General features: G+C 34.7%; 394 protein-coding genes and 4 pseudogenes (2 of these 398 running past the window's edge). 169 read left to right on the forward strand and 229 right to left on the reverse strand.

Translation table 11 applies throughout. The annotated features are described in order from the left end of the window. The 7 genes from AC3IS6_RS12490 to AC3IS6_RS12520 all read right to left on the reverse strand — a co-directional run. Positions 1-1,312, reverse strand: partial view of a serine hydrolase domain-containing protein gene (locus tag AC3IS6_RS12490; protein WP_489159762.1) — the 5' portion only. 116 nt of this gene lie to the left of the window's left edge; 1,312 of the gene's 1,428 nt are visible here — the first part of the coding sequence; it begins with the start codon at positions 1,310-1,312; its stop codon lies off the left edge, out of view. Positions 1,313-1,520: 208 nt separating this feature from the next. Then, positions 1,521-2,120 carry an NUDIX hydrolase gene (locus tag AC3IS6_RS12495; RefSeq protein ID WP_489159763.1) on the reverse strand — a complete coding sequence of 200 codons (600 nt, stop codon included), beginning with the start codon at positions 2,118-2,120 and terminating at the stop codon, positions 1,521-1,523. Between the two features lie 368 nt (positions 2,121-2,488). Continuing rightward, the gene (locus tag AC3IS6_RS12500; RefSeq protein WP_489159764.1) at positions 2,489-4,888 is read right to left on the reverse strand and encodes a serine hydrolase; all 2,400 of its coding nucleotides are present in this window, start codon (positions 4,886-4,888) and stop codon (positions 2,489-2,491) included. A 295-nt stretch (positions 4,889-5,183) separates the two neighbouring features. Continuing rightward, positions 5,184-6,056: a hypothetical protein gene (locus AC3IS6_RS12505; RefSeq protein WP_489159766.1), complete on the reverse strand. Its 873-nt coding sequence runs from the start codon at positions 6,054-6,056 to the stop codon at positions 5,184-5,186. Positions 6,057-6,062: 6 nt separating this feature from the next. Next, positions 6,063-7,958 (reverse strand): phospholipase D-like domain-containing protein, encoded by a 1,896-nt coding sequence (locus tag AC3IS6_RS12510; RefSeq protein ID WP_489159768.1) that lies wholly within the window; start codon positions 7,956-7,958, stop codon positions 6,063-6,065. Between the two features lie 588 nt (positions 7,959-8,546). Then, positions 8,547-9,155 carry a hypothetical protein gene (locus AC3IS6_RS12515; RefSeq protein ID WP_489159770.1) on the reverse strand — a complete coding sequence of 203 codons (609 nt, stop codon included), beginning with the start codon at positions 9,153-9,155 and terminating at the stop codon, positions 8,547-8,549. A gap of 86 nt (positions 9,156-9,241) precedes the next feature. Continuing rightward, positions 9,242-10,111, reverse strand: a complete 870-nt coding sequence (locus AC3IS6_RS12520; RefSeq protein WP_489159772.1) for a hypothetical protein — start codon at positions 10,109-10,111, stop codon at positions 9,242-9,244. 350 nt (positions 10,112-10,461) lie between these two features. Here AC3IS6_RS12520 and AC3IS6_RS12525 point away from each other — a divergent pair, with 350 nt between their 5' ends. Next, a complete protein-coding gene (locus AC3IS6_RS12525; protein ID WP_489159774.1) occupies positions 10,462-10,875 on the forward strand; it encodes a helix-turn-helix domain-containing protein in 414 nt (137 codons plus the stop codon). Between the two features lie 124 nt (positions 10,876-10,999). Here the strand turns inward: AC3IS6_RS12525 and AC3IS6_RS12530 are convergent, their stop codons facing one another. From AC3IS6_RS12530 to AC3IS6_RS12570, 9 genes are all read right to left on the reverse strand, one after another. Continuing rightward, a complete protein-coding gene (locus AC3IS6_RS12530; RefSeq protein ID WP_489159776.1) occupies positions 11,000-11,275 on the reverse strand; it encodes a hypothetical protein in 276 nt (91 codons plus the stop codon). 147 nt (positions 11,276-11,422) lie between these two features. Further along, on the reverse strand, positions 11,423-12,193 hold the full coding sequence (locus AC3IS6_RS12535) for a hypothetical protein (RefSeq protein WP_489159778.1): 771 nt from the start codon (positions 12,191-12,193) through the stop codon (positions 11,423-11,425). Positions 12,194-12,460: 267 nt separating this feature from the next. Continuing rightward, on the reverse strand, positions 12,461-12,700 hold the full coding sequence (locus tag AC3IS6_RS12540) for a hypothetical protein (RefSeq protein WP_489159780.1): 240 nt from the start codon (positions 12,698-12,700) through the stop codon (positions 12,461-12,463). A gap of 176 nt (positions 12,701-12,876) precedes the next feature. Further along, positions 12,877-13,386 (reverse strand): hypothetical protein, encoded by a 510-nt coding sequence (locus tag AC3IS6_RS12545; protein WP_285225305.1) that lies wholly within the window; start codon positions 13,384-13,386, stop codon positions 12,877-12,879. Positions 13,387-13,476: 90 nt separating this feature from the next. Next, positions 13,477-13,839 carry a hypothetical protein gene (locus AC3IS6_RS12550; protein WP_070906933.1) on the reverse strand — a complete coding sequence of 121 codons (363 nt, stop codon included), beginning with the start codon at positions 13,837-13,839 and terminating at the stop codon, positions 13,477-13,479. Between the two features lie 154 nt (positions 13,840-13,993). Further along, positions 13,994-14,701: a DUF2441 domain-containing protein gene (locus AC3IS6_RS12555; RefSeq protein ID WP_489159783.1), complete on the reverse strand. Its 708-nt coding sequence runs from the start codon at positions 14,699-14,701 to the stop codon at positions 13,994-13,996. Between the two features lie 133 nt (positions 14,702-14,834). Continuing rightward, positions 14,835-15,269 (reverse strand): RidA family protein, encoded by a 435-nt coding sequence (locus tag AC3IS6_RS12560; protein ID WP_489159784.1) that lies wholly within the window; start codon positions 15,267-15,269, stop codon positions 14,835-14,837. Between the two features lie 137 nt (positions 15,270-15,406). After that, entirely contained in the window at positions 15,407-15,742 is a 336-nt protein-coding gene (locus AC3IS6_RS12565; RefSeq protein WP_489159786.1) for a hypothetical protein, read from the reverse strand. Between the two features lie 163 nt (positions 15,743-15,905). Further along, the gene (locus tag AC3IS6_RS12570; RefSeq protein ID WP_489159788.1) at positions 15,906-18,023 is read right to left on the reverse strand and encodes a winged helix-turn-helix domain-containing protein; all 2,118 of its coding nucleotides are present in this window, start codon (positions 18,021-18,023) and stop codon (positions 15,906-15,908) included. 418 nt (positions 18,024-18,441) lie between these two features. On the opposite strand from AC3IS6_RS12570, the gene prfA reads away from it, so the two are divergent. Then, on the forward strand, positions 18,442-19,518 hold the full coding sequence (prfA, locus tag AC3IS6_RS12575) for a peptide chain release factor 1 (protein WP_263360290.1): 1,077 nt from the start codon (positions 18,442-18,444) through the stop codon (positions 19,516-19,518). 358 nt (positions 19,519-19,876) lie between these two features. Further along, on the forward strand, positions 19,877-21,208 hold the full coding sequence (locus AC3IS6_RS12580) for a DUF5723 family protein (protein WP_489159790.1): 1,332 nt from the start codon (positions 19,877-19,879) through the stop codon (positions 21,206-21,208). A 326-nt stretch (positions 21,209-21,534) separates the two neighbouring features. Here the strand turns inward: AC3IS6_RS12580 and AC3IS6_RS12585 are convergent, their stop codons facing one another. The 11 genes from AC3IS6_RS12585 to AC3IS6_RS12635 form a co-directional block, all read right to left on the reverse strand. Next, positions 21,535-21,885, reverse strand: coding sequence for a hypothetical protein (locus AC3IS6_RS12585; protein WP_489159792.1), 351 nt, complete (start codon positions 21,883-21,885; stop codon positions 21,535-21,537). Positions 21,886-21,896: 11 nt separating this feature from the next. Next, a complete protein-coding gene (locus AC3IS6_RS12590) occupies positions 21,897-22,289 on the reverse strand; it encodes a hypothetical protein (RefSeq protein WP_489159793.1) in 393 nt (130 codons plus the stop codon). Positions 22,290-22,327: 38 nt separating this feature from the next. Then, complete coding sequence (locus AC3IS6_RS12595; RefSeq protein ID WP_173967926.1) at positions 22,328-22,612, reverse strand: YtxH domain-containing protein; 285 nt, start codon at positions 22,610-22,612, stop codon at positions 22,328-22,330. 48 nt (positions 22,613-22,660) lie between these two features. Beyond that, positions 22,661-22,813 carry a lmo0937 family membrane protein gene (locus tag AC3IS6_RS12600; RefSeq protein WP_115098685.1) on the reverse strand — a complete coding sequence of 51 codons (153 nt, stop codon included), beginning with the start codon at positions 22,811-22,813 and terminating at the stop codon, positions 22,661-22,663. A 33-nt stretch (positions 22,814-22,846) separates the two neighbouring features. Next, positions 22,847-23,488, reverse strand: coding sequence for a porin family protein (locus AC3IS6_RS12605; RefSeq protein ID WP_489159795.1), 642 nt, complete (start codon positions 23,486-23,488; stop codon positions 22,847-22,849). A 37-nt stretch (positions 23,489-23,525) separates the two neighbouring features. Next, complete coding sequence (locus tag AC3IS6_RS12610; protein ID WP_489159797.1) at positions 23,526-24,092, reverse strand: DUF4142 domain-containing protein; 567 nt, start codon at positions 24,090-24,092, stop codon at positions 23,526-23,528. A gap of 143 nt (positions 24,093-24,235) precedes the next feature. Beyond that, positions 24,236-26,020, reverse strand: coding sequence for a sensor histidine kinase (locus AC3IS6_RS12615; RefSeq protein ID WP_489159799.1), 1,785 nt, complete (start codon positions 26,018-26,020; stop codon positions 24,236-24,238). A 10-nt stretch (positions 26,021-26,030) separates the two neighbouring features. Then, complete coding sequence (locus tag AC3IS6_RS12620) at positions 26,031-26,480, reverse strand: response regulator (RefSeq protein ID WP_173967930.1); 450 nt, start codon at positions 26,478-26,480, stop codon at positions 26,031-26,033. 20 nt (positions 26,481-26,500) lie between these two features. After that, a complete protein-coding gene (locus AC3IS6_RS12625) occupies positions 26,501-27,052 on the reverse strand; it encodes a helix-turn-helix domain-containing protein (RefSeq protein ID WP_489159801.1) in 552 nt (183 codons plus the stop codon). A gap of 156 nt (positions 27,053-27,208) precedes the next feature. Next, positions 27,209-27,394 carry a CsbD family protein gene (locus AC3IS6_RS12630; protein WP_173967932.1) on the reverse strand — a complete coding sequence of 62 codons (186 nt, stop codon included), beginning with the start codon at positions 27,392-27,394 and terminating at the stop codon, positions 27,209-27,211. Between the two features lie 106 nt (positions 27,395-27,500). Beyond that, positions 27,501-27,974, reverse strand: a complete 474-nt coding sequence (locus AC3IS6_RS12635; protein ID WP_489159804.1) for a Dps family protein — start codon at positions 27,972-27,974, stop codon at positions 27,501-27,503. A gap of 164 nt (positions 27,975-28,138) precedes the next feature. On the opposite strand from AC3IS6_RS12635, the gene AC3IS6_RS12640 reads away from it, so the two are divergent. From AC3IS6_RS12640 to katG, 4 genes are all read left to right on the forward strand, one after another. Next, positions 28,139-30,322 (forward strand): DUF5723 family protein, encoded by a 2,184-nt coding sequence (locus tag AC3IS6_RS12640; protein WP_489159805.1) that lies wholly within the window; start codon positions 28,139-28,141, stop codon positions 30,320-30,322. Positions 30,323-30,437: 115 nt separating this feature from the next. Further along, positions 30,438-31,256 carry an orotidine-5'-phosphate decarboxylase gene (gene pyrF / locus AC3IS6_RS12645; RefSeq protein WP_489159807.1) on the forward strand — a complete coding sequence of 273 codons (819 nt, stop codon included), beginning with the start codon at positions 30,438-30,440 and terminating at the stop codon, positions 31,254-31,256. 113 nt (positions 31,257-31,369) lie between these two features. Continuing rightward, positions 31,370-32,170, forward strand: a complete 801-nt coding sequence (locus AC3IS6_RS12650; RefSeq protein WP_489159808.1) for an ABC transporter substrate-binding protein — start codon at positions 31,370-31,372, stop codon at positions 32,168-32,170. Positions 32,171-32,737: 567 nt separating this feature from the next. After that, positions 32,738-34,942: a catalase/peroxidase HPI gene (katG, locus tag AC3IS6_RS12655; protein WP_489159810.1), complete on the forward strand. Its 2,205-nt coding sequence runs from the start codon at positions 32,738-32,740 to the stop codon at positions 34,940-34,942. Between the two features lie 146 nt (positions 34,943-35,088). Here the strand turns inward: katG and purU are convergent, their stop codons facing one another. The 6 genes from purU to AC3IS6_RS12685 form a co-directional block, all read right to left on the reverse strand. After that, positions 35,089-35,943 carry a formyltetrahydrofolate deformylase gene (purU, locus tag AC3IS6_RS12660; RefSeq protein WP_489159812.1) on the reverse strand — a complete coding sequence of 285 codons (855 nt, stop codon included), beginning with the start codon at positions 35,941-35,943 and terminating at the stop codon, positions 35,089-35,091. Between the two features lie 40 nt (positions 35,944-35,983). After that, the gene (locus AC3IS6_RS12665) at positions 35,984-36,709 is read right to left on the reverse strand and encodes a DUF4197 domain-containing protein (protein ID WP_489159813.1); all 726 of its coding nucleotides are present in this window, start codon (positions 36,707-36,709) and stop codon (positions 35,984-35,986) included. A gap of 289 nt (positions 36,710-36,998) precedes the next feature. Next, a complete protein-coding gene (locus tag AC3IS6_RS12670) occupies positions 36,999-38,258 on the reverse strand; it encodes a hypothetical protein (protein ID WP_489159815.1) in 1,260 nt (419 codons plus the stop codon). 328 nt (positions 38,259-38,586) lie between these two features. Beyond that, complete coding sequence (locus tag AC3IS6_RS12675) at positions 38,587-39,207, reverse strand: hypothetical protein (protein ID WP_489159816.1); 621 nt, start codon at positions 39,205-39,207, stop codon at positions 38,587-38,589. A gap of 242 nt (positions 39,208-39,449) precedes the next feature. Further along, a complete protein-coding gene (locus AC3IS6_RS12680) occupies positions 39,450-39,869 on the reverse strand; it encodes a cytochrome c oxidase assembly factor Coa1 family protein (protein ID WP_173967941.1) in 420 nt (139 codons plus the stop codon). A 148-nt stretch (positions 39,870-40,017) separates the two neighbouring features. Next, a complete protein-coding gene (locus AC3IS6_RS12685; protein ID WP_489159818.1) occupies positions 40,018-41,595 on the reverse strand; it encodes a L,D-transpeptidase family protein in 1,578 nt (525 codons plus the stop codon). A 302-nt stretch (positions 41,596-41,897) separates the two neighbouring features. On the opposite strand from AC3IS6_RS12685, the gene AC3IS6_RS12690 reads away from it, so the two are divergent. The 4 genes from AC3IS6_RS12690 to AC3IS6_RS12705 all read left to right on the forward strand — a co-directional run bounded on the left by AC3IS6_RS12690 (position 41,898) and on the right by AC3IS6_RS12705 (position 49,635). Further along, the gene (locus tag AC3IS6_RS12690) at positions 41,898-45,338 is read left to right on the forward strand and encodes a methylmalonyl-CoA mutase family protein (protein ID WP_489159820.1); all 3,441 of its coding nucleotides are present in this window, start codon (positions 41,898-41,900) and stop codon (positions 45,336-45,338) included. Positions 45,339-45,479: 141 nt separating this feature from the next. Beyond that, positions 45,480-47,090, forward strand: a complete 1,611-nt coding sequence (locus tag AC3IS6_RS12695) for a T9SS type A sorting domain-containing protein (protein ID WP_489159823.1) — start codon at positions 45,480-45,482, stop codon at positions 47,088-47,090. A 133-nt stretch (positions 47,091-47,223) separates the two neighbouring features. After that, positions 47,224-47,880 (forward strand): fibrobacter succinogenes major paralogous domain-containing protein, encoded by a 657-nt coding sequence (locus AC3IS6_RS12700; RefSeq protein ID WP_489159825.1) that lies wholly within the window; start codon positions 47,224-47,226, stop codon positions 47,878-47,880. A 171-nt stretch (positions 47,881-48,051) separates the two neighbouring features. Next, positions 48,052-49,635, forward strand: a complete 1,584-nt coding sequence (locus AC3IS6_RS12705; RefSeq protein WP_489159827.1) for a T9SS type A sorting domain-containing protein — start codon at positions 48,052-48,054, stop codon at positions 49,633-49,635. A gap of 247 nt (positions 49,636-49,882) precedes the next feature. Here AC3IS6_RS12705 and AC3IS6_RS12710 read toward each other — a convergent pair whose 3' ends face one another. Beyond that, positions 49,883-50,263, reverse strand: a complete 381-nt coding sequence (locus AC3IS6_RS12710; RefSeq protein WP_489159828.1) for a flagellar motor protein MotB — start codon at positions 50,261-50,263, stop codon at positions 49,883-49,885. Between the two features lie 295 nt (positions 50,264-50,558). Between AC3IS6_RS12710 and AC3IS6_RS12715 the strand changes: the two genes are divergently transcribed. The 7 genes from AC3IS6_RS12715 to AC3IS6_RS12745 all read left to right on the forward strand — a co-directional run bounded on the left by AC3IS6_RS12715 (position 50,559) and on the right by AC3IS6_RS12745 (position 55,694). Next, on the forward strand, positions 50,559-51,023 hold the full coding sequence (locus AC3IS6_RS12715) for a type ISP restriction/modification enzyme (RefSeq protein WP_489159830.1): 465 nt from the start codon (positions 50,559-50,561) through the stop codon (positions 51,021-51,023). 68 nt (positions 51,024-51,091) lie between these two features. Further along, positions 51,092-51,703: a hypothetical protein gene (locus AC3IS6_RS12720; RefSeq protein ID WP_489159832.1), complete on the forward strand. Its 612-nt coding sequence runs from the start codon at positions 51,092-51,094 to the stop codon at positions 51,701-51,703. Between the two features lie 227 nt (positions 51,704-51,930). Beyond that, positions 51,931-52,521 carry a hypothetical protein gene (locus AC3IS6_RS12725; protein WP_489159834.1) on the forward strand — a complete coding sequence of 197 codons (591 nt, stop codon included), beginning with the start codon at positions 51,931-51,933 and terminating at the stop codon, positions 52,519-52,521. A 4-nt stretch (positions 52,522-52,525) separates the two neighbouring features. Next, positions 52,526-53,353, forward strand: coding sequence for a hypothetical protein (locus AC3IS6_RS12730; protein ID WP_263360314.1), 828 nt, complete (start codon positions 52,526-52,528; stop codon positions 53,351-53,353). 6 nt (positions 53,354-53,359) lie between these two features. After that, on the forward strand, positions 53,360-53,830 hold the full coding sequence (locus AC3IS6_RS12735) for a hypothetical protein (protein ID WP_489159836.1): 471 nt from the start codon (positions 53,360-53,362) through the stop codon (positions 53,828-53,830). Positions 53,831-53,840: 10 nt separating this feature from the next. Next, positions 53,841-54,746, forward strand: coding sequence for a DUF6175 family protein (locus AC3IS6_RS12740; protein ID WP_263360316.1), 906 nt, complete (start codon positions 53,841-53,843; stop codon positions 54,744-54,746). A gap of 6 nt (positions 54,747-54,752) precedes the next feature. Then, positions 54,753-55,694: a hypothetical protein gene (locus AC3IS6_RS12745; protein ID WP_489159838.1), complete on the forward strand. Its 942-nt coding sequence runs from the start codon at positions 54,753-54,755 to the stop codon at positions 55,692-55,694. Positions 55,695-55,840: 146 nt separating this feature from the next. Here the strand turns inward: AC3IS6_RS12745 and AC3IS6_RS12750 are convergent, their stop codons facing one another. The 3 genes from AC3IS6_RS12750 to AC3IS6_RS12760 all read right to left on the reverse strand — a co-directional run bounded on the left by AC3IS6_RS12750 (position 55,841) and on the right by AC3IS6_RS12760 (position 57,924). Further along, positions 55,841-56,227 carry a secretion protein gene (locus tag AC3IS6_RS12750; protein ID WP_489159840.1) on the reverse strand — a complete coding sequence of 129 codons (387 nt, stop codon included), beginning with the start codon at positions 56,225-56,227 and terminating at the stop codon, positions 55,841-55,843. A 364-nt stretch (positions 56,228-56,591) separates the two neighbouring features. Beyond that, a complete protein-coding gene (locus AC3IS6_RS12755; protein WP_489159842.1) occupies positions 56,592-56,999 on the reverse strand; it encodes a T9SS type A sorting domain-containing protein in 408 nt (135 codons plus the stop codon). A 505-nt stretch (positions 57,000-57,504) separates the two neighbouring features. After that, positions 57,505-57,924, reverse strand: coding sequence for a T9SS type A sorting domain-containing protein (locus tag AC3IS6_RS12760; protein ID WP_489159844.1), 420 nt, complete (start codon positions 57,922-57,924; stop codon positions 57,505-57,507). A gap of 448 nt (positions 57,925-58,372) precedes the next feature. On the opposite strand from AC3IS6_RS12760, the gene AC3IS6_RS12765 reads away from it, so the two are divergent. The 4 genes from AC3IS6_RS12765 (at position 58,373) to AC3IS6_RS12780 (ending at position 63,363) form a co-directional block, all read left to right on the forward strand. After that, complete coding sequence (locus AC3IS6_RS12765) at positions 58,373-59,245, forward strand: AraC family transcriptional regulator (RefSeq protein ID WP_489159845.1); 873 nt, start codon at positions 58,373-58,375, stop codon at positions 59,243-59,245. Positions 59,246-59,481: 236 nt separating this feature from the next. Then, the gene (locus AC3IS6_RS12770; protein ID WP_489159846.1) at positions 59,482-61,518 is read left to right on the forward strand and encodes a M13 family metallopeptidase; all 2,037 of its coding nucleotides are present in this window, start codon (positions 59,482-59,484) and stop codon (positions 61,516-61,518) included. Positions 61,519-61,864: 346 nt separating this feature from the next. Continuing rightward, complete coding sequence (locus AC3IS6_RS12775) at positions 61,865-62,734, forward strand: alpha/beta hydrolase (protein WP_489159848.1); 870 nt, start codon at positions 61,865-61,867, stop codon at positions 62,732-62,734. A 98-nt stretch (positions 62,735-62,832) separates the two neighbouring features. Further along, positions 62,833-63,363 carry a hypothetical protein gene (locus AC3IS6_RS12780; RefSeq protein ID WP_489159849.1) on the forward strand — a complete coding sequence of 177 codons (531 nt, stop codon included), beginning with the start codon at positions 62,833-62,835 and terminating at the stop codon, positions 63,361-63,363. Positions 63,364-63,432: 69 nt separating this feature from the next. Here AC3IS6_RS12780 and AC3IS6_RS12785 read toward each other — a convergent pair whose 3' ends face one another. Both AC3IS6_RS12785 and AC3IS6_RS12790 read right to left on the reverse strand, forming a co-directional pair. After that, complete coding sequence (locus tag AC3IS6_RS12785) at positions 63,433-64,395, reverse strand: TerC family protein (protein ID WP_489159851.1); 963 nt, start codon at positions 64,393-64,395, stop codon at positions 63,433-63,435. A 190-nt stretch (positions 64,396-64,585) separates the two neighbouring features. Continuing rightward, a complete protein-coding gene (locus tag AC3IS6_RS12790) occupies positions 64,586-65,602 on the reverse strand; it encodes a glutamine synthetase beta-grasp domain-containing protein (RefSeq protein ID WP_489159853.1) in 1,017 nt (338 codons plus the stop codon). 428 nt (positions 65,603-66,030) lie between these two features. Here AC3IS6_RS12790 and AC3IS6_RS12795 point away from each other — a divergent pair, with 428 nt between their 5' ends. The 10 genes from AC3IS6_RS12795 to AC3IS6_RS12840 all read left to right on the forward strand — a co-directional run bounded on the left by AC3IS6_RS12795 (position 66,031) and on the right by AC3IS6_RS12840 (position 76,652). Beyond that, entirely contained in the window at positions 66,031-68,220 is a 2,190-nt protein-coding gene (locus AC3IS6_RS12795) for a glutamine synthetase III family protein (protein WP_489159855.1), read from the forward strand. Positions 68,221-68,616: 396 nt separating this feature from the next. Beyond that, positions 68,617-69,243: a hypothetical protein gene (locus AC3IS6_RS12800; RefSeq protein WP_489159856.1), complete on the forward strand. Its 627-nt coding sequence runs from the start codon at positions 68,617-68,619 to the stop codon at positions 69,241-69,243. A 66-nt stretch (positions 69,244-69,309) separates the two neighbouring features. Beyond that, the gene (locus AC3IS6_RS12805) at positions 69,310-69,789 is read left to right on the forward strand and encodes a hypothetical protein (protein WP_489159858.1); all 480 of its coding nucleotides are present in this window, start codon (positions 69,310-69,312) and stop codon (positions 69,787-69,789) included. A gap of 4 nt (positions 69,790-69,793) precedes the next feature. Further along, entirely contained in the window at positions 69,794-70,528 is a 735-nt protein-coding gene (locus AC3IS6_RS12810) for a CsgE family curli-type amyloid fiber assembly protein (RefSeq protein WP_489159860.1), read from the forward strand. An 87-nt stretch (positions 70,529-70,615) separates the two neighbouring features. Beyond that, complete coding sequence (locus AC3IS6_RS12815) at positions 70,616-71,059, forward strand: curli assembly protein CsgF (protein ID WP_489159862.1); 444 nt, start codon at positions 70,616-70,618, stop codon at positions 71,057-71,059. 60 nt (positions 71,060-71,119) lie between these two features. Next, positions 71,120-72,493, forward strand: coding sequence for a CsgG/HfaB family protein (locus AC3IS6_RS12820; protein WP_489159864.1), 1,374 nt, complete (start codon positions 71,120-71,122; stop codon positions 72,491-72,493). Positions 72,494-72,580: 87 nt separating this feature from the next. Continuing rightward, positions 72,581-74,068, forward strand: a complete 1,488-nt coding sequence (locus tag AC3IS6_RS12825; protein WP_489159866.1) for a carboxypeptidase regulatory-like domain-containing protein — start codon at positions 72,581-72,583, stop codon at positions 74,066-74,068. Positions 74,069-74,224: 156 nt separating this feature from the next. After that, positions 74,225-75,403 (forward strand): AIR synthase related protein, encoded by a 1,179-nt coding sequence (locus tag AC3IS6_RS12830; protein WP_489159868.1) that lies wholly within the window; start codon positions 74,225-74,227, stop codon positions 75,401-75,403. Positions 75,404-75,594: 191 nt separating this feature from the next. Continuing rightward, positions 75,595-75,951, forward strand: a complete 357-nt coding sequence (locus tag AC3IS6_RS12835) for a hypothetical protein (RefSeq protein WP_489159870.1) — start codon at positions 75,595-75,597, stop codon at positions 75,949-75,951. A gap of 95 nt (positions 75,952-76,046) precedes the next feature. Further along, positions 76,047-76,652, forward strand: a complete 606-nt coding sequence (locus tag AC3IS6_RS12840; protein ID WP_489159872.1) for a GNAT family N-acetyltransferase — start codon at positions 76,047-76,049, stop codon at positions 76,650-76,652. Between the two features lie 570 nt (positions 76,653-77,222). Here the strand turns inward: AC3IS6_RS12840 and AC3IS6_RS12845 are convergent. Then, on the reverse strand, positions 77,223-77,846 hold the full coding sequence (locus AC3IS6_RS12845; RefSeq protein ID WP_489159874.1) for a M949_RS01915 family surface polysaccharide biosynthesis protein: 624 nt from the start codon (positions 77,844-77,846) through the stop codon (positions 77,223-77,225). A gap of 175 nt (positions 77,847-78,021) precedes the next feature. On the opposite strand from AC3IS6_RS12845, the gene AC3IS6_RS12850 reads away from it, so the two are divergent. Beyond that, complete coding sequence (locus AC3IS6_RS12850) at positions 78,022-80,349, forward strand: GH92 family glycosyl hydrolase (protein WP_489159876.1); 2,328 nt, start codon at positions 78,022-78,024, stop codon at positions 80,347-80,349. A gap of 77 nt (positions 80,350-80,426) precedes the next feature. Beyond that, positions 80,427-80,870 carry a hypothetical protein gene (locus tag AC3IS6_RS12855; protein ID WP_489159878.1) on the forward strand — a complete coding sequence of 148 codons (444 nt, stop codon included), beginning with the start codon at positions 80,427-80,429 and terminating at the stop codon, positions 80,868-80,870. Positions 80,871-80,954: 84 nt separating this feature from the next. Here the strand turns inward: AC3IS6_RS12855 and AC3IS6_RS12860 are convergent, their stop codons facing one another. The 15 genes from AC3IS6_RS12860 to AC3IS6_RS12930 form a co-directional block, all read right to left on the reverse strand. After that, positions 80,955-82,814 carry a M61 family metallopeptidase gene (locus tag AC3IS6_RS12860; protein ID WP_489159880.1) on the reverse strand — a complete coding sequence of 620 codons (1,860 nt, stop codon included), beginning with the start codon at positions 82,812-82,814 and terminating at the stop codon, positions 80,955-80,957. 99 nt (positions 82,815-82,913) lie between these two features. Next, positions 82,914-83,192, reverse strand: a complete 279-nt coding sequence (locus AC3IS6_RS12865; RefSeq protein ID WP_173965611.1) for a DUF2805 domain-containing protein — start codon at positions 83,190-83,192, stop codon at positions 82,914-82,916. Positions 83,193-83,312: 120 nt separating this feature from the next. Then, complete coding sequence (locus AC3IS6_RS12870; protein ID WP_489159882.1) at positions 83,313-84,140, reverse strand: sterol desaturase family protein; 828 nt, start codon at positions 84,138-84,140, stop codon at positions 83,313-83,315. 146 nt (positions 84,141-84,286) lie between these two features. After that, entirely contained in the window at positions 84,287-84,529 is a 243-nt protein-coding gene (locus AC3IS6_RS12875) for a GlsB/YeaQ/YmgE family stress response membrane protein (RefSeq protein ID WP_173965607.1), read from the reverse strand. 32 nt (positions 84,530-84,561) lie between these two features. Next, positions 84,562-85,269: an aquaporin Z gene (gene aqpZ / locus AC3IS6_RS12880; protein WP_489159883.1), complete on the reverse strand. Its 708-nt coding sequence runs from the start codon at positions 85,267-85,269 to the stop codon at positions 84,562-84,564. A 29-nt stretch (positions 85,270-85,298) separates the two neighbouring features. After that, the gene (locus tag AC3IS6_RS12885; RefSeq protein ID WP_281922328.1) at positions 85,299-85,655 is read right to left on the reverse strand and encodes a DoxX family protein; all 357 of its coding nucleotides are present in this window, start codon (positions 85,653-85,655) and stop codon (positions 85,299-85,301) included. A gap of 88 nt (positions 85,656-85,743) precedes the next feature. After that, on the reverse strand, positions 85,744-86,640 hold the full coding sequence (locus AC3IS6_RS12890; RefSeq protein ID WP_281922329.1) for an EamA family transporter: 897 nt from the start codon (positions 86,638-86,640) through the stop codon (positions 85,744-85,746). A 210-nt stretch (positions 86,641-86,850) separates the two neighbouring features. Continuing rightward, positions 86,851-87,993, reverse strand: a complete 1,143-nt coding sequence (locus AC3IS6_RS12895) for a peptidylprolyl isomerase (protein ID WP_489159885.1) — start codon at positions 87,991-87,993, stop codon at positions 86,851-86,853. A gap of 42 nt (positions 87,994-88,035) precedes the next feature. Then, positions 88,036-89,112, reverse strand: coding sequence for a peptidylprolyl isomerase (locus AC3IS6_RS12900; RefSeq protein WP_489159887.1), 1,077 nt, complete (start codon positions 89,110-89,112; stop codon positions 88,036-88,038). A 17-nt stretch (positions 89,113-89,129) separates the two neighbouring features. Further along, the gene (gene gldI, locus AC3IS6_RS12905) at positions 89,130-89,771 is read right to left on the reverse strand and encodes a gliding motility-associated peptidyl-prolyl isomerase GldI (protein ID WP_489159889.1); all 642 of its coding nucleotides are present in this window, start codon (positions 89,769-89,771) and stop codon (positions 89,130-89,132) included. 7 nt (positions 89,772-89,778) lie between these two features. After that, positions 89,779-90,783, reverse strand: coding sequence for a DHH family phosphoesterase (locus tag AC3IS6_RS12910; RefSeq protein ID WP_489159891.1), 1,005 nt, complete (start codon positions 90,781-90,783; stop codon positions 89,779-89,781). A gap of 241 nt (positions 90,784-91,024) precedes the next feature. Further along, positions 91,025-92,257: a voltage-gated chloride channel family protein gene (locus AC3IS6_RS12915; RefSeq protein ID WP_489159893.1), complete on the reverse strand. Its 1,233-nt coding sequence runs from the start codon at positions 92,255-92,257 to the stop codon at positions 91,025-91,027. A 120-nt stretch (positions 92,258-92,377) separates the two neighbouring features. Then, positions 92,378-92,761, reverse strand: coding sequence for a RidA family protein (locus AC3IS6_RS12920; RefSeq protein WP_489159895.1), 384 nt, complete (start codon positions 92,759-92,761; stop codon positions 92,378-92,380). A 165-nt stretch (positions 92,762-92,926) separates the two neighbouring features. Further along, positions 92,927-93,232: a chaperone modulator CbpM gene (locus AC3IS6_RS12925; protein ID WP_489159897.1), complete on the reverse strand. Its 306-nt coding sequence runs from the start codon at positions 93,230-93,232 to the stop codon at positions 92,927-92,929. Continuing rightward, positions 93,225-94,145 carry a DnaJ C-terminal domain-containing protein gene (locus AC3IS6_RS12930; protein WP_489159899.1) on the reverse strand — a complete coding sequence of 307 codons (921 nt, stop codon included), beginning with the start codon at positions 94,143-94,145 and terminating at the stop codon, positions 93,225-93,227. Before AC3IS6_RS12930 ends, AC3IS6_RS12925 begins: the two co-directional genes overlap by 8 nt. Before the next feature lie 548 nt (positions 94,146-94,693). On the opposite strand from AC3IS6_RS12930, the gene AC3IS6_RS12935 reads away from it, so the two are divergent. Beyond that, complete coding sequence (locus AC3IS6_RS12935) at positions 94,694-95,407, forward strand: hypothetical protein (protein ID WP_173965588.1); 714 nt, start codon at positions 94,694-94,696, stop codon at positions 95,405-95,407. Between the two features lie 255 nt (positions 95,408-95,662). On the opposite strand, the gene AC3IS6_RS12940 is transcribed toward AC3IS6_RS12935, so the two are convergent. After that, complete coding sequence (locus tag AC3IS6_RS12940) at positions 95,663-96,190, reverse strand: hypothetical protein (protein WP_281922337.1); 528 nt, start codon at positions 96,188-96,190, stop codon at positions 95,663-95,665. A gap of 271 nt (positions 96,191-96,461) precedes the next feature. On the opposite strand from AC3IS6_RS12940, the gene guaA reads away from it, so the two are divergent. The 4 genes from guaA to AC3IS6_RS12960 all read left to right on the forward strand — a co-directional run bounded on the left by guaA (position 96,462) and on the right by AC3IS6_RS12960 (position 102,570). Continuing rightward, entirely contained in the window at positions 96,462-97,991 is a 1,530-nt protein-coding gene (gene guaA, locus AC3IS6_RS12945; protein ID WP_489159902.1) for a glutamine-hydrolyzing GMP synthase, read from the forward strand. Positions 97,992-98,052: 61 nt separating this feature from the next. Continuing rightward, positions 98,053-99,972, forward strand: a complete 1,920-nt coding sequence (locus AC3IS6_RS12950) for a LysM peptidoglycan-binding domain-containing protein (RefSeq protein WP_489159904.1) — start codon at positions 98,053-98,055, stop codon at positions 99,970-99,972. 94 nt (positions 99,973-100,066) lie between these two features. Continuing rightward, entirely contained in the window at positions 100,067-102,169 is a 2,103-nt protein-coding gene (locus AC3IS6_RS12955; protein ID WP_489159905.1) for a PBP1 and LysM peptidoglycan-binding domain-containing protein, read from the forward strand. Then, a complete protein-coding gene (locus tag AC3IS6_RS12960; protein ID WP_263360347.1) occupies positions 102,169-102,570 on the forward strand; it encodes an OsmC family protein in 402 nt (133 codons plus the stop codon). Before AC3IS6_RS12955 ends, AC3IS6_RS12960 begins: the two co-directional genes overlap by 1 nt. Before the next feature lie 76 nt (positions 102,571-102,646). Here the strand turns inward: AC3IS6_RS12960 and AC3IS6_RS12965 are convergent, their stop codons facing one another. From AC3IS6_RS12965 to AC3IS6_RS13020, 12 genes are all read right to left on the reverse strand, one after another. Next, on the reverse strand, positions 102,647-104,503 hold the full coding sequence (locus tag AC3IS6_RS12965; protein WP_489159907.1) for a glycoside hydrolase family 35 protein: 1,857 nt from the start codon (positions 104,501-104,503) through the stop codon (positions 102,647-102,649). An 87-nt stretch (positions 104,504-104,590) separates the two neighbouring features. Beyond that, positions 104,591-105,946 (reverse strand): Gfo/Idh/MocA family protein, encoded by a 1,356-nt coding sequence (locus AC3IS6_RS12970; RefSeq protein WP_246253196.1) that lies wholly within the window; start codon positions 105,944-105,946, stop codon positions 104,591-104,593. A gap of 99 nt (positions 105,947-106,045) precedes the next feature. Continuing rightward, entirely contained in the window at positions 106,046-107,371 is a 1,326-nt protein-coding gene (locus AC3IS6_RS12975; protein ID WP_489159909.1) for a DUF3472 domain-containing protein, read from the reverse strand. Positions 107,372-107,470: 99 nt separating this feature from the next. Further along, positions 107,471-109,168 (reverse strand): RagB/SusD family nutrient uptake outer membrane protein, encoded by a 1,698-nt coding sequence (locus tag AC3IS6_RS12980; protein ID WP_489159910.1) that lies wholly within the window; start codon positions 109,166-109,168, stop codon positions 107,471-107,473. Between the two features lie 10 nt (positions 109,169-109,178). Continuing rightward, positions 109,179-112,259 carry a SusC/RagA family TonB-linked outer membrane protein gene (locus tag AC3IS6_RS12985; RefSeq protein ID WP_489159911.1) on the reverse strand — a complete coding sequence of 1,027 codons (3,081 nt, stop codon included), beginning with the start codon at positions 112,257-112,259 and terminating at the stop codon, positions 109,179-109,181. 1,057 nt (positions 112,260-113,316) lie between these two features. Next, entirely contained in the window at positions 113,317-115,497 is a 2,181-nt protein-coding gene (locus tag AC3IS6_RS12990) for a M1 family aminopeptidase (protein ID WP_489159913.1), read from the reverse strand. Positions 115,498-115,841: 344 nt separating this feature from the next. Continuing rightward, on the reverse strand, positions 115,842-118,937 hold the full coding sequence (locus AC3IS6_RS12995) for a DUF5107 domain-containing protein (RefSeq protein ID WP_489159914.1): 3,096 nt from the start codon (positions 118,935-118,937) through the stop codon (positions 115,842-115,844). A 193-nt stretch (positions 118,938-119,130) separates the two neighbouring features. Beyond that, entirely contained in the window at positions 119,131-122,136 is a 3,006-nt protein-coding gene (locus AC3IS6_RS13000) for a glycoside hydrolase domain-containing protein (RefSeq protein ID WP_489159916.1), read from the reverse strand. A gap of 212 nt (positions 122,137-122,348) precedes the next feature. Then, positions 122,349-123,338 carry a c-type cytochrome gene (locus tag AC3IS6_RS13005; protein WP_489159918.1) on the reverse strand — a complete coding sequence of 330 codons (990 nt, stop codon included), beginning with the start codon at positions 123,336-123,338 and terminating at the stop codon, positions 122,349-122,351. Positions 123,339-123,633: 295 nt separating this feature from the next. Then, a complete protein-coding gene (locus AC3IS6_RS13010) occupies positions 123,634-125,046 on the reverse strand; it encodes an aryl-sulfate sulfotransferase (RefSeq protein WP_489159920.1) in 1,413 nt (470 codons plus the stop codon). Positions 125,047-125,195: 149 nt separating this feature from the next. Beyond that, the gene (locus AC3IS6_RS13015) at positions 125,196-126,707 is read right to left on the reverse strand and encodes a RagB/SusD family nutrient uptake outer membrane protein (protein ID WP_489159922.1); all 1,512 of its coding nucleotides are present in this window, start codon (positions 126,705-126,707) and stop codon (positions 125,196-125,198) included. A gap of 36 nt (positions 126,708-126,743) precedes the next feature. Continuing rightward, the gene (locus AC3IS6_RS13020) at positions 126,744-129,842 is read right to left on the reverse strand and encodes a SusC/RagA family TonB-linked outer membrane protein (protein WP_489159924.1); all 3,099 of its coding nucleotides are present in this window, start codon (positions 129,840-129,842) and stop codon (positions 126,744-126,746) included. A gap of 681 nt (positions 129,843-130,523) precedes the next feature. Between AC3IS6_RS13020 and AC3IS6_RS13025 the strand changes: the two genes are divergently transcribed. Then, positions 130,524-131,162, forward strand: a complete 639-nt coding sequence (locus tag AC3IS6_RS13025; RefSeq protein ID WP_489159926.1) for a sugar-binding protein — start codon at positions 130,524-130,526, stop codon at positions 131,160-131,162. A gap of 654 nt (positions 131,163-131,816) precedes the next feature. Here AC3IS6_RS13025 and AC3IS6_RS13030 read toward each other — a convergent pair. Further along, positions 131,817-132,857, reverse strand: a complete 1,041-nt coding sequence (locus tag AC3IS6_RS13030; RefSeq protein WP_489159928.1) for a LacI family DNA-binding transcriptional regulator — start codon at positions 132,855-132,857, stop codon at positions 131,817-131,819. Between the two features lie 230 nt (positions 132,858-133,087). Between AC3IS6_RS13030 and AC3IS6_RS13035 the strand changes: the two genes are divergently transcribed. From AC3IS6_RS13035 to AC3IS6_RS13065, 7 genes are all read left to right on the forward strand, one after another. Continuing rightward, on the forward strand, positions 133,088-134,179 hold the full coding sequence (locus AC3IS6_RS13035; RefSeq protein WP_489159930.1) for a mevalonate kinase family protein: 1,092 nt from the start codon (positions 133,088-133,090) through the stop codon (positions 134,177-134,179). Between the two features lie 138 nt (positions 134,180-134,317). Further along, positions 134,318-135,193: a sugar phosphate nucleotidyltransferase gene (locus tag AC3IS6_RS13040; RefSeq protein WP_489159932.1), complete on the forward strand. Its 876-nt coding sequence runs from the start codon at positions 134,318-134,320 to the stop codon at positions 135,191-135,193. A gap of 184 nt (positions 135,194-135,377) precedes the next feature. Next, positions 135,378-136,751: a sugar MFS transporter gene (locus AC3IS6_RS13045; protein WP_173966917.1), complete on the forward strand. Its 1,374-nt coding sequence runs from the start codon at positions 135,378-135,380 to the stop codon at positions 136,749-136,751. 32 nt (positions 136,752-136,783) lie between these two features. Continuing rightward, positions 136,784-138,712, forward strand: coding sequence for a glucosamine-6-phosphate deaminase (nagB, locus tag AC3IS6_RS13050; RefSeq protein WP_489159935.1), 1,929 nt, complete (start codon positions 136,784-136,786; stop codon positions 138,710-138,712). Positions 138,713-139,074: 362 nt separating this feature from the next. Then, positions 139,075-139,311, forward strand: coding sequence for a DUF3820 family protein (locus AC3IS6_RS13055; RefSeq protein WP_489159937.1), 237 nt, complete (start codon positions 139,075-139,077; stop codon positions 139,309-139,311). Between the two features lie 149 nt (positions 139,312-139,460). Then, the gene (locus AC3IS6_RS13060) at positions 139,461-140,297 is read left to right on the forward strand and encodes a DUF6625 family protein (protein ID WP_489159938.1); all 837 of its coding nucleotides are present in this window, start codon (positions 139,461-139,463) and stop codon (positions 140,295-140,297) included. 72 nt (positions 140,298-140,369) lie between these two features. Next, entirely contained in the window at positions 140,370-141,209 is an 840-nt protein-coding gene (locus AC3IS6_RS13065; protein WP_489159940.1) for a hypothetical protein, read from the forward strand. 139 nt (positions 141,210-141,348) lie between these two features. Here AC3IS6_RS13065 and istB read toward each other — a convergent pair whose 3' ends face one another. Beyond that, positions 141,349-142,086: an IS21-like element helper ATPase IstB gene (gene istB / locus AC3IS6_RS13070; RefSeq protein ID WP_489159528.1), complete on the reverse strand. Its 738-nt coding sequence runs from the start codon at positions 142,084-142,086 to the stop codon at positions 141,349-141,351. 16 nt (positions 142,087-142,102) lie between these two features. Then, a complete protein-coding gene (gene istA / locus AC3IS6_RS13075) occupies positions 142,103-143,650 on the reverse strand; it encodes an IS21 family transposase (RefSeq protein WP_489159942.1) in 1,548 nt (515 codons plus the stop codon). 136 nt (positions 143,651-143,786) lie between these two features. On the opposite strand from istA, the gene AC3IS6_RS13080 reads away from it, so the two are divergent. The 11 genes from AC3IS6_RS13080 to AC3IS6_RS13130 all read left to right on the forward strand — a co-directional run bounded on the left by AC3IS6_RS13080 (position 143,787) and on the right by AC3IS6_RS13130 (position 156,237). Further along, on the forward strand, positions 143,787-144,281 hold the full coding sequence (locus AC3IS6_RS13080) for an ATP-binding cassette domain-containing protein (RefSeq protein ID WP_489159944.1): 495 nt from the start codon (positions 143,787-143,789) through the stop codon (positions 144,279-144,281). Beyond that, positions 144,274-145,599: an HlyD family secretion protein gene (locus tag AC3IS6_RS13085; protein WP_489159945.1), complete on the forward strand. Its 1,326-nt coding sequence runs from the start codon at positions 144,274-144,276 to the stop codon at positions 145,597-145,599. Before AC3IS6_RS13080 ends, AC3IS6_RS13085 begins: the two co-directional genes overlap by 8 nt. 233 nt (positions 145,600-145,832) lie before the next feature. Next, positions 145,833-147,446 (forward strand): CTP synthase, encoded by a 1,614-nt coding sequence (gene pyrG, locus AC3IS6_RS13090; protein WP_489159947.1) that lies wholly within the window; start codon positions 145,833-145,835, stop codon positions 147,444-147,446. Between the two features lie 81 nt (positions 147,447-147,527). Continuing rightward, the gene (gene yidC / locus AC3IS6_RS13095) at positions 147,528-149,438 is read left to right on the forward strand and encodes a membrane protein insertase YidC (protein WP_489159949.1); all 1,911 of its coding nucleotides are present in this window, start codon (positions 147,528-147,530) and stop codon (positions 149,436-149,438) included. 96 nt (positions 149,439-149,534) lie between these two features. Further along, on the forward strand, positions 149,535-150,251 hold the full coding sequence (locus AC3IS6_RS13100; protein ID WP_489159951.1) for a toxin-antitoxin system YwqK family antitoxin: 717 nt from the start codon (positions 149,535-149,537) through the stop codon (positions 150,249-150,251). A gap of 208 nt (positions 150,252-150,459) precedes the next feature. Then, the gene (gene mnmA, locus AC3IS6_RS13105; RefSeq protein WP_489159953.1) at positions 150,460-151,647 is read left to right on the forward strand and encodes a tRNA 2-thiouridine(34) synthase MnmA; all 1,188 of its coding nucleotides are present in this window, start codon (positions 150,460-150,462) and stop codon (positions 151,645-151,647) included. A gap of 43 nt (positions 151,648-151,690) precedes the next feature. Continuing rightward, the gene (locus tag AC3IS6_RS13110) at positions 151,691-153,292 is read left to right on the forward strand and encodes a S8 family serine peptidase (RefSeq protein ID WP_489159955.1); all 1,602 of its coding nucleotides are present in this window, start codon (positions 151,691-151,693) and stop codon (positions 153,290-153,292) included. Positions 153,293-153,304: 12 nt separating this feature from the next. Further along, a complete protein-coding gene (locus AC3IS6_RS13115) occupies positions 153,305-154,249 on the forward strand; it encodes an NAD(P)H-dependent flavin oxidoreductase (protein WP_489159956.1) in 945 nt (314 codons plus the stop codon). A 21-nt stretch (positions 154,250-154,270) separates the two neighbouring features. Further along, positions 154,271-154,681 (forward strand): hypothetical protein, encoded by a 411-nt coding sequence (locus AC3IS6_RS13120; protein ID WP_489159958.1) that lies wholly within the window; start codon positions 154,271-154,273, stop codon positions 154,679-154,681. Between the two features lie 314 nt (positions 154,682-154,995). Continuing rightward, the gene (locus AC3IS6_RS13125; protein WP_489159959.1) at positions 154,996-155,988 is read left to right on the forward strand and encodes a hypothetical protein; all 993 of its coding nucleotides are present in this window, start codon (positions 154,996-154,998) and stop codon (positions 155,986-155,988) included. A 69-nt stretch (positions 155,989-156,057) separates the two neighbouring features. After that, complete coding sequence (locus AC3IS6_RS13130; protein ID WP_489159960.1) at positions 156,058-156,237, forward strand: hypothetical protein; 180 nt, start codon at positions 156,058-156,060, stop codon at positions 156,235-156,237. 89 nt (positions 156,238-156,326) lie between these two features. Here the strand turns inward: AC3IS6_RS13130 and AC3IS6_RS13135 are convergent, their stop codons facing one another. Next, positions 156,327-156,761, reverse strand: coding sequence for a DUF4268 domain-containing protein (locus tag AC3IS6_RS13135; protein ID WP_489159962.1), 435 nt, complete (start codon positions 156,759-156,761; stop codon positions 156,327-156,329). A 90-nt stretch (positions 156,762-156,851) separates the two neighbouring features. On the opposite strand from AC3IS6_RS13135, the gene AC3IS6_RS13140 reads away from it, so the two are divergent. Together AC3IS6_RS13140 and AC3IS6_RS13145 are read left to right on the forward strand one after the other, a co-directional pair. Next, positions 156,852-157,502, forward strand: coding sequence for an NUDIX hydrolase (locus AC3IS6_RS13140; protein WP_489159964.1), 651 nt, complete (start codon positions 156,852-156,854; stop codon positions 157,500-157,502). 123 nt (positions 157,503-157,625) lie between these two features. Further along, on the forward strand, positions 157,626-158,435 hold the full coding sequence (locus AC3IS6_RS13145) for a lysophospholipid acyltransferase family protein (RefSeq protein ID WP_173966898.1): 810 nt from the start codon (positions 157,626-157,628) through the stop codon (positions 158,433-158,435). Positions 158,436-158,534: 99 nt separating this feature from the next. On the opposite strand, the gene AC3IS6_RS13150 is transcribed toward AC3IS6_RS13145, so the two are convergent. The 3 genes from AC3IS6_RS13150 to AC3IS6_RS13160 form a co-directional block, all read right to left on the reverse strand. Beyond that, positions 158,535-159,167 (reverse strand): DUF8845 family protein, encoded by a 633-nt coding sequence (locus AC3IS6_RS13150; protein ID WP_489159966.1) that lies wholly within the window; start codon positions 159,165-159,167, stop codon positions 158,535-158,537. Positions 159,168-159,175: 8 nt separating this feature from the next. After that, positions 159,176-159,670 (reverse strand): RNA polymerase sigma factor, encoded by a 495-nt coding sequence (locus AC3IS6_RS13155; RefSeq protein ID WP_089481356.1) that lies wholly within the window; start codon positions 159,668-159,670, stop codon positions 159,176-159,178. 151 nt (positions 159,671-159,821) lie between these two features. Then, positions 159,822-160,883: a DUF3810 domain-containing protein gene (locus AC3IS6_RS13160; RefSeq protein ID WP_489159968.1), complete on the reverse strand. Its 1,062-nt coding sequence runs from the start codon at positions 160,881-160,883 to the stop codon at positions 159,822-159,824. Positions 160,884-161,059: 176 nt separating this feature from the next. Here AC3IS6_RS13160 and AC3IS6_RS13165 point away from each other — a divergent pair, with 176 nt between their 5' ends. Next, positions 161,060-162,520, forward strand: a complete 1,461-nt coding sequence (locus tag AC3IS6_RS13165; protein WP_489159969.1) for an aminoacyl-histidine dipeptidase — start codon at positions 161,060-161,062, stop codon at positions 162,518-162,520. 250 nt (positions 162,521-162,770) lie between these two features. Here AC3IS6_RS13165 and AC3IS6_RS13170 read toward each other — a convergent pair whose 3' ends face one another. The 5 genes from AC3IS6_RS13170 to AC3IS6_RS13190 form a co-directional block, all read right to left on the reverse strand. Further along, positions 162,771-164,081 (reverse strand): DUF389 domain-containing protein, encoded by a 1,311-nt coding sequence (locus tag AC3IS6_RS13170; RefSeq protein ID WP_489159970.1) that lies wholly within the window; start codon positions 164,079-164,081, stop codon positions 162,771-162,773. A gap of 190 nt (positions 164,082-164,271) precedes the next feature. Next, entirely contained in the window at positions 164,272-165,045 is a 774-nt protein-coding gene (locus tag AC3IS6_RS13175; RefSeq protein ID WP_395338940.1) for a carboxypeptidase-like regulatory domain-containing protein, read from the reverse strand. Positions 165,046-165,295: 250 nt separating this feature from the next. After that, entirely contained in the window at positions 165,296-167,212 is a 1,917-nt protein-coding gene (locus tag AC3IS6_RS13180) for a DEAD/DEAH box helicase (RefSeq protein WP_489159972.1), read from the reverse strand. Positions 167,213-167,416: 204 nt separating this feature from the next. Next, the gene (locus AC3IS6_RS13185; RefSeq protein WP_489159974.1) at positions 167,417-167,995 is read right to left on the reverse strand and encodes a non-canonical purine NTP diphosphatase; all 579 of its coding nucleotides are present in this window, start codon (positions 167,993-167,995) and stop codon (positions 167,417-167,419) included. 12 nt (positions 167,996-168,007) lie between these two features. Next, positions 168,008-168,250: a ribosomal maturation YjgA family protein gene (locus tag AC3IS6_RS13190; RefSeq protein WP_489164922.1), complete on the reverse strand. Its 243-nt coding sequence runs from the start codon at positions 168,248-168,250 to the stop codon at positions 168,008-168,010. A 239-nt stretch (positions 168,251-168,489) separates the two neighbouring features. Between AC3IS6_RS13190 and AC3IS6_RS13195 the strand changes: the two genes are divergently transcribed. From AC3IS6_RS13195 to AC3IS6_RS13205, 3 genes and pseudogenes are all read left to right on the forward strand, one after another. Then, entirely contained in the window at positions 168,490-168,852 is a 363-nt protein-coding gene (locus tag AC3IS6_RS13195; RefSeq protein ID WP_489159976.1) for a hypothetical protein, read from the forward strand. Between the two features lie 36 nt (positions 168,853-168,888). After that, positions 168,889-169,674: pseudogene (locus AC3IS6_RS13200) on the forward strand (glycoside hydrolase family 88 protein); the annotation flags it as partial. A gap of 12 nt (positions 169,675-169,686) precedes the next feature. Next, positions 169,687-170,094, forward strand: a complete 408-nt coding sequence (locus AC3IS6_RS13205) for a hypothetical protein (RefSeq protein ID WP_489159977.1) — start codon at positions 169,687-169,689, stop codon at positions 170,092-170,094. An 86-nt stretch (positions 170,095-170,180) separates the two neighbouring features. Here the strand turns inward: AC3IS6_RS13205 and AC3IS6_RS13210 are convergent, their stop codons facing one another. Together AC3IS6_RS13210 and AC3IS6_RS13215 are read right to left on the reverse strand one after the other, a co-directional pair. Next, positions 170,181-171,692 (reverse strand): FMN-binding glutamate synthase family protein, encoded by a 1,512-nt coding sequence (locus tag AC3IS6_RS13210; RefSeq protein WP_489159979.1) that lies wholly within the window; start codon positions 171,690-171,692, stop codon positions 170,181-170,183. A gap of 33 nt (positions 171,693-171,725) precedes the next feature. Then, complete coding sequence (locus AC3IS6_RS13215; RefSeq protein WP_489159981.1) at positions 171,726-172,508, reverse strand: NYN domain-containing protein; 783 nt, start codon at positions 172,506-172,508, stop codon at positions 171,726-171,728. A gap of 289 nt (positions 172,509-172,797) precedes the next feature. On the opposite strand from AC3IS6_RS13215, the gene capB reads away from it, so the two are divergent. Together capB and AC3IS6_RS13225 are read left to right on the forward strand one after the other, a co-directional pair. Further along, a complete protein-coding gene (gene capB, locus AC3IS6_RS13220) occupies positions 172,798-174,057 on the forward strand; it encodes a cysteate-C-fatty acyltransferase (protein WP_017497377.1) in 1,260 nt (419 codons plus the stop codon). Positions 174,058-174,175: 118 nt separating this feature from the next. After that, positions 174,176-174,658, forward strand: a complete 483-nt coding sequence (locus AC3IS6_RS13225; RefSeq protein ID WP_489159983.1) for a hypothetical protein — start codon at positions 174,176-174,178, stop codon at positions 174,656-174,658. Positions 174,659-174,755: 97 nt separating this feature from the next. On the opposite strand, the gene AC3IS6_RS13230 is transcribed toward AC3IS6_RS13225, so the two are convergent. Together AC3IS6_RS13230 and AC3IS6_RS13235 are read right to left on the reverse strand one after the other, a co-directional pair. Then, entirely contained in the window at positions 174,756-175,874 is a 1,119-nt protein-coding gene (locus tag AC3IS6_RS13230) for a GTP cyclohydrolase (RefSeq protein ID WP_489159984.1), read from the reverse strand. 53 nt (positions 175,875-175,927) lie between these two features. Then, positions 175,928-176,905, reverse strand: coding sequence for a transporter (locus tag AC3IS6_RS13235; protein WP_489159986.1), 978 nt, complete (start codon positions 176,903-176,905; stop codon positions 175,928-175,930). An 89-nt stretch (positions 176,906-176,994) separates the two neighbouring features. Here AC3IS6_RS13235 and AC3IS6_RS13240 point away from each other — a divergent pair, with 89 nt between their 5' ends. From AC3IS6_RS13240 to AC3IS6_RS13265, 6 genes are all read left to right on the forward strand, one after another. Then, a complete protein-coding gene (locus tag AC3IS6_RS13240) occupies positions 176,995-177,315 on the forward strand; it encodes a DUF4834 family protein (RefSeq protein WP_263360388.1) in 321 nt (106 codons plus the stop codon). 51 nt (positions 177,316-177,366) lie between these two features. Then, positions 177,367-179,826, forward strand: a complete 2,460-nt coding sequence (locus AC3IS6_RS13245; RefSeq protein WP_489159988.1) for a YfhO family protein — start codon at positions 177,367-177,369, stop codon at positions 179,824-179,826. Positions 179,827-179,879: 53 nt separating this feature from the next. Further along, a complete protein-coding gene (locus AC3IS6_RS13250; RefSeq protein ID WP_489159989.1) occupies positions 179,880-181,169 on the forward strand; it encodes a glycosyltransferase family 4 protein in 1,290 nt (429 codons plus the stop codon). 88 nt (positions 181,170-181,257) lie between these two features. Beyond that, complete coding sequence (locus AC3IS6_RS13255; protein ID WP_489159991.1) at positions 181,258-182,727, forward strand: lipopolysaccharide biosynthesis protein; 1,470 nt, start codon at positions 181,258-181,260, stop codon at positions 182,725-182,727. 96 nt (positions 182,728-182,823) lie between these two features. Beyond that, positions 182,824-184,476 carry a mechanosensitive ion channel family protein gene (locus AC3IS6_RS13260; protein ID WP_489159993.1) on the forward strand — a complete coding sequence of 551 codons (1,653 nt, stop codon included), beginning with the start codon at positions 182,824-182,826 and terminating at the stop codon, positions 184,474-184,476. A gap of 300 nt (positions 184,477-184,776) precedes the next feature. Next, complete coding sequence (locus AC3IS6_RS13265; RefSeq protein ID WP_173966801.1) at positions 184,777-185,076, forward strand: DUF8108 domain-containing protein; 300 nt, start codon at positions 184,777-184,779, stop codon at positions 185,074-185,076. A gap of 89 nt (positions 185,077-185,165) precedes the next feature. On the opposite strand, the gene uvrA is transcribed toward AC3IS6_RS13265, so the two are convergent. After that, a complete protein-coding gene (uvrA, locus tag AC3IS6_RS13270) occupies positions 185,166-187,961 on the reverse strand; it encodes an excinuclease ABC subunit UvrA (protein WP_489159995.1) in 2,796 nt (931 codons plus the stop codon). A 507-nt stretch (positions 187,962-188,468) separates the two neighbouring features. On the opposite strand from uvrA, the gene AC3IS6_RS13275 reads away from it, so the two are divergent. From AC3IS6_RS13275 to AC3IS6_RS13285, 3 genes are all read left to right on the forward strand, one after another. After that, positions 188,469-189,053, forward strand: coding sequence for an RNA polymerase sigma factor (locus tag AC3IS6_RS13275; RefSeq protein ID WP_017498745.1), 585 nt, complete (start codon positions 188,469-188,471; stop codon positions 189,051-189,053). Between the two features lie 51 nt (positions 189,054-189,104). Continuing rightward, positions 189,105-189,248 carry a hypothetical protein gene (locus AC3IS6_RS13280; RefSeq protein WP_173966798.1) on the forward strand — a complete coding sequence of 48 codons (144 nt, stop codon included), beginning with the start codon at positions 189,105-189,107 and terminating at the stop codon, positions 189,246-189,248. A gap of 755 nt (positions 189,249-190,003) precedes the next feature. Next, positions 190,004-191,068 carry a tetratricopeptide repeat protein gene (locus AC3IS6_RS13285; protein ID WP_489159997.1) on the forward strand — a complete coding sequence of 355 codons (1,065 nt, stop codon included), beginning with the start codon at positions 190,004-190,006 and terminating at the stop codon, positions 191,066-191,068. An 18-nt stretch (positions 191,069-191,086) separates the two neighbouring features. Here AC3IS6_RS13285 and AC3IS6_RS13290 read toward each other — a convergent pair whose 3' ends face one another. Continuing rightward, on the reverse strand, positions 191,087-191,743 hold the full coding sequence (locus AC3IS6_RS13290; RefSeq protein ID WP_489159999.1) for an endonuclease III domain-containing protein: 657 nt from the start codon (positions 191,741-191,743) through the stop codon (positions 191,087-191,089). Between the two features lie 196 nt (positions 191,744-191,939). On the opposite strand from AC3IS6_RS13290, the gene bcp reads away from it, so the two are divergent. Further along, positions 191,940-192,392: a thioredoxin-dependent thiol peroxidase gene (gene bcp / locus AC3IS6_RS13295; RefSeq protein ID WP_489160001.1), complete on the forward strand. Its 453-nt coding sequence runs from the start codon at positions 191,940-191,942 to the stop codon at positions 192,390-192,392. Positions 192,393-192,541: 149 nt separating this feature from the next. Here bcp and AC3IS6_RS13300 read toward each other — a convergent pair whose 3' ends face one another. After that, a complete protein-coding gene (locus tag AC3IS6_RS13300; protein ID WP_173966794.1) occupies positions 192,542-194,002 on the reverse strand; it encodes a TonB-dependent receptor in 1,461 nt (486 codons plus the stop codon). A 90-nt stretch (positions 194,003-194,092) separates the two neighbouring features. Here AC3IS6_RS13300 and AC3IS6_RS13305 point away from each other — a divergent pair, with 90 nt between their 5' ends. From AC3IS6_RS13305 to AC3IS6_RS13315, 3 genes are read left to right on the forward strand one after another with little or no spacing between them, the layout of a single operon-like run. Then, positions 194,093-194,857: an MBL fold metallo-hydrolase gene (locus AC3IS6_RS13305; protein WP_489160003.1), complete on the forward strand. Its 765-nt coding sequence runs from the start codon at positions 194,093-194,095 to the stop codon at positions 194,855-194,857. Positions 194,858-194,870: 13 nt separating this feature from the next. Next, entirely contained in the window at positions 194,871-195,374 is a 504-nt protein-coding gene (locus AC3IS6_RS13310; protein ID WP_263360397.1) for a hypothetical protein, read from the forward strand. Between the two features lie 46 nt (positions 195,375-195,420). Beyond that, a complete protein-coding gene (locus AC3IS6_RS13315) occupies positions 195,421-195,852 on the forward strand; it encodes a hypothetical protein (protein WP_489160005.1) in 432 nt (143 codons plus the stop codon). A gap of 108 nt (positions 195,853-195,960) precedes the next feature. On the opposite strand, the gene AC3IS6_RS13320 is transcribed toward AC3IS6_RS13315, so the two are convergent. From AC3IS6_RS13320 to AC3IS6_RS13335, 4 genes are all read right to left on the reverse strand, one after another. After that, a complete protein-coding gene (locus AC3IS6_RS13320; RefSeq protein ID WP_489160007.1) occupies positions 195,961-196,605 on the reverse strand; it encodes an alpha/beta hydrolase in 645 nt (214 codons plus the stop codon). Positions 196,606-196,809: 204 nt separating this feature from the next. Continuing rightward, entirely contained in the window at positions 196,810-197,136 is a 327-nt protein-coding gene (locus tag AC3IS6_RS13325; protein ID WP_017498824.1) for a membrane protein, read from the reverse strand. Between the two features lie 5 nt (positions 197,137-197,141). Continuing rightward, positions 197,142-198,398, reverse strand: coding sequence for a dihydroorotase (locus tag AC3IS6_RS13330; protein ID WP_489160009.1), 1,257 nt, complete (start codon positions 198,396-198,398; stop codon positions 197,142-197,144). Between the two features lie 80 nt (positions 198,399-198,478). Next, positions 198,479-200,407, reverse strand: coding sequence for a BatA domain-containing protein (locus AC3IS6_RS13335; RefSeq protein WP_489160011.1), 1,929 nt, complete (start codon positions 200,405-200,407; stop codon positions 198,479-198,481). Positions 200,408-200,680: 273 nt separating this feature from the next. On the opposite strand from AC3IS6_RS13335, the gene AC3IS6_RS13340 reads away from it, so the two are divergent. Further along, a complete protein-coding gene (locus AC3IS6_RS13340) occupies positions 200,681-201,793 on the forward strand; it encodes a lactonase family protein (RefSeq protein WP_489160013.1) in 1,113 nt (370 codons plus the stop codon). 173 nt (positions 201,794-201,966) lie between these two features. Here AC3IS6_RS13340 and AC3IS6_RS13345 read toward each other — a convergent pair whose 3' ends face one another. The 9 genes and pseudogenes from AC3IS6_RS13345 to AC3IS6_RS13385 all read right to left on the reverse strand — a co-directional run. Next, entirely contained in the window at positions 201,967-203,319 is a 1,353-nt protein-coding gene (locus tag AC3IS6_RS13345; RefSeq protein ID WP_489160014.1) for a DEAD/DEAH box helicase, read from the reverse strand. Between the two features lie 109 nt (positions 203,320-203,428). Next, a complete protein-coding gene (locus tag AC3IS6_RS13350; protein ID WP_291287640.1) occupies positions 203,429-203,797 on the reverse strand; it encodes a response regulator transcription factor in 369 nt (122 codons plus the stop codon). An 8-nt stretch (positions 203,798-203,805) separates the two neighbouring features. Then, the gene (locus tag AC3IS6_RS13355) at positions 203,806-206,019 is read right to left on the reverse strand and encodes a glycoside hydrolase family 20 protein (protein WP_489160015.1); all 2,214 of its coding nucleotides are present in this window, start codon (positions 206,017-206,019) and stop codon (positions 203,806-203,808) included. Positions 206,020-206,024: 5 nt separating this feature from the next. Beyond that, positions 206,025-207,287, reverse strand: coding sequence for a YaiO family outer membrane beta-barrel protein (locus AC3IS6_RS13360; protein WP_489160016.1), 1,263 nt, complete (start codon positions 207,285-207,287; stop codon positions 206,025-206,027). Positions 207,288-207,294: 7 nt separating this feature from the next. After that, positions 207,295-208,605, reverse strand: a complete 1,311-nt coding sequence (locus AC3IS6_RS13365) for a glycosyltransferase family 2 protein (protein WP_489160018.1) — start codon at positions 208,603-208,605, stop codon at positions 207,295-207,297. Positions 208,606-208,727: 122 nt separating this feature from the next. Beyond that, on the reverse strand, positions 208,728-209,789 hold the full coding sequence (locus AC3IS6_RS13370; protein WP_489160020.1) for a HEAT repeat domain-containing protein: 1,062 nt from the start codon (positions 209,787-209,789) through the stop codon (positions 208,728-208,730). Positions 209,790-209,860: 71 nt separating this feature from the next. Then, the gene (locus AC3IS6_RS13375) at positions 209,861-210,625 is read right to left on the reverse strand and encodes a TIGR02757 family protein (RefSeq protein ID WP_489160021.1); all 765 of its coding nucleotides are present in this window, start codon (positions 210,623-210,625) and stop codon (positions 209,861-209,863) included. Between the two features lie 39 nt (positions 210,626-210,664). Further along, a pseudogene (locus tag AC3IS6_RS13380) lies at positions 210,665-211,114 on the reverse strand (ABC transporter ATP-binding protein); the annotation flags it as partial. 207 nt (positions 211,115-211,321) lie between these two features. Then, positions 211,322-211,543: pseudogene (locus tag AC3IS6_RS13385) on the reverse strand (ATP-binding cassette domain-containing protein); the annotation flags it as partial. Between the two features lie 330 nt (positions 211,544-211,873). Between AC3IS6_RS13385 and AC3IS6_RS13390 the strand changes: the two are divergent. After that, the gene (locus tag AC3IS6_RS13390; protein WP_489160023.1) at positions 211,874-212,167 is read left to right on the forward strand and encodes a hypothetical protein; all 294 of its coding nucleotides are present in this window, start codon (positions 211,874-211,876) and stop codon (positions 212,165-212,167) included. A 137-nt stretch (positions 212,168-212,304) separates the two neighbouring features. Here the strand turns inward: AC3IS6_RS13390 and AC3IS6_RS13395 are convergent, their stop codons facing one another. From AC3IS6_RS13395 to AC3IS6_RS13420, 6 genes are all read right to left on the reverse strand, one after another. Then, on the reverse strand, positions 212,305-212,622 hold the full coding sequence (locus AC3IS6_RS13395; protein WP_489160025.1) for a DUF6787 family protein: 318 nt from the start codon (positions 212,620-212,622) through the stop codon (positions 212,305-212,307). Between the two features lie 33 nt (positions 212,623-212,655). Then, the gene (locus AC3IS6_RS13400) at positions 212,656-213,096 is read right to left on the reverse strand and encodes a DUF6146 family protein (RefSeq protein ID WP_489160027.1); all 441 of its coding nucleotides are present in this window, start codon (positions 213,094-213,096) and stop codon (positions 212,656-212,658) included. A 332-nt stretch (positions 213,097-213,428) separates the two neighbouring features. Next, positions 213,429-213,986, reverse strand: a complete 558-nt coding sequence (locus tag AC3IS6_RS13405; RefSeq protein WP_489160029.1) for a hypothetical protein — start codon at positions 213,984-213,986, stop codon at positions 213,429-213,431. 108 nt (positions 213,987-214,094) lie between these two features. Next, complete coding sequence (locus AC3IS6_RS13410) at positions 214,095-215,045, reverse strand: D-2-hydroxyacid dehydrogenase (RefSeq protein WP_173966773.1); 951 nt, start codon at positions 215,043-215,045, stop codon at positions 214,095-214,097. A 227-nt stretch (positions 215,046-215,272) separates the two neighbouring features. Beyond that, positions 215,273-216,343, reverse strand: coding sequence for a 3-phosphoserine/phosphohydroxythreonine transaminase (gene serC / locus AC3IS6_RS13415; RefSeq protein WP_489160030.1), 1,071 nt, complete (start codon positions 216,341-216,343; stop codon positions 215,273-215,275). Positions 216,344-216,436: 93 nt separating this feature from the next. After that, positions 216,437-217,501, reverse strand: a complete 1,065-nt coding sequence (locus AC3IS6_RS13420) for an acyl-CoA reductase (protein ID WP_489160032.1) — start codon at positions 217,499-217,501, stop codon at positions 216,437-216,439. Positions 217,502-217,639: 138 nt separating this feature from the next. Between AC3IS6_RS13420 and AC3IS6_RS13425 the strand changes: the two genes are divergently transcribed. Next, complete coding sequence (locus tag AC3IS6_RS13425; protein ID WP_263360410.1) at positions 217,640-217,990, forward strand: 4Fe-4S dicluster domain-containing protein; 351 nt, start codon at positions 217,640-217,642, stop codon at positions 217,988-217,990. A gap of 138 nt (positions 217,991-218,128) precedes the next feature. Here the strand turns inward: AC3IS6_RS13425 and AC3IS6_RS13430 are convergent, their stop codons facing one another. Next, positions 218,129-220,795: a TonB-dependent receptor gene (locus AC3IS6_RS13430; RefSeq protein WP_489160034.1), complete on the reverse strand. Its 2,667-nt coding sequence runs from the start codon at positions 220,793-220,795 to the stop codon at positions 218,129-218,131. A gap of 304 nt (positions 220,796-221,099) precedes the next feature. Here AC3IS6_RS13430 and ychF point away from each other — a divergent pair, with 304 nt between their 5' ends. The 9 genes and pseudogenes from ychF to AC3IS6_RS13475 all read left to right on the forward strand — a co-directional run bounded on the left by ychF (position 221,100) and on the right by AC3IS6_RS13475 (position 233,275). Then, on the forward strand, positions 221,100-222,194 hold the full coding sequence (gene ychF, locus AC3IS6_RS13435) for a redox-regulated ATPase YchF (protein WP_173966768.1): 1,095 nt from the start codon (positions 221,100-221,102) through the stop codon (positions 222,192-222,194). Positions 222,195-222,350: 156 nt separating this feature from the next. Beyond that, positions 222,351-223,028 (forward strand): TIGR02117 family protein, encoded by a 678-nt coding sequence (locus tag AC3IS6_RS13440; protein ID WP_489160036.1) that lies wholly within the window; start codon positions 222,351-222,353, stop codon positions 223,026-223,028. Between the two features lie 485 nt (positions 223,029-223,513). Continuing rightward, positions 223,514-224,428: pseudogene (locus AC3IS6_RS13445) on the forward strand (YihY/virulence factor BrkB family protein). A gap of 7 nt (positions 224,429-224,435) precedes the next feature. Then, on the forward strand, positions 224,436-224,960 hold the full coding sequence (locus AC3IS6_RS13450; protein WP_489160038.1) for an NADPH-dependent FMN reductase: 525 nt from the start codon (positions 224,436-224,438) through the stop codon (positions 224,958-224,960). Between the two features lie 3 nt (positions 224,961-224,963). Then, the gene (locus AC3IS6_RS13455) at positions 224,964-225,941 is read left to right on the forward strand and encodes a transglutaminase domain-containing protein (RefSeq protein ID WP_489160039.1); all 978 of its coding nucleotides are present in this window, start codon (positions 224,964-224,966) and stop codon (positions 225,939-225,941) included. Positions 225,942-226,038: 97 nt separating this feature from the next. Further along, positions 226,039-227,214 carry a nicotinate phosphoribosyltransferase gene (gene pncB / locus AC3IS6_RS13460; protein ID WP_489160040.1) on the forward strand — a complete coding sequence of 392 codons (1,176 nt, stop codon included), beginning with the start codon at positions 226,039-226,041 and terminating at the stop codon, positions 227,212-227,214. A 164-nt stretch (positions 227,215-227,378) separates the two neighbouring features. Continuing rightward, complete coding sequence (locus tag AC3IS6_RS13465; protein WP_489160042.1) at positions 227,379-229,250, forward strand: DNA topoisomerase IV subunit B; 1,872 nt, start codon at positions 227,379-227,381, stop codon at positions 229,248-229,250. 35 nt (positions 229,251-229,285) lie between these two features. Beyond that, on the forward strand, positions 229,286-230,473 hold the full coding sequence (locus tag AC3IS6_RS13470) for a hypothetical protein (RefSeq protein WP_489160044.1): 1,188 nt from the start codon (positions 229,286-229,288) through the stop codon (positions 230,471-230,473). 81 nt (positions 230,474-230,554) lie between these two features. Beyond that, entirely contained in the window at positions 230,555-233,275 is a 2,721-nt protein-coding gene (locus AC3IS6_RS13475) for a DNA gyrase/topoisomerase IV subunit A (protein ID WP_489160046.1), read from the forward strand. Between the two features lie 110 nt (positions 233,276-233,385). On the opposite strand, the gene AC3IS6_RS13480 is transcribed toward AC3IS6_RS13475, so the two are convergent. The 6 genes from AC3IS6_RS13480 to murQ form a co-directional block, all read right to left on the reverse strand. Beyond that, a complete protein-coding gene (locus AC3IS6_RS13480; RefSeq protein ID WP_489160048.1) occupies positions 233,386-234,165 on the reverse strand; it encodes a TerC family protein in 780 nt (259 codons plus the stop codon). Positions 234,166-234,198: 33 nt separating this feature from the next. Next, a complete protein-coding gene (locus tag AC3IS6_RS13485) occupies positions 234,199-234,570 on the reverse strand; it encodes a DNA topoisomerase IV (protein WP_489160050.1) in 372 nt (123 codons plus the stop codon). A gap of 57 nt (positions 234,571-234,627) precedes the next feature. Beyond that, positions 234,628-235,212, reverse strand: coding sequence for a DUF1572 domain-containing protein (locus AC3IS6_RS13490; RefSeq protein ID WP_489160052.1), 585 nt, complete (start codon positions 235,210-235,212; stop codon positions 234,628-234,630). Between the two features lie 107 nt (positions 235,213-235,319). Further along, entirely contained in the window at positions 235,320-235,892 is a 573-nt protein-coding gene (locus AC3IS6_RS13495) for a pentapeptide repeat-containing protein (RefSeq protein ID WP_489160053.1), read from the reverse strand. A gap of 83 nt (positions 235,893-235,975) precedes the next feature. Further along, on the reverse strand, positions 235,976-236,197 hold the full coding sequence (locus AC3IS6_RS13500) for a DUF6095 family protein (RefSeq protein WP_489160055.1): 222 nt from the start codon (positions 236,195-236,197) through the stop codon (positions 235,976-235,978). Positions 236,198-236,329: 132 nt separating this feature from the next. Then, the gene (gene murQ, locus AC3IS6_RS13505; RefSeq protein WP_489160057.1) at positions 236,330-237,142 is read right to left on the reverse strand and encodes an N-acetylmuramic acid 6-phosphate etherase; all 813 of its coding nucleotides are present in this window, start codon (positions 237,140-237,142) and stop codon (positions 236,330-236,332) included. Positions 237,143-237,324: 182 nt separating this feature from the next. Here murQ and AC3IS6_RS13510 point away from each other — a divergent pair, with 182 nt between their 5' ends. Both AC3IS6_RS13510 and AC3IS6_RS13515 read left to right on the forward strand, forming a co-directional pair. Next, positions 237,325-238,473 carry a helix-turn-helix domain-containing protein gene (locus AC3IS6_RS13510; RefSeq protein ID WP_489160059.1) on the forward strand — a complete coding sequence of 383 codons (1,149 nt, stop codon included), beginning with the start codon at positions 237,325-237,327 and terminating at the stop codon, positions 238,471-238,473. Positions 238,474-238,627: 154 nt separating this feature from the next. Then, on the forward strand, positions 238,628-241,015 hold the full coding sequence (locus tag AC3IS6_RS13515; protein ID WP_489160060.1) for a TonB-dependent receptor domain-containing protein: 2,388 nt from the start codon (positions 238,628-238,630) through the stop codon (positions 241,013-241,015). Positions 241,016-241,096: 81 nt separating this feature from the next. On the opposite strand, the gene AC3IS6_RS13520 is transcribed toward AC3IS6_RS13515, so the two are convergent. Then, positions 241,097-241,765 (reverse strand): ZIP family metal transporter, encoded by a 669-nt coding sequence (locus tag AC3IS6_RS13520; RefSeq protein ID WP_489160062.1) that lies wholly within the window; start codon positions 241,763-241,765, stop codon positions 241,097-241,099. 83 nt (positions 241,766-241,848) lie between these two features. Beyond that, entirely contained in the window at positions 241,849-242,613 is a 765-nt protein-coding gene (locus AC3IS6_RS13525) for a class I SAM-dependent methyltransferase (RefSeq protein WP_489160064.1), read from the reverse strand. Between the two features lie 167 nt (positions 242,614-242,780). Here AC3IS6_RS13525 and AC3IS6_RS13530 point away from each other — a divergent pair, with 167 nt between their 5' ends. The 3 genes from AC3IS6_RS13530 to AC3IS6_RS13540 all read left to right on the forward strand — a co-directional run bounded on the left by AC3IS6_RS13530 (position 242,781) and on the right by AC3IS6_RS13540 (position 245,107). Beyond that, the gene (locus AC3IS6_RS13530) at positions 242,781-243,938 is read left to right on the forward strand and encodes a THUMP domain-containing class I SAM-dependent RNA methyltransferase (RefSeq protein WP_489160065.1); all 1,158 of its coding nucleotides are present in this window, start codon (positions 242,781-242,783) and stop codon (positions 243,936-243,938) included. 224 nt (positions 243,939-244,162) lie between these two features. After that, the gene (locus tag AC3IS6_RS13535) at positions 244,163-244,399 is read left to right on the forward strand and encodes a hypothetical protein (protein ID WP_489160067.1); all 237 of its coding nucleotides are present in this window, start codon (positions 244,163-244,165) and stop codon (positions 244,397-244,399) included. Between the two features lie 15 nt (positions 244,400-244,414). After that, a complete protein-coding gene (locus AC3IS6_RS13540) occupies positions 244,415-245,107 on the forward strand; it encodes an aspartate/glutamate racemase family protein (RefSeq protein ID WP_489160069.1) in 693 nt (230 codons plus the stop codon). A gap of 63 nt (positions 245,108-245,170) precedes the next feature. Here AC3IS6_RS13540 and AC3IS6_RS13545 read toward each other — a convergent pair whose 3' ends face one another. Genes AC3IS6_RS13545 through rlmD form a run of 3 tightly spaced genes read right to left on the reverse strand, consistent with a single transcriptional unit; the run spans position 245,171 to position 247,932 of the window. Beyond that, the gene (locus tag AC3IS6_RS13545; protein WP_489160071.1) at positions 245,171-245,986 is read right to left on the reverse strand and encodes a DUF6048 family protein; all 816 of its coding nucleotides are present in this window, start codon (positions 245,984-245,986) and stop codon (positions 245,171-245,173) included. Beyond that, on the reverse strand, positions 245,958-246,509 hold the full coding sequence (locus AC3IS6_RS13550; protein ID WP_489160072.1) for a DUF6452 family protein: 552 nt from the start codon (positions 246,507-246,509) through the stop codon (positions 245,958-245,960). Before AC3IS6_RS13550 ends, AC3IS6_RS13545 begins: the two co-directional genes overlap by 29 nt. A gap of 10 nt (positions 246,510-246,519) precedes the next feature. Next, the gene (gene rlmD, locus AC3IS6_RS13555; protein WP_489160074.1) at positions 246,520-247,932 is read right to left on the reverse strand and encodes a 23S rRNA (uracil(1939)-C(5))-methyltransferase RlmD; all 1,413 of its coding nucleotides are present in this window, start codon (positions 247,930-247,932) and stop codon (positions 246,520-246,522) included. 195 nt (positions 247,933-248,127) lie between these two features. On the opposite strand from rlmD, the gene AC3IS6_RS13560 reads away from it, so the two are divergent. Further along, entirely contained in the window at positions 248,128-249,141 is a 1,014-nt protein-coding gene (locus tag AC3IS6_RS13560; RefSeq protein ID WP_489160075.1) for a sensor histidine kinase, read from the forward strand. A 79-nt stretch (positions 249,142-249,220) separates the two neighbouring features. Here the strand turns inward: AC3IS6_RS13560 and cysM are convergent, their stop codons facing one another. Beyond that, positions 249,221-250,108 (reverse strand): cysteine synthase CysM, encoded by an 888-nt coding sequence (gene cysM / locus AC3IS6_RS13565; RefSeq protein ID WP_489160077.1) that lies wholly within the window; start codon positions 250,106-250,108, stop codon positions 249,221-249,223. 2 nt (positions 250,109-250,110) lie between these two features. Continuing rightward, positions 250,111-250,902 (reverse strand): serine O-acetyltransferase, encoded by a 792-nt coding sequence (locus tag AC3IS6_RS13570; protein WP_489160079.1) that lies wholly within the window; start codon positions 250,900-250,902, stop codon positions 250,111-250,113. Between the two features lie 190 nt (positions 250,903-251,092). On the opposite strand from AC3IS6_RS13570, the gene AC3IS6_RS13575 reads away from it, so the two are divergent. From AC3IS6_RS13575 to AC3IS6_RS13585, 3 genes are all read left to right on the forward strand, one after another. Beyond that, positions 251,093-251,794, forward strand: a complete 702-nt coding sequence (locus tag AC3IS6_RS13575; RefSeq protein WP_173966742.1) for a DUF1003 domain-containing protein — start codon at positions 251,093-251,095, stop codon at positions 251,792-251,794. A 397-nt stretch (positions 251,795-252,191) separates the two neighbouring features. Continuing rightward, entirely contained in the window at positions 252,192-252,377 is a 186-nt protein-coding gene (locus tag AC3IS6_RS13580; protein WP_173966741.1) for a hypothetical protein, read from the forward strand. Further along, positions 252,367-252,918, forward strand: a complete 552-nt coding sequence (locus AC3IS6_RS13585) for a DUF8465 domain-containing protein (protein WP_230000475.1) — start codon at positions 252,367-252,369, stop codon at positions 252,916-252,918. Before AC3IS6_RS13580 ends, AC3IS6_RS13585 begins: the two co-directional genes overlap by 11 nt. Positions 252,919-253,064: 146 nt before the next feature. Here AC3IS6_RS13585 and AC3IS6_RS13590 read toward each other — a convergent pair whose 3' ends face one another. Further along, positions 253,065-254,045 carry a hypothetical protein gene (locus tag AC3IS6_RS13590; protein WP_489160080.1) on the reverse strand — a complete coding sequence of 327 codons (981 nt, stop codon included), beginning with the start codon at positions 254,043-254,045 and terminating at the stop codon, positions 253,065-253,067. A gap of 87 nt (positions 254,046-254,132) precedes the next feature. Between AC3IS6_RS13590 and AC3IS6_RS13595 the strand changes: the two genes are divergently transcribed. Beyond that, positions 254,133-255,257: a cysteine desulfurase family protein gene (locus AC3IS6_RS13595; RefSeq protein ID WP_489160082.1), complete on the forward strand. Its 1,125-nt coding sequence runs from the start codon at positions 254,133-254,135 to the stop codon at positions 255,255-255,257. 57 nt (positions 255,258-255,314) lie between these two features. Here the strand turns inward: AC3IS6_RS13595 and AC3IS6_RS13600 are convergent, their stop codons facing one another. From AC3IS6_RS13600 to glf, 3 genes are read right to left on the reverse strand one after another with little or no spacing between them, the layout of a single operon-like run. Further along, positions 255,315-255,875: an L-threonylcarbamoyladenylate synthase gene (locus AC3IS6_RS13600; RefSeq protein WP_173966737.1), complete on the reverse strand. Its 561-nt coding sequence runs from the start codon at positions 255,873-255,875 to the stop codon at positions 255,315-255,317. A gap of 1 nt (position 255,876) precedes the next feature. Beyond that, positions 255,877-256,641, reverse strand: coding sequence for a DUF4422 domain-containing protein (locus AC3IS6_RS13605; protein ID WP_489160084.1), 765 nt, complete (start codon positions 256,639-256,641; stop codon positions 255,877-255,879). After that, complete coding sequence (gene glf, locus AC3IS6_RS13610) at positions 256,634-257,746, reverse strand: UDP-galactopyranose mutase (protein WP_489160086.1); 1,113 nt, start codon at positions 257,744-257,746, stop codon at positions 256,634-256,636. Before glf ends, AC3IS6_RS13605 begins: the two co-directional genes overlap by 8 nt. 52 nt (positions 257,747-257,798) lie before the next feature. Between glf and AC3IS6_RS13615 the strand changes: the two genes are divergently transcribed. Next, on the forward strand, positions 257,799-258,677 hold the full coding sequence (locus AC3IS6_RS13615; RefSeq protein ID WP_489160087.1) for a hypothetical protein: 879 nt from the start codon (positions 257,799-257,801) through the stop codon (positions 258,675-258,677). 272 nt (positions 258,678-258,949) lie between these two features. Beyond that, positions 258,950-259,717, forward strand: coding sequence for a Kdo domain containing protein (locus AC3IS6_RS13620; RefSeq protein ID WP_489160089.1), 768 nt, complete (start codon positions 258,950-258,952; stop codon positions 259,715-259,717). Here the strand turns inward: AC3IS6_RS13620 and AC3IS6_RS13625 are convergent. After that, positions 259,698-260,471: a glycosyltransferase family 2 protein gene (locus AC3IS6_RS13625; RefSeq protein WP_489160091.1), complete on the reverse strand. Its 774-nt coding sequence runs from the start codon at positions 260,469-260,471 to the stop codon at positions 259,698-259,700. The genes AC3IS6_RS13620 and AC3IS6_RS13625 overlap by 20 nt on opposite strands. Positions 260,472-260,476: 5 nt before the next feature. Beyond that, positions 260,477-261,541, reverse strand: coding sequence for a glycosyltransferase family 9 protein (locus tag AC3IS6_RS13630; protein ID WP_489160093.1), 1,065 nt, complete (start codon positions 261,539-261,541; stop codon positions 260,477-260,479). A gap of 127 nt (positions 261,542-261,668) precedes the next feature. Between AC3IS6_RS13630 and AC3IS6_RS13635 the strand changes: the two genes are divergently transcribed. The 3 genes from AC3IS6_RS13635 (at position 261,669) to AC3IS6_RS13645 (ending at position 264,221) form a co-directional block, all read left to right on the forward strand. Continuing rightward, positions 261,669-262,418 (forward strand): glycosyltransferase family 2 protein, encoded by a 750-nt coding sequence (locus AC3IS6_RS13635; protein ID WP_489160095.1) that lies wholly within the window; start codon positions 261,669-261,671, stop codon positions 262,416-262,418. A 315-nt stretch (positions 262,419-262,733) separates the two neighbouring features. Continuing rightward, entirely contained in the window at positions 262,734-263,447 is a 714-nt protein-coding gene (locus AC3IS6_RS13640; RefSeq protein ID WP_489160097.1) for a polysaccharide deacetylase family protein, read from the forward strand. Between the two features lie 6 nt (positions 263,448-263,453). Continuing rightward, a complete protein-coding gene (locus AC3IS6_RS13645) occupies positions 263,454-264,221 on the forward strand; it encodes a glycosyltransferase family 2 protein (RefSeq protein ID WP_489160098.1) in 768 nt (255 codons plus the stop codon). A 61-nt stretch (positions 264,222-264,282) separates the two neighbouring features. Here AC3IS6_RS13645 and AC3IS6_RS13650 read toward each other — a convergent pair whose 3' ends face one another. Continuing rightward, positions 264,283-265,098, reverse strand: a complete 816-nt coding sequence (locus AC3IS6_RS13650) for a 2,3,4,5-tetrahydropyridine-2,6-dicarboxylate N-succinyltransferase (protein ID WP_489160100.1) — start codon at positions 265,096-265,098, stop codon at positions 264,283-264,285. A 287-nt stretch (positions 265,099-265,385) separates the two neighbouring features. On the opposite strand from AC3IS6_RS13650, the gene AC3IS6_RS13655 reads away from it, so the two are divergent. The 3 genes from AC3IS6_RS13655 (at position 265,386) to AC3IS6_RS13665 (ending at position 268,284) form a co-directional block, all read left to right on the forward strand. Then, positions 265,386-266,015, forward strand: coding sequence for a PAS domain-containing protein (locus AC3IS6_RS13655; RefSeq protein ID WP_263360434.1), 630 nt, complete (start codon positions 265,386-265,388; stop codon positions 266,013-266,015). A gap of 231 nt (positions 266,016-266,246) precedes the next feature. Then, complete coding sequence (ruvX, locus tag AC3IS6_RS13660) at positions 266,247-266,663, forward strand: Holliday junction resolvase RuvX (RefSeq protein WP_489160102.1); 417 nt, start codon at positions 266,247-266,249, stop codon at positions 266,661-266,663. Positions 266,664-266,784: 121 nt separating this feature from the next. After that, entirely contained in the window at positions 266,785-268,284 is a 1,500-nt protein-coding gene (locus AC3IS6_RS13665; RefSeq protein ID WP_489160104.1) for a malate:quinone oxidoreductase, read from the forward strand. 38 nt (positions 268,285-268,322) lie between these two features. On the opposite strand, the gene AC3IS6_RS13670 is transcribed toward AC3IS6_RS13665, so the two are convergent. Next, a complete protein-coding gene (locus AC3IS6_RS13670; protein ID WP_489160106.1) occupies positions 268,323-270,545 on the reverse strand; it encodes an FUSC family protein in 2,223 nt (740 codons plus the stop codon). A 201-nt stretch (positions 270,546-270,746) separates the two neighbouring features. Here AC3IS6_RS13670 and def point away from each other — a divergent pair, with 201 nt between their 5' ends. The 3 genes from def to mazG all read left to right on the forward strand — a co-directional run bounded on the left by def (position 270,747) and on the right by mazG (position 272,862). Next, positions 270,747-271,337, forward strand: coding sequence for a peptide deformylase (gene def / locus AC3IS6_RS13675; protein ID WP_173966721.1), 591 nt, complete (start codon positions 270,747-270,749; stop codon positions 271,335-271,337). A 70-nt stretch (positions 271,338-271,407) separates the two neighbouring features. Beyond that, positions 271,408-271,893: a DUF5606 family protein gene (locus AC3IS6_RS13680; RefSeq protein WP_070906719.1), complete on the forward strand. Its 486-nt coding sequence runs from the start codon at positions 271,408-271,410 to the stop codon at positions 271,891-271,893. A gap of 198 nt (positions 271,894-272,091) precedes the next feature. Then, positions 272,092-272,862, forward strand: a complete 771-nt coding sequence (gene mazG / locus AC3IS6_RS13685; protein ID WP_489160109.1) for a nucleoside triphosphate pyrophosphohydrolase — start codon at positions 272,092-272,094, stop codon at positions 272,860-272,862. On the opposite strand, the gene AC3IS6_RS13690 is transcribed toward mazG, so the two are convergent. Then, entirely contained in the window at positions 272,863-273,543 is a 681-nt protein-coding gene (locus AC3IS6_RS13690) for a Crp/Fnr family transcriptional regulator (RefSeq protein ID WP_489160111.1), read from the reverse strand. It abuts the gene before it with no gap. 203 nt (positions 273,544-273,746) lie between these two features. Here AC3IS6_RS13690 and AC3IS6_RS13695 point away from each other — a divergent pair, with 203 nt between their 5' ends. The 8 genes from AC3IS6_RS13695 (at position 273,747) to AC3IS6_RS13730 (ending at position 282,472) form a co-directional block, all read left to right on the forward strand. Beyond that, a complete protein-coding gene (locus AC3IS6_RS13695; protein WP_489160113.1) occupies positions 273,747-276,140 on the forward strand; it encodes a heavy metal translocating P-type ATPase in 2,394 nt (797 codons plus the stop codon). 109 nt (positions 276,141-276,249) lie between these two features. Then, on the forward strand, positions 276,250-276,441 hold the full coding sequence (gene ccoS, locus AC3IS6_RS13700) for a cbb3-type cytochrome oxidase assembly protein CcoS (RefSeq protein ID WP_263360439.1): 192 nt from the start codon (positions 276,250-276,252) through the stop codon (positions 276,439-276,441). Positions 276,442-276,443: 2 nt separating this feature from the next. Further along, positions 276,444-278,630 carry a cytochrome-c oxidase, cbb3-type subunit I gene (gene ccoN, locus AC3IS6_RS13705; RefSeq protein ID WP_489160115.1) on the forward strand — a complete coding sequence of 729 codons (2,187 nt, stop codon included), beginning with the start codon at positions 276,444-276,446 and terminating at the stop codon, positions 278,628-278,630. Between the two features lie 7 nt (positions 278,631-278,637). Continuing rightward, the gene (locus tag AC3IS6_RS13710) at positions 278,638-278,832 is read left to right on the forward strand and encodes a CcoQ/FixQ family Cbb3-type cytochrome c oxidase assembly chaperone (RefSeq protein ID WP_026110175.1); all 195 of its coding nucleotides are present in this window, start codon (positions 278,638-278,640) and stop codon (positions 278,830-278,832) included. A 2-nt stretch (positions 278,833-278,834) separates the two neighbouring features. Beyond that, positions 278,835-279,776, forward strand: coding sequence for a cbb3-type cytochrome c oxidase N-terminal domain-containing protein (locus tag AC3IS6_RS13715; RefSeq protein WP_489160118.1), 942 nt, complete (start codon positions 278,835-278,837; stop codon positions 279,774-279,776). 4 nt (positions 279,777-279,780) lie between these two features. Beyond that, complete coding sequence (ccoG, locus tag AC3IS6_RS13720) at positions 279,781-281,199, forward strand: cytochrome c oxidase accessory protein CcoG (RefSeq protein ID WP_489160120.1); 1,419 nt, start codon at positions 279,781-279,783, stop codon at positions 281,197-281,199. A 12-nt stretch (positions 281,200-281,211) separates the two neighbouring features. Continuing rightward, positions 281,212-281,661: a FixH family protein gene (locus AC3IS6_RS13725; protein ID WP_489160122.1), complete on the forward strand. Its 450-nt coding sequence runs from the start codon at positions 281,212-281,214 to the stop codon at positions 281,659-281,661. 109 nt (positions 281,662-281,770) lie between these two features. Further along, complete coding sequence (locus tag AC3IS6_RS13730; RefSeq protein ID WP_489160124.1) at positions 281,771-282,472, forward strand: sulfite exporter TauE/SafE family protein; 702 nt, start codon at positions 281,771-281,773, stop codon at positions 282,470-282,472. Here AC3IS6_RS13730 and hemN read toward each other — a convergent pair. The 8 genes from hemN to prfB form a co-directional block, all read right to left on the reverse strand. Beyond that, entirely contained in the window at positions 282,469-283,833 is a 1,365-nt protein-coding gene (gene hemN, locus AC3IS6_RS13735) for an oxygen-independent coproporphyrinogen III oxidase (protein ID WP_489160126.1), read from the reverse strand. The genes AC3IS6_RS13730 and hemN overlap by 4 nt on opposite strands. Before the next feature lie 117 nt (positions 283,834-283,950). Next, complete coding sequence (locus tag AC3IS6_RS13740; protein ID WP_489160128.1) at positions 283,951-284,421, reverse strand: hypothetical protein; 471 nt, start codon at positions 284,419-284,421, stop codon at positions 283,951-283,953. Positions 284,422-284,534: 113 nt separating this feature from the next. Next, a complete protein-coding gene (locus AC3IS6_RS13745; RefSeq protein WP_489160129.1) occupies positions 284,535-284,882 on the reverse strand; it encodes a hypothetical protein in 348 nt (115 codons plus the stop codon). Positions 284,883-285,002: 120 nt separating this feature from the next. Continuing rightward, the gene (locus AC3IS6_RS13750) at positions 285,003-285,425 is read right to left on the reverse strand and encodes a DoxX family protein (RefSeq protein WP_264523507.1); all 423 of its coding nucleotides are present in this window, start codon (positions 285,423-285,425) and stop codon (positions 285,003-285,005) included. A gap of 122 nt (positions 285,426-285,547) precedes the next feature. Beyond that, on the reverse strand, positions 285,548-287,176 hold the full coding sequence (locus AC3IS6_RS13755) for an acyl-CoA carboxylase subunit beta (RefSeq protein WP_489160131.1): 1,629 nt from the start codon (positions 287,174-287,176) through the stop codon (positions 285,548-285,550). Between the two features lie 215 nt (positions 287,177-287,391). Beyond that, entirely contained in the window at positions 287,392-288,390 is a 999-nt protein-coding gene (gene lpxD / locus AC3IS6_RS13760; RefSeq protein ID WP_489160133.1) for a UDP-3-O-(3-hydroxymyristoyl)glucosamine N-acyltransferase, read from the reverse strand. A gap of 352 nt (positions 288,391-288,742) precedes the next feature. After that, on the reverse strand, positions 288,743-289,189 hold the full coding sequence (gene msrB / locus AC3IS6_RS13765) for a peptide-methionine (R)-S-oxide reductase MsrB (RefSeq protein WP_489160135.1): 447 nt from the start codon (positions 289,187-289,189) through the stop codon (positions 288,743-288,745). 163 nt (positions 289,190-289,352) lie between these two features. Continuing rightward, positions 289,353-290,451, reverse strand: a protein-coding gene (prfB, locus tag AC3IS6_RS13770) for a peptide chain release factor 2 (protein ID WP_489160137.1) whose coding sequence is annotated in 2 segments (ribosomal slippage) — positions 289,353-290,387 and positions 290,389-290,451 — 1,098 coding nt in all. Because the reading frame shifts where the segments join, the coding sequence is not laid out codon by codon here. Between the two features lie 151 nt (positions 290,452-290,602). Between prfB and AC3IS6_RS13775 the strand changes: the two genes are divergently transcribed. Then, positions 290,603-291,622 (forward strand): threonine aldolase family protein, encoded by a 1,020-nt coding sequence (locus tag AC3IS6_RS13775; RefSeq protein WP_489160139.1) that lies wholly within the window; start codon positions 290,603-290,605, stop codon positions 291,620-291,622. Between the two features lie 166 nt (positions 291,623-291,788). Here AC3IS6_RS13775 and AC3IS6_RS13780 read toward each other — a convergent pair whose 3' ends face one another. Next, positions 291,789-292,109, reverse strand: a complete 321-nt coding sequence (locus AC3IS6_RS13780) for a YbaB/EbfC family nucleoid-associated protein (RefSeq protein ID WP_489160141.1) — start codon at positions 292,107-292,109, stop codon at positions 291,789-291,791. A gap of 67 nt (positions 292,110-292,176) precedes the next feature. Here AC3IS6_RS13780 and AC3IS6_RS13785 point away from each other — a divergent pair, with 67 nt between their 5' ends. The 3 genes from AC3IS6_RS13785 to AC3IS6_RS13795 all read left to right on the forward strand — a co-directional run bounded on the left by AC3IS6_RS13785 (position 292,177) and on the right by AC3IS6_RS13795 (position 296,707). Then, positions 292,177-294,312: a S9 family peptidase gene (locus AC3IS6_RS13785; RefSeq protein ID WP_489160143.1), complete on the forward strand. Its 2,136-nt coding sequence runs from the start codon at positions 292,177-292,179 to the stop codon at positions 294,310-294,312. A gap of 70 nt (positions 294,313-294,382) precedes the next feature. After that, positions 294,383-295,423 (forward strand): cysteate synthase, encoded by a 1,041-nt coding sequence (gene capA / locus AC3IS6_RS13790; protein WP_173966701.1) that lies wholly within the window; start codon positions 294,383-294,385, stop codon positions 295,421-295,423. Positions 295,424-295,804: 381 nt separating this feature from the next. After that, positions 295,805-296,707: a LamG domain-containing protein gene (locus AC3IS6_RS13795; protein ID WP_489160144.1), complete on the forward strand. Its 903-nt coding sequence runs from the start codon at positions 295,805-295,807 to the stop codon at positions 296,705-296,707. A gap of 141 nt (positions 296,708-296,848) precedes the next feature. On the opposite strand, the gene AC3IS6_RS13800 is transcribed toward AC3IS6_RS13795, so the two are convergent. Continuing rightward, positions 296,849-297,046: a hypothetical protein gene (locus AC3IS6_RS13800; RefSeq protein WP_489160146.1), complete on the reverse strand. Its 198-nt coding sequence runs from the start codon at positions 297,044-297,046 to the stop codon at positions 296,849-296,851. 171 nt (positions 297,047-297,217) lie between these two features. Between AC3IS6_RS13800 and AC3IS6_RS13805 the strand changes: the two genes are divergently transcribed. Then, positions 297,218-297,958, forward strand: coding sequence for a hypothetical protein (locus AC3IS6_RS13805; RefSeq protein WP_489160147.1), 741 nt, complete (start codon positions 297,218-297,220; stop codon positions 297,956-297,958). Between the two features lie 99 nt (positions 297,959-298,057). Here AC3IS6_RS13805 and AC3IS6_RS13810 read toward each other — a convergent pair whose 3' ends face one another. The 25 genes from AC3IS6_RS13810 to gcvT form a co-directional block, all read right to left on the reverse strand. Further along, a complete protein-coding gene (locus tag AC3IS6_RS13810) occupies positions 298,058-298,636 on the reverse strand; it encodes an SUKH-3 domain-containing protein (RefSeq protein ID WP_489160149.1) in 579 nt (192 codons plus the stop codon). A 180-nt stretch (positions 298,637-298,816) separates the two neighbouring features. Further along, the gene (locus AC3IS6_RS13815; protein WP_489160151.1) at positions 298,817-299,245 is read right to left on the reverse strand and encodes an SMI1/KNR4 family protein; all 429 of its coding nucleotides are present in this window, start codon (positions 299,243-299,245) and stop codon (positions 298,817-298,819) included. A gap of 179 nt (positions 299,246-299,424) precedes the next feature. Next, the gene (locus AC3IS6_RS13820) at positions 299,425-300,084 is read right to left on the reverse strand and encodes a hypothetical protein (protein ID WP_489160152.1); all 660 of its coding nucleotides are present in this window, start codon (positions 300,082-300,084) and stop codon (positions 299,425-299,427) included. An 86-nt stretch (positions 300,085-300,170) separates the two neighbouring features. Next, complete coding sequence (locus AC3IS6_RS13825; protein ID WP_489160153.1) at positions 300,171-300,641, reverse strand: hypothetical protein; 471 nt, start codon at positions 300,639-300,641, stop codon at positions 300,171-300,173. Between the two features lie 9 nt (positions 300,642-300,650). After that, the gene (locus AC3IS6_RS13830) at positions 300,651-301,031 is read right to left on the reverse strand and encodes a hypothetical protein (RefSeq protein WP_489160155.1); all 381 of its coding nucleotides are present in this window, start codon (positions 301,029-301,031) and stop codon (positions 300,651-300,653) included. A 411-nt stretch (positions 301,032-301,442) separates the two neighbouring features. Next, complete coding sequence (locus tag AC3IS6_RS13835) at positions 301,443-301,694, reverse strand: hypothetical protein (protein WP_173968509.1); 252 nt, start codon at positions 301,692-301,694, stop codon at positions 301,443-301,445. Positions 301,695-301,807: 113 nt separating this feature from the next. Beyond that, positions 301,808-302,062, reverse strand: coding sequence for a hypothetical protein (locus AC3IS6_RS13840; RefSeq protein WP_489160157.1), 255 nt, complete (start codon positions 302,060-302,062; stop codon positions 301,808-301,810). An 88-nt stretch (positions 302,063-302,150) separates the two neighbouring features. Then, a complete protein-coding gene (locus tag AC3IS6_RS13845; RefSeq protein WP_489160158.1) occupies positions 302,151-302,738 on the reverse strand; it encodes an SUKH-3 domain-containing protein in 588 nt (195 codons plus the stop codon). Further along, positions 302,739-302,894, reverse strand: coding sequence for a hypothetical protein (locus tag AC3IS6_RS13850; protein WP_489160160.1), 156 nt, complete (start codon positions 302,892-302,894; stop codon positions 302,739-302,741). Between the two features lie 36 nt (positions 302,895-302,930). After that, entirely contained in the window at positions 302,931-303,341 is a 411-nt protein-coding gene (locus AC3IS6_RS13855) for a hypothetical protein (RefSeq protein ID WP_489160161.1), read from the reverse strand. Between the two features lie 7 nt (positions 303,342-303,348). Next, on the reverse strand, positions 303,349-304,182 hold the full coding sequence (locus tag AC3IS6_RS13860) for a deaminase domain-containing protein (protein ID WP_489160162.1): 834 nt from the start codon (positions 304,180-304,182) through the stop codon (positions 303,349-303,351). A gap of 424 nt (positions 304,183-304,606) precedes the next feature. Then, entirely contained in the window at positions 304,607-305,062 is a 456-nt protein-coding gene (locus AC3IS6_RS13865) for a hypothetical protein (RefSeq protein ID WP_489160164.1), read from the reverse strand. A gap of 80 nt (positions 305,063-305,142) precedes the next feature. Next, positions 305,143-305,670 (reverse strand): hypothetical protein, encoded by a 528-nt coding sequence (locus AC3IS6_RS13870; RefSeq protein ID WP_489160165.1) that lies wholly within the window; start codon positions 305,668-305,670, stop codon positions 305,143-305,145. A gap of 2 nt (positions 305,671-305,672) precedes the next feature. After that, positions 305,673-306,539, reverse strand: coding sequence for an ADP-ribosyltransferase domain-containing protein (locus AC3IS6_RS13875; protein WP_489160166.1), 867 nt, complete (start codon positions 306,537-306,539; stop codon positions 305,673-305,675). Beyond that, positions 306,540-307,235, reverse strand: a complete 696-nt coding sequence (locus AC3IS6_RS13880; RefSeq protein WP_489160168.1) for a hypothetical protein — start codon at positions 307,233-307,235, stop codon at positions 306,540-306,542. It lies immediately after the preceding gene. Between the two features lie 2 nt (positions 307,236-307,237). After that, the gene (locus AC3IS6_RS13885) at positions 307,238-313,750 is read right to left on the reverse strand and encodes a fibronectin type III domain-containing protein (protein WP_489160170.1); all 6,513 of its coding nucleotides are present in this window, start codon (positions 313,748-313,750) and stop codon (positions 307,238-307,240) included. A gap of 32 nt (positions 313,751-313,782) precedes the next feature. Next, the gene (locus tag AC3IS6_RS13890) at positions 313,783-316,233 is read right to left on the reverse strand and encodes a hypothetical protein (RefSeq protein ID WP_489160172.1); all 2,451 of its coding nucleotides are present in this window, start codon (positions 316,231-316,233) and stop codon (positions 313,783-313,785) included. Between the two features lie 90 nt (positions 316,234-316,323). Further along, complete coding sequence (locus tag AC3IS6_RS13895) at positions 316,324-321,195, reverse strand: T9SS type A sorting domain-containing protein (RefSeq protein ID WP_489160174.1); 4,872 nt, start codon at positions 321,193-321,195, stop codon at positions 316,324-316,326. A 25-nt stretch (positions 321,196-321,220) separates the two neighbouring features. Further along, entirely contained in the window at positions 321,221-322,423 is a 1,203-nt protein-coding gene (locus AC3IS6_RS13900; protein ID WP_489160175.1) for a SprB repeat-containing protein, read from the reverse strand. 4 nt (positions 322,424-322,427) lie between these two features. Next, a complete protein-coding gene (locus tag AC3IS6_RS13905; RefSeq protein ID WP_489160177.1) occupies positions 322,428-323,606 on the reverse strand; it encodes a SprB repeat-containing protein in 1,179 nt (392 codons plus the stop codon). 166 nt (positions 323,607-323,772) lie between these two features. Further along, entirely contained in the window at positions 323,773-325,854 is a 2,082-nt protein-coding gene (locus tag AC3IS6_RS13910; RefSeq protein WP_489160179.1) for a fibronectin type III domain-containing protein, read from the reverse strand. Between the two features lies 1 nt (position 325,855). Continuing rightward, a complete protein-coding gene (locus tag AC3IS6_RS13915; protein WP_489160181.1) occupies positions 325,856-330,589 on the reverse strand; it encodes a hypothetical protein in 4,734 nt (1,577 codons plus the stop codon). Positions 330,590-330,909: 320 nt separating this feature from the next. Further along, complete coding sequence (locus AC3IS6_RS13920) at positions 330,910-331,623, reverse strand: YebC/PmpR family DNA-binding transcriptional regulator (protein ID WP_173967295.1); 714 nt, start codon at positions 331,621-331,623, stop codon at positions 330,910-330,912. Positions 331,624-331,834: 211 nt separating this feature from the next. Then, entirely contained in the window at positions 331,835-333,865 is a 2,031-nt protein-coding gene (locus tag AC3IS6_RS13925; protein WP_489160183.1) for a S41 family peptidase, read from the reverse strand. A gap of 234 nt (positions 333,866-334,099) precedes the next feature. Beyond that, a complete protein-coding gene (gcvT, locus tag AC3IS6_RS13930) occupies positions 334,100-335,182 on the reverse strand; it encodes a glycine cleavage system aminomethyltransferase GcvT (protein ID WP_489160185.1) in 1,083 nt (360 codons plus the stop codon). Between the two features lie 258 nt (positions 335,183-335,440). Here gcvT and AC3IS6_RS13935 point away from each other — a divergent pair, with 258 nt between their 5' ends. The 3 genes from AC3IS6_RS13935 to AC3IS6_RS13945 all read left to right on the forward strand — a co-directional run bounded on the left by AC3IS6_RS13935 (position 335,441) and on the right by AC3IS6_RS13945 (position 337,803). Continuing rightward, positions 335,441-336,286, forward strand: a complete 846-nt coding sequence (locus tag AC3IS6_RS13935; RefSeq protein ID WP_489160187.1) for an NAD(P)H-hydrate dehydratase — start codon at positions 335,441-335,443, stop codon at positions 336,284-336,286. A 361-nt stretch (positions 336,287-336,647) separates the two neighbouring features. Continuing rightward, positions 336,648-337,430 carry a HipA family kinase gene (locus AC3IS6_RS13940; protein ID WP_489160188.1) on the forward strand — a complete coding sequence of 261 codons (783 nt, stop codon included), beginning with the start codon at positions 336,648-336,650 and terminating at the stop codon, positions 337,428-337,430. Continuing rightward, entirely contained in the window at positions 337,420-337,803 is a 384-nt protein-coding gene (locus AC3IS6_RS13945) for a DUF3037 domain-containing protein (protein ID WP_017498237.1), read from the forward strand. The genes AC3IS6_RS13940 and AC3IS6_RS13945 overlap by 11 nt, the downstream gene beginning before the upstream one ends. A 246-nt stretch (positions 337,804-338,049) precedes the next feature. On the opposite strand, the gene AC3IS6_RS13950 is transcribed toward AC3IS6_RS13945, so the two are convergent. Next, entirely contained in the window at positions 338,050-339,162 is a 1,113-nt protein-coding gene (locus AC3IS6_RS13950) for a pectate lyase family protein (protein WP_489160190.1), read from the reverse strand. Between the two features lie 218 nt (positions 339,163-339,380). Here AC3IS6_RS13950 and AC3IS6_RS13955 point away from each other — a divergent pair, with 218 nt between their 5' ends. Next, positions 339,381-339,950, forward strand: a complete 570-nt coding sequence (locus AC3IS6_RS13955; protein WP_489160192.1) for a Crp/Fnr family transcriptional regulator — start codon at positions 339,381-339,383, stop codon at positions 339,948-339,950. A gap of 271 nt (positions 339,951-340,221) precedes the next feature. Here AC3IS6_RS13955 and AC3IS6_RS13960 read toward each other — a convergent pair whose 3' ends face one another. From AC3IS6_RS13960 to AC3IS6_RS13980, 5 genes are all read right to left on the reverse strand, one after another. Continuing rightward, positions 340,222-340,770, reverse strand: a complete 549-nt coding sequence (locus AC3IS6_RS13960; protein ID WP_489160193.1) for a HutD family protein — start codon at positions 340,768-340,770, stop codon at positions 340,222-340,224. A gap of 264 nt (positions 340,771-341,034) precedes the next feature. After that, complete coding sequence (locus AC3IS6_RS13965; protein WP_489160195.1) at positions 341,035-341,541, reverse strand: GNAT family N-acetyltransferase; 507 nt, start codon at positions 341,539-341,541, stop codon at positions 341,035-341,037. Positions 341,542-341,768: 227 nt separating this feature from the next. Then, entirely contained in the window at positions 341,769-343,295 is a 1,527-nt protein-coding gene (locus AC3IS6_RS13970; protein WP_489160197.1) for a S10 family peptidase, read from the reverse strand. Positions 343,296-343,688: 393 nt separating this feature from the next. Next, positions 343,689-344,168, reverse strand: coding sequence for a hypothetical protein (locus AC3IS6_RS13975; protein ID WP_489160199.1), 480 nt, complete (start codon positions 344,166-344,168; stop codon positions 343,689-343,691). A 120-nt stretch (positions 344,169-344,288) separates the two neighbouring features. Next, positions 344,289-344,543 (reverse strand): helix-turn-helix domain-containing protein, encoded by a 255-nt coding sequence (locus AC3IS6_RS13980; protein WP_017498244.1) that lies wholly within the window; start codon positions 344,541-344,543, stop codon positions 344,289-344,291. 179 nt (positions 344,544-344,722) lie between these two features. Between AC3IS6_RS13980 and AC3IS6_RS13985 the strand changes: the two genes are divergently transcribed. From AC3IS6_RS13985 to AC3IS6_RS13995, 3 genes are all read left to right on the forward strand, one after another. Continuing rightward, a complete protein-coding gene (locus AC3IS6_RS13985; RefSeq protein ID WP_489160201.1) occupies positions 344,723-345,193 on the forward strand; it encodes a JAB domain-containing protein in 471 nt (156 codons plus the stop codon). Positions 345,194-345,414: 221 nt separating this feature from the next. Beyond that, on the forward strand, positions 345,415-346,368 hold the full coding sequence (locus AC3IS6_RS13990; protein ID WP_489160203.1) for a hypothetical protein: 954 nt from the start codon (positions 345,415-345,417) through the stop codon (positions 346,366-346,368). 437 nt (positions 346,369-346,805) lie between these two features. After that, positions 346,806-347,738, forward strand: coding sequence for a hypothetical protein (locus AC3IS6_RS13995; RefSeq protein ID WP_489160204.1), 933 nt, complete (start codon positions 346,806-346,808; stop codon positions 347,736-347,738). 163 nt (positions 347,739-347,901) lie between these two features. On the opposite strand, the gene AC3IS6_RS14000 is transcribed toward AC3IS6_RS13995, so the two are convergent. The 5 genes from AC3IS6_RS14000 to thrA all read right to left on the reverse strand — a co-directional run bounded on the left by AC3IS6_RS14000 (position 347,902) and on the right by thrA (position 356,534). Then, positions 347,902-348,456, reverse strand: a complete 555-nt coding sequence (locus AC3IS6_RS14000; protein WP_489164923.1) for an REP-associated tyrosine transposase — start codon at positions 348,454-348,456, stop codon at positions 347,902-347,904. A gap of 294 nt (positions 348,457-348,750) precedes the next feature. After that, positions 348,751-351,480, reverse strand: coding sequence for a leucine-rich repeat domain-containing protein (locus AC3IS6_RS14005; protein WP_489160205.1), 2,730 nt, complete (start codon positions 351,478-351,480; stop codon positions 348,751-348,753). Positions 351,481-351,622: 142 nt separating this feature from the next. Further along, positions 351,623-352,912, reverse strand: a complete 1,290-nt coding sequence (thrC, locus tag AC3IS6_RS14010; RefSeq protein ID WP_489160207.1) for a threonine synthase — start codon at positions 352,910-352,912, stop codon at positions 351,623-351,625. A 97-nt stretch (positions 352,913-353,009) separates the two neighbouring features. After that, a complete protein-coding gene (locus AC3IS6_RS14015) occupies positions 353,010-353,927 on the reverse strand; it encodes a homoserine kinase (RefSeq protein ID WP_489160208.1) in 918 nt (305 codons plus the stop codon). A gap of 159 nt (positions 353,928-354,086) precedes the next feature. Beyond that, positions 354,087-356,534, reverse strand: coding sequence for a bifunctional aspartate kinase/homoserine dehydrogenase I (gene thrA / locus AC3IS6_RS14020; RefSeq protein WP_489160210.1), 2,448 nt, complete (start codon positions 356,532-356,534; stop codon positions 354,087-354,089). A 645-nt stretch (positions 356,535-357,179) separates the two neighbouring features. Between thrA and hutH the strand changes: the two genes are divergently transcribed. From hutH to AC3IS6_RS14040, 4 genes are all read left to right on the forward strand, one after another. Beyond that, a complete protein-coding gene (hutH, locus tag AC3IS6_RS14025; RefSeq protein ID WP_489160212.1) occupies positions 357,180-358,694 on the forward strand; it encodes a histidine ammonia-lyase in 1,515 nt (504 codons plus the stop codon). Between the two features lie 48 nt (positions 358,695-358,742). Next, positions 358,743-359,387: a DUF47 domain-containing protein gene (locus AC3IS6_RS14030; RefSeq protein ID WP_017496503.1), complete on the forward strand. Its 645-nt coding sequence runs from the start codon at positions 358,743-358,745 to the stop codon at positions 359,385-359,387. Between the two features lie 32 nt (positions 359,388-359,419). Continuing rightward, positions 359,420-360,760 carry an inorganic phosphate transporter gene (locus AC3IS6_RS14035; protein ID WP_489160214.1) on the forward strand — a complete coding sequence of 447 codons (1,341 nt, stop codon included), beginning with the start codon at positions 359,420-359,422 and terminating at the stop codon, positions 360,758-360,760. 172 nt (positions 360,761-360,932) lie between these two features. Next, the gene (locus AC3IS6_RS14040; RefSeq protein ID WP_489160216.1) at positions 360,933-362,327 is read left to right on the forward strand and encodes an SMI1/KNR4 family protein; all 1,395 of its coding nucleotides are present in this window, start codon (positions 360,933-360,935) and stop codon (positions 362,325-362,327) included. A 51-nt stretch (positions 362,328-362,378) separates the two neighbouring features. Here AC3IS6_RS14040 and AC3IS6_RS14045 read toward each other — a convergent pair whose 3' ends face one another. From AC3IS6_RS14045 to AC3IS6_RS14075, 7 genes are all read right to left on the reverse strand, one after another. Further along, complete coding sequence (locus tag AC3IS6_RS14045; protein ID WP_489160218.1) at positions 362,379-363,695, reverse strand: serine hydrolase domain-containing protein; 1,317 nt, start codon at positions 363,693-363,695, stop codon at positions 362,379-362,381. Further along, on the reverse strand, positions 363,692-364,309 hold the full coding sequence (locus tag AC3IS6_RS14050) for a hypothetical protein (protein ID WP_489160220.1): 618 nt from the start codon (positions 364,307-364,309) through the stop codon (positions 363,692-363,694). The genes AC3IS6_RS14045 and AC3IS6_RS14050 overlap by 4 nt, the downstream gene beginning before the upstream one ends. After that, positions 364,306-364,641: a PadR family transcriptional regulator gene (locus tag AC3IS6_RS14055; RefSeq protein ID WP_489160222.1), complete on the reverse strand. Its 336-nt coding sequence runs from the start codon at positions 364,639-364,641 to the stop codon at positions 364,306-364,308. The genes AC3IS6_RS14050 and AC3IS6_RS14055 overlap by 4 nt, the downstream gene beginning before the upstream one ends. A gap of 102 nt (positions 364,642-364,743) precedes the next feature. Beyond that, complete coding sequence (locus AC3IS6_RS14060) at positions 364,744-365,259, reverse strand: DUF421 domain-containing protein (protein WP_291286544.1); 516 nt, start codon at positions 365,257-365,259, stop codon at positions 364,744-364,746. 68 nt (positions 365,260-365,327) lie between these two features. Beyond that, positions 365,328-365,948: a hypothetical protein gene (locus AC3IS6_RS14065; RefSeq protein WP_489160224.1), complete on the reverse strand. Its 621-nt coding sequence runs from the start codon at positions 365,946-365,948 to the stop codon at positions 365,328-365,330. 31 nt (positions 365,949-365,979) lie between these two features. Further along, entirely contained in the window at positions 365,980-367,350 is a 1,371-nt protein-coding gene (gene rimK, locus AC3IS6_RS14070) for a 30S ribosomal protein S6--L-glutamate ligase (protein ID WP_489160226.1), read from the reverse strand. A gap of 140 nt (positions 367,351-367,490) precedes the next feature. Then, complete coding sequence (locus AC3IS6_RS14075; RefSeq protein ID WP_173966661.1) at positions 367,491-370,037, reverse strand: ATP-dependent Clp protease ATP-binding subunit; 2,547 nt, start codon at positions 370,035-370,037, stop codon at positions 367,491-367,493. Between the two features lie 257 nt (positions 370,038-370,294). Here AC3IS6_RS14075 and gyrA point away from each other — a divergent pair, with 257 nt between their 5' ends. Together gyrA and AC3IS6_RS14085 are read left to right on the forward strand one after the other, a co-directional pair. Beyond that, positions 370,295-372,940, forward strand: a complete 2,646-nt coding sequence (gyrA, locus tag AC3IS6_RS14080) for a DNA gyrase subunit A (RefSeq protein WP_489160228.1) — start codon at positions 370,295-370,297, stop codon at positions 372,938-372,940. A gap of 43 nt (positions 372,941-372,983) precedes the next feature. Beyond that, the gene (locus tag AC3IS6_RS14085; RefSeq protein WP_489160229.1) at positions 372,984-374,252 is read left to right on the forward strand and encodes a tetratricopeptide repeat protein; all 1,269 of its coding nucleotides are present in this window, start codon (positions 372,984-372,986) and stop codon (positions 374,250-374,252) included. A 170-nt stretch (positions 374,253-374,422) separates the two neighbouring features. Here AC3IS6_RS14085 and AC3IS6_RS14090 read toward each other — a convergent pair whose 3' ends face one another. After that, on the reverse strand, positions 374,423-374,842 hold the full coding sequence (locus AC3IS6_RS14090) for an OsmC family protein (protein ID WP_489160231.1): 420 nt from the start codon (positions 374,840-374,842) through the stop codon (positions 374,423-374,425). Between the two features lie 98 nt (positions 374,843-374,940). Between AC3IS6_RS14090 and AC3IS6_RS14095 the strand changes: the two genes are divergently transcribed. Beyond that, positions 374,941-375,186: a hypothetical protein gene (locus tag AC3IS6_RS14095; RefSeq protein ID WP_489160232.1), complete on the forward strand. Its 246-nt coding sequence runs from the start codon at positions 374,941-374,943 to the stop codon at positions 375,184-375,186. 587 nt (positions 375,187-375,773) lie between these two features. Here AC3IS6_RS14095 and AC3IS6_RS14100 read toward each other — a convergent pair. The 5 genes from AC3IS6_RS14100 to AC3IS6_RS14120 all read right to left on the reverse strand — a co-directional run bounded on the left by AC3IS6_RS14100 (position 375,774) and on the right by AC3IS6_RS14120 (position 383,490). Then, a complete protein-coding gene (locus AC3IS6_RS14100; RefSeq protein WP_489160234.1) occupies positions 375,774-377,765 on the reverse strand; it encodes a DUF349 domain-containing protein in 1,992 nt (663 codons plus the stop codon). A gap of 374 nt (positions 377,766-378,139) precedes the next feature. Continuing rightward, entirely contained in the window at positions 378,140-378,889 is a 750-nt protein-coding gene (locus AC3IS6_RS14105) for a shikimate dehydrogenase family protein (RefSeq protein ID WP_489160236.1), read from the reverse strand. Between the two features lie 2 nt (positions 378,890-378,891). Then, positions 378,892-380,286: a tetratricopeptide repeat protein gene (locus tag AC3IS6_RS14110; protein WP_489160238.1), complete on the reverse strand. Its 1,395-nt coding sequence runs from the start codon at positions 380,284-380,286 to the stop codon at positions 378,892-378,894. Between the two features lie 213 nt (positions 380,287-380,499). Beyond that, the gene (locus tag AC3IS6_RS14115) at positions 380,500-381,696 is read right to left on the reverse strand and encodes an aspartate aminotransferase family protein (RefSeq protein WP_489160239.1); all 1,197 of its coding nucleotides are present in this window, start codon (positions 381,694-381,696) and stop codon (positions 380,500-380,502) included. A 123-nt stretch (positions 381,697-381,819) separates the two neighbouring features. Continuing rightward, entirely contained in the window at positions 381,820-383,490 is a 1,671-nt protein-coding gene (locus AC3IS6_RS14120; RefSeq protein WP_489160240.1) for an OstA-like protein, read from the reverse strand. Positions 383,491-383,854: 364 nt separating this feature from the next. On the opposite strand from AC3IS6_RS14120, the gene AC3IS6_RS14125 reads away from it, so the two are divergent. Further along, on the forward strand, positions 383,855-385,726 hold the full coding sequence (locus AC3IS6_RS14125; protein WP_489160241.1) for an alpha-amylase family glycosyl hydrolase: 1,872 nt from the start codon (positions 383,855-383,857) through the stop codon (positions 385,724-385,726). Between the two features lie 66 nt (positions 385,727-385,792). Here the strand turns inward: AC3IS6_RS14125 and AC3IS6_RS14130 are convergent, their stop codons facing one another. The 7 genes from AC3IS6_RS14130 to rsfS form a co-directional block, all read right to left on the reverse strand. Then, positions 385,793-386,572 (reverse strand): superoxide dismutase, encoded by a 780-nt coding sequence (locus tag AC3IS6_RS14130; RefSeq protein WP_489160243.1) that lies wholly within the window; start codon positions 386,570-386,572, stop codon positions 385,793-385,795. Between the two features lie 8 nt (positions 386,573-386,580). Next, the gene (locus tag AC3IS6_RS14135) at positions 386,581-386,850 is read right to left on the reverse strand and encodes an acyl-CoA-binding protein (RefSeq protein ID WP_173966651.1); all 270 of its coding nucleotides are present in this window, start codon (positions 386,848-386,850) and stop codon (positions 386,581-386,583) included. After that, positions 386,850-387,503: a phosphatidylserine decarboxylase family protein gene (locus AC3IS6_RS14140; RefSeq protein ID WP_173966650.1), complete on the reverse strand. Its 654-nt coding sequence runs from the start codon at positions 387,501-387,503 to the stop codon at positions 386,850-386,852. The genes AC3IS6_RS14135 and AC3IS6_RS14140 overlap by 1 nt, the downstream gene beginning before the upstream one ends. Beyond that, positions 387,493-388,380: a phosphatidate cytidylyltransferase gene (locus AC3IS6_RS14145; RefSeq protein WP_489160244.1), complete on the reverse strand. Its 888-nt coding sequence runs from the start codon at positions 388,378-388,380 to the stop codon at positions 387,493-387,495. The genes AC3IS6_RS14140 and AC3IS6_RS14145 overlap by 11 nt, the downstream gene beginning before the upstream one ends. Before the next feature lies 1 nt (position 388,381). Beyond that, entirely contained in the window at positions 388,382-388,987 is a 606-nt protein-coding gene (locus AC3IS6_RS14150) for a lactate utilization protein B/C (protein WP_173966648.1), read from the reverse strand. Positions 388,988-389,101: 114 nt separating this feature from the next. Next, positions 389,102-391,027: an ATP-dependent zinc metalloprotease FtsH gene (gene ftsH / locus AC3IS6_RS14155; RefSeq protein WP_489160247.1), complete on the reverse strand. Its 1,926-nt coding sequence runs from the start codon at positions 391,025-391,027 to the stop codon at positions 389,102-389,104. A gap of 15 nt (positions 391,028-391,042) precedes the next feature. After that, complete coding sequence (gene rsfS, locus AC3IS6_RS14160; protein ID WP_017496527.1) at positions 391,043-391,414, reverse strand: ribosome silencing factor; 372 nt, start codon at positions 391,412-391,414, stop codon at positions 391,043-391,045. Positions 391,415-391,507: 93 nt separating this feature from the next. On the opposite strand from rsfS, the gene AC3IS6_RS14165 reads away from it, so the two are divergent. Next, entirely contained in the window at positions 391,508-392,236 is a 729-nt protein-coding gene (locus tag AC3IS6_RS14165) for a biotin--[acetyl-CoA-carboxylase] ligase (RefSeq protein WP_489160248.1), read from the forward strand. A 112-nt stretch (positions 392,237-392,348) separates the two neighbouring features. Here AC3IS6_RS14165 and AC3IS6_RS14170 read toward each other — a convergent pair whose 3' ends face one another. From AC3IS6_RS14170 to pyrE, 3 genes are all read right to left on the reverse strand, one after another. After that, a complete protein-coding gene (locus AC3IS6_RS14170; RefSeq protein ID WP_489160250.1) occupies positions 392,349-393,002 on the reverse strand; it encodes a hypothetical protein in 654 nt (217 codons plus the stop codon). A 332-nt stretch (positions 393,003-393,334) separates the two neighbouring features. Further along, complete coding sequence (locus AC3IS6_RS14175; protein ID WP_173966805.1) at positions 393,335-393,727, reverse strand: SRPBCC family protein; 393 nt, start codon at positions 393,725-393,727, stop codon at positions 393,335-393,337. 157 nt (positions 393,728-393,884) lie between these two features. Then, positions 393,885-394,535: an orotate phosphoribosyltransferase gene (pyrE, locus tag AC3IS6_RS14180; RefSeq protein ID WP_489160252.1), complete on the reverse strand. Its 651-nt coding sequence runs from the start codon at positions 394,533-394,535 to the stop codon at positions 393,885-393,887. A gap of 7 nt (positions 394,536-394,542) precedes the next feature. Between pyrE and AC3IS6_RS14185 the strand changes: the two genes are divergently transcribed. Continuing rightward, positions 394,543-395,148 carry an NUDIX hydrolase gene (locus AC3IS6_RS14185; protein WP_489160254.1) on the forward strand — a complete coding sequence of 202 codons (606 nt, stop codon included), beginning with the start codon at positions 394,543-394,545 and terminating at the stop codon, positions 395,146-395,148. 430 nt (positions 395,149-395,578) lie between these two features. Next, a complete protein-coding gene (locus AC3IS6_RS14190) occupies positions 395,579-395,809 on the forward strand; it encodes a DUF4287 domain-containing protein (protein WP_264523566.1) in 231 nt (76 codons plus the stop codon). 106 nt (positions 395,810-395,915) lie between these two features. On the opposite strand, the gene AC3IS6_RS14195 is transcribed toward AC3IS6_RS14190, so the two are convergent. Continuing rightward, the gene (locus tag AC3IS6_RS14195) at positions 395,916-396,410 is read right to left on the reverse strand and encodes a hypothetical protein (protein ID WP_489160256.1); all 495 of its coding nucleotides are present in this window, start codon (positions 396,408-396,410) and stop codon (positions 395,916-395,918) included. Between the two features lie 728 nt (positions 396,411-397,138). Here AC3IS6_RS14195 and AC3IS6_RS14200 point away from each other — a divergent pair. Next, positions 397,139-397,543: a helix-turn-helix domain-containing protein gene (locus tag AC3IS6_RS14200; RefSeq protein ID WP_489160258.1), complete on the forward strand. Its 405-nt coding sequence runs from the start codon at positions 397,139-397,141 to the stop codon at positions 397,541-397,543. Between the two features lie 167 nt (positions 397,544-397,710). Here the strand turns inward: AC3IS6_RS14200 and AC3IS6_RS14205 are convergent, their stop codons facing one another. Both AC3IS6_RS14205 and pdxR read right to left on the reverse strand, forming a co-directional pair. After that, the gene (locus tag AC3IS6_RS14205) at positions 397,711-399,438 is read right to left on the reverse strand and encodes a M14 family metallopeptidase (protein WP_489160260.1); all 1,728 of its coding nucleotides are present in this window, start codon (positions 399,436-399,438) and stop codon (positions 397,711-397,713) included. Positions 399,439-399,706: 268 nt separating this feature from the next. After that, the gene (gene pdxR / locus AC3IS6_RS14210; RefSeq protein ID WP_489160261.1) at positions 399,707-401,119 is read right to left on the reverse strand and encodes a MocR-like pyridoxine biosynthesis transcription factor PdxR; all 1,413 of its coding nucleotides are present in this window, start codon (positions 401,117-401,119) and stop codon (positions 399,707-399,709) included. A 99-nt stretch (positions 401,120-401,218) separates the two neighbouring features. Here pdxR and AC3IS6_RS14215 point away from each other — a divergent pair, with 99 nt between their 5' ends. The 4 genes from AC3IS6_RS14215 to AC3IS6_RS14230 all read left to right on the forward strand — a co-directional run bounded on the left by AC3IS6_RS14215 (position 401,219) and on the right by AC3IS6_RS14230 (position 404,937). Beyond that, positions 401,219-401,677: a cupin domain-containing protein gene (locus AC3IS6_RS14215; RefSeq protein ID WP_489160263.1), complete on the forward strand. Its 459-nt coding sequence runs from the start codon at positions 401,219-401,221 to the stop codon at positions 401,675-401,677. Between the two features lie 16 nt (positions 401,678-401,693). Then, positions 401,694-402,578 carry a dihydrodipicolinate synthase family protein gene (locus AC3IS6_RS14220; RefSeq protein ID WP_489160265.1) on the forward strand — a complete coding sequence of 295 codons (885 nt, stop codon included), beginning with the start codon at positions 401,694-401,696 and terminating at the stop codon, positions 402,576-402,578. Positions 402,579-402,797: 219 nt separating this feature from the next. Further along, entirely contained in the window at positions 402,798-404,147 is a 1,350-nt protein-coding gene (locus tag AC3IS6_RS14225) for a DEAD/DEAH box helicase (RefSeq protein WP_489160266.1), read from the forward strand. A gap of 343 nt (positions 404,148-404,490) precedes the next feature. Next, positions 404,491-404,937: a hypothetical protein gene (locus AC3IS6_RS14230; protein WP_173966817.1), complete on the forward strand. Its 447-nt coding sequence runs from the start codon at positions 404,491-404,493 to the stop codon at positions 404,935-404,937. A 150-nt stretch (positions 404,938-405,087) separates the two neighbouring features. Here the strand turns inward: AC3IS6_RS14230 and AC3IS6_RS14235 are convergent, their stop codons facing one another. The 4 genes from AC3IS6_RS14235 to AC3IS6_RS14250 all read right to left on the reverse strand — a co-directional run bounded on the left by AC3IS6_RS14235 (position 405,088) and on the right by AC3IS6_RS14250 (position 407,882). Next, the gene (locus AC3IS6_RS14235) at positions 405,088-405,666 is read right to left on the reverse strand and encodes a PhnA domain-containing protein (RefSeq protein WP_489160268.1); all 579 of its coding nucleotides are present in this window, start codon (positions 405,664-405,666) and stop codon (positions 405,088-405,090) included. Positions 405,667-405,766: 100 nt separating this feature from the next. After that, entirely contained in the window at positions 405,767-406,273 is a 507-nt protein-coding gene (locus AC3IS6_RS14240) for a hypothetical protein (protein WP_489160270.1), read from the reverse strand. 8 nt (positions 406,274-406,281) lie between these two features. Beyond that, positions 406,282-406,740 carry a pantetheine-phosphate adenylyltransferase gene (gene coaD, locus AC3IS6_RS14245; RefSeq protein ID WP_173966820.1) on the reverse strand — a complete coding sequence of 153 codons (459 nt, stop codon included), beginning with the start codon at positions 406,738-406,740 and terminating at the stop codon, positions 406,282-406,284. A gap of 170 nt (positions 406,741-406,910) precedes the next feature. After that, positions 406,911-407,882 carry a D-alanine--D-alanine ligase gene (locus tag AC3IS6_RS14250; protein WP_489160271.1) on the reverse strand — a complete coding sequence of 324 codons (972 nt, stop codon included), beginning with the start codon at positions 407,880-407,882 and terminating at the stop codon, positions 406,911-406,913. A gap of 371 nt (positions 407,883-408,253) precedes the next feature. Between AC3IS6_RS14250 and AC3IS6_RS14255 the strand changes: the two genes are divergently transcribed. Further along, positions 408,254-408,877 (forward strand): PASTA domain-containing protein, encoded by a 624-nt coding sequence (locus AC3IS6_RS14255; protein ID WP_263360516.1) that lies wholly within the window; start codon positions 408,254-408,256, stop codon positions 408,875-408,877. After that, the gene (locus tag AC3IS6_RS14260; protein WP_489160273.1) at positions 408,867-409,910 is read left to right on the forward strand and encodes an RluA family pseudouridine synthase; all 1,044 of its coding nucleotides are present in this window, start codon (positions 408,867-408,869) and stop codon (positions 409,908-409,910) included. Before AC3IS6_RS14255 ends, AC3IS6_RS14260 begins: the two co-directional genes overlap by 11 nt. A gap of 69 nt (positions 409,911-409,979) precedes the next feature. On the opposite strand, the gene AC3IS6_RS14265 is transcribed toward AC3IS6_RS14260, so the two are convergent. From AC3IS6_RS14265 to AC3IS6_RS14285, 5 genes are all read right to left on the reverse strand, one after another. Next, positions 409,980-410,594, reverse strand: coding sequence for a hypothetical protein (locus AC3IS6_RS14265; RefSeq protein WP_489160275.1), 615 nt, complete (start codon positions 410,592-410,594; stop codon positions 409,980-409,982). 8 nt (positions 410,595-410,602) lie between these two features. Next, positions 410,603-411,844 (reverse strand): ATP-binding cassette domain-containing protein, encoded by a 1,242-nt coding sequence (locus AC3IS6_RS14270; RefSeq protein WP_489160277.1) that lies wholly within the window; start codon positions 411,842-411,844, stop codon positions 410,603-410,605. Between the two features lie 78 nt (positions 411,845-411,922). Next, a complete protein-coding gene (locus AC3IS6_RS14275; protein ID WP_489160279.1) occupies positions 411,923-412,780 on the reverse strand; it encodes a sulfurtransferase in 858 nt (285 codons plus the stop codon). Positions 412,781-412,828: 48 nt separating this feature from the next. Next, positions 412,829-413,626, reverse strand: coding sequence for a hypothetical protein (locus tag AC3IS6_RS14280; protein WP_489160281.1), 798 nt, complete (start codon positions 413,624-413,626; stop codon positions 412,829-412,831). A gap of 69 nt (positions 413,627-413,695) precedes the next feature. Beyond that, positions 413,696-414,085, reverse strand: coding sequence for a DUF1398 domain-containing protein (locus AC3IS6_RS14285; protein ID WP_489160283.1), 390 nt, complete (start codon positions 414,083-414,085; stop codon positions 413,696-413,698). A 347-nt stretch (positions 414,086-414,432) separates the two neighbouring features. Between AC3IS6_RS14285 and AC3IS6_RS14290 the strand changes: the two genes are divergently transcribed. Further along, entirely contained in the window at positions 414,433-415,125 is a 693-nt protein-coding gene (locus AC3IS6_RS14290) for a hypothetical protein (RefSeq protein ID WP_489160285.1), read from the forward strand. A 41-nt stretch (positions 415,126-415,166) separates the two neighbouring features. Here the strand turns inward: AC3IS6_RS14290 and AC3IS6_RS14295 are convergent, their stop codons facing one another. The 5 genes from AC3IS6_RS14295 to AC3IS6_RS14315 all read right to left on the reverse strand — a co-directional run bounded on the left by AC3IS6_RS14295 (position 415,167) and on the right by AC3IS6_RS14315 (position 419,557). Beyond that, the gene (locus tag AC3IS6_RS14295) at positions 415,167-416,003 is read right to left on the reverse strand and encodes a mechanosensitive ion channel family protein (RefSeq protein ID WP_489160287.1); all 837 of its coding nucleotides are present in this window, start codon (positions 416,001-416,003) and stop codon (positions 415,167-415,169) included. A 90-nt stretch (positions 416,004-416,093) separates the two neighbouring features. Further along, the gene (locus AC3IS6_RS14300; RefSeq protein WP_291286505.1) at positions 416,094-416,531 is read right to left on the reverse strand and encodes an acyl-CoA thioesterase; all 438 of its coding nucleotides are present in this window, start codon (positions 416,529-416,531) and stop codon (positions 416,094-416,096) included. Between the two features lie 148 nt (positions 416,532-416,679). Then, positions 416,680-417,705 carry a saccharopine dehydrogenase family protein gene (locus AC3IS6_RS14305; RefSeq protein ID WP_489160289.1) on the reverse strand — a complete coding sequence of 342 codons (1,026 nt, stop codon included), beginning with the start codon at positions 417,703-417,705 and terminating at the stop codon, positions 416,680-416,682. Between the two features lie 78 nt (positions 417,706-417,783). Further along, positions 417,784-419,046 carry a Na+/H+ antiporter gene (locus tag AC3IS6_RS14310; RefSeq protein ID WP_489160290.1) on the reverse strand — a complete coding sequence of 421 codons (1,263 nt, stop codon included), beginning with the start codon at positions 419,044-419,046 and terminating at the stop codon, positions 417,784-417,786. Positions 419,047-419,077: 31 nt separating this feature from the next. Further along, on the reverse strand, positions 419,078-419,557 hold the full coding sequence (locus AC3IS6_RS14315) for a YybH family protein (RefSeq protein WP_489160292.1): 480 nt from the start codon (positions 419,555-419,557) through the stop codon (positions 419,078-419,080). Positions 419,558-419,816: 259 nt separating this feature from the next. Here AC3IS6_RS14315 and dnaK point away from each other — a divergent pair, with 259 nt between their 5' ends. The 13 genes from dnaK to AC3IS6_RS14380 all read left to right on the forward strand — a co-directional run bounded on the left by dnaK (position 419,817) and on the right by AC3IS6_RS14380 (position 443,315). Further along, a complete protein-coding gene (gene dnaK, locus AC3IS6_RS14320; RefSeq protein WP_173966835.1) occupies positions 419,817-421,700 on the forward strand; it encodes a molecular chaperone DnaK in 1,884 nt (627 codons plus the stop codon). A gap of 230 nt (positions 421,701-421,930) precedes the next feature. Next, the gene (gene corA / locus AC3IS6_RS14325; RefSeq protein ID WP_263360525.1) at positions 421,931-423,004 is read left to right on the forward strand and encodes a magnesium/cobalt transporter CorA; all 1,074 of its coding nucleotides are present in this window, start codon (positions 421,931-421,933) and stop codon (positions 423,002-423,004) included. A 62-nt stretch (positions 423,005-423,066) separates the two neighbouring features. Next, the gene (gene pta, locus AC3IS6_RS14330) at positions 423,067-425,160 is read left to right on the forward strand and encodes a phosphate acetyltransferase (protein ID WP_489160294.1); all 2,094 of its coding nucleotides are present in this window, start codon (positions 423,067-423,069) and stop codon (positions 425,158-425,160) included. A gap of 180 nt (positions 425,161-425,340) precedes the next feature. After that, positions 425,341-426,525: an acetate/propionate family kinase gene (locus AC3IS6_RS14335; RefSeq protein WP_489160296.1), complete on the forward strand. Its 1,185-nt coding sequence runs from the start codon at positions 425,341-425,343 to the stop codon at positions 426,523-426,525. A gap of 100 nt (positions 426,526-426,625) precedes the next feature. Continuing rightward, positions 426,626-429,370 (forward strand): helix-turn-helix and ligand-binding sensor domain-containing protein, encoded by a 2,745-nt coding sequence (locus AC3IS6_RS14340; RefSeq protein WP_489160298.1) that lies wholly within the window; start codon positions 426,626-426,628, stop codon positions 429,368-429,370. Between the two features lie 244 nt (positions 429,371-429,614). Beyond that, positions 429,615-432,638 (forward strand): SusC/RagA family TonB-linked outer membrane protein, encoded by a 3,024-nt coding sequence (locus AC3IS6_RS14345; RefSeq protein ID WP_489160299.1) that lies wholly within the window; start codon positions 429,615-429,617, stop codon positions 432,636-432,638. 4 nt (positions 432,639-432,642) lie between these two features. Then, positions 432,643-434,127: a RagB/SusD family nutrient uptake outer membrane protein gene (locus AC3IS6_RS14350; protein ID WP_489160301.1), complete on the forward strand. Its 1,485-nt coding sequence runs from the start codon at positions 432,643-432,645 to the stop codon at positions 434,125-434,127. Positions 434,128-434,198: 71 nt separating this feature from the next. Next, positions 434,199-435,566, forward strand: coding sequence for a glucoamylase family protein (locus AC3IS6_RS14355; protein WP_489160303.1), 1,368 nt, complete (start codon positions 434,199-434,201; stop codon positions 435,564-435,566). An 11-nt stretch (positions 435,567-435,577) separates the two neighbouring features. Next, on the forward strand, positions 435,578-436,291 hold the full coding sequence (locus tag AC3IS6_RS14360) for a carboxylesterase family protein (RefSeq protein ID WP_489160305.1): 714 nt from the start codon (positions 435,578-435,580) through the stop codon (positions 436,289-436,291). A gap of 88 nt (positions 436,292-436,379) precedes the next feature. Further along, entirely contained in the window at positions 436,380-438,680 is a 2,301-nt protein-coding gene (gene bglX, locus AC3IS6_RS14365) for a beta-glucosidase BglX (RefSeq protein WP_489160307.1), read from the forward strand. Positions 438,681-438,774: 94 nt separating this feature from the next. Then, a complete protein-coding gene (locus AC3IS6_RS14370; RefSeq protein WP_489160309.1) occupies positions 438,775-439,560 on the forward strand; it encodes a glycerophosphodiester phosphodiesterase family protein in 786 nt (261 codons plus the stop codon). 158 nt (positions 439,561-439,718) lie between these two features. After that, entirely contained in the window at positions 439,719-441,641 is a 1,923-nt protein-coding gene (locus tag AC3IS6_RS14375) for a discoidin domain-containing protein (protein ID WP_489160311.1), read from the forward strand. Positions 441,642-441,926: 285 nt separating this feature from the next. Next, on the forward strand, positions 441,927-443,315 hold the full coding sequence (locus AC3IS6_RS14380; protein WP_489160312.1) for a M20/M25/M40 family metallo-hydrolase: 1,389 nt from the start codon (positions 441,927-441,929) through the stop codon (positions 443,313-443,315). A 104-nt stretch (positions 443,316-443,419) separates the two neighbouring features. Here AC3IS6_RS14380 and AC3IS6_RS14385 read toward each other — a convergent pair whose 3' ends face one another. The 9 genes from AC3IS6_RS14385 to prmA all read right to left on the reverse strand — a co-directional run bounded on the left by AC3IS6_RS14385 (position 443,420) and on the right by prmA (position 451,735). Beyond that, positions 443,420-444,514, reverse strand: coding sequence for a PAS domain-containing sensor histidine kinase (locus AC3IS6_RS14385; protein ID WP_489160314.1), 1,095 nt, complete (start codon positions 444,512-444,514; stop codon positions 443,420-443,422). A gap of 197 nt (positions 444,515-444,711) precedes the next feature. Next, the gene (locus AC3IS6_RS14390) at positions 444,712-445,395 is read right to left on the reverse strand and encodes a YiiX family permuted papain-like enzyme (protein ID WP_489160316.1); all 684 of its coding nucleotides are present in this window, start codon (positions 445,393-445,395) and stop codon (positions 444,712-444,714) included. A gap of 223 nt (positions 445,396-445,618) precedes the next feature. Then, positions 445,619-446,521: a hypothetical protein gene (locus AC3IS6_RS14395; protein ID WP_489160317.1), complete on the reverse strand. Its 903-nt coding sequence runs from the start codon at positions 446,519-446,521 to the stop codon at positions 445,619-445,621. 18 nt (positions 446,522-446,539) lie between these two features. Further along, positions 446,540-447,358: a 3-deoxy-8-phosphooctulonate synthase gene (gene kdsA / locus AC3IS6_RS14400; RefSeq protein ID WP_173966851.1), complete on the reverse strand. Its 819-nt coding sequence runs from the start codon at positions 447,356-447,358 to the stop codon at positions 446,540-446,542. A gap of 571 nt (positions 447,359-447,929) precedes the next feature. Further along, the gene (locus AC3IS6_RS14405; RefSeq protein WP_489160320.1) at positions 447,930-448,382 is read right to left on the reverse strand and encodes a 2-dehydro-3-deoxyphosphooctonate aldolase; all 453 of its coding nucleotides are present in this window, start codon (positions 448,380-448,382) and stop codon (positions 447,930-447,932) included. Positions 448,383-448,482: 100 nt separating this feature from the next. Continuing rightward, on the reverse strand, positions 448,483-449,160 hold the full coding sequence (locus AC3IS6_RS14410) for a lysoplasmalogenase (protein ID WP_489160322.1): 678 nt from the start codon (positions 449,158-449,160) through the stop codon (positions 448,483-448,485). Between the two features lie 7 nt (positions 449,161-449,167). Continuing rightward, positions 449,168-450,439: a sterol desaturase family protein gene (locus tag AC3IS6_RS14415; RefSeq protein ID WP_489160323.1), complete on the reverse strand. Its 1,272-nt coding sequence runs from the start codon at positions 450,437-450,439 to the stop codon at positions 449,168-449,170. Positions 450,440-450,503: 64 nt separating this feature from the next. Next, a complete protein-coding gene (locus AC3IS6_RS14420; RefSeq protein WP_095381901.1) occupies positions 450,504-450,779 on the reverse strand; it encodes an ATP-dependent Clp protease adaptor ClpS in 276 nt (91 codons plus the stop codon). A 122-nt stretch (positions 450,780-450,901) separates the two neighbouring features. Continuing rightward, the gene (prmA, locus tag AC3IS6_RS14425; RefSeq protein WP_264523610.1) at positions 450,902-451,735 is read right to left on the reverse strand and encodes a 50S ribosomal protein L11 methyltransferase; all 834 of its coding nucleotides are present in this window, start codon (positions 451,733-451,735) and stop codon (positions 450,902-450,904) included. Between the two features lie 113 nt (positions 451,736-451,848). Here prmA and AC3IS6_RS14430 point away from each other — a divergent pair, with 113 nt between their 5' ends. Next, positions 451,849-452,985, forward strand: a complete 1,137-nt coding sequence (locus AC3IS6_RS14430) for a hypothetical protein (RefSeq protein ID WP_489160326.1) — start codon at positions 451,849-451,851, stop codon at positions 452,983-452,985. Further along, complete coding sequence (locus tag AC3IS6_RS14435) at positions 452,945-455,287, forward strand: hypothetical protein (RefSeq protein WP_489160328.1); 2,343 nt, start codon at positions 452,945-452,947, stop codon at positions 455,285-455,287. Before AC3IS6_RS14430 ends, AC3IS6_RS14435 begins: the two co-directional genes overlap by 41 nt. 100 nt (positions 455,288-455,387) lie before the next feature. Here AC3IS6_RS14435 and tpiA read toward each other — a convergent pair whose 3' ends face one another. From tpiA to AC3IS6_RS14455, 4 genes are all read right to left on the reverse strand, one after another. Further along, positions 455,388-456,140 (reverse strand): triose-phosphate isomerase, encoded by a 753-nt coding sequence (tpiA, locus tag AC3IS6_RS14440; RefSeq protein WP_173966858.1) that lies wholly within the window; start codon positions 456,138-456,140, stop codon positions 455,388-455,390. 72 nt (positions 456,141-456,212) lie between these two features. Further along, positions 456,213-456,707 (reverse strand): TlpA family protein disulfide reductase, encoded by a 495-nt coding sequence (locus tag AC3IS6_RS14445; RefSeq protein ID WP_489160330.1) that lies wholly within the window; start codon positions 456,705-456,707, stop codon positions 456,213-456,215. Between the two features lie 428 nt (positions 456,708-457,135). Further along, complete coding sequence (locus AC3IS6_RS14450) at positions 457,136-458,236, reverse strand: BT_3928 family protein (protein WP_489160332.1); 1,101 nt, start codon at positions 458,234-458,236, stop codon at positions 457,136-457,138. A 72-nt stretch (positions 458,237-458,308) separates the two neighbouring features. Beyond that, complete coding sequence (locus AC3IS6_RS14455) at positions 458,309-458,851, reverse strand: DUF1599 domain-containing protein (RefSeq protein ID WP_489160334.1); 543 nt, start codon at positions 458,849-458,851, stop codon at positions 458,309-458,311. 147 nt (positions 458,852-458,998) lie between these two features. Here AC3IS6_RS14455 and folP point away from each other — a divergent pair, with 147 nt between their 5' ends. Genes folP through AC3IS6_RS14470 form a run of 3 tightly spaced genes read left to right on the forward strand, consistent with a single transcriptional unit; the run spans position 458,999 to position 461,149 of the window. Then, positions 458,999-459,853 (forward strand): dihydropteroate synthase, encoded by an 855-nt coding sequence (gene folP / locus AC3IS6_RS14460; protein WP_489160336.1) that lies wholly within the window; start codon positions 458,999-459,001, stop codon positions 459,851-459,853. Further along, positions 459,846-460,463: a hypothetical protein gene (locus AC3IS6_RS14465; RefSeq protein WP_489160337.1), complete on the forward strand. Its 618-nt coding sequence runs from the start codon at positions 459,846-459,848 to the stop codon at positions 460,461-460,463. The genes folP and AC3IS6_RS14465 overlap by 8 nt, the downstream gene beginning before the upstream one ends. A gap of 38 nt (positions 460,464-460,501) precedes the next feature. Next, complete coding sequence (locus AC3IS6_RS14470; protein WP_489160339.1) at positions 460,502-461,149, forward strand: hypothetical protein; 648 nt, start codon at positions 460,502-460,504, stop codon at positions 461,147-461,149. A 116-nt stretch (positions 461,150-461,265) separates the two neighbouring features. Here the strand turns inward: AC3IS6_RS14470 and rlmH are convergent, their stop codons facing one another. After that, positions 461,266-461,373 carry the end of a 23S rRNA (pseudouridine(1915)-N(3))-methyltransferase RlmH gene (gene rlmH, locus AC3IS6_RS14475; protein WP_026982293.1) on the reverse strand. 366 nt of this gene lie beyond the right edge of the window, so the window shows 108 of its 474 coding nt (coding positions 367-474); its start codon lies off the right edge, out of view; its stop codon occupies positions 461,266-461,268.

Genomic DNA, 461,373 nt, shown 5'->3' on the forward strand with positions numbered 1-461,373 from the left:
CCGAAAATTTATCTTTCTCTACTTCGGTTAATACAACATCACTTAATCTGTTGTGTGTCATTGTTAACTTTCCATTGATAATTCTAATGGTAAAAAGGGATGATAGATCATCGTTCTGAAATTTACCTTCGAAGTCTTTTAGATTTGTATTAGCGATAGGTTTTGTTTTTTCTTCAAGTTTCTGTTCAATGTCAGTTATTTTTTCTCTCTTTTTAAATTTATCAGATAAATAAAATTCGGCAATATCCATTCCGGCTTTGTATGCTACAAAATCCTCATCATTACTCAAAAGTATTATAGATAATTTATTGTCTTGAAAACGACTTAAATACGATTTAAAACCGGCATCACTTCCCGTATGGTTATATACAGTAAGGCCTTTGTAGTTTCTTATAAATTGACCTTTGGCGTGGTAAATAGTTTCCCCGTCTCTTACTGCCAGAACTGCGGGGTCTCCATTATCTAATAGTGATTGTTGATTGAAATGATTAATAAAATCAGCATTACTTAAAATTGGATTTTCAAAATTAGAGGTCCACTTGCTTAAATCTTCAACGGTTGTATACACGTTTGAAGGCCCTACGGAAGAACTGTTAAGATTTCTTTTACTATATAATCCATTTTCATTTCCGTAGGAATAGGCTCTGTTTTTAATGATTTTTTCGTTATCATCGTATACTAATGTGTTTTCCATCCCAAGTGGATCGAAGATATTTTCTTTTGCGAACTCACTAAAACTTTTCCCCGAAACTCTTTTAACAATTTCGGCTAACAATGTAAATCCGGTATTACTATATTTAAATTGACTTCCGGTTGCAAAATTCAATTCTTTTTGTTTACAGATTATTTTCATTACTTGTTCAGAAGTGATGATGTCATCCATTCTCCAGCCTGCCAATGTTAACAATGACCATTGGTCTTTTAACCCACTGGTATGAGAGCATAAATGTCTAATCGTTATTGGTTTTTCATAAACGGGTAATTCAGGAACGTATTTTCTTATATCATCATCCAATGAAATTTTGCCCTGTTTCTCTAATAGGTAGATGGAGAAAGTTGTAAACTGCTTTGAAACAGAACCTACATTAAAAATAGTTTTTGTTGTTATAGGGATGTCGTATTCAAGGTTAGCCATACCGTACCCTTTTTTAAAAATAATTTTTCCGTCTTTAACAATAGAAACTGCAACACCAGAAGTTTTGGAGTTATATTTAGAAAATAAGGAGTCAATTCTTTTTTCCGGATTTGTTTGTGCCGATAAGTTGTTTGCAAAAAAAATATAAATTAGAATAAATTTAGTTAGCTGCTTCATTTTGAGTAGTTAGTTCTTGAATGGTGGATTAAGAAAGTCTAAGGTGTAGGTTAAAATGATTTATTAAGTACGGTGCTAATTTTAAATTAAGCCAAAAAAAACAAACTTATTACTAAGTTGCGTTTACGCGACAATTGATTTTTTTTACTTTATTAGTTTTCGGTATTCAATTTTCAACATTTCATTTAGCCGTTCGTTATTTTTAGTTTCATAATTCATAAAATGGTTCCGTTTGTTTAAAAGTTTTGAGTTTTTCATCTTCAAAAATCATCATAAATGAACCACCCCAGATGCTTTTAGGATTTTTAAGTATTTGATTTAATTCAGTTTTTAAAGGTTGCATTTCGATTAACTGCAGCGCTTCCTCAATAGGTAACCATTTATATTGCTTGTCTTTGTCTTTTGGTTGCACAATTTCTCCATCTTTGAGTTTGGCAGTATAATAGCTTCTAAAAGACACCGTTTGATTGTCTTTAAGTCCGCTATATTGGTAGGTTGTCAGACCAGCTAGTCTTAATTTATGGATTGAAATACCAATAGGTCTTACTAAACTATCGATACCTTTTTTCAAAGATAAATTTTCATTAGAACGTAGTACTGGTGTTTTCCATCCATATTTATCTTTCATCAATAAAATCTCTTTTTTTGTATTAAAGACGATTAACCATTGAATGGTGTAATTGTCATTTTTTTTGACTGGTTCAATCTTTTTAATTTCGATTTTCGCCGTATTCTGACCAAATGATTTTAGACAAATTACGCAAGAGAAAATTATTAAAGTAACAATTGTTTTCAAATTTGTTTTCACACTATTCTTTATTCGTTAAATCTATTTTCTTCTTTTTTTGTGTGCAATGTCGGCTAACATCTCGCCAGTACAAATGGTTTGAGAACTAAATTAAGCTGATTATTTGGATTAACCAAAACGCCTTAAATTAAACCGCAAATTCTAGATCTCGTTTTCCATTTAAGGATGGAGATCATCTCACTGTGAGGAACCTCCGGACTTGATTGGAGACTACAAATATGGGATTAAGAAATCGCCTGGAGCTCTAAATGTATGATTCAGGAGTCCGATATTATACAAACGGACTCATTTTTCAGGTTTTTAATTTTAATTAAACTGCTGTACGAAATCGGTTGGTATCACAGAATTTTTAGATTCGCACCATAATTTTAGATTTTTTCAAAAAGTAAATTCTTAATCCTGTCAGAATTAATGTAAAATCCTGTAATTTTTTGCTGCTTATCACGAATAAACCGAATACCACCTAAATTGCGGGCACTACTTAGAAACAGATCTGACTGAATAGGAGTTAAATTGATAAGAGGCTGATTTTTATTGTTTGTAAATAAGCCATTTTCATTTTGAGTCAGAATATAACTTACTTTTAAATCCTGTGAGTAATAGGTTCCTGAAAATTCATCCAGATCAGTCGCAGAATAGGTTTTAGGGCTGTAGTATTCATAAACATACTCATCGCTTTCACCAGAAGTGTAAACCATTTTCAAATTGCCATTTTCCTTGCGAAATTGAACCATAATCACATCATCTCCATCAATTACCATTTGAAATTTATTTTCTGCTATAGGGACTAATTTACTTTCATTGGCATTGCCCAATTCCTGATAGCGTAAAGTGTCATTTTTCACATAAATCCTGCGTCCGGACATTCTTTCATTATCCCAGTAGTTCCCTGAATAGGTTTCTAAAAGTTTGCCGGATAGTTTAACAGTTTTTAGCTTACTGAAATCAATGCTGGGCGGTTGAGTAAAAGTATTTTCGAGTACTTCAACAGCCATATTCATAGCAAGACTGCCATTATATCTGTTGTTGTTTCCAAGTACAAACGAAGTAACTTTTTGATTGGGGAATATGAAAATATTACTTGCATAACCGCCATCTAAACCATACGTCCAAATTTTTGGAACACCACGTTCTGCATGTAGGTACTGCTGTCCATATAGCAATCTTCCTAAGGTTGGATTAAAAGTAGTTTTACCATCATTTAAAGTAACCGGAGAAGTTAGTTTTTCAATCAGTTTTTTACTGCCAACTTTGGGATTTTCAAAATTAAGATACCAGCGGCTCAAATCGGCTGCCGAAGTATAAAGATTGGTCGTTCCTACAATGGAATGATTGATGAGGTTATTTTTCAATCCTTTTTTAGTGGTTTGATACGAAACAGCTGCGTCGGGTATTATCATTTCATTATCATCACGAAGTAGGGTGTTGGTCATCTTCAAAGGTTGAAAAATATGCTCCTGAGAAAATTCAGCAAGAGTTTGACCAGTAACTTGTTTAACTACTTCGGCTAATAAAATAAGTCCGGAAGAAGTATGTGAAAATTTTGTTCCTGCCTCATAATCTAATTTTTTTTGACGGAAAATTAAATCTAAAGCGTCTTTTTGTGTAAAAACATCTTTCTCTCTCCAGCCTGCAATTTCTTTCAGAGCTAAAAAATCGTGTAAACCACTGGACTGACTTAATAAATGTTTTATGGTGATTTTAGATCCAAAATTGGGTAGTTGTGGAATATATTTGCGTACATCATCAGATAAAGACAATTTTCCTTGTTCTTCCAATAACAAAACAGCAAAGGCAGTAAATTGCTTGGCCATAGCTCCTATTTGAAATTTAGTATCCGTATTAATGGGGATTTCGTGAGTTATATCTGCACTTCCAAAACCTTTTAAATACACGATTTGACCCTTTTTTAGTAGACCTGCCGCCACGCCCAATTTAGCCGAAGACTTATCCCACTCCGAGAATACTTTATCCAAATTTTTAATTGGTTCAGGTTGTGCAGCAAGTTTATTTTTTTCGATAAGATTGATTATTTCAGATGCCATTTTTGATCCGGCGCTGGGGTCTTGCCCCGTTACAAAACGGCCATCTGTAACATAAAAGCCTTCTCCTAATTTATCGGCATGTACAAAGTTGCCTTCATTTTTTTTAATGGCCTGATCAATGGCAAAGGGAAACGTTTTGTAATATTCCTCTTCTTTGTCTTCAAATTGATCTGCAAAACCGGTTATTTTTCTGCCCGCATAAAGTGATTTACCTGAGGCGTCTTTCAAATAGGCCAAACCAGCCGTACCGTGACAAATAGCCGAAACGACTCCGTTATTGGCGTAAATTTGTCTTGCAAGATTTTGAATTGCAATGTTTTCTGCTACACCAAACATAGCCGCACCACCGCCGCCATAAAAAATAGCACCATAATTTTCAGGAACAATTTCGGTGGGTTTCATCGTATTTTTGAGTTTATTCATGAAAAAAGGATTGTAAAGGAATTTTTTATGAATACTATCCGAAGCATTGATATAGCCAATTGGGACAGCTCCGCCTTTAGGGCTCACAAAATCTACCGTAAAACCTGATTTTGTGAATACATCGTATGGCACTGCAATCTCCCCAAAGTGATTGGCAGTTCTAATTTTTGAAGCTCCATAATAATCTTGATTGGAAACTACAAATAGGATTTTGTTTTGCGAAAAAACAAGGGTAGAAAACAAGCAAAAACAAATGCTTATCGAAAAGAGAAATCTGAACGTTGAAATTACTTTGTACATATTTGCGTTTTTTTAATTTTTAAAATCTATGCAAATATGTAGTGAATAAAGGGGCTGGAGGTATTATATTATGGTACAGGAGTTCGGTATTATAAATATGAACTCATTTTACAGACAGTTTTTGGGTATTTCAGGTACGAAGCCTCTTGACTTCGTACCCGGTTACTATATTCCCTTTAAAATAGTTTTACTTTTCTTGGTGATTGATTAGAGTAAGTTTAAAGTCGGGAGACTTCTCTGAAGGGATCCGCGCTATCGTGGCTCAAATATTCGAATACTTTTTTATGAGTTTTCCTTAATATTTTTTCCATTCAAAACTCTTAAAACCGCTTTCCATTGCCCATTTTTTCCAAACAGCTTGTAGAATTTCATTATCTCTTTGTCCTTTAGGATACTTGTAAGATTGTAATTTATCATTTTTATCTCTTTCGTGTGTTTCTAGTACATGAAGATTGATGTATTGATTTTTAATACTTTTATTAGGAGGCAAGGATAACGAGCTATTTATTTCGAGTGCTTTGGATATATCAACATTATTAGTTTTACAAAATTGCCTTACTTTGTCTATTTCAGAATTGCTAAAATAGAATTGACTATTTCTTTTGTTGTCGATGTATTCTAAATAGCCATCTGTGAAAACATAAAGATGGTTGTTGTATTTTACTAATGTGGTATCTATACCATCAGTTAAAATAGTATCTTTTTTAGTGATCGGTTCGTTTGCAATTTTTTCACTTAAAATACTAATTAAGTCTAATCCGTCATTGTGTGTGTTTGTATAGGTAAATTTGACATCTCTTTGAAAATCAAGTAATTTTTGTGCCAATCCCTTGTTTCTGTATTCTTCTGTAGAATTTATAAAACGTTGTTTTTCTTTGAAACCTTTAATTTTGCCTATATCAATAGATGTAATAGTTTTCTCTGAAAATGGAGAAAAGGAGATAGATGATTGATCTCCAATTTTTTCGCCAGGTTTAACACATTCAGTTTTAAAAAAATGAAGTATTTTATGAATTTCATCTATATCTTTACATTGCTTATTGTTTATGCGACTTGATAGATCTGAAATAATGACTATATTTTGGTAGACAAGTTGCGTTTTTGTATGTTCCTGAGTACATGATAATAACATGAGTAAAGCAGAACAAAGGAGTATGTTTTTTTTCATGAGCTATTATATTATTGTTGTTTGTTCTATTTCTTTGACTCTGTTTGCTACTTCATCTGTAGCATAATATTTTGGAAGATGCTCTATAAAGCCTGATTTATAGGCAGCAATGACACTGTCGAAGATTACATCCGTAAAGAGTTTACCGCTTATTATTTTGGCATTAAGGTCATCAAATATGATCTTAATTTGTTTTTGTAATTCGGTATATTTATGTTCAATTTGATTTTCATAATTATTTATTTCTGTTTCCAAATTCAGAATTTTAGCGCTACTTTCATTAGTCAAATCTTCATTTTCTTTGATTTTGCCTGTAAGTGATTCTTTATCTGTGTTTAATTCCAGCATTTCTTCATCCAAAAATTGAATTTTTCTGTTTTTTTCAGCATCAACAATTTCTCTTTGCGACTTTTTATAGGCATTGATTATAAAATCAATTAGAAAATGTGTAAGTATTAGAGGAAACATTCCAAATGCAAAAATCAAATAAAACTCGCCATGATGTACAACCTCCCAAATTTGCATTTTTGATTCTCTTCCCACTAATAAACCTTTTATTTCGTCTGTATTGAATGCTACCATAGTTGAGACTACCAAGTCAAATATTATTAAGCCAACCCAAAACAAAAGATTATTTACAATCTTATTTTCACTTCCGAGAATTTTTAGATTTGACAATAAAATGGGAATAAGAAAGAAAAGTGCAGCAATAAATCCGAATAAAGGACCTTGTTGCTTAAATATTTTAATTATGGCATTTGCATCAACAAGTTGTGGAATCCCTGGATTTATTCCAGCTTGTAAAGAATAACGTATTGCATTACTTTCAAAAAATACTTTATAAATAGCTGAAGCAAAAAAGATTGATAGATAAAAAACAAACACGGCTAATGCAAATAGCACTAATATAGTACCGATCGTCCAAAACTTTTTTATTATGAAAGATTGTTCCAATGCTCTTCTTTCAAGTTTATTTTTTTCAACTTCCTTATTGATTTGCAATAATCCTTTTTCACCAGTATTTTGGTTGCCTGATTCTAAAATGGATTTCTCTTGTTTTAATTCGGCTATTTTATCTTTAACTTGTCGTTTCTCAAGTTCATTATTTCTTTTCTCAAGCGTTATTTTATCTTGTTTCTCTATTTCCAGATTTTCTTTTGTCCTTTCAAAGGCGTTTGTGATGTTAGAAGTTAAGATGTTTTTTTTATTGTTTAAACCATCGTCCGTTGCATAAGTTTTAATTTCCTCTTTGATGGTAAGATATTCGGTTCTGAAAATATCAATACTTCCGTGACTTTCTTTTGAATTTTCATATCCTTTCTTTTTGTATTCTTCCGTGCTAATATGTGCAGCCGAATAAACGAGATTATGCAATTGTTGCGAAAAAGTGTCTATAATATTTATAGACTGTGATGCATGAACTTGTGGAATGGGAAGAGGGGGGGAGACATTAATATTTACACCAATATTGTGATCAATATTATATTTTAAACGCTCAAATTCTGATAAGAAGTTAGAGTAAGTCGCAATGTCATCTGAGACTTGAATATTTTCAACGTTGTTGTGGCTTGCATTGATAGAATAATTGTACGAACCGTTAATTGAAATTTTATTGTCTATGAGACAAAATTTATGATTCATTACACCTCTAGTGTCTCCCGTTTCAAAAGCGTGAACACTGATGTCTGCACCTTTTAGCATTAATTTTACAGTTTCGTTTTGAAGATTTGAAGAAAGAATGATATCAACAAGTACATTTTTGTTTTTTGCTTCAATGATTGCCATTGCAATATCTCTGTCAGTAAACCAAGCCATTGCAATATAGATGCATTCTTTAGCATTGTTTATTTCAGAAATAATTCTTAGTTTGATTTCGCTTCCGTTTGTTATAAGATCATTCATATTTTTGTGGTATTAGTTTTTTATTGTTTGAGGATTTATATAAGTTTAAAAAATGGCTTTGTAAATATTTATCCAAAACTAACTTCTTATGATTCAGGTATTTTACGGAAATCCGTAATTGAACTTTTGAATCAATTTCCACAATCCTGATTGAAGCGATATTCTTTTTAGGTAAACGAAATATCTAACTCAATGAAAAACATTTTGTATAAATGATGTAGTGAATAGCAGGAAGCTGCTGCGGGTGGTACGAAGTCAGTAGACTTTGTATTGTTGGGGCACAGTTTTATTGTTGTGACAATTTTGATTTTCATTTTGTCACAGTGAAGTTTAGGTTTTATAATTTTCTAGTAGAAGGGAAGTAATGGGAAGAATAAACATTTCAAAGAGTAACTATGAGGACAGGATATTTTGCATAGCTTTTGAAACATTTCGCAGAGCTGGAGCTGTTACTTGAATTGAATTCCATTAGTAATGATTCCTTTTTCAACGGATTAAAATTCGTTGAAAAAGGAATTCAAAGTTTTTAAAGTTCTGTAGGAACGATCTATATTTATCCGAATTTACAGGCTTATAAGTAGCGAATTATTATTTCCCAAACCATATTTCAATATATCCGGGTTTTGCGGTATTATCAGGATATTGCGTTGCTTTAAGCTCAGGAATAGATAATTTGAACTTTAAAACTTCGGCAATTTTTTCTGCTTGTTTTGCATCTGAACTATTAAAATACCTGACCTCTTCATATGAAGGTCTTCCTGGATCATTAATGAATTTTGAGCCTAAAATCTGAAAGCCTGCAGATAGTAATTCCTCTTTATATTTAGGGAAAAGAGCTTCTTTAGTCCTATTTCCGCAAAGAAGGTAAATTCTTGAATTTGAAATTGTTGGAGTTTCAAATTGATTTGAATTTTTAATTTGCGGAATTGAAGAAGGTTCATTTTTATGTGCTTTTGCATATTTGGCTACTCCGTCTTTTATGTCATTATCCTTTAAAAGATTTGTTTCGAGAAGTAAATTTAAGGATCCCAGCCTTTCTTCAGCAGAATTTGACTCTAAGGCTTTCATAATTAAGTCGGAATTGAATTTTCTTTCAGCAAGTTTTATTTGAGACAAACCGGAAATAAAAGTCCCTGCAGTTGCACCAACTATGGTGAAAAACCCGGCTACCAGTGTTGTTTTTAGATTTTCTGTCATAAGTGAAGAAATTAGGTTAATTTAAATAATTCTGCTCCGTTCGCGCCAGCGAGGGATTCGTGAGGGTGTAAAGCTGTTATTTGTTTTTACTCAAGATGATATTCTTTTTTTATTAATGAAATTAGTCTATCGGCATCATTTTTTATTGATATTTCTTTTTTCGTTATCATTTTGTATTGATTTTTAAGGTCTCTCAAAGTATTGTTGTATTGTCCAAGTAATGCTTTATCGTTTGATAAGAGATAATTTTTAGTTCCGTTTTCCATTTCAGCGATTGATTTGGTTTTCCAGTCTATTTCTAAATCTTGCCTATCAAATAATTGACGCCTTAATTGTTTTGAATTTTCAAATTCAATGTTTAAAAATGGTATATCAATACTCATTAGGTCTCTAACTTTTGAATCATAATTTACAATTCCGTCAGCTACTTTTTTATTGTGTATCAGACGCATCGCACCAGAATTTTTCAGTTGCTGCATGGTTCTGTCCGAATAAATAAAATCCGGATAATAGGAACTAACATCCCAAAGATTTCTGTGTAGTGTTTCATTGTAGCCTATTGAAAGCTTAGGATACATTTTCAAAATGGTGTCTAAGCTTTTATCTACAGACTGAAACTCTGTTATAACGAAAGTTAAATTTGTTTTATCCTTCTGAAGATCTTCAAGCAGAGAGTGAACATATACTTCTTCTCTGTCGGCTTCGATGCGATGTTCTAAATAATATTCGGCTAAAAATCCGCAGAAAACAGCAAGAAAAAGCATTAAAAACTCCCAGAAATAATCTTTCCACTTTTTTTTCTCATGGGCCGGGTGAGTGTGATGATGAACTTCCATATTTTCACTTTCTTGATCAGGGATAGTTGTTGTGTTTTCTGGTTGAAAACAATCTTCTGGTTGGTTTTCAGCTTGAGATTTTGGAATATTATCTAAAGATTCGTCTGTATCCTCTGTCATTATTTAATTTTTAGTGGTTCAGGCTGTTTTCTGCAAGTCCTGTAAAGTTAAACAGATCAGTTCAATTTGGAGTAAGTAGTTTTACTTGAAAAAGAGTGTTTTCGTTTTTAATTGTCTTATTAATAGGTTGATATGTGTTTTTGTGTTAAGATAGTTCTTAAATGTCCTTCAGATCGCTTTGTTCTTTATCATTGCATTCATCAGCGAGAGGAAAATAAAAAACGCAAGAAAAAGCTTATATAAAAATGTATATTTGTAGTGAAATGTAAATTGGATTGTATCGTACCCAAACAGTTTTGTATTTTATTTTGGAGATCCGTTTATAAAGTTTTTTTAAATATCTTTGATGTATGAGCACAGCATTAAAACCAAAACACATCGGCAGAAACATTAGCCGAATAAGAGAACTGAAAGACATGAAGCAGGAAGCTTTGGCGCAGGCTTTAGGAATTAGCCAGCAGAGTATTTCGACTATTGAAAACAGCGAAAATGTAGATGAAAATAAATTGATCGAAATAGCAAAAGCGCTTGGTGTAAGCCCTGAAGCGATTAAGAATTTTTCGGAAGAGGCGGTTTTTAATTATTTCAATACTTTTAATGAAAGTCACGGTAATTTTTTTGGAAGCAATCATAATACCTGTACTTTCAATCCGCTTGATAAAGTAGTTGAACTATACGAACGTTTGGTACTGGCTGAAAAAGAATTGGTGAAAGCCGAAAAAGAAAAAGTCGAGTATTTAGAAAAAGTACTGAAAGAAAAGTAATAACCTCGAAAGAGAATTTTTATAATAAGAATGCGCAAATGTCTTTTGGAGACTTTTGCGCATTCTTGTTTTGTAAAATTAATTATGAGTTTGAAGTAAGTAGAATTCGTAAACGATGATTTGTTTAAAGAATATCTTGCTCAAGTAATTTTAACTCTTTAATAGCTCTGTTGATTTCTTTAAGTAAGAGAATTTCTGAATTAATTAATGTAGATAAAGAATCATCTAAATTACTGATATCTTCAATAGCTCCTTTTGGATTAAATTCATCAATTAACTTAACGATCTTAGCAAAGTTATCTTTATAGAGTTTTCTAATCTTTTCATATTTTGCTTCACTGTTAAATGTTGCAATGTCATTTTTTAAATTTTGATCTAGTTGGTCTGGAAAGTTATTCATGGTTTTTAGATTTTTAAACGAATTTACATAAAGCATGTTTTGCATACAAGTTTATTCGTAAGATTGGAAATACTTGTTTTGCCTTAAAATAGGTTTACCCCACCTGCTAGCGCGAACGTCCCGCTCGTGAAGCTATTTTCTTATTTATTACCATTCACCCTTAAAAGTAAAATCGTAGCCATCTAATTGTCCTGGCCCTATATCGTTTAATCCTCCATTGCCAGAAGTGTTATTACCTAATATATTTCTATTAGGAGTCATCTCAATTACTTCTTTGAAATGTTTGTTTCTTTTATGTTTATGTAATTCAGAAGTATGGAGAAAATTTACATTAATTGAAATAGTTTTTTGGCCAGCTTTGACGAACTTAATTATTTCTGGATTTATATCGTTAAATATGGTTAAGAGTTCACGTTTTAATTTAGGCTCTCCAGCGTCAAGAATTCGATTTATTGATGATTTTAAACTGTTTTCTAACGAATTTTTTGTAGAATTTTTGTCTTCCCCTTCAGAAAGGCTGTATGTGAGGATTCTTCTTTGTTTTATATCAAAAGGTAAATCTTCAATTGCTCCAAATGCGGTATTGTAAATACAGATAACATTTTCCCAACCAAGTGCTTTTGCTGCATATCCAAGCTCTATCAAAACATTTGGATTTGGTATTTTCCTTTTTCCTTGATCAAAATTAATGATACTTATATCACAGACAAATATTTCTGAATTATCAATTTTTTCAAATAAACTTTGAGCGATATCAGGAGAACCAGAGAGTCCTTGTGTGTCTTGATCCACTTTAATCTCTATTTCTAGATTAGGATTGTTGATTTCTAATACTGCAGCTTTAAGGCATTTTTGAATTAGTGTTCTGTTGGTAGCATTTGGCAAATCAGATTGCCATGAATAAAATATTGTTGCCATATTTTGGTAATAAATAGAATTTTTTAATTTTAAGAAATGAACTTTCAATAGCTTCCTCCAATAATATGGATTTGTAAGCCCTGCCCACAAAGATTGTTTTTTTTCCCTTGCAGGCTCGTGTATATTCTGAATTAATTAAGATCAATTTCTAAAATAGTTTGATCATTATCATTACTTGTGATTTCTTAGGTTACTTTGTTTACGTTCACAAGCGACGCTCGCAGCAGTGAGTGGAATTACTCTGTAAGAAATGGTTGTTCGAACAAATTAGAAACCTTTAAGTTTTTTAAATTTGTCAATATTTGCATTGTATTCTTTTTTCAATTGTTCAATTCTTTTTTTATCGTCTTCTGACAAGTCTAGATCATTAGATAAACAATCTTTGATTTTCTCGGTATAACCATCAAGTTCTCTACAAATCTTTGAAAGGTTATCATTGATTATAGTTTCGTCATTTTTTTTGAAAATTTCTTCAAGTTGCTTTGCTAATTCTTCTTTGTAATCCATGTTTTTTTTATGTGTTTAATTTATTAAAATCCTTCCACTGGCGCGAGCGTTCTGTTCGTGCATGTCCTGAATTGATTCGTTTTTATAATAGTCCCGATCATTGTAATTACTCGTGACTTTTTTAGGTTATTTTGTTTGCGTTCACGAGCGGAACGCTTTCGCCAGCGGGGGTTCAATTACCTTTTTGGTACTATTTCGGCTAATTTTACGATTCTATAGCCTTTTCCATCATAAAATGATTGTGATTTCACAAAGTAAATTTGACCGTCTTTATTTTTGAAATATGTTTCTACTCTTAAACCTTTCATATTGTCAAATTCAATAACCAAATGTTTAAACTCAGAAAATGTTATAGAACTCCAGTCAATATTATAAGTTTTACCAGTTTCTTTAATATCATTAAAATCTCTTATTGAAGTATCTGTAAACGCTTCCTGTGATACAGATTCGAACTTGCTTTTTACAATTTCACCAAGTTTAGCATTTGGGTTATTGGCCAAATCTTTAAGCTCCTGATAGGTCATTACTTCTTGCAGGAATTCTTCGTTAGTTTTTTTATCGATATTTTTAAGAACTTCGAATGTGTGGGCAGCCACTTTTTCGGGAGTTTCAAATGATTTGTCTTCTTTTTTGCAGGATAAGAATGTTAAGAATGCTAAGATAAATAAGGTTTTTAAGATTTTCATTTTGAGTTGTTTTTGTTTGATTTTTAGAATTTAAAAAAATAGACTTTTCCTGGTGCGAGCATTTCACTCGTGCCAGCGGGGATAAGTTTTTTATTCTAAATCCCATAACAATTTTATTGACGAGACTATTGTTAGAAAGCAAATGATCCAAAATATAATTTGCCCGGCTGCGCCTTTAAATTTTACTCCCGGTATCTCAAATTCTATTTTTCCAGAAACATACTCTAGAACTAAAACGATGAAAAGGGAAGTAATCGCTGCCATAGGTAATCCAACAACAACTGGAAAATGCTTTTGCGCGATAGGTAACCAGACTTTAGATTCGTAACCTCTTTGAGCCATTATATAGAAAATGTAAGCAGAAAACAAGGCAATTAAGGCCGCAGCTACCCATGCTAAGGCATTTAAAATTTTTGTTTTGGTTTGGTCATTTTTGTTATTCTCGTTATTCATGTTTTCTACAATTAGATTTTATAATAGAATGCGCGACATTTCATAAGAACAGTTCCTAAAGCCGGTTTATAATCCTTCTCGCTTGTGTACGTACTGAATTAATTAAAGGTTAATTTCTAAAATAGTCTGATCGTTTTCATTGCTCGTGACTTTTTTAAGTTATTTTGTTTGCGTTCACGAGCGAGACGCTCGTGCTAGCAGGGGTCTTCCGAAAGTCAGCAATATCTTTTTCACTGATGACTTTTAACTTTCCTGTAAAAACACATTCATTCATTGTTGATGTTTCAGGTTTATTTGACTTCCAATATTCTTCTGCTTTCTCTTTAATAATATTCAAAGGATCAGAAGATAATGCAAGATAGGCTTGATCAGCAATATGTATGTTTCCTGTGATTTCTACCTCAAATAATTTTTGAGAATTTTTATTTAATTTGTCCCACCAATAATTCACAGCGTCGATATTATCCTCAATTAACCATATACAATTTTTTCTGGAAGGTTTCTCTGGAAATTTTTCTTTTCGAATAGCTTCAAAAATTTCCTCACGTGAAAATTTCATAAATTCTATTACGGTCTGTTTAAGTATTTTAATGACATTATATGGATCATAATCCATATAATCTTTTATAAGAGTGTCCTTTTCTTGTCCGTCTTTATTAACTTTTAAAATTTCGTCAGCTATATTTATTGGATTCAGGAAAATACCTTTACCTGTATTTATATTTCTGCCTTCGCAATTTGTTCCATTTTTGTAAATATATTCAGAAAAAGGATTCATATTTTCTTCAAATTCATATTCATCTCCTGCAATCCATGTTGGATTTCTTTGAATATGGTAGTATTTTTGGTTTATAACTTCCATGTAATTATTGCTTGATATTGTATTTCTGTTATTTAATTTCTAAAATAGCCTGATCGTTTTCATTGCTCGAGACTTTTTTAGGTAATTTTATTTGTATTCAAGAGCGGGACGCTAAACCTCTAATCTAATCCAATTATTTAGGCAGATGTGCAACCAATTCAACCTCTAATTTTGCGGTTGGCATGTATAATTGTACGACTTGTACCCATGTAGCTGCGGGAAAGTCACCATTGTAGAATTTTTTTCTAACGTTGTTGTACTTTTTCATGGTCTCAATATCTGTTGTGTATAAATTTTCTTTTACAACATTTGCAAATGTGGCACCATAACTCGCTAGTGAGGCTTTTAAATCGTTATAGACAGTTGCGATTCCCGCCGGAGTTAATTCAGTCGTTACAGCACCCGAAATGTAAAGCACATTGTCAACTTTTAAAACCTGAGCATAACCAATAACGGTGTCTTGTTTTGGGCCATTGTTCCAATGCCATTTTTCCTTTTTTATTTTGGCTTCTTGTGCAAAATTGTTGCTGAAAATGAATAAAAAAGAAAGTAAAAGAAAATGTTTCATAGTGGTTTGTTTTTTAGCTGAGGTTTGTTATTAAGGTTTTATTCTTTATGTTGACTTTAGTGTAGTTCTTTGCATTTGCGAGCGGGATGCTCGCGCCAGCGGGAGAAAAAAATAATTGCTCTTTGATGGCTCAAATTTTATTTGTCAATATTACCGAACCAAGATGGCTTTTTACCTATTATAATCTGGTACTCTTCCAGCGACACATTTTTATGGTTTAAAATTATTGATGTTATTTTTGAATTGGGATGAGATTCTCGTAGCATATTTTCTGCAAATCTTTTTACTAGGTTTGGTTCATATGCTCCAGAGCCAGTTATAGTAACAACTTCTGGTGAGCTTCCATCAACTATAACATTAACTTCATCAATATAATAATGTTTTGAAATTTTCATCATTTTATTTTTTAAATATCGTCTAAATTTATTTATTTTTTGGTCTTTTGCTGGCGCTAATGTTTCACTAGTACTCACAAGAATATCAATTCACAAAGTAGTCTGATCATTACTCTTGTTATGTGACTTTTTTGACCTGCTTAGTTTGTATTCAAGAGTGAGATGTTCGCATCGGACGAGGGGGCATCAGTCATTTTTTAGTAATCTCATTTTTATTGTTTTTTTGATTTCCTATATTTTATTATTTATACATATTTTTCGCTAACTCAGTTAACTCGTAAGAAAATGGATTTACATCCTTATTTCTTTTTATTAATCCTTTTTTTAAATCTAACATTTTGTTTTTCTGGCCTATGGACTGTGATGATAAATCTAATTCTTCTGCAATTTCTCTCGCAATTAAGGGTCTATCTTGACTAGCAAGTTCCATAATTATGTTTATATCTGTTTGTGGTAGTAAATCTTTATTTTCAATTTGTTTTAACTCATTTTGAATGTTTTCAGCTATACTCTCTGAAATAACTTTACTATGACATTTGTTACAAGTGTAGTTTGTAAATTCTAATAAATGGATTTGATCTTGTGTAAAAGTCTGATTGCATTCTGGATTCACACAATGCGTTCTTTTAGATGAAGCTAGAAATTCTTTTATTAACGGATTAAAATTAAAGGGTCTTTCAATAAAATATTTTCTATGCTTTGAACCTTTTGGCTTACCCCACATCAAATTATTTTTTACAGCTAAACCGTAATTTATACAATAGATAGAGATCAATTTCCCATCTTTATCACTCATCTCAGTATATTTACTTATAAAATAATTTAGCTCCAATGTATTCAAGAATTTTTCTAGCTCAGGAATAAAATGAAAATGACTTGCAAAAGGTAAAGTTATTACATAAGATTCACCTGAATATTCAGCACTAGTAATTTTTCGTTTAATCTCAGTAAGCTTTTCTGTACATTTTATAAGTAATTCTCGCAGTTGTAGAATGTCAATTTTTTCATTCATTGACATTAATGAAAATGTCGTTTTATGGAAAAAAGGTTCAATTTTGTCCTCGTAATATTTTTGTGCAGCTGATTCTATATCGCTCTTATTTATTTTTTTGTCATAAATTATTTTACTTTGATAACAATAAGAAAGAATGTAACCTATAATTCTAGGTACATTCATTGACGTTTGGAAGATTAGTTCATAAAATTCTTCAATTGTGTTTCTACTAGTGTCAAAATAATCGGTTGAAGATTTTCCTGTAAAATAAGTAATCCTTTTCTCTATTAATCTTTTTGTAAAATCAATGGCACCTTCTTCCATTTTATTCCTTTCAAATTCTGAATATAAATTATAAAAGTCAAGATTAATAATATCAATTTTTCCAGGATCAATTTTTCCATAATGAATTCTATTTGGATAAGCAGCAATTTTAAATTTAATGAATTCTTCAGACCAATTGTTTAAAGGTGCTAATAATACATCAACAAAAGTTTCAATTGCAGTATCATCGATCTCAGAAAAGTCATCTAGTAAAATTACGATATGTTTTATATTAAGATCCTTTAAAACATCTTTAACTTCTTCTATAAATGTTTTTATTTGAAAAATTTGCATATACACTGAAGAAAAATTTGTTTCAACTTCAGAGGCATTGTTTAGGCCTTCCTTTTTCGAAGAGCTGTTATTTACATTTAGTGAGCCGTCTATCCCTGTTTCAGATATTCCTGTTTTTATATCAAAACCATTTTGAGATTGTTTTTCCTTTGATATAGAGTTGGAGTTTTTTTGGTTAAAAGCAATACTCTTTATTATTGGAATTTCTATTTCTTTTAAAGCTTCATTATCTTCAATTTTATTTTTAATTGCTTCAATTTTTTCTTTTACTTTTTTTGATTTCGTATTCGAAATAGAATCTAGAATATTCTGAAAAAATGTGTCATATCTAAGATTAATTTCAACTAATAATCTTGAAAGTACGCTTTGCAGGAAACTTCTTTCTATTAAGTATTTTTGCAATGTTTTTGGATCGAGATATTCTGTAAGATAGTCTAAGTTAATGTATTCAGTTTGAGCAGATTCATAAACAGTTTTAACATCTATATAGCATGGTAGGTAAGAATCTTTTTTCCTTAATTCTTGTTCAATTCTTAAAAATATTGTTGACTTCCCAGTTCCTTTCCTTCCAACTAAGTAAGTTGTGTTGTCTTTCAAACTTTTTTTTAAAATATGCTCACTTGGAAGTAAATCTGTATAAAGTTTTTCGAGAAGGTTTCTTCCTTTTTCATCAACAAGATCAGCTCTCCTATATTTTTTTAAAGACTCAACCGCATTAAAAAAACTGTCTTTATCTATTACATTCATAAAAATTGATTTTGTTTTTATTATAACTTGTTTAAATTTTGGTCCTATAAGAAAGTTAGATTTGGTTAACCTTGCTTAATTTTTCGAATGATAAATTATTATTGTAAAATACAATTAAACCAATTTTCAAACATAACTTCTTTGAAATTAATTTCCATACGGAAAACCATAATACTTGCAAATAAGATTGATTTCCTGCTCCTAGCCTAAGTGACATAGTTTTAAGTAAAACAGGTATCTAGATACAAAAACAAACATCGCATATAAATTAAATTTACCACTACGTAGAAATACCTGATTTAATAAAAAAAACAATTGAAAATTATTTAAAATTTTTCCTTAAAAAACACAAAAAATCAATACTAGAATTTTCCGTAAAAATTTTGTAATTTTGCAGTCCAATAAAAGGAATTAGAAAATGTTAGATAGACTTCAATATGTAAAGCAGCGTTTTGATGAGATTTCGGATTTGATTATTCAGCCGGATGTTATTGCTGATCAAAAACGTTATGTGCAACTCAACCAGGAATATAAAAGCATCAAAGCTTTGGTTGAAAAAAGAGAAGAATACATTCTTGTTTTAGCAAATATTGACGAAGCAAACGAAATTATTGCTGACGGAAGCGATGCAGATATGACCGAAATGGCCAAAATGCAGCTTGACGAAGCAAAAGAACGCTTGCCGCAACTGGAGGAGGAAATCAAATTTATGTTGATTCCTAAAGATCCTGAAGATGCTAAAAATGTAATGGTGGAGATTCGTGCCGGAACAGGTGGGGACGAAGCTAGTATTTTTGCAGGGGATTTATTCAGAATGTATACTAAATACTGTGAAAATCAGGGTTGGAGAACTTCTGTGGTTGATATGAACGAAGGTACTTCGGGAGGTTTCAAAGAGGTTATTTTTGAAGTTACCGGAGAAGATGTTTACGGAACCCTGAAATTTGAAGCTGGTGTGCACCGTGTACAACGTGTTCCTCAAACCGAAACACAAGGTCGTGTACATACCTCGGCAGCAACGGTAATGGTTTTACCGGAAGCAGAAGAGTTTGATGTACAAATCGATATGAACGATGTTCGTGTAGATTTCTTCTGTTCGTCAGGACCTGGAGGACAGTCGGTAAATACAACGAAATCGGCAGTACGTTTAACGCACATTCCTACGGGATTAGTGGCGCAATGTCAGGATCAGAAATCGCAACATAAAAATAAAGATAAGGCGTTAACGGTTTTACGTTCTCGTTTGTATGAACAGGAATTGGCTAAGAAAGAAGCTGAAGATGCTACCAAACGTACGTCTCAGGTAAGTTCTGGTGACCGTTCGGCTAAGATTCGTACTTACAACTACGCACAAGGTCGTGTAACCGATCACCGTGTTGGTTTAACTTTATACGATTTAGGAAACATCATGAATGGTGACATTCAGAAAATTGTTGCCGAGCTTCAGTTGGTGAACAACATGGAGAAATTGAAAGAAGCTTCAGAGGTTTTTTAATTTGAGGTACAAAGGAATCTCTCCAGATTCTATAAATATTTAAGCCGAACTTATGTTCGGCTTTTTTTATGATAAATGGATTAATCCCAATTTGTACGTTGTCAATGGTTTCAACTATTGGGATGAAATATTTATCATTCATTTCTCGGAATACATCTGGCAAAATATCGCCCATGGTTGCAACCATAGGCGATATTTTGTTTTTATGAATTCTAAGAAAAATCTTAAAACCGTTGATTCTCTGCATCTTTGCTTCTCTGTTTCTCAAAAAAAACTTTTTTTTCAATATTTTTCTTTTAATATTTGCGTGCCTTTTAAACCATAAAAGGATTACTAACCAATTGCTTAAAACTAATTTATGAAGAGAACTTTACTATTATTTTGCTTCTTTGGAAGCTTTTTTTATGCCCAAGGGCAATCGTATTTTGGATTTAGGGATGATAATTATGCAGGAATTCAAGCCGTGTTATTTAATCCATCAACTGTTGTTGATTCAAAACACAAAGTTGATATTAATATATTTTCGGCTAGTGCAACGGGACAGAATGATTTGTACGGGGTAAATTTGGCCGGGATTTTAGATGGCAGTTTTGATTTACAAAGAGACGGAAAGAAGAATATTAAAGCCAATAACAGGGGGAACTTTAATGTAGATATTTTAGGTCCGTCCATTATGTTCAATATTACGCCGGCACACAGCGTTGCACTTTTTACACGTGTTCGAAGCGTAACCAATATTGTTGATGTAAATGGTGAGCTTGTTGACGAAGTAAATAAGGATATAGATGTCTCAAATAGTTTTTTAATAACGGGAGGAAATCCAAATGCCGTTACCAATTCGTGGGCAGAGATTGGAGCCAGTTATGGTACCATTTTACTTGATGATGAAGAACATTTTATAAAAGGCGGTATTACCTTAAAATATTTAATGGCAGGAGTAAATGGCTATATTAACGGAAATAATTTGAGTGTTGCTTTTAATAAAAATGATGTTAATCCGGCTTTGAGCGAATATTACTCTACGGGAACCTTAAAGACTGCTGCAAGCTATGATTATCAAAAGGGTGATGACCCTAAGTTTGATGGAACTTCGGCTGGTGTGGGCGTTGATTTAGGGTTTACTTATGAGTATCGTACTAATTGTCATACTTGCAGAGGAAATCGCTATAAGTTTAAAACCGCAGTTTCTATAACCGATATTGGAAAGCTTAATTATAAAAATATGATCGAAAACACCTACGATCTGTCCGGTAGAGTTACGCAGGATGATATTGATAATGCCGATAATATTTTTGAGTTTTTTGATGCCAATTATGTAAAAACGGCAGCAAGAAAAGGGATACAAGCCAACTTGCCAACTGCTTTGCACACGAATTTTGACTGGAACATTAATAATAAGTTTTATTTGAATTTAAGCGGCGATTTTGGATTGGTTGATGCTAAAAAGATAAACGGCACTGCAATTGCCAATTCGGTTACGTTTACGCCTAGATTTGAAGATGGAAAATTTAGCTTTTATCTCCCCGTGACCTGGATGGAATATGGCGGAACTCAAGTTGGAACTGGCTTTAGAGCCGGGCCTTTATTTATTGGTTCAGGATCTTTAATTAGCAACTTATTTTCAAACAATTCCAAAGGCAGTAATCTTTATGTAGGTTTGAAATTTCCTATTTACCAGAGTTATAACTAAAAGACCTTAGTACCTTATATAAAAGAGCCAGTTTCACTTTTGTGAAACTGGCTCTTTTTGGTTAAGATAAGTTTTTAAACAAAAACCTGAGAACCTTAGCACCTTAGCACCTCAGTACCTCAAAAATATATATAGTGAAGGATATTAACTCATTAACCGTTTGTTTATAAAACGTATAAAGCAAGTTAGATACCTAAAAATACTCTTGTGAATTCAAAATATTTATAGAGATTAGAGTACATGTACACACCATTTTTTACTATTATTTCGCTTAACTTTTCCATAATAATTAAATTTTAGTTAGACCATTACTCTTTTGACAATTTTTATGGTGCCGAATCTTCGTGTGAAGGTTCGTGCGGTTTCGAAACGATGTTGGTAACAACAAGCTGTAGTAAGGATCCGAAGATATTTTTGAAAGTCGATTTACTTTTTCCTACCACAAATCTTTTGGCCAGATAACCAATTCCGATACTGATCGCTGATTGTGCCAGATGGCTTTTAAAGCCAACTGTTTCGTTGATTTCTTCGACTGTGTTTCGAATGAGGTTAAGAGGTTTTAAATGCTCTTTAATTTCATCGATTTCGTCTTTAATCGAACACCATTCGGCGTCTTGCCGATTTTCTAAAAGCTGAATCTTCCGGTCTAGTGAATCAAGGGTGTAAATAGTTTCCATAACAGTCTTTTTTAGTTTTTTGATTGACTTAGATCAGAATCGCTCTCTTTTTTAGTTTCTTTTAAAATACTGGAAACAATCATGTTTCCAATAGGGGTTTTAATAAGTCTGTGGTGCAATTTGTGCAGCACTATGGCAACAATTAAATAAAAGACTGCCAGTATAAAAAAACCGTAATAGTATTCGCCTAATTTTTTTCCAATCCATAAACTGATCCCAATATTGAGGAATAGGGTAAAAAATGCAACAACAGCTCCAACTGCGATCCTGGAGGTTAATGTCGATAAAACATCTGCTGATGCTGATACCGTTTTGAGTTTTATTAACTCTAAACTCGTTTTGGTATAATTCTCAGCTTTCTCGTAAAGATTTAAGTTCTCGTTTGTTGTTGCATTTGATTCCATGATAGAGGGGTATGTTTAGGATTTACAAATTTCACTTTTTAATAGTTCGATTTTACGGCTTTTGCTTCGTCTTTAAGCGTGTTGAAGTCTTCTTTTGCCTGACTGAATTTTGCTTTTCCTTCTTCGATAATTTCTTTACCGTTTGAAGAAATCGTGCTTACAATTCCGTCGAACTTGTTTTTTAGATTATCTCCGTAATCTTTAGACTTGTCTGATATTTTCTTTCTGGTATTTGACCCTTTGTCCGGTGCAAATAAAACGCCCAAAAATGCTCCTGCCGCTGCAGCTCCTAAAATTCCTAAAATTGTGTTACTCGTTTTCATAATATCTGATTTAGTAATTAATATAAAGTAGTTAATAGTACTTGTTTTTTAAATTTCACGACCTTTAATAAGTCTGAATAGTATAGCAATAACGGCAATGACTAATAAAATATGAATGATACTTCCCAGGCTGTAAACAAAAAAGCCTAATGCCCAAAGTATGACCAGAATTACTGCGATGGTATATAATAAATTTGACATGATTTGTGTATTTAGGGTTAATAAATTCCTTTTCTAATTTAGCTTATACGAAAGATATAAAGTAAGGTTGCTGTTTTTTGCATCCGGAAAAGTGTATGTTGTTCCGGCAACCGTTCTTTCTTTTCCAACGGTTGTAAGTCCGTAATTGTAACGTAAACCAATACTTATTGGATCAAAATCGACGCCTACACCTGCTGCGAGACCGGCATCAAACTTGTTCAGATCATTAGTGTCGATTTCCTGTTCGAAGTTGATATCTCCGTTACCCGTAACTTTTGAGCTTACGAGATAAGAAGCATAACCACCGGCATGAACATTGAAATTTTTAGTGATATTGACTCTTACCAATAAAGGAACTTCAATATAATTTAGTTTGAATTTTGAATCTCCGCTGGCAAAAACATTATTGTATTCTAGTTTGGCTCCTTTTGTGGTAAACAGGATTTCCGGCTGAATAGCAATAAAATCAGAGATAGGTAAAGTCGCATAAAGTCCGGCGTTGAAACCGTACAATACATTGTCGTCGTTGGCATCATTAGAATACAAATTCGACATGTTGAACCCTCCTTTGATCCCGTACTCGGTATTTACATTATTGTTCTGAGCGTGCAGCATTCCAAATGAAGCTGTTAAAAAAAGGGTGAAGGCGCATAAAAAATTGGTGTACATTTTCATAGTTCAATAGTTTAGTTAATAATAGATGTAGAGGCGTTTAGATTACTATTTTTGATCTTTGAATTTCTCTTGAAAATTCATATTGTTGTGGCAGATACTGTAAAACCATTTTCAAAATCGTTTGATCATTTGTTTCCTTTGAAATTGATTCCAGTAACCGAATCTGTTCTTCTAATGATTCATTCATCGAATTTAAGTATGCTATATTGAAACTGTTTTCATTGGCATCAATCAAATCGTATAAATCTCGTTTACGGGTTGCGTTGATTTCGGTAATAATAATGAGCTTTTTATTGGCCAGATTAGTTATTTCCTGTAGCAACAAGTTTTGATTGATTTCGATTTTTTTGCTTATTTCGAGAATGGTACTGTCAGAACTTTTTTGTTGCGCAATTTGACTTTTAGAAATAATAGATTGACTTACATTTGCCGCCGCAATAAAAAAAAAGGCTTCAATTTCTTCCTTTTCATTCTTGGTAAAAGTTTCGTTTTTTAAAGAGGTTTCTATTGGATAGTTTTTTTTACATGATGAAACAAAAACTAGGATTAACAATAAAAATATTGCTCTGAAAAAAAATGCTTTTACTCTGGGGATTGCTTTCATTATTACTTCATAAAGTATTACATTACAAAGATGGCGACGAATAGAAGATTTTGCTTTACAGCATAAAAAAGAAACGTTATATAATTCCCATAAAAGATTTATATAACGTTTGTTATGTGGTTTTTGAAGGCTTTTTTGAAGGCCTAATCCGGAAGAAAAATGGTGAATGCAGAACCCTGATCAGGTTGGCTGTCGGCGATGATATGGCCCTTATGATTGTCGACAATTTTTTTGCAGATTGCCAGACCAATCCCTGTTCCCGGATAATCGGTTTTGGAATGAAGTCGCTGAAATAATACAAAAATAGTTTCCTTAAATTGAGGATCAAACCCCATTCCGTTATCTGTAAAAGTTATTTTGTGGAACTTTTTCACATTCTGTTCCAATAGCTCAGGATAGTCAGCTGAAAGTACTTTTTGACTTTCAATTGTAATTTCGGGAGTAATATTTGGACGGCTGTATTTTAAAGAGTTTCCAATGAGATTGATAAAAAGCTGTTCAATCTGATACGGAATAACAGACAGTTTAGGCAATTTTGTAGCGGTAATTACTGCTTTCTTTTCGTCGATCATTTCGGTTAGTTCCGCCTCGGCATTTTTGAGTAGTTCATTTAAATTTGATTTAATAAACTCTTTTTTGGTGGTATTGGTTCTGGAGAATAAAAGCAAATCATCAATTAAAACGCGCATTCTTTTGGCCGAAACCTCAATTTTGGCGATGTAATCCCGGGCGCTCTGTGACATAACTGCTTTATCGGCATCAGAAACTCTGGAGATAAAAGTCTGAATTTTTCTCAGCGGTTCCTGTAAATCGTGACTCGCAACGTGATTGAAAGAAGCCAGTTCCTTATTACTTTTCTCCAGTTCCAGGTTGCGTTCCTGAAGTTCTATATTTAGTAAATGCTCGTCGGTAATGTCAAAATTAATTCCCAGCAAAATTTTACTTCCCTGCTGATCTGTTAATAATTTTCCGGTCGTTTTAAAATACCTGACTTCATGATTCGGAAGCATAATTTTATAATAAACAAAAGGCAATTGTTCGTAATTAAGAATTCCTTCCATCGATTTTGCAACTGTTTCTTTGTCATCAGGATGCACAAAATTTAAAAAAGTACCCTTTTCAGGAACAAAAGCATTGGGTTCATAACCCAATAAACGATATTGATTGTCGGAATAATCGATTTTGTTGGTGTCTAAATCCCATTGCCAGGTACTGAATTTACCAATAGCTTCAGATTCCGCCATAAGTCCGCTGGAAATCAACAGCTGTTTGTTAATGACTTTTAGGCGTTCAAAATCACGACTGATTTGTCGATAAGCCAGTAAAATAAAAGTTAAAGCAACCAGAAATAGTGAAATTGAAAAAAGTGGGCTGAGAGAAATTTCGGCATCGTAAATTTTTAACCTTTTGGCCAGATAGCTTTTTTCGCTGTCTTTCATTTCGTCTACTTTAAAACGAATGTTCTCCATCAAAATTCGTCCCCCAAACATATAATTGTCGAGTTTTCGTTTGTCATAGGTTTTGGGATCGCTGTATTTGAGGCAATTTTCAAAAGAAACAAAACGTTGAATAATCAGCTTGAATAACCTTTGAAGGTTTTCCTGCTGTTTTGGGTTGTCTGCCGTTAACTTTTTTAAAGTGATAAAAGAAGTGTTTACCTTGTCACGCGAATAAAGGTAAGGGGTTAAAAAACGGGAATTACGGGTTATGATATAACCACGCTGTCCTGTTTCGGCATCCTTTATAGCTGACATTAATCGTTCTAACTGAATGTTAATTTCATACGTATGCATTACCAACTTACTGGACTCATTGAGATCCTGGTTGTGCTTGTAAGCAATAGAAGAAAGAAATAACAGAATGAAAACTGCGATTACAAAAATAACTCTCAAAGAGTTTGAAGAATTAAAATTTGGGATCCACTTCATAAGTGTTCTACTATTTTAGTCGCAACAGAAAATTATCACGGTTTAACCCTGAGGTATGATAGTGCCAGTTTACGGTAACAACTTCATTAATTATTTTTTTCAGATTGTTAAAATCACTAGGTTTTTTAATGTAAATATTCGCTCCCTGAATAAAGGTATCTTCAATGTCTTCTTCAGATGAGGAAGTAGAGTAGATGGCAATAATAATGTTTTTTAAATGCTCGGTTTTTTTAATCTCGATCAAGCATTCTTTTCCGGTTTTTTTAGGCATATTTAAATCCAGAAATAAAATATCAGGTAACATATTGTCAGGATTCATCAAATGATCCATTAACTGCATTCCGTCATGAGCAAATTCTACTTTGGTCTGGATCTTTATTTCTTCAAAGGCATCTTTAAAAAAAAGGCGATCGTCTTCATCATCATCAGCTAATAAAATGTGTAATGCGTTTTTTTGCATTTTAATGTGGTATTTGGATTTTATTTTAAATTTTCTCTTCGTTTCTTAATTATTCTCTGAAAAGCCGACGGTGTAATTCCGGTTGTGTTTTTAAACTGTGTACTCAAATGGGCTACACTTGAATAGTTGAGTAAAAAAGCAATTTCGGTCAGACTCATTTCGTTGATAATAATTAATTGTTTTGCTCTTTCAATTTTCTGTAAAATGATAAAATTTTCGATAGAAGAATAAGTCACCTCCGAAAATACATTCGACAGATAACCATAACTATGGTTGAGCTTTTCGGCCAAAAACACTGAACTTTTGTAATTGTTATTGTCTTCCATGAAAACAAGCTCGATTATAGCATCTTTTATTTTCTGAACCAGAACACTTTTTTGGTTTTCAACAATTTCAAATCCACACGGATTTAGTTTTTCTTTTAAAGCTTCAAGTGCTTCAGCATCAAGATTATCATTGATCTCAATTTCGCCAAAACCAAGGCTCGTAAAATTTATATTGTGCTGATCCAGATTGTGCTTTAAAAAAAGCGAACAAATGGTGTTGATGTCAAACTTTATAAATAGTTTCATTCTATAAAAATTTGGTTAAAGATACTTAATTTAATTTTGGTTCTATCGTTTAACAGTTGTTAGAAATTTACTAATATTTGAAATAATAAAGAAAATTCTCAAAAAAATACCGTCTAATATTTATACTAGACGGTATCCCGATTGAGTCAGAAAGGGTTACAAATCTGAGAGGATTTGATGAAATTCTTCTTTTGTTTTCCCCAGTTTTTGCTGAAGTCTACCATACATTTCGTCTTCTTTACCTTCAGCAAACATCAAATCATCATCCGTCAGAGTTGCAAATTTTTGCTTCAGTTTTCCCTTTAACTCATTCCAATTTCCTTTTATTTCTGTAGTATTCATGATCTTAACTTTTAAATATTAATAGTATTGTAAAGTTGTCGATTAGTTGTTGGTTTTCTGTTACATCCATTTGAAGAAGAGTTGTATAATTCACATTTTGAGCTTTTTAAATCTGATAACGGCGTAAAACCCAGGCCATTTTTTCGTGTTCCTGAAGTAATCCGGTCACAAAATCGGCCGAGCCTGCATCGTTATTCTCTTCTTCAAAAACAGGAATATAATCCCGAAATTCCGTCACTAGCTGTTCATGATTTTCTAAAAGTTCTTTTAACATTTGTTTCTGTGAAGGGTATTCTTTTGGAGACTCTTTAAGCGTTGAATTCTCGATAAACTCTTTCATTGTTCCAATAGTTTTGTCTCCAAGCTGACTGATGCGTTCTGCAACTTCGTCAATATGGGCCTCCAGAATTCGATACTGCTCTTCAAATAATTGGTGTAATTCCATAAAGCTGTTTCCCGAAATATTCCAGTGAAATTTTCTGGTTTTTACATAAAGAGTCATTTCGTTAGATAAAATTGTGGCTAATAGTACCGTACTCTTTTTTAATTGTTTTGGTGTTATTCCAATATGTGGGATCATAATTGTCTGATTAAAGGTTTGTTACCAAAAATAGAAAATGAGTCTTCTGATCTTCTTACATAATTTGTTAAAGAAGTTACAGGAATTCAATGTTTACGTAACCTGTTTGTAGTTCAAATAGTGTAGTTTTGCCGCCGAATTTACCTAAAACAAAACAAATTTTAATGAAAAAAACTTTACTCAGTTTATTACTAATTGCCATTACTTTTTCGGCCAAATCTCAGTCTTATCTGGGATACACGCATGATAATTATGCCGGTGTTCAAAGTGTTCTTTTTAATCCGGCTTCTATCGCTGATTCCCGTTTTAAAACTGATATTAACCTGTTTTCCATCAGTGGATCGGTATCGAATGATCTTTATGGTGTTCGTCTTTTTGATGTATACAAAAAAGGATATGATTTTGATAGTCAGTCTATAATGACGCCCGCTAAAGCAAACAATGCTTTGGTTAATTTTGATATTATGGGGCCGTCTTTTATGTTTAATATCGCTCCTAAACATACTATTGCGGTTTTTACGAGAGCCAGATCTATTAGCAATGTCTACAATGTTAATGGTAATCTTGTAAATGAAGTAAAAGATGGTTTAGACCATGCAAGCAATTTCAACTTTAATTTGGGTAACCCAAACGGAGTTTCTCATTCATGGGGAGAAGTTGGTCTTTCTTATGCAGCAGTTTTATGGCAGAATAATCAGCATTTCTTAAAAGGAGGTTTGACTGCAAAGTACCTTCAGGGAGGTGTAAATGGTTATACTCAGGGCAGAGGAGTTAAAGTGGCGTTTGTAGAAAATAAAGCAAATCCGAGAGCCAGTACTCTTTTTTCTGAAGGAGAAGTAACTATAGGAGCGAGCCAGGATTTTGAAGCTAATGAAGATTATAAATTCGATGCTAATTCGAATGGTTTTGGATTTGATTTTGGACTTGTTTACGAATGGAGACCGGAATACGAGAAATACGATTTAAACAAGGCAAAGAGAGCAGACAATAACTTTCGTGATTTAAATAAATACAAGGTGCGTTTTGGTCTGTCGGTTACTGATATTGGTTCTATTAACTACAGAAATTCAAAATTAGATACCTATAATGTTACAGGAATTGTAACGGAGAAAATGATTAATGATGCTGATAATCTGTATGATTTCTTAAATGAGCATTATACGAAAGTTTCGACTTCTAAAGGAGTTAAAACAAATTTACCAACAGCAATTCACGCTGATGTAGATTGGAACATGTACAGAAAATTCTACTTGAATTTAAATGGTGACATCAGCATGGTGAGCGATTCGAAATTAAACGGAAGTAGTATTGCCAATCGTGTTAGTCTAACGCCTCGTTATGAAAGCAGATGGTTTAGTTTTTATGTACCAATGACCTGGATGGAGTATAGTGGAATGCAGGTAGGATCAGGGATTCGCTTAGGTGCTTTCTTTATTGGTTCGGGTTCTGTTTTGACGAATCTGGTTTCGAAAGAATCCAAAGCGGTTGATTTTCATCTTGGGGTAAAAATTCCGGTTTATCAGAAGAAATTCAAAGACACGGATGAAGACGGAGTAATTGATAAAGAAGATTCTTGCAGAAAAGTAGCAGGTCCGGAAGAAAATAATGGTTGTCCATGGCCAGATACAGATGGAGACAAAGTTTTTGATAAAGATGATGTTTGCCCAAGTGTTGCAGGTCCTGTAGAAAATAAGGGATGTCCTTGGAAAGATAGTGATGGAGATACTTTATTAGACAATGTAGATGCTTGTCCTGCAGTTGCCGGTCCGGTAGAAAACAAAGGTTGTCCTTGGCCGGATACTGACAAAGATGGCGTTTTAGACAAAGACGACGCTTGCCCGGATGTTGCGGGTCCTGTAGAAAATAAAGGATGTCCTGTTTTAGATGCAGACAAAGATGGTGTTTTAGATAAGGATGATGCTTGCCCATTAGTATATGGTCCTGCAGAGAATAATGGTTGTCCTAAAGTAACCAAAGAAACATTAGCACAATTGAAAGTAGAGGCGAAGTCTATCTTCTTTACAACCGGAAAAGCAACTTTAAGTGATGCCAGAAAAGGAGAAACTTCAGGCAGATTAGATGCGATCAAAGAAATCCTGAAAAACTATCCAAATGCTAAGTTTGCAATCAATGGACATACCGATAATGTAGGGAATCCTAAAACAAATAAGAAATTATCTGAAGCAAGAGCAAAAGTAGTAATGGATGCTCTGATTGCAAAAGGGGTAAATCCGGCGAACTTAAGTTCACAGGGATTTGGATCTGCAAAACCGGTTCAATCGAACAAAACAGCAAAAGGAAGAGCAGAGAACAGAAGAACAGAAATTGTTTATTTAGGCAATTTGTAAGCTTAAATAGAATATAAAACCAAAAAGCCATTCGTAATTGAATGGCTTTTTTTATTTTTGCATACTTCTGAAATGGAAGTATTTCTACTGCATTAGAAGAACTAAAAAATCAAGAATGACAACACAACAACTACACGAACAAATTCTATTAAAAAAATCATTTTTATGCGTTGGACTGGATCCCGATCTGACCAAAATTCCAACTCATTTATTAGAAACTGAAGATCCTATTTTTGAATTCAACAAAGCAATAATTGATGCCACTCATGATTTGGCTGTGGGATACAAACCCAACACTGCTTTTTTTGAGGCTTATGGATTAAAAGGATGGCTTTCGCTTCAGAAAACTATTGAATATATCAATGAGAATTTTCCTGAAATGTTTACCATTGCCGATGCAAAACGCGGTGACATAGGAAATACATCAAGCATGTATGCCAAAGCTTTTTTTGAAGATTTAAATTTTGACAGTGTAACCGTTGCTCCTTATATGGGCAAAGATTCGGTTGAACCGTTTTTAGCTTTTGAGAATAAACATACCATAATGTTGGCGCTGACTTCAAACGAAGGAGCTTTTGATTTTCAGACGCTAAACGTAAACGGAAAGGAATTATACAAACAAGTTTTAGAAACCTCTAAAACCTGGAAAAACAGCCACAATCTGATGTACGTAGTAGGTGCTACAAAAGCGGAATATTTTACTGAAATCAGAAAGATTGTTCCGGACAACTTTTTGTTAGTTCCTGGAATTGGTGCTCAGGGCGGAAGTTTGTCCGAAGTTTGCAAATACGGAATGAACGATCAGGTTGGTTTATTGGTTAACTCGGCAAGAGCAATTATCTACGCCTCAAAAGGAACTGACTTTGCCGAAAAAGCAAGGGAAGAAGCCTTGAAAGTTCAAAAAGAAATGGCTATGATTATAGGTGATAAATAAAGTTTACAGTCTCAGTTTACAGTCTCAGTGCTTGTTGTAGTCGAAAAGTGAAAACTGAGACTGCGACTGTAAACTGTAAACTGCAACCTGCAACCGAAAATCAAAAAAAATGCATGAAACAATTACAAGATCAGCTTGGTACTTTACATACCTTCGAAACCACTCCAAAGCGAATTATTTCGCTGGTGCCCTCTCAGACGGAATTGCTTTACGATTTAGGTTTAGAAGAGAAAATTATCGGAATCACCAAGTTTTGTGTGCATCCTTATCATTTTAAATCGACTAAAAAAATGGTTGGAGGGACCAAGAAGATTCATTTTGAAAAGATAAAACTACTAGAGCCGGATGTTATCATTTGCAACAAAGAAGAAAATACTCCTGAAATTGTAGCACAGTTAAGCACAATTTGCCCGGTTTGGGTAACCAATATTGTTTCTATCGAAGATAATTTCCAAATGATTTCGGATTTTGGACAGCTCTTCAACTGCAGAACCGAAGCTCAAAAATGGAATAATAAGTTAACTTTCGCTTTAGACGATTTCAAAAAATACGTTCAGGACATTCCGGAGAAAAAAGCAGCTTACTTTATTTGGAAAAATCCCTATATGGTAGCAGGAAACGATACTTATATTAATGAGTTGTTGAAGCTGAATCATTTTCAGAATATTTATAGTGATAAAGGCCGCTATCCTGAAATTGAACTCAAAAAAATGCGTCTGGAAGGCGATCCTGATTTGGTTTTCCTTTCGTCAGAGCCTTATCCGTTTAAAGAAGAAGACGCCTTTGAGATCGGGCGCTTTACGCATCATGCCAAAATTATTTTCGTCGATGGCGAAATGTTCTCCTGGCACGGAAGCCGATTGTTAAAGGCTTTTCCATACTTCAAAATACTGCATGAAAGACTTAGAAATTAGTTTCAGGTTTTCTTTGTTTCAGGTTGCTTTACTTTGAACATAATTTAACCGCTAAGTCCGCTACGATTTTTCGAAAAGTTCGCAAAGCTTAATATGTATAAAGCTTTGCGAACTTTCTGTTTTATACAAAATCATGGACAAAAAAACTTTGCGGACTTAGCGGTTAAATACACAATCCAATAACCTTAAACCGCATATCAAATTAGCAAAAAAAAAATGCCGACATCTCGAAGACGCCGGCATCATTTAACTAACCAAAACCAAAATAATAAATAACCAGTTTATTACACTACAAAGATCCAACTTATATGAATGTTTTGCTGTTAAGGTTTTGTTATTACTTTGTTGGACATAAGTTAAGATTTTTTGATTCCCTGTTTTGAGCTTTCTGTAGCGTTAAATAATTTTTGACTATTAAAATATAAAAACAATCAATTTTGTTTATTAATATCGCAAGGATAAGTTTGTATATTTGATAAAGTGTTAAATATCAGTGATGTGTGATTTATTAAAAAAATTAGCATTTGATAGGAGACAGTTAATTTTAATCAAAAAAAACAGAAAAAAATGAGTGATTCAAACGAAAGTAAATGTCCTTTTCATAATGGACAAGTGAAAGAAACTGCTGGTACAGGAACTTCTAATAAAGATTGGTGGCCAAATCGGTTAAATTTAAACATACTACGTCAGCATTCTAATTTGTCCGATCCGATGGAAGAAGGTTTTAACTATGCTGAAGCATTTAAAACCTTAGATTTGAATGCTGTCAAAAAGGACCTTTTTGATTTGATGAAAGATTCGCAGGATTGGTGGCCGGCAGATTACGGTCATTACGGACCTTTATTTATTCGTATGGCCTGGCACAGTGCGGGAACTTACCGTATATCTGATGGTCGTGGAGGCGCGAGTTCAGGAAACCAGCGTTTTGCTCCTTTAAACAGTTGGCCGGATAATGGTAATCTGGATAAAGCACGTTTTTTACTTTGGCCAATTAAACAGAAATATGGTAATAAAATCTCTTGGGCCGATTTAATGATTTTAACCGGTAACTGTGCTTTGGAATCTATGGGATTTAAAACTTTTGGTTTTGCAGGCGGAAGAGAAGATGTTTGGGAACCGGAACAAGATGTAAACTGGGGTTCAGAAAAAGAATGGTTAGCTACCAGCGATAAACCATATAGTAGGTATACTGGTGATAGAAATTTAGAGAATCCACTCGCGGCTGTACAAATGGGGTTGATCTATGTAAACCCTGAAGGTCCGGATGGAAATCCGGATCCGTTAGGTTCCGGTAGAGATATTAGAGAGACCTTTGCCCGTATGGCTATGAATGATGAAGAAACCGTAGCTTTAACAGCGGGTGGGCATACTTTTGGTAAAGCGCATGGAGCCGGAGATGCAGCCTTAGTAGGCGCAGAGCCGGAAGGGGCAAGCATAGAACAAATGGGACTGGGCTGGAAAAGTAGTTTTGGTACCGGAGTAGGTGAAGATGCTATCACAAGTGGAATTGAAGGAGCATGGAAACCAAATCCAACTACCTGGGATAATGGTTATTTCGAAACTTTATTTAAATACGACTGGAAATTGACCAAAAGTCCTGCAGGAGCTCATCAATGGACTCCGACGGACGAAAGTGCTGCAACAACGGTAGAAGACGCTCATAATCCGGCCAAACGACATGCTCCAATGATGACAACGGCGGATATGGCAATGAAAATGGACCCTGTTTATGAGGCAATTTCAAGAGATTATATGCAAAATTTTGACAAATTTGCTGATGCTTTTGCCAGAGCATGGTATAAACTGACTCATAGAGATATGGGGCCAATTTCACGTTATTTAGGTCCTGAAGTTCCGAGTGAAATATTGATTTGGCAGGATCCGATTCCTGCGGCTAAAGGGGAGTTGAGTTATAATGATATTGCCGTTTTAAAAGATAAAATCCTTTCGAGTGGTTTATCGGTTTCACAATTAGTAAATACTGCTTGGGCATCGGCTTCTACATTCCGTGGTTCTGACAAGCGTGGGGGAGCTAATGGTGCCCGTATTCGTTTCGAACCACAAATCAGTTGGGAAGTTAATGCAGGGGGGCAGGTGAAAAAGGTATTGGCAGTTTTAGAAAATATACAAAATGATTTTGCTAATTCAGGAAAATCAGTGTCTATTGCGGATTTAATTGTTTTAGGAGGATCTGCTGCAATTGAAAAAGCAGCATCAAATGCTGGTTTATCCATAGATGTTCCATTTACACAGGGAAGAGGTGATGCTACTTTAGAACAAACTGATGTGCATTCGTTTGAAGTGTTAGAGCCAAAAGCAGATGGATTCAGAAACTATAAAAGTGCCAAAACAAATGCCATTACAGAAGAGCTTTTAGTAGACAGAGCACAATTGTTAACGTTGTCAGTACCAGAAATGACAGTGTTGGTAGGAGGTTTGAGAGTCTTGAATGCCAATTACGATGGTTCTAAACATGGTGTGCTTACTACAAATGCAGAAACATTGAGTAATGATTTCTTCGTTAATTTATTGGATTTGGGAACTACGTGGAAAGCAATCAATGAGACAGGTGAAAATTTTGAAGGACGCAATCGCTCTACCGGAGAAGTAAAATGGACGGCAACCCGTGCAGATCTTATATTTGGTTCGAATTCTGAACTTCGTGCGATCGCTGAGGTTTACGCCAGTAGTAATGTCAAAGAAAAATTTGTAAAAGATTTTGTCTCAGCATGGACTAAAGTAATGAATCTTGACCGATTTGATGTACGTTAATAGAAGGTTCAGAGGTTCAAAGGAACAAAGGTTCTGAGTATTGAACGTATATTTTAAAAAGTAAACCCTACAGATTTTTAAAATCTGTAGGGTTTGTTTATTTAGGAGGAAAAACTTTGTTCCTTTGAACCTTTGTCCTTCTGTATCTAAGAAAAAACAATCGTTTTGTTACTGTAAACCATTGTTTTACGTTCGGCATGTAGTTTTATTGCTCTGGCTAAAACGATGCGTTCTAAATCGCGTCCTTTCATGATAAAATCTTCAACGGAATGAATATGTGAAACTCTGGAGATATCCTGTTCGATAATTGGTCCTTCATCCAGTTGTTCTGTTACATAATGGCTGGTTGCCCCAATAATTTTAACACCTCGTTTAAAAGCCGAATGATATGGTTTTGCCCCGGGAAAGGCCGGCAAAAACGAATGATGAATATTAATGATTTTATTCTCGTAAAGTGAAATCAGTTTTGGAGTAATGATTTGCATGTAACGCGCCAATACAATAAAATTAATCTGATACTTTTTTAAAAGCTCGATTTGTTTGGCTTCCCCTTCTTCTTTATTGTCTTTTGTAAAAGGCACGCAGTGAAACGGAATATCAAATCGTTCTGCAATCGATCGCAAATCATTATGATTGCTAATGATTAGAGGTATTTCTATATTTAATTCGCCTGCACTGTAACGGCCAAGGATGTCAAACAAACAATGGTCGTATTTTGAAACAAACAATGCCATTTTGGGTTTCTGTTCCTGATTGTACAAATCCCAGGACATATCAAAATCAGCTGCTATAGTTTTTGCAAAATCTTCTTTTATCGATTCAGGGCTCACATGATGATTGGTGAGTTCACATTCTAATCGCATAAAAAACACATTTTGTTCTATATCAACATGCTGATCGATATAAGTAATATTTCCTTCTACTTTAGCAATAAAAGTCGTCACTGCGGCGATAATTCCTTTTTGGTCTTTACAGTGAATTAGAATGGTTATTTTTTGCATTTGGTTATTGGTTAACAAATAAACAGTTTAACAATAAAAATTATTTTTTGTCCTGCATGGCGAATACTTTTTTCAATAAAGGAGATGTTCTCGCATTGATATTGGTACGGATGTCTTTTTCTTCGACAGCAATCATTTTAAAAACACCTGCCAAAGCCTGATTCGTTGTATAATCAGTCAAATCAGGGTTTACTTTTCGCACTAAAGGGATGGTGTTGTATTTCTTGATTATGTTTGTCCAGACTACATCGGCACCTACTTTTTCAAAAGAAGTTTTGATTACCGGATTGAATTTTCCATATAAAGCAGTTGTGGTACTGTTTTGTAAATAACTGGTTGCAGCATTTTCATTTCCCAGCAAAATATTTTTAGCATCGTTAAAGGACATGTTTTTAACGGCTGAAACAAATATTGGAGTTGCTTCTTTAACGGCATCTTCGGCAGCGCGGTTGAGTACTTTGATTCCTTCATCTGCAAGAGATGATAATCCGATTCTTCGTAAGGTAGCATCAACCCTTTGTAATTCTTCCGGCATTAAGATTTTTACAGCTTCATTTTTATAAAAACCATCCTCAGCGGTTAATTTGCTTACTTGCTGCGTAATTCCTTTGTTTAGGGCTTCTTTTAATCCCGAAGCGATATCGATACCACTGTTGCCTTTAATTTTTGACGACAACTGTGATAATTGATCTAAGGTTTTTTGTACCTGAGCATAAGAACTAAAAGAAAATGTAAGGGCAAGTGATAGAATTAAAATCTTTTTCATTAAATGAGTTTTATAAGTTTCAAAAATACTACTTATTCAAAAATAAAGCCACAATTTTATTTCAGGAGGGTAAACAATTTGTTGCATCCTTAACATTGGGTTTTTGGAGGTTCTAAGGTGCTGAGGTTCTGAGGGACTAAGTTTTTATTATTTATCCTGAGAATCTTAGAACTTTAGCGTCTTAGCACCTTTTTTGAGACAGAGGAATAAATCTTATAAATGCAAAAGAGGCCCAATTGCTAAAATTGAACCTCTTTTAATTTTTTGTACTTCGTAGTACTATGTATTTTTATTTTTGGATTACAAATTTACCGTCTTTCTCACAGTAAACATCATTTGAGTTGGATTCGTATTTTTTAAAGCATGAATCTCCAGTTTTTTCAACCAAAATAAAACTGTTATCATACGAAATGAATTTTAACTCAAGACCTTTATCAGTAGTGATTGTTGTTTTATCATTAACTACTACAAAATCAACTTCTCCATTATCTTTGTAAGCCCAAACTTTTGCTGCTGTTGGATCATTAGATTCCATAATACTTCCCTCTGCACGATTGGCAAAACGATCGGTCTTTAATTTTCCTGACAGTTTTTTATCATTTTGAGACACGCTTCCGTTGATATAGATAAAGTAAGCCGAATCAAATGTTGGGTTTTCAACTTTAGCAGTTAAGTTTTTTTGGTTAACCGTCATTAAACTTGTAATATTTGCTTGAGCTTCGCCTGGCCATAAACTCATCATTCCGGCACCTTGTTTAGCTGTTTCAAGATATTCTAAAGATTTATCAAAGTTTAACAGAAACATTTGTGTCAAGGCTAAGTTTAGATAAATTACCTTGTTATAATCTTTTGGCTTTAATTTTTTGTATTCTTTACCAACATAACTCAAATAGAATTTTTCTAATTCTGTTAGGTAGGATTGGTCTAAGGAGTTGGCAGCAATTTTGCTTAAAAACTCATCCGTTTTAGTGTTAAACTCAACAAGTTCACTAAATTCCTCCGCTTTTTCGAATAAACCGTAGTTTAAAGTAAATTCTTTTTCAGTAATAAGAATGTTATTGTCAGTAAGGTATTTATATCCGATATTATTCAAATCGCTGGCTAAGCTTTGATTTGGTTTTCCGTTAACATAAGTGCCAGAATACATTCTAGCATTTGTACCTTTTTCATATAAGATTTCATTGTTTTTTCCTAAAACTAAATATTTGAAATCTCCATCTAAAAGATAAGTGCCGTTATCTGCTCTTTTATAAGTAGAACCTTTGTAGCCCATTAAAACGCGAACGTCGGGATTTGTTGTATCTTTTTTAGTGTAATCTTCAATTGTATTTTTAAGAACATTGTGCTCATAAGTTTTTGAATTCTTCTTCGCATAGGTTGCATTCCAGGTATCATCTCCCTGGATGATAATGTTATATGTTTTAATGTTTTTAAAAGAGTCTGATTTTGGGATGGTAATTTTAACTTTTTTCTTGTTTGTGTCTGCTTTTTGAGCATAAGAAGTACCACTGATTAGGGCTAGCAGTAGTAATAATGTAATTTTTCTCATAGGTTAATTTTTGCCCAAATATAGGAATATGACAGTGAAGCTAACTATTAAAAAGGATGTTTTTAAATGAAAAAAGCGCCTTACTGAATAAACGGTATTGCATCAGTTACTTAAGGAGTTGGATATTAGAATTAGTATGAAATATGGCCTGTTTTGAGTAGCATTTTGATTTGAAAGAATTATACGATATTATAAATAGAGGTGGCAGTAAAAATTAGTTGAAGAGGTAGACTATCCAAATGTTTTTTCCCAAAATTGCCACAAAAATGATAGCGTTATTTTTGAAACCAATTAGCAACTCAGAACCTTAGAACCTCAGTACCTCTTTCTAAAAAAATCCACCTTGAAGATTTTTTTTATGTATTCTTTTAATTTCGCTTTGAGTATAGGAATAAATAGATTCTTCAGTCCACTTCCATTTCGATTCTGTTTCGGAATCCATGCCAACTGCAGCGTAGATGATTTTAATCTTATTGTTGGTTGTGGCCATTTTTAACCAAAGAAAAAGATCCTGATTTGTTGGTAAAGATTCTGTTTTGGTACAAAATTGTAAACTTTCTAAAACTTCTGGATCGTTTTTGAACCATTGTTTTAAAAAGCCAAGATGTGTTTCGGAGCATTGGTATCCTAGATTTAGGGCAGAAAGGAACTTACATTTTAAATTGCTTTCGTCTGTTTTTTTAGTACCATCCCAATGACATTCATTGCCAACACCTGTAGTAATGAGTCCCAGAGCCGCTCGCTGTGGATCGGTCAGGGTTTTAATATAATCTTCATTGAGCTGCAAAACACCTTTTTGATCTAACCAGAGTATCTTAACATAATCAACCTGATTGGCAGTAGTCTTACTTTCAGGTTGCTTTTGTGAGGTATTTGGCTGGGTTATTTGGGAAAAAATACAAGAATAAAAACTTAAAAAAAGAAACAAAAAAAATGAGCGTAAGTTCATAGTGTATATTATGAAATAAAGATAAATCTGTTAAGTGTAATTGCTTTTAACACATAGTGGGTATCTATAAAAAAGGCGTTTCACTTCATTTAAATACACATAACCTGTTATTTGAAAGAAATGTATTTCTTTTTTTATTCTCTTTTTCACCTAAATTCTATGTTTCTATGTGTTAAATCAATTTTTTGGTATTTACATTTAATGGGTTAAAATTGGGATAAAAGTATAGTGTAGATCGTATTTTACTTTTTTAGTAAATCAATTTTTTCTTTAGTGTCTTCAACATAAAGACTCATTTCGTCGTATTTCCATGTTCCGTTTTTGGTCCCCACCACAAATAAAGTTCCTCTGCTTTTAGAACCTCGTATTGGAATTTGTAAGTTGCAATGTTCTATGCTATTAGTTGAATTAACGCTGCCTGAGGCAATTCCATTATCTTCAATTGGACTGCCCAATTTCTCCAGTACTATGGTGTTATGCTGTGCTTCGTTCATGGCAGCTTTATAAGAATCAGATTCTTTGAGCATAGAAGTTATTCCGAAGAAAAGTCCGGTAAGAAACAAACCAAAAAGGACTAAAAGACTCAAACATCCTGTTGGTACAAACCATTTCCAGTTTCTGTCCCACCAGCTTTTTCTAACTTCAGTATAGTCGTCTTCCATAAAAAGGGTAATTTTAGATTTGAGTTTGAATGATTAAAGATACTATTATTCTTCCAAACTCTAAATTCAAATCTAAAATTACCCTGTTAAAAAATGCAGCTTCAATTACAGATCTTTTGATGAAGCGAACTAACTAATTGGCTAGATTTTAGTTAGATACTACTCCGGTCTGAGGAGAAACCGTTTTGTTTAATTCAGCATCTCGCTCATAAACATCCTGAAAGAAACCAATTTCTCCATTTTCATTGACCAGCGAAGTAAAATAAGTAATATAAATAGGTACTTTTTTAGTTAGTTTAAAACTGTTTTCTGTTTTACCCGCCATAGCTTTATCAATTTTATCGGGAGTCCATTCAGGATAATCTTTAAGCATGGCAGCAGCTAATTCTTTTGCCATTTTTACGTTTATGCAACCATGGCTGAACGTTCTTTTTTCAAAATCGAATAAAGTTTTAGATGGAGTATCATGCATATAGATGTCATCAGGGTTCGGAAACATAAATTTTACTAATCCTAATGAGTTTTCAGGACCCGGTTTTTGTCTCACCTGACCATTTACGATTTCCATATTCTTTTTGGCCAGATAATTTTTATCCTCAGCGATTTTACTTTTCAACTCATTGTTTACAATACTTTGCGGAACGGTCCAGTAAGGGCTAAAAATGATTCTCTCAATTTCGCCATTAAAAATGGTTGTTTTAGTTAATGGTGCTCCAACAAAGACACTCGAAGACAGTTGCACCTTCCCATTTTTCACATAAATCAATTCATACGAAGGAACGTTGACTAAAACATACTCATCGCAACCCGCCATCTGATCCGAAATAGTACGACATCTCTCCATGTTAAGTTTTAGGGTCTCCATTTTATCGGCAAGAGGAACATTCATTTCTTTAATATGTTCTTCTGCTAAAATATAGTTAGGTTTGAAACCGTTACGAACTTTATATTTCATTACAGCATCCATTAATTCACGGTCGTAAACGTTACTTTTAGAATCATTTTTTAAATCTCCCAATAAGTATAAACGGGTTCTGACTTGGGCGATAGTATTTGAAACAGCATCCGGACGTAAATCTTTATAAGGTGTTTCTTCCGGAACAATAGGCTTCCATTTATTAGAACGGTCTAGTTTTTTATATTTTTTCAGAACGTCCTGTAATTTATAATATTGATCATATGTTACTTTAACATTTTCAATGGTCGAAGTAGTGGCTTTTTCGATTGTACTGTAATTTAAAAAATCTTTCAGCATAGCATCATACGACATTTTTTTCCCTGTATCTACATTATTTTTTTGGGCATAAGCAATATATAAAGTGCTCAAAAGCATATCTGCATCTGTTTTAGACAGCTTTGTTGTTGAAGAAGAAGAAAAAAGAGCATCGATTTCTTTTTGATAAGGAACAATCAAATCATTCGTTTTTTTAGCTTTTTGATATAATGCAGAACCAAACTCATTGATGGCATCTTCATCAAACCAAATAGTTCCCGGAGTTCTATTTTTGTATAATGACATGACGTCAGACTTATATTTTTTCAAATCAGAATATCTTTTAAAGAAGTCATTTGAAATTTCGTTTACATTATCAGAACCTGAATTCTTGTAAACGGGCGCGATAGTTGAAGTTTTTTTATAAGAAACGTTCTTATGATCAGTTTTGGTAAAAGAAGAAACAAAAAAACTTAGGACTATTATTAGGCTGAGTGGATAAAATGTTTTCATTTTTTTAAATTTTTACGTTTTCACTTTTGTAGGTAGTTGAGGTAAAAATTTGGGGTTTTTCTACACTACTAAATTACTTTATGATATTGATTTACAGGTTCTTGTATTTTGTTTAAATATTTCAAGATTTCCATGTTGTTAACATTTTTATAAGACTTATATAGGATAAATCAACTTAGTATTCAAATTGTTACCCCTCTGAATCAAAAAAGATTCTTTTTTTTGTTAACAAAAAGATATTAGCATGATCAAATGTTGTAATATTTTGTAAATTGCTCCCTTAAAATTATCATATTCATAAAATGGAACAACAAATACCATATATTCCTAAAAATAAAGTAAGAATTGTAACCGCAGCGTCTCTTTTTGACGGACATGATGCAGCGATAAACATTATGCGCCGTATTATTCAGTCAACTGGAGTTGAGGTTATTCACCTTGGGCACGACCGTAGTGTTGAAGAAGTGGTGAATACTGCTATTCAGGAAGATGCAAATGCGATTGCTATGACATCTTATCAGGGAGGGCATAATGAGTATTTTAAATATATGTATGACTTGCTGAAAGAAAAAGGAGCAGGACATATCAAAATTTTTGGAGGCGGGGGAGGAGTAATTCTGCCTAGCGAAATTTCAGAATTACACGAGTATGGTATCACGAGAATTTATTCTCCTGATGATGGTCGTTCTTTAGGTTTACAAGGAATGATTAATGATTTGGTTCAACGTGCCGATTATCCTATTGGAGATCAGTTAAACGGAGAAATTGATCATATCGAAAATAAAATTCCAACCGCAATTGCACGTTTGATTTCGGCAGCGGAAAATTTCCCTGAAATCGCAAAACCTGTTTTTGATCAGATTCATGAAAGCAATACCGATTCTAAAATTCCGGTTCTTGGAATTACCGGAACAGGTGGAGCCGGAAAATCTTCTTTGGTAGATGAATTAGTTCGTCGTTTTTTAATTGATTTCCCTGAAAAAACAATCGGATTGATTTCTGTCGATCCGTCAAAAAGAAAAACAGGAGGAGCATTATTGGGTGACAGAATCCGTATGAATGCAATTAATAATCCTCGTGTGTATATGCGTTCGCTGGCGACACGTCAGTCGAATTTGGCATTGTCTAAATATGTTGCCGAGGCCATTCAGGTTTTAAAAGCAGCAAAATATGATTTGATTATTCTTGAAACTTCAGGAATCGGACAATCAGATACCGAGATTATGGATCACTCTGATGTGTCTTTATATGTAATGACACCCGAGTTTGGAGCAGCAACACAATTGGAGAAAATCGACATGCTTGATTTTGCCGATTTGGTAGCTTTGAACAAGTTTGATAAAAGAGGTGCTCTTGACGCCATTCGTGACGTTAAAAAACAATACCAGCGCAATCATAATTTATGGGATAAGAATCCAGATGAAATGCCGGTTTTCGGAACGATTGCTTCTCAGTTTAATGATCCTGGAATGAACACGCTTTATAAAGCGATCATGGACAAGATTGTAGAGAAAACACAATCTGAGTTGAAATCTACTTTTCAGATTACGAAGGAAATGAGTGAGAAAATCTTCGTGATTCCGCCACACAGAACCCGTTATTTATCTGAAATTGCAGAGAACAACCGATCTTACGACGAAAGTGCTCTTTTGCAGCAAAAAGTAGCACAGAAGTTATACGGAATCTTTAAAACTATAGAATCGGTTTCAGGGAAAGTTCCGCAAATTAATAAAGCAGGAATCGATGATTCGACTGTTTTACCAAGCGCTACAGAAGCACATGACGAAAACAGAATCTTTTTAAACCTGTTACTCAATCAGTTTGATAAAGTAAAAATGGATCTTGATCCGTACAATTGGGAAATCATTCTGAATTGGGACGAAAAAGTAGCCAAATATAAAAATCCGGTATACAGCTTTAAAGTACGTGATAAAGAAATTAAAATCGCTACACATTCAGAAAGCTTGTCGCATTTACAAATCCCAAAAATTGCTTTACCTAAGTACGAAGCTTGGGGCGATGTATTACGTTGGAATTTACAAGAAAACGTTCCGGGAGAATTTCCGTTTGCTTCGGGATTGTACCCGTTCAAGCGTGAAGGCGAAGATCCGTCAAGAATGTTTGCAGGTGAGGGTGGTCCGGAAAGAACCAACAAACGTTTTCATTATGTGAGTGCAGGATTACCGGCAAAACGACTTTCAACCGCTTTTGATAGTGTGACTTTATACGGAAACGATCCGGATATTCGTCCTGATATTTATGGAAAAATCGGTAATGCCGGAGTTTCGATTTGTTGTCTTGACGATGCCAAAAAATTATATTCAGGTTTCGATCTGGTTCATGCTTTAACCTCAGTAAGTATGACCATCAACGGACCAGCGCCAATGTTGTTAGGTTTCTTTATGAACGCAGCGATCGATCAGCAGTGCGAATATTACATCAAAGCCAATGATTTAGAAAAAGAAGTTGAAGCCAAAATCAACAAAATATATAAGGAAAAAGGGACAGAACGTCCGAAATACCAAGGCGATTTACCGGAAGGAAATAATGGTCTGGGATTAATGCTTTTGGGGGTTACCGGAGATCAGGTTTTACCTTTGGAAGTGTATAACGATATCAAAGTAAAAACTTTATCGCAAGTTCGTGGAACTGTTCAGGCCGATATTTTAAAAGAAGATCAGGCGCAAAACACCTGTATTTTCTCTACCGAATTTGCTTTGCGATTAATGGGTGACGTTCAGGAATATTTTATTACACAAAACGTTCGTAATTTTTACTCCGTTTCGATTTCAGGATATCATATTGCCGAGGCAGGAGCGAACCCAATTACACAGTTGGCCTTTACGCTTTCGAATGGTTTCACTTACGTGGAATATTATTTGAGCCGTGGTATGAACATCAACGATTTTGGGCCAAACTTATCGTTCTTCTTCTCGAATGGAGTAGATCCTGAGTATTCAGTAATCGGACGTGTGGCACGTAAAATTTGGGCAAAAGCCATGAAAAACAAATACGGAGCCAACGAAAGAGCGCAAATGCTAAAATATCATATTCAAACTTCCGGGCGTTCATTACACGCACAGGAAATTGATTTCAACGATATCAGAACGACATTGCAGGCTTTGTATGCGATTTACGACAACTGTAATTCATTGCACACCAATGCTTACGACGAGGCGATCACCACACCAACCGAAGAATCAGTGCGTAGAGCAATGGCGATTCAGTTGATTATCAATAAAGAATTAGGTCTGGCGAAAAACGAAAACCCAATCCAGGGATCGTTTATCATTGAAGAATTAACCGATTTGGTAGAAGCTGCCGTTTTACAAGAATTCGACCGCATTACAGAGCGTGGTGGAGTTTTGGGAGCTATGGAGACGATGTACCAACGTTCTAAAATTCAGGAAGAAAGTTTGTATTACGAAACCTTAAAACACAATGGAGATTTCCCAATTGTGGGCGTAAATACGTTCCTGAGTTCAAAAGGATCTCCAACGGTAATTCCTGCAGAAGTAATTCGTGCCACCGAAGAAGAAAAACAATATCAAATTACGATGCTCGATAACTTACACCAGTTTCACGAAGCAAAAGTAAACGAGCATTTAAGTAAACTACAAGAAGCGGCGATTAAAAACGAAAACTTATTCGACCATTTAATGGAAGCTACAAAGGTTTGTTCGCTTGGTCAGATTACTTCGGCATTGTTTGAAGTAGGGGGGCAGTATAGAAGGAATATGTAGCTATTTTGAGAATCAAGAAAATAGAGGATTAGTTTTTTAATTAATCCTCTATTTTTTTTTACTGCTTTTTAATTATTAATATATATTTACGTATTAATTTTTCAAGCTATTGTCTAACTAAATTTATACCATTAAAACTCTATGAAAAGAAAATTACTCTTAGTTTTTTTTACCCTTTTATTTATTGAAGCAAACGCACAACAGGAAATTTATAATTTTTCTCCTGACAATACTAGCCCTCAATTTTTAGAAAAATTTAATGGAAAAATCTATTTTGAAGGATATGATACAAATAATGGAAGAGCTTTATGGAAAAGTGACGGAACTTCGGAAAACACCTTTTTTTTCAAAGATACACACAGCCGAAATGATAAGATTTCCACATTAAAAAGCGGATCTGCTATTTTGAATAATACCTTGTATTATATTGCATCTGATGAGACTTCAGCGGGGGAATTATGGAAAACTAACGGAACTATTGATGGGACCATAAAAGTTACAAATTTTCTTAATGGGAAAGTTACAACGCTAACAGTAGTAGGTAATGTAATTTATTTTATAATAGCAAAAGGAGATGGTAAAACGAGTATTTGGAAAACAGATGGAACAGAATTAGGGACTGTATTGGTTAAAGAAATCTCACTTACATGGAATGATCCTAGTTTTGAAGGAAAATGTAGCAATTTGTTTATGTTTTCAATTCAGCCAGCCGGGACAAACAATACAAGAGTATGGCGAAGTGATGGAACCTCTGAAGGGACCTTTCCCATAACTGAAGAATTGGATGGTAATGGCTCAGGAATGGTTGGCGGTTCGGGAGGTTCTAGTATTTTAACTCAGTTTATAGAGTATAATAATAAACTTTATTTTGCAAGTAGGTATTTTTTATTTGAAACTGATGGAACCGTAGAAAATACAAAAAATGTTGGCACAGTAAGAAATCCTTTATTAGGGGGATTGGTTTACTATGATGATGTCATAGCTGTAAATAATAGCTTGTATTTAATGTTTGTTACTCAGAAATCATTTGCAAATACTATAGGAAATATAAGTATACTTAGGTTTGATACATTAAACAAGACAATTGTTTCAGTTTATGAGAAAAAAATCGATAAATATTTTTTAGCATCAAGTTTAACCAGAACAGGTAATTCCATAACTTTTACAACTTCAAACGCAAATGGAGGAACGGAGTTAGTTTCTTTAAACTTAAGTGATAATGTAGTTTCTAGTATAGGAGAATTGGCGGGAGCAAATGATTTAGAAGAATCCCCTATAGCTCTTTCAATTAATCTGGTCTCAATGCTAAAGTTTAATGAAAATCAATATTTTATTCGTGCGGGGAGAGATAAAATTAACAATAGAAAAGGTTGGATATATGATTTGGATGTGAAAACTTTAGAAAATATAAGTAACCTAGATAATGCTCGATTACCTTTTGAATTTAATAATTATTTGTATTATTCTAAGGATGGTAAACTTTGGAAATACTCTAATAATTTGAGCACAATCGATGTTACTCAAAAAAAGGCGATTGTTTTTTACCCAAATCCGTCATCTGATCTTATGCAGTTAAATGTAGACAATAGTAATGAAGTTGAAAATATAAGTGTTTATGATTTAAATGGGAAATTACTTCAAACGTTGTCAAATTCCTCTCAAATTGATATTTCTTCTTTATCTAAAGGAATTTATACCGCTCAAATAAAATGGAATGGAACTTTGATTAATAAAAAGATCATTAAAAACTAAAAGTTAAAGAAGTTTCTATAAAAATGAAAATTTAATCATTTAATGAAAGTCTCTGTTAGCGTACATCCCGTTCACGCTAGCGGACGATATTTTATAAAGCAATAAAATTCAATAATTTACAAATAACTAAAAAATGGGCAAATTATTTTTATCATTCATTTTATTGCTATTAATCCCAAATAAAACGGAGAATAATATCGCTGCCGATATTGATGGTAATAAATACACAATAATTAAAATCGACAAATATTTAATTTCAAATCAAAATTTAAATGTAAGTCATTTCAGAAATGGTGACGTAATACCTGAAGTAAAAACAATGCAAGAATGGAGAAAGTATGGCAAATTAAGAAAGGCAGCTTGGTGCTATCATGAAAGTAATGAAAAGAATAAGAAAAAAATCGGGAAAATTTATAATGGATTCGCTGTCAATGATCCAAGAGGTTTATGTCCCAATGGATTTCATATTCCGACGCATAAAGAATGGAAAGAAATAATTACATCTTTAGGTGGATATGACAATGCAGGATTACATTTAAAATCTAAAAATTGGGATGGAGATAATAGTTCTGAATTTAATGCTGTTCCGGGCGGTTATAGGAGTACTGTAAATGAAATTGATTTTTATCCATTAGACTATTGTGTGTTATTTTGGGGTACAAAAGTACAGGTAAGTAAAAACAGTAATGATTTTATCGGTTTGATGGACGGCGACAATTCAGTTAATGGAGAAGTTACCGCACATACATCAGAGAATGGAATGTATGTTCGATTTATTAAAAATAATTGATAAAAAGTGTTTACCAATACGCTCGCGCTCATGGCGAATATGGAAAACCTCTCAGAAATGGGAGGTTTTTTTGTTGATAGATTCGTATTTGAGTTCTATATACTATAAAAACACTTCTAAAATTCTTATATATTTGCCTTCGAAATTATAAAAACTTACTAACTGATCTGAATGAAAACAAAACTACTTTTATTTCTTTTTATTATAATAATTGGAAAAATTGATGCTCAACAGCAAATTTATTCATTTAACTATAATAATCCTGTTCGATTTATTGAATATAACGACAATATCTTTTTTTTAGCGGGAAACGAAGATACTGGCCGTGAAATATGGAAAAGTAACGGAACTCCTGAAAGCACATCTCTACTTAAAGATGTTTATCAAGGAAAAGGGAATGGTGGCACAGATTTATTAAACGGATGTTCAGCAATTTTAAATAAGACATTGTTTTTTATCGCAGAGGATGAAACTTCTAAAGGTGAAATATGGAAAACGGACGGAACAAAAATAGGAACAGTGAAAGTTACAAATTTTCTTAAAGGCAGAGTCTGGAGAATCACTGCAGTAGGAAATTCAATTTATTTTTTATTAAAAATAGACGATACGTTACAAGTTTGGAGAACAGATGGAACTTCACAAGGGACAATTTTAGTTAAAGGTGATTTACCGATATGGAATACCCCCACTTTTGTAGGGAAGTGTAATGATACTTTTGTTTTCACATTTCAGCCTTTCGGTACTAGCAATTCAAGGGTATGGAGAAGTGACGGAACAGCTGATGGAACATTTCCTATAACTGACGAGATATATGGTAACGGATCAGGTCCTAGTGGTACATCCGCATTAACTCAGTACATAGAAAGCAATGGTAAACTTTATTTTGTTAGCTCGGATCATTTATTTGAGACCGATGGTACTGTTGGTAATACAAAAATTGTTTCTGATTTATGGTACGTGCAAACGAATCTGGTATCTTATAGTACTGTGACTAAGGATAACAATAATCTTTATTTTATGTTTTTTTCTAAAGATAGTTTGAGAATAGAAATTTGGAAATATGATCTGCAGAATAAAAAAGCATCTTTGTCTTATAAAGCTTATGGTGCTAAATATTTTTTTCCATCAAATTTGGTAAAAACGGATAATTCTTTACTTTTCTGCGGGCCTAATAATAGCGGAGGTACTTCGTTATTATCAATGGATTTAGGTACCCTGTTAATATCAGATTTGAAAGAGCTTATGCCAGCTGGTAAAGCGATTCCTTTTGTATTTCCTGATGACTTTTTTATTGGCTCTATTTATGAGATTAATAAAAATGATTATTTTATTACTGCGGGACCGGATGATTTAGATCATAAAAAAGGATGGATTTTTAATAAAAGTCTGCTGACTATACAAAATATTAGTGCGCTTGATAACGTATGGCACGTGATTGTTTACAAAGGAAGTCTGTACTATGGGAAAGGTAACGTATTTTGTAAATATTCTAATAATTTGAGCACAATATCGAATGATAAACAATCATTTTTATCAATATTTCCTAATCCTTCAACAGATTTTGTAAAGTTAAAAACAAATAATGAAGATGGTATCGAAAGCGTTCAGATTTTTGATTTAAATGGAAAGTTGGTAAGTGATAAAACTGATTTTGCTACTGATAAAATAGATGTGTCTAGGTTAAATCAGGGAACTTATATTTTGAAGGCTAAGGTTAAAGGAACTGTAATTTCAAAAAAAATAATAAAAAATTAAAATCTCCATGCTAGCGCGAGCGTCCCGCTCGTGAACCCAAAGTTTATAAAATAAATTAAAATTAAGTCGATGCGCACGAGCGGAACGCTCGCGCTAGCATACGAATGAAATTTCACATAGTTTGTCATTTCGACGAAGGAGAAATCTCCGCAAGTAACTCCGTGCAGAATGTCGCAAATCTTTGTCGAACTTCTCGCGAAGATTTCTCCTTCGTCGAAATGACAATATTGCGGTTATTTGTCTTGGATTAAGCTTTCTTTTTTACCGGAATTTTTGTTTTCAATTTTTCAATAAGAGCGTCGGCTTCTTGATATAGGGAAATTGATCGCAGTGATTCTGCATAGCGGTAATAATATTCGGGTTCTAAATCGGTGGTAAGGGCAAAAAGCTCGCGGTACCATTTGGCGGCTTTGTCCATATTGCACTTGGCATAAGAGGAGTTTCCTAATTTTTGAAATAAATCTACAGATTTGTAGCCTTTTGCGGCAACCCTTTCGTAGGTTTTCATCACATCAACATAAACGTATTTGTCGCTTACCTTATTGGTTTGATAAAACTTTTCATCCTGAGCAGAAACGCGAATTGAAAAAAGAGTCAGTAGCATTACAATAGCTAGTTTTTCTTTCATGAAAATTGATTTAAATGGGGACTTGATATTTTTTTTATTTTTTTTGAACAATTTAAAAGCAAGAGATTTATTTAATGTTAGTTGATTGTGTTTTTTGCAAATATATCTAAATCAACAATATAACATGCGTTTCGGCGATGTTTTTTTGATTTTATCGATAAAATTAGAGTCGAAAACAATAGTAAATACTTGTCTGGTAAATAATTTCTTATGGATGTAAAAACGTTTAAGAATTGTAATTATTTTAGTTGCCCTAAAAGAAAACTAACTTTATACAGATTTAGAGAACGGCAGTATGAGAATTGAAGACTATTTAAGTAGAATAAATAATTTGCGTCTTGTAGAAAATAGGGTTGGGCTTGCTGTTATTGCTGAGCTGGAAGAACTTATTTTAAAAACTTCGTTAGAGAGTAGTCAAAGCTATTTTACATTGGAGATGCTTTTTCAAAAATCAGATAGTAATCGTATTGCATTAAATTCCGAAGCATTTCGATTTATTGCCAATTGTTGTGGCTTGATGTTTATTGATGAGAAAGAAACCGGAAATGTTTGTTTCGCGCACAGTGAGGAGTTACGCCCCGAGTTTAAACAAAGCTTCACAGCAATTGATGTTTTAGATTTAAGTTATGCTGTTTTGCATTCGTCATTTTATAGAGAAGATTTAAAAATAACTGAACTAAAAATTCCTATACCACAAGATGTTGCTGTATTTTGGAAGTTAGTTCAAATTGGGAAGGAATTACGAGATAAAAAAAAGTAATAAATTAGAAAAAGCATCAACCGATGCTTTTTTTTAATTTTAAAGGAAAAGTAAATTTTGAAGTTATAATGAAAATTGTATTAGAAAATAAAGGAATTAAAACAGATACTTATTATGTGCCGCGTTTTGTTTTACACGAAGGAGAAGAAATTCTCTTGTTTCTGTTTAATGGAGGATGTTTTTATGAGACTGAGATGTTTCTTAAAGATATTTTTTGCGGTACAACAAAAAATGAAAATGTGATTTTGCATAGAAAGATGACCTTTGTTGAGCATTTCAAAGAATCAAATTTTAGGAGTCGTTTTTACCCTACAACTGTTGGAGAATATTTGAGAAAAAATGCAAATCTGGACGATCCGTTTTCAAAAAAAATATTCGAAATTGAATGGATTACCAGTAAAACAAAAGTGAGTGCGCTTGCCGGAACTCCAAGGAGGCTTTTGTGTTTGTATGCGGCGTTATCTAAAACAAAAGATATTGTATTTGATTTGGTTGGGCAAGATCCTGCCGGAGCTGAGTTTACTTTTAAAATGGTGAAAGAAGCTGTGAAAGATGGTGGTTCGGCAATTTTACTGGATTGCTTTAATGGTACGAAAGAACATGCTTCAAAGTGCATTGAACTAGAATGGAATGACGGTAGTTTACCAACTAATAAAGAGTTTAAATTTAACTTTAAGTAAAACAATTTGCGGCAGAAAGCCGGGCTCTACATTGCTTTATACCGAAGTAAACTCCGATTGTATAAATAAAATTAAAATTAAATGGGCAGAATGTGGAAAACCGTAAGATGATCCCAAAGATTAAATTTATTTTAGCAGAAATAAAAGTGGAGTTGAGAGACCACTTAAATAAACGAGGAGTAACTGAAAATCCTAAAGAGTAGGGAAACAAAACAAAAAATAAAAATATGTTTACAAAATTGGTTTACAAAGCGGTTATGTGTCTTGGTTTAACTTTAGTAATGCAACAGAGTGTTCTTGCGCAAGCAAAAACAAAAGATGAATTAAAAGCAGAGCGTGAAGTTTTAAAGTCAGAGATGAAATCAAAAGATGCAGAAGATCGTAAAGCTAAGCTTGAAAAATTGACTGAACCTAAAACTTCAGGTATCTCAAGTATTGACGGACTTGCATCAAATTCAACACAAATGTTAACTTCTACAAAGGAAATTAATGTATTAATTCCTGAAATGTACAAAAGAACAGTTGGTGAGTCTGTTGATGGTGTTGCAGATGTAACTGTTAAAAAACCTACTTTAGATGAACTTAGTGCTTTGGGATTAAATATTGCGACACAAATAAAAACAGTATCTGATGCATCAGCAACTGTTGCAACAGCTTCATCTGATTTAAAAAGTGCCGGAATGATGCAAGCTCCTAAAGGTGCAAAATCATTAGGTTATTCAAAAGATGTATTGGCTTTAGTTTTACCAGAATTAAACTTAAACTTAAAAGTTGTAAATAATTTAATTTCGACTTTAAAATCATCAGGTAACTATTAATTATATGAGAAATTTAATTTTTCTTTTATTACTGTTTGTGAACGGCCTAACAGGCTATTCACAGGCAGTAGTAAAACCAGTTTTAGGCGTTGCTGAATTTACTTCAGAGGTAAATTCTAAATATTCGGGTGCAGTTGCTGAAAAAGTAGTTCAGGTTGTTACTAATTCAAAACGTTTTACCGTTGTTGACAGAACAAGTTACGACAGAGTAAAAGATGAATTGGAATTACAAAAAACAGAAGCTTTTCTTGATAGTAAAAACACTGCAAAACAAGATGCAGCTTTAGCAGCTGAAAATATCATTGTTGGAAATATTCTAAAAATGAGTGTGTATGCAATGAAAAATACAGATGGTAGTGTAAATGGTTATAAATCTAGTGTTGCTTTTACTCTAAAAGTTAACGAAGTAGAGACCGGAAAAACAACAGAAGCTGAAAGCTTTCAAACTGATGTTAGTCCGCTAATGCTGTCACCGGAAAGTGCTGTAAACGAGGCTTTAAAGTCTATTGAGCCTAAGTTGAGTGCGTACTTCATCAAGACATTTCCATTAACTACTAAAATTAGTAAAATCCTTGCTACAAAAAAAGAAGCTGCTGCTACGGTCTTAATTTCAGGTGGTAAAGAATTTGGATTTAAAGAAGGTGATAAATTAATCGTTGAAAAAAACGAATTAATTGATGGTAAGCCTTATCCGTCGCAAATTGGAGAACTAAAAGTGGTGAAAATTGCAGGAAGTGATTTTTCTGAATGCAGTGTTTCTGATGGTGGAAAAGAAATTTTAGCAAGATTTAATGCTGCTGAAAAGTTAACTTGTAAACTAATCGTAAAATAACAGTGTATGTTACTACAAAAAAGAATAGGTGCTTTAATTATTCTGGTTTTACTTTCGGTAAATTATAGCTTTGGTCAAAAAAAGCTTCCAACGCCTCAGGTTAATTATGTTTCAGGAAATGCAGGAACAATTACTATGCGAGCAATTGGTAGTGGCAAAAAGCAGCAAGATGCAATTAGCGAAGCCGAAAAAAATGCGATCAATGTATTGCTTTTTAGAGGACTTCCGGAATCGGAGCAAAAAAGTGCTTTAATTGGAAGTAATGAATCAGAAGAAATAGAAAAACACAAAGAATATTTTGATCAGTTTTATACTCAAAAAAGATATAAAACTTTCATTATGTCGAGTATTCCTGTGGGAGATTTTGCCAAACAAAATGGTGGTGTAAAGAGTCAAACTTTAGATGTTAAAGTGAATCTGGTTGCATTGCGAACTGACCTTGAACAAAACAACATAATCCGCAAGTTTGGATTTTAAAATAAAATTTATGAAATATAAATGTATACATTACATTGTTTTATTTGTAACGTTTTGCGTTACAAATTTTGCATTTAGTCAAAATGCTGCAACAAATAGCGGCGGACAAGTTGTAACAGTTCAGCCTAAAATAATGGTGATTCCTTACACAAGAGAAGGAGAAGATTTGCGAACTGTTCTGGAAGAAGATCCAAATAAAAGAATTGCGATAACAAAAATTAAAGAAGGTTTTGATAGCAGAGGATTTACAACTGTAGATTTTATTGCAAAATTAAAGGCGGCTAAAGATAATCACGTTTTTACGTCTGATAGTCAAACCGATATCAAATCACAAATTATTCAAATGTCCGGAGCTGATGTTTATGTTCAGGCAGAAGTTATAATTGATCAGTCGGGTTCAGGAAATTCAGTTAAATTAATTTTGACAGGTTATGAAGCTTCAACTGGAAATTCATTGGCCAATAAAGTTGGAGAAAGCGGAAGATTTTATACCGAAGATTACAACAAATTGGCTTCGAAAGCTGTTGAAAGTTGTATTCAGGATTTCTTAAATGTAATGCAGACCAAATTTACAGATATTGTAAACAATGGTAAATCTGTAATTGTAGACATTAGTTTTGATGCAGGTTCTCAGCACAATATGACTTCAGAAATTGGTTCTGACGGACTTCCGTTATCAGACCAAATTGAAGCGTGGATGGAGAAGAATGCATTTAAGAATAATTACCACATTCAAGGTACAACAGATTTAAAAATGATCCTTGACGATGTAAAGATTCCATTAAAAGATCAGGCAACGGGCAACAATTACAATCCAAACAAATTTGCACTTGAACTGTTTAAATTCTTCAAAGGATTAGGCTTGCAACCGGCAAAGGATATTAAAAGCAGTACAATTTACATTACAATTAAATAAATAGAGATGAAAAACATTTATTTTATAATAATAGTTTCGCTTTTTTCCTTGATATCGAAAGCACAAACAAGTAAAGATATAGGGAAAATTTCTCTTTCGGTAGTGGTTCCTGAATATATGGAGGATTTAAGTGATTCTCAACTTTCAAAATTAGACACAAAAATCTCTCAAATTGTGACAGCTTCTGGCTTATCAGATTCAGGTTATAATAATAATTTTGTTATTTATCCAAAATTTGCGATTAATGAAACTAACGTTGTTGAAGGCGGAATGCAAAATATAACTGTTGTTTCTATTGAATTAAGTTTATTCGTTAAACAAGTAGATAGCAATATTTTGTTCTCAACAATTAGTAAAGCAATCAAAGGTAGCGGAAGTAGTAAAGAATTGGCAATCACAAATGCAATTACAAAAATTGCAGTAAATGACCCAGGCTACAAGAAGTTTATTGATGAAAGTAAAACGAAGATTTTTAAATATTATGAAACAAAATGTTCAGATCTTATTAAAAAATCTGATGCATATGTAAAAACACAGCAGTTTGAAGAAGCTTTGGGGCTACTAATGTCAATTCCAGATGCTGTGAGCTGTTATAGTCAAGTTCAGGTTAAAGCAATTGAAGCCTACAAAGGTTTTCAAAAAAAGAATTGTGCTAAGCAAATACAATTAGCAAGAAACACAATCGCAGCAAGCAATTATGTTGATGCATTGAATATTTTATCTGACATAGATCCATCTTCTCCTTGTTTTAAAGAGTCGCAAACTATTGCAAAAACTGTTGAAACAAAAGTTAATGCTGAGGAGAAAAAACAATGGGATTTTCAAATGAAACAATACAATGACGAAGTAAGTTTAGAAAAACAAAGAGTAAATGCAATTAAAGATATTGCTGTTTCTTATTACAAAAGTCAAACATCGGATATTAATTACACATTAATTGTGAAGTAAAAATGAGCTAGTTGCTTAAACTCTTTTGCAAAAAACGTGATTTTAATACTCAATATTTTAATTTATTTGAAGCTGATCTGCGAATCGGAATAGGTAAAAAAAAGCATCAGCCACGCTGATGCTTTTCAATTTCAAGTAAAAAACAATTAGCGACGGAAAGCAGGGCTTTTATTCACTGATTCGTCCATCTTAACAGTTTTTGATTTTTTAGCAGAAACCGTAATTTCATGTTTGGCAACTTTACCATTTTCTTTTACTTCCAGGACATAAGTTCCGGCAGGATATGCCTCTAAACTTAAAGTTTTTGAAACCTCTAATTCGTTTGCTACAGTTTCTCCTGTGTACACCAAATTTTTGTTTTCATCATAGATAGTAAAAACTGATTTCTCAACGGAGTTTAAAGTAAAACTAACTACTTTTCCATTTCCGGTTTTTATATTCAAAATATAATCCCCTTTTCCATCAATTGCATACGTAAAAATTGTTGTTAAAAATACGGCAACAACTAAGCCCACCTTCGTTAAATTTGTCATGTCTTTTTTAATTGTTTATTACTCTTTTTGGAACGCGTAAAACTACAAATAGAAATTTAATTTTATGCAAAAAACTTACTTTTTTCTGTACTTAAATTGCTGAATTAAAGATGTTTCTGTGTTTTATACGAACTATATACGTATTTACTGGGATGACGGATGTTTTTGTTTGCTATTTTTTTAATAGTGTAAAAACGACCTTTTTATAATTATTAAGAATATTTTTCTAAAATTATAGAAATCAATTGTTTGTGATTGGAAATGGACATAAAAAAACAGCTCAATAACGATAAAGAGCTGTTTAAAACGTATTATTTTACTAACTAGATAAATTCACTTTTATACTGACTGAGTATAAACATTTTTAGCGTACTGCTACGCTTGTTTTTTTAGCAGAAAAACCTGCTTTATAACTGGATGAAATTGCTTTTCTTGACAATACTGTGGCAGCATCGGTAATTGTAATTTCGTGTCTTACTTTTTTTATACTATCCTCAACCTCTAAGAAGTAAGTTCCTGCAGGAAGTTCTTCCAGATTAAAAGTTCTCAAAATTCCATCTTTACCTGAAGCATTTTCAGAATAAAGTAAACTACCGTCTTTATCATAAATGGCGAGGTTAGCTTTTTGCACTTTGTTAAGGGCAAACGTAATCAGCTTTCCGTTGGCTTTTAATACATGAAGATTAAAATCTTCATTCCCGTCAATTGCATACGTACTCATTCCTGTAAAAAGCACTGCACATACTAAACTTAATTTTAAAATCTTTTTCATGACTTTTGTTTTTTAGATTAATAGTTCTAATTCTCTGATGCTAAATTACTTCGGAGATGCTAATTTTCTCACAACTCTATTTTCTTATTTCTATGCTATATTCTCATTTACGAAACCGTTATAGGTTAAATTTTGAATTATTTTAAGCGTTAGTGTTAATTCTGCGGTTATATTTTAATGTTTTATAAAAGTTAAGACAATGTGTGTTTGCCTCTCTTTCTTACAAAATGTGTTTTAGGATTTAACCGCAAGGTGCGCGAAGTTTTTTTATCTCAAATTATGTGTAGTAACCGCAAAGTTCGCAAGGCTTTATCAATAATTAGCTTTGCGAACTTTGCGTTTGTATAAAAAAGATATATAAAAAAACCTTGTGAACTTTGCGGTCAAACAATTAAAGCAAAAAAAAACAGCTCAATAACCACAAAGAGCTGTTTTAAAACAATCACGTTTTTACTTTACTAACTATCTAACCTCATTTTTATACTTTATGCGAGTATAAACTTTTTTAACGTACTGCTACGTTTGAATTTTGAGCAGAGAAATCTGCTTTATATGTCGATGAAATTGCTTTAGAAGATAATACTGATTTGTCATCGGTTATCGTAATTTCATGTCTCACTTTTTTAACACTGTCTTCAACTTCTAAGAAATAAGTTCCTTCCGGAAATTCTTCTAAACTAAAAGTTCTTAAAATTCCATCCTTACCTGAAGCGTTTTCAGTATAAAGTAAAGAACCGCTTTTGTCATAAATACTCAAACTGGCTTTGTGTACCTGGTTTAGAGCAAACGTAATTAGCTTTCCATTAGCTTTTAATACATGAAGGTTAAAATCGTTGTTGCCGTTTTCATTTCCATCAATTGCATAAGTATTCAATCCGGTTAAAAGGACTACACAGACAAAACTTAATTTTAAAATCTTTTTCATAGCTTTTAGTTTTAAATGATTAACTCATTTCTCTGATGCTAAATTACTTCGATAGCAGTTTTTTTTGCACAACTCTATTAGCCAATTTATATGCTGTATTCTCATTTACGAAACCGTTATAGGTTAAAATTTAAATTATTGTAGGTGTTTTTGTTAATTAGGTTGTTATTTTTTAATGTTTGGTGTTTTTTGAGGATTTTAAAAAGTAGCGCTAATTCTTACGAAAATGCTATATGTTTATAAAAAGACAAGATTAAATAGTATATGTTAAAAAAAACAATCAAAAAAATATGAGTACTAAAAAAAACAGCCTGATAATCGTAATTTGGAGTTTGTAATTTCTTGCTTTTTTGTGAGATATTCTCATTTACGAAACCGTTATAGGTTAAAAAGTGAATTATGTTAGGTGTTTTTGTTAAATTTGCTATTATATTTTAAAGACTCTATCATGAAGACTATTGCCCCAGCTCTTGAAGTGATATCTAATTCTTACGGAAGCTCATTTACCTATACCAAACATGCTGAGAAAACCAACAGCAAGGCACATATATGGCATTACCATCCCGAAATTGAGTTGGTTTACATAAATGGGGGTGCAGGGAAAAGACAAATAGGGAGCCATGTTTCGTATTATACCAATGGTAGTTTGCTTCTCATAGGAGCAAACCTTCCACATTGTGGTTTTACAAATGAACTAACAGGAAATAAAGATGAAACCGTAATTCACATTAAACCTGAATTTTTAGGGAATGATTTTTTCGCCGGACCCGAAATGAAGAAAGTTCGAAACGTTCTGAGTCAGTCAAAAGGAGGAATCGCTTTTGGTGGAGAAACGAAGAAAAAGGTAGGTGAAAGAATCGAAATGATGGAAAATCAACTTCCATTTGAGCGTTTGTTGACCCTTTTGAGTATTTTGGATGAGTTAGATTCATCAGAAGAATACACGGTGCTGAACGCCGACGGTTTTTCGTTAGAATTGCAAACGCAGGACAATGACCGTATGAATGTAATCTTTAATTACGTGAAGGACCATTTTCAGGAATCAATTGCGATAGACGAAGTTTCAAGTTTGATAAGCATGACAACACCTTCTTTTTGCCGTTACTTTAAAAAGATCTCTAATAAAACATTTACAGAGTTTGTAAACGAATACCGTTTGGTGCACGCTTCAAAACTTTTGGCAGAGAAGCCTATAAGTATCAATGAAGTGTGTTACGAAAGCGGATTCAATAATTTTAGTCACTTTAGTAAATCTTTCAAACAATATACTGGTAAAAGTGCCTCACAGTATCGTCTCGAACATAAAATTATTATTAGCTAAAGAGTATGTTGTATTAAGTTTCTGAGATGTATCGTACTAACGTTCAGAAAAAGGAAAGACTTTTTTCGCGTTTTTTGGAGTATAGAATCGGTGTTTCTGTAGGTTGTGTAGTTTTTTTGTCAATTTACCGACAAAGGTTGTTGTTATAAAAATTATATTTACATGTTTGTTATGCTTAAAATGTAACAATCAGGGCAAGAATATATTTAACACAATCAACTAAACTTTATAACCGCATGAATTTATTTAAAAAACGAATTGCGTTTCTCCTTGTTGGAATGGCTTTTTTAAGCTGTAGCAAAAAAGAAACGGTATTTTCAGATCCGCTACTAACCAACCGAGATACCACGATAAACCCTGCTGAAGATTTTTTTAACTATGCTAATAATGGCTGGTTTAAAAAAAATCCTATTGCTGCTACTGATAGTAATAATGGTATCATGAGAATTGTAATGGATACTATTAATAAGCAAATTAAAAGTATCTGCGAAAACTCGGCAAAAGATGAATCTCTTGCAAAAGGCAGTAACAAGCAAAAAATAGGTGATTTTTATGCTTCAGGAATGGATACTACTGCGATCGAAAAAGCAGGTTTGTCTCCGTTAAATGTAGAAATCAACAAGATCAGTGAAATTAAAGATGTTTCGGGGCTGGTTAACAGAATTGCGCATTTGCAAACTGTTGGAGCAGATCCGGGTTTTTCATTTTATGTTGGACAGGATGATAAAATCAGCACAAAGTATGCGTTGTTCTTTGGGCAAGGTGGTATTGGAATGAGACAAAGGGATTATTATCTGGATGCTGATAAACGAAATGTAGAAATTCGTGCAGCATATTTGGCGCATCTTAAAACAATGATGCGATTAACAGGTGAAGAAGAATCTCTTGCTGCAAAAAATGCGGCAGTAATATTGAAATTTGAAACCGAACTGGCAAAATCATCCCGAAAATTAGAGCAATTACGTGATCCGATCAAAAATTACAATAAATTAAGTATTGATCAGTTCAATGCCCTTACATCCAATATCGACTGGAAAAAAGTTCTGCCGATTTTAGGAGTGACCAAAGCCGATTCTGTAATTGTTGGGCAACCGGAATTTTTTAAAGCCTTAAATTCGACACTCAAAAGTTATACGATCGAAGAATGGAAAACGTATTTGAAATGGAATCTTATAAACAGCTATTCCCCTTATTTGAATTCGGCTATTGAAAAGCAAAATTTCAAATTCTATTCTACAGTATTAAACGGTGTATCGACTCAAAAACCACGTTGGAAGAGAGTAGTAGAACAAACCGATTCGTCTTTGGGAGAATTAATTGGTCAGGTATACGTTGCTGAGTATATGCCAAAAGGTGTAAAAGAGAAACTGCTTGAAATAGGAAACAATATTCGTGATGTATTTGCTTCGCACATTAAAAAGTTAGACTGGATGAGTGAGGTTACCAAACAAAAAGCATTGTATAAGTTGAGTAAAATGGTAATGAAATTAGGGTATCCTGATAAATGGAAGGATATGAGCCAGCTTTCAATAGATGGAAACTCGTACTGTGGAAATGTAATGAGAGCTAATATTTGGGATTATAAATTTATGATAAACAAATATGGTAAACCGGTTGACAGAAACGAATGGGTTATGCAACCACAAACCTACAATGCTTATTACAATCCAAGTAATAACGAGATTGTAATACCAGCCTGTAACATTATCGTTCCGGGTTACGAAGGTCGTATGCCGGACGATGCCATACTATATGGAATTATTGGAGGTTCGTTTTTTGGACATGAGATCACACATGGTTTTGACGATCAGGGGAGTCAATACGATGAAAAAGGAAATTTAAACAATTGGTGGACAGCAGAAGATTTGAAGAAATTTAAAGCAAAGACAAAATTAATTGTAGATCAATATAACAAATTCAGCATACTTGGAAAAAATGTAAACGGAGATGCTACTCAAGGTGAAAATATTGCCGATTTGGGAGGTGTTATTATGGGATATGAAGCATTTCAAAAAACAGCTCAATATAAAAACAAGGAAAAGATCAGCGGACTAACTCCTGATCAGCGTTATTTTCTAGCCTATGCTTATTCCTGGATGATCAATAGGAGGAACGAGTCAAAAATCAATCAAATTATGACCGATGTACATGCGCCTGAGCAATTCAGAGTTAACGGGCCGTTGAGTAATATTCCGGAGTTCCACAAGGCATTCAACGTTAAAAAAGGTGATAAAATGTATCAGCCGGATAGCTTGCGAGTGGTAATCTGGTAATGCTTGTCTTTTTAAAATATCAAAGCCATTCGTTTCTACGAGTGGTTTTTTTTGCCACGAATTACACGAATTGCGCGAATTTGATTTTTGAATGTTTGTGCTAAATCTTTTTTAATATGTTAGAGTTTATTAGTCTACGGTTGTATTTTTTTAAAATTATTTAGCCTTACTTAATTTGTGTAATTCGTGGTAAAAAAAAACATACTCCAGATCAAAACTATCTCAAACATAAGTAAAAAAAAAACCAACAAATTCCCTGATTCTGCGTCGAAAAAACGGCTGAGTTTTTCATAAGGTTCATTTTGAAAAAGTTATATTTACAATCCTTAATCAGAAAAATTTAAATATGAAAAACTTTAGAATTTTAGTATTTGCTGTTTTTTTGGGCGTTACTTCAATGAGTTATGCGGCAAAAGTAGATACATTACAAGTTGCAAGTACAGCCATGAGCAAAACCTACAAAGCCGCGGTTGTTTTGCCAAATTCGTATTCAAAAAGTAAATCGGCATTTCCAGTGATGTATTTACTGCACGGTGCTTATGGGCATTTTAGCGACTGGCTAAAAAATACCCCAAATAAAAAACTAGTGCAGAATTTATCCGATCAATACAATATTATTATCGTCATGCCCGAAGGAGAAACGTTTAGTTTTTATCTGGACAGTCCGGTGAATAAAGGAAGTCAGTTTGAAACTTTTATCACTCAGGAAGTGATTCAGAAAGTAGACAAAACATACCGAACCATAAGCAACAAAAGCGGAAGAGTCATTACAGGTCTTTCTATGGGAGGGCATGGTGCTTTGTATTTGTCTGCCAAACATCCGGATTTGTTTTGTGCAGCGGGTAGTATGAGTGGTGCAGTCGATATGAGTGTAATGTTAAATAGGGATGCATCGGCTCAGATCGTAAAATTAATGCAGCCCGTTTTTGGGGATAAAAGCGACAGTTCTGAAATGTATGCACAATATGCTGTAATGGGAATGTTGGACAAATTAAAAACAAATAAACTTCCTTTAATTATAGATTGTGGTGTCGATGATTTTTTGATAGAACCCAACCGAGAATTGCACCGAAGATTGGTTTATAATAAGGTAGATCATGATTATACCGAACGTGCGGGAGCACATACCTGGGATTATTGGGAGAATTCATTGCCTTATCATGTATTATTTTTTAATAAAATACTACTTAAAAATCAGCAGGTTATAAAAAAATAATAGAAAATTCTAACAAGAACGGTGCGAAATATTTTTTTTGGTTTGATTTTTGGAATACCTTTATATATATTCTAAAAACAAGTAATACTATAAAAATTATGAAAAAGATACTTACACTTTTCGCAGTTGCAGTCGTTGGACTAATTACATTTTCTAGTTGTGAAGGACCAGAAGGGCCAGTGGGGCCTCCAGGGCCAGATTCTGCAATTCCTTATGTTTATGAAGTTGATGCCAATTTTGTTGGACCAAATTTTTCCGTTACCAGTACACCTTCAGGCATGTTGTCAGGAGATAATATTTTAGTGTATGAATTAGTAAGTACAAGTGGACCGGATAGCTGGGCATTATTACCTCAGATATACTACTTCAATAACGGTCTGGAAACTGCCCAATACAATTATACCTTTTCGAAAAATAGAGTTACAATCTTTATTACGGGGAGTTTAAGTGATTATTCTCAATTGCCGAGTAGCTTTAGATTAGGAAAAGTCTTTAGAGTAGTTATTATTCCGGGTGATGATGGGCTAAATGCAAAAAGCGGAAAAAAAGTAACAAGTGATAATTTAGATTATAACGCGGTTATCAAAAAGTACAATATTGATGATAGTAATGTTAAGAAACTAAATTGAAAATCTCAATCATAAAAAAAGGAAATCGAAAGATTTCCTTTTTTATTACATATATGTTTTGAAATGATATTACAAATCAGAATCAGTAAGTTCTTTTTCTTTTCCAAATTTAAGCGAAACCAGAATACCGGCTAAAAGTGAAAGGGCAATGAAGGCTAAAGAAGCCCATTCTGGTACATGGAAAAAATCGTGAAGAAGCATTTTTAATCCTACGAAACTTAAAATAGCGATAAGGCTATATTCCAGATAACTGAATTTTGCCAGCATATTGGCTAAGAAAAAGTACATCGAACGTAATCCCAGAATAGCAAAAATATTAGAACTGAATACCAAAAATGGGTCAGAAGTAATGGCTAGAATGGCAGGTACACTGTCTACTGCAAAAAGAACGTCCATGAATTCAATCACAATAAGGGCTACAAATAAAGGAGTGGCTGCTTTTTTTGCCGTTTTTGTGGGAATGAAAAATTTCTCTCCATCCATTTGGGAAGTAATCGGAATAATTTTTCCCAGTGTTTTGTAGATAAAAGAGTCTTTGGGCTGAAAATCTTCATTGTCTCCGGTGAACAACATTTTGATGGCTGTGAAAAGCAGGAAGGCACCAAATAAATAGGTGGTCCAGCTAAACTTATTGATGAGCATTACTCCAAAGAAAATCATTAATCCACGGAAAACAACAGCACCAAGAATTCCCCAGAATAAAACACGATGCTGGTATTTCTGAGGTATTTTGAAGGAAGTAAAAATAATTGCGATTACAAAAATATTGTCAACGCTTAGAGATAATTCAATCAGATAACCGGTTATAAACTTCATAGAAGCTACAGCGGGTTTCAGATTATCAGGATTTGCAATATAATCTGTGGTATAGAGCCAATAAATAACTCCTGAAAAAAGAAAAGAAAGGGTTACCCAGATAAGAGTCCATTTGCTTGCTTCTTTAGTACTAATGATATGCGGGTTTTTGTTAAAAACGCCTAAGTCTAAAGCAAGAATAAGTGCAACAGCTATTAAGAAGAAAATCCAAACCATTAGGATGTTTTTTTAGTGATTCACAAAGATAGTTTTTAAATTAAATCTAAAAATGAATTATTAAAAAGTTAACTCTAAATTGCTCTAAATTGTTCTCTTGTTTAGATGCTAAAGGTTTTTAAAAGACAGGTTTACAAAAAAAGTGCCCTTCATAATTGAGGGGCACTTTTGAGTATGATATAACGAATAATTACAATGCTGAATTTACAGTTTTGATAATTCTCGCAGCGATTTTATATGGGTCACCGTTTGAAGCAGGTCTTCTGTCTTCTAACCAGCCTTTCCATCCTTTTTGTACAGTCATTAACGGAATTCTGATAGAACATCCTCTGTCTGAAACGCCATAAGAGAAATCATGAATAGAAGCTGTTTCGTGTTTACCAGTCAAACGTTGATCGTTATAAGCTCCGTAAACTGCAATATGTTCAGCAGTAACAGGACGGAAAGCTTCACAGATTCTTTCGTAAGTAGCCTGGTCTCCACATGTTCTCAATACTTCGTTAGAGAAATTAGCATGCATACCTGAACCATTCCAGTCGGTATCTCCAAGTGGTTTTGGGTGGTATTCGATATAATAACCGTATTTTTCAGTCAAACGATCTAATAAGTAACGGGCAACCCAGATCTCATCTCCGGCTTTTTTAGCACCTTTAGCGAATAATTGGAACTCCCATTGTCCGCAGGCAACTTCCTGATTGATACCTTCGAAGTTAATACCGGCAGCGATACATAAATCAGCATGCTCTTCAACTAATTTTCTCCCGTGCGTATTTTTTCCACCTACAGAGCAGTAGTACATCCCTTGTGGAGCAGGGTAACCTCCAACTGGAAATCCAAGAGGAAGTTGAGTTTTAGTATCCATGATGAAGTACTCTTGTTCGAATCCAAACCAAAAATCTTCATTATCATCGTCAATTGTAGCTCTACCGTTAGAAGGATGTGGTCTTCCGTCAGCATACATAACTTCTGACATTACCAGGTATCCGTTAATACGGGTTGGATCTGGATAGATTGCAACTGGAACTAAAAGACAGTCAGAAGATCCGCCTTCGGCTTGTTTGGTTGATGAACCATCAAATGACCAATTCCCAAGTTCAGCTAACGTTCCTTTGAAATTTTCGTGCTCTTCAACTTTAGTTTTACTTCTAAGATTTTGGGTTGGTTCATATCCATCTAACCAAATGTATTCTAACTTAATTTTAGCCATAATAATATAAATTAATTTTTTTGTTTTTTTTCGTTGGGTCAAAGATAGATTTATTTTTTCACTCCTAAAAATTAGGGGGCTATTTTGTTTTGAGTGTTACTATTTTTTAGATAAGCGTAATTTTTGAAGGGGTATATTTTTAAAAAAGTAATTTTTGATAGTGTAAAAAGGCAAATTCGTAAAAATGAGGGGTGATTTTTAAATTTTTAAACTAAGAAATTATGGAAAAATGTTCGTTTAATGAATAATACTGCGGTGTTTTGTTATATTTCTTTGAATCAAATTCATTATTCTTTGAAAAAAGCATTTAATGTTGATAAATCGTTGGATAACATTATAGGATTTATGTTTCAAACAGGGGAGTTTATTGTTTATATTTGTTTCTCTTTTTTTAATGAAAATGATTACGAATTTTTAAACTTATATACATGTCAACATTACGTTTCCAAGCTTTACAAGAAGCTTCTACAAGAAAGCCGGTACATTTTGAAGAAATAGACAGAAAGTCGAACATCTTTGGTTTAAATGTGTTCAATGAAAAAGCAATGAAGCAATTTTTAACTTCTGATGCTTTAAAAGGAGTAAGGGATGCCATTCAACATGGAACTAAAATAGACAGAAAACTGGCTGATTATATCGCCATGGGTATGAAAGAATGGGCATTATCAAAAGGTGTTACCCATTATACACACTGGTTTCAGCCTCTTACAGGAACAACAGCAGAAAAGCATGATGCTTTTTTTGAAACTTCTTATGATGGAAGCGATCCTGTAGAAAAGTTTGGAGGAGCACAATTGGTACAACAGGAACCAGATGCTTCAAGTTTTCCAAATGGCGGAATCAGAAATACATTTGAAGCAAGAGGTTATACCGCCTGGGACCCAACTTCTCCGGCATTTATTTATGGTACGACTTTGTGTATTCCAACCGTATTTATAGCCTACACAGGAGAAGCTTTGGATAATAAAATTCCGTTGTTAAGAGCTTTATCTGCTATGGACGAAGCAGCGACAGAAGTGTGTAAATATTTTGATAAAAATGTAAAGAAAGTTACCGCTACTTTAGGTTGGGAACAAGAATACTTTTTAATTGATAAGGCATTGGCGAATTCCCGTCCTGACTTAATGATGACAGGAAGAACCTTATTAGGGCATACTTCGGCAAAAGGACAACAGTTAGACGATCATTATTTCGGATCTATTCCGACGCGCGCGTTAACTTATATGAGAGATTTAGAGCAGGAGTGTATGTTATTAGGTATACCTGTAAAAACACGTCATAATGAAGTAGCGCCTAATCAGTTTGAATTAGCTCCGATTTTTGAAGAGACCAATCTGGCAGTAGATCATAACTCTTTATTAATGGATGTGATGCAAAGAGTAGCAGAGCGTCATGATTTTAAAGTGCTGTTTCATGAAAAACCTTTTAAAGGAGTAAACGGTTCGGGGAAACATAACAACTGGTCATTGGCAACAGATACAGGTGTTAATTTATTGAGTCCGAGTAAAACGCCAATGAGCAATCTGCAGTTTTTAACCTTCTTTATCAATACGATTAAGGCAGTTAACGATTATGAAACTTTATTGAGAGCTTCTATTGCAACGGCGAGCAACGATCATCGTTTGGGAGCTAACGAGGCACCTCCGGCAATTATATCTGTTTTTATTGGAGCACAATTGTCTAAAGTATTATTGGAATTGGAAAGTGTGACCACCGGAAAATTATCTCCTGAGGAAAAAACAGATTTAAAATTAAACGTTGTTGGGAAAATTCCGGACGTTCTTTTGGACAATACGGACCGTAACAGAACTTCGCCTTTTGCTTTTACAGGAAATAAATTTGAGTTTAGAGCGGTGGGTTCGAATGCCAACTGTTCAAACGCAATGACTACTCTGAATGCTATTGTGGCTAAACAATTGAAAGATTTTAAAATAGAAGTAGACGGTTTAATTGAATCTAAAGACATGAAGAAAGATGATGCGATCTTTAATGTTTTAAGAGAATACATCAAGCAGTCTAAAAAAATCCTTTTTGAAGGTGATGGTTATAGTGATGCTTGGGAAAAAGAAGCGGCTAAAAGAGGGTTGAGTAATTTTAAAACTACTCCGGAAGCGATTAAAGCGAAAGTTTCGAAACAGGCTTTGGAATTATTTGACGAGCTCGGAATTCTGAATCACGTTGAAGCGGAAGCCCGTTACGAAATTGAATTGGAAGAATACACCAAGAAAATCCAGATCGAAGGAAGAGTATTAGGAGATATTGCGAGAAACCATGTTATTCCAACCGCTATTCGCTACCAAAATACTTTAATTGAAAATGTAAAAGGGTTAAAAGAGATTTTTGGTAAAGAGTTTGAAACTATTGCAAAAGAACAAATTGTTCTGATCAAAGAAATCTCAGGTCATATAGAAGGAATCAATTCTAAAGTACTGGCTATGACTAGTGAACGAAGAACGGCAAATCAATTGACCGATGCGCAAAAAATGGCAGAAGCTTATTGTAATAAAGTAAAACCCTATTTTGAAGACATCCGCAATCACTGTGATAAATTAGAATTATTAGTAGATGATGAAAGCTGGACTTTGACGAAGTACAGAGAATTGTTGTTTACCAAATAACATTTAGACTATACGCTCTCTTAAAATCCTGTCTTGGAAAAGACAGGATTTTTTTGTGATTTTGTTAAAAAAATGATATTATGATTTTGTTTTAACAAATGTATAAGTGAAATTATGATCAAATTATTAAAAGTAGCTTTTTTCTTGCTAAGAAAAAAACACATTAAAGTAGTTCATCGAGATAGTTTTACACTTCATCGAAAAGTAATTAAGATATTGGAAAATAGGTATTTATACCTGTTTTGGTTGGTGATAAGTTTTCTAATTTTGATCATGAAGAAAGAAAATAAGAGCTTTGATTTTTATTTTTGAATGAAGATTTTGAGTAGATGATTTCCCTAAATCATACTGACCTACGTAATAAATTGAATTAATAACCAATTAAATATATTTATTATGAAAAAAGCAATTTTAAGCATCTCCGCGATGCTGTTTGTGGGAGTCGCAGCTTTTGCGCAAGGTAACATGAGTGATGTGGACCAGACAGGTTTATTAAATGGTGCACTAGTAATTCAGGTAGGAGCAACTAATAGCTCAGATGTTGACCAAATAGGTATTGCCAACGTTGCAATCGTAGGACAATATGGAGATGATAATGAGTCTACTGTTGGACAATTAGGAGGAGGGAATGTTGCTGTAGTAACACAAATCGGAGACAATAATGACTCTAGCATCGCTCAGGGAATCTGGTTCGGTAATCTTGCAGTTACTACTCAAATTGGAGCTTACAACAATTCTGATGTATTACAGATCGGTAACTTCAATACAGCTACTACTAATCAATTTGGTCTTGCCAATAACGCTTTGACAATTCAATTCGGAAATGACAACACCGCATCTACAGATCAATTCGGACTGTTTAACAATGCAGCTACTCTACAATTAGGTTGGGACAACACTTCTAGTATTCAACAATACGGGGCCGGCAACTTTGCAGCTACTGCACAATTTGGAAACGATCATATGAGTACAGTTACTCAAACAGGTTTCTTAAATGGAAGTGTAGTAATTCAATCTAACTAAGAATAAACCGGGAAAAGGAAGAACTTGAACTATTAAGTTCTTCCTTTTTTTAAATTACAAAAGGTCATGAAACGTTTAGCCACTTTTATATTCTTACTAATCACAGGGATTTTATTCTCTCAAGTAATTGATGTGAATAGGAGTGACTATTTATTAAATGAAGCCTACAATCGCAATCAGAATCAAACAGTAAATCAATACATCAGAAGCAGCAACATCGTAACTGTTGCTCAAATTGGAAACTACAATCAAGCCAATTTAACCATCATAAGTAATAATGCTTATGTTACCGCACAACAGACAGGCAACAATAACTACATGAATGTCTACAAATATGCTGATGAAATCAATCAGTCCTACACACAAACAGGCAATAACAATTATATAAATGATACTTCGATGTATTCGCGTGGAGTCACTTCCATGGCAATCAATCAGTATGGCAATAATTTATCGGTAATCAGTACCGGCTCAAATTCGATATCTAAAGATTTAATAATTAATCAAACGGGAAACTCGGGGACAATTTACATATTCAATCGATAGTATCATGAAAAAGTATTGGAGCATATTGATTATTGTTTTTGCTATTTTTTTTTCTGAATCTGGATTTTCTCAGGAAGTTCACATTGAAGTAAAAGCCAAAATAGAAGTAAAAGAAATAGAAAATTTACTTGCTATTACGGGAACTGCAGAAAACTTAAAATCGCAGTTTAAGAACATATCATATAAATTGACTGTATTTAAAAAAAACAAAAAAAACTCGAATAAATCAAATAATGCGCAGGACGGAAGAGTCACACTGGAACCGATTCAAAAAGTGGAACTTTCTAAAACGCAGGTTAATTTTACACCAGAAGATGAGATCATAATATTGCTATTGATTTATGATGAAAAAAATGAACTGATAGGCAAAGACCGTGTTGTTTTTGGAGAAGATAAAGTATCAGATACCGGAAAGTCAATTCCTGTAGATGGAATTGAAATGATCGGGATTGTTGCTAATGATACCAAAACAAAACTGGGGAATGATTTTTATGATTTTTTTTACGCACAATATTCAAAGCTAAGAATTAATACAAGTAAAATCGTGACCGTTCAGGAGGAATTGACTTTTGGACGTACAACAAAAATTACTATTCTGGTAGATGGAGAAATAGTGGAAGAATTTATTTCACGTCCGGACGAAGATTTTTTAAAATACATGGCAGAATCTGCCGCATCAAAAGCATTTAAGTATTTTAAAGACATCGAAAAACAGAATAAAATAATAACTCAGTATTAATAAATAACTCAATATTAATAATCGAGAAGTAATTTTTGTAGAGGAGTTTTTCTTTTTTTTTAATGTAGGAAACTAAATAACAGCAATATGAAAAATTTAATTTCATTCGTATTTGTGTTGGGTTTTTGTACCGTTTCTTCCGCACAGGATCTTGCTTATAAACCTATTAATCCCGCTTTTAGCGGTGGTGAAACTTTTAATTATCAATGGATGCTTAGTTCTGCACAGGCACAAAATGATTATAAAGAAGACACTGCAAACGGATACAAGCAGCCAACAGATTTGGAGCGTTTTAAAAGTACTTTAAATAACCAATTGCTCAACCGAATTTCAAATTCATTATTTGAAGGTCAATTTGGGTCAGGTACAGGTTCTGGCGGCGGTACTGGCGGTGGAGGAGGACTTACTCCGGGCAATTATGTATTCGGAACGCTGTCTGTGGATATTTACAATTCTAACTTAGGAATGGTTGTCAATATTCTGGATATAGAAACTGGCGAGCAAACGCAAGTTATTATACCGGGTAAATAGTCTGGTATTCGATTTTTATAAAAAGTAAGTTCATGTTTTATTATTAAAAAATAACTAATTATGAATAAAACTCTCCTTTTTCTACTGTTAATAACCTGCCTACTCTCAGGATGTGGCGCTTATTTTAATCAACCCGTAGGAGTTCAGAAAGCTGTTTTTGGAGAAAACACTTCTGCAACTGAGCACTTAGTCGATATGCCAAAACCAAAAGAACAGATTGTGGTGGGCGTATATAAATTTAAAGACCAGACTGGTCAATACAAAGCGACGGAAGTTGGAAGCACATTTAGCACAGCAGTTACTCAGGGTGCTACTTCTATTTTAATAAAAGCACTTCAAGATTCAAAATGGTTTGTTCCTATAGAACGTGAGAATCTGGGAAATTTATTAAACGAACGAAACATTATCCGGTCTACACGTCAGGAATATGAAGCAAAAAAAGAAGGCAGTGAAGCAGTATTGACGCCTTTACTCTTTGCGGGAGTTTTATTAGAGGGCGGTATTATTTCTTATGACACCAATATTATTACCGGAGGTTTTGGAGCCCGATATTTTGGCGCCGGAGGTTCTACACGATACAGACAAGATCGGGTTACGGTATATTTAAGATTGGTTTCCACCTCAAACGGAAAAATACTAAACACGGTTTACGTTTCTAAGACCATTTTATCACAAAGTATAGACGCCAGTTTATTTCGATATGTAAATCTAAATCGACTTTTGGAAGTAGAAACCGGTTTTACCAGAAACGAACCCATTCAGCTGGCAGTTACCGAAGCCATAGAAAAAGCTGTTGAAGGTCTTATTGTAGAAGGAATCAAAGACAAGCTTTGGGAAGTGAATGCGCCTCAAAATCAAATCGATAATTTTGTATCAGCCTACGATAAAGAAAAAAGCGAAGCCGATCTGGCCCAATTATACGATAGAAATTTAGAAGGCAAAAGAGGCCGTTTTGGTATAGAGATTTCCGGTGGAACAACTATTATACAAGGCGATTATAAAAGTCCTGAGCCGCGTCCAATGGCCAGGGGGGCGGTGAAATATTTTTTCACTCCGGCTTTTAACATAAGCGCTTCAACCAATGTATTCAAAATTCAGAATAAAGGAAAAGACGATTTGGGATATATATCTACAGATCTCAATCTCGAATGCATCATATTACCTCGTGATATTCTGACGCCGTTTATTTATGGGGGTTACGGATTTGAATTTAATAAGGACTACAAAAATTTCCATAGTAAAGTTCAATTTGGAGGTGGTGTCGAATATATGGCTACCAGTCAGTTAGGAGTAAAATTATTCGCAGAATATAATATGGCCTTTAGCGATAATGTCGATTATATCGTAAGAGGTAAAAGAGATGATTATTACTGGAAACTTGGTTTGGGACTCACTTATTACTTCCCAAAAAGTTTCAAGCATAAGAAAAAATAGTTCGGCAGTATAATGCCAAAGAGCGATATTTTTTCAATAAAAAATAGAAAAAAAAGTCAAGATAAGTTTAACTAAATCAAGACCGCAATGAAAATAGGACTAAAAATATTGATATGCTTTATGCTTTTGATTTCTTGTAGTGAAGATCAAGTCGATGAAACAGGAACGGGAGCAATAAAAGGAAGAGTAGTAGATGCGCGAACATATGAAGGAATAGAAAACGCACGTATTTCTTCAAGCCCAACTACGAGTACCGTATTTTCGGATAAAGACGGATATTTCGAGATAGATAAAATAACATTGGGAAAATATTCTTTTCAGGCCCAGAAAGATGGTTTTACGGCCAGATTTGAACCTGCGACTGTTGAGAAAGACATAACAGCTCAGATTATTTTTGAGTTACAAGTCTCTACTGCCAATAACAAACCACCAGATGTTCCCGTACTAACCGCACCGGCAGACAATGCCACAGCACAGCCACTGACCGTAGATTTAACCTGGACAGCAAAAGATCCGGAATCAGATCCGATGACCTATACCGTTACGGTGAAAAACGGAACAACAGACGAAACTAAAACCTATGCCAATCTAAAAGCGACAAAACTTAATATTTCAGGTTTAAGTTTTAGCACAAAATACTATTGGCAGGTAACCGTAGACGATGGAATTAACAAACCCATAAATAGTGTTACAAACTCCTTTACGACTTTAGCATTTCCAAATCCGAGATATTTGTATGTTAAAAAAGTAAAAAATAACAATGTCATTTATACAGCCGATGAAGCCGGAAACGAACTTCAATTATCCTCTGCCGAAGTAAACAGCTACAGACCGAGAAAAAATTTAAGCATCAACAGAATTGCTTATATAAGTTCTGACGGATCATTAAATCAAATTTTCACAATGAATCCGGATGGTACTGATGTCAAAAAAATTACAAACTTTATACCGATAGCAGGATTTAATATGGAGTATGTTAATTATTGCTGGAGCACCAACGGAAGACAAATTATTTATCCAAATTTTGACAGATTGTATCGCATTGATTCTGACGGATCGGGATTGGTTCAATTGTTTAAAACGCCAAACGGAAAATTCATTTCAGAATGTGAATGGAGTCAGGACAGGTCACAAATTGTACTTAAAGTAAATGATATGTCGGGATACGGTGTTGAGATATATGTTATCAATACCGCCGGTGATGTATTGTATCAGGTGCTTTCCGGAGTAACGGGTGGCGCAAGTGGTATTAGTATTTCTGTAGACAATAGTAAAATTGCCTATACCAGAGATATTTCAGGATTCGAAAATTCGACTTACAGACGATTAGACTCCAGAATATTTATTTACACAGTTGCGGATAATACTTCAACCGAATTGGCAAGTCAAAAACCAAATGGATTTAATGATTTCGATGTAAAATTCTCTCCAAATGAAGCGGAGCTGATTTATGTCAATACATCAAATGATGGTTTATCAGCCAACACTATACAAAAAGTTACTATTTCTAGCAGCAATAGTAATGGTTCCAGAACAACACTATTCCAGAATGCTTCAATGCCGGATTGGAGGTAAAACAGTAAAAACTCAATTTTTGATAACCAATTTTATTGAAAAAAATCGGCAGTGCCTAAAAGCTTGCCGATTTTTTTTGCGAATCAGACATACGAATCAATCAAAGAATTAAAAAAAGGGATTATCTTTGCACCACATCAACACAAACTAAGTTACATGAGTTCAGATTCTAGCAAAAGGTACGCACAAAGAGGTGTTTCGGCATCAAAAGAAGACGTACACAACGCCATAAAAAATATTGATAAAGGTTTATTCCCGCAGGCATTTTGTAAAATTGTACCTGATTATTTAACACAAGATCAGGAGCACTGTTTGATTATGCATGCTGACGGTGCCGGTACAAAATCATCGTTAGCGTATATGTACTGGAAAGAAACCGGAGATATTTCGGTTTGGAAAGGAATTGCTCAGGATGCTTTAATCATGAATATTGATGACTTATTGTGTGTAGGTGCAACCGACAATATTTTGCTTTCGTCAACAATTGGAAGAAACAAAAACTTAATTCCGGCCGAGGTCATTTCGGCGATTATCAACGGTACCGAAGAATTAATCAACGAATTAAAATCTTTTGGTGTAACCATCCATTCAACAGGAGGTGAAACTGCCGATGTTGGTGATGTTGTTCGTACTATTATTGTAGATTCTACGGTAACTGCTCGTATGAAACGAAGTGACGTGGTAGATAATGCCAACATAAAAGCAGGAGATGTAATTGTTGGATTGTCTTCTTTTGGTCAGGCCACTTACGAAAAAAGCTATAACGGAGGAATGGGAAGCAACGGATTAACTTCTGCACGTCATGACGTTTTTGGAAAATATCTGGCAGTGAAATACCCGGAAAGTTACGATGCAGCTGTACCCGAAGAATTAATATATTCAGGTCAGGTAAATTTAACGGATGCTGTCGAAAACAGTCCAATAAATGCTGGGCAACTGGTTCTTTCTCCAACCAGAACGTATGCGCCAATCATTAAGAAAATTTTGGATACTTATACGCCAAAGGATATTCACGGAATGGTGCATTGCAGTGGAGGAGCTCAGACTAAGATTTTACATTTCGTTCAGAACTTACATATTATAAAAGACAATTTATTTCCGGTTCCGCCATTATTCAAGTTAATTCAGGAGCAATCTAAAACCGATTGGAAAGAAATGTATCAGGTTTTCAATTGCGGTCACCGTATGGAAATTTATGTTCCTGAAAATATTGCACAAGACATTATTGCAATTTCAAAATCATTTAATGTAGACGCACAAATTGTTGGTAGAGTAGAAGCAGCAACTGCTAAAAAACTTACCATTAACAGTGAATACGGAACATTCGAATATTAATTTTTTTGAGTTACAAAAGTTCAAAGGTTCTGAGTTGCAAAGGTTTTTTATACTGGAGTTTACAACAGAACCTTTTTTATTAATAATTTGCTTTTTTAGGAGCTAATCCCGCTATTCGTTGCAATCTTTTACTTTTTAAAGGAAAAAGTAAAAGGATTTTCACTGCTATCGGGGCTAAAAAACATTAGGCTATGTACGAATTACTTTTTTGGAGATATTTAGAAGAAGTTTATCTAAACCATCACGAAGTTTACGAAGCTCTTACAGAAAAAGAACAAGTTGAAGGACTTGAAACACTTCCGGTAGACGTCATAATCAACCGAATAAATTCTGTATTCTCTCAATGGGAAAGAGTCGATGAAAACAGCTGGAAAAACAATTCAGGAAAAGGTGCTTTTCAGGTAATCACCACACCACAAAGTGTCAAAATCGATTGCTACGGAACCGAAGGTAAAACCATGAACAAGCTGGTAGAACTGATGGAAGAATTCAAATGTCCGTTATACGATCCGCAAGTTCCGGAGCGTTATGACGAAATGAGTGAATAAACCATCAATTTTGTAAAACTTAGTGTCTCTCTGTGAAATAGTTTTTAGATAAAGTAAATAGAAGACTTTATAGAGAGCGGTTCAAAAAAAAACTCATGACAACATCGAATTTTAATTTCTCCCATACTATAATTTTAGAAGACGATTCCGTTTTATTACGCCCTTTACAAGAATCAGATGTCGATAATTTATTGGAAATTTCTATAAACGAACCGGAAACTTGGAAGTACTCACTCGTAGGTGCAGATGGAAAAGAAAATCTGATCAAATATATTCAGTTAGCGATAAAAGCCCGAGAAAACCAAAAAGAATTTCCGTTTATAGTTTTTGATAAAAAAACTCAAAAATATGCAGGTTCAACCCGTTTCTACGACATGAATCTGGAATATAAAACACTTCAATTAGGGTTCACCTGGTATGGATCGGTATTTAGAGGGACCGGACTGAACAAACATTGTAAATTTTTATTGCTGCAATTTGCCTTCGAAACACTTGGTATGGAACGAGTAGAATTTCGTGCCGATAATAATAACGAACGCAGTATTGCTGCAATGAAAAGTATTGGTTGCAAAGTCGAGGGTGTTTTAAGAAGTCATATGCCAACTGCAAATAGTGATGTTCGTCGTGATTCTATTGTATTGAGCATCCTGCAAAACGAATGGTTTGATGAGGTAAAGGAAAATTTAAAAAGTAAGCTTTAAAAAGAGGCGCTAGCCTCGACCCATATTGTAGGACCGGATTTTAATCCGGTTTAAATGTCGCAAGAGCAAAAGAAGAACCATCGGTTTGTGCCATTTTATAAGATCATTGTGGATTTGTAATTTGTTCAAAAAAATAAAATCTGTAGTCATAATATGTGCCGTTCCTATGGAACTCCTGGATATGATGCATTATTTTGCATCGGATTAAAATCCGCTGCTACAATATGTTTCGTTCCTACGGAACTCCTAAACATAACATATAATTTTGTAATAAATGAAGATACCTCGCTAAGAAATGAATTTTTAATGAGGTAAGAAAAAAATTAAAGCGTAAGCTTTACAAAAGAGGCGCTAGCCTCGGCCCATATTGTAGGGCCGGATTTTAATCCGGTAAAACATAATGGAAGGAAAAGAAGAACCATCGGTTCGGTCCATATTGTAGGGCCGGATTTTAATCCGGTAAAACGTAATGGAAGGAAAAGAAGAACCATCGGTTCGGCCTATTTTATTAAGAGAATTTAAGAATAGAATTCATTAGAATTTTAAAACTTAAGATTTTTCATTTATTTTCTAACCGTCTTTCAAAATTAAATTTTGTTCTTTTCTAAGTTTGACAACCAATTGATCAATGTGGGTTTTTATTTTTTGCGGTAAAGAATTCCAATTACTGTCTTTTTTAAAACTTCTGCAATAATCCAGATCACATTCTACGGCACGAATCACATATTTTTTGTTTTGGTAGACGGTAATAATTTTGATACGTCTTATTTCGTTGTATTCTGTTTTTGTACCGTAAACGATTACTGGATCGATATATCCGTCTCCGTCAAGATCTTTGGTACTGCTGTATTTTGTCCAGAACCAGATATTTGTTTCTTTTGGATTATAATCTTCCAGCAAATCATTGATTCTCCATTTTTCAAGAAAACCTCCATGATCATTATAGACATAAATGGCCTGGATTTTTGTATTTAAAGTATCTTTTTGGGTGATTGTTTTTTGGTTTTCGCAGAAAAGCAATTCATAAACCCCACTTTTATCTGAGCACTCGAAGGCTTTATAGATTGGAAAATCAGAAAGAGTGCCGAGCTTCCTTTGAGTGATTTCTTTTTTTGTTAGTCTGAGGCTTTCTGTTTTTTGTGCAAAACTGAATGTGCTATAAAGAAGGATCCACAATAAAATATATTTTTTCATGTATGTTATGACATTTTACAGAATCAAAGGTATTTAAAAGCTTTTGAGAACGGATCATTTTATTTTTTTTAAAAGCGTATTTTGTTGTATTTTTCGAACCTAAAAGTATTGGTAAATCGATTTAGTAAATACCAGATACTGTTTTAAGCAAAAAATAATCATTAAAAGAAAACTAATGAATAGAATAAATTGTAAAAATTTTGTTTTTGGATTATCCTTTTTAATATTTGGTTGTACAGCAAATGCTCAGAAAAAAATGACTGAAAAACGAGATCTGATTCAGTACGTTGATCCTATGATTGGGACAGCCAAAATGGGACATACCTATCCCGGTGCAACAGTTCCGTTTGGAAGTGTACAGTTGAGCCCCGAAACGGATACTATAGCTTACAGTACAAATGGAAAATACAACGGAGATGTCTATAAATATTGTGCAGGATATCAATATGAAGATAAAACAATCGTAGGATTTAGTCACACTCATTTTAGTGGGACAGGACATTCTGATTTAGGCGACTTTCTAATTATGCCGACAACAGGAAAGTTACAATTGAATCCGGGCGTTGCTTCAAAACCATTATCAGGTTACCGATCGGCATTTTCCCATACCACCGAAAAAGCGGAACCAGCCTATTACAGTGTGCTTTTGGAAGACCATAAAATTAAAGCCGAACTTACAGCGACAACACGTGTAGGAATGCATCAGTATACCTTTCCGAAGTCAGATGAGGCACATATAATTTTGGATCTGAATTCTGGAATTTACAATTATGATAAAAAAAATGTATGGACTTTTGTTCGTGTAGAGAATGATACTTTGATTACGGGCTACCGTCAGACAAACGGCTGGGCGAGAACCAGAACGGTCTATTTTGCTATGGCCTTTAGTAAGCCTATTAAAAGCTACGGTCAGGCGGCATTAGAAAAAAGCGTGTACAGAGGTTTTTGGGGAAGGTTTGATCAAACGAAAAATTTTCCAGAAATGGCGGGTCAGAACTTAAAATTGTTTTTTGATTTTAATACAGAAGAGGGAGAGAAAGTCAAAATTAAAATGGCTTTATCGCCTGTAAGTTCTGCCGGTGCACTCGAAAACATGAAAAAAGAAGTTCCGGGCTGGGATTTCGAAAAAGTAAAAAAACAAAGTCAGGAAGTATGGAACAACGAACTGAATAAAATTCAGGTGGAGACCATTCAGAAAGAAGATTTGGTAAATTTTTACACGGCTATGTATCATGCCTTTTTAGGTCCGACTGAATACATGGATTTAGATGGGAACTACAAAGGTCTGGATATGAATGTTCATAAAACGGAGAATTTTAAAAACTATACCAGTTACTCGTTATGGGATACCTATCGTGCTTTGCATCCGTTATTCAACTTGGTGCAGCCAACACGAAACTCGGATATGATTAGCTCTATGCTGGCACATTCTGATCAAAGTGTGCATAAGATGTTACCTATTTGGTCGCATTATGCCAATGAAAATTGGTGCATGATTGGCTATCATTCCGTTTCTGTAATTGCGGACGCGATTGTAAAAGGCAATACTCATTTTGATGCTGAAAAAGCACTTCAGGCTTGTGTGAACACTGCAAAAGTACCTTATTATGACGGATTGGAATATTATATGACAAAAGGTTATGTTCCTGAAGACAAAAACGGTGCTTCGGTTTCAAAAACTTTGGAGTATGCTTATGATGACTGGGCGATTGCGCAGGCCGCAAAAAAGTTAGGCAAAACAGAAATTTATAAAGAGTTCATCGAAAGATCTAAAAATTATAAAAATGTTTACGATGCTAAGACGGGGTTTATGCGTCCTAAATTAAACGACGGAACTTTCAAGAAAGAATTTGATCCGCTGGATACACACGGTCAGGGTTTTATTGAAGGAAACTCATGGAATTACAGTTTGTATGTTCCGCAGGATCCAGCAGATATGATCAAATTGATGGGAGGTAATGAGAAGTTTAAAGTTCGTTTGGATTCCTTGTTTAACATGCATTTACCGGACAAATATTTTGAAAACACAGAAGATATTACAAGAGACGGTATCATCGGGAACTATGTTCATGGAAATGAACCTTCTCATCATGTCGTTTATTTGTACAACTGGACCAATTCACCCTGGAAAGCTCAGGACAAAATCAGGATGATTCTGAAAAAAATGTACCGAAACGGAGCCGACGGTTTAGGAGGAAATGATGATTTTGGACAAATGAGTGCCTGGTACATTTTTAGCAGTTTAGGATTTTATCCGGTTGCTCCGGGCTCTGACGAGTATGCATTAGGGAGTCCGTTAGTGAAAAAGGCAGTTTTTAATCTAGAAAACGGAAAGAAATTTGAAGTAGAAACGGTAAATCAATCCGATAAAAATGTGTTTGTGAGCAAGGTTTTATTGAATGGTAAAAAGCTTGACCAACCTTTCTTGAAACATGAAGATGTTATCAATGGCGGAAAAATTACTTTTTATATGAGTTCAAAACCGAATAAAAAACAATATTAAAATTTGATAAAATTTGTACAATTCGTGACGGAACAACAAAAAACTTCCCGAAATTTGCACTTTAAATAAAAGTAAATATGAAAATAAATCTAAAATCAGGAATTGATAAATTGCTTTTCGGAATGAAGCAAAATGATGTTACAGCTGCTTTAGGAAAGCCTGATAAAAATTATAAAGACGAAGATGATAATGTGATTTTTGTATACAATGCACAAAAAATCAGATTGACGTTTTATCAGGAAGAAGAGCTGAAATTAGGTTATTTAGTAGCTTCAAGTAGTGATTTAGAAGTTTTCGGCTTCAAATTAATTGGAAGAAAAATTGCTGATGTCAAGAAAGATTTAGCGACGAAAGGAATTACAAAATATACTCAGGAGACTTTTGATACTTTTGAAAATTATTTTAATGAAGACAATTGGTTCATTCTTCAAACCGAATTTGACGAAATTGTAAAATTCGAAGTGGGTGCAATCATTAACGATAAAGATGAATTTGACTGGAAGTTTCCGGTAAAGAAGTAATCTCATTCTTCAGAATGACAGAACGATCAATACAAAAAAACCGACAATCACTTGTCGGTTTTTTTGTATTTGAATTGAAACGGATTAACCTTTCAACCATGCATTTTTAAGTTTCTCTCTTGAAGCATCTGTTGCTTTAAAAGTTTCTTTTTCTTCAAAAGGCACCTTTACCGTTCCTTTGATAGTTTGTTCAACTCCCGCACGTTTTATTTTAATCGTAATCGGATCATTTTCTTTCCAGTTTTCACTTTCACCAATCAAATCATAAATGTTGTCTAAAGTATACGTTTTATCATTTACCGCAAGAATTACATCTCCTGCTTTAAGGTTTAAATTGGTAAAAAATACATTTAGATCAGTATTAGAACGAACGTTTATTGCTTTAGTAGCTTTATCAACTCCTATATAAGGAGCCTGACCTTTGATGAAAATTGATCCCGGAACTTTTTCAGAGGCTTTGGTAACACCAACTTTAGCCAAATAAAACTCATAAGGAATAGGAGTAGTGCCAGACACATATTTGTTAAGGAACTCCCCAACTTCAGGATAAGTCAATTCAGTTACTTTAGCAAAAAGTTCGTTATCGTTAAATGGTTTTTCAACACCATATTCGCTTGCTAATTTGTGCATTAAATCCAGAATTCCTCTTTCGCCATTGCTTTTTTCTCTGATTATAATATCGATACACATCCCGATCAAAGCTCCTTTTTGATACACATTTAAGTATTGATCTTTATAAGGCTGATCCAATACATTTTTACTCATTACGGTAAATGACATGGTATCGTTTAAACGTTTAGACTGCTCAATTTTATCGGCAATACGGGTGTAAAATTCAGCCTCGTTAATCAACCCCTGATTGATTTGAAACAGGTTGGCAAAATATTCGGTTACTCCTTCGTACATCCATAAATGCTCTGACATTTTTGGTGCATTGTAATCAAAAAACTGAATTTCTTTAGAGTGAATCGTTAACGGAGTTACAATATGAAAAAACTCGTGAGAAACTACATCTTTCATTGATTCTACCAGTTTTTCTTTAGGCATAGATTCCGGCAAAACAACCGTTGTAGCGGTTGGATGTTCCAATGCTCCAAAACCGTGGGCATCATCCTTAGCCATACTTGACAGATACAAAAGAACAGTATACTTTTTGTTAGCATTTACTTTGCCTAAAAAGTTCTTTTGTGCCGTCATCATCGTTTTCATTTCCGGAGTGATACTTTCTGCTGTAAATTTCCCTGTTGGAGAATAAACGGCGATTAAAATATCCATTCCGTTTACGTTGAATGTGGTATAATCAGGTTTAGAGTACATGATTGGATTTTCGACTAAAATAGCATAGCGCGAAGTGGTGAAAACATCACTTGTTTTGCTTGCATCCTCATCGGTCATTGAAGTTGCTCCCCAAAGGGTTTCCGGGTGTGTAATGGTAACTTTATATGGAATTTCAAGTTTGTCTTTAAAATAACCTACAAAACCATGTGTGTTTACTAAGAAATTTACTCCTGCATTGATATTGGTACCAGCTGGAGAAAAGACGTCGTCATTTCCAAATCCCGATCCTTTTTCAGTATCAAAAGTATCTCCTACTAAATAAGTTATTTTTTTAAGCTTTTTAGCATCAGAAATCGACCATGAGTTGTCATCAATTCTTTTTACTACTAATGCATTTCCTTTGGCGTCAAAGGCTTTAAAATCGTCTGAAAATTTACCGTAGTTGTCCGTAGAATAAGTTCCCGGAACCGTTTTTGGGATGCTGTAAATTATTTCGTCTGTTTTGATTTGCGGAGGTGTTACCGTAACCAAAACTTTATCGTCTTTAACGTCAACAAGGTTAATATTAACATCTACGACATTGCTTTTTGCGGCACCTGAAGGGGTCCCTGTTTTACAGCTCCAAAGTGTAACTGCGAGAGCTAGGGTGTAAAGTATTTTTTTCATTTCTTCATGTTTGGTTATTGCTATTTGACTTACAAAAGGTAAAAAAGTTACATTTTGATTAAAAATAAAAAAAAACTCCTGAATCTCAGGAGTTCTATCTTAGTCTAGTTTATTCTTTATATAATATTTGCCATCCAAATCTTCGTCAAAATCGTCTATTTTAACTGGTTTTGGTTTTGGTTTATTTGCAATTGCCTTTTTTTTCCACATCTCAAATTTCTCAAGTGGCATTTTCTTTTTCATGATTTCCAGAACTTCTTTTTCTGCCAATCCAAATTCTTTTTTTATGATTTCAAATGGATTTTTTTCTTCTAAGGCTAACGAAACAACTTTTTCAGTTTGTTCCCAATTCAATTCTTTGCGGTTACTCTTTTTCATCACGTGAAAATTAATTCAAAATAGAGGTTAATGATTAATAGATTGATTTTCAATTTAAGTATCAATATTAATAAAAAAAATAATTAGTTGGTTCGATCAACGATATTTTTTTTACTGATTTTAACTGTTTTTTATGGATCTCGCTTTTTGAAACGGTATTTTTAATAAATTTTTGAGATTGTTGTTTTCTTCAACAGCCATATGGGTGTCTACGCCATAAATTATTTTGTCTTTGGGCAAATTGGTAAAAGTGCCAAAAAGATGGTCCCAAACCGAAAAAATATTCCCATAGTTACTGTCTGTATAGGGAAGAACGTAGTGATGATGTACTTTATGCATGTTTGGGGAAACAATAAAATAACTAAGGAAAACATCTAATTTCTGCGGTAATGCGATATTAGCATGCGTAAATTGAGTTGAAATAACGGATAAAGTCTGGTAAAGAAAAACCATCCACATCGGGCTTCCTATAATCAAAACACCAAGAGTGGTAAAGACAAACCGAATAATGCTTTCGCCCGGATGATGTCGATTTGCCGATGTAGTGTCGATCCAGGTATCGGTGTGGTGTACCAGATGAAAACGCCATAAAATTTTGAACCTGTGTTGTACATAATGGGCAAGATAAGCGCCAATTAAATCCAATAGCAATAAACCAATTATGGTGTAAAGCCACAGCGGTAAAGCAGGCAGCCATTGTAACAGTCCAAAATCGTTCTCGGTTGTCCAGTTGGCTGTTTTAATTAAGATAAAAGCCAAAACAAAGTTGACAACAATTGTAGTGAAGGTCAGGAAAAAATTGATCCGGGCATGTTGCCATTTTCGATATTGGAGGTGAAACAAAGGAAAGGTATTTTCGATCAGCCAAAAGAAGGTGATTCCTCCCATGAGAATTAAACTTCTATGTGAAGACGGAATCGTACTGAAATAGGCAATAATGTCATTCATAAGAATCGAATAAAGTGATACGAAAAAAGTCTGAATAAAGTCACAGGAGAAAGCCGACAGACTTAAGTTGTTCTAAAAAGAAAAGAGAAAACCGAATAGTATTATATTTGATTTTCTCTTTTAAAAGTAAGTTATAAATAAAGGTTTTAAGCTTTTTTGATTAAGCTGATGATAAAGAGTAGTACCCAGGCTCCTCCAACCGCAATTATAATTTGCCATAGAAGTCCTCCTCCGCCAATGCCAAGTCTACCGGCTATCCAGCCACCAATGATACCACCCACAATTCCTACGATGATATTACCTAATAATCCAAAACCTGCACCTTTCCATATCTGACCCGCAAGCCATCCGGATATTGCACCAATAAGTAAAAAATATAAAAATGTCATAAGATAAATTTTAAAGGTTAGAGATAAGTTGATTAAGCTTCGGCATGATTTTGCAATAATGTTTTATAAATAAATCCGGCTACAATCGCACCCAGAATCGGAGCTAGCCAAAACAGCCAGACTTGTGACAACGGCTCTCCCCCAACAAAAATTGCCTGAGATAATGATCTTGCGGGATTTACAGAAGTATTGGTAATTGGAATACTGATTAAGTGTATTAAGGTTAATGCTAAACCAATGGCAATACCGGCAAATCTTCCGTTGGCAAATTTATCTGTAGCACCCAGAATTACCAATAAGAAAAACAGCGTAAGTACAAACTCAGCGATAAAAGCAGATTGCAAAGAATATCCGTCAGGTGAAAATGCTCCAAAACCATTTGAGGCAAAAGCTCCTGCTTTTGTATTATCGATTGCAAAACCGGCTTTTCCTGATGCAATGGTAAATAAAGTCCCGGCTGCGGCGGCTGCACCAACGCATTGTGCGACAATGTAAGGGATTAAATCTTTTGCAGGGAATCTGCCACCTGCCCATAAACCAAAGGAAACAGCAGGATTAAAGTGTCCGCCTGAGATATGTCCTACAGCATAAGCCATTGTTAGTACTGTTAAACCAAAGGCCAGAGCAACACCAGCAAATCCGATTCCTAAATTAGGAATTCCGGCAGCAAAAATTGCGCTTCCACAACCTCCAAAAACCAGCCAATAAGTTCCAAAAAACTCTGCAAATAATTTTTTCATAATAAATAGTTTTAATTAATAGTTGATTGTTAAAAAGTATATTGGTATGCCCATAAAATCAAGACAATCTGAATGGGCAAGCGTATAAACAAAATCCACTTGGGTAAACCAAAACTTGCTTTTTTATTCTGATACATGAAAAGATTGGCAGGAAATACAGCAATTAAAGTAGCTATAATTCCCCACGCACCAAAATGGGAAGTAGCAGGAATCATCAGAAGTATACCGAAAAGAATTTCGGAAATTCCGCTTAAGGTATTTATTAATTTGGGGTTTGAAAAGAATGGGGGAATGATTCGAATGTACATTCCCGGTTTTCTAAAATGATTTAATCCGGCAATAATATAAAGCGACGCCATTAAATATAAATGCCAGGGTAAATTCATGATATAGGATTGTTTATCACGAATTTATAAAAAAATTAACAATTATTGCATTACAAAGATGCTTTTTTTTAGAGCGTTTCTAAATTAGCTAGTTTTTGCGTTTGAAATTTACATTCATAATAATAATGGCCAGGATGATTAAAACAATTCCAACCCATTGCAATAAGATTACTTCTTCATCTAATAAAATGTAAGCCATTGTTACAGAAACAGGAAGCTCAAGTGCAGAAACGATACTTCCAAGACCTATTCCTGTTAAAGGAAAACCTAAGTTCATTAACATTGGAGGAATGATAGTACCGAATAAGGCTAGTATGATTCCCCATTTTGCAAAGATCGCAAGGTTAAAAGGGGTAACCTGTGTTGCCAATGCAAACGAAAACACGATAATGGCACCTCCAAACAGCATGTACAAACTACGTTGTGCCGATGAGATTTCGGTTGCAACGCGATTGGCTGTAAACATGGTTGTCGTGAAAGATACTGCGGCTAACATTCCCCAAACAAGACCTCTCCAGTCCAGTTCGATTTCATTGTGCAGAATATTAGTGGCTAAAACGGTACCAATAAGAACGATAAACACCGAAAATACTTTTTGTCTCGAAGGTAATTTTTTCTCTAAGATCATTTCAAGTAAAACTCCTATCCAAACCGTTTGCATCAATAAAACGATACCAATTGAAACGGGAATGTACTTTACAGCCAGATAATAAAACAAACTGGTCATTCCTAAAGAAGTACCGGCTAGCATTAAACTGAATATGTTTTTTGGAGTTGCTTTGACTACCTTGTCCTTATGTTTTATTTTCTGAAACGTATTAATCAGCAAGATACCAATGATTCCCAATACAAATTGAGAGGTAGTTACTTCGGCGGTAGTGTATCCTTCTGTATAGGCCATTTTTACGAAAGTGGCTAACATTCCATAAGTAGTGGCTCCTAATGCTACTAAAAATACTCCTTTTAATACGTTGTTTTGTGACATCTTAATCTGTTTATTTTAAAAAATTTAAGCCGGCAAAGGTAAGCTATTTTGTTTAGGATTTAATATAAAATATTCAGAAACGTTGTGATTGCGTTTATTCTGCTCTTTTCCTGAGGTTTAAAATTGAAGATTTAACAGATTTGGTAAAATAAAAAAACCACCAGAAAGATACTCTGGTGGTTGATTTTAAGTCCGGTATAGTATTTTGTATTACTTTACAGGCTGTTCTTTATAAGTTTCGATTTCAAAGATCAAAGTTGCGTTTGGCGGAATTACACCTCCGGCGCCTTTTTCTCCGTAAGCTAAATTAGAAGGAAGAAAAAATATGGCTTTTTCTCCATCTGTCATCATGTCTAAAGCTTCAATAAAACCTGGAATCATTCCGTCTTTTTTACCTACAACAAAAGGGAACGCTTTGTATCCTTTTTGAGCGTCACGGTTGGCATCATATTTACCATAAGCTTTTGCTACAGCCGCAATACTACTGTCAAAAAGATTTCCGTCTTCAAAATATCCTGCGTAGTGGAAGTAAATGTTAGAGCCTTCAGCACCTTTAACTCCGGTTCCTTTTTTAGTAACAACATATTTTAAACCTGAAGCTGTTGTAGTAGCTTTGGCTTTAGTAGCAGCAAAATAAGCTGCTTTTTCAATGATTACTTTTTGAGATTCTGCTTTTTTTGCTTCCTGGCCTTTAGCATCTGCAGCAAGTACTTTTACAGCATCAAATTTTTTGGCTGCAGCACCTTTGCGTGTAATAGTAATTTTAGTCATAATATCGTCCTGAACAATTTTATTAACATTGTCCATTCCTGAAACGACATGACCAAAAATAGTATGTTTACCATTTAACCACGGCGTATCTTTATGTGTGATGAAAAACTGACTTCCGTTTGTAGCAGGACCTGAATTAGCCATTGCTAAAACTCCGCCTTTTTCAAATTTCAATTCTGGTACAAATTCGTCTTTAAAGGCATATCCCGGACCTCCTGAACCATTTCCGTCAGGATCTCCACCCTGAATCATGAAATCATTGATTACTCTGTGAAATTTCAAACCGTCGTAAAAAGGTTTTCCTTTAAGTTTTTCAGCTTTAACGTTAGGGTTAGTTCCTTCTGCCAACGAAATAAAGTTAGCTACGGTTACCGGGGCTTTTACATATTCTAAAGAAAGGACTATGTCTCCTTTTGTGGTTGCTATTGTAGCAAAAATGCCTTCATTTGGATTCGCTTTTGGTGCTGCTTTTGCTGCTCCAGCTGTCGTTTTTGGCTTTGTTTTGGCAACTGGTTTTTTTGTAGTCTGAGCGTTAATGTTTACTACAGCCAGACAAAATAAGAATAGAAATTTAAACTTCATGATGTTCCGAATTTAAGTCTATGTTGGTTTCTTTTAAATAAACTATTGTGGTTTCTCTAATAATTGAATTTCGAAAATAATATTTGCATTTGGCGGAATTACTCCTCCTGCACCGGTTGCTCCGTATGCCAGGTGCGCCGGAATAAAAAGAACTGCTTTGTCTCCAAATGAAAGTTGTTCAATTCCTTCGATAAAACCAGGAATCATTCCGTCTTTACGACCAGCCTGGAAAGGAATTGGCTGATATCCTTTTGCTTCAGCTCTTGCAGCATCAAATTTTCCAAAAGCTTTATTAACTTCTTCAACACTTGAATCAAATAAAGTTCCGTCTTCTAAAAAGCCTGAATAATTAATGTATAATTGCGCTCCTGTAGCCGGTTTTTTACCCGTTCCTTTTTCAGTAATTACGTACTCTAAACCTGAATTAGTTTTAGTTGCTTTAGGTTTTATTGAAGCTAAGTAAGCTACTTTTTCTTTTTGTACTCCGTTATATTTGCTTTTTTCTTTGGCAATTTCAGAGAAATAATCGTGAAATACTTTTACAGCATCAAACTTTTTGGCAGCTTCACCGTTTCTGATGATTTTTACCGAAACAATTTTATCATCCTGTTTTATTTGATTTACAACTTCTTGTCCTTTTTCAACAACATGACCAAAGATGGTATGCTTTCCATCTAACCACGGAGTTTCAAGGTGTGTGATAAAAAACTGACTGCTGTTTGTCGCTGGGCCATTGTTTGCCATTGCCAGAACACCTGCTTTGTCAAATTTCAAATCGGTAATTTCATCTTTAAATCTGTATCCTGCATCTCCGGAACCTGTTCCTTCAGGATCCCCGGTTTGAATCATAAAATTATCAATAACCCTGTGAAACTTTAATCCGTCATAAAAAGGTTTGTTTTTTAGATAATCTTTGGTTACAAACTCGCTTTTACCTTCGGCTAAGGTTACAAAATTAGCAACCGTAACAGGTGCTTTTTTATAATCTAATTCGACAATAATGTGTCCTTTATTGGTTTCAATATCGGCATATAAACCATCAGGTAAGTTGCTGTGTTCGTCTTTACAAGAGTATAATGAACTAACGGCAAGTAATACTAGTAGAATACTTTTTTTCATTTTTTTAGCTATTGTTTTTATGGGTTTAATGTATCTTTTTTGGTTTGAGTTACAGTTTTAGGAGCTGCTGTCTTAGGTGTTTGCGTTGCCGTTGTTGCTGGTGCAGCTGCCGGATCCGGTACAAAGTTGCGAAGTGTAACGGTACACATTAAGGACTGATTAGGACCGATTTTTTTATTATCTCCATGATACCCGTAAGCAATATGAGAAGGAAATAAGAAAGTCACAGTTTCATTTTTATGCATCATTTTAATACCGTCACGCAATCCCATCATGATATCCTGCTTATCTACATAATACGTTTGAGGACCAAGATCGGCTTCAGAATAAATGATTTTGCCATTTATATCTTTTACTTCTAAATTAAAATAAGCGATGTCGCCTTTTTTAGGAGTTTGCAGATCGGTTTCATTTCGTTCGTCATAATACAGCCAGTATCCTTTTCTGGTTGCATAGTATTTTATTTTTGGATTACTTTTGATTATCTTTTTGATAACGTCTTCTTCATTGGCTACTAATTTTTTATTTCGATCGGCTGATTTTTTCATAAAGGTACCTGAAGCCTGAGAAATAGGTCTTCTCGCGTCTTCATGTTGTTTACAGCTAACCAATAAAACGGCAAAAAGTAGGGCGCAACTGCCTCGTTTTAAGTAGTTCATATTTGTGTTATATTTTTAGTTTGTTTACTAAATCTTCAAATTTCTTTAAGGTTTCTTCCATCGAAACATCTGATCTTCCTCCTGCTGCATTACTATGTCCGCCACCATTAAAATGATCTCTGGCAAACTGATTTACGTCAAATCCTCCTTGCGAACGAAAAGAAATCTTGATGATTTTCTCTTCTTTATTTTCGATAAAAATAGCAGTAAAAACAATACCTTTTATACTTAATCCATAATTAACAACGCCTTCGGTGTCTCCTTTTGCATAATTAAAAGAATCCAGTTCATCCTGAGTAAGCGAAGTGTAAGAGGTTTTATGCTCTTCCAGAACTTTCATGTTTTGTAATGCACGGCCTAACAATTGCAAACGGCTGTATGAACTGTTGTCAAACAATAAAATTGGAATTTGGGTATTTTCAACACCTAAATCAATTAGATCTGCAATGATACGATGCGTATTTCCTGTCGTTCCCGGAAAACGGAAAGAGCCGGAATCTGTTAATATTCCTGTATAAATACAGGTAGCTATGGTTTTGTCCAGATCCTCTTTTTTGCCTAAGAAAGAAATGAAATTATAAACCATTTCACAGGTCGATCCAAATGAAGTATCCGAGTAGGTATAAAGGGCATAATCATCAGGTTTTTGGTGATGATCGATCATGACAAACGGAGCAGTTAGCTTCGCTAGGGTATGTTCCATTTCACCGGTACGATGAAAAGCATTAAAATCGAGTGTAAAAATAAGCTCGGCTTCTTCTAATATTTGGGTGCAGTTCTCTGTATCTTTTTCAAATATTTTAACCGTTTCAGAACCTGGAAGCCAGGCTAAAAAATCCGGAAAATCATTCGGTGCAATCACCGTTGGCTGATGATTGTTTTTAAATAAAAAATGGTATAAACCTAAGGTTGAACCCATAGCATCTCCGTCAGGACCTCTATGCGGAATTATGACGATTTTCTTCGGGGTTGCGAGTAATAATTGTAACGCTTGAATATCTTGTATTTTCATAGTGTGCGAATTTACATTTTTTTAATGTAATGCTGAAATCATTTTTTATAAGTTATTTGTGCTGTTATTTGTAAAATGTGAGATGTAAAATGTGAGATGTAAAATGTGAGATGTAAAATGTTAAAAGTGATAAGTGATAAGTGATAAGTGTAAAGGTTATAAGCTTGTGTCTCCTATTTTACGATTCATGTTTTATATCCTACATCTTACATCTCACATTTTACATCTCACTATTTACATTTCACAGTCTCTGATACAACTTATACTTAGCTCCTTTTACAATTTGTGATTTGTAAATTCCAACCGAACCGGATGAAAAATAGGCTATGGTACAGGCGATAGCGATGAAAATTCCGGATTGGATGCCAAAAAGTTCCATGCCCATAATGGTGCAGGCGATAGGGGTGTGGGTTGCTCCCGAAAATACAGCTACAAATCCAAGACCTGCTAAGAAAGCAATTGGTAGTGGAATTATTAAAGACAAAGCGCTTCCTAAAGTAGCCCCCACAAAGAACAACGGAGTCACTTCACCGCCTTTAAAACCTGCTCCAAGAGTGAATCCGGTGAAGAGAATTTTAAGCAGGAAGTCGTACCACGGATTAGCGTTTGAAAAAGAATCGACAATTATAGGTACGCCTAAACCTGAGAATTTCGTTAGTCCGAAACCTGCAATAGCAATGGCTAAAACAATTCCTCCAATAAAAGGACGCAGCGGAGGATATTTGATGTTTTTTGAAAAGAGAGATCCCCAGAAATGGGTGCTTCTCGAGAAAAGCAAAGCTGCGAAACCGGATAAAACACCGATTGCAATCACATAAAATAAAGTGGATGGGCTAATTTCAGGAACAAGCGGAATGCTATAATGGGTGTGTTTTACCTGCCAGAATTCGACTGTAAAATAAGCGGTATAAGCGACCAAAAATGACAAGAGGATACTCTTGAAATTGATTTTACTGAAATATAAAACTTCCAACGCGAAAACTGCTCCTGCGAGAGGAGTTCCAAAAACAGAGGCAAAACCTGCACTGATTCCGAGGATGATTAGAATTCTACGTTCAGTATTATCCAGTTTAAAAAGTTTTGTAAACTGATCGGAGATAGCGCCACCCATTTGTACAGCAGTTCCTTCACGTCCTGCCGAACCTCCAAATAAATGTGTGAGTAAGGTTCCTAAAAGTACTAGAGGAGCCATTTTAAACGGAATGATTTTTTTTGGGTTCTCGTATTCTTCGAGCAATAAATTATTGCCTTTTACGACAGATTCTCCCCAGTAATAATAACTCAATCCAACTAATAATCCACCAAAAGGCAAAAACCAGATTAGCCAGTCGTGCTGAATTCTAAATTGTGTAACCCATTCTAAAGAAACTAAGAAAAATGCCGAAGCAGATCCAGACAGGATACCAATTAGAATGCAAATGAGAATCCATTTGAAAACAGTAAGGAGTGTTTTTTTTGGGGTTTGAGAAGCCATTAATAAAGTTAGTTTTTTAGCCACGAATTCACGAATACAACGAATTTTAATTTAGACAAAAATAATCTTTTTAATCCCTTAATCAGTGGCTAAAAAAATCGTGAATTCGTGGCCGAAAAATTATTGTACAACAGCTGTAAATTCTATTTCAACTAAATATTCCGGTGCAACCAGTTTACTGATTTCATAAAAACCAGTTGTAGGTTTAATGTCTTTAAAAAATGAAGAGTGCGCTCTCGCTACTTCTTCAAAAGTCGAAATATCTGTTGTGAAAATTCGTGTTCTGATGACATCTTTCATTCCAACATTTAAATCTTCTAAAACTTTTTCAACACGCTCCAGGATGTTATAGGTTTGGGCATAAGCATCACTGGCTTTTACTTTTTCACCATCAACAATAGCCACAGTTCCTGAGACTTCAATGATGTTGCCGATTCTTACCGCACGACAATATCCCATTTTGTCCTCCCAAGGCGATCCTGTTAAGATGTTTTCTCTTTTCATTTTTTATGGTTTATTGAATTTGCTTTTTTGTTTTTTAAGCAAATTCGGGTTTGTTAATAGGGTTGCAATTTATGAATTATGCCGATAAAAATGAGCGCGATCGAATTGAAATCACTTCGGGATTCATTCTTTTTTGTGATATTTTCAATAATTAAAATCTGTTTTTTAATCGATTTGATGCTGCTCGTAAAGCCGAAGTTTGTTTTGGGTTGTAGTAAGATTTTGCTGAAGTGTTTCGATTTTGTTGAGTAAGTTTGCAATGACATCAAGGCCTTCAAGATTAATTTTCAGGTCGTAATGAAGACGTATCATCTTTTCGACTGCCGGTAATTGTTCGGGTTGGAAATATTCATCTTCCTCAAGCATTATAATTTTGATCAAACCATAGTTATGCAACTCCGTTATAAAGGTGTTTTCAATTTCGTGGTACAAACAAAATTGTTTTATCTGGATTAAGTTTTTATTACTCATGATTTCTTAATTTAGCTAGTTCTTCGAATAATTCTTTTTCTTTTGCGGACAGTTTTGTCGGGATTTTTATCGTGTAAGTAATATATAAATCGCCGAACTGATTCTCTTTTTTGTACAGCGGAAATCCTTTTCCTTTTAGTTTTACCTTAGTTCCGGGTTGGGTTTCGGCGGGTACTTTTATTTTTACTTTTCCATCAAAAGTGGTCACAAAAATTTCTCCTCCTAAAATTGCAGTGTATAAATCCAGTTCAACATCGGCATATAAATTATTGCCTTCTCGTTTGAAATCGGAATTGTTATCGATTAAAAAAGTAATATACAAATCGCCATTCGGACCACCATTTGCACCAGGAGCACCGTGATTTGGAATTTTGATGATCTGTCCGTTTTCGACTCCTGCCGGAATAGTGATTCGGATATTTTTTCCATTGACACTTAAGTTCTGTTTGTGTGTGGTATAAGCAGCCGCCAGATCTAACTGTAATTCGGCATTAAAATCCTGTCCTCGATATTTTGCCTGACTTCTGGAGCTTCTTCCTGAAGATCCATACATAGAATTGAAGAAATCGGAGAAATCACTTTCTGAAAAATCTCCGCCGCCAAAATCATTGTAACTTTGATTGTCTTGTTGTTGTCTGGAATATTGCTGTTGGTTAGGATCGTAACCTGCTTTCTCAAACTCATCGGCATGTTTCCAGTCTTTTCCGTATTTGTCGTATTTTTTTCGATTTTCAGGATTGCTTAAAACCTCGTTGGCCTCATTTATTTCCTTGAATTTTCTTTCCGCTTCTTTGTCATTCGGATTCAGATCGGGATGGTATTTTCGTGCCAGTTTCCGGTAAGCTTTTTTGATTTCCGCTTCAGTTGCAGACTTTGTGATTTCTAATACTTTATAATAATCAATATAATCCATGGTTTGAAAATTTAATAAATTAGCTATTTCATCAGGTATTTTAAAGAGATAGGAGTATGTTTTATTTGTTAAGTGTCATTATTTTTAGCACATAGAGATATAGAATTTATCACTGAAAAAAAAGGCGTTTCACTTTAAATAAAACGCAGAGCCTTATGGGAAAGAAATAGATTTCTCTCAGATATTTTTTTTATAGGATCATCTTTAGTGCTGCTTTTAAAAAGATTGAAGTTAGGAATAAGTTGCTAATTATCAAAACGATGTTTTTCGAATATTTAAAAAACTAACATTTCCATAGTTTCAGAAGTACACGATTGATTTGGTATTTGGAGTTTCAGAATTTGGAGTTTCAGAATTTGGAGTTTTAGATTTGAAATTAATTTGACCCTATTTGTAGTTTTTGGCAGGTTTTTTGATTCCAAAAAAATGCATAATATAGTGTTATAAAAGTCTTAAAGTTGTAGAGCCTAACTATATTATGTTATTTTTGTGATGCCAGACCCTGATTTTATTCCAATTATAAAAGCCGATTCGATAATACTTTTTAAATGAAACACATCTTATTTTTCATATTGTTTTTTACTGCTGTTACTGTATCAGCGCAAAAGGAATTTGGAACGAAATTCAAGCCAATTGCGGCGCCTAAATTTGGGGCAAAACCCAAAAAGACTCCAATTCCGGAAATAAAAGATCCACAGGGTGAAAATTTGGATATGCCAGGTATTAAAACTCCTAATGTTTTTGACAATACCAGTATTACGCCAAAATCTCAATTTCAGATTGGAGCCGAAAAAAGTAAATTCACGATGTCTACCGAAACTGATTTTGCCAATCCCGGAGATCGTTACGTGCCCAAAATGGAGAAAGATTTAGATAAAGCTTTAAGAGATGCCGGTTTAAAAGAAGGACGCGGAACATTAGTAAAAAGAAATATTTCTTTGGGCGATTTCAGAACAAAATCACAGTATTTTATTGTGAAATTCCGTGATTTTGGAGCCATTGATGGCGATTTGGTCAAAGTTTCTTCTAATGATAAAGTAATAAAAGATCAGCTGTTTTTGGATTCCAGTTTCAAAGACGTAAAAATTATGCTGACAGATGGCTTTAATAAACTTGATTTTGAAGCACTGAATATAGGTACCTTAGGTGGAAATACCGCCGAAATTCAAGTCTACGATGATAAAGGTCAATTAGTAACCAATGATTATTGGGATAATCTCGCCGCAGGATTTAAGGCTTCGATTATTGTGACAAAAGAATAGTTTTTTTTAAGTTGCTAAGGAGCTAAGTGACTAAGGTTCTAAGTTTTAAAAAAAAACTTAGAACCTTAGTATCTCAGAACCTCAGAACCTCAGAACCTCAGAACCTCAGAACCTCAGAACCTCAGAACCTCAGAACCTCAGAACCTCAGAACCTCAGAACCTCAGAACCTCAGAACCTCAGAACCTCAGAACCTCAGAACCTCAGAACCTCAGAACCTCAGAACCTCAGAACCTCAGAACCTCAGAACCTTTTTTCTAAAATGGATCCGCAGTCACTCTAAACTTCATTTCTGCTTTTACGGTTACGTCTTTGGTAAGCGTTTCTTTTAAAGTAACTTTTGTTCTGATTTTATATTTATCTGCTTTAATGTACTGATCGAGTCTTGCATCCGTGCAAATTAAATCGATATTGTTGGTTGAGGCATTAATGTTGTCCTGATAGGCAAGTTCTATTTCATCAGAATCTGTGGTGGAAATATACAAATGAACAGATTTTAAAAACGTAAATGTTTTATCGGTTGGGTTTGTAATCATTAGTTTAAGCGATTTCAACTTAACGTCTTTTACTAAACTGGCTTTCGTTTTATTGTTTTCAAATTCGGCAGATGAATTTGTAGTCACATCAGGCGTAATAATTTCTGATGGCAAATTGATAGGAGAAGTGCTTTTAATCTGAATCGAAGTTTCGTTGGAAATAGTAAACGTCAATAAATCATCTACTGCATCACAAGAGCTTAAAAATAAAGATAAGAAGAGGGAGAGAGCAATTAATTTTGATTTCATAGTTAAATTTTAATTGGTTTTTTCGTTACTTACGAAATAATCTGGTTTTTGGATTTTTTTGCGAAGGTACTAAGATACTAAGTTGCTAAGGTACTGAGGTGCTAAGTTTTTTTTAGAGGTGCTAAATTACTAAGGTATTGAGGTGCTAAGTTTTTCTTTTTTTTTAGAGTTCAGTACCTTAGAATCTTAGCGCCTCAGCCCCTTAGAATCTTTAAATAAAAAAAATCAAAATTCCATTTTTCAAATTCGAATATAAAAAGTATTTTTGCGCATGCAACACAACGTACTTATTTTAGATTTCGGATCGCAATATACTCAGCTTATTGCGCGTAGAGTTCGCGAATTAAATATATTCTGCGAAATTTTCCCTTACAATCACTTTCCTAGTGATTTATCACCTTATAAAGCCGTAATTTTAGGAGGAAGTCCTTTTTCTGTTCGTGCAGAAGATGCTCCGCATCCTGATTTATCTCAAATTCGAGGCAAGCTTCCAATGTTGGCAGTTTGTTACGGAGCACAATACTTAGCGCATTTTAGCGGAGGTGAAGTAGCTGCTTCAAACACCAGAGAATACGGTAGAGCTAATTTGTCTTATATTAAAGAGAATGAAGTTTTCTTTAATGGAGTTTCTGAAAACAGTCAGGTTTGGATGAGTCATAGTGATAGTATTAAAGCTTTGCCAACCAATGCTGTAAAATTAGCAAGCACGCACGACGTGGAATTTGCTGCTTATAAAATTGAAGGCGAAACGACCTATGCTATTCAGTACCACCCGGAAGTTTTTCACTCTACAGACGGATCAAAAATGCTGAAAAACTTTTTGGTAGATATCGCTGAAGTTCCTCAAAATTTTACACCAAATGCTTTCGTAGAAGAAATGGTGGGAGAATTGAAAGAGAAATTAGGAAATGATAAAGTAGTTTTAGGATTGTCAGGAGGAGTAGATTCAACTGTAGCGGCGGTTTTATTACATCAGGCAATTGGAAAAAACCTATATTGTATTTTCGTAAATAACGGTTTACTTCGTAAAAACGAATTCCAAAATGTATTAGATCAATACAAAGGAATGGGATTGAATGTAAAAGGAGTAGATGCAGGAGATCGTTTTCTGTCTGAATTAGCCGGAATCAGTGATCCTGAAACCAAACGTAAAACTATTGGTCGTGTATTTATCGAAGTTTTTGATGATGAATCACACTTAATCGAAGATGTAAAATGGCTGGCACAGGGAACTATTTATCCTGATGTTATTGAGTCAGTTTCGGTAAAAGGACCATCGGCAACGATCAAATCGCACCATAACGTAGGTGGATTGCCGGATTATATGAAATTAAAAATTGTAGAACCACTTCGAATGTTGTTCAAAGACGAAGTTCGAAGAGTAGGAGCTACTTTAGGAATAGATCCTGAGTTGTTAGGAAGACATCCTTTCCCTGGACCAGGATTATCAATTAGAATTTTGGGAGATATCACTCCGGAGAAAGTTCAGATTTTACAAGATGTTGACGCTGTTTTTATCGAAGGATTGAAATCCTGGGGATTGTATGACAAAGTTTGGCAGGCAGGAGCAATCTTGCTTCCGGTAAACAGTGTTGGGGTAATGGGTGATGAGCGTACTTACGAAAAAGTAGTGGCGCTTAGAGCCGTTGAATCAACAGATGGTATGACAGCTGACTGGGTGCATTTGCCTTATGAATTCTTAATGAAAGTGTCTAATGACATCATCAATAAAGTAAAAGGAGTGAATCGTGTTGTTTACGATATCAGCTCAAAACCACCTGCAACAATTGAGTGGGAATAGTATTGTTTTTCCAATTAAGGCGTTACATTTGTAACGCCTTAATTTTTTAAACCTACTATTTATGAGAGAATTTTTAACGTTTTCTCTTGTCTTTGTTTTGTCTTTTAACAAAATAACTGCGCAAGATTCATTTATTGAGCATAAAATTCAAAAAGGAGAAACCGCCTATTTTATTGCCCAAAAGTACAAGGTTTCTATCGAAGAGATTTACAAATTCAACCCCGAATCACAGAGTGGAATCCAAGACAATCAGATTATTAAGATTCCTGTTCACCCGGTTGAAAAAACAAACCCCGGTCAGCAAATTACTCACATTGTTGGCGCAAAAGAAACCCTTTTTGGTTTATCGAAACAGTACAACGTTTCAGTTGAATCGCTTCAAAATGCAAATCAGACGATTCTTGCCAACGGACTTCAGATTGGTCAGGAATTAGTTATTCCTCAAGGACTGGCAGATCTTTCCAAAAATGAAAGTACAACATCTTCAAAAGTAAACCATCAGGTTGTTGCTAAGGAGTCCTTATTCAGCATTGCCAGACAATATAATGTTTCGGTGCTGGATTTAGAAAATCTAAACAAAAATCTTCTTCAAAATGGATTACAGATTGGTCAGTCTATTGCGATTCCAAACAAACGAAAAACACTGGATGGGCGAGTTCGTGTCATTAATCAGGAAACTGTTTTTCATGTGGTAGAGCCTAAAGAAACCAAGTTTTCGATTGCTAAAAAATACGAAATCTCAATTGATCAGTTAGAGTCTCAGAATCCTGAAATCGTAAACGGACTGATTGTAGGGAACAAGTTAGCAATTAATACTAAAGGAGTAAAGCCGACAAACGAAAGCGAAGAGTTAATGTTGGCTCTGGCTGAAAAGCAGGTGGTGGTCGAAAAGACAAAAGCTAAAACGGTTGAACTGGAGGATTTGAAAGACCGATTGGTTGTTCAGAAAGAAATGAATCAGAAAATCATAAAAATTAACGATCTGAAAGTGAATCTGAATGACATGAACGGTTCCAAAGAGAATTCAGTTGAAAAGTTGCGATTGGTACTGGAAGCTAATAAAAATGTTCAGGATATTTTAATGGCAAAACTGGATTCGCTGGTCAATACAATGAGTAACGATCTAGTCGATTTAAAGAGAATGGATGTTCTAAATATCGACGAATCAAAAAGACTCGAAAAACGATCTTATGAAAGTATCGGAAAAACCAATGAGTTATCGTCTCAGTTGAAGAAAGAACTGGCCGAGAATAGAAAGGCATATGCCGGTTTAATGAATAAGGTAGAGAAAATTGCTGTGGAGGAAAACCAGGAATACAAGAAGAAAATCCGTGAAAGTGAAAAAAATAATACTACAACTTCACTGCTGCAACGTCTTTCCCTGGAAGAAATAAAGCGTTACAAAATAGAGCAGGAACAAGGGGATGCCCAAAATCAGCTTTTGATTGCTAAGATAGATTCGCTGGATACTCAGAAAAAGATTGAAGTAAAAAGACATATTAGCAAAGCATCTTATTATAGTATGGAAGCCCGAAAGTTTGATGATAAGGTAGCTTTGGTTAAATTAAAAAAGTATCAGGATCAGGCGATTAAAAATCAGAAAAAAACTGGTGTAACAGAAGATTCGAAGATCGTTTCATCGGAAGAAATGAAGCGCGAGTTAAAGGAAAATCCGCTTAGAAAAGACAAAACGATAAAGGTTGAAGTTTTTGATAATCTTAAAGAAGTTTCAAACGGCTATTACTTAGTTTTAGGTATATTTACAGACGCAACGCTAAGAGACAGGTTCATTATGAAACTCATTGATTCGGGCGATTTTAACGCCAGTTTCTTCTTTAATATTAACAGTCTTTCGTACTATGTCTACTCAGATAAGTACCAAAATATGGAAGAAGTTTTGTATCAATGCAAGAAAAAGGAGGAAGAGGAGTTATATAAAGAGGTTGTTATTGCTAAGGTCGAGATTGATCTTAGGGAATAAGCAGTGTAGAAATAATAAGTGGCAGGAATCTTGCTTTAAAGAGAATTTTGTAACTTGTTATTGAAATTGAAATTAAATTGTTTTAAGCTTTATTATGAAATATTATTCAACATTATTGTCTCTGATTTTTTTTGCAACCAGTTCCGCATTTTCACAAGAAAAAGTGGTAAAGTACACGGTTTCAAGCGGAGAAACTATTAATCAGATTGCCGTAAAATTTAAGGTTACGCCTTATGATATTTATTCATTAAATCCGGATGCCAGAAATGGTGTTAAACCGAATACGGTTTTATTGATTCCAACCTCCGGTACTAAAGCGGCGGTAAAAACTGAGGTTACTTCCGTGAAGAGTTCGACCCCGGGAAAAACAGTTACGCATGAAGTGCAACCCAAAGAGACTTTGTTTGGGATTGAGAAAAAATATAATGTTTCGGATGAAGCTTTAAAAGCAGCCAATCCTTTTTTGGTAAAAGACGGCTTGCAAATTGGACAGACTCTTACGATACCATCAAAAGGAAGTGCGGTAAAAGCAGCAGCTTTGACTCCTGCCAAAACGAAACCGGCAGCTCCGGAAAAGTATGTTTATCATGATGTGGTGGCAAAAGAAACTAAGTTTTCGATCGCAAAACAATACGGAATCACAATTGAAGAATTGGAAAAGCGCAATCCTGAGATTGTTTCAAATTTACCGGTTGGTTATCGTCTAACGATAAAAGGAACAGCTCCTAAAACAGAAACTTCTGCCCAGGCTGTGACTAGTGTTGTTAAACCGACAGAAGTTAAGAAACCGACAGAAACCACTAAAAAAACAGTTTCTTATATGGATTATCAGGTAAAACCAAAAGAAACTTTTTATAGTTTAACACACACTTTTCATATTACTCAGGAAGAATTAACAGCTTTAAATCCGGCACTTTCTGAAGGGGTTAAAGAAGGAATGGTTTTAAAAGTTCCAGCGGGATATTTAGCGCCAGTGCCTATTGTTGTGCAGGAAAAACAAGAACAACCACAGCAAAATATTGAAAAAGTACTGGAAAATAAAAGTACGGGAGGGATACAAATTGTAGACAAAGTAAAATCTGAAACGGTTTCTGTAAATCCTGAGGTGGTTGAACTGACTAAAAAACGTGGACAAACAGATCGTCAAAAACTGGTTTTATTGTTGCCGTTTAATTTGGCTAAAATGCAAAATGATACCACAAGTTCAGCTACCAGAATTAAAAACGATAAGTTCCTGAATATGACTCTTGATTTTTATTCGGGAGCTTTAATGGCGATCGATTCTGCGAGAACTTTAAAATTACCAATAGATGTTGCCATTTATGATTCTCAGGAAACAAAAAACAGTTCTAATATTTCGGGTTTAATCGCTCAGAATAAATTGCAGGATGCCAATGCTGTAGTGGGACCTTTTTATCAGAGTAATGCCGAATCTACTGCCAATACATTGCGTTTGTATAATATTCCGGTGATTTCGCCATTGTCAAAAGATAAAGCGAACCCGATCGATAATTTGTATCAGACCATTCCATCAAACGATATGGTTAGAAATGCTATGTTTGAGTATATGCGCGGCAAAAATGGAAACATTGTTGCGGTTGTAGATAAAAAGAAAGAATCGGTTATCAGTTACATCAAGCAAAATCAAAAAGGAGTTGTGTTTGCAAGTCTGACAGAAACCGGAGCTTTGGATGTGGCCAATTTAAAAAGTTTATTATTGCCTAACCGAATGAACTATGTGGTAATGGAAACAGCCAACACAGCCATGGTTAGAACCACTATTAAAGCTTTGCTTGATGCTCAAAAAACCTGCCAGGTACAATTGGTTGTTTTAGAGCCCAACAGTACGCTGGACTCAGATGAAATTAGTTTTGATAGTTTAATAAAACTAAAATTGATGTATCCGTCTGTTACGCGTGACAGCGACGATCCGTCTGTTTTGATTTTTGAGAAAGAGTACCGATTGAAGAATAAAGTGAATCCAAATACGTATGCGACAAGAGGATTTGATGTCACTTTTGATACCATGATGCGTTTGGTTCAGGGAAAAACATATCAGGAAACAGCCGATTTAATGACAACGGAACAAGTTGACAATAAATTTCAATTTTATAAAAAAGAGGATGGTGGGCACGCAAACAAAGGCGTCTACATTTTATATTACGATAATGATTTAACTTTAAAAGTAGCAAATTAATGACATCAAAAGTAACCTATTTAGGCGATTTAAGAACAAAATCAATTCATGTGCAATCCGGAAGTGAAATCATTTCGGATGCGCCGGTAGATAATAACGGAAAAGGAGAAGCTTTTTCTCCAACAGATACTGTTGCCAATGCTTTAGCCAGTTGTATGATGACGATTATGGGGATTAAAGCTCGTGATCTGAACGTAAATCTAATCGATTCAACCGCGGAGGTAACAAAAATAATGAATGCAGAGCCTAGACGTATAGGAGCGATTGAAATTGTTTTTGAAATGAAAGGAGATGCCGATGAAAAAAGCAAAACAATTTTGGAACGTGCTGCAATGACTTGTCCCGTATTTTTAAGTTTAAATACTGAAATAGAAAAGAAAATTACTTTTAACTGGAAGTAATTTAAAATTCAATATTTAAAATCCCAAATTCCAATTTTTGTTGGAGTTTGGGATTTTTTTTGAAAAACAGAGAATTTTATTGCCCGTTTTCGGGTTTTAAATCCTCTAAAATCGGAGTGCTAATTGTTTTTACCTCCTTCTGAATTTTCCCGTTTTTCTGTTCGAAAATTTGAATGGTGTTTTTGCCTTTTTTAAGCCAGCAACCCGGAACATATAATGTTTGCTGTGGGCCAACGCTCCAATAGCGTCCAATGTTAATTCCGTTTAGAAAAACAATTCCTTTACCCCAGTCGCGCATGTCCAGGAAGGTATCCCCGGTTTTGCTCAGATTAAAAGTTCCCTGATATAAGGTAGGGCGGTCTGTTTTTCCTGAGTTTTTGTAAGTCGTTAAATCCGGTTCCTGAGCCATTGGTAATTTGTACATTTTCCAATTTCCGGTAATGGTTTCACCATTAATTATTACAGGACTAATAATTCCTTTATTGTTGGCATTAATTTGAGAACCGTAATTAATACGTCCCATATTCTCCACCAGAATATCTAATGTGGCGTTAAAAGGAACTTCAATTTCGCAATCGTATTTTTTATAGTATCGGTTCAACTCGGCTACTTTTTTGCCGTTGACATACACTATAGCGTAATCGCGTAATCCTTTTAGTTCTAACTTCCCGCTAATAGGCTGAGTAAATCTTTTGCTGTACCAAACGTAACCGTCTCCCTGATTTAGCTGTTCAAAGGTGAAAGGATTGTCCGCAGTTACAGGGGGGATTTTAGACTTTAAATCGGCTAAATCAACGGCTTTTGTTATTGCTATGTTCGGAATAGTGATAATGGGCATTTTTGCCGGAACAGCAGGAGTTTCATTTGTTTTGAGCAGGGCTCTTAACGCATTGTATTTTGGGGTCGCCCAACCCGCCTCGCTAATTGGGGCGTCATAATCGTAAGAAGTCATGTCGGGTTGAATGTCATGTTCCTTATCATAATTGGCTCCTGAAGTAAAGCCAAAATTAGTTCCCCCGTGAACCATATAGTAGTTGAATGAAACCTGATTGTTCAAATATTTTTGTGTTTGATCAACTGTTTCCTCGGGAGTTTGTGTCGGGAATGGTTCGGCCCAATGATCCAGCCAGCCCGGGTAAAATTCAGCCACCATATACGGACCTTGCCCATTATTGAATTGGTTAACCACATTTTTTAGTTTTGTAATATCACTTTCTCCATTTGCAGTTGGCAATGCACCGGGTAAAGCTCCGCCTTCAAACAACCAGCTTCCGTCTGAAGTAAAAAACGGAACTTCGAAACCAATATCTTTTAATTGCTGAAAAACGGCAGCACTATATTTTTTATGCTCCTCAAGCGGAATGTCTTTGCGTTGTGCTACGTAGGATCCAAATTCATTCTCGCCCTGAACCATGATAATTGGGCCTCCTTTGGTGATTTGTAAATTCTTAACCTGATTGTATAATTCAGTAAAATAGGCTTTGGTTGCTGTTAGATAAGCTGTGTTATTCCCGCGAATGACCATATTGGGTACGTTTTGTAAGAACCACGGATAACCTCCAAATTCCCATTCGGCACACACATACGGACCCGGGCGTAAAATTACGAATAAACCCTCTTCCTGAGCTGTTTTAATGTATTCGGCCAGGTTTTTATTTCCGGTTTTGAAGTCCCAGATTCCCGGTGCTGTTTCATGGTAGTTCCAAAATACATAGGTTGCCACGGCATTTAAACCCATTGCTTTCATCATTTTTAAACGATGACGCCAGTACGGCTGAGGAATACGGGAGTAGTGCATTTCTCCTGAATGAATTTGTATGGGTTTTCCGTTGAGGAGGAAATTTCCATTGGCTATAGCAAAACTTTGTTTTTCCTGTGCGGTTGCACACAATGAGAGAAACAAAAACAGAAATGTAAAATATATTTTTTTCATCTTTTATTTTTAATTAGTGTTGGCTATAATGAACAAGAGAGCACTATAAATTGTGCCCTCTTGTTTCTACTAACTAACCAATAAATTTTATTCTGAAAATTCTAATTTTTTCAACTTGTTCCATCCGCCACGTGTAAAATCAGGAATTTCTACAGGAGCAGAACCATTGTCAAGAGAAATTTCTGTTAATGGACCTAAACAAGACCACTCAGCTAAATCATAAACGTCCATGTCTAATGGAAGCCCTTTTTGCAGACAGTAAATCAAACGGTAATCCATTACGAAATCCATTCCACCGTGACCACCAACTTTTTTAGCCTGCTCTTCGATATTCTTTACGATTGGGTGTTTGTATTTTTCCATTAATGCTTTTTTCACATCTGCCGGAACAAAAGAGTGTGCGCTTAATTTCTCGTGATTTGGTTTTACATCGTCACCTAATGTTGCACCGTCTAAAGCATATCCTTCTAATGGATATTTGTTAGCAAAACCTTTTGTACCGCTTAATTGATACATTCTGCTGTACGGACGAGGAGAAGTAACGTCATGCTGAATCTGGATTGTTTTTCCGTTTTCAGTACGGATCATGGTCATCGTGTGATCTCCATTTCTGAAGTCTTTAATTTCTTTTCCGGATTTTTCTTTGATATATGCCGGATTTCCAACTGCTTTAGTATCCATAGAAACTAAGAAGTTCATTTTATCACCACGATGAATGTTTAGAGCCTGACAAGCCGGGCCCATACCGTGTGTTGCATAAATATCACCACGGTGTTTGATATTGTAATCCATTCTCCAGTTGTTCCAGTATTCTCCCCAGAAAGGCTGAAGTCCGTGAATATATGACCCTTCAGCGTGAAGAATTTCTCCAAATAAACCTTGCTGAGCCATGTTTAATGTAGTAAGTTCGAAGAAATCGTACACACAGTTTTCAAGTTGCATACAGTGTTTACGGGTTTTCTCAGAAGTATCAATAAGCTGCCAGATTTCTTCCATTGTCATTGCTCCGGGAACTTCTATGGCTACGTGTTTACCATCTTTCATTGCCTGTACCCCAATAATAGCGTGATGTTTCCAGTCGGTAGCGATGTAAACTAAATCAACATTTGGTAAAGCAGTAACTTTTCTCCAGGCATTTTCGTCACCGTAGAATTCCTGAGCTTTAGGAAATCCTGCTTTGGTTAAAGTTTCGTTTGCTTTAGAAGTGTTTTCCTGTGTCATATCGCACAAAGCGACAATTTCGACACCTGGAATATGTGTCATACGTTCTACTGCTCCAGGGCCACGCATTCCGAGACCTATAAAGGCAACACGAACGGTAGGTATTGGTGTTGTTGCCAAACGCAAAACGTCGGTTTGACCTTTTGCACGGGCAGGTGTTTTGGTTTTAATCATTTGTGCCGATGCGTTTGTTCCTCCAAACAGAATACAGGCGGCTAACATGAATTTTAAAATGCTAGTTTTCATAATAGTTTAATTTGATTTGAAATGATTGATAATCTAAAATCCGATTATCGGGGATTATTGTTTTATGAGTATTTTTTATGGTAATGTATTAAAATTGATTTCCGGTTTTTTATTGGTTAAAGCTTTTGTAAAAATAGTTTTTGGAGTTGTATAATCATTAAAAAAACCTCCATTTTTTAGATAAAAGAAACCATTTTCGGTACCTCCGGCAAAATCCATTCTGTATTCTTTTGCACCGGTATTGTCGTTTGTGAATCGTGCCGAATTGATTTCTGACCAGTTGCCTTTGTCGTCGCAAACCCATTGGTTGTTAAAAAGAACTTTACGGGATAGATCGCCCTGTTCGGGAATAAAGTTTTCCAGAAAAGAATGGAATCTTTTTAAGTAGGTGTTGGTTTCCGGACGGTTAAAGCTGGCAATTAAGAGCCATTTATTCAATTCCGGAGCATAAAAATAAGCTGTATAGGTGGTCGTATTATTACCAGCTGGAAATCCACGAAGTAAAAACTTATAGGTGTTTCCGGCTTTCCAATTATATTTTAGATAGCTTTGTCCTCCCGAACCTTCATTTCCGAATTCGCCGGTGTGTACATTTTCTCCTTTTTTTAGCATTTTAATTTTGTGAGTTTCGGGAATGCTGGCAGGATCATCGGTCGTAAACGGACTCCATACAGAAAATAAAATTCTTCTTTCAGTAGCTGAGTTGACCTGAATTCCAAAGTAACCTTCTCCAAAACCATTTGCCATAAAGTAAGAACCAATTTTGTCTTCGTTTTGAGGAACGGTAATTTCGTTGTAGTACCATTCGCTGTTGGTGTTTTCAGGTACCTGATAATTTAAATGAACAGAAGCTCCTCGGCGTCCCCAGTGGTAAAAAGCTCCTTCGTTGTTAGGTACATAAGAGATTTTGCCATCAAAATCAGCACTTGCAATCGTTAAACGACTAATAGACGGGAAACGATCGCCGGTTTTACTGATTCCTTTTATTCTGACAGCAACATATCCTTCTTTTTTAAGGTTCCAGGTTCCAGCTATAACAGCCTTTTTTGAAGTGGTGAAATTTACTTTCTTGGATTCGTTATTGATTGAAAACTCTAATTCAGCTTTTCCATAAACTTCGACAGATTCTTCTACTGTAATTTGAAATGTTCCCGCTTTAGAAATTCTGAAATAAGCGGTAAAAAATTCGCCAGAGTCGGTCCAGTTTTCGATACCGTTGTCTGTAATCGTATTAGTTCCATCTAAGTGTTTCGAACTATAAGCATTTCCTCCAAGGGGCAGGGAAATTGTCGTTTTTGGATTTTCTATGATTTCACTTTTCGGCGGTGCATCATCATTGCTGCCAGCACAGGAAGTTGAAATAAGAAAGGAAGCAAAAAACAAGTACAATATATTTTTCATTTTTTGAGATTAAGTGATGATACTTTAAGCAGTTATTTTTGAAATGCCTCTCTAATCGATCCAATTAGAGAGGCTTCAAAACAAACAATAAATAAAAAACTATGGGTTTTGTGTTAAAGTCCCAGGGTAAGCATTAACTTCAGATTGAGGAATGTATTGTACTACACGCAGACTCGTTGCGGGAACGTCATTCATTGGTAAATGAGGGCCAGGGTAACGGCGTGTCATTGTTTGACCGTTTCTGTAAACGTCATAACCGCGATGTGCTTCAAAAGCCAATTCTAACTGACGCTCTTCATCAATACGCTGTACAGCGTTTGTACTGTTTAAAGAAGCATAACCTCCGCCAACAATTGCTCTTTCACGAATGATGTTCAGATTGGTCAAAGCGTTGGAATAATCTCCTTTTTTAGCATAAGCTTCTGCCATGTTCAGGTACATTTCTGCCAATCTTGAAATAATAGGCGAGTGCAGGTGTGAATCATTATTTTGTAAAGAACATTTGGTAATATAAAACATTGGATATACGCGGTTTAAAAGCATCATATAGTCTTTCTCACCCGTATAGGTTTTTCCCTGATATACAATAGAGTATTGATTTTCAGCTGCATTTACAACGGTAAGGTTGTAATCTGTAGTTCCAATTGTGATAAAATATGATCCATCAGCTTTTGTTTTTAAAGGCTGTTGCACATAATTGTATCCGGTTTGTGTACCGCCGGCATTGAAAACATCTGTTATAAAGCGAAAAGCCTCTGTTTTATTTCCACTGGCGTCTTTTGTATATTGCGGATCAATAAAGGCCCAACGAGCGTCTTTTTTGAGTCCGGCTTTTCTCAATAAGTCAAGGTACTCTCCACTAGCATACATTTCTCCCCATCCTTGTCCCTGGATATTGGCATACATTCCTCCAATTCCATAGTAATGATCAAATCCGGAATATTCTGAAGCAACTCTTTTTATTGCAAAGATAGTTTCTGTTTGTTCAGCAGAATCCGGTGCATAAGTGTTGTACTTCATAAAATTGGCACGGCTTAATAAGCTGTATCTGCCACTCATGATTACTTTTTTAGCATAATCAATAGAAAGCGTTGCATATTCCTGATTTGGAGTTTCATAAGTACCACTCATGTACAAATATACTCTTGAAAGCATGGCTTGCGCTGCCTCTTTGGTGGCATAAGTAGCTGCTTTTCCTACGGTCATTAGTGCTTCTGCTTTTTTCAAGTCGTTAATAGCCTGGTCGTAAGTTGTTTTTACGGTAGAACGATCCGGAAGTCTAAGATTGTTAAGATCTGCCGGTAAGCCGTTTACAATTGGCACACCTAAATTGGTTTCAGGCGATTGAGCATAAGGTCTTCCGTACGTGCGGCACAAGTAAAAATAAATCATGCCTCTTAAGTAATAAGCTTCCCCTAATTGCTGGTCAATAGCAGGGCTTTCACCTTCTTTAATAGAAATTATCAAATCACTTGATTGCGAAATAATTTTATACCCATTGTTCCAGAAAGTAGATAATCTATTATTGTCAGGAACATGTTGATAGGAAATAAAAGAGTAAAAGTGATCGGTAGAAGTTCCTCTAATCATGATGTTATCTCCAGGATATTCTCCAACGCGGTGCATGACATCCGACCAGCCTTTTAGTTGTGCGTAACATCCGTTTAACAATACTTCTACAGAAGCTTCTTTATCTTGTTGTATTTTATCTTTTGTATAGGAAGAAAATGGTTCTCTGTCTAACTCACATGAGCTCAGAAAACTAATTGCAAGACCTAATAGTAATATCTTTTTCATGATTTTGATTTTATAACGTTAAGTTTAACCCTAATGTAATTTTACGTGTTTGTGGATAAATATCTGAAGCTACGCCCGAAATTACATATTGTTCAGTCGCGCTGTTCCAATTTGGCGATAACTCAGGAGTTACACCTGAAAAATGCGAGATGGTAAATAAATTTTCTCCAGTTATAAATAATCTTAAGTTGGTAATATGTAAATGTTGCAACGGTATGTTATAGCCCAAAGAAAGACTTCTCATTTTTAGATAGGTTCCTGTTTCTAAGAAACGGGAAGAAGATTTTTGTGAGTTGCTTGGATTATTGTAAATCGCTTGTGGATGTGTAGCAATATCACCCGGTTTTTCCCAACGGCTCCATCCACTGTGCAGATTCATTTGGTTTCTGTCTGAATAAGCACCATCTGAGTCAAATTCTGATCTTGCATAGTTATAGATTTCGCCTCCAACTGAATAGCTGAAAATGGCTGCAAAATCAAAGTTTTTATAGTTTAAGCTGGTTGAGAATCCTCCGAAGAAATCGGGAGTATAGGAGCCCATTACTTTTTTAAATTTGGAAGCTTCGCCATAACTATAGGTTTTTACACGTTCACCGTTAGTATTTGTAGTAAACCATTGTGGTTTCCCATTCTCAGGATCAACACCAGCCCATTCGGTAAGGAACCAACTGTCTACATCGTAACCAGGTTTCCATAATTTGTCAGCAGCTCCTGATATACCACTACCATCAGGGGCGATTATTTCTTGTTTGTCACCATACAGACGTGTGACTTTATTTTTATTAAACCCAATATTGGCGTCAAATGACCAAACAAGATCTTTAGTTTTGATAATATCTACGTTAACTGAGGCTTCGAACCCTCTGTTGTTTACTGCCCCAACGTTTCTCCAGATACGAGTTACTCCGATAACACCCGGAAGTGGAACCTGGTACAATAAATCAGAAGTATCTTTATCATAATAATCTAAAGTAATATTTACTCTCTGGAAGAGGCTTATGTCTAGACCTACACCGGTAGTGAATGTTTTTTCCCAGCTTAGATCAGGATTTGCTAATTGTGAAATTAAGGCACCGGGATTTTCATCATAACTTTCTTGAAAAGAGTATAACGGCAGGTGACCGTATAAGCTGTTTGGACGATTTCCGACCGAACCATAACTGGCTCTTAGTTTTAAGTTATTCACCCAATCCGCTTTAAAGAAAGCTTCATTATGGATATTCCATCCACCACTAATAGAGAAGAAATTACCATATTGTGCATTTTTACCAAAATTAGAAGCTCCGTCACGTCTAAAAGAAAATTGTGCCAAATAGCGATTATCATAAGTATAATTTACATTTGATAGTAAGGATTGTACAGCCCATTGTTTCTTGTTTCCGTTTACAGCTTCAGGTTTGGCAGCTGGGTCTGTTACACTAATTCCGGGAGGAATTCCTGTTGCAATTGCCTGCGTTTTTTTAAAGTTATATTCATTCCATTCATAACCGGCAATAGCATTTACATTATGTACGCCAAATGACTTGTTGAATCTTAGTAACTGATTTGTGTATAATTTGTTATAGGTTTCAAATTGGTCTTCTATTCTACCTTTTACAGCTAATGCCGAGGACGATCTCGGATCCGAATAGGCAGTTGAATTGTAATTGTCGAAGATGTAATTGTTTACAGATGAATACGTCAGCCAGTTTGTTAATTTTACATCGAAATCCATATTGGCACGAACAGTGTATTTTTCCGATTCAGAATAATTCCATTGTAAATCATACAAATAGTTAGACCCGGTCGTATTTACCCAAGTTGGGTTAGGTGCATTTCCTACTAATGATCCGTCCGGTAAATAAGGACTGTCCCAAGGCAGGTTGCGGTACATAGCGCCTACACTATGTTGTTTATCGTATACTTTTTCTCGGGTTAAATTGATCTGTGGTTTTATAGTCAGCCATGAAATTGGTTTGTATTCAAATTTCATCAAACCGTTATATCTCTTATAATCGTAGCCAATTATAGCACCAGTTTCATCATAAACGCCTAGGGAAACATAACTTTTGAAGTTTTCTCCACCGCCACTAATTGATAAGTTGTAATCCTGAGCAATCCCTGTTTTAGTACCATTTTTCCACCAGTCGTAGTTTTTGTTTCTTAATTCAGGAGTCCACCACCAAACATTTTGAAAATCTTGTTTGTTTGCAAAAGAATCATAAAAGTCATATAATTCAGATCCGTTCATCATTTTAAGATTACCATTGTTTACGGTCGACATCGCTGTTCTTGAAGAGAAATTAATGATTGATTTCCCTGCTTTACCGCTTTTTGTGGTTACTACAATTACGCCATTGGCACCTTGTGAACCATAAACAGCAGTAGAAGCCGCATCTTTAAGAACGGTTAAATTTTCGATGTCAGAAGGATTCATAGGCGGAGAACTGTTTCCAACGATCACACCGTCTACCACCCATAGAGGGTCAGTGCTTCCGTTTACAGTACTTCTACCTCTAATAACCACTTTTGAGGCACCGCCAGGCTGACCTCCACTGGTACTAACAAAAACTCCAGTGGCTTTTCCTGCCAGTAAGTTTTCGACATTGGGAGTGGTGACATCCAATAGTTTTTTATTGTCTAAAGTCTGTAGTGACCCTGTTAAGCTTTCTTTTTTTACTTTACTGTATCCCACGATAACAACTTCATCCATTTGCTGTCCGGCTTCCTTCATAGTCACTTTAATAGCGCCGTTTCCAGCCGGGATTTCCTGATCCTGCATTCCTAAAAATGAGAATACTAAAATGGTGTTGGCATTTGGTATCTCGATTGCAAAACTTCCGTCGATATCCGTTTGGACACCAGTCTTGGATCCTTTTATTATAACATTTACACCGGGAATTGGAATTCCTTTTTCATCCACAACTTTACCCTTTACTATTTTTTGAAAGGCCAGTAAGCTGGTTTTGTTTAAAGAAATCTCTTTTGAGGGAGCAGCAGTTGTAATTTGAAAAGTTACGGACAACAAAGTACACAATGTTGTTTTTAAACTTTTATCAAGTACTGTCTGCAACTTTAAAATCTTAGGATTTTTTGAAAGTGCTTCTTTCATGCTCTTGTTTGGTTTTGGTTAATGATTGTTTTTTTGTCAAGTTGTTTTTTTGCCGTAATTGGTATTTGAAGTGTTCCTTTTTTATGGCTTAAGAATCGAATAAAAGAGGCTTAAAACATAGGATTATTCCCACTCAATGTTTTTATTACTTGACGAAACTATCGATTATATTTTTATTAACCAAGAAAAAACATGAAAAATGTGCTCGAACACACAAAATTTGTGTTCTCGAGCACATAAAATTGCACAAAACGTTTTTTTTAAACTAAAAAAGTAGTGTTTTGTTAAAATAAAAGGACCGAAAAAGAATAGTTCGACATTTATATTGTCAAAATGTAAATATTCTATTTTTAAGTTATTAAAAAGAGTTGTGTTTAATTTTGTGAATTTCGTAATTGCTATCCCTTTATGTTGATAATAAAGTAAGTTTTCTATTGTTATTCTGTAGAGTCGTTTCAGCAGGATTTTTGCCTTTTGAGGATGAATTTACTTTGAGAGTAGTTATGTTTTTGTAGCAAAAAAAGGATTCAGTCTATAGGTAAAAAAGATCAGGATTAGGAAAGTGTTTTGAGTCCGATTTTAGGAATTCAAGAGGCAATTTTTTTGGAAGCGAAATTCTGAAAAATGAGAAGAGAAATCAATTCAATTTTTGGGTGCGTAGAGGTGGAGGAAATATGCTTTTTTTGTAAAAAGATTTGGGATTAAATTATAAAGGATGATTAAAAAAGAATCGAAATACTAAGAAAAGCAGATCAGAGACCTCATTTATTTAAAGACTGGTAGAAAAGTAATTTAGATCTAATGAATAGAATGGATTGTTTTTTAAGAACAATTAAAATGAGGACAAATGGAGAAGTGGAAAGAAAAGCAGCAAAAGTCTGAATAAAGAAAAGTAGTATTTCGCTTTCTGCTTTTGGTAAAAAAAAAAGCCTCTCCAATCCATTAGATCAGAGAGGCTATAGGAAACAAAAATTTTTAAGTACTAATTATAAAACCTTGTTCCTTTGTTGGTTTTAGGTAACGGTGACAATGCTACTATTGCAATCCGGCCAGCTGCTTACTTTTGATTGTTGAATCTTTTAAGCAATGGCGTGATATGATTTTTAGTGTCTTCGTCTAAGGCAGCTAAGGTTTTATCCGCTTCATCTTGTGCAAATTTGGATAGTCCGTAGATTCCTGCTGCGGCCACATTGTAAGACTGATTTTTAGCGCTTTCAATCATTAAATTCTTGTAAGTTGTATCTCCGGTTCCTGCAAGCTTTATAAGCGCTGTAGCCCTTGTATATGTCTTTTTATCGTTTTGAGCAATGTTCAGTAAGGCTTTAAGGGCAACTTCTTTTATTTGACTGTCTCCTAGATCAATTCCTTTGATACTAAGCGTTCTCAAGTCTTCTTGTTTATCTTGTAAACCAGCCAGAAGAATAAGTTGCGCTTCGTGACTTTTGTCTTTTGCTGCAAATTTTATGGCTTCAATTCGGTTGTAGAACGAAGGGGCATTTTTGTACTGATATTGGTAATCGGATATCTTTTTATTGTCAATCACTTTACCTACCAGAATTTTGTCAGGATCAAGATCTATAAAATCAGGTTTTGAAGGAAGGTCAAAATTGAAATTTTGCTCTCTTTGATCAATTAGAATATCTTTTCTGACTTTAGTTCCATTAATATAAAAATCTACTTTTAACGGAAGGGTAAAGGTTTGTACCGAACTTTCCTGAACTTGTTTTACGGCAATTGTAGCTTTCCCATCAGCATAGCCGTATTCAACATTCAGAATAGGGTTTCCTCCCTGAAAATACCATTGGTTAAAATAAGGGCTCCAGTCTTTTCCGGTTACTTCTTCCATTGCCAAACGCAATTGATGACTTTCTCCCGTTTTAAAGGCATTGGTAGTAAGATATTTATTCAAAGATTTAAAGAATGCATCATCACCCATTTGATTTTTTAAAGCATACAATATGATAGAGCCTTTTGAGTAACTGATATTGTCAAACATATCTTCTTTGTTTCCATAATGAAAACGTGCCAGTGGCGGACTAACTCCGTCTTTTGAAGAACGCAGACAGTTTTGCAATTTCTCATAACGAGATCGGTCTTCAGCATCCTGTCCTTCATCGTGACCGTGCCAAAGTACCTCTCCAAAAGTGGCAAAAGATTCGTTCATGGTTAGGTTAGACCAGGATTCGGCGGTAACATAATCTCCAAACCATTGGTGAAAAAGTTCATGAGCAATCGTACTTTCCTGATTATCGTCTAACAATTCTCTTTCGGTTTTTTGTACGTGTTCACCGTGCAGAGTAGCCGAAGTGTTTTCCATGGCTCCCGAAACGTAGTCTCTGGCCACAACTTGGGCATATTTCCCCCAAGGATACTCTACGCCTAGCATTTTTCCGTAAAACTTCATCATGTCTGGAGTTTTTCCAAAAATCTGTTTGGCATATGGTGCGTATTTCGGCTCCAGATAATAGCTTACCTCATTTCCGTTATAACTGTCTTTGTAGATTTTAAAATCACCCACAGCCATCATAAACAAATAAGGAGAATGTGGTAATTCCATTTTCCAGGTATCAGTACGGGTACCATTTTTATTGTCTTTCTGAGAGATTAGTTTTCCGTTTGAAAGCGAAGTGTATTTGGTATCAACGGTCATGGCAATTTCAGAAGTTGTTTTCTGATTGGGCTTATCAATGGTAGGGAACCATGCCGATGATGCCTCTGTTTCGCCTTGTGTCCAGATCTGAGTTGGTTTGTTGTCTTTTCCGTCAGGGTTTATAAAATATAAACCTTTTGCATCGGTTATGGCAGCACTTCCTTTTACTTTTAACTCATCTGGTTTTGCCGTATAATCGATGAAAATGATATATTTTTCTGTGCTTTTATATTTTCTGTTTAAGGTGATAGAAAGCTGTTCGTTATCGTAGGTGTATTTTAGCGGAATTGTTTTTTTGCCATCAATAACCGCAATTGTTTTAAAATCCATTCCTTTGGCATCCAGTCTAAGAGAATCAGTTTCATAAAAATGAGGCTTTAAAGAAAGCCATGCTTTTCCATACAGATAACGTTTTCCATAATCAAAGGATACGTCCAGTTTGGTATGTACAAGGTCATTTACTTTTAAAGGGGTGACCTGATAAACGGATAACGGGTTTTTAGTCTGATCGCTATTTTGGGCCATCGCATTTTGACCTGCTACAAGGAAAAGACTGAAAAGTGAATACTTTAAAAAGTGTTTGTTCATTGTTTGGTTTTTAGAATGATTATTTTGATTGATTATTGTTTAAACTATTATTCGTTGTTGGGTGTAAATCATTTTAACACATAGCAACATAGGTTCTGTACTCATTAAAAAGACGTTTCACTTCATTTAAATACACATAATCTTCTATGTGAAAGAAATTTATTTCTTTTCTGTTCTCATTTTGGACCTAAAATCTATGTTTCTATGTGTTGAATCATTTTTATCCCCGACGAGTTGTTATTATTAAAGCGGTTGAAATATAGTTGTTAAGGCTTCAAAAATGTATTTTACTTGCTATAAAACTCGTATTTTTATTTCGAAAATACAATTTTACCGAAAGTATTTTAAAGTTTCTCTATAATACGTACTTCACCATCTTTTTCATCTTCTGTTAAAATATTAGATTGTTTTTTAGTGTACGTTTCAAGAGACCATTGCACAATTTTATTGTCAGGATATAATTTGGCTTGTTTTTTCAGCCACTCCTGTGCTTTTTGTGCGGACGAAGTTTTCTCGATTGCCCAGGCTGAAACCAATTGATTGGCAGGCAGAAAATTCATAACTGTATTGTCAACCTTTGGGATAAATATCGTAATTTTTTGTAAAGATGTTTGTGCTTTTTCAGGATCCCCCAAACTTGTATAACATTGGTAATTCAGCCAGTTTTCCAGTCTTTCGTCAATATCTTCTTCGTATGGTTTCCCAACTCCTAAATTTTCCGGCCATAATTTGGCGTCTGAAATAAATTGTAACGCTTTTTTGAATTGTTTGTTTTTAATTTCAGCCAAAGCCTGCATTAATTTTGCTTCATGATACAATTGTCGCCCAGCTGTAGCGCCTTCAAACGGAAGGATTTTCAGCTGGGTTAAGAACGCGTCGGCAGCAGCGTATTTTTTGTTCAGAAGCAGCGTTTTGGCATACAACATTCCCATCACATAATTAGAGGGATGTTTTTTATAGAAAGGAGCTGCAGTGGCCAGGGCTTTATCAAATTGCTTTTGAGCAATGTAATATTCGGTTAAAAGTTTAGGATACCTCCAGCTCTGCTGATCCAGTTTAATGGCTTGCTGAAGACTGGATAAAACCAGTTGGTTGTCATTTTTAAATAGCGAAGCTTTGGCCCCATAAAAAGCCGGATCAGCAGGCAGGTTGGCACATTGTAAAAACAAGTCTTTTGCTCTTGAACTATTATCGCGGTTCCATTCGATTAACGCCAAATGGTATTTCAACTGCCACTGAGGGTTGGTTTTTATGAGTTTTTCCAGAATTTCGGCTGTTTCTCCACGGAAAGGGAAACTATTGTCGGATTGGAGTTTGCTTAAATCAACAGCTTTGTTTTCTAAATAAGCTTTCCAGTACTCAATTTCAGAATTTGGATAGGCAAGCGAAAGTACTTTTAGCGCTTCTTCTTTGCGGTCAATTTGTTCGTACCAAATTCCCAATTCAAGATAGGTTTGCTGTGGCATTTCGTTTTGAATCAGAGAAGTGAACTGTTTTTTGGAGGCATCAGAAGACTCCCAGAGGTATTTTTCGAAACTAACAAAATGGTTGAGTGGATCTGCAATATTGATCTTACTCAGTATTTCGATTGCCTTGTCTCTGTCGTTTTGTAAACGATACAAAACCGCGAGTATTTGCAAACTTTCTAAATTGTCCTGATTGTTTAGTAAACTTTTTTCGGCATATTCAGTTGCTTTTGCAAAATCATTTTCGGTAAAGTAGATTTTGCTTAAAGCGGTATACCCCGAACTTCTGAATTCAACACTGGCCGTAGCAAGATCAAATCCGTCTTTGGCATCGATAATATTACCCAAATGTAGGTTGGCTAGTCCGTAATAATAATTGGCAGCAGGGTGATAGGTGTCGATGGCTAAAGCTTTGGCTGCTGAACTGACTGCCTCACGATATTGGAATTTACGAATTTGTAAAATTGCCAAATCAGCCAGAGCAGGAGCATAATTGGGATCTTTTTGAAGACAGGCGCTTAGTTTTTCTTCCGCTTTTACATAATCTTTAAAGCTAATGTAATTTTTTCCCTGAAGGTATAATCCGTATACTGAGTTATGATCAAAATCTGTCGGAGTTTCTAACGGACGATTCAGATTTCCATCTTCCGGAGCCGAATTCCAAACCAATTTAGTACCGCCAAGCGTCAGTCGAAGTTTATTTTCGTCAACTGCAATCTGAATCGAATCTTTGAAGGACTGCAAAGTGTTTACTGAAATATCTTTTGAATAGATTTTTTTTCCATTGTCAAAGACTTCCAGTTTTTCGTTTAGTTTTTGAAGCGGGGAAAAATAGATTTTCAACCAGCCGTTTTCGTTTTTCACGTTTACAGCGCCATAATTATTGGCTTTTACGAACCCTTTGATTTGTTTTACAGGAAACCAGTATTCCGTCCACAAATCAGTTTGATAGGGGGCGAAGGAACGTTGTTTGAAAGGGGTTAAACTGCTGTTTTCACTTGCCTGATTGAAGAGCCTTCCGCTCTGAACTTCTACGTATTGACCGTCGGTATCGGTTAATAATTTTTCCCAGATCATTCCTTGTTGTGACAGTCCCCAAATCCATATTTTTTTGCCGGGTTTGTCATCGTGATTACCATACCTGCCCATTCCAAAATCTTCATCATGGTAATATCCACCAAAGAAATCGTCGTATTTACCAAACACATGATAGGATTTATAACCGCCAAAATTATTGTTTTTATAGAAGGATAGGTCTTTGCCATTTTCCTTGTCAATGGGCCACGAATTGTGCTCGCCATTGTGTCCGATATAACTTTGTCCGGGGTAAATAAATTGCAGACTTTGGGAGGCTTTTATACCAGTATTCATCCAGGTATAGTAAGGCTGTTCGGTTTCGGTGGAATTGAACCAGAAGGAATTTGTGGTAAAATAAGCTTTATCTTTGGGTAAATTTATGTCCAGTTTCCATGATGTTCGTGTGAGCAGATCCAGCACGCCGATCACGCAACTTACACTTCCGTCCGCTCGGGTAAAGGTGACATAATCAACAGGAGTAGCACAGTTGGGAGTGTGTCCGATGATGCCATAATTCCCCTCAACACCTCCGCTAGTCCACGGACCGCGCATGGCGATATCCCGGAATTTAATCACATGATTGTTGTAGATAAAGTCTTTCCCGGTTGATTTCTCAACAGCCGACCATACTTTTCCACCTATTTCAGGAAGAATCATTAGTTTGATGTAATCATTTTCGAGTTCGATTACTTTCCATTCTTTTTGTATGGGTTTATTGGTAAAACCATCAAAACGAAAATAGGGATATACTTTTGTATCCGGTTTCGGAATCGGATCAGGATCCGAAAAAGGGTAGGTGGTGAATACTTTTTTGTACTCTTTTATGGTGGGTTTATTTTGTGCATGGACAAACAGGCTTCCAAGGAGTATAATGGGTAAAAATGGTCTAAGTTTCATATGTTTGGTGTGAAATGTTAGTTGTTAGATGTGAAATGTTAGTTGTAAAATGTTAACTGTGAGTTTATTTGTAAATTTTGGATTTGTTCTTAAGTGTTTGATCTTTATTTTTTTGCCTTGTAAAACCTGACAGATTTTTAAAATCTATCAGGTTTACTTTATAAATTACACCATCTCACATTTCACATCTCACTTATTTTACGATCAACAACCAGCCTTTTCCTTTTGATACCGGTAATTCATCTTTTACCGTAAAAGTTTGTGCCGGTTGGAAATTCAATACTTCAGGTGCCGTAATAGTGGCTTTTGCCGGATTGATTCCTAATTTTTTCCAGTCGATAAGTAGTTTCACTTTTACATCAGTATCAGCCCAGCTTGCGATAGAGATTAAAGCAGTTCCGTTTTTTTTGTAAACTGTTGCCAGTACTTTATCGTTAGATGTTTTTACCGGACAATTTTCGCTCCAGTAGCCAATCATTTCCGAACCTTTAATTCCAAAAGTATCCCATAATTTCCATACCGGTCTTGGGTCGGCATTGTGGCTCCATGGCATTCTGTTGGTCATTCCGTACACCATTCCTCTCCACGGATTTCCTCCGTCCTGTAACATTTCACCCATTAATCCAAAAGGGATTCCGCTTACTTCCGTCAGGAAAAAGTCAGGATTGTTTTTTTCGTAGTCAAAATATTCTCCAAACCACAGTTTGTTGATGTACGGAAAATGCTCCATATACAAATTGGCACTGTTGTTAAATCCGTCACTTTTGTTGTATTGATTAGCACTGTGGAGGTCAATAATTCCGGGATGCCCGTCTTTTGTAAGTACTCTTTTGATTCGTTTCATGGTAATTCTGTCAAAAGCAACATCATCGAGATAAACGCCATCGATGCCCACATTTTGTGTCAGCCAGTTCATTCCTTCTACATAATAGTTGTGCCAACGGTTCATTCCGCTGTTTACAATGGCAGCGTCTTTAATTTCAGGTACAAACCAGGCTGCAATATAATCGTCTCCCACATGTTCCTGCAGCCAGGAGAATCCGCCTCCTTTACCCGGAGAGTAAATTTCATGTCCTAAACTTCTTAAGGCAAAAGTCTCGTAAGCTTTGTTTGAAACTTCTCTAACCGTATTGTAGATTTTTACTTTTAGTCCTTTTTCATGTGCTTCATCGATATAACTTTTCATTTTTTTAAATTCAATAAACGGATAGTTGATATATGGATTGATGGCGTTGGCATGGTGAATATTGATTACCGTTGCCCCGGTTTTTGCAATCGTATCGATATCACTGTATTTGTGATAAAACTTAGTATCCCACTGAAAATCGGTATTAATGGTGTGGAAAGGGGTGATTAGTAAATTGAAATTATAATACAAAACATCTCCCTTTTTCATGTTTCGGGCGCCGCTGTACGCATTCACCAAAACCGATTTTGGATTGGGAGTGATGGTAATTCCTCCTTTATTTTCGTTCCCCCAGGAAGTTGGAAGCAATAAAGGTTTTTGCAAGTAAAAATTGGTGTTTAACGGACGGCTGTATTTCTCGTCGCGTAAAGAAAATTGCAATCCTGAATTTACATTTCCAATCCAAGCCCCATCCTGATTTTTGTGCGCAACATCCCATTTCCAGTCAAAATTGGCAGGACGATCGCCTCCTTTTTGACCTAATCCCATCATGTATTTTGCAGAAGAGGGCTGAATTGGCATTTGGAAATTGATATCATTAAATACAACATCTTCAAGTGCCGTGATTTTTACGGTGTACGTTAAAAAGCCATCAAATTCTAAGGAAGCATGTACATCCATCTGAAGTGATTTTGATGTAGAAATACTTTCCCAGGAAACGGTTCCGCTTTCTTTTTTCAGAAATTTAAGGCCTGTGTTTTTCCACTGTAGAGACTCTTTTCCTGTGGCATCCAAAAAATGAAAAGCTAATGGAGCACTTAAAATGTCATTGGCTTTTGAACCAACTGTTGTCATTTCGGGTGTGAAATAAGTTTGAATTTGTGTTGGAAAACCATTGGAATCCAAAACTACTTTTCTGCCCAATAAGGAGATTTCTGTATCTTTTATAGTTAATGGAGTGTAAGGAGCAATAACAGTATTCTCCTGCGCCAAAGTAGAGTTTAACCATTTTAGACGTGTGATTTTTTCAGGAGAATCGATGCCGCCGTTTTGCGTAATTTCATTCGTTACTTTGATCTGAAGTATAATTTCTTTCGACTTTCCGTCGGCAGTTACGATAGCTTTTCCACTATAGGTTCCGGCAGCAGCAGTTTGGGGAACATCGATTCCGCACCACAAGGCCTGTATTTTTCCTTTTGAAACAGAAACGGTATTGGCAAAAACCGATCCATCGTATTTAGTCCCGTCTGTATTGATGCAATTGATCTCTTTAGATTCGATGATGGCTCCTGTAGAACTGATTAGATTTGAAAAGGTAACTTTTACGTTGTCAATATTCTGTAAAGCATAAACGCCCAATTGAAACGCCAGATATTCACCTCTTAGTGCCGTGTCGGAAAAGGTATTTTGAACGCCTTTTTGAATCCATCTTTGTGGTAAATCATTTTTCATTCGGATCGAATACAGTCGGTCTTCCGGGAATACCAGAAAGGAGTTGCCGCTGTTTTTCGCAATGAGATCTTTTGTTTCGGCTGCAGTTGCAATTACTTCCATCGGGTAAAAGCTGTTGAAAGTATTTATACTCTGAATTTCATTTACCGTGCAATTATCGGCCAGATTGGGTTTGATTTTGGTAAGCCAGGTTGCTGCTGCTTTATCTTCGGGTTTGGCATATACACCTTTTGGATAATTAGCATCGCCTTCGTCAATATAAGGCAGGTAATACACATAATAAGTTCCTTTTCCTGAAACAGGTTCAAAGAAAATAGTACCGCTTTCTCTATTGATGTCAGTTGTTTTTATGTTTTCAATGGTTTTACCTGAAGCATCCTGAACAATGATTTTTTTCAGTTCGGGTTTTTCGTCTCTTCTGCGCCATTCGATCGTGGTTTTGGCAACATCTCCAGCACCGGTAAAGGCCACTGCAACACGATGGTTTCCTAAGACGTTCGGGTTCCAGCTGTCGTTACCGTCGGAATATTTTATTTGGGCCGTTAACGAAATACTGAAAACTAAAAGGCATAGCATCAATAGTCTACTCAAAATGGGTTTGTTTTTTAGGTTTGTTTTCATTGTTTTATTATGTGAGTTGTGGGTTGTAAAATGTATTTTGTGAAATGTGAAATGTGTTTTGTTAGTTGTTAGTTGTGAAATGTAAAATGTAAGTTACTGGTCGTGGTTGTAAAGGATAAACTATAAATATTATATATTTTTGAGTTATGGGTTTCGTAGAATAAACTAAAAATAATTTACATCTTACATTTCACATCTCACAATAAACACCTCTAATATACCGCTTTCCAGCCATTTTTTTTCCAGTAGGCGATTATGGGTTTGTAAGGTCCGTATTTATGTTGTTGTTCTGAAAAATGATCGTTGAAAGGGCTGTGTGCATAATCAATAGGTTTCCCCATTTTATTGGGATAATCGAATGTTTTAGGATTGGGCCTGTCGTGTACGGCATCATCATTTACATAGGCAGCAATATCCAACGCTTGTAAGTCGGTTAGGTAAGGTTTTCCAAGACTGACTTTATCATACGGCATATTGCTTTTTAGCCATTGTGCCTGTTTAATCACTCTGTGCATACTTGAACCGGGCTGATAACCATATTCTCCCCAAAGTGGCGGGTAGATGTAGCCTGATTTGTCGGCATTGTACTGACCTTCTCCGTTGTTTCCGTGGCAGCGGGCACAATTTTCGATAAAGAGCGCTTTTCCTCTTTCCGGACTTGCGGCTACATCCGGAAATTCAATTTCGAGGTTCTTGGCTCCTTTGAAATCACCATCTTTCGGAACAAATTTGCTGATCCATTTGAAGTACGATAAAAAAGCAACCATTTCTTTGCTGTCGAGTGGAAGTGGTTTCCCGGAATGTGGACGCATGATACAATTGTTGACCCTTTCGGCAAGCGTCAGGACTTTATTCTCGCGGCCACGGTATTGTGGATAATTGTCGTGAGAAGACATTAAATTGAAGGCGTAAGGTTTTGTTCCTGCATTTTGATGACAGTTGGTACAATTCATCTTGTTGCCCAAATATTTTCCTTTGATTCCATTCGGACCAATGTAGTAAGCCGTTTTTAGCATTAATTCTCTTCCATAACGAACAGATTCTCCAAATTGATCGTCCGGAATTTTTGAGGTGTCAATGGTAATATACGAATCATCATCAGCAGTTTTGTTTGCTAATGTCTGTGAATTTGAAGTATTACACGAATTGAAAACAACAATTGGCAATGCTGTAAACAGACCAATAAGAATTATTTTTTTCATGGCGTAAAGTTTTAATCTGTGTTGTATGCTAACAATCCCAAAGCCTTGAGATGAGCCTGTTAGTTTTTTTTATAGTATTAACCAGCTAGTTCCAATTATTTTTAACACATAGATACATAGCTTCTGTTTACTTAAAAAAGGCGTTTCACTTATTTAAAATGCACAAAGCCAACTATGTGAAAGAAACGAGTTTCTAATGGTATTCTTTAATTATACCTAAAATCTATGTTTCTATGTGTTTATAATTTTTTTTAATCAATAGTCTTGTTTTGTCATTTCCGACAAGATCGTGCCTTTAATTCAATAGAAACGGTTTTAAGTTTTCTTCGGGAATAAATTGTACCCTGTAAGGCGGAATTTCGGACTCTAATGCCCAGAGTAAAACTCCTTTTTTATTGGTCAGAACCGTTATGTGTCTTTTGGAACAACAGGCCAAAATGGTTTCTTTATCAATCATATAAGCACTTCCCATTCGGTCGTTGTAAATATCTTTTGGCAATTGTATGTGGAAATCCAGTTTTACGTTTTTACTCTTTTCATCTACTTTGAGGGCAAAAACAGAAGATTGCTTTTTATCGACTCCGTTATCAAAAAACATCAAACTGCCTTCGGGATTTATGTGTGCGGCATGTGCTTGTGAGAAATCGATGTCTTTGGACAGGTTTAAATTTCCGCCTCTTCCTAGTTTCCAGATTACTTTTCCGGTTTTGGCATCTATTTTCCAGATTTGACCGTTGTTGTAAAAGGAGATCAGAAAATTTCCATCTTTATCATAGTTTAAACTGTTGGCATGCATCCAGTCTTTTTTGGTTTTGAGTAGTTTTTTGTCTTTCATTGGATCTAGATCATCAAAAACACTCCATTTCCAAAGTTGTTTTCCTTTTCGATCCAGAATCAGAATCCCGTCTCCATTAATCGTGTCTTTTAGTTTCCCTCCAATAGATCTTAAATCGGTTATTCGGGTGTCTACAAATAGGGTCACAATTTCGTTATCTGATTTTTTGATGATTTCGTGATGAATCACCTGTTTCAGATCGCCTTGTCCTTTTTTGATATGGGTTAGCGTATCTCCTTGTAAATTGATTTCCAGAATCTCACTTCCATAACTTGTAGGCTCATCATTCTTTCCCAGAATAGCGATAATACTTTGCTCTTTGGTAAAATGAGCTACTTTAAACCCTGTTCCTTCAACGGTATGATACCATCTTAAATTGCCTTTATAATCTACAATATAAGCGACTCCCGGTGTTTCTCTTTTGGCTAGAAGCATAAATCCTTTTTTGAAATTTTCCGGTACCAGTTCGGGTTTCGGACAGTTTGCTTTGAATTGTTTCTGTAGCCATTCCGGTAATTTTCGGGATTTGAAAGTATATACTTTACTGCTGTCTTTTTCCTGTCCGTTGCTCGTTATTAATTGAAAACTATAATTTGTCTCAGGAGCGATGTTGCAAAGGACCAAAGAATGAGAGAGGCCTGTTTTTGAAATTGGAGAGATTATTTTGTATTTTATTCCTTTCTGATCAGACCAGTATTGGGCATAGACCTGAACATTTTCATTCGTAGTGACATCGATTTGAATTTTCAATTCGTTGTTACCATGAGTGCCAATAGTAATATTTTTGATCGGATTGACCTGATTTTTAGAACAACTTGCGATTGTAAGCAGTATCCAAATAAAAACTCCTTTTGCTATTACATTTTTAATCATCTGAAAGGCTTCTTTTTATGAGACAGAAAAGTTATACTCTTGGTCTTAAAATTATTAAAAAACATAGTATAATCAGTTTAACTTCATTAGGGTTAAAAATCAGGAACAGCAGGTCTTGAAATGCCTGCCTGTTCCTGATCTGATTTCTATTATTGTCTGTCGGCGTTGCTTAGGTTAGGGTTTAAGTCCACCTGACTTTGCGGATAGGTATAATACTTGTTTTTAGGCATGGTGATAGGTGCGGTTTCTCCAACTCTTACATGATAGGCGTTTACTAGAACATCAAATTTATTCATTCGAATTAAGTCCTGACGGCGTTTTCCTTCATAGAATAATTCCCATCCTCTTTCCTGTAAAATAGCATCTCTCAAAGAAGATTTATTGTAATCGGATACAACCAGCAGTTTGGCATGCGATCTTCCTTTTACCAGATTGATAAGGTCTATGGCTTCTGCAGTTGGACCGCTTATCTCGTTTAAGGCTTCGGCCCTGCTTAACAATACGTCTGCATAACGCAATATGTTTACGCTGTGACCGTCATAATAAGTAGTGGTTTCATCGTCGGCATATTTTCTGGTTGATACATCCGGCATATAGAATACTCCTTTCGGGGGCTGGGCTCCTAAAGAAGGTGCTTGTTTGTGCAGCAATTTATCAGTGCCCATAAATTCTGGGAAGAAACATTTTTTTCGATCATCTTCGTTACCAAAAGTGTTGTAAAAATCCCAGTTTACGGTATAATATTGCCATCTGTTTTCTACAACCGGATGGTCTATTGGGCCAAAATGGTTCAGTAGTTCCGTTCCGTTTACATTGGCATCACTAAGGGAAGAAAAGATGTTTTCACTGCACCATTTGTTACTCTCTTTAAACAATCCCAGATAAGTAGGGAAAAGGCTGTACTCGTTGAGGTTCATGACTTGTTGTGTAAGAGTGGCTACTTTTTGCCAGTCATGATTTCGTAAATACAATTTTGCTAATAGTGTTAAGGCAGCGCCTTTTGTAGCACGTCCTACGTCATTACTTTCATAGATTGCATTTTTCTTGTAGTTGACTGGTAAAACTGTAGCGGCATCATTCAAATCTTTAATTAAAAGAGCTTCTATAGTTTCAACAGAGGAAGGAGGTGTTTGCTCCAGATAGTTTGGATTGTCTAAGTTGGCTTCTGTCACTAAAATAACAGGTCCCCAGGAATCTGTTAAATCCATATAGGCAGAAGCTCTTAAAAATTTGGCTTCGGCTATAAACTGAGCTCGTTCTGCATCCGTGATACCGCTCATTTTGGTAATATTAAAAATGGCAAAGTTAGCGTTCGCCACCAGTTTGTACATGGCATTCCAGTCTTCCAGAAGCAGACCGTTGGCAGAATTCCAGAGTCCCAAAGACAATTGTCCCGGATCACCACCGTATTGACAATGACCTAAATCTGTAGCGATATCTGTTAAAGCAAAATGTCGTGTGGCCCAATACGAAAAGTTATCTCCTACAGAAGGGCCTTTTAATCTTCCGTAAATGGAATTAATAGAAGCAATAGCATCTGATTTGGTTTGAAATCCATTTGTATCGGTCAAACTGCTATACACGGTAGGATCAAGGTCCTCATTGCATGAAAATTGCAAACCGGCTGTCAGTAAGAGGAATATAATTGTATATTTTTTCATTTTAATAAATTTTATGTTACTAAAAAAGCTTTTTGACTAATGAATGGCAACCTTAATACCCAAAATGATGGTTCGTGAAGCCGGGAATGAATTGAAATCGATTCCTCCTCCTAAGTTTTGTTTGGTAGTATCGTTAGTGAAATGTCCATTAACCTCGGGATCGTTTCCTGAATATTTTGTAATAGTCAGCAGATTTTGTCCGATGGCATACAGTCTGATATTATCAATGAATTTAACCTGTTTCAAAACACTTTCAGGAATAGAGTATCCAATAGAGAGATTTTTTAGGCGCAGATAAGAGGCTTCCTCGACAAATTTTGAATTGACGTAACTGCCATAAGTGCTTTTGTAATAGCCGTCTCTTGGAACATCAGTATTTTCATTGGTACCGGCAACCCATCGATTTAATGCGTCGGTACTTGTTGTTGATTCTCCAACCATTTTGGTCATGTTGTAAACTGAATAATCAAAAGCTCCCTGAAAAAAGATATTTAGATCGAAGTTCCCAATTTTAAAGTCGTTGTTAAATCCGAGAGTATAATGTGGAGTAGAATTTCCTAAATAAGTTCTGTCGGCTGCTGTTATTGCGCCATCGCCATCTAAATCTTCGTATTTTGGATCTCCCGGTTTAGACAAGGGTTGTGGAGTATATACCTCTCCTGTTTTGATGACTCCGGCATATTTAAAACCATATAGTACCCCCATTTCTTTGCCAGGTTCCAGTCTTGTAAATTCTCGTCCCGAAACAGTTCCGCTTGGGTTAGAGGTGTTTTGACTGATAATGGCAACATTATCGGCAAGAGAAACTACTTCTTGTTTGTTGTAAGCAACATTTAATGAGGTAGTCCACAAGAAATGATCGTTTCTGAAATTGGTACTGGTAATGCCCAGTTCAATACCTCTATTGTCAATAACTCCGGAATTGATGGTCTGAGTGTTAAAGCCCCACCAGCCACCAATAGGAACTTTAAGAAGTGCATCGGTAGTTCTCTTTTTATAGACATCGATTGTGGCCGTTATTCTGTCATTAAAAAGTCCCATATCTAAACCAATATCGGTCTGAGTAGTTTGTTCCCATTTTAAATCTTTGTTGGCTAAGTTGGCAGGTTCAGTACCATTAGAGAAATTTCCATCTCCAATCGTCACTCCCCAGGCTTTTAATGTAGGCATAAAAGCATAATCTCCAATACCGTCTGCCCCTGTAACACCATAACTCACTCTTAATTTAAGATCGGAGATCGTTTTGGAGTTTTGCATAAAAGACTCGTTCGATATTTTCCAGGCTATGGCTCCCGATGGGAAAGTACCATAGGAATTATTACTTCCAAAACGAGATGAGCCGTCCCTTCTTAGGGTAAAAGCAGCCAGGTATCGATCGTTAAAAGAATAATTTAGCCTTCCGAAATAAGAAGTCAGCTTTGTTTCGATTTTTTCTGTTTCGGGTTTCAAATAAACCGCTGCGGCGTCAAGGTTGTGATAGGTTAATACATCATTAGAAAAGCCTGTACCTGCTGCTTTTAAAAATTCATAAGTGTCTTTCTGATTAGAAGTTCCAATCATGGCACTTATAGAATGTTCGTTTATATTGAATTTATAAGTCAGATATTGATCAGTGCTCCATCTGAAATAGGTTTTGTTTTCCTCAGAACCGGATCCCTTCAAAGCTGCTCCGGCCACCAGTGTTCTTGGAGTATATTTCCCTTCGATGTTTTCCTGCCATTCAGCGCCTGCTCCAAAGTGATAGGTTAGACCTTTAATGATCTCATAATCCAAAAACATATTCCCATTAACCAATCTATTGATGATGTGATCTGTAGGTTCTAATAAAAGAGCTAAAGCATTATCTTTTCCTTGAAATTTGTAATAAGAACCATCAGGATTGTAAATCGGAATGGTAGGTGGGGCGGTTTGAATTGAAAACATTGGGGATAAAATGTTATCTCCAAAATCACTGTTGTTTCCTTCGCTGGCGGCCCCGTAAATATTAGTACCAACATTTAAACGGTCATTAAATCTTTTTTCGCCTCCCATTCTCACACTATATCTTTTGAAATCTGTATTTTCAATAGCTCCTGTTTGTTTGATGTAGTTTCCCGAAAGAAAAAATTTAGATGTTTTGTCACTTCCGCTAAAAGTAATAGTTCTGTTAATCACTTCTCCGGGACGTGTTGCTGCCTTAAACCAATTGGTATTTGCAATAGGAAAATCCGAAGAGAAAATAGGTGGTCTTCCATTTTCCAGTGCAATTGCATTTTGAATGTCGGCATATTGTTGTCCGTTTATAAGAGAAGGTTCTTTGATGACGCTTTGAAAACCATCTGAGATTTCGGCTTCAATCTGCATTTTTCCTAATTTTCCTTTTTTGGTTGTAATCAGGATAACGCCATTCGCTCCCCTTGAACCATAAATCGCAGTAGAAGAAGCATCTTTTAAGATCTGAATGTTCTCAATATCATTTGGACTTATTGAGGCTCCGGTACTAGTGATGAAACCGTCTACAACATATAGAGGAGAATTAGAGTTGTTAAGAGAGTTTCCACCCCTAATAACAATGGAAGGGTTTGTCCCGGGAGCATAGCTGTTTTGCTGTACCTGGACCCCCGAAGCACGACCCTGCAAGGCCTGACCAACATTAGAGATGGTACCTCCTAAATTCAAATTGTCTTTGCCAATAGAACTTACAGAACCGGTAAGGTCTTTTTTCTTGGCTTTTCCGTATCCTATAACTATTTCTTCTAATTTTTGTCCTACCTCCTTCATAACGATTTTTAAAGGCGAGGTTCCAATAGTTATTTCCTGATCTTCCATACCAATGTATGAAACGATAAGTTTGGTCACGTTGTCTGCAACAGTAATAGCAAAACTTCCATCTGTATCAGTTTGTACTCCGGTGTGGCTTCCTTTTACAACAACATTTGCTCCGGCTATCGGAAGTCCGTTTTGATCTGTTACTTTACCCTTCACTGTTTTTTCAAAAAGGAATGCAATATCATTTCTGCGATTTATTTTTACGGCTGAGGTCGCTGAAACCTGAACTGTAAAAACAAATACTAAAAAAAGTGTGAGTTTAATCTCTGTACCGGTAAGATTTTTTAGCCTCAAATCTCCGGGTCCTTTTTGGGTTAATAATTTCATACTTAAAATTGGGTTTGGTTAATGTTTATTTGTTTTTTTTCGTTTGTAAGCTTTAGACTTCTTTTTTTTTTTGAGATAACTTTTTTTAGGTTGTAATTTATCTTCTGACGAAATGGCTAAAAAACAATGGCCGTTCTATTTTAATCTTTTTGTATGGGGCTATTTCTTGTGGTTTTTCTGTTTTTTAGAACCATGAAAAACCATTGAAAAATCGTGTAATTAACTTATTTTTAAGATTATGATCTAACGAAGCTATATATTATATTTTTATAAAACAAGAAAAAACAATAAAAATGTGCTCGAACACACATAATTAATGTTCTCGAGCACATTTTTTTATGCAAAACATTTTTTTTTACTTAAATTCGTGTGATTACAGTTGAATTAGTTAGAAGTAAAAGAGTAGTTGTTTTTTGATGTATTTTAGTACTAAATGTTGTTTTGTTGTGTTATTTGTATCATTTATGTTAAAGTAATGATATGTTTGTTAGTGATGGGCTTGATGTTTTAGAAAGAAACAAAGACTGTTCTTATGTATTTATTCTGAAAAGTGCCGTGTTTTCTTTTATTAAATTTTAACCTACATTCGTAATTCACAAAAAACAAAAAAAAGATGCCGATTGGAGCAATCTTCAGAATCTGAAATGTTAAAAAAATTAACAAAAATAAAAATCAATTATAGTGAAAGAATATCAAGTTGTTTTACGAGATAAGAGTCAGAAAAAGGACATAGAAGATTCTGTTGTTTCTTTTTGGGAAAATGCAAATTGCCTCACTGATTTTTGCTCCGCATGGAAAAGTGATCCATTTTCAAAAATAGAATTCAGAGCTTTTTGGGATCTCGAAAATCTCTTTTTTAAATTCAGGGTTTTTGATGCCCATATTTATCTGGATCAAAAAGACGATAGTTTTGACAGTATCAGAAATTCAGATCGTGTAGAATTATTTTTTAGGACTAATGAATCTATAGATCCGTATTATTGTTTAGAAATCGACACAGCTGGACGTGTAATGGATTTTAAAGCACGTCCCGATAAGGACTTTGATTTTGATTGGAAATGGCCTAAAAAAGATTTAGAAATCACGACTTCAAAAGATGAGATCTCTTTCACTGTCGAAGGTCGAATTAGTATTCAATCGCTAAAAGATTTGAATTTAATACAGAACAACACTATTGAAGCAGGGGTTTTTAGAGCGAAATTTGCTCAGAATACAAATCAGGAATACGAACCTACCTGGATTTCGTGGGTAAATCCTAATACTGAAACACCTAATTTTCATATTGCTTCTTCTTTTGGGAAATTTATCTTGATGGAGTAGTGGCTTCTGAAGTAAGATAGTTTTTCCACAAAGATTCACGAAGGAATCACAAAGCTTCACGAAGTTTTTTTACATTTTTTGTGTATTTAGGCTTTGGGACCAGGAGTCTTGTGGTGGGTAATTTAATTTTTTAAGGATTAATTCAATTTTAAAAACAATCTCGCAAAGGCGCTAAGTCGCAAAGTTCTTTATGCGTGATGGTTATTGTTTTTATTTATATGTTTCGTTCCTACGGAATTTTTACAGTATGAAGTTTTGTTTTCAACAAGTTTATATCGTTTTAGAGTAAGTAAGATGTGTAAAATCAGCCAGATCTGCTGAAAAAAACAGTAAAGAACCGATACCAAAAAACCTTGCAGTCTAGTTAAGATGATTAGTTTGATTAAAAAAATATCCGCGTAAATCTGCTTAAATCTGTCAAATCTGCGTGAAATAACAAAGATTCAATAAGACAAACCTAGTAGTACATGGATGGTACTGATTCGCTTTGCAAAGACGCGGATTTACACTTTTTTTTTGCTTGTTTTGTGGTTTTTTGAAATAGCTCAAGACTTTGAAGGAACTCTGTGAAGTGTTCCCTCAAAGTTTTTTAAATCATTTTTCTGTATCTCTGTGTGAGCTTAGTGAGGCTCTGTGCAACGAAACGCTGCAAATTTAGGAAACGTAAAAAGAAGCATTCTCCACGTTAATAATATCGATTGGCAGTAAAATGGTTTCCGGAATATCTTTTCGGAATAAAAAGTGCTCCACCAAAGTACTAACGCCTAAATAGGCCTGTCTTTTTTGATTTTGATGAATTAAAAAATGAACCAGTCCCTGATTTAAGAAATTGACATTTTTTGCTACTAAATCGTACCCAATGATTGCAATCTTTTTGTTTGGTACAGAAGACAGAATAGAAGCAATTTGATATGCTTTTGAGGTGGTGATAAAAATTCCTTTCAGATTTGGATTTTCGTCTAAAAATGCAGAAAATTTAGTTTCAACATTCGGATGTTTTAATTTTAGAGTGGTCAGCGAAAAACCACGGATCTTTTTTTCATCAAAGTAACTTCTGAAACCCTTTTCCTTTTCCTGCATGTGCACAGCATTTTTAAGGCTTTCGTCAATATGTATGATGGCAATCTGACCTTCTGTTAAAATCAGATTCATTAAACTGGCAGCTACACGACCGCTTTTATGTAAATCCTGTCCAACAAAACTTTTAATGGATTCGCCTTCAATCTGGTTGTTAAACGTATTCACCATGATGTTTAAATCATCGTATTGTTTTACGATTCCCACTGTTTCTTTGTGGAATAGAGGAGCAATCAAAACCGCATCAGGCGATTTCTTGACAATTGCTTCATTGGTGCTTAAAAATGATTTGGTGCTTTCCGGATTAAAAAAGTGTGTTTCAATAATAACACTATAAGCTTTAAATTCGGTAATAGCATCCTGGATTCCGTTTACACAGGGAAGCCAGTAGGGATCAATTTCAGGATCGGGAAGTAAAACACAGATTCTGTAAACCTTTGTGTTTTTTAAATTTCGTGCAATTAAATTCGGCTCATAATTGATGACGTTCAGGACTTCATTTATTTTATCTAAGGCCGCAGGAGAAACTTTTCCTCTGTTATGCAAAACCCTGTCGACAGTTCCTTTAGAAACTCCGGCCATTTTTGCTATATCCTTAATGGTGTACTTTTTATCCATATAAGCAAATATAGAAACTTTGATTTAATTTTTTTAAAATCCTGTAAGAATTAATTAGTGTGCTCGAGAACATTTTAATGGTGTGTTCGAGCACATTTTTCTTTTTTTTCTTGTTTTATAAAAATATAATCTATAGTTTCGTAGAATCAAAATCAAAAGAATAAAACAAATCCTTAACCAATTTGCATTGTAATTTATTGTTTTACAGTGCTTTATTATAGAATTTTTAAGTGAAAAAAATTACTTCATTAGCCCCGGGCAGAACCTGCCTCTTCGGAGACCATCAGGATTATTTAGGATTGCCGGTTATCGCCTGTGCAATCGATCGAAATATACAACTATCTGCCGAACAAAACCTAACTCAAACATTTGTTTTAAATATGATTGATATTAATGAGATTCGTATCATTGATATCGATGCCACTTTCGACAAATTAGAGCCCAGAGATTATTTTGCTTCGTCCTTACGGGTATTGCGCAGATACGGCTGTGTACCTAATGTTGGCTACGACATTACCATTACTGGAGATATTCCAATAAACTCAGGAACGTCGAGTTCTTCCGCTTTATTGATGGCATGGATTCGTTTTTTAATCGATGCTTTTGGAATTGATCGTGAAGTTACTCCCGAGTTTATTTCTAAATTAGGTTATGAATCTGAAGTTTTAGAACATGGAGAACCAGGCGGAATGATGGATCATTTTAGCATTGGGGTAGGGAATATCGTGTACATTAATACCAAAGATCCATTTTCGTATAAAATAATCGGAACGGGTCTAAAAGGGCTGATTACTGGGGTTTCAGGAGTGCCAAAAGAAACCATCGGACTGATTGGAGAGATAAAAGGAAATGCTTTAATGTCTATCGGAATTGTGAAACAAAACTTTCCGGATTTTGATCTGAATGCTTCCGAAGTAGAAGATTTGGATCTTTATCGAAATTGCTTGCCGGACCGATTGATTCCTTTTTTCGAAGCAGCATTAAAAAATTATCATTATACCAAAGAAGCTTTAAAAGAGTTTGAAAAACCAGTTTTAGACCTTAAAAAAATTGGAGCGCTTATGAATCTGCATCATGAGGTTTTACGCGATTTATTAAAGGTTACTGTACCTCGTATTGATGCTATGATCGATGCCGCTTTGCGTGCAGGTGCTTACGGAGCAAAAATTGTAGGTTCCGGTGGTGGCGGAAGTATTGTGGTTATCGCAAATCCGGAGAAAGAAGATTTGGTTATTGAAGCCATTCTAAAAGCAGGAGCTCTGGAAGCCTATGCCGTGTCCGTTGATCCTGGTGTTAGGGTTATTGAAAATGTGGAGATTTAAGCTGTGAAATGTGAAATGTGAGAGGTGAGAAGTGAAATATGAGTGGTGAGTTTTGGGAACCTGAAACCTGAAACCTCAAACCTGAAACAATTTTAATCCAATAGATTTAAGGAAATTCAAAATGAAAAATATATAATTATGCATAACAATTTAGTTATTCTTGCGGGAGGTGCATCCTCACGCATGAAAAAAGAAGCCATTTCAGATAATTTATCTGCAGAAGAAATTGCGCAGGCAAATGAAAGAAGTAAAGGGTTAATAGGGGTTGGAGCCAGCGGAAGACCTTTGTTGGATTATCTTTTGCTAAACGCTAAAAAAGCAGGATATAAAAACATCTACATTATCATTGGTGAGCAGGGTGAGCTTTTTAAAGAATTTTACGGAAGCCGTAACACCGATAATGATTTTCACGGGCTCAATATTTCATTCGCTGTTCAGTACATTCCCGAAGGAAGAGTGAAACCATTTGGTACTGCCGATGCTTTGTTTCAGGCGGTAGAGCAGTTTCCGGAATTAAACACACAGCAATATTCAGTTTGTAACAGTGATAACTTATATTCAGCAGCTGCTTTATTGGCGCTTAGAGAAACTAGAAGCCCAAACGCTTTTATTGCTTACGATCGTGAGGCTTTGGAATTTCCTTCTGAAAGAATTTCCCGATTTGCTATTGCCAAATTGGATGAGAATAATCAGCTATTGGATATTTTAGAAAAACCCTCATCCGATGTTTTGGCTGATTATAAAGATGTTGAAGGAAAAATACGAGTGAGTATGAATGCTTTTAAATTCAACGGAAGTACTTTATATACACATTTAAAAAATTGTCCTGTTCATCCCGAACGTGACGAAAAAGAACTGCCTACAGTATTATTAAATGCCGTAAAAGAAAATCCAAATACAACGGTGGGTATCCCATTTTCAGAACACGTTCCGGATCTGACTGCTAAAGAAGATATTGCCGATGTAAAAGAATATTTAAAGCAGCATTATCCGGTTTTAGACTGGAACGCTTAAAAAAAATTAACAAAAAATTGATATCTAATTTACAGATAAGTATAACTTATTAGACTACTTTTGTTTTAAAATTGCAAAAAATACGCACCGAGTTGTGTTTAAATTGCAATATATTTGCAAAAAGTGTTGATGTTATTTTAGATGGATAAAACAACTAATCTATTAACTATCAACCAATAAAATTATGTCAAAAATTGAGACTGCAATACCTATAGAAAAAAGGAGTTCAATCATTCCGATGATTATTCTGACCGCATTATTTTTTATATTGGGATTTGTCACCTGGTTAAACGGACCTTTAATTCCTTTTTTCGAATTAGCGTGCGAGTTGTCTTCTTCTCAGGCTTATTTTGTAACTTTTGCTTTTTATATTGCCTATTTTGTAATGGCAATTCCATCGTCCTGGGTAATTGAGAAAGTAGGCTATAAAAATGGTATTTCTTTAGGATTATTAATCATTGCTGCCGGAGCATTTATGTTTTATCCGGCCGCCGAAAGCCGAACTTTTTTATTGTTTCTAATTGCTTTATTTATCATGGGAACCGGTTTGGCTATTTTGCAAACGGCTTCCAATCCTTATGTTGTAGTGATTGGCCCAAGAGAAAGTGCAGCAGCCAGAATTAGTGTACTGGGAATTGCAAATAAACTGGCAGGTTTTGTAGCACCATTGATATTAACAGCTTTGGTACTGTCAAACATGCAGGAGTTTACGGCAGATAAAATTGCGCTTTTGGACAGCGTTTCCAAAACAAATGCTTTAAATACTCTTGCATTACAATTGCAAAGACCTTACCTTTATATGGGATTGATTATAATGGTTTTAGCACTTTTGGTAAAACTTTCCCCGCTTCCTGAAATTGATCTGGATGAAGAAGGAAATGTAGCGCATTTGAGTATTTTTAAGCAAATAAGAAACGCTTTCAGACGTCCGCAATTGGTGCTGGGAGTAATAACTTTAATGTTGTATTTAGCAGCCGAAGTTTTAGCAGGAGACTCTATTGGAGGATTCGGAAAAGAATTAGGAGTATATGGAACCGAAGGGAATTTTTATTTAAAATTGACTTCATTTACCATGTCGGCAATGGTTGTGGGATATATATTAGGGATTACATTAATCCCAAAATATCTTTCGCAGGTAACAGCCCTGAAAGCGTCAGGAGTTTTGGGCGTAATTTTAGTATTGGCAATAGTTTTGATATCGCCAAAAATTATGATTCAGCTTCCTGGAATCCCAAGCTTGCCGGTTGTTATTCTTTTGGTAGCGTTGTTAGGACTGGCAAATGCACTTTGCTGGCCGGCAATTTGGCCAATGGCATTAGAGGATTTAGGGGGATATACTAAAATTGGAAGTGCAATATTGATTATGGGAATTATTGGAGGAGCGATTTTTCCTTTATTCTACGGAATGATCACAGAAAATATAAATGCATCAAATATCGCAAACGGTACCGCAGGAATTTCAAAAAGCGGGAATCAAATTGCTTATTTAATGCTCTTACCATCGTATTTAATGATCCTTTTTTATGCAGTAAAAGGACATAAGTATCGAAGCTGGTAAAGTGTAACGAGAAAAATTAAAAAGACTATATCATGTTAAAAAGTAAAATCGACAAAGCAACGGGGTTCGAGAAACGATTCGAAAACATCAATACAGTTGTTTTTGAAAATTCTGGGGATGCGTCAAAAGCAGTAGCTCAGGAAATTGCGGCTTTAATTCAATCCAAGCAAAAAGAAAATAAACCTTGTATTTTAGGACTGGCAACAGGTTCTTCTCCAAAAGGATTATATGCTGAACTGGTACGTTTACACAAAGAAGAAGGCTTGAGTTTTAAAAATGTAATTAGTTTCAACTTGGATGAATATTATCCAATGGAGCCTAATTCAATCAACAGTTACGTTCGTTTCATGAAAGAATTGTTGTTTGATCATGTCGATATTTTACCTGAGAATTACCACGTTCCGGACGGACTTTTAACTAAAGAGCAAATTGCGGATTATTGCCACGATTACGAAGCAAAAATTGAAGCACTTGGCGGAATCGATTTGCAGATTCTTGGAATTGGAGGTAACGGACATATTGGTTTTAATGAATCGGGATCGTTACAAAACTCTAAAACACGTTTAGTGGCTTTAGATCATATTACCAGAGTAGCAGCAAGTAAAGACTTTTTCGGATTGAGTAATACACCAAGAACAGCAATTACACTTGGAGTAAAAAAGATCATGGAAGCCAAACAGGTAATTTTACTGGCTTGGGGAGAAGGAAAAGCAAATATTGTAAAAAAATCAGTAGAAGATGAAGTGACCAACCGAGTACCGGCTTCATTTTTACAGGAACACAATAACGCCGTTTTTGTTTTAGACAAAGAGGCTTCTTCAAAACTAACCAGAATAAACAAACCATGGTTGGTAGAAAAAGTAATCTGGACCGATAAATTGACCCGTAAAGCAGTTTTAGGATTAGCACTTCAGCTTAAAAAACCAATTTTAATGCTTACCGATGCCGATTATATCGAAAACGGAATGAGTGATTTATTAGCTGATTCAGGTCCGGCATACGACATCAACATTAAAATATTCAATAAATTACAAAATACAATCACAGGATGGCCGGGAGGTAAACCAAATGCCGATGATACCAATCGTCCTGAAAGAGCAGAACCAGCCAGAAAAAGAGTATTGATTTTTAGTCCGCATCCGGATGATGATATCATCAGTATGGGAGGAACTTTCATGCGTTTGCAGGAGCAGGGACATGAAGTGCATGTGGCGTATCAAACTTCGGGAAATATTGCAGTAGCCGATGATGAAGCTTTGCGTTTTGCAAGATTTGTAATTGATTACAATGAAAAATTCGGAATCAAAAGTGCCGAAGCGGACAATATTTACCAAAAAGCGGAAACTTTCTTAACCAATAAAAAGAACAGCGAAATTGATATCCCTGAGGTTCGTTACATCAAAGGATTAATCAGAAAAGGAGAGGCGAGAGCGACCAGTCATTTCGTAGGTTTAACGGATGATCAGATTCATTTTATGGAATTGCCATTCTATGAAACCGGAACAATCGAGAAAAAACCAATCGGGAAAGAAGATATCCAATTAACGATGGATTTAATTGAAAAAATTAAACCACATCAAATTTACGCTGCAGGAGATTTGGCAGATCCACACGGAACACATAAAGTTTGTCTGGATGCTATCTTTGAAGCCGTAAAAGCGCTGAAACCAAAATCATTTATGGACGATTGCTGGTTGTGGTTGTACCGTGGAGCATGGCAGGAATGGGGAATTGACGAAGTGGAGATGGCGGTACCAATGAGCCCGGATCAGGTATTGGCAAAACGCCACGGAATCTTCAAGCACCAATCTCAAAAAGATGGTGTTGTTTTCCAGGGAACCGATGCCAGAGAATTTTGGCAAAGAGCCGAAGACAGAAATGCCGAAACAGCTACTTTATACCAGCAGTTAGGTTTAGCGACCTATGCCGCAATGGAAGCTTTCGTGAGATGGCATTATTAAAAAAGGGACTAAGGTTCTGAGGTGCTAAGGCACTAAGGTTTTAAGTTTAAATATTCGCCACGAATTCATGAATTATTCTAAGTATAATTTGTGAATTCGTGGCGAAATCATTTACCCTAATAGCTGTCTTTTATTAATCGTTAGTTTGGCAGTACGTTTAAAAAAAAGGTTAAGGCCCTGCGACTGTAAACTGCGACTGTAAACTGAGACTGTAAACTGAGACTGAAAAACTGAGACTGAAAAACTGAGACTGAAAACTATTTTTTAATCTGTGGCAAAAGAAAAAATTAATAGCTTTGCAACTAATCAGAAGCAAGAGAAAAGAAAATCTTTCCTCTTGCTTCTTTTTTCTTTATAAAAAAATGGAACCAGACAAAAAATTTCTCATCAAATTAGCCCATACCAAAATGCCTTTCGGAAAATACGAAGGCCGTTTTTTAATCGATTTACCCGAATATTATGTCGTTTGGTACCACAACAAGGGATTTCCAAAAGGAGAACTAGGACAGCAATTGGCGCTTATTTATGAGCTAAAATTGAACGGACTCGAGGAATTGATCCGTAATATTAAAAAACAATACCCTAAACCTTTAAAATAGTAAGAAAAATCCTTTTCTGTTTGATTTTTTTTATCTAAGTTTGGAATACAAAATATTATAATTTCCAAAAACAAATTGATACCACAGAATTCAAGACTGAATTTTTTAATGTGTACAAGTCAATGTTTTAGAATTATAATATTTTTTTTATGTCAAAACTTACTTCAATAGCAAGTCTTACTTGTTGGTACGGAAAATACCCTTGGTATTTCCCTTATTTTTTGCATTCCTGTTCATTTAATCCAAGTGTTGATTTTTATATCATCACAGATAATCAGGAGAAAATCGAAAATAAGCCTGAAAACGTCACCATCGTTTTCAAAACCCTTCATGAAATAAAAGTTTCAGCCTCTGAAAAACTTGGTTTTACCGTAAACATTGATTACCCCTATAAATTATGCGATTTTAAGCCCGCTTATGGCTTTTTGTTTCCTGAAATTATAGAAGGTTATGATTTTTGGGGCATTAACGATATTGATATTGTCTTTGGATCAATTCGGACATTCATGACCCAACGAATTCTGCAAAAATACGATATCATCAGTAGCCGCCATGATTATATAACCGGTTCATTTTGCTTGTTTAGAAATAATGAATATGTGAATCAGTTATTTATGAAAAGTAAAGATTATAAAATGGTTTTTAGTAATCCAATTCATTTTTGCTTTGACGAATGTAATTTTCTTTTTGAAGAATTAAAGAAAGGAACTTCAATATTAGAAATGAAAAATAAAATCGAAAGCATGACTTATGTTGTTAAGAAGGAGGAGAAAGAATCTCATTTAAAGGTCTTTTTTGATTTTGTAGTTGTAGAAGGCTTACCTGGCAATATTGAATGGAATAATGGAATATTAATTTATAAACAATTGTATGAAGTGATGTTCTATCATTTAATTCAGTTTAAAACTTTCTGTTCAAAACAAACTGTACTGAAACCGATACCTTTAAAATATGGTTTTACTAAAACTGAGATTGTGAAAAAGTAATTATATCAGTTTTTTGAGGTTTTTCTAAGATGTGTAATTGTATTTATAGTGTAATATTTAAAATTTTATGTCATGAGAATTAAAAAAATGAGTTTTGCAGACATTGAAAACACAATGTGCAAAGAAGAAATGAAGTGTATAATGGGAGGTTCTGGCTGGGGTGGAACGGGAGGTAGTTATACTAATGGGGCATTAATGTATGGGGGAAGTAATCCATTAGCATATAGTGGTTCTGGAGGTTATTACGGGAATACTCAGGGATGGGGTTCTGGATTCAGCAATCAAAGTTCTGGTAGTTCGCCTTCTAATTCAGGAGGTAGAGGAGGAAGCTCTTCATATTATACTCCCGGTTGGACTGATACTGGTAGAGGTATTGTGACAAGTGATCCAAATGTTATTAAACGAATAGTTGATTATCTAGATTGGGAACGTGTTATTTTAAAAAACGAACCCACAATGGTACAAGTTAATAATTTTGTTAATATGGATTATTTAACTGGAGGAAAGGGAACTTTGAGCGATGGTAGAACTCTCGCTCAAGGTATGAGTATTACACACGATCCTTATGGAGAATTTAAGACAATAGAAAGTTTATCTAGGATTTTTCAGAATTTTGGGGATTCACTCACAGCTGGAGGGGTCGTTTTATCTGCAACCGGTGTAGGTGCAGTAGTAGGCGGGCCTATGATAGCAATTGGAGGAGGAATTGCAAGAGTTGGAACCGTAGCAGAATTTTATTTAGATTTAAAAAGTGAGGAACCATTTGATTTTGTGAAATGGGGATTGAAAGCAGGATTAGAGGCAACTCCAGAAGTTTATACCAATTTTTTTAGTAAAAGGGCTGGTGTAATCGGTTTTGATAAAGCAATGGTGGAGATGTATTCAGTTGCTTGCAAATTCCGGTTATATTGATCACCCCATTCCGTTTTAAAGTGAGCACCTTATTCCAGTTCAAAATGACCACCTAATTCCGGAGCAAAATGACCACCTCCGTTTTGATTAAAAACTATATTTTTTCATCTGTTAATTAGTATTCAAATATAATAAAATATCACTCTTTGTTTATTCCTCTTTTCTTTCTCATGGATTCTCCATGTAATTCAAGCCTATGAGATTGGTGTATAAGTCTGTCTAATATTGCATCGGCTATCGTTTTTTCTCCAATTATATCATACCAGCCTTGAACCGGGATTTGTGATGTCACGATTATAGAGCCGTTATTATGCCTGTCTTCTATGATCTCCAAAAGAGTAATTCGGTTATGGCTGTCAAGTGCCTGGAGTCCAAAATCATCAAGTATGATAACATCCTGTCTTTGTATTTTGGTAAGTTCCCGCAGATAAGTGCCATCTGCTTTAGCCATTTTTAGTCTAGCAAACAATTTTGAGGTATTAAAACAACTTACCTTAAAACCCTGTATACAAGCTTGATAACCTAATGCGGTACCTAAATAACTTTTACCGACACCGGTGCTTCCAGTGATTAAAATGTTTTCATTTTTCTCTATAAATTCGCATTCTGCCAGACGCAGTACCATGTTTCTGTCCAGATTACGTGATACATCAAAATTGATACTTTCAATATTTGATTTGTAATGGAATTTGGCATTAGTGATACTTCGTTCAATACGACGATTGTACCTTTCATCCCATTCTGCATCAATAATCATCGATACAAACTGGTCAAGGGTATAATGATCTGTTTTTCCGCTTTCAATGGCTGTTTTAAAAGCATTAAACATGCCATAAAGCTTCATTTGTTTCATTTTGGTTACTGTGGATTCATTCATTTTTTCAAGATTTAATTTAGTTATAATAGTGTTTTCCTCTTATATTACTGTGATCGGGAAGTTCTTGCTCAGGTTCTTGATCAAAATCAATATGATCCAAGTTGTTTTCTAAAATATTTTGTATGGTCTTAAAATTGTAAATTTTAAAATCAAGTGCCCGCCTGCAGGCATTTATTAATCGCTGTCTGCCTACCTTTTTTTCAAAATTCAGTATTCCTAAACAACTTTTATAAGCCTGTTCTGGATGATTTCTGCTTTCGATTATCTGTATTATATATTCTCCCACTGACTCATCAATATTATTAGCCCATTCAATGAAGCGGGCAGCACTCCATTGGGCTACAAATTGATGTGTACTGGCTAAATGCTCAGGGGTTGTTGTATAGACATAAGGTTTGTAGTTTCTTGGATGTACAGCTATTCGATTGTATTTAAAATAAATCTCTACCGTTGATTTGGTATATAACAGCTTTGCTTTCTTTTTTACATATTGATACGGAACGCTGTAATAGTTTTTGTCCTGGCTTAATTGAACATGACCGTTTTGCATTACTGTTGCAAAAGATTGGTATTTAATTTCAAAACGATCTTGTGGCAGTGGACGCAGTTTTTCTTTCTCGTCTTCTAAAAATAATTCAAAGCGGGAATAAGGGCGTCCTGTTAGTTTTCTGTTATTATGAGAGTCAAGTAAATCCCAGATCTGCTGATTTAATTCTTCCAGAGAAAAGAATTTGGTTTCTTTTATGGTTACATAAATCCTTCGATATAATATCTTAACAGCTCCTTCAACTAATGATTTGTCTCTGGGCCTGTAAGCTCTGGCAGGTAAAATTGTAGTTTCGTAATGTTCTGCTAAATCAGCCAGGGTTTCATTGATTGTCGGTTCAAAACGACTGCTTTTTATTACTGCAGATTTTAAATTATCCGGAACAATGGCAGCAGGAGTACCTTCAAAAAAGCGCATGGCATTCTCTACTGAGTCAACAAAGTTTTCCTTTTGCTGGCTCATGGAAGCTTCAGCATACGTGTATTGGCTAGCGCCTAATATTGCTACAAAAAATTGTACTTCTTTGACTTCTCCGGTATCTATATCAATAATTGAGAGTGTCTTTCCGGCATAATCAACATACATTTTATCACCAGCCTTATGGTTCATATGCATGACCGGATTGACTCGCTTGCCCCATATATTGTAATGATAATGAAATTGTGAAGTTCGATAACCATCAGGATTTACAGCAATATATTGTTCCCACATATGCTGTACGGTAACGCCAACTTTTTTTAGTTCACGTTCCATTTTATGAAAAAAATCATAAAGTGTCTGTAATCTCGGGCTAATGGCCTCTACACTAGTCTGGGAGAATAAAAGTTCCAGCTCTGCATCGGTTTTTTGGTCGATTAATTCTAAGCTTAATCCGAGAACTTCAAATAAGGAAATATATTTCTTTACCGTATTTCTTGAAAGGGATAAGTAGCTACTTATAAATAACTTACTCTTTCCATTACAATAGAATTTAATTACTTTTCTAATTTTACTCATGTCTGTTATTTTGTTTGCCATAATCCGTATATTTTTAACGAATGTATGGTTCTAACAACATGAAAAAATGAATAGTTTTTAATCGTTAATTAACCACAAAACCTGGTGGTCAATTTGCTCCGGAATCAGGTGGTCAAATTGACCGGTTTTTCCAGTTATGCAAGACGGTAAGATTTTTAGTGACACCATTCAAAATAACATCGTCCTGGATGATGAAAATGTAGATTATGAACGTTTAAAGAAAGCAGTAACGGCGGCTAATATTGTTGCGGAGATTGAAGCCATGCCCAAGGGGTATCAAACCATGATGGGAGAAAACGGAAGAGGTTTGAGTGGCGGACAAAAGCAACGAGTGTTGATCGCAAGAGCACTCTATAAAAATCCAGATTATTTGTTTTTTGATGAGGCGACCAATTCTTTAGATGTTATTAACGAACAGAAAATTGTAACAGCCTTAGAAGAAATATTTAAAAATAAGACGGTAATTGTCGTGGCGCACCGATTGAGTACAATCCGTAAAGCAGACCAGATTATAGTGCTTAAAAATGGCTTTATTACTGAAGTTGGAAATCATGAAATGCTGATGACACGAGAGAATGGACACTATTATCAATTGGTAAAAACGCAAATAGGAGATACTGTAAATGGCTAGTAAAGGATTTCATAAAACACTCAACGAAAATAGAACAGAAGAGGTTATTTCTATAATCGAAAAAATGCCAACGAAATTTGGCACAACAATTAGTTGTATTGCCATAGGATTGGTTCTGCTTTTATTTTTGTTTGGATGGCTTATAAAATATCCTTCAGTATTGTCAGGTCAAATTGTAATCAACACACGACAGGCTCCGGTAAAACTAGTGTCCTCAATAGCGGGGAATATTATATTGATAGAGAATAAATCAGGAGCCGAAGTAAAAAAAGGAACCTATATTGCTTACATACAAAATGAAGCAAACCTAAAAGATGTTCAATTACTGAATCAGATACTTCGTAAAATAAACATCCAAAATATTACGTACAAAGAGCATAGACATTTTTTTCCTGAAAACTTAGCTCTGGGGGAAATGAGTAACAAATACTTCAATTACTTAAACTCACTGTATCAATATCTGGATTATAATGTCCAACAGCCTTATGAAGTTCAAAAGGCAATAAATCAAAAGTTACTCAGACTTCAGATTAAAAAGTTAGATCAGTTAAAAAATGATTATCAGAATCAAAAGGTAAAATACACGACTTCTAAAAGTCTTTTTAGGAAAGATTCACTTTTGTTTACGAAAGATGTGACTTCCAAGGCAGATATTGAACATTCTATTATTGCAAAAGCGAACAGCGAGTTGGATTATAATGCAATAGACAAAGAAATCAATACTACAGATTACCAAATCAATGAAGCTCAGAATAAAGCTCAAGTGATTGCCATCGAAAAAGTCACCAAAGAACGTGAGATTATCATTAATCTGTTTAACAGCTATTATGATTTACTTGAGGCTATTAAAAAATGGGAGCGTACTTATGTTTTTGTAGCACCGATAAATGGCAAAGTTGATTTTTTAAATTTTCTTAAAAACAACGATTATATTCAGTCCGGACAGGAACTGTTTAAGATTGTACCCAATAACAACCAAATGATTGGTCAGGTAAATTTACCGGAAAATGGTTCGGGAAAGGTCAAAGTCGGACAAGGGGTAATCATAAAACTGAACAATTATCCTTTTAACGAGTATGGCTCCATCAAAGGAAAAGTTATGAGAATTTCATTGGTAACCAATCAACAGACGCTTTCAGACAATCAAAATAAAATCAGCTCTTATCTTGTAGATATAGACTTGCCTAACGGATTAAAGACGAATTACGGAGTTGAATTGAATTTTCACGCCGAAGCAAAAGGAACCGCTGAGATTATTACCGAAGACAGACGATTGATTGAACGCTTCTTTGATAACCTGAGGTATAAACTCAAATAATTAACCTTATAGTCCAATTTACTAGTGTTAGAAAAAGGCAACCTAAAAAAGTGTAATTAGAAGCATTCTTCGAAAAAACACCTAATTAAAAGTTAAAATTATTGATTACGGAAACATGTAATCGTTCTAATTAAAAATTTGCAAATTATCTCAATCTCTATTTGATAAATTATCTAATTAAATTTGTACTTTTGCCAAGTTTTTTACACAACTACAATACAAACAACAACAGAATGAATCAAACAAAATATATTTTTGTTACAGGCGGTGTGACTTCTTCATTAGGAAAAGGTATTATCGCGGCATCTTTAGCAAAATTGTTACAAGGAAGAGGATACCGTACAACTATTCAGAAATTTGATCCGTATATCAATGTGGATCCTGGTACGTTGAATCCATACGAGCACGGAGAATGTTATGTAACGGATGATGGTGCTGAAACAGATTTAGATTTAGGACATTACGAGCGTTTTCTTAATGTTCCAACTTCTCAGGCGAATAATGTTACAACAGGAAGAGTTTATCTTTCGGTAATCGAAAAAGAAAGAAGAGGGGAGTTTTTAGGAAAAACAGTTCAGGTAGTTCCTCATATTACTAACGAAATCAAAGACAGAATGCAATTGTTGGGTAAATCCGGCGATTATGACATTGTAATTACTGAAATTGGAGGAACTGTTGGTGATATTGAATCGTTACCTTATATAGAATCTGTTCGTCAGTTAGTTTGGGAGTTGGGAGAAAATAACGGAATCGTTATTCATTTAACATTGGTCCCATATCTGGCTGCTGCGGGTGAGTTGAAAACAAAACCAACGCAACACTCCGTGAAAACGTTGATGGAAAGTGGTATCAAAGCAGATATTTTGGTTTGTAGAACCGAGCATGAATTGTCTCAGGAATTGCGTCAAAAACTGGCTTTGTTTTGTAATGTTAAAAAAGAAGCGGTTATTCAGTCAATTGATGCTTCAACAATATACGAAGTTCCAAATTTAATGCTTGAAGAAGGATTAGATGTAGTAGCTTTGAAAAAATTAGATTTGCCTAAGAAAGCATTACCGGATCTTAAAAACTGGAATACTTTTTTGCGCCGATTAAAAAATCCAAAACATACCGTAAATATTGGTTTGGTCGGAAAATATGTAGAAATGCAGGATTGTTACAAATCTATTTTAGAGGCGTTCATTCATGCAGGTGCTGCAAATGAAACCAAAGTAAATGTGATTTCGATACATTCAGAACACATTAATGCTGAAAATATCAAAGAAAAATTAGCAGGTCTGGACGGAGTTTTAGTGGCTCCGGGATTTGGAGAAAGAGGTATCGAAGGAAAAATCGAAGCCGTTCGTTATGTACGTGAAAATAATATTCCGTTTTTCGGAATATGTTTAGGAATGCAAATGTCTGTAATCGAATATTCAAGAAATATTTTAGGTTACAAAGAGGCGAACTCTACAGAAATGAACGACAAAACGCCTCATCCGGTAGTGAACTTGATGGAAGAGCAAAAAACAGTGACTGACAAAGGTGGAACAATGCGTTTAGGAGCATGGAAATGTGATATAAAGCCGAACACGCTGGCATATAAAATTTACGGACAAAAAACAATTTCAGAGCGTCACCGTCACCGTTACGAATACAATAATAAGTATGCTGATGAACTGCAAAATGCAGGTTTAAAAGCTTCAGGGGTGAACCCGGATACAGGTTTAGTAGAAATTGTAGAACTTGAAAATCATCCATTTTTCATTGGTGTACAATACCATCCTGAATACAAAAGTACAGTAGCAAATCCACATCCGATTTTTGTAAACTTTGTGGCTGCTGCAGTGAATGCGCATAAAAAATAATAATTAATATTCTGAAAAGTGTAACTTTTGTGTTGATCTCATCACTAATACCTTTTTAACGAATAACTTTTTTAAACTATAATGGAAGAAAAAAAATTTGATCTTAATTCAATCATTGGTTTTGTATTGATATTTGGAATTTTGATTTGGATTATGTACCAAAATCAGCCTTCTGATAAAGAGATTGCTGCTGAAAAAGCAAAGAAAGAACTAGTTGCCAAACAAGAAGCACAAGCGAAAGCGGATAAAACTAAAACAGCTGTTTTACCGGTTGCTGCTGCAACTCCGGGAGATACAGTTCAGTTGGCGCAATTACAAAAAACATTAGGTGGTTTTGCTTATTCGGCTACACTTCCTTCTGCTAAAGAAGGTTTTACAACTATTGAAAACGAAAAGATTAAGCTAAAAATTGCCAATAAAGGAGGGTTTATAGTAGAAGCTACGTTAAAAGGATTTGAAAGATTTGAGAAAGATTCCAAAAAATTAGTTGAATTAATTAAAGACAATAATTCTAATCTAAACATTCAATTACAAACAGCTGATAACAGAACTTTAAATTCTAAAGATCTTTATTTTGAACCAACGTTGACTAAAAACGGTGTAGATCAAATTTTGACTATGCGTTTGAAAGCGGGTGCTAATGAATTTTTGGAATATAAATATGTATTGAAACCAAATGATTATTTAATTGGTTTTGATGTTCGTTCACAAGGTTTGAATAAGGTCTTAAATTCTTCTAAACCATTAGATTTAGTTTGGGATTTAAAATCGTATAGAAATGAGAAAAGTATTGCTATCGAAAAACGCTATGCACAGCTCGAATATGAATATGGAGAGGAAAAATACAGTTCAGTAAGTGACGGTGTAGGAAAAGAGGATACTCCTGAAAAAGTGAGCTACGTAGCTTTTAAACAACACTTTTTTGCGGCTATTTTATCAACTGATAAACCATTTGAAAAATCTAAATTGCAATCTGATGCTTTGGTAAAAGATGAAAAAATAGATACTACTTTTGTTAAGCAATTTAAAGCAACAGTTCCTTTGGCTTTTTCTAATGGAGAATTAGATTATAAAATGAGCTTATATTTTGGGCCGGCTGATTATAAAGTATTAAAATCATACGATAAAAACTTTGAAAAAATTATTCCATTAGGATGGGGGATTTTTGGATGGATTAACAAGCTTATCTTTATTCCATTATTCGGATTTTTAAGTTCAACGATTGGATTGTCATTAGGAATTGCGATTATCATCTTTACAATTATTATAAAATTGGCGATGTCGCCAATCACTTATAAGTCATTCCTGTCACAGGCTAAAATGAAAGTTTTACGTCCTGAGATTACAGAATTGGGTGAAAAATTCAAAAAAGACCCAATGAAGAAACAACAGGAAACCATGAAACTGTACAATAAAGCAGGAGTAAACCCAATGGCAGGATGTATTCCGGCATTGATTCAGCTTCCTTTTATGTATGCTTCATTCCAGTTTTTCCCTGCAGCTTTTGAATTAAGACAGAAAAGTTTCCTTTGGGCAGACGATTTATCTTCTTTTGATGCTGTTGTAAAATTACCATTCCATATTCCTTTGTATGGAGATCATATCAGTTTGTTTCCAATTTTGGCAGCAATTGCGATTTTCTTCTATATGAAAATGACATCTGGAGACCAGCAAATGGCAGCGCCTCAACAAGAAGGTATGCCGGATATGGCAAAAATGATGAAAATCATGATTTATGTGTCGCCATTAATGATGTTGATTTTCTTCAATAGTTATGGTGCAGGATTGAGTTTGTATAACTTTATTTCGAACTTAATTACCATTGGAATTATGTACGTAATTAAAAATTACATTGTTGATAGTGATAAAATTCACGCTCAGATTCAGGAAAACAAATTAAAAGAGCCTAAAAAGCAAAGCAAGTTTCAACAACGTCTTCAGGAAGTAATGGAACAGCAGGAAGCTGCGAAAGCTCAGAATAAAAAGAAATAATAATAGTAAAAAAATCTCGATTCATCGGGATTTTTTTATACCTAAAATATACTTTATCAAAGTCATTATCGTTAAAGTTTAAAATGAAATATAAATATGATTTCTAAAAAAATAATAGTCGGATTACTTTTTTTAAATACCGTTTTTGCGTTAGCGCAAGATTTTAATAAATCAGATGCCAGCGGCAAAAAAGACGGGATTTGGAAAGGAACTTATGAAGTTTCTAAGCGACCTCGTTATGAAGGTACTTTTAATCACGGAAAAGAAACCGGTGTCTTTAAATTTTTTGATGATACCAAAAAAGGAGATGTTATCGCAACTCGTGATTTCACAGCAAATGACGGAAGTTCCTATACCATTTTTTACGATCAGAACAAGAATAAAGTAAGTGAAGGAAAAGAAATCGGCAAATCGCGAGAAGGCGACTGGAAGTATTACCATAAAGCTTCAAAAGCCCTTATGACGCTTGAAAAATATAAGGGAGGAAAACTGGAAGGAGCAAGAACAGTTTATTATCCGGATTCTAAAATAGCTGAAGAAATGACTTACAAAGAAGGTTTGAAAGAGGGTATTTATAAGAAGTACGGACAAAATGGAATTTTGTTGGAACAAAGTACATTTAAGAATAATGAATACAATGGAGATGCTATTTTTTATGATTCTGATGGTGTCGTAGCGTCTAAAGGAAAGTTTCTAAGGGGAAAAAAGGCAGGAATGTGGCAATTCTACTTAAAAGGAAAACTGACCAAAGAAGTGAATATGAGTGATCCTAAAAGTAGTTATCAGGCAGATTCAAAACCAAAGACGGAGTAGGTCTGAGAATAGATGCATTCTTAAGAAAAATAGATTTTTTTAATGTGTGAAGTTAGGTTTCTGGGTAGTCAATTTATTAGATCAGAAAGCTTGTAAAAGAGGCAATAAGTTTTGTCTACAATGGCATTGCATAAACTAATCAAAACTTAAGTAATTATCAAAAATTGGGCTTATCTTTGCACCCTTGTAAAAATATAAACGATTTAGAATGAAACGTGTAGTTGTTGGACTTTCCGGAGGAGTAGATTCAAGTGTTGCAGCTTATTTATTGCAGCAGCAAGGATATGAAGTTATTGGCCTTTTTATGAAAAACTGGCACGATGATTCAGTTACGATTTCTAATGAATGCCCGTGGTTAGAAGATAGCAACGATGCATTATTAGTAGCCGAAAAATTGGGTATACCGTTTCAAACGGTCGATTTAAGCGAAGAATACAAAGAAAAAATCGTTGACTATATGTTCAACGAATACGAAAAAGGAAGAACTCCAAATCCTGACGTACTTTGTAATCGCGAAATTAAATTCGATGTTTTTATGAAAATCGCTCTAAGTCTTGGAGCCGATTATGTTGCGACCGGGCATTATTGCCAGAAAAGCGAAATTGAAGTGAATGGGAAAACGGTTTATCAATTGATTGCCGGAAATGATGTTAACAAAGATCAGTCGTATTTTTTATGTCAGTTGTCTCAAGAACAATTATCTAAAGCTTTGTTTCCAATTGGAGCATTGACAAAACCAGAAGTGCGCGAAATCGCTGCTGAAATGGAATTGGTTACTGCTGAGAAGAAAGATTCGCAAGGACTTTGTTTCATTGGGAAAGTACGTTTGCCTGAATTTTTGCAGCAAAAATTACAGCCTAAAGAAGGGCTTATTGTTCAGATTGATAAAAATGACCCAATTTATACAATTGAAAAACCGACAGGAATTTCTTTAGAAGACGAATTGAAAATTGATTCTCAAAAACTGGATTATCTTCCAACAATGGGTAAAGTAATGGGCAAACATCAGGGAGCACATTATTTTACAAACGGACAAAGAAAAGGATTAAACGTTGGTGGTACTACAGATCCCTTATTTGTAATTGCAACAGATGTTGATACAAATACAATTTATACCGGTTTAACAAGCAACCATCCTGGTTTGTTTAAAAAAGCATTGTTTGTTAGAAACTCTGAAGTACACTGGGTTCGTGAAGATTTGAAACTGAATAATGGTGAAAAAATGGAAGTAATGGCAAGAATTCGTTACCGCCAGCCATTGCAGAAAGCAACTTTACATCAGTTTGAAAACGGAATGTACGTTAGTTTTGAAGAGTCTCAGTCTGCTATCACAGAAGGTCAGTTTGTTGCCTGGTATTTAGAAAATGAATTAGTTGGTTCGGGAGTAATTTCTTAGCTTTATACTTTTTTACGGAGGTTTCACCTTTAAAAAAGTAATCATGAAGCATCGTTTTGTGTTTTTATTATTGATTTTATCTTCTGCGATGTTTTCGCAGGAAGATGCATGGGTGTATTTTAAAAATAAACCAAATGCGCAAGCGTCTTTAGATGCTCCTCTTTCAATTTTGACACAACGTGCTTTAGATCGAAGGGCCAATCAAAATATTGTGTTAGATCTTACCGATGCACCTGTAGAGGATTCTTATATCAATCAGATCAGATCTAGTACAGGAATAACTGTAATGGCAAAATCAAAATGGTTGAATGCACTCCATATTCGGGGAACTCAGACTGATATTTCGGCACTTAAATTATTGTCATTTGTAGATAAAGTAATTTTTGCGAATAAAAATTTAAATACTACTTCTAAAAAAGTTGCAGAAAGTCAGACATCTCAAGCAAAAGACAAGCTTAAATCAGCTACTGATTATGCCTACGGTTCTTCGGCAGGTCAGATAGAAATGTTAAACGGACAAGTTTTACATCAACAGAATAAAACAGGTTCAGGAAAAGTAATTGCGGTTTTAGATGCCGGTTTTCCGGGTGTTAATACAGCTTTACCTTTTAAGAAGCTAATCGACAACAATCAGATTTTAGGAGGATATGATTTCGTTAATAGAAATGTCAATTTCTATTCAGGAGACAGTCATGGAACAATGGTGCTTTCGACGATGGGTGGTTATAAAGAAAACGCCTTAGTGGGTACGGCTCCCGATGCTTCGTATTATTTGTTTATTACAGAATATGACCCTACTGAAAATCCCGTCGAAGAATCGTATTGGGTAGAAGCAGCAGAGGAAGCTGATCGTGTAGGGGCTGATATTATAACAACTTCTCTGGGGTATTTTGAGTTTGATAATGCCAATTATACTCATACTTATAGCGATATGAATGGCACGACCAATTTTATTTCCCGTGGTGCTGAACTGGCTTTTAGTAAAGGAATAATCGTTGTGGCCTCAGCAGGAAATGAAGGGGCTACTTCAGAGCCTCATATTGGTGGACCGGCAGATGCCGTTTCGGTAATTACGGTGGGTGCTGTAACAGCTTCAAAAGTTAAATCCGGTTTTAGCTCGATCGGTCCAAGTTCTGACGGAAGGATTAAACCGGAAGTTATGGCACAGGGAACCGCTGCTGTTGTGTCGGATACTGCAGGAAATATTACAACTATAAATGGTACTTCATTTTCCTGTCCGATTATGGCAGGGATGATCGCTTGTTTGTGGCAGGCTTTTCCATCAAAAACAAATAAAGAGATTCGGCAAATGATTTTGCAGTCTTCAGATCGATATACGGCGCCCAATAATAACTACGGCTATGGAATTCCTAATTTTGGAGCCAGCTTAGGAGTAGAAAATTTCCAGTCATTAGATGCTGTTTTTTCTGTATTTCCAAATCCTACCCAGACAACAGTTTCCTTTTTGTTTGAAAACAATACTGCTTTTGTTTCCATTTACTCTGTTTTAGGACAAAAGCTGATCGAAAAACAAATTACCAATCAAAATCCGATTCTTTCTGTTGAAGCATTAAAAAGCGGACTCTATTTTTATACTTTTGAGGCAGATGGTCTCCATAAAACAGGAAAGATAATCAAACAATAATTACATTTTTGAATGAACAGAATTACACAACTTTTTAATATTAAATATCCAATTATTCAGGGAGGAATGATTTGGAATAGTGGTTATAAATTAGCAGCTGCAGTAAGTAATGCAGGAGGTTTAGGATTAATTGGAGCGGGTTCTATGTATCCCGAAGTATTACGCCAACATATTCAGAAGTGCCAGCAAGCCACCAGCAAACCTTTTGGCGTTAATATTCCGATGTTATATCCCAATATTGAAGAAATTATGAATATTGTGGTTGAAGAAGGGGTGAAAATTGTTTTTACTTCCGCCGGAAACCCAAAAACCTGGACATCTTTTTTAAAAGAAAAAGGAATCACAGTAGTGCACGTAGTAAGTAGTAGTGTTTTTGCCTTAAAAGCGCAAGAGGCCGGAGTTGATGCTATTGTAGCGGAAGGATTTGAGGCAGGAGGACACAATGGACGTGATGAAACGACTACCCTAACTTTAATCCCAATGGTTAAAGAGAAAATTCAGATCCCGGTTATTGCTGCGGGAGGAATTGCGACGGGTAGGGGGATGTTGGCTACCATGATTTTGGGCGCCGATGGTGTTCAGGTGGGAAGCCGTTTTGCTGCTTCAGTAGAATCTTCGGCACATGATAATTTCAAAGAAACTATTGTTAAAGTTAAAGAAGGGGATACACAATTGACACTGAAAGAACTGGCTCCGGTTCGATTGGTTAAGAACAAATTCTATCAGGATGTTCAGGAATTATATGAAAAATGTCCTTCAAAAGAAGATTTAGTACAGCTTTTAGGAAGAGCAAGAGCTAAAAAAGGAATGTTTGAAGGAGATCTTGAAGAAGGTGAACTTGAAATAGGTCAAATCGCGGGACTAATTCATGAAATTTTACCGGTAGAGCAAATTATTCAACAAATGATGTCCGATTTTGAAGCTGCCTGCCAGGAAAAGGCTAAATTTGAATTTTAAATTACCTGCAAGAAATACAATATGAATCCTATACGCACTTTTATACTTTTACTTTTTTTCGGACTTGGTTTACAGCAAGCTTATAGTCAGTCTTATCAATTTAAAACTTCAGGTTTTAGTGTTTTGGAAAAAAATGAAGAAGGAAAATGGGGAGAATGGTCTAATCTTGATTTGGTCAATTTGTCTGTGATTCTGGATACCAATAAACACAGAATTGTTGTTTATTCACAGGAAATTCAGCTTTTTAGCATTTTAGATTATATCGAACGCGAAGAAAATGATACCGATATTGTGTATTCTTTTATGTGTAAAGACAATGATGGTGTAGCCTGCAAGCTATCAATCATCACTCGAAAAAAACAGGATTTCCGTAAACAGCTTTATATCAACTACGACGACCGTATTATTGTTTATAATATTTTTAGTGTGTAGTTATAAAGGATGTAAATAGTACTTACTGTTTTTATTAAAAATAATATTCGGACCCGATAGGTTTTTAAAAACCTGTCGGGTTTATTTTTTTAGATGAATTGGCCTTAGTATTACTTTTTCTTACGAAGATATCGTAAATTATTAGTTGATTCACTTCTTTAATATTTATCAGTTTTTGTATTGCTTTGATGTATGGATAAAAGAGATGTAAGAATTACCCGTTTTTCAGATAAGACAAATTTATGGAATGATATAAATTTGAGAGATGGAATAGTTCCATAATAAAAAAATATTAATATTTAATTTGTTACATTTTGAGAAAATTAATTAAAAGTTATTTTGTATTAGTTCTACTAATGTTGTCGGGTTCGGGAATTGTTTTTCTTTTTAACTCCTGTTCAAACGAAAATTATTATGAAAAAGAGAATTCTGTAGATAGTACAGAACAGCTAAGAAATTTTCAAAAAGCAATGGAAATTGCAGGAAAAGATGCTATAGCTAATGCTTCTACAAATAAAAATATTAATTTTCAGTCAAGTAAAGAGCAATCAGCAGAACAATATGTACAACAGATTTCTAGTGATGCTTTAGTACTTATTAAATCTTATGGCGTCACAGAACAAGATCTTATAAATCAGTTTGGTAATCTTGATCCTGAAAAAATGGCTATTACTGCACAGTTAATTGTCGTTGAAGAGCAATTACTTAGTCAAGGACAAACATTATCAATTTTTACACAAGAAGATTATCAGTTGGCAACTTCATCTTTTCCAGGTGAAAATACTACGATACAAAGTAATGGTAATACTGTAGGAGGTTGTGTATTAGAAGCGATAGGTGTTAGGGTAGTTGTTCAGGCTTTAGTAGGTGATCTTGCAGCTTTGGGAACTGCAGGGGTATTGAAAATAGTTGGTAATGTCGCAACTAAATATGCAGGAGTTATAGGTGGAGCTGTTATGGTCTACCAATTTGCTGACTGTATGGGATGGCTTACAAGTGCTATGATAGGCGGTGGGGCTAGTGATGTCTCAAGTTTTGATGATTTGGTATTGATAAAACCGATCGCAGGTTATTTTATTAAAAATTATGTTTACATATCGAAAAAAAGTCTGAATTTTAAATCAATAACAAATTTTCAGATCGACAGAAATTTTAATTATCCAATATATATACCTGAGACAGACGGTTTTTTCACTGGTGAGCCTGATAGTGGAAAAGACTTTATTTATACTTTTTCAAGTAAGCAAACTATAAATGGTAGGAAGTTAGATGCTTCAACTATTAAAGAAGCTACTAGATTTAATTAAATTTAGTTAGTCTTAAAATAAAGTAAAATCCTGTTGTGATAAAACAAAATAATTTTAAAACAAACATAAATGTGGAGTAATATTTTAGTAGGTATTTATGTGTTGATATTAATATTCAACGGATATTTATGGTATAAATACAATAAAAGTGCATCTGAGGATCAAAAAAAGAAAGAAGGTTGGAATAATTATTATATAATTGCTACGATATTTATTTTGGTACTTTTGTTTCAGAAGTTAAATCTTTAAACTAGAGAAAGTTAAAAGTAAATGCGACGTTTTTTTTAACTTCGTCGCATTTGTTTTTATAATAAATTTAAATTCTCAAATAGTGAGAATCACTCAATATCTTTAATAAACTCGTCGTACTCTAAGTAAAACATCTCAAGAGCATGCATGTTTTCATTGAAGAAATCAAAAATGGCGTCCCAGTTGTTTCGGTTGCTAAAACCAACTCCGGTTTTTTCGATCCAGATTCGGCTTATAGTTTTGCCACTTTCAAGCGTGTAGTTTTTTTCGAAAACCAAATCTTTAATGAATTCTTCTTCTAAAATACTTTTTAACGCTTCAATTTTTTCAAAATAGGCATTTCGTTTTTCATCACTTCGGTGTTCAACATCAATTAAAACTTGTGCTTTTTTATTATCAACATAAAATTTAAAAGAGAAATCTTTAATTTTGGTATCATAAAGTACCCATTTGCGAGGGTATTTTTCAGCGAATGCTACCCAGAATTCTCTTTTTATCTTTTGTGATTCTTCTTTACTGTACATTTTTAGGTCTTGATTTTAGAAAACTTGTAGAACCGCGTTTTCTGGACTATATTTATATTTTATTTAAAAGTACAAAAATAAACTTTGCTTATGGATTTTCAAGATTTTTTGCAATATGTTCCTGATTTAATTCCAGTAGTACTACCGGCGGAGTCAGCACATATCAAAATGGCTCCAAAAGAACGCGTCGAAGCCTTAAAGAATCTTGATTTAAAAGATAAAAATCCGCGTATTGCAGCGGTCATGATGTTGTTTTATCCTAAAAACGGGAAAACTCATCTGGTACTAATCGTCCGAAATGCTTATAATGGAGTTCATTCGTCGCAAATTGCATTCCCTGGTGGGAAATATGAAACAACTGATGCTGATTATGAAGAGACGGCCTTACGGGAAACCCACGAAGAAGTAGGTGTTGCACCTGAAAAAATAAGGGTAATCAAGCAGTTTACTCCTATGTACATTCCGCCAAGTAACTTTTTAGTGCATCCTTTTTTGGGAATTTCAAAAGAAGAGCTTTTGTTTTATCCGGATATCAGAGAAGTAGCTGATGTCATAGAATTACCGCTTTCGGTTTTTCTGAACGACGAAATTGTTATCGAAGTCACATTATCAACTTCTTATGCTAATAATGCTTTAGTTCCGGCATTTAATATTCAAAATCATATTGTTTGGGGGGCGACAGCTATGATATTGAGTGAATTGAGAGATGTTTTAAAAATAACTTTTGACAACAAAGCATAAAAGAAAAAAATAACAATTTGATATTCATAATTATAACAGTTTTTGTTGAAATTGTTTTATGGTATCGCTAAAAGAATAATTTTTGTATGTTTGCGTCCTAACAAAAAAATACACTTGACAGCTATGGGATTGTTTAAACGAAATCCTTTTGGACATATATTATTCATCAAGAAATGGTTGATCCGTATTTTGGGAGCCATGACTCACCGAAGATATAGAGGTTTTAATGAATTGCAGATTGAAGGATCTGAGATCATTAAGACATTGCCAGATACAAATGTTTTGTTTATATCAAATCACCAGACCTATTTTGCTGATGTTGTAGCCATGTTTCATGTGTTTAACGCAAGTTTAAGCGGACGTCAAGATACGATTAAGAATATTGGTTATTTGTGGCAGCCGAAGATGAATATTTATTATGTCGCTGCCAAAGAAACCATGCAAGCTGGTTTATTGCCAAGAATCCTGGCTTATGTTGGAGCTATTACAGTTGAGAGAACCTGGCGTGCAAAAGGTGTCGATGTTACAGAAAAACGGGATGTTAACCCAAATGATACTGAAAATATCAGAATTGCACTTGAAGACGGCTGGGTAATTACCTTTCCGCAGGGAACAACCAAATCGTTCAAGCCTGTTCGTAAAGGAACGGCACATATCATAAAACAGCATAAACCTATTGTAATTCCTATCGTTATAGACGGTTTCCGTCGTTCATTTGATAAAAAGGGATTGAGAATGAAGAAGAAAGGAATTTTACAATCTTTTATCATCAAAGAACCTCTTGATATTGATTATGAAAACGATACCATCGAAGAAATCGTTGAAAAAGTAGAATATGCAATTGAGCAGCATCCTTCTTTTTTAAAAGTTATTCCAGCTGAAGAAATTAAAGTAGAGGAAGAACTTAATAAAATGAGGAGATGGGATTATTAGGGATTTTAGATTTCTGATTTTAGATTGTTTTTTTGTTTCAGGTTTCAAGTTTCAAAATAAGCTTAGTTTCTTAGTGCCTTAGTATCTCAGTGCTTCCTATCAAAAATCAATTTTCTTTAACTCTTTATAATTGGTATACAACCTGCGCAATAAGGTTCCGTAAAGCAATCTATAGATACCCCAGAACATTCCAAAAAGTACTACGGTAAGTAATACCATCGCACCGATTGAAAACAGCATCGCTTTTCCGTTTAATGCTAGTTTTTCTCTAATAAGTTCCATATCAGGATTGTAAACATATCCGATGAAAAAGCTTAGTATAGACGAAACCACAAGCATACCTAAATTGTACCAAACGTAATATTGAACCGTTTTTCGGGTTTTTAATATACTGCTCATTAATAATTTGGTAGAAACCGTAGTGGTGATGGTTTTGTAGTTTTTATAGAAAAAGTAAATAAAAACAAAAATCACGACATAATTAAAATACATTAAAATGTCCATAAACAGGATAATCTCAGGATGATTCATTTTCTTTAGATCAGCGTCTACATTAGAAAAGTAATTTGACAGTGTCCAAAACAGAACCTCTAAAATGCTAATAATTAAAATCCACTTCACGATCGAAGATGATTTTTTGTGAATCATTTTGTAGATTTCCTTTTCCGATATTTGTTCAAAAGAATCCGAGTTCTTTTGCCAGTCTTTTTTTAATAAATCCAGTTCTTTCATAATAATTTTTAAGGATTTAGTATTTTTTTAAGTTTCCCTTTAATTCTATTCATTTTCACACGAGCATTCACTTCGCTGATTCCTAAGGTTTCTGCTATTTCTTGATAATCTTTGTCTTCTAAATACATAAAAACTAATGCTTTTTCGATGTCATTAAGTTGGTAAACGGCTTTGTACATCAATTTAATCTGTTCTTCTTCTTCATAATTGTAATCTACATCTTTTATAAAATGCTGATGACTTTCATATTCTACGGTTGATACGGTTCGTTTAGTTTTTCGGTATAAGGTAATGGCGGTATTTAAGGCAACACGATAAGTCCAGGTCGAAAATTTGCTGTCGCCTCTAAATTTCGGATACGCTTTCCAGAGCTGAATGGTGATTTCCTGAAACAAATCTTTGTGAGCGTCTTCACCGGCAGTATATAACCTACATATTTTGTGGATTATATTCTGATTTGCCTGCAATTGCGCAACAAATGATTGTTCTAGATTTTCGCTCATAAATTTATTAGTAGTACTGAAAGCTATTTTGTTACAGCTTACAATCATTTTTTTCTGCAAAAGCTTATTGAAATTAAAATAAATTCTTCTTTTTGAATCTGAAATTATAACTCTATAAATGTTATATTTTAATAAGCTGTGGCAATAAAAATTATAACTCTTTGGTTTTGTAATAATTCACCATTAAATCTACAAATTTACTATAACCCTCCAAACCATCTTTTTGATGGTTTATCTTTAAAAAGTTGTCATAAAAAACATGAAAGCCTTTATCGATAAAAGTATCATATTGTTTCCAGAAATCCTGGCTTTCCTGATAATTTTTTAAAATACCAGGGTGTGTTTGTTTTTTTAATTGTTTGAAAATAGTTTCATTTTTGACCTGCCAGATTCCTAAACAATACCTTAACGCAAAGCTGTAACCGGAATATTGGTAATACAAATTATCATTTTTGACAGAAGCCAGTACGCCAATAAAATTACATTCACTCTCGCTTGCATAGCCCATTTGATGTGCCATTTCATGACAAGTTGTTACAGGGAAATTATACATAGGCAATAAATCATTTACCTGTGCTTCGTTGGTGAATGGATTTAAATAACCTCCAAAACCCATATAAGTCAAAGGCAGACTAAAGAGTGATTTTTTAATGCTGGGAATTTCATATTTGAAGTATGAGTAGTCTTTTGTAAGATTTTCATATCCGTTTAAATTCATTTTGAAAGCCTCATTTTGAGAGTAAGGGAAGACAATCTTTGAATTGTTATTTTTAGTAATCTGAAATTGGATTTCATTTGTTTTTATAATTAGCTTTTTTGTAAAAGACAATAATTCAGCATCGGTATATTCTTTTTGGATCTTCATTTTTTCAAAAAGAGGTTCTCTGTAGTAATTTAATGCCCAAAGCAAGTGGAAGAAAAAGTAAAATATAGAGAGAACACTTAAAGCTTTTAAAAGATGGTCTTTCCATTGGAGTTTCCATGTTTTGCGGGTTTTCCAAATCCATCTGATCAAAAATAAAATCAAGACAGAATAGATGATGTCTCCAATAGAAAATGGTATTTTGCCTAGAAGTATTCTTGACAAGTGGGATATTTTCAAATACAATCCGTTACTGTAAACGCACTCAATGAATTCCGGAAAGTAGGGGAGAATCTTTAAAAGGATAATCTGGACAAGGAGAAATAGAGGTAAGATGTATTTTGATTTCACAATTTTAAATTTGGATACGTAAATATAAATACAATATTAGAACTAAAAAAGAAGCGTTTTGAGGAATTTGTTTTTTGCGGATAGGATTAGTGCTAATTCGTGAAATTTTTGACGAAAAAAGCATTTAAACTTTGTAACTTTGGAACTCTTAATTGTTAAACTACAAAGAAAATATAATGAGTCAGGAAATAAGAAATCTGGAACCAAAGGCACTATGGAATAAGTTTGCCGATTTAAATGCTGTTCCGCGTCCGTCAAAGAAAGAAGAGCGTGTAATTGAATTTATGAAAAACTTTGGAAACAGCTTAGGTTTAGAAACTTTTGAAGACGAAATTCGAAATGTAATCATCAGAAAACCGGCAACTCCGGGAATGGAAAACCGTAAGGCAATTGTAATGCAGGGACATCTTGATATGGTGCACCAAAAAAATGCCGACACTGTTTTTGATTTTGACACACAAGGAATTGATATGTATGTGGATGGTGACTGGGTTCGTGCGCGTGGTACTACACTTGGTGCTGATAACGGATTGGGAGTAGCAACAATTATGGCGATTTTGGAGAGCAAAGATATTCCGCATCCGGCAATCGAAGCTTTGTTTACAATTGATGAAGAAACTGGAATGACCGGGGCTTTAAATCTTAAAGGAGGCATTCTGCAAGGACAGATTCTTTTAAATTTAGATACAGAAGAAGACGACGAAATTGATATTGGTTGCGCTGGTGGAATTGACGTAACGGCTACAAGAACGTATAATGAAGAAGAAGTTCCGGAAGGATCAGTTGGTCATATTATTACTGTAAAAGGGCTTAATGGAGGTCACTCGGGAATGGATATTCATAAAGGATTAGGTAATGCTAATAAGATTATGAACCGTTTGTTATTTGATGCTTTTGAAAACTTCGGTTTGCAGGTAGTGGAGATTAATGGGGGAAGTTTGAGAAATGCAATTCCAAGAGAAAGTGTCGCTAAAGTAATTATTTCTGAAATGTTTGATGAGGCCTATATTTTTGATATGCAGGAAATCATCAATGATATTAAGGCTGAATATAAAACCACTGAACCGAACTTATCTATCGAAATCGTAAAATGTGATTTACCGGAGAAAGTAATGGATTTGGGAGTTCAGGAGGGTATTATTCGTGCAATTTATGCGGCTCACAATGGTGTTTATAGAATGAGTGCTGATATGGATGATTTAGTGGAAACATCAAATAATATTGCTAGAGTAATTGTAAAAGATGGCGAAATAACAATTGGTTGTTTAACGCGTTCTTCTGTTGAAACTTCAAAGTTTGATTTGGCTAACGCTTTACGTTCTGCTTTCGAGTTAGTAGGTTGTGAAGTAGAACTTTCTGGTTCTTATCCGGGTTGGACTCCAAACGTAAATTCTGAAATTTTAGATACTTTGGTTGGAATCTACGAAAAACAAAATAACGAGAAACCAAAAGTAGTAGCTTGTCATGCAGGTTTAGAGTGTGGAATTTTAGGAACAAATTATCCGGATATGGATATGATTTCTTTTGGGCCAACAATCCACGGTGCGCATTCTCCTGACGAGAGAGCAAGTATTTCATCAGCACAGAAGTACTGGAAATTTGTATTGGAAATCCTTTCGAATATTCCGGTTAAATAGTATTAGTATTCAGTCGCAGTCTCAGCATTAAGTTTTAAAGAACCGTAAGCTGAGACTGTAAACTGAGATTACGAATTAATCTCGCTTAGGCGAATTTTTCTTTTCCCTTTTTTCTTCTTTCTTTTCTTTAGCCGTTTTTAACGGTTCTTTTTTTGCTGTTTTCTTAGCATCCTGACCTTTTGACATAATTTTTTTATTTTAGTTATTTGATTGATATATTGATAAATGTAAGAACTATTTTTATTACTTATTAGTTGTTTTGCTGATATACTTCAACAGAGTCTTTGGTAAGTCTTTCTTTTAGCCACAATTTTATTTTTTGTTTGGTTTCTGAATCAACTTTTTTCTTACTTTGAAAAAGTACTACAGGAATTATTTTTGATTTACTGGGTTCTTCTTCAATATTGTAATTTCCAATTTTTAAGGAACTAATAGTAGGAAAAAGTATTTTTGCTTCGTTATTAATCTGAGCAGTGTTGAATTGATATTGTTCTAATTGACTCCGGAGATTGTTAATTAAGATGTCTTTCTGATCGACCACACTTTGATTGCTGTTAATTTGATTCATAATGTCTTTTCTTAGATTAACAGTGTCTTGTCTGATGATTAATTGGGTATTAGACAGATCGTAATTGCTTAGTTTTTTGTTTAAATCTACAATTTCTTCATCGTTGAATTTTTTGGCTAAAAAAGCCAGCTCAATTCTTCTGGGGGTAGTATTGTATTTGATTTTCTTATAAATAATAGGATAATCTTTGTCGAGGAATTCCTTTTGTATAAAAACTTCGGTTCGGGAGGTATAGCTTTTTTGAATATATAATTGATAGGCAAAATAGATACTCGGAACAATTAATAGCAGAATGAGTAGTGTAATGCCGTATTTCACTCTCTTTTGCTGTTGCAAATCCAGTTGTTTTGTAATGGGATAGTTTAAGAATTTTACGATCACAAAAGTTGCAATGCAGATAAATACACAGTTGATTGTATAAAGATAAAGCGCACCAAAAAAGTAAGTGTAATTTCCAAGTGCAAGTCCATAACCGGCTGTACAAAGGGGCGGCATAAGGGCAGTTGCAATAGCTACGCCTGGAATCGGGTTTCCTTTTTCGACTCTGGTAACGGCAATTACACCTACTAAACCACCAAAAAATGCGATTAGAATATCGTAAATATTAGGAGAAGTTCTTGCTAATAACTCAGATTGTGCTTCTTTGAATGGACTAATATAAAAATAAATGGCCGAGGTAGCTAAACTCACAACTGTTGCAATCAACAAGTTTTTCATTGATTTTTTTAGAAGTTCAAAATCATACATTCCCAAACCAAAACCGGCGCCAACAATAGGTCCCATTAAAGGGGAAATAAGCATGGCGCCTATAATTACGGCCGTAGAGTTTACATTTAAGCCTACAGAGGCGATAATAATGGCACAAGCAAGAATCCAGATGTTGGACCCTCTAAATGATATTGCACTGGTTATGTTTTCGATTACCGATTTTTTGTTTTCTTCACCTTTTTGAAGATCAATAAAATTTAGGATTTTTTGAGTAATATCTGTCATGGTATTGGCTGTATTATTTTTTCTGGAAACGGAATTCTCAAGAGTAGTAAGATGTCTAATTTACTTAAAAAAACAATCAAAACCTTCAATTTTGAAAGAAAGTGTATTAGATAAGCATTAACTTGTCAGATTAAACAATAAAAAAATCCTCAATTTTAAAAATTGAGGATTTTGAGTTAAGAGTAGTTTTTTAATTCCTTTTGAGTACTTTATATTGTTCGTAACATCCGCTAATAGCATCCATAATCTGTAAATCATTTGCGGTTTGTATAAAGGAATCTGAGTAGTTACAGCGTTGCAGGATTTCAGGGATTTCGTCTTTACTGACACCTAAAAGTACGGAGACTGTTTCACGATCGTATTTTGATTCTAACAGATTGCGAACGGTATCATCCTTTCGCATTTCTTTCAGTTTCTTGAGTTCTTTTCCGTTTTTTCCAAAGAAATTGTAAAGCATATCGGCGGGATTAAAAATGGAGCCCAGTACTTTTCCAAAGGCGTTAGGAGAATATTCACCTGCTTCATAACCTTGCGTAAGGCCTGAAATACTGTAGCGATAATTTTCTTTAGTAGGAATTAGTTTGGAATCCACCTCAAGGTAGCCGGTTAGGTTAAATGGTGCAATAATTACTTCTTCCAGTGCAATTGCTTTTTCGGTAAGCTGGATGCGGGTGACTTTGTTTTTAATCCAGTCATTGGTTACTCTGATTCTTAGAGATTGAAAACCTAAAATCGAGAAGTGAATGGTGTCATTAAGCTGAACGTCAATTTCAAAATACCCTTTGGCATCAGACTTTGCGCCACGTACTTTGTTTGTATTGATGATGTTTACGTTAGGAAGAGGTTGTTTGGTGTTGTCGTTGATTACATAACCTGAAACTCTTTGTGGTGCTGTAGACTCGGCGTCTTGTGCGAAACCAACGGCTGATAATAGTGTAAAAAAGAAAACTGCGAAATATTTCATATCCTGATTTAAAGCACTAAAAGTAGTAAATCAGGATTAAATATTTCGCAGTCTTCGAATATAATTATAAGAAAATTAACAAAGGTGGTAGTGTGGCTTTTGGTATTTAAATAAAAAGTGATAAGGAAGATTAAATTTAATTGTTTTGAACTACAAAACTCATTTATAGAGAGTAAGGTTTTAATTGAAAAAATCCCAAATTCCAATTGTGTCTGGAATTTGGGATTTTGTATTTTAAGATATTAAAATATTAATCTCTTCTTGGTCTTCTTGGTCTTGGTGAATCACCAAAGCTTTCAGAACGTCTTGGAGCTCTGTCTGAACTACCTTCGTTTCTTGGAGCTGAGCTTCTAAAGCCACCTTCTCTTCTTGGGGCAGATGAATTTCTGTCGCTTCTGAAACCACCTTCTCTTGGAGCAGAGTTTCTGTCACTTCTAAATCCGCCGCCGCCAGAACCTTCACGTCTTGGGCCAAAACCTCCAGAACCTTCGCGTCTTGGTCCAGAACTACGTCCACCACCACTACGTCCGTTATGATCACGTCTTCCGCCACCATCATTTTTGGAAATTTCAACATTAATACGACGTCCTTCTAATTGCACGTTGTTTAATACTTCCATTACTTTATCAGTATGCTCAGGATCAGTGTTAAAGAAAGAGAAGCCTTCTTTTACATCTACCTTGAAAACGTCATCACGACCTAAGTCTAATGTTTCTTTCAGGTAATCTTTAAGTGTCATCCAATCGAAGTTGTCTCTTGAACCGATGTTTACAAAATAACGAACTGCTCCATTATTGTTGAATTCTCTTGGTTCAGAATCACTTCTTTCGCGTCTCTCTCCAGATTGAGAAGAAATATCTCTGTTCTTTTTGTAGTAAGCAATGAAACGGTTAAATTCTACTGAAACCATTTTCTTAATCAATTCTTCTTTAGATAAACCTTCAAGAACATTGTTAATTGCTGGTAAATAGTTGTCAATTTCGTGATCAACTTCTGTATCTTTAATTTTGTTAGCTAAGTGCAACAATTGAATTTCGCAGATTTCGATTCCGGATGGAATAGATTTTTCTTCAAATTTTTGTTTGATGATTCTCTCGATAGAAGAAATTTTACGCAACTCACTTTTTGTAACAATTACAATAGAAGTTCCTAATTTTCCTGCTCTACCTGTACGTCCAGAACGGTGATTGTATGTTTCAATTTCGTCAGGAAGTTGGTAATTTACTACGTGAGTAATATTATCAACGTCAATACCACGTGCAGCAACGTCAGTAGCAACAAGCATCTGAATTTGTCTTCCACGGAAAGATTTCATTACACCATCACGTTGTGCCTGAGATAAATCTCCGTGCAACGCTGCGGCGCTATATCCGTCTTCAATTAATTTTTCGGCTACAGCCTGTGTATCTCTTTTAGTACGACAGAAAACCACAGAGAAAATATCTGGATTTGCATCGGCTAAACGTTTAAGAGCTTCATAACGATCACGTGCATTTACTAAGTAAAATTCGTGAGAAACTGTTGCAGAACCAGAGTTCTTAGTACCAACAGTAATTTCAACCGGTTCGCTCATGAATTGTTTTGCAATTCTGGCAACCTCTTGTGGCATAGTTGCAGAGAACAACCATGTGTTTTTTTGATCTGGAGTGTCAGATAAAATAGAAACTATATCCTCATAGAATCCCATGTTTAGCATTTCGTCAGCCTCATCAAGAATACAGTAATCTATATTTTTAATGTTTACTAATCCTCTGTTAATCATGTCTTGCATTCTTCCCGGAGTAGCCACAATAATTTGTGCCCCTCTTTTAATTTCTCTAGCTTGCTCTGTAATACTAGCCCCGCCGTAAACTGCTACAACATTAATACCTTTCTCGTATTTTGAGTAGTTTTTAAGTTCGTTGGTAATCTGTAAACAAAGTTCTCGTGTTGGCGATAAAACTAATGCTTGTGTGTTTCTATTGTCAGCATCAATCTTTTGAATTAGCGGAAAACCGAAAGCTGCCGTTTTCCCTGTCCCTGTCTGAGCCAACGCAACCATATCTGTGTCTTTTTCCAATAATAGGGGAATCGCCTTTTCCTGTACCTCTGACGGATTTTCAAATCCTAGATCTAAAATCGCCTTCAGTAACGATTCATTCAATCCTAATTGTTCAAATTTATTCATATGTGTATTTAAAATAGGGTGCAAAATTACTGTTAATTATTCAGATAAACTAATGCTCTTTTAAGAATTATGTATTTGTTATGATTTGATTATCAAAAAGTTATGTTTAATGTAAAATCATTTTTATCAGAAATTGTAGAATTTTCAAAAAAAAAACGTCGTGAATTATCAATTTTGTACTCTAAAATGTTGTATTTTAAACAATTATTTGGTTGAATTCAGGAAATCAATTAGTTGCTGGGTTGCTTTTCCGCGATGCCCTATTTTATTTTTGGTTTCCAATGGTAATTCGGCAAATGTTTGTGTATAATCTTCAGGCTGAAAAATAGGATCGTATCCAAAACCCTGATTTCCGGTTTTTTTCAAAGTGATATTTCCTTTTACGATTCCGGTAAATAAATGTTGTTCACCTTTTAAGTTTAAGGTAATAACGGTCTTGAACTGGGCGCTACGGTCTGATTTGTCTTTTAATGCGTCTAATAGCTTATTCATATTGTCATCGGCATTGCGCTGTTTGCCCGTATATCGGGCCGAATATACGCCGGGTTCGCCATTTAATGCGGTAACTTCCAGACCTGAATCGTCTGCAAAACAATCATATCCGTATTTTTCTGTTACGTAATTGGCTTTCAAAATAGCATTTCCTTCAATCGTATCTGCGGTTTCTTCTATTTCTTCAAAACAGCCAATATCTGAAAGACTTAATAATTGTATAGATCCGTTAAGAATACTCTGAATTTCCTTGATTTTATTTGAATTGTTTGATGCGAAAACGAGTTTCATAAATATTTAAGTTTAAGGTGATTTTTTTTCAATACTAAAGATAGTGATAATACCAAAAGTATAAGCAACAAGATCAGTCCATATAAATTCTTGTCCGAGAACATATCTTCCAAAAAGAGTCTTTCTAAGTTCAATCATCCAATTTTCCTGATAAAGTTGAAGAAATTCTATAATGTAACAAATAGCTAAAGACAGGACCATAATTTGGGATGCTTTTTTGTAAATAAACAGCATTCGAATTAAAAGATAGATCATTACAGCATAAAGAAAATCACCAAGCCATAGCGGAATTTGGGGAATTTTTCTCGAAAGAAGGCCGAGAAAAATGATTCCTATTAGTAAAATGAAATAATAAATGCGGCTATTTTTCAATTGTAATTTTAATTGTAGACATTAGTACATATTTAGGTAAACAAAAGTACAAAGATTCGGATCGGTTCTGCTTATTTTATAAATTTATCGATTCTATAAAACTTGCGTCTAAAATGAACCACATGAATGTAAGAGCCTCCGTTTTGATTACTTTGATACTGTTTCTGACCGGAATTGAGAATTTCGCTCAGAAAAACACTTCGTTTAGTATTAAGGAGCAATTAGAGTATTGCGCAAAACAAGCTTCCAAAACACTAACAATGATTCCGGATGACGGTACTTCGCCAAGATCAGTCCCAAGCGGTAGTGCAACATGGAAATTTGTAAATTATAAAGATTGGACGAGTGGTTTTTGGCCCGGAGAGTTGTGGTATTTGTATGAAGCTACCGGAGATAAAAAGTGGGAGAAAGAAGCTGATAAATTTAGTCGGTTTTTAGCACCTTTGTCTTTTAATAAGGCAAATGATCACGATCTTGGTTTTTAGTTTTTTAATAGTTTCGGAAACGGGTATCGCTTAACAAAAAACAGAGAATATAAAACAATAATTTTAAGAACGGCTGACACACTGGCTACACTTTTTAATCCAAAAACAGGAACTATTTTATCTTGGCCGCATAATAAGTACGGAGGTCATAATACGATTATCGATAATATGATGAATCTGGAGTTGCTTTTTTGGGCTTCTAAAAATGGAGGTAATAAAAAAATGTACGATATTGCAGTGAAACATGCCGAAACGACAATGAACAACCATTTTAGGTCAGATTACTCGTCATATCATGTTTTGATTTACGATTATGAAACGGGAAAAAGAATAAAAGGAATGACCGCGCAGGGTTACAGTGATAACAGTATGTGGGCGAGAGGACAGGCTTGGGCGATTTATGGATTTACGATGGTTTATCGCGAGACCAAAGATCCTAAGTTTTTAGAATTTGCACATAAATTAGCAAGGGTCTATTTAGACAGACTGACCACAGAGGATTTAATTCCGTATTGGGATTTTGATGTGCCCGGAATTCTAAATGAGCCCAGAGATGCTTCGGCAGCAGCAATTGTATCATCGGCTCTGATTGAGTTGAGTTCTTATACAAAAGACGTAGCTTTGAAAAAGGAATATCTGACCAAATCAAAAAAGATGATCGTTTCACTTTCAGAACAGTACCAGAGCGGCGTTGTGAATTCGGCTTTTCTACTTCATTCCACCGGTCACAAACCAGGCGGGAGTGAAATTGATTGCTCCATCAATTATGCTGATTATTACTATTTGGAAGCGTTGTTGAGACTTCAAAAAATTAAAAATTAAAAACTATAAATTATGATCAGAAGAATAAGTAGGGTTTTGTTTGCTGTAAGTTTGGTTTTGCTTTTGATAAGCTGTAAAAACACGAAACAAAAGCTTCAGGAATACGTTACTTCGTACAATGCGACCGCTGCAAATTTTAAAAGCGAAAATGTTACACTCACAACCGCCAGAGGGTATATAAACGACAACAAAATTGAATTGCGATTTGAAACTGATTTGCCGGAAACTGAATCTAATAAGCAAGTGGCTCAGAAAAAATTTTCCAAACTATTGAAAGAACTGATTGGTAAAGATCAAATTTTTAAAGAACTGGTTGAAGAAGGTGTGCAGTTTCATGTTTACTTTTTAGCAAACGATAATACTGTTCTGGCAAAAGAGATCGTAAACAAAGAAGTCATGACTAAATTGACACAGAACTAATTCATATTTTCAATTAGAGATTGAATCTAAAGATAGGGTTAAAAAGGAAGCCTCTTTGCGAAGTTGTAAAGAGGCTTTTTGTTGTTTTAATGTTTGGTTACATTGGTTAGGTTGTCCGGGAAGTAATTATCGGATAAATTCCCAAATTCATCACCACGCATGAAAATATTGATATCTACCTCGCTGAAGCTTTTTTTACCTGCTGCGGCTAAGAGTTCATTGGCAGAATGTAATGTGTTTTTATGGAAATGATATACACGATCGGATTTATCGGTTACTACTAAACCTTTCATCAGCATTTTGTTTTGAGTTGCTACTCCGGTTGGGCATTCGTTATTATGGCAGCGCAATGCCTGAATACAGCCTAATGAGAACATAAAACCACGTGCGCTGTTGCACATATCTGCTCCCAGGGCTACGGCATGTAGAATGGAGTAGCCGGAAATGATTTTTCCGCTTCCAATAATGCGAATCTTATCACGAATGTTTAAACCAATTAATGTTTTGTTTACGAATATTAGTGCAGGTTCAAACGGCATTCCTACACCATCGGCAAATTCTAGCGGAGCAGCTCCCGTTCCACCTTCGGCACCATCAACGGTAATAAAATCTGGAAAAATATTTTCTGCGATCATTTCGTGGCAAATGGCTTCAAATTCTGCTGTATTTCCAATACATAATTTAAAACCAATAGGTTTTCCATTTGACAATTCACGCAATTGTGCAATAAAATGAATAAGACCTTTGCTGTCTGAAAAAGCATGATGCCCGGGAGGAGAAAGGATCATCGTATGAGGCTTAACACCTCTGATTTTGGCAATTTGCTCCGTATTTTTTTTGGCTGGAAGTACTCCGCCATGACCAGGTTTTGCTCCTTGCGAAAGTTTAATTTCAATCATTTTTACATTTGGAAGATTGGCCTTTTCTGAGAATTTTTCAGGATTAAAATTACCTTCATGATCTCTACAGCCAAAATACCCGGTACCAATTTGCCAGGTGATATCGCCGCCACCCGCAAGATGAAATTCGGTTAAACCGCCTTCTCCGGTATTTTGATAGAAATTTCCTTTTTGAGCCCCAATGTTTATGGCGCGAACAGCATTTTCACTTAGCGAACCAAAGCTCATTGCGGATACATTAAATAAAGAGGCAAGATAAGGTTGTTTGCAGTCCTTTCCGCCTACCAGTACACGAGGAAGTTCTTCATTGACCTTTGCAGGGAAAATAGAATGTTTTATTCCTTCGTAACTGTCGTGATTCAGGTTTTGTTGTGTTCCAAAGGGGGTGCTTGAATCAATATTTTTGGCTCTTTGGTAAACTAAAGAACGCTGGTTTCTGGAAAAAGGCTTTCCGTCTGTTGATCGCTCAATAAAATACTGCTGAATTTCGGGTGCAATCATCTCAAATAAATACCTGAAATAACCCAAAACCGGAAAGTTTCTTAGAATTGCGTGTTTCTTTTGAGTGGCATTGTAAACGCCTACTACTAATAAGACAGGCAGAATAATAACCAGTAAAAAACCTCGTTTCGTGTAAAGATAAATTGCTAAAACAATTAGAAACAATAAGAATCCATAGATGAAGAATTTTTTTCTCATGTTTACAAGTATTTAAAAAGTAATAATTTGTAGTTAATTGAATCGCAGGCGTACATAAACATGTTTAATACCTTTTTTGTCTGATTCTCTTTCGTCGATTTCAAGAATATCAGTTAATGATTTTAACATAGGAGTAAGTTTAGAAAAACCATAATTTCGGGGATCGAATTCAGGTTTCTTCTTTACAATAAGATTTCCGACATCTCCTAAAAATGCCCAGCCATCGTCGTCTTCAATATCTTCAATGGTAGCTTCTATAAGGTCAATTGTTTGTTTGTCAATTTTATGCAGTGCTTTTTCAGCAGGTTTTTCGGCCGATTTTTTGGTATCGGTTGTAGTTGCAACTTTGGGTTTCTTTTTCTGAATAGCACCGTCCAGAACTTCAATGTATATGAATCTGTCACAGGCAACAATAAAAGAATTAGGGGTTTTCTTTTCTCCAATACCGATTACTTTCATACCGGATTCACGTAACCGAATGGCGAGACGCGTAAAATCGCTGTCGCTCGAAACAATACAAAAACCGTCTAGTTTTCCCGAATAAAGTAAATCCATCGCGTCGATGATTAGAGCAGAATCGGAAGAGTTTTTTCCAACAGTATAACTGTATTGCTGTATCGGAGTGATAGCATGTTCAAGTAAAACGCCTTTCCAGCCGTTAGAATTTGGTTTTGTCCAGTCAGCGTAAATACGTTTTGTGGTTGGTGTCCCAAATTTCGCAATTTCTTCCATCATTCCTTTTACATTGCTGTAGGGTACATTATCGGCATCAATAAGAACGGCTAGTTTTAGATCTTTTGAAGTGCTTAAAGCCATTATTTTGGTTTTAGAATTTGTAGTTCATTTTTTTAAATGCTCTTTAAAATTAGTAAAAATAAAATGATTTGAGTCTTTTTGGTCGAATTTATAACTGGTATAAATTGCATTTTTTTTGAATGACATGTCTTTTTGGTAGGAAAAGTAATATTTATTAAGTGGTTTTGTGGTGAAAAATTGTCAAAGAACAGTTTTGGTCAGAATCATTTTTAAATTATTATGATAGCACAGAATAAATATTTAATTTTGCACCCTGTATAAAATAAAAATAGTACTACACAAATATATTATGGTAAAAGATTTATTCGAAAGAATTCAGGACAATAAAGGACCATTAGGAAAGTGGGCTTCTCAGGCAGAAGGTTATTATGTTTTCCCAAAGTTAGAAGGAGAGTTGGGTCCTAGAATGACATTTCACGGAAAAAATATTTTAAACTGGAGCTTGAATGATTATTTAGGTTTAGCTAATCATCCAGAAGTTCGTCAAGCAGATACAGATGCTGCGATTCAGTTTGGTGCTGCTTACCCAATGGGAGCTCGTATGATGTCTGGACATACAAAATACCACGAACAATTAGAAGAAGAATTGGCTGCTTTTGTAATGAAAGAATCAGCTTATTTATTGAATTTTGGTTACCAGGGAATGGTATCTATTATTGATGCTTTGGTTACTAAAAATGACATCATTGTTTATGATGTTGACTCTCATGCTTGTATCATCGATGGTGTGCGTTTGCATATGGGGAAACGTTTTACTTACAAGCACAATGATCTTGAAAGTATGGAAAAAAACCTGCAACGTGCTACAAAAATGGCACAGGAAACAGGTGGCGGTATTCTATTTATTACCGAAGGTGTTTTTGGAATGCGTGGGCAACAAGGAAAATTGAAAGAAATTGTTGCAATGAAACAAAAATACAATTTCCGTTTGTTAGTGGATGATGCACATGGTTTTGGTACACTTGGTAAAACAGGAGCCGGAGCAGGTGAGGAGCAGGGAGTTCAGGATGATATCGATGTTTACTTTTCGACTTTTGCAAAATCTATGGCTAATATCGGAGCTTTCGTAGCGGCAGATAAAACAGTAATTGATTACTTAAAATATAACTTACGTTCGCAAATGTTTGCTAAAGCATTACCAATGATCCAGACAATTGGTTCATTGAAACGTTTGGAATTGTTGCGTAATTCGTCTGAAATTAAAGATAAACTTTGGGAGAATGTAAATGCATTACAAAACGGTTTAAGAGAAAAAGGATTTAATATTGGAGATACTAATACTTGTATTACACCAGTTTACCTGGAAGGAAGTATTCCTGAAGCAATGGTAATGGTAAACGATTTAAGAGAGAATTATGGTATTTTCCTTTCTATCGTGGTATATCCGGTAATTCCAAAAGGGATTATTTTGTTAAGAATGATTCCAACAGCTTCTCATACATTAGCTGATATTGATGAAACGTTAACTGCTTTTGAAGCGATTCGTGAGAAATTAGTAAACGGGACTTATAAAGAAATTGCAGAACGTACTACTGTTGATGTTTCGTAAAACTTTAAAAGAAATAAATTCCTAATATGGGAATTATATAAAAGAATCCATTCGTTATACGAGTGGATTTTTTTTATTAGGGGTACTTTTATAATTCAAAATCAGTAAAATAAGAGTTATGAAAAAAGTAATAGTAATATCGATCATTATGTTCTCTGTTTTTATTTCCTGCAAGAAGGCAACCAGTACCGATCCGGTACAAATTGCGCCAAATTCCCCAAAAGAAGCGGAAGTTGTTGAACCGGCAGGCGATCAGTGTTATGCCTCACGAACAAGTAACAGCGTGACCGAGATGAGTTTTAATGTCAATTCTCATCAGGAAGTAAACGGGAAACTAAGTTATAACATATCAGGGAAGGATAAAAACGAAGGAACTTTGATTGGAAATATGAAAGGAGATACATTAATTGCAGATTATACTTTCATGTCTGAAGGAGTTACATCTCTTAGAGAAGTTGCGTTTTTGAAAAAGGACGGAGCTTTTATTGAAGGCTATGGCGATGTAATCGAAGCAAATGGGAAGTTCTCTTTTAAAGATAAAAAACAATTAAAATTTGATCAGAAAAATGTTTTGACAAAAGTAGATTGTAAAGTAGAGTAAATCATGTTATGTTTAAAAGTAAAAAAAATCCATTCGTTGATGCGAATGGATTTTTTATTGTGGTAAAACCGTTATTGCAGTAGAAACTGAAAACTATTTAAAGGTATTTTAAATACGTTTTTCTCTGGCAGTGTACTTTTGGGTCAAAGTTTTTCCAAAGTAAATGAATGGCTGTATTATCAGCTAATTCAGGTGTTCTGATACAATTTTGAATCCCTTTTTCTGAAAAAGTCTTGTAATATTCGTCAAATATAATAGCCGTAACCCCTTTGTTTTGATACTCGGGGTGCACCCCAATCAGGTAAAAAACAACATCTTTACTCTTTTTACGGGCTTTTAGTAAATGAATAAATCCAAACGGGAATAATTTTCCTTTTGCTTTCTGTAAAGCTTCAGAAAAGCTTGGCATTACAATACTAAAGGCAACAAGATTGTCGTCTTTGTCAACCACAAACTTGATGTATTCCGGATTGATAAAACTGATGTATTTTTTTTTGAAGTATTCTTTCTGAACATCTGAAATCGCTACAAACGAAGCTAATTTAGCGTATGAATCATTAAACAAATCAAACATTTTGTCTACGTGAGGCATGATGTCTTTTGTTTTGGTAAAAGTCAATGAGCGTAAGCCATATCTTTTTTTGATGAGTTCTTGTGCTTTAAGGAAAAATTCAGGTTTCACGTTTGAAAAAGGAAAGATGCTTTCGAGGTACTCTTTTTCAACCTGAAAACCCAATTGTTCAAAATGTGTGACATAATAGGGATGGTTGTACCATGTAATCATAGTTCCCAACTGATCATAGCCTTCGGTAAGGACCCCAACTTTGTCTAAATTTGAAAATCCCATTGGACCTTCAACATGTTCGAGATTGTGCTGTCTTCCTAATGCATACACTTTATCAAGTAATGCTTTTGTAACCTCAATATCATCGATTGCATCAAACCATCCAAAACGGACTTTTCTTTTATGCTGATCATTCACCTCAGACCAGTTGATAATGGCGGTAATTCTTCCTACAATCTCATTGTCTTTATAAGCCAGATAAAAATAGGCCTCGGCATTTTCAAAAGCAGGGTTTTTAGTTTTATCAAAAGATTCCAATTCATCTGCGATAATAGGTGGCACCCAGTATGGATTGTCTTTATAGAGTGAAAACGGAAATTTGATATAGTCAGTTAATTCCTTTTTGGTTATGGCTTCTTTAATTGTAATCATTAAGATTCTGTATGTAAATAGTGCTCCTTACTGAGCGTTTAGTTATTAAAATTTTATTCGTATTTCGATTTACGTTTACGTTCTTTTGCCTGGTAATCTATTTCTTTTTGTTCTAATTCGTTGTCTTTATTCTTTTTTGCTCTTTCCTCTCTTTTAGATTGTACCTGATTTTCTTTATAACGCCCATCATAACGCCAGGAAACACCAACGCCTCCATACAATATAGAAGGTGTGTTCTTGAAATTAGTACTTACAGATGCGTCAACCTGAAGGTTGGAGTTGATGAGGTAAGCTGCTCCACCACGTACAATAGCATCGCTGTAAAAATCGCTTTTATAGCCCTGATTTTCTACAAAGCCCGACCATTTATCGTTAAATCCATGTGTAAGTGTAAGTACATAGCCGTAGCTCGGGTAGTCTGTTGAAATATAATCGGCAATAATATTGGTAACAAAAACCCATTTCCCGCCACCAAAAAGGTTTTGAGTAATCAACATCACTTTTGGAGAAATACTCGATTGTGGAGAAAATGAATAAGGATTATCAGCACCAACAAAATTGGCACCAGCAAACAAGGATACTGCCGGAATTAATTCGTGCCAGTTAAAGCTATGATTGGCTTTATAACTGTAGATGTTAGCCTCTTTTTTATAATTTTTATAGGGATCGTAAATCAGATACTTCGCTCCTAAAACTGTTTGTCTGAAATTGTTTTTTTTGTAACTTGTATATGGAGTATCAAAATTCTCCATTTGGTATTGTAAATCCACAATAAGCTCCAGTTTTTCTAAAAAAGCACCGTAACGAAGAGTCAGATCTGTACCGAAACCACTTGCGTCATAATCGAGCAGATTGTGTTTTTCTTTGATGCCATATACACCAAGTTCTGCCTGTATAACTGATTTTCCAACAGCATACGCAGACATTGTTTCCCCTGGACGGTTTGAATTGATGACATCGGTATACTGTGCAAAAAATAATTGTGGTATTAAACAAAGAGCTGTAATAAAGAAGTTTTTATTTTTTAACATAAACATGTTTTTGGATTAAAAAGTAATAACGCATTTCAAATGTACTATATTTTATTATTTATTTAAGATTGATATTTTAATTTTAAACAATGGATTTATTAATTTTGGAAAAAAATTATATGATCATGCAAGAAGCATCTTTTGTAAATCTGTTTAAAACGATAATGTGGATCATTGCGTTTTATTATATTTTTAAATTTTTAGCACGAATCTTTTTACCGGTATTGGTGAAGAAAGCAGTCGAAAAAGCTGGAGAGAATTTTCAGAGACAACAACAATATAGTCAGGATACTACATGGCAAAAAACACGTACTAATAATGATGAAATTATTATCGATACGGCCAATGCAAAAAAATCCCGTGAAACCAAAAAGGTTGGCGATTATGTTGATTACGAAGAAATAGATTAAATTTGTGACCTAGATTTATAGGATTCATCATTTAACCCAAACCAGCCTAAATTGAAAATAGTAAATAAGTTCTATCCGCATGCCCTTGTTGTCCTGGGCTTTATCCTCGTTTCTTTAATTTATTTTTACCCGGTTTTACAAGGAAAACAAATTTTCCAGTCGGATATTGCTCAATATACCGGAATGGCCAAAGAGCAAAACGATTTTAGAGCAGCAGAACATGCTGAACCTTATTGGACAAATTCTGCGTTTGGAGGTATGCCTACCTATCAGTTAGGGGCAAATTATACAAATGATTTTGTAGGCAAATTAGACGATGCTTTGCGTTTTCTGCCTCGTCCTGCCGATTATTTATTTCTATACTTTTTAGGATTTTATGGTTTGCTGTTAGTTTTGAAGACAGATCCCTTAAAAGCATTTATCGGGGCGCTTGCCTTTGGTTTTTCGACTTATCTAATTATCATTCTTGGTGTTGGACATAATGCAAAAGCACATGCAATTGCTTATATGCCACTTGTTATTGCCGGATTTATAGTGGTTTTTCAGAAAAAGTATATTTGGGGAGGATTGCTCACCATGTTTGCGGTTGCATTAGAAGTTAATGCCAACCACTTTCAAATGACTTATTATTTGTTAATTTTCTTATTGATTCTTTCCGCTTATTTTGCATTTAACTTCATTAAAGAAAAAGAATTTAAACCGCTTTTAACGGCAATTGGTGTTTTGGCGGTAGCCGGAATTTTTGCTATTGGTGCCAATGCTACTAATTTGTTGGCGACCAGCGAATATGCTAAGTTTAGTACACGTAGCAACAGCGAATTGACTTTCAATCCTGACGGTTCTAAAAAGACCAATGAGAATGCTTTGAGCCGTGAATATATCACAGAATACAGTTACGGAATTGCAGAGAGTTTTAACTTAATAGCACCAAGACTTTTTGGTGGCTCCAATCATGAAAATGTAGGGACTGACAGTCGTATGTATTCGTTTATGATTGAGCAGGGAGTGCCATCAGAGCAAGCGCAGGATTTCGTGTCCGGAATGCCAACGTACTGGGGAGATCAGCCTATTGTTGCGGCTCCTGCTTATATTGGAGTTGTGGTTTTCTTTTTGGCGGTTTTAGCTTTGTTTATTGATGATCGAAAAATAAAATACGTATTTCTTACCGGAGCATTATTTTCATTAGTGCTTTCTTGGGGAAAGAATTTCGCGTTATTGACAGACTTTTTTATCGATTACGTGCCAATGTATGATAAGTTTAGAGCAGTGTCATCAATTCAGGTTATTCTTGAATTGTGTTTCCCTGTTTTGGCTGTTATGGGATTACAATCGTTTTTTAAAGCTAAAGAAGAGCCTAAATTACAACAGAAAGCACTCGTGCAAACGGGAGTTTTTGGATTGGGTGTTATTTTGATTTTAGTTTTCGCTAAGAGTATGTTCCATTTTACAGGAAGTAGTGATAATTATTTCTTAGAAAGTTACGGACCCGCTTTTGTAGATGCGTTGAAAGAAGATAGAAAGAGCTTATATTCTGCTGATTTATTGAGATCAGGCTTTTTTATTGTAGTTACTTTTGGAATCTTGTGGTTGTTCATTAAAAACAAACTGGCTCAAAATACTACTTTAATTATCGTTGGTATTCTAATGATTTTTGATTTGTTCTTTGTGGATAAAAAATATGTTTCGGCCAAAGATTTTGTGAGTCCGGTACAAATTGCAGCGCCATTTCAGGAAACACCTTCTGACGCTCAGATTTTAAAAGATACGACGCATTACAGGGTTTTTGAAGTAAACGGTAACATGTCTAGTGCACGTGCTTCTTATTTCCATCACTCGTTGGGAGGATATCATGCTGCAAAACCAAGAAGAATACAACAGTTGTTTGACTATCAGATTGCAAAAAACAATGTCGAAGTTTTAGATATGTTAAATGTAAAATATATCATTCAGACGGATAAAGAAGGAAAAGAATTTCCGACAGTAAATCCAAATGCAAACGGAAATGCATGGTTTGTTAGTGCCGTAAAATTGGTAAACAAACCAGATGATGTAATGAAAGCTTTAGATCATATTGATACCAAAACGGTGGCAGTTTTCAATGTTCATGAACATGAAAGTAAATTTAAAAATGCCCGAATGAAAAAACAGTGGGATACCACAGGAACCATTCAGGTAGTACAATACAAGCCTAATTATATCAAATATAGATCGAATAACGGAAAAGATGGTTTGGCTGTTTTTTCTGAGATATACTATAAAGATGGATGGAATGCCTATATTGATGGTCAACTAACGGATCATTTCCCCGTTGATTATGTTTTAAGAGCTATGGAAATTCCTGGTGGAGAGCATACGATCGAATTTAAATTTGAACCACAAGTTGTAAAAACTGGAAGTAGGATTACATTGGCAAGCTCAATTGGAATGTTACTGCTTTTAATTGGCGGAGTCTATTTCGAAAAATTCTTTCGCAAAGGTTCACAAAGAAACCAAGGAGATAGGCTAAAATAATTTAAACATCTTTGTGAAAACTTGGTGAATTCTTGTGAAACCGAAAAAAATTAATGGAACAAAAAAAACTCTTAATCATTACCTATTATTTCCCACCGGCTGGTGGCCCAGGGGTACAGCGTTGGTTAAAATTTGTAAAGTACTTACCGGAATTTGGTGTTCAGCCAATTGTTTATGTTCCTGAAAACCCAACGTATCCAATTGTGGATGAAGGATTGGTAAGTCAGATTTCGGATAAAGTAATTGTTCTTAAAAATAAAATCTGGGAGCCTTATCAATTGGCTTCCGTTTTTTCAAAGAATAAAACTAAGAAAATTAGTTCCGGAATCTTTCCACACAAGAAAAAACAAACTTTTTTAGATAAAACCTTTCTTTGGGTAAGAGGGAATTTATTTATCCCGGATGCCCGTGTTTTCTGGGTAAAACCTTCCGTGGCTTATCTCGAAAAATATATCAAAGAAAATAATATAGATATCATAGTCACTTCGGGGCCACCGCACAGTTTACATTTAATAGGTTTGGAATTAAAAGAAAAACTAAATGTAAAATGGTTTGCTGATTTCCGCGATCCGTGGACTACAATTGGATATCACAAAGCATTGCGCCTGTCTGATTATGCTTCGAAAAAGCATAAAAATCTTGAGCATAAAGTCTTGAATAGTGCTGATGTCATTATTGTTACGAGTAAAACTACAAAAACGGAGTTTAAGGCTATCACCAATAAGCCTATTTCGGTGATTACAAACGGTTATGATATCGAGAATGTAGAGAAACAGACTTTAGATACCAAATTCACTTTGGCACACATTGGATCTTTCTTATCCGATAGAAACCCTGGGTTTTTATGGGAATGTTTAGTAGAATTGCTTCAGGAGGTTCCAGATTTTAAAACGCATTTAGAAATTAAACTGATTGGAGCAGTTAGCCAGGAAGTATTGGATGCTATTACTGAGTTTGATTTAAATGCTTATCTGAATCTTTTAGGATACGTTTCGCATCATGAGGCAATTGCCCATCAAAAGAAATCGCAGGTTTTACTTTTAATTGAGATTAATTCGGAAGATACCAAAAGTATAATTCCGGGCAAATTATTCGAATATATGGTGTCTAACCGCCCAATAGTAGCCATAGGACCTGAGGGTTCAGATTTTGCCGATATCATAAAAGAGACCAATACAGGAGTATTTTTTGACTATTCTGAAAAAGCGAAGTTAAAAAGTGTAATTTTGGACTTTTATAATCAGTTTCTGGAAGGTAAGTTACAGGCTAACGGTGTTGGTTTGCAGCAATATTCCAGAAAGAATCTCACCAAACAATTGGCGGAGCTGGTTGGTAAGTTATGAGTTACGAGTTGGTGGTTGTGAATTTGGTGCTAAATTTCGATAAACAATCTGCAATCTAAAATCTAAAATCTGCAATCAAAAATTTACAATGGGTATTGTTTTAAATCAGTCTTTTAAAAATACAGTTATTACTTACATAGGTTTCGGTATTGGAGCCATTAACACACTTTATTTATATCCTGTTTTTTTGGGTGCAACCTTTTATGGCTTAACTAATTATGTGACATCTTGTGCCAATGTGATTATGCCTTTATTTGCGATTGGAATGCAAAATACCCTGGTTAAATTTTATTCGCAATATCAAACTGAGGAAGAAAAATCCCGTTTTCTATCCTTTACGGTTTTGTTTCCTCTGCTATTAATAATTCCACTTTTGCTGATAGGTCTTGTTTTTTATGATGAAATTCTGTTCTTTTTGTCAAAAAAGAATGCGATTGTAAGAAGTTATATATGGTTAATACCTTTTATCGGATTGTGCATGGCATATTTTGAAATTTTTTATGCTTGGTTGCGGGTAAATATGCATTCTGTTTTTGGAAACTTTGTAAAGGAAGTAGGTTTAAGATTATTTTCATTATTTCTATTAATAGGTGTTTACTATAATTGGCTTAGCGTAGAGGGTTTTGTGTATGCAACTGCAGTTTTATATTTTTTAGCATTCCTGATAACCATGTTATATGCATTTAGTATTCAGAAACCAACTTTTCAGTTTACAATACCATCAAATACAAAAGATATATTAGTGTATACTTTTTATATTATTTTATCGGGAAGTGTTGCCAATTTGCTTTTGGATGGAGATAAAATGATATTAAATCAATATATGCAGATTGAAAATATTGCTTTCTATTCTGTTGCTACTTATATTGCTTTGGTTATTTCGGTTCCAAGCCGTGCTATGCATCAGATTGTATATCCCATTACGGCAAAATTAATGCATGATAACAAACATGATGAGTTGAATCAGCTTTACAAAAAAACGTCAATAAACCTGCAGATTGTGGGTGGTTTTGTAATGCTTTGCATATTTGTAAATATCGGCCAGTTATACGAGTTGGTTCCAAAAGAATACAGTGGTGGAATTGCAGTTGTATTTATGATTGGCTTGTCTAAGTATTTTGATCTAATTTTAGGAAACAATAATGCGATCATTTTTAATACTAAATATTACCGTATGGTATTGTATTTAGGATTAATGCTGGTTGCGTTGACAGTAATTTTAAACATGATCTTTATTCCAATTTTTGGAATCTTCGGGTCTGCTTTTGCTACTTTACTATCAATCACTTTATATAGTTTGGCAAAACTCCTTTTTGTGGTTAAAAGGCTTCATTTGTATCCTTTTACTATCCAGACAATATACTCGATGTTAATTACATTTGTATTATTTTTATTGTTTTACTTTTGGGAGTTTCCTTTTTATCAATTGATTAGTATTGCTTTAAAGTCAATTTTAGTAACCATTTTATATGTTTATCTAAATTATAAGTTTGCGATTTCTCCTGAGATCAATAAAGTAATCGATACTATTGTGAAAAAGATAGGAATAAAAATTTAGTACGATTTTTATAGAGAAAGCAAAAGTAATTTACATTTGAAGCCATTTTGTCTTTATATTTGTTAGAAAGGATAACCAATTTATTGCTGACAGTATATGAAAAATAAAATAGTTTGTTTTTTAGCCGTTTTTATTACTTTGTTTTCTTCACTAGCTTTTGCTCAGAAAGACAGTTCTCAAGCTTCAAAAAAGGTTGTTAAGGAAGTAAAGCCAAAAGGATATCCTGTAAAACCTTTTAAAGACACACTTTTTTATGTTTATAATAAAGTGGGTTCTTTTTCGCCTGAAAGTAGGGCAAATGCAATTACTGAAAAAGTTAGAAAATTATATGAAGATTCTTTTTTTGTAGCGGATTCTATTTCTCTTGTACCTTCAGATATTTCTCAGGATATCGTCTATAATAATGATTTTGTAATCATGTCTGTTTTAGATGTAGATGGTAAAGCCGAAAATCAAACGGCAGATTTCATAGCAAAGCGAAATTTAAATCTGATCAAAAGAGCTATCATTTATCAGAATGACAACTACTCGATGCTTCCAAAAAGACTTGGGTACACTGTACTACTGGTTTTAATTATTGGAATTGTTTTGTATTTTGTCGGGAAAATCTTCAACAGAGTAAAACTTTACATCCTAAAAAATAGTGACCGATATTTTAAAGGTTTCAAGTATAATAATATTAGTATTCTTTCACCACAAAAGCAGCAGTTCTTACTGATGCGATTGTATAGCGCTATTAAAGGAATTACGCTTGTTTTAATTGTGTACCTTTCATTGCCCCTATTGTTTAGTATTTTTCCCGCTACGGAAGTTTATACTACCACTTTATTACGTTGGATTCTTTCGCCGGCAAAACTTGCAGTTATGGGATTTGTTGGCTTCCTGCCGAGTTTAGTTACCATTGTAGTTATTATTGTCATTTTTAAATATTCGATAAGGGTTATTAAATTCTTTTTTGATGAAATTAAAAAAGAAAATATTAAAATTGATGGTTTCTATAGTGACTGGGCGATGCCGACTTTTAATATCATTCGCTTTTTGATGCTGGCTTTTATGCTGGTTGTACTATTTCCGTATTTACCAGGGTCGGATTCTCCTATATTTAAAGGGGTTTCAGTATTCGTGGGGATTTTGTTTTCATTAGGATCTTCCAATGCAATTGCTAATATGGTAGCAGGATTGGTTATTACCTATATGCGTCCGTTTAAAATTGGCGATTTTATTAAGATTGGCGATGTAAGCGGAGAGGTAATTGAAAAAACGGCGTTGGTTACCCGAATTAGAACGCCTAAATTTGAGGATATTACAATACCCAATGCGACCGTTTTGTCGAGTACTTCTACGAACTATTCGGCGAATACCAAAGAGGTGAATAATGGATTGTTAATTCATACTACCGTTACAATTGGTTATGATGTTCCATGGAAAGATATTCAAAAAGCACTGATTGAAGCTGCTTTAAAAACAGAAATGACGGAGCAGACTCCAGCACCTTTTGTCCTGCAAACCAGTCTGGATGATTTTTATGTTTCATACCAGATTAATGTCTATACCAAAATGCCTACCAAACAGCCTTTGATTTATTCGTCCCTGCATCAGAACATTCAGGACACCTTTAATGCTGCCGGAATCGAGATCATGTCTCCGCATTATAGTGCACTGCGAGATGGGAATACAACGACAATTCCAGAGAATTATTTGAAGAAGGATTACGAAGCGCCTTATTTTAAGGTTAGGAATGGAGAATAGATGAGAGAAACAAAATTATAGAGCCAAGAAGATGTGAGGAGAGAATATAGAGATAAAGGGTAACGTGTTGATGTTCTGGGTGTAGTCTTAAAATTTTAACAGTTTTTCATTTTGTGGTTAATTTTATAAAAATTAACTTTAGCTAAGAATTCGATAGCACTTTGCGCTGTAAGCTAAAGATATTTTACTTATGACAATAAAAGTGTGTGTTGTGTTGTTTATTAAATTGGAATACTTTTTGAAATTTTAAAATTGTGGAGTAATTGTAGTAGTATTTGGATTAATTTTTAACAGATTATTATGAAGAACGGTCAACTCAGCCAAGAACAAAGCTTACAAGTATTTTCTAATATGATATCAAATAAAATTCATAATGGATTTACACTAGAAGAACGAAATGATGAATTACTTTTCGCTGTTCTTACTAAAGGTGGAAAGGTAGTGAATCATAGTTTAAATTTTATGATCTTTTGCCTGACCCTGGGATTATGGTCATTTGCATGGCTTTATCTGACAATAGAAGCCTCTAAGCAGAGAAAGGTATTAGTCGCTATCGACGAAGATGGTTTTCCTTTTGAAGAAAGATGTTTAGTTGCGTAGTAACTTAAAAACAAAATTAAAAAAATCCAAATCCCAATACTGTTAATTGTATTGAGGTTTGGATTTTTTTTATTGGAATTTTACCAGAGTTATAATTTGTCTTTCAGGTATATCCCGGTAACCGATTCTTTTACTTTTACAATATCTTCGGGAGTTCCTACGGCAAGTAAATGTCCTCCGTTTTCACCACCTTCGGGTCCCAGATCGATAATCCAGTCGGCGCATTTTATAAGGTCGAGATTGTGTTCAATTACGATGATGGAATGTCCTTTTTCAATTAAGGCATCAAAGGAGGCCATTAATTTTTTGATGTCATGAAAATGAAGACCGGTTGTAGGTTCGTCAAAAACAAATAAAGCTTTGTCTTTTGTAACACCTTTTACCAAAAAGGAAGCGAGTTTGATACGCTGTGCCTCGCCACCCGAAAGAGTAGATGAAGATTGCCCCAATTGTACATAACCCAAACCTACATCCTGCAGAGGCTGTAATTTTTGTGTGATTTTGGATTGTTTGTTTTTGTCAAAAAAAGCAATTGCATCATCAATAGTCATGGTTAGAATATCGTTGATGTTTTTTTCGTCGAAATTGATTTCTAATATTTCTTTCTTGAAACGTTTACCGCCACAGGTTTCACAGGGTAACGAAACATCGGCCATAAAGACCATCTCGACGTTTATAGAACCTTCTCCTTTACAGGTTTCACATCGGCCACCGTCTACGTTAAAAGAAAAGTGTTTGGCCTGATACCCTCTTATTTTTGATAGTTTCTCTTTTGCATACAAGTCACGAATATCATCGTACGCCTTGATATAGGTTACCGGATTGGATCTTGAACTTCTTCCAATTGGATTTTGATCAACGTATTCGATATGTTTTATTTGTGAAAAAGAACCTTTTATTTCGCTAAACTGACCTGCTTTTTCGGCAGCATTATCTAGTTTTTTTTGCATGGCAGGAAATAATATCTTTTTAATCAGTGTACTCTTTCCACTTCCTGAGACTCCTGTAATTACCGTTAAAACGTCTAAAGGAAAAGTAACGTTGATGTTTTTTAAGTTATTCTCTCTTGCTCCGACAATATCAATATGGTTTTTGAATTTTCGTCTTCTTTTTGGGACAGAAATTTCCAGATCACCATTCAAGTATTTGGCAGTAAGGGAGTCTGATTGTAAGATTTCATCATAAGTACCCTGAGCTACTAGATTCCCTCCAAAAGTTCCGGCTTCGGGGCCAATATCAATAATCATATCGGCAGCTTTCATGATATCTTCATCATGTTCTACTACAATTACCGTATTGCCTAAATCACGAAGTGACAGCAAAACTTTAATTAATCTCTCAGAATCTTTAGGATGCAGACCAATACTTGGCTCGTCGAGAATGTACATCGATCCAACCAAGCTGCTTCCAAGAGAAGTGGCGAGATTGATACGCTGTGATTCACCACCGGACAGTGTTGCCGAGTTTCGATTTAAAGTCAGATAATCCAGACCTACCTCGGTTAAAAAGGACAAACGATTGTTGATTTCAATCATTAATCGTTTTGCGATTTGCTGCTCGTAAACATTTAGATCGATGTTTTTGAAAAAAGTAACTAAATGTTTAATGGGTAAATCGACTAAATCTGAAACCGTTTTACCGTTGATTTTTACGTAGGAAGCTTCTTCACGTAAACGTTTTCCGCGGCAGACGTGACATTTTGTTTTTCCGCGATAACGGGACAACATGACGCGGTTCTGAATTTTATAATTTTTTTCTTCAAGTTCTTTAAAAAAATCATTAAGACCTTGAAAATATTGGTTTCCTTTCCATAATATATCTTTTTGCTCTTCTGAAAGTTCAAAATATGGCTTGTGAATCGGGAAATCAAATTTATAAGCATGTTTTACCAATTCATCCTTGTACCAGCTCATGCTTTCGCCTCTCCAAGGGTAAATAGCACTTTCAAAAACAGATAGGGAAGTATTTGGAACAACCAAATCGGAATCGATGCCAATAATATTCCCGTAACCTTCGCAAACAGGACAGGCTCCGTATGGATTATTAAAACTGAATAAATGGACGTTGGGTTCTAAAAAGGTAATCCCGTCCAGTTCAAAATTATTAGAGTATGTGAATCGTTTATCAGAGTTTAGTTCCTGTAAATAGCAAATACCCTTTCCTTCAAAAAAAGCAGTCTGCACAGCATCCGCCAGACGGTTGTAGAATTCTTCTTCGTCCTTAACCACGATACGGTCAATAATCAACAGTATGTCCTTATTGTCCAATTGATGAAGATCTGCTGGCGAAAAATCATCGAGACGAACCATTTCATTGTTGACTAAAATACGGGCAAATCCTTGTTGCAACAGTACTTTTAACTTGTCTTCTAACTGTCTGCCTTCTTCGAGATGGATAGGGGCAAGAAGCAGCCATTTACTATCCAGTTCCAAATTTTTAACATCAGTAATTACATCGGTAACCGTGTTTTTTTTTACTTCTTGTCCGGAAACCGGGGAATACGTACGACCAATTCGGGCAAACAAAAGTTTTATGTAATCGTATATTTCAGTCGAAGTTCCAACTGTAGAACGGGCATTGGTGGTGTTTACCTTTTGCTCAATTGCAATAGCAGGCGCAATACCTTTTATGTATTCTACTTTTGGTTTATCCAAACGTCCCAAAAACTGACGTGCATAGGAAGATAAACTTTCTACATAACGGCGCTGTCCTTCGGCATACAACGTATCAAATGCCAGACTTGATTTTCCAGATCCTGAAAGACCTGTGATAACAACAAGTTTATTTCGGGGTATTGCAACATCTACATTTTTTAAATTATGTACCTGCGCTCCTTTAATGATAATATTATGTTTTGGGTCGAGTGTCGAAAGATCAATTTGCATAAAAAAAGTCAATTTCTACAAAAGTAATCAATTTTGATTTGAGTTTTGTTAATCAGATTGTTCCAAATTCTAACAGAATTGAGTTTTGCAAATAGAATATAATGACAGGAGATTAAGAATTAAAAATCGATTGAATGGGTGTGAAAAAACTGTACAAGCAATTAATAAAAATAACAAAGAGAATTTTTACTTTAAAATTGATATAACAGTTGTTTTTAGTGGGTAATTGCTTAATTTTTAGTGTTTTGTATCTTATTATTTGTGTTAAAATAGTGGTGGTTTTTGCATTTTTTTACTTGAAATAAAACGAAAAAATAGTGTGTACTGCAATAATTAACGATTTATTGTTAATTATTCTTCTTTTTGTTTGCTTTTTAAAATATTAATTTGTTAAATTTGGTCAAAATATTAACATAACTACATAACCCAAAAAGCCGCGCCTATAAAAGAAAACTACTTTTTATAAAATTACTCCAAATTTTAAATAGAAACTAAAAAAGTAGTATTATGGCTGATGTGCATATTCCGGACGCTCTATTGGTGAAAAATTATGTCGAAGGCAACGAAAATGCTCTTGCGACATTAATTAAAAGGCACGAGTCTAAGATATATGGTTTTATATATTCAAAGATTGCGGATAGAGATATTTCAAATGATATTTTTCAAGACACTTTTATTAAGGTGATCAAAACCTTAAAAAGTAATTCCTATAATGAAGAAGGTAAATTCCTGCCTTGGGTAATGCGTATTTCTCACAATCTGATTGTAGATCACTTTCGTAAAACCAAAAAAATGCCAATGTACAGAGAAACCGAAGAATTTTCGATATTTTCGGTCATGTCTGATGATTCTTTAACAATCGAAAATAAAATGATTTTTGATCAGGTCGAAGTTGACTTAAAAAGAATAATCGAAGAGCTGCCTGAGGATCAAAAAGAAGTACTGGTGATGCGTATGTATCAGGATATGAGTTTTAAAGAAATCTCTGAACTTACAGATGTCAGCATCAATACGGCATTGGGAAGAATGCGTTATGCTTTGATGAATTTGAGGAAAATAATTGATAAACATCAAATTATTTTGACCAACTAATACTAATTAGGATATTGCTTCGTTATACTATAATAAAAACGTTTTGACGGTATGGCGAAAATTTACTCTAAAAAGGCATTAGCTTCTAAAGATTTAAAACCTAAAAAAGAAGTCATTTCTTTTTTATTGAATTATTCACAAGCATTGACAGTTGTGAAAATTGAAAATAAAAGTTTTGAAATTATAGCTAATTAAACAGCCCACTACATTTGTCGGATGTTTATTTCGAAAGAAAAACCAGATGGTCGTTCTGGTTGAAAGCTCACTATTTGCATGAAAATGCGGGTAGTGAGTTTTTTTTTGCTTCGATTGGTTTAGGGGTAAGAACTGTTTAGTGTTTTTTAAATCGTGATTTTTTTAGTGCAGATCCATTCTTTTTTCTTTTGGTAGTTGAATGACTCTATTCAGTTTATACGGTATGCATGCTGTTATATAAGTGTATTAATGTGTTTAACCTCAAGGTTTTTCAATGTTTCAGGGGTTAAACTTCGTGAGCCTAATATTTTTATATGCTTTTGCATGGTAGGGGGTAAGTTGTCTTTGAATTTTAGGAGGATAATTTGTTAAATTTCTATATTTTATTTGAATTTCATTTATTTATTTTATATTTAGCTTTATTTTAGTTAAAAAGCGAATTTTTGTGTAATGAATTTGCTCTATATTAGTGATTTGTGTATTAAAAACCTTTCAATATATAGAAAAGTTCATTTTAAGAGTGCCGCTTAAAAATCTATAACCAAAACCACATAATTTATGAAGAAAAACTACCCACACTTAGTTTTGTTTGTTGTTCCTCTTGGTATTTTGTAAAGAATAGTAAGAATGGTGAGTTATCGTTTGATGTTTAAAGGAATGATATAGCGGTTTTTGCTGTTTCCGTTTAAATGTTTTCGATAGTATATCTCATGAGATTACCCTAAAATCTATTAAACAACTAAACCAAACCGAAAATGAAAAAGAACCTTAAGATGTTATCGTTACTAGTAATGATTAGTATTGGAGCATTTGCTCAAAAAGATGAATTAAAAGAAGCGCAGTCTTATTATGGTAAAGGAAAAAACCAAGAAGCTTTAGCCGTTTTAAAAAAAATAGAATATCTGATATTGAATGCGCCGGACGAGATAAAGACTGAATATTTTTTTACAAAAGGAAATATTTACAAGGATCTGGCAGCCAAAAATATAGATGCTGCAAGTAATTTTACGTTGGCATTGGCTGCATATCAGGACGTATTGTTGTATGAGAATGAGTCCCGTAACTACAAGTATGCATTTAAAGCGAATTCGGCTTTAAAAGAAATGAAATCCAAATTGGTTGATGGGGCGTATAGCGATTATAAAGCTGGAAAATTTAAAGAAAGCGCTGATAAGAGTTACGAAGTGTATTTGTTTGATAAAAAAGATACTTTAAACTTGTTTAATGCAGCTTCTTCTTCTATAACCGGAAAAGATTACAACGCAGCAATTAAATATTTTGAGGAACTTAGAAAACTTAATTATTCCGGAAAAGGTATGCTTTTTTATGCGACTAATAAAAAAACAAAACAGGAAGAAGTTTTCATTTCGATGAGTGCCAGAGAGTCAAGCATTAATGAAGGTCTTTATGAAAAACCGAGAAATATAAACCCGCCTTCAAGAAGGGAAGAGATTCTGGTTTCATTGGCCTATTCGTATTTAGAGAGAAATGATTTCCGTAATGCTGAAAAATACTATGAAGAAGGGTTAAAAGTCAATCAAAATTGCATGACCTGCTACATTAATCTCGCTTATGTGAAAGTACAGTTTAGAAAAGAAATACAGGAACAGATGTCTTCATTAGGAACCACTGCCAGTGAAATGAAACAGTATGATAAATTAGAAATTCAGAAAGATGAAGTTGTAAAAAGTGCAATCCCATATCTTCAAAAAGCATTGGCGATTGAACCTAAAAATGAAGGTGCTGCAAAATCACTTTTGGGTATTTACAGAACATTGAATATGACAAATGAATACAATGCGCTGAAAAGCAAACTGTAAAATTAAATAGAGGAGCTGCTAAGTTTTCTTTTTGGCAGCTTCTTCTAATAAAGATTTTTTACCAATGGTTCGGGTAATAATGTCTTTTTCTAAATCCCATCCTCTGGCCGGAGAATATTCACGTCCGTACCAAATAATCTGCAGGTGTAAATCATTCCATAGTTCTCTAGGGAATAATCTTTTAGCATCTTTTTCAGTTTGTACCACATTTTTTCCGTTGGAAAGATTCCATCTGTACATTAGTCTGTGAATGTGTGTGTCGACCGGAAAGGCAGGAACTCCAAAAGCCTGTGACATCACTACACTTGCCGTTTTATGACCAACTGCGGGTAAGGCTTCCAAATCTTCAAAACTCTGTGGCACTTCACCGTTATGCTTGTCAATTAAAATATGTGATAATCCGTGAATTCCTTTAGATTTCATTGGAGATAAACCACAAGGGCGGATGATTTCTTTGATTTCTTCAACCGACATTTTAATCATGTCGTACGGATTATCAGCTTTTGCAAAAAGCAATGGTGTAATCTGATTCACGCGAACGTCTGTACATTGTGCTGAAAGTAAAACTGCAATTAATAGAGTATACGGGTCTTTATGGTCTAATGGTACAGGTATAGTGGGGTAGAGTTCTTTTAACGTATTTATAACAAATGTTACGCGAGCTTCTTTATTCATTTCCGTAATTTTAATCCCGTAAAAATAGTATTATTTTAATTGCGATTTGTAAAAAGTACATTGTAAAATGTGAATTGTGATTGGTTGATTCTGGAGAATGAATTATTTCTAAGTTGTAATCTAATGATCAAACAATCTAGCAATCGAATAATCTAAGAAGTCTAAGAAAGTCTAACAATCTAAAATATCTAAATAAATGGTAACATTACAAAAAGGCGATAAAGCACCAAATTTCTCGGGAGTTGATCAGGATGGTAAAGGACATAAGCTAGCGGATTACGTCGGAAAGAAACTAGTAGTTTTCTTTTATCCAAAGGCAAGCACGCCTGGATGTACAGCTGAAGCTTGTGATTTAAGAGATAATTTTGAGCGATTTAAAGCGAATAATTACGAGCTATTAGGGGTAAGCGCCGACAGTCAGAAAGCACAGTTAAAATTCAAAGATAAATATGAGTTTCCTTTTCCGTTATTGGCTGACGAGGACAAATCGGTAATTAATGCGTTTGGAGTTTGGGGACCTAAGAAGTTTATGGGAAAAGAGTATGACGGAATCCACAGAACCACTTTTGTTATAGACGAAAACGGAATTATTGAAGAAGTGATTGCCCAGGTAAAAACGAAAGAGCATGCTGCGCAGATTTTGAAGTAAAAAAGAGTCTCAGTTTTCGGTCTTCAGTCTCAGTCTTCAGTCTCACTTTTCAAGTTTTAGTATACAGTGTAATAACTGCGACTGTAAACTGCGACTGCAAACTAAAAAAAGTCCCCAAAAGAAAATTTCTTGTTGGGGACTTTTTTTTATTATGTATTTTGTTCCAGTTCTTTCTGCGGATGATATCCAAAAAGATGGTGTTCTTTGATGATTTCGGCAATACCGGTTGGAAGCATGTGTTCCCATCCTGTTTTTCCCTGATTGATCATTTTTAGAACCTCGCGGGAGAAAACTTCTAAATTATGAGGGTCGTAATCTGCGATGTCAATTACTTTTCCGTTGAATTTAAAGAATTTGTATAATTCTTTCATTCTTGGATGTACTTTTAAGTTGTTTGAATTCATCAGAACACCATTTTCGTCTAACATTGGATATAAGAAAACTTTCATATCTCTGTAGAACAATTTTCCAAAGGCTTCCAGGATTCCACCACTTAAATGACGGTAGTATTTCTCATCAAAAATATCGACTAGATTGTTTACGCCCATTGCAAGTCCCATTCGGGCTTTGGTATAATTGGCGAAATATTCTACTACTTTATAATATTCTTGAAAGTTCGAAATCATTACGGTTTGACCCAAAGAGCAAAGAAGCTCTGCTCTGTCCATAAAGTCACGTTCGTCAATTTCACCATCCGAACGTAAGTTAGAAAGAGTAATCTCGAAAACAACAAGTGTATTGTCTTTGTCTACTTTGCTTTCTTCTAAAAACATTTTAAGAGATTTTTCATACATATCCATGTTTACTTTTGTAACAGGACGAAAACTTCCTCTTAAAGCAAGAAGGTTCTTTTTGTATAAGATGGCTGCCGGGAGAATGTTTTTTCCTTCCGGATTAAACATTACAGCATCCGTCATTCCGTTCTTAACCAGTTGCAAACTCATCAAACGATTATCAACATCCGCAAAACGTGGTCCTGAGAAGTTAATAGTGTCAATTTCGAGTTGGTCTTTGTCTAAGTGATCGTATAGATAACGAAGTAATCGTTTTGGATCGTTGTATTTGTAAAAAGCACCGTAAATTAGGTTTACCCCTAAAATCCCAAGTGTTTCCTGTTGTAGTCTGGCATCGGTTTCTTTAAAACGAATGTGTAGAATAATTTCGTTGTATGCTTCGTCCGGTTCAATCTGGTAGCGGATTCCTACCCAGCCATGGCCTTTAAATTGTTTTGCAAAATCTATAGTAGCAACAGTGTTCGCATAACTAAAGAAAAGCTTTGTTGGATGTTTTTCTCTGCTTAATCGTTCCTCGATGATTTGTCCCTCAAGGGTAAGCATTTTTTTTAACCGTTCTTCGGTTACATAGCGACCATCACTTTCAACTCCATAAACGGCATCGCTAAAATCTTTGTCATAGGCAGACATTGCTTTTGCAATTGTTCCCGATGAACCCCCGGATCTGAAAAAATGTCTTACTGTTTCCTGCCCGGCACCAATTTCAGCAAATGTTCCGTAAATATTCTCGTTTAAATTAATGCGTAACGCTTTGTCTTTTATAGAAGGGATCTGTTCGATGACCTTGTCACCTTTGAGTTTTATTTCTGTACCCATTTTATTTTAAATAGATTTGTTACAAAGTTAGTAAATTAGGCTTCTAATGAAAGAGAAATAATCCTATTTTTGTAAAAAAAATAAGTTCAATTGAAGGTATATTTTTTAGGTACTGGTACTTCTCAAGGCATTCCGATAATCGGAGTGGATCATCCTGTTTGCAAAAGCACTGACGCTAAGGATAAAAGGCTTCGTGTGTCCATTTGGATTACATGGGGCGAGCATTCCTATGTGATCGATTGCGGACCAGATTTCAGACAGCAAATGCTTTCCTGTGGCTGCCGAAAACTCGATGCTATTTTATTTACACATGAACATGCCGATCATACAGCCGGTCTGGATGACATTCGTCCGTATAATTTCAGACAAGGCGAAATTCCTGTGTATGCACATCAGCGCGTAATCGATAATTTAAAACGTCGTTTTGATTATGTTTTTGAAACCGTAAACAAATATCCGGGAGCACCCAGCGTTAAAACGATCGAAGTAGTCAATAATATTCCTTTTGCAGTTGGTGATAAAATAGCGATTCCAATTAATGTCATGCATGGTGATTTGCAGGTTTTTGGATACCGAATTGATGATTTTGCTTATTTAACGGATGTTAAAACCATTAATAAAGCGGAAGTTGAAAAACTGAAAAACTTAAAAGTGCTGGTTGTAAATGCGCTACGCGTAGAACCACACGATACTCACTTTAACTTGCAGGAAGCACTAGATTTTATTGATCTGGTGAAACCTGAAGTTGCTTATTTAACACATATCAGTCACGTTTTGGGCTTTCACGAAGAAGTGCAAAGACAATTGCCGGAAAATGTTTTTCTGGCTTATGATAATTTAGAAATTACAATTTAATTATACTACAAAAATGAAAAAATCCTTAATGCTTTACCTTTTTATCCTGGCGATATTAATGAATGTTTTTACTTATATGTTTTACAGCAGTGAAGTAAAATTTGAAAAGGAAAGATATGAGAAGACAACGAAGAAACTTAGAGATAGTATTAGTCTGGTATCAACAAAACTGGCTGAAGCGGATTATTTCTCTTTAGAACATAATGAAAACGCACAAAATTACTTTGACAACGGTGCTAGTGGAGGAAAAGTAATTTTATATGAAAAATTGATTCCACTGGTAACAGAGAAATTATTAGACTTAAATGCAAATCCAAACGGGAATCCTTATACGGGACAGGATAAAATTGGTCCGAATAAATTTATTATTAATAAAGTAAAAATTCTAAATCATAGATGGATTATTGCAGACTATAGTAATGGGGAATTGTGGGGAGAAGTCTTGTTAAAGTACTTTGTTAATGATGATGAAAGTATTACTTTTGAAGTAAACCAAACCTGGTTGTATCAAAAATAAGAATGTATTGTTTCGTTTTATAGAGGTTTAACTAAATATTTGACGTATGAAAAAGATTTTTTTATTTGCGGTTGTGATGGGGCTTTCGTTCTCTTGTGGAAAGAAAGTTGCTGAAGAGAATAAAACTCCTGAAAAGAAAGAGGAAGTAAGACCAGTTGTTGTTGGAGGTGATTCTGACGCTCATGGCTGTAAAGGTTCTGCGGGATATACCTGGTCTGTTCTTAAAAATGAATGTGTTCGTATTTTTGAAGTAGGTACAAAATTGGCTCATGCCGAAGATGGAAAAACATACTCGACTGTGGCTTATGTTATTTTTGACGGAAATAAAGCAGAGCTTTTTCTGGACACTAAAGATGAAGTAATCCTTTTAGAAAGAAAATCGGAAAGAGAGCCTTGGGTAAAGGGTGATTATCAGTTAATTGCCTGGAAAGGTTATGTACTGAAAAAGAATGGTAAAATTATCTATACAGGCGAATAGATTATAACGTTTCGGCTTTTATAGCTTTTGATGTTAGATGTAAAATGTGAGATGTAAAAATGATTGGTTTATCATTTTTACATCTCACATTTTACTTTTTACTAAAAACTATTCCGCCAGCCAATTCTTAAAGTCAAAGAAATTCTGTGGCGCAACACCGTGACCAACAGGATATTCTTTATAAGTTGCCGGGATGTTTAATTTTTCTAAAATTGCCGGAGTTTTTCTGGCCCATTCAATTGGTATAACCTGATCGACAGTTCCGTGAGAAGCAAATATTTTCAGGTTTGTAAAATTGTTATTTTCGTAACCTTCTTTTATGATTTCTTCGTTGAAGTAACCGCTCATAGCTACTACCCGTTGTACTTTTTCTGGATACGAAAGCGCCACGGCATAGCTTAAAATTGATCCCTGACTGAAACCAACCAAAGTTACATTGTTGGCATCAATAGGATAGTTTGCAGTCAATTCATCAATGAAGGAAGCAATTACATCACGGGAAGTTTTTGCCTGTTCATTGTCTGAAAATTTATTCTGATCGGGATCAAAGTTGATGGCATACCAGGCATAAGCACCATATTGTATATCGTAAGGAGCTCTGGCTGAAATGATGTAATAGTGATCAGGAAGTTCGGTTGCAAACGAAAATAAATCGGCTTCGTTGCTGCCATATCCGTGTAACAAAAGTAAAACAGGATTTTTGTCTAAGATAACTTTTGGTTCTTGTATTTTATATTCTAGAGATAGATTCATTTTTTTAGTTTTCAGTCGCGGTTTCAGTTTTAAGCTGAATTACGGACTTATTAGGATTTTTATTGGTGTTTTTGCTTGTCTATATTCAAATTTAATGCGCTGATGAAACAGATTCTCTAAAGCGAAAACGCAGATTTTAAAGGATTACTTTTTTGGAGTTTGGAATTTAAAATTTAGATTTTTTTTCTAATTTTAATTTAAAAATTAACCTATTTTTTGAAACCATTTTTGGAAAAGTTCTCCCACTAACGGAATTGGTTTTGTTTGACCCTGAATGGCAGTAAAAATCCCGTAAGTCCATAAAATCGAAATACAGATCCACATCGGGAAAGTAATGAAAAAGCTGTCAAAATTGCTGATGATGGCTCCGAATGAAATAAATGTCAGGGAAAGTCCTAATGCCTGGCGGATGTGAAAAGAAGCAAAGCTGTTTTTGTCTTCAGAGTTCATCGACATTGCAATTAATACCCCAATAATCAAAATATAACTGGTGATAGCGATTGGTTTTCCCTTTTCAATTGAATTGTTCATTGTAATTATTTAGAGGTAACAAGTTTATTTTGATTTAATATTCCGTACACAGTTCCTTTGATTTCTGCTCCTAAAAAAGCCGAATTTTTGGATTTAGAGAGAATGTTTTCTTTTGTAAAAGTTGATTCCCCTTCCGGATTAAAGAAAGTGAAGTTGGCTTTTGAGCCTTCGGTAATAGTATTATTTTGAATCCCGAAAACAGATTTTCCTAAAGTTAATTTTTCAATTACGGTTTCTAAAGGTAAAACGGTTAATAAAGCACCAAAAGCGCTTTCAAGACCAATTGTTCCGTTTTTAGCCGTATCAAATTCCATTTTCTTGAATTCGATATCAATTGGGTTGTGATCAGAAGTAATCATATCAATTGTACCGTCTAAAACTGCATTTAAAAGAGCAGTTCTGTCTGTTTCGTTTCTAAGTGGTGGTGTTACTTTAAAACGGGTATCAAATTCTTCCAGTTTTTCGTCAGTCAATACAAGATGATGTACAGCAACACTACAGCTTACCTGCAAGCCTTTTGCTTTAGCTTCTTTAATTAATGCTACTGTTTTTGCTGTAGAAACTGTTGGAATGTGTAGTTTTCCACCAGTGTATTCCAACAAAAATAAGTTTCTTGCAACTTGAAGTTCTTCTGCCAAAGCAGGGATTCCTTTAAGACCTAGTCTTGTTGAAACGATTCCTTCATTGGCAACTCCGTTTCCTTTTAGGTTAGGGTCTTGAACGTAAGTAATCACTAAGCCGTCAAAGTCTTGAACGTACTGCAAAGCAATTTTTAAAAGATTGGCATTATCGATGCTTTTGTTGTAATCTCCAAAAGCGACGGCTCCTGCTTTCTTCATATCAAATAATTCTGCCATATCCTTTCCTTCGCTGGCTTTGGTTAAAGCTCCAATAGGGAAAAGTTCTGTTGCAAAACCGGTTGCTTTGTTTTTTACAAAATTTACCTGTGATTGATTGTCAATAACTGGGAAGGAGTTGGGTTGAAGCGCAACGGCTGTAAAACCACTTTTTGCAGCAACATTCAATCCGCTAGCGATCGTTTCTCTGTCTTCATAACCTGGTTCTCCAAAGGAAACACTGCTGTCAAACCAGCCTTGAGAAAGATGTAAGTGGTCAAATTTAACTTCGGTTGTATCCTCGATATCAAGAATCGAAGTTCCTATTTTTTCAATTAAACCATCTGCAATTAAAAGATCAACAGTCTGATTGTGAAACGGACTTTTTGAATCGATAATTTTGGCGCTTCTGATGATTATTTTCATATGTAGAGAAATTTATTTTTTAATGAAATCGTAAAATGATTTTTGTAAAAAGTAAAATGTTTCAAAAGTAAAACCGAAAACTACTTTACAAATTTTATAATTGCCATTTCCAATGCTAAAAATAACAGTGCAAAGATAACAAACCATTTCCAAATTTGGCTGTCTGTACGCTCAGTTTGTAAGGTGTTAAAAATGGTTGAAATGGTATCGGCGGTTTTAAAATCTGAAACGACATTTGTGTTTACCTGACTCAAATCGCTTTCGCTTCTTTTGTAATTGAAACTCAGGTTTTCAACCCATTCTTTTCGATCAAAAACACTATAGTTTCCGGCTGTTTCCGGAAAATCATTGAAGGTCAGTTTGACTTTGCTGTTCAATACTTGCTGAATGGGAATAAAAGAATCATCGTTTCCTCTTACTTCCAGAATAGCATCTTTGGTTAATAATACATCTACAAAGTAAGGCTGATTGCTTCCTATAACCAGGGCATTAACTCCTGTTTTTTGATTGTTTTGTCCCATTTTATAAAACAAGGGAACAATTAATGGTGATTGCTGAAAGTTTGAATTTGCCGCATTAATAGGGGCGGAAAAAACTGTAATTCCGGAAACCGGATTTTGAATGGCTGTAACAAACACGCTTTGATCTTCGTAAGATAAAACTGCCGGATAAGGGCTTGAAAGATTGAAAGAACTGTTTGTTTTTGGATATTGAAAATTTGTGATTTTATTCTCAAAAACACCGGAGAATAACGGATGATCAAAATTGATTTTGGTGATTAACTTCGCTTTGGTTTCAAGAGCTGTAAACTGAATTTTCCCAAAATTACCTAAAAAAGAATTCAAATTTGAAATCGACGTTTTCTCGGACGGAATCACGACTAAGTTACCTCCTTTAGCAACAAAAGCTTTTAAAGTAGTTTGCAGTGCCTGCGGAACTTCAGTTAATTCATTTAAAATGATCGTGTTTTGTTTGTCCAGACTATTGTAATCCAAACTGCTAATTGAATAATTGTTATAGTTGAATTCTGCTGACGTATAAATTCGGGACAGGAAATTGCTTTTTTCAGGCTCACCAATACTGATGATATTGGTTTTCTTCGTTTTTAGAATACTGAAATATAGTTTGTTGTCATAAGTTAATCCATTGTCTTCAATAACGACATAGCCATGAAAAGCCTCTTTAGGAATGGTAAAGTTGATTTTCTTTTTCTTTGCATCAAAATTGATAATGGTCTTAGCAATTAGCTTGCTTTGATTGTATAACGCCATCGAAATAGGCTTGAAATCTTCACCGTAAGCAGATAAACTAACGCCTATCTCGTAGAAGTTCTCTAAGGTTTGATTGATAAAAACACTGTCTATGGCAATGTTATTTTTTTGCTCAGCTTCCGGGATAATAAAATAGGGTTTCTCTTCTGTATCAATGTTTTTTACATCTTTTTCGGCTAAACCTACAGCATCAGTAATAACAATAATATCTTTTTTATGCGCTGATTTGTGCGCTTTGATCTTAGCTATTATCGATGGAAGTTCAAATGGAGTAGCGCTGTACTTTAGGTTTTGTAAAGCACTTTTTGATGATTTGATATCTGTGTTCCAATAATTTTCGGTATTGGTCAGTAATGAAAAAGTGGTGTTTTCGGGCGTGTTTTCCAGTAATTCCTGTACAGCACGTTTTAGCAGTTCACCTTTTTTACCTTTGGCTTGCATGCTAAACGAGTTGTCAAGAATGATATACATTTCGTTAGCTGCATTTTTGCTGTCCTTGGCCTGAAAAAAAGGCTGAGCAAAAGCGAGAATGATAAAGGTTAATAATAATAAACGGGTAGCCAGCAATAATCGTTTTTTGATTTTAGAACTCTTACGGGTCTGAATAGCAAGTTCTTTCAGGAAACGAACATTGGTAAAGAAAGAGGTTTTAAAACGTCGTAATTGAAATAAATGAACCAAAATTGGAACAATTAACAAAAACAGAAAGTATAGAATTTCGGGATGTTTAAAATGCATTCGGGCTTCGATTTACTTCACTACGTTTTATTTTTCGCGAAGACACTGGTCAAAAATACAAATTTTTACGCAAAACAGATCAGTTATGAGAGAGATTATAAGCAAAGGTTACTGAGGCTGAAAATTAATGAATTTTTATTTTTTGCGGGTTTTGGAAAAGTAAGCTGTGTTGTTTGAAAAATGTAACTTTTGTAATTCCTTTTGTAATAAAAAAAGGGTTCAGAAAAGATATTATTCCCTATTTTAGCGTATATAAAAATTAATTCAAAGATTATGAAGAGATTATATGTAGTACTTTTTTCTGCTTTGTCCTGTGTAGGTTTGCAAGCTCAGAACAGATTCAATTTGCTGGTAGGGACTTACACGAATACCTGTCAGAGCAATGGAATTTATGTTTATGAATTTGATGCTGATTCAGGTGCTTTTAAATTGAAAAGTTCTTCTGAAAGCGTTGTGAGTCCAAGTTATTTGTCTGTTTCGGCTGATAATAAATTTGTTTATGCTGTAAACGAAAACGGACCTCAAAGTTCGGTTAGTGCTTTTGGTTACGATCCGGTAGGCGGAAAACTTACTTTTTTGAATAAAAATGATGCTTTGGGAGCTGATCCCTGTCATTTGATTAATGATGACAAAAATGTGCTTGTCGCGAATTATTCAGGTGGTAATATCGCTGTTTTTAAAAAGAATACAGATGGAAGTATTTCCGAAGCACAGCAGTTGGTTCAACATGAAGGGAAAGGTATTAATGTAGCACGTCAGGAAAAAGCACATGTGCATATGGTTGCTTTTTCGCCGGATAAAAAGTTTGTTTTATCTAACGATTTAGGTCTGGATAAGGTTTTTATTTATAAATATAATGCCAATGCTAAAAATGAAATCTTAACACTTAAAGGAACTGTAGACGTAAAACCAGGAAGCGGACCAAGACATTTAACGTTTAGCAAAGATGGTAAATTTGTATATCTGGTTCAGGAATTAGACGGTACGCTGACTACTTTTAGTTTTGATAAAAACGGAAGCCTGAAAGCAGTCGCCGAAACCAGCATTTTGCCAAAAGGATTTAAAGGAGGGACAGGAGCGGCGGCCATTAAAATTTCGCCTGACGGAGCATTTTTATACGTTACAGATCGTGTAGATGCCAATTCGATTGCAGTTTATAAAATTCAAAAAGAGGGTGGAATTGAACTGGTGGAGCAAATCAGTACTTTAGGAAAAGGCCCAAGAGATTTTGCAATCGATCCTAGCGGGAATTATCTTTTAGTGGGGCATCAGTATACCAATGATATTATTGTTTTTAAAAGAGACATAGCAACTGGAAAATTAACAGATACCGGAAAGAGAATCGGATTGTGTTCTCCGGTTGGGTTGGTTTTTACAAGAATATAGTTTATTAAGGTACTAAGTTGCTAAGGTTCTAAGATACTAAGGAGTTAAGGCTATGAGTTTCGAAGTAATAAAAAAGCTCAAAATATTGAACTAAGTTATTCTTAATTCAATATTTTGAGCTTTTTGTTTAATCCTTAGTATCTTAGAGCCTTAGCAACTTAGTGCCTTAGAATCTATTTATCCTTATCTTTTCTCTTCTTGTCTCTCGTTTTTAACATGTTTCGATTGACAGATCCATGGGTTTTCTTTTTTGTTTTGGAAGGACCTCCAAGGTTAACTTTTTTATTCTTTTTAGCTTTTTCGTGAAAGGCACCATCACCATCAAGTTTTTGTTTTTTCATTAAAAACTTAATAGGTTGTCTGTCTTTTTCAGGTTCAATTAACTTGGTTGAAATTTCAACTTCTTCAGGGAAATCTGCGATTTCAAGTTCCTGATTCATTAAGACTTCAACTTCAATTTTAAATTCTTCTTCACGTGGTGTAATGAAACTAATAGCTGTTCCTGTAGCGTCGGCACGACCTGTACGACCAATTCTGTGCATATAAAGTTCCGGGAATTCAGGAAGTTCGAAGTTGATAACGTGAGAGATGTTTGAAATATCTAAACCTCTCGCCATAATGTCTGTGGTGATTAATCCGCGGAGATTTCCTTCTTGGAATTCTGCCATGGTACTCAAACGGTAATTTTGAGATTTATTGGAGTGAATTACGCCAAATTGTCCTTCAAAATCTTCTTCGATTCGGGTATGAAGCATATCCGAAATCTTTTTATTGTTTACGAAAACCAAAACACGTTCCATATTTTCGTTGGTTTCAAGTAAATGTTTTAGGAGATTTACTTTAGTATTGAAATTTGGAACATTATAAGTAATCTGTGTAATTTTTTCTAAAGGAGTTCCCGAGGCAGCAAGTGTTACTTCTTCCGGAAAGTCAAAAAAGTCATTCAGTACAGCATCAACCTCATCTGTCATAGTTGCTGAGAAAAGAATGTTCTGACGTTTGGTTTTCATCATTGCTAAAAGAGCCGTCAATTGTGTACGGAAACCTAAATTCAGCATTTCGTCAAACTCATCAATGACTAATTTTTGAGTTTCATCAAAACGTACTACGGCATCCAAGGCTAAATCCATGGTTCTACCAGGGGTTCCTACTAAGATATCGACACCTTCGTATACAGCTTTTTTTTGTGTATTGATGTTTACCCCACCAAAAATACCAAGTGTTTTAACCGACATGTATTTGGTTAATTTCTCTACTTCTTCTACAACCTGAACTACTAATTCACGCGTTGGAACCAGAATTACAATTTTTGGTGTATTGGTATTGGTAAATTTGTAAAGTTTTAAAAGAGGTAATAAGTAAGCAAACGTTTTACCGGTACCAGTTTGCGCAATTCCCATCATGTCCCGGCCAGACATAATCACGGCAAAAGATTTTTCCTGAATAGGGGTAGGCGTAACAAATCCTAATTCGTCGATTGCTTTTTGTACTGATTTTGGGAGATTGAATTTTTCGAAAGTGCTCATTTGCATTAAATTTTGTGCAAATATAGCTATAAATAGCTGATAATTGATGTTTCTTAGAAATTACAAAGGTTTATGGTATTCGTATTTCTCAAAAAAGTGGTTTCAAATACTATAAAAAACGTTTTATTCGCAATAAAAGTTCATTTGGATTAAAGGGTTTTGCAATAAAATCGTCTACACCCAGTTCAAAAGCTTCTTCAACGGTGTTCTCTTCTTCTCCAAGTGAAGAAAGTGCGATAACGCGAATATTGCTGTAATTTTGTTTGATTTCATTAATAATTTCTAAACCGGATTTAAGCGGAATAGTAATCGTGGTAATAACCAAATCGGGCATAATAACAGGCAGACGCTCCATGGCACTGATACCATCTTTTGCAATACTTACTTTATATCCTTCTTTTTTAAGAATGAATTTTAGAATTTCAACAGTCATATCATCATTATCGATGATCATAATTTTTTTATCAGCAGTATCCATTTTGGCTCTTATTTTTTAAACAATTCTATCTCGTCCAGCATTATCATAGCTTTTTTGTTTTTTCGTTTCCTCCAGGCGGGCAGTTCCTTCTGGTTCTCTGCGACGATTTTAATTTTGGCAAAACTACTGAAGATTGGATTCCTAATTTCCCATGATTTTGTTGTAATTTCGTAGTCTTCTGTTAAAATGTCACAAATTTGGTCGTTTATAAGCTCCCATTTCTGATTTTTGAAACCGTATATTTTGATGTTTTTTGGGGTGAAAATCCAATGTCTCTGGTCACTTAGAAAATTTAATTTCAGGATATTAAAAGTAAGGTTTTTGGTTTCAATTTCAATTTCGGGATTCGTTTCGTACCATCCAATCCAGTTACTATTGAAATCTTTGTAACCTCTGTTTCCGTCGACTAAGCCATAACTTCCTTTGCCTTTAAATTCATCTGAAGGAGGTGTTATAAAGGTAACCTTTAAATCCTCGCCCAAATGAGTGGTTGTGTTTTTGCAAATTTCAATCCATTCTTTATAATAATTATCCGGGGAAAGTCCGTTTTCGCTCAATTCATAAATTCCTAATTGATTGCAGGATTGGGCAAATTTTAAAACTCTTTCTGTTAAACCTTTTTTTACTTCTTTTTCTCCTTTAGAATTTACGATAAACATACCGTGTTGGTTTTTGCCATAAAATTTCGCCTGCTCAAAGTAGACAAATTCTAAAGCCAGTCGTAATTTATGGACACGTGAACTTAAAACAGAATCATTTTCGACGGCTGTAAATGCCTGCTCGAGTAAATGATCGTACTGGTCCATAGCTTCCGGAGTCAGGAAAGTATTTCGGGCCTGAACGGGACCTGAATAGATGTCTAAGTAAGCTTTGCTTTTGTTTTGATTGGCTTCCAGCAAGTCAAGGTATTTTGCCACGAAAGGAGCCGCTTTTCCGTAAAAACCTCTGAAAAAATCGGCCGTTACGGCTTTCACATCAATATCGGTATTCCACATTAATTTGGCGAGAAGATATTGTCGCAATTCCGAAAAATCTCCGGGAACATCAGCATAGCCCTGCACGAATAATCCTTTTACTTTGTTTTTTTTAAAGAGCTTATAGTTGTCCTGAAAAGATTCAAAATTAGGAAAGGGTGACATGAAATTAGAGAACTGTACGGTATAATCCCATAAAAATAAGTGTGGTGAAGTTGTGCTCCAGTTTTCTAAATTTTTTACAAATGAAGGTGAGCTTTGACTGGTAATTGGTTTGCCGCGATCCAGTTCGATTGGACATAAAATAGTATAAATATTGGGGGCTATTTTCAAATTTACCGGAGGTCTGAAAGTATGAAGATAGGCCAGTGTGGTAATCTTTGTTTTAGGAAAGTGAGCTGCAATTTTATTTAGAAAATAGTAAAAGGAACCTTGCGGACCGCCATATTTGTTGTTCATGGCCCTGCATTCGGTACATTCGCAATAAACTACGTCGTCGTTCTGGCTTACCGAATAGAATTGTGCATTGGGTGTTTTTGAGATAATTTCGGCCATATTTTTCTCGACCAAACGTACAACCGTATCGTTGGTCATGCACAAAGATTCCGTATTTCGTTCGCCTTCATACAAAGCAAAAAGCTTGGGGTTGCTTTTATAATACTCCTTTGGCGGAACAAGTGTACTGAAAGAATGCCCCCAAAGACCGAAATCGTCTATATGCCAGTCGAGTTTGTGCCAGTCTCTGAAATCTTCATCATAACAATCGGGGTAAAACAAGGCTCTGTAATCAAAAGAAGGCTGGTAGGTTTTGCTGGTGTTTTTTGAAAAAGTAAATAGGGTTACTTTCGGAATGTAGGTTTCTGTGGCGGTGAATTTCCGAAACTCCCAGATTTCCAATAAAGAATAAACGGCATAACGCAGGTATTTTTGATTTGGAGCAGTTACATAAAGTGATTTCGAATCACTTTTGATGATGAACTCATTTGCTTTAAGTTTTTTGTCGTTGGAAATTTCCAGAACGATTTCGGAGGCAGTACTTTCTTTCTTGCTTTCAGATACAATTTGAAATGGCTTTGAAATGGCTTTGTCAAGATACTTCTTCAGGATTCCTGCCGCCGCCTGTGTATTTTCAGCTGTCGCAATAATCTTGTTTTGATCGGATATTATAATTTCAGATTGTGCCATCATCTTAAAGCTAAGCAGGGTGAGTAGAAAAATTGGGAAATAAAGAGTTTGCTTTCTTTTCATACGATTTAGAATTTATATTGCAGTATAAAAGCAAAATCAAGTTCGTTTTGAAATTTCTTCGGGCTGTATTCTTGTTGATTGTCCGTGATTAATATTCCGAAAATATAATGGTTTTTGATTAATTTATAAAAACCGGCACTTAATCTGTAAGAGCTTAAAGAGACTCTGCTTTGATACTCTACTGATCTGGTTTGATCGTCCGGTGAAGTTCCGTAACCCGCAATTACAGTAACATAATCAAATTTAGTTCCGTAATAGTAACGCGAAGTCAGAGTTAACGAAGTGCCTTCTTTTTGAATATAGGATCTTAAATTGACCCAATAAGAGCCAAAGTATTTCCCCAGGCCTACATTTAAGGTTTTTAAATTGCTGTTGTCCTGCATTTCGATGAAGCGAAAGCCTAAATCGGCCTCCCAGCCTTTGTTGAAATTGTAGAAATAGGAGTAGCCCAGTCTCCATTCTGGAAAAGCATTGTCTTTGCTGTAGGCAACGTCAATATAAGAGTAATTGTTTTTCTTTCCCGAAAGATAGGATTCTACTTCAAACTGAAGTCCGCTGGCCATAACCAGATTGGAGGACAGTCTTTTTGCATAACTGACTCTTCCTATTACGCTTCCCCAGGTACGTTGCCGCATATAATCGGCACTTACCAGATGCCAGGGGCCTACACCGTCACGATCAATTGTGGTGTAGTTGTAGTAAGTACCTGCACGATCGATATTAGTTTTAGAATATAAGGTAAAAAGACGCTGTTCGATGTCGGCATCATGGGGGTATTTTGCCCGAATCGATTTTAGCTCTTTTTCTTCATTTTTAGTGTCGTTTTGCAAAGAATAAATGGAAATTCTTTTAAGTCGGAAGTTTTTATTATCAGGAAACAACTCAATGGCTTTATCGGTTAAGTCCAGAGCATCATCATAATTTTTGACTGCTAAATCCATATTGATCAGATAGAGGTAGGCATCTTCGTATTTGGGGTTTTTATCAATCACATAATTGTAATAAAATCGGGCGCTGTCTTTTACTTTTGTCAAGTCGTAATTTCGTCCCAGTACTAGATAGAAATCAAGATAATCCGGGGCCAGTTTTTTGCCTAATAGAGCTTTTTGGATATTGGCCTTATAATTTGGACGGATGCTTTTCATGTCTTTGATCACTACAGTCAAAAGACTATCAGTGTCTATTTTTTGTCCTTTAACCGTTTGAAAGGCCAATAAAAAGAAGCAGATAAGCAGTTTTACAAAATGTATATTTTTGTTATGGTTCATAATCCCATTATTTTTTAGTTGGACTTGCATATCCTTTTCGAATCATAACGCCCCAGTTTTGTTCTTTTCTGCGGAAGAAGAGCCAGTAGCCTTTTAATGAGGCATAAATCGTTACAGGATGGTAAACAAAAGGTTCAATAGCAGCCATCCCGATAAGAATCATTAGTTCTTTATAATTTGCATAACTTTTATACAGTATTTCATCGATTAATATGGATATTATGGTAATGGAGAGGTAAAATAAATAAACCAAAAGGCTTATGATTAGCAGGTACTGATAATCGATCATTCCAAATATAAAACTTGAAATAAGGGTTAGAATACCAACAAATTCGACGATCGGAACCAAAAATTCAAAACTAAAAAAGTACGGTAACACCAGGAAAGCGGTCCGTCCGTATTTTGGATTTAAAAACATTTTTCGATGCAGCTGTAAAGTTTGCACCAATCCTCTTGCCCAGCGGATGCGTTGCCGTAAGAATATTTTTCTGGTACTTGGAACTTCGGTCCAGCAAAGTGATTCCGGGATGTATTTGATTAAAAATTTCTCTTTATTGTCGTGCATGTATCTTCGCATTCGTGTCACAAGCTCCATATCTTCACCCAAAGACTGGTGCCAGTAACCGCCTGCTTTAATTACAATATCTTTATCAAACATACCCAAACCTCCCGAAACCAGAAGCAAGCCGTTTAGCTGACTCCAGGCCATTCTTCCAAATATAAAAGAACGTACATATTCTAATTCCTGAAAACGCGGATACCATTCTTTAGGATAGTGAACTTTAAACAAAAAGCCATCTTTTATTTCGCAGGAGTTTGAAATCCTGATTCCGGCACCGCATGCGATAACACGGGTTTCGTTTTCCATGAACGGTTTGGCCAGTTTTAGAATAGTATCTCTTTTTAAAATACAATCAACATCCGTACATAAAAACAAAGGGTATTGCGAAGAGTTTATTCCGGCATTTGTAGCGTCGGCTTTGCTTTTTCCGTTTATCTTGTCTACAATCAGCAGCTTTGAATAAACAGGATTTTTTGATTTATAGTGCCCGCGCACGGGTTGTGTGACTATTTTTTCCTGATAATAAAAATCAATTTTAACCAGATCAAATTCTGCAATAAGTTTTTCGAGCGTATCGTCAGAACTTCCATCATTGACAATAATGATTTCGTATTTTGGATAGGTTAAAGAAAGCAGGGATTTGACATTGTAAACAATATTTACACCTTCGTTAAAAGCGGGAGCTACAATAGAAACGCCTAGTATGTGGTTGGAACGTAGTAGAACCTCTTCGTCCAGATATTTTTGATATTTCAAGTGTTTTATAATTGCCCAATAGGATAAAACAGAGAGGAATATGTAGAACAAAATATATCCAACTGAAAAATAGGCGACAAAAATATCGTAGCAGCGAATCATATGAGATAGAAAATCCGGAATCATAGTTGTAATTTTCTAATGTGATTAATCATTTTTTGCGTATCCTTATCTTGTGTTCCTATTACATCCAAACGAACAGCATTAAGATTGTTTAAAGCAGTTACCATTTTTAATTTAAGGTCTTTGATTTTTTCTTTTGGAATTTGGGTGTTTAAAAACGAAACTGTTTTTTCGGAACCTATTACGGCCAACGCATCCAGAATTTCTAATTGTATTTCGATATTTTCATGTTCAAACTGCAAAAGTAAATCATCTTCGGCTTCGTACAGGTACAGATCCCGAATGGCGATGATAACATCGGTTCTCAGGCTTTTATTTTCATGTTTGAGTAAATTGATAATTTCCTGAGATTTGTTTCTGTAATTGTAAAAAACCATTGTCATTACCGCCAATTTCAAAATAGTTGGATTGTCGGATTCGATCCAATGGTCTATTTCTGGTGGAATTGGGATTTTTTGGGAATGCAATACATCCATTATTTTTATTGTGGTGGTAATAGATACTTTTACAGGAACTTTATTCACCGCCTGCCAATCACCTTTGGTTAAAATAAGATAGGCGATATTGGCATTTGATCGAATAATTTTATTGGGATGGAAAAGGTATTTCTTTAAGAGTGATATTCCCGGTTTGTATCCCAAGGCCTGAAAATGATAAATGCCATCGCATTTTTTATATTTTCTAAAGTCCCGAAGTAAACTTGCCGAGTAATGATTTAAGTCGAGCTGTTTGTAAATAAGAAGAATGTTTTTGGCTGTTTTTCCTTTTAAGTTGCTTTTCATCCGAATCATATCTTCGATCAGCATGTTTTTGCACCAGTTTTTATGAATGGGAATTTCGGATTTAAACTTGGCAATTTTATATTTTAGTATGCTTTTCTCCGGTTTTGAGAGTGTAATCTCAGTCAGGAAAATTTCAGATTTTCGTATAATATGATGTCTGTAAGGTAGCGTGTATTGATAATGAATTCTTTTGAGTATTAAGGCAAGTGCTAAAGCTAAACTTGTAAATACAAATAATGGGATGGCGTAGTGTTTTATATAACCTATAAAATGCTCCATAAATATTGCTTTATAGAGTGAAATTACGAAAAAAAACAGAATAAAGCTAATGAAAGGTTGCTTTACTGGGCTTAGAATCCTTCAAAAACGCCTAGTCCGAAAAGAGCAAAATCATATTTTACAGGATCGAGAGGATCCATTTTTCTGAGTTTGATATCAAGTTCTGTTAAGGCCTTTCCGTCATTTTGTTTTCGGGTTAGGATCCCTAGTTTTCGGGCTACATTGCCGGAATGTACATCAAGGGGACACGACAATAAAGCAGGAGAAATTGTTTTCCAGATTCCTAAATCAACACCTTTTGTATCCTGACGCACCATCCATCGTAGGTACATGTTGATTCTTTTTGCAGCCGAATTGTTTAGCGGATCTGAAATGTGTTTTTGAGTTCGCGGTAAATGATCGATCTCGAAAAATATTTTTTTGAATTCGCTGATACTTTTCTGTATACTGTCGGCTTCCTGATTTTTGGCAAAAACCGCTTCCAGACCATTGTGGTTCTGATAAATATGCTGTAATCCTTTTATAAAACCAGAAAAGTCTTTTCCGTTAAAAGTACGATGTACGAAGTTTTCAAGACGTTCCAGATCTTCATCCGAATGCGACATCACAAAATCATAAGGAGTATTCCCCATTAACTCCATCATTTGATGTGAATTACGGATAATCATTTTACGATTTCCCCAGGCGATGGTCGCGCTCAAAAAACCAGCAATCTCGATGTCTTCTTTCTGAGTAAATAAATGAGGAATCTGTACAGGATCACTGTCGATAAAATCGAGGTTGTTGTATTGAATTACTTTTTCGTCCAGGAATTCTTTGAGTTCTTTTTGTGTCATAATTAAAAGGAAAGATGCTAATAGATTGTTGTGGAGTTCTTAATTGCTAATTAATCCGTCAACCATTATTAACTTTCTGTCAGCCATATTGGCCAATTCTTCATTGTGGGTTACAATTACAAAAGTTTGTCCAAATTCATCGCGAAGCTGGAAGAACAACTGGTGTAAATTTTCGGCCGAATGGGTGTCCAGATTTCCCGAAGGTTCATCGGCAAAAATAACATCGGGTTTGTTGATTAGCGCTCTGGCGACAGCAACTCTTTGCTGTTCTCCTCCCGAAAGTTCATTTGGTTTATGATGTATGCGATGTGATAATCCCAAGTATTCTAAGATTTTTTTTGCTTCGTTTTCTGCTTCAGCCTTAGGTTTGTTGGCCATATAAGCCGGGATACAAACGTTTTCCAGCGCCGTAAATTCAGGTAATAATTGGTGAAACTGGAAGATAAAGCCTAAATTTAAATTTCGGAAATTAGACAATATCTTGTCCTTTTTGCTCTTCTTTTTAAAATAACGGTTCAAATAGATGAGTACTGACAAGATAGGCTGCGAGAAAGCAAAAAGTGCGACATATTCCAATAAATCATCCTCATTTTTAGTTCTGAAGAAGACTAGATAAACCAATAATAAAATGGAATACAAAACGCCAATCCACGATACAATTTTGAATCTTTTTTCCTCTTTTGAATTGTCCGTTTCAGTGTCCTGCAATTTTAATACATTTTCTCCATTGATAGTCAGGGAAGAGACAGCATTTCTTTCAGGTTTGTCTAAGGTTCCTAAAATTTGTAAGAGCGTTGTTTTTCCTGCACCTGATGCGCCAACAATTGAAACAATTTCTCCTTTTTTAATGTGTAGATCGACTCCTTTTAAAACTTCTAATTTGTCGTAAAACTTATGTATATTTTTTGCGTGGATCATTTTGAAACTGTTTCTACAAAGAAACAAAGATTCTTCCGATATAAAAATGCAGCTAACAGAATTTTAAGAACAAGTTTTTAAGAGCAATATCAATGATAATATCAATGACAATGACAATGACAATCTCAATTTTGTGGAATTGGAAAAAGCTAAGAGAACAAAAAAAATCACTACTAAATAATCGGCCTGGTTTTTGGGAGAAGATTGAAGGATATGCTTTTTGGTAATGAAAAGCGTTGAAAAGGTGGGAATTAAGAAATAAATTACGATCAAAAAATAAGTTAGTTTTAAAGAATTCTTTTTAAATTCGAATTTCTAAATACGATGAAAATGCAGGAAGCCAATGTAATACATGATGATAGAACAAAGAAACTCCTTTTGGGGCTGATTTTGGATGGAATAGGAATGCTAACCTACAGTATACTGGGGGTTGCAGAGATTGCTGATTTGATCTGGGCGCCAATAGCGGCTTTTATAATGATCAGAATGTACCCGGGAAGGGTAGGGAAAGTAGCAAGTGTTTTGACTTTTGTGGAAGAAATACTTCCGGGAACCGATATTATTCCTTCGTTTACAATAACTTGGATTTACACTTACTTTTTTCAAAAAGGAAGTAAGGAGTAATGATATTTAAGATTTTTGATTAACGATTTTTGATCTGGTGTTGTTAAACAACGCAATAGTTGATTTTATACTGCCATAACTATCCGAAATCAGGAATCTTAAATCTTTTTAATTGATTTTGTGCTTTTTAAGGTAAGTTAAGATTTAGGCTCTTTATCTTTAAATAAAAATCCAAGTCCCATATTTTTAAGCATTTTCTTTTCAAAATTCCAAAAGAAATGGAATTGCCCAAACAGTGTACCAATGGCCACTAATAAAACCTGATAGATTGGAAAAATAATCAGCAATCGGATCAGAGTAAACCAGCCTCCAAAATCTTCTTTGGTAATGCCCAGTAAAACGCAAAAGGGTTTAGACAGCCATGCAGATGCCGATCCTGTGATGGCAAAAACAATTAGTATTATAATGGCTTGTATATTTGAGGTAATACCCCAACGTTTCTTTAGTCTGTTCATTCTTTATTTGTAACGATTACAAATATAAGAACATTATCTTATAGGAACATAACCTCCGAGCTTTTGTTTGTATGTATTTTGAAAATAAATCATATAGTTATAAATCAGATAATTTACTTCGTAGCCATAATGAATCGTTGGCTGGTAATCAATCCTCATTTCATATAAATTAGGGTCGTAACGTTGTGGTTGTAAAACACGATTGTTCCATTCTGTCACGTACAAATTATTCTTGTTTTCGAGATAAGTTAACGAATAATAATTTCGCGGAAGTGCTCTCGAAGCCAGCCAGGTACTAAAACCATTATCGATGATGATAACTTCGTATTCTAAAGAATCATTGGCAATTCGTACCGTATCATTTACAGCAGCATTTGGTTTAGAGGATGTTTTTGCAGAAACAGTATTTTTTGAAGCTGTTGAGCATGCTATTATCGTAAACAGAAGGACTAGTATAAAAAGATATTTTTTCATAATTTTTGTTTGAACCCTAAATTTACAAATAAATGAGGGAAAGGTTTGGAGATTTAACAGTTTGTAAACAAAGGTTCTGAGGTTCTGAGGTTCTAAGGGGCTAAGTTGCTAAGTTTTTTTTATTTTGATGAATAAAAAAAGACTGTTTGTAAGGAAAAAGGTTCTGAGGCGCTAAGAGACTAAGTTGCTAAGGTTTTTAGTTTTGATGAACAAAAAAAGCTGTTTGAGTTTAACAAACAGCCTTTGTATTTTTAGTAAAAGTTTTAAAGCTTAAAGTTACCAAGGGAGTAGCTTAGTGTCTCAAGACCTTAGTTTCTTAGCACCTTAAAAAACTATTTCCCAAACAATTTCCCTAGTAAACCGCCAAGACCTCCGCTTTTTGTGAGTGCCATTGCATCGGCTACGTCTACTTTTCCGTCGTTATTCTGGTCCAGGCCAAACTGCATCCCGTATTTATTGATGGTATCCATGATGCCCGAAGCCTGTCCACTATTTCCTGAGATTGAGCTTATGATATCTGAAATGTTAAAACTACTGTCGTTTGGATCTTTTGCTTTGTTTACTAAAGAACTCAAAACCTGCGGAATCATACTTGAAGCGACACCAGCTGAATCGGCGCTGCTTAACCCGAATTTTTCACCAAGACTACCGCTCAATTGCTGTGTTATTTGCTGTACAACAGGATTAGAACTGTCTAACTTCGAAGTTCCGTTGAATAAGCCTGCTAATTGTTCTGCACCTCCTTCTGAAGCAATTTTTTGCAATCCTGAAAATATTGAAGAGCTAGTTTCCTGTATAACCGCTTCATTATGCTCATTTGGGACAGCACTGTTGTTTACCACTGCATCCCCTCCGTATTGTTGTACTAATTGTGTTAATTGTTCAAACATGATTAAAAGAATTTAGGTTAGAATTTAAACTCAAATTTAATCAAAAAAAGAAAGGGATTTATTAAACGATGTTAATAAATCCCTTCTAAATAATTTATTTTTAAATAATTAGCTCAATAAAGAAATAATTTGTGAGGCTAATTCTGTACCAATTCTGTCTTGTGCTTCATCTGTAGCAGCTCCAATATGTGGTGTCAATGAAATTTTAGAGTGCATTAAAATAGCCATTTCAGGTTTTGGTTCGCTTTCAAAAACATCTAATCCTGCAAATGCAACTTTTCCTGAATCTAAAGCTTTTAACAAGGCTACTTCGTCGATAACACCACCTCGGGCACAGTTTACGATTCCAACACCATCTTTCATAATCGCCAGTTCTTTTTCTCCAATGATATATCCATCCTGAGCAGGAACGTGTAAGGTGATAAAATCAGCTTCTTTGAATAAAGACTCTAAAGATTGAGAAACGATAGTTGTAGTGATAGACTGACCGTCAAAAAACTCCACTTTAACATCCACAGAAGGAATGAAGCTATCTGCAGCGATTACTTTCATTCCTAAGCCAAGCGCCATTTTTGCAGTAGCCTGACCAATACGTCCAATACCAACAATACCAAGAGTTTTTCCTCTTAATTCGGTACCGTTCGCGTATGCTTTTTTCAAACCGTCAAAGTTTGAATCCCCTTCAAGAGGCATATTTCTGTTAGAATCATGTAAAAAACGAACACCGGAAAATAAGTGTCCAAATACCAATTCAGCAACAGATTCTGATGATGAAGCCGGAGTATTAATGACATGAATTCCTTTGCTTTTTGCATAATCAACATCGATGTTGTCCATACCAACACCACCACGGCCGATAATTTTTAATCCCGGACAGGCATCGATAATGTCTTTACGAACTTTGGTAGCACTACGTACTAAAACCACCGCTACATTGTTCTCATTTACAAAATTAGCTACTTGTTCCTGAGCCACTTTTGTAGTAATAACTTCAAAACCACCTTTTTCTAAAGCAAGAATTCCACTTTTTGAAATTCCGTCATTGGCTAATACTTTCATCTTAGTTTATGTGTTTATTCGTTTATTTGTTTAATCGTACAGATTAGATGATAAACATATATTATAATTTTTTCTTTTTTGTTTAGGAGCTAATCCCGCTATCCGTTGTGATCTTTTTTGTTTTTAAAGAAAAAACAAAAAAGGATCTCCACTTCTATCGGGGCTAGGAATCCTGTGTTCAATTCCTGTTTTTGGCAAACTGCAAACTAAAAACTGCGACTTTGAAACTAAACTTTAGTTTCCAAAGCTTTCATTACATCTACTAAAACCTGAACGCTTTCGATAGACATCGCATTGTAGATTGAAGCTCTGTAACCACCAACTGAGCGGTGACCCGGTAATCCTGAAATTCCGGCTTCTTTCCATAAAGCATCAAAAGTAGCAGTATGATCGGCATTGTTCAATAAGAAAGTAACGTTCATTTTAGAACGATCTTCAACCGCTGCAGCACCTTTAAATAATGGATTTCTGTCAATTTCTGTGTAAAGTAAGTCGGCTTTTGCATTGTTTAGCTTTTCAACAGCAGCAACTCCTCCTTTTTCTTTGATCCATTGTAAGGTTAATAACGAAACATATACGGCAAAAACAGGAGGTGTGTTGTACATACTCTCTGCTTTAATATGTTTAGCGTAATCTAACATACTAGGAATTGTTCTTCCGCTTTTCTCCAGTATTTCTTCTTTGATCACTACCAAAGTAGTTCCTGCAGGTCCCATATTCTTTTGAGCACCGGCATAGATTAAATCAAATTTAGAGAAATCCAGTTCACGTGAAAAAATATCAGAACTCATGTCACAAACCACAGGAACGTTAGTTACCGGGAATTCTTTCATTTGAGTTCCAAAAATAGTATTGTTGCTGGTACAGTGAAAGTAATCAGCATCACTTGGTATTTCGTATCCTTTTGGAATATGGCTGTAATTGTCTTCTTTTGAAGAGCCAACGATAACAGTTTCTCCAAAAAACTTTGCTTCTTTTATAGCGGCAGTTGCCCACGTTCCGGAATCTAAATAAGCTGCTTTTCCGTTTTCTTTCATCAGGTTATATGGGGCCATAAGGAAGGCTGTGCTTGCACCACCTTGTAAAAATAAGGCCTGATATCCTTTTCCCTGAAGTCCTAATAATTCTAAAGCAAGGGATCGGGCTTCTTCCATAACGGCAACGAAATCTTTGCTTCGGTGCGAAATTTCAAGAATAGAGAGTCCTGAATCATTAAAATCTAAAATTGCTTTTGAGGCTTTCTCAAAAACTTCCTGAGGTAAGATACTTGGTCCTGCGCTGTAGTTGTGTTTTTTCATGGTTGTTGTTAATAGTCGAAAAATTTAAAGACGCAAATTTCGGCAATAGGACCTGAAAAAGCGATAAATTATTCGAAATATTTGCACATATTTTTACTTTGTTGTTAACAAAAACGTTATAGTATCTATGTTATCTGCGTAATCCCACAATCGTGGTTTTTGGGTTTGCCCGAAAGAAATACTGTTTTGAGTTAAGTCATGGCTCACGACGCATTGAATTTGCTCAGAATCAGCCTCTAAACGAGCTTGTAGATCTTCGATATTTTCATAGAATTCATAAAATACGCTCGAAATAGGAGAGGCGTAACTTGAATCTTCTTTTAAAGTTAGAAATCCATTGTCTAACAATTTGAAATTACTCATCAAAAATACGGCTTTGTTGTAGTCGTAATTGTTGGCATATTTTTCATAATGAATGACATCCTGATACTTAAAAATAGCCTGAAAAAAGGCATCAAAGGAATATCCTTTTGGAACAAAAAGCTTCGATACATTGCGGCATCCCAGACCGAAGTATCTGAAAATATCCTCGCCCAGAGCTTCTAATTCTTCATGAGTTTCTTTTCCGTTTAGAACCGCAACCGAATTTCTGTTTTTGCGAATGATCGATGGCTTGTCTTTAAAGTAATATTCAAAGTAGCGAGCAGTATTGTTGCTTCCTGTGGCAATTACCGCGTCAAAATTTTCTAGTTTACCTTCCACGAAAGTAATCTTATCTTTTAGATTTTCATCAGTAAAAATCAGGTATTTGGCTAAAAATGGTAATAAGTGCTGATCGTTTGAAGAGGTTTTTATTAAGGCTTTATTTCCAGTGATTAAGACCGATAAAAAGTCATGAAAACCTACTAACGGAATATTTCCGGCAAGGATCAAGGCGACCGTTTTTTCTGTTTTTTCAAATTCTGATGCATAAGCGGAAATCCATTTTTCAATATTCTCTTCTGTCAAAGCTTCGGCCCAGGAATTTATAGCAAAATACACTTGCTCAGGTGTATACCATCCATTGTGCGATTGCGAAAGGTTAATCAGTTTTATGAAATCATCAAAAAACAGGTCATTACCTAAAACCGATTCATTTCGTGTGTTTTCTGCTTCAGAGAACTGACTTAAAAATCGACCTAGTGCTATAAAAGACTGTTTTTTTTCGTTTTGTAACATAAGTAATTTGTTTATGAAAGGTTTTGATTGTAATTTTGCACAAAAATAAGCTATATTAAGTTATAAGGCAAAGCAGAATAAAATGTTTGACATTTTTAACGCAATTCTTATAATTTTTAACTCGTAACTAAGAACAAAATGGCAATAATTATAACTGACGAATGCATAAACTGTGGGGCTTGTGAACCAGAATGCCCAAATACAGCAATTTATGAAGGAGCTGACGATTGGAGATATAAAGACGGAACCAGTCTTTCAGGAAAAATAATTTTACCGGACGGAACTGAGGTTGATGCAGGTGATGCACAAACACCAATTTCTGATGAAGTATATTATATCGTTCCCGGAAAATGTACTGAGTGTAAAGGTTTTCATGACGAACCTCAGTGTGCTGCCGTATGTCCAGTTGATTGTTGTGTGCCAGACGATAATCACGTTGAAGACGAAGAAACTTTGTTGAATAGACAGGCGTTTTTACACGCTGAGTAAGTAATTATTTTCTGTTTTAGATAATAAAAGAAATCCTGAGTTTGCACTCAGGATTTTTTATGCCTTCATTTGTCTGGTCCGGTAAAGTTGAACTTCTTTTCGACTTCACTAAGGAAGATATATGGAGTTTTAACTTCATTAAAAATTAAATCCAAGTCTTGCATAGTAGTAAGCTCCGCTAAAGCCCATTTGTACAGCATCCCAATAACCACCTGCTTCGGTATTACCAGTCTCATCTTGCTTTGTTGGGTAAACGTTGAATAAATTATTGCTTCCAACACTTAATTTTAGGTTTTTTGTTAGTTTGTAACCAACGGTTAAATCAGTGATTAATCGTGCATTGTAGACATCGTTTTCATCTGCATAGTCTACTAAAACTACTTTGCTGAATCGGGTGAATGCTAAACCGGCATCAAATTTATTTTTAGCATAGTTTAGGTTTAAACCAAATTTGCTGTCCGGAGCCGAAGATAGTAAGAATGCTTTCTCGCGTCTTCCAAAGAAAGTACCTTCGTCTAAGGTGCCATTTTTTACATTATCAATTTTCATATCGTTGATATTTCCAACCAAAGTGGCACTAAATAGTGACTCTCCGAATCTTTTTTTCCAGGCCAGAACTAAATCTAAACCATGAGTACTGGTATCTACTCCGTTAACAAAAAACTGTGCTTTGTCAACACCAAGGTTTAAAGAAGTAGCATCAAAATATCCGGTAAGAACGATACGGTCTTTTACTTTAATGTAATAGCCATCAACTGTTGCTGTAAAGTCACCAAAAGAAGCAGTGAATCCCAAAGAAGCATTTACCGCTTTTTCTTCATTTAGTTTCTGAATTCCAAAAGCTTTGGTTACTGGGCTGTTGTTTGGAGCAAGTAAAACTTCGGTGGCTCCTCCTGCATTAAAATTTGTAAAACGCAAGTTGTAATAAATTTGTGCCAACGAAGGGGCACGGAAACCGGTACTTACAGATCCTCTAAAGTTAATGTGCTCTCCGGCTTTTACTCTGGCGGCTAATTTTCCGTTTAAAGTGCTTCCAAAATCACTGTAGTTTTCAAAACGAACCGCAGCACTCAATAAAAAGGCTTCTGTAATGTCTAGCTCAGCATCCGTATATAAAGATAAGTTGGTGCGGCTTTTGTCTACTGTATTCAAAGGGCTATATCCCGGAAAACCTTGTGATCCGCCCGGTCTGGAAATTGTTGGAGAAGAAGTTGGGTCTGTAGGATCGTAATCCGGATTCGGAATTGTTGGTGCACTTTGAGTTGTGGGATTGGTTATTGGTCTGCCGTTAGTATCGTAAGTAGCATAAGAGCCCTCTTCTCCTGAGAAAATGGTGAATTTTTCGGTTCTGTATTCAGCCCCAAAAGCAAGATTTAAACCGTTTAATACAGAATCATAGTTTTTAGAAAGGTCAAAATTGGTTGTGTTTTGAGTCAAACTGTGCCCTCCTGCATCAAATTCTGTCGGAGATTTGTCTTCTAATGAAGCATTTAAAGTGCCTTTGATGTAGTAATGAAACATGTTTTTTCCATAGGTATTACTAAGATCGATGTTCCATCCACTGGCTGTTTTAGTTCTAAATCCTGCCGCCAGAGAATTGTCGATAATATTAGATGTAATTCTAGGGGTGTAGCCACCAGGATAAACCGATTCAACAACTCTTTCTCCTCCGTTTCGGGTAAAAGCATAGGCGTCTGTATCTCTGTAATTTCGGCCTCCAAAAGCATAAAACTGCGTTTTTTCGGAAACGGGTATTGCTAAATTTCCAAAAAGATTAAAACTCTGGATAGAGGCATCTCCAAAACCTTTTCTAAAATCGTAAGCAGGTCTTAATGTTTTGTTTTTATTGATGTACTCAGTGGTGAAATTGGCATATCCGCCTTTCTCGCCAATTGCAACTCCATAATTGGCAGCTACTTTTACAGATCCACCGTCAAAAGATTGATTTTTACCATAAGAATTTCCATTTCCGTTTTGGTCCAGTCTGAAGTTTTTTGTATTTGGAGTTCCTTCCAGAAAATCGCCTTTTGCATTGGTATTAGATACACCATAGGTTACGGATCCTGTTAATTCGTCTACATTGTCATTCAGCACAATATTAATAACACCGGCAATGGCGTCAGAACCGTATTGTGCTGCAGCGCCATCTCTAAGAATCTCAATTCTTTTGATAGAAGTAGCAGGGATTGCATTTAAATCTGTTCCTGTATTTCCACGTCCACGTGTACCAAATAAATTAATTAGTGACGATTGATGTCTTCTTTTTCCGTTAATTAAAACCAATGTCTGATCGGGTCCTAAACCTCTTAAAGAAGCAGGGTCTACGTGATCGGCACCATCAGAACCGGATTGTTTGTTGGCGTTAAATGAAGGAGCAACATATTGCAGTAATTGATTGATTTCTAGTTTACCACTTTGGGTCGTGACATCTTGCACATTTATAACGTCAATTGGAACAGCCGAATTTACAACAGTTCTTTTTGTATTTCTGGAACCTACAATGACAACATCGTTCAGAATCTGACCTCCATTTTCGTCTAATGTAACATCGGTTTTACTGTTTGAGGATGATTTTTCTACGTTTGTATATCCTACGAAACTAAAAATTAATACGGCACCTTCTTTAACTTTTATAATGTAACCGCCTTCAAAATTGGTAGATACACCATTTGTTGTTCCTTTTTCAAGAATATTAACTCCGGGTATAGGATTACCCGATTTATCTTTTACAACTCCTGATATTTCTTTTTGGGCAAATAGAAATGCTGTGTTAAATAGAATTATTAATAATGCAATCTTTTTCATAGTTACTTGAGTTTGGTTTATTTATTCTTGTTGGTCTATTATAAAAGTAATTATTTTTAACAAAAAATTAATAAAAAGTTTAATTATTTTTAAGACAGGGCTTTAAAAAACATTAATCGTCATTTTTACTTCACTTGCGAGCTATTAAATCTTATATTTGCAAAATTTTAAAGCCAAAAAATAATATTTTGGCAGAAATGCTAAGTGAATACGTAAATTATAACCTGTTAAAAGTGATTCCTGCATATTAAATTAGGAAGGACTCAAAAAAACAGGTTCACATAAAAACAAATAGAATCAACAGATGAAAGCAGGAATTGTAGGATTACCAAATGTTGGAAAATCAACATTATTTAATTGTTTATCTAATGCAAAAGCGCAAAGTGCTAACTTTCCGTTTTGTACAATCGAACCTAATATTGGGGTTGTAAACGTTCCGGATCCAAGAATCAACAAATTAGAAGAATTAGTAAAACCAGAGCGTGTACAAATGGCAACCGTTGATATCGTTGATATCGCAGGTTTGGTAAAAGGTGCAAGTAAAGGAGAAGGTCTTGGAAATCAGTTTTTAGGAAACATTAGAGAGTGTAATGCTATTATTCACGTTTTGCGTTGTTTTGATAATGATAACATTGTTCACGTTGACGGAAATGTAAACCCAATTCGTGATAAAGAAACGATTGATATAGAACTTCAATTGAAAGATTTAGAAACAATTGAAAAACGTCTGGAAAAAGTAAAACGTGCAGCTAAAACCGGAAACAAAGAAGCTCAGACAGAAGAGGCTTTGTTAAACCGAATCAGAGAAGCATTGCTACAGGCAAAATCAGCCAGAACCATTATTCCTCAAAACAATGACGAAGAGGTTTTAATGGAAGCGTTTCAGTTGATTACTGCAAAACCGGTATTATATGTTTGTAATGTTGATGAAAGCTCAGCTGTAAATGGAAACAAATATGTAGATCAGGTTCGCGAATTGGTAAAAGATGAAGAAGCTGAAGTTATTATTCTTTCAGTAGGAGCAGAAGCTGATATTACAGAATTAGAAAGCTACGAAGAGCGTCAGGTATTCCTTGAAGACATGGGATTAACTGAGCCGGGAGCTTCAGTATTAATTCGTGCCGCTTATAAATTATTAAAACAACAAACTTACTTTACGGCTGGTGTAAAAGAAGTACGTGCCTGGACAATCAATATTGGAGCAACAGCACCACAAGCTGCTGGAGTTATCCATACTGATTTTGAAAAAGGATTCATTCGCGCAGAGGTAATTTCATACGAAGATTATGTGCATTACGGTTCTGAAGCAAAAGCAAAAGAAGCTGGAAAATTCAAAGTTGAAGGAAAAGAATATATCGTAAAAGATGGTGATGTAATGCATTTCCGTTTTAACGTTTAATTTTTTTAGAAAATAGAGTAAAGATTATAGAAAATAGAGAAAACTGCTGGAGAAATTCAGCAGTTTTTTTATGTCTTAAAGAATTTGGAAAATTTTGGCTTAGTAATTGGTTACAGAAAAATTAACCAATTACTAATCTAAAATCAATCAACCAAAATGCTAAAAAAATCATTCAAATTTCTGGGTTGGACTCTTTTCGGAATTTTCACCTTCCTTGCATTGTATACTACATCAGTTCTTATTATTTCAAAAATCACTGTTAATTCTGATGTCACGGAAGTGAATGAGAAAGATGCTATTCCAATTTACATCCTTTCAAACGGAGTTCATACTGATATAGTAGTTCCACTTGTTAATGAAGTGAAAGACTGGCGAAAAGAAATTCAGTTTAGTCAGACACAAGCTAATGATACACTGGCAACATTTGTAGCTTTTGGATGGGGAGATAAAGGTTTTTATCTATATACGCCGGAATGGTCAGATTTAAAAGTGAGTACAGCTTTAAAAGCAGTATTTGGAGTAAGTTCGTCAGCGATGCATACCACATTTTTCAAACAATTAAAGGAGGGAGAAGATTGTAAACGTATATTGGTTTCAAAAGAAAACTACCAAAAGTTAGTAATTTATATTTCAGAAAGCTTTAATAATCCCACAAACCCAGAGTGGATTCAAGGATATAGTTATGGAAGGAAAGACGCTTTTTATGAAGCTAAAGGAAGTTATAGTCTTTTTTATACTTGTAACACTTGGGCCAATTGTGCCTTGAAGGCAGCCAATCAAAAAGCGAGTTTGTGGACGGTTTATGATAAAGGGATTTTTGGCCATTATCAGTAAAAGGAGAAAAGCTGTCTTGTGAGCGTGTAGTCCCTACGGGACAAAAGCTTTGGGTGATTAGGAATGTTACCAATATTGAATCTCTACGAGATATTTTTTAATTTTAGATGTTGTTATTGTGTGGTTTAACGAGACAAAGATCGTGGTTGATTACAAATAGCAATAATATTTAGTTTCTATAAAATAAACTTCGCTAGGAGTTAAACGTAGGTAATATGTAGTGTAACAAGACAAGAGTTATATATGTTTCAAATGGCAATAACATTTAGTTTCTATAAAATAAACTCCGATAGGAGTTAAATTTCGGTAGAAAAAGAATTAGATCCCATTGAAAAATGTCCCGTAGGGACTATATGTATTTCCATATGAAATTTTATAGGTAAGAAGGATACATGGTAAAAATGTAAAAATTGTCTGTAATACAGGAATTTAATCTTTTAATTATTCTTTAAATTTGAAAGAATATCAAAAAAAAAACGAATCCTGTGGAAAAGCGAAATATTTTATCTAAAACCTGGTATTTGCTGAAAACCACTTTTTTAGAGTTCAATGATGACAATGCGATCAAGTTAAGCGCTGCTTTATCCTATTACACGATATTTGCATTGCCGCCTTTATTGATTATCATTATAACGATTTGTGGTTTCTTTTTTGGAGAAGAGGCGGTAACAGGCGAGCTGTACGGACAGATAAACCGATTAGTAGGCAACGATGCTGCGATTCAAATTCAGGATGCCATTAAAAATGTGCAATTGACTGATAGTAATGTTTTTGTAACGATTTTTGGAGTAGTGATGCTTCTGATCGGGGCTTCGGGTGTTTTTGCTGAAATATAGAGCTCTATTAATTTTATCTGGGGGCTGCGTGCCAAACCCAACAAAGGCCTAAAAAAGTTCATTCAAAACCGAATCATGTCTTTCTCTATGATTGTTTCTGTTGGTTTTCTAATGCTAGTGAGTTTAATGTTAAATGCTGTTTTAGATCTCTTAAACTCCAGACTCAAAATATATTTAGAAGATAACACGGTGTATTTGTTTTATGTCATAAATTTGATAATCGTTTTGGTAAGTATCACATTGCTTTTTGCAATTATATTCCGAACTTTACCAGACGGAGTCATAAAATGGAAAGATGCTTTTATTGGTGCCGGATGTACAGCAGTTCTTTTTTTGATTGGCAAATTTGCGATTGGATTTTATTTAGGAAATTCAACAATAGCAAGTGTTTACGGTGCAGCCGGATCGGTAATAATTATTTTGGTCTGGGTGTATTATTCAGCCATCATTTTGTATTTTGGAGCTGAGTTTACCAAAGTGTATGCCAAATCATTTGGAGGGCAAATTGCTCCAAACGAATACGCTGTAGAAATAAAAAAAGAGATTTTTGAAATTAAAAAATAATACCACTATGAAAATTATAGCCTTTGGAGGAAGTAACAGTCAGCATTCGATAAACAAACATCTGGCGACTTATGCTGCCAGCTTATTTGACAATGCGACAGTTGAGGTTTTGGATCTCAATGATTTTGCAATGCCATTATTTAGTGTTGATTTAGAAAAAGAAATTGGTCAGCACGAGTTGGCAAAGACATTTTTACAAAAGATTGAAAATGCAGATTTGTTGGTGGTTTCTCTGGCAGAAAACAACGGAAACTATTCTGCCGCTTTTAAAAATTTATTTGATTGGAGCTCCAGAATAATGAAAGAAATCTTTCAGCAGAAACCAATGTTATTATTGGCTACCTCGCCTGGACCAAGAGGAGGAGCTTCGGTTTTGGAAATTGCCAATAATGCTTTACCGAGATTCGGTGCACAAATTAAAGCTACTTTTTCATTACCTACATTTAATGCGAATTTTGATTTGGAAGAAAATAAAATCTCAAATGCGGAGTTAAATAAGGAACTAAAAGACATTATTAAGTCTAGTTTTTAACCTATGATCCTAAAAAAGATTGCCTTTAACATTTTATTTCTGAATTTTATCTTCTTTAATTCGGTACAAGCCCAAAAGTATAATGCGATTGATAATATTGTATTGAAGTATCCCGCACATTTTAGTTCTGTAGAAAGTCTGGCAGACAGAATTCAGAAAGATTTTACTTCAGATCGTGATAAAGCGAGAGCAATTTACAGTTGGATTGCTTTAAACATAAAATACGATTATAAATCTTATCTGAATCCGCCAAAACCGCTCAGATTTACCTATATTAATGAAGCGGACAAACAAGCAAAAATTGCAGTTTTAAAGGAAAAAACATGGCAGAACACTTTCGAGTCCCAAAAAGCGGTTTGTGAAGGTTTTACACTTTTATATCAGGAATTGGCCTCTTTAACGGGTTTGAAATGTGAGGTGATCCGAGGAGATTCTAAACGATCGTCGAGTGATATTGGACGTAAAAATTCGTTTTCCAATCATTCTTGGAATACGGTTCAGGTAGATGGAAAATGGATTTTGGTTGATGTAACCTGGGGGCAGGGATATTATGACAGCAACAAAAAAGTGGCAGTGAGTCATTTCACATCTGCTTATTTTGACACCGATCCGAAGTATTTTTTTGCGAAACATTTTCCGGATTCCGGTACCTATCTCAATACAAAATTAAACAAAGAGGATTTCCTGAACGGACCTTTGATTTTTGATGCTACAATTGAAGGAGATCATGAAATTTTAAAACCCAATTCGGGAATTATTCATGCAAACGATGGAGACAAGATCACTTTCAGAATAAAAAATATCTCAAAGACAGATACATTATATTATTTGAAAAATGGGAAACCTGTTAAAATTGAAGCTCCTAAAGAAATAAGAGGATCTTTGGAATTTGAAGTAACCTATGATAAAAAAATAGGCTCATTTATTACTTTTTTTCTCGATCGGAACGGTATAATGGTATTTAAAATACTTCCAAAGTAAGCCGAATGGGAGATCTTTGTGCAAAGGATTTTCTTCTTTTGCCGAATTGCCGTATCTTAGCCAATAAGGTTTTTGAAATTAACTTAGCAGTCAGGTCATGGAAACTACTTTTCCGAAATCAATCTTAGATAATGATTTCTATAAATTTACAATGCAGCATGCTGTAATCAAACTTTTTCCGAAGTCTCAGGTTCGTTATGGTTTTATAAACAGGGGAAAACATGATTTTCCGCCGGGTTTTGGAGATTTACTTCGAAAATCGGTAGATGCAATGGCAGATTTGCGGTTGACAAAAGAAGAAAAGCAATACTTATCCAGTCATTGTTCTTATTTAGATCCCACTTATTTTGATTTTCTACAGGGCTATATTTTTGACCCGTCTGAAGTTCAAATTACTCAGACAGGTTCTGAGCTAAAAGTAACGGTTGAAGGATACTGGTACCGGACTATTTTATGGGAAGTGCCCTTGATGGCTTTAATTTCGGAATTGTTTTATAAAACAGGTCATTTACTTCGATCAGACGATGAAACTTTAAGAAGTCTGACCAAAAGCAAAATAGATAATTACAATAAAATCGGAGTTTCGATTCTGGAGTTTGGAACGCGCCGCCGCCACTCGTATGATGTACAAGCTGTGGTAAATGAAACACTGCGGGAATTTGGTGCGGAGAGTTTTATAGGCACAAGTAATGTTCATTTTGCAATGACTAACAACATACGGCCTTTGGGTACGCACGCTCATGAGTGGTTTATGTTTCATGCTGCACAATATGGCTTTAAAATGGCCAATTCAATGGGACTGGAACACTGGACGCAGGTGTATGGCGGTGATCTTGGAATTGCCCTGACAGATACTTATACGACAGCTGTATTTTTTGAACAGTTTGATAAAAAGTATTCCAAGCTTTTTGACGGAGTACGTCACGATAGCGGAGACCCGATTGAGTTTGCAGAAACAGTAATTTCGCACTATGTCAAAATGGGAATTGATCCGAAATCGAAAGTCATTGTATTTTCCGATTCGCTGAATTATGAGAAGGTAAAAAACATCACTGATTTTTGTAAAGACAAAATCAAAATGTCATTTGGTATCGGAACCAATTTTACCAATGATGTTGGTTTGCGGTCGATGAATATGGTTATAAAATTAACAGAAGTTAAACTGAACGATACCCATTGGCAAGGCGTTGTAAAACTTTCTGATGAAAAAAACAAAAACACGGGAACGCCCGAAATGATTGCTTTGGCAAAAGAAGTACTGGGAATCAAATAGTATTTTTTTGGTCAAATTCTGTTTTTTTTATGTTTTTAGGAACGTTATTATTTTAAAATCAATGTAAATAGGGTTTAAAGCTGTTATTAATCGTAACAAAAGAAAAAATACACTTTCATTTTTTGACTATAAATGGTACATTAGCCAAAAATCCAATTCACTTTATGCTAGAGCAAAATCAATATACCGAAGATAACATCCGATCACTCGATTGGAAAGAACATATCCGTATGCGTCCCGGAATGTATATCGGGAAATTGGGAGACGGATCTTCGCCGGATGATGGTATTTATATTCTTTTAAAAGAGGTTTTAGACAACTGTATTGATGAGTTTGTAATGGGCTCAGGAAAAACTATCGAAGTGACTATCAGAGATAAAACGGTTTCGGTTCGTGATTACGGACGTGGAATTCCGTTAGGAAAAGTAGTTGATGTAGTTTCGAAAATGAACACGGGAGGGAAGTACGATTCTAAGGCTTTCCAGAAATCGGTTGGTTTGAACGGTGTCGGAACAAAAGCGGTAAATGCATTATCCAATTTTTTTCGTGTAGAATCAGTTCGTGATGATAAACAAAAAGGGGCCGAGTTTTCTGCAGGAAACCTGGTTCTTGAAGAAGATATAATTGAAACAACAAAGCGAAAAGGAACAAAAGTAACCTTCATTCCTGACGAAACGATCTTTAAAAATTATAAATTCCGTTTAGAATATGTAATTAAAATGGTGAAGAACTATTGTTATCTAAACAATGGTTTGACGATTATTTTCAACGGAGAAAAATATTATTCCGAAAATGGACTTCGTGATTTATTAGAAGAAACCATAAATGCAGAAGATCTTGAATATCCAATTATTCATTTAAAGGATCATGATATCGAAATTGCTTTAACGCACAGTAAAACGCAATACAGTGAGGAATATCACTCTTTTGTTAATGGCCAGAACACCACACAAGGAGGAACGCACTTAGCGGCCTACAGAGAAGCCATTGTAAAAACCATTCGTGAGTTTTACAATAAAAACTTTGAAGCATCCGATGTTCGTAAATCAATTGTGAGTGCGATTAGTATTAAAGTTATGGAGCCGGTTTTTGAGTCTCAGACCAAAACAAAATTGGGTTCTACTGATATGGGTTCTGATGACGGAACACCACCGGTTTCGGTTCGTACTTTTGTAAATGATTTTATCAAAAACAAATTAGACAGTTATTTACATAAAAATCCGCCAACTGCTGAAGCTTTATTGCGTAAAATTCTACAAGCGGAGAGAGAGCGTAAAGAATTATCAGGAATTCGTAAACTGGCAACAGATCGTGCTAAAAAAGCCAATCTTCACAATAAAAAATTAAGAGACTGTCGTGCGCATCTTCCGGATACAAAGAACCCAAGAAACTTAGAAAGTACACTTTTTATTACCGAGGGAGATTCGGCTTCGGGATCGATTACCAAATCGCGTGATGTAAATACACAGGCAGTTTTCAGTTTGCGTGGTAAGCCTTTGAACTCTTACGGAATGAGCAAGAAAATTGTGTATGAGAATGAAGAATTTAACTTGCTTCAGGCAGCGCTTGATATTGAAGACGGACTGGAAAAATTGCGTTACAACAATATCGTAATCGCAACCGATGCCGATGTCGACGGTATGCACATTCGTTTGCTGTTGATTACTTTTTTTCTTCAGTTTTTCCCTGAGTTAATCAAAGAAGGCCATTTGTACATTTTGCAGACACCGCTTTTTAGGGTTCGTAATAAAAAAGAAACCATCTATTGTTATTCTGAAGAAGAACGAAAAGACGCGATCGAAAAACTAAAACCCAAACCAGAAATCACCCGATTTAAAGGTTTAGGAGAGATTTCTCCGGATGAGTTTAAGAATTTTATTGGAGACACCATTCGTCTTGACCCAATTATGATGGATAAAAATACTTCGATAGAGCAATTATTGTCTTTCTATATGGGGAAAAATACTCCGGACAGACAAGAATTTATTATCAAGAATTTGAAAGTGGAGTTGGATGCGGTTGAGGCTGTGGTTTAAATAAATTTTAATGATTAGTAACTTAAATTTCATTCATGAAAAAACATCTTTTTGTTTTATCGATTTTATTATTTGTTTCGTGCCAGTCTAATAAAAAGGAAGATAAGAAAGAACTTATTGTTACAAATAAAGCTAATGAAGTTGAAATTGAAGAAAGTAATGACAGTTTAATTTATAAAATCGCAGAAGATTCAATAGTAATTGGAGGTGATACTTTAAAAATTGAAGCTCCTTTTATTTATTCTTTTGAAGGAATACTTGATAGTAATAAAAAAATTCAAATTCATATTTCGAATAAATTGACTGAAGAATATGGTGGATATTGGAAATCAGGTAATCTTTATATTGATGGAGAAAATCAAATTTTTGGCTTCGGAATTATAAAAAATAAAAAAGATAATTTCTATACAGGAGAAGTATATTATGATAGAGATGAAAGTAATAAAATTATTTGTAATCTTAAATTATACAATTTGGCTAGCGAGAAAATGTTTATAGAATGTATCTACAATAAAAAAAAATATAAAATTTATCCAAGTACAAAATTTCCATCTTATAAGTGTTATGATAAAATAGATTATACATTATTTGATACTAGAGAAGCTTATAAAAAAGGTAATGCAAGAGATTATACGCCATCAAGAGATTATATTTTCTTTGGAGAAATTTTATCAAATGATACGAGTTTTGAAGCTTTAAGTTCTAATTTAAAGTATTTGTATGCAGATTCGCTTAGTATAAAAGATCATAAAAAGTGGAAACATAATTTTGACATTAAAAAGTCAGTAAGTGATGATGATAATTACATGTCAGAAAGCTTATATACTAGTTCGCCTATTTTTATTGATTCAAATATTTATGTAGTTTCGGGTTACTGGTACAACTATATGGGTGGAGCACACGGTTTATACCATACATCATATGATAATTATGAAGTAAGTACTGGAAGAAAAATAGAAATAGCTCAAATTCTAAACATTAAAGATGAAAATTTTATTGAGTTTTATGAAAATAGAATAAGATCAGATTATGGTGATGCAGTGCCATCTACAATACCATTTGCTAATACTTATTATATTTTGCCAACAGGAATTACATTTTCTTATGCTCCTTATGAATTAGTTGGTTTTGCAGGAGGAGAACCACATATTTTTCTTAGCTATGAAGAATTAAAACCATATATTTTAAAAAACACTATTCTGGATAAGTATAATTCGAATTAATAATAAGCTAATTTTGATTTAATTAGACAATCAAATTTTTCAGAATAAAAAATACAAATTTATAATTTCGAATATAAATAAATGAAAGACGAAGAAGACGATAACATCATTCCGGGCGACGACGAGAATAATTCAGAAGAAAACCTGGATAACATTCAGGAAGGAGATGACGATGGAATTATCGATGTAGATGCCAAACATTTTGAAGGAGCGCATTTTTACGAAAATCGGGAACAGGAAGGTGAAGACGTAATTACGAAAGTTACCGGAATGTACAAGGACTGGTTTTTGGACTATGCTTCGTACGTAATTCTGGAACGTGCAGTTCCTGCTATCGAGGACGGATTTAAACCGGTTCAGCGTCGTATTATGCACTCTTTGAAAGAGTTGGATGACGGTCGTTATAATAAAGTTGCCAATGTTGTAGGTCACACCATGCAGTATCACCCACACGGAGATGCGAGTATTGGTGACGCTATGGTGCAAATTGGACAAAAAGATTTATTGATTGACTGCCAGGGAAACTGGGGAAATATTTTAACAGGTGACGGAGCAGCAGCTTCCCGTTACATTGAAGCACGTTTGTCAAAATTTGCTTTAGAAGTTTTGTATTCTCCTAAAATTACCGATTGGGGAGTTTCGTACGACGGTCGTCGCGCAGAACCAAACAATCTTCCGGTAAAGTTTCCGTTGCTTTTGGCACAAGGAGCAGAAGGAATTGCAGTTGGTTTATCCACGAAAGTGTTACCTCACAACTTCAATGAGTTAATTGATGCTTCGATTAAGATTTTAAAAGGAAAAGCGTTTACATTATATCCTGATTTTATGACACAAGGTATTGCCGATGTGTCAAATTATAATGACGGACTTCGTGGCGGACGTGTTCGTGTACGTGCTAAAATTGCGCAATTAGACAAGAATACACTGGTGATAACACAAATTCCGTTTTCGACCAATACTTCGAGTTTAATTGACAGTATTTTGAAAGCCAACGAAAAAGGTAAAATCAAAATCAAGAAAATTGAAGACAATACTGCCGCTGATGTTGAGATTTTAATCCATCTTTTTCCGGGTGTTTCTCCGGACAAAACCATAGATGCGTTGTTTGCTTTTACAGCCTGTGAGACTTCGGTAGCACCTTTAGGTTGTGTTATTGAAGACAATAAGCCCTTGTTTATCGGAGTTTCTGAAATGTTAAAAATATCGACGCACAGAACCGTTGATTTACTTCGTCAGGAGTTGGAAATTCAATTAGAAGAATTAAAAAACAAATGGCATTTTTCGACTTTAGAAAAAATCTTCATTCGTGAAGAGATGTATATTGATTTTAAATTGTATTCTGATAGAGAATCACTTTACAAATATTTATACGATCGTTTTGATCCATTCAAAAAATCATTCGTCAGAGAAATCAACGATGAGGATTTACAGCGATTGACTCAGATTCCGATGATTCGTATTACCCGCTTTGACTCTGATAAAGCCGATGACTTTATCGCAAAATTGGAAGACGAAATGAAGGAGGTAGAATACAATCTCGCAAACTTAACGGATTTTGCGATTGCTTATTTTACTAAGTTAAAAGAGAAATACGGAAAAGGTCGCGAACGTCAGACTGAACTTCGTGTTTTTGATAATGTTGAAGCTACAAAAGTGGTGTTAAGAAATACCAAATTGTACGTAAATCGCGAAGAAGGTTTTGTTGGAACCAGTTTAAAGAAAGATGAATATCTAGCGGATTGTTCTGATATTGACGATGTTATTGTGTTTTTACGCGATGGTAAAATGATGATTACAAAAGTGGATACCAAGACATTCGTCGGAAAAGACATTATACATGCTGCAGTTTTTGATAAAAATGATAAACGCACCATTTACAATATGATGTACCGTGATGGAAAATCAGGTCCTTCTTATATAAAGCGTTTTAATGTTACCGGTGTGACGCGTGACAAACCTTATGATTTAACGAATGGGACCAATGGATCACAAGTCGTTTATTTTTCGCATAATCCGAATGGAGAGGCTGAGGTTGTTACCATCTTATTGCGTCAGATTGGAACGATAAAGAAATTGAAATTTGATATTGATTTTGCTAAATTAGCGATCAAAGGAAGGGCTTCAAAAGGAAATCTAGTTACGAAATACCCAATCAAAAAAATTGAATTAAAAGAGAAAGGTATTTCGACGCTATTGCCAAGAAAAGTCTGGTTTGATGATACGGTGAAACGTTTGAATGTTGACGCCAGAGGAGAATTGTTGGGTGAATTTAAACCAAGCGATAAAATCTTAATTATCAGTCAGAGTGGTAAACTAAAGGTTATTATACCTGAATTATCGACTCATTTTGATGAAGATATGATTGTCTTGGAAAAATGGAAGCCTAAGAAACCAATTTCGGCAATCTATTATGATGGAGAAAAAGAACGTTATTTCCTGAAACGTTTCCTTGTTGAAAATGAAGGAAAAGAAGAAAGTTTTATTACAGACCATCCGAATTCGCAATTAGAAATTGTATCTACAGATTACCGTCCGTTAGCCCAGTTGGTTTTTTCAAAGGTAAAAGGAGTTCAAAAAGAAGATTTACATATTGATGTTGAGGATTTTATCGCAGTAAAAGGTTTTAAAGCACTAGGGAATCAACTGACGGCTGATAAGTTGAAGCAAGTTAATTTGTTAGATCCGCTACCTTATGAAGAACCGGTTGAAGAAGTTCCGGAAAGGAAAACTGCAGATTCTGAGGATGAACCTGTCGAAACAGAATTAGATGACGATGGCCAGATAGGTCTGGTTTTAGAATAATAAAAAACAAAAAACGCTAAGATATTCTTAGCGTTTTTTTATAGCTCCAGATTTTAAAAAGTACTGGATTTGTTGATAAAAAAACTCCTAAACAGAAATTTTCAATAAATTTAGTTTTGTGAGTGTCTTTTTCGGATTCGCATATTGATAAATTCGACTGCAAGTGAAAACGAAATGGCAAAGTACAAATATCCTTTAGGGACAGCGCCAATATGCTCGCCCGCAAGCGCTGCATTCGATAAATGCATACTTTCTGTAATCAGCATAAAGCCAATCAGAATCAAAAACGAAAGCCCTAATATTTGTATGGACGGGTTTTTATTGACAAAATTGCCAACCGGAACTGCAAATAGCATCATAACCAGTACCGAAATAATAACTGCGGTAATCATGATCGTTAAAGCGCCATGAACTCCATTTGTCATACCAACAGCTGTTAAAATGGAGTCGACCGAAAAGATTAAATCGATCAACAGAATCTGCACAATAACGTTTGAGAATGATTTTTTAGCAACGGCTTTAAGCGTTTTTTCTTCTTCGGTGTGATGATCTACCTTTTCACTGATTTCTTTGGTACTCTTATAAATAAGAAACAATCCACCCAGAAATAAAATTACAGCCTGGCCGGTAAAATCTCCTTCAAACCAGCCCCAGTGGATACTGAAAAGAGTCGCTTTCATAGCAATCAGATACGAAATTCCCATCAACAGGGCGATACGCATAAACATTGCCAGAAACAGACCAATTCGGGTAGCTCGCTTTCGATCTTCCTCAGGTAACTTTCCCGTAACGATCGATATGAAAATAATATTATCGATTCCCAATACAATTTCCAGAAAAGTCAATGTTAGTAAGGCGATCCATGCGTCAGGATTTAGAAATACTTCCATACTAAAAGTGTTTTAAAACATTTAATAGATTATTTACTCAACTCTTACAACTGTTCCGCGTTGTTTTTGGTCAGAACCTACCATTCCAAATTCAAAAGTATAAGAATCTTTAGAAGTAGTTAGAATTTTCATGCTGATGGCTTTTTCTTCAGCCATATTTTTGGGATGTTTCTTCTGCAAAATGTATTCGCAATCACTTACCCAGCGTACTGTTGAAGTATCTGTTTTGCCTTCAAAAGTTTCGATTTCGATACCGTCTTTACGTTCAAAAACAGTGGTTTTTTTGACACCATTTACTTCGAATTCAAATTTAAATTTTCCGTTTTTAAAATCTTTGCAGTTGTGTTCTGCATTATAACAGGAGAATAAAGTGATTAAGGGTAATAGGAATATGATTTTTTTCATTTTTAAATTTTAATTATTCTTTAGACGATAAAAGATGAGACTTCCATTCATAGAAGATTAATCATCACTCGAAAGTTTTTTCAATTCATCATCCGTAAAGTTCTTTATTTCTTTTTCTTTAGCAAACTTTTCGGCATTGTAATTTCCAGATTTATTTTTCGGAATGGATAAACTGTCCCAGTCACCTTTTTTTAGCTGTTTAGCATAAAAAACAATCTGCCCGATATGATAAGGATAATGTGCCAGTTGTCGATTGATGGCTTCAATAACTGTATGCCCTTCGTTACGGATATAAATGATATTTGAAAGCTGTTCGGGTTGCAAGCTGTTCAAAGCATTCAGAAAACATTCCCAGCCTTTATTCCAGTTCATCATAACTTCTTCTTTGGACTGCAGGTCATTTTCAAATTCCGAATCACGATTGCGCCATTCTTTTTCGCCATCAGAAGTCAGAAAATCTGTCCAGCGCGAAAGCATATTGCCTGAAAGATGTTTGATAATGGTGGCAATGCTGTTGGTATCTTCATTTAGGGTGACAAAAAGCTGTTCAGGCTCTAATTGTGCGATCGCTTTTTCGCCCAGCATTTTATAGTACAAAAACTGTTTTTTAACGCTTTCTAAATAGGAATCAGTTGCTTTCATAATGATACATTTGGTTTAGCAGAAATAGAATTTTATTTTTTGGCACGAATTTCCGAATGACATTAATTCCTTATCGTAAAAATTATTCTGGAATTCGCGACAGAAAACTATACAATTTTAATATCATATTTGTCTAATAACCCAGTAATTCCCTGGGTTGAAAATTGAGCTTTTCGCATTGGATTAAACTCCGGGTCAATTTTATAATTGTAAGCGGTTCTGAAATCGGTACTTGCCAGTTGTGTATCGTTAAAAATAGCACCTTCAAGATTACAATTGTCAAATAAAGAACTGGTCAGATTGCATCCAATAAAAGTCACTTCCCGCAAAGAGGAGTTGATGAATTTAGTTTTAGGCATTTTTTTGTTCGAAAAAGCAGCATAATCTAACGTACTATCTTCAAAATAAACCTGAAACAAAAAATCATCACATTCGTTAAAAGCAATTCCCAGAAGTTTGCAATTTTTGAAAGTAACATTTTTTAGACTGGTACTAAACAGGCTTGTCATTGATAAATTGCAATCAATAAACTCACAGTCTAAAAAGGTATTGTAAGCAAAATTGCTGTTCGAGAAATCACAATTCTTAAAAATACAATCTTCAAACTCCCGATTGTTTATTTTCTTATCAATATAAGCGACTTTTTCGAAGGTTTTCTGAATGTGAATTAGACTTTCCATACAATTATATTGAATATTTTTTTGCAGATTAGTAGTTGAATTTTGGTTACAACTATTTAGATTTAATGATAAGCAATATTGCTTTAGTCATTAAACAAACCTTTCATAATGATTTTCAATCCGTAAAAGATCAAAAACATGGCGCTTAAACAAGCTACAATTCCAATGCCCAGAACAAGATAGTGCCAGTTGGTATGCTGATTCATAAAAGAATTATAAATTAACGATGGTCCAATAAACAATAAAGGCAATGAACCCGATAAATATTTAATTCCTTTTCCCAGTAATTCTTTATTTGTTGCCATTTTTTTTGTTTCAGGTTTTTGACAGTTTCAAGTTTGAGGTTTCAAGTTCAGAAATTTACGATCAGAAGGTCATGATTATTTTACATCTCACATTTCACATCTCACTATAAATATTTCACAAAAAAACTCACATTAAAGATTATAATTGTCAACAGCGTTTCTAACACTGCCATATTTTTTTAATAATTCACTGGCTTCTTCGTAGGAAACAGGAATTTCTCCCATAATCATTTTTACACCACGATCTACCAGTTTTACATTACTCAATTGCATATCGACCATTTTGTTGCCTTTTACTTTTCCAAGCTGAATCATTGCGGCAGTCGAAATCATGTTAAGTACTAATTTTTGAGCTGTTCCGGCTTTCATTCGAGAGCTTCCTGTGACAAATTCCGGCCCTACAACCACCTCAATTGGAAATTGAGCTGTAAGTGCCAATGGGCTTCCTGCATTGTTGGTGATACAGCCCGTAAGGATGTTATTTTGATTACAACTTTCTAAACCACCTATAACATAAGGTGTAGTTCCTGAAGCTGCAATACCAATCACAACATCATTTTTACCAATATTATTGGCCTGCAAATCAATCCAGGCCTGTGTGGCGTTATCTTCGGCATTTTCTACAGCACGGCGAATGGCAGTGTCACCACCGGCAATAATTCCGTTTACTAAATCGAAAGGAACACCAAAAGTAGGAGGGCATTCTGAAGCATCGACAACACCTAAACGTCCCGATGTTCCAGCTCCGATATAAAATAAGCGGCCTCCCAATTTCAATTTGGAAACCACTTGTGTTATTAAAATTTCAATTTGCGGGATCGCTTTTTCGACTGCATCCGGAACAGTTTTGTCTTCCTGATTGATGTTAACCAAAAGTTCATGAACCGACATTTCTTCTAAATGTTCGTATTTTGAGGCCTGTTCTGTAGTTTTTGTAAAGGTCATTTTTTCATGTTAATTGAACTGGGTCAAAATTAATCTTTTTTATTGCAATCCCGAAATTTAGAACGTAAACTCACAAAGATTTAAAATCCTAACGGATGTAATTTTTGATGAAACGATTGCTTTATTGAACTTCAATTGCAACAACTAAAATATTATATTTGTTAAATAATTAAAAAATTAGAATGGATATAATTAGCTTTTTAACGAGTATTGCAAAAATATCAGTTTTTGTTTCATTATTACTGGCATTCTTTTTACTCACTGTAAAAACAAAAAACAAATTGGCAAACGGATTATTTGCTTTCTATTTGATATTTTTTGCCATTGACAATAGCGGGATGTTTATTGACGATGAATTTATTAAAGCTCATTTTAATTTAGAATTTTTCAGATGGACGGTTTGTTCACTAGTATTACCTTTTTTTTATCTGTATGTCTTATCAGTTTGTTTTGCAGATTTTCGATTAAAAGCAAAGCATTTATTGCATACAACTCCATTTGTACTCCTAAATGTATTTTATCTGTTCAGACTTTACTTTTTAACGAATGAAGCTAAAATAGTGTTCTATAAACACCGTGATCAAACGCCTGAAATGTCTTCTTTGTTTCTTATCCTGGCCTTGCAAATTGTATTTTATAGTATTGGAGTATTTTTTGTTTTAAAAAAATACAAAGCAATATACCAGGAAAATTATACGAATCCGAGAAGTTCTATTTTTAAATGGTTACTCCAAATATCTTCTATATTTTTTGTTTTGTATTACTTATGTATCGCTAAGAATGCTTTAAGATACATTGACTATGATTCGTTATGGATTTGGACGAACGTCATGTTACAGTTGATGGTTTTAGTAATAACCTGTTGGTTTGTGCTAAAAGCCCTGAATCATCCGGAACTTTTTCGTGGGATAGATTCCAAATTGCAACTGGCAAAAGATATTCTTCCTAAAGAAAATGAAAACAATATTGAGGTAAAAGAACATCAAAATGAAATGATTGCAGACCAAATTTCGACCTTGAAACTGTATATGGAACAAAAGGAACCTTTTCTTGATCCGTCGCTTACGATTCAGGAGCTTTCCAACCAAATTAATATTCCGGTTCGCGATTTATCGGTTTTGATTAACCATCATATCGATCAGCACTTTTTTGATTTTGTAAATGAGTATCGCATTCAAAAAGCAATGAATATATTGAAAGATCAGTCCAAGAGTCAGCTTACGGTACTGGAAATTTTGTATGAAGTAGGTTTTAACTCGAAATCTTCTTTTAATACCTCCTTTAAAAAATATACTAATTTAACGCCAACAGCTTATCGGAATGCCTCATAATAAAGAGGTTGCATAAAGTACTACTTTGTGTTGAAAAAAGTCGAACTCATTTCTTCTGAGAAAATGAGTTCGACTTTTTTTTGTCGGTCGAATTCTCAAAATTTCCAGGGCAACTTTGCTTCAAATTAATCGAACAAGTTTAAAACCAGAAATTATGAAAAAATTATGCTTCCTTATTATTCTATTACTGCCGGTGTTTGTTTTGGCACAAACTACAGCAAAATTAAAAGGAAAAATAGCCAGCGAAACAACTGCATTAGAATGGGTAGATGTTTCTGTATTTAATTCAGAAGGAAAAATTATAGAAGGGACCACAAGTAAGCAAGACGGTTCTTTTGAAATTAGTCTAAAAGAAGGTTCTTATAAAATTGGAATAAGTCTTTTGGGATTTGTAGACTACGAAAAACAGATTACGATTGAAAAAGATATCGATTTAAAGACTATAGTTTTGAAAGAGAACACCACTCAACTTGGCGAGGTTGTGATCAAAACTCAAAAAAGTACTATCGAGCAAAAAACGGACCGCTTGGTTTATAATCTTGAAAACAATGTAACGACGGTTGGTGGTGATGCTTTGAGCGCCATCAATACGGCACCGGGTGTTGTAGTACAAAAAGATGTGATTAATATTTTAGGGAAAGGCGCTTCCCGCGTGATGATCGACGGACGTATCGTTGAATTAACCGGTGAGGAACTAAACAATTACTTAAAATCGATCTCGGCAGCAGATATCAAAAATATCGAGATTATCAGCACTCCTCCGGCAAGATATGAAGCCGAAGGAACAGGAGGGCTTATTAATATTATACTGAAAAAAGGTGCCCGAAACTCCTGGAAAAACACAACTACTACATCTTACGATCAAAATAAGTACGGGGCTCTGACCTTGAGAGATAATTTCTTTTATAACAAAAATAAGTTTCGATTCTCGGCCAGTATTAATGGAAAAACAGGACATAAATATGCCGATGAATTTCTGGACATGTATTTTCCTGACGGACTTTCTGAAATGATTATTAAAACAAAATTTAAGGATCAGAATTTATCCGGAAAACTTGCCTTAGACTATGACTTCTCAGATCGTATTACAGTTGGTTTTCAGTTTTTAAACGATAGAAGTAACCCGGATTTTAATTCGGATATCAGAATCAATAATTACAATACTAAAAACGAACTGGACAATTTTATACTGAACAATAGTTTTGTGGATAAGCAATCCGGTAATCAGACGTATCACGGGCATTTGATTACAAAACTGGATTCTTTGAACAGAAAGCTGTCCTTTGATGTAGATTACTTTAATTATGATTCCAAATTTGACAGAAGTTCTATTGCTAATAATTACAGACCGGACAACACCTTCATCGGTATCAATCAGTCTGCCAGAAATATTTCGAATCAGGATATTGATAACTGGAGTTTCAAGGCAGATATGGAGCATCCGCTTGATGCATTTAACTTGTCATACGGTGCAAAAATGAGTTTTACAAACAGCAAAAGTTATATACTTTATTACGATACAATTACAGGGGTACCGGTACTGGATCCTAACCAATCCAACCGATTTAAATATACAGAGAACAATCAGGCGGTTTACATTAACGGAGAAAAAAAAATCAACGAGAAGTGGAATTTTCAACTTGGATTACGACTTGAAAACACCAAAACAAACGGTTTTTCGGAGACTTTAAACGAAGAAACAAAAAATAACTATCTGAGGTTATTTCCGACGGTTTATGTTTCGTACAAGAAAAATGAAAACAATAATTTCAGTTTGAATTACGGAAAAAGAATCAGCAGGCCTCAGTTTGATCTGATGAATCCGTTTCGTAACTACATTAACAGTAACAGTTATTCAGAGGGGAATCCGTTTTTAAGGCCTTCGTTTAGTGATAATTTCGAATTTACTCATTCGTACAAAGGAGTCTTGAGAACCAGTGTTTTCTTAAATATTATCAATGATGGTTATGGTGTGATTTTTACTTCAATTCCGGAAACCAGCACACAGATTGTAACTAGAGAAAATTATTTTAAGGATCTAAAATATGGAGTAGGAGAAAGTTATTCGGCCAATTTTGCAGAGTGGTGGCAAAGTGAAAACACGTTGTATTTTTTAGGATCAAAAACAAAGTTTATAAAAGATATTCATGCCACGCCATCCAATAGTTTAGAAGTTAATTTTTCAACTAACAATACATTCTCATTGGGCAAAACGAGTAAACTTCAAATTGATTTTAACTATAATACACCTTCTAAAAGTGGTTTGTACAAAACAGGATATATGTCGAGTTTTGATATTGGATTTAAGCAGGAATTGTTAGGTAAATCAATGCAAATTGCTTTTTTTGCCAATGATATTTTTAATACTTCTTATTTAAAAGATCTTGTTTCGGTTGTAAATGGTGTAAAGCAAGTGTATAGTCAGAATTTCTCGAACCGATTTTTGCGTTTGTCCGTTATTTATAATTTCGGAAATAAAAAGATAAACGTAAAGCAACGTGATTTCGGAAATCAGGAAGAGAAAAACAGAACTGGGAATTAGGTTTATAATGTGAGATGTGAGATGTAAAAAGTGAGATGTGAGAAGCAGAGAAGAAAGTTTTCTGCTTCCCGGGTTTCCAAACTACAATATAAAGGCCAAAAGAACTCCAAGAACAATCATAGATACTTTGGCAACATTAAATTTATGTCCTTCGCTGCTTTCGAAAATAATGGTTGATGAAATGTGAAATAAGATTCCGATTACGATGGCAGTAATCTCCGTGTAATATTTGCTTAAAATAGGCAGATATTCAGAGGCAACGGTTCCTAGTGGTGTCATTACTGCAAAAGTCAGCATGAAGGCGAAAATGGCCTTTTTATTCAGGTCGGCATTGATAAAAAAAGTAGTTAAAATTACGGCGATTGGCAGATGATGAATTGCAATTCCGAGCGCCAGACCATGATGATGACTTACCGGAAAACCTTCCAAAAAAGCATGAATACACAAACTGGTAAACAACAGCCAAGGGATCTGCGACATCTTAGCATGTCCGTGAACATGTCCGTGTTCAGCTCCTTTAGAGAAAAATTCAAGTATGATTTGGAATAAGATTCCAATCATGATAAAGATTCCAATATTGGTATTGTGTGTTTCGTAAACTTCCGGCAACAAATGCATTACAGTTAATGACAATAAAAATGAACCGCTAAAAGCAAGCAATAGCTTTAGATTGGTTTTGCTTTTTGGTTTTAAAAACAAAGCCACCATATAACCTAAAAGTACAGAAAATAAGGGTAGTAAATAATTCATTTTTTATTGTTTAATCGTTGATTTGTTTAATCGTTTAATTGTTTAGCGATCAAATGGTTAAACAATTAAACGATTCCCTAATTTTATTTAAAAATCATGATTAATCGTTCGCTTTCGGTTTTGTGGAATTTTTTGAGTCTGTAATCGCCAAAAATATCCAACAGGAAAATACCGGCTTCGGCCATTAGTTCTTCAAAATCTTTTAAAGTTAAGGCTTTTACTTTTTCTGTGAAATGGTACTTTTTCCCCTGATCCTCAAAATCTATTTCTTTAAAAATATGTCCGTCTTCAACATATCTTTTGATTTTGAAATCAATCCCGTCTACATTTTTTACTTCTTCCGGTACCAATGTTTCGATAACCTGAGTAACATTCATAAAATCTATTACTGCAAAACCATATTCAGATAAACTTTCTTTAATGGCTTTAAGTGTTGTCAAATTGTCGTCGTCACTTTCAAAATATCCAAAACTGGTGAATAAATTAAAAATGGCATCAAATTTTTCTTCAAAAGGTTCACGCATATCGTGCACCTTAAAATGTAGTGTTTCGTTACTGTTTTTATTGGCTTCGGTGATACTGTTTTCAGACAGATCGGCTCCTAAAACATTAAAGCCCAGTTGATTTAAATAGATCGAATGACGCCCTTTTCCACAAGCTAAATCCAAAACTTTTGCTTTTTCCGGAAGATTCAGATAATGGGTCAGATTGTCCATGAAAATTTGGGCTTCGCGATAATTTCGGTCTTTATAAAGGATATGATAATATGGAGTATCAAACCATGAAGTAAACCAATTTTCGGTATTACGTTCCTGATTTGGTGAGGATGAGTTTGCTGCTTCAGACATTTATTCTATTTCAATTAATTCAAAGTCCCGCAAATTTAGTGTATTTTTGCCGAAAAATAACTATTTCGCAACGATACCTCACGAATCATTGCAGAGATGCAGCAGGTGTACAGGGATGCAGATGCAGAGATGAACAGCAGTGCATTTGAAATAATTCAAAAATAAAGATGGAAGAAAATTTTAGAATGATAGCCAAATGTTTTTTTGGTTTTGAAGAAATATTAGAGAATGAATTACGTGCTCTTGGTGCTCAGGATGTTGAAAAAGGAGTGCGAATGGTAAGCTTTAAGGGAGATAAAGGTTTTATGTATAAAGCTAATTTATCGCTTCGTACAGCGCTTAAAGTTTTAAAACCTATTTATTCGTTCAGAGCTAATAACGAACAGGCATTGTATAAGGGAATTTCGGGTGTAAACTGGTCAAAACTATTAAATGCCAATCAGACTTTTGTGATTGATGCGACTGTACATTCGACTTATTTTAACCACTCTGAATTTGTTTCTCAAAAATGTAAAGACGCTATTGTGGATCAGTTTAGAGAAAGAACCGGACAGCGTCCGAGTATTGATAAAGCTTTTCCTGATTTAAGAATCAATATTCATATCGATAAAGATCAGGTTTCAGTGGCATTGGATACTTCCGGAAATTCATTGCATCAGCGTGGCTATAGAACAGCAACGAATATTGCGCCAATCAATGAGGTTTTGGCAGCAGGAATATTGTTATTGTCAGGATGGGAAGGGCAAAGTCACTTTTTGGATCCAATGTGTGGTTCCGGAACTTTTTTGGCCGAAGCTGCTATGATTGCCTGCAATATTCCGGCAAATATTAATCGTAAAGAATTTGCATTTGAAAAATGGAAAGACTGGGATAATGATCTTTTTGATCAAATTGTAAATAGTCTGATGAAGAAAACAAAGGAGTTTCATTATACGATAAAAGGTTTTGATAAGGCACCAAGTGCTGTAAATAAAGCCAAAGACAATATCAGAAATGCGAATTTGGAGGATTATGTTACGGTAGAAGAAAATAACTTTTTTGATACAGAAAAAGCAGTAGAAGGAAAATTACACATGGTTTTTAATCCGCCTTATGATGAGCGTTTAGATATTCATATGGAAGAATTCTATAAAAATATAGGAGATACTCTAAAGAAAAGCTATCCGGGAACAAACGCCTGGTTTATTACTGCAAATCTGGAAGCTCTGAAATTTGTAGGTCTAAAACCATCCCGCAAAATTAAACTTTTCAATGCAAGTCTTGAAGCACGTTTGGTAAAATACGAAATGTACGAAGGAAGTAAGAGAACGAAATTTCAAGTCTAAGGTTCTAAGAGTCTAAGTTTCTAAGGGACTAAGAGATTTGGATTGTGAAATTTAGTTTATAATAATTTTTGATTTAATATTGAGGATCTAAAAGAAATCTAAGTAACTTAGAATCTTGGGACTTCAAAAAAAACAATGATAATTTAAGGTTTTAAATAACGGTATGTATTAAGGTAAAAGCCTTAGAATCTTAGTATCTCAGAACCTTAGCAACTTTAAAAAAAATGACAAAACTACAAATAAGAGCTTTTTTATATCAATTAGGATGTTTCGCAATACTATTTATTTTAGGGAGATTTTTGGTAGCTTCTTATACTGGATTAACCGGATTTTGGATTCCAATGACTGCTTTTATTGGGGCCACTTTAATTTCGCCTAAATTTCAGTCGGTAAAAACCAAAGACGGCGAAAAGCTTTTCATGAAATGGATTTTTATAAAAGGAATTAGAGAAATTGGATAATTAATTGATTTTTATATGAGGATAATTGGACTTATAGGCGGAATTAGCTGGGTTTCTACAGCAGATTATTATAAACTTATAAACGAGGGAATAAATGATAAACTGGGAGGGCTTAATTTCTCGGAGTGTCTGATCTACTCTTTCAATTATGCTGATATTAAAAAGAATAACGATGCCAATGACTGGGATTCAACTTTTAATATGCTTTTAAAAGGATGTCAGTTTCTTAAGCAGGGCGGGGCAGAAGCTATTGTTTTATGCGCTAATACAATGCATTTGATTGCAGAGAGGCTTGAGAAGGCAATTGACATACCGATTATTCATATTGCAACTGCAACTGCAGTGGAAATCCAGAAGAAGGAAGTTAAAAAAGTGGGGTTACTGGGAACCAAGTTTACTATGGAACTCGATTTTTTTAAAGATAAATTGGCTCAAAACGGAATCGAAACTATTATTCCGAAGAATGACGATGATCGGGATTTCATGCATACCACAATTTTTGAAGAGTTAGGAAGAGGTTTGGTAAGTGAGGTAACTAAAAAACGATATTTGGAAATTGCTAATCAATTGATTGAAGAGGGAGCTGAGGGGATTATTTTAGGCTGTACCGAAATTCCTTTAGTGATAAAGCCCGAAGATGTCTCTGTTCCGGTTTTTGATACCACTTTAATCCATTCGATGGCCGCCGTTGCATTTCAATTGTCATAAAATAAAAAAATCCAAATTCTAATAATTTATTGGAATTTGGATTTTTTAATAATTGAAGGTTTATTATTTTCTAATAGTTTCCTTTTTTATTAGTTCAGGAATGATTGTCTTTTTCTTGTAAAGTGGAATAAAGTAAGAAACGGTATAGTTAAACCCGATTCCGAAACTACCATCGTAGGTTCTGTTAAAGCCCGGAATGTAAAGATTGTCAAAGCCCGAAGGTTTTTGGTTGGCGACTAAAAGTTTTAGCTGAACTCCAAAACCGACAAATACATTATTAAAAACTTTTGCTTTTACTCCCATTGCAACTTCAAGCCAACCTGCTGTTAGACCATTGTATTTTTCACCGGAGACAATCGCCGGCTGTTCTCCCCAATACGGATTTGGGTTGTAAATCTTATAGGTGTTTAATTGTTGACTAAAGGTACTGAAGCCACCTCGCAGACCTATTGTAATTAAATTTTCCATGTCCAGCCAGTTTTGATACAAATTGTAGTCAAAACCTCCTTTGACATAAGTTCCGGTTGTTGTAGAATTTAATCGGTCGTCGTCTGTGGTTTTGTCTTCAAAACCAAGTTCAGCAGCCAGGTAGTATTTTTTTGTTAGACGAAAATCACCCGTAACCTCAATACCCTTGTAGTTCTTATCGTACAATCCACGTGTTAATTTGTACAAATCAACTCCTACGCGAAGTCCATAACGATCCGTTTTGATACTATCAAGTTTGGTTTCCTTAACAGCTGGTTTGGCTGCTTGTGACTTCGGATTTGTTTTAACGGCTTCTTTTGTTACTGTTGCGGTTGATGTTTCCTGAGAATGACCCAAAAACATTGAAAACAATAAGCAAATACTAAAAATATATCTCAACATGTGTCTCATTTTCAAGTTCAACATTAAGCTTTTTTACAAAAATCTGCTTGATCCATAATATGTCATTTCCGGAATCAGCTAATGAGAAAGGTTGTAATTGATCAAGTGTAAAGGTGGTTTTAAAGCCGCAAGCTCTTGATACATACACATTTTGATGGGTATAATAAAAAGTTAAAACGTCTGTGTTTTTTGTCGCAGGATTAGTACTTAAAGAGTTGTAAACAAAACGATAAGTTGTAGTATTCTGATCTGTTCTTAAGGGGATCGAAACAGTGTTTGAATTGGTTACATATCTTGCCGGATTCGTTTCGTCTGTTATGCTTTTATTAAAAACAATTCCTTTGTTCTCTCCCTCTGCTCCTCCAATTACCATCAGATCTTTTACATTTTGTTTTAGAGTAGGTTCGGCGTCGCTATAGAATGTAATTACTAATCTTGGAGTAGTAGGAGTATTGGCGTCGCAAATGTCGTCTTTCTCACAACTGGACAGACCAAAAGTAAAGATTAATAAAAGAGAGATTATTTTTTTCATTTAAGTTTTATTATCGAAGTTCTAAAAGTACAACATTTTCGACATGATGCGTTTGCGGAAACATATCAACAGGTCTAACGCGGGTTACCTTGTATTTTTCATCCATTAAAGCCAAATCACGTGCCTGAGTTGCTGAATTACAACTTACATAAACTACTTTTTCAGGAGCAATCTTCAAAATTTGATCAATAACCGCGGCGTGCATTCCATCTCTTGGTGGATCTGTGATAATAACATCCGGTTTTCCGTGCTGAGCAATGAAAGCTTCGTTGAAAACAACTTTCATATCACCTACAAAAAACTCACAATTGGTAATATTATTGCGTTCTGCATTGGCTTTAGCATCTAAAATTGCTTCAGGGACACTTTCGACACCAATTACTTTTTTTGCTTTTTTAGAAACAAACTGTGCAATAGTTCCAGTTCCGGTATACAAATCATAAACCGTTTCGTTACCAGTAAGTCCGGCAAAATCACGGGTTATTTTGTATAATTCATAAGCCTGATCTGAATTGGTCTGGTAGAAAGATTTAGCATTGATGCTGAATTTTAAACCTTCCATTTCTTCCAGTATATAATCTCTTCCTTTGTACAATTTAATATCCTGATCGTAAATCGTATCGTTTTGTTTGGCGTTTACTACATATTGCAATGAAGTAATCTGCGGAAACTTTTTGTAAAGATGATCTAAAATCAATTCACGGTTTTTAGGATCGTTTTCAAAAAACTGAATCAAAACCATGATTTCACCAGTAGAAGCTGTACGAATCATTACTGTTCTCAGTAAACCGGAATGTTCTCTCGGATTAAAGAAGGCCAGATTATGATCGTTTGCAAAAGCCCTGATTTCATTTCTGATGGCATTTGAAGGATCTTCCTGTAAATGACATTTTTGAATGTCCAGAATTTTGTCCCACATTTTCGGAATATGAAATCCTAAGGCATTTCGGTTTCCTAGGTCTTCTGTACTTTCAATTTCCTTTTCGGTTAGCCAACGGCTGTTAGAAAATGAAAATTCCATCTTGTTTCTGTAGAAAAACTGTTTTTCAGAACCTAAGATGTCTTCGAATTCAGGAAGTTCTACTTTCCCTATGCGCTGCAAATGATTTTTTACTTCGTTTTGTTTGTAATACAGCTGTTGACTGTATTTCATATTTTGCCATTTACATCCTCCACAAACCCCAAAATGATCGCAGATTGGCTCAATACGATGTTCTGATAATTCGTGAAATTTTACGGCTTTGCCTTCATAATAGGCTTTTCTTTTCTTAAAGGTTTGTACGTCTACTACATCGCCAGGAACGACATTCGGAATAAAGATTACTTTTCCGTCAGGAGCCTTTGCTACTGATACTCCTTTTGCTCCTGCATCAAGAACCTGAATTTGATGAAAGACAACTTTGTCTGTATTTTTTCTTCCCATAGCGCAAAAATAAGGGTTTGTAAACTTTTATAAATTTAATTTTTAAAATATTTTATCAAATTCCCTAATTTAGTCGTTTAATCGAGTTTAAAAGTTAACTTTGTTTATAACAATCACCCTGAATACTGCATTTTTAACCTATTAGTATTGTTGTCTTTTATGAAGTTGTATCATAGTCTGTCACAAATTGGCTTTTTGAAGAAAAGTTACGCTTTCAAATTTTTGTTTGTTGCTTTTATCGGTATTCATATTCCCCTGATTGGAATCTTGTTTTATGTATTGTATTACAATCACAGTGTTTCGGCTACTTCTATTTTGATTTTCTCTCTGGTTATGACTTTGTTGGCAACATTGTTGACGCTGTTGGTTTTAAATCACTTAATTAAGCCTATTTCGATAGCTTCGAAAGCCTTGGACGATTACAGAAATAATAGAAGGCTGTCTATTTTGCCTACAGAATATAGCGATGAAGCAGGTTTGTTGTTGTGTAACATTCAGGAATCTATTTATGAATCAGAAAGTTTTATCAATGAAAAACAAGATTTGATCTATATGCTTTCGCATGATTTGAAAAATTTTGCCGGAAATCCGCAGGGACTGGCAAGGCTGATTATTAGCGAAAACCCATCAGAATCTGTTCGTCAATTGGCAGAATTGATTTGTGAATCGACTAATCTGCAATTTCGATACATTGAAAATTTTATTAAATTATTACAGGAACAGGATAGGGTGGTGAAAGGGAATTTAGAGATGAGAATGGTTTCTTTTCCTAATATCTTACCTTTTATAAACGAACAGGTTGAACAGCGTTTGATCGATAAGAACATCAAATTAAGTTTGAGCTTAGAGATGGTTGAGGCAAAGTTAAGAATTGACGAAGGCTTGTTGGTTCAGGTTTTGGTGAATTTGATTAGCAATGCCGTTAAATTTTCTTATTTTGACAGTGAAGTTAAAGTTCGAATTTATACGGAAGATGGAAGATTTATCGTAACGGTTAAAGATAACGGAATTGGTTTTGATAAAACTCAGATTGATGAACTCTTTAAGAAATTTACAAAAATGAGCCGACTGGGTACTGCCAACGAATCTTCGACAGGAATTGGTTTGTATCTGTGTAAAAAAATAATTGAGAAGAATAAAGGAAAGCTTACGGCTTCCAGTGATGGCAAAAATAAAGGAGCTGAATTTAGAATCGAGTTTGAATTGTAGTTTTCCTAATTTAGAATTGATTATGAAGTTTTGAATTGCTGAGATTCAAAAGACTTTAAAATCTCAGCAATTCAGATTTTTAGTCAAATAAATCAGAAGATAAATAACGATCACCGCGATCACAAATTACCGCAACAATAACTCCTGATTCCAGTTGTTCAGCAATTTTTAATGCTACAGCTACAGATCCCCCGCTGCTCATACCGGCAAAAACGCCTTCTTCAAGAGCAAGTCTTTTGGTCATTTCTCTGGCTTCAGTTTCACTTACATCAACAACGGTATCTACTTTTGAGGCGTCAAAAATTTTCGGTAAATATTCCTGAGGCCATTTTCGAATTCCAGGGATCTGAGATCCGTCACTGGGCTGGGCGCCGATGATTTGAATGTTTTTGTTTTTTTCTTTTAAGTAAGTCGAAGTTCCTATGATAGTTCCTGTGGTTCCCATAGCCGAAACAAAATGGGTTACCGTTCCGTCAGTATCATTCCAGATTTCAGGACCAGTGGTTTTGTAATGCGCTTTCCAGTTGTCTTCATTTGCAAACTGATTTAGCATCAAATAACCGCCTTTGGCAACTTTTTTGTCGGCGTAGTCCCTTGAGCCGATAATTCCTTCGCTAGCTGGCGTTAAAATAACTGTAGCGCCATAAGCGCGCATGGTTTGGGTTCGTTCTTTTGTAGAATCTTCAGGCAGCACCAATTCAATTTCGATTTGAAACAATTGTGCAATCATGGCCAGAGCAATTCCGGTATTTCCGCTGGTGGCCTCAATTAGCTTGTCGCCTTTTTTAATATCGCCTCTTTCGACAGCGGATGCAATCATGTTATATGCCGCTCTGTCTTTTACGCTACCTCCGGGATTATTCCCTTCAAGTTTCAGTAAAAGTTTTACGTTTTTATTTTTAACCAAATTGACAGTTTCCATCAAAGGAGTGTTTCCAATTAGGTTTAGCAATTTCTGTGGACTCATTTTTATTTTTTTTCTTTTATTTTGACTTCAGTTGTAGTGGTATTTAAAACGATCGAATCTTCAGGAATCGACTTGGTAATCCATGCATTTCCACCTACAATGCTGTTTTTTCCAATTGTAGTTTCGCCTCCTAGAATAGTAGCATTGGCATAAATGCATACATTTGCTTCTACAGTGGGGTGTCTTTTGGCGTTTTTCATTTCCTTGCTTACGCTCAAGGCTCCTAAAGTAACACCCTGGTAAATCTTTACATGTTTTTTAATCACGGTAGTTTCACCAATCACAATTCCGGTAGCGTGATCAATAAAAAAAGGAGAGGCAATATCGGCTCCGGCATGAATGTCGGTTCCGGTAATTCGATGTGCGTACTCGCTCATTAATCGCGAAAAAAGCAATAAGTCCAAAAGATACAATTCATGACTTAAACGGTAAATAGCAATGGCATAGAATCCGGGATACCCCAGGTATACTTCGTCAATGCTATTAGATGCAGGGTCATTTTCAAGGATGTATTCTGCATCGTGATTTAGCTTTTCTAAAACCCCTGGTAATTTCTCCAGAAAACGATCCCAAATGGATTCACAGAGATTTTTAGATTTTTTACACGCCAGAACAGCAATTTCCTTAAAACGAATTTCCAATTCTTTGATGCTTTCATCTAAAGCTGCATTTGAATCAAAAAGGGTATAAAATAGCTTTTCGGTAAAATCTTCTGTTTTGGTTTTGATGCCGTAATTTATGTTTGAATGACTTTTTAAAGCTTTTATGTTTTGTATGATAATGTCTTTTGTCACAGTGGTGAAATTGAATGGATAATAAGAAAGGCTAAAAGTAAGGTGTTTTTTGTAAATAAAGGCAGGAATTCTATAAAGAAATTTTCTTTTGAGTACTGTATTTGTGATAAATAAAAGAAATGCAAATGGTTGTGTTTTATGTAATTCTTAAGGAGTTAAATGTGTAAATTAGCGTGTAAAAAATATAAAAATGAAAAATAATTCGACTTTTAAAAGCGCTATTTCTGATATTTCCTTTCCTGAAACCGATAAAATTTACGGAAAATCGATACACGATCCCATATTAGGATTGATTATTAAAGATCATCCTTCTTTTAGTGACGAGGATTGTATTGCAGTAAAAGAATTGAATGAATACCGTCAGAGGTATATTTCAAACTATTTGTCAACCGAAATTGGTGCGCTTTCCGATCTTGAAAAAAATGTTATTTCTTCGCTAAAAGAAGATAAATCGATTGTTAGTACAGTTGAAGATGAAACAGAAACCAGGAATTTTGGGCAAAGAGTCGCCGATCAGGTGGCAGATTTTGGAGGAAGTTGGACATTTATAATTTCGTTTTTGTTTTTCATTGTGGTTTGGATTGGTGCGAATGTTTACATTTTGGTGAACAAAGGTTTTGATCCGTATCCGTTTATTTTGTTGAATTTGATTTTGTCGTGCATTGCTGCATTGCAGGCTCCGGTCATAATGATGAGTCAGAATCGTCAGGAAGAGAAGGATCGAAATCGTGCTAAAAAAGATTATATGATCAATCTGAAATCGGAACTGGAGATTAGAATGATTCATGATAAAATAGATCATTTGATTATGCATCAGCAACAGGAATTAATCGAAATTCAAAAAGTTCAAATCGAAATGATGAACGATATTTTGAATCAGATTAAAAAATAAGTCTTACAAAAACAGCAAACATTGAAGCGATTCAAAATTAAGAAGGATGAGTTTTTATGTATAAAAGCACGGAGTGTTTTAGATAATTGAATCTGGTTTTTTTGACAAAAGGAAGCTTTAGTTTTTGAAAATAAAAAGGGTAGTACAATGAATGAAATGCACTTTGGGTACTGCTGAAAATCAGTGTAAAAAAAAAGTAGGAATAAAGTAGTTTTTAAATTCCTTAAAATGTACTTGTAAATAGGGTATGTTTTAGAGACCTGAGAGTACGTTTGTTTTTCTGAATTTTGAGGCTTGTTTTTTTTGTGAGAACAAAAAAAATAATGGAGGTAGTTTCGGGAGGAAGGAATTGCTATTTTAAAGTTTCATACTTTTGGATCTTTAATACTTATAAAAAATGAAAGCGTTTAAAATTTTAATAATGATTCTTGCTATTTCGGTTGCGTTATACGAGCAGGTATCAGCAGAAAAAAACATCTATATTATGGTAATTGCGATAGCAGTTTTCATGTATGGAATGATGCAGTTGAGTGCAAAAACACCGAGTAAAAATCAAGATAAAGAAGAGAAGGATGTTGACTAAAGGGGATAAGGTTTCAGTCTTAGACGAAGCTATAAACGGAACAGTTGTTTCAGTGAAAAATAAGGAGGTTTTGATTGAAACTGAAGATGGTTTTATGATGACATTTTTTGTCAATGAATTGCTTAAAGTGCAAGATTCCAGTAATTTAATGAATTCTATTAAAAGAATTGATTTAGATGAGATTTCAAAGGAAAAAACAGAGCCGAAACCAAGGAGTTTTGTGAAAGAAAAGAAAGATAAACGTGAAATTTCGGCTCCTGAATTTGATTTGCATATCGAAAAACTGGTACCAAACAAACGCGGAATGTCTAACTATGATATTCTCACCTTACAGACGGAAACGGCAAAAAGACATATTGAGTTTGCGATCAGAAACCGCATTCCGAAAATCGTTTTTATTCATGGTGTCGGCGAAGGAATTTTAAAAGCCGAACTTGACTTTTTGTTGGGACGTTATGACGGAATCGATTTTCAGGATGCCAATTATCAAAAATATGGCTTAGGAGCCACCGAAGTTTATTTTAGACAAAACCAGAAATAACATCTGATTTCGATAGAAGAATATTGAATTTAAAGCATAAAAAAACGTCCAATTTTCCTTCTGAATTCGTTATGAAATCAGTTTAGAAAACGGACGTTTTTTTGTAAGATTTTTTTAAGCCAATATTTGTCGTTTGAAAATAGTTTTTATGGTGTGGTTGAAATTTCAAGAACCCCAAAAGTGTATTCGTTTGGTAGCTTGAAACTACTGTTTCCTCTCTCGAATTTTACGCCTTTAAGAACAATAGTATGAAAGTAAGCGGTTCCAACAAGTTTTGTGGTGACTTCGATAGTTCCATTTACATTTTGTACACTGTTTCCTGCTATCCATGTTTCTTTCACAGTTGGAGTAGAAGGTAGGGGACTAGTACAAAAGTAGCCTGGAGGTAAAGAGCCGTCAATACCAAAAGTGCGTATTAAAACTTTATTTGTTGTAGCGCTTATTAAGCCGATTCTTGGTTGGGTTGTGACCTCATTTTTAATCAGCAGAGGATCTATGTTGTCGATTGTTAAAGCAGTTGATGCTGTTTGGTTATATACTAGGGTTTTGTTACCCGGACATTGTTTTAAGGGCCCCGTAAAAAGGGTACTTGGCGAATTGTAAGAGGTTTTAAAAAGACCAAATGAATATTCAGCCTCTACCTGTGGTCCTGAAGGTTTTAGGAAAGTAATGTTCTGGAAAACAAGGTTATGATTGTAGCCTGTAATTGTAGAGCTCCCGTCGGCGTTATCCGTTACAGCTGCCGTAGTGATATCCACGATTTTTCCGGCTGTGGCTTGCCATTCCTCAGTTACGCTTGGTGTTGTTGGGGGGATCGCGCCACAGATATTTGCAGTACCAACCAGACCATTATAGGCTCTATATACCACACGGGTTGTGGTGTTGTTGATATCATAAGATAAGGGTTTGCCTGCTAATGTTGCATCATTTATAAGAGTGTTATCAGGAAACTGAATCATTAATGATTCTTGTTTTTTAAGTTTGTATATAAGACCGTTTGTTTTATCATTACAGGTCTGAGCCGTAATAGTAGGGTCACTAAAATCAATTGTGTCTACCGTTAAATCGCCATCATCGCAGCCGTTTAATAAAAGCGCAAAGAAGAGAAGGCTTGCATATTTTTTCATCGTAATTTTATTTGAGGTCAAAAATAGTGAAAAATTTGTCAAATGATATTCAACATTTGACAATTGATATTTCATAACTTTGCGGCAATGAAAAAAGTATACCTCGATAACGCCTCTACAACCGCTATGCGTCCTGAAGTAATTCAGGAAATGACAAAAGTGATGACAGAAGATTTTGGTAATCCGTCTTCTACACACAGTTTTGGAAGAAATGGAAAGACTATTTTGGAGCTTTCCAGAAAAAGTATTGCCAAGCACTTAAATTGTACCGCACAGGAGATTATTTTTACTTCAGGAGGTACTGAAGCCGATAATTGGATTCTTCGTTCTGCGGTCGAAGATCTTAAAGCAGAGCGTATCATTACAACCAGAATCGAACATCATGCAGTGTTGCATACTGCAATGGTTTTAGAATCGGAGTATAAGGTTCAGGTCGATTATGTGAATATAGACCCTCATGGAAATATCGATTTAACACATTTGTCAAATTTATTAGCCGAAGAGAAAAAGACAATTGTTAGTTTGATGCATGTAAACAATGAAACCGGAGCTGTTTTAGATCTGGAAAGAGTTGGTGTAATCTGCAAGCAATACAATGCTTTGTTTCATTCGGATACCATTCAATCTGTTGGAAAAACGGAGATCGATTTGCAAAAAATCCCTGTTGATTTTATTGTGGCAAGCGCGCATAAATTCCACGGTCCAAAAGGGGTGGGTTTTGTTTTTGTTCGAAAGAATTCCGGATTGCAGCCTTTAATTTTTGGAGGAGAGCAGGAAAAAGGACTTCGTGCCGGTACGGAAGCGGTGCATCAGATTGCCGGAATGGCAAAAGCATTGATGCTTTCGTATGAGAATTTAGATCAGGAGAGAAGTTATATTACCGATTTAAAAATGTATTTGATTGATCAGCTCGAAATTTATTTTCCAGGCTTTAGAATCAATGGTAAAAAAGAGGATTTTTATAACATTATCAATATTATTTTGCCTTTTTCAGCCGACAAAACTTCAATGTTGTTGTTTAGTCTGGATATGAAAGGAATAGCAGTTTCAAGAGGTAGTGCTTGCCAGTCGGGTAGTGTAAAGCCCTCCCATGTTTTGAAAGAAATGCTTTCGGAGACGGATTTAAAATTACCAAATCTCCGAATTTCATTTAGTCATTTCAATACCAAAGAAGATATTGATTGGTTGATTGAGGGTTTAAAAGGTGTTTAAAGTTTCAGGTTTCAGGTTTCAAGTTCTACTTGAAACCTGAAACCTGAAACAAAAAAATTATTTACGAATCACTTTTACCTGCGAATCATTCGTTAGTTTTATAATGGTTGAAGGTTTTCCGGCAACTCTGTCGTGATAGAGGTTTACTACATAATCAACACCATTTACAATCTCGGGACTGATGTCTTTAAAGGCAATTGGAGTAGGTTGTCCTGAAATGTTGGCCGAAGTAGAAACCAGCGGCTTCTTCATTCGTTCTAATAGTTTGAAACAGAACGGCTCTTTTACCAGACGGATTCCAAGCGAATTATCTGCAGCGATAATGTTTGGAGCAACATTACGGGGTTCGTCTAATATTAAGGTAGTAGGTTTTTCGGATAAATCTAAAAGTTGCCAGGCTACTTCGGGGATGTTTTTGAATACATTGTACATCATTTTTTCCCCGTTCATCAATACAATCATGCTTTGTGTTTCAGCACGTTGTTTGAGTTTGTATATTTTGGCAACAGCCTCTGGATTTGTTGCGTCGCAGCCAATTCCCCACACCGTATCGGTAGGGTATAGAATGATTCCGCCTTCTTTTATGACTTCGTACGCTTTGATTATTTCTTCGTTCATATTACAAGTCAATTATTTTGTATGATGGGACTCCTTTGATTTTGAAGTTATGATGATACATGTAAAGATTGATTAGTCTTTCTGATATAAAACCAAAAATTCGGGCCTGATAAGCATCTTCCGGAATTGTAATTCGGGATTCTAGTTCAAACAGAATGGAAAAAAGCCAGGTGTAGTATGCATCAAATTTTTCTTTTGAACTAACCATCATATTTCCCATATGAAACAGAGTTCCTTCGTCGAGAAACTGAGTAATACTGTTTTTGTATTCCGGGTATTTTTCCAGAATGATCTGTTTGGTTAAATCCCAGTCCTCTTTTCTGTGTTCTTCACAGTAGTTGTCGGTCAAAGATCCTTTTTTGAACTTATAAGGACGGCATAGAATTACGTCGTACTCTGAAAGAAGAGAAGCTATTTTTTTCTCCAGTTTTTCAGAAGGTACGTTGTACAGTTTAGTGTTTTTGAAATCTTCGTTTTTGATTTTTTTCTGTGCCGAAGGTTTTAGATTGTACCAGTCGTTGTAAAAGTTAAGATATCTTCTGTAATGACAAATACCTACATAGTCTGCTTCTTTTTCATTTTTCCAAATCCAGTAAGCAGCTGTTAATTCACAATAATTACTGTTTTTGTTTCCGATATTGTCCTGTATGTTATCTCTCAGGATAGTAGCAGTGATTGGTTCGTTTGTTCCAACCTGAATTGGAACGAGAATATCATTGGATAATACCGGGTTTTCTTTATGAGTTACGATAAAAATCTTAATCATTTGTCAATTCTGTTTTAGATCGTTTTAAAGCTATGGCGATGATCTGGTGCATGTCGTAATACTTATATTCTGACAATCTTCCTCCAAATATTACATTCGTTTGTTCTAACGACAACTTTTTGTATTCTTCAAATAGCGTCTGGTTTTTAGCATCGTTTATCGGATAAAAAGCTTCATTAGAAGGATTCCATTCACAAGGGTATTCTTTTGTAATAACGGTTTTCTTCTGCTTGCCAAATTCAAAATGTTTGTGCTCAATTATTCGGGTAAAAGGATAGTCGGCATCATTGTAATTAATAACCGCATTTCCTTGAAAGTTATCCGTGTCAAGGGTTTCGTTTTCAAAACGCAGCGATCTGTATTCAAGAAGGCCTAATTTATAATCAAAATATTCGTCAATTTTTCCGGAGTAGACAATCTTATCAGCAAGTCCGTCAAATCTCGCCCGGTCTGAAAAATAATTGGTATTGGTGATTACTTCAATTCCGTCTAACAATTTTTCGATTAGTTTATTATAACCGCCAATCGGGATTCCTTGATAGGTATCGTTAAAATAGTTGTTGTCAAAAGTGAATCGAACCGGAAGTCTTTTTATGATAAAAGCAGGTAATTCAGTAGCTTTTCTTCCCCACTGTTTTTCGGTGTACTCCTTTATAAAATTGTCATAAATATCTTTCCCGACAAGGCTTAGTGCTTGTTCTTCCAGATTTTGTGGATTTTTTACTCCATAAGTAGCTACTTGCTCATCAATTTTGGCTTTGGCTTCCTGAGGAGTTTTGGTACCCCAAAGCTGATAAAAAGTATTCATATTAAAAGGCAAATTGTACATTTTACCTTTAGAGAGTGACATTGGAGAATTTGTGAAATTGTTAAACTCAACAAATTGATTCACATAATCCCATATCGCTTTATCGTTGGTGTGAAATATATGTGCGCCGTATTTATGAACATTAATTCCTTCGATATTTTCGCAATATACATTTCCTCCTATGTGTTCTCGTTTGTCAATTACCAGGCATTTTTTTCCTGCTTTTGTAGCTTCATGAGCGAACACACTACCATAGAGTCCTGATCCAATTATTAAATAGTCATATTGCTTTTTCATGATGCAAAAGTAGAGATTAATTAGTAAATTGCAACAAATTACAAAAGTAAAAATGACAGGAAAAATACAAGTAGGCTATCTGGTTTCGTATGATTATGAATTGTTAAAAACGTCACTTCCAACAGTGTATAATGAGGCAGATGCGGTTTTTATCGCCATTGATAAAAATAGAAATACTTGGAATGGCGGCAGCTTTACTATTGACGACTCTTTTTTTGAGTGGATTAAGGACTTTGATGTCGATAAGAAAGTAGTGGTTTATGAGGACGATTTTTATGTTCCGACATTGACTACAATGGAATGTGAAATTAGAGAGAGAAAAATGCTCGCCGAAAAAATGGGAATTGGAAATTGGATTGTCCAGGTAGATTGCGATGAATATTTTGTTGACTTTAAAAAGTTTGTTTCAGATCTAAGACGATACGATTCTTATTTAATTAATCCGGAAAAACATCCGATACAGATTTGTGCTTTTTGGGTGATGCTTTATAAGTATACCGATAAAGGTATTTTATATGTAGATAAACCACTAAAGGCTATTTTTGCTACAAACTATCCTAATTACAAAAGCGGAAGAAGAATTAAGGAACGTCAGATTTATACCAACAACATTGTTCTGCATGAATCGTTGTCAAGAACCGAAGAAGACTTACGTTTTAAGCTTGACAATTGGGGACATAATGTAGATGTAGACAAGGGGTTTTTGGACAAATGGCTTGTTGTAAATGAAAATAATTATAAAGATTATAAGGATTTTTACTATTTGCAGCCTAAAAGATGGAAGAAATTGGGATTCTTTTCAACTAAAAGTATTCCTCAGATAAAGGAGATTATTGAAAAAGAAAAAAGGCTGAACGTACCTAATTTTAAGCTTTATTTTAAAAATTTCGGTCAGTGGCTGAAATACACACTAAAGAAGAAAAAGGCATAAGTAACTTTTTGCTCTTAAGTAGGATTTAAGGATGGAAATATTCTCTGGTTTTTACTTTTAGAAGGAGGTTCAGAAACGATCAAAATTTTTCTACTGTCGATTTTAGCAGCAAATTTAATCTTAGAATAATTGATTTTTCTTAATTATAAGGTTATTTTTGCATCCTTGCGTTTAGTGCTTAAAATTGCGGAAAACAAGCTTTTTTTTTGGCTTTTCAAACAGGATCAAGTCCTTTTGGAAACTGGTAATAATTAATATCAAAGTTATATTTAATGATCTCAAAATTTAAATTTTCAACAGCAGTAAAAAGCTCCAGAAATATACTGTCTTTTATTAAAAACTTTAAGACTTCAGGCGAGTTGTTTGGAAATGGAGATCGTAATGTTATTAAATTATTTGATCTTGATGGAAAGACGATCAATATTAAATCATTCAAAATTCCGAATTTAATTAATAAAGTAGCCTATCGTTATTTTAGAAAATCAAAAGCGAGACGTTCGTATGAATATGCTACAATTTTATTAGAAAAAGGTATTGGGACTCCTCAGCCAATGGCATTTTTGGAGAACTTTAATCTTGTAGGTTTAAGGGACAGTTATTATGCGAGTGAACATCTGGTAACTGATTTAACGTACAGAGAGCTTGTAGAAATTCCGGATTATCCGGATCATGATAACATCCTGAGACAATTTACCCGATTTAGTTTTGATCTTCATGAAAAAGGGATTGAATTTTTAGATCATTCACCCGGAAATACTTTGATTAAAAAGAAACAGGACGGGAATTATGAATTCTTTCTGGTTGATTTGAACCGAATGGAATTTCACGAGTCAATGACTTTTGAAATGCGAATGAAAAACTTGTGTCGTTTGACTCCTGTAAAAGAAATGGTAGCGGTTATGAGTAATGAGTATGCCAAGTTTTATAAAGAATCGGAGCAAAAAACATTTGATACTTTATGGAAATATACAGCTGATTTTCAAGAGCAATTTTACAGAAAAAAACGTTTGAAAAAGAAACTTAAATTCTGGAAGAAGTAATTCGGGAAAGCTCTTTATAGCGAACAAAGACGCTGTAAGCGTTTAAATAACATATCGTAATTCCTTTTATTCCGTCTAAAAATCCCAGACGAACTAAAAATTGATATAAAAAAGTATAGATAGGATGGAAAATCATCAGTAAACGTGATGATTTCTGTCCTTTTTTTTGTTTTTCATTGGCCTTTAAAATCCCATAACTGTACATTTTTGCTTTGTAATCAGTATAAGAGGTATAAGAGAAATGAATGATTTTGTTTTTTAAAGTCGAAATAGGTCCTTTTACAATAAGTTTTTCGTGTACCATTCTGTCCTGATTATACCGGCAGTTTGTTTTATTAAAAAGTCTGAAAATCTTGTCGGTTTGCCAACCGCTAAAATTTAACTTTCTGTTTTTGAACATAAATGTTCTGTAAATCAAATAAGCACTTGCAGTATTTTCCTGATTAATGGTGGTTCTAATTTCCGATTTCAGGTCAGGAGTTAATCGTTCATCAGCATCAATAAATAATATCCACGAATTTTTTGCCTGATCAATCGCAAAATTGCGTTGAGAGGTATAGTTGACGAATTGGTTCTGGATTACCCGTACGTTTTTAAAAGACTCAATTATACTTAGCGTACGATCAGTACTGTAAGAATCGACGACAATGATTTCATCGGCAAAATCGATGTCTTCCAGCAGTGATTTTATGTGCTGTTCTTCGTTAAGCGTAATGATCAAAACGGATAACTTTTGCCTTTCAGTAGTATTCATCAGATTTAATTCTTGTACTCCTGAAAATAAGTAGCTAACTTTTCAAGCATTAAAGCTAAGGGATACTCATCGTAGTATTGAAAAGTATGGTCTTTTATATATTGTTCGGTATGCTGTTTGTATATTTCCGGTTTTAAATCTTTCAGGTGGATGGAGAAATTTTTGGCTTCATTTTCAAATATTTGCCAGGTTTCTTTTCTAACAGATGGTGTGAAGATAGAGAATGTTGGAATGTCAAGGGCCTTGGCCATGTTTACAGCTCCGCCTTCATTTCCGATCAACATTTCGCATTGCGAAAGTAAAGCTAGAAAAGGTCTTAATTCTGTGCAGTACAAATCAAAAACGATGTGTTTTTTGGTTTCGGCACTACAATGGTTGTATACTTCCAGAGCCTGTTCTTTTTGATCCGGAATATAATTGAAAATAATAGTAGCGTTGGTTTTGGCAACGGTGAAATCGATTATTTTAGCCATCCCCTCTAAAGGATAGGTTTTGTAAACTTCACTTCCTAAAATTCCAAACATAATTAATGGTTTTTCGCTATCAACCTGATAACTTTTGAGAAGGTTTTTGGCGTCATTAATTTCAGATTCTTTCAGGAATATCTTTGGTTTTACATTTGTAATCTTTTCAGAAATAAACGGTTTTAAAAGCATTAAACGATTTTCAATAGCTAATCCATGTTCAGATTCTACGGCGTCTAAACGCTCATAGGTGTAGTTGTAGAATGCTTTGGTGTACCATTTGCGATACGAAACTTTGTATTTTGCTCCCGAAAACAACGTAATTAAATTCGTTTCCAACTTAGAATAAACGTCAATAACGGCATCGTATTTATTGCGTCGGATTTGGAAAATAAATTTAAACAGAGAAGGAGTTGATTTTCGAACCTTATTCGACAAAGGGATAATGTTGTCAATATTCTTGTTTTCTTTTAGTACATCGACAGAATTAGGATAACACATGTAATCTATAACCGAATCCGGATATTTGGTTTTTAAGTTATTACAGATTATCGTGCTCGTTAATACATCTCCAATTCTTTTTTGCTGAATGACTAATATTCTCATTTATTTAAAATTCAATTTGTGCGCTAAATTAGTAATAATTTTGTGAAGTGTGCAAACGCACGATTAAGATAAGGTAACTAAAATAAAAAGCCGTATTTTTGCAAAAAAATAAAATACCCCCTTTCAAATGCAAATTAGTGGTCTTATTATTACTTTCAATGAAGAAAAAAACATTGGTAAATGCATTGATGCTTTGCTTAAGGTTTGTGACGAAGTGATCATAGTCGATTCATTTAGCAAGGATCGTACAGTTGAAATTGCGAAAGAAAAAGGCGCAATAGTTATCGAACAAGCTTTTTTGGGTGATGGTCCACAACGTACACATGGTTTGCCTTATTGCAAAAATGATTGGATTTTAAATCTTGATGCCGATGAATTTCTAGATAAAGATGCTGAAAAATTTATATTAGATAAAAAATATCTCGAAGGAAACTATGATGCTTTTAGTTTTAGAGTAAAAAACTTTTTAGCTGATAAACTTATTGATTTTTCGGGCTGGTATCCGGATCAAAAAGTACGTTTCTTCAATAAACAAACGGCACATCCTTCTGATTCTAAAGTACATCAGAAAATAATAACCCAAAATGAGAAAAAGGTCGCTGTACACATCTTGCACTACGGATGGGACTCTTTAGATCAGATTATTGCAAAGAAAAATCAATATTCCGGTTGGCATGCACAACAATTGTTCGATCAGGGAAGAAGAATAAATGCTCTTAAGCCGATTACGAATGGAGCAGTTGCGTTTATCAGATGCTACTTTTTTAAGAAGGGTATTTTTAATGGTGTAGACGGGTTGTCGATAGCTATGATTCAGAGTTTCTTTTCTTATATGAAATATGCTAAGCTTTTAAAACTTCAAAAGAAGCTAAAATAAAATTTGATAAAAACGGAGGTGCTAATCTCATTTACAGTACGGGTTTAATATACAAACCTGGTGCTTCAAGCTATGTTATTATTTGGTTTTTTGATTACAACAGATGTCAGATGTATTTTCTGCAAGGTGTTTGTTGCTTAATTTTGGCTCAGCAGGTGTTACTTTTGTAGTCTTTTTCTCTGGTTGTTAAGTGAATTGAGCTGATTTTATTTAACATTTATAAGGTTTTTTGTTTCATTTATTTTTTTTTGCTTAAAAATGTTTTTTTTGTGAAAAATAATACTATTAATGATAGCTTTGCTAAAAAAATAGAGAATGTCAAAGCTGCCAATTTTAATGTATCATAACGTTGTTGAAGATGAAGCGAAGTCTTTAAATCTAAGTGTTTCTGTAGCAAAGTTAGAAGCACAGTTTAAATTTTTACATGACAATAATTACACCACATTTCATTTTAAGGATTTAGAAAATTTAAAAGAACTTCCTTCAAAAAGCATTATAATCACTTTTGATGATGTTACCGAGTGCCAGTTGTTGTATGCGGTGCCTTTGCTTGAAAAATACCAATTAAAAGCTTCTTTCTTTATACCATTTTCTTTTGTTGGAAATTTTGATTACTGGATTGAAGGGAAAGAAAAAATCATGAGCGTCGAACAGTTAAAAGGTTTAGATACTACTCTTATTGAACTGGGGTATCATTCTTTTGAACATAAAAGATACAGTTCGTTGTCTAAGGAAGAATTGGAAGCTGATTTTATTAAGTCTAATAAATTTATACAAGACAATCAATTAGATATAAAACCTGTTCTGGCATATCCTTTTGGGAATTATGCTAAGAAAAATACCGAGTTTACCGTTTTTGAAAAAATCATGCGCGAAAATGGTATAAAATATGGTTTGCGAATAGGAAATAGAGTGAATAAATTCCCTTTTAAAAATAACTATTTGGTAAAAAGAATTGACATAAAAGGAGAAGATAGTTTGTTTAAATTTAAATTAAAATTGAAAATTGGAAAGCTTAAATTATTTTAAAATAGTATGAAAATTAGCGGGCTGGTAATAACGTATAATGAAGAAAAAAACATAGGTAAGTGCATTGATGCTCTGTTTAGAATTTGCGACGAAGTAATTGTTGTAGATTCTTTCAGTAAAGATAATACCGTAAAAATTGCAGAAGAAAAAGGGGCTAAAGTGATTCTGCAGTGTTTTTTAGGCGATGGTCCTCAGAGAATTCATGGGCTTTCTTATTGTAAAAATGATTGGATTCTAAATCTCGATGCCGATGAGATTTTGGCCGAAGATGCTGAGAAATTTATATTGTCAGGAAAATATGAAAATCAGGATTATGATGTTTATGCTTTTTGTTTGTATAATTATTTAGGGGATAAGCTGATTAATTTTGCTGGTTGGTACCCTGATAAAACTTCACGATTTTTTAACAAAAAAACAGCTTCTCCGTCAAAAGATTTCGTACATCAGAAGGTTTCAGGGAACAAAAAAGCACATGTGAAAGTTCATATTAATCATTATGCATGGGAGAATCTTGATCAATTCATTGCAAAGAAAAACCTGTATTCTACCTGGCATGCCCAACAACTTTTTGACCGGAATAAAAGAGTCAATAGTTTTAAGCCTGTATTGAATGGTACAGTATCCTTTTTCAGGTGTTATTTTTTTAAGAAAGGATTTTTACACGGGTTGGACGGTCTCACGTTTTCGATGATTCAGGGAGCTTCTTCTTATATGAAATATGCTAAGCTTTTAAAACTGCAAGAAAAGCATAAAAAAATAAAAGGAATAGAATAATAAAAAACGGAATGAGTAAAAAGCTCATTCCGTTTTTTATTATTTATAAGACTGTTGTCAATTAAACTGCGACATCGTATTCACGAAGCGCATTGTTTAAAGAAGTTTTCAAATCTGTTGATGGTTTACGGGTACCGATAATCAAGGCACATGGAACCTGAAACTCACCGGCAGCGAATTTTTTAGTATAGCTTCCAGGAATCACAACTGAACGTGCAGGAACAAAACCTTTCATCTCAACAGGTTCGTCACCAGTCACATCGATAATTTTTGTTGAAGCAGTCAAGCAAACATTAGCACCAAGAACAGCTTCTTTACCAACGTGAACACCTTCTACTACAATACAACGAGAACCAATAAAGGCACCATCTTCAATAATAACCGGAGCAGCCTGAAGCGGCTCTAGAACACCACCGATACCTACGCCTCCACTTAAGTGAACGTTTTTACCAATTTGCGCACAGCTTCCTACGGTTGCCCAAGTATCAACCATTGTACCTTCGTCAACATAAGCACCGATATTTACATAACTTGGCATCAAAATTACACCGCTCGAGATATATGCTCCGTAACGCGCTACAGCATTAGGTACTACACGAATTCCTTTTTCAGCATAACCACTTTTTAGCAACATTTTATCGTGATACTCGAAAATACCTGATTCCCATGTTTCCATTTTTTGAATTGGAAAATACATTACTACCGCTTTCTTAACCCATTCGTTTACCTGCCACTTGTCACCAACCGGTTCGGCGCAACGTAACTTTCCTGCGTCAATCAATTCAATAACGGCTCTGATAGCGTCAGTTGTAGTTGTTTCTTGTAATAAAGCTCTGTTCTCCCAAGCTTGTTCTATTATAGTCTGTAAAGAATTCATATGTTATAATTTTTGGCAAAGATAAGGTATTTACAGAAAAGCAGAAAAGTAAAACCTTTGTAAAATGTTACAGGTATAACTTTTTGTTTGTATTTTGATAAAATAAATAAGGCTTCGTAAAATTGTAAGAATGTTGTTGATTTATAAGCGTCTTTTTTAAATAGGAAAACATGATAAATATCAGATTTTTGGTTTTTACTTCTCTTTAATTTCGCGATATAATTCCTGAAAGATTGAGGGAAATTGTAAAATACCATTCCAAAACAAAATTATTTAATTAGTAAGAAATGAATCAAGAGAATCAACTTCAAAACCGAATAGCAGTTATTGATAAAGAAGTCACGTGGGATAAAACACAAGTGATTATGAGTAAGACAAATGCTTTTGGTATTATTGAATATGCCAACGAAGTATTTGTAGATGTATGTGGTTATGAAGATTATGAATTGATGGGGCAGCCACATAATATTATACGTCATCCGGATATGCCAAGAGTTATCTTTAAAGTGCTTTGGGAGAATCTTAAAAGCGGAAAAAATTTCCATGCTATTGTTAAAAACTTAGCAAAGTCAGGACGTTATTATTGGGTAATCACTGATTTTGAAATTGCAAAAGATGAGAACGGCGTTATTGTTAATTATTTTGGAAGACGACAAGCGGTTCCTCAGGAAGTTATCGCGTTGCATATAGAACCATTGTATAAAAAACTGCTTCAAATTGAGGCGGCAAGCGGGATGGAGTTTAGTGAAAAGTATCTTATTGGATTTCTGGAAGAAAAGAAAAGAACTTATGTTGAATACATAAAAGAACTAATATATGAACATGAGAAATCTCAAGCGAAGTTTGCTCATTATGAAGTACAGGAAAATGATGAAGAGGAGGAAAGAGGTTTTTTTAGAAGATTGTTCAATAGATAGAATTGATTTTTTTTAGGTTTTGAATATTTGGGAAAAGTCCGTTTTGAGTTTTCAAAACGGATTTTTTATTTCTAGTTAGGAGTGTAATCGTAATGTTCTATTTACTAGTTTTCTAAGCCTATATGGGATTGTTTTATTAGTGCGTTATAAAGTAAATGACCTTTAGGATTAATTTTTATTTTGTTTATAAGATTATGATTTTTCCTTTCTATCTTTGTTAAAAAATCAAAAATGCCAAGAATTCTTTCCATAGACTACGGACAAAAACGTACCGGAATTGCTGTTACCGACGAAATGCAAATTATTGCTTCAGGTTTAACAACAATCCCGACTAATACCCTGATTGATTTTCTGAAAGATTATTTTACAAAAGAAAAAGTCGAAGCAGTTTTAATTGGAGAACCTAAGCAAATGAACGGTCAGCCATCAGAGAGCGCTTCAATAATTAAAGGGTTTGTTACCCATTTTTCTAATATTTTCCCCGATATGAAAGTTGTTCGTGTAGATGAGCGTTTTACATCAAAAATGGCGTTTCAAACCATGATTGATAGCGGACTTAGTAAAAAACAACGTCAGAACAAAGGTTTAATCGATGAAATTTCGGCTACAATTATGCTTCAGGATTACCTTTCTTCAAAACGTTTTTAGATTTTTTTATACCCGATCTTCAGGCCTTTTATTTTTTAGAAAAACATAACTTTTATGATGCAATTTTAGTTTTTTTTTGCAATTATAAAAAGTACCTTTGCACTTTAAAAACAATACTGTTATGTCTGACGAAACAATACGTTCTAATAGTGAAGTAGTACTCATTGGAGCGGGAATTATGAGTGCCACTCTTGGAGTAATTTTGAAAGAATTACAACCTGATATAAAAATTGAAATTTACGAAAGATTAGATGTTGCTGCTGCCGAAAGCTCAGATGCCTGGAATAATGCAGGAACAGGACACTCTGCCTTCTGTGAACTAAATTACACTCCCGAAAAGGCTGACGGAAGTATTGATCCCAAAAAAGCAATAAGTATAGCAGAATCTTTTGAGATCTCACGCCAATTCTGGTCTTATTTAGTAGAAGAGAAGAAAGTACCATCTCCTGATAATTTTATAAAAAGTGTTCCTCACATGAGTTTTGTATGGGGAGAAAAAAATGTGGAGTATCTTAAAAAGAGATTTGAAGCATTACAGAACAATCCGATTTTTTCTCAAATGGAATTTAGTTCTGATTTTGAGCAATTAAAAAAATGGATGCCGCTTGTGATGGAAGGCAGAGATGCTAATGAAAATTTGGCTGCTACCCATATGGAAATTGGTACTGATGTGAATTTTGGAGCTTTAACCAGAAGCATGTTCAATTATTTAGGTAAACTTGATGGTGTTTCTTTGCATTTTAATCATGAAGTTAAAAAATTAAAGCAACGTGAAGATAAATCATGGCGTATTAAAATTACCGATCTAGCTACCGGTAATGTGAGAAAAGCCTATACCAAATTTGTATTTATCGGAGCAGGTGGAGGTTCGTTACCTTTGTTAGAAAAAGCAAATGTTCCGGAAGGAAATGGCTACGGAGGTTTTCCAGTGAGCGGACAATGGTTAAAATGTACCAATCCTGAAGTAATTGCCAAACATCAGGCAAAAGTTTACGGAAAAGCAAGTGTTGGAGCACCTCCAATGTCTGTACCGCATATTGATACCCGAGTAATTGATGGCGAAAAAGCATTGCTTTTTGGTCCGTTTGCAGGATTTTCAACCCGTTTCCTGAAAAATGGTTCTTACTTAGATTTGCCATTATCTATAAAACCGAACAACTTAATTCCAATGTTGTCTGCAGGATATCATAACATTCCTCTAACGAAGTATTTGATTGAGCAGGTTCGTCAGTCTCCAAAAGACAGGATGAAAGCATTGCGTGAATATTTGCCAACAGCACGTTCTAAAGACTGGAAATTGGAAAGAGCCGGACAACGAGTTCAGGTGATTAAAAAAGATGAAAAAGAAGGTGGAGTTTTAGAGTTTGGTACAGAAGTAATCAACACACATGATGGAACTCTGGCAGTATTACTTGGAGCTTCTCCAGGAGCGTCGACAGCTGTTGGTATCATGGTTGATCTAATCAGCAGATGTTTTACCAATCAGATTAAAACACCGGAATGGCAAGCAAAGATGAAAAACATGATCCCTTCTTACGGTCAGACTTTAAATGATAAACCGGAGCTTTTAGCAGAACTTAGAAAACATACATCTGAAGTTTTAAAACTAAAAAATAGTTAAGTTCAGATCTTACAATAAAAAAAACAAATCCAGATGAATTAATCTGGATTTGTTGCTTTAAATTCCTTTGTAATTTTTAAAATCTTTTCTGCCAGATTGCTCATCCAGATCAATTGCTCGATTACCATCTGAGCTTCCTGCATTTTAGCTTGTCGTGTTTCTTTATCTAAGTCATCATCATCGGCCAGGCGTTTAAAATTGACGCGTTTGAGCTCTTCAAATTGTAAAGTCACATCTTCCTTGTCAAAGTAAGTATCGTTTACGATCGTTTCATTTCTTAAAACTGCGATAGCATGATCAAGGTTAGAAAGAATCGTTTTTATAATGTAATTAAAAGATTCTGAAGCAGAAGTGGTTTGATGGGACTGAATATAAGTTGATAAAGAAGCGAGAGCTGATAATATCGAATGGTTTAAGACCACCAGCTTATTGACTAATGGGAGTGTTTTTTGTTTCGATTTGGGTTCCTGCATCATACGTTGAAAAGAAGTCATCAGATTGCCTACCTCAACAAAAGCATTTTTTCGGGACAATCGGTACGAGGTGGGAACCTCTCCTTTTTTATTGTAGAAATCGGCAATCTCTTTCAGGTAATTTCGATTCGCACGGATTGAATTTTCAATGTGTATTGGAGTATTGATAAATTCCCAGGCAGGCCATAAAAACTGATTGGCTAAAAACGCTAAAATAGCTCCTGCAAGTGAATCCAGAATTCGAAACTGAATTACTTTAACTACATCCGGGGTTAAAATACCATAAATAAAAACGACATACATTGTAACGAAAGTGGCGCTTATCTTATAGTTAATTTGTGTAAACGAAATACCAAGAAGCATACAAACAATAGAGAAGATGCTTAATACAACATGGTTTTGAACCAAAGAAACGATTCCGAAAGCTAATAATCCGCCTAAAATAGTACCGAAAATTCGATTATAAGATCGTTCTTTCGTTAAACCGTAACCCGGGCGCATGATCACAACAATAGTTAGTAAAATCCAATAGACGTTTTGAAACGGTAGGAATTTTCCAATCACAAAACCAATTAAAATAGTCGTAGTCAGTCTTATTGAATGTCTAAAAATCGAAGAAGAATAAGATAAATTCTCTATCAAAGTGCGCAACGGGTAGTATTGAGGGGTAAGAAATTTTTCCAGCTCCTTATCCTTGTCTTTTAATTTATAGGACTGCATGGCAAGCGAAAAAGCACGCTGGATGATTTTAATTTTTCCAACCTGGTTTTTAGCATACTTCAACATATTCGTTAACATCAAAACACCCTCAGCCGCTTCTTCTTTGCCTAAGGTTTTTTCGTAATCAAAAATGGCAAACTCAAGAGCGTCCAGTTCATTTTTCAGGTCATTCTTATCAACGTATACGCTAATATTGTGCACATTTTTAGAAAGCTTTTTTAAAGTAGAAGCTAGTTTATAAGCCACATTCTGATAAGTTCGAAGCACTTCGGGATGTCCGGCAAATTTTTCATGCAGTTTATCGTGATCAAATGAAGTATATAATGCTAGTTCCTGAATCTCAACCAGAGTGATAAAAACAAGTAGCATCTTTCGGTTTTGACTTGTAGCTCCTGAAGTATTTTGATTCCCGATGAGCATCTTTCTTAAGTCCTCATGTATTAGGTTTAATTCTACCTGAACGTTTAATTGTTTCTCGATGATGGCTTTTCTGTTGGCTTCAGGATTCCATAAATCACCTCTGAGTTTTAAATATTTGGCTGTTAGTTTTATGCCCTCTGCGATTTGAAGTTCGACATATTTATACGGCTGTACAAAATGAAATATAAGAGACACAATCAGGTACAGAATTCCCCCAATAAAAATAAAACCGGAATACTCGAAAGCTTCCCAGCCTTCATGCAAATGGCCAAATGATAAGGAAATCGATAACAAAGCAGAGAAAGAAACCAAAGTAGCACGCTGACCATATACTGAAATCATCGAACATAAAAACAGTAAAAAGCCTAAAAAAGGATAAAACAAAAAAGGATAGGGATAGGCAAGATTTACTAATAAGTTAACTCCCGAAACAATAAATGAAGCAACGATAAGACCTTTTATTTTATGGCTTAAAGAACTCGGAATATCACTTGGGTAAGTATAAAATGCGCCTAATGCAATGGTGAAACCTATTTCGAAGTGTCCAAGAAAGTTTAAAATTAAGACGGGAACGACTGAAGCAATAGTTACTTTTGAGGCATTTAAAAAAGAAGTACTGTTGGTAAATTTCGAGATACGATCAAACATATATTGAGGTTTACAAACAAAGGTAAGAATTGTACGAATTAATTTGGCATAATTATGGATGAGTTTTTGGCGAGATTGCAAAAAATGATATATAATATAGCTTTCGAATTATTCATTGACTATTTTTTACTATTTTTGCCAGCTGAATTAAGGGAATTAAATTCAGTGTTTTTCAGTAGATAATACATTAAAATATTACAAATGATTTTACCAATTGTAGGATATGGTGATCCTGTTTTAAGAAAAGTGGGTGAGGTAATTACGCCGGATTATCCAAACTTAAAAGAAACAATAGCAAACATGTATGAAACCATGTACAACGCTTTAGGAGTTGGACTTGCCGCGCCTCAGGTAGGTGTGCCTATTCGTTTGTTTGTTATTGATACGACTCCTTTTAGTGATGATGAGGATTTGCCGTTAAATGAGCAGGAAGATTTGAAAGGTTTCAAAAAAACTTTTATCAATGCTAAAATTTTGAAAGAAGAAGGAGAAGAGTGGAGCTTTAACGAAGGTTGTTTGAGTATTCCGGACGTTCGCGAAGATGTTTACAGAAAACCAACCGTGACAATTGAATATTGTGAGGAAGATTTTGTAATGAAAACCGAAGTTTTTGATGGTTTAATTGCAAGAGTTATTCAGCATGAATACGACCATATTGAGGGAGTTCTGTTTACAGATAAAATTTCGTCCCTTAAGAAACGTCTGATCCAGAAAAAATTAAAAAACATTACAGAAGGCAAAACATTTCAGGAATACAGAATGAAATTTTTTGCTGCAAAAAAAGGAAGATAGTATTCTAAAGTATGAATTTAGAATCAAAGAAATATAATAAATCAAATTCTTAATACTAATTTTAATAAACATGAATTTAGAGAAAATTTTAGCCATTTCTGGGAAACCAGGTTTATATGTATTGAAGGTACAAACTCGTACAGGTTTTGTGGCAGAATCATTAGCAGATGGAAAAAAAATCACAGTAAACTTAAAAAGTAATGTAAGTTTATTATCAGAGATTTCAATTTATACTTACGAAGGCGAAAAACCATTAACAGAAGTAATGCAGCGTATTGCTACTAAAGAAAATAAAGGTCAAGCCATTTCTCATAAAGAAGATAATGCTACATTATCGGCTTATTTTAAAGAAATTTTACCTGAATACGACGAAGAGAGAGTTTATCCTTCTGATATTAAAAAAGTATTAAACTGGTACAATACCCTTCAGGCGAAAGGTTTGGTAACAGATTTGGCTCCTGCTGCTGTTGAAGCTGTTGAAGAAGCTCCGGTTGCTGAAGAAAAACCAAAAAAAGCAGCTGCTCCTAAAAAAGCAAAAGCGAAAAAAGAAGAATAGTAGTTTTTAACATTCTTTTAAGGTTCTAAGTGACTAAGTTCATTTTAGATTGTTAAAAAATGGTTAGGCTCAGGATCTTAGAACCTCAGAATCTTAGAACCTAAATACTTAAAAATATATTAATCCTGTTAAGATGTTTTCTTGACAGGATTTTTTACTTTTACAAACAATCGTCACAACCTGGATAAAATTTCAAAAATGAGCAAAGAACTTCAGCTACAAGCCTTCGAAAGATTACTAATTATTATGGATGAACTTCGTGAGCAATGTCCGTGGGATAAAAAGCAAACCTTGCAAACGCTCAGACATCTCACCATTGAAGAAACGTATGAGTTAGGTGATGCTATTTTAGACAACGATTTAAATGAAGTGAAGAAAGAATTAGGAGATTTGTTGCTGCATATTGTTTTTTACGCGAAAATAGGCTCAGAAACCAGCGATTTTGACATGGCAGATGTGTGTAATGAGATTTGTGATAAACTCATTCATCGTCATCCTCATATCTACAGTGATACCAAAGTTAAAGATGAGGAAGAAGTAAAGCAAAATTGGGAAAAGCTAAAGCTAAAAGAAGGTAAAAAATCAGTTTTGGAAGGAGTTCCAAGAAGTTTGCCTGCATTGGTTAAAGCAAGCCGAATTCAGGACAAAGTAAAAGGAGTAGGTTTTGATTGGGAAGAACCGCATCAGGTTTGGGATAAAGTACAGGAAGAACTGGAAGAATTGCAAATAGAAGTAAAAGCCGGAGATCAGGACAAAATAGAGGCCGAATTTGGTGATGTTTTATTCTCTATGATCAATTATGCTCGATTTTTAAATGTAAATCCTGAAGACGCTTTAGAGCGCACCAATAAAAAATTTATCAAACGTTTTCAGTATCTCGAAAGTAAAGCAGGTGAAATGGGGAAACCTTTAATGGACATGACTTTGTCTGAAATGGACATTTTTTGGAATGAAGCTAAAAAACTGTAGTTACTCCGCCAGTCTTTTTAAAGCTTTGATATCCTGAAGTTTAATCTTTTTGCCTACTAATTCAATTAATTTAAGCTTATTGAAATCAGATAATAATCGGATACAGCTTTCTGTGGCTGTACCAATAATACCAGCTAGTTCTTCTCTTGTAAGCTGAACTTTTAGGGTTTTATCCGGGTTTTCGCCAAAATCATTGTGTAATTGCAGTAAAGTTTCTGCTAAACGTTGTTTTACCGTTTTTTGAACCAATGCAATTTTATCGTTTTCAGATTCTTTTAAATCTTCACAAACCGACTGCATCAAGTTCATAGAAAACTGATTGTTGTTATTGAAAAAGTGAAGAATTTCAGCTTTTGGAATAAAACAAACTTCCATATCAGCAACCGCTTTGGCTGATAAGTTAGCAGGTTCATTGCTAATCATAGAACGCTGACCTAGAAGCTCCCCTGATTTTACCAGTTTTACAATTTGATCTTTTCCGTTGGCACTTAATTTAGAGAGCTTTCCAACTCCGTCTTTTACACAAAAAACGCCATTGGTAACTTCGCCTTCTTCAAAAAGAGCTTCGCCTTTTTTAATTGTGTAGGTTGTCTTGCTATTGGCCAACTTCACAACTTCATCTTTATTAAGCGCTTTTAGAGAAGAAAGCTGTCTTACGATACATTGGTCACATTTATTCATAGCAAAAATATTTACTGCAAAATTAACCAATATTCGCTTTCGCAGCTAGTCTTCGGACAGAAAAAACACATAAAAAATCTGACATCGTTATTTGACAGATTTATTTCATTAAATTAGAAACCGATTTCCTTCTAATATGATAAATGTCATATTAAAAGTCACCTCTTATTTTGAATATTTGTTGTATCAAAAAAAAACAAATTATGAGTGAACAAAGTTGTTTTCATTGTGGGCTTACCATTCCTAAAAATGAAGAAATCAATTTTGATGAAAAAAAGTTTTGTTGTGCCGGTTGTAAAACGGTCTACGAAATTTTTAGTCTTCACGATTTAACCTGCTATTACGATTTTGAAAAATCCCCGGGAGCTACTCCACAGGATATAAAAGGGAAGTACGACTTTTTAGATAATGAAGCTATTCTTTCAAAAGTATTGGAATTTCAGGAAGGAAATACAGCAATTGCTTCCTTAAACATTCCATACATTCATTGTAGTTCTTGTATTTGGATTCTCGAAAATTTAAATCGAATTCAGCCTGGAATAAGTCTTTCTCAGGTGAACTTTCCTGAAAAAAGAGTCCGAATTACTTTTAATTCAGATATCGTTTCTTTAAAAACCATAGTTTATATGCTTAGCTCTATAGGTTATGAACCTTATATAAGCTTAGAAAATTACGAATCCGGGAAAAATAGTGTTGACAGAAGTCTGACCTATAAATTAGGTGTTGCCTTTTTTTGCTTCGGAAACATCATGTTGCTTTCATTTCCTGAATACTTCGAAATAAAGGAATTTTGGCTGGATAACTATAAACCCTTTTTCAGAATCCTGATTTTTATTCTGGCATTGCCCAGCTTCTTGTATTCGGCTAGTGGTTATTATGTTTCCGCTTACAAAAGCATCAGATCGGGAATGTTGAATATTGATATTCCAATTGCATTAGGAATTATTGTAATGTTTGTCCGTAGTACTTTTGATATTGTGATGAATTATGGATCCGGTTTCTTTGATAGCTTAACAGGTTTGGTTTTCTTCATGTTATTGGGAAAGATGTTTCAGATTAAAACCTATAGTTTTTTAAGTTTCGAAAGAGATTTTAAATCCTATTTCCCTATAGCGGTTACAAGAATCAATTCAGATGCATCGGAAGAAAGTGTTCCTGTTTACGATGTTTTAAAAGGAAACCGGCTTCTAATTCGAAATCAGGAGCTTATTCCTGTTGACGGGATTCTGATTAGCGAAAAAGCAGAGATCGACTATAGTTTTGTAACTGGAGAAGCAGTCCCCATAACTAAAAAATCCGGAGATAAAGTTTTTGCGGGAGGAAAACATATTGGTAAAGTGATCGAGATGGAAGTGTTGCATTCGGTGTCACAAAGTTATCTGACACAATTGTGGAGTAATGAGATCTTTCAGAAAAAGGTGCTTCAAAAACATAAAACCATAACAGATACTATAAGCCGTTATTTTACACCCTTACTGTTATTAATTGCTTTTGCGGGGTTTGGTTATTGGGTTTCTATTGATGCAAATACCGCTTTTAATGTTTTTACTGCTGTCTTAATTGTGGCCTGTCCGTGCGCATTAGCACTTACCGCACCATTTACGTTTGGTAACATATTGCGAATCATGGGCAAGCAGAAAATGTATTTAAAGAATGCTTTGGTAATCGAGCAATTGGCCAAAGTTGATACAATTGTTTTTGATAAAACCGGAACTATTACGACTAATAAGAAATCGAATATTGTATACGAGGGAAACTCTCTTTCCAAAGAAGATTATAGACTTATTAAAAATGTCCTTCGTGCTTCAAATCACCCTTTGAGCCGCATGTTATATGACTTTTTGCCTGAAGAAAATAGAGTTGTAATTGTTGATTTTCAAGAAATTACCGGTAAAGGAATTCAGGCTTCTGCAGAAAACACGACTATTAAAATTGGATCAGCAGCCTTTGTTGATAGCCCTGCTGCGGAATCCTCAGAAATTGAAAAAACGGGTCTTCACATCAGAATCAATGAAGTCTATTACGGAAAATTTACATTCCAGAATCAATATCGGGATGGTTTGGAAGAACTTTTTTCGACATTGAGTCAGGAATATCAGATAAAAGTACTTTCGGGAGATAACGATGGAGAGCGTGCTACTCTTGAAGCTATTTTGCCAAAAAATACAGAATTGATTTTTAATCAAAAGCCGGAGCAGAAGCTGGAGTTTATCAAAAAATTACAGGATGAAGGTCGTAATGTAATGATGGTTGGAGACGGTTTAAACGATGCCGGTGCCTTGGCACAAAGTAACGTAGGGATTTCTATCTCTGAGAATGTTAATGTTTTCTCACCTGCCTGCGATGCTATATTAGATGCTAGCGAGTTTTCAAGACTGAGTTATTTTTTAAAATTATCGCACAAATCGATTATGATTATTAAAATGAGTTTTGTTTTGTCACTGCTGTACAATGTTGTAGGACTTTTTTTCGCAATTACAGGAAACCTACTGCCTTTGGTAGCTGCTATTATTATGCCTTTGAGCACGATTACAATTGTGAGTTTTGTAACATTGATGTCTAACTATTTAAGTAAGAGTAATTTAAAATTATTATAAATAATTCAAAGGTTATTTTTTTATAAATTTAACATAGGACCTCGTCTATGATAATTATCATATTTTACCAGCTAATAACCGAGTAATTTTGTTAATATAAACTTAAGGTATGAGTGTTATTTATCTATTAATTTCAGTAAGTATTTTCGTTGCAATTGGATTCTTTATTGCTTTTATCGTAGCTGTCAAATCAGGACAATACGATGACGATTATACGCCCTCAGTCAGAATGCTTTTTGATGATGAGACCAAAATTACCCCCAAGAAGAAAAATTTACCAATCAAAGAAAAACAAGTATAATTATGGAAATGGAACAGTTTTATTACGACAACAAAATTGTTAAAAAATTCATTTACGCCACTATCTTATTCGGGGTAGTGGGGATGTTAGTGGGGCTTACCTTAGCGGTGATGTACCTTTTTCCCAATATAACAGATGGAATCTCCTGGCTTAGCTACGGCCGATTACGGCCTTTGCACACCAATGCGGTTATTTTTGCCTTCGTTGGAAATGCCTTTTTTGCAGGAATGTATTATTCGCTGCAGCGTTTGTTAAAAGCAAGAATGTTTAGTGACTTTTTGAGTAATTTACATTTTTGGGGTTGGCAGCTTATTATTGTTGCAGCAGCTATTACATTGCCTTTAGGGTATACTTCTTCAAAGGAATATGCTGAGTTGGAATGGCCAATTGATATTGCCATTGCACTTATTTGGGTCGTAATGGGGATAAATATGATTGGTACTATGTTGCGTCGTAGAGAACGTCATTTGTATGTAGCAATTTGGTTTTATCTGGCAACATTTGTTACAGTTGCAGTATTGCACATTTTTAATAATATCGAGATTCCGGTTTCAGCTTTCAAAAGTTACTCTGTTTACGCTGGGGTTCAGGATGCTTTGGTTCAATGGTGGTATGGCCACAATGCAGTTGCATTTTTCCTTACCACGCCATTTTTAGGATTAATGTATTACTTTGTTCCAAAAGTAGCCAATCGTCCGGTATACTCTTATAGATTATCAATTATTCACTTTTGGTCCCTAATCTTTATTTACATCTGGGCCGGTCCTCACCACTTATTGTATTCTGCTTTGCCAAACTGGGCTCAGAATTTGGGAGTTGCCTTCTCAGTAATGCTTATTGCACCGTCTTGGGGTGGTATGATCAACGGACTTCTAACATTAAGAGGAGCATGGGATAAAGTTCGTGAAGAGCCGGTTTTGAAATTCTTTGTAGTAGCAATTACCGGTTACGGAATGGCAACATTTGAAGGGCCAATGCTTTCGCTTAAAAATGTAAATGCTATTGCGCATTATACAGACTGGATCGTTGCACACGTACACGTAGGGGCTTTAGCCTGGAATGGTTTCATGTCATTTGGTATTATTTATTGGTTGATTCCGAGAATGACCAAATCGGATTTGTTTTCTAAAAAATTGGCCAACTTTCATTTTTGGATAGGAACTTTAGGAATCATTATATATACAATTCCCTTATATGTGGCAGGTTTTCAACAAGCGTCAATGTGGAAACAATTTAATCCGGATGGAACTTTAGTTTATGGTAATTTCCTTGAAACGGTTACTGCTATTATGCCAATGTATTGGATGAGAGCCATTGGAGGTAGTTTGTATTTAATAGGAATGCTGACATTGGTTTACAATATTATTATGACCGTAAAAGCAGGTCAGACTATTGAGGACGAATTGGCACAAGCTCCGGCTTTACAAAGAATTAGCAGTGGAAGACTTAATGGAGAGAAATTCCATACCTGGTTGGAGAGAAAACCAATTCAGTTAACCATTTTGGCTACGATCGCTATTTTAATCGGAGGTGTTATTCAGATTGTACCAACTATCATGGTTAAATCTAATATTCCGACGATCACAAGTGTGAAACCTTATACACCTTTAGAACTTGAAGGACGTGATTTATATATAAGAGAAGGTTGTGTGGGATGTCATTCACAATCCGTTCGCCCTTTCAGAAGTGAAGTAGAGCGTTACGGACCACAATCAAAAGCAGGAGAGTTTGTATACGATCATCCGTTTTTATGGGGATCAAAACGTACGGGTCCCGATTTGTTAAGAGTAGGAGGAAAATATAATGACAACTGGCATTTTAACCATATGTGGAATCCACAAAGTACTTCAGCAGGTTCAATCATGCCAGGTTATAAATGGTTGTTTGATAATGAAGCGATGGATATTTCCTTGACTCAGAAGAAAATGCAGGCAATGGTTTCACTTGGTGTTCCTTATACCGAAGAAGAGATTGCAAATGCTCCTAAGACATTAAGAGCGCAGGCAATGAGAATTGAAAAAAGTCTTGAGAACGATCCTGATTATGTAAAAAGTTATGAGGACAGTAAGAAAAAAGCAATTGCTAAAGGTGAAAAATTCATTCCGATGAATGAGAGAGAAATTGTCGCTTTAATTGCTTACATACAAAGACTTGGAACTGATATCAAAGTAAAGCAACCTTCTAAATAACAGCATTATGTTTGAGCAAATAAAACACAATATGGAGAACATTTCGGGTATAGAGATTTACCCGATACTTTCTCTACTGATATTCTTTTTCTTCTTTGTAGGCCTAGGTTTTTGGGTGTTCTCCTATAAAAAAGAAAAAATTGAGGAGATGAGTGCGATACCTTTGGATGAAGGGCTTATTATAATTTCAAAAGATAAATAAAAATGAAAAGATTTTTCCCAGTATATGTAAGAGTGCCATTGATTTTCTTCATTGTCTTTGCTTTGATGGAATACTTTATAGATTCGGGTGACAGACCAGCTTTTATCAAGTATCCGATGGTTTCCGTTTTTCTATTTGTTTTTCTGTTTATCCTGATTGCAATTGAAATAACGTTGAGCGCTGTTAATAGAGTAATGTATCAATTAATGTCGCCTGAAGAAAAAGCAAAAGTGGAACATGAAAAGAGTTTAAGCTTGACTGAAAGTACCTGGTACAAAGAGTTGATGCATAAACTTACTCAAACAGAACCAATTGAAAAAGAAGGTGACTTGTTGATGGATCATGATTATGACGGCATTAAAGAGTTAGATAATAATTTACCGCCTTGGTGGGTATACCTGTTCTATATCTGTATTGTATTTGGTGTGATCTATGTAGCACGTTACGATATTTTTGGTGGCGACGATCAGGAAACGGAGCTGAAAAAAGAAATGGCTCAGGCTAAAATAGATGTAGAAGAATATCTTAAAACAGCGCCTGATTTGATGGATGAAAAAACAGTGGTGTTGTTAACCGATGATGCAAGTTTAGCTGCCGGTAAAGAAATTTTTATGACCAATTGTGCAGCTTGTCACAGAGCAGACGGTGGTGGACAAATTGGACCAAACTTAACGGATGATCACTGGATTTTAGGCGGTGGTATTAAAGAGGTTTTTCATACCATTACTAATGGAGGACGTGACGGAAAGGGAATGGTCTCCTGGAAAACCAACGGTATGAAACCCAAAGAAATTCAAAAAGTTGCAAGTTACATCTTGTCTTTGCAAGGCAGTAACCCAAAAGATCCAAAAGAACCGGAAGGAGAAGTTTGGGTAGATCAAAGCGCTCCTAAAAAGGGCGACACAGCAGATAAAACAAAAGATAGTACAGAAGTTAAAAAATAATACCATGTCAAATTTACCAGACGAAGCTTTTAGAGATACCATTGGAACTATTGATGAAGGTGGTAAAAGAAAATTTATTTTTCCTAAAAAACCGTCTGGTAAATTTTATGAATACCGGAAAATAGTCAGTTATGTTTTGCTGGCGATTTTAATTGCGAATCCGTTTATAAAAATAAATGGAAACCAGTTCATGATGTTCAATGTTATAGAGCGACGCTTTAATATTTTTGGATTTCCATTTTGGCCTCAGGATTTTTATCTCTTTGTAATATCAATGCTGGTAGGTATTGTGTTTATTATTTTGTTTACCGTTGTTTTTGGAAGAATTTTTTGTGGATGGATTTGTCCACAGACAATCTTTCTTGAGATGGTTTTCAGGCGAATTGAATACTGGATCGATGGAGATCGCGGCGCACAAATACGATTGTCAAGACAGGAATGGAACGCTGAGAAAATTCGAAAACGAGGGATCAAATGGGCTATCTTTTTTCTGATTTCTTTTGGAATTGCTAATGTATTTTTAGCTTATCTTGTAGGTAGTGACGAGCTTTTCTTAATGGTAGAACAAGGACCAATTCAACAGGCAAGTAATTTTATTGCATTGCTTATTTTTACAGGAGTCTTCTATTTTGTATTTGTTTGGTTTCGAGAGCAGGTTTGTATTATTGCCTGTCCCTATGGGCGTTTACAAGGTGTGCTTCTTGATAATAAGTCTATCAATGTGGCGTATGATTTTGTGCGTGGTGAAAAGGAGGCAGGGCGTGCTAAATTTAATAAAAAAGAAGACAGAGCTTTAACCGGAAAAGGAGATTGTATCGATTGTCATCAATGTGTACACGTTTGCCCGATGGGTATTGACATTAGAAACGGGACACAGTTGGAATGTACAAATTGTACAGCATGTATCGATGAATGTGATTCCATTATGGAAAACGTTGGTTTACCTAAAGGATTGATTCGTTACGCATCTGAAGATGAAATTGAGAAAAAAGCATCTTTTAAATTTACCACGCGAATGAAAGGTTATACTGCGGTTTTATTCATTTTGCTAAGTGTGTTTGTTGGAATGTTGTTTTTAAGAACAGATGTGCAGGCAGTCATTCTACGTTTGCCAGGACAATTGTTTCAGCATAAAGGAAATAAAATTAGTAATGTGTATACTTATAAAATTGTCAATAAAACGATGAAAGATTATAATGATATTCATTTTGAACTAATCGACCAAAAAGGTGAAATTAAGAATGTTGGAAAAACACATTTTAAAGTGGCTAAAGAAGGCATTTCTCAAGGAACATTATTTATAGAAATAGACGAAGTACTTTTAGAAAGTGATAAAACAAAAGTGAAGATTGGGGTTTATAATGGTAAAGAATTATTGGAAACCACCACTACCAACTTTTTAGGACCACGAAGTTTTAATTAAAAAAATACGATTATGAAAATAAATTGGGGAACCGGGATTGTCATTGCATTTGCATTGTTTATGACTTTTATTTTATATTTTGTTTTTGAAGTGCAGTCCAACAGTAAGTATGATAATGATTTGGTTGTAGAAGAATATTACAAGCATGATTCACATTTTCAGGATGAAATGGCACGTGTTCAAAATGCTCAGGATTTGCAGCAAAAACCTTTAATTGCCTATCAAGAAGATGGAGTTGAAATTGTTTTTCCTACCACTTTTGAAAATGATAAAGTCAAAGGGAATATATTATTGTACCGTCCGTCAAATAAAAAATTTGATTTTAATACCCAGATTGTTTTAACCAATTCAGTATTGTTGATTCCAAAAAACAAACTGATAAAAGGTCGTTGGGATGTTAACATGGAATGGCAGTACGATGGAAAAAAATACTTGTCAAAAGAGGTAATCTATGTAAATTAATATTGCAAAATGACTTGTTAAAAGGAGATTATTTCAATAGACAGGTCATTGTTCGTATAGATTTTTTAATCATTATTAGAGATGTAATCTATAGCAAAAAAAGAAAAAGATGTTGTACTCCGCTTTCATATTTGGATTAATAAGTAGTTTACACTGTATCGGAATGTGTGGTCCAATTGCGATGATGTTGCCTGTGGATCGTCAGAATGAAGCCAAAAAGGTAACTCAGATTATAACCTATCATCTAGGGCGATTGACGTCTTACATGACCATAGGGCTGATTTTTGGACTATTAGGGAGAGGATTCTTTTTAGCCGGACTTCAGCAAAAAATGTCAATTTTTATTGGCCTAGCGATGATAGTCGTTGTTTTAGTCCCTGAGAAAGTCTTCTCAAAATACAACTTTTCTAAACCGATCTATAAAGTTATCTCCAGGGTAAAATCAAGCTTAGGAAATCAATTTAAAGATCGAAGTTATAAATCTCTTTTTACTATAGGACTGTTAAATGGCTTTTTGCCTTGTGGAATGGTTTATGTAGCCTTATTTGGCGCTATAGCAATGCAAAGCGCCAGTTTAGGAGTTCTGTACATGCTGCTGTTTGGATTGGGGACTGTACCGCTTATGACAGTTGTAGTGTATGTAAATTCGTTGATCAAACTTCCCTTTAGAAATAAAATACAGAAAGCAATACCTTATGTTGCTGTGATAATTGGAGTTTTATTTATTCTTAGAGGCTTAGGTTTAGGAATTCCTTATATTTCTCCATCTAATATGAGTTTGTTTGTCCAGTCGACTCCTAACTGTCATTAAACAGTCATAGAGAAGAGGTTTGTTTCGGGAGATTTTCTTTTTAAGTGCAAATCAAAAGCCATACAAATATTACGAACAAAAGGCCTGCCTGCTTCGGTAATACTAATTTTGTTTTCTTCAATAACAATTAATTGATCATTTTCTATTTCTTTTAAATCAGATAAAACAGTCGGGATTTCTTTAAAATATAAAGATTCATCACCCCATGAAGTTTCAAATTCACAGGTTAAGTTTAAAATGTGTTTTCGGATTATTAAATCTTCATCATCAAGAACATGACCTTTTATAACAGGTAATTTATTGCATTCCAACAGTTGATAATAATCTTCCAGAATTTTGGTGTTTTGAGCAAAGCTGTACCAGCTGTCACTAATAGATGAAACACCCAAACCTATCATAAGCTGTGTTTTTGAGGCACTGTATCCCATAAAATTTCGATGAAGTTCTTTATTTTGTACTGCTTTATACAAACTATCAGACGCGAAAGCAAAATGATCCATTCCAATTTCATGATAGCCATTTTGAGCAAGCAATTGTTTGCCAACTTCATATAGTTTTCTTTTCTCGGCATCTTTTGGGATATTTTCATCATTAAACCCGCGCTGGCCATTTCCTTTTATCCAGGGTACATGCGCATAACTGTAAAAAGCCAGACGATCCGGTTTTAAGGAGTTTGTTTTCTCAACAGTGTCAATAATATTTTCAACAGTTTGAAAAGGAAGACCAAATATGATATCATGGCCAATAGAAGTATAGCCTATTTCTTTTGCCCAAAGGGTAACTTTCGCAACATTATGAAAAGGCTGAATTCTGTGAATTGCTTTTTGAACTTTCTCTGCGTAATCCTGAACACCGAAACTTACTCTTCGAAAACCTAGATCGTGTAATTTTTTAAGTTGTTCGTAAGTTGTATTGTTAGGATGACCTTCAAAACTAAACTCATGGTTTTCGGCTTTTTGGGCACTGTTGAAAATACCATTTATGAGTTGTTCGAGGTTGTTTTTGGAGAAAAAGGTTGGAGTTCCACCTCCTAAGTGAATTTCTTTTATGATCGGTTTTTTGGGAAGTAAATTACAGTAAAGACTCCATTCTTTTAAAAGTGCTTTGATATAAGTTTCTTCGACAGAGTGATTTTTTGTAATACGTTTGTTGCAGCCACAAAAAGTGCACAGACTCTCACAGAAAGGTAAGTGAATATATAAACTAATTCCGTTTTGTGAATTACTTTCCAGAAAAGCTCTTTGGAATGATGTAATCCATTTTTGCTCATTAAAGTTGTTTTCATTCCAATAAGGAACTGTTGGATAACTGGTATATCGTGGGCCGGGAACGTTGTATTTCTGTGTCAGTGAAATTTTCATAAAAGAGGATTTTGGATACTCAAAATTAGAATACTGGCACTTGAAATAAAATGACAAATATCATGTAAAAAAAAGAGACTCAAAATGAGCCTCTTTTACTGAATTAAATAACTAACATTAAATAGAATCCTGAATGATTTTAAGCCATTTTTTCGCAAACATATGATCCTGGTAAGCGCTTATTTGTTTGATACGGTCATCATCGAAATCATAGAAAGGAATTGTAATTTTTTTAGATGTTTCTCTGTTCAGAAATTCAAAATCAATTTTTAGTATCGTGTCTGAGTTTCCATCAGTTGTCAACGCTAGTTTGCAAGAAGAGACACTTTTTAAATCGACATAAGTAGATTCCTCCTGATTTGGATTGAAGTTCATCAGGATAAATTTTCTGTTCTTTTGATCTATAGTCAATGTTTTATTGCTTTGAGACTCTGTTAGATCAAAATTTTCAGGATGTGCCGGATTGAATTTCTTTTTTATGTTTAAGATTTTCGTTTTGCTTGCGGCACTTGATCTTGCTGAAAAATAAATAGGAATGGCTACTATGATGGCGATCACAATACCAATTATGGTTACACTTGTTTCCATTTTTGTTGTAAAATTTGATAAATTATTATGAAATAGTAAATAGTTTTCAGGATGAAAACGGTTTATTGATTTGGAGAAGAAATGCCTTCTCCGCTAGAATTTCATAAAATAATCTACCAGAAAAAATGGAAAGGGTAGAGCATTAAAAGGATCTTTTTGCTCTGGATGTTGAATTGACTGGCAAAGTTTGAAGCTGTATTTACAGCATGATGTTGTGGAATAGCAACCAATAAAGAGTCAAACCACTTAATTAAACCGGGATGATTCGTTTTGATATTTCCTACCAGATTATAGCCTGTTTGTGGCTGTATAAAAGCCAAAGAGTCGGTATAGTCGATAGAAAAAGTAGTATCTGCCTTTTTGTTTTCAGTTTTTTCCACTACAGATTCGTTTGCCTGAGAGGCAAAAAAAGCAATGATCAAAAGTGATACAAAAATAGTGGTCTTACGAATCCAATTCATGGTCGCGAATTTAACCCTTAAAAGACAATTAAAGAAATTTTGCTGCATTAATTAACTTTAAAAAAGAACTAATTATTTTATCCTCAACATTTAATTGGCGTAGTTGAGGATAAAACAAAGTTATTGTTGCATTTTGAAATAATAATCAGCTGAGTGTTTTCCGCTTCCGTAGAATAAAAAGAATACGCAAACCAATAAGACTACAATAGCGAGAATTAAGCTTTCCGAATGCATGTGCCCCATAAAATTAATCAAAATGGCCCCAAAAAGGATGGGTAACTGAGCAGCTATTGCCCAACGGGTGAGTAGCCCAAAAACAATCATGATACCACCAATCATATGGGCTGGCGCTATATAATGTAATAAAAACATTCCGCCACCAAATTTATCAATGGGAGAAATTAAATCATGCAGATATTGAACATTCGTTACAAATGAAACTCCTTTCATAAATAAAAAAATCCCCAATACAATACGTACTAAATCTACAGGTAAATAAGTGTGCGAATTGGCCCATTTATTTAAACTTTTTACATTTTCCATGATACTACGTGATTAAAAATTACCCATTAAAGTTACTGATTTTTAATGATATATCTGTTTTAAGTAGCTGAAAATAAGTTTTTTACTTTTAATTTAACGTGTTGATAGGAATGTTTGAGAATTTAAACCTGAATCACTCCTAAATTAAAAGGTTTTTGAATTGGAGAGTGGTTAGCTGCTTCAATTCCCATAGAAATCCAGGTACGGGTGTCTAGAGGGTCAATGATAGCATCTGTCCACAATCTTGAAGCAGCATAGTACGGAGAGGTTTGTTCGTCGTAACGTGCTTTTATTCTGTTAAATAATTCTGTTTCTTTTTCTTCGTCTACGATTTCTCCTTTTGCTTTCAGTGAAGAAGCTTCGATTTGAGCAAGTACTTTTGCAGCCTGAGTTCCTCCCATAACGGCAAGCTCAGCACTTGGCCAGGCAAAAATTAATCTTGGATCATAGGCTTTTCCGCACATTGCGTAGTTTCCGGCTCCGTAAGAGTTTCCAACAATTACGGTAAATTTAGGCACAACGGAATTGCTTACAGCATTCACCATTTTAGCACCATCTTTTATGATTCCGCCATGTTCTGACTTTGATCCGACCATAAAACCCGTAACATCCTGTAAAAAAACTAAAGGTATTTTCTTCTGATTGCAATTGGCAATAAAACGAGTGGCTTTGTCAGCACTATCCGAGTAAATTACGCCTCCAAATTGCATTTCTCCTTTTTTTGTTTTTACTACTTTTCTTTGATTAGCTACAATTCCAACTGCCCAGCCATCAATTCTGGCATAACCCGTAATTATTGTTTGACCGTAGCCTTCTTTGTAAGCTTCGAATTCTGAGTTATCAACCAAACGATTGATGATTTCCATCATATCATATTGCTCGTTTCTCGCTTTTGGCAAGATTCCGTAAATATCTTTGGGTTCCAGAGCAGGTTTTGCGGCTTTGATACGGCTGTAACCGGCTTTGTCATAATCACCGATTTTGTCTACGATATTTTTTATCTTTTCAAGGGCGTCTTTATCGTCTTTGGCTTTGTAATCGGTAACTCCTGAGATTTCACAGTGCGTTGTGGCACCACCTAAACTTTCATTGTCGATGGTCTCTCCAATTGCGGCTTTAACCAAATAGCTTCCTGCAAGGAAAATACTTCCGGTTTTGTCTACAATTAAAGCCTCGTCACTCATAATAGGCAGGTAGGCACCTCCTGCAACACAGCTTCCCATTACGGCAGCAATTTGGGTGATTCCCATACTGCTCATTTGTGCATTGTTTCTGAAAATTCTTCCGAAGTGCTCTTTATCCGGGAAAATTTCATCCTGAAGTGGTAAATAAACACCTGCACTGTCTACTAAATAAATTATTGGTAATCTGTTTTCCATGGCAATTTCCTGCGCACGCAGATTTTTCTTCCCGGTGATTGGAAACCAGGCACCGGCTTTTACGGTAGCATCATTGGCTACCACAATGCATTGTTTTCCTCTGATGTATCCTATTTTAATGACAACTCCTCCGGACGGACAGCCACCATGTTCAGCATACATTCCTTCTCCAACGAACCCTCCAATCTCAATGCTTTTAGAATTTTCGTCCAGCAGGTAGTCGATGCGTTCTCTTGCAGTCATTTTGCCTTCGGCATGTAGCTTTTCGATACGTTTCTCACCTCCGCCTAGTTTTACTTTTGCAAATTTGTGTTTTAATTCAGAAAGTAGTAATTTATTGTGATCTTCGTTTTTATTGAAGTTTAAATCCATAATATATTAATGTTTTAACAAAATAGTGTTGGCTAATTTACAAAATCAATTGAAACCCACATAATAAATATCATTTGGATGTGAAATAAAATTGAGCCTCTGGTATTTAAAATTTAAATGCCTTTTTTTAAGAAGTAAAGAGCATGTTTATTGACAATTCATAAAAAAAACCAGAAGCTGCCTTCTGGTTTTTTATCTGTATATTTTTGTTTAGATTATTTTTTAGAATCGCCAACCATTCGTTTTAGAATGGCCCATTGTTTTAAAGCATCACGAGCTTCTACAGCTGGGTAGCCCAACATAGTTTTTCCGGCAGCAACATCGCAGATAACTCCTGAACCCGCTCCAACTACGGCACCATCACCAATAGTGGTGTGGTCTTTTATAGAAGCACTTCCTCCAATGATGACACCATTTCCTAAAGTTACAGAACCGGCTAGGCCGCTGTTTCCAGCCATGATACAAAATTTACCTAATTTACTATTATGTCCGATTTGTACTAAGTTGTCAATTTTACAGCCATCTCCAAGAATAGTCGAGCTGAATTTTCCACGGTCTACACAAGTGTTTGCACCAATCTCAACTCCGTTTCCGATAATTACGTTTCCGATTTGTGGAATTTTCACCAAGCCTTTTTCACTACAAGGACGAAATCCGAAACCGTCTGCGCCAATCGTTGCATTAGGATGAATGATACAATCGTTACCGATATGACAACGTTCGCGTATAACTGTTCCTGACCAGATAATGGTGTTTTTTCCAACAGTAGATTCATCGAGAATGGTTACGTTTGGATAAATAGTTGCATGAGAACCAATTGTTACTTTTGGACCAATGTAGCAACCAGCACCAATTTTGGCACCTTCACCAATGATAGCCGTTTCGTCGACAGTAGCTGTTCTGTGAATATTGGTATGAAATATTGGGGTAGGCGGGGCAAAAAGGGCTAAAATTTGTGACATGGCCAAATCGGCATTCTTTACTTTGATAAATGCACGATTTTCCCCTGGCTCTATTGAAATATCTTCGTTAACTACTGCAATCGATGCATTTGAAGTTGACCAGTATTTTTCATATTTTTTGTTTCCTATAAACGAAATTTCTGAAGTTGTAGCTTTTTCTAATTGTTCTGTGGCTGTAATGCTTTGTGAAGTAGTGCCGTAAATTACGCCATTGATTACCTCGTTAATTTCTTGAATTGAATAGGATTTCATTTAATGAATGTAATAGATTATAGGGGTTAATTTTTCCCAAATAAAATCAATTAGATTCTAATTACCTAATGTTATTTTTGAGTTTGTTGAAATATATTTAAAATAATAGTGCAAATATTACAAAATTAACATTTTAGCTATTGATTTGGTAATGTTTTTTAGTTTGTATTTAAGTTGTTATCATTGGTTTTTTGGTGCAAATTTGGTTTTGATTTGATGTGAATTAAGATTGGAATCAGGTATTAAATTATTGATAGGTAGTAACTTACAAATTAATTAAAAGCTATGTGAAAGATTGTTGGTATAAAAAAAATCGATTCGCTTTTCATGAAAGGAATCGATTTTTATTTTTTTAATCTTTTATTTTGGAAAGAGAAATGGCATTAATGCAATATCGTAGGCCGCTGGGTTCCGGACCGTCAGGAAAAACGTGTCCTAAATGTGCATCACAGGTATTACAAACAACTTCAACTCTAATCATTCCGTACGATTTATCGGCATGGTATCCGATCGCATTTTCTTTTAAGGGTTGCGTAAATGATGGCCAACCCGTTCCTGATTCAAATTTCTCAGAAGCATCGAAAAGCAAGGTTCCACAGCATTTGCACTCATAGATTCCGGGGTCGAACAAACTGCAAAGCTCAGAACTGAAAGATCTTTCGGTGCCTTTTAATCGGGTTACCTGAAATTCTTCCGGAGTTAGAATCTGTTTCCATTCTTGTTCTGTTTTTTCTACCCTCTTTTCTGGAATCGGATTTCCTTTATTTGTAAAACGAATTATATCTGCCCATTTTATCATAACTTTTTTTTTAAGTTTATCGTTGCAGTTCTCAGTTCTTAATATACAGTCGCAGTATTCAGTTTACCGCGACTGTATACTGTGACTGCAAACTTTTTTAAGCATTCTTTATTAGTATTCAGTTCACTGCGACTGCAAACTGCGACTGAATACTAATAACGAATTACTCTTCCTCTTTCTGTCCCATCATCATTAGAAATGCTTTCAGGAACGGATCAATGTTGCCGTTCATTACGCCATCAACATCACTGGTTTCATAGCCCGTACGAACGTCTTTTACCAGTTTATATGGCTGCATCACATAATTGCGTATTTGTGAGCCCCATTCAATTTTCATTTTTCCGGCTTCGATATCGGCACGTTGTGCCTGTTGTTTTTTCAGTTCGATTTCGTATAACTGCGAACGTAACATTTGCATAGCACGTTGTCTGTTGTCTTGCTGAGAACGTGTTTCGGAACATTGAATCTGAATTCCGGTTGGCTTGTGCACTAATTGTACCTTAGTTTCAACTTTATTTACGTTTTGTCCTCCTGCACCACTTGAACGCGAAGTGGTAATTTCGATATCGGCAGGATTAATGTCAATCTCGATACTATCATCTACCAACGGATACACATAAACGGATGCAAATGAAGTATGGCGTTTGGCATTACTGTCAAAAGGAGAGATGCGAACTAAACGATGTACTCCGTTTTCGCCCTTTAAATATCCAAAAGAGTAATCGCCTTCGAATTCTAAGGTAACAGTTTTGATTCCGGCAACCTCACCAGCCTGAAAGTTTAGTTCTTTAATTTTGTAACCATAACTTTCTCCCCACATCATGTACATACGCATCAGCATTCCAGCCCAGTCACAACTTTCAGTTCCACCTGCTCCAGCCGTAATTTGCACTACAGCGCTTAAACTGTCGCCTTCATCTGAAAGCATGTTTTTGAACTCAATGTTTTCAATATGTGCCTGAGTGGTGTTGTAATGTTCGTCTAATTCTTCTGAAGAAAGCTCGCCTTCTTTGTAAAAATCATAGGCCAGTTGTAATTCATCTGTAAGTTCGATTGCTTTGTTGTAATCTTCGATCCATTTTTTCTTGTTTCGAAGGTTTTTTACAATAGCTTCGGCTTCTTTTGCATTGTTCCAGAAATCAGGCGCAAAGGTCTTTTCTTCTTCGTTTGCAATTTCGATTAGCTTGGCATCAACGTCAAAGATACCTCCTCAACGCACCAAGGCGCTCCACAATACCTTTTATTTGTTCGGTCGTTGTCATAAATTAATAGTAGTTTTATATGTTTTTTACAAATATTACGTTAATTTGGTTCTATAGTAATTGGGAAGTTAAAATTTACTGCAACTTACCAAAATTAACTAACAGTAATACGTAATTTTGCTGTACAAAAATAAGATATAGTTTTTAGAATATGGAAATAAATTTAATTAGCGATACCATTACTAAACCAACATACGAAATGTTGCAGTATATGTTTAATGCTCATGTTGGCGATGACGTATACAGGCAGGATCCTACAGTTATCGAATTAGAGACTAGAGTAGCTGAGTTTTTTGGTATGGAAGCCGGGCTTTTTTTTCCATCTGGAACTATGGCAAATCAAACCGCAATTAAATTACATACACAACCCGGAGAACAATTGATTGCAGATAAATATGCTCATGTTTATCATTATGAAGGAGGTGGAGTTTCGTTTAACAGCGGTGTTTCCTGTTGTTTGTTAGACGGACATCGCGGGATGATAAATGCGAGTCAGGTTGCTGCGGCAATTAACGATCCAGAGTTTTATCACAGTCCGTTAACGAGTTTGGTTTGTGTAGAGAATACCACTAATAAAGGAGGTGGGGCTTGTTATGAATTAGAAGATTTAAGAGATATAAAAAAAGTTTGTGATGCCAATAATCTGAAATTCCATTTAGATGGAGCCAGAATTTGGAATGCACTGGTAGCTAAGAGGCAAAACCCAAAAGAATTTGGAGCAATTTTCGATACGATTTCGGTTTGCTTGTCTAAAGGATTGGGTGCTCCAATAGGTTCTGTGCTGCTTGGAAGCAAAGAAGATATCCGTAGAGCGTTGAGAATAAGGAAGATACTTGGTGGAGGGATGCGTCAGGTAGGTTATTTAGCCGCAGCGGGATTGTTTGCTTTGGCACATAATATTGAAAGACTGGCAGAAGACCATAGAAGAGCCAAAGAAATTGCGGCTGTTTTAAGTGCAAAATCCTGGGTATCAGCCATAGAACCGGTGGAAACTAATATTTTGATTTTCTCTTTGGCCGAGGGATACAGCGATCAGCTTTTGATTGAGAAATTAAAACAAAAAAATATCTTAATAAGCTCGATGGGGCATAATAAGCTTAGAATTGTCACACATTTAGATTACAAAGAAGTAATGCATACTTATGTGATCGAAACGCTGCAGAAGTTTTAGCGGAAAAGGTTCTAAGCCTCTAAGATACTAAGGTTTGATTTTAAATACTACAAGTAAAAAAAAAAGCTGTCACTTTAGGACAGCTTTTTTTTAGAACCTCAGAACCTCAGAACCTCAGAACCTCAGAACCTCAGAACCTCAGAACCTCAGAACCTCAGAACCTCAGTTATTTAAAAAGATTATCCATTCCCGGAATCATTGGCATATCCATTTTGGCAACGGCATCCAATTCTTTTTCGTTTACGCTTGTTGCTTTTTCTATTGCTTTATTAAAAGTTACAATAAGATAGTCTTCCAGTTGTTCTTTATCTTCTAATAAAGAATTATCAATAGAGATTGATTTTACTTTTCTATTTGCGGTTAATGTTACTTTCAATAATCCGTCAGCGCTTTGTTCATCAATCAAAACAGTATCTAGACGCTTTTTTGTATCTTCAATTTTTTGTTGGGTTTCTTTAAGTTTGCCCATCATTCCCATTAAGTCCATTTTTGTTGATTTTTAAATTATTTCATACAAAATTAGTATATTGCTGTATGAAAGCAATAGATATTTTATGAAAAAATTAATTTGGTTCTGTTGTGTTTGTAGTATTTTTGCTGCTCCGTATTTAAAAACTAATGCTCAATCAATGCAAAACGATATAATGGCTCCAAAAGCCAAAGAAATCCCAAAATCACTAAAAAAACATAAAGAGGCTAGAGTAGATAATTATTTTTGGTTAAATGACCGCGAAAACTCTGAGGTAATTGATTATTTGAATCAGGAAAATGCGTACTATCAGAAAATGACTTCCCATACAAAAGGATTTCAGGAAGATTTGTATGAGGAAATGAAAGGAAGAGTTAAAGAAGACGATTCCTCGGTTCCTTATTTTTATAACGGATATTTTTACATCACTCGTTTTGAGACAGGACAGGATTATCCAATTTTTTCCAGAAAAAAAGGCAGTCTTTCCGCAGCCGAAGAAATTTTATTCAATTGTAATGAATTGGCAAAAGGACATGCTTACTTTAAATTAGGAGGTTTAAGTATAAGTCCTGACAATAAATTTGCAAGTTTTGGAGTGGATATTGTGGGAAGAAGAATTTATACCATTCAATTTAAAAACTTAGAGACCGGAGAAATTTTATCAGATAAAATCGAAAATGCAACAGGAGGATCTGTTTGGGCTAATGATAATAAAACCGTTTTTTATACCAAACAGGACGAAGTAACTTTAAGAGCTGATAAAATCTTCAGACATAAATTAAATACAGATTCCGTAACAGATGTTTTGGTTTTTAATGAAACGGATGACACATTTAATGTTTCTGTTAGTAAAGAAAAATCAAGAAAGTATATTGTAATTGGTTCCGGAAGTACTTTAACGACGGAATACAGAATTTTAAATTCAGATAATCCGGATGGGGAGTTTGAAGTGTTTCAGACTCGTGTTCGTGGGCTGGAGTATAGTATTTCGCATTTTGAAGATTGCTTTTATATTTTAACAAATAAAGACAAGGCGACTAACTTCAAGCTGATGAAAACGCCTGAAAACAAAACAGGGAAAAGGAATTGGGTAGATCTTATTCCGCATCGTGAAGATGTTTTATTAGAAGATATTGAGATTTTTAAGAATTACTTAGTAGTAGAAGAACGCTCAAATGGTTTGAACCACATTCGCATTATGCCGTGGAATGGTGAACCGGATTATTATCTTCCTTTTGGCAGTGAAACGTATAATGCTTTTACTACTACAAATGTTGATTTTGATACAGATGTTTTACGTTACAGCTATCAATCGCTGGCGACGCCATCTTCTGTAATCGACTTTAATATGAAGACTAAAACGAAGGAGGTTTTAAAAGAACAAGAGGTTTTAGGAGGAAAATTTGATAAAGATAATTACATCGAAGAACGTGTTTGGGCAACTGCCAGAGATGGCGTTAAGGTGCCGATTTCGATGATTTATAAAAAAGGGTTGGAAAAGAATGGTAAAAATCCATTACTTCTTTATGCATATGGTTCTTATGGAATTACAATGGATACCTATTTTTCTTCTACGAGACTTTCATTGCTGGATCGTGGTTTTGTTTATGCCATTGCCCATATTAGAGGGGGAGAAGATTTAGGAAGGCAGTGGTATGAAGATGGAAAACTGTTAAAAAAGAAAAATACCTTTACAGATTTCATCGATTGCTCTAAATTTGTCATTAACGAAAAATACACTTCTTCTAAACATTTGTATGCAGAAGGAGGATCAGCCGGAGGACTTTTAATGGGGGTTATCGTAAATGAAGCACCGGAATTGTACAACGGAGTGATCGCTCAAGTGCCTTTTGTAGATGTTATTACCACAATGCTGGACGACAGTATTCCGTTGACAACAGGAGAATATGATGAATGGGGAAATCCCAATAATAAAAAATATTACGATTATATGTTGTCGTACTCACCGTATGATAATGTAAAAGCACAAAATTATCCTAACATGTACGTTTCTACCGGATTACACGATTCGCAGGTACAATATTGGGAACCTGCCAAGTGGGTAGCCAAATTGAGAAACTTAAAAACGAATAGTAATTTATTGTTTTTAGATACTAATATGGATGCCGGACATGGCGGAGCTTCAGGACGTTTTGAGGCTCTAAAAGACTTAGCAAAAGAATTTAGTTTTTTATTAGATTTAGAAAAAATTAAAAGCTAATTAGAAATTTTTTGTTAAATTTGCAACCTATCAAGGTTATTTTAAAATGCCTTTGATTAACTATTTTTTTATGAAAGAAGAAATAAACGCTTATAATAATGTTTTAGAATTAATAGGTAATACCCCGCTTATTAAGCTAAATAAAATCACCGAAGAGTTAGAAGGAAATTTCTACGCAAAGGTAGAAGCTTTTAATCCAGGACATTCCTCAAAAGATAGAATAGCGTTATACATTATTGAAGAGGCTGAAAAAAGAGGTATTCTATCACCAGGTGATACCATTATCGAAACGACATCCGGTAACACAGGTTTTAGTTTGGCAATGGTAAGCATTATAAAAGGTTATAATTGTATTTTGGCAGTAAGTTCAAAATCATCGAAAGATAAAATTGACATGTTGAGAAGTTTAGGTGCGAAGGTTTATGTTTGCCCGGCTCACGTTTCAGCAGATGATGAGAGATCTTATTATAATGTAGCGAAACGTTTGCATGAAGAAACAAAAGGTTCGGTATACATTAATCAGTATTTTAATCAGTTAAATATTGATGCACATTATAACTCTACAGGACCAGAAATCTGGGAACAGACAAAAGGGAAAATAACACATCTTATTGCCTGTAGCGGAACCGGAGGAACAATCTCAGGAACTGCAAAATTCTTAAAAGAACAAAATCCAAATATCAGAATTTTAGGTGTTGATGCTTTTGGGTCGGTGTTGAAAAAATACCACGAAACAAAAGAATTTGATAACAAAGAAATTTATCCGTACCGTATTGAAGGTTTAGGTAAAAATTTAATTCCTTCGGCTACCGATTTTGATATCATCGATAAGTTCATGAAAGTTACAGATGAAGAAAGTGCTCACTCTGCAAGAGAAATCACCAGAAAAGAAGGTTTGTTTGTAGGATACACTTCAGGAGCGGTAATGCAGGCTATTAAGCAATACGCGGAAGAAGGTGAGTTTACAAAAGACAGTAACATCATTGCCATTTTCCCTGATCACGGTTCTCGTTATATGAGTAAAGTATTTAGTGATGACTGGATGAACGAACAAGGTTTCTTTGACAGTGTCAATGAAGAAGAAGTTCAGAAAATTGAATTTGTAAAGTAGTACATTAAACTGCTTTCTTACTATAGCAACTCCATTCGTTTTACGGATGGAGTTTTTTTATGCAGAAATTTGTTTTAAACGGCTAATTTTAGTTTTTTGTGAATTTATAAGTGTTTGCATAGGATGTTAATATTTCTTCATTTGTTGTAAGTTGTTTGTTTATTTTTGGTAATTATATGATTTATTTGCGATAAGTTTATGTTTTTAACAGAATAAATTAAAGTATAAATAAATGTAATTAGAAGCTTTAAATCATCAATTTTGGTTATTTAACGGTTATTTTGGTCCGTTGTCGAATAAATTTTTGTCCAGATGCATAATAATTTAGTTTAGAGGTGTTAGAACGACACCGTGGTTTTTTAATCCCTAAACCTACCTATTATGAAAAAACTACTACTCACTTTGATGTTTGTTAGTTATTTGAATGTCAATGCTCAAAATCCAACACAAGAGTTTAACTTCAATAGTACTTTAAATAATACCGACAATACAGCTTCTTTTGTTGGAGTTGCAAATTTTGTTGCAGATAGGGCAGGAGTGGACAAAAGTGCTCAACGTCTCACTAATAAAGCTATGGAAGCTGTTGTGGAAAATCTTCCTCAGGGTAATAGTCCCAGATCTGTCAGTATCTGGGTAAAACTAAATGATATTGCATCGGCAAATTATATATGGGGTTACGGAACAGCTTATAATGCGCAGTATTGCGGATTGTTGCAGCAAGGAACGGCTTCGTCTAACTCTGATTTAAGTTTAGCAGGCTGGGGAGCCTCTAATGATGTGATTGTTTCAGTTTCACTTGCCAAAGACGTTTGGTATCAATATGCGATAACTTATGACGGAAAGACTTCTAAGATATACCGCAACGGTGTTTTATTAAAAGCTGCTGAAGGAATTAGCCGCTCTACCAAAGGAAATATTTTCAGATTAGGGGAAATAAATACCACTGTGGGTATTAACGCTGATATAGACGATTTAAAAATTTATAATGTTGCCATGACAAGCGAACAGGTAGAAGCTTCTTATGAGAGCTCAAAAGCAGTTACTCCTGTTGTAGCAAATACTGAAACTGCTGCTGTTTCAAAAACAGTGAAAAATGCAGGGGTAAGAACCAAGGTTGTGTCAACTGCCAATCCGGCAATGGGGGATTCGAATAAAGTTTCTAAAAATGTTGAGATATTCTCGCAAGGACAAAAAATTCTGGGAATCAACAATACGTTCAATATTAATGATCTGCCTGAAGGAACTTATTTGTTGAAAATCACCAATATGCCTTCAAAAAAATAGTTTAAAATTAAGAACAAGGTTTTGGTTAATAGAGAATAGTCAGTTAGTTTTTATTTTTTCAATGTTGCTTAAGAGCAATAAATTTTTTGAATAGTGAGAGAGCCTTCCAAAGTTTAACTTAGAAGGCTTTTTGATTTTTTATTATTGCTTTTTTTGCTGTCCCGGAGCATAAGCTTTGGCACTTTTGCTTCCTGACATTTTTTTGGCTTGCCCCGGCGGGATCTTTCCGGAGCCAGAACCAGTACTGTGCGTATGAACTGTGCAGCTGATCACACTAAGAATTACAAATACAATAACCAAAAGTATTACTGCATATTTGGTGTATTTTGATGTTTTCATTGTTTTATTTTTTTGTAAATATAGCAGATAATTTGCATCAAAATTTATTTTTTGAAATCGATATGGAGACAAAGAGCGATTTTTTTTAAACTCTTCCCAACCTTTTGATTCAAAATGTACTCTATAGAAGTATAATCATTGTTGGATGATTTTAACTAAAAAGAGTATAGTATGAAAAAGAAATTCACTTTAGAAATAGCCAAACCTTGTTCTGAAAATTTTGACAATATGATTCCTAATTCACAAGGTTCGTTTTGTGATTCCTGTGCCAAAAATGTAATTGATTTAAGCAGAAAAACAAATGCCGAAGTAGCCCGATTTGTTGCCAATAATAAAGACCAGAATATTTGTGCCCGATTGAAAATAACGCAGTTGGAAGAGGAGTTCGCACACCACGAAATTTCCAAAAGCAATACGCTAAAGTATGCGGCAGTTGCAGCTTCAATTTTGTTAGCATCAAATGTTACAGGACAGGAGAAAACACTGGTTCAAACCGAAGTAAATGTACCGGTACCCAATCATGCTATTATGGGGAAGATAGCTGTTAATCAAACTGCCGAAGAGGAAATTTTGATAACCATTAAAGGAAAGTTACTGGATGCAAAGACAAATAGACCTTTAAATGGAAAAACCTATCCGGATTTGACGCTTAGTATCAATGATGTAGAACCTGCTATGAAAATAAATCCAAAAACGGGTGAGTTTTCTATTTCGTCAATGGTTTCTAAAAATAGTGAAGCCCTCAGGATTACAATCTCGAGCGGGGATTATTATTTATCTAAAACGATCCCCTTTGATATAAAAAATGTAAAAAAGAATGTTTTGCAGCAAAACATAAAGATCAATACGGAGGAGTTAATTAAGGTGTATATTGCCGGAGGACTGGGGATTAACTATAGAGAAAAAAAGTGATTAAAGAGAATTGATTGATTTGTTGTTTTTTGAATAGAAAAAGTTCTGGGGTTTCCAGAGCTTTTTGTGTTTATAGAAGAATTAGTTTTTTAATTTTATTCAACCCCATGGGTTTTTTTTTAAGATTGAATTTTTAGGAAGAATAATATCTAATTCTTTTCTTTCTTGGGTCATCCATTCTAAAGTATGTTCATTGAAAATTGCAATATCTCTTAAACCAAATATTATTTTAGCCAGGGCATCGGAAGTTTTATTTGAAACCCAAATAAGTTGTGGTATAGAATCAATAATATAAAAATTACCATGTTCATCCATCATTACTGTACTTTGTTCAATTAATTCTGCCACAGGATACAACTGTATTCCAATCAGCGCTGAATAATAATAATTTAGACTTCTATCTTCACTTAAATCAATCTCATCATCGAATTTATAAATATTGGAAGATTGATAATCAAATGCTTTTTTATCATCTAAATATTCGATATCAATAGTCATTGTTTCTATTTTATTTTCAGCATGAATTGTAAGTTCACCAAATTCACAAAGAAAATCTTGAATCTTCTTTGGGAATAGTTCATACACAATAGTGTTTTCAATTTTATTTTTTATACTTCTCTCCTCATACCATCCGGCCTTCATCAGTACGGTTGTAAAATCTTCTATATCATAAATCATAATAATTATTCAATTTTTATATTAATATTCACTTTTATTTCTTCCACTCCAAAGTAATCTAAAAATGGATTACAGCTTATACAAGCTGGTTTAACATCCCCAATTTCAGTAAACAGCAAAAGCCTTCCGATTTTGATAATTTGAATTTTAAGTAAAGCATCGAGAGAATTGTATAAATCATTATAATTTTATTTCCTCTTCAGTCTGTAGTCTATTCACAAAATCTTCAAAATTATCTGCAATTTTTAAAAATTGTTCTTCCGGAGGATAATCGGTCCAGCGGTTAACTAATATGGTTTCATAATCTGAACCTTCATTCAGGCATAAACAAAAATGCCATCCTCCCATATCTAGAGCAAAAGGAACAAGTTTACGATTATAATTTTGAAGAAATTCATCAGTAAGTTTAAATAAATCAGAATAATTCAAATAATTTTTAACTTCCCATACTGTTTTGTCTTGATCTACAAAATATCTTTCATAATGACTCAATCCTCCGTTTAGTTTTAGAAAATCCTTAAAATATTCAGGTAGGTTTTCACTAATAATATTTTCGATGTGTCTCATATTTGAGTCGCCCATTCTTGGATATAGATTTAATTTTCTCATTTTTTGCGGATATGTAGTAATTCTGAAATATGCTTTCCATCATGAAATAGAAACAGAGTAGGGCATACCAGTAGTGTTTCTACCACAGAGGGATAATTTAGAAGTGGAAGATTAGTTTAGATTTGAGATATCGTTTAAATTAATAATTTTGTCTGTCAAAATGCTATTGTCATGCAATTTTAGAATTCTATTTTTGCTATATATTCATTTATATTAAAATCAAGATTTGGATTTTCTTTATATTCTCTTGTTAATACTTCTTTGGATAGAAAAATATTGTAACCTATTTGTAAACTTCCCCTCTCGTTAAATTCTTTCTGCAATAGATTTTTGTTTTCCCAATCTAAGCTTTCATTTATTTTTTTCAAAAGTGATGACAATCTATTATTATTATTTAAATTGTATCGGTCCAGATTCCAAGCATATGAAAAATTTTCTTCATCAAAAGACATTGGCAACCATATGTCAGAGTTTGTTGATAATACAAAACTTTGTTGAAATGTCCGAAAGCTTTGTAGAAGAAATATATTTGAATGTAGTTCTTCTCCATTTTCTGTGTATATAACTGTATCCCCGCTAATATCAAATTCAAAGCAAGTTTCTAAATAGTTATCTTTTTCTATTAAAGCGATCAGATCTTCTACATTATTGTAATCCAATTTCTCGTTTTTACCTTCCAATGATTTTGGAATTAATAGTTTCGATTCGATGAGAATAGTCAATAAAGTTTTTAAATCTGATCTGATCTCTGGATAGGGAGAAATGTCATAATCATAATCGTATTTATTACTGTCAAAATGCCAACTCCCTCTTAATTTTTTCGGTAAATAAAATTTCATAACTTAAAAATTAATAAACTGAATATTATTATGATAAACTACTTTTACTTTTTCGCCACTTCTTGAAATTAGATGAAATTCATCAATTATAATATTATTAGAAGGTTTTTAATCCTTTTTTCAATTCTTAAGGCTAAATGAAGCCCATCATCGCCTCCGTTTTTCATTTGAGAAACCATTTTGGTTAAAGTTGATGATTCTATTGCGGAAGATAATCTTGACGTTAACTTACTTTTAAATGCAGTCCAATCTATTATTCCTCTTATTTTCTTTTTCCAATTTAAATAACTACCAGCTTGACTTATTTCATCTAAATTCTTAGAAACTAAATTTAGTTCATCAATATTTGTTTTAAGAGTAGGTGCTTCCTTATTGAGGACTAACCAGGCATTAAAACCATTGGATTCATTAATTATGGTTTTGAATTCAGTACTAGAAGTAGATATATCATTTGCTAATGTAACTACAGGAGATTCAATATCGTTAGGAAGTGGATATACTTGTATCGCAGAGAGAACAAAAAGGAATGCTAATATAAGTTTATTAATTCTTTTCATAATTGTCAATTAAAAGTTTAATTCTATTTGTAAAACCCCATATACAGTACAACTGTAATACCCACGATATTCGTATATATCAAAAATGATAATGTAATTATTATTGCATTCTTGAGAATTATATATCTGGAATCTGTAAGGAAATGATCTTTTCTGATCTTCTAAATTTTGCAATTTATCAACATCATTCTGAGCGAGATCTTTATTATTTATCTGTCCATTTTCTATCAAAGAACTTAACAAGTTAGAGTTTCCTAATGAAAGTGTTATTTGATGCTTTATTCCTCCTTTTCCACAGTAAAAATTAAAATGTAACTCAGTGTGTGGATTTTCAATAGGAAATGTTTTCTCTCCTAATTGTATTTTTTTTATAACTGAAATTTTATTCATAATAATTTATTTGCATAAGATCGTTGTTGAAAATCTTCACCTCTTGCTTTTGAAGCAAAATCAAGATCTTCCATAACGGGTTTATTAAAAAAGCTCTGAAAATCCAGAGCTTTTGGTGTTTATAGGAGAAGTAGTCTTTGATAGTCTCGTTTTCAAAGTTTTCATTGCAGATGCAGTACAAATGTCTCTGAACTGCTCCCGACAAGTTAGACTTTATATGGAAGTGGGGATGTGTCAGTATCTTAAGCGATTATCCTTGCTGTATTGAAGATTTTTGATTTAATACACACGATTATTATTATCTTAATTTGTTTAGTTTGTCACCTTTTAATTAACCATAAATTAACCATAAATTGAACAATTAAAAATTAGTTTATTTCTTTTTGATCTTTTAAAAATATACTCTCTAGATCAAAGAATTGATCTTTGGTTTGATATTTTTTTGTCAAATGCTTCTACTGTGCCACCATAAATTCTTCCTAAGTCAAAAATTTGATTTACATCTGCATTTACAAATTCAATCTCCACCAGGTTCAATTTGTGATCTACATATCCAACAAAAAGAAAGTCTGTTTTGTAAGTAGAATTGTACCAATTAATGGAGTCTTTTAGAAAATCTTCATAATTACAAATTATGGTTAGTTTTTTTCTTTCTTGTCCCATATTAATAATATTTTTTAAACAACATTTTTTTATTTTAGAGATTATGAAAAACCTTTTAGTCAAATGATAGAATAAAAATTGAATAAACTTCGATCTAGCATTATTAAAAAAAATTACATAAATGTGGATGGAGGGTTTGATATATTTTTCTCAACTGCCTCTATCGTGCCACCAAGGATTCTTCCTAGCTCAAAGATTTGATTAAAACTAGTATTATCAAATTCAATAATGGCAAAATTTACTTCAGTATGTACATATTTGACGAAGGTGAAATCTGTTTTATTTATTGAATTGTAATCAATTATTATTCCTTTTAATAAATATTCATTGTTGGTAAATATTTTTATTTTCTTTTTATCTGGCTCCATTTATAATTATAAATTTAATTGATTTTTATCTGGCCTTTAACATTTGGATATTTTTAAAAGTACTTTACATAATCGTCTATTTTTTGTTTTAATCTGTAAGCCAGGGGTTTTTTGTCAATTTATTATTTAGAGGAGGTTGATAGGATATTTCTTTTCCACTTGGTGGTATCCATTTTAAACTTTCTTCATGTAGTATTGTCGCATTCTTATATCCAAACAAAATTTGTTCAAATGCTTCCATAGGATTATTAGCAATCCAAAAAAAGTCGGGAATAAAAGTATGCACATAAAATCTACCGTCTTGGTCCATCATTAATTTATTATTTTCTTTCAATTTTGCTACAAAATAAATTTGCCTTCCAATTAATGCTGAATAATAATATTCATCATCGTCATTATCAGTGTCTATATTTTCAGATTGATCGAATATATTTTCTTCATAATTGTCTAAAGATGTTGAATGATTAAAAAAATCTATTCCAATAATACTTATTTCTTCAAAGTTATCTTTACTTATTTTTAATCCTCCAAAAGAGGAAATAAAATCATTTATCACTTGGGGATACAATTTATATAAAGTCGTATTTTTTATTTGATTTGATATATTTCTATTTTCTTCCCACCCCGATTTTTTTAGGATATCTTTTAATTCATTTTGTTTATTGGGTAAATTCATTTATTCAAATTTAATATTGATGTTTACTTTTATTTCTTCAATTCCAAAATATCCTAAAAATGGGTTACAACTATCACAAGCTATTTTAACATCGCCAATTTCAGCAATTATTTTTTCAGCAGTTTTCTTAGCTATAGTTGTTGTTTCAAATGCCATTGACTTAGTGTCTTTTTATTTATTGCAATTTTCAAGTTAAATCTCTTTTACATAGTTTAACTTCAAATTCAACATTTCCTCTAATAAATTTATATAATCAGTTTCTGTTATAGATAAACTATATTTGACCCAAGGAGTAATACATTCATTATTAATAATTATATATTTATTTATTAAATCAAGTAGATGTTCTCTATTGGAAATTTCTTCATTTAAATTTTCAATAGAATTAAACTCTTCATAATTAACTAGTTTATTGTGTAATAATAATAATTGTTTTTTAAAATTGTTTTTTCCAAATAATTCAATAGAAAATTCCAAAAGTGATAGATTTCCTTCGATGTCTGTTTTGAAAATTGGAGTGTATATATTATAAGGTTCTCCCCAATCGAATTTCTCTTCTCTTATATTACAAATTGGATTAGTGTCAAAATCAATATTTTCCATTTTAAAATTATTTTATGTTTTTAATTCCATCTACCAAATTTATTTTCACATTGGGGAACATATTAGCAAAATCCTGTATAACTCCTTGGCAGGAAATACAATATGGTAATTCAGAAGCAATTGTAATTTCACCCTTTACTTTAGACAGAATAGTTCCTTTTTTACCTCCTAGTTTTTGAGCTATCTCACTTAATCCTACATACTCTGTGTCAAATTCTCTACTCCATGCAGTATCAGTATTTATATTACTTTGCTTGTCAATTTTATATGAATCAAATATTGGCTCTCCATCAAATTTATTACCACTTATTTTAACATCGCTTGAAGTTATATATAGATTATCTATTTTACCATCAAAATAAGCTAAATTTCGTTTGTCGAACTTCTGAATTTCTTCTAGTAATTCATTTCCTGAATATTTTTTTCGTAATTCATAAATAGTATTTTCTCGAAATTGTTTAAATCGAGTTTTTGCTTTTAAATAGTCAGAAGCGTATCCCCTAAAAATATTTTCACCTTCGTTTAAGGGAGTTGGAAACTTTTCAATATCTTTTAAATCTTTCCATTTTATATATCCGCCAGCATTATTAATCTCATCTAAATTTTTAGAAACTAATTTGATCTCCTCTATATTAGTTCTGAGAGAGGGAGCTTCATTATTTAGAATTAACCATGCATTAAACCCATCAGATTCTTTGACTACGGTTTTGAATTCAGTGCCAGAAGTTGATAAATCACTTACTAAAGTTGCCAATGCACAAGGATCTCCAGGACCTGCATTTGCGATTAGGCTTGATAACAGTAATAAATAAAGAAGGAATCTTTTTATTATATTTTTCATTTAGTTTATTTTAAAGTAAGTACTTGTAAACTCGTTATTCACTTTTTCTAGGTGCTAAAGTGGTGTTTCCAAAATAAGAATCATCTCGGGAATTTAATAATTTGAATTTTATATAATTCGCGCCAATGTATGGATTATAAAGTAAATTCATTTCTAGAAAAAGTATTTTTACTATCATGGAGTAAGACCATCAAATTAAACTTGTAAACATACTCTTAAATAAACGTGAAATTTCTCGAAAAACAATTTAATATCAGCCTCAGAATAGCGCTCTTTAAATGGTGAATCAACTATTGATAAACAGTAATCATCTTGAGTTAAAGCGAAGTCAAGACATTTATATAACATTTCCCAATATTCCAATGTTCCTATTTTTAATAGATGCTCCCAATAATCATCTTCAAACACTTTTTCATTATTCAATCTATGATGATGATAATAAATAAAATGAACCGCCATCCCTAAATATTTTTGAAGAGTTTTTACTTCCATTATAGTAATTTCTATTTATTTCAAGATTATTTATATTTACTCCTCTAGAAATTAATTCTTCGATTAACCCTTTTAATGATTCTGCGGTAGGCGTATAATGACCACTACTTGGAGATATTTCAAGAATATTATCAATAAATTTAAATTCTCCTGCTGTTACAACATCAGCACCTGATAAAAAACTACTATGATGAAATTCTCCAATTTTTTGCACACCAGCATAAATATTACCTCCCTCATCCATAACAAAAATTACACGTTTAGTTGGCAAAGAAGCTAATTTACTACCATTAGCGAATAATTCTCCATCTTTTACTGCTACTTTATATAGCTGACGTTCTGATTCGTTTAAATATTTTATGTTTTCATATGCTGGAAATTTGCCCAACTCTTCTCCTTTATAGATATTAAATTTCTATATTGATAATTTTAGATTCATTTAAAAATTTTCTTAACTCCTTCCTAAATTTAAAGATTTTCAGTATTTTTTATGCGATGTACGATTTCTAGCTTATTCTCTAAATATAAAATATTTATATCTTCAATAAAATATTTTTCTAAATTAGAATTTAGACAATCATATATAACTGATTTTAATTGCTCATAATTAAAATTATCTAATTTTCTAGGATCTTTATATCTATTAATGTTTTTTTGAAGAACACATAAGTGAGCTTTTAATCTAACGGAATGGATACTTTCTACATTGTTAGAATGTAATTTATTAAAACATGATATAATTGATTCGTATAGATCAATAACACTTTCTTCATATTCAAATTCTCCGTTGTTATAGTTCTGCGTTTTTTTCTCCATTTTAGACCAATACAAACGTTTTATTTGTTTTTCATTGTTAGTAAGCTTATTCCAATTTTCATCAATATCATCTGCGGTTAATGAATAATTTTTATCTAACAATTTAAATTCATTTTTAAGTTTATTTGTATCATCTGCTAATAAAATATATTCATTTTTTATTTCTTCCCAGTTACACATATTTATAGTTCTTTGATTTTGTAAATAAAAATATTTGGTGTTGTACTAGGAACTATATCCACGACTTCAAATTGAACGAATGGTTTAAATAATATTTCAGATTCAGATCCATTAATTAATTTTAAATCTACTCCTGTCTTAGATTCTATTTCCCAAATTACATCTCCCTTATTACCGCGCCTAAATATATCTGCGGTATAATCATCTAATGAACTCGACGTAAAACGTCCTTCAAAATTAAACTTTTGACCTTTTACTAATGTTTTTGCAAAATTAGATTCTGATGAACCGGCACCTCTAAAAACATTTATTCCTATTTGTTTTGGAAACTTAGAGTATGCAGAAATCATTAAATCTTTCATTTCGGTATATTCTGCAGTCATTGGAATTCCACCACTTAGCGCTTTATTAAAATTAGAATAATAATTGTCCTGAATAAATAGTTTATATGCAGTTTCTTCTGCAACTGAAATATTATAGTTTGCATATTTTCGAATATGTGAACCATTTTTTAAAGGCTCATAAATAGCATTAAAACTTGTATTTTTAAGTAAATTGTCTAATTTTTCAACTGTAACGCTTAGAGGCTTCCATTTCAAATATCCTCCAACCTTATCGATCTCCTCTAAGTTTTTAGAAACTAATTTGAGCTCTTCTATATTAGTTCTAAGAGTAGGAGCTTCATTATTTAGAATTAACCATGCATTAAACCCATCAGATTCTTTGACTACAGTTTTGAATTCAGTGCCAGAAGTTGATAAATCGCTTACTAAAGTAGCCAATGCACAAGGATCTCCAGGCCCTGCATTTGTGATTAGGCTTGATAACAGTAATAAATAAAGAAGGAATCTTTTTATTATATTTTTCATTTAGTTTATTTTAAAGTAAGTACTTGTAAACTCGTTATTCACTTTTTGAAGTAGTTCCATTTCTACTTGATTTGTATCATAATCTTGTCCTCTATAAATCCATCTGAAAATATTTGGATAAAGTAGCTCATCGACTATACTTTTTTTATCGGTAATTTTTTCTTGGTCTAAGTCATATATAAATGATAAATTAGAAAACGACCGAATAACTTGAATTTGTCTCGAATTAATTAAATAGGCCCACTCTATATCTACATCGTATTCAAATTTTACTTTTTTTATTTCCAAGGTTAACAAATCTGTTAAAACCAAACTCCTTTTATTAATTACTAAGTGTTTTTCAGGATAAAAAAAGCTCCCTACTAAGCTATCTACAGTTGTGTTTCCGTTTTCTCTAAAGTATACTTTTAAACTTTTTTTTGTATAATCTAAAGTATTAAGCAGATAAAGATCAACACACGGAATAAAAGCGAAGGTTTTTGTTGGATGTTCTATTTCAATTTTTTCATTTAATACACATTGAATGTTTTTTGTTAAAAATAATTCCTCAGTTTTATCAATACCATCAATGAATACGGAGTAATATACAAGTTCCTGACCTCTATTAGGTTCTTCCCAGCCCATATATTTTAGCTGAATTCTTTTATTTATAGTTTTAAACAAACTTAGATGTTCAATTTGCTTTATTTGTTTCATATCTAGTTGCAAAGGGGTTTTTTATTATCCGTAAATATCTTCCAGGCTTCAATACCATTTTCAGGGTTTTGATTAACTGTTTTCATTAAAGTGGAGTTGTTTTTTAAATCCTGAATTAATGTTTTTATTTCTGTTTCTGACAAATTTAAGGATTTATTTTTGGCAACAATTTTAGTAACAATATCATCTGTAAATCCTAACTCCTTAAATTGACTCAGAGAACTTCCATTGTCTGTAATAGTTTTAGATATTGTTCTTCCTTTTCCAACCCAAGTTGAGTATTTTCCGCTTGGAGATTCCATGACTTGTATTTCGACAGATCCTTCTTTAGCTAATTGTGACCATGTTTTTGGATAACCAGATACTGGATCTATATCTTTTATTATAAATCGGGATTGTTCTGCTTTACCAACTTTTCCAAACCATGGAATTGCTCTGTTAGTTTCAATTTCGAATTTTGATGGATCTTTAATCGTTATTTTATAATAGAAATCGTATTTGTTTTTTTCCATATTTAAAGCCCTACCATCAAAATCATAAGGTTTTCCATTAAACATTGGACTTGTGTAGGCTCCACCTAAATTTGGGGTTCCATCTGGCAGATCTCCAAAAGAGCCTCCATATCTATCAAATACTTCATTTTCATTTGGGGCTCTTTTCACTAGAGGACCATATCCACCATTTGCAGGAGGCCATAATGCATTATTTTTAACATCAAAGTTTATTTTATGTTCTTTTGCTAAAGCTTCAAGTTTATCCCATTGGCTTTGCTTATAATAATTCCAGTATTGACCTCTTACATTACTTGGTATTTTTTCTAAATGTAAATTTTTTAAATATTCTGAATTTAGTGATAGTTCATAAGCTTTTTGATTGATAAAAAATTCGTTATTAACTTTTGCTTTATTTGGATACCACCAATTTTTAAACTTGTCAATATTGTCTGAGTAGCTTTTGACATCTTTAGTATTTGCATTTTTCCATAATTCTTTAAATGCTAAATAGTCGTTGTTAAATCTAACGATATCATCTAGCTCCTTTAAAACATCATCACTTGCATTAGCAAAATCTTCAAAAAATCTAAGTTTTAAAGGTGTATCTAAGGCATTTACTTCATTTTTTAGTGTTAGTAATGACGGGGATTCTAATCTTGAAGCTAAGGTGACAGATTCTAATTTAGGAACAATATAAAAAGTTCCTTTTTTATTAAGATCTTCTACAAGATTTAATGCCCCATTAACAGTTTTCCCGGTCTTATCTACATATGAAATTTTATTAAAAGTACTGATTAACTTTACATCTTTAGCTACTACAGAAGCTGGTTGCCAAGAGGTAGAGGTAATATTACTTAAATTAGTGATATTTTTAGAAATACTAACATCGGCAATTTTTTGACTTGCTGTAATACCATTATTAAGAAATAAACCAGAATTATCAACAGTTATATCAATAATTGAAGAAAGGCTTTGATCAATGTTTTGACATTTGATTCTTGCCTCAAAGATCATATCATACATTTTTTTCGAAACTCTAATTTCGTCGGGGCTGAGAGTTTCTCCTTTTATTCCTGTAGATAAGGTCTCTAGTAAATTATCGATTTTACTTAAATGGACTAGTCTTTCTGTTTCATCTAATCCTTTAAAATCACTAACAAAATTCTTTATATTACTTCTTATTATTCTTACGGACTGAATATGTTTACCTTCTTTAACAGCAAATTGAAAAATTCCTTTTCCTAAACCTGATAATCCGGCAACAGCTTTTGGTAAGTTATATATGCCATAAATAGCATCCCAGTAAGCATTGTATTTAGGGCTTATTGCATCTGGATTATTGTAGTTCGTAACAGTTATTAGTACATCAGTTGAAACCATTGCTAGTTCTAATACCATTAATGATCCACCATTTGTAAAAGGGGCTAGTGCTATCGCAACACCGTCAGCTACTAATCTAAATAGTATAGCATCATTATGATCTTCTACTGCGTTGGAAATCCAATATGCATAAATTGCTGGAACTGCAAATAGTCCTTTTTTAAAATCCCTGCCATCTACTTTAAAATCTTTAGGGATCTCTAAAACTACATATTCGTATGGATACAGACTAAAAAGATGTTGTACGGGATCTTTTTGATTTTTAGAATTGATTACCTGAAGACTACAATTAAACTGAATTTTACTGTTGTCAGCCATTGATCTGGTAACAATTAAATTATATTCTAATACAGCCCCATCATTTGAAACAACATTAAAGATTCCTTTATCATAAAACATAAAATAAGGTTCAGTCCTTACTCCGGTTAAAGGTGAAGTTGTGTTGTATTTATTTCTAACTTCCAGAGCTAAATCATTAGCATAATTATTACCAATCTTTTTATAAATCAATGTTTTATAAAGAATGTCCTGAACGAAATATTTTCGTTCTTTTCCATCTATAACTTTGTAGATGTCCCACAATAATTTATAGCTATTGTTGCCTAATTCTGAAGTGATTTTCTGAGCATCTTTTTCATGAATAAAAAGATTTAAAAGTATTTCTTCAGATTTATCAAAAGCTGAATTATTACTCATGGCATCTTGTATCAAAGCCATTCTTTTGTTATAGGAAATACTATTCCAAAAAACCGGAATCATTTTAAATTTATCAGCTACAGTGTGGTTTGTTACATATTGATAATAGTAACTTTCATCAAATCCTGTAACAGCTTCAGGAACTAAATTCTTGATAAACTTATATGATTCCGTTTTGTTTGACGGAATTAATGTTTCAATGTTAGTATTATTAACAGAAAACATTGCCATTAAACCTTGATAGAAAGAAGTATAATTTTTAGTATCGTAAGGATTTATAGAATGGTCATTTAAGTTCTTGTTTAGGTTGACAATTATTTCGTGATTATTTAGAGAAATTAAGTCATAAAAATTGGTCAGATTACCAGAATCTACCGCTGCCATTACTCTTAATAGAGCAATTTCCTGATCATTTTTTATTTCACTTGATAAACTTAATTGTGTAAACGCTTTCTTTAAATTCTCCCAGCCAACTTCTCTTAATGCAGCAATACAAACGTGTTCTTTAACTATTAAGTTAACTAATTCTGTATTGGTGAATGTTTTTTTATCAAATAAAGATTTTAACTTCTTATTATCTTCTGTAATAATATTAGGTTGACATTTATTTTTATCGTTAGTTATTAAGTCAGCGATAGAGTTTATTACACTACAAGTAGGATCTGGAGCATACATTGGAACTGTAATAAATGTGTTGTCTTTCGCTAAGATTTTTTTAATCTCCCCGATTACAATATCAGTAGTAGCATTTTTAGGTTTCGTCCAGTTAAGTATATTTTTATAGCTATAGGTACATTTATCATTAGAAATTTTAATTACAGCTTTTCCGCTAGTGTTTAAAGTAACGGGATATGGCATTGTATCGCCTAAATTACTAATGCGGTTATAGTCAGTGTCTTTATATGTTAATTCATAAATAACTTCATTACCAACTACTTTACCATCGAATGAAGCCAATAGCTTTTTAGTATCATTTTGGTAAACATTAAATCCAGTTATCAGATAAGGTCTATTTTGAGAAACTTTTCCAACTAATTTATTACCACTAGCTTCTTCATTTTCAGTTACCTTAAATATGTTTCCTAATAAGTCAAGTTCATTGGCGTCACGGTTTTCCCCATCATTATCCCCCTGAATAAATGGATACAATTGTAACCCGGGAGCATGAAGTACCTTCCAGTCATTGTGGCTTAAAAGTACTCCTGTACCGTAATCCATTAAAAGATCTGTGGTTGTTACCGTGTTATACTCTGTAAATGGATGCTTCAATCCAAAGACACCATGACCTAATTCGTGCGCCAATGTACGAACTGTATTGGTTTTGTTAAAAATAAAACCATATTGTCGCTTCAGTGGCATAAAGCCAAGGATATTTGATTTGTCGGAAGGAGCTCCGGTATAAATTATGTAATAGGTATCTTTTTTATAATCGGCACCTAATTTTACTTTTAGATTATTGGTGATTTGCTGTTGGTCCGGTGTATAAGTGTTTAGCAAGTCACTATCGCTGGTTTCGATGCTCTCGCCCCAACTGTTGTCTAAGGTTACATTTAAGGTATTAACATCAAATGTTATTCCGGCAGGTTCGTAAATTGTATTTAGCTGTCCGGTTACATTGCTCGGTATTGACGCATTGTTAACGCTAACCAGTGTTACATTTACTTTTTTATTGGTCAGATGCCACAAATCTATCGCTCCGGCGATATCATATTTCCCGGTAGTTTCTTTCGGGTCTTTTGATATAGCAGGTTTAACCGTTGCAATGACTGTTTCTTTAGCAAAATCTAAAGTCTTTTTTAGGGTTAAAGTGGCAACATTGTCGTTCCAAACAATCTGAGTACTGTCAATAGCAGTACCATTTTGAGTTTTAAAAACAATGTCTTTTTTGGTTTTTCCGTTTTTGAAATTAGCGGTTGCGATTACAATATCAGTTTTATTAGGACTGTTTGAAATAGCTTTCAAATTTACATTATAGGTACCACCGCTTTTTTGAGGGATTGTTTCATAAGTTTTACCTAAACTTCCGTTTGCTGCTGCAGGAGCATTATCAAAAGCATAAAATCCATTTCCTTTAGAGAAAATTACATCTACATCTGGAGACGAAATTTCAGTCACACTTCCACCAGATCCCATTCCGTTTGTATTTTTAGAATTTGGAATTCCTCCCGGAGCAAGTTGTCCTGTTTTTTCGATATTACCGGCAGGAGCATTAGCAGGAACGGCATATTGTTTACCGTCTTTATCCGTAATTATGATGTCGTTTACTGTTTTTGGTAAGTTAACTTTAACATCATCCGGACCTGTTATTGTAATGCTTCCATCAGGATTTTTTACTACGGATTTTATAGGAAACAAGACGTCCTGATTGACAACATTCCCGGCGTCACCAAAGGCGTCATTGATGACACCATCTAAATCAGAGATACCGCTCCAGGTAGGATCGTAAGCCGCAATAATTTCTCCTGAGATTAATTTAAAATCGCTATTAACACCAATGTTGTTAAAGGTTATTCTGATTCGGGTATTTTCGCTAAAGTTTCCTTTTGAAGCTCCGTTTTCATCTTTTGCACCTAAGGCATCAGCAGCATCAATAAGTTTTCTGAATTTCTCTAAAAAGGGCAGGGTTACATAACCTTCTCCGGAGAAGTTACCGTTACTTCCTATGGCTTTTAAAACGACTATAGGGAAATCTCCCGCTGTAATGACATCATTTGGGAAAAGTTCGAGAAGTGGGGTTTGGTTCGCGAGATCTCTCGGATCCGGTTTGATACCGCAGCCCTGAAATACAATTTCGTCTCTGGCAATAGTAGTGAATTCGAATATTGAACTGTTAATGTATTTGCCCACATCACATGATGCTCCTACAGTATATTCGTAGGTGGTGTTGGGTTTTAAGTTGTTAAGTGTAATATTTTCTCTTGGTGTGACAGCTTTGTACCATTGCGAACCGGAATTTTTCTCACGATAGTTTACCCGATAGTCAAAGTTGTCAATGTTACCGCTCCAGCTTATTTTGGCCTGATCCTGACCAATGCTTTCCGTTTTAACGGCAAGGGGAGAGGTACAGAATACTTCGTAGGTAAAAGCAAAGATTTCGGTATAACCGTTGTTTTTAAATACTCCAATTTCTTCGGCTCCTAAAATGGCTTTCGCTTTGATGCGCCACGCATATTTTTTACCGGGAATCAGTTGAGGTTCACTCATACCGTATTGCAGGGTTGTCATTTTGGTTGTGGTGGTATACAACGGCGGTGAATAGGCAAAGGCATTTTGCACCGGAGTATAATTGTCCCAGATTTCGACTAATGAAAATTCGTATTCTACATTACTAACATTGATGCTTCGCGGTGTCCAGCTAAAAACAATGTTCTGAATGTTTTGCTGCATGATCGAAGCATTGTTTAAAGGCAGGTTTAGGAAGGGCGGTTCATTTTGAAAAATAACAGTAGTTGTACCCGTTTTTCTGGACAGTTTTTTTCCTGTAGCAAAATCATATACCTCTACATAAAAGTTACTAATTCCTTCTGGTAAAGGTTGTGCATATTGATTTGGATTTAATCCCAACAAGTTCTGGTATTGAAAATAGGGAGCCAGATCAACATTGGTTAATTGCAATGGAAACCCTCCTTCGAGGTAAAGTGGTTTTGCTCCTACAACAAAATCGTTGTTACTGAACGAAACTCCGTTGCCCTGAAAGTATATTTTTAATCGAACCTGACGGTTTGAGATGGTCAAATCGTTAAGTACCAATTGAATTTTTATGGGACTGTTTATGGTAGTCGCATCAGCATATTTACTCAGATAAATAGGCGAGGGCTGTGTAATTTGAGTATTGACCGAAATAGGAAAGGTCTGTGTATAGCCTTCGAATCCCGTCAGGGAACAAAGCAGCAACAGGAATAGGTACAGTTTTTTCAGCATTTTGGGTAATTGAGGTTTATCCATTTTTTGTCAGGTTAGTATTCGTATTGAATCCTTTATTTTTGAATATGGTTAAGATCGATTTCATCAGGTTTTGCATTTTTAAGAGCGATTTCGTGATAAAACGGAATCATTTTGACTTCGATAGCAGCGATTATTTCAGGGTCAAGTTTTTTGTCTTTTATTGCTTTAAAAACTTCTTCAACCTGCTCTGTGCTAAAAACAACTGCAATTGGGTTTTGCTGTATTTCGGCAGCAGGCAGTTTAGCTAATGTCGAAATTTCTTTTAGCATCCATCGGTGACGTGTTAATTGATCGCGGTTGTTGTTGCTTCTTTCCACCAGTTTGAGATACGATTTGTAAGCTGTTTTATCGGTGATCTCTGCTTCATTCACACCATGCAGTTTATGGCTGTTTACTCTTCCTATTGCTGCAACATAAGTGTTTTCAAGACTTTCGTCTTTGTTTTTCATCTCTGTTTCCAGTTTTTTGGCTGCTTCCAAAAGGTAGTTATTGTATTTTTTTACGTTTTCGGCTTCTGTATTATACGTTTCCAGATAATCTAAAGCTTTCTCTTTAAACTGTTTGTCGTCTGATGCAAGGGTAGCCTGTGTGAGTAAATGCTCTAAATTTGTGCTTTCTTTTTCCGGTAATGGGTTTAGTGCCAATTGCATTTCTTTTAACTGGGCTGTAATCTGATCACGCGTTCCTTCTAAAGCCTTTCCGTTGAGGTTTATTTTCAGAATAGAAGTAAGATTCATGTCTTCCTCGGTTCTTGGCTCTCTTTTCGGACGCATTTTGATTTTGTCGAAAGAGTACGTATACGAAAGGGTAGCCGTCAGATCGTTATTTCTACCCGTGCCCGTTTTATTGAATAGGGTAATGACACTCATATTGAAATTGTGTTTTTCAAGATAAATGTAAGATCCGTTCAATCTGAAATTGAAGATGTCGTTTTGCTTTTCGCCATTATTGTAACTGGTGTTGTAACTGGTCGAAGCAGTGGCATTCAGTTTTTTCTCCAAAAACAATTTGGAAGCTCCGACGGTTGGTCCGATAATAAAATTCTTTCCGCTATCCGTTTGTCCATAAGTATTGTTTAGGGAACCATTGAAGCTTAAATCTTTTTGCGGATAACCAAGAGAATAGGTAAGGGCGGAGTTGTAATAGGTGGAAGCTCCACCTGCAACTGCTTTTCCTTGTTGCTGATTTACGGCATCCTGCATCGAGAAATTGGCGCTTACGGCTTTCTTTATTTGTTTTTCATTTCTTAGTAAATAGTTTACCGTCAGACCTAAATTTTGGTTGACTTGCCTAAAGTTCAAAGTGTCTAAATACTCGTAATTTGAAACCTGATTGATGTAGTCAAACTGATTACGGCTGTTGGTGAACGATTGAAAGTTAGAGTAGTTCAGGTTCAGGTTTAATTTTTGATTGGGTCTCAAATCGACATTGGCAGAGGTTACCAAACGTTTCATCTGGCTTTCTTTCTGTTTTTCTAAATTGTCTTTCTGAAGACCTAAATTTAGGGCAAGCGACACTTTGTCTTTGAACAGATTTTGTGTGGCATTAACGGTTATGTTTTCTAAGTCGTTGTTAAAATAGTATCCCCCAAAGGTTCTATAGTTTGGGTCAATTCGTTCGTAACCTAATCCTAAAGTACCTTTTCCTGCCGGGTAAGCCAACTGTCCTTTGAAGGCACTGTAACTTGTGGTTGTACTATTTCTGCCCAATAAAAAAGAGGAAACTCCTTTTGCTTTTCCACTTTGCGCAGCTCTCAAATCTTCTGTAATACTGCTGTTGGCGTATTCGGTAGAGACTTGTAGCTTCTGAAAAAGTTTAAAATTGGTTTCAAAACTAATGGCAGCATTTTCTTTTGGTGTAACATCCAGTTCAAAAGGCACAGGATTGTTTAAAGAATTGATCTGATCTCTTGCTTTAAACAAAGTAAGTCCCAGGTTTATTTTCTCTAAAGAATAAGCTGTTTTAAAACCATACCCAAATCTTTTGTAGGCAGGCAGGATATCCGGATAGGCAGAATCATATTCGTTGCTTTTTAACAGTCGTCCGTACATGGCGCTGATTTTAAATTTCCCCTGTGGAGTCAGATCGACTCCAAAACCGGTAAACTGATGACCGCTTAAGGTATAAGGAGAGAAGGTCATACTTACGTCTCCAATATGGGCTGTAATCCATTTATAAGAGGGATGTATGCTCAAACGATTCATTAAAACGGGTTTGTTGTACCCGAATTTTTGATTGGTATAGGAAAAGGAAAACGGAATGTTATATAGGTTCGCAATGTTGAAATTGATGTTTCCGTTCAAAAAGTAACTAAAGGGTTCTCTTGTAGCATTACCGGAATAGAATACGGTATTGGCAGATGCACCACCACTGACATTTATTAGCTTGGCTTTGCCCAGTTCCTGTACATTAAAGTTTTGCGAAAAACCAATGGCAGCTGTAAAAAGCAGTAGTGTAATTAAAATTATTTTCTTTAAAATCATTCTTTATGGGTATGGAAATCAAGAGTATTCTTTCTTGATTTCCATTAATATTTGAAATTTATAATTTTTACTTGCCGGATAGATTAAAGTTTACTGGATAATAATTTTTCTCAGTTTACTTCCTTGTTGTGACTCGAATAACACAAAATATACTCCTGAAGGAAGTCCGTTAAGACTAAAGTTGAACAGGTAGTTGTCTTTGCCCTCCTGAGTTTTTGAATCTATTAGCAAATTGTTATTCAAATTATAAACTTTAACGTGTGCAGGCATGACTTTATCAAGCAGTACATCAACGGTAAATATTCCTTTTGACGGGTTTGGATAGATTTTCAGATCAAATTTTTTCAAAGTTTCATCGCCCGGATTGTTTTCTTCATACTCTCCTTCAGTTACTAAGACCTGCTTGGTTTGAAAAGCAGTACAATTTCCTTTTTTGGTGTTCAGTGTAATATCATATTCTCCGGCCTGACTAAAACTGATTTCGGCAAAATCTTTATTTTTAGAGATCTCCGTTGCGTTGGCAGGGATTACCCATTCGATTTCGTCGGCGTCAGGATTACTAATGTCAACGATGATGAATTTCTCGTTTTTGAATACCTGACTTGATACTGCAAATTCGGCACTAATTGCGGTGTTTTGACTTGATATTTTGATAGTATCGCTAGCTTCACAACCCAATTTGTTGGTGACCACAACGGTATAATTTGCAGGTTCAGAAACGGTAACCATAGCTTTGTTGCTCTTGAAACCTTTATCAGATGTCCAGGAATATGTCGCTTTATCGTCGTCAATTGTAGCATTGATGGTTAAGGTCTGATCAAAACATAAGGTTACGTCTTCTCCAATATTGATAATGTCTTTTGGAGGATTAACGATGGTGTAAGTATGGTTGATGATACAGCCTTTCATGTCTGTGATGGCCACAGTATAATCTCCTGCCGGGGCATTACTCAATACATTCGATTTTTCTCCTGTATTCCATAAGTAGCTGTAAGGAGTAATACCGTTTATAGGAGTTACAGTAATTGTAGCATCAGAACCGGCATAACAGGTTGGGATTTTGATTTTATGGGTTGCTGCCAAATGTGGTGGAGCAACTAGTGTAATTGTTTTCGTGATGGTACAGCCATTGTTATCAGTTACCAATAAAGAATAATTCCCGGGAGGAACATTTACTAAATTTGGAGTTCTGACACCTGTATTCCATAAATAAGAGTATGGAGCCGTACCTTGTGATGCCGCTGATGTAATAGTCCAATCGTTTCCATCACCGCAACGGGTATATTCAGAGGAAAGAGAATTGTCAAGAGTAGTAGGTTCCGTGATTGTAATCGTTTCACTTTTTATTGATTTGCCAAAAGAATCCGTTGCAATAACATAGTAAGTACCTGCTTTAGCATTCATCAAAGTCTCATTTTCGCTAATGATCAAGGCAGGATTATTTACATCATACCATTTGTAATAATAACCCGGAAGCCCTCCTGAGGTAATTGCTTTGACACTGGCTGTTGCATCTCCATGACATTTTACAATATTAATCTGGGTTAATTTAATAGAAAGAGGATCAACCTTATCTAAATCTCTTTTGTCAATTTTACAGCCATTTGCATCAATAATGGTAATAAAGTATTGTCCTACGTAGATATTATTAATACTGTTGGATTCTTTGTCGTTATCAATATAAATGGAGTTTCCATCTTTATCAAACCACTCGAAATTGTAATTTGGAGTACCTCCAACGACAGTAACTTTAATACTTGCATCATTTTGACCTAAAGCAGATGGAGGTGTTTTTAAAACTTGTATTCTCATTGCCTGAGGTTCTGTAATTGTTATTTCCTGATAATCTGTACATAAATTAGCATCCGTAACAGTAACATTGTAGGTTGATGCTAAGAGATCCTTAATTGTATTTTGGTCTGCATTTTTTCCAGTACTCCACACGATCTTATATGGACCAACACCTCCGGTAATATTTATTGCAATCTCGGCATCGTTACCGCCATAACAGGAAACATTTTTTTGAGTATAATTAATTTTTAAAAGTTTTGGCTCAGTTACAGTCACAGGATTCGAAGTATAGCTGTTTCCAAATCCGTCTGAAACTTCTAAAATATAATCTCCGGCACGTAATGTCTCGGAAGAATTTGTTGTAGAAGCTACTATATTTGGAGTTAACACATTATACCATTTATAAAGATATTCTTTATCGGTATCAGGAATTCCAATAGGAGCTCCTCCAGAGATGGTAGCTTTTAGTATGGCTTGTTTATTAGTAAAACATTTTATAGACTGGGTTTCTGTAATGGAAGTGATTAAAAGTTCATCAGGTTGATTAATGATGTAAGATGCCTCTGTTGTACACTTATTTTTATCTGTAACTATAATGCTATACGTACCTAAACCAATACCATCTAATAGACGGTTTGTTTTTCCTGTCATTATTATTTTAGCAGTTCCGGTTCCTTGATACCATTGATAGGTATATGGAAATGTTCCTTCTGCTGCCGAAACATCAATATGACCATTTTTTAACAGATAGCCGCTTGCATCAGCTTTTTCAAAAGAAGCTATGGTTAATGGTTTTAGAGGCTCAGTGATTTTAACAATTGCAGGTGCTGTTGAATAAGAACAACCATTATCGTCTATAATTGTGAAAGAATAGTCTCCGACAGGAATCTCTGCACGGTCTTTTGTAGTAACACCATCATTCCATAAAACATGATAATCTCCGGTTCCTCCCTGAATATTTAAGGTAATGGTCGCATCGCTGCCACTAAAGCAATTTACATTTGTTTGAGTAAAAGTGCAGGTTATAGCAGGTCTTTCCGTCAATTCTGCAATAACAAGTTCTCTTGAAATATTTACATTGTCCGTTACTATTACTTTGTAAAAACCAGCATATAAACTCTCGATTTTGTCCGATGTTGTTTCAACTAACAAAGTATATTGATCTGCTACTTTTCGTTTGTAATACCATTTGTAATTGTATTGGTTTAAGTCTTTAGGAGTTCCACCACTTGTAACCACTTGTATACTACCGGTATTTGCTCCATTACAAGTTACGTCGATTTTATTTACAAAGGCTATAACCAATGCTTTAAGTGTAAAGGTTTCAGAAGCAGAAGTACAGTCGTTACTATCCTTTGCTATTATTTCATATACTCCATCTCCCAATCCAATGATTGTATTTGTTGTATAGGTTATACCTGTACTGACACCATCTTTCTTTAAGGAATAAGTATATGTTTTTGTTCCCCCATCTGCATTCACAATTATTTGACCATCATTTGCTGTATTTATAGTAGGTTGCGTTTTTACTACACTTGTTACGGTAACAGGAGCATTTTGAGTGATTTCAATGTTAGCGGGACTATTATAAGTACAGTTATTTTTGTCCGTAACGATATAAGAATAGGTTCCTGCTATTAATTTTGTTGTATCTATTATTTTAGAGGCATCATTAATATCTTTAAAAATAGCTTTGTATGGACCTGTTCCTCCTTTTATATCTAATGCAATTGTCCCGTTATTGCCTCCGTTACAACTTACATCTGTAGAAGTATGGTTTACTGAAAGCGCATCTTGTGGCTCAGAAAGATAAAAATCCTTGAAAATTTCTTTTTTATCGTCCTTAACTCCAACTCTGTAGTTACCCGTAACAAGATTCGCTATAGTCGAATTAGTTTGTCCGGAAATTTCGGTTTCGATACCATTTTCTATTTTAATCCAACGGTAGAAATAAGTACCGGTTCCTCCGCTTGCTTCTATAGTTATACTACCGGTTGCACTACTTTTACAATCAATGTTTGTTTTGTTAATTTGGGCTATTGACAGGGCTTTTAATTCTATTATATTGGTATTGGCATTACAGCCATTTTTATCTACTACTTTAATCTGGTAGCTGCCATTTTCTAAACCGGTGGTAAGTCCTGTGCCAGGATTAGTATTGGCACTAAATGGCTGACCATTTTTTGTCCATACATAGGTGTACGGAGTAGTTCCTCCCGTTGTTGTTATTGTAATGGTACCGTCGGCTGCTGTTGGAGATGTAGGTTGTGTTTTTTCTATTGTTTTTGAGATGCCTAACGCTGTTGGCGGCTGAGTAATCTCAGTTATTATATTATTGGTAAATTTACAGGAGTTAGCATCTGTTACAGTATACCAATAAGTACCTGCTTTTAAACCCGTTCTGTTTGTACCTGTACCACCGTCATTCCAAAGTACGGTAAGCGTACCGCTTCCCCCTGCTAAACTTATAGTAATTTTTCCGTCATCACCGCCAAAACAGCTAACGTCTTTTTTAAAAGTTACAGTAGATTGTATTTGAGGATTAGGTTCTAGTAATACTACAGGTCCGGTAGCTGTATTTCCGTTACTATCAGTGACAACAACTTTATAATAACCTTTCGTTTGTCCCGTGATACTGGAGTTTATATCTGGTCCCGAAACTTTACCGATAACAGTTCCGTCTTCCTCGCAATGGTGCCAGGTATAATAGTAAGTTCTGTTTATTGGTGTTGCGCTGTAAGGATAGCCTCCAACAGCAGATGTTGTCAGACTACCTGTTCCTCCGGGACATGGTATGTTAGTTGGTTTTGGAGTACTAACGATTAATTTTTCAGGTTGATATATTGTAAAAGGAAAATCAGCACTTCTGCAGACTTTGTTTCTATCTTTTGCATACAGAACATAATTTCCCGCTGGCAGAGAAACCCAGGAAGCCGGGATATAAGGTTGCCCCTCTTTGGTCCATAAATATTCATAGTCTCCTGTACCGCCTTCAAACATAATAGAGAGGGAACCATCGGCTTTACCATTTTCTGTTGCATTTGTGTAACTAGGAGTACCAGTAATTGTAATTGGTTTTGGTGTTACTATAGTAACTGTTTTGGTTGATTGTGCATTTATCTGCGAATATCCCAATAAAGTTATAAGTAGTAATGTGTAGATTTTTTTCATAATTATAGGCTTGTTCGGGAATTTATTATTCTTCGCAATTGTATTTGTCAACTACTATAACAGTATAGGTTCCATCGGTTTTTATGGGAATTTTATAAGGGCTGATAAACGGATGTTTTTGTTCTAGTGGTTCTCCGTCCAAAAGATAATAGTAAGGAGGAGTTCCGCCACTTGCTGAAATTTCAATGCCTCCGTCGGTGTCTTCACTACAGGTAGGCATTACCTCTTTTACCTTAAAAGTTAAAGGTCCATTTGGATTTTGAGTGATTGTAAAATTAGTTACAGCCGACATCGTAGAGGGTGTATTGTTTGCAAATTGAGTTTGATACTTAAATTCATATTGACCTGGAGGTATATTTTTCCATTTATAGCTATACTCAGATATTTTTTCTACATCAGGATCATCTGATTTTGCTGAAGTTGCAGGACCACTTCCTACAGGATTACGATTAAACAGGTATTTTTCTTCTTTTGTAGTTTCCAATGGTCTGCTAAAAGTAAATATCACGCTACCATTGCTATAACTGCAGTTAGTAAAATTTGGATCTGAAGTACTATTGAGTACAGGAGAACAGGGTATAATTTTGTAAGTAACTGTATTGGTAAACTGTGTTTGATAGCCGGCCTGGAAAAATATTTGCGATTTACCATCATAACCGCCAATATCTTTAAGGCTAAAAGAAATGGATCTTTTTCCTTGAAATTGAGAAGAAAGCGGTTTCCATCCTGTTGCATCATACTGATATTGCCAGTTCCATCCATTGTTTAAAGTAATGGCATCGTCACTACAAACGTTATTGGCAGCAGGTTGCGTAAGGTGTATTGACCACACATTTGATCTGCCGGCGCATCCACCTAAAGTCGCTTCTTTAAAGGTACTCTTGTCGTAGGGAATGGCATATTCTTTCGAACATATGGACTGATATCTGCTATTTATTTCAGCATCTAAGATAAAAAGTCCATCAATATTTTTGGTGTAAAAAAAATCATACTGAATCTTTTCAGCTCCATTCAAAGGAATTATATTATTTGTGCAAAATTCTTTTATATGCATATCTATTGACCCTTCTATGGAATAATCTAAAACTCCACAAATAGTGTATCTTGTGCTTGATGCATTTGGATTTTTAGAATTCATAGTCGATCTTATTAAGACTCCATAGTCCGTTTGTCCCTGAACTAAGAGATTTCCTAAAAAGAATAGAAGTAAGAGTGTTTTTTTCTTCATAATATTAGTTTTCTGTACAGCCAAAACTATCCAGAACGATTACTGTATGATCACCATCTGTTACACCATTAATTGTATCCGGATTTTTGGTAAGTCGAGTTTTAATTCCATTGTCAAGAATATAAAAGTAAGGAGAGGTACCACCAGTTACTGAAATTTCAATACTACCAAGATCTCCACTGCATTTTGGTTGAATTGCTGTTGTTTTAAAAGTTAATTCCTCTTTATTTTCTATCGTAAAAGGATCGGTAACGATAGCACTAGATCCTACTATTTTGCCATTATCAAATTTGCTCTGTGCCTGATATTTTATGATGTATGTTCCTGCTGCTATTTTATCCCATGTATAGCTTTTATTTTCAGTTTCCTTTTCAGATGCTGTAATACTTGTGGTAGGACCTGTATTCGGTGTCGCCGGATCAACGCGGATTAGATTAAAAAGAAATTGATCATCTTTTTTTAGTAGTGATTCAAACTTTAGGGTAACACTGCCAGTGGCCGTATTATTGCATTCAATAGATTTTGCAGTTGGTTTTTTTTCAGCCAGTTCGGGTGAACAGCCAATAATAGCATAACTGACAGTATTTGTATATTGTTTATATTTTTCATAACCCGCTTTAAAATGAACATTTGATTGGCTCGCATAGCCAGGTAAATCCTTTATTTTAAATGTAATTGATGTTTGTTCCTGAAATTGTGTAGGAAGATTGTCCCAAGCTCCATTATCAAATTTATACTTCCAGTTCCACCCATTATTTAAGGTTATGGGATCTTCCTTGCATTTTGGACTGGAGTCTGGTCGAGTGATATGCAATGACATTATCTCAGCGTTCGCTAAACATCCGGCAAAAGACGAATAAGAAAAAGTATCTTTATTATAAGGTATAGTTCGTGTTATTTGTCCACATGTTGGAGACCCTCCTAAAACTTCCATAAAATCTATTTTAGTTGGATTTCCCGTCACATAAAAAAAACAGTATAGATCATCTTTGTAATTTTCTGTCTGAAAAATAATTGAGCATGAATTCATCCCCATTGAAATCTGATGGAGTCCAGTATAATCATTATCAGGCCAGATAGAAGGTGAAGTGATTTTAGATTTTATTAGTATTGCATAATCTGTTTGTCCTTGTACCAGAAGACTTCCTAAAAAGAATATTAATAAGAGTAATTTTTGTTTCATTATGTTATTTTCTATAGAATTAAAATCGTCCACAACAATCACATTGTGGTCAACATCTGTTGTTATAGTTATTGTATGAAGATTTCTAAGTTATTTTTTTTTAAATAGTTTTTACCGTTGATGATTATTCGCGATCTAAATAGGAGATAAGAAATACTTCGCATATTTAAAATTTTACCGTGTAAAAGTCCATTTTTGATGTTCTTCCATCTTTAAATGTCGCTCTAATACCGTATTGGTAAGTAGTATTAATGGTAATAGTCGGATCAGGTAAAAATCGGGTGTTTCCGGGAACAATCTGGATTAGTTGCAACGGATCTTTGTCTGAAGCTTTATAAATTTCAAAACCATCTACCTCATTGTTTGAGTAATCCCATGATAAATCTATAGTATTTGTCGTTTTATTGGGCTGCGTAAAAAATCCCTTCACAGCAGGCATTACGGAATATTTAGGAACAAATAAAGTCAATTCCGGTGAAGGATTGGAGACTAAATTGCTCTCGTCTTTAGCAAAAATGGCATAGCGGTAAGTACTTCCTTCAATAGCTGTTTTATCCCGAAATTTCTCTTCCTTATTTTTTGTTTCCAGGATCAATGTCCAGTCTTTTTGGTCATTTTCTTTTCTATACAATTGGTGCACTGCCACATCTTCGCTTTGGCTGTTTACCCATTCGAGAAAAATTGATCCTTCTTTAATTTTAAAACTGGTAAAAACAGGTGAAGTAGGAGGGATTACATCCGGTTTTTTAAGGATTAAAACCTCTGAGAACTCAGACATGTTGTAGTGATAATCTACAGCAACAACTTTGTAATATACCTTACTATTCAAACTTTTAACGAGTACCTTGTCCTGATAGGAGTTGGGTTCACTAGGGCTTACAGTCAACTGAGTAAGTTCTTCTTCGGCAGTATTTCCTTTATATATACGATATCCTAGTAAATCTTTTTCTTTATTAGGATCCCAAGTCAATTTTACAACTCCCAGGCTGTCTATAACTCCTTTTAATCCAATTGGCTTAGAAGGCGGTATAGAATCTACAGGCTGCACAAGCATAGGAAATGAAGTTCTGTTGCTGCCTTGTTTACCAAGGGCTGTAATCGTAAAATAGTTCGTTGATAAGAGTTTGTTGTACGTCACTGCACGACTCTTGGCTGGAATGTTTTTCACCACCGTTTTATAGCCATCATCATCTTTATCTGAACGATTTAATTCAAATCCTGTAATATCATCATTTCCTTCATCTGGAAATTCCCAGGTTAAAGTAACGGTATTTTCATCCTTAAATTCCTTCACAGTAAGATGAGGAACATACTTTAAGATTTCGACACCTTTTCCGGTAATAACTTGTGAATAAGGGCCTAACTCACCAAAAGGCGAAATTCCCTGAATTCTGTAGCTGTATGGTTTATTGTTCGCAATAGAATCAACATAGAAAATTTGACTATTACTCGTGTTTTCCTGATTTAAACTGGTATAAGGCTTATCGGTAATTCTCTCGAAAGTCTTTTTATCGGTTGAACGTTCTACAAAATAATTAGCATAGGTATGAGAAAGAATCTTAAAATTCCAGCTTAACATGGTGCTGCTATCTGTAAAATGAGCTGTGAAATCCATTGGTTTAGGAAGAGGTTGATAGTCAATTAATCCAACAAAAATTCCACCATAAGAGATAGTAGCCTCTTTTTCGGGTACATTGGAAATTACACGATACGCATATTTTTCATTGGGTTTAACTGTTTTGTCTTCAAAGCCCAGACCTGCTTTTTTGGCGGTTTCATAATCTTTGTCGGCCGTTAGTAAAGCAAACGTAAATCTTTGTTCATTTTCTTCAGAGAGATTTACGATATTTTCTAATTGATCTGTTCCGGTTACTGAAAAATTTTCTCCATAGATGGCTTGTGCTACAATAGCAGCATTGTCATTCTGTTCAATTAATTTTTCCCAAGTTTCCAGTGGCTCAGGTTTTAGTGTACTTACCAAAATCACTTTTTCAGGAGTTGATAAAGTTTTGTTGTTTCGGGTAACGGTGTAACGTTCTACAGTGTATCCGTAGGTATTCAGTTTTTTCCAGGCTATCGCATTACTGACAGCCCATCGCAACAAAATTCTATCTTTTTGCACTCTGGCTATAACTTGTATGTCCGATTTTATTTCGGTTGGATTTGCTTCTCCTGGGGTATTATTTTCTTGTGAATAATTAGTACTAATGGTAATAAAAGTAAGGAGAATTAAAAATTTAAGCTTCATGCTAATCTGTTTTATTGAATGTAAAAATTGAACTGGTACCCGCTTGTCCGCCTGGTAACGTATAGTTTAGTCTAACATTGTAAGGACCATCTTTTATTATAGGAAATGTTCCGTTCATAATGTAGTTGTACTTGTTGATCATAACCTGATTCTGACTGTTTATATACTTATTGACTATTTTATATTGAATTTTTATAAAATCATCATTATAATAAAAAGGCTGGTTATAACGATAAGGTAATCGGTCTCTTAAATCGACGCTTTTTGGATTATTAATTAAATAGGCCAAATACCAGGTCATTGGTTCAACTCCTTTAGTTGGAGGGTTTCCTAAAAGGGAGGTGTTTCTATTTAGCGTAAAATCTGCTTCGAGTGGATAGCCTCTATAGATCAATGGATAAATATCATTTTTAAAATAACTGTCATCCAATATGGCCTCGACATTCACTAATGGAATGTTTAAGGTTTTAGGACTACCGGCAATCTCAACTTCATCAAAAGGTTCAGTTGAGGTGTTTTCAGCTTCTAGAGCTTGAATATCAGCTTCAATAATTTTTGTATGGACTTTTCGGGCTTTTTTTGCTGCTATTTTCTCTTGAAATGTATTATACTGACTAGTATTGAAATTATACTGCAATAATTCAACACCCTGACCACCCGTTAAAGTTTCGCCCAGTTTATTATTTTTAACTTCAACATTAGCATTTGTACCAAGATCTTGCTTGTCAAAACTTTCATTAAGATTGGTATTCGCATCTTTCGTAGTTTCCAATGTCATTAAAGATAAATTATATGGTTTTACTCTTTCTAAAACCGGCAAACTAACGATGACCTTTTTTAAACTTGCATTGTAGGATATAGTACCATTTGCTGTTTTATTTCCTGTTTTGTAAAATGCTTTTTGTGATTGCCCCGGTTTTAGGTCAAACAAATAGGACTGTCCTGTTTTTAGTACTACATAAGCTTCTTTACTTTCGTTTTGATAAACGTATTTCTGATCAAAAACAGGGTAGCAATAAGCAATATTGCCCACCGGAATATTGTTAGGTGCCACACCGGTAGTAAAATTTCGGGTTTCACTTTCCATTGCAACCTGTCCCTGGTCTAAAATTGTTTGCCATGAACCATTTTTATATTCCTGAAAACTTACTTTTACATTTAATGTTAAGTCTGATTTTTCAGGTAATATCTCGGTTGAGTTAAAGCTCACTAAATCATTTGTTTTGTTCCAACTTAGCGTACCAATTACCGGAACATCTCCTTTCTTGATTGTATATTCTTCTAGTTTGAGTCGGTAAGTTTTAACCCCGTCATCTCCTTCAATGTTGAAGTTTTTATTTACAGGCATGTTAAATCCAACCTGAGGAACGGTGAAGACATCAACATCTTTTGTTCCTTGTGCAGGAGTGATATCTGCAATAGATTTTAAACCTTCTAAAGGATTAGCTGATAGGAATTCGCACTGCTCTCCAAATTCCAGTTTAAAACGGAAACTACCTCTTACAGCACCACCAAGCAGGCTGAATTCACCCGCCATATATCCTCGAATCCATGCCGGATTTGGTAATTTTGCTTGTAATAGAACGGCGCCTCCACCTTTTATAATGGATATTTTCTTTCGTATAAAAAACAATTTAATATTAATTCCGAGCTCACCTTGCATATAGGCATACGACTGACCGTTGGCATACCAACCGTTTATACCAATTTGTCCCGAACCTTTACATTGTGCTTCTCCATAATCTTTAACCATAATATCAAACCCAAATCCAGCCTGGAAATTGGCGTAGAACATTAAGAAACTTAGATTACCCGTTTTAATGCTAAAATCAGAACCAAAGGCAAATCCTTTTCCTGAAGCAATGCTGTTTTCATCACGCATATAATCCAGTTTAGCTACGTCTACTTTTAAGAGTTGCGCAACAATATCCGGTGGCGGCGGACTACCCGGGATATCATCTCCAAGCATAAAATAACCGCCGGCTTCTACTTCGACAGATCCAATAGCAAGTTTTATCCCCAATCGGTTCTTAGGGGTACCTGCCCGGATATACCATTTGTCTGGTCCAAAGTGTAAAACAGCCCAACCTGCTCTGTTACTGGAGTCACGGCCTTTTATGAAACCTCCCGGAGTATCAATGTATAAATCGAATGTACCGTGTAAAGTTTTTGCTCTAAAATCGTACTCTATGGCAGCAAATGCATTGATACCCATAGAATTTTTCACATCATTTGGATAAAGCTGTTCTGCTGCAGCCGATAAATTGCTTGTTTTTAATGCTTCTGTAGCTACCGCACCCATTATTGCTTCATTTTCTGCAACAACCTGTAAGGCTTTTGTTAGTGCCTCAGCTCCCGGAATCTCAAACGGCTGCATGACGTGACCTTCTCCATAAATACTAATTCTATTAAGACCGCCGTGTTTATTAAAAGCAATTTCAAAACCGGCACCTCCCCAAAAAGCATTTGCCGTAGCTGTGCCCGCAAACTTAATCATAGCTTTAACACCTAATCCAGAATCTGCATCAGGCACATAATTTGATTTAGAAGCTACAAAAGAAGAACTAAAGCCGTCTTTTTTCATGTGATAATAGGCACCACCACCAAAACCTTTAAAAGTAATAGCTCCGGCAGGAATATTTAAGTTGTCTACCATAGCATCCACATACCAGTATCTAAAAGTAGTAGATCCAAAAATGGCATTGGCTTCTACTTTGATACCTCCTGTAAAATCTGCCGACACGCTCCCTTTAAAACCATTACCATAGACCGGATCATTGTCCATTATGGCAATGCTTCCTTTAAATTTTACACCTCCTAAGTCTGCTGCAACTGATATTTCCTCAAACTTAATACGCTCGTATTTCCATTTTTGAATTCCTTTCTCTCTGTCGAATTTTCCGATCACATAAAATTTCGTCTGACCGTTAAATTGATTTTGCATAATATTAATCGCAACATCGACTTTCAGGCTTGCTGATACATCTGTAGCGATCAAAGCAATTTCATTAATCGTAACAGGGAAGTTACTAACCGCGGCATCTTTCTCCTGAATGTGTTTGTAGCCAAAATAATCGGCCGTTAGATAAGGCACGACAGTTTGCAAGGTTAAATTCTGGAAAATGATCCCTTTAAAATTAATAGCTTCCTTTTTCTCACCCTCGGCATTAATTGATCCGGATGATTTAGTAGGCGATGCGGTAAGTTCGGATGCAGTGGTATTTTTATTACTGCCTTTTAAAGCTAAACTTCCATAAAGAACGGCTTTTGGTAAAAACTTACCGTCTTTTACCTTTAATTCCAAATAGGAGTTTTTTTCTAAAGAAGCGGTTGCTTTAAAAGCTTGGAAGCAAATATTGTTGGTTACATCAGCTTTAAGGATATATTCATTGTCTACAGGGTTTATGATAGCATTGTAAGATAATCTTCCTCTCGACTTTGGATCGCATTGGGTATTGTCTTCTGACGAAAGCGGCAAAACAATTTCACCATTGAAAGCAGCTGCTGTCAATGAGTTCGCACGGAATTCCATTTCGATATGGTCTAATGAAAATTGCCAGCCAGAAGCACTTCCTTCTTTAAGGCTATAGATATTATCGCCTACGAATCTTCCGGAAACCCCCATTCTGTCAATTAAGAGATTGGCAGCTTCAAATTTAACCCTTTTATTCTCGTCTCTTTTATTGAACTGCTCCGGTAACACGACTTTTAGAGATTTTACATAAAAACCCCTCCATAAATTTAGATTGCCCGGTATTAGATAGTCTTTGACATAATCAGCATCGGGCCATTCGATTTTATCAGAGTTTCTAATGTCACTTAAATCGATTACGGCATTATTTAGTTCAAAAGCAGGTCCTTTGCCCTTATAAGAAGTCAGTTGAAATTTGGGCAAAGAGATTTCAATAAGAATATCATTCCAGTTGGATACTATTGTCTTGAATGAACCCGTTACACGGGTGGGAGCGGGAATAAGTTTATATTCATCATCGACGGGTTCAAGATAAGCTCTTGAAAATTCAACGTCTGCGGTAATTCCAAGTTCTTTAAAACCGTTACAGTCAATCGTTACATAGGTCTTTTTTTCTACAAGTCCGGTAGACATCGCCATACCTCCTTTTAGAATAAGTAACGAATTCTGACCATTAATGTTAATTGGAACATCACCTAGTAAAACCAAATTTGTCGCGCCAACTAATCCGCCTTTATGCGAAAGTTTGATACCGTTGGCACCAAAGAACAGCTCTTTTGGTCTCCCAAGAGAATCATGCTGCGGAATTACGATTTTTACAAAAGCAGTTAGCTCCGTGTATTCCGGAGTGAATTTGGCGCTGCTAATACCAAGCATGTATTGAATGCCTCCAATGGTCTTTTTTATACCAAGAGGCAACATCGATAATTTTTTAGGTTCTAAAAAATCAGTAAGATTATCATTTTTAGCGATCTCCTTAAAAACAGATATTGCCATATCGCGATCTTTATTGATCTCCTGTGAGACCGGGAAATTCTTTTTTAGAAACTCATTAGTGAACTCACTTTTTGGAGTCTGGTAATAACTAAGCGAATTGTTGAGAAGACCAACTTCGTCTTTGGAAAATTTTTTAGAAATAAAAATCTTCTTTGAATTGGTAATGGTATCGGTGTAAGTATTAGTATTAGAAAAGCAATTGATGCTAATTAAAAATAAAACAATATATACGATAAAAGGAAATAACTTAAGAGTAGTTTTTTTCAAGTCTTAGTAGGTTTGGTTGGTATTAAGTATTGTGGTAAAGAGTCGGAATTTATTTTTTTGGGGAGGTCAAATATAAATATTATTTTTAATAGGAAAAAATTTATCTATTTAAAATTTGTATAAAGGATTAGATTACAAATTTCAATCAAAAAGCTGCAAAATTAATAGTTTTACCCTCGTTTTTTGCCAAATGTTGGTTTTGTTAAATTTTTGCCAAACATAAACAATCTCTGAGTTTATTCTTTACGGCTTTCCACATTATAGCAAAAAAAAACTCCGGATTGCTCCGGAGTTTTTTTGTATTATAAAAATGTAAATTTTTATTCTTCTTTCATCGTGTGATAAACGTTCATCACGTCATCATCTTCTTCGATTTTTTCGATCAGTTTTTCAACGTCTGCAATTTGAGCTTCAGTAAGTTCTTTTGTAATTTGAGGGATACGCTCAAAACCTGAAGATAAAATTTCAAGACCTCTGTTTTCCAGTTCTTTTTGTAAAGCTCCAAAGCTTCCAAAAGGAGCATAAATTAAGATTCCGTCTTCGTCTTCGAAAACTTCTTCAGCACCAAAATCAATTAGTTCTAATTCTAATTCTTCGGCATCAATTTCACCTTTTGCAATTCTGAAATTACAAGTATGGTCAAACATAAACTCAACTGAACCCTGAGTTCCCATTGTTCCATTACACTTATTAAAATAGCTTCTGATGTTTGCTACTGTTCTGTTATTGTTGTCAGATGCTGTTTCAATTAAAATTGCAATTCCGTGAGGAGCATATCCTTCAAACAGAATTTCTTTATAGTTGGCAGTATCTTTATTACTTGCATTTTTTATCGCACGCTCCACATTGTCCTTAGGCATGTTAGCGGCTTTTGCATTTTGTATTACAGCTCTTAATCTAGAATTGGCCTCCGGGTTAGGGCCACCTTCTTTAACAGCCATAACAATGTCTTTACCAATTCGGGTAAATGTTTTAGCCATTGCTGACCAACGTTTCATTTTTCTTCCTTTTCTAAATTCGAACGCTCTTCCCATTTCTAATTTTTAGTTTTGTGAGGCAAAAATACGGTTATTCCTTATTTTTCCAAAATCAATTGAATTCTTTTTTAGTGATAGTTAGGACTTAGAGGTTAAAAAGTTTAAAGTTTGCGGTTTCAGGTTGTCCGAACTCCCTTTTGTAAAGTCGAAAGTCTAACGTTCAATGCCTACAGCTTAATGCTTATAGCCTACAGCCTACAGCCAAGAACTACTTCCAAGCATTAAACTCATTAATAACATTCACGGCTTCATTTAGGTACGGATTCGTTTTAAGATTATCGATCTGGTACTTGTTGATTGTTTTGTCATTGGGATAAACACCGAGTAAAAACTGGTTTACCGTTGAATTATAAACATCTAAGGGATTGTTTTCGTCGTTAAAAGTATTGATCTCTTTCCAAAGAGAATTTACAATTTTTTTCTGTTTGAAAACGGCCTCCAAAGTCATCGGAATTTCTGCTTTAGGCGTGTTTACCAACTGATCAATTTTTTGATTGATTTCTTTTATATTATTGAAAAAGTAATTATCCGCCAGTCTTGTTGTACTATTTTTAGCCAGTTTGTCGATTAACGCTCTCTTGACGTAAGGTCTGAATTTTAAGAACGGTTCGATACTATCATTTTTAATGGCAGTTGGGAAATCGCTTTCTTTTTGATAAACGCCTTCGTAAAATTCAGGAAGAACTACATCTGGTTTTACTCCTATATATTGATGACTTTTACCTGTTACCCTGTAGAACTTATTAATAGTGATCTTTAAAAAGTCGGTATTTTTAGTTTCGTCAAGCGAAAGAATCGTTTGCATGGTAGCTTTTCCAAGTGTAGTACTTCCTAATAATAAAGCACGATTGTAATCTTGTAATATAGAAGAGAAAAACTCACTTGCCGATGCAGTATTACTATTTACTAAAATTACAATTGGTCCTTTGTAAATGAGTCCTTTATACGGATCATTGATAACCGATTTTCCTTGATTGCGATCTACAACAATAGAAAGTGGTCCATAATCGATAAACATTCCGGCCAGTTTTATGGCTTCTTCCATCGATCCCCCACCGTTGTCAATAAGGTCAATTACCAGACCTTTTATATCGTCTCTTTCCAGTTTTATAACCTCACGCGCCACATCATCGGCACAGCCTTTACGGCTATTACCTTCTAGGTCAGCATAAAAACTAGGAATTTTGATGTAGCCAATTTTACTGTCTTTTCCAATAATAAAGCTAAAAACAGAGTTCTCTTCGTCTTTCATCACCTTCTTTTCGATATACACATCAAAGCTTTTACCTGAATTTCGTTTTAAGGTTAGTGTGATGCTTTTATTGGATTCTGATAAAATCAAAGTCGAAATGGATTCCAGCGAAGCACAGGAAACCTGCAAAGTTTCCTTTTGATTGGATATTGAAATGATCTGATCACCTTTTTTAATCTGACCCGTTTGATAAGCAGGACCATTGGGATCAATTTCGGCTACAATGATTTCATTTTTTTCATTGAGATTGACAGTCATTCCCAATGACAAATGCTCTTTGGATAGTGATGCCACAAAGCTCGTTTTTGAATCATCACTAAAATAGGCAGTATGCGGATCGAAATAGGTACAGAAAAAATTATAGAATTTCTCTTCCTGTTTGGTATTCGTTTCCAAAAGGGTATTAATTCTACAGATCTCATTCGACACAATTAGTTTTTTTGACTTGAGTTCGATAGATTGAAAATTAGCTTTGATAGAATCTAAATTGTCACTTGTTTCAGCTATCTCATCTAGAATCTGGTACCGAATTTTTTTGAGCCACGCTTTTTCCAAACCTTCTTTTTTTAGGTAAAAAGGAAAAGATTTTTTATAAAATCGGATTGTATCGTTTTTGTTGTAATCAAGAGGTGTGGCCTGAATTTTTTCCAAAACTTGTTTGGTTCTCAAAAGACCTTCTTTATATTTGGAAGTTACATCAGCCAGAAAACTACAATCATTACTAAGAATGAAATCATCTAAGTTTGTACGGTATTTCTCTGCCATTTCATCGTATTCTGTTTTGAAGAAAATATTTCGGGAGGGATCCAATTCATTAATCAGATTATCAAAGACAAAAATCGATAAACTATCATCGACCAGTTTAGGTCTGACGTGCTGCTCCTGAATAACTGCATTTATTTTGTTGACTATTTCGCAGGTTGGGTCGCTGCTTTGGCTAAACAGAAAGTTTGTGATTAACATCAACACCAGTGCTATTTTTTTCATAAATGGAAATCTTCGTTCAGATTAAAATTACGCTTATTTTTTCATAAAAGGTTATACTTTTCTAAAAATTCTTACATTCTGATGATTTTTATTCTGCAAAGTTTCCGCCACGAATTCACGAATGATGACGTATAAAAAAAGTAGACAAATTCGTGAATTTGTGACAGAAAGAACTAAAAAAAAAATGCATTACTGTTTTAGTAATGCATTTTCTAAATTTCTAAAGATAAAAATCTATTTCTTATAAAAAGGTAATTTAACCACTTTTGCAGCTACATCATTTTTTCTGATTCGGATAAAGATATCACTGTCAACAGCACTATTAGGTACGGTTACATATCCTAATCCAATACCTTTATTCATAGAAGGTGACATAGTTCCGGAAGTTACTACACCAATTACAGCACCCGAAGCATCTACAATTTCGTAATCATGTCTTGGTACTGCACGCTCCTGCATTTCAAAAGCAATTAATTTGCGGGTTACACCTTCTTCTTTTTGTTTTTTCAGGTTTTCTGAATTGGTAAAATCTTTGGTGAATTTAGTAATCCATCCTAATCCAGCTTCTAGTGGCGAAGTAGTATCGTTAATATCATTTCCGTACAAACAGAATCCCATTTCAAGACGTAAAGTATCGCGTGCTGCTAATCCGATAGGTTTAATTCCGAAAGCTGCACCAGCTTCAAAAACTTTTTTCCAAATTGCTTCGGCATCAGCATTTTTACAGTAAATTTCAAATCCACCAGAACCTGTGTAGCCAGTTGCAGAAATGATTACATCACTAAAACCGGCAAAATCAGCCACTTCAAAATGGTAATACGTAATAGCTGCCAGGTCTATAGAAGATAAAGACTGCATAGCCTCAACTGCTTTTGGTCCCTGAATAGCCAATAATGAGTACTCGTCAGACAAGTTTTTCATTTCAACACCCAAATCATTGTGCGAAGATATCCAGTTCCAGTCTTTTTCGATATTTGAAGCATTTACAACAAGTAAATACTCTTCCTCTTTCATTTTATATACAATCAAATCATCTACAATTCCGCCATCATTGTTTGGCAGACAAGAATATTGTGCTCTTCCGATAGTCAAAGTCGAAGCATCGTTTGAAGTTACTTTTTGAATCAAAGTCAAAGCATTTGGACCTGTAAGCAAAAATTCCCCCATATGTGAAACGTCAAAAACGCCCACACTGTTGCGAACTGTTTCGTGTTCAGCATTTATTCCTTCATATGTAATAGGCATATTATAACCCGCAAAAGGTAGCATTTTCGCTCCCAAACTCTCATGTATATGCGTAAGCGCAGTATTTTTCATTGTGTTGTTTTATAAAATTGTGTCGCAAATTTATTTAAAAAATACCAAAGATTTATATACTAAATTATTAAAATTCGCAATATTCTTGCCTAATTTATGCATACGCAGCAATATCCTTAAGTTTGAGAAGCTTCTTAGTTTTTTGTTTTTTGCGGAAGGACAGAAACATAATAGAGACAGTATAATCCGAATTTTAAGACTGTAGGAAGTGTTTGCTTCTTCATTTTTTACGTAACTTTAAGACATTAAATCAGTTCGATGAAAGATCCATTTTTAATTACAAAAGAAGAGGTACTGAAATTCTACAAACCGGTAAACCCTCTAACACATAAGGGACTTCAGGGACATGCTGTTATAATTGCCGGAAGCTATGGTAAAGTAGGAGCGGCAGTTTTAGCATCAAAATCCTGCTCAAAATCAGGTTGTGGACTCGTAACTGCTTTTGTACCCAAATGTGGTTATCAAATTCTACAAATATCGATCCCTGAAGTTATGGTGGTTACCGATGAAAACACTAATTTTCTGACCAGTATTCATCTTCCGTTACTGCCTCAGGCCATCGGAATTGGACCCGGAATTGGGCAGGAGCTGGGCACCCAAAAGGCTTTGTTTGAATTTTTAAGAGTTAATAAATCTTCTTTAGTATTGGATGCTGATGCTCTGAATATTTTGGCAGAAAATTTAACCTGGCTGGAATTAGTTCCTGAAAATACCATTCTGACACCACATCCGAAAGAACTCGAACGTTTAATAGGTAAATGGAATTCGGAATCCGAAAGATTTCAAAAGACGATTGCTTTTTCAGAAAAGTACAAAGTAATTATGGTCATGAAAGGAGCACCAACCTACATCATTATTAAGACTGAGATTTACGAAAACACCACTGGTAATGCAGCTTTAGCCACTGCCGGAAGCGGAGATACCCTCACAGGAATCATTACAGGTTTATTGGCCCAGGGTTATGAACCTAAGTATGCAGCAAAACTTGGCGTTTTTCTCCACGGATTAACCGCTGATATTGCGCTACCAAAAACAGGTTATGAATCTTTTACAGCTTCTACTATTATTAAGTATTTGGGAAAAGCTTTTTTGAGCTTGGTTTAATTTAACCGCAAAGTTCGCAAAGTTTTACGCAAAGACTCGCAAAGATTTTACACAAAGTCTTGCGAACCTTTACGCTTCATAAGAATCTTAAAGACAAAACCTTCTCGAACTTTGCGAAAAAAAAATCTAAGCAGTCTAAGCAAGCCTAAGTAAGTCTAAGTAAGTCTAAGCAAGTTTAAGCAAGTGTCCTTCGACTTCGCTCAGGATACCAAAACTGAGAATAAAGCTGCTTGATCTGCACGAACGAAAAAAAATCTAAAATCTGGTCTGTATAATCTAAAATCAAAAAACGTAAGTTTGTAATCTCAAAGATTAGAAACTTAGTAGCTCAGTTTCTTAGCATCTTTGAATCTAGAAAAAAATGAAAAACAACTTCGATCTCAGAACAGTAAACGTCATGCGTTATATAACGCCATTGCGCGAGGGAGGTTCTTTACCTGCTTTGGCAGAAGCCGATGACGATTTTAAATACGTCCTAAAATTTAGAGGAGCCGGTCACGGTGTAAAAGCTTTGATTGCCGAATTGGTGGGTGGACAAATTGCAAAAGCCTTAAAATTGCAGCTTCCGGAATTAGTTTTCGCCAATCTTGACGAAGCGTTTGGAAGAACGGAAGCTGATGAAGAAATTCAGGATTTACTGCAAGGAAGTCAGGGATTAAATCTGGCACTCCATTTTTTATCGGGAGCCATTACATTCGATCCTGTTGTTACCACTGTTGATACTAAGCTGGCTTCGCAAATTGTTTGGCTGGATGCTTATATTACCAATGTCGACCGTACTTTCAAAAATACAAATATGCTAATTTGGCATAAAGAATTATGGCTGATTGATCACGGAGCTTGTTTGTATTTTCATCATTCCTGGAACAATTGGGAACAGCATGCCAAAAGTCCGTTTGCATTAATTAAAGATCATGTTTTATTGCCGCAAGCCTCGCTTTTAAAGGAAGTAGATGCTGAATTTAAGACACTTTTATCGCACGAAATATTAGAAGAGATTGTAAATACAATTCCACTGGAATGGCTGCAATGGGAAGATACCGACGAAGAACCGGAAACCTTGCGAAATGTATATTTACAGTTTTTGCAGACCCGATTAAATCATTCAGAAATCTTTGTAAACCAGGCGCAAAATGCAAGATAATCACTTATATGAGTATGCCGTAATCCGCGTGGTACCAAGAGTAGAGCGCGAAGAGTTTCTGAATATCGGAATCATTTTGTTTTGCAAAAAAAAGAAATTCATAAAAGTTCTTTTTCATCTGAATAAAGAAAGAATACAAGCCCTTTCTGCCGACTTTGACATCGAACAGTTAGAATGTAATTTAACCTCATTAGAAAAAATTGTTAATGGCGCTAAAGATGGCGGACCTATCGCTGAATTTGAGATTCCGGAACGTTTTAGATGGCTCACAGCCATTAGAAGTTCTGCAATACAAACGTCAAGACCTCATCCGGGCCTATGTCAGGATTTAGAAAAGACGATTCAGAGATTATTTGAAGAATTGGTGCTTTAGAGGAGGCTCAAAGTGGCAGAGGTTTTTTTAACCGCAAAGGACACAAAGAATTACGCAAAGTTCGCAAAGCTTTACCTAAAAACTTTGCGAACTTTGCGTTTGTATTAAGTAATTACCGATAAAAAAATCTTGCGTTCTTTGCGGTTAAATAAAAAACCACATAAGAACTATAAAACAATTTAAGCTCAAAACTTAGATAACTTATATTTCTTATATGGTTTTATAAATAAAAACTAACTCAGGTTTTTAAAACGATCCGCAGATATTACCGCCCAAAGTTGCTCCTGCATTGGCAGAGATATCAGCTTTAACAGCAGTTTTGTTCAGTTTTACGATCGAATAGGGTGGAGTAAAAGCAGTACCGCTTCCGGCTTGATTTCCGGTTGTATTGGTGAAAACATTGTCCGTTGCTGTAACAGCAGTAAAACCGCTCATTAGATCGATAGGAGTTTTTACACCTTCAAAAACGTTGCTTTCTACATTTAGATTAGCTTCAAAACCTGCGGCAATACATTTATTACTTACTGTGCTGTTAAAGAAGTTGTTTACTAGATGTACTTTTCCAAAACGCACTCTTGGCATTCTTTCTTTGCAGCCAGGAGCCCACCAGCAACGAGCGAAAGTAATTCTTAATTTTCCGCGATCGGCAGTTGCTCCATCACTGGAACCAATTAAATTAGAATACCTGTGATCATCTGACCCACCCGGACCTCCGGCTTTAGGAGCTTTTAGGTAACCGAATTTTGTATAAGAAACCGTAATGTAATCTGATTTATTTTTGATGTCGAAGTTTCCGTCAACTCCATCTCTGAATTCACAATGGTCCACCCATACATTTTGACAATCATCTAAAATAGCATTGTCCCAGCCATCTGTATCATAAGCTCCAGGCCCTTCAAAAATAAGATTTCTGATAATCAGATTCGTGCATCTTTTGATATTGATGATACCCGAACCGTCTTTCGTTTGGTTGGTAGAAACCAGTTTTGCACCGCTTGCACCGTAAATCGTTTTACCACTTTGATCTTGTAGTGATAATCTTGTAGTAACCGTAATTGTACCACTAACTTTGATCACTTTTACAGCACTGTTTTCAATTGCGGTTTTAAGTTGTGCATAATTGGTTACTACTTCTTCTGCTGATGAACCTCCACCGGTTGTTCCTCCGTTTTGAGAGGCCCATCCCGGAACCTGGGTGCAGTTTCCAATTTTTGCTGTTAGATTACCGGAAGATGTTGGAGAGGTCTCGATAGTGGCATTTTCACTGGTTTGCGGTGTAGCAATTTCTTCGGTATTGCAGGCTGCAAAACCGAAAATCAATGTTAACAGGAACACTGAGATTGTTGATTTAAATTTCATAATAATTAAGTTTGGTTAAATAGTTAATAGTGCAAATCTGCTTATAATTAGGATGAAAAATGTTGAACAAGTTCAATGTTTTGAAAATAATTTACTGTTAAATGTGTTTTCGGTAGGCGTTACATTACAAAAAAGTATATTTTTGTGTAATCGATTGCATTATTTTTCATTCATTCACCTACTTACGCCCCTGAGTAAGAATAAAAAGTAAATACCATATGTACAAAGACCTACGATTAAGTATCGAGCGCAAGATTCCGTTAACAGATGAGGAATGGAATTTTGTCGTTGAAAAAGTAAAGTTTATTAAACTTAAGAAAAACGAATTTCTGCAGATTCAGGATTCAAAGAGTTCTTATGAAGGCTTTATTTTAAATGGTACTTTTAAAACCTATATTTTAAATGACAACGGAACCGAAAGTGTCATTTTCTTCTCTTTCGAAAATGAATGGATTTGTGATCTCGAAAGTTTCTATCATCAAAAGCCTACGACTTATAATATCAAAGCAATAGAAGATAGTGAAATTTTAGTGATTAGTAAAAAAAACAAAGCACTTTTGTTCGAGCAGGTACCTAAGTTGATTCAGTTTCATATTTTAATGGTTGAAAGGGCCAATATTGCCATTCAACAAAGACTTATTGATGTATTAAACAAAACCTCGAAACAGCGGTATCTGGAGTTTATCGAGAGATATTCACACAAAGCCGAAAAGATTAATAACCGAAATTTATCATCGTATCTTGGAGTTTCGCATGAATTTTTATCGAAGATAAAAAAGAAGGTTTAAAAAAGGTTCAATGGTACAGAGCAACAAAGGTTCAAAGGTTTCTGTAGAGACGCACAGCAGTGTGTCTAATATTTAGTATTTGAGAAATCTCGTTAACCAAACTTACGGTAAAGTTTGTCATTTCGACGAAGGAGAAATCTCCGCGAGAAGCTCGACAAGGATTGTGTTTTCGTTGCGGAGTTACGTACGAAGATTTCTCCTTCGTCGAAATGACAATATTGAGATAACTGTGAGATAAAAACTTCACAGATTTATGAGGTTTATTATGTTATTAAAAATCCAAAACTCCAAATAGGCATTTATTAGAAAAGCGAAGTGCTATATCTGTCTTTTCCGGATTTTCAATCACCAGTAAATCATGAGGTTTTAGATCGTATGATTTCTCATTAATTTGAACAACTGTTGTATGTAAAGAAAATAAAAGTACTATTTGAGCATTACAATTTTGATTAGCATTCGTCACTATCAGTTTGTGATGGGGAATTTTTTCAGAAACCATCCAGTTAAAATCCATACCTTTTGTGTAAGAAGTTACCTCATTATTTGAGTTAAATTCCATGATTTCAAATTGCTCGTATAGCTTTTTCTCTTGGTTTATTTCAATATCCAGGCCGTTATCAAGCATAACCAGATATCGGTGATAGCCTTTAAATTGGGTAAATACCGATGGTTCTTGCTCTATGGTAGCACTGCTTATTCTGAATACAAAATCTCTATCAACGTAGTTTGCTGTTTTTGGATAGATCATATATTCATACGTCAATCCACCGCTCCAAACTGCGGCTTTACAATTTTCTTTGGGTAAAAGGTGTATGTGCATTTTTTTATTATTGGAGGTTTAGAGGGGCAAAGGTTCAGAGATGCAAAGGCTCAAAGGTTCAAAGTAACAAAGGTGTTTTATCATCTTAAAAAATAATTTCGCAAAGTCACAGAATCGCAAAGAAAGTAAAAACTAAAACTTTGCGTCTTAGCGACTTTGCAAGATTAAAAAGAAACCTTTGCGAATCTTTGCGTAATTCTTTGCGAACTTTGCGGTAAAACCTGAAACCTGAAACTTGAAACTTGAAACTTGAAACAAATAAAACTAAATAACCTTCTCTAAGTAAATAAACTCCAGAGGTTTTTCAGAAATAGTAACATGAATCTCACTTACCGGAAAAGCTTCTCTTTCACCTGTATCAACGTAGCCGTGACGTTTGTACCATGCAATAAGTTCTTCCCGAACCGAAATTACTGTCATAATAATACTTGACAATCCCAAAGTTTTTGCATGATTTTCGGCTTCGGCCAGCATCTTTTTTCCGATACCGCTGTTTTGCAATTCCGGTGAAACGGTTAACATTCCTAAATACAGTTGGCTCCCTTTTTCGACCAATAAAACCGAACCGATAATTGTATCGTTCTCAGTATATTTCAGAATTGTATTCTTAGGATTTAGAAATGTTTCTGTCAATTCTTCTTCGTTGGTTCTTTTTCCTTCTAATAAATTGGCTTCGGTTGTCCAGCCTTTTTTTGAGGTTTCACCTCTGTAGGCTGAATTGATTAAAGCGCTTAACGCCGGAATGTCCTGTAAGGAAGCTTTTGTAATCATGAATTATTGTAGTTGTAATTTAGCTTTAATATGTTGGTTATAATTGATTTTAACACATAGAAACATAGGTTCAGTATTCGTGAAAAAGATGTTTCATTTTATTTTAATTCACATATTTCTATATGAAAGAAATTTGTTTCTCTTTTTCGTTCTCTTTGATTATGCTTAAAAATCTATGTTTCTATGTGTTAAATCAATTTTTGTCAATTCACCTCAAGAGGTTTGATTTAGTATTTTGCAGGTTGTCCGGCTTTAGGTAAGGATTGCTTTATGAATGTTCTGATGTCTTCGTTGGCAGCTTCCAGATCGGCTTTTCTTAAATACATCATATGACCGCTTCTGTAACCTTTCCAAGACATTCTATCGGTTAGTTTTCCACTTGGATCCATTTGCCATAAATCGTATTTAGAATTAAAGTAGTCACAGGCGCCATCATAATATCCGGATTGTACCATTACATGCAAATATGGATTTTGTGCCATAGCTTGTCTCAGGTTTTCGCCAGTTTTATCATTAGATCTGTCCCAAGGATGTACATAGCCAAACATATTGTATTTAAAGTCAGTTTTGTAATTCAAATTGTTGCGCACATACATATTGATGGCAGGCGTAAACGAATGCAGCCATGAAGTAAGTTCTGCATTAAAATCGGGACTTTCGCCTGAGTCTTTGCGGTCTATTCCTTTGTATCTCGAATCAAGTCTTCCTACCGTATAGCCCTTATCTCTTAGCAGTTCTTTCCAAAAATAGTCATAAGGAAGGTCCAAATTGTTTTGCTGGATCACTTTCTCCGGAATACCGGAATAACGTGCTATTTTAGCGCCAATTTCTTTTCTTTTTTGTTCGTCTAGAGATCCTCCTTTGGTCAATGCAGGAAGAAGTTCGTTTACGGTAAAATCTTCAACTTCGGGTAACATATCCGTTAAATCTTTGTTTTGCAGATCAGGCGGAAGCATTTTATGGTACCAGGCAGTAGCTGCAAAATAAGGCAATTTAAGAGCAGCATCAGAAACTACGCCACGTGTTATTCCTAATTCAGTTGGAGAAACCAAAATCACTCCGTTTAGATACATCCATTGACTGTTTTGCAATTGAAGCGCCAATCCCGAAACGCGGGTAGTACCGTAACTTTCACCAATTAGATATTTAGGAGAAGCCCAGCGATTGGTACGGGTTACAAAACCATTGATCCAATCGGCCAGGTATTTAATGTCGGCATTTACGCCAAAGAATTTTGTAGTAGGGATGTCTTTGCTGGTAGGTCTTGAATAAGCGGTATTGACAGGGTTTACAAAAACGATATCGGCAACATCTAAAATCGAATACGGATTTTCCTTTATTCCGTAAGGTTGCAAAGGATAGCCTTCATCATCGATATTCAACAAACTTGGCCCTGTATAGGCAATCTGCATCCAAACCGAAGCAGAACCCGGACCACCGTTAAAGGAAATAACTAATGGACGCGAAGCCTGATCTTTTACATCAGAACGCTCATAATAGGTGTAGAACAATCCCGCAATGGCTTTTCCGTCTTCGTCCCAAACCGGCATCGTACCCGTTGTGGCTTTATAAGGAACTTTTTGCCCTTTTATGGTAACAGAGTGATTGGTGATAACACTAGCATCCGGATTGAAAGTAAGATTAGAAGGCGAATTTTCTTCTTTTGCAGGGGCTTGGGGAGCTTTTGGTTTTGATTCCTGAGCAGATGAAATTAAGGATCCGGCTAAAAGGAATACAAGTAATGTTTTTTTCATAAAAATAGGGTGTTAATAGAAATTAATGCTCTAAACAGGTGGCTGTATTTAGAATTTTTAAAGATATAAAAATAATTATAAGTGAGGATTTTTAATCTTTAAGAGAGAGTAAGTAATTTCAGGAAGGTCTACATAGGGTAGGGATGCCCGTGATTTTTTGGAATGACCTCCCGCTCAATGTCATTTGGCTAAAGCCCAATTTTTATTTGAATACAAAACCCCCAGCTAAAGCTGAGGGCAATTGAATTGATTTATATTGAAGTTAATTTTTTAGATTTTTTTTTGAATAGCCTCCAGCTTTAGCTGGAGGAAATAAAAAATAGAATAGGAAATGGCTTTAGCCGAAATTTTTGTGATTTAATTTCTTGGTGTTCGCTAGATACAAAGAAATTATTATTCAAAAATTCCCCAAATGTATTTATCATCAACAATCGCATTGGGATTTTCTTTTATTTTTTCTAGAAAAAGGTCAAAATCTCCAAAATTACTTCTCATTCTGTATTCTGTTTGTTGTCCCAACTCGTTTATGATTACTTTCCAGACTCTTCTCTTGTTAACCGTGACAATTGTTCTTTTAACTTCAATAACAGCGGATAGTTTGTGTTGTACGACAGGATCTTTTCGTGTCACCTTGTAGAAATAGTTTTCGTCAAAGTAAAAAACAGGACGGTTTAGGAAAAAGTATTCTAAACCATAAAGAAACATAACTGGATAAGCAGATATTCTTGTTAGTGTATTAAGATTCAGATTAGTTCTTTTCTTAAATTCGATTGCTCTTTTTTCTTTGATAAAATCTATAAAAGACAAGATTCTTTTGTAATTTAAAATTGCCAAAACAAGCAGACAGAAAGCAATAATTATTTTAATGTTCATGTAAAAGGTTAATTCGGGAATGAAATTTCTAGTCAAACATAATTTCTAGTTGTTTTGTTTAGGAAAGTTCTGGTTGGATTTGATTTTTTTGTTTTCATGAATGAGATACTCATGTTAGCCTTAAAGATTAAGTTTATTAATATCGAAATCAAAGTCAAATAGATCTTTTGCACTAACATTCAATCCTTTCATTAGTTCAAGTAAGGTTTCTAAAGTCACATTTACCTCTCCCTTTTCAATTTTACTAATATAGCTGTGATCAAGATCGCAATTTTGTGAAAGTTCTCTATAGCTTAACTTCTTTTTCTTTCTATAAGTCTCTAAGTTTTTACCAAAAAGTAGTAGAAAGTTATCTTTTATATCTGCATTTATCATAACCAAACATTTTTTAGCAATTTGGATATTACAAATGATAAAAATGTGGTGTTATAACACCACAATAGTTTTTTTTGCTATATTTGATTACGGTTTTTTTCTAGTTTATTTAAAAAGCTTGAATTACCTGCTTTGGATTTTATCTCAAAGTTTGAAATTAAACGTAAATCTTTATTAGTATGAAAGTGAAGAAAGGAAAGGAAGATTGGAGAATTGCATCAGAAATTGAACTGATTTACAAAACCAAAGTAAAAGCCTCAGAACGACCTCATATCAATTCTTCCGGAACTGCTTATAAGTTGGCTTTGAAATCCTGGAATCCAGATAAAATAGAGTTTTTAGAGCAGTTTAAAATTCTTTTGCTCAACAAGGCAAATCGGGTACTTGGAATTTACGAAATGTCTACAGGAGGTATAACCGCAACTACAGTCGATCTTAGATTGTTGTTTACGGCGGCACTCAAAGCAAAAGCAACCTCAATTATTATGCTGCACAATCATCCATCGGGAAAAATACTTCCTTCTACTGCCGATAAACTCATTACAAAAAAAATAAAAGATGCAGGTTCTATTCTGGATATAGAAGTAGTAGATCATTTAATGATTACCCCGGAAGGTTATTACTCTTTTGCAGATAATGGTAATATGTAGACAATCTGAAGGTTAAAGTTTCTTGATTTCGTATTCATTGCTGTAGTTCCAATCGCTAGTGCGAGCGGGGATGAAGTCAGCAAACATGGTAGAAAAGAAAATCTTCCTCTAAGGATTATTACTAAATAGAATAATTGTTTTTGATTTATTTTTAAGAACAAAATACTTACTTTTGGCGCCTCATTTGGGAAAGCCCTACCAACAATTTTTACAAACTAAATATGAAATTTAAAAAATTACTATTACCCTTTTTACCGCTTGTCTTTTTTAGCATTGTTTCCTGTTCTTCTGATTCTGAAAACCCACAGCCAACTATTAAAGATCCTGAAGTTATAGTTCCTGTGACTAAAAAAATAAGCACAGCTAAATATTCCTATGATGGGGTCCATCCTTTACCATACATTTTGAATGAAGTAAAACATGAATATGATAATTTGAATAGAATTAGCAAAATTAGCGTAGATGGATGGATTTATAGTGTTACTTATGTGAGTTCTGATATCATAAAAATTAATTTGATAGAAGATCCTATCGCTGGATATAAAAACTATTCAGAAAAAACACTGAAATTAAAAAATGGAGATGTTACAACTATGATTGAGAGAAGCTCTTCTTTAGACGAAAGTACAAATGAAGTATTTGGTGTAAAGATAGATTCTGTTACTTTTGCTTATTCGGATCGCTATCTTTCTAAAATTCAATACTATTCAAGTAAAGATAATGGAAAAAGCTATACTTTAGGAGGTCAATTTGACTTTCAAGTTACAGATGGAAATATTACTCAGCTTAAAAGAACTAATATTTCTATAGGGAATGTTAATACTATGAAATATAAATACGATAACAGTGCTTATATTAATTTTGGAGATATTAACTTTGAAACTCCTATTTTCTGTGTTAGTGGAGCATTTGCAACTTTTTTTGATGACAAGTTAGGTAAAAAGAGTAAAAATAATATCATAGATATAGAATTTGAGAACAATGAAGATATCGTTTATATGGTAAGTTATACCTATTTTAAAAACATTAGCATAAAAAGAAATTTTGATAAATCCGGAGAATTAAATGAGATTTTAATGTCAGGAACTACCTATAGGCATTCAAAGAACGGTCCTACTACTACGACTACTACTAAAACTTTTTCTGATGCAAAAGTGAATTTGATTTACAAGTAATTAAATGAAATGATTGCAAAAAAGAAAAAGCTCATAAAGTTTAGTTTAAACTTTATGAGCTTTTTCTTTTTTGGAAATTCTGAGCTGTATAAACTAAGAATTTATAGTCAAAGACATAAACCTTTATCTTAAAATAAAAAATTCCAAAGTTTCTTTAAAAAAGAGAATATTACTCCAAAAACATCTTCCTCGCTAGTGCGAGCGTCCCGATCGTATCCAATTCCACTTGAAATTTGCTTCTCTTTGTGTTCACGAGTGGGACGCGCGCGGGGGAATTCTTCCTTGAAACTGACACTAAGCTTGGAAACATGGTAGTTTTACTCTTCCGATTAATACAAATTGAACAGTGTTTCTTTTTTATATTTAAGAGTAAAATATTTACATTTGGCACATAATAGGAGTAAGGCTCCTATTTTAATAATTTTAATAAACTAAATATGAAATTTAAAAAATTACTATTACCCTTTTTAGCATTTATCTTTTTTAGCATTGCTTCCTGTTCCTCTGATTCTGAAAACCTACAAAAAATTATTACAGATCCTGCTACTGAAAACTTGAGCTCAATTGAATATCCTTATGCAGGTGCTAATGTCTTATCAAACAGTTTCGATACAAAAAAGTATGAATATGATAATATGAAAAGAATTAATAAGTTCAATATAGGGGGCGATATTTATGATGTAACTTATGTAAGTTCTGATATGATAGAAATTAATTTAATAGATGACTTAATGACCGGAGTTAAAGCATATTCAAAACGGAGGCTAAAATTAAAAAATGGTAATGTTACAAACATTGTAGATAAAAGGTTTTTTATACGTGAAAGCACAAGTGAAGTATTTGGCTCACAGATTGATTCTACTGCTTTTACTTATTCGGATAGTTATCTTTCTAAAATTGATAATTATTTGAGTGATGATAATGGGAAAACATTTAAATTACAAGATAAATTTGATTTTCAAGTCACTGGAGGGAATATTACCCAGGTTAAAAAAACTGATTCCTTTACTAAGAATGTATTTATTTGGAATTACAAATATGACACAAATTCACATATTAATTTTGGAGATATGATGCTTGAAACCCCTTTTTTCTTAGCCGAAAGGGGAAGAATTGGAATTTTTCTTAATGATATGTTGGGAAAAAAGAGTACAAACAATATAACAAGTATAGAGTATGATTACAGTGGAGTTTTGAGCTATTATAATGATTATAGTTATTATAAAAATATTAGTTTAAAAAGAAATCTTGATAAATTTGGAAGATTGAATGAAATTTTAATGTCAGGAAGTGTATTTTTTAATTTAAAGGACGGTACCACTACTACTAAAACTTTCTCTGATGCGAAATTGAAATTGACCTACAAGTAATTAAATATAATAATTTTAAAAAGTAAAAAGCTCAAAAAGTTTAATTCAAACTTTTTGAGCTTTTTACTTTTTTTACGATTTGAGGTTTATAAATTAAGAAACCGTTAGCGCAGATTTGTAATCTGTGCCCACAAAGTTGAGTAAACGCAACAGTTAGTACATTTCAAAATAAGTATAACGAAACAACATCTAAATCATTTTCTAAACCTGAATAATTCCTTGCCGAACTAAAATAATAATCTTCAGCAGAACTGACAGTTTTATCTTTTACAGGATTATTGTGGATGTAATCTATTTTTTGCTTAATAAATTTATTACTGTAAACATGTTCTGCATGGTAGCCATTTTGCCAGACTTTATAAGTCTGAACTTTTTTTAAATGCTCACATTCCTTTTGAAAATATTCCAGCATCCATTCTCTTCTGCTTTCGGGTTCATTTATTATAGTTTGTATTATTTTTTTGGATGTAAATTTTTTAAAATCTCTAATAATATCAGATAAAACAAAACCATTCGTTCCTTTACAAAGCAAATGTATATGACTGCTCATAATACAATAGGCATAGATTTCTAAACCTTTATTTTCCTGACAATATTTTAGAGCATTTATCAAAATATTTTTTTGATTTAGTCTTGTAAATATATCTATCCATCCTACAAAAGTTATAGTTATGAAATATGCTTCATCAGTTGTTGTTGCTTTGTATTTTGTTGATATGTATTTTTTTTCCTACAAAAATAAAAAGTATAGTGGAAAATTTTAATTTTTTTATTTATAGGTTCTGAAGGAATTACTTTGCGGGCACGGATTGCAAATCCGCGCTATCGTTGCGGAGATAAATCTGCGCGATCAGGGATTAAACTGAATCTAAAAGGAATGAGCCCGATACAATATCGAGCTCATTATTATAAAACTTAATTATTAATTTGTCTAAACTTTTGGGTACAGTCTATGAGGTCTCTTTTTTTGTTTTTTAGTGTTTAATAGCGGGATGCTCGTTATTTCCAATTGTTAGTTTTTCTTTCTATGTAAATCTATAAATGAATTTTCTTTTGAAGAGTCACTATATCTGTCAAATACAATTTTTAAAATCCATCCGCTCCAAGCCAGTGGTGCGAAAAAAAGAATAACGTTGTTTAATGTACTGCTTTTAAAGCTTGTCCAATCTTTTTTTGTCATTATAAAAACTGGTTCATCCTTATAAATTATAAATCCTAAAACTGTAATTATTATTGAAAAAGCAAGTAGGTACAATGATTTATTCTTCCATTTTTTTACAGCTTTTATTTCTGCTTCAGATAAACCTGATTTACTGCTAGAAGTTGTTGTTGTTCCATTATTATTGTTAACTATTGCTTGTTCAGTATTGTTTGATATTGTACCATAGTTAGTTACGTTGCCGTGATAGTTATTTGTATTATTTATTATCGGCTTTTGAATTTCATTTTCTGACATATTTATTTTGATGTTTTCTTGTTGGTTATCAATTAAAAATTTCTTGAATCTGATTGTTTTCTCAATTTTTTCCTCAATATTTCCATTTAGGGTGTTTTCTTTATAAACTTTAATTTGGGTTAATTCTTGATCGTTTTCTAATTTTTCCCATGGAACAAAATATTCGCCATCAATACTTACTGATACTTTAAAATAAGTTGATTTCCAATTATTATTCCAAGTAAAAGTTTCAGAATAATTTGATTTAATTGTTATTACACCAACATGAGGGATGTTTAATATAAAATCAACAATCTCTCTTTGTAAATTGGAATTAGAATTATTTTTGGATTGATATAATTCAATGGTTTGATTCTCTCGATCAAATTTTATCATAAGTATTTGACCTCCTTTTTCTATGATTATTCCATTATTCCAAAATAAGTATTCCTTATTATCTTCACTCTTTACATTATTGCCATATTTTGTAAAAACTTTTAGCATTACTAAACTCATTAAGTAATGATCTGCTCTAACTTTTATATTACAAAATTCGAAAGTATTTTTTTTGAAAATTGTTACATAGGGATTTTGCTCTTTTAAATATTGAGGAATGAAATATGTATTTTTTTCTTCATCAATCTCAAAACATAAATCGAAGTATTTTAGTAAGTTAATTATCTCTTCAACACTTAGTTGCAATGAGTTTCCATTTATTGCATTTTGAATTTCAATTTTAGTTAGACGATCTTTTTTGTCTTGTCCAAGTACCTTTTCGTATAATAATTTAAGTAAAACTTGAGGTCTTACAAAAACTTTATTGGCTATAATATCAGGAAAGTATAAAAGCATTCCCATATTGTGAAAAATTTTTACTGCTGATATAGTATTTTCAATATGGGGTCTATTATTTATTTCTTCAATCGTAACAAAATCTTTACCTAATTTTTCAATTCTTCTCCAAAATACTTCAAAAAATTCAGGGTAATTAGAATTTGAAATAATTTTTCTTGATAGTTCGATAAAACTGTCTTTAAAGTTTTCTGTTTTTTTTAATTCAATTAAACAGAAATCTAAAAATGAAATATTTAACGATTTATAATTTTCAGCATATTTGATTTGATTTTGAGGAGTTGCACTGTATTTAGGATTGTTTAGGTCTATTTTGTTTTCGATAACTAAAACTTCTTGTGGTTTATCAATTTTAGTTAATTGTTCAATCGTACGTAACCAATAATTTAAATCAAAATTTTGGTTCTTTAATTCTTCAAATATTCTCTCTTGATTTTTACCCCATAAAACAATATTTAGTGCATTTGGACTAAAAAATAATTTGTGTGTTGCATGAAAATACTCTTGTCCTCCGAAATCCCAAATATGAAAGTTGATATCGTTTAAAGTAATTTTTTTATAAACTACACCATGGGTTAACTCATTTAAAATGGGAGCTTTGTTTGTTTCAAGATATTCTAATAAATTCGACTTTCCTATATTAGGATTTCCTAATAATAAAACTTTTACATTTTTAAAAGGAACTGATTTTTTTGAGTTTTCAGAATAAAATTTAACTGCTTTCCAATCTGCATTCAAAACTTCTGAAGGAAAATCGATTTCAATTTTCTTGTTTCCAGTTAACATGACATTTTCTAAACTATCTATTTTTAAGAGTGTTGTAATGTCAGAAATTTGATTATTTTCTAAATTTATGTCTACCAGATTTTTTAAGTTGATAAGAGATGATATATCAGTTAAGTAATTTTCTCCTAAATTTAAAGTTTCTAATTTTATTAAATTCCTTAAAGCAGTTATATCATTTAAATTATTTTGCCATAAAATTAATGTAGATAGTTCCTTGAGGTCGCTTAAAATAGAGATGTCAGTTATCAGGTTGTATGAGACATCTAAAAAAGATATTTTTTTTAGATTTTTAAGAATTGTAATGTCTGAAATTTTATTTTTCCATATTATTAAACTTTTAAGATTGACTAAAGTTTTTAATGGAGATAGATCAGAAATATTATTATTATTCAAATCTAATTTTTCTAATAACTCTAATTTTTTTATAGCAGAGATATCAGAGATTGTATTATATGCTAAATTAAGCTCTGTTAGTGATGTAAAGTTTTTTAAAAATGAGATATCATTAATTTGATTTCCAATTAAGTTTAATCCAATTACTTCCCTTTTAATGTTTATAATGTATGTATTTCTATTTTCATAATTAATTATGTTTTCTTTCGTACTGAATTCACTTATGGTAATATTTAAAATAGATTCAAGAGAAGATATATGGTATGGTTTTTCCATTTTATATTTTTTTTATAAAAATAAAATAATTAGGATTAAATAAAATACTTTTTTAATTATGATTTTTGAATTGAAAACTTAATAAAAAAGACTGTAAAATATTTTACAGTCTTTTTTACAATGGAGAAAAATTCTTTTAATATTACCCCAAGAAATCCTTCAACTCCTCATAACTCCCAATTTTTACACTAACTTTCTCCTCATTAATAACGCTCTCAATTTGAGCAGGAATAGGAAGCGTAATTCCTAAAGCAGGTTCAACCACATCTAAGAATTTAATAGGATGCGCAGTTTCTAAGAAAATACCAATGGCGTTAGGGTGTTTTGCCAGTTCTTTTTTCAAACCTAAATAACCCACAGCACCGTGTGGTTCTGCGATATAACCGTTTGTGTTATAAATATTTTTTAGAGCAACAAGGGTTTCTTCATCGTTATAGCTATAAGAAGAGAAGTCTTTTTCGAACGCTTTTAAGTCATTGTCGTACAATTCCTGAATTCTAATAAAATTGCTTGGGTTTCCAACATCCATGGCGTTGGAGATCGTTGCTTTAGAAGGCTTCGGGTCGTATTTTCCGTTTTCTAAGAATCTTGGTACCGTATCGTTTACGTTGGTGGAGGCTACAAAATGTTCAATTGGCAAACCTAATCTTTTCGCCATGATTCCGGCACAGATATTTCCGAAGTTTCCACTTGGGCAAGAGAAAACCAATGGTTTGTTTTGGTTTTTCAATGCTTTATAAGCAAAGAAAAAATAGAACATCTGTGGCAACCAGCGGGCAATATTTATAGAATTCGCCGAAGTCAGGTTTTTGTGTGCTAAAGTGTTATCTAAAAACGCTTTTTTTACCATATCCTGGCAATCGTCAAAAACACCGTCAACTTCTAGGGCTTTAATATTTTGTCCTAAAGTCGTTAGTTGTTTTTCCTGAATGTCGCTTACCTTTCCAGACGGATATAAAATCACCACATCGACACCTTCAACGCCAAGAAATCCACTGGCAACCGCTCCGCCGGTATCTCCGGAAGTAGCCACAAGAACAGTGTTTTTAGCGTCTTTTTTGTCTTTGTTGAAATATCCCAGACAGCGTGACATAAATCGCGCTCCAACGTCTTTAAAAGCCATTGTTGGTCCGTGGAATAATTCTAAGGAGTAGATTCCGTCTTCGACTTTCACTACCGGGAAATCAAAAACCAAAGTATCAGCAATGATTTCTTTTAATTTGTCTGCCGGTATTTCATCGCCAACGAATTGTTTTATTGCTTCAAAAGCAATATGCTCGTGGCTTAAATTTTCGATTGTATCAAAAAACGAAGGGTCTAAAGGAGTGATGTTTTCCGGGAAATATAATCCTTTATCACTCGCGAGTCCTTGTATTACGGCTTCCTTAAACGAAACCTTTGGGGCGTTATGGTTTAAACTGTAGTATTTCATTAGTATGTTATTTGAACACGAATTTCACTGATTGTCACTAATTCTTTGCGTTTAAATTATTGCACAAACTAATTTGTGTAAATTCGTGAAATTTGTGTTATATAATTCTTACACCATCCGGGTTTATTTTTGAAACGTGAATTTCATACGGTAAATTCATTTTTTCGTAAACATCGCTCATGGCCTTGGCGATTTGGTTTGCGGTTTCTTCTCCACGGCTTAAAGCGAAGATAGAAGGACCGGAACCAGAAATTCCTGAACCAAGTGCACCGTTTTCAAGCGCTGTTTGTTTGATAAGATCAAATCCGGGAATCAAAACACTTCGTAAAGGTTCAACGATTTCGTCATGAAGAGATCTTCCTATCAAATCATAATCTTTGGTGTATAATCCGGCAATAAGTCCGCCTACATTTCCCCATTGCATAATGGCACTTTTCAGCGAAACGTTTTGTTTTAGTACCGAGCGCGCATCCGAAGTTTTCAATTCGATTTGAGGATGCACCACCGTAGCGAACAATTCTTCGGGGCTGTCAATTCGGATAATGTCTAAGGGAGCGTAACTTCTTACGAGCGTAAAACCGCCCAAAAGGGCAGGAGCGACATTGTCGGCATGAGCGTTTCCGCTGGCCAGTTTTTCGCCCTGCATGGCAAATTGGACCAAATCCTTGCGGGAATAAGGTCTCCCAAGCAATTCATTGATTCCAAAAACCGCTCCGGCAGAACTGGCAGCACTGCTTCCGATTCCACTTCCGGCTTTGATATGTTTATAAATTTCGATTTCGAATCCGCAATCTACGTCAAGTGTCTCCAACATGGCCAAAGCCGCAACTCCCGAAACGTTTTTCTCCGTTTCTAAAGGCAAATCGGCTCCCTCGATTTTGGTAATTCGAACTCCTTTTTGAGCTACTTTTCGAACAATCATTTCGTCGCCCGCATTGTCTAAGCAAAGTCCAAGTACGTCAAATCCGCATGAGAGATTTGCAATTGTAGCGGGACAGAATAATTTTATTTCCATTGTTTTATAAGGTTCTGAGTTGCTAAGGCTCTAAGGTTTTTTGCTTTGCAAATTTTTACCACATTTTTTTAAAGGTTCTGAGGTTCTGAGTTGCTAAGGTTCTAAGATGTATCTGGTAAAAAAAACTCAGAACCTTAGTACCTTAGCATCTTAGCGCCTTTATATATTCCCTATTCGGATAACGTCAGCAAAAATCCCTGATGCGGTTACGGCTGCTCCGGCTCCGGCGCCTTTGATCAATAACGGCTGATCTACGTAACGATCGGTGTAGAAAAGTACAATATTGTCTTTTCCTTCCAGATTGTAAAAAGGATGCTCTTTCGGGATGAATTGCAGACCAACACTTGCTTTTCCGTTTTCGAATTGTGCTACATATTTCAATCTGGAATCTTTGCTTACTGCTTCATCATAGATTTTTGCAAAATGAGGAGCATGTTGCGTTAAAGAAGCAAAGAAATCTTCGTTGTTAGTTGTGGCAAGACATTCGGCTGGCAGGAATGATTCGTTGGCGATCGCGTCAATATCCATTTCGTTACCACTTTCGCGGATCAGGATAAGGATCTTACGGGCTACGTCGATTCCGCTTAAGTCAATTTTCGGATCCGGTTCAGTAAAACCTTGTACTCCGGCTTCTTTTACCACATCATGAAAAGAATTGTCTTTGTCGAAATTATTGAAAATGAAGTTCAGACTTCCGGATAAAACCGCCTGAATTTTATGCACTTTATCACCTGAAGCAATTAAGTTTTTTACCGTATCGATAATTGGCAATCCCGCTCCAACATTGGTTTCAAATAAAAATGGAGCATTGTATTGACGGGATAAATTCTTTAATTTTTTATAATTGTCATAGGCAGACGAGCAGGCAATTTTGTTGCAGGTCACCACCGCAATACTCTGTTTTAAGAAATTTTCGTAGGTTTCAGACACGCTTGCATTTGCAGTGATATCAACAAAAATGCTGTTACGCAAGTTTAATTCTTTCGCACGAGCGATGAAAGCTTCTTTATTAGCATTTTCGCCTTTGTCCAAAGCCGATTGCCAATCTTTTAACGAAATTCCGTCCTCGTCAAAAAGCATTTTTCGGGAATTAGACAAAGCGATCACACGAACATTGATTTTAAGGTTGTCTTTTAGAAATTTCTTTTGATTGTGAATTTGCTCGATGAATTTTTCACCCACATTTCCAACGCCCATTACAAACAAATTGAGCTGTTTGGTGTTTTCTTCAAAGAAGTTTTCGTGTAAAGTATTCAATGCTTTCTTAATGTCTCTTTCATTGATTACAGTCGAAATATTACGTTCAGAAGCTCCTTGTGCAATGGCACGGATGTTGACGTTGTTTTTTCCTAATGTGCTAAACATTCTACCACTTAAACCCTGATGGTTCTTCATATTTTCGCCCACCAAAGCGATAATGCACAGGTCTTTTTCGACGATACAAGGATCGATTTTGTTTTGCGAAATTTCGACTTCAAAAGCTCTGTTGATGGCAGTCTCTGCATTTTCGGCATCCGAATTTAGAATTCCGATACAGATCGAATGCTCAGAAGAAGCCTGAGTAATAAAGATCACGTTGATTTTTTCTTGAGACAATACTTCAAACAAGCGTTTTGACGAACCCGAAACTCCAATCATTCCTGGGCCTTCAAGGGTTACTAATGAAATATTATCGATATGACTGATTCCTTTTACAACTGTATCTTTTGAGGAAACCTGATCAGAAATTAGTGTTCCTTCGGCTTCCGGTTCAAACGTATTTTTGATTAAAATTGGAATGTTTTTTCTTAAAACTGGCTGTATGGTTGGTGGATACAGCACTTTGGCTCCAAAATGCGATAACTCCATTGCTTCCTGATAAGAAATTGTTGCAATAGGATGGGCTTGTTTGACAATTTTAGGATTGGCGGTAAACATTCCGTTAACGTCCGTCCAGATTTCCAATTGCTCTGCTTCAAGCGCTCCGGCAATAATGGCTGCAGTATAATCAGAGCCTCCACGGCCCAAAGTAGTAGCGATTCCGTCAAGAGTTAAAGCAATAAATCCCGGAAGAATATTGATTTTTGACTGATTTTCGGCAAAATATTCTCTGATCAGCTGGTTGGAAACTTCGAAATTTACAACTGCTTTTCCAAAATTATTATTGGTCTTAATCAATTCACGGCTGTCCTTGTAAAACGCATTTTTATCAATTTGCTGATACGCCTGCGCAATGATGTAAGACGAAAGCAATTCTCCAAAACTTAAAATAGTATCTGAAGTTCGGGGAGATAATTCGCCCAGTAAAAAACAGCCATCCAATAAAGTTTCTAAGTGATTGATGATTCTTTTTACATGGCTTAACAAACTGCTTTGTTCGCTAACCGGAATAAGTTCTTTTAAAGTGTAAAGGTGTTTTTTCTCGATTTCAGCGACAATTTCTCTAAAGCTTTCATCATTAGCGGCCGCTTTTGCAGCTGCCAATTGCAATAAATCAGTGACTTTGCTTAAAGCTGATACAACAACAACTAATTGATCCTGCTTAGATTTTTGATTTATAATTTCGAGAACTAGTTTTATATTTTGTGCATTGGCAACCGAAGTTCCGCCAAATTTTAATACTTTCATTTTTGATGTTTTTTTTCTTTTATGCAAATATTTTTATGTATCCAATAACTCTCTTCTTTGTAGAAAAAGTAATAGGTAACCTGGATGATATGTAAAATGTATACCCCTAAGGGGTAGTAGTAGTTGTAGAAATGGTTGTAGCAGCAATTGCAACTCCGGTTTGAGTTGTTATTGTAGAATGATATTTTGCGCTGTTACTTTTCATTTAGGTTTTTCAAAAGTACAGTTTTTTATAAAAGTTAAAAATCTTTCGGGCTTTTTTATGAATATTTTAAAAATTCAAATCTTACTAAATTAATATTGAGTTTTTGTCAGAATTGAGTCTGTTAAATTATTGGATTCGTATAATTATACGGGTTTATATTTGGGATGGATGGTGTTAATAGATTGATTTTTAATTCAGAATAATGCTGAAAAACGTCATTAGTCTATAAAACTACTAGGAATTGATTGCTTTTTGGATTTTCTTGTTAAAATCTGAAAGATACTTTTTGTTACGAAAAAAATAATCCTGATTTTGTATGATTACTATTGTGAAAAGAACAAAATCGGGGAATTTGTGAGAATCAAATTTTAATTATTAGGAATAAATGTTGCTTTTTAATATTGATTTGCTGAATTTTGAAGTCTTAAATTTAAAACAACATGAGAGAAATCCATTATATAAGCACGGAGACCTTAAGTTTAGAAGCTTTACAGGAAATTATTGTCAACCAGAAAACGCTTGAATTATCAGAAGAAGCAAAAGTAAACGTTCAGAAATGCCGTGATTACCTGGATAAAAAGATGGCTTCACATTCAGAACCTATTTACGGAATCAATACTGGTTTTGGATCACTTTGTAATGTGAAAATTTCAAATGAAAACTTATCTCAGCTTCAGGAAAATCTTGTAAAATCGCATGCTTGCGGAACCGGAGAAGAAGTTCCTGCCGAAATTGTGAAGCTGATGCTGTTGCTTAAGATTCAGTCTTTGAGCTACGGACATTCCGGAATTCAATTGCAAACGGTAGAGCGTTTGGTAGATTTTTATAATAATGATATTCTTCCTGTAATCTATACTCAGGGTTCGTTGGGAGCTTCGGGAGATTTGGCACCTTTGGCGCATTTATCTTTACCTTTATTAGGTGAAGGAGAGGTTTTATTTGAAGGAAAGAAAACGGCTTCTGCTGAAGTTTTAAAACATTTTGGCTGGGAACCTATCATTTTACAATCAAAAGAAGGTTTGGCTTTGCTAAATGGAACTCAGTTTATGAGTGCTTATGGAGCGCACATCTTATTAAAAGCATATAAATATTCGTATTTAGCAGATTTAATCGGAACCATTTCATTAGAAGGTTTTGATGGAAGAATTGAGCCTTTTAACGAATTGATTCATTTTATTCGCCCTCACAAAGGACAAATTGTAACAGCGCAACGCATTACTGAATTTTTAGACGGAAGTGAGATCATTGCTCAGGAGAAAAAACATGTACAGGATCCGTATTCTTTCCGTTGTATGCCACAAGTTCATGGTGCTTCAAAAGATGCCATTGATTATGTTAGAAAAGTATTTAAAACCGAAATTAATTCGGTTACAGATAACCCAAATATATTTATCGAATCCGATATGATCATTTCAGGAGGAAATTTCCACGGACAGCCTTTGGCGTTAGCGTTGGATTTCATGGCAATCGCTTTGGCTGAGTTAGGAAGTATTTCTGAAAGAAGAACCTATCAGTTGATTTCTGGATTACGTAATCTTCCGGCATTTTTGGTTGATAATCCGGGATTGAATTCAGGATTTATGATTCCGCAATACACTGCTGCAAGTATCGCAAGTCAAAATAAGCAATTAGCAACTCCGTCAAGTATTGATAGTATCGTTTCAAGCAACGGACAGGAAGATCACGTGAGTATGGGAGCCAACGGAGCTACAAAAGCATTACGTGTTATGGACAATCTGGAACGTATTTTGGCGATCGAATTGATGAATGCTTCACAGGCGATTGCTTACAGAGCGCCTTTAAAATCAAGTGATTTCGTCGAAATGTTCTTGAATAGCTACAGAGAAGTGGTGCCTTTGGTTAAAGAAGACAGAATCCTGCATTACGATATTGAAAAAACAGTTGAATTCCTTGACAGTTTTCAAATTGAAAACGATTTGTTAACAATGGCTTAACATGACAAAATAATATTGAAGTAATTTTGCACTATCAAAAATATAAAAATGTCAATAAACAGTATTTTCCAATTTTTAGTGCCGAAAGACAAGAAATTCTTTCCACTTTTTGAAGAAGCTTCAAGCAATCTAATTGAGTTAGCTTCTAATTTACACGAAGCTGTAAACCTTCCATTGAAAGAAAGAGAAGTTCTTTTTCAAAAAATTGATGAGTTAGAGCAAAAAGGAGAAGACATTACGCGTCAAACCAATCTTGAATTGAGTAGAAATTTTATTACTCCATTTGACAGAGAGGATATTCATACATTGATTACTTCAATTGATAACGTTGCCGATTACCTTCATGGTGCAGCAAGCAGAATGAAATTGTACCAGGTAGATAAGATTACAAAGTCGATCAGAAAAATGACCGAAATCAACCTTGAGGCTTGTCAGAACATAGACAGTGCTGTAAAAGAGTTGAGTAACTTAAAAAACATGAACATTATTAAAGAAGCTTGTGCTAGAATTAATAAGCTGGAAAACAAGTCGGATAATGTTTATAACAAAGCAGTTTTTGAAATTTTTGAAAACGAAACAGACGCTAAAAATATAATTAAATATAAAGAAGTGTTATCTGTTTTAGAATCAGCAACAGACAAATGTAAGAGTGTTGCGAACATACTGGAATCTATTTCTGTAAAACATTCTTAATTCAATTTATTTCATTCTGAAGTTATAATTTTATGACGCTACTTATAATTATTATAGTATTAGCTTTAATTTTTGATTACATCAATGGTTTTCATGATGCGGCAAATGCTATAGCGACTGTTGTTGCGACAAAGGTTCTGACGCCTTTTCAGGCCGTTCTTTGGGCAGCATTTTTTAACTTTCTGGCCTATTGGGTTTTTGGATTTGGTGTTGCGGATACTGTTGCTAAAACAGCGCATACCATGGAGATTAACCTGGTTGTAATTCTTGCCGGTGTTATTGCGGCTATTTGCTGGAACTTATTGACCTGGTGGTTGGGAATTCCTTCGAGTTCTTCACATACTTTGATCGGTGGTTTTGCCGGAGCGGCGATTGCTCATGCGATTGCAGTACACGGATTCTCAGGATATGTTGGTGAAGATGGAACAAATCATTACTGGTACGAAATCGTAAGCTGGTATAAGGCAGGTAAAGATGGTGGAATGCCTTCGGGAGTTCTTATTATTATTGCTTTTATTGTTTTAGCACCTTTATTAGGGGCTTTGGCGTCCTACTTAATTTCGATTTGGTTGTTGAATGCCTCTCGTAAAAGTATTGGGCCAAAGATATTTACAGTGGCTTTAATGATTGCGACAATCTGGATGGTGAGCAGTTTAATGGTTCCTTATTCAGAGATTGTTGAGCATGGAAAACCACGTTTTGAATCTCATTTTTGGAGTGTAGCTTTTGATCCGCATAATATTAAATGGTTTTTAGTTGCTTTTATCATCTTAACGGTAAGTTTGTTTTGTTTGATATTTAGTAGTTTGAATCTTCATCAGGCAGATGCTGCTTTGAAAAAAATGCAATTATTATCTTCTGCGGCTTTTAGTTTAGGTCACGGAGGAAATGATTCTCAAAAAGTAATGGGTATTATCGCAGCTGCAGTAGCAGTTTATATTAATACTAATCCGGGTGTACATATGGATTCCTGGTTAGATGTTGTTTTGCCAAACGATGATTTAGGTGTAAAAGGAGTAATGCCAGGATGGATTCCTTTGGCTTGTTATTCTGCAATTGCAGCGGGAACTTTGAGTGGTGGTTGGAAAATTGTGAAAACAATGGGTTCTAAAATCACAAAAGTAAGTTCTTTTGAAGGAGTTGCAGCTGAAACTGCAGGAGCTTTGACGCTTTATTTTACAGAACACTTAAAAATTCCGGTAAGTACAACACATACAATTACAGGTTCTATTATTGGAGTTGGATTGACAAAGCGTGTTTCTGCTGTTCGTTGGGGAGTTACCGTAAGCTTAATCTGGGCCTGGATACTAACTATTCCTATTTCGGCTATATTGGCTGGTTTGGTTTACTTTGTATTGAGTGTATTTATTTAGTAAAATGATTATTGTAAAATGTGAGAGGTAAATCACATTTTGTCGAAATATTTTAAAGCCGATTTCAATTTGAAATCGGCTTTTTTGTTTGTTATGCATGATCGTTTTGAATTATAATGTATTTATATTTACTTAAAAATAAAGAAAGAAATACAGATTGAAAACAGACCTATTGAATCAGATAGAAAGAATAAGAAAGAAGCTGATCATCGCGAAAAATGCAGACAAAGTTTTAAAGGTTTTTGGAGCGTCAAGTCATAAATATAAGATTGGAAAAACAGTTAGTGAAGATCAGATAATCAGTTTTGAAACTGAGTATAATTTGGAGCTTCCGGAGGGTTATAAAGCCTTTTTATTGCATATTGGTAATGGCGGAAAATCCGATCAGGATGCTGCTGCTGGTCCGAGTTATGGGATTTTCCCTTTTGGTGAAAATCTAGAGGAATTTATTTATAGTAACGCTGAAAATTGTTTAAAACAGGATTGTAGAATTTATCCAAAAATGAGTGATGAATTCTGGAAGGAATTGACGAAAAATATTGACGAGAATGACGATATTTCTCATGAAGATTTCGATGTGGAACTCGGTAAAATGTTTGCCGGAATATTGCCAATTGCGAGTCAGGGTTGTTCTTATTATTACGGACTTGTTTTAAATGGGGAATTTAAAGGACGAGTGGTTAATATTGATATCGACAGGCAGAAACCCTTTTTTACTTTTGAATCTAATTTTTTAGATTGGTACGAGCGTTGGCTTGATGGAATTATTCCTGAAAACACAATGGTAAATGACCCTGATTTGTTCCGATATACATTAGGCGGATTGTCAGGCTATATTTTAGAGGTGTATTTTTCTACGGAGGATCATGAAACCAAAATGGAATGTCTTAATGGGATCTTGAAAAAAGAGGCATTAGATTTTGAAATTCTTAGTGTTGTAGAGGAGCAATATAGAGTAAATTCTGGAGAGGTTCAGAAAACAATGCTTCAGGTACTCACGAAGTTTGATTATGAAAGGGCAAAGCCTTATTTATTCGATTTTTCTAAACAGAGTCTGCTGACTGTGTTTCAGTTTGTATTTTGGTATGCAAAAGGCAAAAGTGTAGACTGGTTAGAGGTTATAAAAGCAAATGCTGATACGATTAAAGATGATGAAACCTTTAGATTTTGTACTTATTTGTTAAAAGAAACGAAGTTGGATTATGGAGATATTATCATTCCGTTTACGTCTAGTAAAAGTGAAAAAATAAGAGTTAGTGCTTATTACGGACTTGGACAAATGAGTGATAAAAAGAAATATATCAGTGTTTTTATAGAAGGGCTTCATGATGATTCAAACCGGGTTATTCATGCGACTTTGCAGGCATTGGATGGAGTAGAGGATAGAAGGCTTTTAAAACACTATAAAATGATTGCTGAAAAATTCCCAAAAGAAAAAGATTATATTTTGGCAAATCTCAATCATAGATTAAAAGCTTATGGTTTGACTAATAAAACTATTAAAACGGTTACTATAGATTTTGAAATCGATAACCAGGGCAAGGAATGGTATCAATTTTGGAAATAAAAAAAAGCTAGTTTCAATAAAGAAACTAGCTTTTTTTTATTTCAGTAAGAGTTATTCTTTTGTAAACAAATAATCTTTCCCACCTTGTTTTAGAGTCATTTCTTTCTTCTCAGAATTAAATTCTAGAACGATTCCTGCGGTATCAAATTTAAAGATATTTACAGTTGTTGCTTCTAGAGGAAAAGAAGGCTGGCCTGTGGCTTGAGCGATTAAAGTATTGTCTTTGTTGGAAATGCTTATTTTTAACGGGATTTGTAAGCTGTCATAAGTTCCCGAGTAGGAATCCAGTGTTGCAGAGGTGATAGCAACGTTGCTAAAGACCGGCATTGTAAAGGGTCTGTTGAAATAAGAATTTAGTGCGCATAACATGATATTGTTGTTGTCATAACCCATTCCGTTTGAAGTTAGGGCTAAAGCTAATTTTTCATTTGGGAAATAGCCTGCAACAGATCTGAAACCGTCAATTCCTCCAGTATGTCCGTAACTTTTTCTGTCGTAATATGGAAATTCAAAAAGACCCATTCCGAATTTGTCTTTAATGGTTTTCATTTGGTTTAAATGTTCTGTAGAAACTACTTTTCCTGCAAAGAGATTTTCATAGAAAAGATTTAAATCAGTAGGATTAGAAACTACTGCTCCGGCTCCAAGCGGAATCGATGCGTCGGTTTCACTTTCTTTATTCCATTTTCCTTCAAGTGTATAAGAATAACATTCGTTGTTGTTCAGGTTGATTTTGCTGCCCAAATAAGTGTTTTTTAGCTTTAGAGGTTTTGTGATTTTTAGACTTAAAATTTCACCATAAGACTTCTTATAAATGTCTTCGAGTATAAACGACAATAGTATGTAATTTGAATTGCTGTACTGACCTTTTGTATCAGGTTCAAAAACGACGACACCGGCAGAAATACGTTCGATCATTTTGGCTCTGGATTGGAATTGAGTATTCCATTTTAAGTAATCATCATCGTCTGTAAAGTCGTGCATACCACTTCGGTGATTTAGTAAATTACTGATTGTAATTGTTTTGGCATTTTTTACCGTTGGAAAATACTTGTCAATGGTTTGATTTAAATTGATTTTATTTTCTTCTATAGCCTTAAAAATTAAAGAGGCTGTAAATGTTTTAGAGATCGAGCCAATTCTGTATTTGGTCTGTATACTTGATTTTTTTGCGTTTGCAATGTCATCAAAACCAATAGATTTGGTGTAAATTGTTTTCCCGTTTTCAGATATGGCAATGCTTCCCATGTATTTGCTGTTTTTTTCTAAAATCTCAAACAGGCTGTCGAGTTTATTTGAATTGAAAGTTTGGGAAAAAGCGCCCGTAGTGATGAGGGCAATGAAACAGATGCTGGTGATTTTTTTCATAAGGATGATTTTTGATTGATTGATTTTTTTAGTTTTAATAATAGGGTTATGAGTAAATAGGATAATACGGTTGATACTAGCATGACAGGAATAAACCAATTACCGAGAGCCTCGTAAGTGTGGTATTTAATTTGGTCCTCGGGATTCATTATTCCTAATGTGAAAACAGAAATAGAGTCTTTATTGATATGAAGACCAACCTGGGAAGGATGCAGGATTTTTGCAAAAATCAGGAATACAAAACCAAATAGGAAAAGGTATAAAATAGAAAAAAAGATGTACGAAATACCATTGGTAATGTTTAATGCCAAAGCTTTGAAAACATGAACAGGATTGAAAGTTTTGGTAGCCTGTTCCAGTTTTTTATCGGCAATTAGAGGTTTTAGAACCTCTTCAGGAGGGCCTAGTTTTTCGATGCTGTCTAAAAGAGAATCAATTTCGTTTGTTCCGTTTCTATGTTGAATGGCTTCAAAAATATGGCTGTTAAATTCCATATAAATGTCGTCCTGATCTATTTTTGACAATGAAGCCGTTGCTTTTTTGATACGCTTCATGTAGTTGTTGTAAATTCGTTGCGAAGCTTTCTGCTCGAATTTGATATCTTCTATTCTCATTGAATGATTTTTTTAATTGATTTTTCGAGATTTTCCCAGTAAATATTCATTTGGCTCAAAGTTGCGACACCGGCTTCGGTTAAGGAATAGTATTTCCTTGGAATTCCGGTTTCCTGTTCAACCCATTTTGAGTCTACCAGCTCTTCTGTTTTTAATCGGTTCATTAATGGGTAAAGTGTTCCCTCCGCTATTTCTATTTCCGTATGTTTTCTTATTTGTTCGATAAGTTCATAACCATAGTACTCTTGGTTTTTGAGTACATTAAGGATAATGAAAGTTAAAGTGCCTTTCTTTACCTGAGACTTCCAGTTTGTTACAAATGTTTCGTTCATGTGGCTAATGTATAACAAAATACATAGTATAACAAAGTATATAGCTAAGTTTTTTAATATAGATATTTAAGTCGTTGATTTTTAAATACTTATAATTATTGTTTATTTTTGCAGATTCTTACGATTGTGTTTTCGTTTGTAGTGTGTTTGCTTGAGATTTTGTTTCTCTTTTGAAATAATGCTTATAGTACCATCGATTTCCAGCATGGCGAGTTTGATATCTGTTAAATGCTCCAGACCATGTTCGCGTGCCGCTTCTTTTAATTCTTCGTGTGAAATATCAAGCTTGCTTAAAGCTTTGAAATCAAGTTCGCCATCATGAATCAGGATTTCAGGTTTGTCCAGTAGTAAATTGCTGAGACCTTTGTATTTGTGAGTCAGTTTTTTGATGATGTAATTGATGATAAACAAAGCCAAAGCCGCAACCAGACCTCCCCAAAGACTAGTGTCCGGGCCAACCATGGCATTTTGAACGGAGTTGCTGATCAATAAAATCAGAATAATATCGGCAGTGTTCAATTGCGAAAGTTCTTTTTTACCGAAGATTCTCAAAGCAATAGTCATGAAAAAATAGACGGAGAGACTTCTTAAAATAATATCTAAATAGGGGGATAGCATCATTTCTTTATTATTTGAATTAAAATAAAACTTTGTCAAAGTTTTGGTGATTAATAGATATTGCTATTTTAACCTTGACATTTGACCCAGATATTTTTAGTGTAGATGACTTTCCAAATAGTATCTTTTTTTTCTAAGTACACTGATTGTCCATGTGGTAATTCTTTTGAGTAATAATCAATTTCCATATAGGCTTTTTTGTTGTCTTCAGAAAAAATAGGAATTGAGAATATCATATAATCTGTAGTGTTTTCTATTTTTGATACCGGTATTGTTTTTATCTTTCCTGCTATATTTTTAGGAACGGTATATTTAAAAAAGCAATTGTTTTGTTCTACAAAGTTTGTTGAATCTTTAAATTTGAATATCTTCTCTCCATTTAAATTTGCATTCAAAAGTCTTTCAATATAAACTTCCGTGTTTTGGAGAATTTTTGATAAATGTGGAGGAAGCTTTATAATTTGTGTTTTTTGGGTTGGTTTCGCATATAAACTCTCAGTATTAATTTTAAGTTTTTTAAAACTTATACAAACTGCGTAAGCATCTTTATTATTTTCAAAATGGTTTTGCTCGAAAAAAGTTTCTATTATCCTGTCAGTTTCAATTTTTCTAATTTTTTCACTAGTGGTGCAGTCGTTTTTATTGCAGCTCACTACAAGTAGTGTTAGAAAGATCAAAATTTTCTTCATTTAGATTTTTTACTTTGATGTTTGCGTTGTTTTATATAAGCTTAAAGTTCTTTTCGATTGCTTTAATCATTTCGCCCGCAACATCTTTGTTGGTAGCGCCTTCGATTCCTTCAAGCCCCGGAGAAGAGTTTACTTCAAGTAATAATGGACCTTTTGAAGAACGAATAATGTCAACACCTGCTACTTTTAAGTCCATGGCTTTTGCGGCTTTTATAGCGATTTTTTTCTCCTCGGCAGTTACTTTTATGACAGATGCAGTTCCGCCTAAGTGAATGTTGGCTCTGAATTCCCCTGGCATAGCCTCACGTTGTATTGCAGCTACCACTTTACCATCGATAACAAAACAGCGAATGTCTTTTCCGTTGGCTTCTTTGATAAATTCCTGAACAAGTATATTTGCATTTAGGCTTTTAAAAGCGTTGATTACACTTTCTGCAGCTTTTTTTGTTTCTGCTAAAACAACACCTTTTCCCTGGGTACCTTCCAGTAATTTCACGATTAAAGGAGATCCTCCAACCATTTTAATTAGATTGTCAGTGTCTAGTGGAGAATTGGCAAATCCGGTAGTTGGGATATCGATTCCACTGTTTAATAGAAGTTGTAAAGAATAGAGTTTATCGCGGGATTGTGTGATTGCGGTCGCTGAGTTCAGAACGAAAACCTTCAATGCTTCAAACTGACGTGTTAAAGCGCAACCGTAAAAAGTAATACTTGGTCGGATTCTTGGGATAATAGCATCAAACTGGTTCAGTATTTTTCCGCCACGATAATGAATTTCAGGTGTTTTGGCATCCAGTTTCATATAACATTCTTTGATGTTCAAAAAATGCATTTCATGTCCGCGCATTTCACCTGCTTCCATGATTCTTTTATTGCTGTACAACTCAGGATTGCTGGCCAAAAGCCCAATTCTTAATCCGGAGCTTGCTTTTTCGGAGTTTTGGTATAATTCTTTTAAGGCTTCAGGACTTGGTTGTCCCAAAAGATATTTTTCTTCGGGATCAACTAGTACACGTCCGCTCATGGCTTCACGGCCTAGAAGCATTCGGAATCCCATAGAATCCCTGTTGGTTAAGGTCATTTCGATTGGCCACTTTATATCGCCAATTTTTAAATGTGTTTGAATAACGTAGCGATGTTCTCTAAAACCGCTTGAGCTTTTTACAATTCTTTTGTCAACCAACGGAGCTTCACAATGAATAATAGTTTTGATATTATTCTGAATTGGATTAATATCGAATTTTACCCAATTGGCATCATTTTTTATAAAAGGAGCTATGTTTATAGCGTGCATTGCCGAAGTTTTGGCACCGGAATCCACACGAGCCTTGATTGTCGGGATTCCTAGTTCTGGAAATGAGCACCATTCTTCGCTACCTAAAATGACTTTGTTTTGAAGCATACGTTGTTTTTTATTATAGAATTTAATAGCCAAAAATAGCTATTTGCTTTTATTAAAGATAGCAAATTATCCAAAAAAAATACCCGTTATGTTATGAAAACGTAACGGGTATTTTATTTTTGTTATAAAATTAAACTAATTTATTGATTAGTTGGCTCTTCGGCTTTATGAATCTCTACGGAAAGTTCCTGAGAATCATCTTTCAGATCCATTAAGATTTCATCACCTGAATGTATTTTTGAAGTGATGATTTCTTCTGCTAATAAATCTTCAACATATTTCTGAATCGCTCTTTTTAGAGGTCTTGCGCCAAATTGTCTGTCGAAACCTTTTTCTGCAATAAATGCTTTTGCTTTATCGGTAAGGCTTAAGGTATATCCTAATTCTGAAACTCGGCTGTACAATTTCTTAAGTTCAATTTCGATAATCAAGTCAATATCGGCTTTTTCTAAGGCATTGAATACGATTACATCATCAATTCTGTTTAAGAACTCAGGAGCAAAGGTTTTTTTCAAGGCATTTTCGATAATGCTTTTTGAGTTCTCATCGGCCTGAGCTACTTTTGCAGCAGTTCCGAATCCTACACCTTGTCCAAAGTCTTTTAACTGACGTGCTCCAACGTTAGAGGTCATGATAATAATCGTGTTTTTAAAGTCGATTTTGCGACCTAAGCTATCTGTCAAATATCCATCATCTAGAACCTGAAGCATCATATTAAACACATCCGGATGTGCTTTTTCGATCTCGTCTAAAAGAACAACGCAATACGGTTTTCTACGAACTTTTTCAGTCAACTGACCACCTTCTTCGTATCCTACATATCCCGGAGGTGCTCCAACTAAACGTGAGATAGCAAATTTCTCCATGTATTCACTCATGTCGATACGGATTAACGCATCTTCCGAATCAAATAATTCTTTTGCTAAAACTTTTGCTAATTGTGTTTTACCAACTCCTGTCTGACCTAGGAAAATAAACGAACCAATTGGTTTGTTTGGATCTTTAAGTCCGGCTCTGTTACGTTGAATAGAACGTGCAATTTTTAGAACAGCTTCATTTTGTCCGATTACTTTGTTTTGAATTAATTCAGGCAATTGGGCTAATTTATTGCTTTCTGTTTGTGCAATACGGTTAACAGGAATTCCGGTCATCATTGAAACGACATCGGCTACATTGTCTTCTGTAACTTCAATTCGGTTGTTTTTAGAGTCTTCTTCCCATTGTTCCTGAGCGACAGCCAGGTCTTTTTCGATACGTTTTTCGTCGTCGCGAAGTTTGGCAGCCTCTTCATATTTTTGTTTCTTAACCACCATGTTTTTCATTTCGCGAACTTCTTCTAACTGACGTTCCAAATCTAAAATTTGTTTAGGAACATCAATGTTGGTAATGTGTACGCGTGATCCTGCTTCGTCAAGAGCATCAATGGCTTTGTCTGGTAAGAAACGCTCAGACATATATCTGTTTGTTAATTTAACGCAGGCTTCAATAGCTTCTTGTGTATAAGTAACATTGTGGTGATCTTCGTATTTGTCTTTTACATTGTTTAGGATAGCAATTGTTTCTTCAACAGAAGTTGGTTCGACAATTACTTTTTGAAAACGTCTTTCAAGGGCGCCATCTTTCTCAATATATTGTCTGTATTCGTCAAGAGTTGTAGCTCCAATACATTGGATTTCACCTCTTGCCAAAGCAGGTTTGAACATGTTTGAAGCATCAAGCGAGCCTGTTGCTCCACCTGCACCTACGATAGTGTGAATTTCGTCGATGAAAAGAATGATGTCATCATTTTTCTCCAGTTCGTTCATCACAGCTTTCATTCTTTCTTCAAACTGACCGCGGTATTTTGTTCCGGCTACTAAACTGGCCAAGTCAAGTGTAACTACACGTTTGTGAAAAAGAATACGGGATACTTTTTTCTGAATGATGCGCAAAGCTAGTCCTTCTGCAATAGCAGATTTACCAACTCCCGGCTCTCCGATAAGAAGTGGGTTGTTCTTTTTTCTACGGCTTAGAATTTGAGAAACGCGTTCGATTTCTTTCTCGCGTCCTACAACCGGATCCAGTTTTCCTTCCTCTGCCATTTCTGTTAAATCTCTCCCAAAATTGTCCAAAACAGGAGTCTTGGATTTTTTGTTTGACTTATTGGCGGGATTGTTAAAACTACTTTCTTTAAGACTGTCATCTTGTCCTGAATCGTCATTATACGATTCGTTTCTTGGCAAGTTTTCTAAGAATTCTTCTTCGTTTGGAGTCATATTTAAATATTGTTCTTTAGCTATGTCATAATCTATTTTTAGTTTATTCAATAGCTTGGTTGTTGGATCGTTTTCGTTGCGTAAGATACATAAAAGCAGATGTGCCGTGCTAATTGACGAGCTTTGAAATACTTTTGCTTCCAGAAAAGTGGTCTTCAGGGCTCTTTCCGCCTGACGCGTGAGATGAAGATTTTTCTTTTCGGCATTTACTTCAACGCTTTGATTGGCTGGACTCAGTATTTCTACCTTCCTGCGTAAATGATCTAAATCGACTGCAAGGTTATTAAGTATATGAATAGCTTTTCCGTTTCCATCTCTTAAAATGCCTAGCATTAGATGTTCAGTACCAATAAAGTCGTGGCCCAAACGCAAGGCTTCCTCTTTACTGTAGGTAATAACATCTTTTACTCTTGGTGAAAAATTATCATCCATAATATATAATTGGTATTGTAAATTTAGTGAATTACTGTTTGAAAAACAAAAACCGTACCCATCAGCATCTCCTGACAGCTAAGTGACAAAAAAAATAACAATAAAAGCGTTAAAATACGCTTAATTTATTAACTAAAACCTAAAATAAAGTTGTTAATAAATCATTGAAATAAGTGTAGGTAAATAGCTGAAAAAATTTCAAAAAAACGTATCTTGGCACGCTTTGAAACTAATATAATTATTTAATATAACAACTTATGTCTGAAGGAGAAAAGTTAATTCCTATTAACATAGAAGATGAAATGAAATCAGCTTACATTGATTATTCGATGTCAGTAATCGTATCGAGAGCACTTCCAGATGTTAGAGATGGCTTGAAACCAGTGCATCGAAGAGTTCTTTACGGAATGTATGACTTAGGAGTAACATCAAGATCTGCCCACAAAAAATCTGCAAGAATCGTAGGAGAGGTTCTGGGTAAGTATCACCCGCACGGAGATACCTCTGTATATGATGCGATGGTACGTATGGCTCAGGAATGGAGTATGCGATATTTATTAGTGGATGGTCAGGGTAACTTTGGTTCTGTTGATGGCGATAGCCCGGCAGCAATGCGTTATACCGAGGCTAGAATGCGTAAGATTTCTGAAGATATCATGGCAGATATCGAAAAAGAAACTGTTGACTTTCAGTTGAATTTTGACGATACTTTATATGAGCCAAAAGTAATGCCAACAAGAGTTCCTACTTTATTAGTAAACGGAGCTACAGGTATTGCTGTTGGTATGGCAACAAATATGCCGCCACACAATTTAACTGAAGTAATCAACGGTACATTAGCCTACCTTGATAATAATGATATTGAAGTTGACGAATTAATGACGCATATTAAAGCTCCGGATTTTCCAACCGGTGGTGTAATATACGGTTATGAAGGAGTTCGTGAAGCTTTTAAAACCGGTAGAGGACGTATTGTAATGCGTGCTAAAGTTGGTTTTGAAGAAGTGGATGGAAGAGAATGTATTATTGTTACCGAGATTCCATATCAGGTTAATAAAGCTGAAATGATCAAACGTACGGCTGATTTGGTTAACGATAAAAAAATTGAGGGTATCGCGAATATTCGTGACGAATCGGATAGAAATGGTATGCGTATCGTTTATATTTTGAAACGTGATGCTACACCAAACGTAGTATTGAATACCTTATATAAATATACTTCATTACAATCTTCTTTTAGTGTAAATAATATTGCACTGGTAAAAGGTCGCCCACAAATGCTGAATCTGAAAGATATGATTCACTATTTTATTGAGCACCGTCATGATGTAGTAGTAAGAAGAACTCGTTTTGAATTACGTAAAGCAGAAGAAAGAGCTCATATTTTAGAAGGTTTAATCATTGCTTCAGATAATATTGATGAAGTAATTGCGATTATCAGAGGTTCTAAAAATACCGAAGAAGCCCGTGAGAAATTAATCGAGAGATTTAATTTGTCAGACATTCAGGCACGTGCAATTGTTGAAATGCGTTTGCGTCAGTTAACAGGTCTGGAACAAGATAAGTTAAGAGCTGAGTTTGATGAATTAATGAAGTTAATCGAACATTTGAAAGCCTTATTGGCAGATGTAGATTTAAGAACGAATTTAATTAAGGAAGAACTTGAGGAAATCCGTGAAAAGTACGGAGATGAGCGTCGTTCTACTATCGAATATTCAGGTGGAGATGTTAGTATCGAAGATTTAATTGCCGATGAAAATGTTGTAATTACAATTTCACATGCTGGTTATATCAAACGTACCAATCTGACAGAGTATAAAACTCAAAATAGAGGAGGGGTTGGACAAAAAAGTGCAGGAACAAGAGATCAGGATTTCCTTGAGCATATGTTCGTAGCTACCAACCACCAATATATGATGTTCTTTACACAAAAAGGAAAATGTTTCTGGATGCGTGTTTATGAAATTCCGGAAGGAAGCAAAACGGCAAAAGGTAGAGCAATCCAAAACCTGGTAAACATTGAAAGTGATGATAAAGTAAAAGCTTTCATTTGTACACAGGATTTAAAAGATAAAGAGTATATCAACAGTCATAATCTTGTAATGGTTACCAAACAAGGTCAGGTTAAGAAAACATCTTTAGAGAAGTATTCTAAACCAAGGGTAAATGGTGTTGCTGCTATTACTATTAAAGAAGGTGATGAATTACTTGAAGCTAAATTAACTAACGGAGAGAGTCAAATTATCCTGGCTGTTAAATCAGGTAAATTGGTTCGTTTTGAGGAAACCAAAACGCGTCCTATGGGAAGAACTGCTTCAGGAGTACGTGGAATTACTTTAAAAGACGATACCGATGAAGTAATTGGAATGGTAACTATTGATAAAGAAAATGTTAACGATTCTCAAATTTTGGTTGTAACTGAAAACGGATACGGAAAACGTACGAAATTAGTAGATGATGATGGTGAGGATGTTTACAGAATTACAAATCGTGGCGGAAAAGGAGTTAAAACCCTTAACATTACAGAGAAAACAGGAAAACTAATCTCGATCAATGCGGTAACAGATGCTGATGATTTAATGATTATCAACAAGTCTGGATTAACCATTAGAATGGCTATTGAGGATTTACGTGTAATGGGGCGTGCTACTCAGGGAGTTCGATTGATTAACCTAAAAGGTAAAGATTCTATTGCTGCGGTAACAAAAGTAATGAAAGATGATGTTGCTGAAGTTGTTGTAGACGAAGATGGTAATGTTATTGAATCGGCAATTGAGAGAGTGAAACCGGATTTAGAGGTTCTTGAAGATGACGGTGTTGTCGAAGATGATGATGACGATGATGATTCAGAAGTAGAATTAGAGGATGAAGATGATTCTGAAGAAGAAGAATCGGAAGAATAGTAGAAAATAAACCACTTATAATTAAATACACAAATTGAATATTATGAAAAGTAAATATGTAATACTTGCGTCAGCATTATTGATTTCAGTAGCTACTTTTGCTCAGAAGGATCAGATTAAGAGTGCTGAAAAAGCATTAAAAAGCGGAGATGCTCAAGGAGCACTTACGATATTAAAAGATGCTGAAAATATGGTAGTAAATGCCAAAGATGTTGAACAAGCACAATACTATTTTGTAAAAGGTAATGCTTATTTAGATTTGGCTAATAAAAAAGTAGAGGAGGGGAAAAATCTTTCTCTTGCTGCTGAGACTTATAAAAAACTAATTGATGTTGAAAAAGCATCTGGAAAAGTTAAATATTCTACTCAGGCTGCGACTTCTATTATTGAAATAAAAGGAAAGTTGATTAATGCTGCAATTGCTGATTCTCAGGCAACCAAACATGCTGATGGAGCAAAAAAATTGTATGATGCTTATTTGTTAGATAAAAAAGACACAATCAATTTGTACTATGCGGCTTCTACGGCAGTAAATGCTCAGGATTTTGATCTTGCTTTACCGATGTACGAAGAGTTAAAAAAATTAAACTATTCAGGAAAAGGAACTAGTTTCACGGCTGTAAATAAAATTTCGGGTAGTGAAGATGGTTTTAACAATGCTAAAGACAGAGATTTAGCAGTAAAATTAGGAACTCACGAAAAACCTAAAACAGAAGCTATTCCTTCTAAAAGAGGTGAAATCTACAAAAATCTTGCTTTAATCCTGGTTCAAAAAGGACGTAGTGAAGATGCTAAGAAAGCTATTGCAGATGCAAGAAAGGCAAATCCGGAAGATTCTTCTTTGATCTTGACTGAAGCTAATTTGTATTTGGAATCTAAAGATTACGAAACATACAAAAAACTAGTAGGTGAGGCTTTGCAAAAAGATCCAAACAATGCTGATTTAGTTTTTAACTTAGGTGTTATCAGTGCGAATGCAAAAAACAATGTTGATGCTGAGAAATATTACCTAAAAGCGATCGAAATCAATCCAAACTATGCTAATGCTTACCTAAACCTTGCAGCATTAAAATTAGAAGCTGAAAAACCAATCATTGATGAAATGAATAAATTGGGGACTACTGCTAAGGATATGAAACGTTACGATGTGTTGAAAGCACAAAGAGAAAGTGTTTTCAAAGGAGTTATTCCTTACCTTAAAAAAGCGAATGAGTTAGATCCTAAAAATGAGGATGTTTCTAAAACTTTATTAGGGGTTTACAAAGCGTTAGAAATGACCGCTGAAGCAAAAGCGTTGAAAGCGACAATGTAATTAACGGGAGTTAATACTCAATAATTTGAAATTCCAAATTCCAATGATGTTTAACATTGTAGGGATTTGGAATTTTTTATTGGTATGTATAAAAGCTTAGTATTTTCAAAATCCAAATTCCAATGATACCTGGGATTATTGGAATTTGGGTTTTAAAATTTGGAATTTTCTTAAGCGATTAGTGTAACGGACAATGTGATAGTAGTGTTTAAAAGTTTGGAAATTGGGCAAATCTCTTTTGCTTTTGCTGCTGTTTTTTCAAATTCCTCTTTAGAAATAACTGGCACTTTTCCTTTTAAATCCAAATGAATCAAAGTGATGGAGCCATCTTCAAACGTTACTGTGGCCTCTGTGCTTAAATCATCTGCTGTATAACCACCTTCGTTTAGTAAAAAACTTAATTGCATCGTAAAACAGCCGGAATGAGCTGCGGCGATAAGTTCTTCAGGATTTGTTCCAACACCGTCAGCAAATCTTGTTTTAAATGATAATTGTGCGTTGTTTAAAGTAGTGCTCTGTGTGCTGATCGTCCCTTTTCCTTCCATACCAGTTCCTTTCCAATTGGCATTTGCTTTTCTTGTAAATTTCATTGTCTTGTGATTTGAATTAGTAATTAGTTTTATATCCTGTTGATTGTCAGTAGATAATGCGATTATCAAATATAATCAATATTTTACAGAATTGTTTTATGAAGTTTAATGAGAATGTTAAGTTTCAGGTTTTAGCTGAAATGGGTGAAAGTTTTGCCGTAAAGTCTGTGAAGATTGGAGTTATTTGTTTGTTTGTTTGTTTGTTTGTTTGTTTGGAAAGCGGAAAATTTACAAAGTTTTACCGGGATTTAGATTTGCGAACTTTGGCTGCCCAGAGATTAGACATTGTAGTTGTAATTGTTAAGTCCCTACGGGACAGATTTGCCAAGGGAGGAGTTGTGTAATTACCTATATGTAATCTCTACGAGATTTTTTATGCTTCTATTTTAGTAAAGTAAAGTAAAGTAAATTAAAGTAAGCTAAAGTAAAGTAAAGTAAAGTAAAGTAAAGTAAAGTAAAGTAAAGTAAAGTAAAGTAAAGTAAAGTGTTTGGTGATTATGGTGCTTTCAGGTAAAAGTGCTCCTTTAGGAGCTTAATACTGGTAAAAAAGAGCCAGCCTTAATGTGGAGTGTCCCATGGGGACTACATATTGGTTTCGTTTATGTAATTTGTGTTAAGTTGCTTTTACAGGTAAGGTTAAAAGCTTTGGGACGGATTTGTAATGCAAAAAAAAGCTGTAGTGAAAATCTGCATTTCACCTTTTGTGTTTAATTGTAATGTTAAGTTTAGTTTTTTGAATTGGAATGATTTTACCTTAAAGAACGTAAGGTTCTGTTTTGCATTGCAGTTAGAAAAAAAAACACAAAATTCGCAAAGCTTTGTATTTATTTAGCTTTGCGAACTTTGTGTAAACCACTGCACGCTTTGTGGTAAAATGTGAACAGGATAAAAAAAACTGCAATGAATATTCATTGCAGTTCTGATATTTAAATTATTCCTGACCTAAATTTCGCAATTGTTTAAGTTTTTCTTTCCAAACTTCAAGGCTTTCTTTATGAATAGCAATGTTTTTGCGGACTTCGAGAACAATTGAATTTTCTTTCTTTGCATTTTTTGTATTGGCAAAGAACTGAATGTTATTCTCTAATTGGAAAATTTCATTTTGAACTTCTTCAATTTTACGCATTAAGAAAATCTTTTCGTTGTCTAATTTACGAGTATCGTTACTGTCAGATAAAGAATCAATTCGGTTTGAGAAGCGCATCATTTCAGTTTCTTTTTTACTCAAACTTAGTTTTTCAAAAAGAGCATCTAAAATTTTATTGAATTTCCCTTCAATATGACGTCTTGCAAAAGGAACTTTTCCATATCCTTTCCAGGTTTCGATATGCGCTTTAATCGCATCTAGATCCGTTTTGTGATCACCGGTTAGCTGGTAAGCTCTCAAGATGTCTAAATATGCTTTTTTATTGTCAAAAGCAGCTACTTCATCAACATTTTCTTCTGATTTGTGCTCTTTTAATTTATCAAAATAGTGGTTACAGGCATCTTTAAATTCTTTCCAGATTTTGTCAGAATACTTTTTAGGAACGTGTCCAATTTGTTTCCACTCTTCCTGAATTTGTTTCATGATAGGAGTAGTAGCAGTAAAGTCAGTACTTTCTTCTAGCTCTTTGGCTTTTGCTACTAGTGCCATCTTTTTGTTTAAATTGTCGTTTTGATCTTTTTTAATGTCTTTGTAAAAAGAATTTTTAAAAGAATTAAAGTTTCTAACGGCAGTTTTAAAAGCGGCCCAGGTTTCTTCATTTACTTCTGAAGGTACTTTTCCGGCAGCGAAAAACTCATTTCTAAGGGCTTCTACTTTTTGAATTTGTACTAGCCACTGTGAGTGAGAATTTACTTTCTCAGTTCCTAAAACCTCAATTTTTGAGATGATGTCTTTTTTAACTTCAAGATTATTTTGTTCGTTTGCTCTTTGGCTTTCAAATAAAACTTCTCTTTTGTCGTGAATTTTTTTGGTCAGTTCGCTAAATCTGTTCCAGATCGTATCGCGATGTTCTTTAGAAACCGGCCCGATATCTTCTTTCCAGATTCTGTGTAAGTCCTGTAATTCACGGAATGATTTGCTGATGTCGGTTTCGTTAACTAGTTCCTCAACACGAGCAATTATTTTTTGTTTTTGTTCCAGATTGTGTTTAAAATCCAAATCTCTGGCTTCACGATCTAAATGCAGGTAATCATAAAAGTTTTCTACATGAAAATGGTAGTTATTCCAGACGTGGTTGTATTTGTCTTTCGGAATTGCACCGGCATTCTTCCATCTTTCTCTTAAATCATTAAAATGCTTAAGGGTGTCTTTGATGTTTTCCTGCGGGTTGATAAGCTCTTTTAGTTCTTCAACGATGGCAAGTCTGTTTTCTAAATTCGATTTCAGGTTGGTTTGTAAATGTTTAAAATGAGCATTTCTTTTCTCTCTGAAAACATTATAGTACTCGTCAAATTTAGATTTTAAAGGAGAGTGGTATTCGAATTCTTCATTCGGATCTTGTTTAGAAGCATTGAATTCTTCTTTTTTCTCTTCTATAAGGTGGTTGTATTGTAATAAAAACGACTTCTTGATTTCTTCAATATGATCTTTTACCGACATTACTTTGTCAGTATTAATCAGTTTTTTTAATTCATCAACAAGTGTGTCCAGAGAAAAAGTATCATAATCCTGCATAGGAATCTCATGGCGCTCTTTAAGCGTCTCATCTTCACTTTCTTCGGCATTCGAATTTGTTATGGCATCTAATGCAGTTTGATGATTGGTTTCTGTAGTTTCAACAGTGTTTTCTAATTCAATTTCATTGTTTGAAATTGTATTTTCAGTTACTGTATCGACATCAGCCGTTTCAATTGCATTATTTTGAGTAGAATCGTTAGTATCGATTTCTAATTTTCCGTCTGCTTCTTGCAGGTTATCATTCTTTTCTTCTAACATTTTAAATGTATAAGGTTTTTATTTTAAACAGAGCGAAAGATAGTAAAGGTGTTTCTAACTACAAAATAAATCGTTTGTTTATACGTTATTTTACGATGAAATTCTTACTTATTGAATTAATTTAAAGATATGATACTGGTTTTTTTGTTGTTTTTTTGAAGTTAATTTAAATTATAATTTGCTGGAATTTTTAGAAAATGAAAAAGAAAGTGATAGTATTAAGACATATTAGTTCGTTTTATTTTGATTAGGAATTAGGAAACAGGGAGGGGATATCTGTTTTTTAGTATTATCTATAAAACCAACAAACCCGACAGGTTTTTGAAATCTGCCGGGTTATGCTATTTTGAAGTAATGTTCTATTTTGATCTTTTTTATTTGTTCCAGATTTTCCATGCTTTTTCCGCTTGAAAAATAAGCATATCATAACCGTTTTTGATGGTAGCGCCCTTTTCTTTGGCTCTTTTTAAAAACTCGGTTTCTGCCGGATTATAAATTAAATCGTAAGCGATATGTTTGTCTGTGAAAAACTCATACGGAATATCAGGGCAAGCTTCGGTGTTAGGGATTGTCCCGACAGGAGTACAGTTAATGATAATTTGGAAATTATCAAAGGTAGTAGCATTGATTAAGTTATAATCGATGATATTTTCTTTAGCTTCCCTTGAAACAAAAGTATAGAGTATTCCTAATTCATTCAACGCAAAAGCGACCCCTTTTGAGGCTCCGCCTGTACCTAGAATTAATGCTTTTTTATGATGCGGTTCCAGTAAAGGTTCCAATGACTTTTTGAAGCCGTAATAATCGGTGTTGTATCCTTTTAATTTTCCACTTTTGGTAAATTTAATAGTGTTTACGGCACCAATTAAGGTTGCTTTTTTTGATAACTTATCTAAGAATGGAATAACTTGCTCTTTGTACGGGATCGTAACATTTAAACCTTTTAAATCAGGATTGTTTTTCACTAACTCTGTGAAATAATTAATTTCAGAAATGTCGAAATTTTCATAGCTGTTACCAGCAAAAACCTCATCGCTAAATTTTTCTGTAAAATATCCTTTTGAAAAAGAGTAACTAATATTGCGACCCAACAATCCGAAACGTCTTCTTAAAATATCAATCATTATTATTTTCTGTGTTTTTCAATGTAATTTTTAACCGTTTTCTTTGACCACACTACTGGGAATAAATCTTCAATTAAGATGTAATTATCAAAGTTTAGACGTAAACCATTGCTTAAATGAAATTTAGCTTTGGTGGTGTCCTGAATCATGAAATACAATCCTGCCAATCGGTATTCGATTTCGTTTTCTTCCGGAAAATACTCTGTTGCCTGTAATAAAGTCTGAATAGCGCTTTCGAATTCGCCTAAAAACTGCAAAATATCAACCCAGAATAACCAGGTATCCAGTGCATAATCTCCAAATTCTACTGCTTTTCGGTATCCAAATTCAGCTTCTTCAAAAAAGTTCATTTGTTTGTTGATCGTTGCATAACGTTTCCAATACAAGCGATTTTGATTGTCGATCGCTAGTGCTTTATTGACAAAAAACAGTGCCTTTTGAAAATTTTTCTGACGCACATGAAAGTCAGTAATTGCAATCCATCCTTTGTCTAAAAGCGGATCCTCATGTACCGTCTGATTGTAATATTGTAAAGCTTTTGCCGAATTTCCTAGTTTTTCGTAGCATTTTCCAATACGCAATAAAGCATAGGAGGTGGCATCGTCTAATTCGATGGTACGGTTGTAGCTTTCAATAGCTTCATTGTATTTTTTTAAACGCTCGTAAGCCTTTGCTTTTTCCATGAAAGCACCCAAAAACTCATCGTCAATTAAGGTTGCATAATCAAAAGCACGAATAGCGTTTTCGTATTCTTTTACACCATAATGCAAACGTCCAAGCTGGTGCCAGGCAATTTCGCTATATGGATTTTTATTGATATAATCGTTAAGATATACAATGGCTTCCTGGTTTTGATCTAAAAATTCAAAACAATACACCACGTTATAAAGGGCCGATTGATCTTCTAGATCTTCTTCAAGACATTTGATAAAACTGTCTTTTGCCATCTCGAGGTTATCCATAAAAAGATATTCCATTCCGATCAGGTTATACACGTCCGCATAATCATCTGTAAATTGCAGGGCAATTTTAAGTAATTCTACCGCTTTTTCGTGTTGATCTCTTTTAGAACAGATATTGGCTTTCTGGATATAAATTTCCTCGTTGTTAGGTTCGATTGCATACAACTCATTTAAGAGTTTTTCGGCGATTTCTAGTTTGTCGTCGTAAACCAGCATTTCTACTTGTACTAATTTTAAGCCTGTAGATTTTGGGTGTTGGTCTAATGCAAGTTTCAGGGCTTTCTTTGCTAAATTAGCCTTGCCTATGTCTAAATAATGAAGAATAATTTCTTCGAATTCTTCAGAATCAAAAAAGAGTACTTTGTTAGTTTTTAACATTGACTCAAATTTGGATAAGGATAGGTTATAATCTTCTTCTTCGTTGCTTAATTGCATACTGTGTTTATTTGAAATTAGCCTGTTATAAATTTAGGCAACCATATTATTGTTGTGGGGAAAGGAAATTAATTGTTTTGAACAATTTAATTAACAATATGGACAGAATTCCGATTCTGTTTTTAGTCATAATCTTCTGATTTATAAAAAGATTATTTTGTTATTATTTTTATTTATCGATGGGAAACAGATCCCGATGATGATGTGTTTTAATTAAACTTGTTGTTTCTTTTTCAGGATTTCATCCATAACATTTAAAATTATGGCACAGCCATCTTTAATTTCTTCTTCAGAAATGGTTAGTGGAGGTGTTATTCTTATGGCGCATCCCTCAAAAAGCAACCAGAATAATATAAGGCCTTTGTCCTGACAGTTTAAAATAACTTCGTTGGTTATTTCAGCAGTTTCGGTCATTGCGGCAAGCATCAATCCCCTTCCTCTAACTTCCTTTATCAAAGGATGTACCAAAAGCGATCTAAAGAGTTTTTCTTTCTCTAAAGCCTCCTGCATTAAGTTTGTCTCAGTTAATTCCTGCAAAGTAGCCAGGCAGGCTGACGCAATGACAGGGTGACCTCCAAAAGTAGTAATGTGTCCCAGTTTAGGATTTTCCGTCAAAAGATCCATTTTTTCTGCCGAAGCTGTAAAAGCTCCTACAGGCATTCCGCCTCCCATTCCTTTTCCCATCACCACAATATCGGGAACGACATCGTAATTTTGAAAGCCAAATAGTTTTCCTGTTCGGCCAAAACCAGGCTGGATTTCATCAACAATCATCAGGGCGCCAACTTCGTCACAACGCTTTCTCACTTTTTGTAGAAAATTGTCGTGAGGCTCAATAAATCCGGCACCTCCCTGAATAGTTTCTAATAATATTGCAGCAGTTCTGGTTGTTATTTTTTGTAAATCTTCCTCATTATTAAAGGTGATAAAATCAACATCGGGAAGTAGTGGTCTAAAAGCCTGCTTGCGTTCTTCAAAACCCATAACACTCATAGACCCCATTGTGTTACCATGATACGCATTATGACAAGAAATGAGCTGGCTGCGGCCTGTTGTACGTTTGGCCAGTTTTAATGCTCCTTCAATCGCTTCTGTTCCTGAGTTAACCAAATAAGTTTTGCTTAAAGATTCAGGGAGGAGGGAAGCCATTAGTTTACAATATTGTACAGCCGGGCTTTGGGAATATTCCCCGTAAACCATCACGTGTGAATACTTGTCCAGCTGATCTTTAATCGCCTGATTGACTCTCGGATGCTGATGTCCGAGTGTACAAGCGGAAACTCCAGCTACAAAATCTAAGTATTTTTTATCATTAGTATCGTAAATGTACGAGCCAATGGCGTGTGAAACTTCCATTCCTAAAGGGTAAGGTGAAGTTTGTGCCTGGTATTTTATAAAATCTGGATTCATTTTTTTAAGGTTAAAAGAGACAAAGGTACTAAGGCGCTAAGGTTATGAGTTTAGTCTCGGTTCTAGTTTTCAGTCGCAGTTTTTCTCTAACTGAAAACTGTGACTGCGGCTAAAAACTGAAAACTATTTTTTAGTCTTGCTCTTAGAATTTGTGGTTGTCTTCAACGCGGGTTTCTTTTTATCGTAATCCAGGGTTTCTTTTCTGACTTTTATCGGAGTATTTTTATCTTTAGCCTCTTCGTCTTTTCCTTCCTGGATTAATTTATCGTTCATTTCATTGTCTTCAGCGGTAAAAATATCATCTTTTGACTTTATTCGTTCGTCGCCTCGCCAGCGCAAGCCTTTTAGTTTACGGGCATTTTCAGGTAAATCGGCTTCAGGATAAACGTCACCGTCTACTTTGTTGAAAAATGTGATGGTTTCAATATCATTGTTTTCTATAATCAGATTGATTTTGCTGCTTACATTCTTGTTGATTCCAATCAATTCATTAAAATCATTGCGCATATAGTATATGACTTCGGTATTTTTGATCACGTCAACATCGTGTAACTTTCCTTCTTTGAACTTTCCAAACAAATTGAGTCCCTTGACCTGATTATAGCCGGTTCCAAGAGTATCCCGCGAGACGATAAAGGTATTGTTGAGGACTTTTAAGGAATCAAGCTTTTTGGTGTTTTTATCGCCAATAAGATGCATGATATCTCCCGTAATTTGACTCTCTCCGTTCCAAAGAATTGGGTTTCCAATGAGTTTTGTTAAAGCGGTTTTGGAGTTTGAATGAATAGAATCACATTTTCCGCTCATGTCTATTTTGTAAAAACGTACGTTGTTGTAGGCTCGTAAAATACGTTCGCCTTCTTTTCCGGTAACCATCAGTTTTTTTCCGTGAATGTAAACTGAATCTTTTTCCACCAGATTTATGGCTACTGCTCTTTTGGTCACAAACATTGAATCTTTAAGTTTGTAAATCTCGGCATAATGGCCTTTTACAATACCCCGATTGATAGAATCAGTGATTTTTACATTTCGGGTTGCGGAGGCAAATTCGATGTTTCGATTGTAATATAAACTATCACCTTCTATGAGGCGGTCATCGTATTTGATGTAGGATTTCCGCAGAAAATGAGCCAAATTCTTTTTGGTATCATAAAAACCTCTTTCAGTATAAATGTAATTGGCTTTACTGGTAATAGTTGAGGGACCAAGTAAATAGGAGTGTCCTGAATTGCTATAGTAATCTAAATGGTTCGATTTTATAACATATTTTGGATTAGTAATGGTTACTGCGGTTAAGAATTGGAATTTTTTCTCGGCCACATAATATCTTCCTGATTTACTAACCAGCGTATTGTCTTTGTTGATGATCGTACCTTTTGTATTGTAGAATACCTGCTGAATATTTCGGTCAAAGTTTATCGTATCGGTGCTTAAAGTGGCGTCAGGAGAACTCATTACGGCCTCTCCGGTTGCGAAGGCTTTTTTCACATTTCCGCTATATTCCGCATATTTACTGTTTAGAAACAAGGTGTCTCCTTGTACTAACTGCACATTTCCAAAAGCTTTAAGATAATTTTCCTTTTGAAAAAAGTAAGCGCGGTTACACGTAAGTACAACACCATCATGATTTACTTTTACATTCCCAATTAGAAGTAAAGCTCCCGGAATTTCGTTTTCGTTGATTTCTTGAAAATCAGCATTTTCAACAATTATTGTTTTAGGTTTTTGAGCAAATATGACTTGTACGCTTAAAAAAAGCAAACAATAGGATATGAAAAAGAGTAATTTCTTCAATGGATTAAATTTTTGTCAAATTTATGAAAAAGGTTACAACCTTTATTGATATTAAGATTAATTTATCAACGCCAATTTATTTTTAGATAGTCTACAGCACAAGAGTAGTAAAGCTTGAAAGTTTCCAGTATTTTAAGCTCTTTCATGGATGAATTTTGTACTATTTATCTTTGTAGCTTTTAATCTAATTTATCAACAAAACAGCGTACTCTTACGTTGTAGTTTGCAATTTTGAATGTAGACTTTAACAAAAATGATTTTAGTCTTCTTTTGAATTTAAAAATTAGCCTAAATTTAGGAAGTGATTTCCGGAATTAGAAGTACAGTTCTTAGTCAGGAAACAAATCAGATTATTAAAGTAAATATGATAAATAAGAAAATTTTTGTTGCAGGAATGTCTGCCGTCTTGTTGTTTTCAGCATGTAAAACCAAAGATCTAAAAATGAACACAATAAAAGAAGAAGTTTCTAAAGATAAAAAGATTGTGGTGTATCAGGTTTTTACACGTTTGTTCGGGAATAAAAACACAACGAATAAACCTTGGGGTACCATTGAAGAGAATGGTGTTGGAAAGTTTAATGATTTTACAGACAAGGCATTGCATGAAATTAAAGATTTAGGGGTGACTCATATTTGGTATACGGGTGTTCCGCATCATGCATTGGTTGGGGATTATAAGGCTTATGGGATTTCGGACGATGATCCTGAAGTGGTAAAAGGTCGTGCCGGATCTCCCTATGCGGTAAAAGATTATTATAATGTAAATCCCGATCTAGCTGCGAATCCGGCAAACAGATTGCAAGAATTCGAAGCGTTGATAGCTCGTACACATGAGGTAGGATTAAAGTTGATTATTGATATTGTACCCAATCATATTGCGCGAAAATACGAAGGAAAAAGTAATCCGATGGGAGTGAAAGATTTTGGAGCTGATGATGATGTTAATGCGGAATATAAGAGAGATAATAATTTCTACTATATACCAAACAATCATTTCGAAATTCCGGATGGAGATATTCCCTTGAACGGAGAGAAGAATATACTTGTTGATGGTGTATTTGATGAAAATCCCGCAAAATGGACTGGAAATGGCTCCCGAAAAGTAAAACCGGACCAAAATGACTGGTATGAGACCGTGAAAGTAAATTACGGAATTCGTCCGGATGGTTCAAAGGATTTTCCTGAACTGCCGGCAGGATTTGATCAAAAATCGTATCAGGAGCATTTCGCTTTTTGGCAAGATAAAGACGTTCCGAACTCTTGGAAGAAGTTCAGATCGATTGCTTTGTATTGGATCGAAAAAGGAGTAGATGGTTTTCGTTATGATATGGCGGAGATGGTTCCGTATGAATTTTGGAGTTATATGAATTCGGCAATCAAAATGAAAGACCCAAATGCTTTTTTATTAGCAGAAGTGTACAATCCAAATGAGTATCGTAATTACATCCGCTTAGGAAAAATGGATTATCTGTATGATAAAGTAGAGACTTATGATAAGTTGAAAGATGTTATTCGTGGAAAATCGTTACCTGATGGATTGTCGGATATTCAAAAAGGAATGACGGATATTGAGCACCATATGCTTCATTTTTTAGACAATCATGACGAACAGCGCTTGGCAAGTCTTGAATTTGCAGGAACTCCGGAACGTGGAAAACCTTTAATGGTGGTTTCTGCAACTATTAGCACCTCTCCAACGATGATTTATTTTGGGCAGGAGGTAGGAGAGACAGCGAATGATAATGCTGGTTTCGGAACCCGTTCGAGAACATCAATATTTGACTATATTGGAGTACCAAACCATCAACGCTGGATGAATAACGGGAAATTTGACGGAGGGCAGCTTTCGGATTCAGAGAAGAATCTTCGCGATTTTTACAAACGACTGTTAAATTTTTCGATTAAGAGTTCTGCTTTAATGGGAAGTTTTCAGGAAATTCAAAGTGTAAATCGCCAGAACAGCATTCATTATGATGATTTGATTTATTCCTATGTGCGTTGGTCAGAAAGTCAAAAACTGATCGTAGTGGCTAATTTTTCTTCAGATAAAACAAGTGAATTTGATTTGAAAATTCCTTCGGATATTATAGCAAAATGGAATTTAAATGATGGGATTTTTGGACTTAAAGATCAGCTGTATGAAAAGAGTTTTGTGCAGTTAAAAATAAATAATGGAGAAGGAGTTGTGCGGGTTAAAATAGCGCCTTCGGAGTCCTTTATTTATGAATTGAAGTAAGTGATAAGAATTTTCATTTAAGCGTATAAAAAAGCTGATACTTCGTGGTATCAGCTTTTTTATGATTTATACTTTTCTGACTTTTTTCAAAGCCTCGACGTAGTATTCGTTTACTTTTTCCCAGTTTATATGCTGATAAAAAGCATCAATATAACTTCCTTTTCTATTTTGGTAATCCAAATAATAAGCGTGTTCCCACAGATCGATTCCTAAAATTGGAGTTCCCGGAATCAGAGCGTTTTTCATTAATGGATTGTCCTGATTTTCAGTTGTAGTTACCTGAAGTTTTCCGGCTTTATCGACTACCAGCCAAACCCATCCGGATCCGAACTGTTTCGTTGCCTGACCTTTAAATTGACTAGTAAGGTTACTGAAAGAACCAAATTCTTTATTAATAGAACCTGCCAAGGTATCTTTTGGTGTTAGTTCTTTTGGTGTAAGAATATTAAAGTAAAGAGTATGATTGTAATAACCTCCAGCATTTTGACGCAGTTTAGCATTACTAAGATCCATTTTTTTGAGAATGTCTTCAATAGGCAGATTTTCAAACTCAGTATTTACAATTTCTTTATTAAAATTGTTGGTATACGTTAAATAGTGTTTTGAATAATGTGTTTCTAAAGTAAGTGTTCTTATTGCAGGAGCCAAAGCATCGTAAGAAAAAGGTAATTTTGTCATTTCAAAAGAACCTGGGTCTGCTTTTACGTCATTTGGAGATCCAATGGTGATTTTTTCTTCTTTTGTTGGTAAAGGAACTTCAACAACTTCGGTTAGCTTATTATCATTACAAGAAAATAATAGAAAAAATGAAGCTAAAATGCTGAAACGAACAATGTTTTTCTTCATAATGTTAGTTATTTTGATGTTAGTGAATTAATGATTGCGATATAATTTTCTTTAGCTTCATCAGCTGTCAAATGACTTATTTGCATCCAGGCATTTGTTTTGAAAGCATTTCGCAAATCAAAATTATCCGATTGATTGTACACAGCTGTTCCAAAAGTAGCCTGTTTGTAATAGGCATAAAGCCTTAACTGCACGTCTTGTGGCAGCGTGGCTTGAGTCATTTTTAGAGCAGTCTCGACAGCCTCTGAAAAACGTGTATCTAAATCTTTTTCGGTCATTAAGCTTTTGTAGCGATGATGGTTTTTCCACCAATTGCTTTTTGGTTTAATACTACATTAATTGGAGTACCTAAAGGTAAAAATAAATCTACTCTTGAACCAAATTTAATAAATCCTGCATCTGTTCCCTGAACAACTTGCATTCCTTCTTTAGCATAATTTACAATTCGACGTGCCAAAGCGCCCGCAATTTGTCTGTATAATACTTGTCCGAAAGTTTCGTTTTCGATTACAACTGTCGTTCTTTCGTTTTCTTCACTTGCTTTTGGGTGCCAGGCAACTAAAAATTTTCCAGGGTGGTATTTGCTGAATTTTATGATTCCGTCCATTGCATAACGTGTTACGTGTACGTTTATCGGCGACATAAAGATAGATACTTGTAGGCGTTTGTCTTTGAAGTATTCGCCTTCGTAAACTTCTTCAATAACGACAACTTTTCCGTCTACCGGAGCAAGAATGTGATCGCTGTTTCTGATTGCGATTCTTTTTGGATTTCTGAAAAATTGCAAAATGATGATTAAAACTAATACACCAGCTAGCTGAACCAATATTCTTAGCCAATTGATATCAATGAATTTTTCAGCAATTAAAAGTACAGCTACTGCGAAAACAGTGCCTAATAAAATGGATGGGCCTCCTTCTTTATGAAACATAGTATAAAATTTGATAAAATAAAAATATAATTGGTGCTACAAATATAACACTATCTAGTCGATCTAATACACCTCCGTGACCCGGCATGATGGAACCGCTGTCTTTTACTCCGGCAACTCTTTTGAATTTAGATTCAATCAAGTCTCCAATAGTTCCAAAGACGCTAACAATTAAAGCTATAATCATCCAGATTAAAATAGATTTAGCGCTGAAATCCGGTTTTGGCTGTATGTATAGTTTTGAGATTAAAAAACCGGCAAAAGCTGCAAAAACAACACCTCCAAGAAATCCTTCAATTGTTTTTTTAGGCGAAATGCGTTCAAACAATTTATGTTTCCCCATTGATTTACCAACTAAGTAAGCAAATGTGTCATTGGTCCAAATTAAAACGAATAATCCGATGATGATTTTTGGATTGTAATCTTTAATTCCGAATGAAATTTTTGTGATAAAAAGAAAAGGAAGTGTGACGTATCCCAGTAAATAGATGTATTTGGATGATTTACTTATGATTTGAGTGTCATCAAACAAAAATACAATGCATTTTACAGATACAATCAGCGTGATAATAAGCAGTACAGAAAAAAGTTTTTCGGTGTCAACTGTAATTTGTATGTTTTCTTTTAATGTTTTGCTGATATAGTTTTCAGTTTCGGCTTTGTAAAAACTGATTAAAGCAACTGTACTGTAAAAAAGAGAAACGAATAAAATTGAAAATATTTTATTGATTCCAACTAAATTACAGAATTCGTAAGTGGCGATAATTAGGAAAATGCCAAAAAGGACAATAAAGCTTTCGGTAGAAAACAGAATAGAAGTTAATAATAAAGCGATATAAACAGCACCAGAAATGGTTCTCTTGAGTGTTTCGTTCATCTTAAAGGTCTTCTAAGAGCAATAAATATAGATTTTTGGCAACACTTCCGTATTGCGTAAAATCTTCCTCTTTTGCTTTTTCGAAATATTTTATTGTGGTAATATTAGTAGGATAGTCTCTTTCGTATTTGCGTTTGATAGCGCTAAGTCCGTCACTTTTGATCGAAAGTATCTGACTTGTTGTGGCGATTATAACAATATTTGCAGGTAATTCGTTTGGCTTGTCTTGTCTGATTTGTTTTGATGAAAACAGGATTGAGCCTTCATCGGCAATTAGATTCTCACAAGTAGCAAGTAAAAATTTTGGGTTTCGAGGAGAAATATAAAGTAGTTTGTTTTCTTCTAATAAACTAAAAAGGGCAGGTTCATAACACAGAACTTCGTTTTCGAACCAGTCATTTTCTTCCAGGATATTTTCAAACTGTTCTGCAACTTCTTGTTTGTTTTCACAATACAAGAACTTACCGCCATTTTTCTTGAAATTGAAAATGAATCTTTCATCAATAGATAAATGACTATCCGGAGCTTGATTTCCTCCGTATTCACTTTCATGTTCTTCATCAGAAGCAGCGTCGCTGGAACCAAATATTTTTTTGAAAAAATTCATTTTATATGAAATACTTTACATGTTAATTGAAAACGTTCAAAGATAAAAAAATCTTAATTCAAAAGGCTATTTTGAATTAAGATTTTAAAGAATATTACATATTTAGTGAATTATTTAGGAAACCACTTCTTCTAAATTTTTATCAAAAGTACGTTTTCCGAAAATAGTTTCTAAGTCATCTTTAAAAATAACCTCTTTTTCAATTAATATGTCAGCTAATTGATTTAGCTTGTCTTTGTTTTCTTCAAGAATTTCAATGGCTCTTTGGTATTGGCCTTCAATTAATTCTGAGATTTCTTTGTCAATGATTTTTGCAGTTTCGTCAGAGTATGGTTTTGAAAAGTTATACTCACTTTGACCGGTTGAGTCATAATACGTAACATTTCCAATTTTATCATTCAATCCGTAAATAGTTACCATAGCACGAGCCTGACGTGTAACTTTTTCCAGATCGCTTAATGCTCCGGTCGAAATTCTGTCGAAAGTTACTTTTTCAGCAGCTCTTCCTCCCATAGTAGCACACATTTCGTCTAACATCTGATCTGTTCTAACGATTTGTCTTTCTTCCGGAAGATACCAGGCCGCTCCTAAACTTTGTCCACGAGGAACAATAGTTACTTTGATTAGTGGTGCAGCATGCTCTAACATCCAGCTTACAGTTGCGTGACCGGCTTCGTGAATTGCGATTGCTCTTTTTTCTTCCGGTGTAATGATTTTGTTTTTCTTTTCAAGTCCGCCAATGATTCTATCAACAGCGTCAAGGAAATCTTGTTTGTCTACTGCAGTTTTGTTGTTTCGGGCAGCAATTAAGGCTGCTTCGTTACAAACATTTGCAATATCAGCACCAGAGAAACCTGGAGTTTGTTTGGCTAAGAAATCAAGATCAAGACCTTCTACTTTTTTGATAGGCGCTAAATGCACAGCGAAAATTTCAGCTCTTTCACGAATGTCTGGTAAGTCAACAAAAATTTGTCTGTCAAAACGACCTGCACGCATTAACGCTTTGTCAAGAACATCAGCTCTGTTGGTTGCAGCTAAAACAATTACATTAGAGTTTGTACCAAAACCGTCCATTTCGGTTAGTAATTGGTTCAGAGTGTTTTCTCTTTCGTCATTTCCACCTGACATATTGCTTTTTCCTCTCGCTCTACCAACAGCATCAATTTCATCGATAAAGATAATAGCAGGAGATTTTTCTTTGGCCTGTTTGAATAAATCACGAACACGTGAAGCACCAACTCCTACGAACATTTCTACAAAATCAGAACCTGATAAAGAGAAGAAAGGAACCTGAGCTTCACCTGCAACTGCTTTTGCAAGTAATGTTTTACCAGTTCCCGGAGGTCCAACTAATAAAGCTCCTTTTGGAATTTTACCTCCCAGATTGGTGTATTTTTCAGGGTTTTTTAAGAATTCTACAATTTCTTGTATTTCTTCTTTTGCACCTTCTAAACCAGCAACATCTTTGAAAGTAGTTTTAATGTCGGTTTTCTCATCAAATAGTTTGGCTTTTGATTTTCCAATGTTGAAAATTTGTCCGCCACCGCCACCGGCACCACCTGACATTTTACGCATGATGAAAATCCATACACCAATAATGATGATGATTGGAAGCAGGCTGATTAAAATGTCGCTCCAGTTATTTTTCTGTAAGAAGTTAAAATCTTTCAGTTTGCCTTCGCCAACTGCTTTTTCCAGCTTCGTTTGAAAAATTTGGTCGTTACCAATTTCTAAAGTATAGTGAGGACCTTTGTTAGGTCTTTCAAAAATATCTTTAGCTACTTTTTTATTAGCTGCGTCTTTAAGAGCCGCAGCGTTTAAATATACTTCAGCTTCAGCTTTATTATAAACGATTACTTTTTCAATTTGTCCTTTTTCTAATAAAGTGTTGAATTTAGAAGAAGTCAATTGAGCAGGTTCGCTTAAGTTAGATCCACCGGTTGCAAAACTTATAAATAAAAAAACCAGAAGTATTGCGGTATATATTAACCAGGGACTTATTTTAAATTTACTCGGATTTGGATTATTATCTTTAGCCATTAGAAGAAATTTTCTTTAGTATTTGTTTTCGATTGTAGTTATTTTGGCGTCACCCCAAAGGCTTTCGATATTGTAGTATTCTCGGATGTGTTTCTGGAAAACGTGTACCACGATATGCACATAATCCATTAGGACCCATTCTGCATTATCGGTTCCTTCTACGTGCCACGGTTTATCTTTTAAGTCCTTAGATACAGTTTTTTGAATTGAATTTACAATGGCATTAACTTGGGTATTTGAACTTCCGTTGCAAATGACAAAATAGTCACAAACTGCCGTGTCTATTTCTCTTAAGTCAAGAATATCAATATCATTTCCTTTTACTTCTTCAATCCCTTTGATTATGTTCGCCAATAGAACATCATTATTAACAGTCTTTTTCGCCATGAATTATTTTGTATGAATTTGTAAAGTTACCAAATTTTGTGATTATTTTTGAACCTTAACAAAATATTAAATTAAGTTATTTAAATTACTTGAATGAAACTAATCAAACTCGATGCCATAGATTCTACAAATGATTTCCTTAAATCTTTGTCAAGCCATGATGAACCGGATAATTTTACTGTGGTAACGGCTGAAAATCAGACAAAAGGCAAGGGGCAGATGGGGGCAAAGTGGCAGTCTGAAGTGGGTAAAAACTTAATTATGAGTGTTTTGGTGAAAGATTTTGTCTTTAATAATGAACACGTTTTTAACCTCAGCGTTATTGTTTCTTTAAGTGTAATTGAGGTATTAAAATCGTTAAATATTCCTGATTTAAGTATAAAATGGCCAAACGACATTATGTCATATAATAAGAAAATTGGTGGCATACTTATCGAAAATACTCTTAAAAGCGGTGGCAGAATTGTGTCAGTTGTTGGATTAGGGTTAAATGTCAACCAGACTAATTTTGACGAACTGCCAAATGCTTCTTCATTGGCAGTCATTTCCGGACATAGTTTTGATAAAGATATTTTGCCTCAGTTAATCGTTGAAAAATTAAAAGAAAAAATAAGTGCATGGGAAGTCAATTCTAAAGATTTATGGGCTATTTATTTTAATTCATTGTTCCGAAAAGGTGTTCCAATGCCATTTAAAAATCTAAAAAATCAAAATTTCATGGGAATCATTCAAGGTGTTTCACCTGTTGGTAAAATTCAAATTTTACTTGAGGATGACTCTGTTTCAGAATTTGATATTAAAGAAATTCAGATGCTTTATTAGGAGGTTCTGAGTTGCTAAGGTGCTAAGGTTTTTTTAGAGGTCCAAAAGGTTTAAAGGTTTGTTCTTGATTTGAATAATTGTAAAATCTTCTGAATCTTCATGAAATAATATTTTAAACCTTTACTGTTTTAGCTGTTTTTGGAGCTATTTTTTTGTTCCAGTAAAGAATATAGAATGTTCCAAGGATAGAAGGCGCCATCCAGGTGATTGTATTTCCAAGTCCAATTCCAGCCACTATAAAAGCAGTTACTGATGCAATTAGTGCTCCAATCATCTTTCCGATGTGCTTGGACAGCCAATTGTTTGTTTTTGATAAGTTTTTAAAGAAGATAAAATCCTTTACAGTCATATAAAGTCCAAATCCGCCAAAGAAAGTAAATAAAATGCCGTTCTGAACAGAATTCAATTGACAATAGATCCCGATCGAAATCATTATTACAGAGAAAAACAACATGGTTCCTGAGATCAATTTATCGTAAAAATCGGCTTTTGTTTTGTGTTTAAAGTTTAAAGCTCTGTTTCCTGATATTACCAGATAAATAGTGAATAAGCCAATTAGAAATAAAAAAATATTCTGATGTTTCGGCATCCAGCAGATCGGGATAGAGATAAGTGCACTAATGAACATTCCTATTGAGAATAATTTCCCCATTCTTTTGTGCAGTGTGCTTCCCTTTTTGACTACAACACTTCCTATTCCGGTAATTAGACCGATTCCTCCAAAGAATGCATGAATGTAAATTAAAATTTTGATCGTTGCTTCCATTTTGTTTTTGTTTGGTTAATGGATCAAACTTCTATTAATAATTCAAGATGTGATAATTTATAGTGCTGAAGTGTTATATTTTGAGGATGAAGTGTTCTTTTAAGATGCAAAGGCTCAAAGGGGCAAAGGTTCAAAGGCTTTGAGGTTTTAATAGTATCGTGTTTCATTTCGACGTAAGGAGAAATCTTCGCGAGAAACTCGATAAAGATTGATGATTTATATTGTGAAGACCTTTATTTCCACTAACTAGGAATAATGGTGCAAAAAAAGCCCGATCGTTAAATCGGGCTTCTGTTTATGATTCACAACTAATAATTCACAATTAATAATTATTATAGTTTGGTCATATTATTTGCCAATGTTTCGATGAATTTACTGATTGGTCCTTTGATCATCATGGCCATCATTGCATTAAATTCGCCTTCAAAGAATAATTGAACTGCACTTTCTGAGTCAGAAACGCTGTCAATATTTGAAGTTAGGGTAAACGGAAGTTTGTCACTAGCAGCTCCCAAAACAATTTTGCTTGGTGCTGTTTTTTCTTTCATTTTAAGTTTTATTTCCGGCATGCCTTTTAATCCAAAAATAAAAGCATCTTCACCGATTACTTCGAACTTAGCGATATTATCGGGCATTAATTTTTCAAAATTCTTTACATCAGTCAATAAATCAAATAAATCCTGAGCTGATTTCTGAACTGTAACTTTTGGACTTTCTAAGTTCATATATTATTTTTTTTGTTTTTTATTTTAACCGCAAAGGGCGCGAGGTTTTTTGTATTTCTTTTGCTTTATAAACGCAAAGTTCGCAAAGCTGGATTTAAAATTCAATTCAAAAAAGAGCAAAGCTATTTTTAGAAAATCTAAAATCTGCAATCTAAAATTACTCCTCCTCCTGTCCCCAGGTTGATGGACTCACGTTCCATTCTTGTAAAGTAGACTGTTGTTCTTCGCTAATGTATTGTTTTTGAACTGCTAAATCCAATAGGTTATCGTAATTGCTTAAGGTATACAAATCGATATTGGCATTTTTAAAGTTTTCTTCGGCGACATTAAAACCATAAGTAAAAATGGCAGCCATTCCTTTAATATTAGCTCCTTCGTTACGTAAAGCTTCTACTGCCATCAAACTGCTGTTTCCGGTGCTGATTAAATCTTCAACAACTACAACATTTTGACCTTTTTGTAAAAAACCTTCTACCTGATTTTGTCTTCCGTGTTTTTTAGCTTCAGGACGCACATATACGAATGGAAGTCCAAGGCTTTCGGCAACAAGAATTCCAACACCAATGGCACCTGTGGCAACACCGGCAATGACATCTGGTTTCCCAAATTGTTTTTCTATATTTTTCGCAAACTCATCACGAACGTAATTTCGGATGCTTGGAAATGAAAGAATTAACCTATTATCACAATAAATAGGCGATTTCCAACCTGAAGCCCATGTAAAAGGATTTTCGGGATTCAATTTAATTGCATTTATTTGCAAAAGCAATTCGGCTGTTTTTTCGGCAGTATCTTTATTAAAAATCATAGTACAAATGTATAAAGTTTTTGTGAACGACAAACCACTTTTTTTGACAAATGAAATCTCAAGAGAGACTAATTTTCAATTATTCTTGTTAGAGAGCATTGATATCGAACAGCTTATAGTGAAAATCTTTCAAAATAAAATTCAAAAGGCTTATTTATATCATCCTGATGAGAAGGAGATTATGAAGACTTTAAAGGCTAAAATTCCTGTAAACAAAGCAGGAGGAGGTTTAGTGTACAATAAAAAACGCGAAGTTTTATTCATCTTCAGAAATGGAAAATGGGACTTGCCAAAAGGCGGAATCGAGAAAGGAGAAGAAATTGAAGCTACAGCGATGCGTGAAGTTGAAGAAGAGACCGGGGTGAACCAACTTCGTATTACAAACAAACTCCAAAAAACGTATCACGTTTTCAAACGTAATGGGAAATACAAACTCAAAATCACACATTGGTTTGAAATGCACACTGATTTTGAAGGAACTCCACAAGGTCAGCTGGAAGAGGGAATAGAAAAAGTTGCCTGGTTAAATCCGGAACAGATTAAAGAAGCCTTAAAAAACTCTTATGAAAACATCAAATTGTTGTTTGAAGAAGAGAATCAATTGAAACAATAAGATTAAGAATCTAACCGATTGGGTATAATTAATAAAAGAATTATTTAACACATAGAAACATAGATTTTAGTAGCAAAAGAGGAAATGAAAAAAGAAATATATTTCTTTCGCATAGAAAAGTATGTGTATTTAAATGAAGTGAAACGCCTTTTTTGTAGATGCAGAACCTATGTAACTATGTGTTAAAATGAATTACACCAACGGTCAAAAAATCTAAATTTTTTATATTTCAAAAAGCTAGTGGCGCTATGTTCACTGGCTTTTTTGTTTTAGTTCTGCGATTTGTTTAAAGAACAGATTTATTTATGTTTAACTAATATATAATGTTTTAAAATCGTAAGTAATGACCAGTGAAAAAATCTTTAAACGGAATTAAATTTTAATTTGTATTTTCGTTTATTGTAAGATTAATCAACTAACCACATATTTTATGTCATTTCAAGCGTATTTAAAAACAATTAAAGAAAAGACTGGTAATGGTCCGGCCGAATTTAGAGCTTTAGCAGAACAAAAAGCATTTACACAAGAGGGGAAACTCAAACCTGAAGTAAAAGCCGGAGATATTGTAAACTGGCTTAAGGCAGATTATGAATTAGGACAGGGACATGCAATGGCTATTTATGCATTGCTAAAAGGAATAAAAGACGAGAATAGCCAGTAGAAAGGTTTTTTGAATTTTAGTCAAAATAAGAAAGTTTTGCTCGTGAAAATGTTTGAATTGTAAGTAAGGATTCTAAACTTATCCACGAGCAGTACTTTAAGTTTTTTTACTTAAACTGATCAAAAGCGGCATCAATCAGGTGTTCAATTTCTAAGAAGCTATTTGATAGTTGTACTATTTCTTCCTGAAGGTTTTCTAAGTTAAGTTTTAACCAGCCTTCCATCAAGGTTAAGGGGCCGTGATTTGTTGTTACATTGGGCCATCTGTCTTCATACGTTTTAAAAGATTTTCTAAATACTTCGGCAAATTTTCGGCTCTCTATAGTGTAAACTTTGAATTTTCTAAGTTTTAAAGCGTGGATGTTATACATTAATCTTTGTTTCTCAATGTCTGAATCACTAATCCAAACGGAAAAGAAAATTCTTGATTCGGAAGTTAAGGCTTCGTCAGGATTAGTAGACCAGGATTTCTTATACAGTTTTATAAAAACAGAATCTAAGTAAATTCCAACAGCAACTTCAATTGATTTTTCGCTTAGAATTTTTTGATCGAGACGATCCGCTGCTTCTTGAAACTTTTCAAGATAAAAAGTGGTATTCATTTTGGTTTTGGTTTAAATTGGTTTAATGGTTTGGTTATAGCTTTAACAAATATAAATTAACTTATTGAAAATCTTTGTAGTTTTTAGGTCGGTGTAAATCAAAAAAAAACATTTTTTAACTTTTAATTTAGTTCGTAGTGCGTTGTACTACGCTTATGCTTTTAGGCTTTCAGCCTATTTTCTATGCCTTTTGCTATTGAAAGGGTTTTAGAAATAGCTTAATGTGAAGTCTATGTTTTTAAGTTTTCAGCCTATTTTTGGTGCCTTTTGCTCTGAAAGAGCCCTAGCAAAAGCTTAGTGCGAAGCACTAAGAATGAATGATTATGATTGTTGTTTAAGCCCTGAAAGGGCGAAAGCCTACTCGCGAAGAAAAGGTTTGTCATATACTATGAGGGCATTTATTACGGAAGTTAATTATTCTTCTTTTGAAAATAATTTGCATCTGTTTGTTTTTGACCTTTTAGGGCGGGATTCTCTTTTTATCTAGTTTGTAGTGCGTTGCACTGCGTTGTTGCTTTTTTGGGCTTTCAAACCGTTTTTTTTAGTTTCGGATATTTAGATTTTTGCACTATGCATAATTTTTTTATTTTAACTATTTCATGTCCCAAAAATCGTACTTTTGTTTGATATCCAAATCAATAGTAAAAATCATCTAAACTGTATCATACGTAGCAAAATATGTTTTTTACATTATTGATTGTAATGATCGTTAATATTATCTTTGAATTATGAGTACACTTGCAAAACCAAACCATATAGGACGAAAAATTAGCAGAATTCGCGAACTTAGAGACATGAAGCAGGAAGCGTTGGCACAGGCTTTAGGAACCAACCAACAGGCAATTTCAATTTTGGAAAATAGTGAAACTATAGATGATGAGAAACTTGCTCCAATTGCAAAAGCTTTAGGAGTAAGTGTTGAAGCGCTTAAGAATTTTTCAGACGAAGCCGCAATTAATTATTTTAATAGCTTCACAGATAATAGTGCCGGAACTTTTAACAACCATTGTACTTTTAATCCACTGGATAAATTAATGGAATCAGTAGAAGAAAATAAAAAACTTTACGAGCGTTTGGTTCAGGCTGAAAAAGAGAAAGTTGAGTTTTTAGAAAAGATATTGAAGGATAAATAGTTTTATCTTTTCATAATTTAAAAGCCTAATAAATTTATGTTTATTAGGCTTTTTTTAGTGCTTTTGGTTTTATGTTTTTGCGAGCGTGAACTCAAAGCTTTATGATCTTAGTATTTTTACAAAACACTTAAAATAAAAAAAAACTTAGCGTTCTTTGCGATTAAATATTACAGTATTCGATAAACAGGATACTGTAAATGTGCCTTTTCATAATAGGCCGAATGTTTATAAATCCAATCCAATTGCGCTTCTGGATTTTTAGCAAACTCAGGATCAGTTTGTTTTTTGCTTTCTAATTCGGCTTTTAAAGTTGGGTTTTCTTTTAATAGTTTTGCGGCTGTGTCTTCAAAAATATATCCGGAATAATGTTCTTTTTGCTGTAAAATGGTGTCGAAGAAATTCCAGTTAAAGAAAGAATCAACACCTTCAGGTTCAAAAGCTTCAACTAAGTATTTTACACCTTTTTGATTGGTTGGAACAAGGTAATCTCCTTTGGCGAAAGCCATTTTAACAATTTTAGAAGTTACAGTCGTATTTCGGTGCAAATAATGTCCTTCGTAAGCATTTGAAACAGTTTTGAAATTGGCAATTTTATAACTTTCAACTTCAATGATAGTGTCGTTTTTAAGGGGTGTAAACGAGATATTATTGTTCTTCAGTAGGTCAATTATATTCCAATAACCACGCGGAATGATATAACCAAAAGGAATAACAACGTCTTTTACCGATTTGAATTCTTTGATATAAGGAACGTCTTTTTTATACGGTTTGCTTCGATCGTAGTACAATCTGTTTCCTGTTGTAGCTTCGCTTTTTTTATAACCGGCTTCGTAACCTGAAAATAAAAACGTAGTGGCTTTTGTACTGTCTAGTTCCCATTTTAAAGTATAGGTTTTCTTAGGCTGGTATTGCTCGAGGTTTTTTACGCGAAGTTCTTTGATTTTTTGGTAATTAGCATCGGTATAATCCAAAGTCGATTTGGTGTATTCGTAAGTCATTTTTACACGTTCGGCATATTTTTTCAGCATATGTGTTTCGACTACAAATCCGATAGTATTGAACAACGAAGTATAACCCGTAGTATATCTCGGACTGTCGACAAACTGCCCAAAACCTTTATCGGGAGTGTCTTTAAAAGAATCTACGTAAGGCGTTGTTTCGATTTTTTTTTGCTGTAGGTCTTTGACTAGAGCGGGCATCATTTCGGTATTCATAAAGTCACCCAGAATCGTTCCTAATTTGTTGTGCTGTGTCATGATGTAAGTGAGTTTGTACTGATAATCGGAACCGTTGCTTACATGATTATCAATAAAAACATCAGGGTTTATCTTTTGAAAAATTTCAACAAAACTCTTTGTATTTCGGGTATCTGATTTCATTAAGTCCCGATTCAGGTCGTAGTTGCGGGCATTTCCTCTAAAGCCATAAATTTCAGGTCCATCCTGATTGGCTCTTGTGGTTGAATTTCGATTCAATGCACCTCCGATATTATAAACCGGAATACAAACCAGAACGGTGTTTTTAGGAGCTTTAAGCTTTCCTGTTGCCAAGTCTCTGTAGAATTGCATGGTTGCATCGATTCCGTCAGGTTCTCCGGCGTGTATTCCGTTATTGATAAAAAGTACCGCTTTGTTCTTTTGGATTTTCTCAAAATCAAATTCCTTTTCGGAATTGTAAGTGATCATGTGTAACGGTTCGCCCGAATCTGTCAATCCCATTTCTTTCACCTGAATGGTTGGGAAATCTTGAGCCAGCATTTTATAATAAGCAATGGTTTCCTGATACGAAGCGGACTGATTTCCGTTTCCTTTTTCAAAGTAGGTGTCGTATTTTTTATTGTTTTGAGCGAAAAGGGTTAACGAGAAAAGTGAAATGATAAGGGTAAAAAGTTTCATGGTTTGGTTTTTAAAGCAAGAATCAAATATAATTAAATTTAGTTTCAGGTTTCACGTTTCAAGTTTTAGGTTTTGAATGAGGGTAAAAAGATTAACCGCAAGGCACGCTAAGTTTTTTACTATCTGGGATTTTACGAAAACGCTAGGTTCGCAAAGCTTTGTGACAGACTTAGCGAACTTTGTGTAAACCTTTGCATCTTTGCGGTAAAGTCTGCGCAAAGTTTAATCGCATTTCTACCTGAAACCTGAAACTTGAAACAAACAAAACTCACAACAACTTAGCAAGCTCGATTATGCCGTCTTCGATTTGTTTTTCGGTTAAGGAAGCATAGCCAAGTCTGAATCCGGAGATAGGTTGGTCAAAACTATATTTTTCTGGAGTCATTATTTTTATTCCCTTTAGCAGCAGTTTATCGGCAATTTCAAAAATGTTGACTGCAGAATTTGGAATTATCCAAAAAGCGAGGCCGCCTTCAGGTTTTGTAAAAGTGGTTTTGTCTTTTAGGTATTTGTTGCATATTGTCTCAAAATAATCACGTTTTGCCTTGTAGATTAGGGTAGTTCTTTTGAGATGTCTTTTTATTTCGCCTTCGTTTATGAGTTGTAAAACGGCTTCTTCCATAATGTTATCACCTTGCACGTCAATCATTTTTCGGTGTCTGCCTACTTTTAGAATGGTTTCCCGATCAGTTACCAGATAACCAATTCGGAGTGCAGGTGCTACAATTTTACTTAAGGTTCCAATGTGCACCGTGTTTTTAGCGTTACTGTAACTTGACATAGGGAGGACCGGGCGTTGTCCAAAATGAAATTCATTGTCATAATCGTCTTCAATAATCGTAAAACCGTATTGGTTAGATAATTCGATGAGTTTTAATCTACGCTTTAAACTTAGGGTTACTGTTGTTGGAAATTGATGATGTGGTGTTACATATATTGCTTTTATAGTATTGAATTGCTTCAAATAGGCTTCAACCTCATCGATCAATAGGCCATCTTTGTCAACATTTACAGGAAGCAGTTTAGCACCACTGTTTTTAAATGTCTCCCAGGCGGGCTGATACCCCGGATTTTCGACCATTACATAATCATCTTTAGAGAGTAAATGGTTGGCGGTTAAATACATTGCCATCTGACTTCCGCGTGTAATACAAATTTCATCGGGAGTGATATTCATGCCTCTTTTAAAATTAAGCATCTGAACAATTGCTTTTCTAAATTCTAAATTTCCATATTCGGTGCTGTATCCCATGATTTGCCAGCGTGACTTTCGGTTGAAAATCTGTCTGTAGGCTCTGGCGAGTTCATTCATTGGAGCAATTCGGCTGTCGGGGATTCCATCATCAAAAACAATTAGCGGCTGTGTTTCTTCTTCTGTATAACTTGGTTTTTGGTTCTGATTGGTGCTTTCGGTAGCTATTGGCAGAATATCAGCTACAAAAGTTCCTTTTCTTTCTAGTGTAATCAGCCAGCCTTCGGCAATTAAAACATCTAAAGCTTCAATTACAGTGTTTCGGTTGACTTTTAACAATCCCGCGAGCTGACGGCTTCCGGGCAGTGCATTTCCGCTATTGAGCATTCCGGTTTTGATTGCTTCAATTATGGCATCGGCGATTTGAAGATAAATTGCTTTTGCTGCATTTGTGTTTAGTTGAATTTCTAATTGCCAAGGTCTTAACATCTGGACTATTTATTTATGATAAAACTGTATCAGTTGAGTAGTCCAAAGTTAGAATAATTTTGTGGAGCAATAATGCAAAAAATAATAATTATTAGACTTATGGAAACTAAAAAGCAATTTTTATCAAAAGACTTTCACCAAACCTTTGCCAGACCCACTTTTGTGATGCCTGAAAAATTAATCCACAAAAATGTAGAACAGGCCGGAGTTCACGATCAATTTTCTACGGAGCGAAAACATCCCGTTTTCTTCGTGGATCTTCCCAGTAAGAATGTAAGTATGACGATTGGAGGTTTATTGCCGGACCAATTGACAAACAGACACCGTCATACTTATGAAACGGTTATTTATGTAATTGAAGGGCATGGATATACTGAAATTGAAGATACAAAAGTAGAATGGAAGGCAGGTGATGCTGTCTATATTCCGAGTTGGGCTTGGCACAGACATCAGAATTTAAGCAGTGAAGCATCGGCGAAGTACATCGCTTGTGAGAATGCACCTCAGCTTCAGAATTTGGGTGTTGCATTAAGAGAGGAAGAAGGAAGAGATCTTTAATTAAAACAGAAACAAAATGAAAAACGACCTATTTAAAGGTATTATTGCTTATCCAATTACACCATTCGATAAAAACGAAAAAGTTGATATCAGCTTGTATAAAAAATTACTGGAACGTTTAATTGTTTCCGGTTGTCATGCGGTTGCTCCACTGGGAAGCACTGGAGTAATGCCTTATTTGTCAGACGAAGAGAAAGAAGCAATTACTGTCGCAACAATCGAGCAGGTTAACGGCAGAGTTCCAGTTTTGGTTGGGGTGTCTAACCTAACAACAGAGAAAACAATTTATCACGCTAAATTTGCTGAGAAAGCTGGTGCAGCTGCGGTAATGATTATTCCGATGAGTTACTGGAAACTTACAGATGATGAAATTGTGCAGCATTTTGATGTTGTTGCCAAGCAAATTTCGATTCCGATAATGGCTTACAATAATCCTGCAACCGGAGGAGTAGATATGTCACCTGCTTTGTTAAAAAGACTTCTTGAGATTGCCAATGTCACGATGATTAAAGAAAGTACCGGAGACGTTCAGAGAATGCATTATTTAAAGCGGGAATTGGGTGATGGTGTTGCATTCTTTAATGGCTCAAATCCTCTGGCACTGGCTGCATTTTCTGCAGGAGCAACTGGTTGGTGTACGGCTGCACCCAACTTAATTCCGAAACTGAATCTGGAATTGTATGATGCAATTCAGAAAAATGATTTGCAGGCGGCTCAAAAAGCATTTTATAAGCAAGTGAATCTTTTGAAGTTTATTGTGAACAAAGGTTTGCCGAGAGCAATTAAAGCAGGTTTGGAAATTCATGGAATTGAAGGAGGTTTTTTAAGAAGCCCATTAAAACCTTTAACTGAAAGCGAAATCGCAGAGTTTAAATTGATTTTGAAAGAAGTAGAAGAGTAATGTATTGAGGTTTTTACCGCAAAGTACGCTAAGATTTTTTTTACTTTAGAAAGGGTTGACAAGCGCAAGGAACGCAAAGCTTTGCGTTCCTTGCGCTTTTATAAAAACATACTTTACAAAACTTAGCGTACTTTGCGGTTAAATTGTCAAATAGTTGAGATCTGAAACCTGAAACAAACAAAAACTGAAACAAAAAACTATTTTGATTACTTTTGCAAAATGAATAAAAAACACCATTCCAATAACATACTTTTGAATTTAGGAATTGAGAGCCTAAATGAAATGCAAGAGGTAGCACAAGATGCTATTTTGAACGATAATAATGTTTTACTTCTTTCTCCAACAGGATCAGGAAAAACATTAGCCTTTTTATTGCCGGTTCTAGAATTATTACAACCTGAAATTCTTTCGGTTCAATGTTTGATTTTAGTGCCATCGCGTGAATTAGGTTTGCAGATTGAGCAGGTTTGGAAAAAAATGGGAACCCAATACAAAGTAAATATTTGCTACGGAGGTCACTCTATTGATACTGAAATCAAGAATTTAAGCAACCCGCCAGCAGTTCTTATTGGAACTCCGGGAAGAATTGCCGATCACATTGACAGGGATACTTTTCGCACAGATAAAATTCAGACTTTGATTCTGGACGAATTTGATAAGTCCTTGCAACTGGGTTTTCATGAGCAAATGTCTTATATCATTGGGAAGTTAACGAAATTGAACAAACGTGTTTTAGTTTCAGCGACTTCTGATATTGAGATTCCGAGATACACAAGAGTGGTGAATCCAACTGTTTTGGATTTTATTCCGGAAGAGGAAGAAAAAACGAATCTTTCGATGAAAATGGTGGTTTCGCCTGCCAAGGATAAACTGGAAAGTTTATTCAATTTGATTTGTTCGCTGAAATCGCAGTCGGCTATTATTTTCTGTAACCACCGTGATGCCGCAGAGCGTATCAGCGATACGTTAAACGAAAAAGGAATTTACGCGACCTATTATCATGGCGGAATGGATCAGGAAGAGCGTGAACGCGCATTGATTCAGTTCAGAAATGGTAGTATGAGTTATCTGATTACTACTGATCTGGCTGCTCGCGGATTGGATATTCCGGAAATGAAGCACGTAATTCATTATCATTTGCCTTTAAAAGAGGATGAATTTACGCATCGTAATGGTCGTACCGCACGTATGCAGGCTTCGGGAACAGCGTATATTATTGTTCATGAAAGTGAAAAAAAACTGGACTATATTGATTATGGAATGAAGGTTTTAAAGGTTGAAAATACTACAACTTTACCAAAACCACCGGAATTTCAAACGATTTATATTAGCGGCGGAAAGAAAACAAAACTAAATAAGATTGATATCGTTGGTTTCTTTTCTCAAAAAGGAAAACTTGAAAAAGGAGATTTGGGCTTGATCGAAGTGAAGGATTTTATATCGTTTGCGGCTGTAAAGTACAACAAGGTAAAAGATCTGCTTAAAAACATTAAAGACGAAAAGATGAAGGGCAAGAAATTCAAAATCGAAGTTGCCCGCAAAGTAGTGAAGAAAGAGGAGGAAAGGTAGTCTTTTTGTTTTCGGTTTTCTCTATTTGATGTTTTTCTCAGATAACTTTTTCAGATACATGAATTCTGACAAAGTTTTGAAGCGCTATTTGTAGTAAAATATCACGTATTACAGCCTGTTTTTAGGTTTTTTTATTCTTAAATTCGGCTGTTTTTTTCGATTGATTTAATGTTTTGTTGTTTTAATTTACTGAATGTTAATGTATTAATTTGTGGTTTAATTGTTCTTTGGTTACGTTAGGACAGGAAGCTAAAATGATTGTTAAAAAATTAAAGGTTTAGGCTTTAATTTATCATAATTTCTGCGTTTCTTGTGCCCGTAAATAATAAACCCCAAATTAATTATGAAAAGAATTATTACGATTGCTATTTTGTTGTTTAGTGTTGTGTCTTTTGCACAAATTAAAGTTATTGAAACTGTACCGGTTGAAAAATTAGGAAAAGTAAATAACAACTACATTCAGAAAATTGGAGATGAGTACACTGTATACTATACAAGTATTCAAAACGATGACGAGTCGTCAAGCTTGAGAAAATTTACATTCAAGAATGTTAATAACGACTACGCAAGTCTTTACAACATTATCATCAATGGTTTTACAGCAAGTCCTTTGTATGATATTAAATTAGAATTACCGAATAACTATATCTGGTTGCACTACACAGGAAGTGTTGTTCCGGAAAAAGCTACGGTTCAGTTTATGGTTTCTTCAAAAGAAGCTGCTTCTGCAACAAGTAGTGTTTCTGAACCATTTGTAAAAGATCAGATTAATAAATTATTCCAAAAATAGGTTTAATTGTAAATCACTAAAAAAGGCTATTCAGGGTTCTGAATAGCCTTTTTTTGTATTGCTTCAGTTTTAGTTTTCAGTCTCGGTCTCAGTTTTCAGTCTTTACTTTATTTTAAAACTGAAACTGCATACTGCGACTGTAAACTGCGACTAAATTTTCTTCACGTATTGGGTGATAATCACGATTTGCTGACCGTCAACTTTTCCTTCAATGTATTCGGCATTTTCATGGTCTAAACGAATGTTACGTACAGCAGTTCCTTGTTTGGCAACCATACTTGATCCTTTTACTTTAAGATCTTTGATTAAAACTACAGAATCTCCATGCTCTAAAATAACACCATTACTATCACGGTGAATGATTTTGTTTTCGTCGTCTTCGCCTTCGCCTGTTGCTTGCGCCCATGCCAGCGTATCTTCGTCTAAATACATCATGTCAAGTAATTCTTGTGGCCAACCTGCGGCGCGCATACGGCTTAACATTCTCCAGGCTACAACTTGTACGGCAACGTTTTCATTCCACATGCTGTCATTAAGACATCTCCAGTGGTTTAAATCAACATTATCCGGATTTTCAATTTGGTCAATACAAGTACTGCATGCCATGATGCTTTCTTCAAGACCGCCTTTTTGAGTTGGTAATACTTGATATGCTTTTAGGTTTTCCTCAGCTCCACAAAGTTCGCATTTAGATCCGCTACGTTTGTTTAATTCTCTTTCGATGCTCATTATTTGGTATTTTATTTAAAAATGCGAAATTACTTATAATTAAGATAAGTAACAAGTTTATGTGTTTGGTGTTATTCTATTTATAAAAAATAATATAATTTTATTTTTGTAGTTCTTGTAAAAGAGAATAATGTGCGGTTTTTAAAGATCTAATTAAATTTCTTTTCTCAGATCCACCGGACATATTCTTATAGAGGCCTACCTTTTTATAAATTTTGTCTCCAATTTTATAATTAATTGTAGACACCATTGTTGCTGATGACAAATTAAAAATCCATGAAATATCGGTTATTTCAGCATCAACATTAATTTCAGAATCATTGATTGTTTGATTTTTAAAATATTTTACTTTTAAATTGATTTTAGTTTCTTGAGCTAATTGTGCTACTGATTCATTGAATGTTTCATTTATGTTTGGTCGTCTTTCAACACCCATGCTGGGACCTGATTTTTTAATGCTTTTTACACTATTTTCATTAATTGAGAATACAATTGTTTTGCCTTTGAAATATTCCTGATTAAGATTGTTTTGTGAAAAATTGCTTTTAGTCGCACAACTAAATAAACTGAATATTAATAAACAGACTACTATTTTTTGGTATTTCATATAATATTTTATTTCTTCACTCTAACCGCATCCGGAACCAACATCTCATATTCTCCGCCATGACGCAGTACGTCACGAACAATACTTGAAGAAATAAATGAAGTACTTGCAGCTGTTAATAGAAATACGGTTTCGATTTTAGACAATTTTCTGTTGGTGTGGGCAATGGCTTTTTCGAATTCAAAATCAGCGGGATTGCGTAAACCTCTTAGGATGAAATTGGCTTTTTGTTTTTTTGCTAAATCTATGGTTAGTCCTTCATAAGTGATAACCGAAACGTTGGGCTCGTCTTTGAAGGTTTCTTCGATGAAACGTTTTCTTTCTTCGAGTGAAAACATATACTTTTTTTCGGCATTGACACCAATAGCAATTACAATTTCATCAAATAAGGGAATCCCTCTTTTGATAATGTCTTCATGTCCAAGTGTTATGGGATCAAATGATCCGGGGAATATAGCTTTTCGCATATTTTCTAAGGTTCTGAGGCTCTAAGGAGCTAAGTTTCTGAGTTTTTTGTTTCTTCGAAAAAGTTATTTTTTGTTTTCTTTTATCGAAATGCCAATATGGTGTTGCATTTATATTAAAAAAATAAGGTTCTGAGATCTTAGTACCTTAGAATCTCAGAACCTTAGCCTCTTTAAGAAAGTGCTAACTCAATTGCATTGGTGAATAAATCTTCAAGAGATATTCCCGCTGCATGTGCTTGCTGCGGAATCAGACTTTCGGTGGTTAACCCCGGAATGGTGTTCATCTCCAGCATATAAGGTTCGTTGTCTACGATAATGAATTCGCTTCTCGAGAAACCTTTCATTTTTAAGACCTCGTAAGCGCGTTTTGCTACTTCGCTTACTTTTTGTGTTAGTTCGTCTGAAATTCTCGCAGGTGTAATTTCCTGTGATTTTCCTTCGTATTTGGCTTCATAATCAAAGAAATCATTGTCGGATACAATTTCTGTAATTGGTAGAACTTTAATTTCGCCTTGGTAATTGATTACTCCAACAGAAACTTCGGTTCCGTCAAGGAAACTTTCTATGATGATTTCGTTGTCTTCTTTGTAAGCTACTTCAATTGCAATTGGAAGCTCGGCTTCTGTTTTTACTTTTGAGATTCCGAAGCTTGAACCGGCTTTGTTTGGTTTTACGAAACATGGTAAGCCTACTTTTTTTACGATTTCGGCAGTATTAATTACATCACCTTTGTTTAAGTAATACGAAATTGCCGTTTTGATTCCGTATGGTTTTAAAACCGATAATAAATCACGTTTGTTAAAGGTTAATGCCGCCTGATAATAATCGCAAGAAGATTGAGGAATACCTAATAACTCGAAATAAGCCTGCATTAAACCGTCTTCGCCCGGAGTTCCGTGAATGGCGTTGAAAACACAGTCAAAAGTAATTTTTTGATCGTTTACGGTTACTGAGAAGTCGTTTTTATCAATGGTAAATTCGGCGTTGTTTTCGTCTACATAAACCCATTTTTCTTTGAAAATATGAATACGGAATCCGTTGTATTTTGTTTTGTCAAGATATTGATGTACCACGTTTCCGCTAATTAGAGAAATCTTGTATTCGCTTGAATATCCGCCCATGATAATGGCTATGTTTTTCATTTTATGATGTTTATATGTTTAACTGTTTAACTGTTTAACTGTTTAATTGTTTAATTGTTTCAAGTTTCAGGTTTTGGGTTTTCTTTGTCAATTTGATTGGAGCTTCTTTATTACTTAGTGTGACAAATAGTTCCGAAAATGTTTTATGAAACCTAATTTCCTAGCCCTGATGGGAGCGGCATCCTTTTGTGTCCGCGAGAGCGGGAGCAAAAGATACAGCGGACAGCAGGAATTGGCTACTGAAAATTAAAATTCCAAGGAGCTTTGTTTTTAATACGAATGGCAATCGTATGACTTTCTTGTCTAAAACAAAATTATCATTTTTTTTGAAACGAAATAGCTTTATCTTTGCGACTAATAAAAATAAATTTATGAGTTTACGTAAGTATTTAACGAGCCGGGTATTTTTTGTACAAGTATTAAGTGCGGCTGCTATAATTGCCGTTTTAGGTTATTTGTTTATGCATTGGTTGACTTTTACAACTGATCATGGTAATGAAGTTACTGTTCCGAATTTAGCGAAATTGACTGAGGAGCAAGTAGAGTCAAAACTGGATGAACTTGACCTGGATTATGTGCTTTTGGATAGCGTTGATTACCGAAGTGAGTTCCCAAAATACAGTGTTGTTGAGCAGGATCCACTGCCGGGAACGAAAGTAAAAGTGGGAAGAAAAATATATATTAAAATTAATTCATCTGGATTCTCGTCAGTTAGAATTCCTGATTTAATTGAAAAAACGTATCGTGAAGCGGTTCCTACCCTGAAAGCGTTAGGACTTGAAGCAGGTACGATTACTTATATTCCAAACCTTGGAAAAGATATGGTTTTGGAGATGCGTTATAAAGGAAGAAACTTAAAAGTAGGAGATCGCGTATTGAAAGCTTCCAGAATCGACTTGGTTTTAGGAGACGGAAAAGCAACTTATGAAGACGAAGGGCAGGCTGTAGACAGTGTAGCTGCGCCAACTACTGAAACCCCAAAAGATGAGCAATAATATTGAAAATTTAGATCTGGAAGACGAATTATTCGAACATTTTAGATTTGATGTCCCTAAAGGTCAGGCGCTTTTGCGTATTGACAAATATTTAATGAATTTGATTCAGAATGCAACCCGAAATAAAATTCAGAATGCCGCTACTGAAGGAAACATTTTTGTAAATGATATTCCGGTAAAATCAAATTATAAAGTTAAACCGTTTGATGTTGTGACAGTGATGTTATCTCATCCTCCATTTGAAAACCATATTCTTCCGGAAGACATTCCGCTGAATATTGTGTATGAAGATGATGCTTTGTTATTAATTAACAAAGAGCCGGGAATGGTAGTGCATCCGGGGCACGGAAATTATACAGGAACTCTTGTAAATGCACTGGCACATCATTTTGACAATTTGCCAATGAACAGCAGCGAACGACCAGGTTTGGTACACCGAATTGATAAGGATACGTCCGGACTTTTAGTGGTGGCAAAAACGGAAGCCTCAATGACGCATTTGGCGAAACAATTCGAAGCTAAAACATCAGAACGTGAGTACATAGCTCTTGTCTGGGGAAATGTTGTCGAAGAAGCGGGAACGATTGAAGGAAATCTTGCGAGACATCTGAAAGACCGTATGCAGATGGCTGTCTTTGCAGATCCTGAAATTGGTAAACCTGCCATTACACATTATAAAGTATTGGAACGATTTGGTTATGTGACTTTAATTTCCTGTAAACTGGAGACCGGAAGAACGCACCAGATTCGTGCTCATATGAAACATATCGGACATCCGTTGTTTAATGACGAACGTTACGGAGGTCATTTGATTTTAAAAGGAACCACGTTTACGAAATACAAACAGTTTATCGAAAATTGTTTTAAAGCATTACCACGACAGGCGTTGCATGCAAAAACACTTGGATTTGTACATCCTGTAACTGGCGAAATGATGCGTTTTGATACAGAACTACCTCAGGATTTTCAGGATTGTATTGAGAAATGGCGCAATTATGTGAAGTCGCATAATGTAGAGGAAGAAGAAAATTAATTGGATAATGTGTCAATTTAAAAATTAGATAATTTGTTATAGAAAAAAAGCTCCTGATGGAGCTTTTTTTTATGGATTTGTTTTAATCGTTAAATCGGTTATTTTGGCTTGTCCATTGGTTATGAAACCTAGTTGGCCATTTTGACTTAGGTCGCTTTTTTCAATGGAACATTCTAAGAAAGTTTGATTATTGACGGCAAAGTACAACTGATTGTTTGAAACTCTGATTTTCACTGCGTACCATTTGTTGTTTTCCAATTGCATTGGTTTTTTAAATAGGGTTGGTCCGCCACGTTTGGAGTATTCATCACTATTTTTACTGTAAACGCCCCTTCCAATCACGATATTCTGATCTATCGTATACAAGTAGGTTCGAATGTAATTTTCCTGATCAATATGAAGCATTATTTCAAATAAAGATTCTTTGACGATGTTTACTTTAAAGTCGATTTCGTAATTTTTCGGAAGCTTCTTTTTTGACTCGATTACTCCCCAGTGCATTGGTCCTCCGCTTCCAGTTAAAGTGTCGTTTTTGAGGAACCATTCATTTGAATTAAAATTCCAATCGGATTTTAGAGTAGCTGTTTTTGCTATTTGGTATTCTCTCTTTACAGTTGATAGGGTACCCGAGCAGGAAATTAGCAAGAATAAGAATGCCGGAAATGCAATATATTTAATTTTCATTTTGTCTTTTAGTTTAGCTCTGAGTGGTATTTGATTTTACCAATGGATCCCGTTGGAGTTGGTAAGAGCTCAAATACTGAGGTAGGAGCGAGGCCATTTTCTATGCGATGTGATACATAAAGAATGCTAACATTTGTTTCTTGTTTGATGGTGTTTATCAATTGAATAACCAAATCGACATTTTCATCGTCCAGACCTTCTACAGGTTCATCCAGAATCAATAATGGAGGATGTTTTAAAACGGCACGAACAATTAGCGCAACTCTTTGCTGACCAATGGAAAGGTCTATAAAACGTTTTTTTCGTAAATGAGTCATTTCAATTACTTCAAGCCATTGTGTTACAGTTTGTTTTTGCAAAGTAGTAGGTTCAATATACAATCCGATAGAATCGAAGAATCCAGAAAGAATCATTTCTTCTAAGGTGTGTCCTTTTTGAAATAAGTCGGTCATTGAGGTGGTGAAAATCCCAATTTGTTTTTTGATATCCCAGACACTTTCGCCACTTCCTTTTTTTCTTCCGAACAAATACAAATCCTGACCAAAACCTTGTGGATTATCACCCGTGATTAAAGATAAGAGGGTGCTTTTTCCTGAACCATTCGGACCAACGAGCTGCCAGAATTCACCTTGTTTGATGGTCCATGAGATGTTGTCAACAATTTTACGATCTTCATAACTTACAGAAACCATATCCATTTTGATTAATATACTTTCGTGAAAGGAATGGGATTCAATCGCTTTAGGAATTGACGCTGTATTTAAAGTTTTAAAATGATTTTCATTCTTTGAAATCGAATGTAATTCAAACGAGTTGTCTTTAATCAGTGCTTTATTCGGAACAAAATCAAGAACATCAGCGACACGATTGACCAATTGAATTATAGCAATGTTGTCAGTTAATTTTTGAAGCGATTTTGCTAAAGCTGCGCGCGAAGCCTGATCTAAATGATCGAAGGGATTATCGAAAATAATAAAATCAGGGTTTTGATTGATGCAGTATTTTAGAAATTCTTTTTTGCGCTCGCCGGATGAAAATGTTCTCAGTTGCCTGTGTGATTCGGGAGCGGCTTCAACAGTATCGTACTGGTATTCTTTTTCAATGAATTTTTCAATGGCAATGTCTGAGAACAAAATGCCTTTTTGATTGTTAAAAGTGGTTAAATCTCCTTTGGCTTCACCTAAAAGCAAAGTGTCTATAAACGCCTTTTTATTGACCTGATTCGATAAAAGGATGTCCCAATGCTGCATTTTAAAATATATTTAGTGATGATTTTTTCTATTACTGATTCAAAACGATTAATCATTCTGATCTGTGGCAAAAAAAGTTTATTCTGTTTTTTTAGTAGCCATTTCACGATCGTTGCGCGACCATTCGCTCCAGGAACCGACATATAGTTTAGGAATGGGTATTCCGGCATAGTCCATAGCTAATAAAGTATGACAGGCGGTGACTCCTGAGCCACAATGTACAATTATATTCTCAGGCTTTTTGTCTCCAATGATTCGGAAATATTTCTCATGTAAAAATTGAGGAGATTGAAAAAAACCGTCAGTGTCTAAATTTTCGGTAAACGAAACATTAATGGCACCCGGAATATGTCCGGCAATTAAATCCAGCGGTTCTGTTAAGCCGTCAAACCGATTCTTGTCTCTTACGTCGATTACAATATTTTGGTCGTTATTTCGGGCCTTTTCAACTTCTTCGATAGCAGCGGTATGGAGCATCCATTTAGAAACCGGATATTTAGCAGTGGCTTCAAAAGTCTCCGTTGTTGAACTTATTGGGTAACCGCTTGCTATGGCTGCGGGTAAACCTCCATTTAAAACCTGAACTTTTTCGTGACCGATTGCACTTAGCATCCACCAAAAACGTGCAGCAGCGTTTGATCCGTTTTTATCATCATAAATTATGATATGCTTTTCAGGAGAAATTCCATTTTTAGAAAGTACTTCTGAGAATTTTTCTAAAGAGGGCAAAGGATGTCTTCCGCCATTAGCCGGATCGGTTTCTACTGTCGCAAGATCTTTGTTCAAATCAATATACCGTGCTCCTTTCAGGTGTTCGTTGCGGTAGTTTTGTTCTGCATTTACTCCTGCTCTGGCATCAATGAGAATAATTTCAGACGAATTATAGTGTTGTAATAGCTCCTCAGGATTTATTATCGGGGAAAATTTAGCTGTCATCTTAAAAAAAGTTTGTTTTTTAGAATTCTCATTACAAAAGCAGGACATTTAGTCAGCGAAGGCCTGTGTATAAAAAATTAAAAAAGTATTGTTTGTTTTATCATATCGTAAGCAATCCCAATTGCTATAAACAGAACTTGTAGCAATGCAAAGTGTATGGGCTAAGTTTGTTTTTGAAACTTTTTTCGAAAAACATCCCTTATTTAATATAAAATCTTCGTCTTTTGATATATCAGTAATTTTAAGATTTGGGTATTCTAAATAAGATGCTGTACTTTTTTCAAGATAGTCTTGATTGTAAATAAAAAAATCAAGGGCAAACTGATAATCAAAAGTTCCAAAAGAAGAGCTGCCGCAATCTCCGTCTTTTATACCATTTACAACTTTTATATCTTGAAATATCAAAGCGTATTTAGAAGTAGTTGCGTTATAGACTACAATAGATATTTTGACCTTTTTTTTGTCATAAACGATAAAAGCAAAGTCGTTGTCATTTTCCTGAAACAGATTTCCTTTTGCTACAGAAAGTAATTCATAATCCAGATTTTTCTTAAAAAAAGATTGTTGTTCCCCGGTTAGTTTTTGAAGTAGTTTGGTATGAATGTCTAAAAAAACATTTTTTTCTGAAAGTTTTTTTAAACTTTCTTTATGATTCATTATCTGATCTACAGCTTTAGGATTATCATAGATAGAAATTTGATAATTTACAGCATCTGGCTTACTGTTTTTAGCTACAATTTTTTCGGTTGGTATTTCTTTTGTTGTTTTGGTTATGGTAGTATCCTGTTGTTTTGAGTTACAGGCAAATAAAAGGATAAAAATGAATGAAGGTAATATTTTTTTCACAGTTAAATAGGTTAGAGTTGGGTAAATAAACAGTTGTTATTTACCCTTATTGATTGGATTGATAAAAAGTTAGCCCGGGATTTTTTCGATCAGAATTTCGTTACCAGCTTTGTCAAAATAAGTACAGGTCATTTCTATAATATCAACTCTCCATTTTGCTATTCCGCATTGGGCAGCGTGATTGCAAAAAGTAAGATAGTCGGTTTGACCATCCTGATGCATTACTAAAAACTCAATAAAACGTTCTTTATTAGGAAAGGATTCTACTTTTATTTCGTCATATTTTTCATCAGACGTTACATTGTAATTGTTTACACCAAAGTATTCAACGTGTCCGTCATGCACAAAAGTGTCGTAACCTTTTACCCCCAGAATGATTAGATCCTGAATGTAATTTGGGAAGTCAGCACCGCTCTGTACTTTGGCGTGTGCTTCTTTGATTTGTTCTATTGTAAACATATATTTTAGTTTTAAATGTTGTGAAATTAAAAAGAATAATTATAATAAATTTTTAGGTATTTCCCGAGTTGTATACTAAGTAATCTTTGTTTTCTTTTTTGAAGACTTAAAAAAAAGGGGGTAACAACTGGTTTGGTTATTTTGGGTTATTGATTCAAAAATACAATTTAAGAATTTAAAATTGAATTGAAAATGTAATAAATAATAGAAGAACAGGAGACAGAATTTTCATATGTTTTTGAAATATTGCATTTTAACGAGTATTTTATCACTTCATAGGTTTTCTTTTTTAACGTATCATTTTGTCAGTAATTTAGTAAAAGAATGTTGCTCCTAAATTTGACATCATGAAAAGAATACTACTTTTGTTTCTGATTACTTCTCCTGTATTTGCACAGGAAATGAACACATTTGATTTTGCGGTCATAAATTCGACTGTTATCTCACCAAATATTGATCTGGACAAGGGGCGAAGTGTGGTTTCAGCCAACAAAGATCAGTATTCTGCTTATTTTCAGTACGCGCTTACCCTGTGTGAAGATGATATTATTTTTGGAGCGGGTGTTAATAAAACGGAATCAGACCGGACCTACACTGGTTATATTGGTAAGATGTGTGATAAGTTTCGTGCAACGATCTCTGTGGGTTATGTAGAATCCCGAAGCGGATATGACGGAACCTATACAGGCTTTAGTGTATCCTGGCATTTTAGTGAGAATACTTTCGTTGGAGGAAGTCTGGCAAATTTACATTCCTCCAGTATGAATAATGGCACCGATGAGGGGTTTGATTATTATAACAAACTGGCTCCTAAAATTTTTGGAAGCTATGAGATTATTCCCAACCTCATTGTTTTTGGACAGTTAAACAGCAGGGTTAATGATATTGCCTTAAAGTATCAGAATGCTCGTTTCTCGGCAGGAGGATTTTATTCCGGTCATGGAGAAGAAGGCATTTTCGGAACTGTAAATGTGGGACGTTTTGCGATTTCCTGTAGTACTACTTTTGATAAAGTAAATTTTGGACTGAAGTTTCAATAAATAAACTCGGAATTGCAATATAGAATGATTAGGAGAGTAAACTACCTTTTCAGTGTTACTACCTGTTGTGGGTAAGGAATGTCAATTCCGGCTTCATCAAAACGTTTTTTTATGCTTTGGAGTAAATCGCAATACAGGACGAAACCGTCTGTAGAGTTTTTTGTCCATGCCCATGCCTTTAGGGTTACGCTTGAATCTGCCAGTGCTACTACGCGGGCAACAACCAGAGGTGTTTTTTGCTTTTTGTTTTCAGCGGTTCGGGTATCGATAAAAAAAGGATGTTTAGCAATTTCTTCCTGCATGATTTCTAAGGCTTTTTCGATATCAGATTGATAACCAATACCCACTTCGATAATTTTACAACATTTGGTGTCGTGCATGTTGGTATTTACAATAATCTGATTGCTAATAACTGAATTTGGAATTATGATTCGGTTGTTTTCGGCATCTTTTAAAACGACTTGTCTCAGATTGATATCTTCGACTGTGCCCACAAAATTGTTGATGGTGATTTTATCGTTGATGCGAAAAGGTTTAAAAATAACCAAAAAGATTCCACTCACAATATTGCTTAAAGCCTGTTGAGAGGCCAAACCGGCAACAATAGAGATTACTCCGGCTCCGGCCAGAACAGAATGACCAATTATTTTAAATTCGGGAATTTGTATTAAGGCAAAGGCAAATCCTAAAATATAAATTATAGTAATGATTAGGTGTTTCAAAAACTTAAATCCTGTAGCGTCATAATCTTTATCGGCCTGTTTTCGATACAGTACATAACGAAGTACTTTGTCGGTAATTGCACTAAGGATTATAGTGGTAATCGCTATAATGGCAATAAAAACGCCTATTCTGAAGTCTTTTAAATAATCAATCATAGCTCTTAAGTTTGAAAAAAATCCAAAAAACGACTTTTGTTAGAATATGCTTTTTGGATTTTTGTAATTTATAACCAATAGGATTTCGTTTTAAAGACCAACAAAGTCATCACTTTTTGGGAAGATGCTCAAGGCTTGAATAGCGATTTCGGGAGTTGGAGAAGCTAATTTACGAAGTTTAGTATCCATCCAGGCACCATCAACTGTGATAACGGCACAAAGCGTATCGTCTTCTCTTCTAAATTCATGAATGATTGACCAGCGTGAGGCATCAGCTTTCATTTTTGAAGTTTTGGTATGAATGAAGATCTTATCAGAAAGTTTTAACTCTTTTCTGAAAATACATTCTTCTCTAAACAAAACAGGTCCAAACCCCTGTGTTTGCATTACTCTTAAAGTTAAACCCAGCTCTTCAAGGATTTCAATACGATGCTGTGCGCCAAAATCGTAATAAGCACTGTGACGAACGTGAAAATTAGGGTCAAGATCTGACCAGCGAAAAGAGATTTCTTTAATAAATGAAGCCATTTTGTAATTGTATTTTAATTGAATGAGATTGATAGAAGAAGGTTAATTTCCTTAGAAAATCAATCTTTTTTAGAAAATCGAAATTACGAATAAAAAACCAAACGATTTGTGGTAAAGAAGAACTATTGCTATTAAAAACCGAACTGTTTTAATTTAATTTCGATTCTTCAATCGTAGAGATTGTAATGTCATCTTCTTTTAAAGATTTAAGAAAATCTGCGGCATCAAATACTTCTCCAATGGTAGTGACTCCTGTTTTTTTTGCTTTTCCGGACAGTATTCTGTTAACTGTTTCTACAACAAGCGGCGCGGTAACGGCATAAATGTCCTGACCCTGAGCGATAATTGTTCTTTTGATGTTTTCTTTTGTTGCTGTAACTTCCAGACAAAAATGTTGCGACGATCTGTTTTTGTGATCGGTTGGTTTTGGTTCTGGTGTGGTAGTATTTCGAAGATCGTCCAGTGAATTTTGACTTAGATAGGTATTGATTGTACTGACTTTTAAATGACGCGAAATGGTGATGATTTCTGAAAGGGGTAATGCGACAACTTCTTTAATTCCAATAGGATTCTTAAAGTCCCATTCTAAAGACGCACCGGGTTGAAGGTCTTGCAGAAGACCGTCTTTTAAGGTTAATCTGGTATAATGATTTCGGTCTCCTGTTAGTCTTGTTCCTTTTGTAGGATGCCAGGAATCCAAACCGATGTAGAGGTTTATTTCGTCAATCTGATTCCAGTCCTGAGTGATTGCAGTACTTAATAAGTCACCTAATCCGCCATAAAAAGCAGCGGCAGGAATGACCAGAATATCGGCCAGTTTTGCCGGGTTAGAAAATTGTTCGAATATATCCAATACCGATTTTTGTTCGGCAGTCAGGTCAATATAATGAATGCCTAATCGCAAGGCCGATTGAATAATGGGATCGGCAGTGTCTAAAAAAGGACCGGCGCAGTTGATGACTATTTTTGCTTGGGCAAATGCAGTGTCAAGTGATTCCGGATCATGGATGTCAGCCGCTTTCAGAATGGTTTCCGGGTAGTCCTGATTTAAAAGAGTCAGTTTCTCCAGGTCTCTCCCGGAAAGAATAAGGGAGTAGCCCTGCCTGTAAAGTTCTGCAACAATAAATTTTCCAGTATGCCCGTAAGCGCCATAAATGGCTATGGTATTTTTCATAAGTTGAAATTTTATATATATTCGTTTAAGGAGCTGATAATTAGTTTAAACGAATATAATTAAAATTTCTGATGCAACTTATTTTTCTTCCTGAACGCCTAATTTTTTAACGATCCACGGAAGTGTAAGCCCTTGCCCGACTATGGTTAAAAGTACCACAGCAACAGAAATGAATAGTATTGCATTTCGCTCTGGAAAAGGAGTTCCGTCTTCCAAAAATTTAGGTAACCCCAGGGCTATGGCCAGAGAAACTATACCACGCATTCCGGACCAGCTGATTATAAAACTGTTTTTGGAATCTAACAAGGCATGTTCGCTAATTTTTCGTCTTTTTCGGTCATTTTTCTGAAAGGCTTTCTGCAGATTAATTTTTTGAAAAAAGACCCTTACCATTCGGGTTAATAATGCAACGATAGTTATGATAGCGGCATAACCAATGTAAGGTAAAATCATATTGTCGTCGATATCTTTTAGGATGTATCGAAAATTAAGTCCGATTAGGATGAAAATCAATCCGTTTAAGATAAAAATAATGACATCCCAGAGACTTTTAGAATTGTTTCTGAGACTCTCCGGGAATATTTTCTTACTGAAACGGGCAATAGCCAGACCTAAAAATACGACTGCTATAACTCCTGAAACATGTAAATGTTCTGCAACTAAATAAGTAACAAATGGCATCAGGAGCATAAAACTTACGGTGACATTTGTGTTTTTACGGACTTTGGTCAAAATGAAAGCTAGAATTTTGCCCATAACAAAACCCACTAAAAAACCTCCTCCTAATAAGATTACAAATTGAAGTGTTGCTTTCCATATGATAAATGCAGAACCCATAGCTGTTGCAACTGCAAACCGATAAGCAACCAGTGCCGAGGCATCATTAATTAGGCTTTCTCCTTCGAGTATGGTGATTGTTTTTTCGGGTATTCCGAGGCCTTTAGTTATGTTTACGGCAGCGACCGCATCAGTAGCCGAAAGTATTGCTCCTAGTACAAAAGACAGTGGCCAGGTCATGCCGGGAATCATATAATGTGAGACTACAGCGATCCAAAAGGTAGTGAGAAAAACCAATGGTATCGCTAAAGTACTTATTGTGCTAAGATTTGTTCTGAAATGCTTCGGAGAGATGTTAAATGAAGCATCGTACAATAAAGGTGGTAAAAAAATCAGAAAGATAATCTCAGGATTAATTTCGATCTCAGTCATTGACGGAATGAAACCAATAGCAACTCCAACGATAACCAATAAGATAGGATAGGGGAGTTTTACTTTATCAGCAAATGCAGAAAGTCCTATAACAATGGTGAGAATAAAGATGATGATGGTATAGTTTTCCATTCGTATAATTTAGAATAAAGACTGATGTGATTTATTTTTCTTTTTTTGGTGCTTCTTGGGCCATTTCTCTTAAGGTAATCCAGCCTGTAGGACTGGTTTTGTCCTGAATATAAACGACCATTGAACGGCCTCTGCTTATTATTGAAGCTCCTCCATTTTTGGGAGTTGTTTTAAAACCAAAAACAACAGTTTCTATAGCGGTTTGGTCATTAAAAATAGTGCTTTCAACAGTATTTTCTATAAATTCTACTTTCGAGTTTTGAAACCACTCCTGTAATCCCTTTTTTAAGTTTTCTCTTCCAATAACAACATTATTTCCGCCAAAGTATTTTTCAATATTCGGGCTATGTAATTTTACAATTAATTCTACATCTCCTTTTTCAAATGCATTTCGTATTATCAAAGTAGCACTATCTAATGATTTTTTAAGTTGAGCTGTATCGTTTGTGTTTTGTGAAAACAGGTAAGGAGAGATAATTAAAAAACAGATAAATGGCAGTATTGTTCTCATAATTATAATGAATTAATGTATTTCAAATATATTATAATTTAATTAAAGAAGTAAATATTATGACGAATTGATGTTGATAATGACATGTAAAGTACTGATATGCCACGATTGTCAGGTTTTAAAAATGTCATCTTGTCAGATGATTATTGTCGTGCCAATATTAAAACTGACAATTTACTTTAGTTTTTTATATTGGCACAAAGATTGACTTATGCCACCTGAGTTATAAAATGTATATCAAAAATTAAATATATAAAAAATGGGTAAAATAATCGGAATTGACTTAGGTACGACGAACTCTTGTGTTTCTGTAATGGAAGGTAACGAAGCAGTTGTTATCCCTAATGCAGAAGGAAAAAGAACTACTCCTTCTATTATCGCTTTTGTTGAAGGTGGAGAAATTAAAGTAGGTGATCCTGCAAAAAGACAAGCAGTAACGAATCCTACAAAAACGATTGCTTCTATTAAACGTTTTATGGGACACACTTTTGCTGAGACTACAAGCGAAGCAAAAAGAGTTTCTTACAAAGTAGTAAAAGGTGACAACAATACTCCACGTGTGGATATTGATGGTCGTTTATATACTGCTCAGGAATTGTCAGCAATGACTCTTCAAAAAATGAAAAAAACTGCTGAAGACTATTTAGGTCAAACTGTAACTGAAGCAGTTATTACTGTTCCTGCTTACTTTAACGATGCACAACGTCAAGCTACTAAAGAAGCTGGTGAAATTGCAGGTCTTAAAGTTATGCGTATCATCAATGAGCCAACTGCTGCTGCACTTGCTTACGGATTAGATAAAAAAGGAACTGATCAAAAAATTGCTGTTTACGATTTAGGTGGAGGTACTTTTGATATCTCTGTTCTTGAATTAGGAGACGGTGTATTTGAAGTATTATCTACAAATGGTGATACTCACTTAGGTGGTGATGATTTTGACCACGAAATCATTGACTGGTTGGCTAATGAATTTTTAGCTGAAGAAGGTATTGATTTACGTTTGGATCCAATGTCATTGCAACGTTTGAAAGAAGCTGCAGAGAAAGCAAAAATTGAATTGTCTTCTTCTTCAGAAACTGAAATCAACTTGCCATACGTTACAGCTACGGCTTCAGGACCAAAACACTTAGTTAAAAAATTATCTAGAGCTAAATTTGAGCAATTAACTGATTCATTAGTTAAACGTTCTATGGAGCCAGTTGCTAAAGCGTTAAAAGATGCAGGTTTATCTACATCTGATATCGACGAAGTAATCCTTGTTGGAGGTTCTACTCGTATGCCAAGAATCGCTGACGAAGTTGAGAAATTCTTTGGTAAAAAAGCATCTAAAGGAGTTAATCCTGATGAGGTTGTTGCTATTGGTGCAGCTATTCAAGGTGGAGTTTTATCTGGAGATGTAAAAGATGTATTGTTACTTGACGTTACACCTTTATCTTTAGGTATCGAAACTATGGGTGGTGTATTGACTAAATTAATCGAGTCTAACACAACTATTCCAACTAAAAAATCTCAAGTATTCTCTACTGCTGCTGATTCTCAACCATCTGTTGAAATTCACGTATTACAAGGAGAAAGAGCTATGGCTGCTGATAACAAAACTATCGGTCGTTTCCACTTAGATGGTATTCCACCAGCACCAAGAGGAGTTCCTCAAATCGAGGTTACTTTTGATATTGATGCGAATGGTATCATCAAAGTTTCTGCAACTGATAAAGGAACAGGAAAATCTCACGATATCCGTATCGAAGCTTCTTCTGGATTAACAGCTGAAGAAATCGAAAAAATGAAAAAAGATGCTGAAGCTAACGCTGATGCTGATAAAATAGCTAAAGAAAGAGCTGAGAAATTAAACGAAGCTGACAGCATGATTTTCCAAACAGAAAGTCAATTGAAAGAGTTAGGAAGCAAATTAGCTGACGACCACAAAGTTGCTGTAGAGTACGCTTTAACTGAATTGAGAATGGCTCACCAATCTCAAGACATTCCAGCTATTCAAACGGCTCTTGACAACATCAATGCAGCTTGGAAAACAGCTACAGAAGCTATGTACGCTCAAGGTGAACAAGGTCAACAAGCAGCTCCACAACAAGAGCAATCGCAAGGAGACAATGTTGAAGACGTTGAATTCGAAGAAGTAAAATAATTCTTCTTTAAATAATAATGAAAACCGGGTCAGAAATGACTCGGTTTTTTTTTGGTTTATGTTGTGGGAATGTGTTTCGCGATTATTTGTTTTTTTATGAGATAGTTTAAAAAAAATTATAGGAGAAAAGCGTCACAGTGCGTCTCTACAGCGATGACTGCTACAAAATGACAATTGTCATTTCCTGTTCGGAAACTTTTTTGTAATATTACTATGTAAATCATTTTTGAATGAGAAAGATAAAATACAAGAAAGGCAGAAAGTTGCAGCATACAAGTCTGGAGTACACAGGCACACATAAAGATCATGAAACAGAAATGCAGCTTTTTGTTTATAATGATGCTGATATTGTCGAATATGAGAAGTTTACAGTTTTAGCTATAAATTCCTGTTTTGATTATACTAAAAATAATTGGTTGAATATTCACGGATTAAATGACATCAGTCTTATTAAAACAATAGGGGATCATTTTAAAGTAGACGATTTTTTGCTGGCTGATATTTTAAATACCACCAAAAGAACCAAACTAGAGGAACAAAAAGATGTTTTGTTTTTTAATATAAAATCTTTGTTACCTTCAGAATACTCAGATGGCCTTAAGGTAGAACAGCTCAGTTTTATTTTAAAAGATGGAATTTTGATTTCTTTTCAGGAAAAAAGAAGTGACTTCTTTACACATATACGCGAACGTTTGCGCACTCATGCTGGAATTGTAAGATCCAAAAAGGTAGATTATCTCCTTTATTTATTGCTTGATGCTGTAATGGAAAACTTTTACATTACGATCGAAGATGAAGAAGATAATATTGAAGAGCTTATCGATTTAACTAAAAAAGGAGCAGATCCAATTATTTTGGAAAGAATTGAAAATCATCGTGATAACTTTAATTTTTTAAAACGTTCCATCGTTCCCCTTCGAGATTCGCTTTATTATTTGAAAACCATTAAAGATGATGATGAAAATAATGGTCTAATTCAAAAAGAAACATTTAACTTTTTTATTCGACTGCATCAAAAAAGTTTAGAACTTTTGGAGCAGATTGAGTCTGACATGAGCTCATTGGAAAGTGCTTCCAATTTTTATTTTTCGGAACAGAGCCGAAAAATGAATGAGATTATGAAAACCCTGACCATTATTTCGGCCATATTTATTCCACTTACCTTTATTGTTGGGGTATACGGAATGAATTTCGAATATATGCCCGAACTGAAAGAGAGAAACGGTTATTTTATTGTGATGGGAGCCATGTTTGCATTGGTAATAGGTTTGATTATTTATTTCAAAAAAAGACGCTGGTTTTAACGTTTATTTCTCTGTTTAAAATACGATTATATACGACATTTGTTTAGTTTAAAATATAAATTATGAGTAAAGCAATATATATAGCCACAAGCGATCAGAATAGCGGAAAATCAATTGTAACACTTGGTTTGATGAGTATTTTGATTGGTAAAACGGCTAAAGTGGGGTATTTCAGGCCCATAGTTGAGGATTTTGTTGACGGAGAGTTAGACAATCATATCGAGACTGTGCTGTCACATTTTAATCTTGATATTAAATTTGAAGATGCCTTTGCGATCACCAAAAGCAAATTAATTAAGAAGAAAAACAAAGGAAAAATAGGAGAGGTTCTGGATCTCATTATTGAAAAATATAAAAAACTCGAAGAGCGTTTTGATTTTGTTTTGGTAGAAGGAACAAGTTTTACCGGAGAAGGAACTTCAATCGAACTGGATTTGAATGTTTTAATTGCTAAGAACCTTGGGATTCCTACCATTATTATCGGATCGGGAGTAGGTAAAACTCTGGAAGAATTAGTAGACAGTCTGTATTTGGTTTATGATTCCTTTAAAGTAAAAGAAGTTGAGGTATTATCTGTCATTGCTAATAAAGTACAGCCTGAAAATATCGAATTGGTGACGCAGGGATTGCAAAAAAGTTTACCGGCAAATGTACTCATCAACACCATCCCGCTGATTTCAAGTTTGAATAATCCAACAATGCAGGAAATTGTCAACCAGCTTGATGCCAAAGTATTGTTCGGAGGCGCTTACTTAAATAATGAAATTGGACATTTTAGCGTTGGAGCAATGCAATTGCACAACTATCTGGTTCATTTGCATGATAATGCATTGGTGATTACGCCAGGAGACCGTTCAGATATTATTTTAGGAGCCTTGCAAGCCAATGAATCGGCCAATTATCCAACGATATCTGGAATTATTCTAACGGGAAATATCGTTCCGGAAGAAAGCATTCTCAAACTTATTGAAGGACTTTCCGCCATTGTACCAATTATTGCGGTTGATGGAGGAACTTACGGTATCACCAACAAAATTGGATCAATCAGATCAGAGATTTACGCAAATAATACGAATAAAATAGAAACTTCGATCAGTACGTTCGAAAAGTATGTTGCCATGGACGAACTGTCTGAAAGATTAATCACTTTTGAAGCAGAAGGAATGACTCCTAAGATGTTTCAGTACAACATGGTAAAAAGAGCCAGACAGCATAGAAAACACATAGTTTTGCCGGAAGGAAATGATGATAGAATCATCATTGCAGCCTCAAGATTACTCGCTATGGATGTGGTTGACATTACTATCATCGGCGATAAAAAACAGATTGAAAGTAAAGTTAATGAACTCGGAATTACACTGGATTTTTCAAAAATTACCGTCATCAATCCAATAGAGTCGGAACTTTACGAGGACTATGCGAACACCTATTATGAACTCCGAAAAGCCAAGAATGTAAGTATTACGATGGCAAGAGATTTAATGGAAGACGTTTCGTATTTTGGTACTATGATGGTGTATAAAGGCCAGGCTGACGGAATGGTTTCAGGTGCTGCACATACTACGCAACACACCATTTTGCCGGCTTTGCAATTCATTAAAACCAAACCTAATTCATCGGTAGTTTCGTCTGTGTTTTTTATGTGTTTAGAAGACAGAGTTTCGGTTTTTGGAGACTGTGCCATCAATCCAAATCCAACAGCGGAACAATTAGCGGAAATTGCGATTTCGTCGGCAGAATCAAGTTCAGCTTTCGGAATTGAACCTAAAATCGCAATGCTTTCTTATTCATCAGGAGCATCAGGAAAAGGAGATGAGGTAGATAAAGTAAGAGCTGCAACCGAAATTGTAAAGCAAAAACGTCCCGATCTAAAAATTGAAGGACCAATTCAGTATGATGCCGCTGTCGATCGTGCTGTTGGAAAAAGCAAAATGCCGGATTCTGAAGTAGCAGGGCAGGCGAGTGTTCTAATTTTCCCGGATTTAAATACAGGAAATAATACCTATAAGGCAGTACAGCGTGAAACCGGAGCTTTGGCTATCGGTCCGATGTTACAGGGATTGAACAAACCGGTAAACGATTTAAGCCGTGGTTGTACCGTTGATGATATCATCAATACCGTTGTAATTACGGCCATTCAGGCTCAAGGACTTTAATTAATTATTAATTATTAATTAGTAATTATGAATTATGCGTTTTGCAGTATGAGGTACTCAAAAAATCCGTTTTATCAGCGTAAAAAAATAATCGTTTTAGCGTTAGGTTGTACAACTTGAAACCTGAAACTTGAAACAAAAAAAAACTCAGAGACTTAGTCTCTTAGCAACTTAAAGAAAATGAAAATACTAATAATAAACTCAGGAAGTTCATCAATCAAATATCAATTAATGGTCATGCCAACCAACGAAGTAATTTGTACTGGTATGATTGACAGAATTGGATTAGAAACTTCAAATGTGATCTTTAAAACAGCAACCAGTACAATCGAAGAAACGTTTCCGATTGCCAATCATAAAGTTGGTTTGCAAAAAGTAGCCAATATGCTTTTAGATGCCGAAAAAGGAGTGATTAAATCGACTTCCGAAATTGGGGCAGTAGGTCATCGAGTGGTACATGGAGGAAGTGCTTTTAGTGATACTGTAAAGATTGACGAAAAGGTGAAATTAAAAATCAAAGAACTTTTTGAATTGGCGCCACTGCATAATCCTGCTAATTTAGAAGGAATTAATGTTGCTGAAGAGATTTTTAGTTCAGCAGAGCAAATTGCAGTTTTTGATACCGCTTTTCATCAAACAATGCCTGAGTTGGCTTATAAATATGCCATCCCAAATTACCTTTTAACAGAACACAAAGTACGAGTTTATGGTTTTCACGGAACCAGTCACAAATATGTTTCTGAAAAAGCGATTGGTCAATTAGAAAAAAATGCTAAAATAATCACTATTCACCTTGGAAACGGGTGCAGTATGACCGCTATTAAAGACGGAAAGAGCATTGATCATACCATGGGATTCTCTCCTTCAAACGGTCTTATAATGGGAACCCGTGCCGGAGATATTGATCAATCCGTTATTTTTTATATGGTTAAAAATCTTGGGTATTCGGCAGATGAAGTAAATTCGATTTTACTGAAACAAAGCGGTATGCTTGGGCTTACGGGTTACAGTGATTTGCGCGATATTGAAGCAGAAGCCGAAAAAGGAAATAAGGATTGTATACTCGCATTGCAAATGAATGCCTATCGAATCAAAAAAACGATTGGTTCGTATGCAGCAGCTTTAAACGGGTTGGATGCGATTGTGTTTACCGCTGGAATCGGTGAGAACTCCTCTTATATACGTAAACTGGTTTGTACCGATATGGATTATTTCGGAATTGAACTGGATGATGAAAAAAATCAGATTCGTTCTAAAGAAATTAGAGAGATCAGTACACCAAATTCAAGAGCAAAAGTTTTGGTGGTACCAACGGATGAAGAATATGAAATTGCCAATCAGGTTTATCAGCTACTTCAGAGTTAAAACTAACCTATATAATAAAGGAAGCTTCTCATTTGGGAAGCTTTTTTTATGCTTTCAGATTAAATATTTGTCTGTATCTTTGGCTATAAATCATACTATTTTGAAATCGATACTTCTTAAAGCTATATTTTTCTTTTTCATTGCTTTTCAAATCCAGGCACAAGAATTACTTCCTTTCGTAGAAAATTACAATAAATCAGACTATCAGGGCGACAATCAAATTTGGAATGTTGTTCAGGGAAATGATGCTGCAATGTATTTCGCGAATAATCATTATTTATTGCGTTATGACGGTGTAATCTGGGAAAAGTATACCCTGCCCAATAAAACAATTATCCGTTCGATCATGATCGAAGGAGATAAGATCTATTCAGGTTCTTATAAAGAATTTGGTTATTGGTATCGAAAAGACGGAAAGATGCACTATGTTTCGATCACCAAGAAACTGCGTTTGTTTGATGAAAAAGATAATGAAGAGATCTGGAAAATCTTTAAGTTTAAGGGGTCTGTTTATTTCCAGTCTTTTAATGATGTTTTTATTTATAATGGAAAACACATTCAGAAAATCAAATTTCCTTTTTTGATATCCTATTGTTTCGTAGTCGATAATAATGTGTATGTTGCTTCAGTTGAAAAAGGTCTTTTCCACATGAACGGCTCGAGGATTGCCAATCCTAAAGGCTGGAACGTTTTAAAAAAGACGGTAGTTCACGCTATCGAAAAGTACAAAAATGAAACATTTATTTTTACGCAGAAAAAAGGAATTTATATTGTAGAAAAGGGCGGTTTAAGACCCTGGAACAATCCATTAAACGAAGTTTTAAAATCGGCAACTATTAATGTAGCAAAGTTCATTAAAGGAAACAAACTGGTGGTAGGAACCGGAAACAGAGGTGTTTTTATTTACGACTTTCACACCGATACCTATAAAAACATCAATCGGAATAATGTCTTAATGAACAACTCGGTTTTAAGCATTGGTTTTGACAAAGAGAACGATTTATGGCTTGGTTTGGATAATGGTATCACACATGTTGAAATTAATTCTCCAATTTCATTCTTTTATGATAATTCAGGTTTACTGGGTTCTGTTTATTCCGTTGCCGCTATCGATAAAGGTTATTTGATTGCTTCAAACCATGGTGTTTTCGAATTTGTTTCCGGCAAGTTTAAGATGTTGCCCAATACACAGGGACAGGCTTGGAATATTACTAAAATTGGCACAAAATATATTATTGGCCATAATGATGGAACTTTTTGTTATGAAAATGGATCATTAACCCGAATTAATACCAGAAGTGGTGGATGGAATTTAACGAAAAGCAGCATTAATAACACTTATTTTCAGTCTACGTACAGTGGTGTTGTAGTTTATGATGATATTTCGAAACCTACCAAGAATAAAGTTATCAACGACCTTTCAAAGCCTATAAAATATGTTGCTCAAAATCAAAAGAATGAAATCTGGGCAGCCGACAATTATCGTGGATTGTATCGCGTATTGTATGATGATGATTATAAGACCAAAAAAGTCGAGAATATTACACAGCAGAGTAAAATTAAGAATGATTTTGGCGTAAAGATCTTTGAGTTTAGAAATGAAATTCTTTTCCTCATCAATAGTGTGTGGTACACCTACAATTCAATTAGCGCCAGTCTGGAAGAAAACGAACTGTTCAATTCTAATTTTAAGAAGATAAGCGATGTCGTTTCGATTGATGAAGATCACTTTGTTGTGCTTCAGGATGGAATTCTATATCATATTTATGCAAAAGGAAATAAATTTATCTGGAACATCATTCAGGAGAAATATTATAAAGGCACACTGATCAATGATAATTTGAGGATATTTAAAACTCAAAATCATTATTTACTTAATCTTGATGATGGATTTATTTCGCTTCAGCTTACTTATGAAAACAAGCAAAACTCTAATGTTAAGATAGAAGGTTTTAATGATGGAAATCTTATAGCAAACGATTCTAAAATCAAATACAACACCGAGATAAAAATAAATGTAATTTCAGGAATTTACGGTGCAAGTAAGCCTAATTTATTCTACAAAATCAATAAAGGCAATGATTTTTTACCAATTTCTGACGGTTTAATTGTACTGAACAATTTAAGCAGCGGTAATCATGCTATTGTGGTTTACAAGCACGATGGGGCGAGCTACGAAAAAGTAGCAGATTTTGATTTCAAAGTGGCAGAGCCCTGGTATTTTTCATTCTGGATGATTTTGCTGTACCTGCTGGTAGCAGGAGGTATTTTGTTTTTTTATTACAAATGGAATAAGCTGCGCTACATGCAAAAACTGAAATTACAGGCCGAAGAGTTAAAACATCAGCGTGAAATTCTGGAAATGGAATTAAAAGCAGAGAATGAACTGAATCTACAGGAATACGAAAAACACATTCTGGAATTGGAACTGCAAACAAAATCTTCTGAAGTTGCAGGAAAATCATTGTCAATTGCCAAGCAAAGTGAAATGATCGATAACATTCAGAACATTCTGAACTCAGAAAAAGACTTTAATAAACTTAAGAGTGAAATCAAAAAGGCAATTAAGATCAATGAGGTAAATAAACACGAATGGGAAATTTTTGAAACCAATCTGAACCAGATTCACAATGAGTTTATTATTAACCTTTCTAAAAAATATCCAAACTTGACTCCAAAAGATATAAAACTGTGTATTTATCTTAAAATGAATCTTTCCTCAAAAGAAATTGCACCTATGATGAACATCTCTTTTAGGGGTGTCGAACTGCATAGATATCGTCTAAGAAAGAAGTTGGGGCTCACACAGGATGAAAACCTCTCAAAATTTTTATTAAGTCTGTAAGATTGGGATTAGTTTTTTAAATATCTTATATTTTTCTACTTCTTTTATTGTATAATTCTAATACATCATTACTACATCATAACGTTATGTTAATAAAATAAAATTAACATTTAATTTATTGATAACCATTTACTTGTGTCCATTTTTTAACATAATGATGTAGCTGTGTTGTAGTGGTATTTGATGTACTACAACGTTGTAATTGTTTAATTTGGCACTACTAACTTAAACGATTACGAACTGTATGAAAAATTTTATTTTTAGCTTTTTAGCGCTTTTGCTATTGCCAGCATATATGTCTGGACAAGCAATTAAAGGAAAAGTAGTAGACAGTAGTGGAATGGGAGTTCCCGGAGCAATTATCTCTGCTTCGAGTACTAAAGCTTCTACTGATGCTGATTTCGACGGAAATTTTACCATAAATGCCAAAGTGGGAGAGATATTAAAAATCTCAATGTTGGGCTTTCAAGCTGTTTCTGTGACAGCAACATCTGCACCAATGACTATTACCTTAAAAGAGTCAGATGATACGGTTCTGAAAGATGTAGTAGTAATTGGATACGGAACCCGAAAAAAAATTGATAATACTTCAGCCATTACTTCATTAAAGGCAGAAGATGTTACAAGAACAAAGGTATTAAATGCTTCTCAGGCTATTCAGGGTAAAGCTGCTGGGGTTCAGGTAACTTCTTCAGATGCTCCTGGAAGTACTCCTTCTGTGGTTATTAGAGGTTTAGGTACTGCATTAGGAGGAAGAAATCCTTTATATATTGTTGATGGTATGCCAACAGAGAACATCAATAATATCAATACAAATGATATTACATCGTATGAAATTCTTAAAGACGCTTCATCTCTTGCTATTTATGGTACCAGAGCTGCAAATGGGGTTATCATTATTACTACTAAGAAAGGTAAAGGAGATAAAATCTCTGTAGAAGTAGAAAGTTTTGGGGGTGTTAGAACGCCACTTAAGAAAGTAAAAATGGCAGATGCTAATCAATACGCAAGCTATTCTAATGCTTCTTTAGGAACAAACAGATTCTCTACAAACCAACCTGTTAATACAAATTGGTTTGATGAAATTACAAGAACAGGTACTTATACTCAAAACAATATCTCTATTTCTGGAGCTTCAGAAAATGTGAAATACTTTTTTAGTGCAGGTAACTATCAGGAAAAAGCGATTCTTAATGGCCTAGATTACAGCCGTACAAGTTTTAGAAATAATAACGAATTTAAACTTTCTAAAAAAATCACTTTAAATCAGAATTTTAGCTTTACATCGGCTAATTCTACACCAAAGCCATTAAGCGCATTTACAAATGCATACAAGCAATCACCAATTGTTCCTGTTCGCTTTGCAAATGGTCAGTACGGTGCGCCTTTTGCAGATGCAAGTGGAGTTGCAAGCCCAAAAGGTACTTCATTTAACAATGTTGGTAATCCTGTTTCACAATTAGATTTTTACAACGAACAGCAAAGAAGTATTACACTTCAGGGTGGATTGAAATTGGATTATGAAATCTTAGAAGGTTTAAAGTTTACTTCGCAATTTAATGGTGAATACTATACCTGGAAAAATTATAATTTCGAGGATAGTAAAAATGTTTGGTTAGCAGCTAATCCAACTCGTAAAGACGGAGATTATTCAAGTACCGATCCTATCAATCTACTGACTAGAGGTAGAGAGCAGTATTTTAACTGGAACTTGTCTAACTATTTGACTTATAATAAAGTATTTGCTAAAATTCATGACGTTGAATTAACAGCAGGTATTGAAACTTCTGTAAAGGGTTCAAGAGAAAAATTAGTAATTACTAGAAAAAATGTAAGTCCTGATTCTAACTATTGGTCTCTTTATAATGCAAAAGATGCAAAAGGTGTAGACTATTCCGGTACTGTTACAAATTTACAAGATATTGTATTTAACGAAAGTAAGTTAGCTTCTTATTTTGGACGTTTCCAATACAAATTAATGGACAGATACTTAGTAACTGGAACTATTAGACGTGATGGATCTTCAAATTTTGCAAAAGATTACCGTTGGGGAACTTTCCCATCTGTAGGTCTTGGATGGATTATGACTAAAGAAAGTTTCTTATCGGATGTTAAAGGAGTTAATTTAATCAAATTAAGAGGTAGCTGGGGTAAATTGGGTAACCAAAATGTGCCATTAAACAGTCAGAGTTATAATTCCGGATTAAACAGTTATTTAGGTGGCTCAATTTTAAATGAAGGTACAAGTATTACTTCTCAAATTGACCCTACTTTAACATGGGAAATTACAGAAGAGTCCTCTGGAGGTGTAGATTTCGAATTTTTAGACAGCAGATTAAAAGGATCGTTTGATGTTTATAACAAAAATACAGATAACGTAATTTTATATGTAAAACCTTACCCAACTTCTGGAATTACAACGGCTTCTCCATCTCACGTAGGTGAAGTTTCAAATAAAGGTTATGAAATTTCTTTGCGTTGGGATGATAAAATCACTGAGGATTTAAGTTATTGGGTTGGAGGTAACTTCTCACACAACAAAAATGAGCTTACAAGCTTAAAAGATGTTTCATTATCTCAGGTTGTTGGAGGTAATTTAGGAAATGGTCAAGATACTAAATTGTTATACAACAACTCAGTTGGCCAACCATTAGGTAGTTTTTATCTTTATGAGTATGCAGGTGTAGATCCGGCAAATGGAAACATGCTTTATTATAATGCTGCAGGGGCTAAAGTGACTCAGGATGCATTATCTGCAACAGCTGATAAAAAATATGTAGGTTCAATTTTACCAAAAGCGAATTATGGAATTTCTTTAGGATTGGTTTACAAAAATATTGATTTCTCTGTTGATGGATATGGAACCGGTGGAGCAAAAGTGTACAATGGTAAAAAAGCACAGCGTTTTGGAGGTGAAAACATCGAAGCTTCTATGACAAATGATTATTGGACACCAACAAATACAACATCGTCAAATCCAAGACCATTTAATACTGTTCCTGTTGCTTCAACTTATTATATGGAATCTGCAGATTTCTTTAGAATCAACAACATCACGGTAGGATACAAATTACCTCTTAAAGGCGATCAATTTATTAGTTCTTGCAGAATTTATCTTAATGCAATCAACCCGTTTATTACACAGAAATTTTCTGGTTTCTCTCCTGAGTTAAATGCAGATGGAGACCCTTACAAACTTCAGGGAGTTGAGTTGGATGCTTACCCAACATTAAGATCATTTGTAATTGGTGCTAATTTAAAATTTTAATATTATGAAAAAGATATATATATCAATCTTCGTGTTATCGGCATTTACTTTTACGGGATGTGCTGATGATTACCTGGATGTTAAACAAACTGAGACTATTTCTACAGATGATACTGAGTTATTTAACAATGACAGTGGCGCAAAATCGTTTGTTGTTTCGATCTACAGTAAATTTTTAGATTGGGACATGAGTTCATTCGGATGGGTTGGATTAGCAAGTATTACATCTGACGATGCAGATAAAGGCTCAACTCCAAGTGATACAGGTACAGATAAAGATGTTTTAGATGCCTTAACTTACAATGCATCAAATCCATCTGCTGAAAGTACGTTTAATGCTAATTATGATGGAATCAACAGATGTAACCAAGCATTAGCAATTCTTCCTAAATTGGATAAAGCTGATCCTGCATTAAGAGAAAGATTAATGGCAGAAGCAAAATTTTTAAGAGCTTTCATGTACTTTACTTTAGTAAAATGTTATGGAGGTGTGCCAATTGTAGATCGCATATCTAAGATTCCATTATCTGCAGAAGATAAAGCAATGCAGTTAACTCGTAAAAGTACTGCTGATGTTTATGCTTTTATTGAAAAAGATTTGACTGAAGCTGCAGCAGTGTTACCAAATAAATCGCAATATGCAGCAGATGAAAAAGCAAGAGCTTCAAAAGGAGCGGCATACGCTTTATTGGCAAAAGTAAACTTGTATCAAAAGAAATGGCAGAAAGTAATAGACAATTGTAATTTGGTTACAGGTTATGCTATTTCTCCTGATTATGCTAAAATGTTCAGATTAGAAGGAGAAAATGACGGAGAATCTATTTTTGAAATTAATGGTGTTGGTTCTGTACCTGCCCGTGGAATTCAGGGATATTCTAATACTCAAGGTGTTCGTGATGCATGGGGATGGGGTTTCAATCAGCCTTCTCAAAGTTTAGTAAATGCTTATGAAGTCGGAGATGTTAGAAAAAACGCAACAATTATTTTTAGAGGCACAACTTTATATGATGGAAGAGTGATTCCTGTGATAAGTGAAGACGATCCGAATCCAAGATATAATTTTAAAGCCTATTCTTCTGCCTATACAAGTGCATGGGAAACAGATGCTAATATTAAATATTTAAGATATGCTGAAGTATTATTAATGAAAGCTGAGGCTCTAAATGAATTAGGTCAGACTTCAGAAGCAATTCCGTTGATAAACATAATCAGACACAGAGCAGGTTTAGGTGATACTCCGGCAACTTCACAGGCGGCGGTTAGAACTGCCATTTGGAAAGAAAGAAGAGTTGAATTAGCTTTTGAATTTGATAGATTCTTTGACTTAGTTAGAACTGGTCAGGCCAAAGATGCTTTTGCAGCTGATAAGAGCGCAGCTTTCCCTAATGGAAAAGTATTTACAGTAGGTAAAAACGAATTGTTTCCAATTCCGTCATCATTCCTTTTGGTAGCTGAAGGAATGTCTTCTCAAAATCCTGGCTATAATTAATATTCTTATTATCACTTCCTTCCAGTTTCTGGGAGGAAGTGATTACTTACTACAATCTCAAAAAAAAAAAAATGATTAGAATTTCAGTTTTACTATTAGCTTTTACTTTTTTGGGCTGTAATGCACAAGAAAAGAAACAAACAGAAGAAGTGTCATCATCTGTAGTAAAATTAACAGACGATCAGCTTTTAGCGACAGTTCAAAAAGAGACATTTAAATATTTTTGGGATTATGCTGAGCCTAACTCAGGATTAGCAAGAGAGCGTTACCATCCGGATGGAAATTATCCTGAAAACGATGCACATATTGTAACTACAGGAGGTTCCGGTTTTGGATTGATGGCTATAGTATCCGGAATGTCGCAAGGATATGTAACCAAAGAAAAAGGAGTTGAAAGATTGAATAAAATTGCTGACTTTTTAGGCAAAGCAGATCGTTTTCACGGAGCATGGTCACACTGGATAGACGGAAATACAGGAAAAGTAAAACCTTTTGGAACCAAGGATAATGGTGGAGATTTAGTCGAAACATCATTTTTGGTTGCAGGAATGATTACCGTTCGCGAATATCTAAAAGACGGTTCTGAGAAAGAGAGAGCAGTAGCTCTAAAATATGATGCACTTTGGAAAGGAGTAGACTGGCAATGGTACACCAACAATAAAAATGTGTTGTACTGGCACTGGTCACCAACTTACGATTGGCAAATGAATTTTCCACTTGAAGGCTATAACGAATGTTTGATTACTTACGTGATGGCAGCTTCTTCACCAACACATGCAATAGAGGCAAAAGCATATCATGAAGGCTGGGCGCGAAATGGCAGAATTGTTTCTTCAAAAACAAAATATAACATTCCTTTAATTCTAAAACACAACGGTGCTGAAGAATTTGGTGGACCATTGTTTTGGGCGCATTACTCTTATGTTGGACTTGATCCGAACCAATTAACAGATAAGTATGCGAACTACTGGAACCTAAATGTCAATCAGGTAAAAATTGATTACCAATATTGCATTGAAAACCCGGGGAAGTTTAAAGGCTATGGACCTGATTATTGGGGATTAACTGCATCTTATTCCAGAAATCCTGACGGATCTATAGGTTACGATGCACACATGCCAAGTAATGACAAAGGAGTAATCTCACCAACAGCTGCAATTAGTTCGATCGTGTACACGCCAAAAGAATCAATGGCTGTAATTAGAAATTTATACGAAAATCATAAAAAAGAAACCTTTGGAAACGCAGGGTTTTATGATGCAGTTAGCTTGCAGAATAAATGGATAGCAAAACGTTATTTAGCCATCGATCAGGGACCTGAAGTAGTAATGATCGAAAACTACCGTACAGGTTTGTTGTGGAAATTATTCATGAATGCTCCCGAAGTAAAACAAGGTTTAACAAAGCTGGGTTTTAAATCTGGAAAATACGGATTCTAACAGTAGTTCTAATGAAATATAAGCTGGCACTATTAATACTGTTGTTTTCTATAACAGGTTTTTCACAAAGTGAAATAGTTGGAAAGATAAAAACGGTAGTGGTAATGAATTATGAATTGGGCTATGCCTTACATAAACCTGTCAATACAAAAGAGAAAAAACCTCTGATCGTTTTTATCTCAGGTGATGGAGAAAAAGGGACAGATATTGGAAAGGTAAAAATTCACGGACCGTTAAAATATCTGAAAGCACATACTCTAGATGCTTATGTATTAGCTCCCCAATGTAAAGAAGATGAAAAGTGGAGTATTGAGTCGATTTATGAATTGATTTTAAAAATTCAAAAAGAAAACAAAATAGACCCTGATCGCATCTATGTTACAGGACTGAGCTCTGGAGGCTGGGCAGCATGGAATTTAGCACTTTCCTATCCGGATAAGTTTGCAGCATTAGTGCCAATTTCAGGTTTTGTGGATCTAATTGAGTTAGAAAATGCGTGTAAAATTGCCGCTATTCCAACCCGAATTTACCACGGATTGTTAGATGATATAGTAAAAGTCGATCACGCTGTAGCTGTTTACAAAGAATTGAAAAAATGCAATGCCAAAGACGTTCAGCTAACCATTTTTGATGATGCGGGTCATGATAGCTGGTCAAGAGTTTATGACAATCCTGAAATTTACAACTGGATGTTTAAACAGTTCAAAACGAATACGAACAAATAAAAAGATTAAATGAAAACGCTTTGATTCCAAACAATAAATGGAAGGAGAAAAGGTGGTTTCATTTTCCAAAAACAAATATTTAATACACATGAAAAACAAATTAGTCTTACTATTTTTAGGATGTGCTATTCTCGGATATGCCCAGAAGAAGAACACTAAGAATACAGTAAAAATTAAACCGAAATCAGAGTTTGTAGCAGAGTTATTGTCAAAGATGACACTGGACGAAAAATTAGGTCAGCTTAATTTACCAACTTCTGGGGATATAACAACAGGACAGGCAAACAGTTCTGATGTGGCGAAAAAAATTGCTGAAGGTAAAGTTGGAGGTTTATTCAATATTAAATCGGTTCAAAAAATTAGAGAAGTACAAAGAATTGCGGTTGAAAAAAGCCGTTTGAAAATTCCATTGATTTTTGGAATGGACGTGATTCATGGTTACGAAACTACCTTCCCAATTCCATTAGGATTATCTTGTACCTGGGACATGAACCTTATCGAAAGAAGTGCTCAGATCGCGGCTCAGGAAGCAAGCGCTGACGGGATTAACTGGACATTCTCTCCAATGGTTGACGTTTCTCGTGACCCCCGTTGGGGAAGAGTTTCTGAAGGTTCAGGAGAAGATCCGTATTTAGGAAGTCAGATTGCAAAAGCAATGGTAAACGGTTATCAGCAACACGATCTTTCAAAAAATAATTCGATTATGGCATGTGTAAAACACTTCGCTTTATACGGAGCACCTGAATCGGGTCGTGATTATAATACCGTTGATATGAGTCATATCCGAATGTTCAACGACTATTTTCCTCCATACAAAGCCGCTGTTGATGCAGGAGTAGGTTCTGTGATGGCTTCTTTCAATGAGATTGATGGAATTCCTGCAACAGGGAATAAATGGCTAATGACAGATGTTTTAAGAAAACAATGGGGCTTTAAAGGTTTCGTAGTAACTGATTTTACCGGAATCCCTGAAATGATCGAACACGGAATGGGAGATTTACAGGCAGTTTCGGCTTTGTCGTTAAACGCTGGTGTCGAAATGGACATGGTAGGTGAAGGTTTCTTAGGGACTTTAAAAAAATCATTAGACGAGAAAAAAGTAACCATCGAGACCATCGATAATGCAGTTAAACTTATTTTAGAAGCAAAATACGATTTAGGTTTATTTAGTGATCCTTATAAATATTGTGATGCCAACAGAGCAAAAACTGAAATATTTACAGCAAGCAGTAGAAAAGAAGCACGTTCGACAGCAGCACAATCATTGGTTTTGTTGAAAAATCAAAATCAATTGTTACCGCTTAAAAAATCAGGTACAATTGCTTTAATCGGACCTTTGGCAGATGCAAAAGAAAACATGCCGGGAACCTGGAGTGTGGCTACAAGAATGGAAAATGCAATCTCACTTTTAGCAGGAATAAAAGAAGTGGCGGGAGCTTCTACAAAAGTATTATATGCTAAAGGAAGCAACTTAGATTACGATGAAGATTTTGAAACTAAAGCAACCATGTTTGGCAAAACCTTACACCGTGATGCTCGTTCAAAAGAAGAATTGATGGCAGAAGCTTTAAAAATAGCGAATCAGTCAGACGTAATTGTTGCAGCACTAGGAGAATCTGCTGAAATGAGCGGAGAATCAAGCAGTCGTACAAACTTAGAGATTCCACAAGCGCAAAAAGATTTGTTAAATGCCTTATTAAAAACAGGTAAACCTGTTGTTTTAGTATTATTTGACGGCCGTCCATTAGTCATAAAAGAAGAAAATGAAACTGTTCCGGCTATTTTAAATGTTTGGTTTGCTGGTACCGAAGCAGGTTATGCTATTGCCGACGTTTTGTTTGGAGATGTAAACCCTTCAGGAAAATTAACGTCAACTTTTCCAAGAAGTGTTGGTCAGTTGCCAATTTATTATGCACACAAAAATACAGGAAGACCGCTTGTTAACAAAGAAGGTAAATTCGAAAAATTCAGATCAAACTATATTGACGAAAGAAACGAACCTTTATTTCCATTTGGTTTTGGTCTAAGCTATACCACTTTTGATTATTCAAACCTGAAAATTTCATCTGATAAAATGAATTCAAACGGAAAGTTAAAAGTAACAGTAGATGTTGCCAACACCGGAAACTATGATGGAAAAGAAACAGTACAGTTGTACATTAGAGATCTGGTTGGATCTGTAACAAGACCGGTTAGAGAGCTAAAAAATTTCCAAAAAATAAGCCTTAAAAAAGGGGAGAAACAAATGGTGACTTTCGAGATCACAGTTGAAGATTTAAAATTTTATAATTCTGACCTACAATTTGTAGCAGAACCTGGGCAGTTTGATGTTTTCGTAGGTGGAAATTCAGATGCCGATAAGAAAGTTAGCTTTGAGTTAACCAATTAGTTGGTTTATTGATTAGTTATTAGCCCTTCGTGTTTGGTTTGCGAAGGGCTTTTTTGTAAAAAGGAATTGTTTAAACTTAATAAATTTAAAATCAATGAATACTACTAGAGCACTTCGTGTATCATTTTTTTTGACAGTAACAATTATATTTCAGTCCTGCTGTGTAAAGGAAAATGCAATAGTGGCACATCGCGGAGCATGGAAAAAAAACAATCTTCCTGAAAATTCTATAGCAGCTCTGCGACATGCAATCGACTTAAAACTTGCCGGTTCAGAATTTGACGTCTGGAGAACTGCAGACGATTCGCTTGTAATCAATCACGATGCACATTATAATAAATTGCTCATTGAGGAAACGAATTATACTGATTTGATAAAGTTCAAACTTTCAAACGGGGAGAAACTTCCAACCTTGTACGAGTATATTGCTGAAGGTAGGAGAGATAATAAACGCACACTTTTGGTTTGTGAAATAAAACCTTCCGAAATAAGTAAAGAAAGAGGAAAAAAGACGGCGTTGATGACGGTTGAAATAATCAAAAAGCTTAAGGCACAGAAAATAACCTCCTACATCAGTTTTGATTATGAAATTCTTAAACAAATCCGACAAGTAGATCCGGTTACCTCGCTGCAATATCTGGAAGGAAATAAAACGCCTAAAGAAGTACAATCAGATAACATTTCGGGGATTGATTACCATTATTCTGTTTTTCAAAAACATCCTGAATGGATAAAAGAAGCCAAAGAGAATAAGATCACGCTAAACGTCTGGACAGTTAATGACCCTCAGGTAATGGACTGGATTATTGAAAATAATTTTGATTACATCACTACCAATGAACCTGAATTGTTAAAGCAGCGAATCGAAAAGAAAAAATAGACTAATGAAACCTACCATCTGGACACAAATTTAGTGAATTTGCAGAAATTAGTGATAATTAGTGCAATTCGTGTTACTTTTTATACTTGTGTTCACACGTTAACTTTTGAAACTGTATTTTCTGTAACAGAGAAAATCTTTTATATAAAAATCATAATATGAAAAAAAAATATTTAGTAGCAGTTCTGCTGATGCTTGTTGGTTTAAGCAACGGAACATTGGCACAAAATACTAAAATCCCGGGCAAGACGGAATGGTTTGACCCTAATAAAAAAGCCTCAACTTACTGTAATCCGATTAATATTGGATACAATTACACCACCGAAAATCACAATGGTATTCCGGAATCCCGACGTTCGAGTGCCGATCCTGTAATTATCACATTCAAAGGCGAATACTATTTGTTTGCCACCAATCAGGCGGGGTATTTTTGGAGCAAAGATATGTCAGATTGGAAGTTTGTGTACGGTAGTTTTCAGCGCCGTCCTGCCGATGATGACCAATGTGCTCCAGCTGCATGGGTAGTAAACGATACCTTATTTTATGTGGGATCGACCTGGAAGAGAGATCATCCCATTTGGAAAACTGCCGATCCAAAATCAGGTCAGTGGTTGCGACATGTAGACAAAGCCATGCTGCCAACCTGGGATCCTGCTATTTTTCAGGATGATGATAAAAAAGTATACATGTACTATGGTTCAAGTGGAAAATTACCTCTTGTGGGCGTAGAAGTAGATTACAATACCTGGCTACCAAAAGGTGATCAGGCGGCCTATGAAAAACTCTATAAAGCCACCGAAGTTGAAGACATTCAGCGTGCTTATGGCGAGATAAAAGAAGTAGTGGGTTTAGATCCTGCCAATCACGGTTGGGAACGTTTTGGACCTAATAACGATATGGAACCGGCACCTTGGGGGAATTTTATAGAAGGAGCCTGGATGACTAAACACAATAGTAAATATTACATGCAGTACGGAGCTCCCGCTACTGAATTTAAAGGTTATGCCAATGGCGTTCATGTTGGAAACAGTCCGCTGGGACCTTTTACCTATCAAAAGCACAACCCAATGTCTTATAAACCGGGAGGCTTTGTGATTGGTGCAGGACACGGAAATACTTTTGCAGATAATTACGGTAATTATTGGAATACAGGAACTTGTAAAATCTCTATCAAAGATCGTTTTGAGCGTCGTATAGACATGTTTCCTGCGGGTTTTGATAAAGATGACGTAATGTATTCGATCACCTCTTACGGAGATTTCCCGATCGTTCTTCCAACCAAAAAACGCAATCAGGAAAAAGGAGCTCTCTCCGGCTGGATGTTGCTTTCGTATAAAAAGCCGGTGACCGTTTCTTCTTCAGAAGAATGTATGGAAGTTGAAACCCACAGAATGGATAATGGAGGAAAAAAAGTATACGAGAAGTTTTGCTATGGATCTGTGAATTTAACCGATGAAAATATTCAAACCTACTGGTCTGCAAAAACAGCGAATGCGGGAGAGTGGTTGCAGTTGGATTTAGGCAGACAAATGCAAATTAATGCACTACAAATCAATTATGCAGATCATAAAGCAACACAATTCAACAAAGCGATGGACATTTATTATCAGTATAAAATTTTTATGTCTGATGATGCTGTAAACTGGAAATTGGTAGTCGATAAATCTAAAAACGCGAAGGATGTTCCGCATGATTATGTAGAACTGAGCAAAGCAATTAAGGCCCGTTACATTAAAATGGTTAACGTTCATAATGCTTCCGGATTATTTGCTATTTCTGATTTCAGGGTTTTTGGAAACGGATTGGCAGAAAAGCCACAGCCGGTTATTGATTTTAAAGTAGACCGAAATCCAGCTGATTCCAGAAACGCTATGATCTCCTGGAAAAAACAAGAGAATGCTATTGGTTATAATATCTACTACGGGATTTCACCGGACAAATTGTATAACAGTATTATGGTCTATGACGAAAGCTCTTATGATTTTAGAGGGTTGGACAAAGGAACGACTTATTATTTTACAATTGAAGCCTTTAATGAAAATGGAATTGGTGCTAAAAATCAATTACAGGAAGTAAAATAATTCTAATTTTAACACCTTGGGTGTAATTCATTTTAACACATAGACATAGGTTCGGGATCTATAAAAAAACGTTCCACTTCATTGAAATAGTCATACTTCTTTTGTGTGAAAGAAATATTTTTTTGTAGTTTTTTTATATCTAAAATCTATGTTTCTGTGTGTTATTTCTTTTTTTGTTAAATTATCTCTAATGAGGTTATTTTTTTTTAAATCGTTAAATAAATACGATGGCAGTTCTAAAGAATTTTGTTCCTTTGTCTAACAACCAAAAATGCTATACCACCTATGAAAAAAACGATTCTTTTAACTGCTTTAGTTTTAAACGGATTGACGTCGTTTGCACAGTCAAATGAGGAAAAAAACATTAAATTATTTTATAAAAAAGCTCTGACCGAGTCTAAATGTTACACTTGGTTAGAATATTTGTCCAACGATATCGGAAGTCGTTTGTCAGGTTCTGCAAGTGCTGAAAAAGCAGTGCAGTATACCAAAAGACAACTAGAGACTCTTGGTCTTGATAAAGTTTACCTGCAGGAAGTAATGGTTCCGCATTGGGTTCGTGGTGAAAAAGAAACGGCTTATATTTTAGATAATAAAACGAAAACGGTAGTGCCAATTTGTGCTTTAGGAGGATCAGTTGCTACTGCTAAAACGGGCCTTACGGCTGAGGTAATCGAGGTAAAAGGAATTAAAGAATTGGCGGAATTAGGCGATAAAGTAAAAGGAAAGATTGTGTTTTACAACAGACCAATGGATCCTGAAAATATCGAAACTTTTAAATCTTACGGAGCCTGTGTAGATCAAAGATATGCCGGTGCAAAAGAAGCTGCAAAACTTGGAGCTGTTGGAACAATTGTGCGTTCAATGAATTTACGTTTGGATGATTTTCCTCATACAGGAGCTCAAAGTTATGGTGATTTATCAAAAGACCAGTATATTCCAACCGCTGCAATTAGTACCAACGGAGCAGAGTTGTTGAGCAAATCTTTGAAAGCGAACCCGTCTTTAAAGTTTTATTTCAAACAATCTTGCGAGACATTGCCAGACGTTTTATCCTATAACGTAATTGGAGAAATCACAGGAACAGAAAACCCGGGCAATATTATGGTTGTTGGCGGGCATTTGGATTCCTGGGATTTAGCGGATGGTTCGCATGACGACGGAGCAGGAGTAGTACAAAGTATGGAAGTGGTTCGAATTTTAAAAAACCTAAACTATAAACCTAAAAACACAATTCGCGTAGTGCTGTTCATGAATGAGGAAAATGGTGGAAAAGGAGGAGCTAAGTATGAAGAAGTTTCGAAACAAAAGAATGAGAACCATATTTTTGCTTTAGAAAGCGATTCAGGAGGATTTAGCCCAAGAGGATTTTCGATTGAAGCTGATGATGCAAATTTCAAGAAAATAGCAGGATTTAAGGACCTTTTTGAGCCGTATTTGGTACATAGCTTCACGATTGGACACGCAGGGTCAGACATCAATCATTTAACATCTAAAGCAATTGTGAAAGCAGGTTTAAAACCGGACTCACAACGTTATTTTGATTATCATCATGCTGCAAACGATAAATTTGACGCAATTAACAAAAGAGAACTAGAGCTTGGAGCGGCAACAATGACAACTTTGATGTATTTAATGGATCAGGGCGGAATTGTTCTTCCAGCGGCGAACTAGACTTGTAAAATAAATTTCAAATCTCAAATTCCAAATTCCAATAAGATCAGTCTCGTTGGAATTTGGAATTTTTTTATTTGGAATTTGAAATTTGAAAGAATTTCTCAAAACGTAATCGTAAATTTAGCTCCCTCATTAGGTTTGCTTTCCAGACAAATGTGACCACCTAGATTTGTTATGTGATTGTAAACCAAATAGAGACCAATTCCATTGCTATCCTTATTCGAGCTGAATTTTTGATGCAATCCAAAAATTTTGTCTTTTACTTTTTCCATATCAAAGCCAATTCCGTTATCAGAAATAATCAATTGAGTAGTTCCGTTAACGCAGCAAGAATTAAAATGGATAACCGGTAAAAAACCAGGTTTGGAATATTTAATTGAATTGGTAATCAGATTCAGAAATATACTTTTTAGGGACGTTTTATTGAAGAGAACCGTCTCTGCCTCCGAAAAATCAATTATAAGCTCTGTTTTTGAATTTAGAATGAGCGAATTGATTGAAGATAAAACTTCTTTTAAAACAACTTCAAAATTCAAAATTTCTAACTGCTCGTCTTCCTCATTTTTTTTATCCAGAAGCGCGACATGATCAATTAGGGTTTTCTTTAAGCTTTGTGTAGAAGTTTCAATAATAGAGATTAGTTCGAGGGTTTCAGGATCTGTTATAGCAGAGGTGTCTAAAAGATCAAAAACAGCCAACAGATTATTTACAGGAGATCTTAAATCGTGAGCTGTTGTATAAGTAAGTTGTTTGAGCTCTTTACTTAGTTTGGTGAGTTCTGCTAAGTGAAGATTTCTTTCCTGTTCGAGCTCTTTTTTAAAGGTGATATTTTTAGCAACGGCATATACTAATCTGTCTTTGGCAACAGGAAAAGAACTCCATAAGAGCCATACAATATTACCATTTTTGGTTACATAACGATTTTCAAAATTATACAAACCAATATCCTGGGTAAGGTCTTTACGTGCATTTGCTGTAGTCATTTTATCGGCTTCAAAAACAAAATCGTTTATAGGGTGTGATAATAATTCTTCTTCAGTATACCCCAGTAGCTTAGACACAGCTGGGTTTATTCTTTTAAAATAACCGTCAAAACCGGCAATACACAATAAATCTGGTGAAGAGTCAAAAAAATCTTCGAACTGCGAAAAAAAATGCAGATTGTTTCTGGAAAATTTAGGTGCGCTATTAATCATAGTTAAAACCTAATTAGAAATTTGTTTTACTAAAATAACACTAAAAATTTACATTTATGATTTGTTTTTAACAATTTTAATGAATATTCGTTTAAAAACACTTTAATTCGTTGAAAAGTTATTAGGTCTGTAAAAGTGTAAGTTTTTGGAAACGAAATAGTTCTGTTTTCTTTTTCAAAGTGAACAAAAAAAGGATTTTAATAGGTGTCAATTACCGTTTTTAATAGGTCAGAATCAACCAAATCGGAGGGAGCAACTACTTTTTCGTCGAGAGGAACATTATTTCCGTATCTTTCCTTTAGTATTTTTTGTACTCTTGGATCGGTTAGATTAAAATCTTTTAACTGTCTCAATTTTGACAATTCAAGACTTGTCCCATTTTTATAAATTTTCCAGATCAGTTCAGAGCAATAGATTCGTGTATCAGTCCACTCGAAATAGGCATCGTATTCTTTTCCGTCAAATTGCTGGCTGTACACTTTCATTTTTTGAAGAATCACAGGAGTCAAAACCTGATCTGCATTTTTCAATCGTTTTACAAGGTACTTAGCGTCTTTTCCATGCTGAATCCATTCGTCAAAAGGAGTAAGTTTTATAGGCTGAACGGCTTCAAAAACAAACCATTTTCCGTCGATATCGTAAATAATGCCACAATGAGAGAATTTAGAGTTTGTTGCAATTCGTACCGCTTCACATTGAGGAGACTGAGAGGTTTGGAATATGAGGTCGCCATCTTTAATTTTATCCTGTAATGTCGTTTTTTCTTTCGTTTTAACGTGTGAAAAAGGATTGTTGGGAAAAACCTGCAGCGCGACAAACAAAGCACACCCAAAGCTAAGTAAGAACGTAATTCCTAGAAAGAGATATTTTGATTTTTTCATTTTGTTAATGTGAAATGTTAGATGTAAAATGTTAGATGTTAGATGTAAAATGTTAGATGTGAAATGTTAGATGTGAAATGTGATCTGTAAGATGTGAAACCTGAAACCTGAAACTTGAAACCAATTACCGTAAACTCCCTCCACAAGTTGTCACGACAAATAAAGGTCAAAAAAAAATAGCTACCAAAATGATAACTATTTTTAAATATAATTTTAAGAAATATTAGATTCTAAAAATTCCTCCAACAGCAATAATTCGCTGTAAAAATAAAAAGTTCTGTGATGCTTTGTCTTCACTGCTTTGTGTAGTTCTAATATCCTGCATGTTAATGTAACCACCTTTTAGCTCACCCTGTATGTAAAAATACTTAAAGAAAGTAAGGTTAATTCCCGCTTTTGCAGAAAGGCCATAACCTGAAATATGAAAATCATCATGACGTTCTTTTCCTAAAAGGGTTGTATTGGTTTTAGGATATAAAAGTCCTACACCTAAACCTTCAGTCAAATTTACCTGAATTTTATCAGTGTTAGTGATGCCAAACAATTTAGAAATATCATCATGTCTGGAAACTTCAGTATTAATATAGTTCAAACCGTCTGTATGTTCGTACATTAAAAAAGCAGTTCCACTTCCAACTTCACCTTTTCCGAAACCACCTTCCTGAGCACCACCCTGAGACATATCTACCGGTCTGTTGTTATAATCTCCGTTGTAAATAGATCCGGCCTGATCAAGAGGTAAATTAATATTACCATTAACATTAGCGGTTTGATTTTGGCTCATTACATATTTCATGTGATCCCAACCAACAGAAACGCTGTAGTGGTCGCTAAAGAAATATCCCATTCTAAAGTTAGTTTGAGGAATGGTCATGTTAACCGGATTTACATAATCAATATGCCATCCTTTTGGTTTATCATGAGCTTTCATGTTATCAACTGTAAAGTTGTAGTCTTTCCCTCTGAAATTCACATCAGATTTAGTGTAACTGTCTCTGTTTCCTCCCCAGGAAACGAAAAATTTTCCTTTATTGTGGGCGGTATATCTTTGTACTGCGATTTCTTCCTGTGCAAAAGTGCTCGCAGAGAAACACAACAAAAAGAAAATTATAATATTTGTTTTCAATGAAATGGTATTAAGTAATTAGAATGAATTAACTGTTTTTCTAATGGCTACCAATTTGGTCATTAAACCTTCGAAATAGTCTAAATGAAGCATATTAGCGCCATCACTTTTTGCATTAGCAGGATCAAAATGAGTTTCGATAAAAATACCGTCAACACCAACAGCAATACCTGCCTTGGCAACAGTTTCGATCATATCAGGCCTTCCTCCTGTAACTCCCGCAGTTTGGTTAGGTTGTTGTAACGAGTGTGTCACATCCAAAACTGTAGTAGCGTATTGCTGCATAGTAGGGATTCCTCTATAATCAACAATCATGTCCTGATAACCAAACATAGTACCACGATCTGTAACCATAACGTTTTCATTGTTACAGTCTAATACTTTTTGTACTGCATGTTTCATGCTTTCAGGGCTCATAAATTGCCCTTTTTTCAGGTTTACCGTTTTTCCGGTATTTGCCGCAGCTACAACCAGGTCAGTCTGACGAACCAGGAATGCAGGAATTTGCAAAACGTCAACGTATTGTGCCGCCATAGCAGCATCTTCATTGGTATGAATGTCTGTTACAGTTGGAACGTGGAAAGTTTCAGAAACTTTTCGTAATATTTTTAATGCTTTTTCGTCACCAATTCCCGAAAAACTATCAATTCTGGAACGGTTGGCTTTTTTAAAAGATCCTTTAAATACAAAAGGAATTTGAAGATTGTCGGTAATACCAACTAATTTTTCTGCAATTCTAAGCGCCATTTCTTCTCCTTCGATAGCGCAAGGCCCTGCTAATAAAAAGAAGTTACCGCTTTCTGTATGCTTAATTTGTGGAATATGTTGTATGTTCATAGTATGTTTTTTTTGACAGTGCAAATGTAGTTATGATTTATGAATAGCAGATGAAGATTTAAGTTTTTTTTAAGAAGCCAATCCTGCTTTCAGCACTTAGTCTTCAGCAGAATTACTGATTTAAATAGTGAGCTCATTTGGAATCATACCTTTTTAATGCAGAGCAATATTAAGATAATGCCAAAGACTAATACATGACATTTGTCATACTTGTATGCAAATTATTTTTCGTAAGATCATTTGATGCAGTACTGTATAATTATAGTCACTATTATGATAAAAGAAAAAAGAAAGGCAAGCATAAAAAGACCAACAAACTCCATTCCGCATTTAAGTGAGTTTGGATTTTGTTCGGTATATTTATTAGTATTGTATGTGGCAATGTAAAACGAGAGAATCGGTACTATTATCTGTGCAATGAGACTAATGAAACACACAGTACCGAATTTTAAAGATATAGTTTCACAAATTGCTTTTCTGCCAGCTATAATTTGAAAAAGTAAGGGAAGGATAATTAAAATTAGAGGTATATTTTCTAACATTTTGTGATTCTGCGTGTAATTTTATTATTTTAATTACTCTTCAAACGCAATCCCATCGGAACCATTAAAATACCTTTTTCATAAACATTTAAATAAAGTTTTATAGGTTTCTTTTGCCCATCCCATTTCAATTCATAGACATTTAAGAATCCAGCCCCCATGTCACTTCTTTTGGTTGGAAAAGGACAACAGGTTTCTAAGCGGGTATAGGTGATTTTTTCACCATTTGGTCCTGCCAGAGCATTCAGAAAACGAGTTTCGTTTAAGGCCTCATTGCGGGTGTTCTGAAAAAAAATATTTATAGGATAATCAGGATCATAACCGTATTTTTTATCGCTGCTGAAAAGTGTTATAACAAAAGTATTGTCTTTCTTTAAAACAAGGTCCGGAGCATTGTCATCTACATTTTTTAAAGTCGATTTTGTGCTTATACAGGAAGCTGTGGTAAGGAGTAAAAGGATAAAAAGGGCTGTTTTTTTCATGGTTTATTGAGGTTGGTCCTACAAAGATAAAGCGTTTTTTACTACAGTTAATAAGGATTAAAAGATTTATAAAAAAGTATAAATCTGTTGCAGCTGTAAGTTAATCTTCTTCCTTCGCATTCAGTTTTAATACACCAATTACAATCAGATATTGTGCCACAAGATAGGTAAGCATTATAAAAAAGGAACTTTTTTCTATGGGAGAATGGAATTTATTAAACGCCAATATACTATCGGAAAGAACAAATGAAACGGCTCCTGCCAAAACATAGAAACTTCCTGGTTTTTTCCAGCTAAGCCCTCCATTAAAAGCAAATAAAAGCATGGTGGAAATTACCGCAGCGTAGATGATTACAGGTATTCTTAGCTCCCCCAGGTTTGGCATCAGGAACATAATCATTCCAATTAAATAAAAAGCAATAAGGAGGCTTCCTATTCCAAAAAGAACTTTGTTAATGTATAGAGCTCTCTTAATTTGCTTGTTAAACAGTACGCAATACATCAGGTGTGCAATTAAGAAAAAAAGCAAGCCGAGAATAAAATAGATTTCACCAATATCTGCAAAAAGTAAAATAACGTCGCCCATCCAGGAGAATAATAATGCAGCCAAAAGGATTTTTCTGGAAGGGAATTTTCGATTAAAATAAACTCCAAAACCTAACAATGGTACCAAAATAGGTTTTAAATATAAGTCTAAATTTTGATACTCCAGAAACAAAACAATTAGATATAAAATACTAAAAGCAACATAAGTTTTAAAAATAAAGGTATTTCTCATAATCGGTTTATGAATTAACAGGTTGATTTTGGTAGTTTTTAAAATCGATATTTACAAAGTAAATGGTAGCTAAAAAGGATAAGGCTAAATAAATTAGAATAATATAATTGGTATATGGTAAAATATTATTTAAACCGAACCAGTCACCATAGTACATTATAATTCCTGTCGCAATGCTAAAGCGTAAAGCTTCCCAGAAAACAGCATATTTGCTTTTGTCCATTAATTCGCTATAACTGTAAATCGTGATCAGGATAAAAAAGCCATAAATAAAGATGCTTGGCAATCCAATTTTGGCAATATTATCAAACAAATAGGTCACAAAAAGTAATGTGATTAACATTTGAGTTACGGACCAATAAATTAGTTTTTTAGAATTTTGAGTACCGTACTTATTAAAGGTAAAAACATTTTCGATTTTAGTTACAGGATATTTTTCTTCAAAATTTTCGGGTCTCCAGCCGGTTGGTTTAAACCAGATGGTGAATTTGTCCTTCCAGTTTTCAGCGCGCCAGGCGTCTTTAATCAGTAAGGTTAAATGCTGGAAATTAATACGGATTGGATTCCAGGTTTGTGCCGGTCTTGTAATGCCAAAAACAGGTGGTACATCGTCTAATTCGGCTTGAAAAGTACCAAAAAGTTTGTCCCAGAAAATAAAAATTTGAGAATGGTTTTTGTCTAAATATTCAGGATTTATAGCATGATGTACGCGATGATGCGAAGGAGTAACCAGAATGTATTCCAGGAATCCCATTTTATTGATATGTTTGGTATGGTACCAGAATTGTAAAAATAAATGAAGTGGCAGGGTAATGGCTATTACAGTGGCCGGAACTCCCAATAATGCAGCCGGAATGAGTAGAAACGTAAAGAGATTGACAAGACTTGCAATAGGTTGACGCAATGCACAGGCCAGATTAAACTCTTCACTGCTATGGTGAATGGCATGTTTATTCCAGAAAAGATTAATCTGATGAGCCCATCGATGGCTCCAGTAACCGTAAAAGTCGATTACAATAAAGGCAATACAATAGGAGAAAATGTTGGCTTCTAAATGGTAAAGGGCAATCTTAGAAACCATCCATTCGTAAGAAATAAAAGTCAGGCTCAGCCCCAAAACATCTTTTACCGAATTGGTAATTCCGGAGCTGATACTTGATACGCTATCTATCAAAGGCGCAGTGTCGTTCTTTTTATAAATGCCGTATAGTTTTTCGATTATAATTAATACTAAAAAAATCGGCGTTGCAATAATCAATATCTTTCCGTATTCTTCCATAAAAAAAAGATTCTATTTTATTCAAATATAGAATAAAATAGAATCTTTTTTAAATTATTTGTAATTAAACAATTTCGGCGCTTAATCCGGCTTCCAAAAGTTGTGTACATTGCGGTTTTAACTTGTCCATAGGTCCTGTTTTTACAGTGCATTTCCCGTTGTAATGTACAATCAGGGAACATTGTTCTGCTTGCTCCGGCGTATGGCTGCAAACACGCATTAAGGTGTCAATTACATGATCAAAAGTGTTTACATCGTCGTTGTAAACAATGATTTCGTTATTGAAACCCGTCGCTTCCTTTTCGCGAACTCTTTCTCTTACTTTTTCTTTAGTACTCATTTTTTTACGTTTTTGTACTGTTGTGAATTACTAATTTTTTTGGCACATAGTACACAGATTAATCAAAATTTAAAAAATAAAATAAAACCTGTGAACTGTTTAATAAACAGATAATTAACTATCTAATTTACGTATTTTAATGAAACCCAGTTATTTCTTTGAAACTTTTTAACATAAGTTAAACCTTTTTCGGTGCAGGAAGCATCGATAAAGGGAATGTCTTCTTCATAAAAACCGCTTAAAAGCAGTATTCCATTTGGATTTAAACAGTCAACATAACTTTGCATATCGTTCAGCAAGATATTTCGGTTAATGTTGGCAATGATTAAATCGTATTTTTTTCCGGCCAATAAAGCAGCGTCGCCTTCATAAACGGAGATGTGTTTGCAATTATTGCGTTCGGCATTTTCGATTGAATTAAGGTAACACCAGTTGTCGATATCAATCGCGTCGATTGGCTGAGCACCTTTCATTTCGGCCAGAATTGCTAAGATTGCAGTTCCGCAACCCATATCCAACGTTTTCAAACCTTCAACATTAATTTCCAGTAAATGTTGGATCATCATGTGTGTGGTTTCATGATGTCCTGTTCCAAAACTCATTTTTGGCTCGATTACAATATCAAATTCGGCGTCTGTTTTCTCGTGAAAAGGAGCACGAACATGGCATTTTCCATCTACATCAATGGCTTCAAAATTCTTTTCCCATTCTTCATTCCAGTTCACCTGATCGATTTCTTCAATCGTATATTCGATCTTAAACTCTTCCGATTGTAAAATATAAATGTCGTCCAGAATATTCTCGTCCCATAAATCTTTTTTTACAAAAGCCGAAATTCCGTTTTCAGTTTCTGTAAAAGTCTCAAACGCTTTTTCGCCTAATTCAGCAATTAAAATTTCTGAACCTGGTTCTTTTGGTTCAACCGTAAAATGGTACCCTAAATATATATTCGACATAAATAATTTTTTTGCAAAGGTAAGAATCCAAAGCAGAAGTTGTTCATAAATAATCTATATCCTTACCTTAATTAATGTTAATTTTGATTGGAATTTGTAAGGATTTTTAAAATATGAAGAATATCATTTTTATTTTGCTCTTTGTGGTACTTAATGGAGCAACTTGTGAAAAGGAACATGAAGTTGTGCGATCGTTTTGTTATTGGAAAACAGATTTAAATTTCGAAAAGACAGAAGATTCTTTAATCAGGGATTTGAAGGTAAAACATTTATACGTTCGTTTTTTTGATGTTGATTGGAATCCTTATGCCAAAGAACCTTTGCCGGTTGCAACAATACTGGATATCAGATTAAATGAAAGTAATCCTGAAATTACACCAAGTATTTTTATTACCAATGAAGTAGTTCTGCAATCCGACAAAAAACAACTGGACAGTCTGGCGGCAAGAATTGCAAAGCGCATTGAACAGGTTGGAACAAAAATGAACGAGACAAAGGCCGAGAAAAATGCCAGTGCGATTGTTTATCCAAAGGATTATTACAAGCAGGAGCATCGCAAACAGTTGAATTATGATTCGGTAAAATCAATTGAAATGTCAAAATTGAAAGTGGATTTTAAAGAAATCCTGATTGATTGTGACTGGTCGGAAAAATCAAAAGACAATTATTTTTACTTATTAAAGCAAATCAAGAAGAAATATCCCGCTACTTCAGTTTCGGCTACCATAAGACTTTGGCAGTATAAATATGCTTCAAAAGCGGGAGTTCCGCCAGTAGATAAAGGCTTGTTAATGTGTTACAATATAACAAAGCCGGAAGAATTTGCTACCAGAAATTCCATAGGTACCAGCGAAGAATTAGCACAATATATAACGCACGATAAGTACAAATTAAAGCTTGATATTGCTTTGCCATTGTACAGTTGGGGAGTTGTTTTTAGAGGAAATCAGTTTAAGGGAATTTTATCAGATTACGGTCGGCTTCAGAATGATAGCGTTAAATTAAAGAAAATATCAGATTCTAAATATATGCTGCAGGACGATATTTTGGTAGGACAAACTTATTTGAGAAATGGTGATGAAATCAGGATCGAGAAAATTTCGGAAGACGAACTTGATAAAATGATCTCGATTGTAAAGAGCAAAATTCCAATTGACAATCAGACCAAAGTGACGTTTTTCTCTTTTGATAAAAAATACATCAATGATTATGGAACCCAAAATATATCCGGTTACTATGCGCGTTTTTAGCAGTTTACTTTTTGTTTTAAGTGTTCAGGTCTCTTTGGCCTGTGGATGGAGTGTTTCGCCGGAAACCAGCAGGTTAGTTTTGTTCAAAGCACAACGGGAAGGTTTCTTTAAGCTGACACCCTTTTATTATTCGGCAGATAATTATTATGCAACCAATACCGTTTCAGGGGTTGATCAGGAGTTGAACTGTATAGAATGGACAAAAAAACTGGGCAGCCAGGTCAATCCAAAAGACGTACACGTTATTTTGTACGAAACAGATGCCGAGACATTTGAAACGGCTTATGAAACCAGGTCACTAAAAAAGGTTTTTGAAAAGAATAGTTTTATTGAAGCGCTGGTATTATCTAGAAATAAAGCACTCTTACACTATATTTTGTTTGCTAAAAAACTGGAGTACAACAGCAATACCGATGTAAAATGGGAATCCTGGGACACCGTGAGCTATGATAGTAAAGATCATAAACTAGCTGAGGTTGGAGATTTTGAAAAGAAAATCAGGACTGCAAGAGACTCCTTTTTAAAGCAACGTTATGCCTTTTTAATGTTGAGGTATAGTTTTTATGCTTCTGATAAGGAAGAGGTAATTCGTTTGTATGATACTTATTTCACAGATTATAAAAACACTATTCTAGAGCCCTGGGCTTTGTATTATAAGGCTTTATGTATTGAAAATTTGCCTTTGCAGAATTATTTGTTGAGTAAAGTCTTTGCTTCCTGCGAAGAAAAATCGTTTGCTGTTGTACAGCATTATAACTGGAAATTGACCACAGAGACTTTGGCATTGGCTCAAAATGACGAGGAGCGAAGTGTGATTTTGGCTATTGAAAGTTTACGCAATCCCGCACCGGATTTGAAAACGATTCAGGAAGTGTATAAAGGGAGCCCGAATAGCTTGTACTTGAGTTTTTTGATTGGAAGAGAAGTTAACAAACTCGAAGACTGGATTTTTACCCCTATGTATACCAATGACGGAACCCCTTCGGTTGTTTTTGATACTACCAGCTGGTACGAAAATTACGCGAAAGCAAAAGATGAAAATTTTAATAAAGACATTTTGTACTTGAGAGAGTTACAGTATTTTCTAATTTCTATCCGGGAACAGACCTCGGGAGAGCAAAAAGACTATATCACGGCGGCAATTGCCCAACTTTGTTTTATTGATGACGATATTGATTCGGGAAAAAAATACACCAATATGATTTCTGATAAAGCCAATCCTTCGATACAAATGCAGAAGAATATACAATTGGCGTTGGTTTCTTTAAAGCAAGATGATTTGAAGAACGAAAAAGTTCAAAACCAGCTTTTCCAATACTTTGATTCCGCAGAAAATCTGATAGAAAAGGACCATGGGGTGTTTAAGAATTTATATAGTTTGTACCGAATTGCCAGTGCCGATTTTGCCAAACAAGGCGATCGTGTCACGGCGGGTTTGTTAGCTATGAAGTCGGATATTAAAAACGAAGGAGAATATTCCGCATACGGCTGGACACCTTATTTTTACAATTATATTGGTCATTTTGACAGGAATAATGCTACTACAGCTGATGTAGACCGTTTGATAGCGCTACAGGAGAAAAAAGATAAAACACCTTTTGAAACCTATATTTGTTTAGGGACCATGGCACCAAATGTCAATTATTATAGAGACCTGAAAGGAACTATTGCATTCCGAAATAATGATTTAGAACTGGCTTATAAAACTTTTGCGAGTATGCCACAAGATTTTTGGGAGAAAAACTACGCGTATAAAGATTATTTGAATGAAAACCCATTTCTGCCTAAAATCCTGCAAACGGCAGAAGAACGTAAGTTTAATTATCGTTTTAATAAGACCGATTTTATAGCGCAGCTGATTCAGTTAAAAAAACAAAATACGGCAGCAAGCAATCTGAAACTGGCACATGCCTATTTTAATGTTTCGTATTTGGGGAATTCCTGGATGATGACTGCTTACGACTGGACATCGGGAGCATCCTATGTGGATTATGTGTATGGGGACAATTCAGAAAATGAAAAGAAATATCAGAAAGGTAATTATTATAATTTAAAGATGGCCAAAATGTACTATGAAAAAGCTTTGAAGATGTCTAAAAACAATAACGAAAAAGCTTTAGCCAGTTTAATGATTTTTGAATGTAATTATTACGATCATTATGCCAATTTAGTTTCGGCGGAAGAAGAAGAGAAGAACCCGTTTAAAGCAGGGCAGGAGCTGTTTAATTTTTATTCGGTGTATCGAAAAACAACCGCTTTTCAGAAGTACAATTGCCCGCTCTTAAAAGCATATCTTAAGTAAATTAGGAAACAGTTGATAAAAAAAAAGCGTTCTTATGAACGCTTTTTTTTTATAAGGTACTAAGTAATTAGAGTGTCTAATTACCTAATTGTTTCATTATCTAAATAGCAGTAACAATAGCTAAAAAGTCATCCGCTTTTAAAGCAGCTCCTCCAATTAAACCTCCGTCTACGTCTGGTTTAGAGAAGATTTCTTTAGCGTTTTCCGGTTTAACAGAACCTCCGTAAAGAATAGAAACTTCGTCAGCTATATCAGCTCCAAATGCTTTGCGAACCACCTCTCTGATAAATTCGTGCATTTCCTGTGCTTGTTCCGGTGAAGCAGTTTCTCCTGTTCCAATCGCCCAAACTGGCTCATAAGCCAAAACAATTTTAGACCATGATTCTTTTGCAATGTGGAACAATCCGTCACGCAATTGATTTTCAACAATATTAAAGTGATTGTCTGATTGACGATCTTTTAATTCCTCTCCAAAACAGAAAATTACAGTCATGTCATGTTTCAGGGCAGTGTCTACTTTATTAGCAATTAAGGCATCTGTTTCGTGAAAAATTGCTCTACGTTCAGAGTGACCAAGAATTACCGTATTAACCCCTACACTTGTTAACATGTCAGCAGAAATTTCTCCTGTAAATGCACCACCTTCAGCCTGGTGAACGTTTTGCGCAGCAACACCAATAGTTGTGTTTTTTAATTTAGCAACTGCAGCTTGCAAGTTTACAAAAGTTGGTGCTACAATTACTTGAGCAGTAGTTTTTGCAGGTATTTTAGCAATTAGTTCTGTTAATAGTTCCTCAGTTTGTGGGGCGTTTTTATGCATTTTCCAGTTTCCTGCAACAATCTTTTTTCTCATTTTGGTAGTTTTTATTTTTTTGCTTTTATTTTTTTGAAATGTATCATTGCAAGTGCAATTGATGTTGAGGTTTTATTGTAAACCTTTTAAAGTTTCATTGATTTTATCAAAATCTTTTTCAATGGCTCGGTACAGCACAATTTTTCCTTTTTTGTCTACAATGATGTATCTTGGAATCCAGTCTAAGTCAATTGCTTTTCCGAAGACACCTTTCATACCGTCGTTCATCATAAAATGATCGCCTTTTAACTCGTGTTTTTCGATTCCTGCTTTCCATTTGTCTGCAGTTTTATCTGCTGAAAGGAATAAGTACGAAACTTCAGGATTGTTGGCTTGTAGCTCTTTTAAATGAGGCATCGCTTTTACACAGTCGCCACACCAGGAAGCCCAAACTTCAATGACCAAAGTTTTGCCTTTGTATTTTTTTAAAATGTTTTTGAAAGCAACCTGACTTCCATCAGTTGCTAATAATTTTTCAGACAAAGCTTCTTTAGAAAAACTCGTTTTCTGCGCTTGTGAGCATGAAAAAGTAATAAATGCAATAAGGATTAGCGTTATTTGTTTCATAGTGGTAAATGATTTTGAACAAAGTTAAACAAACAATTCGAAAGCCAAATGGAGATTAACAAAAATTGAAGAGTCGTTTATTTTATCACAAATGAGTCAGTTTCGGTTAAAAAAAGAGGAGTGAAATCGTAATAGTTGGGGCAACAGACTTCAAATTGAAGTGGATTTTCGGGGATAAATCTTTAAGGAAACTAAAAAAGAAAAACTTTTTTTCGAAAGAGCGTATTTTTGACGGTAAAAAAACGTCAGATTTGCTCAAAATAGAGTCTTCTTTAAAATCTGATTTAGAAGTAAAAAAAGCAAATTTTCAGGACCTTTTGTGCCATTTGGAAAAGCACTCAAAAGACATAAAAATGCAAAGTCCGCAAAGCGATATGACTTTGCGGACTTTGTATGAATTTAAGTAATCTTTGTGGCTGAATTGGGTTTTATAACTTCAAATCGGCAGTGTCGTTATAATGTACTTTTTGAACTACAGTTCCTTTTTGCAGTACTACAATACTTGGATTGGCTCTTTCGATTGTTTTTAGAGTAGTTGCATCACAGAAATAGAAATCAACATCTAAACCGTATTGTTTTTTGGCTTTTGCAATTTCATCAGGCCCAGAAGCCGTCATTGCAATTACTTTATAGCCTTTTGTTTTAGCTTCTTTGTTTATACCTTCCAGTTTTTTCATTCCTTCAGGATTAGAAAGTGTTAAATCATAGGTCACAAATACCAATAATTTAGGTTCTTTAAGCAATTCTTCTTTGTAATCAGAATCATCTTTAGTCATCGTAAAATCATGAATCGGCGGTACATAACCTTCCGTAATGACTTTGTCCTTTCGGTCTACAAACGTAGCGCCTTCCGGAATGTTCATCAGGTCTTTTTCTGAAAATTCTTTGTCAACACCGTTTACTTTGTAGATAAAAATCATCTCAACAACCGATTTTGGAGCTCCTTCAGGAATTTCCATTCCCTTCTCGATATTACTTCCTACTTTGTACGGACGGAAATCTTTGATTGGATTGTGGTTGATCACCCAAACAGCCATGATGACACATAAAATAATGCTTATCAAGGTTAGAATATTGGTAATAAATTTTGAAAATAAAGGTTTTACCAATTTTTTATTGATGAACAATATCAGAATAAAGAAAAGTAAAACAATATCTTTTGTGAAAGATTGCCAAGGTGTTAAGTGTAAAGCATCTCCGAAACATCCACAGTCTTTAACAACATCAAAATAAGCAGAGTAGAAGGTAAGGAACGTGAAGAAAACGATTAATAACAATAAAGCCCAGATCGTGAGCTTTGATTTGTATCCTACCAATAACATGACACCTAAAACCACTTCAAGAATCACTAAAAAGATCGCTAATCCTAATGCCAATGGCTCTAAAAAAGGCATATTGAAAACCGGCTCGCTAAAATATTCGGCTAATTTGTAAGAGAATCCAACGGGATCGTTTAGTTTGATTAATCCGGAAATAATAAATAATACTCCGACAAATAATCTGGAAAATTGAGTAATGATGTTTTTCATGGGGAAATAGTTAAGTTAAAATTCCAATTTCTTGCCGGAAACCCGGAATTTGGAATTTGAAATTTGAAATTTCTATTTTTTTATAGGATTCAGGATGAGGGCAAATACCGAATAATTAATCATATCCTGATAATTGGCATCAATGCCTTCAGAAACTAATGTTTTGCCTTTGTTGTCTTCGATTTGTTTTACGCGAAGGATTTTTTGTAGAATCAGATCCGTCAGAGAACTTACGCGCATGTCACGCCAGGCTTCACCGTAATCATGGTTTTTGGCTTCCATTAACTCCTTAGTCAGTTTAATTTTAGCATCATACAATTCAGTTGCTTTTTCAACATCTAAATCCGGTTGATCTACAACTCCAAGTTCTAACTGAATCAAAGCCATGATCGAATAATTGATAATTCCGATAAATTCTCCTTTTTCGTCTTCATCAACTCTACGGACTTCATTTTCCTGTAAGCTTCTAATTCTTTGTGCTTTTATGAATATCTGATCGGTTAACGATGGCAATCTTAAAATACGCCATGCACTGCCATAATCTTTCATTTTGTTAATAAACAAAGTACGGCAAACCGTAATTACATTATCAAATTCAAGGGAAGTATTCTTCATTTATTGCTGTATATTTGCTAAAAATTTCTTCAAAAATAAGGATAATTTTTTAAGAGTTTCAAGTTTCAGGTTTTCTTTGTTTCAAGTTTTTTCTAAACAAAGTGTTAATGCCAATAATCTGAAACCTAAAACAAAAAAATAAAACAAATGACAATTAATTGTAAAGGCCAGCTTATCGATTTGTCGATTCCTAAAGTAATGGGGATTTTGAATGTGACACCCAATTCTTTTTTCGACGGAGGAAAATATAAAAATGAAGATGAAATAATCGAACAGGTTGGTAAAATGCTTTCTGAAGGCGCTGCATTTATTGATATTGGTGCCTATTCGAGTAAACCAAGTGCTGAGTTTGTGACTGAACAGGAAGAGATTGACCGTATTGTTCCGGCGATCGAATTGATTCTAAAACATTTTCCGGAAACCTTATTGTCAATTGATACTTTTAGAGCTGCCGTTGCCAAAGCGAGTATCGAAAGCGGTGCAGCCATTATAAACGACATTGCAGCTGGCGAATTGGACGATAAAATGTTTGAGGTGATTGCACATTACAATGTACCTTATATCATGATGCACATGCGCGGAAATCCGCAAACGATGCAAAGTCTTACGCAGTATGACGATATTGTAAAAGAAATGCTTTTTTACTTCTCAGAAAAAGTTAAAAAAGCTAGAAACATTGGAATCAATGATTTAATCTTAGATCCGGGTTTCGGATTTGCAAAAACAACCGAGCAAAATTTTGAAGTTTTGCAAAAAGCGGAGCTTTTTAATCTATTGGAATTGCCTGTTTTGGTGGGTGTTTCGAGAAAATCGATGATTTATAAAACATTAAATAACACCGCGTCCGAAGCTTTAAACGGAACAACCTTTTTGAATAGCATTGCTTTAACGAAAGGCGCAAAAATACTTCGCGTTCATGATGTGAAAGAAGCGATGGAATGTGTGACGTTGTTTAATAGAATGAGTGTGAACAATACTCTAGTGGAGAAAAAGAATGATTAAGAATTTATTGTATTTAGTTTTTATTGGAATTTGTGCAGCAAGCTGTGCTAATAAAGATTCATCCGATCTAAAAAGGAATTATAGCGAAAAGATCAATGAAATTAAAGAGTTGAAAGAATATTTTAATAAGATAGTTCCAAAAAACTATATCGTTAGAATAAGATATAACGATTCAGATGAAATTGATTTATTTGTTTACGAACCAACAAATATTCCAGGTAAAACAGAATTATTATTTCAGGAATGGAATGTTGATTTTGAAGATTATGTTGCATCTAAAAAGTCTTCGTATTATGATGGAAAAACAAAATCATTAGAAGAAGTTAAAAAGAAACTTAAATGGAGTAATGCAACCTTTATTGAACTTTACGATAAACTAGAGAATGTAAATTGCATTGGAATAACAAATGGAAATCCTACTGAACTAGAATACGGTTTTAGAGGAATGGGAGTTTTAAGTTATTTGATCTTTGATACTAATCTAAGCAAACAGGAACAAAAGGAGAATTCGGATGATTGTTCTAAAATGTTTTATAAAGATAATATTGTATTTGCATTTAGTTCTGGAGCGATTGGGAGTTTTTGCATACCTGATTTTAAAAGAAAATAACAATTTATAAATTGGTTAATTTAAAGTAATATAAAAACATGAAATACTTTACGCTGATTATTGCCTTCCTACTTTTCTCCTGTGGTAAAAAAGAAGACGTTTTGCTTCCAAAATCCAATGTTACGATTGTGAAAGACGTACAAGATCTTTCACCCGTTTACATTTTCTTTAAAACTCAGGGAAAAGATACCATTATCGATGTAAACCGAAAAAATAGTATCATTTCGACCAATTGGATTTTCAATATTGACAAGCGTCTGCCTTTAAAACTGGTAATTCCGGAAGTAATGAAATTACAAGAGAAAAAGCGAGCCGACAGCGCCCATAAAAACGAAAATGCTGAAAATTATTATTCTTACGCTGATTCAATCGGAAAGAATCTTGCTTTTTTGCCTTTCACGAAAGTGTATTACAAAATGGAAATTGCTAACAACAGAAGCCAGTTGTATTTCAAAAAGAATGGAATGATAAAATACAGTGGAAGAAAAACATATGATTTTCCGAAGAATAATCTAAAACCATTTTTGGATAGTTTAGTAATCAATCCAAAGGCTGAAATCAAATTCTCGTATGATAAAAACATGACTTTTGGAGAATATGTTCAATGTAAAATTCTGGTAAAAACCATAGCCGATAAAAAGATCCCCTTTGTTTTTATAAATCAGGAAGAGGAGTTTGTGTTCTAGCTTTAAGCTTTAAGCTATAAGCATTAAGCAATAGGCTGTAAAAAGTAAAAGTGTAGCAATTAACAAACAAACCATCAACAATTAACCATTAACAATTAACCATTAACAATCAACAATTATTGATGATGATAAGGTTCATTTCTTAAAATAGTAAATCCTCTATACAATTGTTCTATAAAAAATAAGCGTACCATTTGGTGGGAAAACGTCATTAGCGAAAGCGA

The organism is Flavobacterium sp. KH_035 (assembly GCF_057839565.1).

Excerpts from the sequence above, each read along its gene's own strand:
- AC3IS6_RS13995 (WP_489160204.1), top strand. The coding sequence starts at position 346,806 with ATGAAATTTAAAAAATTACTATTACCCTTTTTAGCATTTATCTTTTTT.
- AC3IS6_RS14350 (WP_489160301.1), top strand. The coding sequence starts at position 432,643 with ATGAAAAAGATATATATATCAATCTTCGTGTTATCGGCATTTACTTTT.
- AC3IS6_RS13330 (WP_489160009.1), bottom strand. The coding sequence starts at position 198,398 with ATGAAAATAATCATCAGAAGCGCCAAAATTATCGATTCAAAAAGTCCG.
- AC3IS6_RS13170 (WP_489159970.1), bottom strand. The coding sequence starts at position 164,081 with ATGACAGATATTACTCAAAAAATCCTAAATTTTATTGATCTTCAAAAA.
- AC3IS6_RS13410 (WP_173966773.1), bottom strand. The coding sequence starts at position 215,045 with ATGAAAGTATTAGCCAATGACGGAATTTCAAAAAGTGGAATTCTTGCT.
- AC3IS6_RS12835 (WP_489159870.1), top strand. The coding sequence starts at position 75,595 with ATGTACGAATTACTTTTTTGGAGATATTTAGAAGAAGTTTATCTAAAC.
- AC3IS6_RS14015 (WP_489160208.1), bottom strand. The coding sequence starts at position 353,927 with ATGGAAATAAAATTATTCTGTCCCGCTACAATTGCAAATCTCTCATGC.
- AC3IS6_RS13055 (WP_489159937.1), top strand. The coding sequence starts at position 139,075 with ATGGAACCAGACAAAAAATTTCTCATCAAATTAGCCCATACCAAAATG.
- AC3IS6_RS12685 (WP_489159818.1), bottom strand. The coding sequence starts at position 41,595 with ATGAAAACATTTTATCCACTCAGCCTAATAATAGTCCTAAGTTTTTTT.
- AC3IS6_RS14345 (WP_489160299.1), top strand. The coding sequence starts at position 429,615 with ATGAAAAATTTTATTTTTAGCTTTTTAGCGCTTTTGCTATTGCCAGCA.
- AC3IS6_RS12500 (WP_489159764.1), bottom strand. The coding sequence starts at position 4,888 with ATGTACAAAGTAATTTCAACGTTCAGATTTCTCTTTTCGATAAGCATT.
- AC3IS6_RS12875 (WP_173965607.1), bottom strand. The coding sequence starts at position 84,529 with ATGACATTTTTATATTTTTTACTTATTGGTGCAATATCCGGATGGCTT.
- AC3IS6_RS14225 (WP_489160266.1), top strand. The coding sequence starts at position 402,798 with ATGAATAAAAAACACCATTCCAATAACATACTTTTGAATTTAGGAATT.
- AC3IS6_RS12625 (WP_489159801.1), bottom strand. The coding sequence starts at position 27,052 with ATGAAACTATTTATAAAGTTTGACATCAACACCATTTGTTCGCTTTTT.
- AC3IS6_RS12730 (WP_263360314.1), top strand. The coding sequence starts at position 52,526 with ATGAGAAATTTAATTTTTCTTTTATTACTGTTTGTGAACGGCCTAACA.
- corA (WP_263360525.1), top strand. The coding sequence starts at position 421,931 with ATGAGAAAGATAAAATACAAGAAAGGCAGAAAGTTGCAGCATACAAGT.
- AC3IS6_RS13030 (WP_489159928.1), bottom strand. The coding sequence starts at position 132,857 with ATGGATAAAAAGTACACCATTAAGGATATAGCAAAAATGGCCGGAGTT.
- AC3IS6_RS13525 (WP_489160064.1), bottom strand. The coding sequence starts at position 242,613 with ATGTCTGAAGCAGCAAACTCATCCTCACCAAATCAGGAACGTAATACC.
- AC3IS6_RS13775 (WP_489160139.1), top strand. The coding sequence starts at position 290,603 with ATGGAAATAAATTTAATTAGCGATACCATTACTAAACCAACATACGAA.
- AC3IS6_RS14130 (WP_489160243.1), bottom strand. The coding sequence starts at position 386,572 with ATGAAGAAAAACATTGTTCGTTTCAGCATTTTAGCTTCATTTTTTCTA.
- AC3IS6_RS13960 (WP_489160193.1), bottom strand. The coding sequence starts at position 340,770 with ATGCACATACACCTTTTACCCAAAGAAAATTGTAAAGCCGCAGTTTGG.
- AC3IS6_RS12855 (WP_489159878.1), top strand. The coding sequence starts at position 80,427 with ATGAAAATAAATCTAAAATCAGGAATTGATAAATTGCTTTTCGGAATG.
- hemN (WP_489160126.1), bottom strand. The coding sequence starts at position 283,833 with ATGAAAATTTCACTGACACAGAAATACAACGTTCCCGGCCCACGATAT.
- AC3IS6_RS12870 (WP_489159882.1), bottom strand. The coding sequence starts at position 84,140 with ATGAATGACATTATTGCCTATTTCAGTACGATTCCGTCTTCACATAGA.
- AC3IS6_RS12965 (WP_489159907.1), bottom strand. The coding sequence starts at position 104,503 with ATGAAAAAAATATATTTTACATTTCTGTTTTTGTTTCTCTCATTGTGT.
- AC3IS6_RS13910 (WP_489160179.1), bottom strand. The coding sequence starts at position 325,854 with ATGAAGCTTAAATTTTTAATTCTCCTTACTTTTATTACCATTAGTACT.
- AC3IS6_RS14385 (WP_489160314.1), bottom strand. The coding sequence starts at position 444,514 with ATGATTAATAGCGCACCTAAATTTTCCAGAAACAATCTGCATTTTTTT.
- glf (WP_489160086.1), bottom strand. The coding sequence starts at position 257,746 with ATGAAAAAGCAATATGACTATTTAATAATTGGATCAGGACTCTATGGT.
- AC3IS6_RS13670 (WP_489160106.1), bottom strand. The coding sequence starts at position 270,545 with ATGTTTGATCGTATCTCGAAATTTACCAACAGTACTTCTTTTTTAAAT.
- AC3IS6_RS14150 (WP_173966648.1), bottom strand. The coding sequence starts at position 388,987 with ATGAATTTTTTCAAAAAAATATTTGGTTCCAGCGACGCTGCTTCTGAT.
- AC3IS6_RS13635 (WP_489160095.1), top strand. The coding sequence starts at position 261,669 with ATGCAAATTAGTGGTCTTATTATTACTTTCAATGAAGAAAAAAACATT.
- AC3IS6_RS13335 (WP_489160011.1), bottom strand. The coding sequence starts at position 200,407 with ATGCATTTTAAACATCCCGAAATTCTATACTTTCTGTTTTTGTTAATT.
- thrA (WP_489160210.1), bottom strand. The coding sequence starts at position 356,534 with ATGAAAGTATTAAAATTTGGCGGAACTTCGGTTGCCAATGCACAAAAT.
- AC3IS6_RS13620 (WP_489160089.1), top strand. The coding sequence starts at position 258,950 with ATGATCTCAAAATTTAAATTTTCAACAGCAGTAAAAAGCTCCAGAAAT.
- AC3IS6_RS13970 (WP_489160197.1), bottom strand. The coding sequence starts at position 343,295 with ATGAAAAAAACATTACTTGTATTCCTTTTAGCCGGATCCTTAATTTCA.
- AC3IS6_RS13310 (WP_263360397.1), top strand. The coding sequence starts at position 194,871 with ATGAAAAAATCCTTAATGCTTTACCTTTTTATCCTGGCGATATTAATG.
- AC3IS6_RS12775 (WP_489159848.1), top strand. The coding sequence starts at position 61,865 with ATGAAAAACTTTAGAATTTTAGTATTTGCTGTTTTTTTGGGCGTTACT.
- AC3IS6_RS13850 (WP_489160160.1), bottom strand. The coding sequence starts at position 302,894 with ATGGCATTTGAAACAACAACTATAGCTAAGAAAACTGCTGAAAAAATA.
- AC3IS6_RS13225 (WP_489159983.1), top strand. The coding sequence starts at position 174,176 with ATGAAAAAAGTAATAGTAATATCGATCATTATGTTCTCTGTTTTTATT.
- AC3IS6_RS14230 (WP_173966817.1), top strand. The coding sequence starts at position 404,491 with ATGAAAAGAATTATTACGATTGCTATTTTGTTGTTTAGTGTTGTGTCT.
- AC3IS6_RS13320 (WP_489160007.1), bottom strand. The coding sequence starts at position 196,605 with ATGAATCTATCTCTAGAATATAAAATACAAGAACCAAAAGTTATCTTA.
- murQ (WP_489160057.1), bottom strand. The coding sequence starts at position 237,142 with ATGACCTTTACAAAAACTACAGAACAGGCCTCAAAATACGAACATTTA.
- AC3IS6_RS12540 (WP_489159780.1), bottom strand. The coding sequence starts at position 12,700 with ATGGATTACAAAGAAGAATTAGCAAAGCAACTTGAAGAAATTTTCAAA.
- AC3IS6_RS13550 (WP_489160072.1), bottom strand. The coding sequence starts at position 246,509 with ATGAAAAAAATAATCTCTCTTTTATTAATCTTTACTTTTGGTCTGTCC.
- AC3IS6_RS13175 (WP_395338940.1), bottom strand. The coding sequence starts at position 165,045 with ATGAAATATTTCGCAGTTTTCTTTTTTACACTATTATCAGCCGTTGGT.
- AC3IS6_RS13355 (WP_489160015.1), bottom strand. The coding sequence starts at position 206,019 with ATGAAAAGAAAGCAAACTCTTTATTTCCCAATTTTTCTACTCACCCTG.
- AC3IS6_RS13985 (WP_489160201.1), top strand. The coding sequence starts at position 344,723 with ATGAAAGTGAAGAAAGGAAAGGAAGATTGGAGAATTGCATCAGAAATT.
- AC3IS6_RS12760 (WP_489159844.1), bottom strand. The coding sequence starts at position 57,924 with ATGAAAAAGATTTTAAAATTAAGTTTTGTCTGTGTAGTCCTTTTAACC.
- AC3IS6_RS13885 (WP_489160170.1), bottom strand. The coding sequence starts at position 313,750 with ATGGATAAACCTCAATTACCCAAAATGCTGAAAAAACTGTACCTATTC.
- AC3IS6_RS13745 (WP_489160129.1), bottom strand. The coding sequence starts at position 284,882 with ATGAATTGGATTCGTAAGACCACTATTTTTGTATCACTTTTGATCATT.
- AC3IS6_RS14295 (WP_489160287.1), bottom strand. The coding sequence starts at position 416,003 with ATGATTGATTATTTAAAAGACTTCAGAATAGGCGTTTTTATTGCCATT.
- AC3IS6_RS13120 (WP_489159958.1), top strand. The coding sequence starts at position 154,271 with ATGAATCCTATACGCACTTTTATACTTTTACTTTTTTTCGGACTTGGT.
- gcvT (WP_489160185.1), bottom strand. The coding sequence starts at position 335,182 with ATGAAAAATACTGCGCTTACGCATATACATGAGAGTTTGGGAGCGAAA.
- katG (WP_489159810.1), top strand. The coding sequence starts at position 32,738 with ATGAGTGATTCAAACGAAAGTAAATGTCCTTTTCATAATGGACAAGTG.
- AC3IS6_RS13515 (WP_489160060.1), top strand. The coding sequence starts at position 238,628 with ATGAAAAAATTATGCTTCCTTATTATTCTATTACTGCCGGTGTTTGTT.
- AC3IS6_RS13010 (WP_489159920.1), bottom strand. The coding sequence starts at position 125,046 with ATGATTAAAAATGTAATAGCAAAAGGAGTTTTTATTTGGATACTGCTT.
- istB (WP_489159528.1), bottom strand. The coding sequence starts at position 142,086 with ATGAATGAATCCACAGTAACCAAAATGAAACAAATGAAGCTTTATGGC.
- AC3IS6_RS13975 (WP_489160199.1), bottom strand. The coding sequence starts at position 344,168 with ATGAACATTAAAATAATTATTGCTTTCTGTCTGCTTGTTTTGGCAATT.
- AC3IS6_RS13615 (WP_489160087.1), top strand. The coding sequence starts at position 257,799 with ATGACAGGAAAAATACAAGTAGGCTATCTGGTTTCGTATGATTATGAA.
- AC3IS6_RS13080 (WP_489159944.1), top strand. The coding sequence starts at position 143,787 with ATGCAAGACGGTAAGATTTTTAGTGACACCATTCAAAATAACATCGTC.
- AC3IS6_RS13265 (WP_173966801.1), top strand. The coding sequence starts at position 184,777 with ATGAAGAACGGTCAACTCAGCCAAGAACAAAGCTTACAAGTATTTTCT.
- AC3IS6_RS14145 (WP_489160244.1), bottom strand. The coding sequence starts at position 388,380 with ATGAACGAAACACTCAAGAGAACCATTTCTGGTGCTGTTTATATCGCT.
- AC3IS6_RS12865 (WP_173965611.1), bottom strand. The coding sequence starts at position 83,192 with ATGAAAAAGAGTAACCGCAAAGAATTGAATTGGGAACAAACTGAAAAA.
- AC3IS6_RS13540 (WP_489160069.1), top strand. The coding sequence starts at position 244,415 with ATGAGGATAATTGGACTTATAGGCGGAATTAGCTGGGTTTCTACAGCA.
- thrC (WP_489160207.1), bottom strand. The coding sequence starts at position 352,912 with ATGAAATACTACAGTTTAAACCATAACGCCCCAAAGGTTTCGTTTAAG.
- AC3IS6_RS12650 (WP_489159808.1), top strand. The coding sequence starts at position 31,370 with ATGAAACAATTACAAGATCAGCTTGGTACTTTACATACCTTCGAAACC.
- AC3IS6_RS13230 (WP_489159984.1), bottom strand. The coding sequence starts at position 175,874 with ATGATTACAATTAAAGAAGCCATAACCAAAAAGGAATTAACTGACTAT.
- pncB (WP_489160040.1), top strand. The coding sequence starts at position 226,039 with ATGGAAACTACTTTTCCGAAATCAATCTTAGATAATGATTTCTATAAA.
- AC3IS6_RS14430 (WP_489160326.1), top strand. The coding sequence starts at position 451,849 with ATGAAGAATATCATTTTTATTTTGCTCTTTGTGGTACTTAATGGAGCA.
- AC3IS6_RS13870 (WP_489160165.1), bottom strand. The coding sequence starts at position 305,670 with ATGTGTAACTGGGAAGAAATAAAAAATGAATATATTTTATTAGCAGAT.
- AC3IS6_RS12680 (WP_173967941.1), bottom strand. The coding sequence starts at position 39,869 with ATGGAAGACGACTATACTGAAGTTAGAAAAAGCTGGTGGGACAGAAAC.
- hutH (WP_489160212.1), top strand. The coding sequence starts at position 357,180 with ATGAGAGAAATCCATTATATAAGCACGGAGACCTTAAGTTTAGAAGCT.
- AC3IS6_RS12915 (WP_489159893.1), bottom strand. The coding sequence starts at position 92,257 with ATGGCTTCTCAAACCCCAAAAAAAACACTCCTTACTGTTTTCAAATGG.
- AC3IS6_RS14185 (WP_489160254.1), top strand. The coding sequence starts at position 394,543 with ATGTATAAAGTTTTTGTGAACGACAAACCACTTTTTTTGACAAATGAA.
- AC3IS6_RS13905 (WP_489160177.1), bottom strand. The coding sequence starts at position 323,606 with ATGAAACAAAAATTACTCTTATTAATATTCTTTTTAGGAAGTCTTCTG.
- AC3IS6_RS13805 (WP_489160147.1), top strand. The coding sequence starts at position 297,218 with ATGAAAAAGAAATTCACTTTAGAAATAGCCAAACCTTGTTCTGAAAAT.
- mnmA (WP_489159953.1), top strand. The coding sequence starts at position 150,460 with ATGAAACGTGTAGTTGTTGGACTTTCCGGAGGAGTAGATTCAAGTGTT.
- gyrA (WP_489160228.1), top strand. The coding sequence starts at position 370,295 with ATGTCTGAAGGAGAAAAGTTAATTCCTATTAACATAGAAGATGAAATG.
- AC3IS6_RS12925 (WP_489159897.1), bottom strand. The coding sequence starts at position 93,232 with ATGAGTAATAAAAACTTAATCCAGATAAAACAATTTTGTTTGTACCAC.
- AC3IS6_RS13190 (WP_489164922.1), bottom strand. The coding sequence starts at position 168,250 with ATGATCTATCTTTTAATTCGAATGCTGTTTATTTACAAAAAAGCATCC.
- AC3IS6_RS13400 (WP_489160027.1), bottom strand. The coding sequence starts at position 213,096 with ATGAAAAAATATCTTTTTATACTAGTCCTTCTGTTTACGATAATAGCA.
- AC3IS6_RS12580 (WP_489159790.1), top strand. The coding sequence starts at position 19,877 with ATGAAGAGAACTTTACTATTATTTTGCTTCTTTGGAAGCTTTTTTTAT.
- AC3IS6_RS12940 (WP_281922337.1), bottom strand. The coding sequence starts at position 96,190 with ATGAAATCAAAATTAATTGCTCTCTCCCTCTTCTTATCTTTATTTTTA.
- AC3IS6_RS14140 (WP_173966650.1), bottom strand. The coding sequence starts at position 387,503 with ATGTTTCATAAAGAAGGAGGCCCATCCATTTTATTAGGCACTGTTTTC.
- prmA (WP_264523610.1), bottom strand. The coding sequence starts at position 451,735 with ATGTCGAATATATATTTAGGGTACCATTTTACGGTTGAACCAAAAGAA.
- AC3IS6_RS13155 (WP_089481356.1), bottom strand. The coding sequence starts at position 159,670 with ATGAGCGAAAATCTAGAACAATCATTTGTTGCGCAATTGCAGGCAAAT.
- AC3IS6_RS13425 (WP_263360410.1), top strand. The coding sequence starts at position 217,640 with ATGGCAATAATTATAACTGACGAATGCATAAACTGTGGGGCTTGTGAA.
- AC3IS6_RS12810 (WP_489159860.1), top strand. The coding sequence starts at position 69,794 with ATGAAAAAGTATTGGAGCATATTGATTATTGTTTTTGCTATTTTTTTT.
- istA (WP_489159942.1), bottom strand. The coding sequence starts at position 143,650 with ATGGCAAACAAAATAACAGACATGAGTAAAATTAGAAAAGTAATTAAA.
- AC3IS6_RS13580 (WP_173966741.1), top strand. The coding sequence starts at position 252,192 with ATGAAAGCGTTTAAAATTTTAATAATGATTCTTGCTATTTCGGTTGCG.
- bglX (WP_489160307.1), top strand. The coding sequence starts at position 436,380 with ATGAAAAACAAATTAGTCTTACTATTTTTAGGATGTGCTATTCTCGGA.
- AC3IS6_RS13965 (WP_489160195.1), bottom strand. The coding sequence starts at position 341,541 with ATGATTACAAAAGCTTCCTTACAGGACATTCCGGCGTTAAGCGCTTTA.
- AC3IS6_RS12570 (WP_489159788.1), bottom strand. The coding sequence starts at position 18,023 with ATGAATGTAATAGATAAAGACAGTTTTTTTAATGCGGTTGAGTCTTTA.
- AC3IS6_RS13450 (WP_489160038.1), top strand. The coding sequence starts at position 224,436 with ATGAAAATTATAGCCTTTGGAGGAAGTAACAGTCAGCATTCGATAAAC.
- pta (WP_489160294.1), top strand. The coding sequence starts at position 423,067 with ATGAGTAAAGCAATATATATAGCCACAAGCGATCAGAATAGCGGAAAA.
- AC3IS6_RS13940 (WP_489160188.1), top strand. The coding sequence starts at position 336,648 with ATGAAAAACAACTTCGATCTCAGAACAGTAAACGTCATGCGTTATATA.
- AC3IS6_RS13825 (WP_489160153.1), bottom strand. The coding sequence starts at position 300,641 with ATGAAAAGAATTAATAAACTTATATTAGCATTCCTTTTTGTTCTCTCT.
- AC3IS6_RS13740 (WP_489160128.1), bottom strand. The coding sequence starts at position 284,421 with ATGGAAACAAGTGTAACCATAATTGGTATTGTGATCGCCATCATAGTA.
- AC3IS6_RS12620 (WP_173967930.1), bottom strand. The coding sequence starts at position 26,480 with ATGCAAAAAAACGCATTACACATTTTATTAGCTGATGATGATGAAGAC.
- AC3IS6_RS13250 (WP_489159989.1), top strand. The coding sequence starts at position 179,880 with ATGGAACAAAAAAAACTCTTAATCATTACCTATTATTTCCCACCGGCT.
- AC3IS6_RS12555 (WP_489159783.1), bottom strand. The coding sequence starts at position 14,701 with ATGGAAGTTATAAACCAAAAATACTACCATATTCAAAGAAATCCAACA.
- AC3IS6_RS13640 (WP_489160097.1), top strand. The coding sequence starts at position 262,734 with ATGTCAAAGCTGCCAATTTTAATGTATCATAACGTTGTTGAAGATGAA.
- AC3IS6_RS13210 (WP_489159979.1), bottom strand. The coding sequence starts at position 171,692 with ATGAGAAAAAAATTCTTCATCTATGGATTCTTATTGTTTCTAATTGTT.
- AC3IS6_RS12755 (WP_489159842.1), bottom strand. The coding sequence starts at position 56,999 with ATGAAAAAGATTTTAAAATTAAGTTTAGTATGTGCAGTGCTTTTTACA.
- AC3IS6_RS12600 (WP_115098685.1), bottom strand. The coding sequence starts at position 22,813 with ATGTCAAATTTATTATATACCATCGCAGTAATTCTGGTCATACTTTGG.
- AC3IS6_RS12665 (WP_489159813.1), bottom strand. The coding sequence starts at position 36,709 with ATGAAAAAGATTTTAATTCTATCACTTGCCCTTACATTTTCTTTTAGT.
- AC3IS6_RS13645 (WP_489160098.1), top strand. The coding sequence starts at position 263,454 with ATGAAAATTAGCGGGCTGGTAATAACGTATAATGAAGAAAAAAACATA.
- AC3IS6_RS12890 (WP_281922329.1), bottom strand. The coding sequence starts at position 86,640 with ATGTCACAAAACAACGTATTAAAAGGAGTATTTTTAGTAGCATTAGGA.
- AC3IS6_RS13490 (WP_489160052.1), bottom strand. The coding sequence starts at position 235,212 with ATGAAAGCAACTGATTCCTATTTAGAAAGCGTTAAAAAACAGTTTTTG.
- AC3IS6_RS13495 (WP_489160053.1), bottom strand. The coding sequence starts at position 235,892 with ATGGAAAGTCTAATTCACATTCAGAAAACCTTCGAAAAAGTCGCTTAT.
- AC3IS6_RS12520 (WP_489159772.1), bottom strand. The coding sequence starts at position 10,111 with ATGACAGAGGATACAGACGAATCTTTAGATAATATTCCAAAATCTCAA.
- AC3IS6_RS12690 (WP_489159820.1), top strand. The coding sequence starts at position 41,898 with ATGGAACAACAAATACCATATATTCCTAAAAATAAAGTAAGAATTGTA.
- AC3IS6_RS12670 (WP_489159815.1), bottom strand. The coding sequence starts at position 38,258 with ATGAGAAAAATTACATTATTACTACTGCTAGCCCTAATCAGTGGTACT.
- AC3IS6_RS13695 (WP_489160113.1), top strand. The coding sequence starts at position 273,747 with ATGAGTGAACAAAGTTGTTTTCATTGTGGGCTTACCATTCCTAAAAAT.
- AC3IS6_RS13185 (WP_489159974.1), bottom strand. The coding sequence starts at position 167,995 with ATGAAACTCGTTTTCGCATCAAACAATTCAAATAAAATCAAGGAAATT.
- AC3IS6_RS12780 (WP_489159849.1), top strand. The coding sequence starts at position 62,833 with ATGAAAAAGATACTTACACTTTTCGCAGTTGCAGTCGTTGGACTAATT.
- AC3IS6_RS12815 (WP_489159862.1), top strand. The coding sequence starts at position 70,616 with ATGAAAAATTTAATTTCATTCGTATTTGTGTTGGGTTTTTGTACCGTT.
- AC3IS6_RS12895 (WP_489159885.1), bottom strand. The coding sequence starts at position 87,993 with ATGAAGTTTAAATTTCTATTCTTATTTTGTCTGGCTGTAGTAAACATT.
- msrB (WP_489160135.1), bottom strand. The coding sequence starts at position 289,189 with ATGATAAAATGGGCAGATATAATTCGTTTTACAAATAAAGGAAATCCG.
- AC3IS6_RS13990 (WP_489160203.1), top strand. The coding sequence starts at position 345,415 with ATGAAATTTAAAAAATTACTATTACCCTTTTTACCGCTTGTCTTTTTT.
- AC3IS6_RS14095 (WP_489160232.1), top strand. The coding sequence starts at position 374,941 with ATGAAGTTTAATGAGAATGTTAAGTTTCAGGTTTTAGCTGAAATGGGT.
- AC3IS6_RS13440 (WP_489160036.1), top strand. The coding sequence starts at position 222,351 with ATGCTAAAAAAATCATTCAAATTTCTGGGTTGGACTCTTTTCGGAATT.
- AC3IS6_RS12550 (WP_070906933.1), bottom strand. The coding sequence starts at position 13,839 with ATGAATAACGAGAATAACAAAAATGACCAAACCAAAACAAAAATTTTA.
- AC3IS6_RS14455 (WP_489160334.1), bottom strand. The coding sequence starts at position 458,851 with ATGAAGAATACTTCCCTTGAATTTGATAATGTAATTACGGTTTGCCGT.
- AC3IS6_RS14415 (WP_489160323.1), bottom strand. The coding sequence starts at position 450,439 with ATGGAAGAATACGGAAAGATATTGATTATTGCAACGCCGATTTTTTTA.
- AC3IS6_RS14435 (WP_489160328.1), top strand. The coding sequence starts at position 452,945 with ATGGAACCCAAAATATATCCGGTTACTATGCGCGTTTTTAGCAGTTTA.
- AC3IS6_RS12910 (WP_489159891.1), bottom strand. The coding sequence starts at position 90,783 with ATGAAAATACAAGATATTCAAGCGTTACAATTATTACTCGCAACCCCG.
- AC3IS6_RS12920 (WP_489159895.1), bottom strand. The coding sequence starts at position 92,761 with ATGAAAAGAGAAAACATCTTAACAGGATCGCCTTGGGAGGACAAAATG.
- prfA (WP_263360290.1), top strand. The coding sequence starts at position 18,442 with ATGTTAGATAGACTTCAATATGTAAAGCAGCGTTTTGATGAGATTTCG.
- ychF (WP_173966768.1), top strand. The coding sequence starts at position 221,100 with ATGAAAGCAGGAATTGTAGGATTACCAAATGTTGGAAAATCAACATTA.
- AC3IS6_RS12770 (WP_489159846.1), top strand. The coding sequence starts at position 59,482 with ATGAATTTATTTAAAAAACGAATTGCGTTTCTCCTTGTTGGAATGGCT.
- AC3IS6_RS14105 (WP_489160236.1), bottom strand. The coding sequence starts at position 378,889 with ATGATTGATATTTTAAGAAGACGTTTCGGATTGTTGGGTCGCAATATT.
- AC3IS6_RS13130 (WP_489159960.1), top strand. The coding sequence starts at position 156,058 with ATGTGGAGTAATATTTTAGTAGGTATTTATGTGTTGATATTAATATTC.
- AC3IS6_RS12585 (WP_489159792.1), bottom strand. The coding sequence starts at position 21,885 with ATGGAAACTATTTACACCCTTGATTCACTAGACCGGAAGATTCAGCTT.
- AC3IS6_RS13795 (WP_489160144.1), top strand. The coding sequence starts at position 295,805 with ATGAAAAAACTACTACTCACTTTGATGTTTGTTAGTTATTTGAATGTC.
- AC3IS6_RS12735 (WP_489159836.1), top strand. The coding sequence starts at position 53,360 with ATGTTACTACAAAAAAGAATAGGTGCTTTAATTATTCTGGTTTTACTT.
- AC3IS6_RS12740 (WP_263360316.1), top strand. The coding sequence starts at position 53,841 with ATGAAATATAAATGTATACATTACATTGTTTTATTTGTAACGTTTTGC.
- AC3IS6_RS13195 (WP_489159976.1), top strand. The coding sequence starts at position 168,490 with ATGAATGTAAGAGCCTCCGTTTTGATTACTTTGATACTGTTTCTGACC.
- AC3IS6_RS13895 (WP_489160174.1), bottom strand. The coding sequence starts at position 321,195 with ATGAAAAAAATCTACACATTACTACTTATAACTTTATTGGGATATTCG.
- AC3IS6_RS12990 (WP_489159913.1), bottom strand. The coding sequence starts at position 115,497 with ATGAACAAACACTTTTTAAAGTATTCACTTTTCAGTCTTTTCCTTGTA.
- mazG (WP_489160109.1), top strand. The coding sequence starts at position 272,092 with ATGAGCAAAGAACTTCAGCTACAAGCCTTCGAAAGATTACTAATTATT.
- AC3IS6_RS13955 (WP_489160192.1), top strand. The coding sequence starts at position 339,381 with ATGTACAAAGACCTACGATTAAGTATCGAGCGCAAGATTCCGTTAACA.
- AC3IS6_RS13785 (WP_489160143.1), top strand. The coding sequence starts at position 292,177 with ATGAAAAAATTAATTTGGTTCTGTTGTGTTTGTAGTATTTTTGCTGCT.
- AC3IS6_RS14465 (WP_489160337.1), top strand. The coding sequence starts at position 459,846 with ATGATTAAGAATTTATTGTATTTAGTTTTTATTGGAATTTGTGCAGCA.
- lpxD (WP_489160133.1), bottom strand. The coding sequence starts at position 288,390 with ATGAAATCCTATTCAATTCAAGAAATTAACGAGGTAATCAATGGCGTA.
- guaA (WP_489159902.1), top strand. The coding sequence starts at position 96,462 with ATGCAACACAACGTACTTATTTTAGATTTCGGATCGCAATATACTCAG.
- AC3IS6_RS12930 (WP_489159899.1), bottom strand. The coding sequence starts at position 94,145 with ATGGATTATATTGATTATTATAAAGTATTAGAAATCACAAAGTCTGCA.
- AC3IS6_RS13625 (WP_489160091.1), bottom strand. The coding sequence starts at position 260,471 with ATGAATACTACTGAAAGGCAAAAGTTATCCGTTTTGATCATTACGCTT.
- AC3IS6_RS13750 (WP_264523507.1), bottom strand. The coding sequence starts at position 285,425 with ATGGAAAATGTAAAAAGTTTAAATAAATGGGCCAATTCGCACACTTAT.
- AC3IS6_RS13575 (WP_173966742.1), top strand. The coding sequence starts at position 251,093 with ATGAAAAATAATTCGACTTTTAAAAGCGCTATTTCTGATATTTCCTTT.
- AC3IS6_RS13040 (WP_489159932.1), top strand. The coding sequence starts at position 134,318 with ATGCATAACAATTTAGTTATTCTTGCGGGAGGTGCATCCTCACGCATG.
- AC3IS6_RS13830 (WP_489160155.1), bottom strand. The coding sequence starts at position 301,031 with ATGAATAAAATTTCAGTTATAAAAAAAATACAATTAGGAGAGAAAACA.
- AC3IS6_RS13110 (WP_489159955.1), top strand. The coding sequence starts at position 151,691 with ATGAAGCATCGTTTTGTGTTTTTATTATTGATTTTATCTTCTGCGATG.
- AC3IS6_RS14125 (WP_489160241.1), top strand. The coding sequence starts at position 383,855 with ATGATAAATAAGAAAATTTTTGTTGCAGGAATGTCTGCCGTCTTGTTG.
- AC3IS6_RS14375 (WP_489160311.1), top strand. The coding sequence starts at position 439,719 with ATGAAAAAAAAATATTTAGTAGCAGTTCTGCTGATGCTTGTTGGTTTA.
- AC3IS6_RS12980 (WP_489159910.1), bottom strand. The coding sequence starts at position 109,168 with ATGAAAAAGATATTACTATTAGGTCTTGCAATTAGTTTTCTGAGCTCA.
- tpiA (WP_173966858.1), bottom strand. The coding sequence starts at position 456,140 with ATGAGAAAAAAGATTGTTGCAGGAAACTGGAAAATGCATAAAAACGCC.
- AC3IS6_RS13315 (WP_489160005.1), top strand. The coding sequence starts at position 195,421 with ATGAAAAAGATTTTTTTATTTGCGGTTGTGATGGGGCTTTCGTTCTCT.
- AC3IS6_RS12615 (WP_489159799.1), bottom strand. The coding sequence starts at position 26,020 with ATGAAGTGGATCCCAAATTTTAATTCTTCAAACTCTTTGAGAGTTATT.
- AC3IS6_RS13255 (WP_489159991.1), top strand. The coding sequence starts at position 181,258 with ATGGGTATTGTTTTAAATCAGTCTTTTAAAAATACAGTTATTACTTAC.
- AC3IS6_RS13260 (WP_489159993.1), top strand. The coding sequence starts at position 182,824 with ATGAAAAATAAAATAGTTTGTTTTTTAGCCGTTTTTATTACTTTGTTT.
- AC3IS6_RS14470 (WP_489160339.1), top strand. The coding sequence starts at position 460,502 with ATGAAATACTTTACGCTGATTATTGCCTTCCTACTTTTCTCCTGTGGT.
- AC3IS6_RS13085 (WP_489159945.1), top strand. The coding sequence starts at position 144,274 with ATGGCTAGTAAAGGATTTCATAAAACACTCAACGAAAATAGAACAGAA.
- AC3IS6_RS12985 (WP_489159911.1), bottom strand. The coding sequence starts at position 112,259 with ATGAAAGAAGCACTTTCAAAAAATCCTAAGATTTTAAAGTTGCAGACA.
- AC3IS6_RS13855 (WP_489160161.1), bottom strand. The coding sequence starts at position 303,341 with ATGGAAAATATTGATTTTGACACTAATCCAATTTGTAATATAAGAGAA.
- AC3IS6_RS13235 (WP_489159986.1), bottom strand. The coding sequence starts at position 176,905 with ATGTTAAAAAATAAAAACTTCTTTATTACAGCTCTTTGTTTAATACCA.
- AC3IS6_RS14215 (WP_489160263.1), top strand. The coding sequence starts at position 401,219 with ATGGAAACTAAAAAGCAATTTTTATCAAAAGACTTTCACCAAACCTTT.
- AC3IS6_RS12590 (WP_489159793.1), bottom strand. The coding sequence starts at position 22,289 with ATGGAATCAAATGCAACAACAAACGAGAACTTAAATCTTTACGAGAAA.
- AC3IS6_RS13920 (WP_173967295.1), bottom strand. The coding sequence starts at position 331,623 with ATGGGAAGAGCGTTCGAATTTAGAAAAGGAAGAAAAATGAAACGTTGG.
- AC3IS6_RS13600 (WP_173966737.1), bottom strand. The coding sequence starts at position 255,875 with ATGAACGAAGAAATAATCAAAGCGTACGAAGTCATAAAAGAAGGCGGA.
- AC3IS6_RS14305 (WP_489160289.1), bottom strand. The coding sequence starts at position 417,705 with ATGAAAAATACCATAGCCATTTATGGCGCTTACGGGCATACTGGAAAA.
- AC3IS6_RS14355 (WP_489160303.1), top strand. The coding sequence starts at position 434,199 with ATGATTAGAATTTCAGTTTTACTATTAGCTTTTACTTTTTTGGGCTGT.
- AC3IS6_RS13730 (WP_489160124.1), top strand. The coding sequence starts at position 281,771 with ATGTTGTACTCCGCTTTCATATTTGGATTAATAAGTAGTTTACACTGT.
- AC3IS6_RS13475 (WP_489160046.1), top strand. The coding sequence starts at position 230,555 with ATGAAAGACGAAGAAGACGATAACATCATTCCGGGCGACGACGAGAAT.
- AC3IS6_RS13300 (WP_173966794.1), bottom strand. The coding sequence starts at position 194,002 with ATGGGTACAGAAATAAAACTCAAAGGTGACAAGGTCATCGAACAGATC.
- AC3IS6_RS13755 (WP_489160131.1), bottom strand. The coding sequence starts at position 287,176 with ATGGATTTAAACTTCAATAAAAACGAAGATCACAATAAATTACTACTT.
- AC3IS6_RS12950 (WP_489159904.1), top strand. The coding sequence starts at position 98,053 with ATGAGAGAATTTTTAACGTTTTCTCTTGTCTTTGTTTTGTCTTTTAAC.
- AC3IS6_RS13350 (WP_291287640.1), bottom strand. The coding sequence starts at position 203,797 with ATGGATACTGCTGATAAAAAAATTATGATCATCGATAATGATGATATG.
- AC3IS6_RS13595 (WP_489160082.1), top strand. The coding sequence starts at position 254,133 with ATGAAAAAAGTATACCTCGATAACGCCTCTACAACCGCTATGCGTCCT.
- AC3IS6_RS14050 (WP_489160220.1), bottom strand. The coding sequence starts at position 364,309 with ATGAGAATAGAAGATATCAAATTCGAGCAGAAAGCTTCGCAACGAATT.
- AC3IS6_RS13950 (WP_489160190.1), bottom strand. The coding sequence starts at position 339,162 with ATGAAATTTAAATCAACAATCTCAGTGTTCCTGTTAACATTGATTTTC.
- AC3IS6_RS14255 (WP_263360516.1), top strand. The coding sequence starts at position 408,254 with ATGAGTTTACGTAAGTATTTAACGAGCCGGGTATTTTTTGTACAAGTA.
- AC3IS6_RS14265 (WP_489160275.1), bottom strand. The coding sequence starts at position 410,594 with ATGAAAATTAAATATATTGCATTTCCGGCATTCTTATTCTTGCTAATT.
- AC3IS6_RS14055 (WP_489160222.1), bottom strand. The coding sequence starts at position 364,641 with ATGAACGAAACATTTGTAACAAACTGGAAGTCTCAGGTAAAGAAAGGC.
- AC3IS6_RS12850 (WP_489159876.1), top strand. The coding sequence starts at position 78,022 with ATGAATAGAATAAATTGTAAAAATTTTGTTTTTGGATTATCCTTTTTA.
- bcp (WP_489160001.1), top strand. The coding sequence starts at position 191,940 with ATGGTAACATTACAAAAAGGCGATAAAGCACCAAATTTCTCGGGAGTT.
- AC3IS6_RS13020 (WP_489159924.1), bottom strand. The coding sequence starts at position 129,842 with ATGAAATTATTAACCCAAAAAGGACCCGGAGATTTGAGGCTAAAAAAT.
- AC3IS6_RS13810 (WP_489160149.1), bottom strand. The coding sequence starts at position 298,636 with ATGATTTATGATATAGAAGATTTTACAACCGTACTGATGAAGGCCGGA.
- AC3IS6_RS13605 (WP_489160084.1), bottom strand. The coding sequence starts at position 256,641 with ATGATTAAGATTTTTATCGTAACTCATAAAGAAAACCCGGTATTATCC.
- AC3IS6_RS14285 (WP_489160283.1), bottom strand. The coding sequence starts at position 414,085 with ATGTTTACAATAGAACAAATCAAAGAAGCACACGCCAAAGTACAGAGC.
- AC3IS6_RS12975 (WP_489159909.1), bottom strand. The coding sequence starts at position 107,371 with ATGAAAAATATATTGTACTTGTTTTTTGCTTCCTTTCTTATTTCAACT.
- AC3IS6_RS13455 (WP_489160039.1), top strand. The coding sequence starts at position 224,964 with ATGATCCTAAAAAAGATTGCCTTTAACATTTTATTTCTGAATTTTATC.
- serC (WP_489160030.1), bottom strand. The coding sequence starts at position 216,343 with ATGAAAAAACACAACTACAGCGCAGGACCAAGTATCTTACCTCAGGAA.
- AC3IS6_RS14090 (WP_489160231.1), bottom strand. The coding sequence starts at position 374,842 with ATGAAATTTACAAGAAAAGCAAATGCCAATTGGAAAGGAACTGGTATG.
- AC3IS6_RS14170 (WP_489160250.1), bottom strand. The coding sequence starts at position 393,002 with ATGGAAGCAACGATCAAAATTTTAATTTACATTCATGCATTCTTTGGA.
- AC3IS6_RS13290 (WP_489159999.1), bottom strand. The coding sequence starts at position 191,743 with ATGAATAAAGAAGCTCGCGTAACATTTGTTATAAATACGTTAAAAGAA.
- AC3IS6_RS13655 (WP_263360434.1), top strand. The coding sequence starts at position 265,386 with ATGAATCAAGAGAATCAACTTCAAAACCGAATAGCAGTTATTGATAAA.
- AC3IS6_RS12860 (WP_489159880.1), bottom strand. The coding sequence starts at position 82,814 with ATGAAAAAAATACTTTACACCCTAGCTCTCGCAGTTACACTTTGGAGC.
- AC3IS6_RS14065 (WP_489160224.1), bottom strand. The coding sequence starts at position 365,948 with ATGAAGAAAATTTTGATCTTTCTAACACTACTTGTAGTGAGCTGCAAT.
- AC3IS6_RS13015 (WP_489159922.1), bottom strand. The coding sequence starts at position 126,707 with ATGAAAAAATATACAATTATATTCCTCTTACTGACAGCCGGTTTGCAA.
- AC3IS6_RS13835 (WP_173968509.1), bottom strand. The coding sequence starts at position 301,694 with ATGGGACAAGAAAGAAAAAAACTAACCATAATTTGTAATTATGAAGAT.
- AC3IS6_RS14300 (WP_291286505.1), bottom strand. The coding sequence starts at position 416,531 with ATGGCTTCATTTATTAAAGAAATCTCTTTTCGCTGGTCAGATCTTGAC.
- AC3IS6_RS14175 (WP_173966805.1), bottom strand. The coding sequence starts at position 393,727 with ATGAACTTAGAAAGTCCAAAAGTTACAGTTCAGAAATCAGCTCAGGAT.
- AC3IS6_RS14445 (WP_489160330.1), bottom strand. The coding sequence starts at position 456,707 with ATGAAACAAATAACGCTAATCCTTATTGCATTTATTACTTTTTCATGC.
- nagB (WP_489159935.1), top strand. The coding sequence starts at position 136,784 with ATGTTAAAAAGTAAAATCGACAAAGCAACGGGGTTCGAGAAACGATTC.
- AC3IS6_RS13800 (WP_489160146.1), bottom strand. The coding sequence starts at position 297,046 with ATGAAAACATCAAAATACACCAAATATGCAGTAATACTTTTGGTTATT.
- AC3IS6_RS13145 (WP_173966898.1), top strand. The coding sequence starts at position 157,626 with ATGGGATTGTTTAAACGAAATCCTTTTGGACATATATTATTCATCAAG.
- AC3IS6_RS14390 (WP_489160316.1), bottom strand. The coding sequence starts at position 445,395 with ATGAAAAAATCAAAATATCTCTTTCTAGGAATTACGTTCTTACTTAGC.
- AC3IS6_RS12765 (WP_489159845.1), top strand. The coding sequence starts at position 58,373 with ATGAAGACTATTGCCCCAGCTCTTGAAGTGATATCTAATTCTTACGGA.
- AC3IS6_RS12710 (WP_489159828.1), bottom strand. The coding sequence starts at position 50,263 with ATGAAAGAAAAACTAGCTATTGTAATGCTACTGACTCTTTTTTCAATT.
- AC3IS6_RS14335 (WP_489160296.1), top strand. The coding sequence starts at position 425,341 with ATGAAAATACTAATAATAAACTCAGGAAGTTCATCAATCAAATATCAA.
- AC3IS6_RS14235 (WP_489160268.1), bottom strand. The coding sequence starts at position 405,666 with ATGAGCATCGAAAGAGAATTAAACAAACGTAGCGGATCTAAATGCGAA.
- AC3IS6_RS13060 (WP_489159938.1), top strand. The coding sequence starts at position 139,461 with ATGTCAAAACTTACTTCAATAGCAAGTCTTACTTGTTGGTACGGAAAA.
- gldI (WP_489159889.1), bottom strand. The coding sequence starts at position 89,771 with ATGAACTACTTAAAACGAGGCAGTTGCGCCCTACTTTTTGCCGTTTTA.
- uvrA (WP_489159995.1), bottom strand. The coding sequence starts at position 187,961 with ATGCAAATTGATCTTTCGACACTCGACCCAAAACATAATATTATCATT.
- AC3IS6_RS13100 (WP_489159951.1), top strand. The coding sequence starts at position 149,535 with ATGATTTCTAAAAAAATAATAGTCGGATTACTTTTTTTAAATACCGTT.
- AC3IS6_RS12705 (WP_489159827.1), top strand. The coding sequence starts at position 48,052 with ATGAAAACAAAACTACTTTTATTTCTTTTTATTATAATAATTGGAAAA.
- rimK (WP_489160226.1), bottom strand. The coding sequence starts at position 367,350 with ATGCTTCAAAACAAAGTCATTTTAGGTAGCGAAGAATGGTGCTCATTT.
- AC3IS6_RS13710 (WP_026110175.1), top strand. The coding sequence starts at position 278,638 with ATGTTTGAGCAAATAAAACACAATATGGAGAACATTTCGGGTATAGAG.
- AC3IS6_RS13630 (WP_489160093.1), bottom strand. The coding sequence starts at position 261,541 with ATGAGAATATTAGTCATTCAGCAAAAAAGAATTGGAGATGTATTAACG.
- AC3IS6_RS13285 (WP_489159997.1), top strand. The coding sequence starts at position 190,004 with ATGAAAAAGAACCTTAAGATGTTATCGTTACTAGTAATGATTAGTATT.
- AC3IS6_RS12885 (WP_281922328.1), bottom strand. The coding sequence starts at position 85,655 with ATGAATTTACCCTGGCATTTATATTTAATGGCGTCGCTTTATATTATT.
- AC3IS6_RS13430 (WP_489160034.1), bottom strand. The coding sequence starts at position 220,795 with ATGAAAAAGATTGCATTATTAATAATTCTATTTAACACAGCATTTCTA.
- AC3IS6_RS13345 (WP_489160014.1), bottom strand. The coding sequence starts at position 203,319 with ATGAGCACTTTCGAAAAATTCAATCTCCCAAAATCAGTACAAAAAGCA.
- AC3IS6_RS14045 (WP_489160218.1), bottom strand. The coding sequence starts at position 363,695 with ATGAAAAAAATCACCAGCATCTGTTTCATTGCCCTCATCACTACGGGC.
- AC3IS6_RS13820 (WP_489160152.1), bottom strand. The coding sequence starts at position 300,084 with ATGAAATTTTATTTACCGAAAAAATTAAGAGGGAGTTGGCATTTTGAC.
- AC3IS6_RS12955 (WP_489159905.1), top strand. The coding sequence starts at position 100,067 with ATGAAATATTATTCAACATTATTGTCTCTGATTTTTTTTGCAACCAGT.
- AC3IS6_RS12635 (WP_489159804.1), bottom strand. The coding sequence starts at position 27,974 with ATGATCCCACATATTGGAATAACACCAAAACAATTAAAAAAGAGTACG.
- AC3IS6_RS13535 (WP_489160067.1), top strand. The coding sequence starts at position 244,163 with ATGACAAAACTACAAATAAGAGCTTTTTTATATCAATTAGGATGTTTC.
- AC3IS6_RS13420 (WP_489160032.1), bottom strand. The coding sequence starts at position 217,501 with ATGTTACAAAACGAAAAAAAACAGTCTTTTATAGCACTAGGTCGATTT.
- AC3IS6_RS14260 (WP_489160273.1), top strand. The coding sequence starts at position 408,867 with ATGAGCAATAATATTGAAAATTTAGATCTGGAAGACGAATTATTCGAA.
- rlmD (WP_489160074.1), bottom strand. The coding sequence starts at position 247,932 with ATGGGAAGAAAAAATACAGACAAAGTTGTCTTTCATCAAATTCAGGTT.
- AC3IS6_RS12725 (WP_489159834.1), top strand. The coding sequence starts at position 51,931 with ATGTTTACAAAATTGGTTTACAAAGCGGTTATGTGTCTTGGTTTAACT.
- AC3IS6_RS12720 (WP_489159832.1), top strand. The coding sequence starts at position 51,092 with ATGAAAATTGTATTAGAAAATAAAGGAATTAAAACAGATACTTATTAT.
- ccoG (WP_489160120.1), top strand. The coding sequence starts at position 279,781 with ATGTCAAATTTACCAGACGAAGCTTTTAGAGATACCATTGGAACTATT.
- AC3IS6_RS12640 (WP_489159805.1), top strand. The coding sequence starts at position 28,139 with ATGAAAAAAACTTTACTCAGTTTATTACTAATTGCCATTACTTTTTCG.
- AC3IS6_RS12535 (WP_489159778.1), bottom strand. The coding sequence starts at position 12,193 with ATGGCAACAATATTTTATTCATGGCAATCTGATTTGCCAAATGCTACC.
- AC3IS6_RS13935 (WP_489160187.1), top strand. The coding sequence starts at position 335,441 with ATGAAAGATCCATTTTTAATTACAAAAGAAGAGGTACTGAAATTCTAC.
- AC3IS6_RS14195 (WP_489160256.1), bottom strand. The coding sequence starts at position 396,410 with ATGAATACCACTTTTTATCTTGAAAAGTTTCAAGAAGCAGCGGATCGT.
- AC3IS6_RS13135 (WP_489159962.1), bottom strand. The coding sequence starts at position 156,761 with ATGTACAGTAAAGAAGAATCACAAAAGATAAAAAGAGAATTCTGGGTA.
- AC3IS6_RS13065 (WP_489159940.1), top strand. The coding sequence starts at position 140,370 with ATGAGAATTAAAAAAATGAGTTTTGCAGACATTGAAAACACAATGTGC.
- AC3IS6_RS13665 (WP_489160104.1), top strand. The coding sequence starts at position 266,785 with ATGTCTGACGAAACAATACGTTCTAATAGTGAAGTAGTACTCATTGGA.
- AC3IS6_RS14370 (WP_489160309.1), top strand. The coding sequence starts at position 438,775 with ATGAATACTACTAGAGCACTTCGTGTATCATTTTTTTTGACAGTAACA.
- AC3IS6_RS12750 (WP_489159840.1), bottom strand. The coding sequence starts at position 56,227 with ATGACAAATTTAACGAAGGTGGGCTTAGTTGTTGCCGTATTTTTAACA.
- AC3IS6_RS13370 (WP_489160020.1), bottom strand. The coding sequence starts at position 209,789 with ATGGAGCATTTTATAGGTTATATAAAACACTACGCCATCCCATTATTT.
- AC3IS6_RS13480 (WP_489160048.1), bottom strand. The coding sequence starts at position 234,165 with ATGGAAGTATTTCTAAATCCTGACGCATGGATCGCCTTACTAACATTG.
- AC3IS6_RS13520 (WP_489160062.1), bottom strand. The coding sequence starts at position 241,765 with ATGAATTATTTACTACCCTTATTTTCTGTACTTTTAGGTTATATGGTG.
- AC3IS6_RS12800 (WP_489159856.1), top strand. The coding sequence starts at position 68,617 with ATGAAAAAAGCAATTTTAAGCATCTCCGCGATGCTGTTTGTGGGAGTC.
- AC3IS6_RS14360 (WP_489160305.1), top strand. The coding sequence starts at position 435,578 with ATGAAATATAAGCTGGCACTATTAATACTGTTGTTTTCTATAACAGGT.
- AC3IS6_RS13405 (WP_489160029.1), bottom strand. The coding sequence starts at position 213,986 with ATGTTTGAACAATTAACACAATTAGTACAACAATACGGAGGGGATGCA.
- AC3IS6_RS13180 (WP_489159972.1), bottom strand. The coding sequence starts at position 167,212 with ATGAATAAATTTGAACAATTAGGATTGAATGAATCGTTACTGAAGGCG.
- AC3IS6_RS13340 (WP_489160013.1), top strand. The coding sequence starts at position 200,681 with ATGAAGAGATTATATGTAGTACTTTTTTCTGCTTTGTCCTGTGTAGGT.
- pyrF (WP_489159807.1), top strand. The coding sequence starts at position 30,438 with ATGACAACACAACAACTACACGAACAAATTCTATTAAAAAAATCATTT.
- AC3IS6_RS13165 (WP_489159969.1), top strand. The coding sequence starts at position 161,060 with ATGAGTCAGGAAATAAGAAATCTGGAACCAAAGGCACTATGGAATAAG.
- def (WP_173966721.1), top strand. The coding sequence starts at position 270,747 with ATGATTTTACCAATTGTAGGATATGGTGATCCTGTTTTAAGAAAAGTG.
- AC3IS6_RS14100 (WP_489160234.1), bottom strand. The coding sequence starts at position 377,765 with ATGTTAGAAGAAAAGAATGATAACCTGCAAGAAGCAGACGGAAAATTA.
- AC3IS6_RS12970 (WP_246253196.1), bottom strand. The coding sequence starts at position 105,946 with ATGTTAGCCGCCTGTATTCTGTTTGGAGGAACAAACGCATCGGCACAA.
- AC3IS6_RS14310 (WP_489160290.1), bottom strand. The coding sequence starts at position 419,046 with ATGGAAAACTATACCATCATCATCTTTATTCTCACCATTGTTATAGGA.
- AC3IS6_RS12820 (WP_489159864.1), top strand. The coding sequence starts at position 71,120 with ATGAATAAAACTCTCCTTTTTCTACTGTTAATAACCTGCCTACTCTCA.
- AC3IS6_RS12695 (WP_489159823.1), top strand. The coding sequence starts at position 45,480 with ATGAAAAGAAAATTACTCTTAGTTTTTTTTACCCTTTTATTTATTGAA.
- AC3IS6_RS13860 (WP_489160162.1), bottom strand. The coding sequence starts at position 304,182 with ATGAAAAATATAATAAAAAGATTCCTTCTTTATTTATTACTGTTATCA.
- AC3IS6_RS14220 (WP_489160265.1), top strand. The coding sequence starts at position 401,694 with ATGAAAAACGACCTATTTAAAGGTATTATTGCTTATCCAATTACACCA.
- AC3IS6_RS13360 (WP_489160016.1), bottom strand. The coding sequence starts at position 207,287 with ATGAACCATAACAAAAATATACATTTTGTAAAACTGCTTATCTGCTTC.
- AC3IS6_RS13005 (WP_489159918.1), bottom strand. The coding sequence starts at position 123,338 with ATGAAAAAAATAATTCTTATTGGTCTGTTTACAGCATTGCCAATTGTT.
- AC3IS6_RS13925 (WP_489160183.1), bottom strand. The coding sequence starts at position 333,865 with ATGAAAAAAATAGCACTGGTGTTGATGTTAATCACAAACTTTCTGTTT.
- AC3IS6_RS13650 (WP_489160100.1), bottom strand. The coding sequence starts at position 265,098 with ATGAATTCTTTACAGACTATAATAGAACAAGCTTGGGAGAACAGAGCT.
- AC3IS6_RS13205 (WP_489159977.1), top strand. The coding sequence starts at position 169,687 with ATGATCAGAAGAATAAGTAGGGTTTTGTTTGCTGTAAGTTTGGTTTTG.
- AC3IS6_RS12795 (WP_489159855.1), top strand. The coding sequence starts at position 66,031 with ATGTCAACATTACGTTTCCAAGCTTTACAAGAAGCTTCTACAAGAAAG.
- AC3IS6_RS13680 (WP_070906719.1), top strand. The coding sequence starts at position 271,408 with ATGAATTTAGAGAAAATTTTAGCCATTTCTGGGAAACCAGGTTTATAT.
- AC3IS6_RS14250 (WP_489160271.1), bottom strand. The coding sequence starts at position 407,882 with ATGAAAAACATAGCCATTATCATGGGCGGATATTCAAGCGAATACAAG.
- AC3IS6_RS14450 (WP_489160332.1), bottom strand. The coding sequence starts at position 458,236 with ATGAAAAACATCATTACTCAATTTTCCAGATTATTTGTCGGAGTATTA.
- AC3IS6_RS14315 (WP_489160292.1), bottom strand. The coding sequence starts at position 419,557 with ATGAGAACAATACTGCCATTTATCTGTTTTTTAATTATCTCTCCTTAC.
- pdxR (WP_489160261.1), bottom strand. The coding sequence starts at position 401,119 with ATGTTAAGACCTTGGCAATTAGAAATTCAACTAAACACAAATGCAGCA.
- AC3IS6_RS12845 (WP_489159874.1), bottom strand. The coding sequence starts at position 77,846 with ATGAAAAAATATATTTTATTGTGGATCCTTCTTTATAGCACATTCAGT.
- AC3IS6_RS12530 (WP_489159776.1), bottom strand. The coding sequence starts at position 11,275 with ATGAATAACTTTCCAGACCAACTAGATCAAAATTTAAAAAATGACATT.
- AC3IS6_RS12510 (WP_489159768.1), bottom strand. The coding sequence starts at position 7,958 with ATGAATGATCTTATAACAAACGGAAGCGAAATCAAACTAAGAATTATT.
- AC3IS6_RS13530 (WP_489160065.1), top strand. The coding sequence starts at position 242,781 with ATGGAAGAAAATTTTAGAATGATAGCCAAATGTTTTTTTGGTTTTGAA.
- AC3IS6_RS14240 (WP_489160270.1), bottom strand. The coding sequence starts at position 406,273 with ATGAAATACCAAAAAATAGTAGTCTGTTTATTAATATTCAGTTTATTT.
- AC3IS6_RS12525 (WP_489159774.1), top strand. The coding sequence starts at position 10,462 with ATGAGCACAGCATTAAAACCAAAACACATCGGCAGAAACATTAGCCGA.
- AC3IS6_RS13115 (WP_489159956.1), top strand. The coding sequence starts at position 153,305 with ATGAACAGAATTACACAACTTTTTAATATTAAATATCCAATTATTCAG.
- AC3IS6_RS13470 (WP_489160044.1), top strand. The coding sequence starts at position 229,286 with ATGAAAAAACATCTTTTTGTTTTATCGATTTTATTATTTGTTTCGTGC.
- AC3IS6_RS12610 (WP_489159797.1), bottom strand. The coding sequence starts at position 24,092 with ATGAAAGCAATCCCCAGAGTAAAAGCATTTTTTTTCAGAGCAATATTT.
- AC3IS6_RS12700 (WP_489159825.1), top strand. The coding sequence starts at position 47,224 with ATGGGCAAATTATTTTTATCATTCATTTTATTGCTATTAATCCCAAAT.
- yidC (WP_489159949.1), top strand. The coding sequence starts at position 147,528 with ATGGAAGAAAAAAAATTTGATCTTAATTCAATCATTGGTTTTGTATTG.
- AC3IS6_RS13780 (WP_489160141.1), bottom strand. The coding sequence starts at position 292,109 with ATGGACTTAATGGGAATGATGGGCAAACTTAAAGAAACCCAACAAAAA.
- AC3IS6_RS13590 (WP_489160080.1), bottom strand. The coding sequence starts at position 254,045 with ATGAAAAAATATGCAAGCCTTCTCTTCTTTGCGCTTTTATTAAACGGC.
- AC3IS6_RS13815 (WP_489160151.1), bottom strand. The coding sequence starts at position 299,245 with ATGAGAAAATTAAATCTATATCCAAGAATGGGCGACTCAAATATGAGA.
- AC3IS6_RS13390 (WP_489160023.1), top strand. The coding sequence starts at position 211,874 with ATGCAGGAAGCCAATGTAATACATGATGATAGAACAAAGAAACTCCTT.
- AC3IS6_RS13240 (WP_263360388.1), top strand. The coding sequence starts at position 176,995 with ATGGATTTATTAATTTTGGAAAAAAATTATATGATCATGCAAGAAGCA.
- AC3IS6_RS12995 (WP_489159914.1), bottom strand. The coding sequence starts at position 118,937 with ATGAAACTTAGACCATTTTTACCCATTATACTCCTTGGAAGCCTGTTT.
- AC3IS6_RS13980 (WP_017498244.1), bottom strand. The coding sequence starts at position 344,543 with ATGATAAATGCAGATATAAAAGATAACTTTCTACTACTTTTTGGTAAA.
- kdsA (WP_173966851.1), bottom strand. The coding sequence starts at position 447,358 with ATGAACATACAACATATTCCACAAATTAAGCATACAGAAAGCGGTAAC.
- folP (WP_489160336.1), top strand. The coding sequence starts at position 458,999 with ATGACAATTAATTGTAAAGGCCAGCTTATCGATTTGTCGATTCCTAAA.
- AC3IS6_RS12595 (WP_173967926.1), bottom strand. The coding sequence starts at position 22,612 with ATGAAAACGAGTAACACAATTTTAGGAATTTTAGGAGCTGCAGCGGCA.
- AC3IS6_RS13945 (WP_017498237.1), top strand. The coding sequence starts at position 337,420 with ATGCAAGATAATCACTTATATGAGTATGCCGTAATCCGCGTGGTACCA.
- AC3IS6_RS13545 (WP_489160071.1), bottom strand. The coding sequence starts at position 245,986 with ATGAGACACATGTTGAGATATATTTTTAGTATTTGCTTATTGTTTTCA.
- AC3IS6_RS13395 (WP_489160025.1), bottom strand. The coding sequence starts at position 212,622 with ATGAACAGACTAAAGAAACGTTGGGGTATTACCTCAAATATACAAGCC.
- AC3IS6_RS13725 (WP_489160122.1), top strand. The coding sequence starts at position 281,212 with ATGAAAATAAATTGGGGAACCGGGATTGTCATTGCATTTGCATTGTTT.
- AC3IS6_RS13140 (WP_489159964.1), top strand. The coding sequence starts at position 156,852 with ATGGATTTTCAAGATTTTTTGCAATATGTTCCTGATTTAATTCCAGTA.
- AC3IS6_RS13585 (WP_230000475.1), top strand. The coding sequence starts at position 252,367 with ATGTTGACTAAAGGGGATAAGGTTTCAGTCTTAGACGAAGCTATAAAC.
- AC3IS6_RS13280 (WP_173966798.1), top strand. The coding sequence starts at position 189,105 with ATGGCGAAAATTTACTCTAAAAAGGCATTAGCTTCTAAAGATTTAAAA.
- AC3IS6_RS14030 (WP_017496503.1), top strand. The coding sequence starts at position 358,743 with ATGTCAATAAACAGTATTTTCCAATTTTTAGTGCCGAAAGACAAGAAA.
- AC3IS6_RS12545 (WP_285225305.1), bottom strand. The coding sequence starts at position 13,386 with ATGAAAATCTTAAAAACCTTATTTATCTTAGCATTCTTAACATTCTTA.
- AC3IS6_RS13875 (WP_489160166.1), bottom strand. The coding sequence starts at position 306,539 with ATGAAAAATATAATAAAAAGATTCCTTCTTTATTTATTACTGTTATCA.
- AC3IS6_RS12675 (WP_489159816.1), bottom strand. The coding sequence starts at position 39,207 with ATGAACTTACGCTCATTTTTTTTGTTTCTTTTTTTAAGTTTTTATTCT.
- AC3IS6_RS13465 (WP_489160042.1), top strand. The coding sequence starts at position 227,379 with ATGCTAGAGCAAAATCAATATACCGAAGATAACATCCGATCACTCGAT.
- AC3IS6_RS14205 (WP_489160260.1), bottom strand. The coding sequence starts at position 399,438 with ATGAAACTTTTTACCCTTATCATTTCACTTTTCTCGTTAACCCTTTTC.
- AC3IS6_RS12785 (WP_489159851.1), bottom strand. The coding sequence starts at position 64,395 with ATGGTTTGGATTTTCTTCTTAATAGCTGTTGCACTTATTCTTGCTTTA.
- AC3IS6_RS13375 (WP_489160021.1), bottom strand. The coding sequence starts at position 210,625 with ATGACACAAAAAGAACTCAAAGAATTCCTGGACGAAAAAGTAATTCAA.
- pyrE (WP_489160252.1), bottom strand. The coding sequence starts at position 394,535 with ATGATTTTTAATAAAGATACTGCCGAAAAAACAGCCGAATTGCTTTTG.
- aqpZ (WP_489159883.1), bottom strand. The coding sequence starts at position 85,269 with ATGAAAAAATTATTTGCAGAGTTTTTTGGAACTTATTGGCTGGTTTTT.
- AC3IS6_RS13485 (WP_489160050.1), bottom strand. The coding sequence starts at position 234,570 with ATGAAAAAAATCATATTCCTATTACCCTTAATCACTTTATTCTCCTGT.
- capB (WP_017497377.1), top strand. The coding sequence starts at position 172,798 with ATGGTAAAAGATTTATTCGAAAGAATTCAGGACAATAAAGGACCATTA.
- AC3IS6_RS14135 (WP_173966651.1), bottom strand. The coding sequence starts at position 386,850 with ATGACCGAAAAAGATTTAGATACACGTTTTTCAGAGGCTGTCGAGACT.
- rsfS (WP_017496527.1), bottom strand. The coding sequence starts at position 391,414 with ATGGCGAAAAAGACTGTTAATAATGATGTTCTATTGGCGAACATAATC.
- AC3IS6_RS14190 (WP_264523566.1), top strand. The coding sequence starts at position 395,579 with ATGTCATTTCAAGCGTATTTAAAAACAATTAAAGAAAAGACTGGTAAT.
- purU (WP_489159812.1), bottom strand. The coding sequence starts at position 35,943 with ATGCAAAAAATAACCATTCTAATTCACTGTAAAGACCAAAAAGGAATT.
- AC3IS6_RS12840 (WP_489159872.1), top strand. The coding sequence starts at position 76,047 with ATGACAACATCGAATTTTAATTTCTCCCATACTATAATTTTAGAAGAC.
- AC3IS6_RS12805 (WP_489159858.1), top strand. The coding sequence starts at position 69,310 with ATGAAACGTTTAGCCACTTTTATATTCTTACTAATCACAGGGATTTTA.
- ftsH (WP_489160247.1), bottom strand. The coding sequence starts at position 391,027 with ATGGCTAAAGATAATAATCCAAATCCGAGTAAATTTAAAATAAGTCCC.
- AC3IS6_RS14110 (WP_489160238.1), bottom strand. The coding sequence starts at position 380,286 with ATGCAATTAAGCAACGAAGAAGAAGATTATAACCTATCCTTATCCAAA.
- AC3IS6_RS13900 (WP_489160175.1), bottom strand. The coding sequence starts at position 322,423 with ATGAAGAAAAAAACACTCTTACTTCTATTCTTTTTAGGAAATCTCTTA.
- AC3IS6_RS14380 (WP_489160312.1), top strand. The coding sequence starts at position 441,927 with ATGAAAAAAACGATTCTTTTAACTGCTTTAGTTTTAAACGGATTGACG.
- AC3IS6_RS14075 (WP_173966661.1), bottom strand. The coding sequence starts at position 370,037 with ATGGATGATAATTTTTCACCAAGAGTAAAAGATGTTATTACCTACAGT.
- AC3IS6_RS14405 (WP_489160320.1), bottom strand. The coding sequence starts at position 448,382 with ATGAAAAAAACAGCCCTTTTTATCCTTTTACTCCTTACCACAGCTTCC.
- AC3IS6_RS13510 (WP_489160059.1), top strand. The coding sequence starts at position 237,325 with ATGGATATAATTAGCTTTTTAACGAGTATTGCAAAAATATCAGTTTTT.
- ruvX (WP_489160102.1), top strand. The coding sequence starts at position 266,247 with ATGCCAAGAATTCTTTCCATAGACTACGGACAAAAACGTACCGGAATT.
- AC3IS6_RS13500 (WP_489160055.1), bottom strand. The coding sequence starts at position 236,197 with ATGGCAACAAATAAAGAATTACTGGGAAAAGGAATTAAATATTTATCG.
- coaD (WP_173966820.1), bottom strand. The coding sequence starts at position 406,740 with ATGCGAAAAGCTATATTCCCCGGATCATTTGATCCCATAACACTTGGA.
- AC3IS6_RS14290 (WP_489160285.1), top strand. The coding sequence starts at position 414,433 with ATGAAAAGAATACTACTTTTGTTTCTGATTACTTCTCCTGTATTTGCA.
- AC3IS6_RS13150 (WP_489159966.1), bottom strand. The coding sequence starts at position 159,167 with ATGAAAGAACTGGATTTATTAAAAAAAGACTGGCAAAAGAACTCGGAT.
- AC3IS6_RS12790 (WP_489159853.1), bottom strand. The coding sequence starts at position 65,602 with ATGGCTAAAATTAAGTTAGAATACATTTGGTTAGATGGATATGAACCA.
- AC3IS6_RS13690 (WP_489160111.1), bottom strand. The coding sequence starts at position 273,543 with ATGAATAAATGTGACCAATGTATCGTAAGACAGCTTTCTTCTCTAAAA.
- AC3IS6_RS14275 (WP_489160279.1), bottom strand. The coding sequence starts at position 412,780 with ATGACAGCTAAATTTTCCCCGATAATAAATCCTGAGGAGCTATTACAA.
- pyrG (WP_489159947.1), top strand. The coding sequence starts at position 145,833 with ATGAATCAAACAAAATATATTTTTGTTACAGGCGGTGTGACTTCTTCA.
- AC3IS6_RS12960 (WP_263360347.1), top strand. The coding sequence starts at position 102,169 with ATGACATCAAAAGTAACCTATTTAGGCGATTTAAGAACAAAATCAATT.
- AC3IS6_RS12935 (WP_173965588.1), top strand. The coding sequence starts at position 94,694 with ATGAAACACATCTTATTTTTCATATTGTTTTTTACTGCTGTTACTGTA.
- ccoN (WP_489160115.1), top strand. The coding sequence starts at position 276,444 with ATGGAAATGGAACAGTTTTATTACGACAACAAAATTGTTAAAAAATTC.
- AC3IS6_RS12900 (WP_489159887.1), bottom strand. The coding sequence starts at position 89,112 with ATGAAAAAAAGTATTCTACTAGTATTACTTGCCGTTAGTTCATTATAC.
- AC3IS6_RS13325 (WP_017498824.1), bottom strand. The coding sequence starts at position 197,136 with ATGAACAATTCAATTGAAAAGGGAAAACCAATCGCTATCACCAGTTAT.
- AC3IS6_RS14420 (WP_095381901.1), bottom strand. The coding sequence starts at position 450,779 with ATGAGTACTAAAGAAAAAGTAAGAGAAAGAGTTCGCGAAAAGGAAGCG.
- AC3IS6_RS14060 (WP_291286544.1), bottom strand. The coding sequence starts at position 365,259 with ATGCTATCCCCCTATTTAGATATTATTTTAAGAAGTCTCTCCGTCTAT.
- AC3IS6_RS14200 (WP_489160258.1), top strand. The coding sequence starts at position 397,139 with ATGAGTACACTTGCAAAACCAAACCATATAGGACGAAAAATTAGCAGA.
- capA (WP_173966701.1), top strand. The coding sequence starts at position 294,383 with ATGAAAGAAGAAATAAACGCTTATAATAATGTTTTAGAATTAATAGGT.
- AC3IS6_RS13840 (WP_489160157.1), bottom strand. The coding sequence starts at position 302,062 with ATGGAGCCAGATAAAAAGAAAATAAAAATATTTACCAACAATGAATAT.
- AC3IS6_RS13880 (WP_489160168.1), bottom strand. The coding sequence starts at position 307,235 with ATGAAACAAATAAAGCAAATTGAACATCTAAGTTTGTTTAAAACTATA.
- ccoS (WP_263360439.1), top strand. The coding sequence starts at position 276,250 with ATGAGTGTTATTTATCTATTAATTTCAGTAAGTATTTTCGTTGCAATT.
- AC3IS6_RS13890 (WP_489160172.1), bottom strand. The coding sequence starts at position 316,233 with ATGATTTTAAAGAAAATAATTTTAATTACACTACTGCTTTTTACAGCT.
- AC3IS6_RS12505 (WP_489159766.1), bottom strand. The coding sequence starts at position 6,056 with ATGAAAAAAAACATACTCCTTTGTTCTGCTTTACTCATGTTATTATCA.
- AC3IS6_RS14165 (WP_489160248.1), top strand. The coding sequence starts at position 391,508 with ATGAAACTAATCAAACTCGATGCCATAGATTCTACAAATGATTTCCTT.
- AC3IS6_RS13215 (WP_489159981.1), bottom strand. The coding sequence starts at position 172,508 with ATGGCTTTAAGCACTTCAAAAGATCTAAAACTAGCCGTTCTTATTGAT.
- dnaK (WP_173966835.1), top strand. The coding sequence starts at position 419,817 with ATGGGTAAAATAATCGGAATTGACTTAGGTACGACGAACTCTTGTGTT.
- AC3IS6_RS14270 (WP_489160277.1), bottom strand. The coding sequence starts at position 411,844 with ATGCAGCATTGGGACATCCTTTTATCGAATCAGGTCAATAAAAAGGCG.
- AC3IS6_RS13275 (WP_017498745.1), top strand. The coding sequence starts at position 188,469 with ATGGCTGATGTGCATATTCCGGACGCTCTATTGGTGAAAAATTATGTC.
- AC3IS6_RS13845 (WP_489160158.1), bottom strand. The coding sequence starts at position 302,738 with ATGAATTTACCCAATAAACAAAATGAATTAAAAGATATCCTAAAAAAA.
- cysM (WP_489160077.1), bottom strand. The coding sequence starts at position 250,108 with ATGAGTCCACAGAAATTGCTAAACCTAATTGGAAACACTCCTTTGATG.
- AC3IS6_RS14035 (WP_489160214.1), top strand. The coding sequence starts at position 359,420 with ATGACGCTACTTATAATTATTATAGTATTAGCTTTAATTTTTGATTAC.
- AC3IS6_RS12605 (WP_489159795.1), bottom strand. The coding sequence starts at position 23,488 with ATGAAAATGTACACCAATTTTTTATGCGCCTTCACCCTTTTTTTAACA.
- AC3IS6_RS13715 (WP_489160118.1), top strand. The coding sequence starts at position 278,835 with ATGAAAAGATTTTTCCCAGTATATGTAAGAGTGCCATTGATTTTCTTC.
- AC3IS6_RS12825 (WP_489159866.1), top strand. The coding sequence starts at position 72,581 with ATGAAAATAGGACTAAAAATATTGATATGCTTTATGCTTTTGATTTCT.
- AC3IS6_RS14115 (WP_489160239.1), bottom strand. The coding sequence starts at position 381,696 with ATGAATCCAGATTTTATAAAATACCAGGCACAAACTTCACCTTACCCT.
- AC3IS6_RS14085 (WP_489160229.1), top strand. The coding sequence starts at position 372,984 with ATGAAAAGTAAATATGTAATACTTGCGTCAGCATTATTGATTTCAGTA.
- AC3IS6_RS13000 (WP_489159916.1), bottom strand. The coding sequence starts at position 122,136 with ATGAAAACAAACCTAAAAAACAAACCCATTTTGAGTAGACTATTGATG.
- AC3IS6_RS12630 (WP_173967932.1), bottom strand. The coding sequence starts at position 27,394 with ATGAATACTACAGAAATAAAAGGAAATTGGAATGAGTTAAAGGGAAAA.
- AC3IS6_RS12745 (WP_489159838.1), top strand. The coding sequence starts at position 54,753 with ATGAAAAACATTTATTTTATAATAATAGTTTCGCTTTTTTCCTTGATA.
- AC3IS6_RS12560 (WP_489159784.1), bottom strand. The coding sequence starts at position 15,269 with ATGAAACATTTTCTTTTACTTTCTTTTTTATTCATTTTCAGCAACAAT.
- AC3IS6_RS12830 (WP_489159868.1), top strand. The coding sequence starts at position 74,225 with ATGAGTTCAGATTCTAGCAAAAGGTACGCACAAAGAGGTGTTTCGGCA.
- AC3IS6_RS14005 (WP_489160205.1), bottom strand. The coding sequence starts at position 351,480 with ATGGAAAAACCATACCATATATCTTCTCTTGAATCTATTTTAAATATT.
- AC3IS6_RS12515 (WP_489159770.1), bottom strand. The coding sequence starts at position 9,155 with ATGACAGAAAATCTAAAAACAACACTGGTAGCCGGGTTTTTCACCATA.
- AC3IS6_RS14410 (WP_489160322.1), bottom strand. The coding sequence starts at position 449,160 with ATGAGAAATACCTTTATTTTTAAAACTTATGTTGCTTTTAGTATTTTA.
- AC3IS6_RS13045 (WP_173966917.1), top strand. The coding sequence starts at position 135,378 with ATGTCAAAAATTGAGACTGCAATACCTATAGAAAAAAGGAGTTCAATC.
- AC3IS6_RS12715 (WP_489159830.1), top strand. The coding sequence starts at position 50,559 with ATGAGAATTGAAGACTATTTAAGTAGAATAAATAATTTGCGTCTTGTA.